At 68.1% G+C, this 454145-nt stretch carries 417 protein-coding genes, 6 tRNA genes and 3 pseudogenes (1 of these 426 running past the window's edge); 258 read left to right on the forward strand and 168 right to left on the reverse strand.

Annotation, left to right across the window (positions count from 1 at the left end):
- The first annotated feature begins 106 nt into the window (after positions 1-106).
- The 4 genes from ACQ754_RS00005 to ACQ754_RS00020 all read left to right on the forward strand — a co-directional run bounded on the left by ACQ754_RS00005 (position 107) and on the right by ACQ754_RS00020 (position 3721).
- On the forward strand, positions 107-1048 hold the full coding sequence (locus ACQ754_RS00005; protein WP_440994927.1) for a hypothetical protein: 942 nt from the start codon (positions 107-109) through the stop codon (positions 1046-1048).
- Positions 1049-1189: 141 nt separating this feature from the next.
- Entirely contained in the window at positions 1190-2125 is a 936-nt protein-coding gene (locus ACQ754_RS00010; RefSeq protein WP_440994928.1) for a chitosanase, read from the forward strand.
- 45 nt (positions 2126-2170) lie between these two features.
- A complete protein-coding gene (locus ACQ754_RS00015; RefSeq protein WP_440994929.1) occupies positions 2171-3256 on the forward strand; it encodes an alpha/beta hydrolase in 1086 nt (361 codons plus the stop codon).
- Positions 3257-3346: 90 nt separating this feature from the next.
- Positions 3347-3721, forward strand: a complete 375-nt coding sequence (locus tag ACQ754_RS00020; protein ID WP_440994930.1) for an ACT domain-containing protein — start codon at positions 3347-3349, stop codon at positions 3719-3721.
- A 211-nt stretch (positions 3722-3932) separates the two neighbouring features.
- Here ACQ754_RS00020 and ACQ754_RS00025 read toward each other — a convergent pair.
- From ACQ754_RS00025 to ACQ754_RS00045, 5 genes and pseudogenes are all read right to left on the reverse strand, one after another.
- Positions 3933-4049 (reverse strand): annotated as a pseudogene (locus tag ACQ754_RS00025) (SDR family NAD(P)-dependent oxidoreductase); the annotation flags it as partial.
- 182 nt (positions 4050-4231) lie between these two features.
- Positions 4232-6478: a putative bifunctional diguanylate cyclase/phosphodiesterase gene (locus ACQ754_RS00030; protein WP_440994931.1), complete on the reverse strand. Its 2247-nt coding sequence runs from the start codon at positions 6476-6478 to the stop codon at positions 4232-4234.
- Between the two features lie 70 nt (positions 6479-6548).
- Positions 6549-6974, reverse strand: coding sequence for a phosphate ABC transporter substrate-binding protein (locus tag ACQ754_RS00035; RefSeq protein ID WP_440994932.1), 426 nt, complete (start codon positions 6972-6974; stop codon positions 6549-6551).
- A gap of 11 nt (positions 6975-6985) precedes the next feature.
- Positions 6986-8191, reverse strand: a complete 1206-nt coding sequence (locus tag ACQ754_RS00040) for a porin (RefSeq protein WP_440994933.1) — start codon at positions 8189-8191, stop codon at positions 6986-6988.
- A 142-nt stretch (positions 8192-8333) separates the two neighbouring features.
- On the reverse strand, positions 8334-8918 hold the full coding sequence (locus ACQ754_RS00045) for a thioredoxin family protein (protein ID WP_440994934.1): 585 nt from the start codon (positions 8916-8918) through the stop codon (positions 8334-8336).
- Positions 8919-9070: 152 nt separating this feature from the next.
- Between ACQ754_RS00045 and ACQ754_RS00050 the strand changes: the two genes are divergently transcribed.
- The gene (locus tag ACQ754_RS00050; RefSeq protein ID WP_440994935.1) at positions 9071-11329 is read left to right on the forward strand and encodes a mechanosensitive ion channel family protein; all 2259 of its coding nucleotides are present in this window, start codon (positions 9071-9073) and stop codon (positions 11327-11329) included.
- A 21-nt stretch (positions 11330-11350) separates the two neighbouring features.
- On the opposite strand, the gene ACQ754_RS00055 is transcribed toward ACQ754_RS00050, so the two are convergent.
- The 4 genes from ACQ754_RS00055 to ACQ754_RS00070 form a co-directional block, all read right to left on the reverse strand.
- Entirely contained in the window at positions 11351-12229 is an 879-nt protein-coding gene (locus tag ACQ754_RS00055) for a class I SAM-dependent methyltransferase (RefSeq protein ID WP_440994936.1), read from the reverse strand.
- A gap of 106 nt (positions 12230-12335) precedes the next feature.
- On the reverse strand, positions 12336-13565 hold the full coding sequence (locus tag ACQ754_RS00060) for a methyltransferase domain-containing protein (RefSeq protein WP_440994937.1): 1230 nt from the start codon (positions 13563-13565) through the stop codon (positions 12336-12338).
- A 13-nt stretch (positions 13566-13578) separates the two neighbouring features.
- Positions 13579-13815 carry an anti-sigma factor family protein gene (locus ACQ754_RS00065; protein WP_440994938.1) on the reverse strand — a complete coding sequence of 79 codons (237 nt, stop codon included), beginning with the start codon at positions 13813-13815 and terminating at the stop codon, positions 13579-13581.
- Entirely contained in the window at positions 13812-14453 is a 642-nt protein-coding gene (locus ACQ754_RS00070; protein ID WP_440994939.1) for an RNA polymerase sigma factor, read from the reverse strand. Before ACQ754_RS00070 ends, ACQ754_RS00065 begins: the two co-directional genes overlap by 4 nt.
- A gap of 214 nt (positions 14454-14667) precedes the next feature.
- Here ACQ754_RS00070 and ACQ754_RS00075 point away from each other — a divergent pair, with 214 nt between their 5' ends.
- The gene (locus ACQ754_RS00075) at positions 14668-15150 is read left to right on the forward strand and encodes a DUF4437 domain-containing protein (RefSeq protein WP_440994940.1); all 483 of its coding nucleotides are present in this window, start codon (positions 14668-14670) and stop codon (positions 15148-15150) included.
- Between the two features lie 72 nt (positions 15151-15222).
- Here the strand turns inward: ACQ754_RS00075 and ACQ754_RS00080 are convergent, their stop codons facing one another.
- Positions 15223-16311 carry a class I SAM-dependent methyltransferase gene (locus ACQ754_RS00080; RefSeq protein ID WP_440994941.1) on the reverse strand — a complete coding sequence of 363 codons (1089 nt, stop codon included), beginning with the start codon at positions 16309-16311 and terminating at the stop codon, positions 15223-15225.
- Positions 16312-16410: 99 nt separating this feature from the next.
- Between ACQ754_RS00080 and ACQ754_RS00085 the strand changes: the two genes are divergently transcribed.
- The 6 genes from ACQ754_RS00085 to ACQ754_RS00110 all read left to right on the forward strand — a co-directional run bounded on the left by ACQ754_RS00085 (position 16411) and on the right by ACQ754_RS00110 (position 25665).
- Positions 16411-17469 carry a GlxA family transcriptional regulator gene (locus ACQ754_RS00085; RefSeq protein ID WP_440994942.1) on the forward strand — a complete coding sequence of 353 codons (1059 nt, stop codon included), beginning with the start codon at positions 16411-16413 and terminating at the stop codon, positions 17467-17469.
- 96 nt (positions 17470-17565) lie between these two features.
- Positions 17566-18615 carry a sodium:calcium antiporter gene (locus tag ACQ754_RS00090; protein ID WP_440994943.1) on the forward strand — a complete coding sequence of 350 codons (1050 nt, stop codon included), beginning with the start codon at positions 17566-17568 and terminating at the stop codon, positions 18613-18615.
- Positions 18616-18664: 49 nt separating this feature from the next.
- Complete coding sequence (locus ACQ754_RS00095; protein ID WP_440994944.1) at positions 18665-20506, forward strand: ABCB family ABC transporter ATP-binding protein/permease; 1842 nt, start codon at positions 18665-18667, stop codon at positions 20504-20506.
- Positions 20507-20687: 181 nt separating this feature from the next.
- A complete protein-coding gene (locus ACQ754_RS00100) occupies positions 20688-23336 on the forward strand; it encodes a M12 family metallopeptidase (protein WP_440994945.1) in 2649 nt (882 codons plus the stop codon).
- A 118-nt stretch (positions 23337-23454) separates the two neighbouring features.
- Positions 23455-25077 (forward strand): indolepyruvate/phenylpyruvate decarboxylase, encoded by a 1623-nt coding sequence (ipdC, locus tag ACQ754_RS00105; protein WP_440994946.1) that lies wholly within the window; start codon positions 23455-23457, stop codon positions 25075-25077.
- Complete coding sequence (locus ACQ754_RS00110; protein ID WP_440994947.1) at positions 25078-25665, forward strand: class I SAM-dependent methyltransferase; 588 nt, start codon at positions 25078-25080, stop codon at positions 25663-25665.
- A 4-nt stretch (positions 25666-25669) separates the two neighbouring features.
- Here ACQ754_RS00110 and ACQ754_RS00115 read toward each other — a convergent pair whose 3' ends face one another.
- Positions 25670-26503, reverse strand: coding sequence for an aldo/keto reductase (locus ACQ754_RS00115; protein ID WP_440994948.1), 834 nt, complete (start codon positions 26501-26503; stop codon positions 25670-25672).
- A 126-nt stretch (positions 26504-26629) separates the two neighbouring features.
- On the opposite strand from ACQ754_RS00115, the gene ACQ754_RS00120 reads away from it, so the two are divergent.
- Positions 26630-26926, forward strand: a complete 297-nt coding sequence (locus tag ACQ754_RS00120) for a DUF1330 domain-containing protein (RefSeq protein ID WP_440994949.1) — start codon at positions 26630-26632, stop codon at positions 26924-26926.
- A gap of 71 nt (positions 26927-26997) precedes the next feature.
- Here the strand turns inward: ACQ754_RS00120 and ACQ754_RS00125 are convergent, their stop codons facing one another.
- From ACQ754_RS00125 to ACQ754_RS00140, 4 genes are all read right to left on the reverse strand, one after another.
- Positions 26998-27207: a dodecin gene (locus tag ACQ754_RS00125; protein ID WP_440994950.1), complete on the reverse strand. Its 210-nt coding sequence runs from the start codon at positions 27205-27207 to the stop codon at positions 26998-27000.
- A gap of 86 nt (positions 27208-27293) precedes the next feature.
- Positions 27294-29123 (reverse strand): ABC transporter transmembrane domain-containing protein, encoded by a 1830-nt coding sequence (locus ACQ754_RS00130; RefSeq protein ID WP_440994951.1) that lies wholly within the window; start codon positions 29121-29123, stop codon positions 27294-27296.
- A gap of 45 nt (positions 29124-29168) precedes the next feature.
- Positions 29169-30977 (reverse strand): glycerophosphodiester phosphodiesterase family protein, encoded by a 1809-nt coding sequence (locus tag ACQ754_RS00135; RefSeq protein ID WP_440994952.1) that lies wholly within the window; start codon positions 30975-30977, stop codon positions 29169-29171.
- A gap of 20 nt (positions 30978-30997) precedes the next feature.
- Positions 30998-32848, reverse strand: coding sequence for an LTA synthase family protein (locus tag ACQ754_RS00140; protein WP_440994953.1), 1851 nt, complete (start codon positions 32846-32848; stop codon positions 30998-31000).
- Positions 32849-32996: 148 nt separating this feature from the next.
- On the opposite strand from ACQ754_RS00140, the gene ACQ754_RS00145 reads away from it, so the two are divergent.
- Positions 32997-33473, forward strand: a complete 477-nt coding sequence (locus ACQ754_RS00145) for a YbhB/YbcL family Raf kinase inhibitor-like protein (RefSeq protein WP_440994954.1) — start codon at positions 32997-32999, stop codon at positions 33471-33473.
- Positions 33474-33537: 64 nt separating this feature from the next.
- Here ACQ754_RS00145 and ACQ754_RS00150 read toward each other — a convergent pair whose 3' ends face one another.
- Both ACQ754_RS00150 and ACQ754_RS00155 read right to left on the reverse strand, forming a co-directional pair.
- Positions 33538-36078, reverse strand: coding sequence for an EAL domain-containing protein (locus tag ACQ754_RS00150; protein WP_440994955.1), 2541 nt, complete (start codon positions 36076-36078; stop codon positions 33538-33540).
- A 207-nt stretch (positions 36079-36285) separates the two neighbouring features.
- The gene (locus tag ACQ754_RS00155) at positions 36286-36810 is read right to left on the reverse strand and encodes a methylated-DNA--[protein]-cysteine S-methyltransferase (protein WP_440994956.1); all 525 of its coding nucleotides are present in this window, start codon (positions 36808-36810) and stop codon (positions 36286-36288) included.
- A gap of 64 nt (positions 36811-36874) precedes the next feature.
- Between ACQ754_RS00155 and ACQ754_RS00160 the strand changes: the two genes are divergently transcribed.
- Entirely contained in the window at positions 36875-37957 is a 1083-nt protein-coding gene (locus tag ACQ754_RS00160; protein ID WP_440994957.1) for a tRNA-queuosine alpha-mannosyltransferase domain-containing protein, read from the forward strand.
- Positions 37958-37986: 29 nt separating this feature from the next.
- On the opposite strand, the gene ACQ754_RS00165 is transcribed toward ACQ754_RS00160, so the two are convergent.
- Positions 37987-39435, reverse strand: coding sequence for a sensor domain-containing diguanylate cyclase (locus ACQ754_RS00165; RefSeq protein ID WP_440994958.1), 1449 nt, complete (start codon positions 39433-39435; stop codon positions 37987-37989).
- A 23-nt stretch (positions 39436-39458) separates the two neighbouring features.
- Positions 39459-41081, reverse strand: a complete 1623-nt coding sequence (locus ACQ754_RS00170; RefSeq protein WP_440994959.1) for an aspartate:alanine exchanger family transporter — start codon at positions 41079-41081, stop codon at positions 39459-39461.
- Positions 41082-41169: 88 nt separating this feature from the next.
- Here ACQ754_RS00170 and ACQ754_RS00175 point away from each other — a divergent pair, with 88 nt between their 5' ends.
- Complete coding sequence (locus tag ACQ754_RS00175) at positions 41170-42705, forward strand: AAA family ATPase (RefSeq protein WP_440994960.1); 1536 nt, start codon at positions 41170-41172, stop codon at positions 42703-42705.
- Here the strand turns inward: ACQ754_RS00175 and ACQ754_RS00180 are convergent.
- The 5 genes from ACQ754_RS00180 to ACQ754_RS00200 all read right to left on the reverse strand — a co-directional run bounded on the left by ACQ754_RS00180 (position 42695) and on the right by ACQ754_RS00200 (position 50075).
- Entirely contained in the window at positions 42695-43741 is a 1047-nt protein-coding gene (locus ACQ754_RS00180; protein ID WP_440994961.1) for a 2Fe-2S iron-sulfur cluster-binding protein, read from the reverse strand. The genes ACQ754_RS00175 and ACQ754_RS00180 overlap by 11 nt on opposite strands.
- Before the next feature lie 70 nt (positions 43742-43811).
- Positions 43812-44843 (reverse strand): ferritin-like domain-containing protein, encoded by a 1032-nt coding sequence (locus ACQ754_RS00185; RefSeq protein WP_440994962.1) that lies wholly within the window; start codon positions 44841-44843, stop codon positions 43812-43814.
- 381 nt (positions 44844-45224) lie between these two features.
- On the reverse strand, positions 45225-46340 hold the full coding sequence (locus tag ACQ754_RS00190) for an ABC transporter permease (protein ID WP_440994963.1): 1116 nt from the start codon (positions 46338-46340) through the stop codon (positions 45225-45227).
- Between the two features lie 2 nt (positions 46341-46342).
- Positions 46343-49066 (reverse strand): ribosome-associated ATPase/putative transporter RbbA, encoded by a 2724-nt coding sequence (rbbA, locus tag ACQ754_RS00195; protein ID WP_440994964.1) that lies wholly within the window; start codon positions 49064-49066, stop codon positions 46343-46345.
- Between the two features lie 10 nt (positions 49067-49076).
- Positions 49077-50075 (reverse strand): HlyD family secretion protein, encoded by a 999-nt coding sequence (locus tag ACQ754_RS00200; protein ID WP_440994965.1) that lies wholly within the window; start codon positions 50073-50075, stop codon positions 49077-49079.
- 153 nt (positions 50076-50228) lie between these two features.
- Here ACQ754_RS00200 and ACQ754_RS00205 point away from each other — a divergent pair, with 153 nt between their 5' ends.
- A complete protein-coding gene (locus ACQ754_RS00205) occupies positions 50229-50795 on the forward strand; it encodes a Uma2 family endonuclease (RefSeq protein WP_440994966.1) in 567 nt (188 codons plus the stop codon).
- A gap of 3 nt (positions 50796-50798) precedes the next feature.
- Here ACQ754_RS00205 and amrS read toward each other — a convergent pair whose 3' ends face one another.
- A complete protein-coding gene (gene amrS / locus ACQ754_RS00210; RefSeq protein WP_440994967.1) occupies positions 50799-51899 on the reverse strand; it encodes an AmmeMemoRadiSam system radical SAM enzyme in 1101 nt (366 codons plus the stop codon).
- Positions 51900-52249: 350 nt separating this feature from the next.
- Here amrS and amrB point away from each other — a divergent pair, with 350 nt between their 5' ends.
- Complete coding sequence (gene amrB / locus ACQ754_RS00215) at positions 52250-53047, forward strand: AmmeMemoRadiSam system protein B (protein ID WP_440995648.1); 798 nt, start codon at positions 52250-52252, stop codon at positions 53045-53047.
- Complete coding sequence (gene amrA, locus ACQ754_RS00220) at positions 53044-53616, forward strand: AmmeMemoRadiSam system protein A (protein ID WP_440994968.1); 573 nt, start codon at positions 53044-53046, stop codon at positions 53614-53616. Before amrB ends, amrA begins: the two co-directional genes overlap by 4 nt.
- 4 nt (positions 53617-53620) lie before the next feature.
- Here the strand turns inward: amrA and ACQ754_RS00225 are convergent, their stop codons facing one another.
- The 4 genes from ACQ754_RS00225 to ACQ754_RS00240 all read right to left on the reverse strand — a co-directional run bounded on the left by ACQ754_RS00225 (position 53621) and on the right by ACQ754_RS00240 (position 60570).
- The gene (locus ACQ754_RS00225; protein ID WP_440994969.1) at positions 53621-55051 is read right to left on the reverse strand and encodes a dihydrolipoyl dehydrogenase; all 1431 of its coding nucleotides are present in this window, start codon (positions 55049-55051) and stop codon (positions 53621-53623) included.
- 98 nt (positions 55052-55149) lie between these two features.
- Positions 55150-58257: an efflux RND transporter permease subunit gene (locus ACQ754_RS00230; protein WP_440994970.1), complete on the reverse strand. Its 3108-nt coding sequence runs from the start codon at positions 58255-58257 to the stop codon at positions 55150-55152.
- Positions 58254-59624 (reverse strand): efflux RND transporter periplasmic adaptor subunit, encoded by a 1371-nt coding sequence (locus ACQ754_RS00235; protein ID WP_440994971.1) that lies wholly within the window; start codon positions 59622-59624, stop codon positions 58254-58256. Before ACQ754_RS00235 ends, ACQ754_RS00230 begins: the two co-directional genes overlap by 4 nt.
- A gap of 58 nt (positions 59625-59682) precedes the next feature.
- A complete protein-coding gene (locus ACQ754_RS00240) occupies positions 59683-60570 on the reverse strand; it encodes a DMT family transporter (RefSeq protein ID WP_440994972.1) in 888 nt (295 codons plus the stop codon).
- Positions 60571-60743: 173 nt separating this feature from the next.
- Here ACQ754_RS00240 and ACQ754_RS00245 point away from each other — a divergent pair, with 173 nt between their 5' ends.
- Positions 60744-63872, forward strand: a complete 3129-nt coding sequence (locus ACQ754_RS00245; RefSeq protein WP_440994973.1) for a BTAD domain-containing putative transcriptional regulator — start codon at positions 60744-60746, stop codon at positions 63870-63872.
- Between the two features lie 36 nt (positions 63873-63908).
- Positions 63909-64892 (forward strand): cyclodeaminase, encoded by a 984-nt coding sequence (locus ACQ754_RS00250; RefSeq protein ID WP_440994974.1) that lies wholly within the window; start codon positions 63909-63911, stop codon positions 64890-64892.
- Positions 64893-64895: 3 nt separating this feature from the next.
- Here ACQ754_RS00250 and ACQ754_RS00255 read toward each other — a convergent pair whose 3' ends face one another.
- Positions 64896-65198: an HlyU family transcriptional regulator gene (locus ACQ754_RS00255; protein WP_440994975.1), complete on the reverse strand. Its 303-nt coding sequence runs from the start codon at positions 65196-65198 to the stop codon at positions 64896-64898.
- A gap of 312 nt (positions 65199-65510) precedes the next feature.
- Between ACQ754_RS00255 and ACQ754_RS00260 the strand changes: the two genes are divergently transcribed.
- Entirely contained in the window at positions 65511-66767 is a 1257-nt protein-coding gene (locus ACQ754_RS00260; protein WP_440994976.1) for a serine hydrolase domain-containing protein, read from the forward strand.
- A gap of 9 nt (positions 66768-66776) precedes the next feature.
- Here ACQ754_RS00260 and ACQ754_RS00265 read toward each other — a convergent pair whose 3' ends face one another.
- Together ACQ754_RS00265 and ACQ754_RS00270 are read right to left on the reverse strand one after the other, a co-directional pair.
- Positions 66777-67109 (reverse strand): DUF3634 family protein, encoded by a 333-nt coding sequence (locus tag ACQ754_RS00265; RefSeq protein WP_440994977.1) that lies wholly within the window; start codon positions 67107-67109, stop codon positions 66777-66779.
- Positions 67106-68287 carry an MFS transporter gene (locus tag ACQ754_RS00270; protein WP_440994978.1) on the reverse strand — a complete coding sequence of 394 codons (1182 nt, stop codon included), beginning with the start codon at positions 68285-68287 and terminating at the stop codon, positions 67106-67108. Before ACQ754_RS00270 ends, ACQ754_RS00265 begins: the two co-directional genes overlap by 4 nt.
- A gap of 224 nt (positions 68288-68511) precedes the next feature.
- Here ACQ754_RS00270 and minC point away from each other — a divergent pair, with 224 nt between their 5' ends.
- The 4 genes from minC (at position 68512) to ACQ754_RS00290 (ending at position 70849) form a co-directional block, all read left to right on the forward strand.
- On the forward strand, positions 68512-69246 hold the full coding sequence (gene minC / locus ACQ754_RS00275) for a septum site-determining protein MinC (RefSeq protein ID WP_440994979.1): 735 nt from the start codon (positions 68512-68514) through the stop codon (positions 69244-69246).
- A 44-nt stretch (positions 69247-69290) separates the two neighbouring features.
- The gene (gene minD / locus ACQ754_RS00280; RefSeq protein WP_440994980.1) at positions 69291-70097 is read left to right on the forward strand and encodes a septum site-determining protein MinD; all 807 of its coding nucleotides are present in this window, start codon (positions 69291-69293) and stop codon (positions 70095-70097) included.
- Between the two features lie 2 nt (positions 70098-70099).
- Positions 70100-70378 (forward strand): cell division topological specificity factor MinE, encoded by a 279-nt coding sequence (gene minE / locus ACQ754_RS00285; protein ID WP_440995649.1) that lies wholly within the window; start codon positions 70100-70102, stop codon positions 70376-70378.
- A gap of 84 nt (positions 70379-70462) precedes the next feature.
- Positions 70463-70849: a DUF4870 family protein gene (locus tag ACQ754_RS00290; protein ID WP_440994981.1), complete on the forward strand. Its 387-nt coding sequence runs from the start codon at positions 70463-70465 to the stop codon at positions 70847-70849.
- A 4-nt stretch (positions 70850-70853) separates the two neighbouring features.
- Here the strand turns inward: ACQ754_RS00290 and ACQ754_RS00295 are convergent, their stop codons facing one another.
- Complete coding sequence (locus ACQ754_RS00295; protein WP_440994982.1) at positions 70854-71048, reverse strand: hypothetical protein; 195 nt, start codon at positions 71046-71048, stop codon at positions 70854-70856.
- A gap of 47 nt (positions 71049-71095) precedes the next feature.
- Here ACQ754_RS00295 and ACQ754_RS00300 point away from each other — a divergent pair, with 47 nt between their 5' ends.
- Entirely contained in the window at positions 71096-71659 is a 564-nt protein-coding gene (locus tag ACQ754_RS00300; RefSeq protein WP_440994983.1) for a cytochrome c oxidase subunit 3 family protein, read from the forward strand.
- Between the two features lie 4 nt (positions 71660-71663).
- The gene (locus ACQ754_RS00305) at positions 71664-71969 is read left to right on the forward strand and encodes a cytochrome C oxidase subunit IV family protein (RefSeq protein WP_440994984.1); all 306 of its coding nucleotides are present in this window, start codon (positions 71664-71666) and stop codon (positions 71967-71969) included.
- Here ACQ754_RS00305 and ACQ754_RS00310 read toward each other — a convergent pair.
- From ACQ754_RS00310 to gloB, 6 genes are all read right to left on the reverse strand, one after another.
- Positions 71951-73888 carry a nitric oxide reductase activation protein NorD gene (locus tag ACQ754_RS00310; RefSeq protein ID WP_440994985.1) on the reverse strand — a complete coding sequence of 646 codons (1938 nt, stop codon included), beginning with the start codon at positions 73886-73888 and terminating at the stop codon, positions 71951-71953. The genes ACQ754_RS00305 and ACQ754_RS00310 overlap by 19 nt on opposite strands.
- Before the next feature lie 5 nt (positions 73889-73893).
- A complete protein-coding gene (locus ACQ754_RS00315) occupies positions 73894-74700 on the reverse strand; it encodes a CbbQ/NirQ/NorQ/GpvN family protein (RefSeq protein ID WP_440994986.1) in 807 nt (268 codons plus the stop codon).
- 22 nt (positions 74701-74722) lie between these two features.
- Positions 74723-76069, reverse strand: coding sequence for a cbb3-type cytochrome c oxidase subunit I (locus ACQ754_RS00320; RefSeq protein WP_440994987.1), 1347 nt, complete (start codon positions 76067-76069; stop codon positions 74723-74725).
- 63 nt (positions 76070-76132) lie between these two features.
- Positions 76133-76585: a c-type cytochrome gene (locus tag ACQ754_RS00325; protein ID WP_440994988.1), complete on the reverse strand. Its 453-nt coding sequence runs from the start codon at positions 76583-76585 to the stop codon at positions 76133-76135.
- A gap of 305 nt (positions 76586-76890) precedes the next feature.
- Complete coding sequence (locus ACQ754_RS00330) at positions 76891-78459, reverse strand: LysM peptidoglycan-binding domain-containing protein (RefSeq protein WP_440994989.1); 1569 nt, start codon at positions 78457-78459, stop codon at positions 76891-76893.
- 33 nt (positions 78460-78492) lie between these two features.
- A complete protein-coding gene (gene gloB / locus ACQ754_RS00335) occupies positions 78493-79263 on the reverse strand; it encodes a hydroxyacylglutathione hydrolase (RefSeq protein ID WP_440994990.1) in 771 nt (256 codons plus the stop codon).
- Positions 79264-79350: 87 nt separating this feature from the next.
- On the opposite strand from gloB, the gene ACQ754_RS00340 reads away from it, so the two are divergent.
- The 6 genes from ACQ754_RS00340 to ACQ754_RS00365 all read left to right on the forward strand — a co-directional run bounded on the left by ACQ754_RS00340 (position 79351) and on the right by ACQ754_RS00365 (position 83947).
- Positions 79351-80112 carry a class I SAM-dependent methyltransferase gene (locus ACQ754_RS00340; RefSeq protein WP_440994991.1) on the forward strand — a complete coding sequence of 254 codons (762 nt, stop codon included), beginning with the start codon at positions 79351-79353 and terminating at the stop codon, positions 80110-80112.
- A complete protein-coding gene (rnhA, locus tag ACQ754_RS00345; RefSeq protein ID WP_440994992.1) occupies positions 80109-80555 on the forward strand; it encodes a ribonuclease HI in 447 nt (148 codons plus the stop codon). The genes ACQ754_RS00340 and rnhA overlap by 4 nt, the downstream gene beginning before the upstream one ends.
- Positions 80556-80688: 133 nt before the next feature.
- Entirely contained in the window at positions 80689-81432 is a 744-nt protein-coding gene (gene dnaQ / locus ACQ754_RS00350) for a DNA polymerase III subunit epsilon (protein ID WP_440994993.1), read from the forward strand.
- A complete protein-coding gene (locus tag ACQ754_RS00355) occupies positions 81429-82160 on the forward strand; it encodes an HAD family hydrolase (RefSeq protein ID WP_440994994.1) in 732 nt (243 codons plus the stop codon). The genes dnaQ and ACQ754_RS00355 overlap by 4 nt, the downstream gene beginning before the upstream one ends.
- On the forward strand, positions 82157-83152 hold the full coding sequence (locus ACQ754_RS00360; RefSeq protein ID WP_440994995.1) for a YbgA family protein: 996 nt from the start codon (positions 82157-82159) through the stop codon (positions 83150-83152). Before ACQ754_RS00355 ends, ACQ754_RS00360 begins: the two co-directional genes overlap by 4 nt.
- A 9-nt stretch (positions 83153-83161) precedes the next feature.
- Positions 83162-83947 carry a competence/damage-inducible protein A gene (locus tag ACQ754_RS00365; RefSeq protein WP_440994996.1) on the forward strand — a complete coding sequence of 262 codons (786 nt, stop codon included), beginning with the start codon at positions 83162-83164 and terminating at the stop codon, positions 83945-83947.
- A gap of 751 nt (positions 83948-84698) precedes the next feature.
- Here ACQ754_RS00365 and ACQ754_RS00370 read toward each other — a convergent pair.
- The 3 genes from ACQ754_RS00370 to ACQ754_RS00380 form a co-directional block, all read right to left on the reverse strand.
- Positions 84699-85193, reverse strand: coding sequence for an REP-associated tyrosine transposase (locus ACQ754_RS00370; RefSeq protein WP_440994997.1), 495 nt, complete (start codon positions 85191-85193; stop codon positions 84699-84701).
- A gap of 719 nt (positions 85194-85912) precedes the next feature.
- Positions 85913-86932 carry a hypothetical protein gene (locus tag ACQ754_RS00375; protein ID WP_440994998.1) on the reverse strand — a complete coding sequence of 340 codons (1020 nt, stop codon included), beginning with the start codon at positions 86930-86932 and terminating at the stop codon, positions 85913-85915.
- Between the two features lie 78 nt (positions 86933-87010).
- A complete protein-coding gene (locus ACQ754_RS00380) occupies positions 87011-87643 on the reverse strand; it encodes a glutathione S-transferase family protein (RefSeq protein WP_440994999.1) in 633 nt (210 codons plus the stop codon).
- Positions 87644-87791: 148 nt separating this feature from the next.
- Between ACQ754_RS00380 and ACQ754_RS00385 the strand changes: the two genes are divergently transcribed.
- Genes ACQ754_RS00385 through ACQ754_RS00395 form a run of 3 tightly spaced genes read left to right on the forward strand, consistent with a single transcriptional unit; the run spans position 87792 to position 95409 of the window.
- Complete coding sequence (locus tag ACQ754_RS00385; protein ID WP_440995000.1) at positions 87792-92420, forward strand: carboxypeptidase regulatory-like domain-containing protein; 4629 nt, start codon at positions 87792-87794, stop codon at positions 92418-92420.
- 32 nt (positions 92421-92452) lie between these two features.
- Positions 92453-95035, forward strand: coding sequence for a transglutaminase domain-containing protein (locus tag ACQ754_RS00390; protein WP_440995001.1), 2583 nt, complete (start codon positions 92453-92455; stop codon positions 95033-95035).
- Positions 94960-95409 carry a hypothetical protein gene (locus ACQ754_RS00395; RefSeq protein ID WP_440995002.1) on the forward strand — a complete coding sequence of 150 codons (450 nt, stop codon included), beginning with the start codon at positions 94960-94962 and terminating at the stop codon, positions 95407-95409. The genes ACQ754_RS00390 and ACQ754_RS00395 overlap by 76 nt, the downstream gene beginning before the upstream one ends.
- Positions 95410-95772: 363 nt before the next feature.
- Here ACQ754_RS00395 and ACQ754_RS00400 read toward each other — a convergent pair whose 3' ends face one another.
- The 3 genes from ACQ754_RS00400 to ACQ754_RS00410 are packed head-to-tail and all read right to left on the reverse strand — an operon-like array spanning position 95773 to position 97242.
- On the reverse strand, positions 95773-96567 hold the full coding sequence (locus ACQ754_RS00400; protein WP_440995003.1) for a DUF3750 domain-containing protein: 795 nt from the start codon (positions 96565-96567) through the stop codon (positions 95773-95775).
- Between the two features lie 32 nt (positions 96568-96599).
- The gene (locus ACQ754_RS00405) at positions 96600-96986 is read right to left on the reverse strand and encodes a type II toxin-antitoxin system VapC family toxin (RefSeq protein ID WP_440995650.1); all 387 of its coding nucleotides are present in this window, start codon (positions 96984-96986) and stop codon (positions 96600-96602) included.
- On the reverse strand, positions 96970-97242 hold the full coding sequence (locus ACQ754_RS00410; RefSeq protein WP_440995004.1) for a type II toxin-antitoxin system Phd/YefM family antitoxin: 273 nt from the start codon (positions 97240-97242) through the stop codon (positions 96970-96972). Before ACQ754_RS00410 ends, ACQ754_RS00405 begins: the two co-directional genes overlap by 17 nt.
- 172 nt (positions 97243-97414) lie before the next feature.
- Between ACQ754_RS00410 and ACQ754_RS00415 the strand changes: the two genes are divergently transcribed.
- Complete coding sequence (locus tag ACQ754_RS00415) at positions 97415-98599, forward strand: GGDEF domain-containing protein (RefSeq protein ID WP_440995005.1); 1185 nt, start codon at positions 97415-97417, stop codon at positions 98597-98599.
- Between the two features lie 32 nt (positions 98600-98631).
- Here ACQ754_RS00415 and galE read toward each other — a convergent pair whose 3' ends face one another.
- Positions 98632-99660 (reverse strand): UDP-glucose 4-epimerase GalE, encoded by a 1029-nt coding sequence (gene galE, locus ACQ754_RS00420; RefSeq protein ID WP_440995006.1) that lies wholly within the window; start codon positions 99658-99660, stop codon positions 98632-98634.
- A 344-nt stretch (positions 99661-100004) separates the two neighbouring features.
- On the opposite strand from galE, the gene ACQ754_RS00425 reads away from it, so the two are divergent.
- From ACQ754_RS00425 to ACQ754_RS00475, 11 genes are all read left to right on the forward strand, one after another.
- Positions 100005-101363, forward strand: coding sequence for an MBL fold metallo-hydrolase RNA specificity domain-containing protein (locus tag ACQ754_RS00425; protein WP_440995007.1), 1359 nt, complete (start codon positions 100005-100007; stop codon positions 101361-101363).
- A gap of 150 nt (positions 101364-101513) precedes the next feature.
- The gene (locus tag ACQ754_RS00430; protein ID WP_440995008.1) at positions 101514-102422 is read left to right on the forward strand and encodes a LysR family transcriptional regulator; all 909 of its coding nucleotides are present in this window, start codon (positions 101514-101516) and stop codon (positions 102420-102422) included.
- A gap of 129 nt (positions 102423-102551) precedes the next feature.
- Positions 102552-103403, forward strand: a complete 852-nt coding sequence (locus ACQ754_RS00435) for a carbon-nitrogen hydrolase family protein (protein ID WP_440995009.1) — start codon at positions 102552-102554, stop codon at positions 103401-103403.
- A gap of 46 nt (positions 103404-103449) precedes the next feature.
- The gene (locus ACQ754_RS00440; RefSeq protein ID WP_440995010.1) at positions 103450-104676 is read left to right on the forward strand and encodes an ABC transporter substrate-binding protein; all 1227 of its coding nucleotides are present in this window, start codon (positions 103450-103452) and stop codon (positions 104674-104676) included.
- A 78-nt stretch (positions 104677-104754) separates the two neighbouring features.
- A complete protein-coding gene (locus ACQ754_RS00445) occupies positions 104755-105621 on the forward strand; it encodes an ABC transporter permease subunit (protein ID WP_440995011.1) in 867 nt (288 codons plus the stop codon).
- On the forward strand, positions 105608-107410 hold the full coding sequence (locus ACQ754_RS00450) for an ABC transporter permease subunit (protein WP_440995012.1): 1803 nt from the start codon (positions 105608-105610) through the stop codon (positions 107408-107410). Before ACQ754_RS00445 ends, ACQ754_RS00450 begins: the two co-directional genes overlap by 14 nt.
- The gene (locus ACQ754_RS00455) at positions 107403-108101 is read left to right on the forward strand and encodes an ABC transporter ATP-binding protein (protein ID WP_440995013.1); all 699 of its coding nucleotides are present in this window, start codon (positions 107403-107405) and stop codon (positions 108099-108101) included. The genes ACQ754_RS00450 and ACQ754_RS00455 overlap by 8 nt, the downstream gene beginning before the upstream one ends.
- Before the next feature lie 13 nt (positions 108102-108114).
- The gene (locus ACQ754_RS00460; protein ID WP_440995014.1) at positions 108115-108306 is read left to right on the forward strand and encodes a hypothetical protein; all 192 of its coding nucleotides are present in this window, start codon (positions 108115-108117) and stop codon (positions 108304-108306) included.
- Positions 108303-109655, forward strand: coding sequence for an amidase (locus ACQ754_RS00465; protein ID WP_440995015.1), 1353 nt, complete (start codon positions 108303-108305; stop codon positions 109653-109655). Before ACQ754_RS00460 ends, ACQ754_RS00465 begins: the two co-directional genes overlap by 4 nt.
- 94 nt (positions 109656-109749) lie before the next feature.
- The gene (locus tag ACQ754_RS00470) at positions 109750-110067 is read left to right on the forward strand and encodes a nucleotidyltransferase family protein (RefSeq protein WP_440995016.1); all 318 of its coding nucleotides are present in this window, start codon (positions 109750-109752) and stop codon (positions 110065-110067) included.
- A complete protein-coding gene (locus tag ACQ754_RS00475; protein WP_440995017.1) occupies positions 110064-110552 on the forward strand; it encodes a hypothetical protein in 489 nt (162 codons plus the stop codon). Before ACQ754_RS00470 ends, ACQ754_RS00475 begins: the two co-directional genes overlap by 4 nt.
- Before the next feature lie 387 nt (positions 110553-110939).
- On the opposite strand, the gene ACQ754_RS00480 is transcribed toward ACQ754_RS00475, so the two are convergent.
- On the reverse strand, positions 110940-111884 hold the full coding sequence (locus ACQ754_RS00480) for an IS110 family transposase (protein WP_440995651.1): 945 nt from the start codon (positions 111882-111884) through the stop codon (positions 110940-110942).
- 305 nt (positions 111885-112189) lie between these two features.
- Here ACQ754_RS00480 and ACQ754_RS00485 point away from each other — a divergent pair, with 305 nt between their 5' ends.
- The 21 genes from ACQ754_RS00485 (at position 112190) to ACQ754_RS00585 (ending at position 131013) form a co-directional block, all read left to right on the forward strand.
- A complete protein-coding gene (locus ACQ754_RS00485) occupies positions 112190-112525 on the forward strand; it encodes a MarR family EPS-associated transcriptional regulator (RefSeq protein ID WP_440995018.1) in 336 nt (111 codons plus the stop codon).
- Positions 112526-112812: 287 nt separating this feature from the next.
- On the forward strand, positions 112813-113340 hold the full coding sequence (locus tag ACQ754_RS00490) for a hypothetical protein (protein ID WP_440995019.1): 528 nt from the start codon (positions 112813-112815) through the stop codon (positions 113338-113340).
- A 165-nt stretch (positions 113341-113505) separates the two neighbouring features.
- Positions 113506-113895 carry a hypothetical protein gene (locus ACQ754_RS00495; protein ID WP_440995020.1) on the forward strand — a complete coding sequence of 130 codons (390 nt, stop codon included), beginning with the start codon at positions 113506-113508 and terminating at the stop codon, positions 113893-113895.
- A 72-nt stretch (positions 113896-113967) separates the two neighbouring features.
- Complete coding sequence (locus ACQ754_RS00500; protein ID WP_440995021.1) at positions 113968-115338, forward strand: flippase; 1371 nt, start codon at positions 113968-113970, stop codon at positions 115336-115338.
- A 226-nt stretch (positions 115339-115564) separates the two neighbouring features.
- Positions 115565-116224, forward strand: coding sequence for a polysaccharide pyruvyl transferase family protein (locus ACQ754_RS00505; RefSeq protein WP_440995022.1), 660 nt, complete (start codon positions 115565-115567; stop codon positions 116222-116224).
- A 20-nt stretch (positions 116225-116244) separates the two neighbouring features.
- Complete coding sequence (locus tag ACQ754_RS00510; protein WP_440995023.1) at positions 116245-117204, forward strand: glycosyltransferase family 2 protein; 960 nt, start codon at positions 116245-116247, stop codon at positions 117202-117204.
- Positions 117205-117322: 118 nt separating this feature from the next.
- The gene (locus tag ACQ754_RS00515) at positions 117323-118714 is read left to right on the forward strand and encodes an O-antigen polymerase (protein ID WP_440995024.1); all 1392 of its coding nucleotides are present in this window, start codon (positions 117323-117325) and stop codon (positions 118712-118714) included.
- Between the two features lie 68 nt (positions 118715-118782).
- On the forward strand, positions 118783-119889 hold the full coding sequence (locus ACQ754_RS00520; protein WP_440995025.1) for a glycosyltransferase: 1107 nt from the start codon (positions 118783-118785) through the stop codon (positions 119887-119889).
- Between the two features lie 258 nt (positions 119890-120147).
- The gene (locus ACQ754_RS00525; protein WP_440995026.1) at positions 120148-120342 is read left to right on the forward strand and encodes an asparagine synthase-related protein; all 195 of its coding nucleotides are present in this window, start codon (positions 120148-120150) and stop codon (positions 120340-120342) included.
- A gap of 18 nt (positions 120343-120360) precedes the next feature.
- Positions 120361-122289: a DUF262 domain-containing protein gene (locus ACQ754_RS00530; RefSeq protein ID WP_440995027.1), complete on the forward strand. Its 1929-nt coding sequence runs from the start codon at positions 120361-120363 to the stop codon at positions 122287-122289.
- A 2-nt stretch (positions 122290-122291) separates the two neighbouring features.
- A complete protein-coding gene (locus ACQ754_RS00535; RefSeq protein ID WP_440995028.1) occupies positions 122292-123413 on the forward strand; it encodes a glycosyltransferase family 4 protein in 1122 nt (373 codons plus the stop codon).
- A gap of 69 nt (positions 123414-123482) precedes the next feature.
- Entirely contained in the window at positions 123483-123905 is a 423-nt protein-coding gene (locus ACQ754_RS00540; protein ID WP_440995029.1) for a hypothetical protein, read from the forward strand.
- A 1-nt stretch (position 123906) separates the two neighbouring features.
- Positions 123907-124512, forward strand: a complete 606-nt coding sequence (locus tag ACQ754_RS00545) for a type II toxin-antitoxin system MqsA family antitoxin (RefSeq protein WP_440995030.1) — start codon at positions 123907-123909, stop codon at positions 124510-124512.
- Complete coding sequence (locus tag ACQ754_RS00550; RefSeq protein ID WP_440995031.1) at positions 124509-124943, forward strand: hypothetical protein; 435 nt, start codon at positions 124509-124511, stop codon at positions 124941-124943. The genes ACQ754_RS00545 and ACQ754_RS00550 overlap by 4 nt, the downstream gene beginning before the upstream one ends.
- Before the next feature lie 135 nt (positions 124944-125078).
- Positions 125079-125942, forward strand: a complete 864-nt coding sequence (locus ACQ754_RS00555; RefSeq protein WP_440995032.1) for a sulfotransferase family protein — start codon at positions 125079-125081, stop codon at positions 125940-125942.
- Positions 125943-126072: 130 nt separating this feature from the next.
- Positions 126073-126408, forward strand: a complete 336-nt coding sequence (locus tag ACQ754_RS00560) for a DUF1778 domain-containing protein (protein WP_440995033.1) — start codon at positions 126073-126075, stop codon at positions 126406-126408.
- Positions 126353-126871, forward strand: a complete 519-nt coding sequence (locus ACQ754_RS00565; RefSeq protein WP_440995034.1) for a GNAT family N-acetyltransferase — start codon at positions 126353-126355, stop codon at positions 126869-126871. Before ACQ754_RS00560 ends, ACQ754_RS00565 begins: the two co-directional genes overlap by 56 nt.
- A 204-nt stretch (positions 126872-127075) precedes the next feature.
- The gene (locus ACQ754_RS00570; protein WP_440995035.1) at positions 127076-128230 is read left to right on the forward strand and encodes a LegC family aminotransferase; all 1155 of its coding nucleotides are present in this window, start codon (positions 127076-127078) and stop codon (positions 128228-128230) included.
- Between the two features lie 120 nt (positions 128231-128350).
- On the forward strand, positions 128351-129538 hold the full coding sequence (locus tag ACQ754_RS00575; protein ID WP_440995036.1) for a UDP-N-acetylglucosamine 4,6-dehydratase: 1188 nt from the start codon (positions 128351-128353) through the stop codon (positions 129536-129538).
- Positions 129539-129540: 2 nt separating this feature from the next.
- Positions 129541-130206, forward strand: coding sequence for a sugar transferase (locus ACQ754_RS00580; RefSeq protein ID WP_440995037.1), 666 nt, complete (start codon positions 129541-129543; stop codon positions 130204-130206).
- A 246-nt stretch (positions 130207-130452) separates the two neighbouring features.
- A complete protein-coding gene (locus ACQ754_RS00585) occupies positions 130453-131013 on the forward strand; it encodes a flavin reductase family protein (RefSeq protein WP_440995038.1) in 561 nt (186 codons plus the stop codon).
- Positions 131014-131195: 182 nt separating this feature from the next.
- Here ACQ754_RS00585 and ACQ754_RS00590 read toward each other — a convergent pair whose 3' ends face one another.
- Together ACQ754_RS00590 and ACQ754_RS00595 are read right to left on the reverse strand one after the other, a co-directional pair.
- Positions 131196-131630, reverse strand: a complete 435-nt coding sequence (locus ACQ754_RS00590; RefSeq protein WP_440995039.1) for a type II toxin-antitoxin system VapC family toxin — start codon at positions 131628-131630, stop codon at positions 131196-131198.
- Positions 131630-131872, reverse strand: a complete 243-nt coding sequence (locus tag ACQ754_RS00595) for a type II toxin-antitoxin system Phd/YefM family antitoxin (RefSeq protein WP_440995040.1) — start codon at positions 131870-131872, stop codon at positions 131630-131632. Before ACQ754_RS00595 ends, ACQ754_RS00590 begins: the two co-directional genes overlap by 1 nt.
- A 350-nt stretch (positions 131873-132222) precedes the next feature.
- Between ACQ754_RS00595 and ACQ754_RS00600 the strand changes: the two genes are divergently transcribed.
- The 7 genes from ACQ754_RS00600 (at position 132223) to ACQ754_RS00630 (ending at position 141669) form a co-directional block, all read left to right on the forward strand.
- Positions 132223-133260 (forward strand): polysaccharide biosynthesis/export family protein, encoded by a 1038-nt coding sequence (locus ACQ754_RS00600; protein WP_440995041.1) that lies wholly within the window; start codon positions 132223-132225, stop codon positions 133258-133260.
- A 49-nt stretch (positions 133261-133309) separates the two neighbouring features.
- A complete protein-coding gene (locus ACQ754_RS00605; RefSeq protein ID WP_440995042.1) occupies positions 133310-135688 on the forward strand; it encodes a GumC family protein in 2379 nt (792 codons plus the stop codon).
- Positions 135689-135702: 14 nt separating this feature from the next.
- The gene (locus ACQ754_RS00610) at positions 135703-136926 is read left to right on the forward strand and encodes a tetratricopeptide repeat protein (RefSeq protein ID WP_440995043.1); all 1224 of its coding nucleotides are present in this window, start codon (positions 135703-135705) and stop codon (positions 136924-136926) included.
- Positions 136923-138575, forward strand: coding sequence for a hypothetical protein (locus ACQ754_RS00615; protein WP_440995044.1), 1653 nt, complete (start codon positions 136923-136925; stop codon positions 138573-138575). The genes ACQ754_RS00610 and ACQ754_RS00615 overlap by 4 nt, the downstream gene beginning before the upstream one ends.
- 13 nt (positions 138576-138588) lie before the next feature.
- Positions 138589-139935, forward strand: a complete 1347-nt coding sequence (locus ACQ754_RS00620) for an O-antigen ligase family protein (RefSeq protein WP_440995045.1) — start codon at positions 138589-138591, stop codon at positions 139933-139935.
- 7 nt (positions 139936-139942) lie between these two features.
- Positions 139943-140752, forward strand: a complete 810-nt coding sequence (locus ACQ754_RS00625) for a tyrosine-protein phosphatase (protein ID WP_440995046.1) — start codon at positions 139943-139945, stop codon at positions 140750-140752.
- 158 nt (positions 140753-140910) lie between these two features.
- Positions 140911-141669 carry a FecR domain-containing protein gene (locus ACQ754_RS00630; protein ID WP_440995047.1) on the forward strand — a complete coding sequence of 253 codons (759 nt, stop codon included), beginning with the start codon at positions 140911-140913 and terminating at the stop codon, positions 141667-141669.
- Between the two features lie 214 nt (positions 141670-141883).
- Here ACQ754_RS00630 and rfaH read toward each other — a convergent pair whose 3' ends face one another.
- The gene (rfaH, locus tag ACQ754_RS00635; RefSeq protein WP_440995652.1) at positions 141884-142393 is read right to left on the reverse strand and encodes a transcription/translation regulatory transformer protein RfaH; all 510 of its coding nucleotides are present in this window, start codon (positions 142391-142393) and stop codon (positions 141884-141886) included.
- Between the two features lie 145 nt (positions 142394-142538).
- Here rfaH and ACQ754_RS00640 point away from each other — a divergent pair, with 145 nt between their 5' ends.
- The gene (locus ACQ754_RS00640; RefSeq protein WP_440995048.1) at positions 142539-144890 is read left to right on the forward strand and encodes a hypothetical protein; all 2352 of its coding nucleotides are present in this window, start codon (positions 142539-142541) and stop codon (positions 144888-144890) included.
- A gap of 8 nt (positions 144891-144898) precedes the next feature.
- Here ACQ754_RS00640 and ACQ754_RS00645 read toward each other — a convergent pair whose 3' ends face one another.
- The 9 genes from ACQ754_RS00645 to ACQ754_RS00685 all read right to left on the reverse strand — a co-directional run bounded on the left by ACQ754_RS00645 (position 144899) and on the right by ACQ754_RS00685 (position 157386).
- The gene (locus ACQ754_RS00645) at positions 144899-146557 is read right to left on the reverse strand and encodes a thiamine pyrophosphate-binding protein (RefSeq protein WP_440995049.1); all 1659 of its coding nucleotides are present in this window, start codon (positions 146555-146557) and stop codon (positions 144899-144901) included.
- 54 nt (positions 146558-146611) lie between these two features.
- Positions 146612-147061: an N-acetyltransferase family protein gene (locus ACQ754_RS00650; RefSeq protein ID WP_440995050.1), complete on the reverse strand. Its 450-nt coding sequence runs from the start codon at positions 147059-147061 to the stop codon at positions 146612-146614.
- Positions 147062-147381: 320 nt separating this feature from the next.
- The gene (locus ACQ754_RS00655) at positions 147382-148620 is read right to left on the reverse strand and encodes a Zn-dependent hydrolase (RefSeq protein ID WP_440995051.1); all 1239 of its coding nucleotides are present in this window, start codon (positions 148618-148620) and stop codon (positions 147382-147384) included.
- A complete protein-coding gene (locus ACQ754_RS00660) occupies positions 148617-150293 on the reverse strand; it encodes an ABC transporter ATP-binding protein (RefSeq protein WP_440995052.1) in 1677 nt (558 codons plus the stop codon). Before ACQ754_RS00660 ends, ACQ754_RS00655 begins: the two co-directional genes overlap by 4 nt.
- 1 nt (position 150294) lies before the next feature.
- Positions 150295-151137 carry an ABC transporter permease gene (locus ACQ754_RS00665; RefSeq protein ID WP_440995053.1) on the reverse strand — a complete coding sequence of 281 codons (843 nt, stop codon included), beginning with the start codon at positions 151135-151137 and terminating at the stop codon, positions 150295-150297.
- Position 151138: 1 nt separating this feature from the next.
- Positions 151139-152116, reverse strand: a complete 978-nt coding sequence (locus ACQ754_RS00670; protein ID WP_440995054.1) for an ABC transporter permease — start codon at positions 152114-152116, stop codon at positions 151139-151141.
- 86 nt (positions 152117-152202) lie between these two features.
- Complete coding sequence (locus ACQ754_RS00675; protein WP_440995055.1) at positions 152203-153822, reverse strand: ABC transporter substrate-binding protein; 1620 nt, start codon at positions 153820-153822, stop codon at positions 152203-152205.
- Between the two features lie 168 nt (positions 153823-153990).
- Positions 153991-154758, reverse strand: a complete 768-nt coding sequence (locus tag ACQ754_RS00680; protein WP_440995056.1) for a FadR/GntR family transcriptional regulator — start codon at positions 154756-154758, stop codon at positions 153991-153993.
- Positions 154759-155643: 885 nt separating this feature from the next.
- Positions 155644-157386: a sigma 54-interacting transcriptional regulator gene (locus tag ACQ754_RS00685; protein ID WP_440995057.1), complete on the reverse strand. Its 1743-nt coding sequence runs from the start codon at positions 157384-157386 to the stop codon at positions 155644-155646.
- A gap of 226 nt (positions 157387-157612) precedes the next feature.
- Here ACQ754_RS00685 and ACQ754_RS00690 point away from each other — a divergent pair, with 226 nt between their 5' ends.
- From ACQ754_RS00690 to ACQ754_RS00760, 15 genes are all read left to right on the forward strand, one after another.
- Positions 157613-157843: a phenol hydroxylase subunit gene (locus ACQ754_RS00690; protein WP_440995058.1), complete on the forward strand. Its 231-nt coding sequence runs from the start codon at positions 157613-157615 to the stop codon at positions 157841-157843.
- Positions 157844-157893: 50 nt separating this feature from the next.
- Positions 157894-158898, forward strand: a complete 1005-nt coding sequence (locus ACQ754_RS00695) for an aromatic/alkene monooxygenase hydroxylase subunit beta (protein WP_440995059.1) — start codon at positions 157894-157896, stop codon at positions 158896-158898.
- A 164-nt stretch (positions 158899-159062) separates the two neighbouring features.
- Entirely contained in the window at positions 159063-159338 is a 276-nt protein-coding gene (locus ACQ754_RS00700; protein WP_440995060.1) for an MmoB/DmpM family protein, read from the forward strand.
- 20 nt (positions 159339-159358) lie between these two features.
- On the forward strand, positions 159359-160900 hold the full coding sequence (locus ACQ754_RS00705) for an aromatic/alkene/methane monooxygenase hydroxylase/oxygenase subunit alpha (RefSeq protein WP_440995061.1): 1542 nt from the start codon (positions 159359-159361) through the stop codon (positions 160898-160900).
- 14 nt (positions 160901-160914) lie between these two features.
- Positions 160915-161274, forward strand: a complete 360-nt coding sequence (locus ACQ754_RS00710; protein ID WP_440995062.1) for a phenol hydroxylase subunit P4 — start codon at positions 160915-160917, stop codon at positions 161272-161274.
- Positions 161275-161297: 23 nt separating this feature from the next.
- The gene (locus ACQ754_RS00715) at positions 161298-162359 is read left to right on the forward strand and encodes an NADH:ubiquinone reductase (Na(+)-transporting) subunit F (protein WP_440995063.1); all 1062 of its coding nucleotides are present in this window, start codon (positions 161298-161300) and stop codon (positions 162357-162359) included.
- A 19-nt stretch (positions 162360-162378) separates the two neighbouring features.
- Positions 162379-162705: a 2Fe-2S iron-sulfur cluster-binding protein gene (locus tag ACQ754_RS00720; protein WP_440995064.1), complete on the forward strand. Its 327-nt coding sequence runs from the start codon at positions 162379-162381 to the stop codon at positions 162703-162705.
- A gap of 49 nt (positions 162706-162754) precedes the next feature.
- The gene (locus ACQ754_RS00725; RefSeq protein WP_440995065.1) at positions 162755-163708 is read left to right on the forward strand and encodes a catechol 2,3-dioxygenase; all 954 of its coding nucleotides are present in this window, start codon (positions 162755-162757) and stop codon (positions 163706-163708) included.
- 129 nt (positions 163709-163837) lie between these two features.
- Positions 163838-164899, forward strand: a complete 1062-nt coding sequence (locus ACQ754_RS00730; protein ID WP_440995066.1) for an alcohol dehydrogenase — start codon at positions 163838-163840, stop codon at positions 164897-164899.
- A 128-nt stretch (positions 164900-165027) separates the two neighbouring features.
- A complete protein-coding gene (locus ACQ754_RS00735) occupies positions 165028-166524 on the forward strand; it encodes a toluene monooxygenase (protein WP_440995067.1) in 1497 nt (498 codons plus the stop codon).
- Between the two features lie 133 nt (positions 166525-166657).
- Entirely contained in the window at positions 166658-166918 is a 261-nt protein-coding gene (locus tag ACQ754_RS00740) for a toluene-4-monooxygenase system B family protein (RefSeq protein ID WP_440995068.1), read from the forward strand.
- Between the two features lie 15 nt (positions 166919-166933).
- Positions 166934-167272, forward strand: coding sequence for a Rieske 2Fe-2S domain-containing protein (locus ACQ754_RS00745; protein ID WP_440995069.1), 339 nt, complete (start codon positions 166934-166936; stop codon positions 167270-167272).
- Positions 167273-167464: 192 nt separating this feature from the next.
- Complete coding sequence (locus tag ACQ754_RS00750; RefSeq protein ID WP_440995070.1) at positions 167465-167797, forward strand: MmoB/DmpM family protein; 333 nt, start codon at positions 167465-167467, stop codon at positions 167795-167797.
- 32 nt (positions 167798-167829) lie between these two features.
- Positions 167830-168822 carry an aromatic/alkene monooxygenase hydroxylase subunit beta gene (locus tag ACQ754_RS00755; RefSeq protein ID WP_440995071.1) on the forward strand — a complete coding sequence of 331 codons (993 nt, stop codon included), beginning with the start codon at positions 167830-167832 and terminating at the stop codon, positions 168820-168822.
- Between the two features lie 80 nt (positions 168823-168902).
- Entirely contained in the window at positions 168903-169928 is a 1026-nt protein-coding gene (locus ACQ754_RS00760) for a 2Fe-2S iron-sulfur cluster-binding protein (RefSeq protein ID WP_440995072.1), read from the forward strand.
- Between the two features lie 272 nt (positions 169929-170200).
- Here the strand turns inward: ACQ754_RS00760 and ACQ754_RS00765 are convergent, their stop codons facing one another.
- From ACQ754_RS00765 to ACQ754_RS00775, 3 genes are all read right to left on the reverse strand, one after another.
- The gene (locus tag ACQ754_RS00765) at positions 170201-170431 is read right to left on the reverse strand and encodes a hypothetical protein (protein ID WP_440995073.1); all 231 of its coding nucleotides are present in this window, start codon (positions 170429-170431) and stop codon (positions 170201-170203) included.
- 87 nt (positions 170432-170518) lie between these two features.
- Positions 170519-172207 (reverse strand): IS1634 family transposase, encoded by a 1689-nt coding sequence (locus tag ACQ754_RS00770; protein ID WP_440995074.1) that lies wholly within the window; start codon positions 172205-172207, stop codon positions 170519-170521.
- Between the two features lie 102 nt (positions 172208-172309).
- Positions 172310-172831, reverse strand: coding sequence for a GntR family transcriptional regulator (locus tag ACQ754_RS00775; RefSeq protein ID WP_440995075.1), 522 nt, complete (start codon positions 172829-172831; stop codon positions 172310-172312).
- A 119-nt stretch (positions 172832-172950) separates the two neighbouring features.
- On the opposite strand from ACQ754_RS00775, the gene ACQ754_RS00780 reads away from it, so the two are divergent.
- The 11 genes from ACQ754_RS00780 to ACQ754_RS00830 all read left to right on the forward strand — a co-directional run bounded on the left by ACQ754_RS00780 (position 172951) and on the right by ACQ754_RS00830 (position 181883).
- Positions 172951-173376, forward strand: coding sequence for a GlcG/HbpS family heme-binding protein (locus tag ACQ754_RS00780; RefSeq protein ID WP_440995076.1), 426 nt, complete (start codon positions 172951-172953; stop codon positions 173374-173376).
- A 28-nt stretch (positions 173377-173404) separates the two neighbouring features.
- Complete coding sequence (locus ACQ754_RS00785) at positions 173405-174865, forward strand: 2-hydroxymuconic semialdehyde dehydrogenase (RefSeq protein ID WP_440995077.1); 1461 nt, start codon at positions 173405-173407, stop codon at positions 174863-174865.
- A gap of 11 nt (positions 174866-174876) precedes the next feature.
- Positions 174877-175704, forward strand: a complete 828-nt coding sequence (locus ACQ754_RS00790) for an alpha/beta fold hydrolase (RefSeq protein ID WP_440995078.1) — start codon at positions 174877-174879, stop codon at positions 175702-175704.
- Positions 175705-175748: 44 nt separating this feature from the next.
- A complete protein-coding gene (gene dmpE, locus ACQ754_RS00795; RefSeq protein WP_440995079.1) occupies positions 175749-176534 on the forward strand; it encodes a 2-oxopent-4-enoate hydratase in 786 nt (261 codons plus the stop codon).
- A gap of 33 nt (positions 176535-176567) precedes the next feature.
- On the forward strand, positions 176568-177527 hold the full coding sequence (locus ACQ754_RS00800; RefSeq protein ID WP_440995080.1) for an acetaldehyde dehydrogenase (acetylating): 960 nt from the start codon (positions 176568-176570) through the stop codon (positions 177525-177527).
- A 13-nt stretch (positions 177528-177540) separates the two neighbouring features.
- On the forward strand, positions 177541-178584 hold the full coding sequence (gene dmpG / locus ACQ754_RS00805) for a 4-hydroxy-2-oxovalerate aldolase (RefSeq protein ID WP_440995081.1): 1044 nt from the start codon (positions 177541-177543) through the stop codon (positions 178582-178584).
- Positions 178581-179372 (forward strand): 2-oxo-3-hexenedioate decarboxylase, encoded by a 792-nt coding sequence (dmpH, locus tag ACQ754_RS00810; RefSeq protein ID WP_440995082.1) that lies wholly within the window; start codon positions 178581-178583, stop codon positions 179370-179372. Before dmpG ends, dmpH begins: the two co-directional genes overlap by 4 nt.
- Before the next feature lie 71 nt (positions 179373-179443).
- Positions 179444-180373 (forward strand): SphA family protein, encoded by a 930-nt coding sequence (locus tag ACQ754_RS00815; protein ID WP_440995083.1) that lies wholly within the window; start codon positions 179444-179446, stop codon positions 180371-180373.
- Positions 180374-180434: 61 nt separating this feature from the next.
- Positions 180435-180635 (forward strand): 4-oxalocrotonate tautomerase, encoded by a 201-nt coding sequence (locus ACQ754_RS00820; protein ID WP_440995084.1) that lies wholly within the window; start codon positions 180435-180437, stop codon positions 180633-180635.
- Between the two features lie 21 nt (positions 180636-180656).
- Complete coding sequence (locus ACQ754_RS00825; protein ID WP_440995085.1) at positions 180657-181247, forward strand: 2-hydroxychromene-2-carboxylate isomerase; 591 nt, start codon at positions 180657-180659, stop codon at positions 181245-181247.
- 15 nt (positions 181248-181262) lie between these two features.
- On the forward strand, positions 181263-181883 hold the full coding sequence (locus ACQ754_RS00830) for a glutathione S-transferase family protein (RefSeq protein ID WP_440995086.1): 621 nt from the start codon (positions 181263-181265) through the stop codon (positions 181881-181883).
- 6 nt (positions 181884-181889) lie between these two features.
- Here ACQ754_RS00830 and ACQ754_RS00835 read toward each other — a convergent pair whose 3' ends face one another.
- On the reverse strand, positions 181890-182834 hold the full coding sequence (locus ACQ754_RS00835) for an IS110 family transposase (protein ID WP_440995653.1): 945 nt from the start codon (positions 182832-182834) through the stop codon (positions 181890-181892).
- Positions 182835-183183: 349 nt separating this feature from the next.
- On the opposite strand from ACQ754_RS00835, the gene pepN reads away from it, so the two are divergent.
- The 3 genes from pepN (at position 183184) to ACQ754_RS00850 (ending at position 189422) form a co-directional block, all read left to right on the forward strand.
- Positions 183184-185808 carry an aminopeptidase N gene (gene pepN / locus ACQ754_RS00840; protein ID WP_440995087.1) on the forward strand — a complete coding sequence of 875 codons (2625 nt, stop codon included), beginning with the start codon at positions 183184-183186 and terminating at the stop codon, positions 185806-185808.
- On the forward strand, positions 185805-187838 hold the full coding sequence (locus tag ACQ754_RS00845; protein ID WP_440995088.1) for a CocE/NonD family hydrolase: 2034 nt from the start codon (positions 185805-185807) through the stop codon (positions 187836-187838). The genes pepN and ACQ754_RS00845 overlap by 4 nt, the downstream gene beginning before the upstream one ends.
- Before the next feature lie 609 nt (positions 187839-188447).
- Positions 188448-189422, forward strand: a complete 975-nt coding sequence (locus ACQ754_RS00850) for an IS110 family transposase (RefSeq protein WP_440995089.1) — start codon at positions 188448-188450, stop codon at positions 189420-189422.
- A 79-nt stretch (positions 189423-189501) separates the two neighbouring features.
- Here ACQ754_RS00850 and ACQ754_RS00855 read toward each other — a convergent pair whose 3' ends face one another.
- The 4 genes from ACQ754_RS00855 to ACQ754_RS00870 all read right to left on the reverse strand — a co-directional run bounded on the left by ACQ754_RS00855 (position 189502) and on the right by ACQ754_RS00870 (position 193689).
- Positions 189502-190521: a D-alanine--D-alanine ligase family protein gene (locus ACQ754_RS00855; protein ID WP_440995090.1), complete on the reverse strand. Its 1020-nt coding sequence runs from the start codon at positions 190519-190521 to the stop codon at positions 189502-189504.
- A gap of 76 nt (positions 190522-190597) precedes the next feature.
- A complete protein-coding gene (locus ACQ754_RS00860) occupies positions 190598-191995 on the reverse strand; it encodes an MFS transporter (protein ID WP_440995091.1) in 1398 nt (465 codons plus the stop codon).
- Positions 191996-192312: 317 nt separating this feature from the next.
- A complete protein-coding gene (locus ACQ754_RS00865; RefSeq protein WP_440995092.1) occupies positions 192313-193188 on the reverse strand; it encodes a c-type cytochrome in 876 nt (291 codons plus the stop codon).
- Between the two features lie 12 nt (positions 193189-193200).
- Positions 193201-193689 (reverse strand): c-type cytochrome, encoded by a 489-nt coding sequence (locus tag ACQ754_RS00870; RefSeq protein ID WP_440995093.1) that lies wholly within the window; start codon positions 193687-193689, stop codon positions 193201-193203.
- 173 nt (positions 193690-193862) lie between these two features.
- Here ACQ754_RS00870 and ACQ754_RS00875 point away from each other — a divergent pair, with 173 nt between their 5' ends.
- Both ACQ754_RS00875 and ACQ754_RS00880 read left to right on the forward strand, forming a co-directional pair.
- Positions 193863-196541 carry a calcium-translocating P-type ATPase, PMCA-type gene (locus ACQ754_RS00875; protein WP_440995094.1) on the forward strand — a complete coding sequence of 893 codons (2679 nt, stop codon included), beginning with the start codon at positions 193863-193865 and terminating at the stop codon, positions 196539-196541.
- A gap of 62 nt (positions 196542-196603) precedes the next feature.
- Entirely contained in the window at positions 196604-196990 is a 387-nt protein-coding gene (locus ACQ754_RS00880) for a rhodanese-like domain-containing protein (RefSeq protein WP_440995095.1), read from the forward strand.
- A gap of 104 nt (positions 196991-197094) precedes the next feature.
- Here ACQ754_RS00880 and ACQ754_RS00885 read toward each other — a convergent pair.
- A tRNA-Val gene (locus ACQ754_RS00885) sits at positions 197095-197169 on the reverse strand.
- Between the two features lie 131 nt (positions 197170-197300).
- Here ACQ754_RS00885 and gltX point away from each other — a divergent pair.
- Both gltX and ACQ754_RS00895 read left to right on the forward strand, forming a co-directional pair.
- On the forward strand, positions 197301-198731 hold the full coding sequence (gene gltX / locus ACQ754_RS00890) for a glutamate--tRNA ligase (RefSeq protein ID WP_440995096.1): 1431 nt from the start codon (positions 197301-197303) through the stop codon (positions 198729-198731).
- Positions 198732-198772: 41 nt separating this feature from the next.
- Positions 198773-198848, forward strand: a tRNA-Ala gene (locus tag ACQ754_RS00895).
- 78 nt (positions 198849-198926) lie between these two features.
- Here ACQ754_RS00895 and ACQ754_RS00900 read toward each other — a convergent pair.
- On the reverse strand, positions 198927-200438 hold the full coding sequence (locus ACQ754_RS00900; RefSeq protein ID WP_440995097.1) for an SPOR domain-containing protein: 1512 nt from the start codon (positions 200436-200438) through the stop codon (positions 198927-198929).
- A gap of 138 nt (positions 200439-200576) precedes the next feature.
- On the opposite strand from ACQ754_RS00900, the gene ACQ754_RS00905 reads away from it, so the two are divergent.
- The 4 genes from ACQ754_RS00905 to ACQ754_RS00920 all read left to right on the forward strand — a co-directional run bounded on the left by ACQ754_RS00905 (position 200577) and on the right by ACQ754_RS00920 (position 203560).
- Positions 200577-200653: transfer RNA gene (locus tag ACQ754_RS00905), tRNA-Glu, on the forward strand.
- A 181-nt stretch (positions 200654-200834) separates the two neighbouring features.
- Positions 200835-201485, forward strand: coding sequence for a c-type cytochrome (locus tag ACQ754_RS00910; RefSeq protein ID WP_440995098.1), 651 nt, complete (start codon positions 200835-200837; stop codon positions 201483-201485).
- A gap of 13 nt (positions 201486-201498) precedes the next feature.
- Positions 201499-202533: a c-type cytochrome gene (locus tag ACQ754_RS00915; protein WP_440995099.1), complete on the forward strand. Its 1035-nt coding sequence runs from the start codon at positions 201499-201501 to the stop codon at positions 202531-202533.
- Positions 202534-202690: 157 nt separating this feature from the next.
- Complete coding sequence (locus tag ACQ754_RS00920; protein ID WP_440995100.1) at positions 202691-203560, forward strand: glycine betaine ABC transporter substrate-binding protein; 870 nt, start codon at positions 202691-202693, stop codon at positions 203558-203560.
- 21 nt (positions 203561-203581) lie between these two features.
- On the opposite strand, the gene ACQ754_RS00925 is transcribed toward ACQ754_RS00920, so the two are convergent.
- Complete coding sequence (locus ACQ754_RS00925; RefSeq protein WP_440995101.1) at positions 203582-204205, reverse strand: phosphoribosyltransferase; 624 nt, start codon at positions 204203-204205, stop codon at positions 203582-203584.
- A 101-nt stretch (positions 204206-204306) separates the two neighbouring features.
- Between ACQ754_RS00925 and ACQ754_RS00930 the strand changes: the two genes are divergently transcribed.
- Entirely contained in the window at positions 204307-204756 is a 450-nt protein-coding gene (locus ACQ754_RS00930; RefSeq protein WP_440995102.1) for a CBS domain-containing protein, read from the forward strand.
- A gap of 15 nt (positions 204757-204771) precedes the next feature.
- Here the strand turns inward: ACQ754_RS00930 and ACQ754_RS00935 are convergent, their stop codons facing one another.
- The 3 genes from ACQ754_RS00935 to ACQ754_RS00945 all read right to left on the reverse strand — a co-directional run bounded on the left by ACQ754_RS00935 (position 204772) and on the right by ACQ754_RS00945 (position 209500).
- Entirely contained in the window at positions 204772-206787 is a 2016-nt protein-coding gene (locus tag ACQ754_RS00935) for a CocE/NonD family hydrolase (RefSeq protein ID WP_440995103.1), read from the reverse strand.
- A 40-nt stretch (positions 206788-206827) separates the two neighbouring features.
- Complete coding sequence (locus tag ACQ754_RS00940; RefSeq protein ID WP_440995104.1) at positions 206828-208138, reverse strand: ArgE/DapE family deacylase; 1311 nt, start codon at positions 208136-208138, stop codon at positions 206828-206830.
- 63 nt (positions 208139-208201) lie between these two features.
- Complete coding sequence (locus ACQ754_RS00945) at positions 208202-209500, reverse strand: ATP-grasp domain-containing protein (RefSeq protein ID WP_440995105.1); 1299 nt, start codon at positions 209498-209500, stop codon at positions 208202-208204.
- Positions 209501-209742: 242 nt separating this feature from the next.
- On the opposite strand from ACQ754_RS00945, the gene ACQ754_RS00950 reads away from it, so the two are divergent.
- The 5 genes from ACQ754_RS00950 (at position 209743) to ACQ754_RS00970 (ending at position 217559) form a co-directional block, all read left to right on the forward strand.
- On the forward strand, positions 209743-211152 hold the full coding sequence (locus ACQ754_RS00950) for a cytochrome ubiquinol oxidase subunit I (RefSeq protein ID WP_440995106.1): 1410 nt from the start codon (positions 209743-209745) through the stop codon (positions 211150-211152).
- A gap of 6 nt (positions 211153-211158) precedes the next feature.
- The gene (gene cydB, locus ACQ754_RS00955; protein WP_440995107.1) at positions 211159-212160 is read left to right on the forward strand and encodes a cytochrome d ubiquinol oxidase subunit II; all 1002 of its coding nucleotides are present in this window, start codon (positions 211159-211161) and stop codon (positions 212158-212160) included.
- A gap of 33 nt (positions 212161-212193) precedes the next feature.
- Positions 212194-213807, forward strand: a complete 1614-nt coding sequence (gene cydD / locus ACQ754_RS00960) for a thiol reductant ABC exporter subunit CydD (protein ID WP_440995654.1) — start codon at positions 212194-212196, stop codon at positions 213805-213807.
- A complete protein-coding gene (gene cydC / locus ACQ754_RS00965) occupies positions 213797-215494 on the forward strand; it encodes a thiol reductant ABC exporter subunit CydC (RefSeq protein ID WP_440995108.1) in 1698 nt (565 codons plus the stop codon). The genes cydD and cydC overlap by 11 nt, the downstream gene beginning before the upstream one ends.
- A 79-nt stretch (positions 215495-215573) precedes the next feature.
- The gene (locus tag ACQ754_RS00970; RefSeq protein WP_440995109.1) at positions 215574-217559 is read left to right on the forward strand and encodes a cation:proton antiporter domain-containing protein; all 1986 of its coding nucleotides are present in this window, start codon (positions 215574-215576) and stop codon (positions 217557-217559) included.
- A gap of 6 nt (positions 217560-217565) precedes the next feature.
- Here the strand turns inward: ACQ754_RS00970 and cfa are convergent, their stop codons facing one another.
- Positions 217566-218738, reverse strand: coding sequence for a cyclopropane fatty acyl phospholipid synthase (gene cfa, locus ACQ754_RS00975; RefSeq protein WP_440995110.1), 1173 nt, complete (start codon positions 218736-218738; stop codon positions 217566-217568).
- 183 nt (positions 218739-218921) lie between these two features.
- On the opposite strand from cfa, the gene ACQ754_RS00980 reads away from it, so the two are divergent.
- The 5 genes from ACQ754_RS00980 to ACQ754_RS01000 all read left to right on the forward strand — a co-directional run bounded on the left by ACQ754_RS00980 (position 218922) and on the right by ACQ754_RS01000 (position 222504).
- A complete protein-coding gene (locus ACQ754_RS00980) occupies positions 218922-219296 on the forward strand; it encodes a hypothetical protein (protein WP_440995111.1) in 375 nt (124 codons plus the stop codon).
- Positions 219297-219361: 65 nt separating this feature from the next.
- Positions 219362-219745, forward strand: a complete 384-nt coding sequence (locus ACQ754_RS00985; RefSeq protein WP_440995112.1) for a DUF6394 family protein — start codon at positions 219362-219364, stop codon at positions 219743-219745.
- Between the two features lie 7 nt (positions 219746-219752).
- The gene (locus tag ACQ754_RS00990) at positions 219753-221480 is read left to right on the forward strand and encodes a potassium channel family protein (RefSeq protein WP_440995113.1); all 1728 of its coding nucleotides are present in this window, start codon (positions 219753-219755) and stop codon (positions 221478-221480) included.
- A gap of 18 nt (positions 221481-221498) precedes the next feature.
- A complete protein-coding gene (locus tag ACQ754_RS00995) occupies positions 221499-221906 on the forward strand; it encodes a hypothetical protein (protein ID WP_440995114.1) in 408 nt (135 codons plus the stop codon).
- A 13-nt stretch (positions 221907-221919) separates the two neighbouring features.
- Positions 221920-222504, forward strand: a complete 585-nt coding sequence (locus ACQ754_RS01000; RefSeq protein ID WP_440995115.1) for an NYN domain-containing protein — start codon at positions 221920-221922, stop codon at positions 222502-222504.
- On the opposite strand, the gene ACQ754_RS01005 is transcribed toward ACQ754_RS01000, so the two are convergent.
- Together ACQ754_RS01005 and ACQ754_RS01010 are read right to left on the reverse strand one after the other, a co-directional pair.
- Positions 222494-223153: an energy-coupling factor ABC transporter permease gene (locus ACQ754_RS01005; protein ID WP_440995116.1), complete on the reverse strand. Its 660-nt coding sequence runs from the start codon at positions 223151-223153 to the stop codon at positions 222494-222496. The genes ACQ754_RS01000 and ACQ754_RS01005 overlap by 11 nt on opposite strands.
- Before the next feature lie 67 nt (positions 223154-223220).
- On the reverse strand, positions 223221-223409 hold the full coding sequence (locus ACQ754_RS01010) for a YgaP family membrane protein (protein WP_440995117.1): 189 nt from the start codon (positions 223407-223409) through the stop codon (positions 223221-223223).
- Positions 223410-223500: 91 nt separating this feature from the next.
- On the opposite strand from ACQ754_RS01010, the gene ACQ754_RS01015 reads away from it, so the two are divergent.
- Complete coding sequence (locus ACQ754_RS01015; RefSeq protein ID WP_440995118.1) at positions 223501-224145, forward strand: Crp/Fnr family transcriptional regulator; 645 nt, start codon at positions 223501-223503, stop codon at positions 224143-224145.
- Here the strand turns inward: ACQ754_RS01015 and ACQ754_RS01020 are convergent.
- Positions 224142-224762 (reverse strand): class I SAM-dependent methyltransferase, encoded by a 621-nt coding sequence (locus tag ACQ754_RS01020; RefSeq protein WP_440995119.1) that lies wholly within the window; start codon positions 224760-224762, stop codon positions 224142-224144. The two genes, ACQ754_RS01015 and ACQ754_RS01020, sit on opposite strands and share 4 nt — an antisense overlap.
- 113 nt (positions 224763-224875) lie before the next feature.
- Between ACQ754_RS01020 and ACQ754_RS01025 the strand changes: the two genes are divergently transcribed.
- Positions 224876-225412 (forward strand): macro domain-containing protein, encoded by a 537-nt coding sequence (locus ACQ754_RS01025; protein WP_440995120.1) that lies wholly within the window; start codon positions 224876-224878, stop codon positions 225410-225412.
- A 4-nt stretch (positions 225413-225416) separates the two neighbouring features.
- On the opposite strand, the gene ACQ754_RS01030 is transcribed toward ACQ754_RS01025, so the two are convergent.
- Positions 225417-225788, reverse strand: coding sequence for a DUF6164 family protein (locus ACQ754_RS01030; RefSeq protein ID WP_440995121.1), 372 nt, complete (start codon positions 225786-225788; stop codon positions 225417-225419).
- Positions 225789-225896: 108 nt separating this feature from the next.
- Between ACQ754_RS01030 and ACQ754_RS01035 the strand changes: the two genes are divergently transcribed.
- The gene (locus ACQ754_RS01035; RefSeq protein WP_440995122.1) at positions 225897-226418 is read left to right on the forward strand and encodes a DUF4332 domain-containing protein; all 522 of its coding nucleotides are present in this window, start codon (positions 225897-225899) and stop codon (positions 226416-226418) included.
- Positions 226419-226430: 12 nt separating this feature from the next.
- Here ACQ754_RS01035 and ACQ754_RS01040 read toward each other — a convergent pair whose 3' ends face one another.
- A complete protein-coding gene (locus ACQ754_RS01040) occupies positions 226431-226655 on the reverse strand; it encodes a DJ-1/PfpI family protein (protein WP_440995123.1) in 225 nt (74 codons plus the stop codon).
- Between the two features lie 114 nt (positions 226656-226769).
- Here ACQ754_RS01040 and ACQ754_RS01045 point away from each other — a divergent pair, with 114 nt between their 5' ends.
- Positions 226770-226967: a hypothetical protein gene (locus ACQ754_RS01045; protein WP_440995124.1), complete on the forward strand. Its 198-nt coding sequence runs from the start codon at positions 226770-226772 to the stop codon at positions 226965-226967.
- Here the strand turns inward: ACQ754_RS01045 and ACQ754_RS01050 are convergent.
- Complete coding sequence (locus ACQ754_RS01050) at positions 226955-227320, reverse strand: hypothetical protein (RefSeq protein WP_440995125.1); 366 nt, start codon at positions 227318-227320, stop codon at positions 226955-226957. The genes ACQ754_RS01045 and ACQ754_RS01050 overlap by 13 nt on opposite strands.
- Before the next feature lie 106 nt (positions 227321-227426).
- Between ACQ754_RS01050 and ACQ754_RS01055 the strand changes: the two genes are divergently transcribed.
- Together ACQ754_RS01055 and tsaA are read left to right on the forward strand one after the other, a co-directional pair.
- Positions 227427-228203 carry a dienelactone hydrolase family protein gene (locus ACQ754_RS01055; protein WP_440995126.1) on the forward strand — a complete coding sequence of 259 codons (777 nt, stop codon included), beginning with the start codon at positions 227427-227429 and terminating at the stop codon, positions 228201-228203.
- Positions 228204-228207: 4 nt separating this feature from the next.
- Positions 228208-228921, forward strand: a complete 714-nt coding sequence (tsaA, locus tag ACQ754_RS01060) for a tRNA (N6-threonylcarbamoyladenosine(37)-N6)-methyltransferase TrmO (RefSeq protein ID WP_440995127.1) — start codon at positions 228208-228210, stop codon at positions 228919-228921.
- On the opposite strand, the gene ACQ754_RS01065 is transcribed toward tsaA, so the two are convergent.
- A complete protein-coding gene (locus ACQ754_RS01065; RefSeq protein WP_440995128.1) occupies positions 228881-229825 on the reverse strand; it encodes a DMT family transporter in 945 nt (314 codons plus the stop codon). The genes tsaA and ACQ754_RS01065 overlap by 41 nt on opposite strands.
- Entirely contained in the window at positions 229822-231162 is a 1341-nt protein-coding gene (locus ACQ754_RS01070) for an MATE family efflux transporter (protein WP_440995129.1), read from the reverse strand. The genes ACQ754_RS01065 and ACQ754_RS01070 overlap by 4 nt, the downstream gene beginning before the upstream one ends.
- Before the next feature lie 226 nt (positions 231163-231388).
- Here ACQ754_RS01070 and ACQ754_RS01075 point away from each other — a divergent pair, with 226 nt between their 5' ends.
- Entirely contained in the window at positions 231389-231547 is a 159-nt protein-coding gene (locus ACQ754_RS01075; protein ID WP_440995130.1) for an entericidin A/B family lipoprotein, read from the forward strand.
- 427 nt (positions 231548-231974) lie between these two features.
- Here the strand turns inward: ACQ754_RS01075 and ACQ754_RS01080 are convergent, their stop codons facing one another.
- Both ACQ754_RS01080 and ACQ754_RS01085 read right to left on the reverse strand, forming a co-directional pair.
- Positions 231975-232292 (reverse strand): HPF/RaiA family ribosome-associated protein, encoded by a 318-nt coding sequence (locus tag ACQ754_RS01080; RefSeq protein WP_440995131.1) that lies wholly within the window; start codon positions 232290-232292, stop codon positions 231975-231977.
- Positions 232293-232364: 72 nt separating this feature from the next.
- Positions 232365-233678: a pyridoxal phosphate-dependent aminotransferase gene (locus ACQ754_RS01085; protein ID WP_440995132.1), complete on the reverse strand. Its 1314-nt coding sequence runs from the start codon at positions 233676-233678 to the stop codon at positions 232365-232367.
- A gap of 80 nt (positions 233679-233758) precedes the next feature.
- Here ACQ754_RS01085 and ACQ754_RS01090 point away from each other — a divergent pair, with 80 nt between their 5' ends.
- Positions 233759-234145 (forward strand): DUF423 domain-containing protein, encoded by a 387-nt coding sequence (locus tag ACQ754_RS01090; protein WP_440995133.1) that lies wholly within the window; start codon positions 233759-233761, stop codon positions 234143-234145.
- A 23-nt stretch (positions 234146-234168) separates the two neighbouring features.
- Here ACQ754_RS01090 and ACQ754_RS01095 read toward each other — a convergent pair whose 3' ends face one another.
- The 7 genes from ACQ754_RS01095 to ACQ754_RS01125 form a co-directional block, all read right to left on the reverse strand.
- Entirely contained in the window at positions 234169-234888 is a 720-nt protein-coding gene (locus tag ACQ754_RS01095) for a DUF502 domain-containing protein (RefSeq protein WP_440995134.1), read from the reverse strand.
- A 54-nt stretch (positions 234889-234942) separates the two neighbouring features.
- The gene (gene thiI, locus ACQ754_RS01100; protein WP_440995135.1) at positions 234943-236208 is read right to left on the reverse strand and encodes a tRNA uracil 4-sulfurtransferase ThiI; all 1266 of its coding nucleotides are present in this window, start codon (positions 236206-236208) and stop codon (positions 234943-234945) included.
- 97 nt (positions 236209-236305) lie between these two features.
- The gene (locus ACQ754_RS01105; RefSeq protein WP_440995136.1) at positions 236306-236671 is read right to left on the reverse strand and encodes a TraR/DksA family transcriptional regulator; all 366 of its coding nucleotides are present in this window, start codon (positions 236669-236671) and stop codon (positions 236306-236308) included.
- A gap of 26 nt (positions 236672-236697) precedes the next feature.
- A complete protein-coding gene (locus ACQ754_RS01110) occupies positions 236698-238044 on the reverse strand; it encodes an ATP-binding protein (protein ID WP_440995137.1) in 1347 nt (448 codons plus the stop codon).
- Positions 238041-238715 (reverse strand): response regulator transcription factor, encoded by a 675-nt coding sequence (locus ACQ754_RS01115; protein ID WP_440995138.1) that lies wholly within the window; start codon positions 238713-238715, stop codon positions 238041-238043. The genes ACQ754_RS01110 and ACQ754_RS01115 overlap by 4 nt, the downstream gene beginning before the upstream one ends.
- 2 nt (positions 238716-238717) lie before the next feature.
- Positions 238718-238951: a hypothetical protein gene (locus ACQ754_RS01120; protein WP_440995139.1), complete on the reverse strand. Its 234-nt coding sequence runs from the start codon at positions 238949-238951 to the stop codon at positions 238718-238720.
- Between the two features lie 2 nt (positions 238952-238953).
- Entirely contained in the window at positions 238954-239463 is a 510-nt protein-coding gene (locus ACQ754_RS01125; RefSeq protein ID WP_440995140.1) for a glycine zipper 2TM domain-containing protein, read from the reverse strand.
- Between the two features lie 80 nt (positions 239464-239543).
- Between ACQ754_RS01125 and ACQ754_RS01130 the strand changes: the two genes are divergently transcribed.
- The 8 genes from ACQ754_RS01130 (at position 239544) to ACQ754_RS01165 (ending at position 246460) form a co-directional block, all read left to right on the forward strand.
- On the forward strand, positions 239544-239855 hold the full coding sequence (locus ACQ754_RS01130; RefSeq protein ID WP_440995141.1) for an MTH1187 family thiamine-binding protein: 312 nt from the start codon (positions 239544-239546) through the stop codon (positions 239853-239855).
- An 87-nt stretch (positions 239856-239942) separates the two neighbouring features.
- Entirely contained in the window at positions 239943-240425 is a 483-nt protein-coding gene (locus tag ACQ754_RS01135) for a Fur family transcriptional regulator (protein WP_440995142.1), read from the forward strand.
- A gap of 35 nt (positions 240426-240460) precedes the next feature.
- The gene (locus tag ACQ754_RS01140) at positions 240461-241384 is read left to right on the forward strand and encodes a metal ABC transporter solute-binding protein, Zn/Mn family (protein WP_440995143.1); all 924 of its coding nucleotides are present in this window, start codon (positions 240461-240463) and stop codon (positions 241382-241384) included.
- Positions 241381-242145: a metal ABC transporter ATP-binding protein gene (locus ACQ754_RS01145; RefSeq protein ID WP_440995144.1), complete on the forward strand. Its 765-nt coding sequence runs from the start codon at positions 241381-241383 to the stop codon at positions 242143-242145. Before ACQ754_RS01140 ends, ACQ754_RS01145 begins: the two co-directional genes overlap by 4 nt.
- The gene (locus tag ACQ754_RS01150; protein ID WP_440995145.1) at positions 242099-242989 is read left to right on the forward strand and encodes a metal ABC transporter permease; all 891 of its coding nucleotides are present in this window, start codon (positions 242099-242101) and stop codon (positions 242987-242989) included. The genes ACQ754_RS01145 and ACQ754_RS01150 overlap by 47 nt, the downstream gene beginning before the upstream one ends.
- A gap of 59 nt (positions 242990-243048) precedes the next feature.
- Complete coding sequence (locus ACQ754_RS01155; protein WP_440995146.1) at positions 243049-243873, forward strand: M23 family metallopeptidase; 825 nt, start codon at positions 243049-243051, stop codon at positions 243871-243873.
- 11 nt (positions 243874-243884) lie between these two features.
- Positions 243885-245663: an acyl-CoA dehydrogenase gene (locus ACQ754_RS01160; protein ID WP_440995147.1), complete on the forward strand. Its 1779-nt coding sequence runs from the start codon at positions 243885-243887 to the stop codon at positions 245661-245663.
- A gap of 29 nt (positions 245664-245692) precedes the next feature.
- Positions 245693-246460 (forward strand): enoyl-CoA hydratase, encoded by a 768-nt coding sequence (locus ACQ754_RS01165; RefSeq protein ID WP_440995148.1) that lies wholly within the window; start codon positions 245693-245695, stop codon positions 246458-246460.
- A 9-nt stretch (positions 246461-246469) separates the two neighbouring features.
- Here the strand turns inward: ACQ754_RS01165 and ACQ754_RS01170 are convergent, their stop codons facing one another.
- Complete coding sequence (locus ACQ754_RS01170; protein ID WP_440995149.1) at positions 246470-247204, reverse strand: DUF2182 domain-containing protein; 735 nt, start codon at positions 247202-247204, stop codon at positions 246470-246472.
- 27 nt (positions 247205-247231) lie between these two features.
- A complete protein-coding gene (locus ACQ754_RS01175; RefSeq protein WP_440995150.1) occupies positions 247232-247837 on the reverse strand; it encodes a DUF1326 domain-containing protein in 606 nt (201 codons plus the stop codon).
- A 155-nt stretch (positions 247838-247992) separates the two neighbouring features.
- Between ACQ754_RS01175 and ACQ754_RS01180 the strand changes: the two genes are divergently transcribed.
- From ACQ754_RS01180 to ACQ754_RS01215, 8 genes are all read left to right on the forward strand, one after another.
- Positions 247993-249948 (forward strand): winged helix-turn-helix domain-containing protein, encoded by a 1956-nt coding sequence (locus tag ACQ754_RS01180; RefSeq protein ID WP_440995151.1) that lies wholly within the window; start codon positions 247993-247995, stop codon positions 249946-249948.
- A gap of 144 nt (positions 249949-250092) precedes the next feature.
- A complete protein-coding gene (locus tag ACQ754_RS01185) occupies positions 250093-251307 on the forward strand; it encodes a toxic anion resistance protein (RefSeq protein WP_440995152.1) in 1215 nt (404 codons plus the stop codon).
- Between the two features lie 15 nt (positions 251308-251322).
- A complete protein-coding gene (locus ACQ754_RS01190) occupies positions 251323-251751 on the forward strand; it encodes an OmpA family protein (protein WP_440995153.1) in 429 nt (142 codons plus the stop codon).
- A gap of 26 nt (positions 251752-251777) precedes the next feature.
- Complete coding sequence (locus tag ACQ754_RS01195) at positions 251778-253490, forward strand: hypothetical protein (protein WP_440995154.1); 1713 nt, start codon at positions 251778-251780, stop codon at positions 253488-253490.
- 14 nt (positions 253491-253504) lie between these two features.
- Positions 253505-254287 (forward strand): vWA domain-containing protein, encoded by a 783-nt coding sequence (locus tag ACQ754_RS01200; RefSeq protein ID WP_440995155.1) that lies wholly within the window; start codon positions 253505-253507, stop codon positions 254285-254287.
- On the forward strand, positions 254277-255158 hold the full coding sequence (locus tag ACQ754_RS01205; protein ID WP_440995156.1) for a glycine betaine ABC transporter substrate-binding protein: 882 nt from the start codon (positions 254277-254279) through the stop codon (positions 255156-255158). The genes ACQ754_RS01200 and ACQ754_RS01205 overlap by 11 nt, the downstream gene beginning before the upstream one ends.
- A gap of 4 nt (positions 255159-255162) precedes the next feature.
- On the forward strand, positions 255163-255837 hold the full coding sequence (locus tag ACQ754_RS01210) for a hypothetical protein (RefSeq protein WP_440995157.1): 675 nt from the start codon (positions 255163-255165) through the stop codon (positions 255835-255837).
- Positions 255838-255877: 40 nt separating this feature from the next.
- The gene (locus ACQ754_RS01215; RefSeq protein WP_440995158.1) at positions 255878-256318 is read left to right on the forward strand and encodes a DUF2721 domain-containing protein; all 441 of its coding nucleotides are present in this window, start codon (positions 255878-255880) and stop codon (positions 256316-256318) included.
- Between the two features lie 112 nt (positions 256319-256430).
- Here ACQ754_RS01215 and ACQ754_RS01220 read toward each other — a convergent pair whose 3' ends face one another.
- The 3 genes from ACQ754_RS01220 to ACQ754_RS01230 all read right to left on the reverse strand — a co-directional run bounded on the left by ACQ754_RS01220 (position 256431) and on the right by ACQ754_RS01230 (position 260329).
- A complete protein-coding gene (locus tag ACQ754_RS01220) occupies positions 256431-257594 on the reverse strand; it encodes an ABC transporter substrate-binding protein (RefSeq protein WP_440995159.1) in 1164 nt (387 codons plus the stop codon).
- Complete coding sequence (locus tag ACQ754_RS01225) at positions 257581-259308, reverse strand: chloride channel protein (protein WP_440995160.1); 1728 nt, start codon at positions 259306-259308, stop codon at positions 257581-257583. The genes ACQ754_RS01220 and ACQ754_RS01225 overlap by 14 nt, the downstream gene beginning before the upstream one ends.
- A gap of 64 nt (positions 259309-259372) precedes the next feature.
- Complete coding sequence (locus ACQ754_RS01230) at positions 259373-260329, reverse strand: LysR family transcriptional regulator (RefSeq protein ID WP_440995161.1); 957 nt, start codon at positions 260327-260329, stop codon at positions 259373-259375.
- Between the two features lie 140 nt (positions 260330-260469).
- Between ACQ754_RS01230 and ACQ754_RS01235 the strand changes: the two genes are divergently transcribed.
- Together ACQ754_RS01235 and ACQ754_RS01240 are read left to right on the forward strand one after the other, a co-directional pair.
- A complete protein-coding gene (locus ACQ754_RS01235) occupies positions 260470-261981 on the forward strand; it encodes a CoA-acylating methylmalonate-semialdehyde dehydrogenase (protein WP_440995162.1) in 1512 nt (503 codons plus the stop codon).
- Positions 261982-262020: 39 nt separating this feature from the next.
- Positions 262021-263679: a GMC family oxidoreductase gene (locus ACQ754_RS01240; protein WP_440995163.1), complete on the forward strand. Its 1659-nt coding sequence runs from the start codon at positions 262021-262023 to the stop codon at positions 263677-263679.
- Between the two features lie 131 nt (positions 263680-263810).
- On the opposite strand, the gene ACQ754_RS01245 is transcribed toward ACQ754_RS01240, so the two are convergent.
- On the reverse strand, positions 263811-264311 hold the full coding sequence (locus tag ACQ754_RS01245; protein WP_440995164.1) for a MarR family winged helix-turn-helix transcriptional regulator: 501 nt from the start codon (positions 264309-264311) through the stop codon (positions 263811-263813).
- 106 nt (positions 264312-264417) lie between these two features.
- On the opposite strand from ACQ754_RS01245, the gene ACQ754_RS01250 reads away from it, so the two are divergent.
- Positions 264418-265122 carry a type 1 glutamine amidotransferase domain-containing protein gene (locus tag ACQ754_RS01250; RefSeq protein WP_440995165.1) on the forward strand — a complete coding sequence of 235 codons (705 nt, stop codon included), beginning with the start codon at positions 264418-264420 and terminating at the stop codon, positions 265120-265122.
- Positions 265123-265194: 72 nt separating this feature from the next.
- Positions 265195-265479, forward strand: a complete 285-nt coding sequence (locus tag ACQ754_RS01255) for a hypothetical protein (protein WP_440995166.1) — start codon at positions 265195-265197, stop codon at positions 265477-265479.
- Here the strand turns inward: ACQ754_RS01255 and recQ are convergent, their stop codons facing one another.
- Positions 265480-267291, reverse strand: coding sequence for a DNA helicase RecQ (gene recQ, locus ACQ754_RS01260; protein WP_440995167.1), 1812 nt, complete (start codon positions 267289-267291; stop codon positions 265480-265482).
- 89 nt (positions 267292-267380) lie between these two features.
- On the opposite strand from recQ, the gene ACQ754_RS01265 reads away from it, so the two are divergent.
- Entirely contained in the window at positions 267381-267794 is a 414-nt protein-coding gene (locus ACQ754_RS01265; RefSeq protein WP_440995168.1) for a CoA-binding protein, read from the forward strand.
- Positions 267795-267857: 63 nt separating this feature from the next.
- On the opposite strand, the gene mltF is transcribed toward ACQ754_RS01265, so the two are convergent.
- Positions 267858-269306 carry a membrane-bound lytic murein transglycosylase MltF gene (gene mltF / locus ACQ754_RS01270; RefSeq protein ID WP_440995169.1) on the reverse strand — a complete coding sequence of 483 codons (1449 nt, stop codon included), beginning with the start codon at positions 269304-269306 and terminating at the stop codon, positions 267858-267860.
- Between the two features lie 74 nt (positions 269307-269380).
- On the opposite strand from mltF, the gene ACQ754_RS01275 reads away from it, so the two are divergent.
- A tRNA-Ser gene (locus tag ACQ754_RS01275) sits at positions 269381-269470 on the forward strand.
- A gap of 84 nt (positions 269471-269554) precedes the next feature.
- On the opposite strand, the gene ACQ754_RS01280 is transcribed toward ACQ754_RS01275, so the two are convergent.
- Complete coding sequence (locus ACQ754_RS01280; RefSeq protein ID WP_440995170.1) at positions 269555-270160, reverse strand: ankyrin repeat domain-containing protein; 606 nt, start codon at positions 270158-270160, stop codon at positions 269555-269557.
- 136 nt (positions 270161-270296) lie between these two features.
- Between ACQ754_RS01280 and ACQ754_RS01285 the strand changes: the two genes are divergently transcribed.
- From ACQ754_RS01285 to ACQ754_RS01300, 4 genes are all read left to right on the forward strand, one after another.
- Entirely contained in the window at positions 270297-270932 is a 636-nt protein-coding gene (locus tag ACQ754_RS01285; protein WP_440995171.1) for a class I SAM-dependent methyltransferase, read from the forward strand.
- A gap of 50 nt (positions 270933-270982) precedes the next feature.
- Positions 270983-271777: a nucleoside phosphorylase gene (locus ACQ754_RS01290; RefSeq protein ID WP_440995172.1), complete on the forward strand. Its 795-nt coding sequence runs from the start codon at positions 270983-270985 to the stop codon at positions 271775-271777.
- Between the two features lie 127 nt (positions 271778-271904).
- Positions 271905-272549 carry a class I SAM-dependent DNA methyltransferase gene (locus tag ACQ754_RS01295; protein WP_440995173.1) on the forward strand — a complete coding sequence of 215 codons (645 nt, stop codon included), beginning with the start codon at positions 271905-271907 and terminating at the stop codon, positions 272547-272549.
- A 41-nt stretch (positions 272550-272590) separates the two neighbouring features.
- Positions 272591-273673, forward strand: a complete 1083-nt coding sequence (locus ACQ754_RS01300; RefSeq protein ID WP_440995174.1) for a hypothetical protein — start codon at positions 272591-272593, stop codon at positions 273671-273673.
- On the opposite strand, the gene ACQ754_RS01305 is transcribed toward ACQ754_RS01300, so the two are convergent.
- Both ACQ754_RS01305 and ACQ754_RS01310 read right to left on the reverse strand, forming a co-directional pair.
- The gene (locus ACQ754_RS01305) at positions 273665-275707 is read right to left on the reverse strand and encodes a CocE/NonD family hydrolase (protein WP_440995175.1); all 2043 of its coding nucleotides are present in this window, start codon (positions 275705-275707) and stop codon (positions 273665-273667) included. The two genes, ACQ754_RS01300 and ACQ754_RS01305, sit on opposite strands and share 9 nt — an antisense overlap.
- Positions 275704-275829, reverse strand: a complete 126-nt coding sequence (locus ACQ754_RS01310) for a hypothetical protein (protein WP_440995176.1) — start codon at positions 275827-275829, stop codon at positions 275704-275706. Before ACQ754_RS01310 ends, ACQ754_RS01305 begins: the two co-directional genes overlap by 4 nt.
- Before the next feature lie 155 nt (positions 275830-275984).
- Between ACQ754_RS01310 and ACQ754_RS01315 the strand changes: the two genes are divergently transcribed.
- The gene (locus ACQ754_RS01315) at positions 275985-276698 is read left to right on the forward strand and encodes a TVP38/TMEM64 family protein (RefSeq protein ID WP_440995177.1); all 714 of its coding nucleotides are present in this window, start codon (positions 275985-275987) and stop codon (positions 276696-276698) included.
- On the opposite strand, the gene ACQ754_RS01320 is transcribed toward ACQ754_RS01315, so the two are convergent.
- The gene (locus ACQ754_RS01320; protein WP_440995655.1) at positions 276695-278071 is read right to left on the reverse strand and encodes a DegQ family serine endoprotease; all 1377 of its coding nucleotides are present in this window, start codon (positions 278069-278071) and stop codon (positions 276695-276697) included. The genes ACQ754_RS01315 and ACQ754_RS01320 overlap by 4 nt on opposite strands.
- A gap of 160 nt (positions 278072-278231) precedes the next feature.
- Here ACQ754_RS01320 and ACQ754_RS01325 point away from each other — a divergent pair, with 160 nt between their 5' ends.
- The 6 genes from ACQ754_RS01325 to ACQ754_RS01350 all read left to right on the forward strand — a co-directional run bounded on the left by ACQ754_RS01325 (position 278232) and on the right by ACQ754_RS01350 (position 284236).
- Positions 278232-279581, forward strand: a complete 1350-nt coding sequence (locus ACQ754_RS01325) for an aminotransferase family protein (RefSeq protein ID WP_440995178.1) — start codon at positions 278232-278234, stop codon at positions 279579-279581.
- A gap of 72 nt (positions 279582-279653) precedes the next feature.
- Entirely contained in the window at positions 279654-280349 is a 696-nt protein-coding gene (locus ACQ754_RS01330) for an SDR family oxidoreductase (protein WP_440995179.1), read from the forward strand.
- Complete coding sequence (locus tag ACQ754_RS01335; RefSeq protein WP_440995180.1) at positions 280349-281401, forward strand: LLM class flavin-dependent oxidoreductase; 1053 nt, start codon at positions 280349-280351, stop codon at positions 281399-281401. The genes ACQ754_RS01330 and ACQ754_RS01335 overlap by 1 nt, the downstream gene beginning before the upstream one ends.
- A 43-nt stretch (positions 281402-281444) precedes the next feature.
- A tRNA-Arg gene (locus tag ACQ754_RS01340) sits at positions 281445-281521 on the forward strand.
- Positions 281522-281683: 162 nt separating this feature from the next.
- Positions 281684-283042: an ATP-grasp domain-containing protein gene (locus ACQ754_RS01345; protein ID WP_440995181.1), complete on the forward strand. Its 1359-nt coding sequence runs from the start codon at positions 281684-281686 to the stop codon at positions 283040-283042.
- Positions 283043-283183: 141 nt separating this feature from the next.
- Positions 283184-284236 carry a D-alanine--D-alanine ligase family protein gene (locus tag ACQ754_RS01350; protein WP_440995182.1) on the forward strand — a complete coding sequence of 351 codons (1053 nt, stop codon included), beginning with the start codon at positions 283184-283186 and terminating at the stop codon, positions 284234-284236.
- Here ACQ754_RS01350 and ACQ754_RS01355 read toward each other — a convergent pair.
- From ACQ754_RS01355 to ACQ754_RS01365, 3 genes are all read right to left on the reverse strand, one after another.
- Complete coding sequence (locus ACQ754_RS01355; RefSeq protein ID WP_440995183.1) at positions 284226-284996, reverse strand: gamma-glutamyl-gamma-aminobutyrate hydrolase family protein; 771 nt, start codon at positions 284994-284996, stop codon at positions 284226-284228. The genes ACQ754_RS01350 and ACQ754_RS01355 overlap by 11 nt on opposite strands.
- Positions 284997-285069: 73 nt before the next feature.
- Positions 285070-286671 (reverse strand): phosphoenolpyruvate carboxykinase, encoded by a 1602-nt coding sequence (locus ACQ754_RS01360; RefSeq protein WP_440995184.1) that lies wholly within the window; start codon positions 286669-286671, stop codon positions 285070-285072.
- Positions 286672-287079: 408 nt separating this feature from the next.
- Entirely contained in the window at positions 287080-287841 is a 762-nt protein-coding gene (locus ACQ754_RS01365; protein ID WP_440995185.1) for a helix-turn-helix transcriptional regulator, read from the reverse strand.
- A 73-nt stretch (positions 287842-287914) separates the two neighbouring features.
- Here ACQ754_RS01365 and ACQ754_RS01370 point away from each other — a divergent pair, with 73 nt between their 5' ends.
- Positions 287915-289612: an FAD-dependent monooxygenase gene (locus ACQ754_RS01370; RefSeq protein WP_440995186.1), complete on the forward strand. Its 1698-nt coding sequence runs from the start codon at positions 287915-287917 to the stop codon at positions 289610-289612.
- A complete protein-coding gene (locus ACQ754_RS01375; RefSeq protein WP_440995187.1) occupies positions 289612-289815 on the forward strand; it encodes a hypothetical protein in 204 nt (67 codons plus the stop codon). The genes ACQ754_RS01370 and ACQ754_RS01375 overlap by 1 nt, the downstream gene beginning before the upstream one ends.
- A gap of 9 nt (positions 289816-289824) precedes the next feature.
- On the opposite strand, the gene fdhF is transcribed toward ACQ754_RS01375, so the two are convergent.
- The 3 genes from fdhF to ACQ754_RS01390 are packed head-to-tail and all read right to left on the reverse strand — an operon-like array spanning position 289825 to position 294351.
- The gene (gene fdhF, locus ACQ754_RS01380) at positions 289825-292035 is read right to left on the reverse strand and encodes a formate dehydrogenase subunit alpha (protein ID WP_440995188.1); all 2211 of its coding nucleotides are present in this window, start codon (positions 292033-292035) and stop codon (positions 289825-289827) included.
- Positions 292032-292715 carry a 2Fe-2S iron-sulfur cluster-binding protein gene (locus ACQ754_RS01385; protein WP_440995189.1) on the reverse strand — a complete coding sequence of 228 codons (684 nt, stop codon included), beginning with the start codon at positions 292713-292715 and terminating at the stop codon, positions 292032-292034. Before ACQ754_RS01385 ends, fdhF begins: the two co-directional genes overlap by 4 nt.
- Entirely contained in the window at positions 292708-294351 is a 1644-nt protein-coding gene (locus ACQ754_RS01390) for an NADH-ubiquinone oxidoreductase-F iron-sulfur binding region domain-containing protein (protein WP_440995190.1), read from the reverse strand. The genes ACQ754_RS01385 and ACQ754_RS01390 overlap by 8 nt, the downstream gene beginning before the upstream one ends.
- 249 nt (positions 294352-294600) lie before the next feature.
- Here ACQ754_RS01390 and ACQ754_RS01395 point away from each other — a divergent pair, with 249 nt between their 5' ends.
- Positions 294601-295608, forward strand: coding sequence for a ribose-phosphate diphosphokinase (locus ACQ754_RS01395; protein ID WP_440995191.1), 1008 nt, complete (start codon positions 294601-294603; stop codon positions 295606-295608).
- On the opposite strand, the gene ACQ754_RS01400 is transcribed toward ACQ754_RS01395, so the two are convergent.
- Entirely contained in the window at positions 295596-296612 is a 1017-nt protein-coding gene (locus tag ACQ754_RS01400) for a hypothetical protein (RefSeq protein ID WP_440995192.1), read from the reverse strand. The two genes, ACQ754_RS01395 and ACQ754_RS01400, sit on opposite strands and share 13 nt — an antisense overlap.
- Positions 296613-296717: 105 nt before the next feature.
- Between ACQ754_RS01400 and ACQ754_RS01405 the strand changes: the two genes are divergently transcribed.
- A complete protein-coding gene (locus ACQ754_RS01405; RefSeq protein WP_440995193.1) occupies positions 296718-298139 on the forward strand; it encodes an MBL fold metallo-hydrolase RNA specificity domain-containing protein in 1422 nt (473 codons plus the stop codon).
- Here ACQ754_RS01405 and ACQ754_RS01410 read toward each other — a convergent pair.
- On the reverse strand, positions 298136-298381 hold the full coding sequence (locus ACQ754_RS01410) for a DUF2306 domain-containing protein (protein WP_440995194.1): 246 nt from the start codon (positions 298379-298381) through the stop codon (positions 298136-298138). The genes ACQ754_RS01405 and ACQ754_RS01410 overlap by 4 nt on opposite strands.
- Between ACQ754_RS01410 and ACQ754_RS01415 the strand changes: the two genes are divergently transcribed.
- A complete protein-coding gene (locus tag ACQ754_RS01415; RefSeq protein ID WP_440995195.1) occupies positions 298346-298804 on the forward strand; it encodes a PadR family transcriptional regulator in 459 nt (152 codons plus the stop codon). The two genes, ACQ754_RS01410 and ACQ754_RS01415, sit on opposite strands and share 36 nt — an antisense overlap.
- A gap of 92 nt (positions 298805-298896) precedes the next feature.
- On the opposite strand, the gene ACQ754_RS01420 is transcribed toward ACQ754_RS01415, so the two are convergent.
- Both ACQ754_RS01420 and ACQ754_RS01425 read right to left on the reverse strand, forming a co-directional pair.
- Positions 298897-300015, reverse strand: a complete 1119-nt coding sequence (locus ACQ754_RS01420; RefSeq protein ID WP_440995196.1) for an NnrS family protein — start codon at positions 300013-300015, stop codon at positions 298897-298899.
- Positions 300012-300419: an RrF2 family transcriptional regulator gene (locus ACQ754_RS01425; RefSeq protein WP_440995197.1), complete on the reverse strand. Its 408-nt coding sequence runs from the start codon at positions 300417-300419 to the stop codon at positions 300012-300014. The genes ACQ754_RS01420 and ACQ754_RS01425 overlap by 4 nt, the downstream gene beginning before the upstream one ends.
- Before the next feature lie 246 nt (positions 300420-300665).
- On the opposite strand from ACQ754_RS01425, the gene ACQ754_RS01430 reads away from it, so the two are divergent.
- The 5 genes from ACQ754_RS01430 (at position 300666) to ACQ754_RS01450 (ending at position 304869) form a co-directional block, all read left to right on the forward strand.
- On the forward strand, positions 300666-301325 hold the full coding sequence (locus ACQ754_RS01430) for a peroxiredoxin (RefSeq protein WP_440995198.1): 660 nt from the start codon (positions 300666-300668) through the stop codon (positions 301323-301325).
- 196 nt (positions 301326-301521) lie between these two features.
- Entirely contained in the window at positions 301522-302526 is a 1005-nt protein-coding gene (locus ACQ754_RS01435; protein ID WP_440995199.1) for a TRAP transporter substrate-binding protein, read from the forward strand.
- A gap of 56 nt (positions 302527-302582) precedes the next feature.
- Positions 302583-303098: a TRAP transporter small permease gene (locus ACQ754_RS01440; RefSeq protein WP_440995200.1), complete on the forward strand. Its 516-nt coding sequence runs from the start codon at positions 302583-302585 to the stop codon at positions 303096-303098.
- Complete coding sequence (locus ACQ754_RS01445; protein ID WP_440995201.1) at positions 303095-304354, forward strand: TRAP transporter large permease; 1260 nt, start codon at positions 303095-303097, stop codon at positions 304352-304354. Before ACQ754_RS01440 ends, ACQ754_RS01445 begins: the two co-directional genes overlap by 4 nt.
- An 80-nt stretch (positions 304355-304434) precedes the next feature.
- Positions 304435-304869 (forward strand): DUF488 domain-containing protein, encoded by a 435-nt coding sequence (locus ACQ754_RS01450; protein WP_440995202.1) that lies wholly within the window; start codon positions 304435-304437, stop codon positions 304867-304869.
- A 13-nt stretch (positions 304870-304882) separates the two neighbouring features.
- Here the strand turns inward: ACQ754_RS01450 and ACQ754_RS01455 are convergent, their stop codons facing one another.
- From ACQ754_RS01455 to ACQ754_RS01465, 3 genes are read right to left on the reverse strand one after another with little or no spacing between them, the layout of a single operon-like run.
- On the reverse strand, positions 304883-305893 hold the full coding sequence (locus ACQ754_RS01455; protein ID WP_440995203.1) for a GlxA family transcriptional regulator: 1011 nt from the start codon (positions 305891-305893) through the stop codon (positions 304883-304885).
- Positions 305894-305927: 34 nt separating this feature from the next.
- Complete coding sequence (locus tag ACQ754_RS01460; protein ID WP_440995204.1) at positions 305928-307208, reverse strand: M24 family metallopeptidase; 1281 nt, start codon at positions 307206-307208, stop codon at positions 305928-305930.
- Positions 307209-307223: 15 nt separating this feature from the next.
- Positions 307224-308108 (reverse strand): HalD/BesD family halogenase, encoded by an 885-nt coding sequence (locus tag ACQ754_RS01465; protein ID WP_440995205.1) that lies wholly within the window; start codon positions 308106-308108, stop codon positions 307224-307226.
- 113 nt (positions 308109-308221) lie between these two features.
- Here ACQ754_RS01465 and ACQ754_RS01470 point away from each other — a divergent pair, with 113 nt between their 5' ends.
- Positions 308222-309103 carry a LysR substrate-binding domain-containing protein gene (locus ACQ754_RS01470; RefSeq protein WP_440995206.1) on the forward strand — a complete coding sequence of 294 codons (882 nt, stop codon included), beginning with the start codon at positions 308222-308224 and terminating at the stop codon, positions 309101-309103.
- Between the two features lie 19 nt (positions 309104-309122).
- Here ACQ754_RS01470 and ACQ754_RS01475 read toward each other — a convergent pair whose 3' ends face one another.
- The 7 genes from ACQ754_RS01475 to ACQ754_RS01505 form a co-directional block, all read right to left on the reverse strand.
- Entirely contained in the window at positions 309123-309968 is an 846-nt protein-coding gene (locus ACQ754_RS01475; RefSeq protein ID WP_440995207.1) for a nitrilase-related carbon-nitrogen hydrolase, read from the reverse strand.
- Between the two features lie 54 nt (positions 309969-310022).
- The gene (locus tag ACQ754_RS01480) at positions 310023-310904 is read right to left on the reverse strand and encodes a glycine betaine ABC transporter substrate-binding protein (RefSeq protein WP_440995208.1); all 882 of its coding nucleotides are present in this window, start codon (positions 310902-310904) and stop codon (positions 310023-310025) included.
- Positions 310905-310938: 34 nt separating this feature from the next.
- A complete protein-coding gene (locus tag ACQ754_RS01485) occupies positions 310939-311676 on the reverse strand; it encodes an ABC transporter permease (RefSeq protein WP_440995209.1) in 738 nt (245 codons plus the stop codon).
- A gap of 4 nt (positions 311677-311680) precedes the next feature.
- A complete protein-coding gene (locus ACQ754_RS01490; RefSeq protein WP_440995210.1) occupies positions 311681-312805 on the reverse strand; it encodes an ABC transporter ATP-binding protein in 1125 nt (374 codons plus the stop codon).
- A gap of 21 nt (positions 312806-312826) precedes the next feature.
- Positions 312827-313486: an ABC transporter permease gene (locus ACQ754_RS01495; RefSeq protein ID WP_440995211.1), complete on the reverse strand. Its 660-nt coding sequence runs from the start codon at positions 313484-313486 to the stop codon at positions 312827-312829.
- Between the two features lie 246 nt (positions 313487-313732).
- Entirely contained in the window at positions 313733-315307 is a 1575-nt protein-coding gene (gene gshA, locus ACQ754_RS01500) for a glutamate--cysteine ligase (RefSeq protein ID WP_440995212.1), read from the reverse strand.
- 55 nt (positions 315308-315362) lie between these two features.
- Complete coding sequence (locus ACQ754_RS01505; protein ID WP_440995213.1) at positions 315363-316478, reverse strand: PilT/PilU family type 4a pilus ATPase; 1116 nt, start codon at positions 316476-316478, stop codon at positions 315363-315365.
- A gap of 88 nt (positions 316479-316566) precedes the next feature.
- Here ACQ754_RS01505 and ACQ754_RS01510 point away from each other — a divergent pair, with 88 nt between their 5' ends.
- On the forward strand, positions 316567-316824 hold the full coding sequence (locus ACQ754_RS01510) for a DUF1244 domain-containing protein (protein ID WP_440995214.1): 258 nt from the start codon (positions 316567-316569) through the stop codon (positions 316822-316824).
- A 10-nt stretch (positions 316825-316834) separates the two neighbouring features.
- On the opposite strand, the gene ACQ754_RS01515 is transcribed toward ACQ754_RS01510, so the two are convergent.
- Positions 316835-317248, reverse strand: coding sequence for a hypothetical protein (locus ACQ754_RS01515; RefSeq protein WP_440995215.1), 414 nt, complete (start codon positions 317246-317248; stop codon positions 316835-316837).
- 112 nt (positions 317249-317360) lie between these two features.
- On the opposite strand from ACQ754_RS01515, the gene ACQ754_RS01520 reads away from it, so the two are divergent.
- The 3 genes from ACQ754_RS01520 to ACQ754_RS01530 are packed head-to-tail and all read left to right on the forward strand — an operon-like array spanning position 317361 to position 320875.
- Entirely contained in the window at positions 317361-318323 is a 963-nt protein-coding gene (locus ACQ754_RS01520) for a TAXI family TRAP transporter solute-binding subunit (protein ID WP_440995216.1), read from the forward strand.
- A gap of 6 nt (positions 318324-318329) precedes the next feature.
- Entirely contained in the window at positions 318330-318827 is a 498-nt protein-coding gene (locus ACQ754_RS01525) for a DUF1850 domain-containing protein (RefSeq protein ID WP_440995217.1), read from the forward strand.
- Complete coding sequence (locus ACQ754_RS01530; protein ID WP_440995218.1) at positions 318824-320875, forward strand: TRAP transporter permease; 2052 nt, start codon at positions 318824-318826, stop codon at positions 320873-320875. The genes ACQ754_RS01525 and ACQ754_RS01530 overlap by 4 nt, the downstream gene beginning before the upstream one ends.
- Here the strand turns inward: ACQ754_RS01530 and ACQ754_RS01535 are convergent.
- The 4 genes from ACQ754_RS01535 to ACQ754_RS01550 are packed head-to-tail and all read right to left on the reverse strand — an operon-like array spanning position 320844 to position 323357.
- A complete protein-coding gene (locus tag ACQ754_RS01535; protein WP_440995219.1) occupies positions 320844-321350 on the reverse strand; it encodes a DoxX family protein in 507 nt (168 codons plus the stop codon). The two genes, ACQ754_RS01530 and ACQ754_RS01535, sit on opposite strands and share 32 nt — an antisense overlap.
- Positions 321347-322135, reverse strand: a complete 789-nt coding sequence (locus tag ACQ754_RS01540; RefSeq protein WP_440995220.1) for an HvfC/BufC N-terminal domain-containing protein — start codon at positions 322133-322135, stop codon at positions 321347-321349. Before ACQ754_RS01540 ends, ACQ754_RS01535 begins: the two co-directional genes overlap by 4 nt.
- Complete coding sequence (gene bufB, locus ACQ754_RS01545) at positions 322132-323016, reverse strand: MNIO family bufferin maturase (RefSeq protein ID WP_440995221.1); 885 nt, start codon at positions 323014-323016, stop codon at positions 322132-322134. Before bufB ends, ACQ754_RS01540 begins: the two co-directional genes overlap by 4 nt.
- A 32-nt stretch (positions 323017-323048) precedes the next feature.
- Positions 323049-323357, reverse strand: coding sequence for a BufA1 family periplasmic bufferin-type metallophore (locus ACQ754_RS01550; RefSeq protein ID WP_440995222.1), 309 nt, complete (start codon positions 323355-323357; stop codon positions 323049-323051).
- Between the two features lie 203 nt (positions 323358-323560).
- Here ACQ754_RS01550 and ACQ754_RS01555 point away from each other — a divergent pair, with 203 nt between their 5' ends.
- The 7 genes from ACQ754_RS01555 to ACQ754_RS01585 all read left to right on the forward strand — a co-directional run bounded on the left by ACQ754_RS01555 (position 323561) and on the right by ACQ754_RS01585 (position 330544).
- Positions 323561-323971, forward strand: a complete 411-nt coding sequence (locus ACQ754_RS01555; protein ID WP_440995223.1) for a secondary thiamine-phosphate synthase enzyme YjbQ — start codon at positions 323561-323563, stop codon at positions 323969-323971.
- Between the two features lie 90 nt (positions 323972-324061).
- On the forward strand, positions 324062-324406 hold the full coding sequence (locus ACQ754_RS01560; RefSeq protein ID WP_440995224.1) for a DUF1820 family protein: 345 nt from the start codon (positions 324062-324064) through the stop codon (positions 324404-324406).
- Positions 324407-324472: 66 nt separating this feature from the next.
- Positions 324473-324561: transfer RNA gene (locus ACQ754_RS01565), tRNA-Ser, on the forward strand.
- Positions 324562-324730: 169 nt separating this feature from the next.
- The gene (locus ACQ754_RS01570; protein ID WP_440995225.1) at positions 324731-325735 is read left to right on the forward strand and encodes a helix-turn-helix transcriptional regulator; all 1005 of its coding nucleotides are present in this window, start codon (positions 324731-324733) and stop codon (positions 325733-325735) included.
- Positions 325736-325818: 83 nt separating this feature from the next.
- Entirely contained in the window at positions 325819-327975 is a 2157-nt protein-coding gene (locus ACQ754_RS01575; protein WP_440995226.1) for an AAA family ATPase, read from the forward strand.
- Positions 327976-327999: 24 nt separating this feature from the next.
- Positions 328000-329667, forward strand: coding sequence for a cation:proton antiporter (locus ACQ754_RS01580; RefSeq protein ID WP_440995227.1), 1668 nt, complete (start codon positions 328000-328002; stop codon positions 329665-329667).
- Complete coding sequence (locus ACQ754_RS01585) at positions 329654-330544, forward strand: universal stress protein (protein WP_440995228.1); 891 nt, start codon at positions 329654-329656, stop codon at positions 330542-330544. Before ACQ754_RS01580 ends, ACQ754_RS01585 begins: the two co-directional genes overlap by 14 nt.
- Here the strand turns inward: ACQ754_RS01585 and nagA are convergent.
- Positions 330538-331683 (reverse strand): N-acetylglucosamine-6-phosphate deacetylase, encoded by a 1146-nt coding sequence (gene nagA, locus ACQ754_RS01590; protein WP_440995229.1) that lies wholly within the window; start codon positions 331681-331683, stop codon positions 330538-330540. The two genes, ACQ754_RS01585 and nagA, sit on opposite strands and share 7 nt — an antisense overlap.
- A gap of 90 nt (positions 331684-331773) precedes the next feature.
- Between nagA and pgi the strand changes: the two genes are divergently transcribed.
- Positions 331774-333363 (forward strand): glucose-6-phosphate isomerase, encoded by a 1590-nt coding sequence (gene pgi / locus ACQ754_RS01595; protein WP_440995230.1) that lies wholly within the window; start codon positions 331774-331776, stop codon positions 333361-333363.
- Here pgi and ACQ754_RS01600 read toward each other — a convergent pair.
- The 10 genes from ACQ754_RS01600 to ppsA all read right to left on the reverse strand — a co-directional run bounded on the left by ACQ754_RS01600 (position 333350) and on the right by ppsA (position 345261).
- Entirely contained in the window at positions 333350-333931 is a 582-nt protein-coding gene (locus ACQ754_RS01600; RefSeq protein WP_440995231.1) for a class I SAM-dependent methyltransferase, read from the reverse strand. The genes pgi and ACQ754_RS01600 overlap by 14 nt on opposite strands.
- On the reverse strand, positions 333903-334841 hold the full coding sequence (locus ACQ754_RS01605; RefSeq protein WP_440995232.1) for a D-2-hydroxyacid dehydrogenase: 939 nt from the start codon (positions 334839-334841) through the stop codon (positions 333903-333905). Before ACQ754_RS01605 ends, ACQ754_RS01600 begins: the two co-directional genes overlap by 29 nt.
- Positions 334842-334908: 67 nt before the next feature.
- Complete coding sequence (locus tag ACQ754_RS01610; protein ID WP_440995233.1) at positions 334909-335328, reverse strand: PACE efflux transporter; 420 nt, start codon at positions 335326-335328, stop codon at positions 334909-334911.
- A gap of 21 nt (positions 335329-335349) precedes the next feature.
- The gene (locus ACQ754_RS01615; protein WP_440995234.1) at positions 335350-336186 is read right to left on the reverse strand and encodes a sulfurtransferase; all 837 of its coding nucleotides are present in this window, start codon (positions 336184-336186) and stop codon (positions 335350-335352) included.
- A 7-nt stretch (positions 336187-336193) separates the two neighbouring features.
- Complete coding sequence (gene glcF, locus ACQ754_RS01620) at positions 336194-337426, reverse strand: glycolate oxidase subunit GlcF (protein ID WP_440995235.1); 1233 nt, start codon at positions 337424-337426, stop codon at positions 336194-336196.
- Between the two features lie 6 nt (positions 337427-337432).
- Positions 337433-338500, reverse strand: a complete 1068-nt coding sequence (gene glcE, locus ACQ754_RS01625; protein ID WP_440995236.1) for a glycolate oxidase subunit GlcE — start codon at positions 338498-338500, stop codon at positions 337433-337435.
- Positions 338501-338508: 8 nt separating this feature from the next.
- Positions 338509-340005 carry an FAD-linked oxidase C-terminal domain-containing protein gene (locus ACQ754_RS01630; protein ID WP_440995237.1) on the reverse strand — a complete coding sequence of 499 codons (1497 nt, stop codon included), beginning with the start codon at positions 340003-340005 and terminating at the stop codon, positions 338509-338511.
- 147 nt (positions 340006-340152) lie between these two features.
- Positions 340153-340755 (reverse strand): YdbL family protein, encoded by a 603-nt coding sequence (locus ACQ754_RS01635; protein WP_440995238.1) that lies wholly within the window; start codon positions 340753-340755, stop codon positions 340153-340155.
- 39 nt (positions 340756-340794) lie between these two features.
- Positions 340795-342834, reverse strand: a complete 2040-nt coding sequence (locus ACQ754_RS01640) for a hypothetical protein (protein WP_440995239.1) — start codon at positions 342832-342834, stop codon at positions 340795-340797.
- Positions 342835-342876: 42 nt separating this feature from the next.
- The gene (gene ppsA / locus ACQ754_RS01645) at positions 342877-345261 is read right to left on the reverse strand and encodes a phosphoenolpyruvate synthase (protein WP_440995240.1); all 2385 of its coding nucleotides are present in this window, start codon (positions 345259-345261) and stop codon (positions 342877-342879) included.
- Positions 345262-345378: 117 nt separating this feature from the next.
- On the opposite strand from ppsA, the gene ppsR reads away from it, so the two are divergent.
- The 3 genes and pseudogenes from ppsR to ACQ754_RS01660 all read left to right on the forward strand — a co-directional run bounded on the left by ppsR (position 345379) and on the right by ACQ754_RS01660 (position 347302).
- Complete coding sequence (gene ppsR / locus ACQ754_RS01650) at positions 345379-346200, forward strand: posphoenolpyruvate synthetase regulatory kinase/phosphorylase PpsR (protein ID WP_440995241.1); 822 nt, start codon at positions 345379-345381, stop codon at positions 346198-346200.
- A gap of 117 nt (positions 346201-346317) precedes the next feature.
- Positions 346318-346818 (forward strand): DUF1249 domain-containing protein, encoded by a 501-nt coding sequence (locus tag ACQ754_RS01655; protein WP_440995242.1) that lies wholly within the window; start codon positions 346318-346320, stop codon positions 346816-346818.
- An 8-nt stretch (positions 346819-346826) separates the two neighbouring features.
- Positions 346827-347302: pseudogene (locus ACQ754_RS01660) on the forward strand (Rrf2 family transcriptional regulator).
- Between the two features lie 11 nt (positions 347303-347313).
- On the opposite strand, the pseudogene ACQ754_RS01665 reads toward ACQ754_RS01660, so the two are convergent.
- From ACQ754_RS01665 to ACQ754_RS01675, 3 genes and pseudogenes are all read right to left on the reverse strand, one after another.
- A pseudogene (locus ACQ754_RS01665) lies at positions 347314-349185 on the reverse strand (transglutaminase TgpA family protein); the annotation flags it as partial.
- Positions 349182-350126 (reverse strand): DUF58 domain-containing protein, encoded by a 945-nt coding sequence (locus ACQ754_RS01670; protein WP_440995243.1) that lies wholly within the window; start codon positions 350124-350126, stop codon positions 349182-349184. The gene ACQ754_RS01670 and the pseudogene ACQ754_RS01665, both read right to left, overlap by 4 nt.
- Complete coding sequence (locus ACQ754_RS01675) at positions 350126-351040, reverse strand: AAA family ATPase (RefSeq protein ID WP_440995244.1); 915 nt, start codon at positions 351038-351040, stop codon at positions 350126-350128. Before ACQ754_RS01675 ends, ACQ754_RS01670 begins: the two co-directional genes overlap by 1 nt.
- A gap of 211 nt (positions 351041-351251) precedes the next feature.
- Here ACQ754_RS01675 and ACQ754_RS01680 point away from each other — a divergent pair, with 211 nt between their 5' ends.
- The 3 genes from ACQ754_RS01680 (at position 351252) to ACQ754_RS01690 (ending at position 355142) form a co-directional block, all read left to right on the forward strand.
- Entirely contained in the window at positions 351252-352697 is a 1446-nt protein-coding gene (locus ACQ754_RS01680) for a TrkH family potassium uptake protein (protein ID WP_440995245.1), read from the forward strand.
- Between the two features lie 44 nt (positions 352698-352741).
- Positions 352742-353605, forward strand: coding sequence for a tRNA 2-thiocytidine(32) synthetase TtcA (gene ttcA / locus ACQ754_RS01685; protein WP_440995246.1), 864 nt, complete (start codon positions 352742-352744; stop codon positions 353603-353605).
- Between the two features lie 97 nt (positions 353606-353702).
- A complete protein-coding gene (locus ACQ754_RS01690; RefSeq protein ID WP_440995247.1) occupies positions 353703-355142 on the forward strand; it encodes a sensor domain-containing diguanylate cyclase in 1440 nt (479 codons plus the stop codon).
- 13 nt (positions 355143-355155) lie between these two features.
- Here the strand turns inward: ACQ754_RS01690 and ACQ754_RS01695 are convergent, their stop codons facing one another.
- Genes ACQ754_RS01695 through ACQ754_RS01705 form a run of 3 tightly spaced genes read right to left on the reverse strand, consistent with a single transcriptional unit; the run spans position 355156 to position 356895 of the window.
- Entirely contained in the window at positions 355156-355716 is a 561-nt protein-coding gene (locus tag ACQ754_RS01695) for a class I SAM-dependent methyltransferase (protein ID WP_440995248.1), read from the reverse strand.
- 14 nt (positions 355717-355730) lie between these two features.
- Positions 355731-356615 carry a (2E,6E)-farnesyl diphosphate synthase gene (gene ispA, locus ACQ754_RS01700; protein WP_440995249.1) on the reverse strand — a complete coding sequence of 295 codons (885 nt, stop codon included), beginning with the start codon at positions 356613-356615 and terminating at the stop codon, positions 355731-355733.
- Entirely contained in the window at positions 356605-356895 is a 291-nt protein-coding gene (locus ACQ754_RS01705) for an exodeoxyribonuclease VII small subunit (RefSeq protein WP_440995250.1), read from the reverse strand. Before ACQ754_RS01705 ends, ispA begins: the two co-directional genes overlap by 11 nt.
- 89 nt (positions 356896-356984) lie before the next feature.
- Here ACQ754_RS01705 and parE point away from each other — a divergent pair, with 89 nt between their 5' ends.
- The 3 genes from parE (at position 356985) to htpX (ending at position 362412) form a co-directional block, all read left to right on the forward strand.
- On the forward strand, positions 356985-358877 hold the full coding sequence (gene parE / locus ACQ754_RS01710; protein WP_440995251.1) for a DNA topoisomerase IV subunit B: 1893 nt from the start codon (positions 356985-356987) through the stop codon (positions 358875-358877).
- 321 nt (positions 358878-359198) lie between these two features.
- A complete protein-coding gene (gene parC, locus ACQ754_RS01715) occupies positions 359199-361451 on the forward strand; it encodes a DNA topoisomerase IV subunit A (RefSeq protein ID WP_440995252.1) in 2253 nt (750 codons plus the stop codon).
- Positions 361452-361527: 76 nt separating this feature from the next.
- A complete protein-coding gene (htpX, locus tag ACQ754_RS01720; protein ID WP_440995253.1) occupies positions 361528-362412 on the forward strand; it encodes a protease HtpX in 885 nt (294 codons plus the stop codon).
- On the opposite strand, the gene ACQ754_RS01725 is transcribed toward htpX, so the two are convergent.
- Entirely contained in the window at positions 362405-364474 is a 2070-nt protein-coding gene (locus ACQ754_RS01725) for an EAL domain-containing protein (protein WP_440995254.1), read from the reverse strand. The genes htpX and ACQ754_RS01725 overlap by 8 nt on opposite strands.
- Positions 364475-364490: 16 nt before the next feature.
- On the reverse strand, positions 364491-365531 hold the full coding sequence (gene epmB / locus ACQ754_RS01730; RefSeq protein ID WP_440995255.1) for an EF-P beta-lysylation protein EpmB: 1041 nt from the start codon (positions 365529-365531) through the stop codon (positions 364491-364493).
- Positions 365532-365652: 121 nt separating this feature from the next.
- On the opposite strand from epmB, the gene efp reads away from it, so the two are divergent.
- Together efp and epmA are read left to right on the forward strand one after the other, a co-directional pair.
- The gene (efp, locus tag ACQ754_RS01735) at positions 365653-366222 is read left to right on the forward strand and encodes an elongation factor P (protein ID WP_440995256.1); all 570 of its coding nucleotides are present in this window, start codon (positions 365653-365655) and stop codon (positions 366220-366222) included.
- Positions 366223-366225: 3 nt separating this feature from the next.
- Positions 366226-367194 (forward strand): EF-P lysine aminoacylase EpmA, encoded by a 969-nt coding sequence (gene epmA / locus ACQ754_RS01740; protein ID WP_440995257.1) that lies wholly within the window; start codon positions 366226-366228, stop codon positions 367192-367194.
- Between the two features lie 5 nt (positions 367195-367199).
- Here epmA and asd (ACQ754_RS01745) read toward each other — a convergent pair whose 3' ends face one another.
- Positions 367200-368072 (reverse strand): archaetidylserine decarboxylase, encoded by an 873-nt coding sequence (gene asd, locus ACQ754_RS01745; protein ID WP_440995258.1) that lies wholly within the window; start codon positions 368070-368072, stop codon positions 367200-367202.
- Between the two features lie 101 nt (positions 368073-368173).
- Between asd (ACQ754_RS01745) and prmB the strand changes: the two genes are divergently transcribed.
- Both prmB and aroC read left to right on the forward strand, forming a co-directional pair.
- Positions 368174-369112 carry a 50S ribosomal protein L3 N(5)-glutamine methyltransferase gene (gene prmB, locus ACQ754_RS01750; protein ID WP_440995259.1) on the forward strand — a complete coding sequence of 313 codons (939 nt, stop codon included), beginning with the start codon at positions 368174-368176 and terminating at the stop codon, positions 369110-369112.
- Between the two features lie 22 nt (positions 369113-369134).
- Entirely contained in the window at positions 369135-370241 is a 1107-nt protein-coding gene (gene aroC / locus ACQ754_RS01755) for a chorismate synthase (RefSeq protein ID WP_440995260.1), read from the forward strand.
- Positions 370242-370244: 3 nt separating this feature from the next.
- Here the strand turns inward: aroC and ACQ754_RS01760 are convergent, their stop codons facing one another.
- Positions 370245-371123 carry a LysR family transcriptional regulator gene (locus ACQ754_RS01760; RefSeq protein ID WP_440995261.1) on the reverse strand — a complete coding sequence of 293 codons (879 nt, stop codon included), beginning with the start codon at positions 371121-371123 and terminating at the stop codon, positions 370245-370247.
- Positions 371124-371223: 100 nt separating this feature from the next.
- Here ACQ754_RS01760 and leuC point away from each other — a divergent pair, with 100 nt between their 5' ends.
- The 18 genes from leuC to ACQ754_RS01850 all read left to right on the forward strand — a co-directional run bounded on the left by leuC (position 371224) and on the right by ACQ754_RS01850 (position 390752).
- The gene (leuC, locus tag ACQ754_RS01765; protein ID WP_440995262.1) at positions 371224-372627 is read left to right on the forward strand and encodes a 3-isopropylmalate dehydratase large subunit; all 1404 of its coding nucleotides are present in this window, start codon (positions 371224-371226) and stop codon (positions 372625-372627) included.
- Between the two features lie 2 nt (positions 372628-372629).
- The gene (leuD, locus tag ACQ754_RS01770; RefSeq protein WP_440995263.1) at positions 372630-373286 is read left to right on the forward strand and encodes a 3-isopropylmalate dehydratase small subunit; all 657 of its coding nucleotides are present in this window, start codon (positions 372630-372632) and stop codon (positions 373284-373286) included.
- A 113-nt stretch (positions 373287-373399) separates the two neighbouring features.
- Entirely contained in the window at positions 373400-374482 is a 1083-nt protein-coding gene (gene leuB / locus ACQ754_RS01775) for a 3-isopropylmalate dehydrogenase (protein WP_440995264.1), read from the forward strand.
- A gap of 74 nt (positions 374483-374556) precedes the next feature.
- Positions 374557-375672 (forward strand): aspartate-semialdehyde dehydrogenase, encoded by a 1116-nt coding sequence (asd, locus tag ACQ754_RS01780; RefSeq protein WP_440995265.1) that lies wholly within the window; start codon positions 374557-374559, stop codon positions 375670-375672.
- Between the two features lie 155 nt (positions 375673-375827).
- Positions 375828-378335, forward strand: coding sequence for a FimV/HubP family polar landmark protein (locus tag ACQ754_RS01785; RefSeq protein WP_440995266.1), 2508 nt, complete (start codon positions 375828-375830; stop codon positions 378333-378335).
- The gene (locus ACQ754_RS01790; RefSeq protein ID WP_440995267.1) at positions 378286-378984 is read left to right on the forward strand and encodes a hypothetical protein; all 699 of its coding nucleotides are present in this window, start codon (positions 378286-378288) and stop codon (positions 378982-378984) included. The genes ACQ754_RS01785 and ACQ754_RS01790 overlap by 50 nt, the downstream gene beginning before the upstream one ends.
- Before the next feature lie 27 nt (positions 378985-379011).
- Entirely contained in the window at positions 379012-379791 is a 780-nt protein-coding gene (gene truA, locus ACQ754_RS01795; RefSeq protein WP_440995268.1) for a tRNA pseudouridine(38-40) synthase TruA, read from the forward strand.
- Positions 379792-379877: 86 nt separating this feature from the next.
- The gene (locus tag ACQ754_RS01800) at positions 379878-380507 is read left to right on the forward strand and encodes a phosphoribosylanthranilate isomerase (protein WP_440995269.1); all 630 of its coding nucleotides are present in this window, start codon (positions 379878-379880) and stop codon (positions 380505-380507) included.
- Positions 380491-381723: a tryptophan synthase subunit beta gene (trpB, locus tag ACQ754_RS01805; protein ID WP_440995270.1), complete on the forward strand. Its 1233-nt coding sequence runs from the start codon at positions 380491-380493 to the stop codon at positions 381721-381723. Before ACQ754_RS01800 ends, trpB begins: the two co-directional genes overlap by 17 nt.
- Entirely contained in the window at positions 381720-382541 is an 822-nt protein-coding gene (gene trpA / locus ACQ754_RS01810) for a tryptophan synthase subunit alpha (protein ID WP_440995271.1), read from the forward strand. Before trpB ends, trpA begins: the two co-directional genes overlap by 4 nt.
- A 13-nt stretch (positions 382542-382554) precedes the next feature.
- On the forward strand, positions 382555-383445 hold the full coding sequence (accD, locus tag ACQ754_RS01815) for an acetyl-CoA carboxylase, carboxyltransferase subunit beta (RefSeq protein WP_440995272.1): 891 nt from the start codon (positions 382555-382557) through the stop codon (positions 383443-383445).
- 3 nt (positions 383446-383448) lie between these two features.
- Entirely contained in the window at positions 383449-384726 is a 1278-nt protein-coding gene (locus tag ACQ754_RS01820; RefSeq protein ID WP_440995273.1) for a bifunctional folylpolyglutamate synthase/dihydrofolate synthase, read from the forward strand.
- A 38-nt stretch (positions 384727-384764) separates the two neighbouring features.
- A complete protein-coding gene (locus ACQ754_RS01825; protein ID WP_440995274.1) occupies positions 384765-385346 on the forward strand; it encodes an SPOR domain-containing protein in 582 nt (193 codons plus the stop codon).
- Positions 385343-385954 (forward strand): CvpA family protein, encoded by a 612-nt coding sequence (locus ACQ754_RS01830; RefSeq protein WP_440995275.1) that lies wholly within the window; start codon positions 385343-385345, stop codon positions 385952-385954. The genes ACQ754_RS01825 and ACQ754_RS01830 overlap by 4 nt, the downstream gene beginning before the upstream one ends.
- Positions 385955-385969: 15 nt before the next feature.
- Positions 385970-387490, forward strand: a complete 1521-nt coding sequence (purF, locus tag ACQ754_RS01835; protein WP_440995276.1) for an amidophosphoribosyltransferase — start codon at positions 385970-385972, stop codon at positions 387488-387490.
- A 16-nt stretch (positions 387491-387506) separates the two neighbouring features.
- Positions 387507-388706 (forward strand): O-succinylhomoserine sulfhydrylase, encoded by a 1200-nt coding sequence (locus tag ACQ754_RS01840; RefSeq protein ID WP_440995277.1) that lies wholly within the window; start codon positions 387507-387509, stop codon positions 388704-388706.
- A complete protein-coding gene (locus ACQ754_RS01845; RefSeq protein ID WP_440995278.1) occupies positions 388703-389941 on the forward strand; it encodes a glycerate kinase type-2 family protein in 1239 nt (412 codons plus the stop codon). Before ACQ754_RS01840 ends, ACQ754_RS01845 begins: the two co-directional genes overlap by 4 nt.
- The gene (locus ACQ754_RS01850; protein ID WP_440995279.1) at positions 389934-390752 is read left to right on the forward strand and encodes a ferritin-like domain-containing protein; all 819 of its coding nucleotides are present in this window, start codon (positions 389934-389936) and stop codon (positions 390750-390752) included. Before ACQ754_RS01845 ends, ACQ754_RS01850 begins: the two co-directional genes overlap by 8 nt.
- A gap of 9 nt (positions 390753-390761) precedes the next feature.
- Here the strand turns inward: ACQ754_RS01850 and rlmKL are convergent, their stop codons facing one another.
- Positions 390762-392948 (reverse strand): bifunctional 23S rRNA (guanine(2069)-N(7))-methyltransferase RlmK/23S rRNA (guanine(2445)-N(2))-methyltransferase RlmL, encoded by a 2187-nt coding sequence (rlmKL, locus tag ACQ754_RS01855; protein ID WP_440995280.1) that lies wholly within the window; start codon positions 392946-392948, stop codon positions 390762-390764.
- Between the two features lie 312 nt (positions 392949-393260).
- On the opposite strand from rlmKL, the gene proV reads away from it, so the two are divergent.
- From proV to ACQ754_RS01880, 5 genes are all read left to right on the forward strand, one after another.
- Complete coding sequence (gene proV / locus ACQ754_RS01860; protein WP_440995281.1) at positions 393261-394454, forward strand: glycine betaine/L-proline ABC transporter ATP-binding protein ProV; 1194 nt, start codon at positions 393261-393263, stop codon at positions 394452-394454.
- Positions 394455-394460: 6 nt separating this feature from the next.
- Positions 394461-395303, forward strand: a complete 843-nt coding sequence (locus ACQ754_RS01865; RefSeq protein ID WP_440995282.1) for an ABC transporter permease — start codon at positions 394461-394463, stop codon at positions 395301-395303.
- An 83-nt stretch (positions 395304-395386) separates the two neighbouring features.
- Positions 395387-396268 carry a glycine betaine ABC transporter substrate-binding protein gene (locus tag ACQ754_RS01870; protein ID WP_440995283.1) on the forward strand — a complete coding sequence of 294 codons (882 nt, stop codon included), beginning with the start codon at positions 395387-395389 and terminating at the stop codon, positions 396266-396268.
- A 161-nt stretch (positions 396269-396429) separates the two neighbouring features.
- Positions 396430-396705 (forward strand): Lrp/AsnC family transcriptional regulator, encoded by a 276-nt coding sequence (locus ACQ754_RS01875; protein WP_440995284.1) that lies wholly within the window; start codon positions 396430-396432, stop codon positions 396703-396705.
- A 19-nt stretch (positions 396706-396724) separates the two neighbouring features.
- The gene (locus ACQ754_RS01880) at positions 396725-399394 is read left to right on the forward strand and encodes a DUF349 domain-containing protein (protein ID WP_440995285.1); all 2670 of its coding nucleotides are present in this window, start codon (positions 396725-396727) and stop codon (positions 399392-399394) included.
- Here ACQ754_RS01880 and ACQ754_RS01885 read toward each other — a convergent pair.
- Positions 399383-400138: a UDP-2,3-diacylglucosamine diphosphatase gene (locus ACQ754_RS01885; protein WP_440995286.1), complete on the reverse strand. Its 756-nt coding sequence runs from the start codon at positions 400136-400138 to the stop codon at positions 399383-399385. The two genes, ACQ754_RS01880 and ACQ754_RS01885, sit on opposite strands and share 12 nt — an antisense overlap.
- Positions 400139-400221: 83 nt before the next feature.
- Between ACQ754_RS01885 and rraA the strand changes: the two genes are divergently transcribed.
- Genes rraA through ACQ754_RS01900 form a run of 3 tightly spaced genes read left to right on the forward strand, consistent with a single transcriptional unit; the run spans position 400222 to position 401598 of the window.
- A complete protein-coding gene (rraA, locus tag ACQ754_RS01890; protein WP_440995287.1) occupies positions 400222-400701 on the forward strand; it encodes a ribonuclease E activity regulator RraA in 480 nt (159 codons plus the stop codon).
- 58 nt (positions 400702-400759) lie between these two features.
- A complete protein-coding gene (locus tag ACQ754_RS01895; RefSeq protein WP_440995288.1) occupies positions 400760-401200 on the forward strand; it encodes a CBS domain-containing protein in 441 nt (146 codons plus the stop codon).
- On the forward strand, positions 401200-401598 hold the full coding sequence (locus ACQ754_RS01900; protein WP_440995289.1) for an RNA-binding S4 domain-containing protein: 399 nt from the start codon (positions 401200-401202) through the stop codon (positions 401596-401598). Before ACQ754_RS01895 ends, ACQ754_RS01900 begins: the two co-directional genes overlap by 1 nt.
- 34 nt (positions 401599-401632) lie before the next feature.
- Here the strand turns inward: ACQ754_RS01900 and thpD are convergent, their stop codons facing one another.
- The 4 genes from thpD to ACQ754_RS01920 all read right to left on the reverse strand — a co-directional run bounded on the left by thpD (position 401633) and on the right by ACQ754_RS01920 (position 405986).
- A complete protein-coding gene (thpD, locus tag ACQ754_RS01905) occupies positions 401633-402541 on the reverse strand; it encodes an ectoine hydroxylase (RefSeq protein ID WP_440995290.1) in 909 nt (302 codons plus the stop codon).
- Between the two features lie 282 nt (positions 402542-402823).
- Entirely contained in the window at positions 402824-403222 is a 399-nt protein-coding gene (locus tag ACQ754_RS01910) for an ectoine synthase (RefSeq protein ID WP_440995291.1), read from the reverse strand.
- A 127-nt stretch (positions 403223-403349) separates the two neighbouring features.
- Positions 403350-404624 (reverse strand): diaminobutyrate--2-oxoglutarate transaminase, encoded by a 1275-nt coding sequence (gene ectB / locus ACQ754_RS01915; protein WP_440995292.1) that lies wholly within the window; start codon positions 404622-404624, stop codon positions 403350-403352.
- A 423-nt stretch (positions 404625-405047) separates the two neighbouring features.
- The gene (locus ACQ754_RS01920) at positions 405048-405986 is read right to left on the reverse strand and encodes a carbon-nitrogen hydrolase family protein (RefSeq protein WP_440995293.1); all 939 of its coding nucleotides are present in this window, start codon (positions 405984-405986) and stop codon (positions 405048-405050) included.
- A 193-nt stretch (positions 405987-406179) separates the two neighbouring features.
- Here ACQ754_RS01920 and ACQ754_RS01925 point away from each other — a divergent pair, with 193 nt between their 5' ends.
- The 3 genes from ACQ754_RS01925 to ACQ754_RS01935 all read left to right on the forward strand — a co-directional run bounded on the left by ACQ754_RS01925 (position 406180) and on the right by ACQ754_RS01935 (position 408689).
- Entirely contained in the window at positions 406180-407481 is a 1302-nt protein-coding gene (locus ACQ754_RS01925; RefSeq protein WP_440995294.1) for an MFS transporter, read from the forward strand.
- A complete protein-coding gene (gene tsaB / locus ACQ754_RS01930; protein WP_440995295.1) occupies positions 407478-408152 on the forward strand; it encodes a tRNA (adenosine(37)-N6)-threonylcarbamoyltransferase complex dimerization subunit type 1 TsaB in 675 nt (224 codons plus the stop codon). Before ACQ754_RS01925 ends, tsaB begins: the two co-directional genes overlap by 4 nt.
- 90 nt (positions 408153-408242) lie before the next feature.
- Complete coding sequence (locus tag ACQ754_RS01935) at positions 408243-408689, forward strand: Hsp20/alpha crystallin family protein (RefSeq protein WP_440995296.1); 447 nt, start codon at positions 408243-408245, stop codon at positions 408687-408689.
- 46 nt (positions 408690-408735) lie between these two features.
- On the opposite strand, the gene uvrA is transcribed toward ACQ754_RS01935, so the two are convergent.
- Together uvrA and ACQ754_RS01945 are read right to left on the reverse strand one after the other, a co-directional pair.
- Positions 408736-414285 (reverse strand): excinuclease ABC subunit UvrA, encoded by a 5550-nt coding sequence (gene uvrA, locus ACQ754_RS01940; protein WP_440995297.1) that lies wholly within the window; start codon positions 414283-414285, stop codon positions 408736-408738.
- Positions 414286-414309: 24 nt separating this feature from the next.
- Complete coding sequence (locus tag ACQ754_RS01945) at positions 414310-414939, reverse strand: class II aldolase/adducin family protein (RefSeq protein WP_440995298.1); 630 nt, start codon at positions 414937-414939, stop codon at positions 414310-414312.
- A 295-nt stretch (positions 414940-415234) separates the two neighbouring features.
- Between ACQ754_RS01945 and ACQ754_RS01950 the strand changes: the two genes are divergently transcribed.
- Positions 415235-416176: a phospholipase A gene (locus tag ACQ754_RS01950; RefSeq protein WP_440995299.1), complete on the forward strand. Its 942-nt coding sequence runs from the start codon at positions 415235-415237 to the stop codon at positions 416174-416176.
- 3 nt (positions 416177-416179) lie between these two features.
- Here ACQ754_RS01950 and ACQ754_RS01955 read toward each other — a convergent pair whose 3' ends face one another.
- The 5 genes from ACQ754_RS01955 to ACQ754_RS01975 form a co-directional block, all read right to left on the reverse strand.
- Positions 416180-416797, reverse strand: coding sequence for an exosortase H-associated membrane protein (locus ACQ754_RS01955; RefSeq protein ID WP_440995300.1), 618 nt, complete (start codon positions 416795-416797; stop codon positions 416180-416182).
- Positions 416790-417296 carry an exosortase H gene (gene xrtH, locus ACQ754_RS01960; RefSeq protein WP_440995301.1) on the reverse strand — a complete coding sequence of 169 codons (507 nt, stop codon included), beginning with the start codon at positions 417294-417296 and terminating at the stop codon, positions 416790-416792. The genes ACQ754_RS01955 and xrtH overlap by 8 nt, the downstream gene beginning before the upstream one ends.
- A gap of 22 nt (positions 417297-417318) precedes the next feature.
- A complete protein-coding gene (locus ACQ754_RS01965) occupies positions 417319-418974 on the reverse strand; it encodes an FMN-binding glutamate synthase family protein (protein WP_440995302.1) in 1656 nt (551 codons plus the stop codon).
- Positions 418975-419070: 96 nt separating this feature from the next.
- Positions 419071-421149, reverse strand: a complete 2079-nt coding sequence (locus tag ACQ754_RS01970; protein WP_440995303.1) for a GNAT family N-acetyltransferase — start codon at positions 421147-421149, stop codon at positions 419071-419073.
- An 11-nt stretch (positions 421150-421160) separates the two neighbouring features.
- Entirely contained in the window at positions 421161-421742 is a 582-nt protein-coding gene (locus ACQ754_RS01975; RefSeq protein ID WP_440995304.1) for a TIGR00730 family Rossman fold protein, read from the reverse strand.
- A gap of 293 nt (positions 421743-422035) precedes the next feature.
- On the opposite strand from ACQ754_RS01975, the gene ccoN reads away from it, so the two are divergent.
- The 10 genes from ccoN to ACQ754_RS02025 are packed head-to-tail and all read left to right on the forward strand — an operon-like array spanning position 422036 to position 430781.
- On the forward strand, positions 422036-423454 hold the full coding sequence (gene ccoN, locus ACQ754_RS01980) for a cytochrome-c oxidase, cbb3-type subunit I (RefSeq protein ID WP_440995305.1): 1419 nt from the start codon (positions 422036-422038) through the stop codon (positions 423452-423454).
- Between the two features lie 12 nt (positions 423455-423466).
- Positions 423467-424072, forward strand: coding sequence for a cytochrome-c oxidase, cbb3-type subunit II (ccoO, locus tag ACQ754_RS01985; RefSeq protein WP_440995306.1), 606 nt, complete (start codon positions 423467-423469; stop codon positions 424070-424072).
- 9 nt (positions 424073-424081) lie between these two features.
- Positions 424082-424252: a cbb3-type cytochrome oxidase subunit 3 gene (locus ACQ754_RS01990; RefSeq protein WP_440995307.1), complete on the forward strand. Its 171-nt coding sequence runs from the start codon at positions 424082-424084 to the stop codon at positions 424250-424252.
- On the forward strand, positions 424249-425157 hold the full coding sequence (gene ccoP / locus ACQ754_RS01995) for a cytochrome-c oxidase, cbb3-type subunit III (RefSeq protein ID WP_440995308.1): 909 nt from the start codon (positions 424249-424251) through the stop codon (positions 425155-425157). Before ACQ754_RS01990 ends, ccoP begins: the two co-directional genes overlap by 4 nt.
- Positions 425150-425461, forward strand: coding sequence for a hypothetical protein (locus ACQ754_RS02000; protein WP_440995309.1), 312 nt, complete (start codon positions 425150-425152; stop codon positions 425459-425461). Before ccoP ends, ACQ754_RS02000 begins: the two co-directional genes overlap by 8 nt.
- Positions 425454-426884 (forward strand): cytochrome c oxidase accessory protein CcoG, encoded by a 1431-nt coding sequence (gene ccoG, locus ACQ754_RS02005; RefSeq protein WP_440995310.1) that lies wholly within the window; start codon positions 425454-425456, stop codon positions 426882-426884. The genes ACQ754_RS02000 and ccoG overlap by 8 nt, the downstream gene beginning before the upstream one ends.
- Before the next feature lie 4 nt (positions 426885-426888).
- Positions 426889-427419 (forward strand): FixH family protein, encoded by a 531-nt coding sequence (locus tag ACQ754_RS02010; RefSeq protein ID WP_440995311.1) that lies wholly within the window; start codon positions 426889-426891, stop codon positions 427417-427419.
- Positions 427416-429875, forward strand: a complete 2460-nt coding sequence (locus ACQ754_RS02015; RefSeq protein ID WP_440995312.1) for a heavy metal translocating P-type ATPase — start codon at positions 427416-427418, stop codon at positions 429873-429875. The genes ACQ754_RS02010 and ACQ754_RS02015 overlap by 4 nt, the downstream gene beginning before the upstream one ends.
- Entirely contained in the window at positions 429872-430072 is a 201-nt protein-coding gene (gene ccoS, locus ACQ754_RS02020; RefSeq protein ID WP_440995313.1) for a cbb3-type cytochrome oxidase assembly protein CcoS, read from the forward strand. The genes ACQ754_RS02015 and ccoS overlap by 4 nt, the downstream gene beginning before the upstream one ends.
- On the forward strand, positions 430062-430781 hold the full coding sequence (locus ACQ754_RS02025; protein WP_440995314.1) for a sulfite exporter TauE/SafE family protein: 720 nt from the start codon (positions 430062-430064) through the stop codon (positions 430779-430781). Before ccoS ends, ACQ754_RS02025 begins: the two co-directional genes overlap by 11 nt.
- Here ACQ754_RS02025 and ACQ754_RS02030 read toward each other — a convergent pair.
- The 3 genes from ACQ754_RS02030 to hisC form a co-directional block, all read right to left on the reverse strand.
- Positions 430778-431620, reverse strand: a complete 843-nt coding sequence (locus ACQ754_RS02030) for a hypothetical protein (protein WP_440995315.1) — start codon at positions 431618-431620, stop codon at positions 430778-430780. The genes ACQ754_RS02025 and ACQ754_RS02030 overlap by 4 nt on opposite strands.
- Positions 431610-434033, reverse strand: coding sequence for a Lon protease family protein (locus ACQ754_RS02035; RefSeq protein ID WP_440995316.1), 2424 nt, complete (start codon positions 434031-434033; stop codon positions 431610-431612). The genes ACQ754_RS02030 and ACQ754_RS02035 overlap by 11 nt, the downstream gene beginning before the upstream one ends.
- A gap of 121 nt (positions 434034-434154) precedes the next feature.
- The gene (gene hisC, locus ACQ754_RS02040; protein ID WP_440995317.1) at positions 434155-435234 is read right to left on the reverse strand and encodes a histidinol-phosphate transaminase; all 1080 of its coding nucleotides are present in this window, start codon (positions 435232-435234) and stop codon (positions 434155-434157) included.
- Positions 435235-435380: 146 nt separating this feature from the next.
- On the opposite strand from hisC, the gene ACQ754_RS02045 reads away from it, so the two are divergent.
- Positions 435381-437060: an ABC transporter permease gene (locus ACQ754_RS02045; RefSeq protein ID WP_440995318.1), complete on the forward strand. Its 1680-nt coding sequence runs from the start codon at positions 435381-435383 to the stop codon at positions 437058-437060.
- Here the strand turns inward: ACQ754_RS02045 and ACQ754_RS02050 are convergent.
- Positions 437057-438172 carry an ABC transporter ATP-binding protein gene (locus ACQ754_RS02050; protein ID WP_440995319.1) on the reverse strand — a complete coding sequence of 372 codons (1116 nt, stop codon included), beginning with the start codon at positions 438170-438172 and terminating at the stop codon, positions 437057-437059. The two genes, ACQ754_RS02045 and ACQ754_RS02050, sit on opposite strands and share 4 nt — an antisense overlap.
- 194 nt (positions 438173-438366) lie before the next feature.
- Between ACQ754_RS02050 and ACQ754_RS02055 the strand changes: the two genes are divergently transcribed.
- The 3 genes from ACQ754_RS02055 to ACQ754_RS02065 all read left to right on the forward strand — a co-directional run bounded on the left by ACQ754_RS02055 (position 438367) and on the right by ACQ754_RS02065 (position 442105).
- Positions 438367-439395 (forward strand): Fe(3+) ABC transporter substrate-binding protein, encoded by a 1029-nt coding sequence (locus tag ACQ754_RS02055; RefSeq protein WP_440995320.1) that lies wholly within the window; start codon positions 438367-438369, stop codon positions 439393-439395.
- Between the two features lie 167 nt (positions 439396-439562).
- On the forward strand, positions 439563-441377 hold the full coding sequence (locus ACQ754_RS02060; RefSeq protein ID WP_440995321.1) for a cation:proton antiporter: 1815 nt from the start codon (positions 439563-439565) through the stop codon (positions 441375-441377).
- Positions 441374-442105 carry a glycerophosphodiester phosphodiesterase family protein gene (locus tag ACQ754_RS02065; protein ID WP_440995322.1) on the forward strand — a complete coding sequence of 244 codons (732 nt, stop codon included), beginning with the start codon at positions 441374-441376 and terminating at the stop codon, positions 442103-442105. Before ACQ754_RS02060 ends, ACQ754_RS02065 begins: the two co-directional genes overlap by 4 nt.
- Here ACQ754_RS02065 and rlmM read toward each other — a convergent pair.
- Positions 442065-443147, reverse strand: a complete 1083-nt coding sequence (rlmM, locus tag ACQ754_RS02070; protein WP_440995323.1) for a 23S rRNA (cytidine(2498)-2'-O)-methyltransferase RlmM — start codon at positions 443145-443147, stop codon at positions 442065-442067. The genes ACQ754_RS02065 and rlmM overlap by 41 nt on opposite strands.
- A 68-nt stretch (positions 443148-443215) precedes the next feature.
- Between rlmM and ACQ754_RS02075 the strand changes: the two genes are divergently transcribed.
- The 9 genes from ACQ754_RS02075 (at position 443216) to ACQ754_RS02115 (ending at position 452278) form a co-directional block, all read left to right on the forward strand.
- Positions 443216-443980, forward strand: a complete 765-nt coding sequence (locus tag ACQ754_RS02075; protein ID WP_440995324.1) for a slipin family protein — start codon at positions 443216-443218, stop codon at positions 443978-443980.
- The gene (xerD, locus tag ACQ754_RS02080; RefSeq protein WP_440995325.1) at positions 443970-444890 is read left to right on the forward strand and encodes a site-specific tyrosine recombinase XerD; all 921 of its coding nucleotides are present in this window, start codon (positions 443970-443972) and stop codon (positions 444888-444890) included. The genes ACQ754_RS02075 and xerD overlap by 11 nt, the downstream gene beginning before the upstream one ends.
- 70 nt (positions 444891-444960) lie before the next feature.
- Positions 444961-445683 (forward strand): DsbC family protein, encoded by a 723-nt coding sequence (locus ACQ754_RS02085; RefSeq protein WP_440995326.1) that lies wholly within the window; start codon positions 444961-444963, stop codon positions 445681-445683.
- 94 nt (positions 445684-445777) lie between these two features.
- Positions 445778-447646, forward strand: a complete 1869-nt coding sequence (locus ACQ754_RS02090; RefSeq protein WP_440995327.1) for a cation:proton antiporter — start codon at positions 445778-445780, stop codon at positions 447644-447646.
- Complete coding sequence (locus tag ACQ754_RS02095; RefSeq protein ID WP_440995328.1) at positions 447630-449258, forward strand: ExeM/NucH family extracellular endonuclease; 1629 nt, start codon at positions 447630-447632, stop codon at positions 449256-449258. The genes ACQ754_RS02090 and ACQ754_RS02095 overlap by 17 nt, the downstream gene beginning before the upstream one ends.
- Positions 449259-449292: 34 nt before the next feature.
- Positions 449293-450066, forward strand: coding sequence for an ABC transporter ATP-binding protein (locus ACQ754_RS02100; RefSeq protein ID WP_440995329.1), 774 nt, complete (start codon positions 449293-449295; stop codon positions 450064-450066).
- Positions 450067-450097: 31 nt separating this feature from the next.
- Entirely contained in the window at positions 450098-450850 is a 753-nt protein-coding gene (locus tag ACQ754_RS02105; protein ID WP_440995330.1) for an ABC transporter substrate-binding protein, read from the forward strand.
- Positions 450851-450881: 31 nt separating this feature from the next.
- Positions 450882-451577, forward strand: coding sequence for an ABC transporter permease (locus tag ACQ754_RS02110; RefSeq protein WP_440995331.1), 696 nt, complete (start codon positions 450882-450884; stop codon positions 451575-451577).
- Positions 451574-452278 carry an ABC transporter permease gene (locus ACQ754_RS02115; protein ID WP_440995332.1) on the forward strand — a complete coding sequence of 235 codons (705 nt, stop codon included), beginning with the start codon at positions 451574-451576 and terminating at the stop codon, positions 452276-452278. Before ACQ754_RS02110 ends, ACQ754_RS02115 begins: the two co-directional genes overlap by 4 nt.
- A 3-nt stretch (positions 452279-452281) precedes the next feature.
- Here the strand turns inward: ACQ754_RS02115 and ACQ754_RS02120 are convergent, their stop codons facing one another.
- Positions 452282-452905: a GNAT family N-acetyltransferase gene (locus ACQ754_RS02120; protein ID WP_440995333.1), complete on the reverse strand. Its 624-nt coding sequence runs from the start codon at positions 452903-452905 to the stop codon at positions 452282-452284.
- A 73-nt stretch (positions 452906-452978) separates the two neighbouring features.
- Between ACQ754_RS02120 and ACQ754_RS02125 the strand changes: the two genes are divergently transcribed.
- Positions 452979-454103: a PA0069 family radical SAM protein gene (locus ACQ754_RS02125; RefSeq protein ID WP_440995334.1), complete on the forward strand. Its 1125-nt coding sequence runs from the start codon at positions 452979-452981 to the stop codon at positions 454101-454103.
- Positions 454104-454113: 10 nt separating this feature from the next.
- Positions 454114-454145: the beginning of a DnaJ family domain-containing protein gene (locus ACQ754_RS02130; RefSeq protein WP_440995335.1), read on the forward strand. It continues 352 nt past the right edge of the window; 32 of the gene's 384 nt are visible here — the first part of the coding sequence; its start codon is at positions 454114-454116; its stop codon lies off the right edge, out of view.

Here is a 454145-nt window from a genome sequence, read left to right on the forward strand (position 1 = left end):
CCTCGCGTAGTTGTGCCAAAAATGCCAACCGCCCACCGACGGATCAATAACTTATCGCTGTGGCTGTGGAACTTGAGAGCTGGGCTTCTGGGGGACGGTGCTCCTGGTGCCCCTTGTGGCCGTGTTCCTTGCTGGCCAGCGGCGGGCCTATCTGCGTCTGGACAGCCATGGCATCGAGTGCCATATGCCCCGCTGGTTGGGGCTCGGGCTCGTAGGGCACACAGCCGGGCACTGGCGGGTCGGTTGGGACGACGTTCAGGGCGTGCGCTTGGAGGAGCCGAAGCGGAAGCGGCCCCACGTCCAGACGCTGGGCGCCTATCGTCTGGTGCTCACCACGCCGGCCGGCGAGTATCGGCTGAGCCCCTTTCAATGGTTCGATCCCCAACGCGATCATCGGTTGGGTTTCGGTGAGACGATTCGCCCGCGCAAGCTGGACTGGGACGTGGTCGTACGCCGGGCACCTCTGTTCGACGTCTTCGACCCGGATGGCGCGGATACAGCGGCGCTGCCGTCCGGCGCAGTGGCCCCCACCGCCTTTGATCTTACCAGTCACAAGGGGATGCTGGCACAGCTGATCCTGTTCGCCGGTGCCGGTCTCTATGCCCTCGTCGATGGCCTTTTCCTGGGCCAGTGGCAGCCACTGGAGTCGGTCCCCGTTATTCCCTTCGTGCTGACAGCGGTGCTGGCCGTCGCCTTGGTCCACCGGCTGGGGGAGGGGGCGCCGGCCACCGAGCGCGTTGCCGTGGGCGCGCTTACCGTCGCCGCCCTGGTGGCCGCCATCTACCCCGGGATGCTGCGCTTCAACGCCGCCACCGCGGAGCCATGGGTGATCGGTTACGAGGTGGTGGCACCCGGCCGTTTCCAGGATCCTTCCGGACGGTTCCCGGCGATCGATCTGAGCGGCAAGGACCTCGATGAATACTGGGCGGAGTACCCGGAGGGTAGCGTTCACGAATTCCGTCTGTTTCGTGGGAGCGCGGGTTTTGTCCAGTTGGACCTGAGGCCGCTCTACGAGAAAACGCGGGCATTTTATCGCCAGCGCGAGTGACGCGCATACGCTCGCCAGGCATCGCGCGATGTCGTCATTCCTGGTCCATACTCGGTAGTAGCGGGAGCGCACCGTCGTAAGGGAACGCGACCCACGTCGGTGAAGCGGCGCGGGGGCGCTCAGGGAGAGGGGAGACAGCCCGTGATTACACCGCTGCAGAAGGCCGCCGCGCAGGCGGTCGTCAATGTCTTCGAGACCGGTCGCGCCCGGGGCGACTACGGTCGAGTGACCGTGCTCCCCGGCGACACCGGCCATCTCACCTATGGCCGCGCCCAGACTACCCTCGCGAGCGGCAATCTCTATCTCCTGATCCGCAACTACTGTGAGGCTGCGGGGGCCGCCCATGCCCCGTCCCTGCGCCCGTATCTCGAGCGCCTCGAGGCCTGTGATCGCGCCCTTGACGGGGACATCGAGCTCCACCGCGTGCTGGAGGCCGCCGGCACGGACCCTGTGATGCGGGAGACCCAGGACGCCTTCTTCGACCGCGTCTACTGGATGCCCGCGGTGCGCGCGGCGGAGTCCATGAGCGTCGAGTCGGCCCTCGGCCACGCCGTCGTCTACGACAGCCGCATCCATGGCTCCTGGGGCCATATCCGGCGGCGTACGGAGGCGCAACACGGTAGCCCGGAGACCGTCGGCGAACGGAACTGGCTCCAAGCCTATCTGCAGGTCAGGCGCGACTGGTTGGCCGACCACAACAACCGGCTGCTCCGGCGCACCGTCTACCGCATGGACAGCCTCCAGTCGCTTTGCGAGGACGGCCGCTGGGACCTCGCGTTGCCGTTCACAGTGCGCGGGGTGCGTCTCGATGAGATGGTGCTGACGGCCTCGGATCCGGTGCGCGTTTCGGCGGAGGAGGTCGAGGTGCGGCTCGTCGCGCTGCGCCGGCCGTTCCTCCGCGGCGAGGATGTGCGCGGGGTGCAGGAGGCGCTGGCCGCCACCGGCTTCGGGATTGCCGCGGACGGTATCTTCGGCCCCGCCACGGAGCAGGCGGTGATCGCCTTTCAGGCCCGGGAGGGCCTCACCGTCGACGGTGTAGTGGGGCCGGCCACCCGCGCGGCCCTGGGTACGGCTTGATCACCACCGCGGCCGGCGGGCCGCATGCGCAAGGGAGGCGCTGCCATGTACGTCGTCACCAATCGCAGGATTCAGGAATCGGCCCGGGGGGTCGCGCAGTTCGGCGACGCCCCCAACGAGGGGGGCAACAACAACCTACGCCTGGCCCACGTTTCCCGCGCCGGCGATGCCTGGCGGGTGGAGTTCATCCCGGACGAGCCCCTCGCCAGCGACGAAGTGGAGGCCTTGGTCGAGGAATTCGGCCTGCCTATCGACCCCGCCGAGCCGCAATATCCGAGCCTGCGGGTCGCTTGTGAGCTGGCCCGGCGGGTGCGCAAGGACGAGCGTCATGTGCTGTTCTTCGTCCATGGCTACAACAACGACATGGGGGACGTCCTCAAGACCGCCCAGGCCCTGGAGGAGCGCTATGACGTGGAAGTGGTGTCCTTTTCCTGGCCGGCCAACGGTGGCGGGGTGCGAGGCAAGCTGAGCTACAAGTCGGACAAGCGCGACGCCCGGGCCTCCACCGGTGCCCTCGAGCGGGTGTTGAAGGCCATGCACCAGTACCTCGAGTGGATCACCCGGGCGCGTCGCGCCCGACTGCTCGACCATGCCGAGCGCGAGCACCGAAGGAACCAGGAGGCCCGGGACGAGCTCTATGCCCGCCTGCTGCGGGAGGATTGCCCCTTCACCGTCAATGCCCTGTACCACAGCATGGGCAACTACCTGCTCAAGCAGATGCTGAAGAGCACCATCAACGAGGGCAATGACCTGCTCTTCGACAACGTGGTGCTCTGCCAGGCGGATACCAATCACCTCGACCACGCGCTGTGGGTCGACCTGATCCGCTTCCGCAGGCGGCTGTTCATCACCCTCAATGAGAACGACTACGCCCTGTCGCTGTCCCGCACGAAGCTCGGCTCCGAGCAGCTCGCCCGGCTCGGCCACTATGTGCAGGATCTCACCAGCCGTCACGCGCACTACGTCAATCTCACCGGGGCATCATGGGTGCGCAACTCGCACTCGCCATTCGGTGAGCCGGCGGAGAAGAACGACAAGGTCGGGGAGTTCTTCCGCGCCGCCTTCCAAGGCGAGAGCGCGGAGGGTAGCCTCAAGTACCATCCGGAAGGCAACTGGTACGCCGTGCGTTGAACGGTGGGGGCCCAGAAGGATCCTATGGTCGAGGTGCGTGAAGGCCGCCGTCGCCAATAACCGGCGCTCTCCGATGGGAGTGAGGAGCTAATGGGACGGCCGTTGCCGCGACTACAGCCGGGCGAGTACGTGTTCTGTACCGTGAAAGGCGCGCTCGCGGAATATGCGGCCTTGGATCCGATCGCGTGCTTCAGGGAAGCCGAGGGCCTGACATTGGTGCTGCCCGTGGCGATAGCCGTCCGCGAAGGGTTCGATTTCGACGGAACGTTCCGGCGCATCACGCTCACGGTGTACTCCAGCCTCCATGCCGTGGGGCTGACGGCTGCCGTATCGGAACGCCTGGCGTCGGTCGGAATCCCGGCAAACATCATCGCCGCATACCACCACGACCATGTGTTCGTGCCGAGTGAGCAGGCAGAGGAGGCCTTGCAGGCACTGCGCTCCCTGAGCGTGGCGGCGCGCTAGCTCGCCGCCGCGCACGTCGGTACGGCAACACCGTAACGGAAGCACAGCGCGTAGCAGGCACCGATGCTCCGATGTCGCCCTTGCCGCGGGCGGGGGCTCTCCGGTTGTTTCCGTTCGCCCGCCGTTGCGGCCAGGAGCACTCGGTCGAGCAGCCGACTCGGCAGCGCCCGATGCAGCGCCTTAAACAGATGGCTCCGCACCGTCACGTGATAGCGCGCCGGGCGCTGGCGATGACCTGCCATCCCCTCTGCCGCAAGGCGTGGGCGCAGTGCTCGCCGATGCCGCTGGAGCATCCGGTAATCAGGATGGCGCGCGGATTCTCCGCCATGGTTCACCGCCCGTTGTCCGAGGACGTTGGCCGGCATGGTAGCGCCCCGGCAGGGGGGTGTGGTGCCGGCCCGTCATTGTCCCGTTGCAAGGGGATCGTGTGTGTCCTGATGCCATAGCGCGTCCCTGGCGCGAAACGCCTGCAGCGAATGGGAACGGACGCGAGCGTCGAAAGGGGGCGTGTTAGCCGGTCCGCTTGCGGATGAGCCGCGCGAACTCCTCGGCCGGCAGTGGCTCGTTGACGTAGAATCCCTGGAACTCGTCGCAAGAGCGCTCACGCAGGTACTCAGCCTGTTCTCTGGTTTCCACGCCCTCAGCCACCACGGTGAGGCTGAGGGTCTTGCCCACGGCGAGGACCGCATCCGTCAGCCCCTTGTCGTTGCTGCTGCGGATGATGTCATGGATGAACGAGCGGTCGATCTTGATGGTGTCGAGCGGGAAGTCCTTCAGCGTGGATAGCGAGGAGTAACCGGTTCCGAAATCGTCGATGGCGATGCGCACGCCCATTTCCTTGAGGGCATTGAGCACACGGAGCGTTTGTGTCATATCCCGCATGATCATGCTTTCGGTGATCTCCAGCTCCAGCAACTCGGGGTCCATGCCGGTCTCTTCCAGGGCGATACGGATATCATGGAAGAGGTTCTCATCGAGGAACTGGCGGGCGGAGAGATTGACCGCCATGCGCAACGGCGGGAACCCCTCCGCTTGCCAGGCGACGTTCTGCTGGCACGCTGTCCGGAACACCCAGCGTCCGATGGGCACGATGAGACCCGTTTCCTCGGCCAGCGGGATGAACTGCATCGGGAGGATCAGCCCGAGCTCCGGGTGCTCCCAGCGTAACAGCGCTTCCATGCCGGTAATGTGCCCGTCGTCAGAGCTCTCCTTGGCCTGGTAGAAGAGCCGGAACTCGCCGCGCTCGAGCGCGTTGCGCAGGCTGGATTCCAGGGCCAGCCGTTCCAGGGAGTTCTGGTTCAGTTCCTCGGAGTAGAACTGGAAGTTGTTCTTGCCCTGTTCCTTGGCGTGATACATGGCGACGTCCGCGTTTTTCATCAGTGTCTGCTCGTCCTCGCCATCATCGGGGTAGAGGGTGACCCCGATGCTGACCGTGACGCGGAATTCCTGGCCGACAAGGGTGAAAGGCCGACCCACTGCCGCGAGAATCTTCTCAGCGACTGGCACCACCTGATTGCCCGAATCGACTTGTGGCAAGAGCACGACAAACTCGTCACCCCCCAGGCGCGCGACGGTATCGCTTTCGCGAACGGATGCTTCCAGGCGCGTGCCCATTTCCTGCAGGAGCTCGTCACCGGCGTCGTGGCCGAGGGAGTCGTTGATGTTCTTGAAGCGGTCGAGATCGAGGAACAATAGCGCCAATTTGCCCCCGTAGCGCCGGGTGTAGCGCATCCTGTCGGTAAGCAGCCGGGTGAATAAGGCGCGGTTGGGCAGACCCGTGAGGTTGTCGTGATAGGCGAGGTACTCCACCCGCTGCGCATGCGCCACCCGCTCCTCCGCCGCACGGGCCCGCGCTTGATGGAGCTTCCAGCTCAGCCGCCCCAGCAGGATCACCGTCGCCAGGGCCAGCACGCTGGCAATACCGGCTCGCCACAGGTAACTACGGGCGAGCTGATCCGCGGCGGCCAGTTGCTCCGCCCGGGAAAGACCCACCACGATCGCGACGGGGAAGTCGAAGAGCTTCCGGGCAACGGTGTACCGGTGGACCTCGTCCCAGGGGTTGATCTGGAGGGCGACCGGTGCACCGGAATCGTTCGAGACCAGGGATTGGTAGTCCGTTCCCTCGCCGGCAGAGATCCGCTCGCCGGTTCGTCGTGCCCGGAATATGCCATCGGTGCCCAGCATGGCAAGCACGCCGTCCTCGCCCAACGCCTGCGGCTCGTAACCGCTTACGAAGTACGAGGCGGGTACGGACAGGGTGGTCGCGCCCGAGAAAGACCCGTCGTCGCGTTCCAGGGCTCGCGCGAAGTGCAGCAGCTGTTCGCCGTTCGCCGGATCCGCCCTGGGTCTGCCGATGACGATGCCGTCCTTTTCCCGGGTGTCCTGGAAGTAATCCCGATCCGCCACGTTGCGTATAGGCGGATCGTCGGTGGAGGCCATGATTCGGCCCTGGTCATCGATGATACGGACGGTGAACAGTAGCGCTGGCGGGAGGAGCTCGCGGGCGCGGAGATCGTCCAGGACGTCCGCTGGGTCCTTGTCTTCAAGCTCGTAGCGCACGAGCTTCAGGGTGTGGTCGATCTCGCGCAGTGCCCGTACTACCTGGGCCTCATAGGTATCCGCCACATCCGCGGTGACCGCCTTCGCGGCCTGAATGGCCGCATTCCGCTCCCGGGCCGCGAAGTTCAACGCGGTGCCCCAGATCACGGCAAGGACAAAGACCGCGATCCCGGTGAAGAGGATCGGGGGCTCCGTCAATCGCTGCAGCCACCCGCGTTCGGCACCGTGATCGGTGGCTGAGGGGGCGGCGCTCGCATGTTCCCCGTTGCTACTCAATGCTCACCACCCGTAATCCATCGCCGACGAGGCTCCGGTCCACGTAGCCGATGGCATCGGGATTGGCGCTGACGAACTCGGCGACGGCCTCGCCGTCCCGGAACGACCGCGGGGGCTGCCCGCGGCCGGTGAAGATCAGCTTCGACCAATGGGCCTTGATCTGGGAGGCAGAACGGCCGAGGTAGTCCGCATAGAACTCCCGGTAGGCGGATGTCCGCTCCGCCTGATCGACGGGGGTGACGGGGTGGCCGCCGGGAAGCCGCTCCAGCCGTCCCAGGAAGATATCGGTCAGTTCCGCCTCGCTGAGCGTGTCGACCGGACTGCGATCGGCGACCACGACTACGACCTCGGCCGCCGCTCCGGTGGCCATCAGACTCAAGAGCAAGCCCACGGCGTAAATCAGTAATCGTCTCCGCAAGCCCATCCCCTTCAGAACACGAAGTCGATGGTGGCCGTGAATAAGTTCACGCTCCCCCCGCGCTCGAACCCTGGCTGTTCGTTGATCAGCACCCCCGGCGAGCCCTCGTCCAGGTCAAGGTGGTCGTACTGGAGCTTCAGCGCTGCATTGCGGGCGAAGTCCCACCGTGCACCCACGGAGATACTCTTCTGGCTCGCCCCCGAGGAAAGCAATGCGTTCAGGCCCTCGTTGAGCGCTGGCGGGGCGGCTGGCAGGCCGGGATCGGAGGTGGCACTGGTGATCCTTGTACGGCCCACCGTGGCATAGGGGGTGAGCGCGCCGATGCGATACCCGGCCGTTATATACCCACCGCGGCTGTCGCCAATGAAGCTTCGGCTCTCGGTGCGGGAGAGCTCGCCCATTACGAACCAGTCACCCGGGTCATAGCGAGCGCCAAGCGTGAAGATCTCGAATCGCTTGCCGTCGACGTCGTAGCGGTCCGCGATGGCTGCGCCCTTAGGCCCGAATTGGCGGAACGCATCGAAGAAAGGGTTGAGCGCGTCCATGGTCAGGCGGCTGCGATTATAGCTGGCGAACAGGGTCGTCGCCCCGCTTTCCAGGGAGTTCGTCACAGTGATCGAGCCCCGGGCCTCCGTCTCGCCGCCCCCCGCCATCTTGGCCTCGGTCTGCCCGTAGGTGCCTCTCAGGGTGTTGGTAACCCCCCCGACGCGGACCCGATGGCTGACTTGGACCCCGTCGACGCTGGTTACCGGTACACCACGGTAGACCTCCTGCGGTGGACGTACCCACGGATTCGCATAGCCCACCTTGCGATGCTCCGAGGCCATGAAGGTCGGTAGCACCATGCGCCCGGCGCGTACGCTGAGCTCCGGGGTAAGCTCGTAGGTGGCGTTGGCCCATTCCACCCTGGGCCGGTAGCTGTCGTCGTAGCGCTGCTCGGTGATCACCTGCACCACGCCGCTGAATCGCGGCGTGAACTCGGCGGTAAGCTGCAGCCCGAGCCGACTGTCGACCTCAGGGCTCCATGCCCGGGTATGGCCCGCGCCGTCGGGGGCGAACAAGTGGGAGACGAAATCCGCCCGATCCTCGTCAGAATGCACCACCCCCAGCGTCCCGAAGCCGTTGAAGGTCAGCTCCGGTGTGCCGGGGGGCTGTGCCGACGATGCCGTCGCATGGAGTAGGCAGGCGGCCGCCGCCGCTATAATGTGTTTCCCCATGGTGCGTGATTCTTAGTGTTGCCGCATGCCGAGAACGCGCGACGCAAGCTTGGTTGTTGAGCCCCATGTGAGCACATTCCCGGATTGATCGTACAGCCTCCGCTGCACCGTCAGATGTGACACGCCGCAAAGAATGCTCCCGTTACAGTGACTTGTAGCCCGGTTCGTTCCCCGGCTTCCACTTGATGTTGCAGCCCATGCTCGGCCTCTGTTCGGCAGGCGGGGTCTGGCCGGCGAGCAGGGCGTCGGCGGCGGCGCGCAGGTCCTTCCCGGTGACCGGCTCGTCGTTACCGGGCCGGGAAGCGTCGAACTGGCCTCGGTAGAACAGCCGTCGCTCGCCGTCGAAGAGAAAGAAATCCGGTGTGCAGGCGGCCCGGTAGGCCTTCGCTACGGACTGGTCGGCGTCGTAGAGGTAAGGGAACGGATAGCCGAGCTCGCTGGCGTCCTCGGCCATCCGTTCCGGGGCGTCATCGGGATGGCTCGCCGCGTCATTGCTGTTGATGGCGACGGTGGCGATGCCGCGGTGCTCATAGTCCTGGGCCCAGGCGACCAGGCCACGGCGGATGTGCTTGACGAAGGGGCAGTGATTGCACATGAACACCACCAGCAGCCCCCGGGCGTCGGCGAAATCCGCCAGGCGGACGGTGTTGCCGGTGAGCGGCTCCGGCAGGGCGAATTTCGGTGCCGGGGTGCCGAGCTCGAGCATGGTCGAAGGGGTCAGCGACATGCCGCACCTCCTTGGGGGTCGGGTTTGGCGGTGCCTCGATTGTAACGCGGCAGTCGGGGCCGCGGCCCATCATCGGGAGCTGTCACGGCTCACCCGGTGGCCTGGCCTGGGGTATGGTGTCCCGGTTGCGAGCGAGACATGCGGGGTCATTCGTGAGGTCTTTGGTTTTTCCCCTAGCGCTGCTCCTGCTGGGGGGTATGGTTTCCGGCCAGGCGTATGGGCAGTTGCTGCCGTTCGCCGGTCCGGCGGATCCGTCATCCGCATCGGAGACGGCGTCCCGGGACCCCGAGCAGCTGCGCCAGTCCCTGGACGAGGTGATCGCCACCCTGGAGAGCGACGAGCGCCGCGGGGAGTTGCTGAGCAGGCTGAAGGACCTGCGCGGTTCCTTGGAGGCGGCGGGCGCAGAGGGCGGCGGTGCGGATCGGCAAGGTCTGATCGGGGCGCTGGCGGAGCTCGGGGAGCAGGCCGAGGCCGGGCAGTCGCCGGTGGATGTCTGGGGCACCTACACCCGGGCGGCCCTGGAGGATGCCCGCTCCCTGTTCTCCGCCGCGGGGGGAATGGATACCGCACGCCATCTCATCGAGGCGAGTGTGCTGCTGGCGGCCTGGCTCGCCATCCTGGGCCTGTTCAGCTGGGGCGGGCGGCTGTGGTTTTGCCGCCAGGGCTGGCCGTTGGTGCTGCCGCCGGAGCCCGGTCCAGGGATGCTGACCCTGCACTTGCTGCGCAAGCTGGTGCCGTGGGCGGTGTCCTTTGGTCTGTTGTACGCCGGCCTTGCCGCGATCGATACCGATGTCCCCGCCCGTGCCGCGGTCCTCGTGGTCGCCTACGCTGCCCTCTGGGGGCGGGCCCTGGCCACGGTGTTCGATTCGGTGATCGCCTTGTTCACCGTAGGGCACCGGCGGACGGCAGTGGCGATCCTGCATCGCCGGGCCCCGCCGCGGCTCTTCCTGATCGGTGCCCTGGTGGCCTTCAGCGATGTAACGCGGGGGGATCGCCTCACCGAGCTCCTGGGTACCGCGCTGGCGGGTTGGCTGTCGGTACTGGCGAGCGTCCTGGCGGGGCTGCTCAGCGCGTTCCTGGTGATCCGCCTGCGCCGGCCGGTCACGCACCTGATCCGGAACCGGCCGTTTCGTCAGCGCTATCACGGCGGCACGGCCCGGGAGCTGGTGGGAGTGTTTGCCCGGCTCTGGCACGTGCCGGCGCTGCTGCTGATCGGCGCGGCGCTGGTGGCGATATTCGTCACGGCCGGTGAGGCCGAGGCCGCGTTCGTCCGCGCGGTGGTCTGTGCCGTGCTGCTCGTCGTTACCCTCTTCGCCGCCGGGGCCCTGCGCCGCCAGGGCGAGCGCATCGTCCCAGGGCAGTACCGGGCGCGCTACCTCCCGCGCCTGCTTCGCTTCGCCTACACCGTGGCGCAGTTCCTGCTTTGGGTGGTCTTCGCGGAGCTCTCCTTCCGGGTATGGGGGGTTTCGCTCCTGGGTATCGGTGAGGAGGGGGCCGTGAGCGCGCGTATCGGCCAGGCCGTGCTCGGCGTGGGGGTGACGCTGTTGCTGGCCTGGCTGGTGTGGATCTTCGCCGATACCGCCATCGAGCGTGCGCTCTATGGCGGCACCAGCCCGCGCCGTGGCCGGGTCAACAGCCTGCGGGTCCAGACCATCGCGCCGATGGTGCGCAATGTCGCGTTCTTCACCATCGTGGTGATCGCCGTCATCGTCGGCTTGGCCAACCTGGGCGTCAACGTCACGCCATTGCTCGCGGGCGCCGGTGTCATCGGGCTGGCGGTGGGCTTCGGTGCCCAGACATTGGTGCAGGATCTGATCACGGGCTTGTTCATCCTCGTCGAGGACTCGCTGTCGGTGGGTGATTTCGTGGAGATCGGCGGCCACATGGGCACCGTCGAGGGGCTCAACCTCCGCACGGTCAAGCTGCGCGATCTCGACGGGGTCCTGCACATCATCACCTTTAGCCGGATCGACTCCATTCACAACATGTCACGCAACTTCGGCATCGCGCTGCTGAAGGTCCGGGTTCCCCACGACCTGCCCATCGACGATGCGGTGACGCTGATGAAAGAGACTGCCGAGGAACTCCGCAAGGACCCTTCCATGCGGATGCGGATCCGCTCGCCGCTGGAGATGCAGGGAATCGACAGCTTCCAGGAGGGCTGCCCCGTGTTGCGCATGCGCCTGTGGACCGCGCCGGAGTACCAATGGGAGGTCTCGCGTGCCTTCAATCTGCTGTTGAAGCGGCGCATGGAGGACAAGGCCGTGGCGCTCGGGGCACCCCGGCTCACCGTAAGCATGGAAGGGGATAGCGGGCCGCGTTATGGCCACGGGACAGCTACCGACGGTGGCGGGGACGATGCCGGTACCACGGTGGAGGGGCGGGGCCCGTCTCCGGACCCCACCGGCTAGCATGGCTGGGCGTGATCGGTGCTAGGCCTGCGGCCGCCGCGCGGTGATGCACCAGGAGCTCGAGGGCATGACTACGCCGGAGTCCTCGTGGTAGGGGGCTAGGGCCTCGCGCATGGCGCCCTCGATGGCGGTGCGTTGGCGTTCCGCCTCTTCGCCGGCCTCCCGGAAGACCTCTCCGGCGGGGCCGATGGCCAGCTGGAAGCGCACGGCGTCCTCCAGTGAGGAGCCGACGGTGACGGGGCCGTCGATTCGCTCGAAGTGGATTCCCTCGTAGCCGGCGATCTCCAGCTGCTTCGTGACCGTCTCCGCGTCGGCCATGGAGAACGGCCCCGGGCCGCAGGTGCGGGCGTCGTCGCCGGGAGGCTCCAGGAACTCCAGTACCACCTGCTTGGGCAGGCCCAGCCAAGGGTTGTCGTCGATGGTGCGCCAGACGATGAACATCAGTTGTGCGCCGGGCTTCAGGCCATTGCGGATGTTGCGCATGGCCGCCACCGGGTTCTCGAAGAACATCATCCCGAAGCGGGAGAAGCACAGGTCGAAGTTGGCCCGAAACGGATAGCGTTCCACGTCCGCGGCCTCGAAGTGTACGTTGGATACGCCGGTGGCGGCGGCGTCCTGCCGGCCCTTCTCCAGGAACTGGTCGACGCAGTCCAGGCCGAGGACAAATCCCTCCGGTCCGGTCTTGCGGGCCAGTTGGATGGCGGTGTCGCCCCAGCCACAGCCGACGTCGACGATTCGAGCGCCTGGCTCCACCTCCAGGCCTTCCAGCGGGATGCGGCTGTGGTAGCTGAGGCCGTTCTGCAGGATCTCGCGAAAGCGTTCGAATTTATCCGCGAGGGTGTCGTTCCAGAACTCCACGTAGGGGGTCTGGCCGGTGATTGCTTCGCTCGGCTCACTCATGGCGTCTCCTCCGTGTCCCCTTGTCTTATGGTGCCCGCCCGGCGGCTGCCGCCGGGGGTAGCCACAGGGACGCATGGCGCCCGGAATCGGTTCCCGGCAACGACGCTCAGGAGGTGGTAGGCCCCAATCCGAGCACGCGGGCCTCCGCCCAGCGCCGCAGGCGAATGTCCCACCACACCGCAGCAGCGAGCGCGGCGAAACCGCTGAGCTCGACGACGAACACGTAGTGCACGAATAGCGCGAAGCAGACGATGGCAGCGCCGGCGGTGGCGAGCGCCGTGGGACCATAGTGATGGTGCAGCCGTATGCCCGGCGCCACGGCCGTTGCAGTGAGCACGGCAAACAGCGCGATGGCCCCAGCCCAGATATTCTGGTTCAGCGCCAGGCGTACGCCTGCCATCGCCAGCAATCCGGTGCCGATCAGGGTCCCGTAGCAGGTCAGCAGGGCAAGCCCCAGGCCGGCGACGCCCAGGAACCCCCGTCGCCATATCGAGGCCGCAATGCGCCGGGGGTCGCTGCGTCTCAGCCACTGCAGCAAGGGACCCGGCGCATGGGCACCACGCCGCATGCCCACCTCCACCGACCGGGCGCCGAAGCTCGCGGCCACCTCCCGAGTCTGGGCACTCGGGCTGTGGGCGAAGTAGTCCAGGGTGCGCACCGTTCGAAGGTCCTGGAAGCCGGCGTCCCGGAACATATCGAGGAAGTCCTCCTCCACCGTGGCGCCGACCACGCACTCGACCCAGAGGCGGGGGTCGGTGTGGCAGTCCACGCTGACGGGGCGGTCGATGACCACGTCGGCGATCTGCAGTCGGCCGTCGGGGCGCAGCACCCGGAACATCTCCGCCACCGCGCGGCGCTTATCCGGGACCAGGTTGAGCACGCCGTTGCTGGTGATGCTGTCGATGCTCCCGTCGGCCAGCGGCAGGCGCTCCGCGGAGGCCTGGAGCGTGCTGACGTTGGCAATACCGGCGTCAGCGAGGGTTTCGTGAAGCTTACGGGCCATGGCGGGGGTGAGGTCGAGGGCTACCACGTGGCCGTCGGGGCCGACGATCTCGCCGGCGATGACCGCGTCATTGCCGGCCCCGGCGCCGATGTCGAGGGTAATATCGCCGGGCCGGACGGCGCCCGCGTTGAACGGGCAGCCGACGCCGGCGAAGGAATCGAGTTGCGTGCGGGGCAGCGCATCGAGTCGTTCCCGGGGGTAGCCGAGCGTCTCGGCGGCGGTACGCCCCACGGGGAAGTGGAAGTCCGCCGAAGGCGCCGATGCGACCGCGGTGTACATCGCCTTCACCGCGGTGAAGATCTGTTCCCGGGAATACCCCAGTATGGCGACCATGGCGCTGTCCCCTTCAGAACCGCTCCAGGATGTCCTGAACACGGCGGTGCAGCCGCTCGGGGGCTTCCTCGGCGGTTGCCTCGCGGACGCGTTCCCGCAGCCGCCGCTCGAACTCCGCCCGGCTGAAGCACTCCCGGCACGTGTCCATGTGGTGGTCGAGCTCGGCGCGGGTAGCGGCGTCGAGTTCGCGGTCCAGATAGGCGAACAGCTGCCGGATCACCTCCTCGCAGGTGACGCGATCCCCGCTCATGACTGCTCCTCCGGATGATCCGGCCGCCCGTCGCTGTCATACTCCCAAAGCGCCTTCTGCAGCAGCGCCCGAGCGCGGCTCAACCGGGAGCGTACTGTGCCGATGGGCACCTCCAGCAGGTCCGCCACTTCCCGGTACGTATAGCCCTCCACCTCTACGAGGACAACCGGGATGCGGAATGCATCGGGCAGTGTGTCCAGGGCATGCTGCAGGTCCTCACGCAGCAGCCGGTTGAAGAACTCATCCTCCGCCGTGCCCCACCACAGCAGGAAGGGCTGGTGGAGCCTCGCATACAGGGAGAAGCCCTGCTCGTCGGGGGAAGCCTCGGAGTCGGTGTCGTCGAGCCCCGTCTCCAGGTCCTGGCGGCTGCGCCGCCGGCGCCAGCTGTCGATGAAACTGGTATGGAGGATCCGGAACAGCCAGCCCTCGAAATGGCGCCACTCGCGTAGCTCCCCGAGCCGTGACCAGGCGCGGCCCACGGCCTCGGCGACCACGTCCTCGGCGTCGTCCGGGTCCCGGCTCAGGCGCAATGCGGTGCCGTAGAGGCGGTTCATCAAACGCGTAACCTCCTGCTCGAAGACCCGCCGGCGCGTTGCGGCGCCCGCGGGGCCGGCGTCTTCGGATTCCGGTGGCTTCATCGTCCCCCACCTCCCTCGCATGGGCACGGCCCGTGCGCAGGCCTGTCCACGCAATTACAGGGACGCATTGTCCCCCGGAATGATTCCCGCGCCCACTGCCCGGCGGTCGTGGCGGACCGTCGGGAACCGATTGCGTGGTCCCCGCGTCCCTGGGGGCACCCCGGAAGCATCGGTGTCCGGGGGCGCGGAGACAACACTAGGGGAGGAGGAGACCATGAATACGAGCACACGCGTGGCGGTGATCCCGGCCCTGGCACTGGGCCTTGCAACGGGGGCCTGGGCGGCCGGGACCCCGTACCAGGGCGATGGCCACATCCTTCTGGATCCGGCGGAGCTGGAGTGGGGGGAGATCGGCTCCATGGCCGGGGATGCCCGGATCGCCGTGGTCGAGGGCAACCTGGGCGAGGAGGAGCCTTTCACCTTCCGGTTGCGACTGCCACCGGACTATGAGATCCGGCCGCACATCCACCCCGCCTACGAGCGGGTCACTGTGCTGTCGGGGACGCTCCACTTCGCCCACGGCGAGGAGTTTGACCGGGATACGGCGACGGAGCTGCCTGCCGGTGCCGTCGCCATCATGGCCCCGGGGGAGCCCATGTACGGCTTCACCGGCACCGAGGAGACGGTGATCCAGCTCCACGGCACCGGGCCCTGGGGTATCGAGTACCTCGACCCCGCGGACGATCCCAGGAACTGACCGTGGGGGCGGCCCTGGCCGCCCCCCCCTTTCACTCACAGCCACGGTTCGGCGCTTTCCGGATGGCCTCCCTCACGGCCGGCAGACGAAGTAGTCGTTCTGGATATCATGCTCGAGCTCGTGGACGCGGACCTCGGAGAAACCGGCGGCGTTCAGGTACTCCAACGCCTTCTGCCGGCCCCACATGGTGCCGAGGCCCTCGCCGCCCTGGGACAAAGACACGGTCATGCAATGCAGCAAGGATACGGCGTAGAGGAATGCCCCCAGGGGGTGTCCGACGTTTTCGTAATGATCGCTGCCGGCACGTATGTCCTGCGCGAGATAGACCCCCTCGTCGGCCAGTGACCGGCGTATGCCTTCGAGCACGGCCAGCGGCCGGGCCTGGTCGTGGATGGCGTCGAAGGTGGTCACGAACTCGAAGCTGCCGGGCTCGGCGGTGCAGTCGAAATCGCTGAGGTCGCGCACCTCGAAGGCCACGTTGGCGAGGCCCTTTTCCTCGGCTTGCCGTCGTGCCCAGGATACCGCCTCTGCGGACAGGTCGTAGCCGGTGAACCGGCTTGCCGGGAATCGCTCCGCCATCGCCAGTAGGGCGCGGCCGCGCCCGCAACCGGCGTCAAGCACGCGTATGCCGGATTCCAGCCGTTCGGTCAGCCCCGGCACCAGGGGCAGGATATGGTCGAAAAGCGCCGAGAGCACGGTCTGGGCGCTGTCCTCGGCCATCACCTCGTGGAAGCGCGGGTAGCGCTCGTACGGCACGCCACCGCCGCTACGGAAGCACGCAAGGACGTCATCCTCCACCAGCCCGAGTACGGGCAGGAACTGCGCGTATACTGCCAGGTTCGCCCCTTCGGCGTCGGTGAGCCGGGCCGCATGCTCCGGCGGCAGCCGGTAGGTACCGGTGCCCGGGTCCAGTGTGACGACGCCCGCCGCGGTCATGGCGCCCAGCCATTCCCGGACATAGCGTTCCTCGAGCCCGGTGTGTTCGGCCAACCCCTGGCTGGTCAGCGGCGGCGCGCCGGCCAGGGTGCCGAACAGGCCCAGCCGGTGGCCGATGGAGATCATCAGCAGCATCCCGGCCTCGTTGAGGGCGCCCACCAGGCGCTCCTCGAAGGCGGCCGCCGCCCCGGTGTCAGGCCCCTGCGGGGAAACTTTGGTGTCCATGGTCTACCTCTCGTGCTGATCAGTGGTGATGAAGAAACGCTACGCCGTGACCGGTTCCCCTGCTAAAGTCGGAAATGTCACTGCATGGTGCTTTCTGCCATGTCGAAGCCTGCCGGCAAGCTTACGGTCGCCTTTCTCACGTTGCCGGAGTCGACGGGCTCGACCCTGTACGGGATGTACGATCTTTTCGCCTCGGTGGAGCGGGACTGGGGCTTGATCACCGAGGGCGAGGCCCGCGCGTCGCCCTTCCGGCCGGTGACGGTGACCGCCCACCCCGGTGGCTTCCGCATGGCCAACGGCATCCACGTGCTGCCGGATACAACCATCACGGAAGCGGGAATCCCCGACATTGTCTGCGTTCCGGAGCTGCTGGTCCCGCCCGGGGCGGACATCTCGGGACGCTATGCCCAGGAGGTCGACTGGCTGCGCACCTGCTACGAGGCCGGCAGCTACCTCGGCGCGGCCTGTTCCGGCGCCTTGCTGCTGGCCGAGACGGGGCTGCTGGACGGCTGCGAGGCCACTACCCACTGGGCGTACTGCGACATGCTTGCCGAGCGTTACCCGCACGTGCGCGTCGAGCGTCACCGGGCGCTGGTGACCGCCGGGGAGGGTCAGCGGATCGTGATGGTGGGCGGCGGCTCTTCCTGGCAGGATTTGGCGTTGTTCCTCATCGCCCGCTGCGTCGGCCTGGAGCGGGCGCTGCAGGTGGCCAAGATCTATTTGATCGATTGGCATCGGGCGGGCCAACAGCCGTACACGGTGCTCACCTGCAGGGCCCAGACCGAGGACGCGGCCATCGCCCGCTGCCAGCGCTGGCTTGCGGAGAACTATGATCATTATCACCCGGTCCAGGAGATGACCCGCCTCAGCGGCCTGACCGTGCGTTCCTTCAAGCGGCGGTTCCGCCAGGCCACGGGTATGCCCCCCATCGACTATGTCCACACCCTGCGGGTGGAGGAGGCGAAGCAGTGGCTGGAGTCCACCGGTAAGCCGGTGGAGGCGGTGGCCGAGGCGGTGGGCTATGAGGATGCCAGCTTCTTCAGCCGGCTGTTCCGCCGCAAGGTGGGACTGACCCCGGCGCAATACCGCCGCCGCTTCGGCGCCCTGGGTCGGGTCCTGGCGGGGGAGGGGATCCCAGTGGTGGAACCCTCCGACTGAAGTGCCTGACACCCCGTGCTTGCCTCCGGCGAGACGGGGCGCCGACAATCCCGGCGGTGCCGCGCCGGTCCGGGGCGCGGGGGCAAAGGAGCATGGGTGTCAGCATTGGATCCCGCCGCCTGGGGCCTACACCAGGCCGTCATTGTGTTCGTCGTCTGCGTCCTCGCCATCGCGCTGGCTGGGACCCGGATCACACGGATCGTGGACCAGCTGGCCGATCGTACCGGCATCGGGGAGGCCGCCGCCGGCGCCGTGCTGCTGGGCGCCTCAACCTCCCTCGGCGGTGTGGTGCTCTCGGTCACCGCCGCCTGGAAGGGTCATCCAGAGCTGGCGGTGAGCAACGCGGTGGGCGGGATCGCGGTGCAGACGTTCTTTCTGGCGGTGGCCGACCTCACTTACCGCCGGGCGAACCTGGAGCACGCGGCGGCGTCGGTGCCCAACCTGATGCAGGCCGCGCTCCTGCTCTCGCTGCTGTCGTTGATCCTGCTCACACCCTCGCTCCCCGATGTCACGCTCCTCGGCATCCATCCGGTGACGCCGGTGCTTGTGGTGTTCTACGGCTACGGGATCCGGCTCGTGAGGGGCGCGCAGGAGGCGCCGATGTGGCGGCCGTTCATGACCCGCGAGACCCGGGAGGACCGTCCCGACGACACCCGCCGCATGCCCCCCCTGGGTCGGTTGTGGGCGGAGTTCGCCGGGCTGATGGTGGTAATGGGCGTCGCGGGGCTGCTGCTGGAGCCGGCGGCCGTGGCGCTTGCGGCGCGCACCGGCCTGAGCCATACGGTGGTGGGTGTGCTCCTCACCGCGGTCGGCACCTCCATTCCCGAGCTGGTAACCTCGGTGGCCGCGGTGCGCCGCGGCGCCCTGACCCTCGCCGTGGGCGGGATCATCGGCGGCAACGCCTTTGATACGCTGTTCGTGGCGGCATCCGATGTCGGTTACCGCCCCGGCTCTGTCTATCACGCCATGTCCGCCGACTCGCGGTTCTGGATCACCCTGACCCTGCTGATGTCCTGCATCCTGATCATGGGGTTGATACGCCGGGAACGCTACGGCATCGCCCGGATCGGTATGGAGAGCGCCGCCATCCTGGTGCTCTACGGGATGGGCGTGGTGATACTGGTCGAAGGGGGTGTGGGATTATGAGGCCTATGCGACGGCGAATTTCGGCGAGCGACCCCGCGGCACCCATCCCATGAGGTCCAGCGGAGGCGATCTGCGCACCGAGCGGCCCACGGGTCGCACCGACGCGGGCAACCTGCTGCGCATGCTCGGCTATCTCCGGCCGTGGCGGGGCCGGGTCGCGGTGGCCCTGGCGGCGCTGATGGGCGCGAAGATGGCGGTGGTCGCCGTGCCGCTGTTGCTCAAGCAGGTGGTGGACGCCCTGGAGGGCGGCGGCTCCGCCGTGCTGGCGACGGCCCTGGGGCTGCTCGCAGCCTACGGCGCCCTGCGCCTGGCCAATACCGGTTTCACCGAGCTCCGTGACGCGATCTTTGCCCGTGTCCGTTACGCCGCCATGCACCGGCTCTCCACCACGGTGCTGCGCCACCTCCACGGGCTCTCCCTGGGCTACCACCTGGAGCGGCGTACCGGCGCGGTCTCCCGGGATCTGGCCCGGGGCACGCGCAGTGTCAGCAACATCCTCAACTACCTGGTCTTCAACCTGGTGCCCACCACTGCGGAGGTGGCGCTGGTGGTGGGCATACTGTTCGCGAGCTTCAGCTGGACGTTCGCCGCCACCACGCTGCTGGCGGTCGCGGTGTACATCACCTTCACCCTGTCGCTGACGGAATGGCGCATGGAGCACCGCCACCGTATGAACGCCCTGGAGTCCCGGGCCAACGACCGCGCCGTCGACAGCCTGCTCAACTACGAGACGGTGAAGTACTTCAACAACGAGGCCCACGAGCTCCGCGCCTATGACCGCACCCTGGGCGAGTGGACGGACGCGGCGGTGCGCACCCAGGTCTCCATGGGGCTGCTGAACTTCGGCCAGGGGGCGATCATCGCGGTGGCGGTGACCGCGATCATGGTGCAGGCGGCCCTCGGCGTGGCCGCCGGCGCGATGACCCTCGGCGACCTGGTGATGGTCAATGGCCTGCTGCTGCAGTTGTTCATGCCGTTGAACGTCCTCGGCAGCATCTACCGGGCCATGAAGTATTCGCTGGCGGACATGGACCTGGTCTTCCGCCTGCTCGACACCCCGCCCGGCGTCACCGACCGTCCCGGTGCGCGGCCCCTGGTGGTGCGCGAGGGGCGTGTGCGCTTCGAGCACGTCTCCTTTGGTTATCAGCCGCAGCGGCGGGTGATCGAGGACGTAAGCTTCACCATAGAGCCCGGGCGCAAGCTCGCGGTGGTGGGTCCGTCGGGGGCGGGCAAGTCCACCCTGGCGCGGCTGTTGTTCCGCTTCTGGGACCCGGACCAGGGCGCGATCACCATCGACGGCCAGGACCTGCGGGACTGTATCCAAGACAGCGTGCGCGCCGCCATCGGCATCGTCCCCCAGGACACGGTGCTGCTCAACGATACCATCGCCTACAACATCGGCTACGGTGCGCCGGGCGCCGGGCGCGCCGAGATCGAGCGGGCGGCGCGGTTGGCGGACATCGACGACTTCATCCGCCGGCTCCCGGAGGGCTATGAGACCGTGGTGGGCGAGCGCGGGCTCAAGCTCTCGGGGGGCGAGAAGCAGCGCGTCGCCATCGCCCGGGTGATCCTCAAGCGCCCGCCGATCCTGGTCTTCGACGAGGCCACCTCCAGCCTGGATTCCCGCTCCGAGGGGGCGATCCTGCGGGCCCTGGACGAGGTGGCCCGGGACTGCACCACGCTGGCCATCGCCCATCGGCTGTCCACCGTGGCGGACGCCGACGAGATCCTGGTGATGGAGCACGGGCGGATCCGCGAGCGCGGCGACCACGCCACGCTGCTCGCCCGCGGTGGCCTCTATGCCCACCTCTGGCAGCTGCAGCAGGCGGAGGAGGAGGGCGACGGGGGCTCGTTTCTGGCGTCGGATCCGCCGGGCCGGGAACAGGGGTGAACGCAGGTTAGCTCGGTGGTGGGGTGAGCCCCAACTCCACGGTTCCCACATCCGCGTCCCTTCCCGGGCGCTTGGAGATTCCGGATGTCTCGCAACCCGGCGCATGGCGCCTTTGTCGGTCATTACCCCCAATGTGCCAGCGACTATACTTACCGATGCATCAGTAGGGAGGGTTGGGGAAATGCGTGCCCGGTTCGGTTGGGATGGGCCCTCGGGGCGACGCCGGGCGCAATGGCCGGCAACCCTGGGTTTGGTGGCGGGGCTCGCCACGGCGACCGCGATCGCCGCGGGGCGTGGACCGGAGGAAACCCCGGATCCGCCGGTGCGTGAGGCCGTCGGCGTGGAACTGCTGGGCGAGCCCGTCTTGATCGGCGGCGAGACCTTCTATCCCGGGCTCTTCCGGCTCGGCGGGGAGCCGGGTCTGTGGTTGTTCCGGGACATGGACGGGTTGGCGGTCACTGATGGTGATATTGCCCTTGGCCCGTTCCCGGTGGTGCTGGGGCGCCAGAAGGCGCTGCGCCACGCGTTACGGAGCCCTGTCTTCGCCCTGGCCACGCTGCCGGGGAGCTTCGCGCGATGGCCCGACGGGGAGGTGCCCTTTACCTTCGAGGGCGACCTGTTCTCCCATGAGATCCCGGAAGGGCGGCGGCAACCGATCCTCAATGCCATGGCGACCTACGAGGCGTTGACCCCCGTGCGCTTCCGGGAAAAGACCGCGGCGGACCAGAGTTGGGTGCGCTTCGCCCGGACCTGGGATCTAGCGGTCTGTCCCACCTCCAGTGCCGGGGCCGTCGGGCGGGTGAACGGTGCCACCAATATCTACATCCAGCTCACCGACTGCGCCGCTGATATGGCGCGCAGTGACGATGACATCGAGCGATCGGCGCTGCACGAGATCGGTCACGCCCTGGGTTTCAAGCACGAGCACACCCGCTCCGATCGGGACGACTTCATCGAGATCGACTTCGACTGTATCAATCAGAATCCCATCAGCGCGGGGATCGCGCTGCTCGGGAACTATAACATCAGCTCCGACGATTTCGATGCCATCGGTCCCTACGACTTCGACTCGGTCATGCACTACCCGAGCAATGCCCGGCTGGATGACGACGGCAATATCACATGCCTGACCATCAGCAAACGACCGGAGCACCGTGCGGAGGGTGACGCCCTGGGCCGGATCGGTCCGAACACCGGACTCAGCCGCGAGGACATCAATGCCCTCTACCACATGTACCGGCGCAACGATCAGACCAACGGAGCGGGGGACCGCTTCGGTGAAACGATCCTGGCCCACGACTTCGATGGTGACGGCTACCCCGACGTGGCGGTAGGTGCCCCGGCCAAGGGGCAGACGGGCGCGGTGCAGCTCTATAAGGGTACTGCGGACGGCCACGTCTTCTGGAAGCGCCTGGATCCGCCGGAGGCCACGGCGCGACGTTTCGGTACTGCCATGGCGGCGGCGGACTTCGACCTGGACGGCACGGTGGACCTGGCGGTGGGGGCGCCGGGGACCACGATGAACGGCGGGCTTGCCGCCGGAGCGGTCTTTATCTACGCGATCCGCCCTGGCCTGGAGGCGCCCCTGCGGAGAACGCTCACCGCCCCCGACGGGGGCGAGGCCCACGACCGCTTCGGAGAGGCGCTGGCGGTGGGGCGGTTTTTCCGGGTACCCGCCGATCCGCAGCTGATGCAGCGGGAACGTCGCCGTCTCCATCTGGCCATCGGGGCGCTAGGGGCGCGTCCGCCCGGGGTCGTCTGGCGGCCGGGTTATGTGTGGTTCTGGAGTGAACGCATGCCGGATGCGTTCGGCTGGCCCGATGTGGACGCCACGGAATGGGCATGGGCGGGCGGATTCGGTGACACGCTGCTCGCGCTGGAGGCCGGCGACTTCACATGGATGGCGGATCCAGGCAGTGACGCCCGCCGCTCCCCTCTGCTGGTTTCGGCACGGTTCGACGACGGCCTGGACTGTGGGCGTGCCGCCGTGTTCCTCATGGGTGACGCCGCCGGGGGTGGCGCCGGAATGGGCATCGTCCAGCGCATTGCGGATCCGGAGGCGGTGCCGGTTTCGGCGAGCCTCTGTGAGCTGGCGCGGACGGACCCCGTCGCCGAAGGCACGCCGGTGCCCATGGCGGACCGGGGATTCGGGCGTTCCCTGGCGGTGGGGGACTTTGATGGCGACGACCAGGCCGAGATCGCCGTCGGCAACCCGGAAGCCGGGCACACCCCCACCGCTGCCGGAGCGGGGCGTGTGCACGTGTTCGCCCGCGATGATGGCGGGGCCTATAGCCGGGTGCAGACCCTGGGGCAGAGCGGGCTCGGCGTCGATGCCCCCGCTGATGCCTTCGGCCTCGCCCTCGTTGCCGCCGACCTGGACGGCGACGGACGGGCCGACCTGGCGGTAGGCGCACCGGGCGCTGACTTGCCCGGCGCCGCCAACGCCGGGGCGGTATTCCTCTACCGCGGCTGCCGCTCCCGGCTGCCGCGGCTAGGCCGCCCCGAACTCATCGAGGCCCTGCGCCGCCGTGTTGATGTGCCACGGCCGTTTCCGGTGATGCTCTGCGAAGGGGTGCTGCGCCCCTGGCAGGGCGTTAACCAGAGCGGGGCGGGCGACGAACCGGGGGATCGCTTCGGGCACGCCCTGGCGGTTACCGACGTCGACGCTGACGGCCTCCCGGACCTGGCGGTCGGGACGCCGGGAGAGCGGCCGCGCGGCGGTCCGCGCAGCGGTTTCGTCCACTTTGCCGTCTCCACCGGGGGCCCTGGCGGCTCCGGCTTCGGGACGGCTGCAGGCCTGTCCCAGGAGCTCCGTTCCCCGCATTTCTGAGGGCGAGTCCCTACCGTCTCCCCGCCGGCGGGACCATGATCCGGATTCTTGTGCCGGCGCGGTCGCGGCGGCAAGATCGGGGCATCAGTGGTCCCGCCGGGGCGGGGAGGAGAGGCTAATGAGGCTGGCGAACGCATTGCTGGAGGCCTTGCACGACCATGGCGCCCGGGAGATCTTCGGGATTCCCGGCGATTTCGCGCTGCCGTTCTTTCGTGTGATCGAGGAGCAGGATCGGCTCCCGCTGTACACCTTCAGTCACGAACCGGCCGTGGGGTTTGCAGCGGATGCGGCGGCGCGGTTCCGGGCAAGCATCGGCGTGGCCGCGGTCACCTACGGTGCCGGCGCCTTCAACCTCGTCAACGCCGTCGCCGGCGCTTACGCCGAGCGCTCACCGGTGGTAGTGATCTCCGGGGCACCGGGGCGGGGCGAGGGCAGTCGCGGGCTCGGGCTGCATCACCAGGCGCGCACGCTGGATTCCCAGTACCGGGTCTTCCAGGAGATCACCTGCGACCAGGCCCGCCTGGACGATCCACGCAACGCGCCGGCGGAGATCGCGCGGGTGTTGCGCTCGGCCCGGGAGCAGTCCCTGCCGGTGTACCTGGAGCTGCCGCGGGACATGGTCGCCGTCGATGTGGAGCCGGTGGAGGCGCTGCCACGGCGCTCGGCGAGCCGGGAGGCGCTCGCGGAGTGTGCCGACGAGATCCTCGAACGCCTGGCTGCGGCCGCGGATCCCGTGCTATTGGTGGGGGTGGAGATCCGCCGCTATGGCATCGAGGATCGGGTCGCGGAGCTGGCGCGGCGGCTGGGGCTGCCTGTGGTGACGACTTTCATGGGGCGGGGGCTGCTGGCCGAGAACGACCCGCCGCCGCTGGGGACCTACCTCGGGGTCGCGGGCGACGCGGTGCTGACCGGGTTGGTGGAGGGCTCCGACGGCTTGCTACTGCTCGGTGCCATCCTCTCGGACACCAACTTCGCCGTCTCCGAGCGCCAGATCGACATGCGCCGCGCGATCCAGGCCCTGGGCCGTGAGGTGCGCATCGGCTATCACGCCTATCCGGAGATCCCCCTGGACGAACTGGTGGACGCGCTGTTGGAGCGGGCCGGCAAGATGACGAGCGACCCGGGCGCGGCGACCGTGACCCCGTCGGAGTACCCCCGGGACCTCCCCGCCGATGACGAGCCGATCCGGCCGAGCGATATCGCCGCCGCCGTCAACGACCTCATGGCCACTCAAGGGGCCCTGCCCATGGCCGCGGACATGGGCGACTGCCTGTTCACGGCCATGGAGATCGAGCACACCCAGCTCACCGCGCCGGGCTACTACGCCGGGATGGGCTATGGGGTACCGGCAGGGCTTGGCGTGCAGGCGGCCACCGGCAACCGGACCCTGATCCTGGTCGGTGATGGCGCCTTCCAGATGACTGGCTGGGAGCTTGGCAACTGCCGGCGCTACGGCTGGGACCCCATCGTGTTGCTGTTCAACAATTGCAGCTGGGAGATGCTGCGGGCCTTCCAGCCGGAGAGCCGCTTCAACGACCTGGACGACTGGGACTTCACCGCCATGGTCGGCCCGCTGGGTGGCGATGGCCGGCGGGTGCGCACCCGTGCCGAGCTCAAGGCGGCGCTGGAGGAGGCGGTGGCCCGCCGCGGACGCTTCCAGCTCATCGAGATCATGTTGCCCCGCGGGTGCATGTCCACAACGCTGGAACGCTTCGTCGCCGGCGTCTCCCGGGGTCACTGAATGGGGGATGGCGCCACGCCGCCGGACTGGGAGGCACGATACCGCGGTTCGGAACGGGCCGAGCCGGAGCCGGCGGCGGTGTTGCAGGGCAACGCACACCTGCTCCCGACCCGGGGCGTGGCACTGGATCTGGCGTGCGGGCTGGGCGGGAATGCGGTGTTCCTGGCCGGCCGCGGCCTCCAGACCCTGGCCTGGGACAGTGCACAGAGCGCCATCGAAATCCTCGCCCGGCTGTCCCGCGAGCGGGCCTTGCCGGTCACCGCCGAGGTTCGCGACGTGGTCGAGCGACCACCGGCGCCGGGCCGCTTCGACGTGATCGTGGTCAGCCGGTTCCTCGAGCGCGACCTGGCGCCGGCGCTGATCACGGCGCTCCGGCCCGGTGGGTTACTGTTCTACGAAACCTTCACCCGTACGCGCGTCAGTGATCGAGGCCCGCGCCGGGAGGCGTTCAGCCTCGCCGACAACGAGTTGCTGCGCCTGTTCGCGCCGCTGCAGGTCGTCTTCTACCGCGAGGAGGGACGGCTCGGCGACACCACCCGCGGCCTGCGTGATGTCGCCCAACTGGTGGCCCGCCGGCCGCCGGGTTGACCCCTCAGCCGGCGTTGTCCCACGCCGGTGCCAGGCTATCGGGATTGATGATCCGCCCGTCCTCGCGGGCCAGTGAGGAGATCTCCGCCATCTCCGCATCGCTGAGCTCGAAGTCGAGGAGGTCCATGTTAGAGCGCACCCGCTCGGCTCGGGCGCTGCGGGGGATGGCGATCACATCCGGCTGCTGGTAGTGCCAGCGCAGCACCACCTGGCCCGGGTCCTTGCCGTGGGCCTCGGCGATGCGACGGATGGCCGGCTCCTCCAGGACACGGCCTTGCCCGAGGGGGCAATAGGCGGTCAGTGCCATGTCGTGGCGGGCGAGCTCCTCGCGCACCGGCGCCTGGGAGAGGTGGGGGTGGAATTCCACCTGATTGGTGACCAGCGGATACTCCGTGGCGGCCACCGCCTCCCGGAGCAGGTTCACGGTAAAGTTGCTCACCCCGATGTGGCGGGTCATGCCACGACGGCGGGTATCGTTGAGGGCCCCCACGGTTTCTTCTAGTGGCACTTCCGGGTTGGGCCAGTGCAGTAGCAGCAGGTCCACGTACTCCAGCCCCAGCCGCTTGAGGCTCTCCTCGGTGGAGCGTTGCAGGTCCCCGTCGCGGAAACGGTCCACCCAGACCTTGGTGGTGACGAAGATGTCCTCCCGGGGGACGCCGCTGTCCCGGATGGCCTCCCCCACCGCGGCCTCGTTGTTGTACATCTGCGCGGTGTCGATGTGGCGGCAACCTACCGCGAGGGCGTCACGGACCCGCGCCTGCGCCACCTCCGGCTCCAACTGAAAGGTGCCGAATCCGATCTTGGGGATGTCCGCGCCATTGGTTTCGACGAGCTTCATGGGGCGCCTCCGCTTCGCGTTGGATGATTAAGGTGTCTTCTGTCGCAAGATATGGGGATGACTCGCCGGCCTTTGCAATGGAGACTGGGCCGGCATGGTCGAGGGTGGTTCGCAAGGGGAGGTGAAATGGCGGCATACGTGATCGGGCACATTACGGTGAAGTCGGCGGAGAAGTGGGCGGAGTACCGGGGCAGGGTCCCGGAGACGCTGGCGCCCTGGGGGGCGGAGCTGGTGTTGCGGGGCCGCCGGGCGGCGGTCCTCAGCGGCGAGCACCGGCACACCGATACCGTGGTAATCCGCTTTCCGGATCTGGACGCGGTCCACGGCTGGTACGAGTCGCCCGCCTATCAGGCGCTAATCGCCCTTCGTGAGCAGGCGGCAGAGGTGGACCTGGTGGCCTTCGAGGCCCCGGCAGCGGAATAGGGCGGTGCCCGAGGGGCGCCGGGGCCGTCCGCGCTAGCCCCGGCTACGCCGCCGCTCGCGCGGGCGCGGGATTACTCCTCGAGGGTGAATCCGAGCTTCAGGGTGACCTGCCAGTGGGCCACCCGGCCGCCGTCGACCACCCCCCGGGTCTCCACCACCTCGAACCAGCGGATGTTGTGCAGTGTCTTCGAGGCACGGGCGATGGCGTTCTCCACCGCCGCCTCGATGCCATTGGGGGAGGAGCCGCAGAGCTCGGTGACCTTGTAGACGTGCTCGCTCATTACTGTTGTCTCCATGATCGAAATGCGCGACGCGGGCCCGGCCCGCCCCTGCAAGGGTAGACCAGGGCGCGTGTCGGTGCCGCGGCTCAGCGTGATGCCCGGTGAGCCGGCTCCGCCGTATCCGTTCCCTGGGCGGTTCCCGGGTCCGTGAGCTGCAGCGCGGCCAGGCGCGCATAGAGCTCGCTGTCGCGGAGCAGCTCCCGGTGGGGGCCGAGGGCGACCAGGCGCCCGCGGTCGAGGACGGCGATGCGGTCCGCGGCGGTGACGGTGGCCAGACGATGGGCGATCACGATGGTGGTCCGCACCGCCATCAGCCGCCCGAGGGCCTCCTGGACCCGCTGCTCGCTCTCCGCGTCCAGGCTGCTGGTGGCCTCATCGAGGAGCAGCAGGGCGGGGTCGCGCAGGATCGCCCGGGCGATGGCGATGCGCTGGCGCTCGCCGCCAGAGAGCTGGACGCCGCCGGGGCCTAGCGGTGTGGCGAAACCCCGGGGCAGCCGGGCGAGGAACTCGCCGCAGTGAGCGGCCTCCGCGGCCCGGCGGACGTCAGCGTCGCTGGCCTCCGGGCGGCCGTAGCGGAGATTGCTCCAGGCGTCGCCGGTGAACAGCACCGGTTCCTGGGCGACCAGGCCGATATGTCGCCGCAGCTCCCGCGGATCCAGGGCGCGCAGATCGACCCCGTCGAGGCACAGCCGTCCCGCCTGGGGGTCGTAGAAGCGCAGCACGAGGCCCAGAAGGGTGCTCTTGCCGCTGCCGGACGGTCCCACCAGTGCGAGTCGCTCACCGGGCTCCACGACGAGATCCACGTCGCGCAGGGCTGGCAGCTCCGGTCGGCTGGGATAGGCGAAGCGCACACCCTCCACGGTGAGGCTGCCACTCACCGGTGTGGCCAGCGTGGCCGGGCAGCGCGGCGCCTGTACGGTGGGCTCGGCGTCGAGCAACTCGAACAGCCGTTCGGCAGCACCCGCCGCCCGCAGCACGTCGCCGGCGACCTCGGAGATGGCACCCACGGCCCCCGCGGCGAGGACGGCGTAGAACACGAATGCCGAGAGCTCGCCGGCGCTCATCTGCCCCGCCAGCACGGCGTGGCCGCCCTGCCAGAGGACCACCCCGACGGCGGCGAAGACGAGGATCATCACCATGCCGGTAAGCCATGCGCGCTGGCGGATGCGGGCCACCGCCGTGGCGAAGGCGGCATCCACGTGGCCGGCGAAACGGGCCCGGTCCACGGGCTCATGGCCGAAGGCCTGGACGGTGCGGATGCCCTGCAGGGCCTCCCCGGCGTAGCTGCCCACATCCGCGACGCGGTCCTGGCTGGAGCGCGAGAGTCGTCGCACGCGCCGCCCGAACAGGATGATCGGCGCCAGCACCAGGGGCATCCCGGTCGTCACCAGCCCGGTGAGCGCGGGGCTGGTGATGAACAGCATGGCCACCGCGCCGGCCAACAGCAGGACGTTGCGCACAGCCACCGAGAACGAGGAGCCGAGGATGGTCTGCAGCACGCTGGTGTCGGTGGTGATCCGGGACTGGATCTCGCCGACCCCGTTGACCTCGAAGAAGGCCGGTTCCAGGGACAGCACGTGGTCGAAGACCGTCCGCCGCAGGTCGGCGGCCACCCGCTCACCGATCCAGGAGACCAGATAGAAGCGCAGCGCCGAGGCCACCGCCAGCACCGTGACCATGGCCAGCATCAGGGCCAGGGTGCGATTCAGCATCGCCTCGCTGTCGGCCATGAAACCCAGGTCCACCACCAGCCTCAGCCCCTGGCCGATGGCGAGGACGCTGCCGGCGGCGATGAGCAGGGCGGCCGCCGCCGCCGTGACCCGTAGTCGGTAGGGCCGGAGGAAACGGAAGAGTTGCCGCAGGGCACGGAGGTTGCGGCTGCGTGGGCGGCCGGCCGCCTGGGGATCGATGCTCATTCGCTTAGGATACAACGACCCCGCCAGCAGCGACTGCCCCGGTGTTCAGCTACGCAGCCAGTTGCGCAGCTTGATCAGCAGACGCTCGGCGTCAGAGAGCGCGGCCCGTTCCTCGAGTAACGCCACCAGGACATCGGGGCGGTCGGTGATGATGTTGTCCACGCCCATGTCGATGAATCGGGACATCTCCCTGCGGCGGTTCACCGTCCATACGTGGAGCTCGTGGCCGTGACGGCGGGCGGCGGCCACCTGCGCCGGGGTGGCCCGGTTATGGCGCAGTCCGAGGGCATCGAAATCCTGACGGTCCAGCCGGCCGAGGATGAACTCCGCGAACAACGTCGTCGACAGCCGTGGTTCGCGCCGAGCCGCCTCCTGGATCACCGCCCGTTCGGTGGAGGCGATCACGGTGCCCTCGACCGCGTCCTCTTCCCGCAGCAGGGCGACAATGCGCCGGGTCAGATCCCGCGGGGCCGGGTCTGCCTTTACGTCCAGGTAGAGCCGTGCCCGCCCCCGGATATGCCGGATGGCCTCCCTAAGGGTGGGGATCCGGGTATCGGCGTGGGCGGTGGCGAAGGCCTCGCCGATCTCCCGATCCCGCAACTCGCTGTAGGGGAGGTCGCGGACGCGCTCGGTGCGCCCGTCCACCCGCCGCAGGTGGGCGTCATGCCAAAGCACGAGGACCCCGTCGGCGGTGCTGCGGACGTCCACCTCGATGTAGTCGGCCTGATCCTCGATGGCCTGCTCTATGGCGGCCAGGGTATTGTCGGGGGCCTTGATGGAGCTGCCGCGGTGGGCCGTCACGGCCACCGTGTCTTCCCCTTGGAACCCGAGGAACGCCTGATGGGCCTGGCTCACCGCGAGGGCCAGCAGCGCCAGCTCGCCGGCCCATGCGAGCGCCCCGCCATGCCGGGGTGGTCGCGCCAGGTCCATGGGTGGGTCGGTGCCCACGGCACCGTGATAGACCGCATATAGCAAGGTACTGTTGAGGGCGAAGCCGAGGAAGGTCACGATCAGCGCCCCCAGCACGTACACGATGAGGTACGCATACACCGCGGGTGCCACCACCGACATCCGGTCGGGGAGCATGGCCAGGAACCAGCCGCCCGCGTACCCGTACACCACCGTGAAGACCACGGGGGCCGCCAGGGCAGCGCCCATGGTGCCGAGCAGTGCCACGGCGAGTTTGCCCCGGCGCCCGCGGGTCAGGGTGGCGCTGCGCCGCAGGGCCCGCAACGCGCCGCCCCCCTCCAGAACCAGTACCGCCACGGCGACGGCCCAACGTAGGTAGAGCCAGCCGTTGGCGATGATCGCGGTCAATGTGGCGATCACGCTTACCGCGAGGAAAGTGGCGAAGGCCACGGGTGAATCCGTGCGAAGGTAGGCCCAGTCATAGGGGACCACCAGCCATTGCCAGGCGGCGAGCAGCAAAGCCAGCGGCGGCGCGGCCATCAGGACGTGTCCGATTACCTGCAGTGAGAGCAACCGCAGCAGGGCTGGCGACCGCCGTGCCAGGGTCCACAGCGTGATGAGGGTGGCGTGGTAGGCGCCGGCGTGGGTGATGTGGGTCAGCACTACCATGCCGGCGTGCTGCAGCACCAGCAGACCCGCGGCGACGGTCACGGCGGCGAGCAGCCACAGCGCCCCGCCGGGGGAGGTGAGGAAGGCGACGATGTCGCCGGTGGTCAGCGCCGTCGCCGGGCGCAGCTGGCGGACCGCCACCAGCAGCGTGCCGGCGGCGGGTAGCAGGATCGCCGTCGCCAGGCCACTATAGGCGAGATGGAAGACCAGCAGTCGCCGCAGGTGGTGGCGCAGCAGGGTGGCGATATCGCGGGTGAGGGGGCTGAGCTCGGGCATGTTCGTGTTGCAGGGCCGTCTCAGCGCTCCATGCGTGGCGAGGCGTCAATCGTTGCCGCCCGCTGGACCAGGCGTTGGCGGGTCTCGAGGTTGAGGAACTCCCCCGACACCTGGCGGGGCGCGAGGCTGCCGAACAGCCGGCCGGGCTCGAACTGCCAGCTCGAGCAACTGGCCAGGGCCTCGTTGCAGGCGAGCAGGTCGCCGGACTCGTCCAGGAAATAGGTACGGTTGGCGTAGGTGTCTCCCAGCAGCAGCCCACGGGTGACCGGATCTTCCCGGGCGAAGAGGCTGCGACCGACCATCCCCGCTGGCACGGAATAGCCGGCAGCGTCCAACGCCGTAACGGCCACGTCCAGGTGCGATACCACCTGGTCAGGCGGCAGCAACGCCGTGTGGGAGTTCCCCTCCGGGAGGCGTACCGCGAGCATGCCGAACAGCCCGTCGAGGAGTCCGGGCTCCTGGCCCTGGCGAAGGAAGCCGCCGGACTCGTCGGAGGTGAGCACCAGCAGGGTATTGTCCAGAACGCCGGCGGCCTCGATCTCGTCGAGAAAGCCGATCAGCGCCTGCCGCATCGTCTCGAATGCCGCCTGGCGTGCCGCCTGGCGTTCGCTGGGGAGCAGCTCCCGGCCTGGCTCCGTGGGGTCGTCCTCACGGTCCGGCGCTCCCGCCGGGAACGGGTGATGGGTGCCCACGTTGAGGGTGACAGCCAGCCAGGGCCGGTGGTCGTGGTCCAGTTCCTGCAGCCAGCGGGCGGCCTCGGTGAAGAATACGTCGTCCGGGGCGCCCCAGCCCTCCTGTTCCTCGGGCCCTTCGAAGCGGTCCGCGCCGCTCACCGACTGAAAGCCGATCCGCGGCATGAAGGCATCCTTGTCCATGAACTCCAGCGGGGCCGCCTGCAGATAGGCGGTTCGGTAGCCGCGGTCACCGAGCCGCTGGGGCAGGCACAGGGGGCGGCCCGCGCCGGTGGCGATGGCGGATATCTTCGGGGGTGCCGTAGTCACCCGCGGGTAGCGGCCGCAGACCAGGCCGTAGGTGCCGCGATTGGTCTGGCGTTGGGGGGCGAGGACATTGCGGTAGATCCGGAAGCCGCGCCCCTTTAGGGCGTCGTAGAGCCCGGGGAGGGACACCGCCGGGTCGAGGTCATGGTGGCGGGCGACTTCCGGCATGTAGGCGGCGGACAGCCCCTCGACCATTACAATGAGCACGTTGGGGGGCTGCTCCAGCTTCGGATGGCCCAGGCGCTGGTGAAAGAAACGGGCCTCCTCGGGGCTGTCCGGCGGCTGTGAGGCTGCCGGCTGTTGCTCGGGCTCCTCGGGGGTGCGGGCGATGGTCAACAGGTCCGGTGCCTGGGCGAGCACGGAGACCAGCGGGTTGTTGGCCGGGGCGGTCAGGCCGGGGACGATCACCGCATAGACCAGCACCGACACCGCGGCGACGGTGGTGTCGGGGAGCCGCGGCCGGGGTGGTATGGTCACCCGCAGCTGCAGCCGGTGCAGGCCCCAGGCCAGGAGCCAGTACAGGGGCAGGAGCAGGAGGCCGAGGTGGAGTACGCTGGACGACAACAGTGTCGGGTTCGCCGCATGTCCCAGGTGCGGTACGCGGGGCAGCGTGCCGTGCACGGCCAGGTGCTGGCCGCTGGCGTAAAACAGCACGCCGAGTAGCAGTAGCAATGTCGCGCGGGCGACCCCACGCCGGCACAGGGTCAGGAGCGCGGACAACGCCAGCGCGCCGACGAGGTCACTGGCGAGCATCCATGCCGGCGATGCCCACAACCCGCCGTGGAGCAGCACCACGGCCCGCATGGCGACAAGCCATGCCAATGCCACCAGGAAGGTGGCCACGCGGGGATCGAGGCGGAGTGGTGCGGGCATCGGGGAGCTCGTTCCTTGGATTATCGGTGCGCTGGCCTTACCCCGAGGGTACATTCCGCCCGATGGTGGCGGTATACCCCGTTTTGTCGATATCGTCGCGGCAGCAACACTAACACCAACACCAACAACAGACCTCAGGGAGGTTGTCATGGGATTCGCACTCTCCGAGATGACGCTAACCAGCGCCGCCTTCACCCAGGACGCCGGCATCCCCGCCCGCCATACTGGGGAGGGCGATGATGTCTCCCCGCCGCTGGCCTGGGTGAACGCGCCGCAGGGCACCAAGGGCTTCGCGGTGATCTGTCACGACCCGGATGCCCCGTTGGTCTCGCCCAATGGCACCTATGGCTTCGTGCATTGGGTGCTGTACAACATCCCGGCCTCGGTGACCAGCCTCTCCGAGGGGGTGGCGGAGTACACCGCCGGGCGCAACGATATGGGCAATGTCGGTTACAACGGGCCCATGCCGCCGGAGGGCCATGGCGTGCACCGCTACTACTTCTGGGTCCTGGCCCTGGATCAGGCCACCGAGCTGCCGGAGGGGCTGACCATGTGGCAGCTCCTCGAGCGCATCGAGCCCCATGTCATCGCCATGAACCGGTTGATGGGCACCTACGAGCGCTGATCGTACGCGGCGGGCGCCGACCCGGCGATCCGCCCCCGCAAAGGGCGCCGTTCGGTACCCGGCGCTAGCCGAGCACCGGCGGCGCGCCCGCGAGGACCTCTTCCAGCGGTTGCGGGCGGCCCACGGTGTAGCCCTGCACGAAGTCGACGCCGAGGCGCGCGAGGCGTTGACGCAGGGCATCGCTGCTGACGAATTCCGCCACGGTGGTCAGGCCGTAGGCCCCGGCGAGTTGGGTGAAGGCGGTGACCATCGCCTCATTACGCTGGTCCTCGAGGAGATCGCGGATGAACACCCCGTCGAGCTTGAGGACGTCCACCTTCAGGTGCTTGAGGTAGCTGAACGAGCTAAGCCCCGTGCCGAAGTCGTCCAACGCGAGGGTGCAGCCGAGCTCGTGGAGGCGCTCAATGAATGCCGTCGCCTGATTGAAGTTCCGCACCACGGAGGTTTCCGTGATCTCGAAGGTCAGCCGCTGCGGGTCGATGCGGTAGCGCTCCAGCGCCCCCTCGATGGCGGTCAGGACCTCGCTGGAGGCGAGGGAGTGGCCCGATAGGTTGATGGACCAGCAGGCGTCGGCGGGGCCGGCAGCGCTGACCTGTGCCAGGGCGTGTTCGATCACCCACTGGTCCACCCGCGCCGCCATGCCGTAGCGCTCCGCCACCGGGAAAAAGGTGTCCGGCGAGACCTCCCCGCCGTCGGTGTCGCTCATGCGCAGCAGGATCTCGTAGTGGGGCGCACCGCCGTCGGCGGCGCGGGTCGCCACGATGGGCTGGCAGAGCAGCCGGAAGCGGTCATTGCGCAGGGCGTCGTGGAGCTCCTGGGCCCACTCCATATGGCTGCGATACGTTTGCAGCGCCGCGTCCTCGGTGTCGTGCAGATGTATCTGGTTGCCACCCTGCTCCTTGGCCAAGTGGCAGGCGGCATCGGCGGCGGCGAGGACGATGCCGGCATCGCCGGCGTGCTCGTCGATGGGGACGACCCCGATGCTGAGGGTGAGCTGGAAACGGCGGCCCTCGTGGACGAAGGTGGTGGCCTCCACGCTGGCACGGTGGCCATCGGCGATTTCCACCGCCTTGTCCGGCTCGCAACCCCACAGCAGCAGCGTGAGCTCGTCGCCGCCGAAGCGCGCCAGCATGTCACCGTGATGGACTTGGGTGCGGAGGATCTCGCTGATGCTTTGCAGCACGGCGTCCCCTGCGGCATGCCCTGCGATGTCGTTGATCAGCCGGAACTGATCCACGTCCATGTAGCATAGGGCATGGCGCTCGCCGCTGATCCGGCAGTCGAGCACCGCCTGCTCCAGCTTGGTATCGAGGGCGCTGCGGTTGGGCAGTCCGGTGAGGCTGTCATGGGTGGCCTGATGGCGGAGTTGGTCCTCGATGGTGCGCAGCGGCGTCAGGTCCCGGATCACGGCGAGCACCGACGACGGGCTGGCATCCCCGGGCAGATGCCGCAGCCGTACCTCCACGGGTAGGCGCTCGCCGCTGCGCGTCGGCAGCTCCGCCTCGTAGCGATGACCCTCGCCGGCCCGTACCTTGGCCAGCACCGGCAGGCCAGGGTGAAGCACGCCGCCGGCTATGGCGGAGGGATCCCGGTCCAGGGTCTCCGCCTCCGGGTAACCGGTGATCTCGTAGTAGCGCCGGTTGGCGGAATGGATGCGGTCATCGGCGCCGATGAGCAGGATCATGTCCGGCGAGGCGTCATGGATGGCCGACAGGGTGGCGTTCGACTCGTGGAGCGCGGCGCTGTGACGGCGCACGCGCCGCTCGAGCACCAGGTTGCCGGCGATGAGGCCCAGCACGGAGACGCCGAGGGCCGCCAGGACCCAGTATACCCAGGACGGGACGAGGCCCTCGCCGGGCTGTGCCCCGCCCAGCCACTGGGCCTGCAGCGCGTAGTAGCGGGACTCCGGATCCGCTTTCATCGTGCGCAGGTGTTCATCGATCTGTCTCGGGAAGCCGGCCTCGCCGGGCATGCCGGGTGGATAGGCAAAGACCAGGTCGGCGGGTTGGAACACCACCGGCGTCATGACCGCGCCATAGTCGCGGTAGAGGCGGTTGCCGATGTCCTTGTTGGCGACCACGGCGTCCACGCGCTCGTCGGCCAGCGCCTCGAAGGCCTCTGTGTAGCCGGGGTAGGTCACCAATGTGGCCTCGATATCGAAGGCGTGGAGTAGCTCGCGGATGCCGCCGGGGCCGTCCAGGTTGACGCTGCCCTCGAGACTGGCGATGCGTCGCCCGGCGAGATCCAGCACCGACTCGAGTTGCGCTGGGGCGGTGGCATAGACCCTCGACCAGCTGGTCAGCACCCGCTCCTCGGAAAGCGCCAGTCGCTGTTCCCGGGCGGCGGTGCGTGCCACATCCGGCATGATGTCCAGGCGCCCCTGCTCCAGTCGTTGCAGCCCGTCCTTCCAGGAGACCGGCACCCACTCCACCCGCCAGCCCTCCTCGGCGGCGATGCCGTCGAGTAGCTCCGCCCAGAAGCCGTCGGCATCGCCGGCGTCGTTGACGAACAGACGCGGCGGATTGTCGTAGACGCCCGCCCGTAGCACCTCCTCCTCGCCGGTGAGCACCCGCGGCATCAACCCGGCGGCGATGATGATCAACATGACGGCGAGCGGCGCCCGGACAGCGCGCGATCCCCGTTCCCCCGTGCGATGCATCAGTGGAAGTGCCTCGTTATTCTGTAGTGGACGTCCTGCAGGCGTTGCCCCCGCGGGCTTGGGCCCCTGTCAACGACCTCGCTGAGCGTAGGGCAGGCGCAGGGTCGATGTAAAAAGCTTCCGTCACAAAACCGGCCTGCGCCACCGTTTGTGTCAGTCGGGCGTTAGGGCACCCTCGCGGGCGAGCAGGGCTCGCTTGCGGGCCAGCCCCCACTCGTAGCCGCCGAGCCCGCCGTCGGCGCGTACAACCCGATGGCAGGGAATGACCACGGCCACCGGGTTTCGGGCGCAGGCCCCGGCCACCGCTCGGGCCGAGCCGGGCCGAGCGATGCGCGCCGCCAGCTCCTGGTAGCTCACGGTGGTGCCCGGTGGGATGGCCGACAAGGCGGACCAGACCCTGTGCTGGAAGTCGGTGCCCCGGGGTGCCGTCGGTGGCGTGGGCGCCCGCGGTGCCGTGACCAGCTGGGCCACCGCCGAGGCCGCGGGCAGGGCGGGCTCGGGCCTTGCCGGCACCTCGAGGTCAGGGAAGCGGGCCCGCAGTCGCGGTGGGATCGCGGCCTCGGCCGGTGGATCAAAGGCAACGGCGGCGATCCCCGCCACGGTGGTGGCCACCAGCAGCGGGCCCAGATCGGTGGGGACGACCGCCCAATGCAGGGTAGGGGCAGCAGCGGTGCTCATGACGTGCCTCCGGCATACGCTCGCCGGTAGTATGTGCGCTTTTCGCGGCAATCGGGAGGGGCGCATGGCCGAACCCACCGCCTGGCTGCTCTCCGCCTATGGCGCGGACAGCCATAGAAGCTGGGCCCGCTGGCTCACCGAAGCGGTGGACGGCGTGTCGTGGACGACTTGCGAGTTGCCCGGGCGCCATTTCCGCTGGCGCATTCGCGGTAACCCCCTTTCCTGGCTGGACGATCTGCCGGCAGGCGTGCCCGATTTGCTGGTGGCCACCTCGATGGTCGACCTCGCCACGCTTCGTGGGCTGCAGCCGTGCCTCGCCACTGTCCCGGCGATCTACTACTTCCACGAGAACCAGTTCGCCTACCCCACCCGAGCCCAGCAGGTGCGCTCGGTGGAGCCCCAGATGGTCCAGCTCTACGGGGCGCTGGCGGCGGGGGAGCTAGTGTTCAACTCCCGGTTCAACCGGGACAGCTTCCTCGAGGGGGTGGAGGCGCTACTCCGGCGCATGCCGGATGCCGTGCCGGCCGGGGTCACCGCCCGTCTCGCCGCCAAGTGCCGGGTCCTGCCCGTGCCCGTTATGCCGGCGCCCGCCGCACCGGTACGGGACCCGGGGCTCGTTGTGTGGAACCACCGCTGGGAGTACGACAAGGCCCCGGAGGTGTTCGCCGAGGCGCTCATCGGGCTCGCCCACCGGGGGGTATCCTTCCGGGTGGCGTTGCTCGGACGGCGCCACCACAACACGCCGCCGGCACTCATCCGGCTGCGGGAGGCCCTCGGCGAGCGGATCGTCGCCGATGGCCGCGTATCGCGGCAGCGCTACCGGCGCCTCCTCGGCGAGGCCTCGGTGGTGGTGAGCACCGCCGTCCACGAGTTCCAGGGGCTGTCCGTGATGGAGGCGGCGAGCGCCGGCGCGCGTCCCCTCGTGCCCGACGCCCTGTGCTACCCGGAGCAATACCCGGCCGCTTACCGCTATCCGCCGGGGGATGTCGGTGCCCTCACCGAGCGGCTCGAGGAGTGGCTGACCGACGGCCCGCCGCCGGCGGTGGATGTCTCGGCCTGGTACGCGGAGCGGCTGCTTGGTCCCTGGCGTGCCTTGGTGACGGACGCCGCCGGGCCGGCTTCCGGCGCGGCAGCGGAGCGCGGCTGAGTCGCTTTCGTCTTCGGCTCCATGGCCGTCTAGGTCGGTCCGCCGCCCTCGCGGCAGACGCGGTTTCGGCCGCCGTGCTTGGCGCGGTAGAGGACGATATCGGCGCGGTGGAGCAGTGCCTCCACCGCGACCTCATCATTGTCCGCGCCATCCCCGTCGCCGGGTCGGTGAGTCGCGCAGCCGATGCTCACGGTCACCGGCGTGCGCAGCCGCCGGACCGAGGCCACGCTGGCGCACAAGCGCTCGCAGGCGGCGACGGCCTCGTCCTCTTCAGTGTCCGGCAGGATCAGGGCGAACTCCTCGCCACCATAGCGGGCGAGGAAGTCGGCGCTCCGCGCCTCGTCGCGCATCACTGCGCTGATCACCTGCAGCGCCTCGTCGCCGGCGGGATGGCCGAAATGGTCGTTGTAGTGCTTGAAATCGTCCACGTCGATGAGCGCCAGGGAGACCGGTTGCCCGTTTCGATTGCTCGCCGCCACCGCCTCGGCGAGGCGTCCCTCGAAGGCGCGCCGGTTGGGCAGATCGGTGAGGGTGTCGGTCAGGGCGTAGGCCGAGAGCTTGCGGTTGGCGACCTCCAGGGCGGCACGTTGGCGCTCGAGCTCCAGTCGCGCCTGCTTGATCTCGGTGATGTCCTGGATCTGGGCGATGAAGTACTGGGGCGCGCCCTCGCCGTCGCGGACCAGGGAGACACTGAGCAGCCCCCAGATCACGGCGCCGTCGCGATGCAGGTAGCGTTTCTCCATGCGGTAGCTGCCGTGCTCGCCGGCCAGGGTCTGCTCCAGCAGGGCCATGTTGTGCTCGATGTCCTCCGGGTGGGTGAATTCCCGGACGTGCTTGCCGAACAGCGCGGCGTCGCTGTAGCCGAGGATCCCCGTGAGGGCCTCGTTGGACCGGAGGATATGGCCGGTGGTGTCGATCAGCGCCATGCCGATGGGGGCATACTGGAACACGCTCTCGAAGAGCTCGTTGCTTTGGTCCAGGCGATCGATGGTGCTGCGGTGCCGGCGCCGTGGCAGTCCGCTACCCGTGGCACAGTCAAGGGCACGGGCCAGGAGCTCCACGAGCTCCCGATCCTCCCGTGGGAACGGGTGCCCGCCGCGATGGCAGAAGGCGAGGATCGTGGGGGAGTTGTCCCTGGTGTGGACGAGCGTGGCGAGGCAGGTGCATTCCGCTGTCAACCCGTCGGTGATTACCGTCTCGCCGGTGGCCGCCGCCTTGGCCCAAGGTGCCTTCTCCAGCGCCAGTGTATCCCCCGGGGACAGCGGGCCCTCGTCCGGGTGGGCCGCATCGATGTGGCAGGCGCCGGTATCCAAGTGGGCCACCACCCCCACCCCGGTGCCCAGGAGCTCGCAGCCGGCCTGGAGATAGGCCGCGTAAAGGCTCGGGCAGTCCGGATGGTCCTCCAGCTGCAGCTGGTAGAGTCGGCGCAGGCGGCCGACCATGCAGTCGTTGTCCATGGCGCGGGGCCGCGATGTCATGGGTTGCCGCCTCCGGGGCGCCCTTACAGGGCGCCGATACTGACGATCGCCAGGTGCATCCCCTGCACCAGCACGATGACCAGGATCAGCGAGACCGGGTATACGGAGGAATAGGCCACTACCGGTCGTTCCGAGCTGTCCACCTGCCGGATTATATCCAGGCCCGGGGTGAAGGTCATGCCCCCGCAGATCACGCCAAAGCACTGGCTGACGGGGATCTTCAACAGGTAATGGCCGACGAGGAAGCTGCCGGCCATGGGGATGAAGGTGAATGCCAGGGCATAGGCGGCGTAGTAGATGGCCTGGGCGTCGAGGGAGTCGACGAAGCTCTGTCCGGTCTCCAGACCCACCTGCACGAAGAACAGCGCGAGGCCGAATTCCTTGAGCACCGCCGTGGCGTTGCGGGGGAAGCGGCCGATGAAGTTGCCGATCTTGCCGAAGTGGCCGAACAGCAGCCCGGAGACCAGCGCGCCGCCCGCGAGCCCGAGGGAGAAGTTGCCGAGCTGGGGGATGGGGATGATCACCCCGCCGATGGCGAAGGCCAGGAACAACGTCGCCGCCAGCGAGCCGATGTCCACCCGGCGCTGGACGGTATGGTGCTCGTGGCCGAGGAAGAGCTCCAGCTGATCGAGCTGGTAGGGCGTGCCGACGGCCACCACGACGTCGCCATACTCCAGGGCCAGGTCGTGGCGGGGGACGAACTCCACATTGGAGCGCACCACCCGCGTGAGGGAGACGTTGTAGCGCAGGCGGATCCCGAGGTCGCTCAGCGAGCGGTTCACCACCGACATGTTTTCCACGGCGATGGAGCGGGTGTCGAGCTCGGCGTTCTCGTCGAAGGCCTCCTGGATCTCCTCGCCGAGCACCGAGCCCACCCGGGCGACGTCGTCGCTGTGGCCCTCGAGGCGGATGACGTCGCCCACCAGGATGGGGGTATTGCCGCCGGCCGGCAGCAGGGAGAGGTCCCGGAGGATGCCCGAGACCACCACGTCGTTCTCCGCGAGGACGTCCATGTCGCGGATCAGCGTGCCGTTGTAGTCGTCGTTGGTGATCTTGTAGACGGCGGCGTGCAGCGCGGACTGGGCGTTGATCTCGGCCTCCATGCGTGCCCGCAGGAGCTTCACCGCGACGGTGATGAACAGGATCACCCCGAGCAGGCCGAAGGGGTAGGCCACGCCGTAGCCGAAGATCACCTCCTCGTCGGGACTGAACTGCAGCGCACTGATCAGCGCCGGGCTGGAGGTGAAGGCCCCGGCGAACAGTCCCAAGCCGATGCCCATGGGTATGGCCGCGACGGTGATGATGGCCACCACGGTCACCCCGGCGATGGCCAGCAGGACCAGTACATTGACGATGTACTCCCGGGCGTGCTGGCGGAAGGCGCGGAAAAAGCTCGGCCCCGCCTCCAGGCCCACGGCGAGGAGGAACAGCACGATCCCCAGGTCCTGGAGGATGATGATGGGCTCGAACTGATAGAGGTAGCCGGCCACCATGGCGGCGATGAGCACCCCGCTGGAGCCAAATCCCACCCCCTTGATGCGAAGGTTGCCGAAGGCGATGCCCAGCAGGATGATCAGGAAGTTGACCAGCAGATCGGTCTGCTGGAAGAAGAACTCGATGGCCAGCAGGCCGTCGTCCTCCGGCATGGCGGTTCCTTTGCGCCCGGTGTGATGGCTGCAACAATACCGGACCCTGCCGGGGCTTTCCCAGCAGTAACCTTCAGGAGGCCAGCCTTTGGATGAGCAGCGCGACGCCGTCGATTTCCTCAGCCGGCCGGATAGCTCCGGGCTCGCCGATGTGGATATTGAGCGCATCGATACCCACAGCGCCGTGGTCTTCCTTGTGGGGGACCGCGTCTACAAAATGAAGCGCGCCGTGGATCTCGGCTTCCTGGACTTCACCACCCTGCAGGCCCGGCACCGCTACTGCGAGCGCGAGGTCGCGCTGAACCGGCGCACCGCGCCGACGCTCTATCTCGGGGTCTCGGCCCTGACGCGGGAGGCGGACGGCGCCATCGCCTTTGGCGGGGCCGGCGAGCCCTTCGAGTACGTGGTGGTGTTACGACGCTTCGACCAGCGTTACCTGCTGGATCGCATGGCCGGTCGTGGCGAGCTGGACGCCTCACTGATGATCGCCCTGGCGGATCGCATCGCCGGCTTCCACGAAACCGCCGAAGTGGTCGCGGGGGAGGGCGCCGCGGCCATCCGCCGGACCATCGAGGGCAACCGCGAGAGCTTTGCGGCCCTGCCAGAGGGCATGCTGGATGCCGCCGCGGTCGCACGGCTCACGGAGGTATCGCTTGCCCGCTGCGAGGGGCTCGCCGGCCGGCTGGACCGCCGCGCCGCCGAGGGCCGCGTCCGGGTCTGCCACGGTGACCTGCACCTGCAGAACATCTGCCTGTTCGAGGGCGAGCCCACCATCTTCGACTGCATCGAGTTCAACCGCGAGCTCTCGGACATCGATGTCCTCTACGACCTCGCCTTCCTGCTCATGGACCTGGACCACCGCGGTCATGGCGATCTGGCCAACACGGTGTTCAACCGTTATCTCGACCGGCGCGACGAGGCGGACGGGGTGGCGGCACTGCCGCTGTTGTTGTCCATGCGCGCCGCGATCCGCGCCCACGTGAGCGGCCAGGCCGCGCGGGTCCAGGCGGATGCGGCGGCCCGTGACGAGCGCCGCGGCGTCGCGGCGGCCTACCTCGAGCACGCCCTGTCCCTGCTCGCGCCCGCCGGGCCCCACCTGGTGGCGGTGGGCGGGTTCAGCGGCACCGGCAAATCCACTTTGGCCTACGGGTTGGCCCCGGGGCTCGATCCCGCCCCCGGCGCGCGGGTGCTGCGCAGCGATGTCCTGCGCAAGCGCCGTTACGGTGTGGACCCCGAAGAGGCGCTGCCGGAAGAGGCCTATCGACCGGAGGTCTCCGAGGCGGTCTACACCGACGCCTTCGAGCAGGCGGCGGCCCTGCTCGCCGACGGCCACAGCGTCATCCTGGATATGGTCTTCGACCGCCCTGAGGACCGTGCCCGCGCCGAGGCGGTGGCCGCCCGCGCGGACGTGCCCTTCGCCGGCTTCTGGCTCACCGCGCCGCGCGACGTCCTCGCCAAGCGCATCCGCAGCCGCAGCGGTGACGCCTCCGACGCCAGCGTCGCCGTGCTCGACCGCCAGCTCCGGCGGGACCCGGGGCCGATGGGCTGGCGGGAGCTCGACGCCGCTCGCGAGGCCGCGGCGATCGCCGCCGAGGCCCGCGGGTGCCTCGGCCTCAGTCGCTGACCAGTCGCTCCCGGGGCGGGGCCTCGGGCTGTTGCTGCTCGTAGTAGCCCTCGGTGTGGATGAGCTCCTCGCGGGCCCCTAAAGAGCGCACCGTCGCCAGGCAGTCCTCCACGAATTCCGGGCTGCCGGCCACGAACACGCTGTGCTCCGAGAGATCCGGGAACTGCTGCGGCAGGATCTCCGGGATACGGCCGTGGAAGTCACCGCCGTCCTCCCGGGTGAGTGTGGTGAGGAAGCGGAAGTTGCGGTGCTTGGCCTCCCAGAAGGCCATCAGCCCGCGGTCGTAGACATCCGCCTCGGTACGCGCGGAGAACAGCAGCGTCACGGGCTTCCGGTAGCCGCGGCGCAGGGCCGCGTCGGCAAGCGCGAGAATCGGTGCGAGCCCGGAGCCGGCCGCTAGGCAGAGCACCGGGGTGTCCACGCTGGGGTCGCCGATGAAGGTGCCGTAGGGGCCGGAGACCCGCACCAGCGCGCCCACCGCCAGGTCCTCGTGGATCCATCGGCTGGTGGTCCCGTCATCGATCCGCGCCACCTGCAGGACGATCTCGCCGTCCGGCCGGGGGGCGTTGGCGATGGAATACGAGCGCGGCGGGGCGCCCTCGCGCTCATTGCCGAGGATGACGTACTGCCCTGGCCAGTAACGTAGCGGCTCGCGTACTGGCCGCAGCCGGATCTCGACGATCCGCGGCGTCCGCGGGATGCGGTCGACCACCACGAAGGTCACGTTCTCCCGGGGCGGGAAGAGCTTCGGTTGGGCATCCTCGGTGCCGAACTCGATCTCGACCACTTCGGAGACGGGCTTGGCCATGCACATCAGGCCCCAGCCCTCGGCCCGCTCGTCCTGGGACAGGGCCATGTCCAGCACCAGCCCCTGGTCGACCTCGCCGTCGCGGACCCGGGTCTTGCACTCGCCGCAGGCGCCGGCGCGGCAGTTGTTGGGCATGGCGTAGCCGGCGTCCTCGAGGGCGCCGAGCACCGTCTTGCCGGCGGGGCAGTCGATCTCCTGACCCGACGGGTAGAGGCGGATGACGGTCATAGTGGTCTCTCCCTCCGTCGAATGGGCCCGCGGGCCGGTGGGCCCGCGGGGTCTCGGCCGGCACCGGCGTTCAGAACACGGGGATGATCTCGTCCATGTCCACCTCGAGGACCTCCTCGCCGCTGATGCCCACCTCGGGGATAGCGGGGAAGGGGATGTCGTACTTGTCCAGCACGCCCTTGAGGTTGAGCATGGCGTTGCGCCAGTTCTCCTTCTTCGCCTCGTAGGTGGGCACGCCGAAGCCCGCCTGACGGCAGACCTCCTCGGCCTCGCGCTGGGTGTCGATGAAATCCGACGGGAGGTCCCAGAACTCCTCCGGCGGCTCGAAGAGCACCGCGGAGAGGAACAGATATCCCGCGCGGATCTGCTTGGTGATGATGGCCTTCTGCTCGGGGTCGTCCTTCAGGCCCGGGTAGTCGCGCTCCATCACCGCCATGCAGATGGCCATGTGCCGGCCCTCGTCGCGGCCGACGTTGCGGAAGGCCTCCTTGAACACCGGCTCCCGGGTGTTCGCCGCCATCTGGTGGAAGATGGTGGCCGCGGCGATCTCGCCCATCAGGAAGGAGCTGAACAGCACCGCGAGCGGGTACTTGGGCACCGCGTGCTTATAGCCGTCCCAGTAGCGGCCGCCGTTGTAGTACAGCCAGTGGGCATTGCGCTGCAGCCGCTTGCCCAGATCCGTCTTCGGCTCATAGTCCAGCGGACTCGACGCCTCCAGCAGACGGGTGATGGACATCCCGCAGAGCTGCTCGTGGTTCTGCTCGTCGCGGGTCACCGAGAAGAAGCAGCGGCGTACCGGGTCCTCTTCATGGACCTCATAGGTCTTGATCAGGGCCTCGGCGAACACCGGAGGCGCCGAGGCGTCGAAGACCGACAGCAGCGTCCACCAGTAGGCGATGGCCTCGCGTTCCTCCCAGGAATAGCTGGATGGGTCGAAGGTGTCCCAGGGCAGCTTGGCCGGGTCCCAGACCTCGCGCTGGGCGGAGTCCCAGACCTCTTCGAGCTTCTGGGTGTGCGACTCCCAGCTCAGCGGATAGATGTTGGGCTGCGGGGTAGCCGGTGGAAATTCCATCTTCTCGGCAAGCTTATCGTGATGGCTCATGGCCTCTCCTCCATGCAGGTTCCGGGGGTATGGCTCAACACCGAACTGGTATTGATCGAAATTAATATAAGTGACACAGAAAGAATGTTCAAGAGTCACGGTTCGTGTCATGAATGGATAGTCATCGAGAATTAGAGGCGTTTTAAATTAGGAAAAAGGGCCAAGCGTAAGGGGGATAGGGCTCAGCGGGAGAGGTCACGAACATGATACAAAGAAAGAGAATTTGGGAATGCGTGCGTGTTAGGAAGTTAAGGGGCGGCGGCTGGAGCCCTGACGTGCATGTGGATACGGGGGTAATACCCGCCGCCTTCCGTGCTTCCACGCAGCGCGCCCCCTAGATCCCGCCCCGCTCCCGGGCTCTCGCTCCTGGGCCCTCCTTACTTATGCGAGGCTCGCGCGGAAGCGGTGCAGCGCGGCGGCGAAGAACACGACCCCGAGGCCGGCGATGGCGGCGAGGTCCGGCCAGATGATGGCGGGCCCGGCGCCGCGGTAGAGCACCGCCTGGGCGAAGCGCACGAAGTGGGGTGCGGGCAGGGCCTGCATGAGGTCTTGGAGGAGCTCCGGCATGGCCTCCATGGGGGTGGTGGCCCCTGACAGTAGGATCATCACCACGAACACGGGGATGGCGAGCAGACCGAACTGCGGCATGGAGCGGGCCAGGGTAGCGAGCAGTATGCCCAGGGCGGTGGTGGAGAACAGGTATAGTCCCGCCCCGGCAAGGAACAGGCCCACCGAGCCCGCCACGGGGACACCGAGCCACCACTGCACCACGGCATACAGCGACACCGATGCAGCCAGCAGCACTGCGGCGCCGTTCGCCCAGACCTTGGAGAGCATGATCTCGGTGGCCGTAAGCGGCATGACCAGCAGATGCTCCAGGGTGCCGTGCTCGCGCTCGCGGATCACCGCCGCCCCCACCAGCACGATGGAGAGGATGGTGATGCTGTTGATCACCTGCATCACCGCGGTGAACCAGTGTCCCTGGAGGTTGGGGTTGAAGCGCACCCGGGTGAGCAGCTCCACCGGCAGCTCCGTGTCGGGGGTGCCCCGGGCGACGAAGCGGCGGGTCTCCTCGGTGACGATCTGCTGGATGTAGCGGGCCCCGTTGCCTGCCTGGCTCATGGCGGTGGCGTCCACGTTGACCTGCACGGCCGGTCGGCGTCCGGCGAGTACATCCGCCTGGAACCGTGGCGGGATGTCCACCACGAAGGTATACCGGCCCGCATCCATGACCCGGTCGATATCCCCCGGAGCAATGAGCGCCGGTTCCCGGAAGTAAGGGGGCAGGAACGCGTCGGTGAGTGCCCGCGAGAGCGTGGAGCCGTCCTCGTCGGCGACGGCGATGGAGGCATTGCTCACCTCCATCTTCAGGCCCTGGGCGACGGAGTACACGGCGATGCTGAACGCGTAGACGATGAGCACCAGCATCACCGGGTCCCGACGCAGGCTGGCGAGCTCCTTGAGCCCAAGCCAGAGGACGTTGCGCGCTGCCCGCATGCTCAGCGCTCCTGTTCCGGCAGCAGCGCCATGGCCAGCCCCAGAAAGGCCGTCGCGAAGGCGAGCAGGGCGAGGTATTCGGCGAGCAATGCCGGCATACCCAGGCCCTTGGCGAAGGTGCCGAGGGAAATATCCTGGAACCAGGCGGCCGGGAAGAGCAGGCCGAGGGCGCGGGTGGCAGGCTCCAACGAGGAGACCGGGGCCAGGAAGCCGGAGAAGTTGACCGCGGGGATGACGCTGATGATCGCGGCGGCGAACAGTGCCGCCACCTGGCTGCGTACGAATGCGGAGATCAGCAGGCCCAGCGCCGTGGTGGCGGTGACATAGAGCAGCGCCCCCATGGCCAGCGCGGTGACGCTGCCCTGCACGGGGACGTCGAACAGCGTCACCGCCAACGCCAGCAGGGTCGCGAAGCTCACCATGCCGACGCCGATGTAGGGGAGCTGTTTGCCCAGCAGGAATTCCGGGCGCCGTGCCGGGGTGGCGTAGACATTGGTGATGGAGCCGAGCTCCTTCTCCCGGACCACGCCCACTGCCGTGAGCATGGCAGGGACGATCACCAGCAGCAGCATGATCACGCCCGGGGTGATGGCATTGGCGCTCTCGAAGGCCTGGTTGTAGCGAAAGCGGGTCTCGATCTCCACCGGTGGCCGGAGGGCGGCGGCCTCGCGGCGGCCCCGTGCCAGTTCCTGGAGATAGCCGAGATAGACGCCCTCCACGTAGCCCCGGGTGGTCTCGGCGCGGTTGGGCATGGCGCCGTCCAGCCACACGCCCACCGTGACCGGCTTTCCGGAGAGCAGATCCCGCCCGTAGTCCGGGGGGATGTTCAATGCCACCAGCAGCTCGCCGGAGGCCAGGCGCCGCTCCAGCTCCGCGAGGTCGGTGATCGGCGGCTGCTCGGCGAAGTAACGCGAGCCACGGAAGTGCTCCAGCAGCGCCCGGCTCTCCGGGGAACGGTCCCGATCGAGCACCGCGAAGGGCGCATCGTCGACGTCGAAGGAGATCCCGTAGCCGAAGGCGATCATCAGCACCAGCGGGCCGAGCAGGGCAAAGGCCAGCCGGACGGGGTCGCGCCAGAGCTCCAGGGCCTCGCGCCAGGCGAAGGCGCCGAGGCGCCGCAGGCCTGGCGGTAATCGGGGACCGGCGCCGCCGGCCCTCGCCTCGCTGTGGGCCGCGGCCCCGGTGCCCGCGGCGGTGGCAGGGGTTTCCCCGATGGCCTTTTCCAGGTAGGCGATGAACGCCCCTTCCAGGTCTTCGCTGTCCCGCTCCCGACGCAGGTTTTCCGGGTGATCCACCGCCAGTACCCGGCCCGCGTGCATCAGCGAGATGCGGTCACAGCGGGCCGCCTCGTTCATGAAGTGGGTGGAGAGGAAGATGGTTACCCCCTCCTCCCGGGACAGTCGGATGAGCTCCCGCCAGAAGGCATCCCGGGCCACGGGGTCCACCCCGGAGGTGGGCTCGTCGAGGATCAGCAGCTCCGGGTCGTGGATCAGCGCGACCGCCAGTGAGAGCCGCTGGCGCACGCCAAGCGGCAGGGCCGCCGGCAGCTGGTTGGCCACGGCGGTGAGGCGGAAGCGCTCCAGGCTGGCCTGCACCCGTGCCGCCCGATCCGCCGTGGCGAGGTCGAAGAGCCGCGCGTGCAGGGTGAGGTTCTGGCGGACGCTGAGCTCCTCGTAGAGCGAGAACGACTGGGACATGTAGCCGACACGCTCGCGGGCGGCCACTCCCGTGCCCACCGGCTCGCCGAGCAACGTCGCCGTGCCCTCGCTGGCCGGCAGCAGCCCGGTGAGCATCTTCATGGTGGTGGTCTTGCCGCAGCCGTTGGAGCCCAGGAAACCGAAGATCTCGCCGCGGCGGATGCGGAAGCTCACCCGGTCCACGGCGGTGAAATCCCCGAAGCGCCGGGTCAGATCCCGCGCCTCGATCACCACCGGTGCGTCCTCCCCGGGCGGCTCGCCGGGCGCCACGCCAGCGCCGTCGCCGCGGGCGCGTTCCGGCAGCAACGCCACGAAGGCGGCCTCCAGCGTGTCGGTGGCCGTTTGCTCGCGCAGCGCCGCCGGGGCGCCGGTCGCGAGGACCTGGCCGTCGTGGAGGGCCACCAAGTGGTCGAAGCCCTCCGCCTCCTCCATGTAGGCGGTGGCCACGATCACGCCCATCGCCGGTCGCTCGGCACGGATGTCGGCGAGCAGGCCCCAGAACTGACGCCGTGAGAGCGGATCGACGCCGGTGGTGGGCTCGTCGAGGATCAGCAACTCCGGGTCATGGATCAGCGCACAGCAGAGTCCGAGCTTTTGCTTCATGCCGCCGGAGAGCTTGCCGGCGGCGCGGCCCGAGAACTCCGAGAGCCCAGTGGCCGCGAGCAGACGCCGCCGACGCTCGTGGCGCTCCGCCGGCGGTTGCCCGAACAGGCGGCCGAAGAAGTCCACGTTCTCGGCGACGCTCAGGCTGGGGTAGAGATTGCCGCCGAGGCCCTGGGGCATGTAGGCGATGCGCTCGCACACCCGCCGCCGGGCGCGGGTGCGGGCCATGTCCGTATCCAGCACCCGGCAGGTGCCCCCCTGGAGGCGGCGTACCCCGGCAATGAGTCCGAGGAGGGTGGACTTGCCCACCCCGTCCGGGCCGATGAGCCCGACCAGCTCCCCGGCCGGCAGCTCGAGACTCACCCCCTCCAGGGCGGTGGTCCGCCCGTAGCGGTGGCTGACACCGTCAAGGCTCGCCACGTTCATGCCGACGCCATCATTGCTGCTGTGTCGGTTCCGGCAGCCGTGGCTCGAGCCTTTCCGGCCACTCCGCCTCCCCGGCGGTGCGGACGTAGCCCATGCCGGGCAGGCCGGTCTTCACCAGTGGCGAATAGCGCTGGAGCAGCTCCGGCGGCAGCTGGAGCTTGACCCGGAACATGAGCTTGTCCCGCTCCTCCCGGGTCTCCACGTGCTTCGGGGTGAACTGCGCCTCCGAGGCGACGAAGCTCACCCGGGCAGGGATGACATACTCCGGGGCGGCATCCAGGACGATGCGTGCCTCGCCGCCGATCTCCAGCCGGCCCGCCGCCCGGGTCGGCAGGAAGATCGCCATGTGGACATCCTCCAGGTCCAGCATGGTCAGCACCCGGGAACCGCCGGCGAGGACCTCGCCGGGCTGGGCCAGGCGGTATTGGATACGGCCCGCGGCGGGGGCGTGCAGGGTGTATTCCTCGCGCCGGGCGCGCAGCCGCTCCAGCGCGGAGCGGGCCGCCTCGATGCCGTCCCGGCGGGTGGCCGCCGCCGCCTCGGCGGCATTGAGCGCGGCGCGGGCGTTGTCCCGGGCGGCGATGCGCTGGTCGAGCTGCTCCTCGGAGGCGTGGCCGCGCTCGTTGAGGGTGCGCACCCGGGCCAGTTCCCGCTCTGCCAGGGTGAGCTCCGCGCGGCGTGAGGCGATTACCGCCTGCGCCTCCCGGGCCTGTTGTTCGGCCTGCCGCAGCGAGGCCTCGGCCTGGCGGATCTCCGCGTCGAGCTCCTCGGCGTCCAGCCGGGCCACCACTTGGTCCGCCCCCACCCGGTCCCCCTCGTCGACGGTGACCTCCGCGAGCCGCCCCGGGTACTTGGTGGCGATGTCGATGCGCTCCGCCTCGATGCGGCCGTTGCCGGCGGCGATACCCGCTGGCAGCTCGTCGCCTTGCAGCTGCCAGTAGTAGTAACCGCCGGCGGCGCCGGCGAGCAGCAGCACTGCGAGGAGGGGCAGGACGTAGCGCGTCTTCATTCGCTGGGGCTCCTTCCGGGATGGCGGGCACCGATGCCGGTTCAAAGCATACGCCATCTCTGCTGCGCCGCGTCAACGCGGTGATCAGCCCTTTGGCGACGGTGTTCCGTCACGGCTATGATAGGGGCTAACGCCACTATCCCGGAGGGCGCCGTGTCCGACGTTGCAAGGGAATTGCCGCGACGGCATCGCTATACCGTCGGTGAGCTGCACCGCATGGCCGCAGCCGGTGTGTTCGGCGGGGACGATCGTGTCGAGCTGATACAGGGAGAGATTATCGACATGGCGCCGATCGGTAGCCGCCACGCGGGCACTGTGGCGCAGTTCAGCGAGTTGCTGCGCCGAACCCTCGGCGAGCGGGGCTTGGTCTGGGTGCAGAGCCCGCTGGCGCTCGGGGAGTATTCGGCGCCGCAGCCGGACATCGCCGTGCTGGCCCCCCGGGCCGACTTCTACAAGGAGCACCTTCCCGGGCCAGCCGAGGTATGCCTGGTCATCGAGGTGGCGGATACCACGGTCGCCTATGACAGGGACACCAAGCTCCCGCTGTACGCCGACCATGGCATCCCCGAGGCGTGGCTCGTCGACCTCGAGGGCGGGCAGCTCCTGCGCCGGCGTGCCGGGGGAGAGGACTGCGAATCGGTGGCCGATCTTGAGTCAGTGGTCCTCCCGACGCCGCCCGGTGGCCGGGTGGACCTCAGCGACGTATTCGCTACCCCCTGAAGCTCAAGGGGCGGCGAAGGCCCGCGGGGTCAGCGGCAGCCGACGCGGGCCCCAGCGCCCCGGGCGCTCCTCGAAGACCCCGGCACAGGGCGTCCCACAGGCGCTGCAGTGGCCTTCCGCATCCAGGTTCCATTCCGAGAGCTGGTACCAGTCCCGGCCGATCAGTCGCTGCCCGCAGTGGTGGCAGTACGTGCTCTGCCCGGCCTCGTCGTGGACATTGCCGGTATAGGCGTAGCGTACCCCCGTATCGATGGCGATGCGCCGCGCCCGCCTCAGGGTCTCCGGCGGGGTGGGTGGGTGCTCGCGCATGCGGAAGTCCGGGTGGAAGGCGGTGAAGTGCAGCGGCACCGCCGGCCCCAGCTCAGCGAGGACCCATTCCACCATCGCGCCGATCTCGGCGTCGCTGTCGTTCTCGCCGGGGATGAGCAGCGTGGTCAGCTCCATCCAGGTGTCGGTGTGGTGGTGGATGTAGCGGATAGTGTCCAACACCGGGGCGAGCTCCGAGCCGGTCAGGCGCTTGTAGAAGCGCTCGCTGAAGGCCTTCAGGTCGATATTCACCGCGTCCATATGGCCGTAGAACTCCGCCCGCGGCTCAGCGGTGACGTAGCCGCTGGAGACCGCCACCGCGCGGATCCCCCGCCGGTGGCAGGCCTTCGCGATGTCCACGGCGTACTCGTGGAAGATGATGGGGTCGTTGTAGGTGAAGGCGATGCTCTGGGCACCGAGCCGTTCCGCCATCTCCGCCACCAGCTCCGGCGAGGCGGACTCCGCCAGGGTGTCCATCTCCCGGGACTTGCTCATGTCCCAGTTCTGGCAGAACTTGCAGGCGAGATTGCATCCGGCCGTGCCAAAGGACAACACGGCGCTGCCCGGGAGGAAGTGATTGAGGGGCTTCTTCTCGATGGGATCGACACAGAAGCCCGAGGAGCGCCCGTAGGTGGTGAGCACCATCCGGTCGCCGGCGCGCCCGCGCACGAAACACAGCCCGCGCTGGCCCTCCCGGAGCCGGCAAAAGCGGGGGCAGAGGTCGCACTGGATGCGGCCGTCGTCGAGTCGGTGCCAGTAATCCACCGGCATGCCGTTCATGAGGTCCTGGTCTTCCATAACGTATCCAAATGGGATCGACGCTTTCCATTTTCAATCCGTTGAACCAGGGCTCGACTGCCGCAATCTCCGTTACCAGGTGATCGCAGGCGGGCAGATCGGGAAGTGCTTTTGGTGGGGAGGCAGGAGGCGGGCACGTCGGCACTGGAGACGCTGCAAGCACATCCGTGTGCGCTTGACGGCGCCCGTCCCTGGCCGCCGACACTCCGGTGCCGACGTGTCCGCCTCCTGCCTCGTGCCAGGTGCAGATTTCGGAACTGCTCCGGTGCATCCGGCGGCACCGCCGTGCCTCGCCTCGCGGTCGGATGAAGGGGGAGGATAGGGCTGGTAACAGGAGGTGAACGACCATGATGGAAACCGAACGCCCCGCCGCCGTCGCCGGCGCCTTCTATTCCGGTGACGCGGAATCCCTGGGCCGCGAGGTGGATACCCTACTGGCGCAGGCCCCGGTCGCCGACGGCGCTGCGCCCAAGGCGATCATCAGCCCCCATGCGGGGTTCATGTACTCCGGCACCGTCGCCGCCTTGCTCTATGCCCGGCTGAAACCCGTGGCCGACGAGATCCGGCGGGTGGTGCTGATGGGGCCGTCCCATTTCGTCCCCTTCGACGGCATCGCGGCGCCGGCCGCCGAGCGCTTCCGCACGCCGTTGGGCGCCGTGCCTGTGGATTCGGAGGCCATGGCCGTGGCCCTGGCGCAGCCGGGGGTGCACACCCTGGATGCCGCCCATGCCCGGGAGCACAGCCTGGAAACCCAGTTGCCGTTCCTGCAGCGGGCGTTGGGCGATTTGCGCATTGTGCCGCTGGTCACCGGGGGGACCACCCCGGAGCAGACCGGGGCGGTGCTCGAGGCCCTCTGGGGCGGCCCGGAGACCCTGGTGGTGATCAGCTCCGACCTTTCCCACTTCCATGATGACACCACCGCCCGGCGGCTGGACCGGACGACGGCGCAGGCCGTGGAGGCGCTGGACGTGGACGCCCTGGACTATGACAGCGCCTGCGGCCGGGATGCCATCCGCGGCCTGCTCTGGGTGGCCCGTCGCCACGGTGGCCGGGTGCATACCGTGGCCTTGCGTAACTCCGCCGACGCCGGGGCGCCCCCGGACCGGGTGGTGGGTTATGGGGCCTTTACCGTGGAGGAGGCGGCATGAGTGGTAGCGGCAACGCAAGCCTTGCCGCCCATCGGGACGCACTGTTCACCCTGGCGGAGGCGAGCATCGACCACGGGCTGTCCTACGGGCTCCCCCGGTTGCCGGATGGGGAGACCGTGCCGGAGGCCCTGCAGCGGGAGCGCTCCGCGTTCGTGACCCTGTTCCACGCCGGCGAGCTGCGCGGCTGCATCGGCAGCCTGGAGCCGCGCCGGCGGCTGGCCGAGGAAGTGGCTGCCAACGCCTTCGCCGCCGCCTTCCGGGATCCGCGCTTTCCGCCGCTGACCGAGCAGGAGCGCCCGGGGTTGTCGCTGAAGATCGAGGTGCTGGGGCCGGCGGAGCCCATCGAATTCCGTGACGAGGCGGAGTTGCTCGCGCGCCTGCGCCCCGGCGAGGACGGCGTCGTGCTGGAGGCGGTAGGGCGCTCGGCCACCTTCCTGCCCACGGTCTGGGAGCAGCTCCCGGAGCCGGCGGCCTTCTGGGAGACCCTCAAGCGCAAGGCCGGTCTGCCGCCGGGGTTCTTCGACCCCGGCATGCGCGTATACCGCTATACCACGGAGCTCCTCGCCTGAGGGCTCAGTCCTCGCCGCCCAGGGCCCAGGCCGCCGGGGACTCGCACAATGGCAGGTCGAGTGCGGGCCGGCTGACCGCCAGCTGCTTGCGTACCGCCTGCAGGGCGCTGCGCACGCCTTCCTCGACCACGGGGTGATAGAAGGGCATCTGCAGGATTTCGTCGACGGTAAGCCGCTGCTGCACCGCCCAGGCGAGCATGTGGGCGATGTGCTCGCCGTCGGGGATGGCCATCTCCGCGCCGAGCAGTCGGCCGTCCTCCTTGCTGGCATAGACCCGCAGGTGGCCGGCGTTGCGCCCCGCCATGAGGGCACGGGCCTGGCGGGAGAAATCGGCGTCGCCGGCGACGAAGCCCCCTTCCGGCAGCTGGGCGTAGCCCAGCCCCACCCGGGCGGCGTTGGGCTCGCCGAAGACGATGGCGAGCGGTGCCCGCCGGCCGATGCACTCCGCATCGGGGTTCAGGGCGTGGTAGGCGGCGATGCGCCCCTCGTCGGCGGCCTCGTGCATCAGCGGCTGGGCGGCATTGACGTCCCCGGCGATATAGACGGGCAGGTCGCCGAGGCGCAGTGTCCTGGGGTCGAAGTCCGGGACGCCGCGCTCGTCGGTGGTGACCCCGAGCTCCTCCAGGCCGAGGCCTTCCAGGTTGGGCCGCCGGCCCACGGAGGCCAGGACCCAGTCCACCTCGTGCGTCTCCCCGCCGGCATGCACCTGAACGGCCTCGCCGCCGGCGTCCTCCAATTCCACGTCCACGCCGGTTTTCACCTGCATGGAGCGGGACAGGGCGGCCAGCATGGCCTCGTTCACCGCCGGGTCCGAAAGCCCGGCGACGAAGGGGGCGCGGCTGAAGCCGCGCACGTCGAGCCCCAGTTGCCCAAGGGCCTGGCCGAGCTCGGCGCCGATGGCGCCGAGCCCCACCACCGCCACCCGACGGCCCAGGTCGCGTTGCTCGAAGAAGTCATCGGTGCTGATCACGCGATCGCCCAGGGCCTGCCAGGGGCCGGGGATCACCGGCCGGCTGCCGGTGGCGATGATCACCGCGTCGGCCTCGATGCGCTTATCGCCCACCTCCAGGGTGTTGCCGTCCAGGAAGCGGGGGCGGCCACGGATGCTGCGATCGCCCAGGGACTTGGCGAGCTGGATGGGGCCGGCGATGAACCGGTCGCGGAGCTCGCGGACCCGCTCCATCACCGCCGGGAGGTCCACGGACAGCGCCTCCGTGCCCTCCACGCCCGCCTCGGCCAGGAAACGCCGGCCGGCGAAGCCGTGGGCAGCGGCCAGCAGCGCCTTCGACGGCATGCAGCCCACCCGGGCGCAGGTGGTGCCGTAGGGGCCGTCGTTGATCAGCACGACGTCGTCGGTGTGGCGCTGGGCCTCTTTCAGCGCGGTGAGGCCAGCGGTGCCGGCGCCGATGATGGCAAGCCTTGCCTTGTGCTTCATGGTTCCTTGTCCTGTTGGTCGGTGTCGGCGTGATCCCAAGATCCCCACAGTGCGGGTGGTCTCCCCGGTTTTCCAGCCCGGCGCCACCGCGCGCGGTCTCACGCCTTCGCTTCCTCGTTGCCACCGCGGGTCCAGCCCCAATCATCGAACAGGACGTAGAGCGCGGGCAGCACCAACAGGACCAGCACGGTGGTGGTGAGCAGGCCGAAGACCACGGCGATCACCAGGGGCTGGATGGCCAGGGCCTGGGTGCTGGTCTCGAACATCAGCGGCAGCAGGCCGGCGATGGTGGTCGAGGAGGTGATCAGGATGGCGCGCAAACGGTCCCGACTGGCCCGCGCGGCCGCCTCTACGGCGCTACGCCCGCGCTGCCGGTGTGCCTTGATGAACAGCACCAGGAGGATGGAGTCGTTGACCACAATACCGGCCAGCCCCGCGGCACCGATCAGCGATGGCATCGACAGATAGAAGCCCATCAGCACATGCCCCCAGACGGCGCCGAGGAAGGCGAGGGGGATCGCGAGCATGACGATGAACGGCTCCGCGTAGCTGCGGAACTGAAAGGACAGGATCACGAACACCCCCACCAGGCCGATCAGCAGGCCCCGGGCGATGGAGCCGCCGGTCTCCGCCGAACGGGCGGTCTGGCCCTCGAAGCGGATGTCCACGCCGGGATGGCGCTCGCGAAAGGCGGCCAGCCAGCCACTGGATTGCAGGTCGGTCACGATCTCCTGGCCGCTGCTGCGGCGCGCGTCCACGTTGGCCTCCACGGTGACGGTGCGACGGCCGTCGATACGCCTGATCTGGGCCCAGTCCCGCGCCTCGCGAATCTCCGCGACCTCGCCGAGGGGGACCCGGTCGCCGTTCGGCAGCGCGATCGTCTGATCGGCGAGATCGTCGAGGCTGTCACGATCGGCGGCGGGCTCGCGGACCACGACCTCCACGTCGCGGTCGCCGATGCGCTGGGTATCGGCAATCTCGCCGAGCCAGGCGGCGCGTAACTGCGTGGCGACCTCCTCGGCGGTCAGCCCCAGGCTGTGCGCCCCCGGTGCCAGTGACAGGCTCCGCTGGGGCTTTCCGGGGCGCAGGTCATCCATCACGTTATAGGTGGCCGCGTAACCGCGGAGGTGCTCCGCGGCCTCCACCGCGGCGCCCTTGAGGGCATCCAGGTCCTCGCCCTGGAGGCGCATCTCGATGGGCACCCCGGCGGGCCCGAAGCCGGGTTCCTGGATGGTCAGGCTGTGGATGCCGGGGATGGCACCGATCTCTGCGCGCCACTCGGCGGTCAGCTCGTCGAGACCGACCGTGCGGCGCTCCGCGGTGAGCAGGTCCACCATCACCGTGGCCACGTGAGGGCCCGTCTCTCCCGCGCTGGGGTTGTGGTTGAAGCGGCTCTGAACGGATTCCACCAGGGCCGCCTCGCCGGGCTGTTGCGGCGCATAGCGTTCCTCGAGCCGTCCCATCGCCGCCTCGGCGCGTTCCACCACCGCCTCGGTGCGGTGCAGGGGCGTGCCCTGGGGCATGAGGATGCGGGCCTCCAGCACGTCGCCCTCGATGTCCGGCATCGCCTCGCTGCCGATGTGGCCGCCCGCGAGCAGGCCGACCGAGCCGAGGATCACCGCCAATAGCAGGGCCAGGGTGGCATGGCGCCAGCGGATGGCGGCATCCGCGACCCGCCCGATCCCCTCGCGAAAGCGTTCGAAACCCCGATCGAAGCCCCGGCGGAAGCGACTCCCCCGGCCTTCACGCAGGCCGGGGACGCCGGCCTTCAAGTGGTGGGGCAGCACCCAGAAGGCCTCGATGAGGCTGGCGGCCAGCGCGGCGATCAGGACGATCGGCAGCACCTCGAGCACGGCCCCCAGCTCCCCGACCAGAAAGGCCAGGGGCCCGAAGACCACCGTGGTGGTCAGGAATGAGGACACCACGCCGGGCAGCACCTGGCGGGTGCCCTCGGTGACCGCCGCTACTGCGGTGGGCTGCTCGCCGGCGTGAACGGCGATGTTGTCGACGATCACCACCGCGTCGTCCATGACGATACCGATGGACATCAGCAGCGCCACCAGGGTGATCATGTTCAGCGACAGCCCGGTCATCGCCATCACGAAGAAGGCCCCCATGAAGGCGGCCGGTAGCCCGAGCACCGCCCATAGGGCGAGCCGCGGACGGAAGAACAGGCTCATGACGGCGACCACCAGGATCAAGCCGAGGACGCCGTTTTCCACCAGCATCTGCAGGCGGTCGCGGACGATGCTGGTCATGTCCTGGGTGACGGTGAAGCGCACCCCGTCGCCGAAGCGCCGGCGCTCCTCGGCGACCAGCGTCTCCAGGCGATCCTTCACCCGTAGCGAGTCTGCGGCCAGGCTCTTGCTCACCTCCAGGACCATCGCCCGCTCGCCGTCGAAGCGGATGTAGTCCTCCTCGAACTCGCCGGCCTGGCGGATGGTGGCGAGGTCGCCGAGGGTGAGCTCGCCGCCGTCGGGGTCGGAGACCACCACCAGGCCTTCCAGCTCGGCGCGCGAGCGGCGTTGATCGGTAAAGCGCAACTGGATGTCCCGGTCCCGGGTCTCGAGGGTCCCCAGGGGCAGGTCCACGTTCTGTCCCGCCACCCGCCGTGCCAGCTCCCGCGCCGAGAGCCCGTGCTGGCCGAGCACCTCGCGGGGGACCTCCACCTGCCACTGGCGCTGGGAGAGCCCCTGGACGGAGACCTCCGCGACGCCCGGCAGGGCGATGATCCGCTCCTCCAGGCTGTGGGCGTAGTCCTCGAGTTGGCCGGTAGGCATGGCGCCGGTGACCGCCACCGCGGCCACCAGGTCGCTGCGATGGAGCTCGCGGACCACCGGTTCCTCGGCGCGCTCCGGCAGATCGGTGATCGCGCCCACTTCGGTGTCGATGTCGTTGACGAAGCGCAGGGGATTACCCCCCTCCGCCATGGTCGCCACCGCGCTGGCACGATTGTCCTGGGCGGTGCAGCTGAGCTCGTCGAGGTGCTCGACGATCTTCACGGCGTCGTGCAGGCGCCGGCAGACCTCGTCCTCGACGTCCGCTGCGGTGGCGCCGCGGTAGACCACCTCTATACTGACCTCCACCGGGCGGTAGTCCGGGAAGGTCTCCCGCTTGAGGGAGGGCGCGGCGAACAGGCCCGCCGCGATGATGATCACCAGCAGCAGATTGGCGGCGGTGGGGTGTCCGGCGAAGTAGCGGATCATCGCTGCGACCCCGCCGCCCGCTCCCGCAGGGCCGTTTCCGCCTCTTGGTCACGCCGGGGCCGCACTGCCATGCCGTCCACCGCCGGGACGGGGTCGTCGATGATGACCCGCTCCCCGGCTTCGAGCCCGTCGCTGATGATGGCCAGGTCGTTCTGCTGAAAGGCCACCCGCACGGGACGGCGCTGCAGTCGCTGGTCCTCGGTGACCAGGTAGACCTCGCCGTCGTGGACGGCGCCGGCGGGCACGATCAGCCGGGGCTCCGGCGAGGGGGTCCGCAGTCGGGCCTGGACGTACATCCCCGGCTGCAGGGCCGGGCGCTCCGGGGGTGACGCCTCCCGGTAGGGGTCGTCCACCGTCACCACCACCCGCATGGCGCGGGTCGTGGGGTCGGGGCCGCTGGCGATCCGGGTCACCCGCCCGGTCCAGTGCACATCCTCGGCCGCGACCAGGGTCAGCTCCGCGGTGACCCGCCCCAGATCCAGGCGTTCCAGGATGTCCGTGGGCGCCGGTGGCGACACCGGTGTGATCACGGCACCGACGAGTCGGCGCAGCATGGGCAGGGGGATATGGGCCTCCACCTCGGTGGCCGCGACGCTGTCCGCCTCGAAGAGCAATTCCCCGGCGCGCACCCGATCATGGAGCTCCACTTGGACCTCGCTCATCCGCAGGTCGTAGGGCGCCCGGAAGCGCGTATCCTCCAGGTCCTCACGGGCCTGCTCGCGGCGCGCTTCGGCCCGTTCCTGCTCCGCCTCCAGGCGGTTGCGACGGGCCGGGATGAGGGCCAGCTCGTTTTCGAGGCTGGTGACCGACTGGCGCTGGGCGATGGTGGCCCGGCGCTGCTCGTCGCGCTGGGAGCGGGAGATGGAACCCCGCTCGGCGAGCCGTTCGATGCGCTCGAGCTCCTTTTCGGCGAGCGCCAGGCGCTCCCGCTCCAGCGCCACTAACTCCCGGGTGTTGGTCTCTTCGCGCTCGAGCTGGCGGAGCTCAGCGGCCAGGCGGGCCAGATCCGCCTGCGCCTCGGCCTCGGCCAGGCGATAGCGGGTGGGATCGAGCCGCAGCAGCAGGGTCCCCTCGGTGAGGATGCTGCCGCTCTCCAGCTCCGGGTGGCGCTCCACCACGCGGCCGGCGACACTGGCGGTGGCACGCCAGCGCTCCGCGGGCCGTGAGACGCCGCGGCCGCGGGCCTCGATCTGCAAAGGCAGCGATTGCGCCTCTATGAAGCGTAGGGCCGGCGCCTCGATCCCGGCCTCCGTGCGTTCGGGCTGCTCGCCGCGGATGACCGCAAGGGCGAGCAGTGCCGCACCCACTGCAAGCCCTGCAACCACCCATCCCAGCCGCAGCAGCCGCCGGAATCCGGATGTATCCATATTCGTTCCTCCGCGCCGGCATCCAATCCGTGCACAGGGTACAAGCCCCGGCCCCGGCTCAGCCTTGACGCATGTTTACCAGGGCGACGCCCGTGACCACGACGGCCAGGCCCACCAGTGCCCGGGGTGCCAGGGTCTCGTCGAACAGTAGATAGCCGAGGATGACGGTAAACGGCGGGGCCAGGTAGAACAGGCTGGCCACCTTGGCGGCCGCGCCCCGGCGGATCAACGCGAACAACAACCCAACGGCCCCCACCGAGAGCACCAGGACCAGCCAGCCCAAGGCGAACACGAACTCCCCGGTCCAGGCGATCTCCCGGGTCTCGATGGCGAAGGCCAGCGCACCGAGGGCGAGGGCGCAGGCGGCGAACTGGATGGCCCCGCCGGTGCGCAGGTCCGTGGCCGGGCAAAAGCGCTTCTGGTACAGGGTGCCCAGGGTGATGGCCACCAGCGCCAGCAGTGCCCCGCCCAGGTTCACTGCCGTGGCGGTACCGCCCTCCAGACGGCTGGAGATCACCAGGGCGACACCGGCGAAGCCCATGAGCAAGCCGGTCCACTGCCGGGTGGTGACGCGCTCGCCCAGGATCACCCCCGCGAGGGCGGCGGTGAGCAGGGGCTGGAGGGAGACGATGATGGCGGTCACGCCGGCGGCCAGCCCGTGCTCGATGGCCCAGAACACGCCGCCGAGATAGCCGCCATGGACGAGCAGGCCGGCGACGGTGACATGACCCACGCCGGCCCGGGAGGCCGGCCATGGCGCCCCGGTGGCCAGCGCCACCGCGGCGAGCAGGGCGCTGGCGATGACCATGCGCACGGCGAGAAAGGTGAAGGGCTCGGCGTGGGGCAGGCCGAGACGCGCGCCGATGAAGCCGGTGCTCCACAACAGCACGAACAACGCCGGCATCCCGAACCGCCACAGCGCCCGGGTCTCCGCATCACTGACCAATGTGGTTCACTCCTTCTCCCGCGTCCGTCACGCCCGGCGAGCATACTGGGCGTGCGACGCAGTCGCCACTCTCGACCGGCTAGCAGCATGTCCTCGCGGCGGTGGAACCACTAGACTGTGGAGGGGAATAACCGGAGGGTTCGAAGAACAGCACATCGGAGGGAGCCCCACCCATGTCCACCGCCATCGCCCGCCCGCGCCTGTTCGCGGAGTTCGATGCGGCCTTGCCTGGGCGTACGCTATGGCTGGTTGCGGCCGGTGGCTATGGTAAGACCACGCTGGCCACGTCCTACGCCGCCGAACGCGGTTTGCCGCTGCTCCATCTCACGGTGGGTGACGCGGGCCTCACCGTGGGCGATCTCTTCTATCGGTTGCGCGAGGGCGCGCTGCGGGTTTTGGGGGAGGAGGCGGCCTCGCTGCCGGTGCTCAATCCCGAGTATGCCGCCAGCCCGGCGGTATTCGCCCGGCAGTTCGCCGAGGAGCTGGTGCGACTGGCGCCCGAGGGCACGGTGTTGTTCCTCGACGACCTCCATCGGCTGCACCCGGAGCATCCCATCCACCCGGTCCTGGTCACCCTCGCCGGGGCGACGGGCGCCGGGCTCCGGCTGATCATCGCGAGCCGCCACGAGCCCCCCGGAGCGTGGTCCCGCCTGCGCGGGCAGGGCCGGCTGCGGGCGGTCGATGAGGGCATGCTCGCCTTCGATCTCGCCGAGACGGAAAGCCTGCTGGCCGCGGAGGGCGTGGGCCAGGAGGAGGCCGGCAGGCTGCACGCCACCACCGGCGGCTGGCCGGTGGGGATGATGCTGCTGCTCGAGCACCATCGTCGCACCGGTTCCCTGCCGGCACCGGAGCAGGCCGATCGCCCGGTCGCGGACTGGTTCGTCCATGAGATCCTCGCACCCCTCGACGCCGATGATCGGGTCCTCCTGCGCGACTGTGCCATGCCCGCCCAGTTCCCACCGGATGCCGCCGCCGAAGTCACCGGGGTCGCCGATGCCGGGGAGCGGCTCGCCCGCCTCCAGCGCGAGCACGCCTTTGTCTTTACCGGTACCGACGCCGCCGGTGAGCGGCTGTGCCGTTTCCATGATCTGTTCCGGGAGTTCCTCTGCCGCGAGGCTGGGGAACGCTACGGCCTCGAGGCCCGGCAACAGGCCGCCGCCCGCTGGGGGCGGGCCCTGTGGCAGCGGGGGTACTGGAGCGAGGCGGTGCGGCTGTTCCGCGAGGCGGGTGAGCAGGAGGCCCTGGCGGCGTCGATACGGCAAGTGGCCGGAACGCTGCTGCAGAGCGGGCGGGGGGATACCCTGTTCAACTGGCTCATGTTGGTGCCGGAGGGGCGCCGCCGTGGCGATCCCGTGCTCACCCTCTGGGAGGGGATGTGCCTGATGCTCCAGGACACCCGCCAGGCCCGGGCCTTGCTCGCGACGGCCTGGGAGTCGGTGAGCGCCGAGCGGGACTACGCCCACATGGCCATTGCTTGGAGCGGCATCGTCGACAGCATCTGGCTGGAGTGGGCCCATGTGTCCGAGTACGAGCCCTGGATCGACGAGTTCCTGCGCTTCGAGGGGGAGTTCCGCGCCCACCTCCCGGCACCCCTGTGGCTGACCGTGTTGCGCGGCATCGTCGCCGCCCTCTGCTACGGCCGGCCTCAGGATCCGTCCCTGGCGCGCTGGGAGCGGGAGGCCCTGAGCGCGCTCTCCGGACCCATGCCGGACAACGAGCGGGTGATGCTCGCCTGCCAGCTGCTCTATCTCAACACCTGGCAGTTCGGCCGCCGCGCCGGGGCCAACCGGGTGCTCACAGTGATGGCAGGGCAGACGGGGGCGGTGGAGCGGGCCTCGCCACTGGCGCGCTGCCTCTGGCGTACCTTCACGGCGCTGTGTGCGCTGCTCTTCGAGGGCGACCGGGAGCAGTGCCTCGCCGAGGCCGCCGAGGGTCGGGCCCTGATCCGCGATTACGGCATCGGTACCTGGGACTGCGCGGTACCTCCGCTGCACTGCGCCCTGTGCTTCAACGACGACGTCGCGTTGGCCGACTGGATGGCCTGGTTCACCCGTACCGACTGCAAGGCCAACCGCCCCTTCTACGACACCTTCCAGGCCCATTTCCACGCCGGCCAGGCGTGGCTGCAGGGCCGGGTCCACGAGGCCTGCGAGCACGCCCGGGAGAGCGTCACTGTGGGCGAGAGCCATGGCTCGGTGGTGATCTCCGCGGGTTTCCACGCCCTCTATGCCGGCCTGCTCGCCGAGGCCGGCCGGATGCCGGAGGCGCTGCGGCTCGCGGCGCGGGCGCGCCGGATCGGCGCCGGTTTCGACAGCGATTTCCTCCAGGTCTTCCTGTACCTGGCGCTGGCGCGGATGGCACTGCACGGCCGCCGCCCGGAGCGGGCACTGCCCTACCTGCGCCGGGCCTTCGCGGCCGGGGAGCGCCAGCGGATGTTCTTCCCGGTAATGATCCGCTCCCGGGAGCTCTCTGTGCTCTGCGCCCTGGCCCTGAGCCGCGACATCACCCCGGAATATGCCCGCTGGCTCATCCACCTCCGCGGGCTCGCCCCGCCTCGGGAGGCCTGGTTGCGCCGCTACTGGCCCTGGCGTTGTGAGATCCGCGTGTTCGGGGGATTCCGCGTGAGCGTGGACGGCGAGGGCCGCGGCGAGGGCGGCCGTGGCCGGCCACTGCCCCGGGCCCTGCTGGCGCATCTGGTGCTGGCCGGACCCCGGGGCCTTGGCCAGGAGGAACTGGCCACGGCCCTGTGGCCGGAATCCGGCCGCACCAAGGCGCTGAACAGCCTGTACGTGACCCTGCACCGCCTGCGCGATCGTATCCTCGCTGACCCGGCGGCGGTGGTCAGCGAGGGGGGGCGGATTCGATTGGACGCCGACCGGGTGTGGGTAGATGCCTGGAGTTTCCAGGCGGCGAGCGCGGAGGCCGGGGACGATCCGGAACAGCTGGCCGCCGCGCTGGCGCTCTACCAGGGCGTGCCCGAACTACCCGGTGTGGACCCGATGGACGCGGAGCCCTGGCAGGTAGGCCTGGAACGGACCTACGAGCGCCTGGCGGTGCGCCTCGGTGGCATCCTCGAGGATCAGGAGCCGGAGGCGGCCGCCGGGCACTATCGCAACGCCCTGATGCATGCCCCCTTGAGCGAGCCGCTCTGGGCCGGCGCCCTGCGCAGCGAGGCGGCGCTGGGCAGCGTTGCCGGGGTGCGGCGCACCTTCAGGGAGCTGGAACGCTGCTTCCGCCGGGAGCTCGATGCCGCGCCGTCGTCGTCGCTGACGGCGCTTTACCAGGAATTGGCGGAAGGGTAACGATCCGGACAAACGATCAACAGGGAGAGACTGCCGATGGTCACCGTGGTTACCCGCGCGGAATTACTGGACTGCGTGGATGTGAATACCGAGGCCTTGTCCGTCGTCGAGGACGGGTTCGCCCGTCTCGGTCGCGGCGAGGTCACCATCCCGCCCATCCTTGGTCTGGAGATCCCGGAAAAAAACGGCGCCGCCGACGTCAAGGCGGCCTACGTCTCCGGCTGGGACAGCTTCGCCGTCAAGCTTTCCACCCGCTTCTTCGACAATCCCGCACGGGGGTTGTCTAGCGGCAGCGGACTGATGGCCGTGCTGGACTCGGATACCGGTCGCCCCCGGGCCTTGCTGCTCGACGAGGGCTATCTCACCACCGTGCGCACCGCGCTGGCGGGGGCGCTGGCGGCCAAACACCTGGCGCGGGAGTCGCTCACCACGGTGGGGGTCATCGGCACCGGTAGCCAGGCCCGCTGGCAGCTGATCGCACTGGCGCTGGTGCGGGACTTCGAGCGGGTGCTGGTCCACGGCCGCAACCCCGAGGCCGCCGCCGAGTATGGCGAGCGGATGAGCACCGAGCTGGAGGTGCCGGTGGAGGTGGCGACCGACGCGCGGAGCCTGGTGCGGGCCTCGGACCTGGTGGTGACCACCACCCCGGCCACCGAGCCGGTAATCGACGCGGAGTGGCTGCATCCCGGGCTGCATATCACCGCCATGGGCTCGGATGCCGCCCACAAGAACGAGCTGGCGCCGGCGGTTCTCGGTGCCGCCGATGTCCTCGCCTGCGACTTGAAGTCCCAGTGCGAGCTCCGCGGTGAGCTTCGGCACGCCATCGCCGCCGGGGTGATCCCCGCCTCCGAGCCGGTCACCGAGCTGGGCTCACTGGTCAACGGCCGGGCGAGTGGTCGTCGCGGTGATGATGACATCACTGTCTGCGATCTGACCGGTGTGGGGGTGCAGGACACCGCCATCGCCCGTTATGCCATGGCAAGGGTGGAGACGGCGGGCCTCGGCATCGAGCTCGGGTAGCGGTCAGTCGAATAGCGCGTCGCCGTTTTCGTCGACGAGCAGCCGGCCCTTGCGTAGCGAGAGCTGGACCACGGTGTCGTAGTCGCCGTCGGTGTCCACCCGCACGAAGGTGTAGCGCGCCTCGCTGCCGTCGGCGCTGGAGCGGCGGATCTCGCCGGCGACCCGGTAGATATTCCCCTCCCGGCGCGGCATGGCGAGGATGAGATAACCGTGATAGGTCTCCTCGCCGCCCACGGGGGGGTCGCCGCCGTCCTCCCCGCCTTGCCCGCCACCGCCGGTGAGCCGTTGCCACAGGGCTCGGAGCATCGTCCCGTCTCGCTATATTGCCGTTTGCCGATAGTGTAGCGTGTCGGCGGGCGGATAACTGTTCGCCTGCTACAGGGGCGTAGAAGCGCGCCCCGCGCGCGAATGGGGCCTACGGTTGGGCGGCTGGAGCGTAGCGAAACCCGCCGGCCCGCCCGGCGGAGCCCGCACCGCGCGCAAAGGTTCGCCTGCGGTAGGGCGGGTGGAGCGTAGCGAAACCCGCCGGGCTGCCCGGCGGATTCCGGCCTTCGGCCTCCATCCGCCCTACCGGCGACCTTTGTCCGAATTCGCATTGATCGGCAGCAAGGAGCGGCCATGGAATCACCCTGCACACCCGAGGCGGTCGGCCTGAGCTCTACCCGCCTGACCCGACTCCGGGCCTGGATGGACGAGCAGGTGGAACGGCAACGGCTGCCCGGGGCGAGCGTCCTGGTGGCCCGCCGCGGCCGGGTGGCCTTCTTCGAGCGCGTTGGGTTGCGCGACCGGGAGGCCGGGGTGCCGGTGACCACGGACACCCTGTTCCGGGTGTTCTCCATGACCAAGCCGCTGGTCTCCGTGGCTGTACTGCAGCGCTACGAGCAGGGGGATTTCCAGCTCGATGATCCCATCGAGCGATACCTGCCGGAGCTTGGTGACATGCAGGTGATGACCGGTGGCGATGCCGATGCGCCGCGGCTGGAGCCGGCCGCCGAGCCCATCACCATCCGCCACCTGCTCACCCACACCGCCGGTCTGACCTACTGGTTCATGGACGACAGCCCGGTGTGCGCGCTCTATCGCCGCGCCGGCGTCGACTTCGTCCGCGGCGAGGGGACCCTGGCGGAGATGGTGCGGCGCCTCGGGGAGCTCCCGCTGCTGGATCACCCCGGCCGGCGGTGGTGCTACAGCGTCGCCACGGATGTGCTGGGGCGGCTCCTGGAGGTGCTCTCCGGCGAGCCCCTGGATGTGTGCCTGCAACGTTCGGTGCTCGCGCCGCTGGGCATGCATGACACCGGTTTTTCCGTGCCCGACGAGCGCCGGCACCGGTTCGCCGCGCTGTACGGGCCACCGGGATCTAGCGGCTTATTGGACGGTAGTGGGCCGGCGCCCGCGGACGGCGGTTTGGAGCTGCTGGAGACGCCGGCGGACAGCCCCTTCCGGGCGCCGGTGCGCCTGTTCTCCGGCGGCGGTGGCCTGATCTCCACGGCCCCGGACTATTGGCGCTTCTGCGAGATGATGCGTCGCGGCGGCGAGCTCGAGGGGGTGCGCCTGCTCGGGCGCAAGACCGCGGCCTACATGACCCGAAACCACCTCCCCGGCGACCTCACCGCGATGGGCCGGCCGCGGTTCAGCGAGACCCGTTACGACGGCATCGGCTTCGGCCTCGGCTTCTCGGTGATGCTGGACCCGGTGCGGGCACAGATCCTGGGTTCGGCGGGGGAATACGGCTGGGGCGGGGTGGCGAGCACCGCCTTCTGGGTGGACCCGGCCGAGGAGCTCGTCGTCCTGTTGCTCACCCAGCTGATGCCCTCCTGGAGCTACCCCTTGCGCCAGCAGCTCCGGGTGCTGGTCTACCAGGCCCTGGTGGAGTGACTCGGCCCATCAGCCCCGCGCCCGGGCGCCACCGCCACCACCGCCGGGGGGCGGGGGCTCCCAGACGTTGCGCAGCGGTTGCCGCGCCCGCTCCGGGAGGTTGCGCGAGAAGCGCAGCCGATGACCGGCGGCGGTGCGCACGCAGCGCACCTGGCCCTCGGTGATGCCGTAGAGTCGGGCGATGTCGCGGCAGCCGGATAGGAAGCCGGCCGGCGGTGTGCCCCGGGTCACCACCGGTCCGTCCGCCTCGAAGGTGATGCAATAAACGGTCCTGCCGTGCATGACAAACCCCATGAATACCGCGATGACCGCGAGTCCGGCGAGTACGGCCACGGCGGTCATGCCCGGGACCCCTCCAGCCGTAGCGCTGGGATCAGCGCCATCGAGGCCAGCACGTAGACGGTGATAGGTAGCATCGCCCAGACCGCACCGCTGAGGGCATCGGCGACGAGGCCACCGAGCAGCGGTACGGCGAAGGCCATGGCGTAGCCCAGCGTGAACATCCCCGCAGAGAGCCGTCCCGCCTCCGCCGAGGCACCGATGTAGGGCGGTAGCGACACCAGCAGGATGAGCTGTACCGCCGTGGCGAAGCCCACCACCAGCGCGCCGGCCAGCGCCGCCCAGCCCTCGAGGAGGGAGAACGCCACCAGGCCGACGACCGTGGCCAGCGTGTTGGCGAACAGCGGCCCGCGGCGGGCGAGCAGCCGGCCGGATACGAACAGCATGGTCACCGATGCCACCACCTGGCTGACATTGAACAACAACAGCGTCATCGGCAGCGCCTCCAGGGCGCCCCGGGCACTGAGGATGCTACCCATGTAGGCATTGGTGCCGAAGAACGCCATGGACGAGGCACCGAGCAGCAACCCCAGTCGCCAGACGTTGGCATCATGCCAGTCCGGCTGCCAGCGCGGACGCTCGCCGCCGGAGGCGCGCACACTCCGGGGCAGGGCGAGGGCGGCGGCGATGGCCAGTGCCGGCAGCGCCCAGACCAGCAGGGTCAGCCGCCAGCTCTCGCCGGTCAGCGGCATGATCACCGGCAGCGTGAGCCCGGCGCCGACGAATTCCCCCATGAGCATGCCGTTCATGTACACCGCCGAGGCCAGCGCGACGAAGCGCGGGCACCACAGCGGCAGCAGGGCGGGCAGGGCCGGCTGCATCACCGCCACGCCGACGCCGAGGGCGGCGGTGGCCGCCATCAGCACGGCCACCGGGGGCGCCAGCCCTCGGGCCGCCGAGGCCGCTGCCACTAGCACCAGGGCAAGGATGAGGGTGCGCCGCGGACCGAGCCGGGCGATGGCGAGCGATCCGGGCAGGGCGCCCACGGCGAGCATCAGCACCGGCACGGTGGTGAGCGCCCCGATGGCGGTTTGGCTGAGGCCCAGGTCGTCACCAATGCGCGGGGCGAGCGGTGGGGCCACCAGGATCGGGATGCGCAGATACAGCCCGGTCAGCCACAGCAGGGCGAGGAGGGCGACGCGGCGGGGTAGGTTATCATTGTCGTTCGCGGAATCGGCCATCGCGGCAGTCTACCAGTACGGCCGGTGTGTCGGGCGCCTGCGACAGGGCCGTCCGGGGGTAGCGACGCCGTCGCCAGGGGCACTCGTCGCAGCGCCCGGACACGGCTATTGATCACCCCGGGGCTGCACGATATAAAGGCGGCAGTTCACACCGGCGTCCCCGGGCGGGTCACGGCGAGGAAGGCCGGGGCACGTCGCGGGGGCGCGATGCTTTTGGGAGCAGCATGACCTCACAGGCGAGTTCCGCGTCCACCCCGCAGGCCTTTGAGCTCAAGGGCCGAATGCTCACGCTGACCATCCTGCGTCTGCTCGACGCGGATCTAGAGCGCTTCCTCAGCGAGCTCGAGGGGCGCATCGCCGAGGCCCCCGCCTTCTTCGACGGCATGCCGGTGATCCTGGACCTCGCCCCCGTGGCCGCGACGGGGATCGACGATGTTTGGCTCAGTGAGCTCGCCCACCACCTCTGGCAGGGCGGCCTTGCCCCGGTGGCGGTGATGGCCGGCGACTCCCGGGTGGAGTCCGCCGCCCAGGCCGCTGGATTGGGGGTGATGCGTCAACCGGGGAGCGGGACCCGGGAGGTGGACGCGGAGCCGCCGAAGGCCCGTGCCGAGCCCGAGCCCGTGGCGACCCGGCTGGTCACCCAGCCGGTGCGTTCCGGCCAGCAGATCTATGCCCGCGGCGGCGACCTGGTCGTGCTCGCGGCGGTAAGCCCCGGTGCCGAGGTGCTCGCCGACGGCAATATCCACGTCTACGGCCACCTGCGCGGTCGGGCCCTGGCCGGCGTGCAGGGCGACGCGGGGGCACGGATCTTCTGCCAGCAGCTGGACGCGGAGTTGTTGGCCATCGCCGGCTGCTACCGGGTCAGCGAGGATATCGACGACGACCGGCGTGGCCACAGTGTTCAGGTGCGCCTCGAGGGTGAGACACTGCACATCGAGCCGTTGACCGGGGCCGCGTGACCGGCGGGCGCGGCAATCACACAACAGGATCAGGAGGTTTCAGCGTGGCAAGGATACTCGTGGTGACATCCGGCAAGGGGGGCGTGGGCAAGACCACGACCAGCGCCGCATTTGCCGCCGGCCTCGCCCGCCACGGTAACAAGACCGTGGTGGTGGACTTCGACGTCGGGCTGCGCAACCTCGACCTGATCATGGGTTGTGAGCGGCGTGTAGTCTACGACTTCGTCAACGTCATCAACGGCGAGGCCAATCTCAACCAGGCACTGATCCGCGACAAGCGCGTGGAGAACCTCTATATCCTCCCGGCCTCCCAGACGCGGGACAAGGACGCCCTTACCCAGGAGGGGGTGGACAAGGTCCTCGCCGAGCTCGGCGAGCAGTTCGACTATATCGTCTGCGACTCGCCGGCGGGTATCGAGCGGGGCGCCAACCTCGCCATGTACTTCGCCGACGACGCCCTGGTGGTCACCAATCCGGAGGTGTCCTCGGTACGGGATTCCGATCGGGTGCTCGGACTGCTGGCGAGCAAGACCCGACGCGCCGAGCAGGGCGCCGAGCCGGTGCGCGAGCACCTGCTGATCACCCGTTACGCGCCCTCGCGGGTGGGCAAGGGGGAGATGCTCAGCGTCGAGGACGTCCGCGAGATCCTCGCCATCGACCTGCTGGGGGTGATCCCGGAATCCACCGCGGTGCTCAATGCCTCGAACGCCGGCGTGCCGGTGATCCTCGAGGATCGCACCGATGCCGGCCAGGCCTACGAGGACGCGGTGGCGCGGTTCCTCGGTGAGGACCGCGAGCATCGGTTCCTCAGCGAGAAGAAGGGCCTGTTCGGGCGGATCTTCGGAGGTTGATGATGGGCTTCCTGGACTATTTCCGCTCGGAGAAGAAGCGCTCGGCCTCCGTGGCCAAGGAGCGGTTGCAGATCATCGTCGCCCGCGAGCGTGGTGCCCGGGGCGGACCGGACTACCTGCCTCAGCTCCAGGAGGAGCTGCTCGCAGTGATCCGCAAGTACGTGCAGGTCAGCGACGACGCCGTGCGCATGGAGGTGGAGCACGAGGGCAACTGCGATGTCCTTGAGCTCAATATCACCTTGCCGGAACCGGAAGAGGGACACCGGGCCAGCGGCTCGTAGCGCGCGCCGCGCGCGGGAAGGTTCGCCTGCGGGGCAGGCTCCTACATTCGCCGGTGAGGCCGGCCACCGCAGCAGGAGGCGCAGATGCAGGCTTCCACATACCCCAGCGATGAACGCTCCGGGCGGACCCTGCCCATGGCGGTCTACCTGCTCTACCTGCTGGGCATGTTTATGGTGGTGACCGTGCCCGTCGGTGTGGCCATCGCCTACTGGGCCCGGCGACGGGCCCCGGAATGGCTTCGGAGCCACTACACCTTCCAGCTGCGCACCTTCTGGCTCGGCCTGCCGGTGCTCGCCCTGGGTCTCGTCCTGGCCGCCAACATCATCGGCTATCTGATCATCGCCGCCTGGGCGGCCTGGGTGATCGCCCGTTGTGCGGTGGGCATCGGCCGGTTGAGTGATGCCCGGGGGATCCCCGAGCCGCGCAGCCTCGCCCTCGGGGGCGCGGGCTCGGCAGAGGCGCAGCTGTAGGGGCTTAGAGTGGCTCGTCGGCCCAGGCCTCCAGCCGGCGGGCCAGACGCAGGAGGCCGTAGACGATCACCGGTGCGACGAGGATGGCGGCCACGCCCCAGTCGTGGCGGTGGATGACCCAGGCGAGCACGGCCGCGACTGCCAGAAAGGCGGTGCCAGTGATACCGAAGGCGATGAAGCGGCGCTGGCGGCGGTTCATGATGTCGTCATTTCGCCTGCGGGGCAGGCTCCCACAAGGGGGGAACATTGGAGGACGCCGCCGACAACGATTGGGGGCCACTCTCGGCGCTGCCCGGCAACCCGCTGATATGGGTGCTGATCCTTGGCGAGCTGGTGGTCTTCGCCGCCTTCTTCGGTGTCTATGGCGTGATGCGCGCCGGCGAGCGGGAGGTCTTCGATGCCGCCCAGCGGCAGCTCGACCCCCTGCTCGGCGGGATCAACACCATGGTCCTGCTCACCAGCGGCTTGTTCGCGGCGCTCGCCGTGGAGGCCCGGGCGCGGGAGGCGGTGGCGCGCTGCCGCCACTGGCTGCTCGCCGCCATGGCCGGCGGTGCGGTCTTCTGCGCGGTCAAGGTCTACGAGTATGCGGACAAGATCGGCCAGGGCCTGACCCTGGAGACCAACAATTTCTTCACCTTCTACTACCTGCTCACGGGTTTTCACTTCGCCCACGTCCTCTTCGGCCTCGCGCTGCTGGCCGTGGTCGCCTGGCGGGCCTCGCTGGTGAACGTCGAGACCGGCACGGCGTTTTGGCACATGGTGGACCTGATCTGGGTCATCCTCTACCCGTTGATCTATCTGCTGCGATGAGCCCATGAGCGGAGCCTATCCCGGTACCCGGAAACTGCTCGCCACCTGGGCCGTGCTCATGGGCCTGACGGCGCTGTCGCTGTTCGGCGGACAGGTGATCGGTGCCGGTCGCGACGCGTCCCTGCCGTGGTGGTCGGTGGCCCTCGTGCTTGTGGCCGGCTATTACAAGGCCTGGCAGATCCTCATGGTCTATCTCAATCTCCGCGCCTCCGGCCCGGGCTGGCGCGGCCTCTTCCGCGCCCTCTTGCTGGTCACCTTCGCGTTGATCCTCGGCGGCTATCTGCTCGCCAATCACTCGGCGATGATCTGACGGTAGATCCCGGGCAGGGCGGCGGCGAGGTGGGCCGGGTGGCTGACAATGGCATGGCGGCCGCGGCCGAAGAGATAGGGGAAGTACTGCTGGGCCTGGCTGTCCACGGTGACGCCGAAGACGCTGACCTCGCGGCCCCGGGCCTCGATGATCGCCCGGCGGGTGTCTTCGATGGCGTAACGCCCCTCGTAGTAATCGGTGTCGTTGGGCTTGCCGTCGGTGAGCACCAGTAGCAGCCGGTGGCGGTTGGGGCGCTCCGCGAGCCCGGTGCTGAGGTGCCGGATGGCCGGACCCATGCGGGTGTAGCGACCGGGCTTCAGCGCGCTGATCCGGCGGGCGACGCGCTCACCCATGGGCTCGGCGAACCCCTTCACGGTATTCACCCACACCCGGTGCCGGCGTTGGGAGGTGAAGGTATGGATGGCGTAGTCGTCGCCGCAGGCCGCCAGGCCATGGGCAAGCACCAGTAACGCCTCCTTCTCCACGTCCAGCACCCGGCGGTCCTCCAGCCAGGCCTCGGTGGACAGGGAGACATCCACCAGGATGGCTACCGCCAGGTCGCGGGCGTGGGGGCGGGCGGCCACGTATAGCCGGTCCGAGCCCTCGCCGGTGGCGAGCCGGTCGCAGTGGGCGCGGATGACGGCATCCATATCCAGCTCGCTGCCCTCGGTCTGCCCGCGCAGGATCTCCCGGCGTGGGCGCAGGGCCTCGAACTGCCGGCGGACCCGTCGGATGCGCCGCTGGGTGATCTCATCGGGTGTCCAGTCCTCGCCCTCCTCCGATTGTACGGAGGTGTGCACCGCACAGTGGTGGGGCAGGTAGGTCCCCCGGCGGTAGCTCCATTCCGGGTAGGTGTAACGCCCGCGCAGCGGCGAGCCGGTGACCGCGTTCGGCGGCAGGTCGAGATCCACCTTCAGCCGCGTGGCCGCGTGCTGTTGATGGGGGCTCAGGGTGATCTCATCGAGGTCGTCGGCGGCGCGCTTGGCGGCTTCCTCCTCCTCGTCCTCCACCATGCGGTTGACGTTGACCATCTCCGCCCAGGCGAGCAGCTTCTCGAAGCGGTTCAATACCAGCGGGTCATCGCGCTCGCTCTGGTCCTGGCGCCGGCGGCTGGCCTTGCGCTTGCCTTCCCCCGCCTCGGCGGAGCCGCCCTCCGGGTCATCGGCATCGGGGTCGTCCCCCTCGCGCTCGCCGCCACCGGTGCCGAGCTCCGTTACCGCCCCCCACAGCGGCACGGGTAGGGGCGGGCGGTAGTCCCGTGGGGCGCGCAGTGCTTCGGTGGTGTCCGCCGTCCCCCGGATGTGCCCCAGCAGGCCTGTGGCGCGCCGGTCCAGTGGGGCGCTGTCACCGAGCAGGTGGCGGATGCAGGCCTCCACGGCCGCCTCCATGGGGGGCAGGCGCCGGCGCGGGCGGATGGCCAGCAACGCCCCGCACAGGCGCCGATAGCGTGGGGTGAGCCCGGGAAAGGTCTCACAGGCCTGACGGCTCGCCTGTTCCGCGGCCCCCAGGGCGGCGAGGTCCTGTTGGAGGGGGTCGTCACAGTCCGTGGGGGCCTCGGCCACCGCCAGGAAGGCGGCCAGCCAGAAGTAGAGGTCCCGGTTGAGGGACGGGTCCGGGAAATAATCCAGCCGCGGGGGCAGCAGCAATTGCTCCTCGTCCCGCCGGGCCTGGTCCACCGGTTCCTCGTCGAAACCCAGGCGCTGGCGCAGGGTCAGCCGGTGACGGGAGTTGCGGGCGACGATGGCCCCCACCTCCAGCCCCAGCGGCCCACCCGCGGCCCGGAAGAATACCCCCAGGCTCGCGCGTACCGACTCCAGGGTGACGGCGGCATCCGGGTGGTGCGGGTAGCTGGCCGCCCGGGCCGCCCAGCGGTGCCAGCGCCGCCCGACCAGCTCCTCGGGCTCGAGCAACTCGCGCATGGGGCTCAGCCGAAGGTCGCCCGGATGGCCTCCATCAGGCCCTCCTGGACGTCGTCATCATCGGTCAGCGGTGACACCAGGGTGCTTCGCGCCGCCTCCAGTACCGGCATCCCCGCCTGCATCAGGGTGGCGCAGTAGATCAATAGGCGGGTGGAGACCCCTTCCTCCAGATCCTGGCCGCGCATGGCGCGCAGGCGGGCGGCCAGGTTCACGAGGGCGGCACAGCGCTCCCGCGGCAGCCCACTCTCCTGGGCCACGATGTCGCACTCCAACTCCGGCGGTGGGAAGTCGACATCCAGTGCCACGAACCGCTGTCGGGTGCTGGGCTTCAGGGATTTCAGGATGTCCTGGTAGCCGGGATTGTAGGAGACCACCAGCATGAACTCCGGTGGCGCGGCGAGCATCTCTCCGGTGCGCTCCAGCGGCAGTACCCGGCGGTCGTCGGTCAGCGGGTGCAGCACCACGGTGACGTCCTTGCGGGCCTCGACGACCTCGTCGAGGTAGCAGATGCCGCCCTCGCGCACGGCCCGGGTCAGGGGGCCGTCCACCCAGCGGGTCTCGCCGTCCTGGAGCAGGTAGCGCCCCGTCAGGTCCGCGGCGGTGAGGTCGTCATGGCAGGCCACAGTGAACAGCGGCCGCCCCAGTCGGGCGGCCATGTGGCTGACGAAGCGGGTCTTGCCGCAGCCGGTGGGACCCTTCAGCAGCAGCGGTAGGTGGCGCTCCCAGGCCAGCCGGAAGAGCTCGCATTCCGAGCCCACCGGCTCATAGTAGGGGAGCTCCGGCTCGACGGTGTTGTCCTTCAATGGCTCCATGACGCGCGCCCCGCCCGGTGGCTCATTCGGTGCCTGCGGCGATGTTGGCGGTGGCGGGGACCTGCTCGCGGGCACGGCCGAACAGGGAATACACCAGCATCAGCGCCCCGAGTACCACCACGATACCTGCGCCCAGGCGCATGGCGTAGAACAACCCCAGCTGATCCTGGACCTCCATATAGCCCATGCCGAGGACCCGCTGTAGATGGGTCTGGACCACCCCGGCGAAGGTCAGGGTGAAGGTCATGAAGGCCATCGCCGAGGTCATGATCCAGAACGCCCACATGTTGAGCACCTGGTTATAGGGCTGGACCCGCCGCAACTGCGGCATCGCGTAGGTCACGACACCGAGCACCAGCATCACGTAGGCACCGTAGAAGGCGAGGTGTCCGTGGGCGGCGGTCACCTGCGTGCCGTGGGAGTAGTAGTTGACGAAGGACAGGGTGTGCATGAACCCCCATACCCCGGCCCCGAAGAAGGCCATGGTGGCGCAGCCCAGCGTCCAGAGCATGGCCGCCTTGTTGGGGTGATTGCGGCTGCCCTTCCAGAACATGTAGAACGCGAACACCAGCATGGCGAAGAACGGCACCACCTCCAGGGTGGAGAAGATGCTGCCGATGGGCTGCCAGTAGCCCGGGGTGCCGATCCAATAGTAGTGATGGCCGGTGCCGAGCAGCCCGGAGAACAGGGCCAGGCCGACGATGACGTAGAGCCACTTCTCGATGATCTCGCGGTCGACGCCGCTGAGCTTGATCAGCAGATAACCGAGCAAGGCGGCCATGATCAGCTCCCAGACGCCCTCCACCCAGATGTGGACGATCCACCACCAGTAGATCTTGTCCACGGCCAGGTTGGTGGGGTTGTAGAAGGCGAACAGCCAGAACACCGCCGCCAGCCACAGCCCCAGCATCAGCACCATGGTCACCGCCGTGCGCCGGCCTTTGAGCACGGTGAGGCTGGCGTTGTAGAGGAACATCAGAAACGAGACGGTGATCAGCACCTTCACCCAGAACGGCTGCTCCAGGAACTCCCGCCCCTCATGGATCCCGAACTGATAGCTCACCAGGGCGGCCACCCCCGCGACGGCGAAGATCGCCAGCTGCACATAGGCGATGGTGGGGCTGTGGATCTCCGTCTCCGACTCCTCGGGCAGCAGGTAGTAGGTGCAGCCCATGAAGCCGATGAGCAGCCAGACCACCAGCAGGTTGGTGTGGCTCATACGGATGATATGGAACGGCATCGCCTCGGAGAGGAACTCCGGCATCACGTATACGGTGCCGGCGAGGGCGCCGAAGAGCACCTGCAGGATGAACAGCGCCATCGCCAGCGCGAAGAAGGGCAGGGCAACCTTCTGGGTCTCGTATCGCATCGTCTGCGGTCTCCGTACCTGGTGTATCGCCGGGTGCGTGGGTCGGTGTCTCCGGTGCCGGTCTTAGCCCGAGGGGTGGGGCGGCCAGCCCTGGGTGTCGATGGCGTCGGTCCAGCGCAGGAAATCGATCAGCGCGTCCATCTCCTCGTCGGAGATGTCGAACGCCGGCATCTGGCGCCGATCCGGGGCCCCGGTGGGCTGGGCACGGATCCAGCCGGAGAGCGCGGCGCGGGCCCCCTCGGGGTTGTCATGGCCGCCGTAGCGGGTCCAGACGTTGCCGAGCTCCGGGGCGAAGTAACCGCCCTCGCCGAGCAGGGTGTGACAGTTGATGCAGGAGTGCTTCTCCCAGACCTCCTTACCATGGCGCACGGAATCCGTGAGCTCCAGGCTGGCGGTGGACTGGGTGACGGCGTACCAGTGACTGTGCGCGGTGAGCGCTGCGAACAGCAGGAAGAAGAACAGCGAACCGCCGTAGAAGATGTTTCGTGCCGCTGCCTTTGTAAGCCCCTCGCCCATGCCCGCTTCTCCCTTTTCTGGCGATAGTTATCCGCGGCTTCGTTATGCGTAACAGGAAGACAGATGGCCAAAGGAATGTCAACGATGAATGTTAAGGGAGGGGAGCAAGTCACAAGGGTTCAGGGGCAAGGGGGGAGTAGGGCGCATGGAGCGCAGCACAATGCGCCGGGAGGGGCAGCGGGGTACCGCCGGAAAGCGTAGGTAGGGCGCATGGAGCGTAGCGTAACGCGCCGGGACGTTGGCCCGCGCGCCCCGTGGACGGCGGGGTGCGGTCCCGTGGGAATGTTCGCCTGCGAGGCAGGCTCCTACTGGGCCTGGACTTGGAGCTGTTGACCGGGCCGGAGGTAGTCGCCGCGGTCGATGCCGTTCCAGCGGCGCAGGTCGGCGACGCGGACATCGAACTCCCGGGCGATGCGATAGAGGGAATCGCCCTTGCGTACCGTATAAACGGAACCATCGGCGCCGCCGGTCTCGCCACTGCCCTGGCGAATGCGCAGGGTATCCCCGGGCTGGAGGACGGTGTCCGGGGAGATCTGGTTCCAGGCGGCGAGCTGATCGACGCTGACGTCGTAACGCCGGGCCACCGCCCAGAGGCTGTCGCCGGGCTGTACCTCGTGCTGCAGCGCTCGCTCGCCGCCACCTCCCCGCCCGGCGAGGCGCTGGCCCTGCGCGGGACGGCCGCTCGCCGGGACCACCAGCTCATCGCCCACACGAATCAGGCTGCCATTCAGATCGTTCAGGTCGCGGAGCATGGCGACACTGGTGTGGTAGCGATCGGCGATCTCGTCGAGGGTGTCACCACGCGCCACCTCGTGGCGCTGCCAGCGCATGCGCTCGCTCGGGGCGCGGGCGGCGAGCCCCTGGCGGAAGCGCTCTGCCCGCTGGGCCGGGACCACCAGCCGGTGGGGGCCCTCCGGCGGTGTCGCCCATCGGTTGTAGCCCGGGTTCAGCCGATACAGGGCGTCGGTGGAGATCCCGGCCAGGTCGGCGGCGAGGGAGAGATCCATCTGCCCCTCGAGCTCCACCGTCCGGATCGCGGGCTCGTTGGGTATCTCGGGCAGCGTGATGCCATGGGCCTCGGGTTCCGCGATGAGGTCGCGGACGGCCAGTAGCCGCGGCACGTAGGCCTCGGTCTGGGCCGGCAGGTCCAGATGCCAGAAGTCGGTGGGCTGGCCGCGGCTGGCATTGCGCTCGATGGCCCGCTTCACCGTCCCCTCGCCGGCGTTGTAGGCCGCGATGGTGAGCAACCAGTCGCCGTCGAAGTAGTCGTTGAGGTAGGCGAAATAGTCGAGCGCGGCCTCGGTGGAGGCCACCAGGTCGCGCCTGCCGTCATACCACCAGTTGCGCTGCAGCCCGAAGTGATCCGCCGTGGTGGGGACGAACTGCCACAGCCCGGCGGCATGGCCCCGGGAATAGGCCGACGACTTGTAGGCGCTCTCGATCACCGGGATCAGCGCGAGCTCCATGGGCAGGTCGCGGGCATCGATCTCTTCGGCGATATAATGCAGAAACGGCCGCGCGCGCTCCCCCACCGTCCCCAGGTATTCCGGCATGTCGGTGTAGCGCTGCATCTCGCGGCCTACCGCTGCGCGCTCGTCTTCGGGCATGGCAAAGCCGTCACGCAGCCGGTCCCACACATCCTCTGGCGCCGAGACCGCCTCGGTGGTATCGCGGTCAACGGGTCCGCTCTGGCTCCGTGGCCAGTAGTCCGCGCTGCGCTGGCGGCGCAGGATCTCCGCGGTCTCCAGCGATGGTCCGATATCGGCATGCACCAGCTCGCCATCGCCCCCGGCGGTGCCCTCGTCGGTCGGGTTGACCGAGCACGCGCTCAGCACGAAGCAGGCCACCAGAGGCAGCACGGCGGTTGAACGCATTGTTATTGTCCCCTTTTCAGCGGCCCGTCACCGTCAGAATCGATCCTTCCAGGCACGAACGGCGGCGAACACCGCTACCGGGTCGGGCAGCGCCTGCCCCGTGTGCCCCTCGGCGCCTTGCCGGACGCTGTCGACGTCGCAGCGCAGGAACGGATTGGTGGCCCGCTCCTCGGCGATCGTTGACGGTAGCGTGATTTCCCCGATCTCCCGCGCGGCGCGCACCCCCTCGAGGCGCTCCTGGAGCGCGGTGTTATCCGGTTCCACCGCCGCGGCAAAACGGAGGTTGGCCAGGGTGTACTCGTGGGCGCAGTAGACCCGGGTGTCGCCGGGAAGGCCCGCGAACCGGGACAGTGACGCGTGCATCTGCTCCGGTGTGCCCTCGAACAGCCGGCCGCAGCCCCCGGCAAACAGGGTGTCGCCGCAGAACAGCATGCCGTTGCCGTAATAGGCGATGTGGCCGGCGGTGTGGCCCGGGCATTCGATTACAGCGAATTTCAGTCCAAAGCCTTCCGGACGGACGGTGTCCCCACCGGCGACGGCATGGGTGCGGCCCGGGATGCGCTCGCCGGCCGGTCCCCATACCGGCACGTCCCATCCCGCCAGCAACGCCTCCACGCCACCCACATGGTCCGGGTGGTGGTGGGTGATCAGGATCCCCGCCAGGCTCAGACCGCGTCGGCACAGGGTCTCCTGCACCGGAGCGGCATCGCCGGGGTCCACCACCAATGCGCGGTGGCTATCGGCATCCGCCAGCATCCAGATATAATTGTCTGAAAATGCCGGAATCGCGAATACGTCGGTCATGGCGCGGGAGGATAACCCGTGACCACCGGCAGCACCAAATGTCGCCTCGCGGCGACGACCGCGCTATCCTCGAGGCGGAGGTGAGCCATGAGCGAATCCCTCAACCGCTGGTTCCGGAGCCCCCTTGGCCGCGAGCTCATGCAGGCCGAGTGCCGCATGGTGAGCCGCCGTCTTACCGGCACCCATGCCCGCAGCGTGGTCCAGATCGGTGCCTATGGCTGCGGCCAGCGTCCCGCGCTGTTCGGCGACGTCCGCCACTGGTTGCTGGACCGCTGGCCCGGTGGGCCGGTGGACGTGGCCGCTGACCCCGGAGACCTGCCCCTGGAGAGCGCCAGCGTCGACGCCCTGATGCTGGTCCATCAGCTGGAGTTCAGCGAGGATCCGCACCAAGTGCTGCGCGAGGCCGAGCGGGTGCTGGCACCGGAGGGGCGGCTGTTGGTGCTCGCCTTCAACCCGGTGAGCCTTTGGGGCCTGCGCCGGGTGCTCGGCGTGCTCGGCGCGGGGGATCCGCCATGGGCGGGGCACTATTTCGGGCGGCTGCGCATCAACGACTGGCTGCGCCTGCTCGGCCTGGCCATCGAGCGGCGCGAGGGCGTGTTCTGCCGCCCGCCGGTGGCGCGCGCGCGAACCCTGGAATGGCTTGCGCCGCTGGAACGCCTCGGTCCAGGCTATGCCCGCCTCTTCGGCGGCGTCACGTTGATTGTCGCCCAGAAGCACGTCGCCGGGATGACACCGCTGCTGCCTCAGGAGCGGCCCCGGCTCAAGGTCATCGACGGCGGGCTGGCCGGCGCCTCGCGGGTGCGCGCGGGCGACGCCGCCCGTACCGCGCACAAGGGAACGGACGCGTGAGCCGAGTGGAGATCTATACCGATGGCGCGTGCCGGGGCAATCCCGGCCCCGGCGGCTGGGGTGCGGTGCTGCGCTACGGCGAGCATGAGCGCGAGCTCTGGGGCGGCGAGCCGGAGACCACCAACAACCGCATGGAGCTGACCGCGGCGATCGAGGCACTGGCCAGCCTAAAGCGCCGTTGCGAGGTGGACCTCACCACCGACTCCGAGTACCTGCGCAAGGGGATCACCGAGTGGCTGCCCAACTGGAAGCGCCGGGGCTGGCGTACCAGTGCGCGCAAGCCGGTGAAGAACGCCGACCTCTGGCAGCGCCTCGACGAGCTGGCCGGCGAGCACACCGTGCACTGGCACTGGGTCCGGGGCCATACCGGGCATGCGGAGAATGAGCGCGCCGACGAGCTGGCCAATCGCGGCATCGACGAACTGCGGGAGACGACCCCGTAGGGGCGCGCTTCGCGCGCGAAGGTTCGCCTCCTTCGCCTGCCTCGCAGTAGTAGTAGGGCGGATGGAGCGCAGCGAAATCCGCCGCAGAGGCGGGTCACGACCCGTGCCTAACCCAACGGAACCAGGGGAGCGAATGCGCCAGATCGTATTGGATACCGAGACCACCGGCCTGGAGACCGCCGACGGCCACCGCATCATCGAGGTCGGCTGCTACGAGCTCAACTACCGCCGGCCCACCGGCCGCACCTTCCATTACTACCTCAACCCGGACCGGGAGGTGGACGTTGGTGCCCAGGAGGTCCACGGCATCACCAATGGATTCCTGGCGGACAAGCCCCGCTTCGGCGAAATCGCCCAGGCCTTCATCGATTTCATCCGCGATGCCGAGCTCGTCATCCACAACGCCCCTTTCGACGTGGGCTTCCTGGACTATGAGCTCTCGCTGCTGGGCGAGGCCTGGGGGCGGGTCAATGACTACGCCACGGTGCTCGATACGCTGACCATGGCCCGGGAGATGCACCCGGGCCAGCGCAACTCCCTGGATGCCCTGTGCAAGCGCTACGAGGTGGACAACAGCGGCCGCGAGTTCCACGGCGCGTTGCTCGACGCGCAGATCCTCGCCGACGTCTACCTGGCGATGACCGGCGGCCAGGCGGCCCTGTCGCTGGCCACCCACGGCGGTGGCGGGGAGGACGGCGCCGACCCCGAGGCGATACGCCGGCTGCCAGCGGACCGTCCACGGCTCGCCGTCGTCACCGCGAGCGAGTCCGAGCGGGCCGCCCACGAGGCCTGGCTGGAACGCCTCGACGAGGCCGCCGGGGGGCCGTGCCTGTGGCGACAACTGGAGATGGAGCCAGTGGCGGAGAGTGGCGAATGAGCACCCGTCTGCGCGCGCCCGTCGAGGCCATTACCTTCGACCTGGACTATACCCTCTGGGAGCTCGAGGGGGTCATCGAGCACGCCGAGCGGCGCGCCTACGCCTTCCTGGACCGGCATTTCCCGGCCGTCACCGCCGCGCTCTCGCTGGAGGAGGTCCTTGCCCTGCGCGGCCGGACCGCCGACGACCGCCCGGAGTTGCTGCACAATGTCACCGCCCTGCGGCACGAAGTCTTCCGCCGTGCCGGTCGCGCCGGCGGCTACGACGGCAAGGCCTTGGAGGAGCTGGTGGAGCGCACCTTTGCCGAGTTCCTGGACGCCCGCCATGAGGTGGTCCTCTTCGACGACACCATCCCGGTGCTGGACTGGCTGCGGGGGCAGGGCCTGCGGGTAGGGGCCATCACCAATGGCAACGCCGAGGTCCACCGCCTGGGCCTGGATGGCTACTTCGACTTCGCGCTCTCCGCTATGGAGGTGGGTGCCGCCAAGCCCTCCCACCTGGTCTTCGAGGCGGCCCGCGGCCGTGCCGGTGTGCCCATGGGGCATATCGTGCACGTGGGCGACGAACCCTCCACGGACGTCATCGGCGCCGCCACCGCCGGCATGCAGCCGGTCTGGTTCAACCGCCACGGGGCGTCGTGGCCCGCCGACGAGGTGCCGCGCACGCCCTGTGTCGAGCTCTCTTCACTGACTGAGTTGCGCGATCAGCTCGCGGAGGTGCTGGGATGAGCGCCACCGTTACCGACACCAGCGTCGCCCCGCCACCGGCGGACGAGGACACACCGATCCGGGTCGGCGTCAGCGCCTGCCTGCTCGGCCAGGAGGTCCGCTTCGATTCCGGCCACAAGCGGGATCGCTTCGTCAGCGACGTCCTCAGCCAGTACTTCGAGATGATCCCGGTCTGCCCGGAGGTGGCCATCGGGCTGGGGACACCGCGCCCGCCCATCCGCCTGGTCGGGGAGCCGGCGCATCCGCGGGCGGTGGGTACCCGCGATGCCGCCAACGATGTCACCGATGCACTGGCCGAGTACGGTCGCACCATGGCCCGCGAGCTCGCCGGCATCAGCGGCTACATCCTCAAGAGCAAGTCGCCGAGCTGCGGCATGGAGCGGGTCAAGGTCTACAACGACGCCGGCAATCCCGTGGGCAGCGGCACCGGCATCTACGCCGCCGAGATCATGGCCGACAATCCCATGCTGCCGGTGGAGGAGGAGGGGCGGCTCAACGACCCGGTGCTGCGGGAGAACTTTATCGAGCGCATCTACGCCTACCACCGCTGGCAGCGAATGATGGCGGAGGGCGTCAGCGCCGAGGCCCTGGTGGACTTCCATACCCGCCACAAGCTCATCCTCATGGCCCACGGCCCGGAGCGGATGCGTGCCCTCGGTCGGCTGGTAGCCCGCGCCGGCAGCGAACCGGTGGAGGAGTTGGCGGAGGAGTACGGCCAGGCCTTTATGCAGGCGCTGCGCTACCGTGCCACCCGGCGGCGGCACACCAACGTCATGCAGCACATCATGGGGTATCTCAAGACGGTGCTGGATACCGGCGACAAGGCGGAGCTCGTGGCGCTCATCGAGGACTACCGCCAGGGGCGGGTGCCGCTGATCGTGCCGGTGACGTTGCTGCGCCACCACTTCCGCCGCCACCCCGAGCCCTACATCGACCGCCAGCTCTACCTCACCTGGCAGCCGGCGGGGCTGTCGCTATGGAATCACATCTGAGGGACCGACATGACGGAACGCCGCTTCGGACTCATCGTCATCGGCGACGAGCTGCTCTCCGGCAAGCGCCAGGACAAGCACTTCCCCAAGCTCGTCACCCTGCTCCACGCCCGCGGCCTGGAGCTGTCCTGGGTGCACTTCATCGGTGATGACCCGGCGCTCATCCAGCGCACCCTCGGTGAGACCTTCGCCAGCGGCGACATCGTCATCAGCTGCGGCGGCATCGGCGCCACCCCCGACGATCGCACCCGCGAATGCGCCGCCGCGGCGCTCGGTGTGCCCCTGGCGCGCCATCCCGACGGCGTCGCCGAGCTGGAGGCCCGCTTCGGCCGGCCGATCAAGCCCGATCAGCGCCTGCGCCTAGTGGACTTCCCCCAGGGCTCGACCATCATCCCCAACCCGGTGAACCGCGTCCCCGGCTTCGCCATCCGCGAGCACTACTTCGTCCCCGGCTTCCCGAATATGGCCTGGCCGATGATGGAGTGGGTGCTGGATGTTCGCTACCCGCAGCTCCACGCCCCCGGCAGCCGGGTGGAGCAAGCCATCAGCGTGGACGGGGCGAAGGAGAGCGACGTCATCCCGCTGATGGAGCGCTTCGTCGAAGGGCATCCCGAGCTGCGCTTGTCCTGCCTGCCGAGCACCGAGCCCCACGGTTTCCGCCTGGAGCTCGGCCTGCGCGGCCCGGCCGACGCCGTCGCTGCCGGGATGGAGGAGATCCGCGCCGAGGTCGAGCGCCTCGGTTTCGCCTGGACCCCCGTCACCCCACCGCCCGAAGAGGACGGCTCCCCGGTGTAGGTCGGCACCCGCCGAAGGCGGATGCCGACGTCCCGCTGTGCGGCCGCTGTGCCGAGCCGGCATTGGGCGCGGTATCGGCCCGGATGTCGGGTGCCGCCTGCGGCGGAACCCGACCTACGCGCCTGTCGCCGCCGGGATGGAGGAGATCCGCGCCGAGGTCGAGCGCCTCGGTTTCGCCTGGACCCCCGTCACCCCACCGCCCGAAGAGGACGGCTCCCCGGTGTAGGTCGGCACCCGCCGAAGGCGGATGCCGACGTCCCGCTGTGCCGCCGCGGGGCCGCGCCGGCATTGGGCGCGTTATCGGCCCGGATGTCGGGTGCCGCCTACGGCGGAACCCGACCTACCCGCCTGTCGCCGCCGGCATGGAGGAGATCCGCGCCGAGGTCGAGCGCCTCGGTTTCGCCTGGACCCCCGTCACCCCACCGCCCGAAGAGGACGGCTCCCCGGTGTAGGTCGGCACCCGCCGAAGGCGGATGCCGACGTCCCGCTGTGCGGCCGCGGGGCCGCGCCGGCATTGGGCGCGGTATCGGCCCGGATGTCGGGTGCCGCCTGCGGCGGAACCCGACCTACGCGCCTGTCGCCGCCGGCATGGAGGAGATCCGCGCCGAGGTCGAGCGCCTCGGTTTCGCCTGGACCCCGGTCACCCCGCCGCCCGACGACGACGGCCCCCCGGTGTAGGTCGGCACCCGCCGAAGGCGGATGCCGACACCTTCCCCTGCCGAAGACGACGTCTTTCACGTGTTCGTCCGTGTCACTCTTGGCCCACGTCGGCCGGAAGATCGGGTTCCGTCTGGCCCCAGTCTGGCGGGTAAAGGCCGTCCCGCACATAGCCGTGAAAGCTCGACCACGGCCACCACTTGGGTGCTGGCGCAAGATCGTGCTTCACCGGGTTGTAGTGAATGTAGTCGACGTGGTCTCGCAGATCCTTCTCGTTCCGGATCAAATGCTCCCAGAACCGGCCCTGCCAGATACGTGCCCCATGGCCACGCCGCGTCACGTGCCGTTTGATGAGGCGCCACCGGAGGGAGAAATCCGCGTCGCCGGCAGGCAGGGTCCAGATGCAGTGAAGATGATCCGGCAGCAGCACGATCGCGTTGAGTCGAAAGGGATGCCTACCTTGCACGCGGCGCATCGCATCACCCAGGTTTCGACGGATGGCGGCGTCCGCCAAGCGTGGGTGCCGCTCGTGGGTGACCACCGTGAAGAAATAACAGCCGCCCGGCGTCCGGGCCCGTCGGTAGCGCATAGTCGATCCTCCATGATCCGCAACAGCCGTTCCGTCGGCTCACCGTGCCCAGCGCGGTCATGATCGCCCGTCAGCCCGGACAATGGAAGGAGCGGCGCGGCGGCAGCGTGGGTGACCTCCGGCACCGGGGGAATGCGTTTGGGGTATAACGTCGGGTGCCGCCTACGGCGGAATCCGACCTACGTGCTGGACCCCGGCCACCTCGCCGCCCGACGAGGAGGTCCCCCGGTGTAGGTCGGCACCCGCCGAAGGCGGATGCCGACGTCCCGCTGTGCCGCCGCGGGGCCGCGCCGGCATTGGGCGCGGTATCGGCCCGGATGTCGGGTGCCGCCTACGGCGGAACCCGACCTACCCGCCTGTCGCCGCCGGGATGGAGGAGATCCGCGCCGAGGTCGAGCACCTCGGTTTCGCCTGGTTCCCCGTCACGCCGCCGCCCGACGAGGACGGCCCCCCGGTGTAGGTCGGCACCCGCCGAAGGCGGATGCCGACGTCCCACCGTGCCGCTGCGGGGGCGCGCCGGCATTGGGCGCGGTATCGGCCCGGATGTCGGGTGCCGCCTACGGCGGAACCCGACCTACCCGCCTGTCGCCGCCGGGATGGAGGAGATCCGCGCCGAGGTCGAGCACCTCGGTTTCGCCTGGTTCCCCGTCACGCCACCGCCCGACGAGGACGGCCCCCCGGTGTAGGTCGGCACCCGCCGAAGGCGGATGCCGACAGTCCTAACCCGCCGAGGGCTCGGTGGCCGGGCCCGTGGCAGGGTCGGTGCCCTCCAGGCGGAGGTAGGCCTCCAGCTCGTCGCGGATCTCGTCGGTGATGCGCTCGGGGTGGGTGATGCGCATGTAGAAGATGGTGAAGTAGATCACCTTCACCGAGGTCACCAGCCGCTCGAAGACCGCACTCACCACCTTGCTCACCCAGAACGCGATGAGCGCGGGCAGCCAGCTGAAGTGCAGCGGCCCTTCCGAGAGCCAGGTGGTGGCCTCCGGGCCCAAGGCCTCGCGGAGGGAGCCGGCGTGGAAGGCCGGCACGGCGTCGCCCACCCAAAGGCCGAGGACCACCGCCGTGGCCGCGGCGATTAGATATAGCGGTGCCATCAGCGTGCCCACCGCCCGGGCCGCCAGATCGATGCCGAACACGCCCATCAGCGTCTCCGGCACCTGCTCACGCAGGCCCTTCATCCGCTCGATGCCGTCGCGCAGGCGCAGCCCGTCCACCGCCACCGCCGGCAGCAGGTAGTGGTTGACCAGGTCCCACACCTCGGTGAGCCCGGCTAGCAGGGCGCTCACCAGCGAGCCCATCAGCCCCTGTTTCTCCCCGCTCTGGCGCCGTCCCTGCCACGCGACGTAGGCGAAGATCATGTCCAGCAGCGCTAACCGCCGGTAGCTGCCCTTGAGCTCGCCGACGCGCTCGCCGGCCGCCTCCGGCGTAGTGGGCCGCCCCTGCACACTCTCGGCGACCAGCCAGCTCTGGCGGATCTCCAGGCGGTTGTAGAAAAAGTACTTGTAGAAAAACAACGCCACGGCCAGCAGCAGGAGCAGGGTGCCCAGCCCGCCGCGGTCCACGGCAATGGCGGTGATCGCGGCGAAGAACACGCACACCAGCACGGCCGCATAGACCGCCATGAACACCCACGGACGGACGATGCCCGGGTTGCGGCCAACGATGGTGAAGGTGTGCTTGAGCAGGTAGGCGAGTTGCTGGAGGCGCTCGCCGATGCCCGGTCTCCGGAGGTTTTGCATGTCGTGGTCCCGCCGCTGGTCTTGGGTCAGGTCACAGTGCCGGAGCCGACCTTACAGGAACCTTAAACGGCGCCGAACCTAGGCCATAGCACTCGGCCTGGCGCTCACCGCCTGGTACCAGCGCCGGGCGTTGGGGAGCGTCTCGTCGGGCTCGATGTGGAGCGCGCGGGCGGCGAAGTCCAATGTCACCAGCGCGGTGATATCCGCCACCGAGAATGTGGCGCCGGCGACGAACTCCTGGCCCTCGAGGCGTGCGTCCAGATCGGAGAGGAAGTTCCGGTAGCGCTGCGTACCACGCTCCACCAGTGCCTCGATCTGCGGCACGGGGTGAGGGCCGGGGAGGGCGCGGTCCTTGAAACCCGGCAGCTTGTTGCGGAAGGCCTCCATCACCGCCAGATAGCCATCCAGCTCCACCCACCGGTCGGCGGCACGGATCAGCGCCTGGCCGCGCGCGTCCGTGCCCATCAGCGCGGGCTTCGGGTGAAGGGCCTCGAAATAGGTGCAGATGGCCTCGCTGTCGGCGATGCAGGTGCCGTCGTCGAGCTCCAGCACCGGCACCGTGCCGTAAGGATTCTTGCACCGGAACGCCTCGGAGAAATGCTCGCCGCTGCGGAGATCCACCTCTTGCATGGGTACCTCCAGGCCCTTTTCGGCGAGGAACATCCGCACCCGGCGCGGGCTCGGCGCGGTCTGGCAGGTATAGAGCAGCATCAAATCCTCCCCTTGTTGTTGGCGGACGGCTCCCATGGAACCCCAAAGCGCCGGGGAAGGGAAGCCGGTGGGATTGAAACCGCCCGGCGCAGCCGCTACTCTCCCGGCGATGTCGTTCCAGGGAGGGAACGGCGAAGGAAGGTATGCCATGGATGGAACCCAACCCCGCGGGAACCGGCGGATCCTCGTCCGCCTGTGTGTCGTCCTTTCGCTGATGGCGGCCTGCCTCGCCTCTGCCGATGCCGCCGAAACGGTGGAATGGCTGCAGGGCCGGCTCGGGTCGGACGGGCGGATCCACGCCCCCGGTGACATGGCGACTCCCTTTCAGTCCACCGCCGAGGCGGTGCGTGCCCTGGCAGCGGAGACGCCGGACTGGCCCGGGCTGGATGACGCGGGTGCCTACCTCGATGGCGATCCCCACGCCACTACCACGCGCCTGGCCCGCCGTGTGCTCGCGCGCCGCGCCGTCGGCACCGATGCCGGGGCGGTGATCACGCGCCTGCTGGAACAGCAGAACCGTGACGGCGGATTCGGTGAGCGCAGGGGCTTCCACTCCACGGCGCTCGACACGGCGCTGGCCCTGGAGGCATTGGCGGTGAAGGGGGGTGGCAATGGTGAGGCGATTGCGGGCGCCGTTTCCTTCCTGGCGGCCGCGCAGGGTGAAGGCGGCGGATGGCCGTTCGCGGAGGGGCAACCCGCCTCCGTCTATGTGACCGCCCGTGTTGTTGCTGCCCTGTGGCCAGCGCGCCGACAGCTCGACGTTGCGGGCCTGATCGGCCGCGCCCGCGATTTCCTGTTGGGTGAGCGCGACCCTGGCGGCGGCTGGGGCAATACCTTGGATACCGCCATGGTGCTCGCGGCCCTGGCGCCTACGACGCCCGACCGGGATCCGCTCGAGGCCGATGGGCAACGCCTCGAAGACGCGCGCTTGGCCAATGGCAGCTGGGACGACGACGTCTTCCTAACCGCGCTCGCCTTGCGGGCGCTGGCTGCCGCTGCCGCCCCCTATGCGGACTTCGGGGTCATCGACGGCCGGGTGATTGATGGCGAGACCGGGGCGTCACTGCAGGGGGTGGCGGTCCGGCTCGACGGGGGCGCTGGCCACGCGGGTGCCACGAACGGGCAGGGTCGGTTCCGACTGGCGGACATTCCTCCCGGTTCCTACGAGTTGTCGCTGGCGCGCGAGGGATATCGGGAGGTCAGCACGGCGATCGCTGTGCGTGCCGGCAGCCGCATCGACATGGGCACCCTGCGTCTGCTCCGCGCGGCCGGCGACATGGACACCACCACCGTTACCGGTCGCGTCACCCGCGCCGATAACGGCGACCCCATCCGCGGGGTGATGGTGGGCGTGGTCGGGACGAGCCATCGTTCCGAGACCGACGCGGATGGCCGCTATCAAATCGACAGCCTGCCGCCGGGCGAGGTGACGCTCAGCGCTGAAAGGGCCGGGTTTCGTGGCGCGGAGGCTAGCGCCAAGCTGGTCGCCGGCCAGGTTTCCGTGTTCTCCCCCGCCCTGCGGCAGGCGGCGTCGCGCGGCGTCACCATTCGCGGTCGCGCCGTGCGGCAGGACGACGGCACCCCCGTGGAGGAGGTGCTCGTGACGGTGGCGCGGGACGGGACGACCCTGGCCGAGCGTCGTACCGATGCCACCGGTGCCTACCGCATTGAGGGCTTGTCGCCCGGGGCGTTCTCCCTCACTGCGGAGCACGGCGATTATTGGCCGGTGAGCGCCGCAGCTACTGGCGGGGAACAGGCGGTGCTGCAATTCTCGCCGGAGCTCCGCTCGATTACGGAGGAGCCCCCGCCGGTGAAGCGGACGGGCGGTGTCCGTCTCGTGGTCCGAGATGCCGTCAGTGGCCAGACCCTCGAAGGGGCGGAGGTCACGGTCTCTGCCGTTGACGGGGCCCATTCCGGGCGCACCAACGCGGAGGGCGAGCTGCTGCTGGACGGCCTTCCCGCCGGAGCCGCCACGTTGGTCGTCTCCGCCTCCGGCTTCCGCGAACGTACCGCCAGCATGGAGATCCCCGCGGGCGCGGTCCTAGTGCTCGGGGAGGTCGCCCTGCGTCCTGTTGGCCAGGGGGATAAGGCCGATGTCTCCGGTCGCGTGATCGACGCGGCTCACGGAGAGCCCCTGAGGGGCGTACGGGTAGAGGCCGTCTTTGGCGGGGAGACGGAATCCATGGAGACCCCCGCCGATGGCCGCTTTGCCTTGTCCGGGCTCGACGGCGGCGCGGGCCGTCTGCGGTTGTCGCATCCCGGCCATGAGCCGGTGGAGCTCGGCCTCATCCTTATCCCGGGACGGGAAAACGACACGGGTGACCTGCGTATGCGTCCGGCAGCGGTCACCGAGCTCCGTCCGGACTTGGTGGTGGAGTCCTTGGACGCCTCCGCGCTGCGGCACGACCCGCAGACGCTTGCTGTGGACGGCACCATAGAGGTCGGGGTCGGCAATGCCGGTAGCGCATCGGCCGACGCGCCGGTGGAGGTGCTCGTCTACCGCGATACCGATGCCGACGGCGCCTTTGACCCGGACACCGATAAGCTGCTCGGGGCAGACCTCCTCGCGGTCGGACCCGACACTGGCGAGGTCGCCACCCTTCGGGTGCCGGTGGACGGGCAGCTGCCCTTTCGGGACGCGCCCGTGCGCGTCTGGGTCGATAGCGGCGAGGCCCATGTTGAGCTTGATGAGGCTAACAACCACGCCTCGAGTGCCGGTAGCTGTGGTGCCGACGAGGACGGTGTGGTGGTGGACCTGGCCATGTGCATGGACGGCTCAGGGAGTGTGAGCGGCTCCGACTTCCAGCTGCAACTGGAGGGTACCGCCGCGGCAGTCGAGAATCCCGACGTATTTCCCCACGACGGTTCAGTGCGATTGACCGCTCTGCAGTTCTCCAGCGGGACTCGCCTGGAAATCGCGCCGACACCGATCACGCGGGAGAGTGCTCCAGAGGTGGCGGAGCGTATCCGGGATATCCGCAAGCGTGGCGGTGGCACCAGCATCCATAGCTGTATTAAAAACGCCACCGCGACGCTTCAAGAGGCCACACCGGCCAGCGCCATCCAGGTGATCGACGTCTCCACCGACGGCCGATCCAGCCAGGGGGCCGCTGAGCGTGCCGCGGCAGACGCCCGTGACGCCGGCATCGATACCCTTAACGCCATCGGCGTGGGCAGCGGCATCGACGAAGGCCTGCTCGAGGCCATCGTTTTCCCGAAACCGCCCGGTGGGCGGCGCGGCTTCGTCGAGTTGATCGACGAGTACGCCGGCTACGAGGAGGCAATATTCGCCAAGGTGGACCGAGAGGTGCGGGTAATCGATCTGACCGTTGGGGGCCTTGCCGTGGCGGACGGTGGTGCCGACGATTCGGTTTCCGTGTCCATGGTGATCGGCAATGCGGGCAGCGGTGACTCTCCAAGTGATGTCGCTGTGCGTCTTCACGCCTTCAACGTCGACGGTGACAGGGTCTGGGAGGATGACCTGACGGTCGGTGCTCTTCCGGCCGGGGCCTTTCAGCGCGTCGTTCATGCCGCTGACCTCCCGCCTGGCGCCCATAGCGTGACCGCCGTCATCGATCCAGCCGAAGAGGTCACGGAGTGCAACCGCGGCAACAATAAGGTCGAGTCGACGGTCGGCACACACCTGGGCGCCCTGAGTCTCGAAACCGACGCGGATACCTACCGCCCGGCCAGTGAGGTGGGGATTACCGTGACCTTGCGTAACGAGGGGGCCCTGCAAGGCCGCTTCCGGCCGGTGCTGCGGGTGGCGGATGGCGCGGGTACGACGGTGACGGAGCTCGCTGACCCCGGCGCCTACCACTTGGCCCCGGCAGAGAGCACGGAGTTGTCCCTGTCCTGGCCCGCTGGCGACCGTTTGGCCGGCGCGTACCGGGTCTCCGGTGTCCTGCTGGATCGCGACGGAGAAACGGTGGATCAGGCCGTGGCGCCGTTCCGGATCGTCCATGGCGACCTCGCGCAGCCCCTCGCTACCCTCGACCTCGGCAGCGACCGCCCCGTGTACCACGTCTCTGACGAGGTGCTGTTGGAAAGCCTCGTCAACAATGACACCGGTAATACCATGATCCGCGACGCCGAGCTGCGGATCACCGTCACCGGGCCCGGGGATAGGATCGTCTTTACCACGAAGGGGAGGGTGTCCGCCCTGGGGCCGTCGGCGCAACGCCGGTTGTTTGACGAGTTGGTCCTCGAGGGGGCAGAGGAGGGTGTCTACCGGGCGCAAGGTGAGCTCATCAGTGACTCCGACACGCTGCTCGCCGGCGCCGTCACTGAGTTCGAGGTCGCGGCGGAGCCGGACCGCGCCATTGTCGGCAAGGTGGACGTCATCCCCGGCGACGCCCCCGGCGAACCATCGGCCTGCCGGTTCACAGTCCGCAACCATGGGCCCACCGACTTCCCCGCCCTTGCAGTCCGCTATCTCCAGGCGGACGCGGAGCAGGCGCGGTCCAGACGGCTCGCCACGGCGACGCTTGAGCTTTTGGCCGGGGAGGCCCACGAGGAAACCCATCCCGCGACCGCATGGAGCGGAAACGCGGAAGGGCACCACTGCGTGCTCCGGGCCCGTGTTGGAAGCCGCTGGCGAACGCTCGATTACGCCCGATTGCCGGTGCGGAAGGCCCCGGTGGCGGTGGATGTCGCGAACGGCCCCGCGCTGGCGGCGCTGGTGGCCGCGTTGGCATTGATGGCCTTGTTTAGCGGACGGGGAGGTCGCCTCGGCAACGGGGCAGGTAGTGGTGGGGGGAGCGGCCGAAGCCGCTAGCGTGCAGGAATCAACCCCAGGGAAGGGATGCCATGAACAGCCTGTTTGCCATGGATTCGGGCACCGCGCCCCGCTGGATGCGGGCGGTGGCCTTCGTCGTTGCAGTGGCCTTTGCCAGCCTTGTCCTACAGCCCACAGCCGTAGCCGCCAGGGATGTCCTTTCCGGCATGGACGACACCGTCCGGTCCCTCCCGGCCGGGGTGGATCTGCCCGCGGTCCTGGAGCGGACCCGAAAGCTGCTGGAATCGGTGCGCGCCGGCCTCGATAGCGGTGTTTCCACGGAAACCGCGGAGGCGGCGCTCGCTGATCTGCGGGGCCGGCTGCATCGCCTGGACCGCCGGGAGATGGAGTCCTTTCGCGCCCTGGGAAGGCGGTTGGAGGAGCGGGGTTACTCGCCCGATCTCCTCGCGCGGCACGAGGATACGGTTCGCTCGTACCGCGCTGAAATGGATGCCCTGCTAGGGACTCTGGAGGCCCTCGAGAAGGCGCGTACGGTGGCGGACAAGCGACGGGTCCTCCGCGATATGGAGTTCGAGGCGCGGCAGGGGCTGACAACGCACCAACGCCGTAAACCCAACACGCCCGAACCGCCGCTGCCCCACCACAGCCGACAGCCGGCCCCGGACAACTTGCCGCGTATCGACAAAGAACAGTTCGAGGCGCAGTCGGGAAAGTCCGCTGGCGGCAGGGCGCTCTCACTCAATGACATGGCGATCACGGACGCACATGGCGGTGGCGGGGAAGGCGATTTCCTCGGGGAAACCATAGAGGTGGCCCTTACCGATGCGGTCCGTGAGCGGGCCGCGGCCCTGGGTCATGACCCGGTGGCGATCTACCACTGGGTGCGCAACCGGGTCCAATGGATCCCTTCGTGGGGTGCGCTCCAGACCGCCGCCGACACGCTGTCGAGCCGGCGCGGCAATGCCATGGACATCGCCGGCCTGACGATCTCGTTGCTACGTGCCTCCGGCATACCCGCCCGATATGTCCACGGCACGATCGATGTGCCGGCGGATCGGTTCCGGAACTGGGCCGGTGGATTCTCCGACATCCATGCGGCTATGGACTACGCAGCCTCCGGGGGCATCCCGGTCACGGGGCTCGCTAGTGGTGGCGAGGTCACCCATGTGCGCATGGAGCACGTCTGGGTGGAAGCCAAGCTCGACTACCTCCCCTCCCGGGGCGCGGTGAACCGTGAGCCCGATAGCTGGGTGGCCGTGGGGCCGAGCTTCAAGCAGTACGACTATCGCGATGGCCTCGACGTCCTATCCATCGCAGGGCTCGACGCGGAGGCCCTGGGCGGGGCCTTCGCCGACAGTGGCGAGATCGATGAACAAGAAGGCTGGGCGCGCGATCTCGAGCCCGCCATCGTCGAGGATGCCCGCGACCAAGCCGAAGAAGCACTTCGCGAGTATGTCGAGAACCGGATGAACGATCCCGCCGTCGGCGATATCGTCGGCGGTCGACGGGTCATCGTCGAGGAGTTCCCGGCGGTACCGTCCTCACTGCCCAATCGCATCGTCACCCGCGGCGCGGTCTACGCCGAGCTCCCGGACGAGCTACGCCCCCGGCTTACCCTCGGCATCGGCACGGACGTCACCAATCGTCCCCTGCACAGTGAGCGCTTCCCGTGGGCGGCCCTGAACAACCGGCGGGTGACCCTGTCATTCCGGCCAGCCTCCGACGATGACCGCAGGGCCCTCGAGGAGATGGTCTCTCAAGGCGATCCCGGCGATTCCCCTTCACTTCCGGAATCCATACCCGCCTACCTGATCCGCGTCATCCCGGAAATCCGGGTCGAGGGCGAAGTGGTTGTCGAGGGTGCAGCCATGCAGCTCGGGGAGGAAGTGGACTTTGCCTTCGGCGTGAACGACCCCGTCATGGGGAGTCGCCATTACAGCTCCCCGGTAGTGGCGGGATCGTACCTCGCCATCGCTGTCGCCGGCGGCGGCGTCCCCCGCGCGGCCTTAGAGGACGTGCGTACACGCCTGGAAGAAACCCGTGACGTCCTCGAGGGGGGAGATGACGCACTGCGCGCCGGCCTGACCCGGGACGACCTACTGGGTGATATGTTCCACGCCGGTACCATAGGCTACTTCGCCCAGTACGAAGGCCTCTCCCACATCGCTGCGCAGGTGCAGGACGCCCACTTTCAGCTCTCCACGTCGGTGGGTACCTTCGGCTATGTGCCCAAGGTGCAGTACCTATTCGGGATCCCCCGCCTCATGGAGCCTGGCGGCGTGGAGATGGACCTGGACCGGGTCTCGAGCGTGACCACCCTCGAAGGTGCAGAAGACGGGGCCCGCGCAGACTTCGTTTTCCAGCTGGGCGCGATCTCTTCCGCCCTGGAGACGCGGTCCCCGAGCAGCTTTTCACCCAGGACCCGGAGCAGCCGCTTGACGGAGTCTCCGCGGTCAAGGCCCTGCAAAAGGCGGGAGTGCAGGGCCAGCGCATCTACCACATCACCGAGGAAAACCGCGACACTGCACTGCCCAACATCCACCACAACCCTGAAACGATGGCGGAGATCCGCTCCGCGTTGGCCACCGGCAAGGAGGTCATCACCCACACCGACGCAGTCTCAGTGCCTGGCTGGAGCGGTGCCGGGTACGTAATATTCGATCCCAAGACAGGCGCCGGCGCTTGGAAGATCGGGGGTGGTGTCAATGGCGGGTCCCTTGATCTTTGGGAACACGGGAAAACGCTATTCTGGGCATTGCTTGGGGAATATGGAGGCAAGTTAGGAGACTTGCTCAATAATGCGAAGAGCTTTCTTGATCATACGGTCACCGTGTATGAATTGGTGAAGAATTGCCCTACAGTACATACTATTATGGCCATCATTTCCATAACCATGATGCAAATTAAGTTCGCGGTCATTGGCGTTGCATTCGCAAAACTGGGGCCTGTTGTTTTGTTGTCGTATGCGTTGATAGTTGCCTCAATAATGGCAAAAGTTACGGAACAGTGGGCAAAGAAATGCGTATAGTTTATGGAATTTTGAGGGTGTTGCTAACTTCGGTTCATCTGTTTCAGGGACTCGTGTCTAGTACGGCGGACCTTAAGGTAGCTACGGGAATAGCGGTGATACTAATTGCCGCCCAGATTTATCCGCCTGCGGTTTTTGCGAGAACGTTTCGTGTAAATCCCGCGATTTTCGGTTTGCTAGGCTCGCTTGTATGGATTGTCGTGGCAATCCTCGAAATGCCGGCAGATTTTGAAAGTCCTTTCACGAATCGGGTGGGCTAATATGTTCCCCAAGAGTATGGTTTCTGGTGGGAATCGGGATGGGAAGGACACGCCTGCCTAGCGGGTTGCGTGGAATTCTTGTTGTCGTTGCGGAGGAACCGAGCTATGGCCTTCGTTCGGCGAGTGCCGGGCGAGGTGGTAACTCGCCGAATCCCCAGCGCCCGATTCCCGGGAGCGTGATCCCGGGGGGCCAGGGCCGGAACCCGAATGCCAAGCCGAGGAGGTTTATCTCGACGCCCTCGCTGCGGGCGAGGGTCACGCCCAGCAGGCCCCCCAACGATACCTGCCAGCCGGTGCCACTGGGTGTCGGGGCGACGAGGCGGGTGCCCAGGTAGTCCTTGCCGATGGCGGTGGGCGGGAGGGTTATCTGCAGCGCCGGTACTTCCCGGGCCACCCAGGCGGTGAAGGTGTTGCTGTTGGGGCCGGGCCACAGCCGGTATTCGTCGGCATGGGGATAGCGTTCCACCGCGCTGTGGACTTCGGCGACCAGCGTCTCGGCAGCGGTACCCCGGTGGTCGGCCAGCAGTTGTGGCGGGCTGTTGAACCAGGTGCGGTCGGGGGCGCCCGGGCCGGAGGAGACGGCGCTCCGGCCACGACGGTGGTGCCAGCCCAGTACCTGGTGGACGGTATAGCTCGAGGCGCCCTTCTCCTTGGTGGCGATCCAGGTATGCACGGCGAAGATACCGCGCCAGTCGAAGGCCCGGGCGGCGTACACCTGCACCACAGCCGCCGGGTGATCAGCGGGTTCCGGTGCAAGGCCGGTGGGGGACCGGTCGGCCTCGTACCACTGGCCTCCCAGGGAGACCTCGCCGCCGATGACCACTATGGCGGGGCCGACGAGCAGTACGGCGAGCAGGAGTAGGAGGCGTCGTAACCAGCGCTTTGGGGGTGATGACATGAGGCGGGGATTCCGTGTCGCGATGCGACGTGTCAAACGAGCCGAATGGGACCAGGATAGCGACCGACTGTTTTATCCGCCGTCACCAGGAGCAGGCCTTCTTGTTCCGCCTGCGCTACGAGTAGACGGTCAAACGGGTCCTTATGGATCTCTGGTAGATGACCTACAGCGATCGCGTGCTTACCTGACACTGCCAACTCGCCGTAGCCATTCTCGAGCAACCCCCTTCGCAACACCGCGGCGTCGACCCGGAAGTCCGATCGGTCGAGACCTCGTTTGATCGTGATCTCCCACAGGCTTGCCGCGCTGAATAGCAGTTCGTGGGCCGGGTTCTCGATGAGCTTCACCGCCTCCTTCGGCAAGCGCTCCGGCAGGCCGGCGGCCCACAAAAGGATCTGGGTATCAAGAAGGAGATGCATCATCCGCACCAAATATCGCGTGGATCTCGGCCTCCCCCATGCGGTCGAAGTCCTCCGGCACTTCGATCTCACCGGCTAGGAAGCCGAGTCGTTTGGCCCTCTCTGCTGTAGGGGCATCCACGCGGGATACCCGTGCAATCGGCTTGCCCGCCTTGGAGATAATGAACGGCTCACCGCGTTGGACGGCCTCAAGGAGCCGTGAGAGATTCGTCTTCGCATCGTGGATGTTGACTGTTTGCATAAGTCTCTTCTGCATAAAGGTCTAGTCATACTAGCTTAGTTTATTAGGAATCGAGCCTCAATCTGCGCGCCTGCGTGAATCGACGCAGGGGCCATATCGTCCGCCCTGCTGCATTGAATGATGGCTCGCTGGTAGCGGGATCCCTGTGTCGGCATGCTAGATTACGGGCGTGTCGACAGACAGCCCAATGATCCATCCCTGGACCGGCGAGTTCCGCAACGCCGTCCAGGAACGTCGCTTCCGCCGCCATGTTCGGCCGCGGGTGGTGCGTCAGCTGCGCGCATCACTGCACATCGCGGCACTGTTGTTCATGCTCTTCGGCATCGCCGACTACGCGTTGCTGGGGGCGGACTGGCGGCTCGCGGCGTTGATGACGTTGCGCACCGTGGTCGCCGGCGTGTGCGTTGCGGTGGCGGACGCGGTGGTGCGGCGTCCCACCCGCGCGGAGAGCACCGTATTGGCGAACATCGCGGTGTTCGTCGCCCTCACCGCAGTGGTGCTCATCCTTCCCCTGCGCCCGGCGACCCTGGAGACCCAGCTCCCCGCCGCCATGGTGGTGACCATGGCCGTCTACCTGTTCGTGCCCAACCGTGTGCCCTGGATGGTCGCGCAGAGCCTTTACCTCGCGGTCGGATTCTGCCTGACGGCCTGGGCGCGTGCGCCGATTGCGGTGGAGACGCTGCTCAGCCTCGTCCTACTGTTCATGCTGGTGAACACAGTGGGCTACGTCACCGCGTTGCGGCTGGCGTGGCTGGAGCGTGAGCAGTTCTCCGCACTCCGGGACCAGCGCCTCGCCAACCTGCGCCTGCGCCGGGAAGTGGCAGAGCGGCGCCAGCTGCAGGACAAGTTCACCCGCCTGGCCCAGGTGGATGAGCTCACCGGACTGAGCAACCGGCGCTACTTCTTCGAGCAGGCCGCCGGCATGCTCCGAAAGCGCCGTCACGGCGACCGTGGACCGGTGGTGTGCATGCTCGATGTCGATCACTTCAAGGCCATCAACGACGCGTACGGCCATGCCGCGGGGGACGCGGTGCTCACCGAGCTGGCCCGGCGCTGTCGTGAAGTGCTCCGGGAGCAGGATGTAATGGGCCGCCTCGGGGGCGAGGAATTCGTAGTGCTGCTGCCCCAGACGGATCGGGAAGGCGGCCTGCAGGTCGCCGAGCGCCTGCGTCGGGTGATTGAGGCCGAGCCCGTGGAAATTCCGGGGGGTTCCGAGCCGGCGGCGCTGACCGTGACCATCGGCGTCGCGGCCCTCGACGATGGCGAGGCCGACGTGGACAAGGCCATCCTACGAGCCGACGAGGCCCTGTACCGCGGCAAGGCCGCGGGGCGTAACCGTGTAGTAGCCGATGCGGCCCTCGTCCCTGCGTGATCGGGGACGGGGCATTCGCCTGAGGCAGGCTCCTACATGTTGCGGTAGCCGTTGGGGTTGCGCTGCTGCCACCGCCAGGCATCGGCCATCATTCGCGCGATGCCGAGCTCCGCGGCCCAACCGAGCTCCTGCCGAGCCCGGGAGGGATCGGTCCAGCACTCGGCCACGTCCCCTGGCCGGCGCGGGGCGATGGTATAGGGGATCCGCCGCCCGGAGGCCCGTTCGAAGGCCTCGACCACCTCGAGGACGGAGTAGCCGCGGCCGGTGCCCAGGTTCCACACGCCTACACCCCGGCGCTCCCGGAGCACCTCCAGGGCCGCGAGATGGCCGTGCACCAGGTCCTGCACGTGGATGTAATCGCGCACCCCGGTGCCGTCCCGCGTGGGGTAGTCGTCGCCGAAGACCTGCAGCCGCTCACGCCGGCCCACCGCCACCTGGGTGATGAAGGGCACCAGGTTGTTGGGAATACCGAGTGGGTCCTCGCCGATCTCGCCGCTGGGATGGGCCCCCACGGGGTTGAAGTAGCGCAGCAGCGCCACGGACCACTCGTCGTCCGACGCCGCCAGGTCGGTGAGGACCTGCTCGACCATGAGCTTGGAGCGGCCGTAGGGATTGGAGGGTGTCCCGGCCGGTAGCCCCTCGTGTAGGGGCATCTCCGCCACTTCGCCGTAGACCGTCGCCGAGGAGGAGAAGACGACCCGCTTGACGCCCGCCGCGGCCATCGCCTGACACAGCGTCACCGTGCCGCCGACGTTGTGCTCGTAGTAGGCGAGCGGGTTGGCCACGCTTTCGCCTACCGCCTTGAGCCCGGCGAAGTGGAGCACGTCGGCGATGGCATGCTCGTGAAAGAGCCGGTCCAGTAGGGGGCGATCGCGGATGTCGCCTTCCACGCACCGCGGTGCTCGTCCCGCCAGCCGCGCCACCCGTTCCAGGGCCACCGGGGAGCTGTTGGCGAAGTTGTCCAGCACCACCACCTCGTGGCCGGCCTCCAGCAGCGCCAGCACCATGTGCGAACCGATATAGCCGGCGCCGCCGGTTACCAGCACCATGCCGTCGTTCATTCCCTTGCTCCGTTTCGATACATTCTCGCCCGAGCCGCGAACGCCGACCGGTGATAAGAGCCTGCCCACGGGCAACCCTCGCGCGCAAGGCGCGCCCCTACGCCTAGCTGGTTCGCCGGCTTGGCGATCAGCGAAACGACATTGTCACCCATTGCTCTGAAGCTCCATTGCGGCCCATCGACCGGAAAGCACGACATACTGGAGTGCCGCTGTGACGGATTTCGAGACGGGCACTCGTCTGCGGCGTTTTGCGCTATAAGGCAGTACGCCCAGTCGCGTATTATTCCCGTGTAGCTACGCGGTTCGCGCGAAGATTCATTCTCACCCGGTCAAGGAGGACCGCCATGCCAACGGACCCATACCCGCGGCTCATCCACCACGGTGGCGCCGAGGGCGTCACCGGTAGTTGCCACCAACTCTATGCCGACCCCGAGCACTCGCTGCTTGTGGACTGCGGCCTGTTCCAGGGCCGGGATGCCGCTGATGACCCCTTCGAGCAGCTCACCGTGGGGTTCGACGTCGACACCGTCGCCGCGCTGGTGGTCACCCACGTCCACATCGACCATATCGGCCGGCTCCCCTACCTCCTCGCTGCCGGCTATCGCGGGCCCATCCTCTGCTCACGACCGTCCGCGGAGTTGCTGCCGCTGATGATCGAGGATGCCCTGAAGATCGGTTTCACCCGGGATGGCGCCCTCATAGAGCGCTTCCTCGAGCAGGTGGACCGCCAACTCGTGCCGTTGAAATACGGCTCCTGGCATCGGGTGGTGGACACGCGCGGGCTCGGGGTGCGGGTGCGCCTGGAGCGGGCCGGCCATATCCTCGGTTCCGCCTACGTCAAGGTGGGCGTCCACCAGCGCGACAGTGGCCGCCGGCACCGCGTCGTCTTCTCCGGCGACTTGGGCCCGCGGGACGCCACGCTGCTGCGCCCGCCCCGCTCGCCGCACCACGCGGACCTGCTGGTGCTGGAATCCACCTACGGCGATCGCCGCCACGACAACCGCGCCGGCCGCCAGGAGGCCCTGCGGCGGGCCGTCGAGCGGGCCATCGCCGATGGTGGCACCGTCGTCATCCCCGCCTTCAGCATCGGCCGCACCCAGGAGCTACTCTATGAGCTCGAGGACATCCGCCACCACCACCGCGGTCGCTGGTCGGAGCTCGAGATCATCGTGGACTCGCCCCTGGCCGCGCGCTTCACCCGCGTCTACCGGCGCCTGCGCGATCACTGGAACCGCGAGGCACGACGCCGCCTGCGAAGGGGCCGTCATCCGCTGGCCTTCGATACCCTCTACACCGTCGACGGCCACGACGAGCACGAGCGCACCGTCGCCTACCTGGCCAGGACCGGCCGTCCCGCCGTGGTCCTCGCCGCCAGCGGCATGGCCGCCGGCGGGCGGGTGGTGGACTACCTCAAGGCGATGCTCGGCGACCCGCGCCACCAGGTGCTCTTCGTCGGTTACCAGGCCGAGGGCACCCCCGGCCGGGACATCCAGCGCTACGGCCCCGACGGCGGCTGGGTGGAGCTCGACGGTGAGCGCTACGACATCCGCGCCGGCGTGGCCACCATCAGCGGCTACTCCGCCCACGCCGACCGCGACGACCTCATCCGCTTCGTCCGGCGTATGAAGCGCCCGCCCGGCGAGATTCGCATCGTCCACGGCGAGCCCCAGGCTCGGGCCGCGCTGGGGGAAGCGCTGACCTAGTCGGATTCCGGTAGAACCGCTTCCACGCCCGGGGAGGGGCGTGCGGCGAGCCACCACGCAATAATTGCGCGGGGGGCGAAGTTCGCCTGCGAGGCAGGCTCCTGCGTGGCCGTGCGATGATGGGCGACCATGGTGCGCGGGAGGGGTGGGATGCCCAACGAAGACAAGCTCTTCGCGATGAACTGGAACGACGTCAAGTTCTTCGTGGCGCTGGCGCGCCACGGGAGGCTGACGCGGGCCGCGAAGGCGCTCGGCACCACCCACGTCACGGTGGCCAACCGCATCGCCGCCCTGGAGGAGGCCCTGGAGCTGCAGCTGGTGCGTCAGAGCGGCCGGGGCTTCGAGCTCACCAAGGCCGGCGCGGAGTTCTTCCGCTATGCCGAAGAGCTCGAGCGCCAGCTGATCCTGGGCCTGGAGGGCTCGGAGCGCGACGTCCGCGTCCGGCCCAAGGTCCGCGTGGGGGTCACCGAGGGCCTGGGGGACAACTACCTCTCGCCGCGCATCGCCGCCTGGATGCGCGGCCACGCCCTGGACGTGGACTTCATCTCCCTGCCCAAGTCCACCAGCGTCACCAGCCGCGAGGCGGACATCAGCATCACCCTGGAGCAGCCCCAGGGGGAGTACGTCATCCGCCGGGTGCTCACCGAATACCTCCTCGGCATCTACGCGAGCCGCCGCTACCTGGATGCCCACGGCCCCATCACCAGCCGCGCGGAGCTGGAGATGCACCCCTGGATCGGCTACATCGAGACCATGCTCTTCGCCGAGGAGCTGAAGTACCACTACGAGATCTCCTCCGAGCTCAACTTCATCTTCCAGAGCACCAGCATCCGGGCCCAGCAGCAGGCGGCGCGGGAGGGCCTGGGCCTGTCGATCCTCCCGAACTACATGGCCAAGGACGACCCCAGACTGGTGCGGGTGCTCCCGGAGGTGGAGTTTGTGCGCCACTACTGGATCTCCACCAACCGCGACCTGCACCGTTTCGAGGCGGTGAGCCTGGTCTGGGATTTCATCATTACACAATGCGCCGCGGACCAGGGGTTGCTGTTCCGCGGCTAGGCCCTTTCACGTCGCGTTGTAAGCCGGCTTACATCGGGTGTAACGTTTCTGGCATTCCGCCAGCCCCGGGAAGGCGCTAGCTTGCGGTGAGTAACAGTCCTCAATCTCGCAACGCGCAACGGGTGGGTGATGCAGCAGGATTTTCTGGCGTCTGTCGTCCAGCACGAACCCGGGGATCTCGACCGGCGCCAGCACAACGTCGAGTACATCCTCTCGCGGTTCCACGAGCTCGCCGACCAGGGCAGCCGGCTCGTGGTCTTCCCGGAGGTGGGCATCACCAGCTTCTTTCGCCATGAGGCCGGCGGGCTGCGCCGCTACTGGGAGGAAGGCACCATCGTGTTGGACGGCCCGGAGCTGGCGGCCATCGTGGCCGCCGCCCGGGATCTCGACGCCTACACCGTGGTCGGCTTCGCCGAGCGGACCCCGGTCACCGGTATCATCCACAACAGCGCCGCCCTGATCGGCCCGGAGGGCATCGTCGGGGTCACCCGCAAGCTCCACATGCCGGGCATCGAGAAGCTCTACTACACCCCCGGCGAGGGCGTGGAGGTCTTCGACTGCCCGCTTGGCCGCGTGGGCATCGCCATCTGCTACGACTCCATGTTCCCCGAGTATTTCAAGGCCCTCTCCGACCAGGGCGTGGACATCGTGATCATCACTGGCTCGATCTGGGCCGGTGGCGAGAAGGGCGGCGTCGGCGTGGAGAGCCTCAAGCGCGAGTACTGGTCGGCCCTGCCCATGGTCACCGCCATCCAGAACCAGGCGTTCGTGGTGGCCTGCAACGCCTGCGGGCGGCTGGACATGGGCAGCCGCGCAGGCACCTGGGAGCGGCTTGGCCTGAGCCAGATCGCCGCGCCCACCGGCCGGCGCCTGGCCCGGGCCGGTGAAACGGAGGAGGAGGTGATCAGCGCAACGCTCACCACGCAGGAGTTGGTGGAGGCACGGACGAGCTACCGTTTCCTCGCCGACCGCCTGCTGTGAGCGGCGTGCTGACACCCGCGTGTTCCATCATCAAAGGAGAACGACTATGAACCCTCTCAAACCCCGCACGGGGATGCTCAAGGGCGGCATCGCCGCGCTTTCGCTGCTCGTCGGCGGCGTCGTGCAGGCCCAGGACAGCGTCACCATCGGCGCCATGCATGACCTCACCGGCGGCCTCAACATCTACGGCATCCAGCAGAGCCAGGCCCTGCACCTGGCGGTGAAAAAGCTCAACGAGGACGGCGGCGTCAACGGCCGCACCGTCGAGGTCGTCGAGTACGACACCCAGTCCGACGACTCCAAGTACACCCAGTACGCCCGCACCCTCAACCTCCGCGACAACGTCGTTGCGATGTTCGGCGGCCTGGCGAGCTCCTCGCGGGAGGCGGTCCGGCCGGTGGCGCGCCAGAGCAAGGTGCCGTACTTCTACAGCGCGCTCTACGAGGGTGGTGTCTGCGACCGCTACACCTTCCTCACCGGCGTCACCCCCTCCCAGCAGCTCGGCGTGATGATGGAGTGGGCAGCGGAGAAGTACGGCGACCGCTTCTACGTGGTGGCCCCGGACTACAACTTCGGCACCATCTCCACCCACTGGGTCGAGCAGTACGCCGAGGAGATGGGCGGCGAGGTGGTGGGCACGGACTTCCTGCCCCTGTCCCAGAGCAACTTCTCCAGCACCCTGCAGAAGATCCAGAACACCGAGCCGGACGTCGTCGTGGCCCTGCCGGTGGGCGCCAGCCAGACCTCGTTCTACGAGCAGTTCGCCGCCTCGGGGATGAAGGAGAACATCGGTATCATCTCCACCAACTACGGCTCCGGCAACCAGCAGGTGGTGGTCTCGCCGGAGGCCGGCGACGGCATCTACGCCTCCCAGAACTACTTCATGGTGGTGGATACCGCCAAGAACGAGGAGTTCCTGGAGCTCTGGCGTGAGGAGTACGACGGCATCGACGAGCCCATCATCTCCGAGGCCAACGACACCTGGAACGCCGTGATGCTCTGGGCCGCCGCTGCGGAGGAGGCGGGCACCACCGAGGCCGAGGCGGTGATCGACGCCCTCGAGCAGGGCATCGCCATCGACAGCCCCGAGGGCCGGGTGCAGATGCTGCCCTCCCACCACCTCATGCACCAGGTCTATCTCGTGCGTGGCGACGACAACCACAGCTTCGAGGTCATCGAGCAGTTCGAGGACGTGATGCCGAGCTACGAGCAGGACGTCTGCAACCTGGTGGACAACCCGGAGGTCTCCCAGCAGTTCACGCCGCAGGACTAGGCGGCACGAGCGGCGGCCGCGGCGCGGGTAACCCGGCCGCGGCCGCATCGTTTCGGGCAAGCGCAAGGGGGTGCGCGCGTGGGATTCGATCAGCTGGCCTCAACGGCCCTGACGGCGATATTCAGCGTCAGCTTTCTGCTGATCGCGAGCGTGGGGCTCGCGGTCATATTCGGCATGATGGGCGTCATCAACCTCGCCCACGGCGAGTTCCTGATGATGGGCGCCTACGCCACGCTCATGGCCACCAAGGCGGGGATCCCGTTCCCGCTCGCCGTGGTGCTCGCCACGCTGGCGCTCGCGGTGTTCGGCGCCATCGTCGAGAAGGCGATCATCCAGTTCCTCTACGGGCGATTGTTCGACACCCTGCTCGCCACCTGGGGCCTCGGGATGATCCTCTATCAAAGCGCCATCCTGGTCTTCGGCGCCTCCACCTCGGGCATCGGCCTGCCCATGGGCTCGTTCAGCGTGGGCCGCTACTCCATGCCGGTGTATTACCTCTTCCTCACCGCCGCGACGGTGGTGATCTTCGCCGCGGTGTATCTCATCTTCGTGAAGACCCGCTATGGCATCATGGCCCGGGCGGCGATCCAGAACCCCTCCATGGCCGCCTCGGTGGGCATCGAGACCAAGCGCATCAACACCATCACCTTCAGCCTGGGCGCGGCCCTGGCCGGGCTCGCCGGCGGGTTGCTGGTACCGGCCTTCCCCGCGACGCCGGACATGGGCCTGGCCTTCGTCTCCAAGGCCTTCCTGGCGGTGGTGGTGGCCGGGCCGCTGACGCTCACCGGCACCTTCGCCTCCATGGGCGGGCTCGGTGGGCTGTCCAGCCTGACCAGCAGCATCTACACCTCGGTGGCCGGTGACGTGGCCTTCTTCCTCGTCACCATCGTCATCCTGCGCTTCTTCCCCAGCGGTATCTCGAGGGGGTGGCGTGGCAAGCTCTGACATGCTCGGACGATTCACCTGGTGGGGCATTCCCCTGGTCGTGGCCGCCGCGGTGGCGGCGCTGGGCTGGAACGCGGATCAGTACATCGCCCACATCGCCACCTCCTGGCTCGCCTTCGGCCTGGTGGCCCTGGGCCTGGACTTGGTCTGGGGCAAGGGCGGGGACTTGAGCCTCGGCCACACGGCGTTCTTCGGCCTGGGGGCCTACGCCTACGGCATCGCCGGGACCAACTTGGCGCCGCTGGTGGGCAGCACCGTGCTCATCGGCGTGGTCGCCGGGGCGTTGATCGGGGCGCTCGCGGCGACACTGGTGGCGTATTTCCTGTTCTACGGCCGGCTGGGGCCGCTGCAGACCACCATCATCACCTACACCCTGGTGCTGATCATGTACACCGCCGCCGTCGGGCTGACCTTCCACGTGGGCGAGGCCTACGTGGGCGGCGCCAATGGCATGACCACCGTGCCCATGCTCACCCTGGGCTTCGGTGACGGCGCCGCGCCGCTCTCGCCCCACGGGACGTTCCTGGCCACTCTGGCCGTGGCACTGGTGATCTTCGTCGGTGTGCTGGCGCTGCTGCGCCAGCCCTTCGGCCTGGTGATCAGCGGCGTCCGCCAGAACCTGCTCAAGACCGAGCTGCTCGGCTACGACGTCCGCCTCTACCGTCTGGTGCTGTTCGTCCTCTCCGGCGCCATCGCCGGCATCGGTGGCGCCTTCTACGGCGCCTGGGCAATGTACGTCAGCCCCAACATCTTCAGCGTTACCCAGGCCCTGGTCATCCCCATCTACGTCCTGGTGGGCGGCCGCGGCACGCTGTGGGGGGCCTTCATCGGGGCGGTGTTCGTCGGTGGGCTCTCGTTCTGGCTCGGCGGCGGCGTGGTCGGTGGCCAGACCACCCTGGTGCTGGGTGCCGGGCTGATCCTGCTGATCCTCCTCGCCCCCCGGGGCCTGCTCGGCATCGCCGCGCGCTGGCGCTGGCGCCGCGGTGATGGCGAGGGGGAGGGTGCCACGAGTGCCGTGCGCGGCGATTTGTCCGGCGTCGACGAGCTCTTCGGCCGGGAGGTCTCCGGCCGCGTGATCCTCGAGACCGTCGACCTGCAGAAACGCTTCGGCGGCGTCACCGCCACCGACAGCGTCTCCCTGCAGTTCCACGACCGCGGCATCCACTGCCTCATCGGCCCCAACGGCGCCGGCAAGAGCACCTTCCTCAACACCTGCCTGGGCCTGTTGAAGCCCGACGACGGCCGGGTGCTCTTCGAGGGCAACGACATCACCGGCTGGGCGCCGTACCGCCGCGTCCGTGAGGGCCTCGGTATCAAGCTACAGGTGGCGCGCATCCTCGAGGAGTGCACCGTGCGCGAGAACCTCTGGCTCGCTGCCTACAGCAAGCTCCGGGACAAGGCCGCCGCCGAGCGCCGGGTGCAGTTGGTGCTCGAGACCATCGGCCTCGCCGCCCGGGCCGGGGAGAGCGGTGGCGCGCTCTCCCACGGCGAGCAGCAGTGGCTGGATATCGGCGTGGTGCTCTGCCTCGAGCCCAAGCTGATCTTCCTCGACGAGCCCGCCGCCGGCATGACCGGCGAGGAGCGCCGCCACACCGTGGCCATGCTCCAGCGCATCTCGCAGTTCGCCGGCGTGGTGGTGGTCGAGCACGACATGGACTTCATCCGCGAGCTCGCCGCGCCAGTGACCGTGCTCCACCAGGGTGGGGTGTTCGCCAGCGGCACCATCGACGAGCTCCGCGAGGACGAGCGCGTGCTCGACATCTACCTCGGGAGGCCGACCGATGCTTGAGGTACGCAACGTCTCCGCCGCCTACACCTCCGCGACCATCATCGAGGACGTCAGCCTCGATCTCGGCGCCGGCGAGATCAAGGCGGTGCTCGGGCGCAACGGCGTGGGCAAGAGCACGCTGATGAAGTGTATCGCCGGCGTGCTGCCCGCACTCTCGGGCACGACCTCGCTACAGGGCAAGGCGCTGCCGGCCTCGGCGGCCCGCCGCGCCCGGCTCGGTGTGGCCTACGTCCCCCAGGGGCGGGACATCTTCCCGCGGCTGACCACCACCGAGAACATCGAGGTCGCCGCCCACGCCTGCGGCCACGATGCCCGGGCCGCGGTGGAGGGCGCGTTCGAGCAGTTCCCGGCGCTGCGCGAGCGCGCCCACGTCATGGGCGGGAACCTCAGCGGCGGCCAGCAGCAGATCCTGGCCATCGCCCGGGCGCTGGCGCTCAAGCCCAGTGTCATGCTCCTCGACGAGCCCACCGAGGGCATCCAGCCCTCCATCATCCAGGAGATCCAGGGCATCCTCCGCGAGCTCAACCGCAGCGAGGGCGTGGCCATCCTGCTCGCCGAGCAGAACCTGGACTTCGTCAGCGGCCTGGCCACGGAGTGCTACCTCATGAACAAGGGCCGCATCGAGCAGCGCCTGCCCATGGAGGAGATCCGCCACAACCCCGAGCTGGTCCAGGAGATGCTCGGCGTCTAGAGGAGAGACGGCAATGGAAGACAGGATCGAGGCGCTTGCGCGGTCGCTGCGCGAGCGTGGCATCGCCGCCGACGAGGTGGACACCATCTGCGGCTTCGTCGCCTACATCGACGGCGTCGACGCCATCGACGAAAGGCGGCTGGACGCCGACCTGCCCCTGGCCTACGAGCCGGCGACGGGCGCGGCCGGGGAGGGCGGGGCATGAGCGGCACCACTGCAGAGGGCGTCCTCGCCCTGGGCCGGGCCCTGCGCGACGGCAGCCTGGATTCGGCCACCCTCACCCGGGGCTGCCTCGATCGCATCGCCGCCGAGAACCCACGGCTCAACGCCTTCGTCGAGGTCTTCGAGGCGGAGGCCCTGGCCGCCGCCGAGCGCGCCGACCGCGAACGCGCCGCCGGCACCGACCGGGGGCCGTTGCACGGCATCCCCGTGGCGCTGAAGAACAACTTCGATATGGCCGGCCTGGCCACCACCGCCTGTAGCGAGGCCCTGCGGGACAACGTGGCGGCCGCCGACGCCGACGCTGTGGCGCGGCTGCGCGCCGCGGGGGCCGTAATCATCGGCCGGACCAACATGCACGAGCTCGCCTACGGGGGCACCGGGCAGGTCTCCGCGACCGGCCCGGCAAGGAACCCCCGGGACACCGACCGCCTCGCCGGCGGCTCCAGCAGCGGCTCCGCTGCCGCCGTGGCCGCGGGCCTGGTCCCCGTGGCCCTGGGCTCGGACACCGGCGGTTCCGTGCGCATCCCCTCCGCCGCCTGCGGCCTGGTGGGCCTCAAGCCCACGTTCGATCGCATCCCCACCGGCGGCGTGGTCCCGCTCTCCTGGACCCTGGATCACGTCGGCCCGCTGGCCCGCAGCGTCGCGGACGCCGCCGTCGTCGCCGCCGTCCTCGCCGCGGACGCCGATACCACGGTGCCGTCCCCGTCCCCGGTAGGGCTGCATCTCGGCGTCGCGCGCTTCCCCGATCTAGCGCTCGACCCGGCAGTGGCGGAGCGCTTCGAACGCTCCCTGGAGGCCCTGCAGGCCGCCGGCCACCGGATCAGCCGCTTTGATCTCGAATATACCCGCGAGGCCCACCGCAGCTGGCTCGCCATCATGTACCCGGAGGCCGCCAGCCGGTTCGAGGCGCTGCTCGGCGCGCGCTACGAGGACTTCGACGTCACCATCCGCACCCAGCTCGAGGCCGGCCGCCACGTGGGCGCCACCACCTACCTGCGCGCCCAGCGCTTCCGCGCCTTCTACGGCCGCCACATCGCCGGCATCGCCGCCGGCTACGACCTCATCTGCATGCCGACGCTGCCCACCGTTGCCCCCAAGGTGGGGCAGAAGAGCGTGGAGCTGCCCAGCGGCACCGTCTCCACCCAGGACGCCATGACCTTCTCCAACCTCACCGCCAACATGCTCGGCTGGCCGGCCGTCACCCTGCCCATGACCACCCGCGAGGGCGAGCTCCCGGCGGGCCTGACCCTGCTCCGCCCCGCCGGCCAGGACCACCAGCTCCTCGCCGACGCCGCCGCCGTCGCCCCCATAATCGGCAACAAACCCGTGTAGGAGCGCCCCCCGCGCGCGAAGGTTCATCGCGTAGGGTGCATGGAGCGAAGCGCAATGCACCACGACACGAGCCCGGATAGTCGGCGGTACGGAGGTGCATTACAATCAAGGCATGCGCCTGAGCCCCGAACATATCAAGGCGATCCGTGAGGTGGTACGCCGCGAGTGCGGCCCTGGCGCGCGTGTTCGGTTGTTCGGTTCGCGCCTCGACAATGCGCGGCGGGGTGGCGATGTCGATGTACTTGTCGAGCTAGACGAACCCGTCGAGCGCCCGGCGGTGCTGTCCGCGCGGCTCTCGGCCAGGCTGAGCCGTCGCCTTGAGGGGCGCGCGGTGGATGTCCTCCTGTCTGCTCCCAACGTGGCCCGCGGCCCCGTTCATCGCATAGCCGAGAAGGAGGGGCAATTGCTGTGAGGATAGAGCCCGAGCAACTGGAGCGCCTGCGGTTCCTCGCGCGCGTGGTGCAACGCGAACAACAACACCTACTGAGCACCGATCAGCGCGTGTTCGCTCAGCCATTCACGGCCGCGCGTGCGCGCGGCCTTGCGGAAAACGTGGATGAAGCCGAGCGGGTAGAGGCCTTTGTCAGCCGATTCGGCCGCCTGCAGGACACACTGGGCGATAAGCTGCTTCCTGTCTTCCTCAACGCGCTCGGGGAGCGAACCGGTGCTGTGATCGATAACCTCGATCGAGCGGAAAAGCTCGGCTACATCCCTTCCAGCGACGATTGGCTCGCCCTGCGTAAGTTACGCAGTCAAATGGTCCACGAATACATCGAGGACCCAACGACCTTGGCCGATGCCCTCCAGGCGGGCCATGAATACGTGCCTACCCTGAGCGCGTTCGTCGAACGGCTCATCGACGACCTGCGCCAACGCGGTTGGGTCAAGCCGTCGTAAGGTGCATGGAGCGCGCCCCGCGCGCGAAAGTTCGCCTGCGAGGCAGGCTCCTACATCCCGGCGGTGGCCATTCCCCGCGTAGGGTGCATGGAGCGAAGCGCAATAATGCACCGGGGTCAAACCCCCCGTAGGAGCGCGCCTTGCGCGCAGAGGTTCGCCTGCGAGGCAGGCTCCTACATCCCGGCCCCCACCCTTGCGACGTAATCCTCGCCATGATTCAATCCTATTCATTCAAGGACTGAACACACCGCCAGACGGACCTCCCAAGGTGTCACCGTCCCGGCGGTAGCGTGTCCGAACAGACGGCCCGAGCCGAAGCGATCGACCCCGTAGGGTGCATGGAGCGAAGCGCAATGCACCGGGAGCGAAACCCCCATGTAGGAGATTCTATGTCTGCTCGCAAGGTATATGTGGCTGGTATTCGGTTTGGTTTTTCATCAGCGCGAAGGCGAGGCGAGCGAGCTTTCGGGCGAGGGCATTGAGGGCTTGGACGCATGCGAGCCCGCGTGCGAGGCAGCGCTGGTAGTAGCCGCTCCATGCGGGCTTGGACTTTGCCTGGAGGGCGGCCATGTAGAGCAGTCGCCGCAGCTCTGGGTCGCCTTGTTTGGTGAGCCGACGGCGTGCTCGTTTTTGTCCGGAGTCGCGCACGCGTACATCGAGTCCGAGGAAGGCGACAAAGGCGTCGCTGCTTCGGAAGGCGCCGCGGTGAAAGGCCATAGTCAGGGCGGCGGCGGTGATCGGGCCGATGCCTTCGATTTGTTGACAGCGCCGCCGGTGCGCTGCCCATCCGGCGGTGGCGATGGCCTTGTCCATGAGCCGCTGTAGGGTAGTGTCGAGCCGCTGGATGGCGCGGATCAGTGGCTTGAGGCTGGCCTGCAGTTCGGTCACGCCCCCCAGGCTCTGCTCCAGCATCACGCGGGCGCGAACGAGTCTTGCGCGGCGGCGCAGCAGCTTCTGCAGGCTCTGGTAGCCCTTGGGGGGTGGAGTCCAAGGGGTTAGCTGGTCGTGCTCGCGTTCGAGGTAGCGCACGAGCAGCTGGGCGTCGCCGGCATCGGTCTTGGCGCGGCCACCGATGCTGTCGCGATAGCGATTGAGGCGATAGCCGCTGATCAGGTACACGCGGTGGCCTTGGCGGTGGGCTTCCAGCGCCAAGGCAAGGTGGTAGTCGTTGGTGGCCTCCAATGCGAATGCCGCTGGTGCTGGCAGGCTCTGAAGCCACTCGTGGATCGCCGAGTGCTCGTTGGCGCAGCGCTGGGCGGGCTCGCCATTGACGCTGAGCCACAGCTGCGCTTTGCCGACGTCCACACCGATGAGTTGAGCGGTCACCGACATTGCCATGATCCACCTCCCGGGCTAGCGTGGAGCTGTCTGTCGGGGTACTCACCGAACGCTGGCTTGCCATCTATCGTCGGTGCCGAGCCGAACGATTCCTTATCGGCGTTTGAGGTGAGGGGTGGGACGATGTCTCCTACTGTCTGTGCCATAAGCCAGATGCGCGCCTCGTCCCTCCACCCCGACAGACCCTTTTCTAGGCCTGCCGGGAGAAACATACAAGCGCGCCGCGCGCGCGAACGGTCATCGCGTAGGGTGCATGAAGCGAAGCGCAATGCACCATGTCCCCCGGGCCCTATACCCAAATGTCCGACACCACCCGCTACCACCTCCTCAAGCTCCTCGAGACCAACCCGGGGATGAACCAGCGTCAGCTCGCCGAGGCCATGGGCGTATCGGTGGGCAAGGTGAACTACGTGCTCAAGGGGCTCAAGGAGAAGGGTCTGGTCAAGGCGGAGAACTTCCGGCGCAGCGACAACAAGCTCGCCTACCTCTACAAGCTCACGCCCAAGGGCGTGACGGAAAAGGTGCAGATCACCCGGCGGTATCTGGCCCGACGGATGATGGAATACGAGAGCATCCGCGAGGAGATCGCCGCGCTCCAGGCCGAGCTCGGCGAAAACGCGGACAAGAACTCGTAGGAGCGCGCCCCGCGCGCGAAGATTCGCCTGCGGGCAGGCTCCTACATCCCGGCGGCGGCCATTCCCCGGCTAGGGTGCATGCAGCGAAGCGCAATGCACCGGAGCCCCGGCGGATTCCGGCCTTCGGCCTTCATCCGCCCTACCGCCCCCGACGGCGTAGACCGCTTCCGCCAACAGGAAGTCAGACGGTTGCAAGGCGAGCTCCGCGAGTGCCGGGAACGAATCGACCCGAACCGTGGCAGCAGCGGACTGACGGAGAGCGGCAAGACACGGAGGGAGGATCGGCCATGACCCTGGGTTTCGAAGGGATTGCCGCGTTGCTCGGACTCTACATCCTCTGGGCCTGGCTTTACCGTCAGTACCGCATCGACAAGACCCGCGCGATGCTCTTCGCGCAGCGCCACCGCCTCTTCCTCCTGGCGGCGGATGGGCGCATCGATTTCAACGCACCGGCGTACCGCGAGGCAGAGCGGCTGCTTAATGCGCTGATTCGGCAGACACACCAAATGACCCTGGTGCGCTTCCTTGTCATGCGCCCGTTCCTGGACCACGCAGAACAGCGGGACGAGGCATCACGCATCCACGACGCCGTGGAGTCCCATCCGGACGAGACCGTTCGGGACGAGCTGCGGGAAATCCTCACCGCAGCCGGGGCGATCAGTCTGGCGCAGTTGGCGATGTCCTTTCTGCTGACGTGGACGCTGTTCCAGGTCGCCTACCACATCGCCGCGACAAGGCGGTGGCTGGAGAACAGCGGTCCCCAGCGATTCTCCCGCCAGATCCGACGACTGGAAGACGAAGCGCTCGTGGGCTAGGCGGCCCGAAGGAAGGAGATCGCCTGCGAGGCAGGCTCCTACACCCCGGCGGTGGCCATTCCCCGCGTAGGGTGCATGAAGCGAAGCGCAATGCACCGGGAACCAACCCCCCGGTAGGAGCGCGCCTCGCGCGCGAACGTAGGAGCCGGCCCCCCGGCGAACGCTATGCTCAAACATATGCACAACGCCGAGCTCATCGGCGAATGGCACGACGCCATCACCGACGCGGACACCCGCGAGGCCTTCCTCTACATCGTCGGTTGCGCCGCCGCCTTGCGCGGCTACGAATGCCACCCCCAATGGAAGGGCGAGGTCCGGGACTTCCGCTTCTACCGGGCCGGCAGCAGCGAGCAGCCGTACTCCTTCATCGTCAACCAGCGCTGGCTACTGTTCTATTTCCGCGCGCCGGGCGTCAGCACTCCAGGCTTCTCGGGAGCGAAGCTTCAAGAAGCCTTTGAATCGGCCAAAGAGAACTCGGCGGGTGAGTGGACCGTCAAGGTTCGCAGCATCGATGATGTGAAGCGCCTTTGGCGAGCGATCGGTTTTTCCGACTAAGTGCCCTGTGCGCGTACTTGGCAATGCAGGGAGCCACCATGTGTCAGGGGCGGACTAGGGGGCGTCTGCCGGATGAATGATGTCCGTGCGGGATGGGCACAGCAGCTCCGTCGGCTGACTAACGGCGACGGTCTGCGCGCACAACTCATCCGGGGCGGCATCGGCAGCCTGGTGATCAAGGCCGGGCACGCGGTGCTCGCGTTTCTCGTGGCGGTGGCGCTGGCGCGTACGCTGGGGCCGGAGGGCTACGGGGTCTATTCCTTCGCCCTGGCCATCCTGATGCTCACGGCCATCCCCGCCCAGGTGGGCGTGCCGCAACTAATCATCCGGGAGACCGCCAAGGCGCAGGCTGACGGCAACTACGGGCTGATGCGAGGCCTCTGGCGCTGGGGGAATGTCGCCGTTGCCTTATTCTCCCTGGCGGCTCTCGTGGTGGTGGGCGGGATACTGCTGTTCACCGACGTGGGCGGTGACGGCTCACGGGTGGCGACCCTGACCGTGGGCATTGCCCTGATCCCGCTGATCGCCCTGGCCAATGTGCGCGGGGCCTGTCTGCGGGGTCTGCGCAAGGTGGTGCAGGGCCAATTCCCCGAGAGCATTATTCGGCCCGCGCTACTTTTGGCGCTGGTGGGTATCTGCGCCGCCTTCATCGTGTCGGAAGAGGGGATGACGGCCCAGCAGGCAATGGGGCTGTATGTGACGGCGGCGGTGATCGCATTCGTGGTCGGTGCCTGGCTGTTGCGGCGTTCGCGGCCGGCGGAACTGGCGGAAAAGCCGGAGCCGATTTATGAATTCGGTGCCTGGCGCATGGCGGTTATACCGCTCGCGCTCATTACCGGGCTCCAGTTGATCAACAACTACGCGGACCTAATCATTCTGGGTATCTTCCGCTCGGACGAGGAAGTGGGCATCTACCGCGCCGTATTTCAGGTGGCATTGCTGGTAATCTTCGGGCTGCAGGCTATGAACCAGTTGGCGCTGCCCCATATTGCGCGATTCTATCAGCGGGGCGACCAGGAGCGGCTTCAGCGACTGGCGACGACGAGTTCTCGAGCTATTTTGCTGTTGGCATTGCCGCCGGTTTCTCTCTTTATCCTATGCGGAGAAGAATTGCTGACTTTGGTGTTTGGCGACGAATATGCCGTTGGTGCGCCGGCGCTAACAATTCTTTCTCTCGGTCAACTTTTGAATGTGGTTGTTGGGCAGGTTGGCCCTCTTCTTAATATGACCGGGCATGAACGAGATGTTATGCAGGGGTTTACTGGTGCCGCATTAATAAACTTAGTGTCCAACTTTGTCATGATCCCATTTATTGGAATGGCTGGCGCCGCCACTGCTACCGTCATCTCTCTTGTTTGGCTGAAGTTTTACTTAAGATTTAAAGTTAAAAAGAACCTTGGTATTGAGACGCTCGTAATTGGCGCCAAGAGAAAATTTCAATAAGCCACTAAATATTTATTTTTCAGCAATTGGATGTTCTAACTGACTTGATTAAGTTCGGCAATTTATGAGTAACTTACTTGTTCATTGGTCATCAACGGCTGAGACGCGTACTAATTTCGGTGATGCGCTTAATCGTCCACTTATAGAGAAGCTTACATCATGTTCCGTGTCGCATGCGGGTAGACCGTTCGCTTTTCGGTCGCCTTTCAAGCCGATTCTCGTTGGAATGGGCAGTATACTTGAGTCTGCAAAGTTTATAGAGAGAGTCAGCGGCCGAAATGTTTTTGTCTGGGGCGCGGGTTCAAAGGGATTGTTAAATTCTTGTTCTCACCTTGGAAAAGCTGAGATTTGCTCGGTGCGAGGTCCTCTTACAAGAAGTCTACTGTTGCGACTAGGTGTCAAGGCAGTTCCTGAGATATATGGTGATCCAGCATTGCTGGTTCCTTACCTTTGGGATGAGGTTGAGGTGGACTCAAGGCATGGCCCGGTTCTTGTTATCCCGCATTATAAAGAATTGGATTTAGCAAGGAAGGTGTTTACTGAGCGTGATTCAGGGGTATTTGAAATATTGGATCCCAGGTCCCCAATTGCTTTCGTAATTAAAGCTGTTGCTGGTTCTTCTGCCGTGCTTTCCTCGTCGCTCCATGGTTTGATATTGGCCGACGCTTATGGTGTCAGGAGCTCCTGGTTGAGCTTTAGTGATCGGCTCGGAGGGGGCGACTTTAAGTTTGATGACCATCATTTGGGAATCTGGGGGCGAAAGAGGAGAAAGTTTGTTGTTAGGGGAATGAAGGATGTCGACTGTGCCGCGGCCAATGTTGAACGTCCCCCGCGTGTTGATATTAATCCTATTATTAATAGTTTTCCCTTTCGGTTGGTGTCTTAATCTTGGAAGGCGTGTCTTTCATGGACGCTTCTTCGCCCTATAATCGAGACTTCGTTAAGCGAGTTTCAGTAGTAATCCCCTCGTACCGGCGCCACGAAGAAGTAGTACGCGCGGTAAGAAGCGCGCTGGACCAGACGCTGCCACCCATGGAAGTGATCGTCTCCAACGACGGCCCGGATGCTGAAAAAGATCGTCTGCTGTCTGCGCTGGATGATGAGCGGGTTCGTTTCCTCGAAGCTCCGCGTCGGGGCAATGCCTCCGCAACACGGAATTACGGGATTTGGCGGGCGAAGGGGGACTGGGTGGCGCTGCTGGATGACGACGATGTATGGCTGCCGCGTAAGCTTGCGGTGCAATTTGCGGTGCTTGGAGAGGCAAGCCTACGCGAAGCGATTGTGGTCGGTCGAGAGGCGGTTTATTACAACGGCCGTCATTTTTTTGACAGGCCTCGGAAAGCTGTTCCTTTGGGTCTGCCGATAGATCACCTTCTTTTTTGTGGCTATGGCGGAGTTAATACCTCCACGGTGCTTGCACCTACGGGCGTTTTCCGCGAATACGCCTTTGAGGAAGACTACGAGGTTCAGGAAGATATAAGCTGGATGCTTCATGCCGGCCAGGTGCTGCCAGTGATCGTGGCCAATGAGGTTGTGTGTGAGCGCCATCTGAGGCCGGGTGAGGGGCTGAGCCGTCCGGGTGGGGCCTTATTCAGCCGCAGGTGGTATGAGGACCACCGTCATCTGATGAGTGCAGCAGCCCGTACGGGTTTTCTTACTCGAACTTTGAGTAAACAAGCGGCCTGTGATCGAAAAGCCGAAATGCTTCCATGGCTATTCAAAGAATTGCGTGCCCACGGGAAACTTTCGGCGGGGAGCGTTTGGGTATTGGGGCGGCCCTGGATCATCCCACGTCGCGTAAGATTTTTTATCCGAAGTATCGTCAGTATCGTCAATGGATTAGGACGTCGCACGGACACCTTTTGAGGACATCGATGATAATAATGGAAGGGAATGCAAGCGGAGATTCACGATGAGCCCGTGGCTTCGGCGGCCAAGGGGATCACCGTTCGTCGCCATGACGCTCGCCGAGAGAGGCTGCGTCTTGGTTCTGCTCGTGATAATGGCTGTGGTGACCTTGCCATACTCGTTGATGTCAGCAGAGGGCAGCCGGATGGTCTTGTATGGTGCGTTTAGTGCGTACCTTATGGCATTAGCCTTGCCATTTACGCTGGCGCGTCCGCGACCATCGTTCTTCCACCCCTTGATGTTCTACGTGCTTTGGGTGGGTGTGATGGGCCTTCTGAAAGGCGGGGTAGTCTTGCCCGCAGTTGGCCTTGATTATCACGTGGCTTTACGCGCGACCGGATCCGAGCTCAACGCCGTCGTCGCGACGTCGTTCCTGCTCGAGGCGATGGCGATAGTCAGTCTTGTCATCGGGTATGCTATTTGTCCTCGGATTTCCGTGCCGGTGCTTTCGGAGCGGCGTGCTAGGGCGCCCGCACTCAAGTCAGCGATGTGGGTAGGATTAGCGGGCTGTGGCGTGCTGACTCTGGCGACTATCGGTGGCGGCCTAGATCAGGTGCTGATGCAGCGCGGTCTCCCGTCCGATGAAAGGATAGGCGCGCAAATCGGATCGCACTGGAATCTGCTTGCGAGCATTGGTGTGATGGCGCCGTTGGCGTGGATTGCATGCGATGGGCGGGCGGTGCGCCGACCGGTGTTTTGGGTTCTCGTGCTCGCGGCGCTAGCATTCAAATTCGCCGCGACGGGGTCAAGGGGCGGAACGATTGGCCCGCTGATCATGATCGGAGCGGTATGGATGCTGCATTATCAGAAAGTGCCCTATAAAGCGATTGCCGTCGGCGCGGTCGTCTCCCTGATTACAATTGGTGGTCTTGGAGAGTTTCGTACAGCGACTATGCGCGCGGATGCACTGGATGCGGTGGCACTGGAATTTGGAATTGCTGAGGCGGTGGAGGCTTCCGTATCTGAGATGCAGCGGTTAGCGGGTGCGAACAACGGGCAGTTGGCGGTGCTTGGCGCCGTTCCGGAACGCGTGCCCTATCTGTATGGCGAGTCCTACCTTTCAATCCCGTTCGTAATTATCCCTAGCGCTCTGTGGGGAGAGAAGCCGCCTGCAGTAGGTCGGATGAATTCAACCCAAATATTCGGTAATCCACTGAATACAATTCCGGCGGGGCCGGTCGGGGAGGCATATTGGAATTTTTCGTATCCGGGCGTTTTTATTCTTTTTCTTGTCTATGGCGTGATCATGAAGGTGGCGGTGCTGTTATACAAGGCAAATCCACGGAATCCCGTAGTGATTATCGGGTTTATTTGCTTAATCTTTTATTTCCAGCCAAACTCCGATCATGTATACAGCTTTGTGCACGGCTTCTTCCCGGCTGTACTCATACTGATGACCTATTTCATAGGATCAGCGAAGCGACATAGAGTCTTGCCGAGGCGAGATTGGCATATGCAAGGGGTATAAAAAGAGTGACCAGAATGATTGCTTATATAAGCAATCCTCGCGGATTGACCGGAGGTCCGAGGCGGCTGTTGAGCCTCGCCAGTGCTGCGCGTAAGGAAGGTGTGGAGGCTGTGATCGCGACAAGCTGGGACACTGACCTGCGGCGCGCTGCACAAGAGATGGGGTGTCCGGTAATTGAGGTCGGGACGGGTGAAGTATTGTCGCGTCGGGGCGGTGTATTGCTCAAGGGCAGCATACTATTCCGTTTGCAGGTTGTTGCCAATTTGCTTCGCCAGAACATTAGGGTTTGGCGCATCATCAATGGGTACGGAGGCGAGGTTGTATGGATCCGGTCTAGCAAGGGGTTCGCGTTTGCCGGTTTAGGTGTTGTGCTGAGCGGGAAGCCCATTGTGTGGGATATAGACGGCGAGCCGAGAACGACAGGGCTGGTCGCGGTGCTGCTCCGCCTGGGGTTGGCTTGGTCGTCGCGAGTTATTCTGCAATATCGAGCTGCCGCCGATGCTATTTTCGGCGATAAGGCGGCTGCGCGATATAAAAAGAAGATTAGGGGCCTCGTTCCGGGGATTCGGCTGGAAGTCCTTCCCAGAAAGGATTGGGATGACCTGGAGCGCGCGGGACAGAAACGGCCACTCAGGATTATTCAGGTTGGAGCACTGTGCGAGAACAAGAACCAAACTTGGACCGTTTGTGCGTTAGGGGAGCTGGCTTCCGGGACGGGTCAATTCGAGGTGCGCTTCGTGGGTGGGACGTTGGAGGCAGCTTACGAGACGCGAGTGCGCGAAGACATCACCGCACAGGGCCTGGATGAGGTAGTGCGTTTTGAAGGCTGGCGTGACGATGTACACCAGCTTATGTCCGAGGCTGATTTGCTCGTGATGCCTTCGAAGGATGAGGGTGTCCCGAACGCCGTACAGGAGGCTATGGCGATTGGCCTTCCCGTTATGGTGAGTGATCGTGGCGGAATGCCTGAGATCGTGCAACATGGTCAAACGGGCTGGATCCTGCCGTTGAATGATCCGGCAGCGTGGTCGCTCCAGATTCAGGAGTGCCTTAAATCTCGCGAACTTTGTAGCCGCATAGGCCGGAATGCGTCGGAGTATGCCAAGGCGCATTTTTCCGTGGAAGCGTGGGGCCGTGAATATTGCGAACTAATTCGTGCCGCTATTAAGCCGTAAGGACGATTCCTTTCCGCTAAAGAGGTGTGTGTCGCGGGGGCGGCGACCGTTTGTTGAGTTGGTGCGGTGTGTAGGTGTACGGAGACCGTCCGGGCAGGGGGTTATGGCGGTGGGGGCGACTCTCGGTCGCTACTGTATTTTCCGCGGGGGCCTTGCGTTCCGGAATGGTTGAGGGCGGCTACCGCATTCATGCCATCGTACGAGATTTATCAGCTGACGCGGATAGCAGGTCTACTGCGCTAGGTGCTGAATGGCTAGGTGCCGCGGGAGCTGATGGATCGGCGCAAGATCGGCTTCGGCGTGCTCAGCAAGCATTGGTTGCGCGGTCCCCTTCGGGAGTGGGAAGAGGAGCTGCTGGGCGAGCGACGGTTGCGGAACGAAGGTTTCTTTGACCTCGCCGCATCCACGGGATGTGGGAGGTGCGCGTCTCCGAAATGTTCTAGATGTGGTTGAGAGAATGGCGCTAAAGGGATGAGTGAACTGATAACCTTAGAAGAACTGTTCCAAGAGCATGGAGAAGATCGTTTCTTCCAGGTCCCCGATTACCAGCGGAGCTATTCCTGGGAGAACGAACACCGAGAGGATTTGCTGGAGGATATCTCCGACCTCCTGTTGCACGATGCGACGCACTTTACGGGGACGGTGGTGGCGGCGCGGCCCGATGAGCCGGATGGGACCTACCAGATAGTGGACGGTCAGCAACGGTTGACCACCTTGGTCCTGCTCCTTGGCCGCTTAGCGTTGCGGCTTGAGGCGCTCGGAGATTCGGAGGGGGTTGGGGGCATTGATCTGGAAGAGGTGCGCGACCGTTTCATCCGTAGCAGGCAACGTGTCGGGGCTACCCGGCCGCGGCTGGAGCTGAATACGGATACGACGGCGTTATTCCGAGAGCTGTGCCTGAAGTCGGAGATCCCGAACGAACACATCCCGCCGAGGAATAAGGCGGAGACCAACCTTTTGCAGGCTGCCCATCAGGTGGATCGATACCTGAAGGCGTATGACCGGGAGCGCCTGGAGGCGCTGCATCATGCCGTGACCCGCCGTATGGGGTTTCTCTTCTATGCCCCGCGCAACGGCACCGAAATCGGCTTGATGTTCGAGGTGATCAACAGTCGCGGTAAACCGCTAAGCGAGCTGGATAAGGTCAAGAACTTCCTCATCTACTACGCCAACCGCCACGGGATGCCGGATCTGCATGAGCAGGTGAACAAGGCGTGGGCGGGCATTCTTACCGACCTCAATGCCGTGGGAATGACCACCAACGACGAGGAGCAGATGTTTCTCCAGTCCTGCTGGGTTCCCTTCGGTGACCCGCGGGCCCGCAAGAGCGGCCCGGTTTACGAGGGTCTCAAGGCACAGGTCGCGCAGGAGTCCCGTGAAGGGGGTTATCGTCGGTTGTCTGCATTCGTGCGGTTGCTTCGGCACGGAGCCCAGACTTTTCGCGCGCTCTACAGCCGGAAGGCGGTCTCGGAGAAGACGGCGGAATCGATCTGGCGGGAGCGTGTGTCGTTCCATCCACGGCTCGCTTCCGTGCTGCCGCTGCTCGTCGCCCTTTACTACCGGGAGAGCAATGGCGAGAGACGTGCCGTTACTCTGGAGCTCATCGAGAAGCTCAACTTCCGGTATTACGTCCTAGGCATTGCGAGCCGCTCCGATTCACGCCAGAGCGAGCTGTTTCAGCTTGCGTATGACTATTTCCACGGCGATCCCAACGTGCCCGGTGGCGAGTTCACCACGGAGTCGCTTCAGGAGCGCCTGCGGGCGTTTGTCCGTGAGAACGCGGACCGCCGCCGGATGATCAAGAATCTGGTCCTGGAGGCTGACGAGTCCTGGGACTTCTACGAGTGGCCGGGATTGAAGTTCTTCCTCGCGAGCTACGAGCAGTCGCTCTGCGAATCGAAGCGGCACAGCAAACCACTGCCCGAGCTGCTGAGCCGGCGTGACCCGGATACGTACAACGATTTCTACCACCGCGAACACATCGTCGCGCAGAACGACCAAGAGGATATCGACGCAGAGTCCGCTGATTACATCAAGCGCCGGCTGGGCAACTTCGTGCTGATGCGTGAAGGCACGAACAAGGCCGCCTCCGACGGACGTGCCGTCGACAAGATCCAGGACACATACGAGGCCACCGGCATGAACCGTCTGTACCAGGTTCAGGAGCTCCAGGAGTTCCTGGATCGGGCCGAGGCGTATGTCTGGAACGAACGCGGCTGGAAGGTGGAGGCGAAGGGCTGCCGCGACCAAAGGTTGCGATACCTGATGGATCGGCGCGAGGAACACTTGGTGGCCTTCGCCTTGGAGCGCTGGCATGTGCCGGGAGCGGACCCGGAAGAGCTGCCGACCGTGCGTGTGGATTCGGTCTTCACGGACGGGGCAGTGTGGCAGCGCGCATAGGGATGCCGGAGACTGTTGCCTTTGCGGCCAACCGCGGCTACGCCCTTACCAGCTCTCGGGAGGCGATCATTCGTCGCTTCTTGGAGGGCGGCTGGCGTGTGGTTCTGGCTACCGCTGATGATGAGGAAGCGCGGTATCTGGCCGGCCTGGGTGCCGTGCTGGAGCCGGTTTCCTTCAATCGAGGCGGCCTTGCTCCGGGCACCGACTGGCGCGCTTGGTGGCGGATGCGGGCGATTTATCGCCAGTGGCGGCCGACGCTGGCGCACCACTTCCACGCTAAGCCGGTGATGGTCGGTACTCTGGCTGCGCGGCAGGTGCTTGGGTCTGCGCCGGCGGTGGTCAATACCATCACCGGCCTTGGGCATGCCTTTATTACTGGCGGTGTAGTCGCACGGTTGGCCGGGCTGGGCTACCGGGCGGCCCTCCCTCGTAGCGATGTGACGATTTTCCAGAACCGGGACGACCGGCAGCTCTTCCTTGACCGCGGCTGGGTGCCGCAGGAGCGGGCGCGTTTGATCGGGGGCTCCGGCATCGACCTGGACCGGTTTGGGTACATTGATCGGGCGGGCCGTCAGACTGCTCCGGTGGTCATCATGATGGGCCGATTGCTGGGCCAGAAGGGCATCCCGGAGTTTGCCGAGGTGGCGCGCCGTGTCCGGGAGCGGTGGCCGGGGGTGCGCTTCCTCCTGGCCGGTGAGGAAGAGCCGGACCATCCCGATGGGCTGACAGCGGAGTGGATCCGCGAGCAGGGCAGTGTTGAATACCTGGGGCGCCTGGCCGATGTGGGACCTCGGTTGGCGGAGGCGGATCTGATGCTCTTTCCTTCCTACTACCGCGAGGGCGTGCCCCGGGCGGTGATGGAGGCGGCCGCCACCGGGCTGCCCACCGTGGCCTTTGATGTCCCGGGCGTTCGCGAGGCGGTGCGCGATGGCGAGACCGGCTATCTGGTTCCGGATCGGAACGTGGATGCCCTGCATGCCCGGGTGGTCCAGCTCCTGGAAGACGAGGAAAAGCGCCTGACTTTGGGGCAAGCTGCCCGCCAGTTGGCCGAGGAGGCCTTCGATATCCGCGCCATCCAGGAGCAGTACTGGAATATCTATCGGGAATTCGGGGGGCCCGCATGAGGGGCTTCTTGGGGTCTGTGGCAGGTTGATCGGAAGTGATTGAAGGGTTGTCAGGGAAGGCTTATCATAATGATAAATGGGCCGGTCAACGTCAGTGCCTACGAGGGGACTCCGCCAGACGAGGACGAGGATCGCTCGATTGTGGGTGGTCCTCTCTATGACGCGAAAGCCGTGCTGGCGCTCACCAGGGCGGACGAGCTGGCTTTCTGGAGCCGTGGCGCCATTCGGGATGCCCAGAAATGGAGTCTTGAGGTATCCGACGTCTGCCGGCTGGTCGAGCTGGCCATTCGACAGGGCAGCTATCTGGGTGCGCAGTGGTGCGTGCAGAAGCCAAATGGCCCGTGGGCGGCCTGCGACACCTATAAGGTCACTCGGGAGGAGTGGCTGGAGGCTGTTCGAGGGACGATGCCCGTCACTTACTACTTGAAGTTCTGCGTTGCGAAGACCGGCACTGTGCTGTTCTCGGTCTCCAACCACCCGGAGGGAACGTGATATGAGCCAGTCCAACGCCAATGAGCGGCGCGTCTGTCCTGCCTGTGGTGAGGGGCGGCTCGAGCCCGTGGAAGGTAGCCAGCGAGTCGAGCATGCCGGTGTCCACGGGACCCTGCCGCTGCACTATGCCGTTTGTAGCGTGTGTGGCTCCGAGATTGCGAGGGAAGCCGAGGCCCGCGCGAACAAGCGGGCCATGATCGCGTTTCGCAAACGTGCGGAGGGCTTGCTTACGGGGGCGGAGATGCGCCAGGCGCGCCGCGCTATGGGTCTGACGCAGGCGCAAGCGGCTGAGCTGTTCGGGGGCGGCAAGGTTGGGTTCTCCCGCTATGAAAATGACGATATCGCCCAGAGCGAGGCGATGGACAGCCTGGTGCGGATCTGTCTCGAACAACCCGAAAACCTGATCCGCCTGGCGGCGCTCAAGGAGGTTCGACTAGGTGCTGTGCTGCCGCAGCGACGGCCGGTCGACGAATTCGCGTATGACCGCATTTCGGCGATCAAACGTACGCTGGAGCATCAGATCCGCCCTGAGAGGGTGACCGGTGGGCCGGTGAGCCCGCATCCCAAGGTGGTGGATATCCAGCGCTGGAGGAAGGCGGTCGCATGAAGCCCAGCCCGCTTACCCTGCACGGTATCCAGTTCGTGCGGGTGCACGTGGAAACCGACCTCGAGTCCGAAAACAGGGCGGATGACTTCCGGTTCGATGGACAGACCCTGCAATGGGGTCTGGATCACGGTCGCGACGAAGATAATGGCACTTGGTGGGTCGCCGTGGGGTTCGGGACCCACCAGGCGGAGGATGAGCCCCGCTGTCCCTACATCCTCGACGTACAGGCGGTGGGTATCGTCTCCGTGTCGGAGGACTACCCCGCGGAAAGACACGAGAAGCTGGCCTGCGAGTACGGCGCGGCGCTGGTGTATGGCGCCATTCGCGAAATGGTCACCAATATCACGGGCCGTAGTCTGGCCGGGCCGCTTGTGCTGCCGACGCCGAACTTCATCGGTGCGCTGGAAAGCCGGGAAAACGATGACCAATGATTTCTGGCCAGGCAAGGGACACCTTTATTGTCTGATATTGGGCTGCACTCCCCGCCAGCTGGTGGAGGAGGCCTCCGATATCCGCGCCGTCCAGGAGCAGTACTGGAGTAACTATCGGGAACTCGGGGAGCCGGCATGAGGGAGCCGGGTTATCAGCCGGTTGTGATCATCGGCGCGCCCCGCTCTGGCACCAACATGCTGCGCGATGTGCTGTGCAGCCTGGACGGCGTGGCCACTTGGTCCTGCGATGAGATTAATTACATGTGGCGCCACGGCAACCAGCGCTACCCCTCCGATGAGTTGCCGCCGGAGCGGGCGATAGAGCCGGTGCGGCGCTATATCCGCCGGCAGTTCGACTGGGTGGCGCGGCGTTATGGGGTGGAGACGGTCGTCGAGAAGACCTGCGCCAACTCCCTGCGCGTGCCCTTTGTGGATGCAGTGGTTCCGGAGGCGAAGTATCTCTTCATCCGGCGGGACGGGCTGGATGCCGTGGGCTCGGCCATGGCCCGCTGGACCGCCCCGCTGGATATCCCCTACCTCGCGCGCAAGGCGCGTTTCGTGCCGGCCACGGATCTGCCGTATTACGCCGGTCGCTACTTCTGGAGCCGGGTCTATCGGCTCTTCTCCCGGGAGCAGCGCCTGGCCTTCTGGGGCCCGCAGATGGACGATATGGACGACCTCCTGGCCCGGCATCCGCTGGATGAGGTCTGCGCCATCCAGTGGCAGCGCTGCGTGGAGCAGTCCCGCCAGGCCTTTGAGGCCATGGACTCGAGCCGGTGGCTGGAGGTGGGCTACGAGGACTTCGTGAGCCGTCCGCAGGAGGAGCTGGGCCGGATTGTCGATTTCCTGGACCTGCCGGCGGGCCGCGATGCCCGGGCCGAGGCCGTGAGCGGCGTGCGCGCGGGCAGCATCGGCAAGGGGCGTGCGGCGCTGGACGGCGAGGCCATTCAGCGGCTGGAGTCGCTGGTCGGTGAGACGCTGCGGTGGCGGGGGCATTGATGGTGATCGCGACGCTCCCACAAAGGGCGTGCTCCTGTGCGGGCAGTTGACTTTCTCCTCTTGTGTGCCAATCTGGCACCACTAGCTACAAGCGGGTCGTCAAGGGTCCGATAACCATTGAGGTGTCGCCATGACAGCGGCAAGTGAAAAAGGGCGGGAAAAGCGGCTGGTCGCCCGCGCCAATGCTGAGATCCATCAGAAGATCGCGGAGGCGGCAGAGCTGCAGGGGTCCACCGTTTCCCAGTTCCTGCTGGATGCGGCGCTGGAGCGTGCCGGCGAGGTCACTGAGCGGGCCACGCGGATCAATACCAGCCGTGCGGCCTTCGAGAATATGATGGAGGCCCTGGACCAGCCGCCACGCCCGCTGCCCCGTCTGCGGCAGGTGGCGCGACGGTACAAGGAAGAGGTCCATGTCCCGGATCCGGAAACAGCAACTGGGCAGGAACCACCACCGCGCGGGCTTTGACTGCGGGGTCGAAGCGCTCAATAGCTTCCTACGGAATACGGCACGGCGACAGGACGAACGCCATCTTGTTCGTACTACGGTGCTGGTCGATATCAATGCCCCCGAACGCATCCTGGCGTACTACTCCACGGCTCCCTGCGAGATCATACCGCCGCCCGGGGTGCGTGCCTGGAAGAGTTACCCGCACCCTGTGCCCTTCCTGCGGATGGCCCGTCTCGCTTCGGACGTGAGTGTCCAGGGGCAGGGCTTCGGTGAACTGGCGCTGCTCGCCGCCATTGAGGATGCGGCTACCATCTCCCGGGGGTTTACCGCCATTGGCGGCCTCGTTGTGGATGCGAAGGACCCGCGTGCCGCTGCCTTTTACGAGAAGTTCGGCTTTGTCCGAATCGAACAAGCTGGGCTTCAGCTGTTCATGCCCATCCAGGACTGCTTGTCGGTGATGGGTGAATCGCATGATTCATGACAGGGGGTGCGGTTCACCGGAGGCGTGCCATCAAGATCGCATGGCGACGGTTGGAGGCCATTCGCCAGACGTGGGACCGGAGCGTGTCCTCGGCAAGCGGCGCGCCGCGCTGGACGGCGAGCCCATCGAGCGGCTGGAGTCGCTGGTCGGTGAGACGCTGCCGCGGTCTGGCTACGCGTGACCAACAGTGAACGGGATGTGGGTTTGCACGAGCAACTGATTGCGGCAGTCCGCGCCATCTATGGCGAGGAAGGCTTCATCCCCCTGCACCGGCCGGTGTTCGAGGGGGATGAGAAGGCCTACCTCACCGACTGCGTGGACTCCAACTTCGTCTCCTCCGTGGGGGCGCGGGTAACGGCGTTCGAGGAGCGGGTGGCCGATTTCGTGGGCGCGCGGCATGCGGTGGCGACGGTCAACGGCACGGCGGCCCTGCACGCGGCCCTGGTGGTGGCCGGGGTGGAGCCCGGGGACGAGGTGCTGACCCAGGCGTTGACCTTTGTGGCCACCTGTAACGCCGTGGCCTATACCGGGGCGGAGCCGGTCTTCGTCGATGTGGACGAGGACACGCTGGGGCTCTCGCCGGAGGCGGTGCGCCGCTATCTGGAGGCCCATGCCGACGTCGGCGAGGGCGGGGCCTGCATCAACCGCTCCACTGGCCGGCGCATCGTTGCCTGCCTGCCCATGCACACCTTTGGCCATCCGGTGCGCATCGCCGAGCTGGTGGCGGTCTGTGAGGACTACGGCATCCCGGTGGTGGAGGATGCCGCCGAGTCCCTGGGCAGCTGGGTGGGCGAGCACCATACCGGCACCTTCGGCCGGTTGGGGACGCTGAGCTTCAACGGCAACAAGGTGATCACCACCGGGGGCGGGGGGATGATCGTCACTGACGATGACGAGCTCGCCGCCCGTGCCCGCCATCTCACCACCACCGCGAAGGCGCCCCACGGCTACGAGTTCTTCCACGATGAGCTCGGCTTCAATTACCGAATGCCCAATCTCAATGCCGCCCTCGGGTGTGCCCAGCTGGATCGGCTGCCGGATATGCTCGCGGCCAAGCGCGAGGTGGCGCGGCGCTATGCCGAGTTCTTTGCCGATCGGCCGGAGGTGTTGGTGAGCGAGCGGGCGGGCACGACGGCGAATTACTGGCTCAACGCCGTGCGTCTCGATTCTCGGGAGGAACGTGACGCGCTGCTGGCCTACACCAATGAGCGCGAGGTGATGACCCGGCCGATCTGGCGGCTGATGACCGAGCTGCCGATGTACCGGCACTGCTGGCACGACGGGTTGGAGGTCTCGCGGTGGCTCGAGGAGCGGGTGGTAAATCTGCCGTCTTCGGTGCCGGATGGCTGGCTGACATAAGGGATGTCGGATGCCGCCTGCGGCGGTATCCGACCTACGCAGCTGCGGGGATCGTGTGGATCGCCTGCAAGGCAGGCTCCTACGGCGGAATTGTAGGGCAATGGGAGCAATGGAAAAGGCATGGATGTTCTTTCCTTGATCGGGCGCGAGGCGCCCTTGTTTGATGAGGACCTCGCGCAGAACCGGGGGCTGCTGGCGGAGCGGGTGGCCGGCGGGCGCTTCCTGGTCATCGGCGGGGCCGGGACCATCGGCCAGGCGGTGGTGCGGGAGATCTTCCGCCGCAATCCCGCCGCGCTGGATGTGGTGGACATCAGCGAGAACAACCTCGTGGAGCTCGTGCGCGATCTGCGCAGCAGCATCGGCTATATCGACGGCGACTTCCGCACCTTCGCCCTGGACGCCGGCTCGGTGCCCTTCGATGCCCTGATGCGGGAGGCGGGCGGCTACGACTACGTGCTCAACCTCTCGGCGCTCAAGCATGTGCGCTCGGAGAAGGACCCCTACAGCCTCATGCGCATGGTGGCCGTCAACATCGAGAACACCCTGAGCACGGCCCGCTGGGCGCGGGAGAAAGGGGCGGGGAAGTATTTCTGCGTCTCCACCGACAAGGCGGCCGCGCCGGCCAATATGATGGGGGCGAGCAAGCGCATCATGGAGCTGTTCCTGATGCGCGAGAGCGAGACGTTGCCGGTGTCTATGGCGCGGTTCGCCAACGTCGCCTTCTCCGACGGCAGCCTGCTCCATGGCTTCAACCAGCGCATGGCCAAGCGCCAGCCGCTGTCCGCGCCCAATGACGTGCGCCGCTACTTCGTCACCGACCGGGAGTCCGGGGAGCTCTGCCTGCTCTCCTGCCTGCTTGGCGAGAACCGGGATATCTTTTTCCCCAAGTTGAGCGAGCGGCTGCACCTGACGACCTTCTCCGAGATCGCCGAGCGCTACCTCGCCGCGCGGGGGTATGAAGCGGTGCGCTGCGAGAGCGAGGAGGAGGCGCGGCGCAGCGTGGACAAGCTGGCTGCCCGTGGCCAGTGGCCCTCCTACTTCTTCGCCAGCGACACCACCGGCGAAAAGGACTTCGAGGAGTTCTACCTCGAGGGCGAGGACCTGGACTGGGGGCGCTTCGAGAACGTGGGGGTGATCCGCAACCCCGCCCGCTACAACGCCGCGAAGCTGGACGCCTTCCTCGCCGAGATCCAGCGCCTGCGCGCCGCCGAAACCTGGGAAAAGGCCGACCTGGTGGGTCTGTTCCATGTGATGGTCCCCGAGTTCGCGCACAAGGAGACGGGCCGTTACCTGGACGGCCGGATGTGAGTATGCAGCGATTGTTTGATGTGATTTTTGCGGGGCTGGCGCTGGTGGTGCTGGCGCCGCTGCTGATTCCGGTGGTGATAATCCTGCGCGGTACCGGCGAGGGCGAGATCTTCTTTCGCCAAGAGCGGATCGGCAAGGGCGGGGCGCCGTTCGGGCTGCTCAAGTTCGCCACCATGCTCAAGGACAGCCCCAACATGGGCACCGGCACGGTGACGGTGACCAACGACCCGCGGGTGCTGCCCTTCGGGCGATTCCTGCGCAAGACCAAGATCAACGAGCTGCCGCAGCTGATCAATATCCTCAAGGGGGATATGAGTCTCATCGGCCCGCGGCCGCAGACCCGGCGTTGCTTCGAGGCCTTCCCGCCGGAGGCGCAGGCCGAGATCGTCAAGGTGCGGCCGGGGCTCTCCGGGGTCGGCTCTATCGTCTTTCGCGGCGAGGAGGAGATGTACGAGGGCACCGACGACCCCGATCGCCTCTACGATGAGGTGATCATGCCCTACAAGGGGGAGTTGGAGCTCTGGTACGTGCGCCACGGTAACCTGTTGCACTATTTCCTGCTCATTGCGCTGACTGCCTGGGTGGTGGCGTTCCCCGGTAGCCAGCTGTTCTGGCGGCTGTTTCGGGAGTTGCCGGAACCGCCCGCGGAGCTAGCGGGGAAGGTCTAGGCAGCCCTCGCGTCCCGGGGGGCAGGTCTTGGGGGATCAGATGCCGCGGTCCAGGCTGCCGTGCGCGAGGCGCTAGGTACACTTTGAACCGCTGCCGGGGAGACACCGCCCCTCGCCATCGACGCCGATTTCATGGCCGTTCCCGGTCTGCAGGTCCATACCGTTTGGAGCACGTCCCCATCATGACGTGGGCTTTGGAGCCCGGAGTCGGATACTCGGCCCGCAGCGAGGCGGGGAGAAATCGCCATGACAGGGAATGACTGGCAGCCATATCCCGTGGAGCGAGCGCGGCGCTATCTGGAACCGGGCCCGGTGGTGCTGGTGTCGTCGGCGTGGGCGGGCCAGCGCAACGTGATGACGCTCGGCTGGCACACGGTGATGGAGTTCTCGCCGTCGCTGGTCGGCTGCATGATCTCCGCGGGCAACTACAGCTTCGAGTTAATCCGCGGAGCCGGTGAGTGCGTCATCAACCTGCCGACCCTGGAGTTGCTCGACGCGGTCGTGGGCGTGGGCAATACCAGCGGTGCCGTGGTGGATAAGTTCGAGCGCTTCGGCCTCAGCGCGGAACCGGCGGAGGCCGTGGCGGCACCGCGGATCGGCGAGTGCCACGCGGCGTTCGAGTGCCGGCTGGCCGAGGACCGCCTGGTCGCGGACTACAACTTCTTCGTCTGGGAGATTGTGCGGGCCTGGGTGAAGCCGGTGCCGGAACGGCCGCGGACAGTACACTACAGCGGTGATGGCGTGTTCATGGTCTCGGGGGAGACCGTTGACCGGAGCGTGGACTTCCGGCCGGAGATGCTGCCGTAGCGCGCGATTCCGTCCGGGTGTGGGAGCGCGCCTTGCGCGGGAATGTTCGCCTGCAGGGCAGGCTCCTACGGCTGCGGGATCGATGCGGGTGTAGGAGCGCGCCTTGCGCGCGAAGAGTCGCCTGCGAGGCAGGTGCCTACGGGGGGCGGTCGGGTGGTGAAGTTCTTCAGCGGTAGGGTTCGCTACGTGGCACTGTTCAGGATGGGGATCTCCGTGACGGTGGTGAAGTCCCGGTCATGGGTGACAAGCGCTGAACAGCTGGTGTGGATGGCGGTGGCTACCTGAATCGCATCCGGTAGCTTGAGACCGTATCGCGTTCGGATGCGCGCGGCCGTGAAGGATAACGGGGCGTCGACCGCCTGGACGTGCCAGTTGTGGCTGTTTAGCAGGCTTTGGTAGTAGCGATCGGCAAGGATCTCGTCGCCGTTGCGCAGGGGGCCGGTCAGGAATTCCGCTAATGTTACGGTGGATACCACGCCATGGAGGGTGCCTGCCTCGATGCGCTCGAAAACCGGGAGATAGGGCTCGAGGAGGGTCGGGTGGTCCTCCATCAGGTAGATAATGGGTGCGGTATCGATGGTGACCCATGCGCCCTCGGGGAGCTCGGAGGCCTCCATCAGTCCCACTCTTCCCGTAGGGCGGCCACCGTGTCGGCGGGCCTCTCCCCCCAAAGCCCTGCCCCGGAGCCGCGCAAACCGAGTAAGCCGCCCTGTGCGGATGGCAGCCGGTACTGGTCCGGGGATGCAAGGACGGCGTAGGGCTTACCCCGTTTCATGATGAGGGAAGGCTCGCCGCTATGGGCCCGGTCCAATAGCTCCGGTAATTGGCGTCGGGCGGCTTCGGATCCAATCTTTTCCATGTCGTCCTCCTTGTCCTGTACGTACAGTACAGGAGCCTAAGGGGGTGAACAAGATGGGTTCGTATCGCCTGCAGGGCAGGCTCCTACGGCTGCGGGGGTCGATCCGGGTGTAGGAGTGCGTCTCGCGCGCGAGGCATGCCCCTACGATGCGAACGTCATGTCGTTCGTCGGGTGTGACGATGGTCGACCTTCGGGCCTTTTTCGGCTTTCTGTTAAACTAACGCACAGATAACGGTGGCGCGGTGCCACCGGGCTAATCTGCCACGTGGCTATGGGGGCGCAGGGATATGTGCGACGGCACTCGTGTATCGCCGGCGAGGCCGGGTCCTACAGGGATGGCTCCGGCAAGGATGTTGGTGTGGCTGGTGTTGCTCGCCCTGGCGGTTGTTCTTGCGGGCTGTGCCGGCCAGCCCACTGCCGGGACCGCGGCCTCGGATTTTCAGCAGGATCGCTCCCAGCAGGCACGGGTGGACAAGCTCAACGAGCAACTCGCCGTGCAGTCCGCCATGGGCGGGGGCGGCGATCCGATCCAGCGGGAGCGGGAATCCTACCGCCTCGGCCGTGACGATCTCATTGAGATCACTGTCCTCGGTGTGCCGGAGCTTGCCCGGGAGGTCCGCATCGACGGCGACGGCATGGTCACCTTGCCGCTCATCGGCGAGGTGAATGTGGCGGACAAGACCGTCCAGGGGGCCTCGGAGCTCATCGCCGACCGCTATGAGGAGTCCTATCTGCGTGACCCCCAGGTGAGCGTGCTGGTCAAGGAATACCGGAGCCTGCGCATCACCGTCCTCGGGTCCGTGCAGAAGCCCCAGGTCTACTCGGTGCAGCGCCGGTTGGGGCTGCTTGAGGCACTCGCGCTAGCCGGCGGGCTCACGGAGAAGGCGGGCCGGATGGTCTATGTCAACGACCGCGTGGATAACCCGGACGGTGAGGGGAAGATCCGCCGCAACCTGGTGGTCAGCCTCGATGAGGTTCTGGCGGGGGGTAGTGGGGCGGAAGACACGCCGGACCTGACCCTCAGTGACGGTGCCGTGATCAACGTCCCCGAGGCCGGCGTGATCTACGTGGAGGGGGCCGTCGAGAAGCCCGGCGTTTATCCGCTGCAGGGCGAGACTTCGGTGCTACAGGCCGTCACCATGGCTGGAGGGTTGCAGTTCAAGGCGAAGGATTCCGGCATCCGGGTCCTTCGTGCCAGCGGCGACGGAGGCGGTGCGGAAGAGTTCGGCGGGTTCAATATCAATACGCTGCGGAAGGATCCGGACCGGGGGCTTCAGCTGCGTGACGGCGATGTTGTGGTGGTGGAGGCGAGCGGCGTGAAATCCGCATTGCAGGGTATCGCAAATACCGCCAAGGGGATCTTCGGCTTCGGCTATTCCCTCAACTGACGCCCGATCCCCACCGGGTAAACGGAATTTTGCCGGAGAGCAGCTGATTATGCGTTCAGACGACGACCGGGACCAGCACCATCACCTGCAGCGCTATGAGGGCCGTTACCCCACCGAAACGGGTGGCGGTCGGGCGCTGACCCAGCCAGGCGGAATGGTGCCGCCGGAGTACGACGACGATGAGATTAGTCTTGCGGACCTGTGGCTGACCATCCGCAAGCACAAGTGGACCATCATCAGCTTCACCGCGCTGGTGGTGACGGCGACGGTGGTCGCCACCGCGCTGATGCGTCCGGTCTATAAGGCCACCGCCACCGTGCAGATCAACGAACAGGGTTCCCAGATCCTCGAATACCAGGATCTCGAGGGCACCGGCGGTGGAGGGGGGCGCGAGCGCAACTTCTACGCCACCCAGTACGAGATCCTCAAGAGCCGCTCCCTGGCCAGCACTGTGGTCGAAGATCTGGGCTTGGTCGACAACCCCGAGCTCAATGGCGAGATCGGCCAGCGCGGGGTAATGGCGGGCATCGGCCAGCTTAAGCAGGTGGTCTCCCAGGTGTTCGCCGACCAGGGCGACGCGGCCGCCGAGGAGGAGGCACCCACCCCCGAAGAGCGCCGCGCGATGGTGGTGCAACGCCTGCGCCAGAAGCTCACCGTCACCCCGGTGGGGGATTCCAAGCTGGTGGAGGTGAGCTTCGAGAGCTTCGACCCGGCGCTCGCCGCCCGGGTGAGCAACACCCTGGTGGACGAATACATCGATGCCAACCTGCAGCGCAACTACGACGCCGGCGACGAGGCGCGGGAGTTCCTGCAGAGTCAGCTCGCGGATATGCAGGCGAAGCTGGAGCGTTCCGATCAGAAGCTGCAGGACTTTGCCAAGGAGCGTGGCATCGCCGACCTGGACTCGCGCATCGAACTCGCCAACGAGAAGCTCGCCCAGCTGGAGACCAAGCTCACTGAGGTCCAGCAGGAGAAGCTGGCCACCAAGGTGAAGTATGACCGGATCCGGAACGGCAACGGCGACTCCCTGCCGGAGATCGTCAACAGCGAGATCCTTAATACCTTGCAGGAGCAGTTGGTGGAGCGGCGCTCCGAGTACTCGGAGCTCTCCGGCAAGTTCAAGCCGGAGTATCCCCGGATGGTGGAGCTGCAGAAGCGCATCACCGAACTCGAACAGCAGATCAGCCAGGAGACGGCCCGCATCAAGGAGAGCATCATCAGCCGCCACGAGGGGCTGGTGCAGCAGGAGGAGGCGATCAAGGAGTCCATTCAGGCCCAGGAGGGGCAGCTGCTCACCCTCAACCAGCGCGGGGTGCAGTACAACATCCTGAAGCGCGAGGTGGAGACCAACGAAGAGCTCTACAATGGCCTGCTCCAGCGTATGAAGGAGATCGGCGTCGCCGCGGGCGTGAAGGAGAACAACATCGCGGTGATCGACGAGGCTCGGGTGCCGCGGAACCCGTTCAAGCCGAACATGACGCTGAACGCCTCCCTGGCCCTGGTGCTCGGCGTCTTTGGCGGCACAGGCATTGCGTTCCTGCTGCAGTTCCTGGACAACACCGTGCGCCGGCCGGAGGACCTGGAGCAGATCGCCCACCTGCCCTCGCTGGGCCTGGTGCCGCGGGCGAAGAAGGGGCGCGGGCGGCGCGCCGCGGACGTGGAGGCCGACGAGCTGGCCTTCTACAGCATCACCCAGCCCCAGTCGGAGGTCTCCGAGGCCTTCCGCTCCCTGCGTACCAGCCTGATGTTCTCCTCACCGGAGGGCATGCCGGGGCGGCTGCTCATCACCAGCCCCGGGGCGGGCGAGGGCAAGACCACCGCCGCCACCAACATGGCCTGTGTGCTGGCCCAGAACGGCGAGCGGGTGCTCCTGGTGGATGCGGACCTGCGCAAGCCGCGGATGCACCGCATCTTTGATATCGCCCAGGTGCCCGGGCTAACCGAGCGCATTGCCCGGCGCAACCTGGCGGGGATGAACTGCATCCACCCCACCAACGTGCGCAACCTCTACGTGCTGCCCAGCGGCACCGTCCCGCCCAATCCGGCGGAGCTGCTGGCGCCGGAGCGGCTGCGCGCAGTGCTCGACGACGTCGGCGAGCTCTTCGATCACATCATCATCGATAGCGCCCCGGTGTTGGGGCTGGCCGATGCCCTGGTGCTCTCCCGCAGCGCCGACGGGGTGGTGCTCATCGCCTCCGGCGGCAAGACCACCAAGGAGAGCCTGCGCTACGCGGCGGGTCGGCTGCGCCAGGTCCGCGCGCCGCTGCTCGGCGGGGCGCTCAACGCAGTGGATCTCTCCAGCCCGGACTACAACTACTACACCAGCAATTACTACTACGCCTATGGCGAACCGGGGGACGGCGGTGCCGGCCTGCCGGCCCGGGCGGAGAACGCCAGTCGCCGCAGTGGCGGCCCCGACGGGGTCTGACCGGCCCCGGGCCTATGGGGCAGTGGCTGCGGCGTCTGGTGCTGGTGGGTGTCGCCCTGGCCATGGCGGCGGTGGCCGGGGCCGGCTACGTGGGCATTCAGCGCTCGCTCTCCGCGCAGCCGGAGGCCGCCTTCGACGTCGCCTGGCGCTGGCAACCGCTGGGTGGCCCGGCCTGGATTGCGGCCGCCCAACGCAGTCTGAACGCGCTGGAGGAGCGGGACGCCCGTAGCGGGATCCTCTCCGAGCTGGGCCGTCATTACCCACTGGCCCCGGGCCTGTGGCTGGGGCGGGCGCGCCTGGCACACGCCGCCGGTGATACGGAGGCCGTGGGCGAGCGTCTGCGCCTCGCCGTTACCCTCCAACCCGGCGATGCCGATCTCCACTGGGACGCCGCCATGCTATCGCTGCGCTCGGGGCGGGTGGACGAGGCCGTGGGCTATCTCCGCGATTATGTGCACCTGCGGCCGCGGCATGTGGCCAATGCGGTGCTGAGCGCCCGGCGCTGGGTGGCGGGGCCCGGTGCGGTGGTGGATCGAGTGGTGGGGGCGCATCTCCCTGCGCTGGAGCGGTTGCTGGGGCAGGCGGCGCGCTGGCGGGACTGGCCCCTGGCCGCCGCGGTCTGGGAACGGCTGCCGCCCGGGCTCAGGGGGGATGCGACCATCGCCGCCGATTACGCCGGCCGGCTGCTGCGGGACCGGCGCGTGGCGGAGGCGGTGCGTGTCTGGCGCGCGGCGGAGCCGGGCTTCGCGGCCGGCGCGGTCTCCAACGGCGGGTTCGAGTCGCCCCTCGCCGGGCGGGTGCCCTTCGACTGGCAGGTGCGTGCCCCGGAAGGCGTACGCGTCGAACGCGACGAGGGCGACGCGAACTCCGGCGAGGCCGCCCTGCGCCTGGCCTTTGACGGCGAGCACAACCTCCGGCTGCGCACGCCGCGGCAGTACGTGGTGGTCACACCCGGCGAGGAGTATCGGCTGACCGGCCAGTGGCGCTCGGACGGACTCACCACCCGCTCCCTCCCTTATTGGCGGGTGATCGGCGAGGGCGCGGAGCGGCGCGAGGGCCTGGCACGCATCGAGGCCCCGCGCTACGGCAGCTGGGATTGGCAGCCGTTCTCCGCCACGTTTACCGTGCCCGAGGGGATGGAGCTGATCCGGGTGGAGCTGCGGCGGGATCCCACCGATAATCTGGATCGCTTCATCGGCGGCGATCTCTACCTGGACGATATCGCGCTGGAGCCATGAGCGGGCAGTGTCGGCAAGCGGATCTGGAGGCCCTGCGGGACGGGCGTAGCGCGGAGCTCCCACGGGAGTGCGTCCCGGCGCTGCTCCACTGGCTCTGCGGGGCCCGCAGCGGCGAGGCCGCGACCGCCCATGCCGTGCTCGGCGATCCGCGGGAGCATCCGGAGCGGGTCCGGCGGGTCTATCACGCCCTGGACCGCTGGCTGTTCGTGGACACCGAGGTCATCCCTCCTTACGGCGGTGCCGACGAGCGCCGGGCGCGTTTTCGGCTGCTGAGCCGCACCTACCATCCCGACCGCTATCCCGAGCTCGCCGACTGGCTCGGCCCCCGGGCCCAATCGGTGAACGCCGCCTACACCGCCTTCCGTGTCGCCCCTGCCGACCGGTGGGAGACGCCTGTCGACAGCACGGCCGGGGACGGCCGCGGTGAATCCCGCGGCGGCAACGCCGCCGGGCCTGGGGTGGTGACCGGCGCGCCCCCGCCCGGGGCCGGCCGGACGAGGCCACCGGCGGCCCGGCCCCGGGAGTGGCTCATGCGCGCGCTGGCCCCCTTGGCCGGCACCCGCTTCCTGCCCCAGAAGATCCTGGCGCTGACGGCACTGGTGTGTGCCATTCCCATCGTCTACCTCTATGCCCAGCGCCTGCCGCCGCCCGAGGCGATGGTCCCGGACGCGCCACCGGTGGCGGAGGGGGGCGCTGCCGGCGAGCGCGATAAGGCCGCCGGCACGGTGCCTCGCAACTCGGCCACGGAGGCGCCGGGCCGTGGCCCCGCGTTGCTCGACCTGGCCATGGTGGATCGCCTCGCGGCCGCGCCCTGGCCGGTGATTCCGGCGGCGAAACCGGTGCAGGTGGTGGTCCGTAGCGGAGACCCGGCGCCGGGTGCTGCATCGGCTGAGGGAGCATCCGAGGCACCGCCGGATGAGAATGACGCGGCCCGGGGTGGGATGTCGCCGGAGCTCGCCGACGAGGTCCGGGTGGCGGCACTGGCGGTACGGCTGGCGTTGAGTCAGGGGGGGAGCCTGCGGCCGGCGGTTTCGGCGGCGGAGGGGACCCCGACAGAGCAGGCTGTTGCCGAGCCTGAACCCGAGCCCGAGCCCGAGCCTGAGCCTGAGCCTGAGCCCGAGCCCGAGCCCGAGCCCGAGCCCGAGCGGGAGCCACTGGATAATCGCCAGGAGCCGGAGCGCCAACCCGCCGACACGCCAGGGGCCCCAGCGGGGGAGCGGAACCCGGGCCCAGCGCCGCCCCAGCCGGCGGAGCCGGAAACGATCCTGGCCGCGGAGCCCGTGCCGTCCCCCGAAGAGCGGGCCCGGTCGGTGATGGCCCGATTCCGGGAACGCTTCGAGGGTGGTGACGCGGAGGCCCTTGTGAAGCTCGTGACGGCGGGGGTTCGGGAGAATGATAACCGCGGGCGGGACTGGTTCCGCGAGGCCTACGGCGGGCTCTTCGATCAGACCCGCGAGCGGGGCCTCGAGCTGGAGCTGGAGGCGGAACATATCCGCGACGGCGTGGTGCGGCTGTCCGGTCGTTACGCGATGACGCTGACCTACGACGATGGGCGCGAGGCCCGTGGTGAAGGGCCGATCACCTACCGCCTGCGCCGGGAGGACGGCGCCTGGAAGGTGGCGGCGATCCGCTACCCGGTGGACGGATAGGGGGAGCGAGCGGATGGCGGAGGCACACTGGGGGGCGACGGCGTTGGCCGGTAACCGGGACCGGCCGCACTGGCGCCAGCGCCTGAGCCTGGCGGTGCTGGTGGTCCTGATCCCGGTGCTGCCGGTGTTCCTGGGGGGGCGGACGCCGTTCCTGCCGGGCTATCTCGCCGATGTCGTACTGGTCGTGGCGATGGCGGCGGTGCTGGTGCTCCAGCTCTGGGACGGCCCTTCGCGGCGGCTGGGCCCCTGGGAACGCCGTCTGTGGCCGGCGGTGGCGGTGGTCTTCAGTGTGTACCTGCTGCTGCAACTGGTGCCGTTGCCGGCGCTGGCCCGGCTGCTCGGGCCGTATCCCGAGGCGCTGTGGGCCGCGTCCGGTCCGATCCCGGTCAGGTGGTCGCCGAACCCGGGGATGACGCTGCTCGGCTGGGCGGTGTTCCTGGCACTGTGGACGGCCGCCTATACGGTGCGGGTGATGCCCTCCCGGTATCTCGGCTGGCTGTGCCTGGCGGTGGCGGCGTCGGCGCTGTTCCAGGCCTTCTACGGGCTGCTGGCCCATGCCGGCGACAGCACCACCGTCCTCGGGATCTGGGAGCGGATCAGCCCGGACGCGGTCACCGGCACGTTCACCAACCGCAACCTCTACAGCGCCTACATGACCCTCACCGGTCCCATGGCCATCCTGGTGTGGTGGCTGCGGGAGGTACCCGGGCTCGGGCGGTTGCCCACGGTGACGCGGGTCGCGACCATGACCCTCGCGGTGGCCCTTGTCGTGATCGCGATGATGGCGACGGGCAGCCGCCAGGGGGCCATCGCCGGGGTGGTGGCCTTGCTGGTGGCGGGCTACCTGTGGCTGTACCGCGACATCGAGCCGGGGCCGCGCCGGCGTTGGGCCACGGCGGGGGTGGCCGCGCTGGTGGTGCTGGTGCTGCTCTGGTACGGGCCGGCGGTGATGCTGGAGCGCTTCGCCGAGCTCGGGATGGATTCCAGCCGCTGGGAGGTCTGGCAGTTGATGCTCGCCGAGCTGCCGGCGGTGCACTGGATCGCCGGAACTGGCCTGGGCAGCTTCGAGACGGTGTTCCGCACCGTGCAGACGGCGGAGCTGACCTCGCGCTACTCCTACGCCCACAATGACCTGCTGCAGTGGTGGCTGGAGACCGGGGTGCTGGGCCTGACGCTCCTGGCCCTGGTGGCGGGGGCGCTGCTGCGTCGCGCGACGCTCACCCGGCTGCGGGCGCCGGTGTATGGCGGGCTGGCCGCGGCGGCGGTGGTGGCGCTGGTGGACTTCAGCTGGCACATGACCGGTACGCAGCTGGTGATCGCCTGCTACATCGGGCTGTTGCTGCGGCCGGTACGGCGGTGAGGGGACCATGATCGACCTGCACGCCCATTATCTGCCCGGCATCGACGACGGCCCCAAGGAGCTGGAGCAGAGCCTGGAGATGGCGCGACTCGCGGCGGCGGACGGCATCACCGACGCCACCGTGACCCCGCACCACCTCAATGGCCGCTATCGGACGGATGCGGCGACGGTACGCGCGGCCCTGGCGGAGCTGCAAGCGGCGGTGGCGGATGCGGCCATCGCCCTGCGCCTGCATCCGGGCTCGGAGGTGCATCTGACCCCGGAGCTCCCCCAGGCGGTGGCGGACGGCTCCGCCATGACCGTCGCCGACCGGGGCCGGGCGGTGCTGGTGGAGCCGCCGGTGCACCACCTGCCCGTGGGGATGGAGGCCATCCTCTCCGAATGCCTGGTCCAGGGGGTGACGCCGATCATCGCCCATCCCGAGCGCTCCCGGCCCTTGCAGCAGGACATCGCCCCGGTGCGGCGCTGGGTGGAGATGGGTTGCCTGGTCCAGGTCACCGCCCAGAGCTTCACCGGTCGCTTTGGTCACAGCGCCCGGGACGCCGCCGCCGCCATGCTCGCCGAGGGGCTGGTCCACGTGCTCGCTTCCGACGGCCACCGGCCCTACGGGCGGACGCCGTGTATCGGGGAGGGCCGGGCGGTGGTGGCGGAGTGGCTCGGCGAGGCGGTGGCCGCCGAGATCACCGAGGTCATCCCCGCCGCGCTCCTCGCCGGCGAGGCCCCGGAGCGCAAACGCCTGCGCCGTTTGGTGGCGGAGGCCGTGGAGGCCCGCCGCCCGCGCCCGTCCTGGTGGCGCCGCCTCCTCGGTGCCAGGTAGGGGCGCGCCTTGCGCGCGAAGGGCCGGCAGAATTCGCCTGCGAGGCAGGCTCCTACGGGGGCCTGGATCCTGGGGACTACATCACACGTCGCGGTTGGATCGAGCGCACGGCTGTACTACGCTGTGCGTGGAAGGATACGTAAGCAGGAGCGCTCGTCATGAAGAATAAGCGGATCGCCACCCTCGCCGGTGCCGTTGTCGCCCCGCTGGTTTTGGGCTTCCAGGCCCAGGCAGCGGATGTATCGGTGCTGGGTGACTTGGAAGTGCGGGGCTCCGCCCAGGTCCGCGCCGAGGAAAGCGGCGCTCCGGTGCGCCTGTCCGACACCAGCTACGCCTATGTCTCCGGCGAGCGCATTCGGACCAGGGACAATGGCTCGGCGGTGCTACGCCTCGACGGGGGTGATCGCCTGGCCCTCGGGCCGCAGACCCGGGCGCGCATCGAGGGCGAGGCCGGCCGCTACTCCGTGGATCTCTCCGAAGGCTCCCTGGCGTATTCGGTCTCCCCGGAGTCTTCGCTGACCATCGACGCCGGCGGCAGCACGCTTGAGCCCGTCGGGGATGCCATCAAGCCGGTGAGCTCGGGTGACGAGCAACGGATCACCGGCTGGGTGTCGGTGGACGAGTCCGGCAAGGTCAACGTCAGCGCCCGCAGCGGTGACATGGAGGTGACCCGTGGTGGCAGCACCCGCGTAGTCAGTGCCGGTGAGTCCGTCAGCATCGATGGTAGCAGCGGCGAGCTCATCGCCGCGCAGGTGGAGGGCGCCGGCGGGGGCGGTGAGGGCCGCGCGGTGATCGGCCCCTTCGGCCTCAGCGGGGGCGAGCTGCTTACCCTTGTGGGCACCACCGTGGCGGTTACCGCTGGCGGCAATGAGGTGCTGGTGGACGACGACGACGGCGACGACCTCGCCAGCCCCTGATTGCCGGTTTAGCGGGTGAGGCGCATTGCGCTTCGCTCCATGCGCCCTACGCTGGCGTTCTGCAGCGTGCGGGTAAGCGGCGGCGGCGCGTCCCTTTTCGGGGCGCGCCGTTTTCGTTGGTGGGAATTCGCCTGCAGGGCAGGCTCCTACGGCGGGGTGTTCCGGGTGTAGGGGCGCGCCTCGCGCGCGAATGATTCGCCTGCGGGGCAGGATCCTACCGGTCTACGGGGGTTACGGCGTCGGCGGAGACGGTCAGGCGCTGACTGCGCTGCATGACCTCGAGGAGTACGAGGACGCGGTCCTCCCCGCGGGCGGCCTGGAACAGGGCCTCATAGCCGGCGAACGGGCCGGACTCGATGCGTACCCGCTGGTTGGGCTGCATACGCTGGAACGGGCGCAGGTCGACGGTACCTTCCTGGTCGGTGAGGCGTCCGCGTAGCTCCTCGATCACCCCATCCGGCACCGGGGCCGGACGTTCCCCGAAGCGGACGATGCCGCTGACCCCGCGGGTGGAGCGTATCGGCGCCCAGTTGTCGGTGCCGGCCTCGAGCTCGATGAATAGATAGCGCGGGAACAGCGACTCCACCCGGTCCACGGGCTTGCCGTTACGGCGGCCGCGCACCCGGGCGAGGGGGCGGTAGATGTGGTAGCCCTGATTGGCGAGGTGGGTTTCAGCGCGTTCGTCCTGACCCGGTTTGCATTGTACGGCGTACCAGCGTCCCATGCGGTCCCCTTCCATCAGTCCGGTGTGCATTGCATCACATCGTTGAAGTATATTATACGAAACAAGAAACGATCGTGATTCCTGCAGGTGCGCCGCGGCGCCCCTGCGCCGGGGATGGGCTCATCGGATCGAGTTTGGGGGCACAATGGAAGACCTCCCTGTTATCGGCGCACTGGTGGCGTTTGCCGCTGTCCTGGCCGCGATACAGGCATTGAAGCCGGTGGCGCCCGCCCTGGGGCTGGTGGACCATCCCGGCGGGCGGAAGCAGCATCGCGGTGAGATCCCCCTGGTCGGCGGTATCGCCATCTTCGTCGGGCTGCTGGTCGGCCTCCCTGCGGGGTATGGGATCGTGCCGGCGGCCGCACCCCTGGTGACCGGCATGGCCGCGCTGCTTGCGCTGGGCATCGTCGATGATGCCCGCGGCATGCGCGGCATCACCAAGCTGGGCTGCCAGGTGGCCGTGGTCACCCTGGTGGTGATCTGGGGTGGCGTCGCCATCGAACGCGTGGGCGCGCTGCCTGGCATCGGCACGGTCTCCCTGGGCCCCGCTGCGGTTCCCTTTACTATCTTCGCCTTGGTGGGGCTGATCAATGCCGTCAACATGCTCGACGGACTGGACGGTCTCGCCGGCGGGGTAGTGCTCGGTGGATTCGGCTGGCTGCTGCTGCTGGCGGGCCTGCAAGGGCAGTCCCTGCATATGGCGGTGTCAGGTCTTCTGCTTGCCGCCGTGGCCGCGTTCTTGCTGCTGAATGCCCGTCTGCCGTGGCGGCCACGGGCGGAGGTCTTCCTCGGCGACGCCGGCAGCATGAGCCTGGGGTTGGCCCTCGGTTGGTGCATCGTCGGGCTTTCCCAGGTGGAGGCCGCAGTGATCAGCCCGGTGGCCTATCTGTGGGTGGTGGCGGTGCCGGTGATCGACACCCTCAGCCTGATGGTTCGGCGTGTGCTCCGCGGCCGCCATCCCTTCTCCGCGGATCGGGATCATCTCCACCACCTGTTCCTGCGCGCCGGGTTCACGCCCGGGGAAGCGAGCTATTGCCTGGTGGGCATCAGCCTCGCCGCGGGGGGCATCGGCATCCTCGGTGGCTTGGCCGGGGTGCCGGACTGGCTGCTGGCGGTTGCGCTGCTCGGGGTGCTCGTCGGGCACTACGTGTTCATCCGCCATGCCTGGCGCACCGTGGGGGCCCTGCGCCGGCTCAATCGCGTCTATCAGGACGCCCATGTGAACCAGGTGCCGGTCCGCCGCGGAGCGTTGGTCGGCTTCTATGTGGCGGTGTTCTGCGCGCCGGTCTCGGTGGGCCTGTCCCTTGCCGGCCTTGCATTGGTGTATCTGGCTACTGCCCTGGACGGGCGGGCCTTTCTCGCGGATCTGCGCCGCACGCCCCTGGCAGGGCTGGCGTTAGTAGTGGCGGCGTTCCTGCTCCTCCGCGGCGGTGTCGGGGCGGTGGAGGACCATTCCCTGTGGACCCACCTGCTGCCGTTGACCGGTCTCTACAGCATCCCCCTGGGCTGGTGGTTGCTGCGCCTGCGTAGCCACCGGCTGTGGCTACTCGGCGCCCTCGCCGCCGGGCTTTTGGTGGCCTTCGTCCAGGATGCCCGCTGGGGGGACCTGCGGGCCGGCGTGCTCGGGGATCCCCTGGCCTGGGGCGCGAATGCCCGGCTCGGTCTCGCCCAGGTGGTGGCGCTGCTACTGCTGCTCGCCATCATGCTCCGCGCGGTGCCGCGGCTCGGCCGGGGCTGGCGGGCGCGGTTCGCGCTGGCCGTGGCCGGCGTGCTGTGCGTGCCGTTGGTGATCATCCTGGTGGGCTCGTTTTACGTTACCGCCTGGATCGGCACGGTGGCGGGTATCCTGGTGCTCGGTGCCGGGGCCGTGGCCTTCCACTATGGCCGGAGCGAGTGGCTCGGCCTGGCCGGGGGTGTGGCCCTGGTGGCCGCCGTGGCGCTGGGTTCCTGGCAGCTCGTGGCCGACCAAGGGCCCGTGCGCACGGCGGTGGCCGAACCCGTTCAGGCGGCGCTGCTTTACCTGGATGACCGCCCGCGGGCGGCGGGGGAGGTGCATCCGGCGACCGCGGAACGCCTCTGGCTGATGAGGGCCGCGGCCGGGGAGCTCGTCGAACGCCCCCTGATCGGCCACGGCTGGAAGCATCCGCCCGCCAGAGCCGGGTTGCTCGCCGACGGGCAGGGTCACTACCCGGGCATGCTGACCACGGTGGCGGTGGGCTTCGGCCTGGTGGGCCTGGCGCTGTTTACGCTGCTGTTTGTTGGCTTCGTGTGGACCACCCTGGCCGCGGCGCGGGAGGGCGTCTGGCCGGTTTCCTGGGCGCTGGGGTTGGTGGCCTGCTTTACCGCCGCAGTCACCATGCTCACCCTCGCCATTCACGTCGACCACGGCACCAACCGGACTATGCTCATCCTGTTGCTGGCCGCGGGCTTTGCGGCGGCCTTCTATCGCTGTGGTCGCGGCCAGGGGCACGAGGCGGACGTGCCGTCGCCGGGCTGAGCTGGTGGTCAGCCGCCGCCGAGGCTGCGCCCGGGGGCGATGGTCGCCTTGTCGAGCATCAGCTCGATGAGCGCCGGGCCTCCGACCCCTTGGGCCCGGCGGAATGCCTCGGGGAATTCCTCCGTGTGCTCGACGCGCTCGCCGTGGGCGCCGTGGGAGCGGGCCAGGGCGGCGAAGTCCGGGTTGTGGAGGTCGGTGGCGCTCACCCGGCCCGGGTACTCCCGCTCCTGGTGCATGCGGATGGTGCCGTAGCTGCCGTTGTTGACCACCAGCAACACCACCGGGACCCGGTACTGGACTGCGGTGGCCAGTTCCTGGCCGGTCATCAGGAAACACCCATCGCCGGAGAAGCCCACCACGGGCCGGTTGGGGCAGGCGAGGGCGGCGGCGATGGCGGCGGGTGCGCCGTAGCCCATGGAGCCGGAGGTGGGGGCGAGCATGCTGCGGAAGCGCCGGTAGCGGTAGAAGCGGTTGGACCAGATGCAGTAGTTGCCGGCGCCGTTGGCGATGATGGCCTCCTCCGGCAGGTGCTCGTTGAGCCAGGTGATGATCTCGCCCATCTGCAGGGTGCCGGGGTTGGCCGGGGGGTCGTCGGTCCAGCGGTGGTAGCTGGCATTGACCTCGCGGGTCCAGGCCGACCAGGGCACGGAATCCGGCGGCGTCAACGTCGCCAGGGCGCGGGGGGCGGCGCGCATGTCCGCGTTGATGGGCAGGTCGCTCTGGTAGACGCGGCCGAGCTCCTCGGCGTCGGCATGGATGTGGATGAAGGTCTGCCGGGGCCGGGGGATGTCGAGGAGGCTATAGCCCTGGCTGGTGGCCTCGCCGAGCTTGGGGCCGAGGGCGATGAGCAGGTCGGAGGCCTGTATGTGGCGAACCAGCTCCGGGTTGGCGCCGAGGCCCACGTCCCCGGCGTAGTTGGGGTGCAGGCAGTCGAAGTAGCCCTGGCAGCGGAAGGAGACGCCTACGGGTAGGTCCCAGCTCTCGGCGAAGCGGTGCAGGGCGGCACTGGCGCCCTCGTCCCAGCCGCCGCCGCCGGCGAGGACGAAGGGGCGTTCGGCGGCGGCGAGGCGCTCGCGGAGCTCTGCCAGCGCTGTCGGGTCGACCCCGGTGGTCACCGGGCGCGAGGGGCCGGCGTCCGGGGCCTCGGCCGTCTCGGTGAGCATGTCCTCGGGCAGGGCCAGGGCCACGGGGCCGGGGCGGCCCGCGGTGGCGTTGTGGTACGCGCGGCTCACCATCTCGGGGATCCGCGCGGTATCGTCGATCTGGGCCGTCCACTTGGTCAGCGGGCCGAGCATGCGCCGGTAGTCGATCTCCTGGAAGGCCTCGCGTTCCTGGGTGTCCCGGCGGATCTGGCCGATGAACAGGATCACCGGGGTGGAGTCCTGTTGGGCGATGTGCAGGCCCGCCGAGGCATTGGTCGCGCCGGGGCCGCGGGTGACGAAGCACACGCCGGGCCGTCCCGTGCAGCGGGCGTAGGCGTCTGCCATCATCGCCGCGCCACTCTCCTGGCGGCAGACGGTGACGGCGATGTCCGGGGCGTCGAGCAGGGCGTCGAGGACGGCGAGGTAGCTCTCGCCGGGTACGCAGAAGATGCGCTCCGCGCCGTGCAACCGCAGGGTATCGACGAGGATCTGCCCGCCGGTGCGGGGTGGGGTGGTGTGTGTCATCGGTTCCGCTCTTTGCCCTGTTTGATGTTGTCCGTTCGCGCGCAGGGGGCGCTTCTACAAGTACTTTTGGTACGTCAAAAACCGTTCGTCCAGTTGCCAGCCGGCGGTCTCGTAGAGGCGCTGGCCGGCGGTGTTGATGCGCTCGGTGCGCAGGAACAGCTTGGCGGCACCGGTTTCCCGGCCGAGCTGCTCGACGCGCTCCATCATCCGTATGCCCACGCCCTGGCGTCGCACCGACGGGTCCACGTAGAGGTCATTGAACAGCCACATGGTGCCCAAGTCCACCGATGAGAAGGTGGGGTAGAGTTGGGCGAAGGCGACCAGGGTGCCGTCGTCGTCGGCGACGAAGATCCGCGAGTCGCCGTTGGCCAGGCGCTCGCCCATGTAGCGCGCCGCGGCCTCCGGGTCGCTTTCCCGGCGGTAGAAGACGCGGTAGTCGTCGAACAGCGCCGAGAGTTGTTTATGGTCGTCGGCGGTGGCGTCGCGGATGGGGATGTCGGTCATTGGTGGTCTCCTCCGGTGTTTGTCGTGAGCCGTGTTTGCCGGATCGGCATTTGCCTCCGGTGGCTGTCGCCCCAGAGGGACGATGCACCTTGCGTAGGTCGGCTCCGGCCGTCAGGCCGAAGCCGACTTTCCGGTTGCGCCCCGATGTTGTGGGCCCCTGTGTCGGCATCCGCCTTCGGCGTGTGCCGACCTACGACTGCTGTGCCGTGTAGGAGCGCGCCTTGCGCGCGAAGGTCGCCTGCATCGCGGTAGGGCGGATGGAGGCCGGAGGCCGTAATCCGCCGGGCCGGATCGGCGGGTTCCGCTTCGCTCCACCCGCCCTACACGGCGGTTTCCTTTACGGCCTCGTAGAGGACGGCGGCGCCGCGGGTCGCGTCCTCGGGTTCGATGTTCTCCGCCTCGTTGTGGCTGATGCCGCCCTCGCAGGGCACGAAGATCATCGCCGTGGGGCAGACCTTGGCGGTGTAGACCGCGTCGTGGCCGGCGCCGGAGACGATGTCCATCTGCCGGTAGCCGAGGCGCTCCGCCCCGGCACGCACCCGCACGACGAGCTCCGGGGCGAACGGCGTGGCCGGGAAGTGCCAGAAGTCCTTCAGCTCCGCCTCCAGGCCCGCGGCCGCGGCGATGGTCTCCACCCGCTCGCGGAGGTCGGCGTCCATGGCTGCCAGGGTGTCGTCGTCCGGGTGGCGCAGGTCGATGGTCAAAAACGCCCGACCCGGGATGACGTTGCGCGAGTGGGGGTAGACGTCGAGGATGCCCACGGTGGTGCAGGCGTTCTCGCCATGGTCGGCGGCGAGGGCATTCACGGCCTCCACCACCCGGGCGGAACCCACCAGCGCGTCCCGGCGCAGGCGCATGGGGGTGGGGCCGGCGTGGGCCTCCTGGCCGGTGAGGGTGAGCTCGTACCAGTGCTGGCCCTGGGCGCCGGTGACCACGCCGATGGGCAGTCCGGCGTCCTCGAGCACCGGGCCCTGCTCGATGTGCAGCTCAAAGCAGGCGGCCTTGGGGTTGGCGCGGTGATCCGCGGGGATATCCCCGTCCCAGCCCAGGCGGGCGAGCTCGTCGCCGAGGCGGGCGCCGTCCTGGCCGATCTTGTTGAGGATCTCCTCGGCGGAGAAGGCGCCGGACCACACGCCGGAGCCCATCATGGGCGGGGAGAAGCGCGAGCCCTCCTCGTTCATCCATACCGCCACCTCCACCGGGTGGCGGGTGGTGATGCCGTGGTCGTCCAGCGAGCGCAGCACCTCCAGGCCGGCGAGCACGCCGAGGACGCCGTCAAAGCGCCCGCCGGTGGGTTGGGTGTCGAGATGGCTGCCCATGACCACCGGGTCCAGGCCGTCGTCGCTGCCCGGCCGGCGGACCCAGAGGTTGCCGATGGCATCGGTGCGCATCGAATAGCCGGCCTCGGCCGCCCAGGCCATAAAACATTCGCGGCCGGCGCGGTCGGCGTCGGTGAGGGCGAGGCGACAGCTACCGCCGCGCTCGGTGGCGCCGATCTCGGCCATCTCCATGAGGGTGCGCCAGAGGCGCTCGCCGTTGATGGGGCAGGGGGTGGTCATTGCTTCGCCTCCCGGGGTCGGCGGGCCCGCTGGGCGCGCAGGTGGCGCAGGTCCTCGGGGATCTCCCAGGACTGCCCCGGTATGGCGTCCAGCAGTTGCCGGGTGTAGGGGTGCTGCGGGTTGGAGAACACCTCGCGGGCGGTGCCGGTCTCCACGATCTGCCCGGTCTGCATCACCGCGATGGTGTCGCTGACCTGGGCGGCCACCCGCAGGTCGTGGGTGATGAACATCATCGCCAGGCCCAGGCGGTGGCGGATGTCGTCGAGCAGATCCAGGACCTGGGTCTGCACGGAGACGTCCAGGGCGGAGACCGGCTCGTCGGCCACCAGCAGCTCCGGCTCCAGGGCGAGTGCCCGGGCGATGGAGATGCGCTGGCGCTGGCCGCCGGAGAACTCGTGGGGGAAGCGCCCCGCCGCCGAGGCGTCCAGGCCCACCAGCTCGAGGAGCTCGCGGGCCCGGGCCATGGCCTCGTGTGTCGGCATGCCGAAGGCCAACGGCCCCTGGGCGACGATGTGGCCCACCTTGTAGCGGGGGTTGAGCGAGGCGTAGGGGTCCTGGAAGACCATCTGGATCCGCCGGCGGAACGGGTGGAAGGCCCGACCCTTCAGCCGCGCGAGGTCGGTGCCGTCGAAGAGGATGCGCCCGCCGTCGGCCTTGTGGAGGCCGAGCAGGCAGCGCCCCAGTGTCGACTTGCCGGAGCCGGACTCGCCGACGATGCCCACGGTCTCGCCCGGGTGGATGGTCAGCGAGACGTCGTCGGCGGCCACCAGCTGCCGGCCCTTGCGCAGGAAGCCGCCACCGAGGTTGAAGACCTTGCGCACGCCTTGGGCGTCGAGCAGGGGCTCGCCCTGGCGGTCGAAGGCGTCGCGGTGCTCGATGTAGTGGGGCACCGCGGCGATGAGCTCTCGGGTGTAGGGGTGCTGGGGGCGGTTGAGCACCTCGTCGGCGGTGCCGAGCTCCACGCAGCGGCCGTGCTGCATCACTGCCACCCGGTCGGCGATCTCGGCGACCACCCCGAAGTCGTGGGTGATGAACATCACCCCCATGCCGAGCTCGCGCTGCATGCGCTGGATGAGCTCGAGGATCTGCTTCTGGGTGGTGACGTCCAGGGCGGTGGTGGGCTCGTCGGCGATGAGCAGCCGCGGCTCCAGGGCCAGGGCCATGGCGATCATCACCCGCTGGCGCTGGCCACCGGACAGCCGAAAGGGGTAGCTGCGGCGGAGGTTGTCCGGCTCCGGCAGGCCGACGGCCTCCAGGAGCTCGATCACCCGCTCGCGGCGGCGCTGCTTGCCCATCTCCACGTGGGCGCGCAGGGCCTCCTCGATCTGCTCGCCGACCCGCATCACCGGATTCAGCGCCGTCATGGGCTCCTGGAAGATCATGCCCGCGTCGCGACCGCGCATGGCTCGTTGCTCGGCCTCGGACAGCGCGAAGACGTCGCGGCCGTTGAGCCAGGCCTCGCCGGCGCTGACATGCACGTGGGGCTTGGGCAGCAGGCCCATCAGCGCATGGGCGGTCATAGACTTGCCGGAACCGGACTCGCCGACGATGCACAGCAGCTCGTTCTCGGCGATGGTGAAGCTCATGGCCTCGACGGCGAGCTCTCGCTCCGCGCCCGGGGGCAGGCGGACGCTGAGCTCGCGGACGTCCAGTATCGTCTTGCGTTCGCCCATCTCAGCCCCTCCCCTTGCGCGCGAGTTTCGGGTTGAGGGCGTCGTTCAGGCCCTCGCCCACCAGGTTGATGGCGAGCACGGTGATCAGGATGGCCACGCCGGGGAAGAAGCTCATCCACCAGGCCTGGCGCATGACCGTGCGCGAGGCGCCGATCATGTAGCCCCAGCTCATCATGTTGGGATCCCCCAGGCCGAGGAAGCTCAACGCGCTCTCCAGCAGGATCGCCGTGGCCACCGTCAGAGAGGCGGCGACGATGATGGGCGACATGGCGTTGGGCAGGATCTCGCGGAGGATGATGGTCGGTGTGGACTGCCCGGAGGTCACTGCGGCCTGCACGAACTCGCGGTTGCGCAGGCTCAGGAACTCGCCACGGGCGAGCCGCGCCAGCGGCGGCCAGCTGACGATGGCGATGGCGGCGGTGACGCTGGTGATCGAGGGCGTGAAGATGGCCACCAGCATCACCGCGAGGACGAAGTTGGGGATGGTCTGGAATAGCTCCGTGAAGCGCATGATGGCGTCGTCGATGCGCCCGCCGAAGTAGCCGGCCATGGCGCCCAGGGTCACGCCGATGAACAGCGCCACGGCGGTGGAGATCAAGCCGATGACCAGCGACACCCGGGCGCCGTGGACGACGCCGGCGGCGATGTCCCGGCCGAGGGTGTCGGTGCCCATCAGCGTGTCGCCGGTCAGCGGCGGGGCGAAGGGGCGTGCGACCATGTCCCAGGGGCTGTGGGGGTAGATGAGGTCGGCGAACAGCGCCAGCAGCACCACCCCGATGAGTATCACCAGGCCGATGATCGCGCCGCGGTTGCGGGCGAAGGCCTTCCAGAAGTCCCGGCTCATCTCAGGCCACCTCGATGCGCGGGTCGATGAGTGTGTAGATCAGGTCGGTGATGATGTTGAAGATCAGCACCATGACCGATGTGACGACGAAGATCCCGAGCAGGATCTGGTAGTCGCGCTGCAGCAGCGCGTCGAAGGCCAGCCGCCCGATGCCCGGCCAGGCGAACACCGTCTCCACCAGGATGGAGCCGCCGATGAGATGGCCCGCCTGGATGCCGGCGAAGGTGATCACCGGGAGGATGGCGTTGCGCAGGATATGCAGCATCACGATCCGCCCCTCCTTGAGGCCCTTGGCGCGGGCGGTCTTGACGTAGTCCATGTCCCGCACCTCGAGGATGGAGGAGCGGGTGAGGCGGGCGTAGACCGCCATATAGAACAGCGCCAGCGTCACCACCGGCATCACCAGGTGGGCGGCGACGTCGAGGACGTGGCCCATTCCCGTGAGCCCGGCGCCGACGCTCTCGTAGCCAAAGGCGGGCAGCCAGCCGAGCTGCACGCTGAACAGCAGGATCATCATCAGACCCACCCAGAACAGCGGCGTGGCGTAGGCGAGCAGGGCGAGGGTGGTGACGGCGGTGTCCGTCCATCGCCCGACGTTCATCGCGGCGACGGTCCCGAGGAAGATCCCCAGCGCCAGGGCCAGCACGTAGGCGATGCCGGTGAGCAACAGCGTCGCCGGCAGGCGGTCGAGGACCAGGTCCCGCACCGGTTGATCCTGGCGGTAGGAGTAGCCGAGATCGCCCTGGGCCACTTGCGTGACGTAGGTGAACAGCTGCTTGTACAGGGGCTCGTCGAGGCCGAAACGGTCACGCAGTTGCTCCACGTACTGCTCGTCGGCGGCGCCGGCCTCGCCGGCCATGATAACGGCCGGGTCGCCGGGTGCGGCACGGACCAGGGCGAAGTTGATAATGACGATGGCGAGCAGGATGAAGACCGCCTTGAAGAGACGGTGCCCGACGAAGGCCGCCACTTTGTTCATTGCGAAGAATCCCCGGTGGCTGTCGTGGACGCGCCGGAAGGCGCACGCGGGGCCATGGCCCCGCATGCGTCAGCCCCGGTGCGCGGTTACGGGTTTTCCACCCAGACGTCGGCGAAGTTCTCGGTGGTGCCGATGGCGGTAGTGATGGCGTTGTGTACCCGCTCATTGATGAGGTTCGGGAACTCCATCTCCAGCAGCCAGACGATGGGCACGTCCTCCACCAGGATCCGCTGGACCTCGCTGTACATCTCCTGGCGCTTGTCGGTGTCGTTCTCCACCGCGGCCTGCTCGAAGAGCTCGTCGACGCGCTCGTTCTCGTAGCCCATGGTGTTGGTGAACAGCACGCCCTTGCGGATGTTGCTGGAGATATAGGTGCGCGCCACGCCCAGGGCCGGATGGCCGTACTGGTAGACGTAGTCGTTGGTCATCTCGTAGTTCCAGTTGGAGAGACGATCCGCCCAGCCGCCGGCGTCGGTGCTGCGCAGCGTGACCTCGACGCCCACCTGCTCCATGGCCTGCTTGATGTACTCGGCGAGCCGGCTCCAGACCTCGCCGTAGGGCATGACCATGAACTCCACCTCGGCACGGACGCCGTCGTCGTCCGGAGTGAGGCCCATCTCGTCGAGGAGCTCGCGGGCCTTCGCCGGGTCATGGGGGTATTCCTTGACGTCGGGCTCATAGTGGGTGGTCACCGAGGCTACCGGACCCGTGGCCACGCGGCCGAGTCCGAACCAGATGTTGTCGCGGATGAATTCGCGGTCCAGGGCGTACATGATCGCCTGGCGGAAGCGCTTGTCGCCCAGCGGCTCTTCGCGGTGGTTGATCTCGATCCAGCTCAGCGGCGCGACGAACTCGTAGCCCCGGGTGTCCAGGCGCAGATGGGACAGCGCCTCCAGGCGTTGCACGTCGAACGGTTCCACGTCGCCGTACTGGCTCACATCCGCGTCGCCGGTCTCCAGGGCCAGCGCCCGGGAGGCGGCGTCGGGGATGATGCGGAAGTAGATCTCATCGAGATACGGCTTGCCTTCGAGGTAGTAGTCGTCGTTGCGGGCCAGGCGGATGTGGCTGCCCTTGTCCCACTCGTCGAACTGGAACGGCCCCGTGCCGATGGGGGTGTCATTCATCTCGTTGTTGCGGAAATCACCGCCTTCGTAGATGTGCTTCGGCATGATCGGGGCGCTGGAGACCTCGAAGGCCAGGATGAACGCCGGGAACGGCTGCTTGAGGGTGAAGACCACGGTGTGGTCGTCCGGGGCGCTCACCTCTTCGACATGGGAGAAGTTCGAGCGCGCCCGCGGGTGCACCTCCGGGAGCATCTCGGTGACGCTGAAGACCACGTCCTCCGAGGTGAAGGGCTCGCCATCGTGCCAGGTCACGCCCTCGTGGAGGTGGAAGGTGTAGGTGAGGCCGTCCTCGGAGACCTCCCAGTCCTCGGCCAGCCCCGGCATGGGGTTGAGGTCGAAGTCGTAGCGGAGCAGACCCTCGTAGATCTTGCCGCCCACGGTCTGGATCGGGGTCTGCTGGTTGAGCGCCAGGATGAGGATGGCGGGCTCGGGGTTGAGGATGACGTTCAGCGTGCCGCCGCGCTGGATCTCCTGATCCTCGGCGGCGGCGACGGTCGGGGCCGTGAACACGGCGCCCGCCACGGGGACGGCGAGGGCTGCGGCGGCCAGGGCCGCCGAGGCCATTTTGCGGATCGATCTCATGATCTTTCACCTCCTGATGGGTCGATGGTGCCGGCATTGCCGGCGCTGTCCCGGGCCTTGTTGTGATATCGGCGCTTTGCCACGGGTGGCCCGGGGTTGCCCCGCCACCGCGGGGGATGGGTTCCCCGTGTCGGCGGTGCGAGTGCCTGGGGCTCGACGGTCATGGTTTCATTCCTCGTCGAAGCCGAGCAGAAAGGATTGGGTCACCTCCGCCTCCAGGGCGGTGGTGTGGTGTTCGGAATTGCACATGTGCTCGTGCATCAGCCGCCGCACCGCCGACTCGTCCTCGGCGCGGAAGGCCTCGAGCAGGCGGCGGTGATAGTAGCGGTTGTCCTCGCCGAACTGGATGCGGCCGGGGCGATAGGTCTTCTTCAGGTCCACCAGGTCCCGGAGCAGGTCATTGATGAAGTGCACCATGAACTGAAGCAGTGGGTTGGGGCAGACGTCGGCGAGGAGGTTGTGGAAGTTCAGCTCGGCGATGCGCAGCTCCCGCTGGCCGTCGCGCTCGTAGCCGATGTGGTCGCAGAGCTCGATGCTGGCCTCGAGCTCGCGGAAGTGGGCCTCGGTGAGCCGGCCCACCGCGGCGGCGGCCACCTCCACCTCGACGAGCTTGCGCAGCTCATAGATCTGATGCCCGTCGAGCTTCTGGAAGTGCAGGTAATTGCGCAGGGCCCGGGCCGCCTGGTTGGCCCCGGGCTCGGCGACGTAGGCGCCGCCCGTGGGGCCGGTACGCATCGTCACCAGCCCCTCGACCTCCAGGGCCTTCAGCGCCTCGCGCACCGTGCCCTTGGCGCAGCCGTAGAGCTCGATGAGCTCGCGCTCCTTGGGGAGGCGGTCCCCCGGCTTCAGCCCCTGGACCACGATCCAGCGCTTGATGTCCTCGACGATGTGGTCGGAGAGCTTGCGCCGGAACGGGCTGCGTTTGAGCTCGTGCATGGCATCCTTATCGGTCTATTTATACGTATAAATAGCACGGATTCGCGGGATGTCTAGGTTTGCTGTCCCGGAAGGGCCGCCCGATTCCGGCACCGTCACGTCCCCGGTGGTCTCCGACGGCGCCTGTAGGAGCCGGCCTTGCCGGCGAATGGCCGCTTCGCGCGCGAGGCGCGCTCCTACGGGGTGTTGTAGGAGCCGGCCTTGCCGGCGAATGGCCGCGTATGGCGGGTTACGGCCTTGCCGGCGGCCCTTCGCGCGCGTGGCGCGCTCCTACACCGGGGGCCACCCGCTGCTGTAGGAGCCGGCCGTGCCGGCGAATGTTCGCGCCCGTGGCGGATTGCGGCCTTGCGGCCTCCATCCGCCCTACCTCCGGTGTCGGGCGCCGGGTGCCGGGTGCCGGGTGCCGGGTGATGTAGGGCGCATGCAGCGGAGCGGAATGCGCCGGGGCCCTTCGCGCACGAGGCGTGCGCCTACGCGGTGTGGGTACTGGCCTTGCCGGCGGCCCTTCGCGCGCGCGGTGCGCTCCTACGCCGGGGGGTCTCCCGCTGCGGTAGGAGCCGGCCGTGCCGGCGAACGTTCGCGCCCGTGGCGGATTACGGCCTTGCGGCCTCCATCCGCCCTACGTCCGGTGTCGGGTGCCGGGGGATGTAGGGCGCATGGAGCGGAGTGGAATGCGCCGGGGCCGTTCGCGCGCGGGGCGCGCTCCTACGCCGGGGGGTCTCCCGCTGCGGTAGGAGCCGGCCTTGCCGGCGGCCGTTCGCGCGCGCGGCGCGCTCCTACACCGGGGGGTCTCCCGCTGCGGTAGGAGCCGGCCTTGCCGGCGAATGTTTGCGCGTACGGCGGATTACGGCCTGGCGGCCTCCATCCGCCCTACCTCGACTGTTTCTAGCCGGGGATGCCGTGCTTTTTCATGCGGTAGGCGAGCTGGGGGCGGGTCATGCCCAGTGCGCGGGCGGCGCGGCTGAGGTTGCCATCGGCGCGCTGGACGGCGAGCTCGATGAGGCGAGGCTCGAGCTCGTCCAAAGAGGCCTTGCGGTCGAGGAGCAGGCCGGCGAGATGATCGACGTCCGCCGCTGCCTCCGTCTCGCCGGTGTCCCGGCCGGGCGCCGTCGCCGTGGTGGCGGTGTCCCCGGGGGCCGGCCCCCCGGCCCGCTCGTCCGGCCGCGGTTCGGGTTCCGGGGCGGGGGCGATGTTCATCCGCGGGAACAGGTCCTTGACGTCGATGCAGGCGTGGTTGTTGGCGATGATTACCCCGCGCTCGATCATGTTCTCGAGCTCGCGGATGTTGCCGGGCCACTCGTAGGCCTTGAGCGCCTCCATGGCGCGCTCGGTGATCCCGTTTATGCGCTTGCCGTGGCGGGCGTTGTACTTGTCGAGGAAGCGCTCGACGAGCAGGGGGATGTCCTCGCGGCGCTCGCGCAGCGGCGGGATGATGACGGGGTAGATGTTGAGCCGATAGTAGAGATCGGCACGGAAGCGCCCGTCGCGCACCGCCTGCTCGAGATCCGTGTTGGTGGCGGCGACCAACCGCACGTCCACTTGGCGGCTGCGGGTGTCGCCGATGCGCTCGAACTCGCCCTCCTGGAGTACCCGCAGGAGCTTGGCTTGGGCGGGCTGGGAGAGCTCGCCGACCTCATCGAGGAACAGGGTTCCGCCGTCGGCGCGCTCGAAGCGGCCGGGGCGGGAGTGCTCGGCGCCGGTGAACGCCCCCTTCTCCACGCCGAAGAGCTCGGACTCCACCAGCTCCTCGGGCATGGCGGCGCAGTTCACCGCCACGAACGCCTGATCGGCGCGCGGGCTCAGCTGGTGGAGGCTGCGCGCGAACATCTCCTTGCCGACCCCGGTCTCGCCGAGGAGCAGCACGGTCACGGCGCTGTCGGCGGCCTTGCGGATGATTTCGCCGGTTTCACGGAATGCCGGTGACACGCCCACCATGTCGCCGAGGGTGGTCTCCTCATCGATGGAGTAGTGCAGGTGCTCCACCTGGTCCTGCAGGGCCACCAGCTGCTCGGCGACGTTTTCCGGTTCGAAGTACTGCAGCTCCTCGGTGATCTCCTCGCCCCAGTCCTCCACCGGCTTGCCGATGATGCGGCAGTTGGCGTCGCCCTTACCCCGGCAGTCCACCTCCCGGAAGATCACCGATTTCCCCATGACCGCGGTGGTGTAGCCGGTGGCATAGCCGAGCTGCATCCAGCAGACGGCGTCGTGATAGGGGCCGAAGGTCTCCAGGTGCACGGCGGCCTCGAAGGAGTCCTCCCAGAGGAACTCCCCGGAGTAGCGCCCACCGGCCACATCGATGTCGAAGCGGATGGGGGTGACGTGGGCGATGCCCTCCAGGGAATGGAGCTGGGGGCCGAGGTTCATGAGGTCCTCGTCGCTGGCCCCGGGCAGCAGCTCGCGGGCCATCTCGGCATCGCGCCGGCCGGAGGCGTAGCCCATGCGGGTGAGCACGCCGCGGGTGCGGTCGAGCCCCAGCGTGTCGACCAGCTCCCGGCGCAACGCCCCCAAGGCGCCGGTGTGGAGCAGCACCATGCGCTCGCCTTCCAGATTGATGTGCCCGGAGCGGAAGCAGAGGTTGAACTGCGCCGCGAGCTCCGGCAGCCGGTCGAAGGTGATCCCCGATGTCATGGCCTCTCCTCCGTGCCGCGGTTGAGCAAATCATCAAATACCGCGGCCGGGTTCATTATATCGTTATTTTGCGGATTATCGAGATTTTGTGCTGCACCTGCAGCAAATTGCCGCAGATCAATGACATAGATAATTGGCACAGTCCCTGCATTGTACTGGGTGGAAGCGGGCCGTGGGTCCGCTGCCACGAGTCGACCCATCATCAGCGGCGAACGCGGACAAGGCAATGGGACAGAGGCAGACACACGACTGCTACGTGAATGTGACCAACCGGCGCGCCGACGGGTTCGTGGAGTTCGACTTCTCCTTCGGTGACGCGGATCTCTATATCGAGATGATCCTGCCGGAGCGGGCCTTCGAGGAGTTCTGCGCCCATAACAACGCGGCGCGAGTTTCGCCGGAGCAGGCGGCCCGCTGGGAGGCGGAACGGGAGAAGTGGCGCGAGGGCGGACTCTAGCGCCCCAGGCGAATCGGTTAGTGAACAGGGTTAGTGAATAGGAGGAGAGCATGGCGATCGAGATCAAGACGGCATCCATCGAACCCATCCGGCACACGTTTTCCAACGTGGCCCGGCGCCAGGGGGCGGACAAGCCCGCCTCACGTTACCTGGAGGCGATGTACGACCTCCAGCCCACGGTGAACTTCCACTACAAGCCCCTGTGGGATCCCGATCACGAGATCTACGACGCGGGCCGCACCGCCATCGACATGGAGGACTGGTACGTCTTCCGTGATCCGCGGCAGTTCTACTACGGCACCTGGACGATCGCCCGCTCCAAGCAGCAGGAGGTGGCCGAGCGTAACTACGCCTTCGTCGAGAAGAAGAACCTCCTGGACTTGGTCAGTGCGCAGACCAAGGAGCGCGCCGAGGCGGTGTTCGTGCCGCTGCGCCACGCGGAGTACGCGGCCAATCTCAACAACATGTACATCTGCGCCTACGGCTATGGCACCGCCATCACCCAGGCGGCGAGCTTCAATGCCGTGGATCGGCTGGGCATCGCCCAGTACCTCTCCCGCATCGGGCTGATGCTCGATGGCAATACCTGCGAGTCCCTGGACCGGGGCAAGCAGGCTTGGCTGGAGGGCGAGACCTGGCAGCCGCTGCGCCGGCTCACCGAGGACCTGATGGTCGTCAGGGACTGGTTCGAGCTGTTCGTGGCGCAGAACTTCGCCCTGGACGGCCTGGCCTTCCCGCTGGTCTACGAGCGCATCGACGGCGAGCTGCAGAAGGACGCGGGCTCGACGATCTCCATGCTCAACGAGTTCATGAACGAGTGGTACGGCGAGACCACCCGCTGGGTGGACGCGGTGCTCAAGACCGCGGCCGCCGAGTCCGACGCCAACAAGGCGCAGCTCGAGCAGTGGGCCCGGCACTGGCGGGACCGCGCCAGCGAGGCCCTGCAGCCGGTGGCCGCTGAGGTCTTCGGCGACCGCGCCGATGAGGTGATCGGGGAGCTCCGCGGCGAGCTCGCCACCCGGGCCAAGAAGAAGGCCGGACTGGATATCGAGTGAACCGCAATCGAACCCCGGTGCGGGGCGGCGGAGGCGGCGGTCGCGACCGTCTGCGGCCATGGATGGCCGCAGTCGAGCCTACAGGGAAGTATTCACGGCGTGTCGCGTCCGCCGGCTCCGGCGGCCTGTACCCCGGGATAAAGAGCACTGCAGTAGGAGGAGCAATGGCGAACAACAACGTCTTCATCGCGCTTCAGAACAACGAGGAGGCGCGACCCATCATCGAGGCCATCGAGCAGGACAATGCCGAGGCCCGTGTCGAGTACGCCCCGGCCATGGTCAAGATCGATGCGCCCGGGCGGATCGCGGTCCGCCGCGAGACCGTCGAGGAGCTGATCGGCCGCGACTGGGACCCCCAGGAGCTGCACGTCAACCTGATCTCGCTGTCCGGCAACATCGATGAGAGCGACGACGAGTTCGTCATCCATCGCGGCGACTGAATACGAGGAGGAGTCAAACAATGGCAGCCAAGCGACTGAGCCTGCGCGAGAAGTACCAGAAGTTCACCCGGGACCTGGCCTGGGAGCCGAGCTATCAGCAGAAGTCGGATATCTTCCCTCAGACCGAGTTCGAGGGCATCCACATCCACGACTGGGACAAGTGGGAGGATCCCTTCCGCCTGACCGTGGACGCGTACTGGAAGTACCAGGCGGAGAAGGAGCGCAAGCTCTACTCCATCATCGACGCGTTCTCCCAGAACAACGGCCAGCTCAATGTCACCGACGCCCGCTACGTCAATGCGCTGAAGCTGTTCATCCAGGGCGTCTCGCCGCTGGAGTACGCCGCGCACCGGGGCTTCGCCATGGCCGGGCGGCAGTTCGGCGGCGTTGGCCCGCAGGTGGCCTGCCAGATGCAGTCCATCGACGAGCTGCGCCACGTCCAGACCCAGATCCATACCATCAGCCAGTACAACAAGTACTTCAACGGCTTCCACGACTGGAACCACATGCACCAGCGGGTCTGGTACCTGTCGGTGCCCAAGTCGTTCTTCGACGACGCCATGTCGGCGGGGCCGTTCGAGTTCGTCACGGCGATCTCGTTCTCCTTCGAGTACGTGCTCACCAACCTGCTGTTCATGCCGTTCATGTCCGGCGCCGCCTACAACGGGGACATGGCCACGGTGACCTTCGGGTTCTCCGCCCAGTCCGACGAGTCCCGGCACATGACCCTGGGGCTCGAGGTGATCAAGTTCATGCTCGAGCAGGACGAGCGCAACGTGCCCATCGTCCAGAAGTGGATCGACAAGTGGTTCTGGCGAGGCTACCGCCTGCTCTCGTTGGTTTCCATGATGATGGACTACATGCTGCCCAAGCGGGTCATGTCCTGGAAGGAGGCCTGGGAGATGTACTTCGAGGAGAACGGCGGTGCGCTGTTCGAGGACCTCTCCCGCTACGGCATCCGCATGCCCAAGTACTGGGAGGTCTCGGTCAAGGAGAAGGAGCACCTTTCCCATCAGTTGTGGGCGACATTCCACAATTTTGGCCATGCGGCCGCGTTCCATACCTGGATCCCGGAAGAGTCCGAGATGCAGTGGCTCTCGGAGAAGTACCCGGACACCTTCGACAAGTACTACCGGCCGCGCTTCGAGTTTTGGCGGCAACACACGAAGGAGAAGGGGCGCTGGTACAACCCCACGCTGCCCATGCTCTGCCAGACCTGCCAGATCCCAATGCTCTTCACGGAGCCGGACGACCCCACCCAGATCTGCTACCGCAGCTCCCAGTACAACGGCGAGCAGTACCACTTCTGCTCGGATGGCTGTAAGGACATCTTCGACGACGAGCCGGAGAAGTACGTGCAGGCCTGGCTGCCGGTGCACCAGATCTACCAGGGCAACTGCGGCGGCGCGTCCATCCCCGAGGTCCTGGAGTACTACCACCTGGTCGACGGCCAGGACAACAAGGAATACCTGGAGTCCAACGACCGCGCCAACTGGCTGCGCTGGAAGGGCATGGCCGACACCGAGGCGGACCGCGAGGTCCAGGCCGTGGTCAACGAGTAGGGGAGGGGAGAGCAATGCCCGTGCAAGCGATGTACGACTACCGCGCCACGCCGGCGGACCGGCAGGAGAATTTCCACGGGAACCAGCTCGTGTATATCGGCTGGGACCAGCACCTGATGTTCTGCTCGCCGGTGTGCCTGCCGCTGCCGCCGGACATGCCCTTTCGGGATCTGGTCCGCGACGTCCTGCCGGGGGCGTATGCGACCCATCCGGACTGGGCGCACATCGACTGGGATGCCGTCGAGTGGAACGTCGACGGCGAGCCCTTCGTCCCGGACATGGACGCGGGGCTCGCCGACCAGGGCATCGGACACAAGTCGGTGATCCGATTCCGCACGCCGGGCCTCGACGGCATCGGCGGCGTGGCCAGCTGAACCCCCGGCGGGAGGAGGAGCACATGTCGCATGAGCTGAGCATCGAGCCGGTGGGCGAGCACCTCGAGGTGGACGACGATCAGTCCCTGCTCGATGCCGCCCTGCGGCGGGGGCTGTACCTGCCCCACGCCTGCTGTCACGGCCTCTGCGGGACCTGCAAGGTGCAGGTCCTGGAGGGCGAGGTGGAGGACGACGATGCCTCGCCCTTCGCGCTCATGGAGTTCGAGCGCGAGGAGGGTTACACCCTGGCCTGTGTGGCCAAGCCGCTCTCCGACGTGGTCATCGAGGCGGACATCGAGGAGGACCCGGACGCCATTGTCCAGCCGGTGGAGGACTACGAGGGCACGGTGGTGGACATCGTGGACCTCTCGCCCACCGCCAAGGGCGTGTTCATCGAGCTCGATCGGGACATGGAGTTTCAGGCCGGCAAGTACATCAACGTGCACCTGCCGGACATCGAGATGCCCCGGGCGTTCTCGTTGGCGAATTCGCCCTCGGAGAAACGGGTCATCGAGCTCAACGTCCGCCTGGTGCCCGGCGGCGAGGCCACCACCTATATCCACGAGCGGCTCGCGGTGGGGGATAAGCTCCACGTCTCCGGGCCCTATGGGCGGTTCTTCGTGCGCAAGTCCGCGCCGGAGGACTTCATCTTCTTCGCCGGCGGCACCGGTCTGTCCAGTCCCAAGTCCATGATCCTCGACCTGCTCGAGGAGGGCGATGGCCGGCAGATCACGCTGTTCTATGGCCAGCGCCACCGCGCCGAGCTCTACTACCACGAGTTCTTCGAGGAGCTGGCGGCGAAGCACGAGAACTTTACCTACGTGCCGGCGCTCTCCGAGCCCAAGCCCGACGATGACTGGGACGGCGCGACGGGCTTCGTCACCGATGTGGCGCACGAGCACTTCGGTGGGCGGTTCACCGGGAACAAGGCGTATCTCTGCGGGCCGCCGCCGATGATCGACGCCTGTCTGACCACCCTGATGCGCGGGCGGCTGTTCGAGCGCGACATCTTCATGGAGAAGTTCATCACCGCGGCGGACGCGGCCCAGGAGAGCCGCAAAAGCCCGCTGTTCAAGGCGGTGTGAGCAAGAGGAGGGCGGTCACATGGGTGCGACACGTTACCGGATCACCATCCTGGACACGGGTGAGCTCTACAGCTGTCCGGGCTCGGTCAGCGTCCTGAAGGCCATGGCGCAGTTGGGCCGCAAGGGTATTCCCTCGGGCTGCCACGGCGGGGGCTGCGGGGTGTGCAAGGTGCAGGTGGTCAGCGGCGAGATCGAGACGCTGCCCATGAGCCGGACTCACGTCAGCGAGGCCGAAGAGCAGGCGGGCTTGGCACTGGCCTGCCGCTGTTACCCCGGCAGCGATATCAGCCTGAAGGTGATCGGCAAGATGCAGAAGGCCGTGAAGCGGCATTACGGATTCGTTTAAGCAAACCGGCGCCCGCGGGCGCCTCGAGAAACGAGTGGAGGAGAGAACCATGGGTGTCATGCGCATCGGACACATCAACATCCGCGTCCTGGACATGGACGCGGCCCTGCACCACTACGGGAAGGTCCTGGGGCTGCAGCAAAGCGACACCGACGCAGTCGGCAATGCTTACCTCAAGGGCTGGGACGAATGGGACAAGTACTCGGTCATGCTCACCCCGGCCGACCGGGCCGGCATGAACCACATTGCCTACAAGGTGGAGAACGATGCCGACCTGGACGTGCTGGGTAAGCGCATCCGCGACTACGGCATCGATGTGGAGGAAGTATCCCCAGGCGAGCTGGCGTACTGTGGCCGCGCGATCCGTTTCTGGCTGCCCAGCGGTCACCTGATGTATCTCTACGCGGCGAAGGAGTTCGTCGGCAAGGCCGTCGGCACCACCAACCCGGATCCCTGGCCGGACGGTCTCCAGGGGGCCGGCGTGCACTGGCTGGATCACGCCCTGTTGATGTGCGAGCTGGACCCGGAGAAGGGCGTGAACAAGGTGGCCGAAGTCACGACGTTCATGCAGGAGGTGCTGGAATTCAAGCTCACCGAGCAGGTCATGGTGGGTCCGGACGCCGATGTGCAGGCGGCAACGTGGCTGGCACGCACCTCCACGCCCCACGACATCGCGTTTGTCGGCGGTCCGGTGATGGGTCTCCACCACTGCGCGTTCTTCCTGGACGAGTGGGCTGACGTGCTGAAGGCCGCGGACGTGCTGGCCAAGAACAAGGTCAAGATCGACGTCACGCCCCAGCGCCACGGCATCACCCGAGGCACGACCAGCTACTTCTTTGATCCTTCCGGCAACCGCAATGAGACCTTCGCCGGTCTCGGCTACCTGGGCCAGCCGGACATGCCGGTGATCACCTGGACGGAGGAGAACCTGGGCAGCGGCATCTTCTACCACACCGGAGAGCTGAACGAGGCGTTCACGGAGGTCTACACCGAGGGCGCGTGAGCGTATCCCCGCACAACAAAAAATATGAGCAACTCGTCATTACCCAATGCGGACATGCCGATCGAATCATCGCATCGACAGATCAATGCAATATTGGGTTACAGCTATCGTTTCTAAAGGAGATAGCGAATGAGGGCTTCTGTTTACTACGGACCTAAAGACATTTCGGCGGCAAAAGTCCAGGATCCTCGGTTGAGGGACGACCACGAAATGCTAGTCGAAGTCGCCGCGACATCGATTTGTGGCTCTGATCTACACGTGTATCGGGGCGCGCTCGATGCAATGATGGAGAGAGGGCACTCTCGAACTGGTCATGAACTAATCGGGCGAGTCAAAGAAATTGGTAACGTGGTAGGGCGCTTCAAGCCAGGCGACCGAGTCTCAATGGCCTACTCATGCTCCTGCGGCGAATGCTACATGTGCAATGTTGGCCAAACCGCACACTGCGAGACCACGAAAAAGGCAGTATACGGCTTCGGTGTCCCTTTTGGTGACCTAAACGGCACCCATGCCGAGGCATTGATTGTTCCGCATGCGGACGGGCACGCTATCAAGGTGCCCAACGCAATTTCAGATCCGGCCGCATTGATGTTGTCCTGCAACCTGCCGTCAGCGATCATTGCCAACAAATTGGCCGATATCGCGCCCGGGGAGAATGTCGCGCTAATTGGTTGTGGGCCGACCGGCTTGCTGTGTCTCGACATTGCGTTGCAAAAATCCGCCGGCACTATTGTCGCAATCGATAAGGTGGCACATCGCTTAAGCGTGGCAGCAGGAAAAGGGGCGGTGCCGCTCAACCCTTCGGATAGCGATTGGAAGGAAAAAGGGCTCGCGGAGACGGGCGCTCGGGGATTTGACAAAGTCATTGAGGTAGTTGGTTATCCCGAGACGCTACAGATGGCGCTAGATATCACCCGGCCCGGAGGCACGATTGCTGCCATGGGCGTCTTTTGCGATGAGGAGTTCAATTTGGTGTTAGCGGATGTATTCCTGCGCGATATCACCTTGCACATGAACGGATTCGCAAACGTGCAGCCATTCATGTGGGAAGGGTTGCGCCTGATGGAACGCGGGGTCCTTTCGCCCGAAGAGCGTTTTACGCACAACTTCAGACTCGACGAAATTGATGAGGCCTATTCGACTTTTTACGATAAAACCGATAGTGCAATGAAAGTGCTAATCAGACCCTGAATAACTAACTTTCAGGGATGACAATGTGGAAGGCAATATTTCGCGGCGCCGAGATGTTGGGTCAATGGGTCCGTCAAATAACGGGTGCTGTAGCACCAACTGAGTGACAAGCGCAATAGGAGGCTATCATGTCACTACTAAAGCGTGAAGAGTGGTACGATCTTACACGTACTACCAGCTGGACTCCAAAATATGTCACTGAGGATGAATTGTTTCCAGAGGAAATGAGCGGAGCACGTGGTATTCCTATGGAAGCCTGGGAAAACTACGATGAACCGTACAAGGTGAGCTATCCGGAATACGTTAGTATCCAGCGAGAAAAGGACTCCGGCGCATATTCAATCAAAGCGGCACTGGAGCGTGATTCGTTCATCGATCGAGCCGATCCGGGCTGGGTTAGCACTATGCAACTTCACTTCGGTGCCATAGCGCTTGAGGAATACGCTGCAAGTAGTGCCGAAGCGCGTATGGCCCGATTCGCGAAAGCGCCAGGAAACCGGAATATGGCGACATTCGGAATGATGGATGAAAACCGCCATGGGCAGATCCAACTCTACTTTCCGTATGCTAATGTCAAACGGGACAGGAAATGGGATTGGGCACACAAGGCCATTCATACTAACGAATGGGCCGCAATCGCCGCACGGTCATTCTTTGATGACATGATGATGACCCGCGACTCCGTCTCGGTCTCCATCATGCTTACGTTCGCATTCGAAACAGGCTTCACTAATATGCAGTTTCTCGGTTTGGCCGCTGACGCTGCTGAGGCCGGTGATCATACCTTTTCGAGCCTGATTTCAAGCATACAGACGGACGAAGCGCGCCACGCGCAACAAGGTGGGCCGTCGCTCAAGATCCTGGTGGAGAACGGCAAAAAAGACGACGCACAAAGAATGGTCGATGCCGCAATCTGGCGGTCGTGGATGCTCTTTTCAGTGCTTACCGGCCCCATTATGGACTATTACACGCCGTTGGAGTCGCGTAATCAGTCCTTCAAGGAGTTTATGCTTGAGTGGATTGTGAGCCAATTTGAGCGGCAGCTGCTGGATCTTGGGCTCGACAAGCCTTGGTATTGGGATCAGTTCATACAAGAGCTCGGTGAGAGACACCATGGCATGCATTTGGGGGTGTGGTATTGGCGTCCCACGGTCTGGTGGAACCCCGCGGCGGGTGTTTCACCGGAGGAGCGGGAATGGCTGGAAGAAAAATATCCTGGCTGGAACGATACGTGGGGGCAGTGTTGGGATGTCATTACGAAAAACCTAGTTAATGGCAAAACGGAGTTGACCGTTCCGGAGACCTTACCCGGGGTCTGCAACATGTCCAATCTTCCGATTGCGTATACGCCGGGTAATAAATGGAATGTGAAGGACTACCAGCTGGAATACGAAGGGCGCCTTTACCACTTTGGTTCTGAACCAGATCGCTGGTGCTTCCAGATCGATCCGGAACGTTACAAGGACCATATGAACCTGGTTGATCGATTCCTGAAAGGTGAAATTCAGCCAGCGAATTTGGCGGGTGCCATCCAGTACATGAGTCTTGGGCCCGGCGTGATGGGCGACGACGCTCATGAGTATGAATGGGTTAAGGGTCACGAGGGGAAAACCAGCGCGGCTTGATTTGGGTTCGCGAGGACCGCTCGCTGTCCCCTGGGCAAGTTCCGGGGGGATCCGCGGTCCCAGCGCGGGGCAATGTTGAGAGCGTTGTCCCCGCTGCCTTTGTCGGCGAGTAAAATATGACAGGAGGTAGGAAATGGCTGAGTTTCCAATTATGTCCAATTTTGAGCGGGATTTTGTTATCCAGGTGGTGCTCGTGGACACGGAAGATACGATGGATCAGGTAGCAGCGAAATGCGCTTACCATTCGATTAACCGAAGGGTGCATCCGCAACCGGAGAACGTTTTGCGTGTGCGCCGGCACGAGGATGGGAAGCTGTTTCCTAGAAACATGACCGTATCGGATGCGGAGCTTCGGCCTACCGAAACACTCGATATTATATTCATGGACAACTGAGGGTGCCTTACTGTAATGGCGTTCGAAAAAATTTGCACCTTGGATGATGTGTGGGAGGGTGAAATGGAGGCCTTCACTACGTCGGCCGGCGTCGACGTATTGATAGTAGGCGTTGAAGGCGGCGATATGAAAGCGTTCCAGGCCATCTGCCCGCATCAGGAAGTCGAATTAGTTGAAGGTGAATTCGATGGCAGGGTTCTGACCTGCAGGGCGCACCTTTGGCAGTTCGATTGTCATAGTGGTGAAGGCATCAATCCCTCCGACTGCCGGATGGCTCAATACCCGGTCAAGATCGAGGGCGAAGACGTGCTCGTGGACGTGGAAGGAGTTGAGCCGGTCACATACCACGGCTGAAATGGACGTTGGCCTGGGCTTGGGTCAGGCTGTTGCAATAAGGTGGCACACCCGGAACGAAGAACCCTATCCCTAGTTCGGAAGAGGGTACGTGAGTGGTGGGAACTTTACTTAACGGTAACAAGTGACCATTGGTTTTGGGACAAGTGGCGCACGAAAGGTCATTAAGTGGGGCAAGTTAGAGGAAGCGAAATGACAAACGATAGATCCCAAATATCATCGGAGTCGGATAGGGCACTCCACAATAATATGGTGGGGCCAGTCGTCAGGGCGGGAGATGTGGCGACGGCTATAGGAGATGCTGCGGAAATCGATAACCCGGGCAAGGAAATCAAAATCGATGACAAAATCGCATACGTGCGTATTGCTGCCGAGGATGAATTAATCATCAAAAGGGAGACAATTGAAGAATGCCTCGGTCGGCCATTTCGGATGCAGGACTTGGAGGTCAACCTGAGCTCCTTCGCCGGAAGTATAGACATAAACTCCGACCGAGTCCGTTTCTACTTCAATAGACACCTTTGAAGCAGCTACATTAGAGACAGGAGAACCGAGCAATGTCGGAACGGCAAACTGAAGCATTGAAACCACTGAAAACCTGGTCGCACCTTGCTGGTAATCGGCGGCGTCCGAGCGAATATGAGGTTGTATCGACCAACCTTCACTACTTCACGGATAATCAGGAACGACCGTGGGAGTTAGACTCAAACCTCGCAATGCAAAGATGGTACAAAGAATATTGCTTTGGTAGCCCGCTGAAACACGATGACTGGGATGCATTTCGCGACCCTGACCAGCTCGTCTACAGAACGTATAACCTACTTCAAGACGGGCAGGAGTCGTATGTTCAGGGACTATTCGATCAATTTAACGACCGCGGCCACGATCAGATGCTGGCTCGTGAATGGGTAGAAACACTAGCTCGTGTTTATACACCTGCGAGGTATCTGTTTCACGCCATGCAAATGGGCTCCGCATATATTATGCAAATTGCACCGGCCAGTACGATCTCAAACTGCGCAACTTACGAGACAGCGGACCATTTGCGGTGGTTGACTCATACGGCGTACCGTACCAGAGAGTTGGCGAATTGTTATCCTGATGTGGGTTTCGGGGAAAGAGAACGAGCCATTTGGGAGAAGGATCCTGCTTGGCAGGGCTTCCGGGAATTGGTAGAGAAGGCACTCACAGCCTGGGATTGGGGTGAAGCGTTTACGGCCATTAACCTCGTGACTAAACCGGCTGTAGAAGAAACTCTGCTGCAACAGCTGGGGGATCTTGCGCAATCGGAAGGGGATACGCTGCTCGGGCTGTTGACTCAAGCACAAAAACGTGACGCTGAGCGACATCGAAGGTGGTCTTCCGCTTTGGTTAAAATGGCGCTGGAAAAAGAGGGGAACGGTGAAGTGTTGCAGAGGTGGGTCGCGGAATGGGAGCCGTTAGCCGACGGAGCGATAGAAGCGTATTGCAGTGCATTACCTGATGGTGCGAATTCTGCCGGCGAAGCAAAAAATGCGTCGCGCAACGTTCGCGAGATGATGGTGCTGTAATCGTTGTTAACGGTATAGGAGCCGGTGATAGTTGTCGGACTATGACCGGTTCTTTGGTGAGCGGGGACAGGCATCACAATATGAGCAATAGGGTAAAAATCGCGGGGACGGATCTCGAGTTTGCTGTTGCCGGCGGGGACACCATTCTTAGGGCTGCTTTACGTAATGGGATACCGATCTCCTATGAGTGCAACTCCGGTGGGTGTGGGTCTTGTAAAATAGAGGTCGTTGAAGGAGAGGTTGATGTGCTATGGGAAGGAGCGCCCGGGTTAAGCCCGCGGGATAAAAGAAAAGAGAGAAAGCTTGCCTGCCAGTGTCTAGCCGGTGCGCCTGTCACCATTAAGGCGCAATTAACAGATATTGAATTGCCGGAAATACGTCCCGCACGTCGTCGGGTTCGGTACGTGGGTCGATGTGATCTAACGGCCGACATGGCTGAATTTGTCTTTCAGGCGGAGGGGGCCGCGTTCTTTCTCCCGGGACAGTATGCCATGCTGACTGTCCCTGGTGTTGAAGGTGACAGGGCTTATTCCATGTCCAATGTCCCTAACGATTCTGGTCACTGGCATTTTATTATAAAGCGAATGCCAGAAGGTAGGGTGTCCAATTGGCTTTTCGACGAACTGCAACCGGGTGACACAATTGAGATTGATGCTCCTTTCGGTCTCGCCTACCTTCGTCCGGAAATACAACGTGATGTGGTTTGTATTGCCGGCGGATCAGGGCTTTCTCCCGTGATGTCTATTGTGCGATCGGTTATGGGAGATCCTCGTTTCTCCAATCGCACAGTCTACCTTTTGTATGGGGGGCGGACGCCACAAGACCTTTGTACTTCGGAATTGCTGTCAGAGTTTGAACCACTGAACGCAAAAGATAGACTAATATGCAGAACGGCGGTTTCAGATCGTCAGGCGGCGGAGAGGCAACAGTGGGAAGGTCCCTGCTGCTTCGTACATGAACTGGTCGAACAGACGCTGGGCGATCGTATGATGGAAGTCGAGTACTACTTTTGTGGTCCGCCGCCGATGACGGAAGCGGTTCAACGCATGTTGATGATCGACCATAAAATTCCGTTTGATCAGATTCATTTCGATCGTTTTTTCTGAAGGGGTAGTTCAGAGGGCATCTTCGTGATGAGCTATGCTTGATGTGACCATGGTCTATCTCATTGGCGCCCGACTGACCCATCTGTCGGCCTCGCCCTACACCACAACATCTGGAACGGCCTGAAACGGCATCGGCGTGAACGCCCAGGCCCCTTACCCACACGATCCGCGAAGGCGGCGTCAAGACGGGGCGAGTCTCCACCCTTGGCCATCGGTTCGCCTCACGACGACGAAATGCGGGCGCTGTCTACCATATTTTTGTCAACACCGTCTTAGGCGCCGCTGGCCTCTTCGAGGGCGGCCTCGCCGGCGGCGAGCACGCGCTCCACGTTGTGGGCAGTGCGCTCGATGTGAACGCGGAGCACGCTCATGGCCGTGCCGGTGTCGCCGGCCAGCGCGGCGTCGCGCAGGGCGCGGTGTTCTGCCGGGATGTCCCGGCTCGGGGCGTAGCGCGTACTCAGGAAGCGGTAGCGCCGGTGCTGGTCGTGGAGGATCTCGCGCATGCGCTGGAGCCACCCAAGTTCCACAGCTATGGGCATAAACTATTGATTCTGGGTTTCCGCGAACCCACAAAGTGTCACAACATCGGGTCAGGCCGGCGCCCGGGGCGCCTCCACACCGATATGGCGAAACAGGTCGAACTGCTCCGGGGTGGGCCTGGTGATCCCTTCATAGCTTTGGCCGTCGACGCGGACCTTGTGGCGCTGGATCCGCCGCAGGCTGCGCAACGCATTCTGGGGTGAATGGTCGCTGCCGGCGCGTTGCAGCCGCTCGCGGAGGATGCGATGCAGCAGCAACGCGAGGAAGCAGATCAGCGCATGGGCGCGGATGCGATCCGGCAAGCGGTGGTAGACCGGCGCGATCTGGATATCGCTTTTGAGCACCCGGAAACCGCGCTCGATATCCGCCAGGGAGCGGTAACGGGCCACGATAGCCTGTGCGGACCAATCGTCGAGGCTGGTGACCAGCAGGAGCTTGCCGTCGAGGCGCTCCGCCGCCGACCAGGCCTGGTCATCGATCTCGTAACGGAACTGCTCGGCGCCCAGATCGGCTTTGACGATCCCGCTCATCTGGTGACGTAGCACCGTCTGGTGGAAACGCCGATGCGCGCTCCGGTCCGTTGAGCGCCGCCCGCGGCCGGGGCGACCGGCATCCTGGCTGTCCAATCGCTCAGCCAGCGCCTGGCCGATCTGCTCGATGCGCTCGACCTTGCGCCGCCGTGCCCGTGTCTGCTCTTGTGCTCTCTCGGGGTTGTGGGCCACCACGAGCCGCCGCTGCTGCCAGCGCGCTTCGGCCACCGACTCCTCACCGGAGGCCTCGGCCGCCTCGGCGAGTTGCGGATGCAGCTCCGCCATGACGTCGGTGAACTCCGCGTACCGCCGACCCGGCACGGCGAGGATGTAGTCCACGGCCAGGCCCTGGTCCTCGGCAAGGGCCTCCAGCGTGTCGACATTGTCGAGCGTCAGCAGGCCGCGGTCGGCGACGATGACGACCCGCTTCAAAGCGAACCGTGCCAAAAGCCGTTGGAGCATCGGCACGAGGGTGCGCGCCTCGGCGACATTGCCCTCGAAAACGTCATGGGCAATCGGTAGACCATCGGCGGTCTGCACCACCCCGAGGGCGAACTGCCGAGCGATGCCGCCGGTATCCTTGCTATGCCCGTGCCGCCGCAGGTCCTCGGCAAGCTCCTGTTCGCCGTGGATCCGCACCGTCGTCAGGTCCCAGAATACGACGCTAAGCTCCTGGTCGAGCAACGGCTTGAGCTGCTCGGCGACCGCCTGTTCAACGCGCCCAGCATGGTTCATCAACGCGTCCATGACGCGTAGCAGGTGCTCGTGGCGGAGCTGCTCGGCATCGACGCCCGGCAGGCTGACATCCTCGCGCAGCCACTCCAGCACACCGAGCTTGCTACGGGGGCTCGCGAGGCGATTGAACACCATTGCCCGGATCAGTGCCTCGGCGTCCAGCTCGCGCCGCGAGGATCGCAGCGCCTTGCGCAGCGCTTGGTCGAGCCCTAGCTCCTGCCAGAGCTGATGCAACGCCCAGAGATCGCCGTAGGCGCGCGCTCGCTGGAACTCTGGGGCGCCTTGCTTGGCCTCGGGGCGGCCGACGGCGCGCTGGAGTCCGCGGATCAGGCCATCGACCTCGTCTTCACTGATCTGATCCAGCCGCCCGAGGTTCGCGACGACGCGCTGCTTCACCTTGCCGCCTTCGTCGCGATAGCCCTCGACCAGCCGCAGGTAGCGTCGTGGCCCGGACTTGGTGACTCGCACGTACATGTCACGACGTTAGCGAAGTATGGCCTTATTTGCAATACCTTTCCGTCTCTGCACGTGTCACAACAGGCGATGCGCTCTCAGCTGCTGCCTCCGCCATGCTCATCAGGGGGTTACGCTACGTTCAACGCTCCAAGACCGGAGTGAGCTGTGGAACTCGGGGAGCCAGCGCGAGGGACAGGCGGCGACCAGTGCCTCGTGGAAGCGCAGGTTGCGCCGCTCCCACTCGGCGAAGGCAGTGGCCGGCTCGTGCTCAAGCTTCTCGAGCTGGTGGTAGGCGGCCACCACCTCCGACTCCCAGGCGTCGTCACCGTGCTCGATGCTCTGGCGCAGGGCCTCGTTCTCAATCAGCACGCGGGTGTTGGTGACGTCCCAGAGGTCGTCCAGGTCGATGGGCGGCACCCGGAAACCGCGCTGACCGAACGCGATTACCAGCCCCTCGCCCACCAGCCGGGCCAGGGCCTCGCGGATGGGACTGGCGCCGATGCCGTAGTGCTCGGTGAGTGGCTTGACGGCCAGGCGCATACCCGGCGTCCAGAGCCCGGTGATGATGTCGCGCTTGAGCTGGTGGTAGGCGCGGTCGGACAGGGTGGCGGCAGTCTCGGCCTCGTTCATCTTTTGCACCATCGGTATTTCCAGTTAATCGCGAGTGTAGCAATAGCCTTGACAATTCGTCAGCGCAAATACATGATGCGCCAAAACATCGATAAAAACGCGGAACGTCGACATTATATGAGGAAGCAGCGTTGAACACCACCGAAACCCTTCAAACCCTGAGCTGGGAGGCGGCCCACACCGCGGTGCGGGCCGCGGTGGAGCGGGCCGGCTCGCTGGGTATACGAATCAACGCGGCGGTGGTCGATGCGGCTGGCCTGCCGGCGGCCTTCCTCCGCATGACCGGGGCGCCGCTGCACAGCTCGAGCATCGCCCAGGACAAGGCCTACACCGCCGCCGGCTTCAGCCTGTCCACCGCCGAGTGGGACGCCGTGGTGGGGGACAACGAGGCCCTGCGGACGGGTCTGGCACAGCGGCCGCGGCTGGTGATGTTCGGTGGCGGTCTGCCCGTGTTGGGGGACGGGACCTGCCTCGGCGGCATCGGGGTCTCCGGCGGCAGCGAGGAGCAGGACGAGGAATGCGCGCGGGCCGGCCTGGCGGCCATTGGGCTAGCGTAAGGCAATCAGCGCAATTCGGGTGAACGCAATGAAAGAGATCAGGCATTTCATCAACGGCGAGTACCTGGGGTCGGATTCGGGCCGCATCTTCGACGACATCGATCCAGCCAGCGGCGAAGTCATCGCCCGGGTCCATGAGGGCGGCCAGGCGGAGATCGACGCTGCCGCCCGGGCGGCCCGCGATGCCCTGGACGGCGAGTGGGGCCATATGCCGGTGGCGCAGCGCATGGAGCTGCTGCACAAGGTGGCCGACGGCATCAACGCGCGATTCGAGGAATTCCTGATCGCCGAGTGCCAGGACACCGGCAAGCCCCGGTCCCTGGCCAGCCACATCGATATTCCCCGGGGCGCGGCCAACTTCAAGATCTTCGCCGACCTGGTGAAGAACGTGCCCACGGAGACCTTCCACATGGACACGCCCGACGGTGCCGGGGCGCTCAACTACGCGGTCCGCCACCCGAAGGGCGTCATCGGCGTGATCTCCCCCTGGAACCTGCCGTTGCTGCTGATGACCTGGAAGGTGGGCCCGGCGCTGGCCTGCGGCAACACGGTGGTGGTCAAGCCCTCGGAGGAGACGCCCCAGACCACGGCGCTGCTGGGCGAGGTGATGAACGAGGCGGGCATCCCGAATGGTGTCTACAACGTGGTCCACGGCTTCGGCCCGGATTCCGCCGGCGAGTTCCTGACGCGGCACAGTCAGGTGGACGCGCTGACCTTCACCGGCGAGACGCGCACGGGCACGGCCATCATGAAGGCCGCCGCCGACGGCATCCGCGACGTCTCCTTCGAGCTCGGCGGCAAGAACCCGGCCATCGTCTTTGCCGACGCGGACATGGACAAGGCCATCGAGGGGACCATGCGCTCGGCCTTCGCCAACTGCGGCCAGGTCTGCTTCGGCACTGAGCGGGTCTACGTCCAGCGTCCGGTCTTCGACGAGTTCGTGGCCCGTCTGAAGGAAGGCGCGGAGTCCCTGCGCATGGGCCATTTCGAGGACGAGGGCGTGAATTTCGGCCCGCTGATCAGCCAGGAGCACCGGGACAAGGTGCTTGGCTACTACCGCTTGGCAGAGGAAGAGGGTGCCACCGTGGTCACCGGTGGCGGGGTGCCGGACATGGATGCACGTTTCGGCGGCGGCGCCTGGATTCAGCCGACCATCTGGACCGGCCTCGATGACGATGCGCGCGTGGTCCGCGAGGAGATTTTCGGTCCCTGCTGCCATATCCGTCCGTTCGACGACGAGGACGAGGTGCTGGGCCTCGCCAACGATACCGAGTACGGCCTGGCGGCCAGCGTCTGGACCCGGGATCTCTCCCGCGCCAACCGTGTCGCCCGCAGGCTCGAGGCCGGCCTGGTCTGGGTCAACAGCTGGTTCCTGCGCGATCTGCGCACGCCCTTCGGCGGCAGCAAGATGTCGGGCATCGGCCGGGAAGGCGGAGTCCACGGGCTGGAGTTCTACTCCGAGCTCACCAACGTTTGCATCAAGCTTTGAGGGCCCGAGCCATGGATACCCCGAGCAACCCCGAAATCGGCCTCAGCATCAACGCCGCGGGCATCGAGACGAACTACCACGATCAGGGTGAGGGTCCACCGGTACTGCTGCTGCACGGCTCCGGTCCCGGGGTCAGTGCCTGGGCCAACTGGCGGCTCACGCTACCGCCGCTGGCCGAGTCCCGGCGCGTTATCGCGCCGGACGTGGTGGGTTTCGGATTTACCGAGCGGCCCGAAGGCATCGAGTACACGCCGGAGCAATGGGTCCGGCATGCGGTCGGTTTCCTGGATGCCCTGGGGCTGGACCAGGTGGATTTGGTCGGCAACTCCTTCGGCGGCGGCCTCGCCCTGCGCCTGGCGCAGGAGCACCCTGCACGGGTCCGCAAGCTGGTGCTGATGGGCGCCGTGAGCCTGTCCTTTCCCCTGACAGAAGGCCTGGACAGCGTCTGGGGCTACGAGCCCTCGTCGGAGAACATGCGTGCGCTGATCAAGCTCTTCGCCTACGACCAGTCCCTTGCCAGCGACGATCTCGCCGAGCTGCGCCACCGCGCGAGCACCCGGCCGGGGGTTCAGGAGGCCTATGCCGCCATGTTCCCGGCGCCGCGCCAGCGCTGGGTGGACATGCTCGCAAGCACCGAGGAGGCGCTCGCCGCGCTGCCCAACGAGACGCTGATCGTCCACGGCCGTGATGACCGGGTGATCCCCGTCGAGGTCTCGGAACGGGCGTTCCGGCTGATCGACCGGGCCCAGCTGCATCTCTTCGGCCGTTGCGGCCACTGGGTGCAGATCGAGCACGCCCAGCGGTTTAACCGTCTGCTGGCGGATTTCCTGGCGGAATAACGGCCGCGGCGCAAGCCACCGGAACAATCACAGGAGGTCACGACGTGGACCAGAACACGATTCAAGCCCTCGGCGACGAGCTCTATGAAGCCCTTCGCGGCCGGAAAACCGTGGAGCCGTTGACCGAGCGGGAGCCGGACATCCGCACCGAGGACGCCTACCACGTCTCGATGCGCATGCTTGAGCGGCGCAAGGCAGACGGGGAACGGGTTATCGGCAAGAAGATCGGCGTCACCAGCAAGGCCGTGCAGGCCATGCTCAACGTCCACCAGCCGGACTTCGGCTACCTCACCGACGCCATGCTGTTCGGCAACGGCGAGGAGTTGCCAATCAGTGAGCGATTGATCGCCCCGCGGGCCGAGGGCGAGGTGGCGTTCGTGCTCAAGCGCGATCTGCAGGGGCCGGGCGTCACCAACGCCGAGGTGCTGCGCGCCACCGAGTGCGTCATGCCCTGCTTCGAGATCGTCGATTCCCGCATTCGCGACTGGAAGATCAGGATCCAGGACACCGTGGCGGACAACGCCTCCTGCGGGCTGTTCGTGCTGGGCGACCAGATCGTCGATCCCCGCCGCGTGGACCTGTCCGTCTGCGGCATGGTGGTGGAGAAGAACGGCGAGGTGGTCAGCACCGGCTCGGGCGCCGCGGCCCTGGGCTCGCCGGTGAACTGCGTGGCCTGGCTGGCCAACACCCTGGGTGAGTTCGGTATCAAGCTGGAGGCCGGCGAGGTCATCCTGTCCGGCTCGCTGGTACCGCTGCTGCTCATCCAGCCCGGCGAATCCATGCACCTGAGTATCGGCGGCATCGGCACCGCCTCGACGCGGTTTGTCTGAGCCGCGCGCTGAATCCTGAAGGAGGGAATGGACATGACCATGAAAGCGGCCGTGATCGGCTCCGGCAACATCGGCACCGATCTGATGATCAAGATCATGCGCAACGCCAAACACCTGGAAATGGCGGTGATGGTGGGTATCGACCCCGAGTCGGACGGTCTGGCGCGGGCGCGGCGTCTGGGCGTGGAGGCTTGCGACACCGGCGTAGACGGCCTGGTGAAGATGCCCGTGTTCGAGGAGATCGACGTGGTCTTCGACGCCACCTCGGCGAAAGCGCATGTGTACAACGACGCGGTGCTGCGCGAGGCGAAGCCGGATATCCAGGTCATCGACCTCACCCCGGCGGCCATCGGCCCATACTGCGTGCCGGTGGTGAACCTGGAGGAGACTCTGACCGACCCGGAGGTGAACAACGTCAACATGGTCACCTGCGGCGGTCAGGCCACGGTACCCATGGTGGCCGCGGTGGCCGGCGTCACCGAGGTGAGCTACGCGGAGATCGTCGCCTCCATCTCCAGCCGCTCCGCCGGTCCGGGGACGCGGGCCAACATCGACGAGTTCACCGAGACCACCAGCCAGGGGCTGGAGGCCGTGGGCGGCGCCAGGCGCGGCAAGGCCATCATCATCCTCAACCCCGCCGAGCCGCCGCTTCTGATGCGCGACACCGTCTACACGCTCTCGCCGCTGTCGGCCGATGAGGCGCAGATCGAGTCGGCCGTCAACGCCATGGTCGAGCGCGTGGCCAGCTACGTGCCCGGCTACCGGCTCAAGCAGCAGGTGCAGTTCGAGCGTTTCGACGACACCCGCCCGCTGAACGTGCCCGGTCTCGGCAAGGTCACGGGCCTGAAGACCTCGATCTTCCTGGAGGTGGAGGGCGCGGCCCACTACCTGCCGGCCTACGCGGGCAACCTGGACATCATGACCTCGGCGGCGCTGGCGACGGCTGAGCGCTTCGCCGAGCACGCCGCCGAGCAGGCGGGCGCCACCGCCTGAGGGAGGACCCATCATGGACAACAAGCTCTACATCTCCGACGTCACCCTGCGCGACGGCTCCCACGCCATCCGCCACCAGTACAGCGTGGACAACGCCCGGCGCATCGCCGCCGCCCTGGACCGTGCCAAAGTGGACTCCATCGAGGTTGCCCACGGCGACGGCATCCAGGGCTCGTCGTTCAACTACGGCTTCGGTGCCCACACCGACCTGGAGTGGATCGAGGCCGTCGCGGAGACGGTAACCCACGCCCAGGTGGCGACCCTGCTTCTGCCGGGTATCGCTACCGTACACGACCTGCGTGCCGCCTATGACGCCGGGGCGCGCATCGTGCGCGTGGCGACCCATTGCACGGAGGCCGACGTCTCCAGGCAGCATATCGAGTACGCCCGGGAGCTCGGGATGGATACGGTGGGCTTCCTGATGATGAGCCACATGACGGAGCCGAAGCACCTGGCCGAGCAGGCGAAGCTCATGGAGAGCTACGGAGCGACCTGCATCTACGTGGTGGACTCCGCCGGTGCCATGACCATGGACGACATCCGGGCGCGATTCCGGGCGTTCCGGGACGTGCTGGATCCGGGCACCGAGCTCGGCATGCATGCCCACCACAACCTCAGTCTGGGCGTGGCCAACTCCATCGCCGCGGTGGAGGAGGGCTGCAACCGCATCGACGCCAGCCTCACCGGCATGGGCGCGGGCGCCGGCAACGCGCCGCTGGAGGTGTTCATCGCCGCCGCCGACCGTATGGGCTGGAATCACGGCTGCGACCTCTACACCCTGATGGACGCCGCCGACGACATTGTCCGGCCGCTGCAGGACCGCCCCGTGCGGGTGGACCGGGAGACCCTGGCGCTGGGTTATGCCGGCGTCTACTCCAGCTTCCTGCGCCATGCCGAGGCGGCCGCCGAGCGCTACGACCTGAAGACCGCCGACATCCTGGTGGAGCTGGGCCGGCGGCGCATGGTCGGTGGCCAGGAGGACATGATCGTGGACGTGGCCCTGGACATGCGCCGGGCCCGCGAAGAGGCCGGCGCGGCCGTGGGAGGCCAGGCATGAGCACGCTGAACACGGACCAGATCGAGTCCCTGTCCGAGCACCTGGAGTCCGCCGAGCTCCACGCTCGGGCGGTGCACAAAATCACCGACGACTATCTCGACATGGACTTCGAGGACGCTTATGCCATCCAGTGGGCGACCCGCCGGCGCAAGGAGTCGCGCGGCAGCCGGATCGTGGGGCTGAAGATGGGGCTGACCTCCCGCGCCAAGATGAAGCAGATGGGCGTCGAGGAGCCCATCTACGGCTTCCTGGCCGACTACTTCCAGGAGGCCGAGGGTGCGGAGATCGATACGTCGAAGCTCATCCACCCGAAGGTGGAGGCGGAGATCGCCTTCATGACCCGCGCCCCGTTGCGGGGTCCGGGTTGTCACGTGGGCCAGGTGCTCGCCGCCACGGAGTTCGTGATGCCGGCGGTGGAGATCATCGACAGCCGCTACGAGAACTTCCGCTTCGACCTGCCCAGCGTGATCGCCGACAACGCCTCGTCATCGCGCTTCGTCACCGGCGGGGCCATCGCCGGTGCCCGGGAGATGGACCTCCGCACCGTCGGCGTGGTGCTGGAGAAGAACGGCGAGCCCGTGGAGGTCGGGGCCGGCGCGGCGGTGCTCAACCACCCGGCCTCCAGCATCGCGCTGCTCGCCAACATGCTCGCCGCCCGTGGCGAGGAGCTGCCCGCCGGCAGCCTGATCCTCTCCGGGGGCATCACCGCCGCGGCTTCGGTGTCGGCCGGCGACAGCGTGACCCTGCGTGCCCAGGGCATGGGCAGCGTGAGCCTGCGCTTCGAGTAACCGAAAGGGGTGCCGCGGAGCGGCGTCCCGGCCTTTCCCGAGAAGAAACGTTGTACAGGAGGGGAATCATCATGACGCATTCGTTTCGTTGGATGGGTGCCGGCCTGCTCGCCGGCGCCCTGGCGCTGCCGGCGACGGCGCTGGCCGATGCCATGCAGCACTATGTGCCGGGCGTGGAGGGCAACAAGGCGGCCTCGGTGCCGCCGCCGGGGTTTTACCTGCGCAACTACGGCGTCTACTACGACTCCGATGACGTCAAGGTCGACGCCATCCCGAATAACGACGGCGCCATCCCCGGCGGCGACGACAGCGCCACGGTCAAGGCGGTGGTGCCGCGGGCGATCTGGATCACCGAGCACAAGGTCCTCGGTGCCGACTACGGCATGGAGGCGATCGTGCCGATCCTCGACAAGGACGTGGACGCCATGGGGCTCAGCGAGAGCGACAGCGGCCTCGGCGACGTCTTCCTCGGTCCGCTGATCCTCGCCTGGCACGGCGCACAGTATGACGCGGTCTTCACCGCCGGCTACTGGACCGACGCGTTCAGCGACTACGACGACGACAACCCCGTGGCGGCGGCGGCCTCCACCGGCCAGGGCTACTCCAACGTCATGCTCACCTTCGGCGGCACCTGGTATCCCACCGAAGACCGGCGCTGGGCATTCTCGCTGCTCAACCGCTACGAGACCCTGGCCTCGGAGGTCGAGGGCACCGACATCGAGCCCGGCGACAACTGGGTCGCCGAGTGGGGGATCAGCTACGACGTCAACCCGGCGCTGACCCTGGGGCTGGTGGGCTATGACAGCTGGCAGCTCGAGGGCGACGACGCCCCCGCCGGGGTGCCCACCCCGAAGGACGAGGTGCACGCCATCGGCGGCCAGCTCACCTACCGCTCCAAGTCGCTGGGCATGGCCTTCGACGCCGCCCTCTACGAGGAGTACCACAGCGAGCACCGCCCCGAGGGCACCACCTTCCGGGTGATCGCCACCATCCCGTTCTGACGTGCAACCGCCTTGGCCGGGCCGCCACCGCGGCCCGGCCCCGTTCGCCCAAGGAGGCCGTATGCCCATCGCCCAAGTCTCGATCCTCGAGGGCCGCCCCAAGGAGAAGCGCGTGGAGCTGATCCGCCGGGTGACCGATGCCATCGCCGAGAGCCTGGAGGTGCCCGCCGAGCGCGTGCGGGTGATTGTCCAGGAGGTGCCGCTGGAGCACTGGGGCATCGGCGGCGAGACCGCCGAGGAGAAACGCCGGGGCGGTGGCTGAGCGGCCGCAGAGGAGGCACCCGTGGAACCCGTCGACCTCGAGCTGTACTTCAACTTCCGCAGCCCGTACTGCTACCTTGTCTCCAAGCGCATGTTCCGCCTGCTCGACGCCTATCACGTGCGCCTGGTCTGGCGACCCCTGGGCGGCTGGCACGGGCGTTCACCGCCGGATCGGGCGAAGAAGAAGCTGCCCATCGCCCGCCAGGACGTGGGGCGTTTCGCCCGGCGCATGGGGATCCCGCTGAACCCGCCGCCGAAGGAGACCGATCCCACCCGGGCCAGTGCCGGCTCGCTGCTCGCCGAGGAGCAGGGGCTGCTGCGCGCCTATACCGTGGAGGTAATGCGCGCCGAGTGGGCCGAGGGCCGGGACATCGGCGAGCTCAGGGTCCTGCGGGAGGTGGCCGGCCGAATCGGTATGGACGCGGAGGCCCTGGCGGCCGCGGCGGATGATCCGCAACGCCGCCAGCGCCTCGAGGAGAACTGGGCGATGGCCGACCAGCGCGGTGCCTTCGGTGTACCCACCTTTGCCATCGGCGAGGAGATCTTCTGGGGCCAGGACCGCATCGATTTCGTCGAGGAGCACCTCCGGGAACTGCGCCTGGCCCGGCTGTAGACGCGGGGAGGGGCCATGGAGCTCTATGACAAACCCGAGTGCCCGTTTTGCTGGCGGGTGCGCATGGCGCTGCGGTGGCAGGGGAGGGCGTATCGCCACCGTCGCCACGACGACCCGGAGGCGGTGGCCGAGCGGCAACGACTCTCCCCCCACGGAACGGTACCGATACTGCATTGCGAGGAGCTGGTGCTCACCGACTCCCGGGTGATCCTGGAGTACCTGGCCGACAGCGGGCCTGGCCTGCTTCCGGGGGATGCCGAGGGGCGCGCCCGGGTGCGCACCCGGCTGGACTACATCGATGGCGTGCTGGGAAAGGCCATCCGCGAGGTGGTCTTCGAGAAGCGGGATCGCCCGGTGACGGAGTGGGACCGGGCGCGCATCGATGCCGGGATCGAGGGATGGTGCCGGGGCCTGCCGGCGCTGGAGGCCGAGCTGGACGCCGATGGCCGTTTCCCCGAGGGGGACTCCCTCGCCGATCTGGCGCTGCTGACCCGCTGCGGCCTCGCCGCCGCGTACGGCGTCGAGTTGCCCATGGAGCTGACCCGGCTGCGCCGCTGGTACGAGCGCTGGCGTGCCGCTCCGGTATTTCGGGAAACGGCCCCGCCCCGGGTCCGTGACGCCCTGTCGGCAATGTAGGAGATTCTATGTCTGCTGGCAAGGTGTTCGAGGCTGGTATTCGGTTTGATTTTTCATCAGTGCGAAGGCGAGGCGAGCGAGCTTTCGGGCGAGGGCATTGAGGGCTTGTACAGGTGCGAGCCCGCGTGCGAGGCAGCGCTGGTAGTAGCCGCTCCATGGGGGTTTGGACTTGGCCTGGAGGGCGGCCATGTAGAGCAGTCGCCGCAGCTCTGGGTCGCCTTGTTTGGTGAGCCGACGGCGTGCTCGTTTTTGTCCGGAGTCGCGCACGCGGACATCGAGTCCGAGGAAGGCGATAAAGGCGTCGCTGCTTCGGAAGGCGCCGCGGTGAAAGGCCATGGTCAGGGCGGCGGCGGTGATCGGGCCGATGCCTTCGATTTGCTGACAGCGCCGCCGGTGCGCTGCCCATCCGGCAGTCGCGATGGTCTTGGCCATGAGCCGCTGTAGGGTAGTGTCGAGCTGTTGGATAGCGCGGATCAGTGGCTTGAGGCTGGCCTGCAGTTCGCTCACGCCCGCCAGGCTCTGCTCGAGCATCACGCGGGCGCGAACGAGGCTTGCGCGGCGGCGCAGCAGCTTCTGCAGGCTCTGGTAACCCTTGGGGGGTGGAGTCCAGGGGGTTAGCTGGTCGTGCTCGCGTTCGAGGTAGCGCACGAGCAGCTGGGCGTCGCCGGCATCGGTCTTGGCGCGGCCACCGACGCCGTCGCGATAGCGGTTGAGGCGATAGCCACTGATCAGATACACGCGGTGGCCTTGGCGGTGGGCTTCCAGCGCCAAGGCGAGATGGTAGTCGTTGGTTGCCTCCAATGCGAATGCCGCTGGTGCGGGCAGGCTCTGAAGCCACTCGTGGATCGCCGAGTGCTCGTTGGCGCAGCGCTGGGCGGGTTCGCCATTGATGCTGAGCCACAGCTGCGCCTTGCCGACGTCCACACCGATGAGTTGGGCGGTTACCGACATTGCCATGATCCACCTCCCGGGCTAGCGTGGAGCTGTCTGTCGGGGTGCTCACCGAACGCTGGCTTGCCATCTATCGTCGGTGCCGAGCCGAACGATTCCTTATCGGCGTTTGAGGTGAGGGGTGGGACGATCTCTCCTACTGTCTGTGCCATAGGCCAGATGCGCGCCTCGTCCCTCCACCCCGACAGACCCTTTATCTAGGCCTGCCGGGCGAAACATACAAGCGCGCCCCGCGCGCGATGTCCGCGGGGAGGTCGCCTGCGGGGCAGGCTCCCACGTGACGGAAACCGGTGGCACGGGGCCGCGGACGCGGCGATAATCCGGGGGATCCCGCTGCGGAGCCGCCGTCATGGCCGATCGCCCGCCCCTGCACCGGCGTGATGCGTACACGCCGCCCCCCTTCCTGGTGGACCGGGCGTTCCTGTGCTTCGAGCTGGATCTCGCGCAGACGCGGGTGCACTCGCGGCTTTGCCTGCGCCGCAACCCGGATGCCCCGGTCCGGGCGGGGCTGCACCTGGACGGGCAGGACCTGACCCTCGAGGCCGTTGCCCTGGACGGCGAGCCCCTCGCCTGCGGGCGCTATCGCTACCAGGGGGACGGCCTGGAGATCCACGGGGCGCCGGAGCGCTGTGAGCTCGAGACCCGCGTGGTCCTCCAGCCCCAGGCCAACACCGCCCTGATGGGCCTGTATGCCGCCGGCGGTATGCTCTGCACCCAGTGTGAGCCGGAGGCATTCCGCCGGATCACCTTCTTCCCGGACCGCCCGGATGTGCTGGCGGTCTTTCGCACCGAGCTCATCGGCGACCCCCGGCGCTTTCCGGTGATGCTCGCCAACGGCAACCCGGGCCAGCGGGAGGTCCTGCCGGATGGCCGTCACCGCGTCGTCTGGGAGGACCCCTTCCCCAAGCCCGCCTATCTGTTCGCCCTGGTGGCCGGTGAGCTCGAGGCGGTGAGCGCGGAGCACGTCACCGGCTCCGGCCGCCGGGTCCCCTTGCGGCTGTATGTGGAGCCGGGCAACGGCGGCCGCGGCGGCCATGCCCTGGACGCGCTGCGCCGCGCCATGGCCTGGGAGGAGGCGCGCTACGGCCTGGAGTACGACCTGGAGGTGCTCGACCTGGTGGCGGTGAGCCGCTACACCATGGGCGCCATGGAGAACAAGGGCCTGCTGGTCTTCAATGACCGCTACCTGCTCGCCGATCCCGCCACCGCCACCGATCGCGACTACCGGGATATCGAGGCCCTGGTGGCCCACGAGTACCTCCACAACTGGAGCGGTAACCGGGTCACCGGCCGGGACTGGTTCCAGCTCGCCCTCAAGGAGGGCTTCACCGTGTTTCGCGAGCAGCAGTTCGTCACCGAGCAGGGCTGGGGCGGGGCGCGGCGGCTGGAGGACATGCAGGTCCTGCGCCGGCGCCAGTTCCCCGAGGACGCCGGGCCGCTGCGCCACCCGGTACGCCCCGCCGCCTATCGCGAGATCGAGAACTTCTACACCGACACGGTCTACGCCAAGGGCGCGGAGATCGTGCGCATGCTCGCCCTGTGCCTGGGCGAGGCGCGGTTCCGGTCGGGCACGGATCGCTACTTCCGCGACCATGACGGCACCGCGGTGACCGTCGAGGACTTCCTGGCCGCCCTGTCCGCGGCCACCGGCGAGCCCCTGGCCGGATTCCTGGCCTGGTACGACGAGGCGGGGACCCCGGAGCTCGCCTGCCGGGGGCGCTTTGACGCCGGCAAAGGCGTGTACACCCTGGAGGTCCGCCAGTCGCCCCCGGCGGGGGGCGCGCCCCGGCCGCTGCCGCTGGCCATCGGCCTGCGTGACGCCGATGGCGCGCCGCTGCCCGTGTGTCTGGGGCCGGGGCAGGAGGGGGCGGACACCCGGGTGCTGCCGATCACCGAGTCGGTGCAGGAGTTTCACTGCCACGGCCTGGACAGCGCGCCGGTGCCGGTGCTGCTCCGCGGGTTTTCGGCGCCGGTGCGGCTGGACTTCCCGTATACCCCGGACGAGCTGGTCACCCTCGCCATCCACGAGGACGACGCCTGTGTGCGCTGGGACGCGGTGCAGCGCCTGGTGGTGGCGGCGGTCAGCGAACCGGGCGGGCCGCGGGGCCAGGCGCCGGCGTTGACCGCGCTGGCCGAAGCCTTCGCCGGCATCCTGGAGCGGGCCGATGCGGCGCCGCTGGTGGCCGCCGAGCTGCTCACCCTCCCGGATGCCGGGGCACTGGTCCGGGAGAGCACCCTGGACGATGTGGCGGCGGCGGATGCGGCCCTGGCGGCGGTGGCGCGGCACGTCGTGGAGCGTTCGGGCGCGGCCCTGGAGGCCGTCTACGAGGCCTGCGGCGCCACCGCGCCCGGGCCGCCGGATCCGCAGCGGGCCGGGCGGCGGGCGCTGCGCAACGCCTGCCTCGCCCGGCTCTGGCATGGCGGACGCGCGGGGGCCTTCGAGCGGTGCCTGGAGCAATTCCGATGGGCCACAAACATGACCGACCGCCTGGCCGCCCTGGGGCTGCTCGCCCACCACGAGGGGGATACGGTGGCGGCGCTGCTCGCGGCCTTCCGGGAGCGCTGGGCCGGGGAGCCGCTGGTGCTGGATCAGTGGTTCGCCATTCAGGCCCGTTCCCGTCGCGCCGACACCCTGGAGCGGGTGCGGGCGTTATGCGCCGATCCGGCCTTTTCCCTGGAGGCGCCCAACCGCGTCCGTGCCCTGGTGGCGAGCTTCGCCACGGGGAATCCGCTGCGCTTTCATGCCGCCGACGGTGCCGGCTATCGTTTCCTGGCGGATCGGGTGTTGGCCCTGGATGCGCTCAATCCGCCCCTGGCGGCGGAGCTGCTGCGGCCCCTCACCGAGGGGCACTGGCATGAGGCGGGCCGGCGCGCCCGCATGCGCGCGGAGCTCGAGCGGGTGGGCGCGGCCCCGGATCTCTCCGGGGGCTGTGCCGAGATCGTCACGCTGGCGCTCAAGGAGGGCGAGGGATGAAGGTGCTGCGCTCCTTCCCGGCAGGGGTGGAGGTCATCGAGAACGTGTGGATCCCGATGTCGGATGGCGTGCGGCTCGCCGCGCGCCTCTGGCTGCCCGAGGGGGCCCGGGAGCGGCCGGTGCCGGCCGTGCTGGAATACATGCCCTATCGCAAGCGCGACTTCACCCGGTTGCGCGACGAGCCGTTGCACAGCTACTTCGCCGGGCATGGCTATGCAGGCATCCGGCTCGATGTCCGGGGCACCGGGGATTCCGAGGGCATCCTCCGCGACGAGTACCTCGCCCAGGAGCAGGACGACGCTGTCGACGCCATCGACTGGATCACCCGGCAGCCCTGGTGCGACGGCAACGTGGGCATGATCGGGCTGTCCTGGAGCGGGTTCAACGCCCTGCAGGTCGCGGCGCGCCGGCCGCCGGCACTGAAGGCCATCATCACCATGTGCTCCACCGACGACCGCTATGCCGACGACGCCCACTACAAGGGCGGTTGCCTGCTCACCGAGAACCTGAGCTGGGGTGCGGAGCTGCTGTCGCTGAACGCCTGCCCGCCGGACCCGGAGATCGCCGGCGAGGCCTGGCGGGGGCGCTGGCTCGAGCGATTGGAGAACAACCGCCTGTTCCCCGCCGTGTGGATGCGCCACCCCCACCGGGATGATTACTGGCGCCATGGCTCGGTGTGCGAGGACTACGGCGCCATCGAGTGCGCCGTCTACGCCGTCGGCGGCTGGGCGGATGGCTACGTCAACGCCATCCCGCGGCTGATGCAGGGGCTCAGCTGCCCGCGCAAGGCCCTGATCGGCCCCTGGCCCCATGCCTTCCCCCACGCCGCCGAGCCCGGTCCACGCATCGGCTTCTTCCAGGAGGCGGTGCGCTGGTGGGACCACTGGCTGAAGGGCAAGGACAACGGGATCATGGACGAACCCCCCATTCGTGCCTGGATGGAGTCCTGGATCCCGCCGGCGCCCCGTCACGACGAACGCCCCGGACGCTGGATCGCCGAGCATCAGTGGCCGTCGCCGCAGATCCGGCCGCGGCGGTGGTATCTCAATGTGCTGTCGCTCGGTGAGTGCCCGGATGGCGAGGACCGGATGCGGCTGCGCTCGCCCCAGACCACCGGCCTGCGGGCCGGGGACTTCTATGGCTTCGGCGCCGAGGGCGATGCCCCCATGGACCAGCGCGCCGACGATGGCAAGTCCCTGGTCTTCGACTCCGATCCCCTGGAGGGGCCGGTGGAATTCCTCGGTGCGCCGGTGGTAACCCTGGAGCTCGCCTGCGACCGCCCCCTGGCCCATGTCGCCGTCCGGCTCAATGACGTGGCACCGGACGGGGCCAGCGGCCGGGTGAGTTACGGGGTGCTGAACCTCGCCCACCGCGACGACCACGAGAACCCGCAGCCCCTGGAGCCGGGGCAGCGCTACCGGGTGGCGGTACGGCTGAACGACATGGCCTACCGCTTCGAGGCCGGCCACACCATCCGGGTGGCGGTCTCGACCTGCTATTGGCCGATGATCTGGCCGACGCCGGAGCCGGCGGCCCTCAGCGTCTACACCGGGGTCAGCACCCTGGAGCTGCCGGTGCGCCCGCCGCGCCCCGAGGACGAGGTGCTGGCGGCCTTCGAGCCGCCGGAGCGCGGCCCCATCCCCGCCTACACGGTGCTGCAGACCGCGCAGCTGGAGCGCGGCATCGCCGTGGATCTCACCACCGACGAGACCACCTATACCGCCTACGGTGACGTGGGCGACGTCGGGGGGGCGGCGCTGGCGCGGATCGAGGACATCGACCTGCTGGTGGGCTCGACCATGCGCCGGGTCTTTCGCATCCAGGAGCAGGACCCGCTCTCCGCCGAGGCGGTCACCGAGCAGGAGACCCGCTTCGAGCGTGGCGACTGGGCGGTGCGGATCCACTGCCGCGTGCGTCTGCGTGCCGATACCCAGGCCTTCCGCATCGAGGCCACCCTGGACGCCTACGAGAACGACGCCCGCATCGCCAGCCGCGAGTGGAACGAGGTCATACCCCGGCAATTGCTGTGACGCGCCGGATCCCGGTAGACCGGCACCCGCCGCCAGGCGGATGCCGAAGGGGGCCACGTCGGCATCGAGACCGGCGCTGCCAAAGCGGAGCCGCACCAACATCGAGTGCGGCATCGTCACGCCGGGCTGTCGGGTGCCGCCTGCGGCGGAACCCGACCTACGTGTCTGTGACGCGCCGGATCCCGGTAGACCGGTACCCGCCGCAGGCGGATGCCGACGGGAGCCACGGCGGCATCGAGACCGGCGCTGCCAAAGCGGAGCCACACCAACATCGAGTGCGGCATCGTCACGCCGGGCTGTCGGGTGCCGCCTGCGGCGGGACCCGACCTTGTGTTTTCGACGGTAAGGGTTTGTAGCCCTTAGTGTCGGTCCTGGGGACGCCTGGGAGAGAGGGGAGCAGGGAGGCTGTAGCCGACCTTCGGCCTGCAGGACAGAGCCTGCGACGTAGATTCGCCCCCTGCTCCCCATTTTATCTTTGTCGCATACAGCCCGAACGGTATCCAAGGCCTGAGGCGCTCAGAGCCTGCACAGACAAGGTTAGGCCGCGACGAAGCACTCCCCCTCGCAGGCGCTCCTGTAAACCCTACTTCGTGCTCAAAGGGAGGAGCCATGGCGATCACCCTCGGCATCGATGTCGCCAAATACGATTTCCACGCCGCCATCCAGTCCCCCGGGCGCCAGCGCTGGCACGAGCGCCGTTTCCCCAACACCGCCGCGGGCGTGCAGGCTTGTCATCGCTGGCTGCACTCGCTCGGACTCGCCGAGGCGGTGGTGGCCCTGGAGGCCACGGGCATCTACAGCGAGCCGCTCGCCGAGCGCTTCTACGCCCTCGGCTACGGCGTGCACCTGCTCAACCCCGCGCAGGTCATCCACCACGCGCGCTCTGAGCTGCAGCGCGCGAAGACCGATCGGATCGATGCCCGTAGCGTCAGCGAGGCGGCCCAGGCCAAGACGCTCCCCTTCTGGGCGCCCGTGAGCGCGACCATGCACGAGCTGCGCGAGCTCCACCGCCACCTGCGCGGACTGCGCCACTCACGCACCCAGCTCTACAACCGCCTCGAGACCCAGGGCGAGACCACCCGGGCCTCGCTGCAGCGCCTGCTCGAGGCCTATGACGCCGAAATCCGCGAGACCCGAGAACGCCTGCAGACACTGATCCGTGCCTCCGGCGAACTCAACGACGCCGCCCAGCGCCTCGCCAGCATCCCCGCCGTGGGCGAGACGCTCATCGCCGAGCTGCTGGTGCGTCTGCCCAAGATCCAGTGCTGCCGTCGCGCCCAGTCGCTCGTCGCCTTCGCCGGGCTCGACCCCAGGCCCTACGAGTCAGGCACCAGCGTGCGTGCCCCGCGCCGGATCTCCAAATGCGGCGACGCCGCCCTGCGCAAGGCGCTGTACTTCCCCACCCTGTGCGCGATGAAGCACAACCCCGTGATCCGCGCCTATGTCGAGCGGCTCAGGCAGCGTGGCGTAACAGGCAAATCCCTCGTGTGCGCCGCCACCAGAAAGCTCCTCCACCTCATCCACGGCGTGCTCAAGTCCGGCAAATCCTTCGATCCAAACATCCCCTTGCAGGCTCAAGGCTAAGACGGTATCTACGTGTCGGACCCGAGCAGTCGGACCCGAGTAGGTCGGCACCCGCCGCAGGCGGATGCCGACATTGCCCCTAGAGCCCGTAGCGGCGGCGGGCGGCGGTGACGATGCGCTCGATCAGGGCGTTGTACTCCATGCCGGCCCAGCCGGCCATCAGGGCGAGCTTGCCGTCGGGGCTCCAGGTGGGGTTGAAGTTGGCGTCCAGCAGCCGCGGGACGCCGTCGGCGCCGGCGCGGAAGTCGATGCGGGCATAGTCCCGGAAGCCCAGCCGCTCGAACAGGAACAGGGCCTGTTCCACCATCCGTGCGTACAGCGGCTCATCGAGCTCGGCGGGTCGAAAGCGCAGGGCCTGCCAGTAGGGGGAGTCCGGGTCCATCTTCGAGCCGTAGTCGAGGATGGGGGGCAGGCCGGGGTCGAGATGGCTGTAATCGATCTCCAGCACCGGCAGGACGGTGAGGTCGTCGCCGGGATTGCCCAGCAGCCCGACCGTGTACTCGGTGCCGGTGAGGAAGTCCTGGATCAGCGCCCGGCCGCCACCCAGCGCCTCGGCGAGCCGGCGCAGGTAGGCGTCGGCGGCGGTGGCGTCGCGGACCACGCAGTCGGCGGTGACACCGATGCTGCCACAGCCGGCATTGGGCTTGATCAGCGCCGGGTAGAGATCGGGCAGCACCGGCGGCTCCGCGGCCAGGTCCACCACCCGCTCATTGGGCACCGGGACGCCGTGGGCGGCGGCGAGGTGACGGACCAGGGCCTTGTCGGCGCAGATGGCCATGGAGCCGGGTCCGGCGCCGGTGTAGGGGATCTCCAGCAGCTCCAGCAGCGCCGGGACGTGGGGCTCGTTGCGCAGGAGGTTGCGGTAGCCGGTGTCGCAGAAGTTCACCGCCAGCTGCGGCGGCTTTGCCCGCAGCGTGTCGATGAGCCGCTCGTGGTCGTCGAGCAGCCGGGGACAAACCCCGGCCATCTCCCGCAGGGCCCGCTGCGCGTCCCGGACCGCGGTCTGGTCGTCGGCCCCGAAGGTGCCAGCGACCCCATACTCGTAGGGCAGCTGCGGGTCCCCGGTGAGCAAGGCCAGGTCCAGTGGTGCGGTGCTCACGGCGCCTCCTCCCCGCCACGCGTATCAGGCCAGTTTCCCGCGCGCCCGCGCGACGGGCAAGGCCCGGGGGCAGCGTCTACCCGCCGGGCGCGGGGCGTGCCCCCGGGGCGAGGCGCAGCGCGCTGATCGCCGCGGCCACCACGGCGAAGCCCGCGGCGACGGCCAGCGCCGAGGTGGTGCCCTCGCCGCCGAGCATGCCGAACACCAGAGCGGTCAGCGCCGCCCCCAAAGTCTGGCCGAGCAGCCGGGCGGTGCTGAGCATGCCGCTCGCGCCGCCGCTGCGGGTCCGGGGTGCCGCCCCGATCAGCGTGCGGTTGTTGGGCGCCTGGAACAGCGCGAAGCCGAACCCGCACACCGCCACCCGCCAGGCGATGGCGAGGTCCGACGGCGCCGGCGACAGGGTGGCGAGCAGCGCCAGCCCGGCGGCCAGGATCAGCAGGCCGCCGCTGCCCAGCACCGCCGCGGGGTGGCGGTCCGCCAGCCGGCCCGCGATAGGGGCGATCAGCGCCACCATCACCGGCCAGGGGGTGATGAGCAGCCCGGTGGCGACCTGGCTGCGGCCGAGGACGTCCTGCAGGTAGAAGGGCACGGCGATGAACGTCATCATCTGCGCGACGAAGGAGCCCACCGAGGTGGCCACCGAGAGACTGAAGATGGGAATGCGCAGCAGGTCCACCGGAAGGAGCGGCAGCGGCAGGGTCAGCTGGCGGCGCACCAGGAAGTAGCCCAGCACGCCGGCGGCGGCGAGGCCGAGCAGGGCGATCTCGTAGCGCACCCCGTGGCCGAGGCTGTCGATGGCGAGGATCAGCACCCCGAAGGTGAGGACGTTGAGCACCGCGCTGGGGATGTCGAAGGCATGGGGCGAGCCCGGCGTGCGCGGCAGGACTCGGAGGGCAATGAGGAAGGCCACCGCGCCGATGGGGACATTGATGGCGAACAGCCACGGCCAGTCCGCAACGGAGAGGATGGCGGCGGCGACCGTGGGGCCCATGGCGGCGGTGGAGGCCACCACCGTGGTCATCATGCCAATGCCGTGCCCCAGCCGGTGGGCGGGGAAGACGAAGCGCACCAACGCGGTGTTCACGCTCATGATGCCTGCGGCGCCGAGCCCCTGGAGCACCCGGGCCGCGGTCAGCCCGGCGAGGGAATCGGTGGTGGCACACAGCAGTGACGCGACGGTGAACACCGCCAGCCCCACCCGGTAGACGCGGCGATAGCCGAAGATATCCCCCAGCGAGGCCAGGGGCAGGATGGAGACCATGATCGCCAGCTGGTAGGCGTTGACCACCCAGACCGAGCGCGCCGCGCTCACCTCGAGATCCCGGGCGATGGCGGGCAGCGCGACGTTGACAATGCTGCCGTCGAGCACCGCCATGATCACTGCCAGGGCCATCGTGAGCACCGCCCAGAACCGTCGCGGCATGGGCAGGCCGTCGGTGGGGCGGGTCTGGCTCTGTGGGGATCGGTCGGTCAACGCGTTCTCCGTGTGGTTAGCGGCGGGTCAGGGGCGTCACGCGGTTGCGGCGTCGGGGCCTGGCGACGGCCGCCAGGATACCGGAATCCCCTGTCCCCGTGCCGGAGTGGTGGTCCGGCGCTTGTTTGCGGCTATCCCCCTGGCCAGGCTTCATCCAGGTCGCGGGGAGGGGGCCGGTGGGAACGTCCATTCGCGCCACCGCCCCGGTGGAGGCGCGCGCCTCCGCGAGGCCCTGACGGCCGCCGGTATCGGCAGCGGCGTCTGCTATGCCCGGCCGCTGCATCGTGGCCCGGCCTTCGCCGACTGCCGGGCCGGGCTCAGGGCCCTTCGCGGGGCGGCAGTGAGAGGATATAGGTGGCCAGGGCCTCCCGGTCCTCGGCGCTGAGGTGGGCGGTGCCGTCGTCGATCACCGGCGCCATGAGGCTGCCGGCGAAGTCGCCGTCCGGGTCCATCCCCACCTCCAGGTAGAAGCTCAGCATCTTCACCGTCCAGTCACCGATCCCGTCCTCCGGGTGGGGGGTGATGTTGGGGGTGGGCTCGCCCTCCGGTCCTTCGGCGGCGCCGGCATAGCGGCGCTCCTCGCGGACGGCGCCGAACCAGCCCCGTGGCGAGTGGCACTCGGCGCAGTGGCCGGCCGCCTCCGCCAGGTAGGCGCCGCGATTCCATTGCTCGTCGCGATCCGGGTCCGGCTCGAAGGGGCCGGGCTCGAGGTACCACCACTTCCAGCCCGCCAGCGGCAGACGCCAGCCGGCGTACCAGCTGAGCTCATGCTCCCGGCTCGGCTGCGCCACCGGCTCCACCGTGTCCAGGTAGCGCTTGATGGCGATCATGTCCTCGCGGCGCAGCCGGGTGTAGCTGGTGTAGGGGAACGAGGGGTAGTAGTGCTCGCCCGCCGGGGAAACCCCCTCGCGGAGGGCACGGACGAAGTCCTCATCGGACCAGGCGCCGATGCCGTGTTCCTCGTGGGGGGTGATATTGGGCGTGTAGAAGGTGCCGAAGGGCGAGGGCAGCGGCCGGCCGCCGGCGAGGAACTCGCCCTCCTCCGCGGTGTGGCAGACCGCGCAGAGCGCAGCCCGGAACAGGTACTCGCCGCGCTCCACCGGTCCGTCCGCCGCTGGCGCCGGTGCGGGCCCCAGTAGAGCGATGGCGGCCGGCACGGCCGCCGGCCACACCCATGACGGTCGTTGCCCCATGGCGCGTGCGCGTCAGTCGCGGAAGTCCTCGTGGCAGGACTTGCAGGCCTCGCCCAGATCGCGGAAGGACTGGAAGATCTCGGCCCGCTCGCCGCCGGCCACCGCCTCCGCGAAGGCCCGGGCCTGTTCATCGAAGGTGGCCGCGGCCTCCTCGAAGGCCTCCCGCTCCTCCCAGACCGCTGGCAGGGCGTCCGTCTCGCCCTCGCCGGTACCCTCGGGAAACAGCGCGGGGATGTCGCCGGACGCCGCCGCCAGGGCCTCCGCCATGGGTTGGAGCTCAGGGCCGTATGCGATGCCGTCGCGGAGCTGGCCGACGGTGGTCCCCATGACCCCGCCGAGCACACTCATCACGCTCTGGCGGTACTTGATGGCGGCCTCCACCTCACCGCCGCTCTGCTCCTGGGAGTGGGCGATTCCGGGGCCGGTGGCGAGGAGCCCGCCCAGGGCCAGGGCGCCGGTGAGGGCAAGGGAGAGCCGGGTGGTTTTTTTCGTACGCATCATGGTGCATCCCTGACAGCAGTGTGGATCCCGAAGGCGTCCCCGAAAACGTAGCGCACCGGGGCCGCGGCGGTCCACATCGCTCCGGGTGGCACGCTTGTCCGCGCCCTCGCGGCGGATGAGAATGCAGGCAGCGTGTACCGCCGGCCCCGGCTGGCGCGGAAGGGAGACGAGCCGTGGCATGGAACCGGGCCCCGGACGACGAAGAGGCCGCGCGCCCGGACGGGGAGGGACCCTGGCATCGCCGCTCGGTGGAGGCCGTCCTCGCCGCGCTGTCGGTTGCGCCGGCCCAGGGGCTCAGCGAGGGGGAGGTCGGTGAGCGGCTCCGCCGTCACGGCCCCAACCGACTGCGCGAGGCGCCCCGGCGCGGCCCCTGGCGGGTGTTCCTCGATCAGTTCCGCAACCTGCTGATTTTGATGCTGGCGGTGGCCGCCGTGGTGGCGGCTTCGGTGGGCCATTTCACCGACGCGGCGGTGATCCTGGTGGTGGTGGTGATCAACGCCATCCTCGGCTTCCGCCAGGAATACCAGGCGGAGCGGGCCATGGCCGCCCTGCAGGGGATGCTCGCGCCGCGGGCGGAGGTCTTGCGCGGCGGCGAGCGCCGGGCGGTGGCCGCGGAGTCCCTGGTTCCGGGGGACATTGTCCGGGTGCAGGCCGGCGACCGCATCCCGGCAGACGGGCGCTTCATCGCCGCCCACGGGGTGCAGGTGGACGAGTCCGCGCTCACCGGGGAGTCCACGCCGGTGGACAAGCAGATCGAGCCGGTGGACGGCGAGGAGGTGCCCCTGGCCGAGCGGGCCAGCATGGGGTACTCGAATACGGTCATGACCCGGGGACGTGGCGAGCTGGTGATCACCGCCACCGGCATGGCCACGGAGACCGGACGCATCGCCGGCTTGCTGGCCGCCAGCGAGGCGGAACCCACCCCGCTGCAGGTGCAGCTCGGGGCCTTGGCGCGGCGATTGGCCGCGGTGGCTGTGGCGGTGGTTGCGCTGATCTTTGTCGCCGGCCTGCTCCGCGGCCAGCCCCTGGTGGAGCTGGTGCTCACCTCGGTGGCCCTGGCGGTGGCCGCCATTCCCGAGGGCCTGCCGGCGGTGGTCACACTGACCCTGGCGTTGGGGATGCGCCGCATGGCCCGGCGCCACGCCATCGTCAAGCGGCTGGCGGCGGTGGAGACCCTGGGCAGCACCTCGGTGATCTGCTCGGACAAGACCGGGACCCTGACCCTCAATCAGATGACCGTGCAGCGGGTCTATAGCGGTGGCCGGCGCTTCTCGGTCAGCGGCGAGGGGTATGCCCTCGATGGGGACATCCGCGCCGACGACGGCGGCGCGCCGGTTTCCGAGCGACTGCTGGAGGCGGTGGCCCTGTGCAACGACAGCCGCCTGGACGACGGCCGGGTGATCGGCGACCCCACCGAGGGCGGGTTGCTGGTGCTGGCCGCCAAGGGGCGGGTTCGCCGGGAGGCGCTGGAGTCACGGTTGCCCCGGCTCAACGAGTTGCCCTTCGATTCCGGGCGCAAGCTCATGGCCACCTTCCACCAGGACGGCGAGGGCGTGCGGGTGGTGGTCAAGGGCGCACCGGAGGCGGTGCTCGGCCATTGCCATCTCGCCCCCGGGGAGCGGGAGCGGCTGGCGGAGGAGGGCGAGGCCATGGCCCGGGATGGCCTGCGGGTCCTGGCGGTGGCTGAGCGTAGGCTACCCGCTGAAGGATATGACGAGGGCGCCGACCCCGCCGGGTACCTGAAGGGCCTCGAGGTGCTTGGTCTGGTGGGCATGCTCGACCCACCGCGGCGGGAGGCCCGGGACGCGGTTGCCCGTTGCCGGCGCGCCGGCGTGGGGGTGCGGATGATCACCGGCGACCATGCGGTCACCGCCACCGCCATTGCCCGGCGCCTCGGCATCGAGGGGGAAACGGTCAGCGGCGCCGAGCTCGACCGGATGGACGATGACACCCTCGCCGCACGCATCCGGGAGATCGCGGTCTTCGCACGGGTGGCGCCGGAGCACAAGGTGCGCATCGTCGCGGCGCTGAAGGCCGGCGGCGAGGTGGTGGCGATGACCGGGGATGGCGTCAATGATGCCCCGGCCCTGCGCGGGGCCGATATCGGCGTGGCCATGGGCCGCGCGGGCACCGATGTCACCCGGGAGGCGGCGGCCATGGTACTGACCGATGACAACTTCGCCACCATCGTCCGCGCGGTGGAGGAGGGGCGCACCATCTACGACAATATCCTGAAGTTCGTGCGCTTCCAGCTCTCCACCAATATCGGTGCCATCCTGACCGTGGCCATGGCCCCCCTGCTCGGTCTGCCGCTGCCGTTCAACGCGGTGCAGATCCTCTGGGTGAACATCATCATGGACGGGCCCCCGGCGATGGCCCTGGGGGTGGACGCGCCGCGTCCGGGGATCATGGAAGAGCCGCCCAGGGACCCGCGGGAGCGTATCCTCACCCTGCGCCGACTCGGATTGCTGCTGTTCTACGGCAGCATCATGACCGTCGGTACCCTGGGCATCCTGCACGCGCACCACGGCGTGCTGCCCGAGGCGCAGGCGCTGACCCTGGCGTTTACTACCTTCGTGCTGTTCCAGCTGTTCAACGCCGTGAACGCACGCGCCGGCACCGGTATCGGCACGGCGTTCTCGCGGTATCTGGTCACCAACATACGGCTCTGGGGGGCGCTGGCCGGGGTGTTGGCGCTGCAGCTGATCGTGGTGCAGTGGCCGCCGGCGCAGGCGGTGTTCGGCACCACGGCGCTCAGCGCCGGTCAGTGGGGACTGGCCGGCGCGGTGGCGGCCACGGTGTTGCTCCTCGAGGAGCTGCGCAAGCTGGTGCTGCGGCGCCGCCGCGGCTGACGCTGGCGCCATGTTATCGTCATAGATCGTGCTGATCATCCATGCCGGACGGAGACAGGGATATGGTGGATACCGTGGAAGTGGACGGCGGAGTGCTGGAGCAATGGGGTCCCGAAGAGCTCCATGAGGCGTTTCGCAAGGGGGAGGCGGCGATCATCGACGTGCGCACGCCACAGGAGTTCGCCTTCGAGCACATCCGCGGCGCGTTGCTGGATCCGCTCGCGAGTTTCGAGCCCTCCGCCCTGCCCAGCCAGGAGGGCAAACGGTTGGTGTTTCACTGCGGCTCGGGAGTCCGTTCGCGGCGGGTGGCGGAGGCCTGCCTCGCCGCCGGTTTCGGGCGCGTGGCCCACCTGGAGGGCGGATTCGCGGCTTGGAAGCAGGCGGGGCTGCCGTACGTGGCCATCGATCCCGCCAGCGGCGGTCAGCGGATGGTTGGCGGCGAGGCCTGAGCACCAGGACGGTTGAATGGCGGCCTGGTCGCCCGCCGGGTTTCGCCCGAAACGGCGCAACGAAAAAGGCCCGGGATGTCGCATCCCGGGCCCTGGTGTCGTTCTGGTGGGCGGTGCTGGGTTCGAACCAGCGACCCCTGCCGTGTGAAGGCAGTGCTCTCCCGCTGAGCTAACCGCCCAGACAACGCGGGGAATGGTACTGCCGCCGGCGGAACTCGTCAACGGCTCAGGGGCTGGCAGCTTCGCCTGCGGCGGGCGAATTGCTACCATACCGCCCTTTCATCCGCGATCCACGCTCGGTAAGAGGCCCATGACCGTCAAGACCCGCTTCGCCCCCAGCCCCACCGGCTATCTCCACATCGGCGGCGCGCGTACGGCGCTGTTTTCCTGGCTGTATGCCCGCCGTCACGGTGGCCACTTTGTGCTGCGCATCGAGGACACCGACCGCGAGCGCTCCACGCCGGAGGCGATCAACGCCATCCTCGAGGGCATGGCCTGGCTGGGGCTGGACTATGACGAGGGCCCGTTCTACCAGACCGAACGCTTTGACCGCTACGCGGAGGTCATTGACCGGCTCCTGGAGCAGGGCAAGGCGTACCGCTGCTACTGCTCGAAGGAGCGCCTCGAGGCGCTGCGCGAGCAGCAGATGGCGCGCAAGGAGAAGCCCCGCTATGACGGGCGCTGTCGGGAGCTGCACGGGCCGCCGGCGGACGCCACGGATCGCCCCGTCATCCGTTTTCGAAGCCCGTTGGAGGGCGAGACGGTGGTCAACGACCGGGTCAAGGGGCGGATCGTGTTCCACAACCGGGAGCTCGATGACCTCATCATCGCCCGTGCCGACGGCTCGCCCACCTATAACTTCGTAGTGGTCGTGGACGACATGGACATGGGCATCACCCACATCATCCGCGGCGACGACCACGTCAATAACACCGCGCGCCAGGTCAACATCCTCGAGGCCCTGGGGGTGAAGCCGCCGGCCTACGCCCACGTGCCGATGATCCTGGACGAGGATGGCAAGAAGCTGTCCAAGCGTACCGGCGCGGCCAGCGTGATGGACTACCGTGACCAGGGCTATCTCCCGGAGGCGGTGCTCAACTATTTGGTGCGCCTGGGCTGGTCCCACGGGGATCAGGAGATCTTCTCCCTGGAGGAGCTCATCCAGCTCTTCGATATCGACGACATCAACCACTCCGCCTCGAGCCTGAACGGTTCCAAGTTGCAGTGGCTGAACCAGCACTATATGCGGAGCAGTGAGCCGGCACACGTGGCCCGGCATCTCGCCTGGCACCTCGGCGAGTTGGGGGTGGACCCGGCCGACGGCCCGCCGCTGGAGGCCATCGTGGCCGCCCAGGCGGAGCGGACCAAGACCCTGCGGGAGATGGCCGAGAACAGCCTGTTCTTCTACCGCGAGCCGGCGGACTACGACGAAAAGGCGGCGCGCAAGAACCTCAAGGCCGGGGCGGCCCCGGTGCTGGCGGCCCTGCGTGAGCGCCTCGCCGCGCTGGAGGCCTGGGAGGCGGAGCCGATTCACGCGGCGGTGAATGCCGTGGCGGAGGAGCAGGGGCTGAAGCTCGGCAAGGTCGCGCAGCCGTTGCGCGTTGCGGTCTCCGGTGGTCCCGTCTCGCCGCCTATCGACCAGACCCTGGCGCTGCTCGGCCGGGAGGCGAGCCTGGGCCGGATCGAGGCCGCGCAGCGGTGGATCGACGAGAATGTCGTGGAGGCGTCGGGAGAGGGTTGACGGCCGTCGGCGGGCTCTTTAGGATACGCACCTCATCGCAAGGGGCCATAGCTCAGCCGGGAGAGCGCCTGCATGGCATGCAGGAGGTCGGCGGTTCGATCCCGCCTGGCTCCACCAACACCGAAAGGGCGCCTCACAAGGGCGCCCTTTTTTCGTGGCGATCCCGGGCCCGGAAAGGAACGTGGGCCAGCGTGGTCACTCGCCGCGGATCGAGCCGAATCGGCGGGCGTAGACGTCCCCCGGCGCAAAGCCCTTGGGGAGGTTTCGCATGGCCTCCGCGCGGGACGCGAACTCGCCGAACAGCACCAGGTGCCAGATCCCGTCGTCTCCATCCACCGTCACCACGCGAACGCGGTCGCGCACGCCGGGGTGGGCGTCTATGAAACGCCTGGTCGTGTCCTGCTGGCGCCCCGCGATCATCTGCACCGTATAGTGCCCGGCCGTCCGTGTCGCCAGCCATTGCCGATCACTAACCCCGGCCTCCGGGTCCCCGTCGCCATGGGGGGATCCGCCGGCGGGCGTTTCATCGGCCCCGGTGGCGGGGTCCGCGGCGTTGGTTGCGTTGGCCCCTGGGTCCCTGGTTGCCGCAAGATCGGGCCCTGTCCGTTCCGCCGGTCCTTCGTCGGCATGGACGGCTGGTTCGTCGCTGCTCTGCGGTGCGCCGACCGGCACCGTCTCCGGTATGTCCGCTTCGCCGGCCACGGCCCCAGCCGTGTCATCCAGTTCCGTTTGCCCGTCCGATTGTGCGCCTTCCACGACGATATCACCCGCCTCCGGCGGGGCCGCCGAGGTGTGCCCCTCGGTGGAGGCCTGGGCATTGTCATCGCCTCGTGCTGTAGGTCCGGCCGGGGTTGGCGCGCCAGCAGTGCGGAGCGGTTGGGGGAGCGTCGGTATGGTGGCGGTCGCGAACACGGACGCGGCGGCGATTTCCGGCGGCAGCGACACCGCGGGCCGGTCGGTCCGTGAACGGGTGACATCCCTGTCTGCACTCGCGGCGCCCGCCGCGGCGCCGGCGGGTTCCGGGTCGGTGGCCCGAGCCTCGGTGGCGGTGGGGTCGGAATCGGGGTTCCAGGGCGAGCCGATCCAGGGCAGTGCGAGGATTCCCCCCACGGCGGCCAGTGCGGGCACGGCCAGCCAGACGGCGGTCCCCGCCCATCGGCGTCGCCGAGGCGGCTGCTCGGCGGTGGGAATAAGGGTGACCCGCTGGATCTGCTCGGTGGCACGCCCGGCTTCCTGGGCGATCCCCGCCAGGTAGTGGGCCTCGGCCTCCGGGCAGATCAGGGCCACCGGCATGGTGGCGTCGCGCTGACTGACCTGCCGGCTCAGGTCGATGAGTTCCTTGAGCAGTGCCGGCGGCAAACCATGGGCGTCCTCGATGATCACCGCGAGTCCCAGCCGCCGGGCCTGTAGCCGGCCGGCGAGCTGCTCGGCGACTGCCGCCGTGCCCGGCTCCGTCCCTTCGTCCAGCAGGAGCCGTTCGGCGAGGCGATCGCGGTTGTGCGCAGTGGCCGCGTCAATGATAGCCCCCGCGATCTCCGCGCTGCCGGCAAGGGCGAGAGCGAGGTGTCGCGCTACTGCCGCCGCGGTCAATCCGCCGTCGGCGGTGATGATCACGACATTGCTGGTGCACCGGAGCAGGTACCCGGCCAGATCCAGGCGGGCGGCCACCTCACTGTTCTCCGTGAGCAGCTCCTCGGGGTCGTGCATGGTTGTTCCCTTTACCCGTGCGCCGCGCCGGAGTGTACCAGGCCACTGGGCCCGCTCATGGGGCGCAGGCCACAAAGTTTGGCCTAGCTTGACAGCTATGGGAGCCGCGCTTAGGATTGCGTGCGCTTTCACGGCAGCGTCCCCATCGTCTAGCCGGCCTAGGACACCACCCTTTCAAGGTGGCGACACGGGTTCGAATCCCGTTGGGGACGCCATTTCCGCTCCATTCCCTGCCGTTGCCACACCCACTGCCAGTGCAGCCCCGACGGCGCCCGTCAGCGGGCCGCTTCCCTCCCGATTGGCCTGGCTCTGCCCCACGGTTAGGCTGGGTGCGTATGTATCGAACCGGATGTTCGATGATGACGCGATCGCCGTGACACCAGCGGGGGAGTAGTGATGATCAGGAAACGGATGGCTTGTGGGCTTGGCGTCCTACTGGGTGCGGGCTTGGCCGCGGGGCCGGCGGGTGCGCTCGAGGGCGACGCCGCGCGGGGCAAGGAGGCGGCGGCGACCTGCGTTGCCTGCCATCAGGCCGACGGCAGTGGCCGCAATGCGCCGGGCGGGGAGTCGTGGCCGCGCCTTGCCGGGCTTAGCGCCGAATATCTCGCCAAGCAGTTGCGGGATTTCCGCCAGGGCCGCCGGCAAAACGCCACTATGGAACCCTTTGCCAATATGCTCGACGACCGGCAGGTGGCCGACGTGGCGGCGTATTACAGCCAGCTTCCGGCCACCGAGGGCGGGGGCGGCGACGTCGGCGAGCCACTGCGGGCGCGTGGCGAGCAGCTCGCGCGGCGCGGCGACTGGGACGCCTACATTGTCTCCTGCCAGAGCTGTCACGGGCCCCGAAATCAGGGCGCCAGCGGGACCTTCCCGGGGATTGCCGGACAGCACGCGGCCTATATTCGAAACCAGTTGCAGGCCTGGAAGGACGGTGAGCGCGACAATGATCCGCAGGACCTCATGGGGGCGATCGCCCGGCGCATGAGCGACGAAGACATCCGCGCCGTGGCGGCCTGGTTGGCCGGACAGCCGCCGGCGGACGAGTGAGAGGGGCGCAATCATGACGACTTTCAGCAAGGCACCGGCATGGGCCGCCGGAGCGGCCCTGGCCACTATCGTCAGCCTGGCCGCCGGGGCGCCGTCCGAAGGCCGCCCCTACGAGGCCCTGGCGGAGATGGGCTACCCGGCCCCCGGCGAAGACGAACTGGTCCATGTGCCGCCGACCATGGCGGACCTGGAGGCCGCCACCATCCATCCGGAGCTGAAGCAGGTCATCCGCCGCGGCTATGAACTCTTCACCGACACCCAGGAGCTGCGCGGCGAGCATGTCTTCAACGACATGAACTGCTCGAGCTGCCATCTCGGCGAGGGCCGCCAGCCCTTCAGCGCCCCGGTGTGGCCGGCGGCGGTGACACTGCCCGATTTCCGTGGCAAGAACCAGCATGTCAACAGCCTGGAGGAGCGTATCGCCGGCTGCTTCGCGTACTCCATGAACGGCGTACCGCCGGCCTACGGCAGCGACGACATGGTGGCGCTGGTGGCCTACCACAAGTGGCTCGCCCGCGGGGCACCCATGTACCCCGATCGCTCCATCTACGGGCGGGGCTTCCCGGCGCCGGAGCGGCCCGCCGAGCTCAGCTACGCACGCGGAGAGGCGGTCTATCAGCAGCAGTGCGCCATCTGCCATGGTGACGATGGCTCGGGGCTCTATCAGGATGGCGAGTACGTGTTCCCGCCGCCGTGGGGGTCGGGTTCCAACAACTGGGGGGCCGGCATTGTACGCACCCACACCGCCGCGGGGTTCATCAAGAACAACATGCCGCTCGGCCAGCCGTTGTCGCTCTCCGATCAGGAGGCCTGGGACGTGGCCTATTTCATCACCCGGCAGGAGCGGCCGCAGGATCCGCGCTATACCGGCGACGTGACGGAGACCCGGCGCAAGTTCGGGCCCACCTTCCACAAGCACTCGAGCTATGGATTGGTGCGCGAGCACGACGGCCACCGTCTCGGCGATCACGCCAGCTGGGGGGAGAAGGGCGAGGGTGTCGAACCGTGGAACATCGGCGTGCCGCGCTTCGAGGATCTCGGCGACTGAGCCACGGGAGCCCGGCGCAGCGTGCGATATCGCCTGGCGGGCGAGTTGCATTCGGCCACAGGATGCCTAAGGTGAGGGTTGCGGGCCCGCCCGGGGACCCGTGCCGCCGCCGCGAAGTGGCGGCGGCATCAAAGAGAAGAACCAAGGGAGCATCGACATGAAACGCATTGCGGCACTGGGCGTGACGCTCACCCTCGGGCTGACGCTCGCCACCGCCGAGGCGCAGGAGCGCAGCGTTCACATCGGCTATTTCAACTGGTCGGACGCGATGTTCACCACCAACGTGGTGAAGTACATCCTTGAGGAGGAGATGGATTACCAGGTGGAACTGACCAAGGCCGATCCGGCCGCGGTCTACCAAGGCGTCGCCTCCGGGGATCTCGATTTCCACACCGACTCCTGGCTTCCCGATACCCATGCGGACTACTACGATCAGGTGATGGACCGCACCGTCAGCCTCGGGCCGATCTACACCGATGCCCGGTTGGGCTGGATCGTGCCGAGCTACGTGCCCGAGGATGCGATCAGCTCCATCGAGGATCTGAAGTCCGAGGAGGTGCGCGAGCGCCTCGGCGGCCAGATTGTCGGCATCGACCCGGGCGCTGGGCTGACGCGGTTGTCCAAGGAGGCCATCGAGGAGTATGGCCTGGACGACGCCGGCTACGAGCTGCAGATTTCCTCCGGGGCGGGCATGACCGCGGCGTTGCGCCGTGCCATCGACCGTGAGGAGTGGATCGTGGTCACCGGCTGGAGCCCGCACTGGAAGTTCGGCCGCTGGGACCTGCGCTACATCGATGATCCCAAGGGCGTGCTAGGCGGGCTCGAGCGCGCGGACCTGCTCGCACGCCGCGGCTTCTACCGGGACCATCCGGAGGTCTACGGCATGCTCTCGCGGATCCAGATCCCCATCGATGATGTGCAGGCCGGGATGTACCAGGCGGAGGAGAGCTCGTATCCGGAGGCCGCACGGGACTATGTGGAGTCCAACCCGGAGCTGGTGGACTACTGGGTGAGCGGTCGGATGTGATCCGGCCGCCACGGCGGCCCGTCAGGCCCGGTCGGCGAGCAGACGCATGACCTCGTCGTCGGTAACCTGGCGAAAGTCGCCGAAGAACTGGCCTACCGCCATGAAGTCGCCGGGGGTGGCCCCGCAGACCACGCGATCGGCGAGGCCCTGCAGGTGCTCGGCGGTCTCCGGCGGGGCCACCCCCATGGCCGCTATCAGTTCCCGCGGGCCGCGGTTGCGCAGGCCACGCAGCGCCGCGGCCATGGTGGCGCCGGTGGCGCTGCCGTCGTCCACCACCACCACCACCCGGTCCCTCGGGTCGATGGGCGGGCGTACCGGTGTGTAGCGCCGGCGTCGCTCCCGCAGGGTGTCGAGCTGGCGTTCCGCCTCGGCGCGGATATGATCCTCCCCGGCCATGCGGCGCTGGGCGGGGGAGACGTCGATCTGGCCGTCTTCGCCCACGGCGCCGATGGCGTATTCCGGGTTGCCCGGGGCGCCGATCTTGTGGACGAGGACCACGTCGAGCTCTCCATCGAGGGCATCGGCCACGTGAGCGGCCATCGGCACCCCCCCGCGGGGGATGCCGAGCACCAGTGGTTGTTGGCCCTTGAGCTCGGAGAGCTGTTCGGCGAGCCGCTCGGCGGCGTCTATGCGGTCCCGGAACATGGCCATCCTCCGTGTACAGCGTTAGGGTTCGGCCTTTTACCTAGTGTATCGTGCGCCGTCCGGGTTTACCTTGTAGCGGGCGGGTCTGGGAGGACTTGGCAATGACGGTAGGGGAATACTGCAATCGCAACGTGGTCACCATCCGCGGTGACGAGTCGGTCCAGGCCGCCGCGCGTCTGATGCGAGCGCATCATGTCGGTGATCTGGTGGTGGTCGAGGATCGCGCCGACGGCGAGGCGCCGGTAGCGGTGGTCACCGACCGCGACCTGGTGGTGGAGGTCCTCGCCGCGGAGCTCGAGACCGAGGCGTTGGCGGTGCGGGATATCGTCACCCACCCCGCCTACTTCGTCCACGAGGGGGATAGCCTCTTCGATGCCTTGGAGGTGATGCGCGGGCGCGGCGTGCGCCGCCTGCCGGTGGTGGCCGAGGACAATACCCTGGTCGGGATCATCACCGTCGACGACATCGTCGGCCTGCTCGGCGAGATCCTCGAGGACCTCGCCGCGGTGGTGGAGCGCCAGCGCGACCGTGAGCAGGACAGCCGGCCGTAACGGCCGGCGGCCGGCTCACACCAGCTTTCGGGGGACGCTGCGGTTCCAGTTGCGGGAGTAGAGCCGCTTGCCGTCCTCGAAGGCGTCCAGCTCGGCGTGGATGTGGAAGGACTCGGTGTCCGCGGTGAGCACGGTCCGCGTGCGGGTCTCCACGTCCCAGCCGGCCCGGCGGAGCCGGTGGTGGCTGATCACCTCGCCGGTGGCGGACGTGAAGTCGTCGCCGGTGAAGCTGTAATACTCCCGGGTATCGTCGGTGATCTCCAGGTCCGCCTCCTCGATGCGATAGACCCCCTCGTCCTTGATCACCTCCAGGGTGGCGTAGTCCTGCTCCAGATCCCGGTGCACGATCCAGCGGTGGTCCACTGGCCGGATCCGTGTCACCCCCGACGGCGCCGGGAAATCCGGCGCCGGTAGGCGTAGCGGCCGGTCCTCCGGGTGCTCCTCGCGTACCGGCAGCAGCAGCCGGCTGCCCCGGGTGTTGACGGTGATCCGCGCCGGTTCCGGCGGCGGCCAGGCGAGCGGCCAGTAGGAGGTGGAGATGGACAGGCGCAGCCGGTGCCCGGTGGGGAAGACGTGGCCGAGGTCATTGAGGCGCACTCGCACCCGGTAGCGCTGCCCCGGCTCCAGGGGCTGCGGGTGCTCGTGGCCGTCACGATGGGTGAGGTTGAGAAGCCCATAGGTGACCCGGGTGGCCTTGTCGTCGCGGGCCACGTCGGAGAGCCGCACCGCCACCATGGCCACCGGGCGATTGACGCGCAGCTCCAGCTCCAGCTCGGGCGCGCCGAGCAGCTCCAGGGGCTCCTCCAGCCGTGGACTGTCGAAGACCAGGGCACCACCGTCCTCTTCCCGTTGGTCGTGGGGCAGGTCCGGGCCGACGGAATACGAGCACCACTTGCCGGCGAAGAAGCCCACGCTGAGTGGCGATTGTACCGAAAGCGCCGCCTCCTCCTGCGGCGTCTCGGTGAGGTCATTGCCCGCGCCGAGGTAGCGGACCTCGGTGCGCAGCCGCGGTGACGGCCAGGTGGGTTCGCCCACCCAGCGGCCCGGCCGGCGCTCATACTGGGGCGCCGGGGCCGCGCTGTCCTGGATCCAGGCGCGCAGCATGGGTTCGTCCGTGATCCCGGTGTCCTGGCCCTTCAGCCACTGGTCCCACCAGCGCAGTACCTCCTGCTGGAAGCCGATGGCCGGACCGGGGATGCCCTGATGGGGGTATTTGTGGCTCCACGGACCCACCAGCCCCTGGCGCGGTACTTCCAGGTTCTCCAGTAGCCGGAATACCGAGTTGGTGTAGCCGTCCGCCCAGCCGCTGACCGCCATCACGGGGCATTGCACCGCGGAGAAGTCCTCGCAGATGGAGCCATGGCGCCAGTAGTCGTCGCGGTGCTGGTGCGTCAGCCAGGTCTCCAGCCATAGTCCGCTGTCCTTGAGGCGTTGCATCCACATCGAGCGCCAGTCCTCGCCCACCAGGGCCGGATCCGGGGGGAGGGCGTTGAAGGCGAACATCACCGAGGCCCAGGAAAGATTGTCGCCGAGCAGGCAGCCGCCCATGTAATGGACGTCGTCGGCGTAGCGGTCGTCGGTGGAGCAGACGGTGACCACGGCTTTGAGCTCGGGCGGCTGCAGGGCGGCGATCTGCAGGCCATTGAAGCCGCCCCAGGAGATGCCGATCATGCCCACGTTGCCATCGCACCAGGGCTGCTCGGCGAGCCAGCGGATCACCTCCACACCGTCGTCGAGCTCCTGCTGCAGGTATTCATCGGTGAGCACGCCCCCGGAGTCGCCGCTGCCGCGCAAGTCCACCCGCACCCCGGCATAGCCGTTGGCGGCGAACACCGGATGCATCGTTTCGTCCCGGCCGCGGGTAAGATCGCGCTTGCGGTAGGGGATGTACTCCAGGATCGCGGGTACCGGCCTTGCTTCCGCGTCCGCCGGCAGCCAGATGCGCGCGGCCAGGCGGGTGCCATCGGACAGGGGGATCGTGGTGTGCTCGATGACGCGAACGGCATCGTCGCGCGGGGTGTATTCCGTCACGGCTCAGCGGTCTCCCTTGCTGTGATGCAACTCGTCTGGATTATGACATGTGAGCCGGCGTGCCGGGCGTAGCGTTGCCGCGCAGGGTGGCGGGGTCCTGCTCGAGCAGCCGCTCGATGGTGCGTACCAGGGTCCGGGCCACGTGATAGGTGGCCTCCAGGGAGACCGATTCATTGGGTGCGTGGGCGCAGCCGATCTCGCCGGGGCCGTAAAGCACGGTGGGGACGCCGGCGAGCCGCACCCATGCGGACATGTCGCAGCCATAGGGAGCGGCGGCGATCACCGGGGGCCGTCGGAGCTCCTCCTCGGCGGACTCGGCCAGCGCCTGCACCAGGGGGTGATCCCGGGGTGTCTCCGCCGAGCCAAAGCCCGAGGCCAGCCGTTGGATCACCGGTGGGTGATCATGGAGCCAGGGGTCGTCGGCGATGCCGGTGAGGATGGCCTCACGGAAGCGGGCCTCGGCCTCGTCGATGGTCTCGTGGAGGCTAACCCCCACCCGCACCTGGGCCTCGATGCTGTCCATCACGCTGGATGACCACTGTCCGCCGTGGATGGTGCCGACATTGATGGCGTAGGGGAGGCCATGCAAGCGCATCAACGGGTGGTCTTCGACGGCGTTGACCGCCTTCTCGTGCTCGCGCATGGCGCGGTAGACGGTGAGGAAGTGATCCAGGGCGCTCTCGCCGTCCAGGCGCCGGCTCGCGTGGGCGGCCTTGCCGGGGACGGCCACGCGCAGGGACATGGCACCGGCGTGGGCAATGACCAGCTCGGGCATGTCCGAGGTCACGGTGGGTTCGGGGATGATCGCCGCATCCGCATGCCAGCCGCCGCGGATCGCCGCCAGGGTGCCGAGGCCGCTGTCCTCCTCGGCGGGGACGGCGGCGAAGATGATCCGACCGGGGAAGTTGCGCCCACTCTCGGCGAAGGCCTCGAAGGCGGCCATCGCGGCGATGAGCCCGGACTTCATGTCCGAGGCACCGCATCCGAAGACCCGGTCACCGCGGGTGAGCCCGGAGAACGGCTCCTCACGCCAGTGGCTGTACTCCCCGGGGGGTACCACGTCGACGTGGCCGGTCAGCAGGACGCTCGGCCCGGGCTGCTCACCGCGGAGCACCCCGACCACCACCGGTGCCCAGGCGCGATCCACCTCATGGCCGGGGTAGCGGGGATCGCGCTGGAGGGCGGCGATGCCGTCGTTCCAGTAGTCGATCTCCGCGTCCACCTGCTGCAGCCAGTTGGCGATCTGGGCGACGGCGGCATCCTCCTCGCCGGTGACGGAGGGGACGCGGATCAGCGAGACCAGGCGCTCTCGGATGTGATCGGCATCGACGAAGGCGGTTCTTCGCACCATGGCGGGTGTTTCCTCCGGCCGGCGCAGCGGTCGCCGGCATTGTCACGCCCCGCGATCGCGGGCTCAGCCGTAGTTGGTGGCCACCACCTCGGAGAAGCGGTAGTCGAGGACCTGCATGATGTCGCGGAACTTGCTGTGTAACTCCTCGTGGCTCTGGGCACCGATGAACACGTCCGCGATCTCGAAGCTGTAGCTGTCCTGGCCGCGGAGCTCGGAGAGCTGCATGTCCTCCTCGACATGGGAATGCACCACCAGCTCCGGATGCAGGCGCATCAGTGCCTCGAGCTCGCTCTCGGAGGGGGCGCGGGTGACCGTGGCGTCACCGTAGACCCGGGGCATGAACTTCGCGGCCACCGGGAAGCGCCCGTCCGGCCGCGGGAACTCCGGCCGGCGGTCCAGTGCCACGTCGATGGCCACCTCGTGGTGGGAGTGGCCGGTGGCCATCTGGAAGATCGGGCAGTGGGACTTGGAGATCCTCGGGTTGATCTCCAGCAGCCAGATACGGTCGGTCTGCGGGTCCCAAAAGTACTCGATATTGAACGGCGTGTTGTCGAGGCCTATGTGTTCCAGCAACTTGTGGGTGTGTTCGGCCATGCGGTTCTGCACACCAGGCGGCAGCTGCGATGGGTATTCGTAGCTGAGGAAGCTGACCTGGTTGGAGCCGCGCAGGGAGTCGAGCACACCGTAAACCACCACCTCGCCGTTGAAGACATAGCCTTCCAGGGTGCAGAGGCTGCCGCCGATGAGCCCCTCGGCCAAACAGGTGGCGCCGTCGCCCTCTGCGGGCAGGAACTCGCGGTGTTCGCACTGGTCGATGAAGTACTGGAACGGCTCGGCAAAGAGCTGGATATTCTCCCGGATGGTGGCCATGGCCTGGCGGAACTGCTCCTCGTTGTCGATGCGAAACCCCAGGTACGAGGAGAAGGCGGTGGTGGGCTTGAGCCAGAAGGGGTAGTCCAGCTGCAGATCCGCCACCGGGTCGTCGCTGTAGGGATCCAGCCCTTGGAACGGCGGGGTGCATTCCGGGATCACCGCCTGCTGCGCGATTCGCCCCCAGTACTTGCTCTCGCAGTAGAGCACGCTCTCCAGCGTGGGCGTTGGCAACCCGTGCTCACGGCGCAGCACCGGGAGCATGGAGGTGGTGGGGAAGTCCCAGTGCCCGATTATCGCGTCCACCGCTTCGGCCTCGGCCAGGGTCTGGCGGGCCTCGGCCATGATCTCCGGCATGGGGTAGTGCTTCGGGTTTACGATGGCGTCGTAGTCCACCAGCCCATGGAAGCTGTACTGGTGGGAGTCGCGGACCGTCTCGAGCTCTCGGAGATTGAAGTCATCGAGGCCGATGACGAATATATGCTTGAGCATGGCGCTGCCGCCCGTTCCGTAGGATGGATGCCTTGACTTGTAGTGAGTAACGCGTGCGCGGTCAACAGCGATGTGTTGCCCGGTGACAAAGTCACGGTCGTGCGGCGTGGCGAGGGGTATAAATAAGTTATTAGAATAAGGATATGCCGTAATGGCCTTTGAGTAGGCCGGGGCGATGGAATGCAGGGACAGGAGGGGAGCGCGCAGAAGCCGGATTTCAAGCTGCCAACGGGAGGGTCGTCATGGACCTGGACCCATTGCTCCTGTCGCGAATACAGTTCGCGTTCGTTGTCTCCTTCCACGCCATATTCCCGGTGTTCACCATCGGGCTCGCTTCCTATATCGCGGTGCTCGAGGGGCTGTTTTACCGCACGGAGGACCCGGTGTGGTCCCGGCTCTCGGAGTTTTGGACCAAGGTCTTTGCCGTAGTTTTCGGCATGGGCGTGGTATCCGGGATCGTGATGTCGTTCCAGTTCGGTACCAACTGGAGCAACTTCTCCCAGGCCACCGCCAACTTCCTGGGGCCGGTGCTCTCCTACGAGGTGGTGACCGCCTTCTTCCTGGAGGCGGCCTTCCTGGGGGTGTTGCTGTTCGGCCGCAACAAGGTGCCACCGGGCGCGCACCTATTCGCCGCCGTGATGGTGGCGGCCGGCACCTTCATCTCCTCGTTCTGGATCCTCTCCGCCAACAGTTGGATGCATACCCCGGCCGGCGCGGAGCTCCGCGACGGGATGTTCCACATCACCGCCTGGGGCGAGGCGATCTTCAGCCCGTCGTTCTGGTACCGCTTCTTCCACATGGCCCTGGCCTCCTTCCTGACCGGCGGATTCGTGGTCGCCGGCGTCAGTGCCTATTACCTGATCCGCGGTCACGCGGTGGACGCCAACCGCAAGGCCCTGTCCATGACCCTGTGGTTGCTGCTGATCATCGCCCCGGGGCAGCTGGTGCTTGGGGACATGCACGGGTTGAACACCCTGGAGCACCAGCCCACCAAGGTGGCGGCCATGGAGGGGAACTGGGAGCGCCAGGGCTATGCGCCGCTGCTGCTGTTCGCCATCCCCGACCAGGACGCCCAGGCCAACCACTTCGAGATCGGCATCCCCGGCGGGGCCAGCCTGATCCTCAAGCACCACCTCGACGGCGAGGTGCCCGGGATCAGCGAGGTGCCCCGGGACGAGCAGCCCCCCGTGGCCATCGTGTTCTGGTCGTTCCGGGTGATGGTGGGCCTTGGTCTGCTGATGATCGCCTTTGCCGTTTGGGGCGCGTGGCTGCGCTGGAAGGGTCGGCTCTATGACTGCCGACCGTTCCTGCAGGGGTTGCGGCTCATGGCGGTGTCCCCGTTCGTGGCGGTGTTGGCCGGCTGGTTCGTCACCGAGATCGGCCGGGCCCCGTGGTTGGTCCACGGCCTCATGGATCAGGCTGCCGGCCTGACACCGTCGCTGACCGGGGGCATGGCGCTGTTCACCCTCATCGGCTACGTGGCGGTGTATGCGGTGGTCTTCACCAGTGGCGTCTACTACCTCACCCGCGTGGTCCGCGAGGGCATGGAGGGGGCGCCGGAGACCGAGCAGGGCTCGGATCGCCCCAAGCGGCCGCTGTCCGCGGTGCATACCGCCTTTGATGAGAACGGCCCGGCGCCGAGTGGGAGGTGATTGGCCATGGAGCATATTGATCTGACCCTGATCTGGGCCGTCATCATCGCCTTCGGTGTGGTGATGTACGTGCTCATGGATGGCTTCGATCTGGGCGTGGGGATCCTCTTCCCCTTCGCCCCGGATGATTCCAGCCGCGATCTGATGATGAACTCCGTCGCCCCGGTATGGGACGGCAACGAGACCTGGCTGATCCTCGGTGGCGCCGGGTTGCTCGGCGCCTTCCCGCTGGTGTACACGGTATTGCTGCCGGCGCTCTACATCGGGGTGTTCCTGCTGCTCGCGGGGCTGATCTTCCGCGGCGTGGCCTTTGAATTCCGGTTCAAGGCAAAAAAGTCCCGCTACCTCTGGAACTGGGCCTTCGCCGGCGGTTCCACGGTGGCCGCCTTCGCCCAGGGGGCGGTGGTGGGCGCGTATATCCAGGGCTTCAATACCGTCGATGGCGTCTATGTCGGCACCGCCCTGGACTGGCTGACCCCCTTCACCGTGCTCACCGGGGTGGGGCTGTTGCTCGGCTACGCCCTGCTCGGCAGCACCTGGCTGATCCTCAAGACCGAGGGCGAGCTCCAGCAATGGGCCTACCGCGTCAGCCTCCCACTGCTGGCAGCGGTGCTGGTGGTCTTTGCCGTTATCGGCGTCTGGACGCCGTTGGTGGATGAGTTCGTCCGCGAGCGCTGGTTCGGGAATCTCACCACCATCTGGGTGCTGCCGCTGCTGACCCTGCTGGCCGCACTGGTGCTCTACCGCGCCGTGCAGCGGCGCCAGGAGGGCATCCCCTTCGTGGCCACCATGGCGCTGTTCGTATGCACCTATCTCAGTCTGCTGGTGAGCAAGTGGCCCTACGTGGTACCCCCGGAGTACACCCTTTGGGATGCCGCCTCGGCCCCTGGCTCGCAGCTGTTCCTGCTCATCGGGGTGCTGTTCGTCACGCCGATCGTGCTGGCCTACACCGCCTGGACCTACTGGGTCTTCCGGGGCAAGGTCAGTGCCGACGTGGGCTATCACTGACCAGCGGGGGCGGGGCTGAGCCCGCAACGCTGGCTGGCCACCGAGGCACGGGCGGTCCGGCCGCAGCTCGCGGCGGCGGCGGCGGCGGGGATCATCCACGGTCTGGCCACCGTCGCCCAGGCGGGGCTGGTGGCTTGGGTGATCGCCCGCCTTGCTGGCGGCGACCGCCCTTCGGGCGCGATCCTTGCCGCCCTGGCGGGCGCCGTGGCGGTGCGTGCCGGCACGCTGTATTGTCAGCGCCGGGCGGGGGTGGAGGCCGGGTTGCGGGTGTGTGCAGCGGTTCGCGAACGGCTGCTGCGCCAGCTCGCCCGTCTCGGACCCAGCGGTTTCGCGGATCAGCACGCGGCGGGGGTGGCGAGCCGGGCGGTAGAGCAGGTGGACGCGCTGGACGGCTACTTCGCCCGCTTTCTCCCCCAGTCGGCGTTGGCGGTGGTGGTGCCCGTCATGATGCTGGCGGTGGTGGCGGCGCTGGATTGGCTGGCGGCGGTGTTCCTGTTGCTGGCCGCGCCGCTGATTCCCCTGTTCATGGCCTTGGTAGGCATGGGCGCGGAACGTCTCAACCAGGCCCAGTTCCGTGAGCTCTCCCGCCTATCCGGGCGCTTCCTGGATCGGGTCCGGGGGCTGCCCACGATTACGCTGTTCGATCACGGTGAGCGCAGCATAGAAGAGGTGGCCGCGGCCGCCGAGGGTTATCGGCGGCGCAGCATGCGGACCCTTCGGGTGGCCTTTCTGTCCTCGGCGGTGCTGGAGTTCTTCGCCTCGGTCGCCATCGCCGTGGTCGCCATCTATACCGGCTTCGCCCTGCTCGGCTATATCGAGTTCGGTCCCGCCCAGGAGATGACCCTGTTCTCCGGCTTGTTCATCCTCCTGCTTTCCCCCGAATTCTTCCAACCCCTGCGGAATCTCGCCCAGCATTACCACGATCGGGCCGCGGCCGTGGGCGCCGCTGCCGAGGTGCTGGGGCTGCTGGAGCGGCGGGCGCCGGCAGCGCATACCCGCGATCCGGGGATGGCTGCAGGGGCCGTCGCCGTGGACGGTGTCTGCGTCGACGACCAAGAGCGCGGCCGGCTGTTCGGACCGCTATCGCTGACGGTGGCGCCGGGGGAGTGTCTGGTGCTCACCGGGTCCACCGGGGCGGGCAAGACCATGCTGCTGCGGCTGCTCGCCGGCTTCCTCGAGCCCTCGGTCGGGGCGGTGCGGGTCGGCGGCGACGGGGCCTTCGCCTGGCTCGGTCAGCACCCGTTGCTCGTTCGGGACAGCGTTGCCGGTAATATCCGCCTGGGGCGCCCCGGCGAGATTCCGGAGGCGGAGTTACAGGCGGCGGCCGATGCCGCGGGGGTGTCGGCGTTTGCCGCGGCGTTGCCCGACGGGATGGATACCCCGGTCGGGGAGCGGGGTTACGGCCTCTCCGGGGGCCAGGGGCGCCGGCTCGCCTTGGCCCGGGTGTTCGTCTCCGAGGCCCCCCTGGTGCTGCTCGATGAGCCCACCAGTGGCCTGGACGGGACCTCCCGGGAGCACGTCGTGGCGGGCATACAGCGCCTGCGCGAGCAGGGGCGTACCCTCGTCATCGCCAGCCATGACCAGGCCCTGGTCCCGCTCGCGGACCGCCATATCGCGCTGGCGCAGGGGGGTCTCCATGTGGCATGACCTGCGCCCGTATCTGCGCCTCCTCGGCGGCCACCGTGGCCGCCTGCTGCTCGGCGGTGTGCTCCTGCTGGTCACCACGCTCGCCGGTACCGGCCTGCTGGCCCTGTCCGGCTGGTTCATTACTGCCACCGCCGTCACCGCGGCCCTCTGGGCCGCCGGCGCTGCGGCCTCCCTCGATATCTACGTCCCGGGGGCGGGGATCCGAACCTTCGCGCTGACCCGCACGGTGGCCCGCTATCTGGAGCGGTTGTACAACCACGACACCGTGCTGCGGCTGCTCGCCGAGTTGCGGACGGCCGTATTCGCGCGACTGAGCCGGTTAGATCCCGCCACACTGGCGCGGTTTCGCACCGCGACCCTGTTGAACCGCCTCACTGCCGATGTGGATGCCCTGGACGCGCTGTATCTGCGCATCCTCGCGCCGCCGTTGGTGGCCCTGGCGGCCGTGGCGCTGCTCGGCTTGCTGATGGCGGTGTTCGCCCCCCTGATCGCCTTGTCGGTGAGCCTCGTCCTCCTCGCCCTCTGGCTCGGTGTCAACACCCTGGCGGGGTGGGGCAGTACTGCGGTGAACCGTCGGCTGGCCGATGCCACGGAGGCGCTGCGGGTGGGGGTGGTGGAGCAGGTGGACGGGCTCGCCGAGCTCCTCGCCTTCGGCACTGTGGCGGGTCATCGCCGTCGGCTACTGGAGACCGACCGGTCGCGGGCGGCCTGTCACCGTCGCCTCGCCCGCCGCTCCGGCCTGGGGGAGGCCCTGATGCATGGCGGGGTTCAGGGCACGAGTGTGCTGGTCCTTGCCCTCGGTGTCTGGGCGTACCCGCCGGGCGAGTTGTCCGCGGCGGTAGTGGCGCTATTGGTGCTGGCGGTGCTCGGCGTCGGCGAGCTCTTCGCCACCCTGCCGTCGGCCTTCGTGGACCTCGGTCGCGTCCGCACGGCGGCCCGGCGGGTGAGCACCGAGATCGGCCGCACCACCGCGGTGGCCCCGCCAGCACGTCCGGCCCCGGCGCCGGTGGCCGATGACCTCTCCCTGGAGGACGTCACCTTGCGCCATGCGCCCTGGATGCCCCCGGTCCTCGCGGAGGTGGATCTCCGGATCCCGGCGGGTTCTCGGCTGGCGGTGGTCGGCCCGTCGGGTAGTGGCAAGAGCAGCATTGCCGATCTGTGCGTACGGCTGATCGACCCCACCAGCGGTACCGTGCGCCTCGGGGGCACGGACCTGCGGCGGCTCGAGCCGTCGTTCCTGCACCGGCGTTTGGCCTATCTCACCCAGCGCGGCGAGCTCTTCGACGATACCATCGCCGGCAATCTCCGCATCGCCCAGCCCGGAGCCGGTGAACCGGCGCTGTGGCGGGCACTGGAGGTCGCAGGGCTGGCGTCGTTTGTCGCGGACCTCCCGGCGGGCCTGGATACCTGGGTGGGCGAGAGCGGCCGCCGTCTATCCGGTGGGCAGGGGCGGCGCCTGGCCCTGGCCCGGGTGGTGTTGCGGGATGCCCCCGTAGTGCTGCTGGACGAGCCGTTCACCGGCCTGGACGCCGCTACCGCCGCCGATGTGGCGGAACGCCTGGATCAGTGGCTCGCCGGGCGTACGGCACTGCTGCTGGCCCATTCGGTGGCGGCGCTTCCGTCGGTGGACTACGTCCACGAGCTCCGTGATGGTCGCCTCCTCCCAGCGGGGAACGGCAGGGGCTGACCTCGGCGGGGGACGTTCTTTTCAGCGCGCGTTCCGGATCGGGTAGCATGCCCGGGTTCGCACCCAGGGAGACGAGCGCATGCACACACCGGAGGGATTCGCCGAGCTGCTGCTGATCCTGCTGATTGCCGTCGCGGCGGCCGCGGCCTTCCTGCGCATACGCCTCCCCGCCGTGCTCGGTTATCTGGCCGTGGGCGTGCTCGTCGGCCCCACCGCGCTGGGGGTCGTTGAGGATGTGGAGACCATCTCCGCCCTCGCCGAGCTCGGTGTGGTGCTGCTGCTGTTCACCATCGGCCTCGAGTTCTCGCTGCCGGACCTGGCCCGGATGCGGGGGGCCCTGCTGGGGCTCGGCGGTGGCGAGGTGGCCATTGCCGGGGCGGGTGCCTTTGCCGTGGCGCTGTCCCTGGATGTGCTGGTCCCCGACGCCCCGGCCATCGGCGTCGACGGGGCGCTGGTGATCGCCGGTGTCGTGGCGATGTCGTCGACCGCGCTGGTCACCAAGCAGCTCGCCGATCAGCTGGAGCTCAATGCCCGCCATGGCCGCGGGGCCTTGGGCATCCTGCTGTTCCAGGACCTGGCGGTGGTGCCGTTCCTGGTGGTGATCTCCGGGCTGGCGGCGCCCACCGATGGGGGGATCGGCGGGGCGCTCGCCCTGGCGCTGGGCAAGGGGATCTTCGCCGTGGCGGTGATCCTGCTGGTGGGGCGGTTCGTGCTGCAGCGTGCCCTCAACCAGCTGGCGGCGCTGTACTCCGGGGAGCTGTTCACTCTTGCCGCCTTGACGGTCGCCCTGGGCGCATCCTGGTGGACCGCCTTCCTCGGGCTCTCGCCGGCCCTCGGCGCCTTCGTCGCCGGCATGATGCTCGGCGAGAGTGCCTTCCGGCATACCCTGGAGGCCGAGATCCGGCCCTTCCGGGACGTGCTGCTGGCGTTGTTCTTCGTCAGTATCGGCATGCTCCTGGACCTTACTGTCCTACCGCAGGGCTGGCCCTGGATCCTGCTGTTGTTCGCCGCCCTGGTGGTGTTCAAGTTCGTGCTGGTGGCCGGTCTCGGGTTGGTGGCGCGGATGCCGGCGGTGACGGCGGTACGCACGGGGCTGTGCCTCGCCCACGGCGGCGAGTTCGGCTTTGCCCTGCTGAGTCTGGGGCTCAGCCACCAGATGCTGCCGCCGGCCTATGGCCAGGTGGTGCTGGCGGCGCTGCTGTTGTCCATGGCGGTGGCGCCGCTGGCGTTGCGCTTCAATGGCGTGCTCGCGGAGTGGATGCTGCGACAGGCCCCGGAGCAGGCCGAGGGGCCCGGTGATGCGCACACCCTGCCCGCCGGGGAGGGGCGGGTCCTGCTGGTGGGCTTCGGCCGGGTGGGGCAGCACATCGCCCGGGTGCTCGATGAAGCGGGCTACCCCTGGAGCGCCCTGGATGCCGACCCGATACGAGTGGAAAACGCCCGATCTGCGGGGGCGCCGGTGGCCCACGGCGATGGGACCCGGCTCGAGGTGCTCCGGGCCGCAGGGGTGGAACGGGCCCGGGCGGTGGTCTTCACCCTGGAGGCGCCGGAGGCGTTGGTGTCCACCGTGGACGCGTTGCGTGCCGAGCAGCCGTCGCTGCCGTTGCTGGTGCGTTCCCGCGATGACGCCTGGCTCGCTGAGCTCCAGGCCGCCGGGGCCACGGAGGTGGTGCCGGAAACCCTGGAGGCCGGGCTGATGGTGAGCTCCCACGTCCTCCTGCTCCTCGGGGAAACCGCGGAGGCGGTGAGCGCGCGCATCGGCGCCCTGCGCAGCGACCGCTATCGACTGTTGCGGGCGCTGTTCCCCGGCGCGGCCGATGCCGAGCCGCAGGCGCAGCAGTTGCGCGCCGTCCATCTGGACCGGCACGCGCGGGCGGTGGGGCGGCGTATCGCCGACCTGGGACTGGAGGCCCTGGGCGTCCAAGTCGCCGGATTGCGGCGCGAGGGTGGCGACGAGGAAACCCCCGATGCGGGGGACGTGGTCCACGCCGAGGATACCCTCACCCTAGCCGGCACGCCGGCCGCGCTGGATCGTGCCGAGGCGGCGTTGGTGCGTCGCGGCTGAGCCCGGTCAGTAGTGCGGCCGCTGATAGCCTCCGGGGATGCCGTTGCGCGAGAACACGAATTGCCAGAGCTGGATGTCGCGCGCCCGGAAGGCCCCTGCGCAGGAGAGCAGATAGTACCGCCACATGCGATAGAACCGCTCGCCGTAGGTGTCGCGGAAGCGCGGCCAGGCGGCCTCGAAATTGGCGTGCCAGGCCATCAGCGTGCGGTCGTAGTCGGCCCCGAAATTGTGCAGGTCCTCGGTGACGAAGCGCCCTTCGGTGGTGTTGTGGATCTGCACCAGCGAGGGCAGGTCGCCATTGGGGAAGATGTACTTGTCGATCCAGGGGTCCGGGGTGGTATCCGTGCGGTTCTTGCCGATGGTGTGTAGCACGAATACCCCGTCGTCACTGAGATTGCGCTCGACCACGTCCATGAAGGTATCGTGGTTCTTGCGGCCGACGTGCTCGAACATGCCGACGCTGACGATGCGCTCGAAGGTCTCGTCGAGGTCCCGATAGTCCTGATGGCGGAACTCCACCGGCAGGCCTTCACAGTCCGCGCGTCCCTTCTGCACCTGCTCGTCGGAGACCGTCAGGCCCACGCATTCCACGCCGTAGCGTTCGGCGGCGTACTTCATCAGGCTGCCCCAGCCGCAGCCTATGTCCAGTACCCGCATGCCGGGCTCCAGTTGTAGCTTCCGGCACAGCAGCTCCAGTTTGTCCTCCTGGGCCTGGTCCAGGTTGTCGGCGTAGCGCCAGTAGCCACAGGTATAGGTCATGCGGCGGTCGAGCATGGCGGCGTAGAAGTCATTGCCCAGGTCGTAGTGGGCCTCGCCCACCTCCCAGGCCTTGCGCGCCGTCTGAAGGTTGAGCAAACGCGCGCGCAGCGCGTGCAGGGCCAGGCGCATCGGCCGAACCTGTTCCTCGATGCCGCTCGCGAGGATTCGATGGAAGAACTCGTCGAGGCGCCCGCAGTCCCACCAGCCATCCATGTAGGCCTCACCCAGGCCCAGGTTGCCGTAGGCGAGGGCGCGGTCGAAGACCCGCTCGTCGTGGACCTGGAGGTCCCAGGGGCGATCACCGTTGATGCGGACATCGGCCTGCGCGAGGAGCTCCTCGGCCAGACCTCGCGAGCCCTGCCCGGAGCGTGTCCGCCGCTGTGCGGTCTGCTCTCTGGCCTCGGCCTCGGTTTCCTGCATGACCCCTTCTCCTCCCTCACGGCCTGGCGTGGACGCTTACCATAACCATGGCGTCTTCGCATTGGAATTCAAACCCGCTGATCATGCCAATAGTCAAGGGCTATGGGAGGGCATACTCGCCCGGGGCGCGCTGGTTGCGTACCCTCGTGGGGCCGGAGTCGGAGAAGGCAAGGGGCGAGGGTGTTGAACCAGTTCTTGTTGACCATCGCGGTAATCGCGGTAGTGGTGATCGTGCTTCGCTTTCGCGGGGCCGGCGCAGCGGCGAAGCGTGTGCCGCGGCGCCAGACACGGCACTGGCCCCCGAGCCGACGCGCGATGGCCGGCTATGCCCTGGTTGCCCTGTTGATCGTTGCCGTGAGCACGGTGGTCTATTTGCAGTGGGCGGAGCAGCACCGGGTGGTCACGGTGCGGGTGGTCGACACGGAGAGCGGTGACCAACAGGAATACCTGGTCTACAAAAAGGACGTGGGCGGGCGCTCCTTCCGCACCGTGGACGGGCGTTACGTCTCGTTGAGCGCCTCGGATCGCATGGAGCTCGACGAGGCACCGGAGCGCTAGCGGGATGCACCGGCGCTCACAAGGACGTAGGATGGGCCGTTATTCCAGCGGGGGTGTTTCAGGGAATGAATCTGGAAAGGGTGCTGTTCGGCTTCTTTATCCTGTTGGCACTGACCCTGAACTTTGGGTTCTTCCTGGGCGACTTTGACGAGCCCGCTCACCACAATGTATTCGAGCTCTATGCCGCGTTGGTGGTGTCGCTGATCGCCACGGTGCTCAAGTTCGGGGAGCGCACCCAGATCGGGGCGATCCTACTGGCCTCCAGCCTGGTGGCGGACCTGCAGCTGATCACCGCCGCAGTGGTCTGGGCGGCCGCCGAGCACGTCACGGGCGTGGGCCTGACCCCGGCGGTGATGGCCAGCATCGTCTCGCTGTCCGGCGGCGCGCTGCTCGCCAATCTCGCCTCGGTGACCATACTCATCATCGAGACGGTCAACATGCAGCGCTGAGCCCGCCATGGCGGAGCTGGTCGACGTCCCCCGCCACCGCATCGTGCCTTTGGTACTGCGGCGCATGCGACCGCCGTTGCTCACCCTGATCAGCGCCTATGCGGTGGCCGTTCTCGGTCTGGTGCTCATCCCCGGTGTCGATGGCGACGGTGGACCGGTGCACATGAGCTTTTTCCACGCGTTCTACTTCGTCAGCTATACCGCCTCCACCATCGGTTTCGGCGAGATCCCCCATGCGTTTAACGACGCCCAGCGGATGTGGGTAACGGCGAGCATCTATGTGCTGGTGGTCAGCTGGTTCTACGCCATCGGTACCATCGTGGCGCTGGTCCGCGACCCGGTATTCCAGCGGGTGGTGGTGTGGAACCGTTTCCGCTACAACGTCAGCCGTCTCGATGAGCCGTTCGTGCTCATCTGCGGCTACGGCGATACCGGCACCCTGCTCGCCTGGGAGGTCACCGAGGGGTTGCAGCGTGCGGTGGTGGTCGACTGGGACGAGCGCAAGCTGGACGGCCTGAGCACGGAGGGGCACCGCTCCTATATCCCGAGCCTTTGTGGCGACGCCAATCTCACCGACAACCTGCTCGCCGCGGGGTTGACCCACCCGGGCTGCCGTGCCGTGCTCGCCGTCACCGACGCCGATCACACCAATCTGCACATCGCCGTGACGGCCAAGTTGCTCAATCCCGGGGTCATGGTGATCGCCCGGGCCGAAAACGAGGAGACCCGGGGCAACATGGCCTCCTTCGGCACGGATTACATCATCAACCCCTATGAGACGTTCGCCGGTGGTTTCCTGCTGGCCATCGGGGCGCCCAATGCCCATCGGCTCTATGCCTGGATGAGCAGTCGCCGGGAGTTGCCCGAGGGCAGCGAGCGCCTACCCCGGCAAGGGTGCTGGATCATCTGCGGCTTCTCTGCCCTGGGGCGTGCCATGTACGAGCGCTTCAGCGAATCCGGCCTGCGCACCGTCATCGTGGATCCCGAGGAGCCTCGGGGGCTACCGGCCTCCCAGTCCTTCGTCGCCGGCAAGGGCACGGAGGCGGCTACCCTGCAGCAGGCCGGTATCGCCGGGGACGGCGTCGCGGGGGTGATCGCTGCCACGGATGATGACACCGACAACCTCTCCATCGCGGTGACGGCCCGCGAGCTGGTGCCCACCCTCTACGTGGTGGCGCGCCAGAACCATGCCACCAATCGTCACATCTTCGCGGCGGCGAAGGTGGACATGGTCATGGAGTCGAGCCGGGTGATCGCCCTGCGCATGCTGCGGCTGCTCGCCACCCCGATGCTCCCGCAGTTCCTCCACCTGATCCGCGGCCGCCACGAGCAGTGGCTGGGGACGCTGGTGGAGCGCTGGCAGGCACGTATCGGCGAGGCCACACCTCTGCTGTGGGCTATGACGGTCTCCGATGGCGACACCCCCGAGCTGCGCCACGCCCAGCGGGAAGGGCGTACGGTGCGTGTTCAGGATCTGCTGCGGGACGCCCGGGACCGGCGGATGCAGCTCCCCGCGGAGGTGTTGATGATACTGCGTGACGGCGAGCCGTGGCTGCTGCCACCGCACTCTGCGACCCTGGAGGCCGGTGACCAGCTGCTGCTGTGTGGGCGCGCCGACAGCCGCGCCCGGGTACGGCGGACGGTCAACGATCAGGATACCCTGCACTACGTGCTCACCGGCGAGCATCCGGCACATGGCCCGCAGGGCCGCTGGCTGGAGGCCATCAGCCGGTAACCGTGGTAACCTGTGGCCATGAGCACCGACGACGAGAACAACGCCAATGCGCGGGCGCTGCGCATACGCCTGGCATCCGGCACCCTCATCGGCGCGGCGGTGGTGGCGCCGGTGATGTGGTTCACCGCCGGCACCCTGCCCGGCGATTTCGTGGCAGGGGTCTGGGTGGGCACGCTAGCGGCGTTCATCATGGTGGCCGGACCGCTCCCGCTGCCCGAGCGCCCGGGCACAAGCCGTGCGTTGGTGACCGTCGTCACCGTGGTGGTGGGCATCCTCGGCCTGTGGCTCCTGCGCGGCGGCCTCGGACAGGAGGGCGCCGGTGGCTCGGGGATGGCGCCGCTGCTCGCCTTCGGGGTGGGGGCGATACTGGCCCACTGGAGTTGGTCGGTGCAGATCAATCGCACCGCCCACCGAATCGACGAGTAGCGGGACAACGCCCTTGAAGCGCCTCTGGCTGATCGACGCGAGCTACATCCACGCCGTCAACCTCCAGCTCTTCGGACCGAATCAGCGGGTGGATTATCTGCGACTGCGCGGCCTCATAGAGTCCCGCTTCGGCCCGCTGTGGCGTGGCTATTACCTCAACGGGATACAAAACGAGACGCACGAGGCGCGGGATCGCTTCCACGGCTGGCTACAGAGCGCTGCGCCGGTGGGGCCGAACCTCATCGTCCGCCTCTATGGGCTCAAGAGCGAGCGCGTGCGAAACGCCTACTGCCAGGATTGCGGCGGTAAGGTGGATGTGACCTGCCCCCGGGGTGGGGATGCCCATACCCTGGTGAACCAGCGCCAGATGGGGGTCGATGTCGGGCTCGCCACGCTGGCGCTGGTGCACAAGGAACGCTACGACACGCTGGTGCTCTCCTCCGGCGACGGCGACCTCATCGACGCGGTGGAGCACCTCTCGGAATCCGGCAAGGGTATCGAGTTGGCGGTGTTCTCCGCCGGTGTCTCCGCCGAGCTGCAGGCACGCTCCGACCAGGTGCTCTGGCTCGACGAGCACATGGACGAGCTCACCGGTTGAGATAGCGCTCGTCGTCGAAGCTCCACACCCACTGCGGCCGGTAGACCACCAGCATGGTGATCACCGTGCCATTGATGAAGCCCTCCGGGAACATCAGCAGCGGCAGTATCGGCAGGTAATCCGACGCCGCCGCCGCGGCCTCGGGGGCGGCGGCGGACGCCAGCGCGATGAGCGCCAGATAGGCGGCGCCCGCTGCCAGGATGGCGCCGAAGAAGGCGTTCAGCCAGACGTAGATGAAGAAATGCCACGGCAGCACCCGGGCGACCACGTTGGCGAAACCCTGGGTGACCGCGACCGGAATGGCCGCGCCCAGTAGTGCCGTGGCCCCGAGTGTGGTCCAGGCACCCCCCGCCACGGCGATGGACAGCGCCGAGGCGAGGCTGCCGGCCAGTAGCGCCAGCCGCCATCCGAACATCAGGGTGAGGCTGGTCATACCGAGGAAGTGCAGCTCCAAGGCAGGGTGGATGCCCGCCCGCATCTGCCACAGCAGCATGACCAATACCGCGCTGGCGTAGAACACATGCTGCTGCTCCGAGGCCCGGAGCCGCGACCAGGGCGCGCGCCACAGCGCCCGGCCAAGCAGCAGCGCCAGAGCGGCATTGGCCAGCCACAGCCAGCCCGTCGGTAGTAGATCCGCGGGTACGTTCACAGCCGTAGGGTAACAATCCCCGCCCCCGCGGGGGCAGGCGCCCCCGAGCGGTGGCCCGCGGCCCCGATTACCGGCTCTGGCAGGTGTTCATCCCCAGCAGGCGGTACGCCGGGCAGAAGCTGACCACAGCGGTGGCGAGCGGGATCAGCCCGATCCAGCCCCACGGCGTCTGCGGGCCGATGAACACCAATGCGATCAGGACAATGCCTACAATGGCGCGGATGATGCGGTCGATGGTACCGACGTTCTTGGACATGGTGTTTCCACTCCGTTTTGCCCATGCTCATCATCGGTGAGAATATCCCCGCTCTCAGTGACATTGTCACCCTAACCGGAAGGATGCGCGCGTGACGGTAACCAGGGGCATCGACTGGCTCCCCGGCATGGATAAGCGGGCTCGACAGCGGCTGATCACAGACGGCGCGGAGCTCGTCTTCCATCCCGGTCAGCGGGTCTTCGGCCTCGGGGAGCGTTGCCAGGGGCTGCCCATCCTGCACAGCGGCTGTATCCGCGTCGAGATGCTCTCCGCCGCCGGCAGTGAGATCGTGCTGTACCGCATTGAGCCAGGACAGATGTGCACCCTCTCCATTGCCTGCCTGCTCGACGAGGGGCTCTACCACGCCAACGCGGTGGCCGAGCAGGAGAGCGAGGCATTGCTGGTTCCCCCCCGGGCCTTCGATGACCTGATGGCGGACTCCGCGGCGTTCCGGCGGGCGGTGCTACGCGGCTATGGGGCACGGCTGCAGTCGTTGATGCTGCTGGTCGAGGAGCTGGCGTTCCGCCGGGTGGATGCCCGGCTCGCGGAGCTGCTGATCCAACGCGCCGACCACGAGGGCGCGGTCCATGCTACCCATCAGCAGCTCGCCACCGAGCTGGGCACCGCGCGTGAGGTGGTGACCCGCTTGCTCGGGGAGTTCGAGCGGGCGGGTTGGATCGAGCGCCACCGTGGTTGGGTCCGTATCGTCGACCCGGCGGCGCTGGCGCAGTGCTAACCGGCGTGCCGGGCGATGGCGATCCGGAAAAGCCCGCCGAAACCCGCGGGCTCCTCGTGAATTCGTTCCAGGCCGGCGGTGTCGAGCAGGGGACCGAGTCGGCGGTTGATGCTGGTGGCCACGGCGGTGGCCGGGGCGTCGAGCAGGCGCCGGGCCAGCGATGGTCGTGTCCCGTCGGCGAGGAACTTGTCGAAGATCACCACGCGTCCACCCGGGCGCAGCACCCGCGCCGCCTCCCGAATGCAGCCCTCCGGGTCGGGTATCACGGCCAGGATGAGGTGGAGTAGCACCACGTCGAATTCCCGCTCCGGGAAGTCCAGGGAGGCGGCATCCATCACCCGGGCGTTGACCACGCGGCCGAGGCGGCGCGCACGTTGCTCCAAGCGCCGGATCATCGCCGGCGTGATGTCCACCGCCGTCACCGGGTTGTCGCGGGGGATCCGGGCGAGGTCCAGGCCACTGCCGGCCCCGGGGATGAGTACGCGCTCCCCGCGGCGCAGCTCCGCGAGGTCGATGGCACGCCGTCGCTGGCGGCGAAAACCCCCGGCCACCAGGTCGTAGAAAGGAGTATAGGCAGTGTAGCGAATGCGGTTCCAGCGATTGCTGTTGACGGCCATATGGGGCTCCCCCGGACGTTATTGCGTTAAGCCTGGCACAGGTGGTGGATTCCGGTTGACCTTGGCCGGGGCCGGATACATGGTGGGAGTAGGTGAGGGAGAGGAGGAGTGCCATGTCCGTCACCAGAGGTCAGACCACCATCGAGTGTGTTGTCGGCGATATCACCCGCCAGGACGATGCCGATGCGGTGGTCAATGCGGCCAATGCCCAGTTGATGCCGGGTGGCGGTGTCGCCGGCGCTATCCATCGCGTCGCCGGTCCGGGCCTCGCCGAGGAATGTGCCCCGCTGGCGCCGATACGCCCTGGTGAGGCGGTGCTCACCGGCGGCCACGGTCTGCCGAACCCCTATGTCATCCACTGCCTCGGTCCCGTGTATGGGCACGACGAACCCGCGGACAGGTTCCTTGCCGAGTGTTACCGCAATGCCTTGCGCCTCGCCGACGACCACCAGCTGGGCACCGTGGCCTTCCCGGCGCTGTCCACCGGCGCCTTCGGTTACCCGATGGCGGCCGCCGCGGATGTCGCCATGTCCACGCTGTGCGAGCTGGCTGCGGGTCTGCATCATGTGCGCTGCATTCGGATGGTGCTCACCGATGAACGGGTCCGCGAGATCCATGAGCGCGCCCTCGCCGAGGTCTGCGGCAGCTGACGATTCAGCCGTCGCCGGCGAGGTCCAGGAAGGGTTTGGTGGAGAGATACAGCACCAACGCGATCACGCCGAGGTAGACGAGCATCTCCAGCGGGCGCCGACGCAGGCGTTGCCACAGGCCCTCCGCCTCGCCGCGACGCCGTCGCTCCCGATATTCGGCGCGCATGCGCTCGCGGCGTTGTGCTTGGTAGTCGTCCAGCAGGGCGCGGGCGCGCGGGTAGTCATCGGCGTCGGTGAGCCAAATGGCCCCCATGGAGATGCCCCAGCGGCTGGGTTCGGTCTCAAAGTAGTCGATGCGGTGCTCCTCGAGCAGGTTGCGGACCTCGAGGATTTCGTCGTCGGGGACGTTGCGGAGGTTGAGCAGCAGCCGTGACATGATGCGAGGATACGTCAATCGGCGGGCGGTGTAATCAGGGCCCGCCGTGTCGCGAAAGGGATTGCTGCAGTGCAGCGTAACCGGTAGATTGTGGCCCCAAGGGGAGCCATGACGCAGGAGGTTGCCATGTGGACGGAATGGCTGAAGCGCTGGATGGAGATGGTGTTCTGGTGGCTGCCGCAGGAGCAGCGCCCGGAACGGGGCGGCACCACCGCGGGTAGGGATAGCGCTACGCGCTCGTCCACATCCCCAGGCTCGGCCGGCGGCGAGGCCGCGAACGACGCCGCGTCTGGGTCCGGGCGACCGAGTGGACCGGCCGCTGCCGCGAGCCCCGCCGCCGCCTCGGGTACCGCTGACGAGGAGGCGGGACCGGCCGCCGAGCCGCCGCAGCGTGCGCGGGAGCAGGCGCCCGAGGCCTCGCCGGACGCCGTGGTGGTGGATGACCTCACCGCCATCAAGGGGATCGGCGCGACCATGCAGGAGCGGCTCGCGGAGCTCGGGATCCGCTCGTTCCGGGAGCTCGCCGAGACCGACGCGGATCGGCTCACCGAGCAGCTCAAGGCGCGCCAAATCGTGATCTCCCGGGAGCGGGTCAGCGGCTGGGTCAGCGCGGCCCGGGAGCGGCTCTAGGCCTCCGCCGGGTCAGCGCCCGGCGGCCAGGTCGATGACGGCGCGGCAGAATGACCCCAGGTCCGGTGGATGGCGGGAGGTGACAAGGTTCCCGTCCATGACCACCGGGTTGTCCTGATAGTCTGCGCCGGCGTTGATCAAGTCATCGCGTATGGACCAGAAGCCGGTGACGCGGCGGCCAAGTATTACCCGGGCCGAGATCAGGACCCACGGGGCGTGGCATATGGCCGCGACCACTGCCCTCTCCTATATCCTTCCCTCCGCTATCCTCTTGGGGTCGGCGGGGATCTCGTCAAGGGATCGCCAACGGCTACAATGGCGGAATACCGTGTGCCATTGTGGGGGAGCGAGATGAGCGACCCGAGGAAGACGGGGGCTTGGGAGGAGGGCCCTGCGACCCTGGACGAAGCGGTGGATTATGCGCGCTTCATCCGTACCCGGCTCGAGAAGGCCCTGGAGGAGGGCCAGCGGGAGGATATCGAGGAGGCCCTGCGGCTGCTCGACGTGCTCTCCGGCTATCTGGAGCTGCGCCAGCATCAGTCCGAGTAGGGGCCGTCATCGTCGTCGTGGATGTCCACCGGCGGGTCGATACGGGGCGGGCCCACCTTGGACTGGGCGTAGATCTGGCGGGCGATGTACCACACCCCCATGGCGAAGGCCACCAGCGCGGCGATCCCCGGCCAGCCGGAGGCCCCCTCGAGCGGCAGCACCGGCCGCAGCGGGAAGACATAGAACAGCCACAACGCGGCGCCTATACCGAACCAACGACCGGCGAAATCCCCGCAGTGGTCGCGGCACCACCGCCGTCGTTGCTGGAGGGATTCATGGTCCGTCGGCGGCGGCATGCGGTTGAGATGCGGGCTGGCGAACAGCCAGGCGAGAAGGCGGTGCAGGCGCGGCATAGCGGGCTCCGCATTGCAGGTTGGCTACTATACTGTCAGCCTGCGGGGCGGCGGTCCAAGCCCGCGGTCGCTGTCCGCATCCCTTTGCCACGATTAGGAGGCGCCCATGGCCGTTCGGCAACTCTTCCCCTGGCTGATGGTCCTGTTGCTCGGCCTGCCGGCTACGGCGGCGGCCGAGATCCTTGCCGAAGACATCGACTATCGTATCGGCGACCAGCGCTTCGAGGGCTATTTCGCCCGCAACACCGCGATTCCCGGCCCCCAACCGGTGGTCCTCATCGTCCATGACTGGGATGGGCTCACCGAATACGAGCGCACCCGGACGCGGATGCTGGCCCGCGCCGGCTATGCCGCCTTCGCCGCCGATCTCTACGGTGCCGGGGTGCGCCCGGAAACGGTGGAGGGCGCCCGGGAGCAGAGCGGCGCACTCTACGAGGACCGGGCCCTGATGCGCGAGCGACTCCACGCCGCGGTGGATCAGCTCGGCGAGCTCGAGGGGGTGGACCCGGAGCGGGCGGTGGCCGCCGGTTACTGCTTCGGCGGCGCGGCCGTGCTGGAGCTCGCGCGCAGCGGTCGGGACATGGCCGGGTTCGTCACCTTCCATGGGGGACTGTCGACACCCGAGGGTCAGGACTACTCGGGGGTGGACGCGCCCGTTCTCGTCCTCCACGGCTCGTCGGACCAGTCGGTGCCGATGAGCGCCGTCGCCGAGCTCGCCGAGGCCCTGGACGGTGCCGGCGTGCGCCATCGCATGGAGATCTACGGGGGGGCTCGCCACGCGTTCACCGAATGGTCCGGTGAGCGTTATCACCCGGAGGCGGATCTCCAGTCTTGGGATCGCTTCCTCGGCTTCCTCGCCGAGGAGATCGGCCGCGGCGGCTGAACCCGTGGAGCTGACCCCGGTCGGCCACATTCAGGGCTGCTTTCCGGAGAAGTTCGGGACCCCGCGCCAGCCGGGGCTGGCGCCGGCGGCCACGGCGGCCTTGCTGCTCGAGCCGCCCTTCGATGACCCGGCCACCTTGCGTGGGCTCGAGGGCTGCAGCCACGTATGGCTGATCTTCGGTTTCCACGAGAACCCGGAGGGGGGGTGGACGCCGACGGTGCGGCCCCCGCGCCTGGGGGGCAATCGCCGGCTGGGGGTGTTCGCCACGCGCTCGCCGTTTCGGCCGAACGGTCTGGGTCTCTCGGCGGTGCGCCTCGAGGGGCTGCTGGACGGCGCGGGCCAGCGCGGGCTCCGACTCTCCGGTCACGATCTGGTGGACGGGACGCCGGTCTACGACATCAAGCCCTACATCCCCTACAGCGACGCCATCGTCGATGCCCGGCCGCCGTCCGGCTTCGAGGCGCCGCCGCAGCCGGTGACGGTGGTACTGAGCCCCCAGGCGGAGCAGGCGCTGGACCGCGCGGGGGCCACTGTGCGCCGCGTGATCCTGGAGACCCTCGCCCTGGACCCCCGTCCGGCGTATCGCCGGGGCGAGTCCGGCCGTAGTCACGGTATGAGCGTGGCGGGTTACAACGTGCGCTGGTGCGGCGAGGGGGCGGGGATTCGCGTGATCTCTGTCACGCCCCTTGCCGGCCCGGCCGGGGACCGAGGACCGTGACCCGCAGCACCGCGGCGATGAGCAGCAGCGCCCCCGCCATGCCCCACGGGCCAAGGGACTCGCCGAGGAGCACCCAGGCCAGCAAGGCCACCGCCAGCGGCTCGAGGGTGACGATGATGGTGGAGGCGGTGGCCGGGGTGACCCGCATGCCCTGGAAGAAGGCGATATAGCCGAGGAAGGTCGGCACCAGGGTGATATAGCCGACCGCGATCAGCGCAGGCGTCCCCAGTCCTACCGTTGCCTCGGAGAGCGTCCAGAGCGCCGCCGGCAGGAGCGCGATGCCCCCGATGGCGAACCCGAAGCCCGCACTCTGCATGGGGTGGCAGTAATGGCCCACCCGCCGGGAGAGGAGGGTGAAGCCGGCGTAGACGAAGCCGGCGGCGAGGGCCGCGGCAATCCCCCGCCACAGGGTGGCCCCGGTTACGAGGGTCTCGCCGAAGGCCACCACCAGGACCGTCCCCGTGATCGCCCCGGCCATTCCCTCGGCCGTGCGTCGGGTCAACGGCTCACCGACTAGGGCCCCGGATAGGGCGGCGGTGATCACCGGGGCCGAGCAAAGCGTAACCAGGGTAGCCAGACCGGCGCCCACCCAATGGACCGCGCCGAGGTAGAGGCCCTGGTAGGCGGCCTGGGCAATACCGAGGGCGGCGATGAACGCCCAGGCGCCCCGGGATGGTAGCAGCCGTTGGCGTCCCAGCATCCATGCGGCGGCGGCCAGGAACAGGGGTGCGGCGAGCAGCAGCCGCAGGGCGGCCAGTACCAGTGGCGGCAGGGCGTGCTCGGTGAAGGCAACACGAGCGACGATGCTGGTGGTGCTCCACAGCCCGGCGGCGGTGGCCACCAGCGCCGCGCCGCGCAGCGCGGCGGCGCGGGTCACCGCCGGCGTGGTGATTTCCCCGGTCATCGCGTTGCCTCCCCACCGGGTTCGCGGATACGGCGGATGCCGGCGCGGTAGAGGCTCCAGGCCACGGCCCCGGCGGCCAGGTTTCCGGCCAGCGCGCCGGCGAACACCCCCGTGAGACCGATCAGCTGCGCGCCCAGCCAGAGCGCGGGGAGGTAGCAGGCGAACAGCCGCAATGCCGAGGTGACCATGGCCCGAAGCGGCAGGCCCAGGGCGTTGTTGACCGAGACCATGATCATGGTCAGGCCCAGACCACCGAAGCTCCAGGGGACCAGGCGGAGATAGTCGGCGAGCCGGGTGGCCACCGCCGTGTCGGCACTGAGCAGGCCCGCGAGGGGGGCGCTGAGGGCGAACCAGAGAACGGCGATGACGAGCTGCCAGGCGATCACGAAGGTGGTCGCCAGCCGCACCAGGCGGCGGATGGTTTCGACGTCGCCGGCGCCACGGAGACGCCCTACCAGCGGTGGCAGGGACATGGTCAGGGCGAGCACGACGACAATGGAGAAGAACTCCATACGGGTGCCGAGCCCCCAGGCGCCGACGGCTTGCGGGCCGAAGTCCGCCACGATGCGGGTGGCCAGCATCGCGGATATCGGTGGCATGAGCTGGCTGATCATTGCCGGCCCGCTGATCCCGGCAATGCCCGCCAGGGCTCGCAGCACGCCCAAGGCGCGGACATCCAACCGGATGCAGCCGCGGCGATAAAGCGCCGGATAGACGGCCAGCGTACCGAGGGTGAAAGCCGTCAGTGTCGCCCAGGCGGCACCGGGCAGGCCCCACCCGAAGACGAAGATGTAGAGCGGATCCAGTACCAGGTTGAGGAGGCTGGTGAGCACCATCCAGAGGCCGGGGATGCGGGTGTTGCCGTGGGCGCGCAGCACGCTGTAGCCGAAATAGAGGAACGCGCCCATCCATGCGCTGGCCAACCAGGGTGCCCAGTAGGCCCGAATCAGGGGGAGCAGCTCGGGTTCCGCGCCGAGCAGTGTCACCGCTTGTTCGCGCACCAGCCATAGGGCGAGCACCAGCGCCAGCACGATGCCGGCGCCGGTGATCACCACCAGCCCGCAGAGCCGGCGGGCGCGGTTGCCCTCGCCGCCGCCGAGGGCGCGTGAGACCAGGGCCGTGGTGGCGATTCCGATGCCCACCTGGGTACCGATGACCAGCTGCATGAAGGGGATGGTGAATCCCAGGGCGGCCAGCGGACGGGCGCCGAGCTGGCCGATGAACGCGCTGTCCACCAGCTGGAAGCCGAGCAGGGAGACCACCCCGAAGAGCATGGGCCAGGTCATCTGGAACAGGCCGCGGGCGAGGCCGGTGCGATGGAGTTCCTCGGGGGTCATCTCGCTCCCTTGCCGAAAGGTCGCGGCAGGATACCACCGCTGCGGCGTTCGCGCCTGTCACAGGGTTGGATGGTCAGTGTTTGATCAGGTTCGGGGAATTGGTGCAAAAATATGAGCTTGTAGTTTGTTTCTACGGTTTTTCCACAACTGTGGCCACAGCCCTCGTGGATAATCCACATGGCAGCGGGCCTGGCGAGCCGGGAGTGCTATGCTGGGAAAAACCACGATGGACCATAAGGAGACGCTCATGTTCTGGTTGCTTCGCGCCCTCCGCCCGATGCTCGCCTTCATCCTGCTGTTGGTACTCGCCGGCTGTAACACCATGGAGGGGGTAGGAGAGGACATGCAGGACGCGGGAGAGGCGATTGAGGAAGAGGCCGACTAGGCTTCGCCGTCTCCCACCCCTTGGCTAACTACCCGAGGGGGTTCCGCCGGCCCCCCGCCGCCGGATGAGCGCGACGTGGTCCCCTGGCGGTCCGTTGATCGGCCCGTGCCGCCCTTGACAGACTGCCTGTCAAGGGGCTGTTCGGGGATTTGTACACAGCCATGGCCTCTCCCCAGATTGCGGGACAAGGCGTTGCCGCCGCGTCAAGAAAACAACGCGAGAATATTATAAGCGGATGAATTTGCAGGCTTTCGTGGAGGCGCCGAAAACTTGGCCAATTCAGCGTTAGGCCAGCGCTGGCAAGGTCCCGGGAAGGGTCTCTACGGTTTGTTCACAGAGTTATCCACAGCTTCTGTGAAAAAACGATGACAGCGCCAGGGCCACGGGTCATTCCGGCGGCAGGGGCCTGCCGCCGGTAGCAAAACGCTCAGCGACGTGGCCCGTCGGCCTTGGCGAAGCGGTGGGCGAGGGCCTTCTCCAGCTTGCGCGCCGCCTCATGGCTGGCGGTGTAGGCGTCGGTGGCGTCGGCCTCCACTACTACCGGTTGGAGCCCGGCGGGGTGGGCCTCCAGGGTGCAGGCGGTGTCCACGCCCCCCTTGCCGGCGTTGACGTCCTTGAGATAGGCCTCCACGCGGGTGATGCGGTCGCCGAAGCGCCGCTCCACGCCGGCGAGCTTGGCACGGATGTGGTCCTCGAGGGCCGCGGAGGTCTCGATACCCTCCGCCGGATTGACCTGAAGCTCCATGTTTCCTCCTTTTGCGCCATTACGCCTATCTAACTGAAGGCGCGGGCCGCCGTTTCCAAGGCACCGTCCCCGTCAGTCGCCGTCCCGGCTCACCCAGGCCGCCATGCGCTCGGCGGCAGTGACCACGCGGGCGCAGTGGCGGCGCAGGAACGCCTCATCCACCGTCTCGCCGGCGGCCGCCTCCAGCGCGGGTCTGCCGTCGAAGTCGACATAGGCGAGGCGCACCGACAGCTCCGAGGAGGGACGGCCGAAGTTGCTGCCGGGCAGCACCGCGACGCCGGTCTCCTCGAGCAGGCGCTCGCAGAGGGTTACGCTATCGCCAATGCCGCGGGCCTCGAGGCGTTCGCGCAGGGGCTCGAAGCTCGGGAACAGGTAGAAGCCGCCCTGGGCGGGCCGGCAGCGGGCCCCGGCCGCGGTGAGGGTATCGTGGAAGAAGCCCGCCAGCGCCTGCAGGATGCGCCGGCTGTCGGCGAGGTAGCGGTCCATAGCAGGCCCACCGCTGAAACCGGCAATGGCGGCGTGCTGGATCGGCGCGCTGGTGGAGGTGAAGGTCTCGCTGGCCACCGCGGCCATGCCGTCGAGGAGCCAGCGGAGCTGGCTCGGGAAGGCGAAGGCCCCGAGCCGCCACCCCCCGGCACCGCACCACTTGGACAGGCCGTTGCTGATCACCGTGCCCTCGGGGTAATAGCGGGCCAGCGAGATATGCTCGCCGTCGAACCGCGTGCCGCTGTAGATCTCGTCGGAGAGCACCAGGACTCGGTATCGCCGGGCCACCTCCGCGATGGCCTGTAGCTGCTCCGGGGAGTAGGCGATGCCGGTGGGATTGCCCGGGTAGTTCAAGATCAGCAGCCTGGGGCGCTCCGGGTCGGTGCGGCACAGGGCCTCCAGGGCGTCGGCGGTCACGCCCATACCGGTGGCGGGATCGGTGGGCAGCCAGCGGATCTGGCGGCCGAGGATATGGGCCTGAGGGGCGTAGGAGACCCAGCTTGGTGTGGGGATCACCAGATCACCATAGTAGACCAGCTGGACGATGAACATCAGCTCCTTGGTGCCCGGCCCCACGAGGATGTTCTCCGGTGCGTAGTCCAGGCCCTCGGTGCGCTGGAAGTAGCCGGCGACGGCTTCGCGCAGGGGGGCGAGCCCCTTCACCGGGAGGTAGTCCTTCTCGTGGGCGTGCTCGCGCAGGGCGGCGACCACGTGGTCCGGGACGGGGAACGGGGATTGGCCGAGTCCCAGCCGGTAGACCTCGCGCCCCTGTCGCTGCAACGCCGCGGAGCGCTCGTTGATGGCCAGTGTCGCGGAGGGACCGAGGCCGCGTACGTTGAGGTTGAGATGGATGTGGGGGGAAAGGGCATCGCCGTCGCTGCGGGTGTTGCTCTCGTCCACGGGTCGACTCCGGATCGAATGGGTGGATAGTTGTTATTTTTGCGTATTACGATCCGTCACGCAAATCGAGGGTGCATTCTATGACGCAGGGAACGACTAGTGGCCGGGGCAGCCTGGCCATTGGCTCGCTGGCGGCGATGCTGGGCGTGGCCCTGGGCGCCTTTGGTGCCCATGCCCTGGAGGGGGTGCTGAGCCCGGAGCGGTTGGCGGTGTGGGAGACGGCAGTGCGCTATCAGATGGCGCACGCCCTCGGGATGCTCCTGGTCGGGGTGCTGGCGGTACGTGAAAGTTCGCCCTGGCTGCGCGCCACAGCGGTGTGTCATACGACGGGGCTGGTGATCTTCCCCGGAAGCCTCTACCTGCTGTGCCTCACAGACATCGGCGTCTTTGGCGCCGTTACCCCGGTGGGGGGCGTGCTATGGGTGATCGGCTGGGGGCTGCTCGCGGTGCATGCGCTGCGGGCCTGAGCCTGGCACGCAGCCGCCCGGGGTCACCGGCGCGGGCCGGACTCACCCGGCGTCGCCGCGTCCGTGCGGGCGCGGCCCGCATCGATCTCCTCCGGCGGCTCCACGCCCTCGTGGTAGTCGATCTGTTCCGGGGCGACGGTACCGCCGGAGATCACGAAGCTCATGGCTTGATCCATGGTCCAGTCGGTGGCGGTGAGGTCATCGACCGGCACCAGCTCCAGGTAGCCGGAGGTAGGATTGGGGGTGGTGGGCACGTAGACGGCGGCAATGCGCTGCCCGGTGCTGCGGTCGGTGACCACTCGGGTGACGAAGCCCACCGTCTTCATCCCTTGATGGGGAAAGGCGATGAGCACAACCCGCTGGACGTCACCGGGCTGCTGCTGCAGCGCGCCGAGCAGCGCCTTGGTTGCACCGTAGATCTTCTCGACGAAGGGGATTCGGCCGATCAGGCCATCCACCCCCTCCATGATCCGCCGGCCCACCACCCGGCTGCTGGCCCAACCCAGCAGTACCAGCCCGAAGACCGTCAGTAGCAGCCCGAGGACGTTGGCAAAGGTCGGCGTGGCCATGAGATCGGCGAGCCACGGCGCATAGGGGCGGACCAGCCCGGCGACGGTGGCCACCCAGGGTTGGCCCACGTCGGAGAGCCGCTGGGCGACGAAGCGGAAGACCACCCAGGTGATCCATATCGGGATCACCGTGAGCACACCCGCTAGAAAGTAGTTGCGGATCCGTGCCGTCAATTGGCGCTCCTGTGCGTTGCCTGCGCCCTGCCTGCGGCAGCGCTGGGGTCGAGGTTACCCCGCCTGCTCGCCGGGTGACAGCGCCGGCTCTACGCTGGTGAGCTCGCCGGTGGTGAAGTGCAGCACCAACGCGTCGGCGAGGCTCGCCTCGATGAGTGCGTCGTAGTCAGCGATGAGCTGCTGCTCCATCGCCTCCAGGCGCCCGTGGCGGGAGTTGGTCTGGGGCCGACGGCTGAGCAGCGCGCAGCAGTCCTTGTAGCTCTCCGTGCTGAGCTCGAAGGTGCCCAGGGCGCGGGCCCGCTCCACGATCTCGTGCTTGTCCAGGCCCACCAGTGGCCGGAGGATGGGTAGCGTCGTCGCCTGGGAGTTGCTGACCATGTTGGCCAGGGTCTGGGAGGCCACCTGGCCGAGGCTGTCGCCGCTGACCAGCGCGGCCGCGTGCCACTGGCCGGCGACGCGCTCGGCGAGCCGGGTCATGAACCGCCGGAACAGGATCATCTCGTAGCCCCGGGTCTCGTGGCCCATGAGTGCCATGTCGAAGTGGATATAAGGCACCAGCATCAGCCGCGAGCGCAGGGTGCGACGGCTGAGGTGCCGGGCGATCCGGGCGACCAGGTTATCGGCCGCATCACCGGGGTGGACATGGGCAGCGGTCATGTGCAGGAAGTCCACCCGGCAGCCGCGCTTGGCCATCAGCCAGGCCGCCACCGGGGAGTCCAGCCCCCCGGAGAGCAACGAGAGCACGTGGCCGCCGGAGAACACCGGAAGCCCGCCGGGGCCGCGGAACCGGTCCCGGTAGACGTACACCCCCTCGGGGTAGATGTCCACGTGGAAGCTGCGGCCGGGCGAGGTCAGGTCCACCCGCTGCCAGTCAGTCTCGCCGATGATCCTCGTCCCCAGGTGTCGGGCGAGCTCGTCGGAGCGCAGGGGAAAGCCCTTGTCGGCGCGACGCACGCGCACGGCGAAGCTGCGACCCTCGGCAGGCTCGGCGCCGGCGAGGGCCAACACCTCGCTGGCCACGATCTCCGGGTCGGGCTCGCCGCCGGCCCGTAGCCTTCCCTGGTCAATGAACACCGTCGGCGCGTAGGTTGCGATGCCGGCGATCTCACCGAGGGCCGCCAGCGCCCGTTCCATTCCAGGCTCATCCCCGCGCTCGGGGTGGACGACGATGCGGTCGCGGCCGCGGCGCACCGCCCAGTCCAGTCCCTCCCGCTGCAGACGGATTCGGATGTTGCGCCGCAGCCGGCTCTCAAAGTCGCGGCGGTTCTTGCCCTTGAGGGCAACCTCGGCGTAATGGACAAGGATTCGGTTGAACGACATGGTTCCGTAAGATGGTGAAGACGAGGAGGGCGGGTATTCTATGCCCGCTGCGTTGCTATGTCCCGCGCGGCGGGCGAACCGGCGGGTAGCGGCGGGCTCAACGCGACCCGGACGAGGCCTCGGCGCAGTCGATGCACAGCACCGCCGCGGGGTCGGCGTTCAGGCGCCGCGGGTCGATGGGTTCCGCACAGCGCAGGCAATCGCCGTACGTCCCGGCGTCCAGGCGCTTCAGCGCCGCCTCGATACGGGTAATCTCGTTGCGGGCCCGCTCGTTACGCGCCCGGGCCATGGCCTGCCCCTGCAGCGCGTCCATACGGGTCAGACGCCCGTTGCGCTGCTGATCGAGCTCCACGGTGTCGGCGGCCTCGCGGCGGGTGGCATCGCCGGCGAGCAGGGCTTCGTGCCGCTCGACGAGCCGCGCGCGGAGGGCGTCCAGGTCCAGGCGATCATGATCGGTACCCATTGCTGCATTCTACCGTGCCAAGGCGTTCAATCCGACCCTCCCGGCAGGGTCAGGGTCACACGGGTGCCGCCGAGGCCCGGGGCGGTGTCGATGGTGACGCCGCCATCCACCTGGGCCACCAGCTCACCGACCACCGCCAGCCCGATCCCCTCGCCGGGGTCCCGCTGGTCCAGCCGCGCCCCCCGCGCGAGCACCCCCTCACGAACGGCCTCGGGGATGCCCGGGCCGTCATCGTCGATGCAGAGCACGATCATGGGGGTCCTCCACTGGCAGTCGGTGCAACGACCGCCGCTGATGCGGACCTCGCCGCGGGCATGGCGCCAGGCGTTGTCCAGGAGATTGCCCAGCAGCTCCATGAGGTCATCCTCGCTGCCCGCGTACCACAGCCCGGGCGGGCAATCGAGCTCGGCGCGCCGGGGCCGGTCCGGGTGGGCGTGGCGCAGCGCCCGCAGTAGCCGCCGTACCACGGGCTCGACCACGGTGTGACCCCCGCCGGCGAGTTGTCCCGCGCCGCTGCGGCGCACGTGGTACTCGATCTGGCGGTCGATGCGCGCCAGCTGCTCGCCGGCGGCGTCCAGATCCTCCGCTGTACGGCGCGAAAGGGCCCCCCGAAGCACCGCCAACGGGGTCTTCAGGCTGTGGGCGAGGTTGTCCAGGGTCTCGCGGTAGCGGCGGCTTCGCTCGCGCTCGGCGCGGGCCAGGGCATTGATGCGCTCGGTGAGCTGGGCGATCTCCCGGGGGTAGTGCCCGCCGATGGACGCCGCGCGGCCGGCCTGCATCGCCTCCACCTCCGCGGCGACCCGGCGCAAGGGTGTCAGTCCCCACCGCAGTGCAAGCCAGAGGGCGCCGAGAAGGCCCGCGGCGCCGAGGCCCAGCCAGGCCCCCAGGGTTTGACGGAAGGCCCGGATCTGGCTGAGGAAGGCCTTCTCCGACTCCATTACGGTGATGGTGAAGCGGCGGGTCGGGCCCGTGACGGGCTCCCATTCCACACCGTAGTCCATGCGGAAGTGGCCGTCCCCCCGCGACAGCTCGATGGTGCCCGGGGCATGGCTGGTCGGCGGGGATAGGGTCCGCCCGACTGCCGAGGGGGAGCGCCAGGCGATCTCGTTATCCGGTGTGACCACCCAGGCGTAGAGCCCGCTGCCGGGTTGGGTCAGGCGGGGGGCGGCGATCTCCCCGCGCAGCCGGATGTCGTCGGGTTCGATCTCCGCCCCGGCCAACAGGGTGTGAACGCTAGCGCGGAGGCGGTCACGCTGGGCGGCGAGGGCGCTTTCGCGGAATGCGGCCTCCAGGCCGAGGGCGGTGACGATACCGAAGGTGAGGGTGACGGCGGCGGCGGTCACCAACAGCCGCCGGTGCAGGGAGGCGGTCACGGCGGCGGTGCCACGCGGTAGCCGCGGCCGCGCAGGGTCTCGATGGGCTGCCAGCCCTCCGCGGTGGTGAGCTTGCGCCGCAGCCGTCGGATGAATACCTCCAGGACGTTACTGTCGCGCTGGTCGTCGTCGGCGTAGAGGTGCTCCATGAGCTCGCCCTTGGAGAGGACGCGCCCGCGCTGGTGGAGGAGGTAGGCCAGCAGGCGATGCTCGTAGGCGGTGAGGGTCACCGGCTCGCCGCCCAAGGTCACGGCCTCGGTGCGGGTATCGAGGCTGATCGGGCCGTGGCGGAGCACCGCTTCGGCCCAGCCACCGACGCGCCGGAGTAGGGCCTGCAGCCGGGCGAGCAGCTCCGGCATGGCGAAGGGCTTGACCAGGTAGTCATCGGCCCCTGCCTCCAGCCCGGCCACCTTCTCCTGCCAGCGGCTGCGCGCGGTGAGTATGAGCACCGGATAGTCACGACCGGCCGTGCGCAGCGCCCGGATGAGGGTGAGCCCGTCGGTTCCCGGCAGGCCCAGATCCACCACCGCCAGGTCGATCGGGTATTCCCGGGCCATGTAGGCACCCTCATTCCCGTCGGCGGCCTCGTCCACCACGAACCCCTGCGTGCTCAGTGCCTCGCGGAGCTCGCCGCGCAGGGCCGGCTCGTCCTCGATGATCAGAACCCGCATCTTCAGCGGTCGTCCCTGGCGGGGATCTCCAGAACCCGGACGCGCCCCTCGCCGATCAGGACCCGCAGCCGGTGGACCTGGCGGCCGTCGCCACGGGTAACGGTCTCGGCGGCGATCACCTCACCGCCGGTGCGCTCTTCCGCCTCGCGCACCGCACGGTCCAGATCGCCGCCCCGGGCGAGGAGCACCGGGGCGGCGGCCAGCAGGAACACGGCGATGCAGAGGCGTTTGCCCATGACTACTCCAGGGGCGTGACGTCGACCCGCACCCGGATGCGATCACCGGGGTGACGGTCCATCCGGGTCACGTATTCACTGCCATGATAGCGGTAATGCACGTCATAGCCGACGTTGCGTTGCTCGTAGCGGGTCTCGTGGACGGTCTCGCAGCGGCGTTCCCGGCGGTACTCCGGGCCGCGGTCGCGTCCCCGTCGGGCGAACTCCTGGCCGACACCGGCGCCAAGGATGGTGCCGGCCACCGTGGCGACCTTGCGGCCATTGCCGCCGCCCACCTGGTTGCCGAGGACACCGCCGGCGATGCCGCCGAGGACGAGGCCGGCCGTGCCGTTACCGTCGCTGCGGTCGCGATAACGGACAGTCTCGTACCAGCATTCCTCGCGGGGCTCGTTGATCTCCACCGTCCGGGTGATCGGCTCCACCCGGGTCACCTTCGCGTACTCGGTGCCGCCGGCGGCCAGTGCCGGGGTGGCGGCAAGGCTGAGGGACAGGGCGATTAGGCGCTTGCGCATGGTCGTTTACCTCCTGACTGGGACCGTGGTGCTATTGTCGAGGCCACGGGCTGAACCAACGCTGAACAGTGGAGGCCGCCATGCAGGTCAACGCCGAGTTGAGCCTTATTCCCATCGGGGCCGGGGTTTCGCTGTCCCCCTATATCGCTGCCTGCCAGCGGGTGTTCGAGGAGGCCGGCCTGGAGATCGAGCTCCATGCCAACGGCACCAACATCGCCGGCGAGTGGGATGCCGTGACTGCGGCGGTAAGGCGCTGTCATGAGACGGTGCACGCGATGGGGGCGGTGCGGATCACCAGCACCCTGAAGCTCAACACCCGAACCGACCGGGAGCAGGGCCTGGCCGAGACGGTGGAACGGGCGCGCCAGCAGCTCGAGGAGGACGGTGGATGACAGTAACATGATTATGTAATAGCATAACGATTAGTGGAAAGGGCCCAGAGCACAGGCCCCTGGGCCTTATTCAAGGAGGTGTTGCGGATGTCGGAGACGGTGCTCACGCCCTTTCCGAGGGAGGGTCACGACCACGAAGCGTGCGTGGCGGACGCCCTGGAGCGGGCCGAAGGCCTCTGCCGGGAGCGGGGCGCGCGGCTGACCGCCCAGCGCCGGCGGGTGCTGGAGCTGGTCTGGCGCAACCACCGGCCGGCCAAGGCGTATGATCTGATGCGCGCCCTGGCCGAGGGGGAACGCCCCGTGGCGCCGCCCACCGTCTACCGGGCCCTCGATTTCCTCATGGAGCTGGGGCTGGTGCACCGGCTCACCTCGCTGAACGCCTTCATCGGTTGTGGCGCCCCGGAGCATCCGCACGCCGGGCATTTCCTCATCTGCACTGCCTGCGAGCGGGTGGCCGAGATGGAGGAGCCCGACGTGGATGGCCTCCTGGAGGCCCATGCCGCCCATCAGGGTTTCCGCCTGCAGCACCAGACGGTGGAGCTGGCGGGGCTGTGCCCCGCCTGCCACTGACCCGGCCTTTTCTTATGTTTTTTAGGGAGTCAATCATGTCCAGGCAGTGGCTGCACCGCGCCGTTTTTGTCCTCTCCGCCGTGTTCGCGGCGCCACTGACGGCGGCACCGCCGCTGGTGGTCTATACCAGCGTCCTGCCGGTCAAGACCTTTGTGAAAGCCGTAGGCGGCGAGCGCGTGGAGATCACCTCGCTGGTCCGGCAAGGGGAGAGCCCGGCCACCTTTGATCCGAGCCCGCGTCGCCTGGCCGCCATGGTGGACGCGCAGCTGTTCTTTCGCGTGGGGGTACCTTTCGAGCGCTCCTGGATGCCCCGGCTGACGGCGAACGCGTCGGAGATGGCGGTGGTCGATCTCCGTGAGGTGGTGGCGCTCCGCGCCATTGACGCGCATGGGCACGAGGGCGACGGACACGGCCATGATCACGAGGAGCACGAGGAAGTCGGCGACCACGCGGGTGGCGGAGTGGACCCGGAGGGTGCCGACCCACACATCTGGACCTCGCCGCGCAACGTCGTCGCCCTGGTGGAGCGCATCCGCGCGGCGCTGAGCGCGGCGGATCCGGAAGGGGCCGAGGCCTACAGGGCCAATGCCGTGGCGTATACCGAGCGCCTGCAGGCCCTGGATGGCCGCATCGCCGAACGCCTAGCCCCCTATGAGGGCCGGAGCTTCGCGGTGTTCCACCCCTCCTGGGGCTACTTCGCCGACCGCTACGGTCTGACGCAGCGGGCCATCGAGGTGGAGGGCAAGGAGCCCGGCCCGGCGGGGCTCAGTGACCTCATCGGCGAGCTTCGCGAGATGGGGGTGCGCGTGGTCTTCGTCCAGGACCAGTTCAGCCAACGCAGCGCGCAGACGGTGGCGGAGGCCATCGGGGGCGCGGTGGTGGGCATCGATCCACTGGCCGAGGACTATATCGACAACATGGAACGGGTGAGCCGGCGGATGGCGGAGGCCCTGGAGTGACCGCGGTGATCGAGCTGGAGGGGGTCACGGCGGCCTATGACGAGGATGTGGTGGCCCTGGACGATGTCTCCCTGGAGGTCGGTGACCGGGAGTTCCTGGGTATCGTCGGCCCGAACGGTAGCGGCAAGAGCACGCTGCTGAAGGTGATCCTCGGGCTGATGCGGCCGAGCCGCGGGCGCGTCCGGGTGCTCGGTGTCTCCCCCCGTCGGGCCAAGCGCTCGCTGGGTTACGTCCCACAGTACGCCGGCTTTTCCCGAGGCTTTCCCATCAGTGTCCGCGATGTGGTGCTCTCCGGCACCCTCGGTCCCTGGCAGCTCGGGCCCCGCTATGGCGACGCCCGGCGGGCGAAGGCCGAGGCCGCCATGGAAGAGGCGGAGGTCGGCGATCTGGCGGATCGCAGCATCGGGGCGCTCTCCGGGGGGCAGCTCCAGCGCGTGCTCATCGCCAGGGCCCTGGCGGTGGGCCCGCGCATCCTGCTCCTCGACGAGCCCACCGCGAGCATTGACCCCCGGGCCGAACGGGCGTTCTTCGGCCTGCTCAAGCGGCTCAATGAGCGCATGACCATCGTGGTGGTCAGCCACGATATCGGCTTCGTCAGCGAGTACGTCACCCACGTGGCCTGCCTGAACCGCGAGCTGGTCTGCCACACCGCCGAGCCGCTGGCGCCGGATATGCTCGAGCGCCTCTACGGGCACCCGGTGCGCATGGTCGACCATGCCCACGTGGACCATCGGCACGGGGGTGGCCATGGGGTTCATTGAGGCGCTGCTCACCCAGCCCTTCCTGCAGCAGGCCGCACTGGGCATCCTGCTGGCCTCGGTGGCCTCCGGGCTTATCGGTCCGTTCGTGGTGGTGCGGCGTATCGGCTACCTCGCCGGCGGCATCGCCCACTCGGTGCTCGGCGGGATGGGCGTCGCCTGGTATCTCGGTGCCGACCCGCTGGCGGGGGCGCTGGTAGCGGCATTGCTCGCCGCATTGGTGATCGGCTGGGTAAACCTTCGGCTGCACGCCGATGAGGACATGCTCATCGGCGCGCTGTGGGCGGGTGGCATGGCGGTGGGTATCCTGTTCATCGCCCAGACCGAGGGCTACCGCACCGATCTCTTCGGCTATCTCTTTGGCAATATCCTGTTGGCCGATCCCGGCGTGCTTTGGCTGATGGCGGCCCTGGACGTCGCCATGCTGGTGGTGCTGGTGGTGTTCTACCGCCAGTTCGTGGCGGTGTGCTTCGACCCGGAGTTCGCCCGGCTTCGCGGCGTCCCCGCGGGGTTCTTTCACATCCTGCTCCTGTGCCTGGTGGCGGTGACGGTGGTCATCCTGGTGCAGGTCTCGGGATTGATACTGCTCATCGCGCTCCTCAGCCTCCCGGCCGCCATCGCCGGTCAGTGGGTGCGCTCGCTGGGGGCGATGATGGGGCTGGCCGGGGCGCTCGCGGCGTTCGGCAGCTACCTCGGGTTGACCGTGGCCTGGGGTCCGGACTGGCCGGTGGGCGCGACCATCGTGCTCACCCTGTGCGTCCTGTTTGCGGTCTCTGTGCTGGCACGGGGTGTGTGCCGGCGGCTCCTGCGCCGGCGGAGACCCGACGAAACGCCCACCGGGCCATAGTCGTTCGCGAGGGCACTGCCGTATAGTCAGGCCAACGGAAGGTAGGCAGGAGAGGGCCCATGAGGCGGAGTGCCATGGCGGTGATGCTGGCAGGGCTGTTGACGGCGTTGCCGGTGGCGGCAGGCGAGATCACCCTGGACGGGGAACCGGTGCAGGGTGCGTTGGTCACCGGTACCCTGACCCCCGGGAATGGCGCGCTGGAGGTGGATGGCCGGCCGGTCCAGATCGCCGGCGATGGACGCTTCGTATTCGGCCTGGACCGGGATGCCGACGAGCGCACCGAGCTGGTGGCGGAATGGCCGGATGGCGAGCGCCTCCGCCGGGCGCTGGACGTGGCCTCCCGCGACTACGAGATCCAGCGCATCGACGGGCTGCCGCCGAGCAAGGTCACGCCCAGCGAGGAGGATCTGCAGCGCATCCGCCGTGAGGCGGCGATGGTGCGCGAGGCGCGCCGGCGTGACGACCCGCGCACCGATTTCACCGGCGAGTGGCGTTGGCCGTTGCACGGGACCATTACGGGCGTGTATGGCAGCCAGCGCATCCTGAACGGCGAGCCGCGCCGGCCCCACTACGGGATCGATATCGCCGCGCCCAGCGGCACGCCGGTGGTGGCGCCGGCGGACGGGGTCGTCACCCTGGTCCACGAGGACATGTTCTTCTCCGGTGGCACCCTGCTGCTGGACCATGGCCACGGCGTCTCTTCGGCCTTCCTCCATCTCTCGGCCATCCACGTTGCCGAGGGCGAGCGGGTACGCCAGGGGGAGACCATTGCCGAGGTGGGGGCCACCGGCCGGGTCACCGGGGCACATCTCGACTGGCGGATGAACTGGTTCGACCGCCGGGTGGACCCGTCGTCGCTGGTGCCGCCGATGCCGGGGAGCTGAGGGAGCGAGCCATGAGTTACACCGCGCCGACGCGCCACATGCGCTATCTCATCGACGAGGTGCTGGGGCTGGAGGGCATCGCCGCCCTCCCCGGTTACGAGGAGGCCACCCCGGATACGGTCACCACGGTACTCGAGGAGGCGGCCCGCTTCGCCGCCGGCGAGTTGGCCCCCCTGAACGCTCCAGGGGACCGCGCAGGCGCCCGGCTGGCCGATGGCCGCGTCACCGTCCCGGAAGGCTTCGCCGAGGCCTATCGGGCCTATGTCGAGGCGGGCTGGAACGGTATCGCCTGCGACCCGGACCACGGGGGCATGGGCCTGCCCAACCTGGTCGCTACCGCCACCCAGGAGATGTGGCAGTCCGCCAACCTGGCACTTTCCCTATGCCCCATGCTCACCGCCGGGGCCATCGAGGCGCTGACACGCCATGGCAGCGAGGATCAGAAGGCGCTCTACCTTAGCCGGCTGGTGAGCGGCGAGTGGACCGGCACCATGGTCCTCACCGAGCCCCAGGCGGGCACCGATCTCGGTGCCATCCGCACCCGCGCCGAACGCGACGGCGATGCCTACCGCCTGTTCGGCCAGAAGATCTACATCACCTGGGGCGAGCACGAGATGGCGGAGAACATCATCCATCTGGTGCTCGCCCGTACCCCCGATGCGCCGGAGGGGGTGAAGGGTATCTCCATGTTCATCGTGCCCAAGTACCTGCCGGAGTCGGACGGCAGCCCGGGCGCCCGCAACGACCTCCAATGCGTGGGCCTGGAGGAGAAGCTCGGCATCCACGCGAGCCCCACCTGCACCATGGTCTTCGGCGAGGGCGCTGGGGCCGTGGGTTATCTGGTGGGCGAGGAGGGGCGTGGCCTCGAGTACATGTTCACCATGATGAACGAGGCCCGCCACAAGGTCGGCCTGCAGGGGCTGGCCATCGGCGAGCGGGCCTACCAGCAGGCGGCGGCGTACGCGGCGGAGCGGGTGCAGGGGCGTACCGTCACCGGCGAGGCGGGCATCGTCGGCCATCCGGATGTGCGCCGGATGCTGCTCACCATGAAGGCCGCCAACGAGGCCATGCGGGCGCTGGCCTATGCCGGCGCCGCCGCCATGGACCGGGCCCGCCGTTCTACGGACGGCCACGAACGCCGCCGCCAACAGGCGCGGGCGGATTTGCTCATCCCGGTGGTGAAGGCCTGGTCCACGGAGATGGGCATCGAGGTGGCCTCCACCGGGATCCAGGTCCACGGCGGCATGGGCTATATCGAGGAGACCGGTGCCGCCCAGTACCTGCGCGACGTGCGCATCGCCGCCATCTACGAGGGCACCAACGGTGTCCAGGCCAATGACTTCATGGGCCGCAAGCTGCTGCGCGACGGTGGCGCGGCCATGCACGCCCTGCTCGACGAGATGGCCGCGGACGTGGAGGGTCTCGGTGACTACGCCTCGGAGGCACTCTCCGAGGTGGGCAGTGCGGTGGTGGCGGCCGTATCCGATCTGCGCCGCAGCACCGACTGGGCGTTGCGGGAGGGCGGGGATCCGGCCACCGCTGGGGGTGCGGCCTTCCCGTTGCTGATGCAGGCCGGATTTACCGCCGGCGGCTGGTTGCTGGCGCGCTGCGCCCGGATCTCCGCCGACCGGGCGGAGGGTGGTGATGCCTTCCACCAGGCCCGACTGGAGGTCGCGCGCTTCTACGCCGCCCACCTGCTGCCCCGGGCTGCCGCCTATGGCCGCGCGGCGCGTACACCAGGTAGTGTGGTCGCGGGCGTCCCCACCGCCACCGTGACGGGGGAGCTGTGAGAACACCGATGAACGGGGGAGGAAACGACATGGCCGCCGTAATGGAACAGGAGCTGACGCGCTCCCGGAACGACGAAGGGGTGCTCACCCTCACGCTCTGCCGGCCGGAGCGCTACAATCCGCTGACCCGTAGCCTCCTCGATGAGCTTCGCGGCATCCTCGAGGAAACGGCGACGGACGAGTCGGTGCGCGTGGTGGTCATCGCCGCCGAGGGCAAGGCGTTTTCCGCCGGTCATGACCTCGCCGAGGTGCGCAGCGGCGAGAGCGAGGACGATCACCATGCGCTGTTCCAGGCCTGCAGTGACATGATGCTGGCCATCAACCGCCTGCCCCAGCCGGTGATCGCCCAGGTGCAGGGCATTGCCACCGGCGCCGGCTGCCAGCTGGTGGCCGCCTGCGACCTCGCCATCGCCGGCGAGTCCGCCCGGCTCGCCACCTCGGGGATCAACCTGGGGCTGTTCTGCGGGACCCCATCGGTGGCGGTGAGCCGGAATGTCTCGGCCAAGCGGGCCATGGAGATGCTGCTTACCGGGGAGTTCATCGACGCGGGCACCGCCGCGGAGATCGGGCTCATCAACCGTGCCGTCCCCGACGATGAGCTCGCCGCGGAGGTCCAGCGCCTCGCCTCGACCATCGCCTCCAAGAGCCCGGCGGCGCTGCGCCTCGGCAAGCAGCTGTTCTACCGCCAGCTGGGCATGGTCCTCCCGGAGGCCTATGCCGAGGCCAGCCGGACCATGGCCCGGAACATGATGGAGCCGGACGCGCAGAACGGGATCGATCGCTTCCTCAAGCGCTGAGATAGGGGGTTACGCCCCGATCATGAGCCATAGGCCGCCGGCGGCCAGGGCGAGCCCCGTGGCCTGTGCCAGGCGCCGCGGGGCGCCCACCACCTTCTCGGCCAGGATGAGCAGGGTCAGCAGCGCCATCCAGAGGATGTTCATCACCCCGAAGACGAACATCACCAGCATCAGCGCCCAGCAACAGCCGATACAGTAAAGCCCCTGTCGGAGCCCCAGGCGGAGCGCGGCCGACGAGCCGGGCGGCCAGCCGCCGGCGAGGAGGCCGAAGGGGCTGCGGCAGTAGCGCAGGCAGGATGCCTTCCAGGGGCTCCACTGGAAGGCGCCGGCGGCCAGCAGGACGGCGCCCCCTAGCAGGGGGCTGTCCAGGTGCTTGGACGCCGAGAGCAACGACAGGGCGTGCAGGCCTTGTTGGGCCAAGGTCGCGGCGGCGGCGTAACCGACCCAGGCGAGCAGGTAGCCGGCGGCGTAGAGATAGGGGCTGGCAGACCCACCGCCGAGCCGCTTTCGTTCATAGGCGGCGAATGCGGAGAGGTTTGGCAGTACCCCCGGTAGCATCATCGCCACCATCATTACGGACCACATGGTAAAGGTGGGGCCGAAGGGGATGTCCCGCGCCGGCATGGCCGGCATCATGCCGGCCATCCGGGTCATGTGGATCCAGGATACGGCGGCCAGGATGGCCATACTGCCGAGCAGGAGCCACTGCTGGCGAAAACGCGCCGAGGCCGTAAAGGTACTCATTGCGCAAACCTCCCCGGGCGGGCCGCTTCAGCCCGCCTGGTACTGGAACGGGGCGTAATAGGCGGTGCGGCCGTCCAGATCGAGCCGGATGCCGTGCCCCTCGTGGCGGACTGCCCGGGAGCGGGCCACGGTCAGGTCATTGCCGGGGGACACGGCCACCGGATGGCCGCTGATCCGCACCTCGTCGCCTGCCTGCCCTTCGATGGCCTCGATATCCGCGGTGCCGTGCTCGCCGATGCGCACACCCAGCCGCCGCCCGTCGGCGCTGAACGTCATCGGCGCGCGCTCCACGCCGAGGATCTCGCCCACGAAGGACGCCAGTACGGCCGGGTGGCCCCCGGCCTCGCCGCCGTAGATCCGCACCAGCGCTTCGTGCTGATCGCCGTCGGCGTCGTCGTCCACATAGACCACCACCTTCCAGTCGCCATCGGTCATGTTGCCGGGGGTGTGCAGCGCCATCGCCAGATTGAGGCCGTCAAGGCGTACCTCCCCGAATCTGCCGTGCTCGATGTGCCAGGCCACCAGTGCGTCGCAGGTGCCCTCCGTGGGCTCGCCCCCGTAGAGGCAGGGGCAGGCGCCCTTGCAGGTGCAGGCCTCGAAGTAGGTGCCCTCGATGTGCCAGTCGGAAGCCATGATCGTCTCCTCCGTTGTGTTTCCGCGCACCACAGGTATAGCCCGTGGGGGCGGTGAGGGGGTGACCGGCGGATGAGGATTTCATGAGGAACGCCTGGCAGGGCGTCGCGCGACGATTACGCTTAACAGGAGAGGGCAATCGGGGGAATCGGCCCATGCAAGTCGGGGAGTTGCTGGCGGACCGCTCCGCTGCCGATGCCGTCGGGCGTGAGATCGAGCTCGGTCGGTTGCGCGCCCTGTATCGGGGGGACGGCCCGCGGATCGCCCATATCCATGGCCTGCCGGGTATCGGGAAGTCGACGCTGCTGCGGTGCCTCCTGGCGGATGCGCGCCGGCGCGGCCTCGCCATCGTTCCCCTGGACTGCCGCGGTATCGAGCCTACCCCCGATTGCTTCCTGGAGGCGCTTGGTGAAGTGGCAGGGCTTTCGCCCGGCGCCCCCGAGCGCATGGCCGCGGGGCTGTCCGCCGCTGGAGTCCCCGTGCTGTTGGCGCTGGACGGGTTCGAGGTGTTCCGCCTGCTCGACGCCTGGCTGCGGATGCGCTTCATCCCCTACCTCCATGACAACGCCCGGGTGGTCCTGGCGGGTCGGTATCCCCTGGCCCCCGGCTGGCTCTCCGGCGGCTGGGAGGAGCTCACCCTCGAGCTGTCCCTCGGGCCCCTGGCCCCCGCGGATGCGGTCGCGCTGCTGGGCCGTGATGGCGTCCCGCCGGCGCGGTGTCCTGACCTGGCTGCGGGGTTACACGGCCATCCCCTGGCCCTACGGCTCGCCGCCCATACCCTGGAAGGCCTGCGTGGCCCCGAGCTCGGGGAGGCGCCTTTGCAGCAGGTAATGGATATGCTCACGGGGATCTACCTGGAGGAGGTGCGTGAGCCGGTGCTGCGTCGGGTGATCGATGGGGCGGCGGTGATCCGGCGCGTTACCGTGCCATTACTCGCCGCCATGTTCCCCGATGTCGACGCAGAGGCGGCCTATGACGGTCTCCGGGATCTCCCGTTCACCGAAACGGCCGGTGATGGCCTGCGCGTCCACGAGGCCGTTCGCGACGCCCTGGCCCAGGCGCTGCGGGCACGGGACCCGCCGCGCTATCTGGAGTACCGCCAACGCGCCTGGGGCGCCCTGGCGGAGCAGGCGGCGGGGGCCGGCCGGCGGGATCTCTGGCGCTATACCGCGGACATGCTCTACCTCATCGAGAACCCGGTGTGCCGGGAGGCGTTCTTTCCGTCGGGGGCCACCCGGCTGTCCGTGGAACATGCCCAACGCGACGACCACGCGGCCGTGCGGGCGATTATACGCTCCCAGGAGGGCAGGGACGGTGCACAGAGCCTGGAGCGGTGGCTCGGCCGGCACCCGGATGCCTTCATGGTCGTTCGCGGCTGGCAGCAGGCCTGCGAGGGGTTTTGTTGCCGCTTCGTCGCGTCCGAGGTGGATCCGGCAGTACTGGCCGACGACCCGGTGGCGTCCGCCTGGCAGGAGCATCTCCGCAGCAATCCCATCCCCGCCGGGGCCACCGCGCTGTTCGTCCGTCGCTGGCTCGACGCGCGGCAGGGGGAACGCCCCGGTGAGGTGCAGGCCGCGGCCTGGCTGGATCTCAAGCGGACCTATATGGAGATGCGTCCGGGGCTGCGCCGGGTCTACCTGACCTTGAATGATTTGGTGCCGTACGCCGGCGTGGCGGCGCAGCTCGGTTTCCGTGTGCTCCCGGAACCGGCCGTGAACCTGGACGGACGGACGTACCACACCGCCGTCCTGGATTTCGGGCCGGACTCCGTCGACGGCTGGTTGGCGGGGCTGGCGGCAGGCGAGCTCGGTCTCGAGCGGCCGCCGGAGATCGTCGACCGGGAGGGCCGGGAGCTGGTGGTGGACGGGCAGCGGATCCCGCTGACACCGCTGGAGTTCGGCCTGCTGGCTTACCTGCGTGACCATGCGGGTCGGGCCGTTTCCCGGGAGACCCTCCTCCGCGAGGTCTGGGGCAGTAGTTACGCCGGGTGGAGCAACAAGGTCGATGCCGTGGTCGCCGCCCTCCGCCGGAAACTGGGTCCCTGGGCGGGTTGCATCCAGACGGTCACCGGGGTGGGATACCGCTATCGCGATCCCGGTCGCTCATCCTGAACGCCCCCCCAGTGCCCCTTCTCCCGGTGTAGACGCGAACCACGCAGTGGCCCCGTTTCCCGCGCCGGTTGATGGGTATCAATGGCGGGGGGCATACTGCCCGACGGACTTGCCCCGTGACGATGCTTGGAGAACCGTACCCCCATGAGTGCCACAGCAGAGAACGGCGGCGATACGCTGCAGCCCCCGGCGCCTGCGCCGAAAATGGAACCCGACGAGGCGGAGCGCAAGGTGCCGCTGGCCGAGGAGCGCCGGCAGGCGCTCGCCGAGCGCGCGGAGTCCTTCGTCGCCGGTGTGGTGGAGGCCGAGCCCGAGAGCGAGGCGTTCAAGGAGGCGGTGCGTAGCGCCCATCAGATGGGCAATCAGTATATCCGCGAGGCGGCCAATGTCTCCAACCGGCTGCTCGACAAACCGGTCAAGGCCATGGACCAGGGGGCGCTGTCCGGCGACAGCGACGTCTCCCGCTCGCTGATCGAGCTGCGCAGTACGGTGGAGTCCCTCGACCCGTCCCGCCGCGGTGATCTCTTCGAGCCCAAAAAGCTGTTCGGCTTCATCCCCTGGGGCAACAAGCTCCGGGACTACTTCCGCGAGTACCAGTCCGCCCAGTCCCATATCGATGCCATCATCCAATCGCTGTATCGGGGGCGCGACGAGCTCCAGCGCGATAACGCCTCCATCGAGGAGGAAAAGCGCCACCTCTGGGAGGTGATGCACAAGCTCGAGGAGTACGTCTACCTTGGCCGGCGCATCGACGAGGCCCTGGAGACGCGTATCAGCGAGATCGAGCAGCAAAACGAGCACAAGGCGCGGGCGGTGCGCGAGGAGCTGTTGTTCTACACCCGGCAGAAGGTGCAGGACCTGCAGAGCCAGCTCGCGGTGGCGGTGCAGGGCTATATGGCCCTGGACATGATCCGCAAGAACAATCTCGAGCTGATCAAGGGCGTGGAGCGTGCCACCAGCGTGACCATCTCGGCGCTGCGCACGGCGACCATCGTCGCCCAGGCGCTGACCAACCAGCGCCTGGTCCTCGAGCAGATCGAGGCGCTGAACGAGACCACCGGCGATGTGATCCAGGGCACCAGCGAGCTGATGCGCGAGCAGTCGGGGCGCATCCACGAGCAGGCCGCCAGCTCGGGGGTGGACCTGGAGAAGCTGCAGAGCGCGTTCACCAATATCTACGCGACCATGGACGAGATGTCCGAGTACAAGGTCAAGGCCCTGGACAGCATGAAGGAAACCGTGGATGCCCTGGAAGGCGAGATCGGCAAGGCAAGGGAACGCCTGGATCGGGTGCAGCAGGAAGAGGCGCGGGAGGCCGTGGGTAGCGGCGAGGGCGCGGGCAATGCCCTGGAAGTCTGACCACCTAGCCGCCTGATGGAGCCGAGACGCTATTTCGGGTTGGCGCTGATCGTGTTGGCGGTGGTGGCGGCCGTCGGGCTGGATTACATTGGCAGGGATCACCAGCCCCGCACCTATGCGGTGGACTTCGTCCGCGGCACGACCCTCTCCGAGGCCGGGGGGCGCCAGGTGGAGCGAATCGCGGCCACCATGGCCCGCCAGCCGCGCTACCGGGCGGTGGTGGTCGGGCATACCGGCACCCGCGGCGACCCGGCGGCGAACCAGGCATTGAGCCGGGAGCGGGCGGCCGCCGTCGCCGAGCGCCTGCGCGAGGCGGGGATCGCCGGTGAGCGCATCGCCACCCACGGCGTCGGCGGCAGCGAGCCCCTCGAGCGGCGTCCCGACGAGGGGGAACGCGGCTACCAGGCGCGCCTCGCCCGGGCCGAGGTCCGGCTCACGCCGTAATCCCATTGAGATCACAGGAGTTGCGCATGCCCCTACGCCTGATGCTGTCGTTGCTCGCGACGCTGATCGCGGCCCCCGCCCTGGCGGCGTCGCAGCCGCCGTTGGAGGAGCGCGTCGATGCGAGCGTGCGGGCCTGCCGTGCCAGCGACACCCTTCGCGTGCCGCTGCGCAGCTCCGGGGTCGACCTGGTGCCCCTCTACGGTAACGGCTATGGCCTGGAGACCGCCTCGGGCAGCCCGTTCGACGAACAGGACTTGGATATCGAGCTTTGGCGGGAGAACGACCTGGCCGCCCAGCTCGAGGCCTACCTGCGTTGCGAGAGCCCGGTCCTGCGGGTCACCCAGGCCCAGCTGCAGATGGCGGCGGGTATCGCCGGCGCGGACCCCCGCAGCGAGCCGGTGACCATCTACCAGCACGGCTGGTCCAGCGGTGCCGACGCCCTGGTCGTGCGGGAGGGGGTCGAGACCCTGGCGGATCTGTCCGGGGCCACCATCGCCCTCAGTGCCCACGGACCGCAGACGGATCTGCTGGCCAGCGTCATTGACGCCGCGAAGAAGCAGTGGGATGAGGGCGACGGGGGTTGGCAGTCGCCGGAGCTGGTCTATACCGAGAAACAGATCGGTTTCGGCAATGATACGCCGGGCGGGTTGTTCTACGAGGATGATGCCATCGATGCGGCACTGGTCTTCCGCCCGGATGCCGATGTCCTCACCAGCGGTGGCGAGGTGGGCACCGGCGCCGAGGGGTCGGTGCAGGGGGCGGAGATCCTGTTCTCCACCCGGGCCGCCAGCCGCGTGACCTCCGAGGTCTACGCCGTGCGCGCCGACTACCTCGAGGCCAACCGCGAGCAGGTCAAGCGCTTCGTCTCTGCGTTGTTCCGCGCCGAGGAGCAGGTGCGCGAGGACGTCAAGAAGCTGATCGTGGACTGGGAGGCCACCGCCCGGCACCTGCTCGGCGACCCCTCGGCCACCGAGGCGGCCCGGACGCTCTGGTCCACGGTGGAAACCTCGGGCATGCAGGGCAACGTGGATTGGGCGGACCCGGAGCACCCGCGCTCGTTCGCGCGAATCAACGCCTCGCTGGCCAACGCCCTAGCGCCCCTCGGGGTGCTCGCCGGCGAGCGGGAGATCCGCATGGCCGGCTACGACTATGCGGCCCTCGCCGAGGGGGTATTCGACAAGCGCCGGGTGGAGCTGCCTTCCTTCGATCGCGACGAGGCCGCGCGCATGGTCAGCGAGCAGCGCGAATCCGGCGAGCTCGAGCGCCGGACCATCGCCGAGTTCGAGATCCAGTTCCGGCCCAATCAGGCGAGCTTCTCGGCCTCCGAGTACCAGCAGGAGTTCGAGACCATCGTCGAGGCGGCCTCGAGCTACGGCGGCGCCATCTTCACCGTGGAGGGGCATGCGGACCCGTTGGCCTATCTCAAGAAGAAGAAGCAGGGGGCGGACCTCAGCACCCTGCGCTCGATCCGCCAGGCCGCGCGCAACCTCAGCCGCAGCCGTGCCGTCTCGGTGCGGGACGCGGTCATCGAGTTCGCCGAGTCCCGCGGGGTGAGCATGGACCGCTCCCAGTTCGTCACTGATGGCCTCGGGCTCTCGGACCCCAAGACCGGGATCTGCGGCGGCGATCCGTGCCCGCCGAAGACCGAAGAGCAGTGGCTGTCGAACATGCGCGTGGTCTTCCGCGCGGTCCAGGTGGAGGCGGAGAGCGCCACCTTCACGCCGCCGAACTCGTGGTAGGGAAGGGACGGCCAATGGCACGAGGCAATGCCGTGACCCGGGTGCTGGTCCTGGTGGCGCTGTTTGCCGCCGCCGCAGGCGGCTGGTATGCATTCTCCGGCGAGGGCAACCGCCCCGTCGTGGCGGTGGACGACTGGTCCGCCATCACCGAGCAGCGCTGGCCGGAGGGCGGGGTGCCCGAGGACGCTACCCTGGACACCGACCCCCAGCGCACCAACATCGTGGTGGTGCTCGATATGTCCGGTTCGATGGATGAGGCCGGCTGCGCGGGCAGCCACCCCTCCAAGGCGGCCGCCGCCCGGGCCGCCCTGGGCCGCTGGGTGGAGGCAGTGCCGCGGGAGGTGAACGTCGCCCTGATCGCCTTCGCCGGCAATCGCCTCCGGACCCTGGTGCCCCTGGGCACGGACAATCGTGCCGAGTTCGTGGAGGCGGCCCGACAGGTCCGACCGGGTGGTGGCACGCCGCTGCGCTCGGCGATGGCACGCGCCCATGAGCTGCTCACCGAGCGCGCGCGCTACCAACTCGGTTACGGGCGCTACCAGATCGTGATGATCACCGACGGCCGGCATTCCCAGGGCGAGAACCCGCTGCCCGTGGTGGAGGAGATCCTGCGCAATCCCGCGAACCCCGTGGAGATCCACACCATCGGCTTCTGCATCGACGACAGTGCCCTGCGCCAGCCCGGGTTGGTGCACTACCGCTCCGCCAACGACCCGGAGCAGCTCTCCCAGGGGCTGTCGAGCGTGCTGGCCGAATCCACGAGCTTTCAGCCTGCGGAGGATTTCGATGAGCAGTAAGCGCAAGCGCCTGCCCGCGCCGCTGCGGACCCTGGCTGCCGCGGTGGCGTTGACCCTGGCCGTGGCCCTGCCTGGCCCGGCCGCCGCCGCGGGGCCCGACGTGCGCATCGGCTGGACCGCCTGGTCCGATGCGGAGGTGGTGAGCAAGATGGCGACCCTCGTGCTCTCCCGGGTGGGCCTGGACGTGGAGCTCACCCTCGCCGACGTGGACGTCCAGTATCGTGCGCTTGCCGAGGGCAACCTCGACGTCATGCTCATGTCCTGGCAGCCGCAGACCCATGCCGGCTACCTCCGGGAATACGGGGATCGGCTGGAGGACCTGGGGCCGCTGTACGAGGGCGCCGACCTGGGCCTGGCGGTGCCGGGCTATGTGGATGAGGAGGTGCGGGCCATCGGCGATCTCGCCGACCATGTTGAGGCCTTCGGTGGGGTGATCGAGGGCATCGGTGAGGGGGCCGGGATCATGGACCGCGCCGACGAGGCGATCGCCGCCTATGGGCTGGAGGATTATCGGCTGAATACCGGCAGCGGCCCCGCGATGGCGAAACGTCTCGGCGAGGCGGTGGCCGAGCGGCGGCCGGTGGTGGTGACGGCGTGGCGGCCGCACTGGAAGTGGGCCGCCTACGAGCTGCGCTACCTGGAGGATCCCGAGGGCATCTTCGAGGGCGAGGAGTCTGTCCATGCCATGGCCCGCGAAGGATTCGCCGAGGAGCAGCCGCAGGTGGCGGAATTTCTGCAGCGCATGCATTTCGAGCTCTCCGAGCTCGAGGCGCTGATGGCCGAGGCCCGGGAGAAGGGCCATCGTCGAGCGATCCGGGATTGGCTCAATGCCAACAGCGAACGGGTGCGCTACTGGCTGGAGGGGGAGTGAGTCGTTGACCGCGCTCCGGCCCTTCGAGCTGGCACGGGAGCTGGTTGCGGGCCTGGCCGGCGCCGGTATCTTCCTGGCGGCCCATTACCTCCTGACCTTTCCCCACTGGGGTTGGCGGGGCGTGGTGGATACCGCCCTTGCCGTGGTGGTGGCGCTGCTCCTCTACGCCGGGATTCGCCTGGCCTGGTCGACGCGTCCGGGGGTGCTCGAGCGCTGGCTCGGCCTGGAGGTGCCGCTGCGGCCGAGCCTGGCCGATGACGACCCGGACTCCCTGCGCGAGGCGTTGCACTTCACCGTGGACGCCGCCCGCCCGCGCGTGAGCGAGCCGTTGCAACAGCAGCTCGACCGCATCGTCGAGGCGGTGGAGGCGGTGCTGGCCGCCGGTGGCGGCTCGGCGGCCGGCCGGGAGGCGGCGTATACCCTGCGCGCCACGGTTACCGAGTACGTCCCGGATACCCTCGAGCGTTACCTGCGGCTGCCCCGCCGTTTCGCCACCCGGAAGGCCGTCCGCGACGGTAAGACGGCCCGGGACCTCGCCGTCGAGCAGCTCTCGGTACTCGCCGGGGAGCTGGAGGCCATCGCCGAGGAGGTCCACCGTGGTAACGCCGCCGAGCTCGCCGCCCACGGCCGCTTCTTGGACGAGCGCTTCAGCCGCCAGGACCCACTGCGCCATGCGTGACCTCCTGTAGCAAAGGAATGCGGTACTAGGGAGCACTGCGATGACTCCGGACCTGGCGACACCGGCGCTATTATTCCCCGCCATCTCATTGCTCCTGCTCGCCTACACCAATCGCTTTCTCGCCCTCGCGGCGCTTATCCGTGACCTGCAGGCGCGCTACCAGGACACCCAAGAGCGGCGACTCTATCGCCAGATCGAAAACCTCCGCCGACGCGTGGTGCTCATCCGCAATATGCAAGTCCTCGGGGTGAGCAGCCTGTTCGTCTGCGTGTTGTGCATGCTGGTGCTCATGCTGGGTTGGATGGTGATGGGGCAGTGGCTCTTCGCGGCGAGCCTGGTGCTGATGATGCTCTCGTTGGGGGTCTCGGTGCGCGAGATCCAGATCTCCGTGGACGCCCTGAATATCCAGCTCGCGGATGTTGCGGACGGTCAGTCCGGGGCTCCCGCGAAGCGGCGCGAGGAGACACCGCCGGCACCGTGACGATGGGCGCGGGGCAAGCCCATGGGTGGGCCCGCCCCGCGTTTGGTTGTAGTGCGATCACCGGCCGGGGATTCAGCCGCGCCACGCCGATTGGATGATCGACCCTTGCCGTTCAGCCACCGGGGTCGGCGGTGTCCGGGCCAGGGGGGCTGGGGTCGGTGTCGGCGGAACCCGGGGCCTCGAGCCATTCGCGGAATCGGCGCCAGCGCAGGTTCCGGGTCTGGGTGTACCACTGGTGATCCTGGCGGATGGCCTGTTGCAGATGCCGCGGCGCGGTGGGCATGTGCGGGCGCATGGGGACGCCTGTCTCCACGTGTCGTCCGATCCGGCGGCGCGCGGAGGCGCGGGTCGGGCCATAGGAGATCCGATTGGCCTGGTGGCCCAGGTGCTCGGCGCGGGTGGCGAAGCGGATGAAGCGCTCCGCGGCCTCCTTCTGCGGGGCGCCCTTGGGGATCGCCCAGCTCGTGTAGTCCAGCAGCTGGCTATCCCAGATCACCGATATGGGGGCATCCTCCTCCGCCTGGGCATGAAAGGCACGGCCGTTGTACACCGAGGCCATCGCCACCTGCCCCTGTTTGAGCATGCGCACGGGATCGGCCCCGGAGTGCCACCAGGTGAGCGCCGGCCGGATCTCGTCGAGCTTGCGCAGGGCCAACGACAGGCCGCGCTCGGTGCTCAGCAGGTCATAGATCTGGCGACGCGGCACGCCATAGGCCCGCAACGCCCACTCGAACATCCCCACCGGTGCCTTGCGCAGGGCGCGCCCGCCGGGGAATCGTTCCAGGTCGAAGAAATCCGCAACGCTGAGCGGTTTCTCGCCGGGGAAGGCGCGATCATCGTAGGCGATGACGGTGGAGAACGCGAGCTGGGCGACGGCGCACTCCAGGATGCTCCCCTCGGTGAAGTCCTCCCGGGCCGGGGTGCCGTCCGGCGCAGGGGCGAGGATGGATGGGTCGAAGGGCTCCAGGAGTCCCTCGTCGCAGGCGGAGCGGGCATCGGCCATCAGCAGGTCGATCACATCCCACTCGGGTGGCTGATGGGTCGTGACGTGCTCGCGCAGGGCGGACAGGTCCCCGTCATAGCGCACCACCTCTATGGGGATGCCGGTCTCTTCGGTGAAGGGGCGGAAGTAGGCGGCCCGCTGGCTGGCCTCGTAACTGCCGCCCCAGGAGACGATGGTCAACGCCTGCGGCGCCTCCTCGCCGGCGGCCGCCACGCCGGCCTGCAGACCGGCGGCGAGCGCCACCACGCGGACGAGGGGCTTAGCTGCCCGCATTCTCTTCGCGTCGCAGGTCATGGATGGCCTCGAGATAGGCGTCGATGACCGCACCCTCCGGCACCACGCCCTGGAATATGCCGTCGCGGGCCACCAACGGCACGGCCTCACCGACGAAATCCGTCATGGTCTCCATGGCCGTCCACACCGTGGTGTGCTCGTCGAAGGTGATTTGCCCGGTATCGGCGACGGTGCCGATGCGGATGTCGGGTCTCAGCTGCTGAATGGTCTGTAGTCGGACGATGCCTCGGTATCGGCCCTCGTCATCGACCACGCTGGCCTCGGAACGCCCATCGGCGGTGAGCCGGGAGATGACCTCGCCGACGCTGGCACCGGGCGGCACCCGCGTACAGAAGGCGGTCATGCGCTCGCGTACCGGCATTGTATCGAGGATGGCCCGGTCCCGGCCGGTGGAGAGATCGAAGCCGCGCCCGGCGAGCTGTACGTCGAACAGCGAGCGGCCGAACAGCCGGTAGGCGACCAGATTGGAGAACACCACGGCCACCATCGCGGCGATGGTCAGGTCGTAGTTTCTGGTCAGCTCGAAGACGATCAAGATCGTCGTCAACGGCGCCCCGATCACCGGGCTGGTGACCGCCATCATCCCGCAGATCGCGTAGACCACCAGCGCGGACTGCGGCACCGGCAGCACGACCCCCAACACCATGCTGTAGAGCGCACCGGCGAGGATGCCGATCAACAAGGCCGGGCTGAACACCCCACCGACGAAGCCGAAGCCGACGCACAAAGCGGTCATCGCCAGCTTTACGACGAGGATCAGCGTCAACTCATCCAGGGTGAACGCGCCCTCGATGGTGGCGAAGCGCAGCGTCTCTTTACCGATCCCCAACACCTCGGGGACCCCTAGCGCTACGACGCCGAGTACGACCCCGGCGACCATCGGTCGCAGGCTTTGGGGGATAGGGCTGTTTTGGGCCATACGGGCGCTCAGCAGCACGAGCTTCATGAAGCCCACCGCCAGGCCGGCGGCGAGTACCCCCTCCAGGGCGAACAGCGGGAACTCGTAGCTATGCGCCACGCCCTCGAAGCTCACCAGAAACAACGGGGCCCGATCGAATATCACGTTGGCGAAGACGTAGCCCGTGGCTGAGGCCACGGTAACGGGGGCGAAGGCGCGCAACGAGTAGTGGCGCAGCACGACCTCGTGGGCGAAGACGACACCGGCTAGGGGCGCGTTGAAGGCCGTGGAGATCGCCGCCGCCACGCCGCAACCGATGGCGATGGCCTGCAGATCCTGGATCCGCAGCGGCAGCCTGGCGGCCAGCGCGCCGAAGAGGGTGCCTAGGTAGACCAGCGGCCCGTACTGCCCCACGGAGGCGCCGCAGCCGAGGGACAGCAGCGCCGCTAGCGTCGACCCCGCGCCGCTCGCCGGGGTGGGTGGCGGGCGGCGGGTCTGTACCGCCATGATCGCGTCCGGCGGGCCCAGGGCGCGACGCTCGCGGACCGCCCCACGCACCAGCAGCCCGACCAGCAGCCCCCCGATCGCGGGAACGAGCACCGTGGCGGCCGTGACCAGGGCCGGATACTCCTCGTACTGGATGCGTGCATACGGCGAGACCAACAGGCGCTCGTTCAGCCAGAGGATCGCCTCCACGAAGCCGATGGCGCTCAGGGACGCCGCCGTGCCGATACTCACCCCGAGCGCGGACACCACCAGAATGCGATACGTGCTGTTGGGGTGCTGGGCCTCCATCCCCTTCAATTTGGCACAGGCGATGGGGGTTGCAAGGTCTCCCTGGTGGCCGCCGCCGTCGGCGTCACCTCCCGTGGCGGTCCGAGTCTTCGTCGTCCGGCGCCAACCCCCATACGGTCGCGAGGGTTTCCCGCGCGGTGGCGATCACCGGTTCCCCGGCCCGGTCGCGCCTCCAGATGAAGCTCAGGGCGCAGGGCAGCGATACACCCGGCGCGATCACCAACCCGCTCTCCTGGCGCTCGGCCATGGCCACGGCGTCCCGGGCGAGGCTTAGCCCCACCCCCGCCCGCACCAGCGCGAGCATGCAGGCTTCCTGGTCCACCCGGGCGACCCCGTTAGGCGCAAGCCCCTGGGGGGTGAGCGCATCCCGGAGCAGCCGATGGTGCACCGACTCGGGCGGGGTCACCACCCAGGGCAGCGCGGCGAGTGCCGGCCAGTGTCCCTGGCCGAGACGTGCCTCCCAGCCTGCGGGGGCAAGCACCAGATAGTCGAAAACGGTGAGCTCGCGGTAGGCCACTCGGGAGGCGTCGGCGGCGGGTAGTAAGGACGGATCCACGGGGCCGCGGCCCGGAGGGCCCAGGAAGAACCCGGCGTCCAGCTCCCCCTGGGATACCCGCTCGAGCACCGTTCCGCTCATGCCCTGGTGGAGCTCCGTCTCCACCTGCGGGGCACGCTCCACGAAATGGTGGAGGAAGGCCCCGAGGCGGATGAACTCCGGGTCCACGATGGTGCCGATCCTCAACCGACCGCGTACCGTGGCGTGCATGGCCCGGGCATTGCGGTCGAAGGCCTCTATGGCCGCCAGGGCCTTTTGCGCGGCGGGCAGCAGCGCTTGCCCGTCGGCGGTGAGCTCCAGGCCGTGGGGCTGGCGGCGGAACAACGTCAAGCCGACGTCCGCCCCGAGCTGCTTCAGCCGCAGGCTCACCGCGGGCTGGGTGAGATGGAGTCGCTCCGCGGCCCGGGAGACGCTGCCTTCCCGGGCGACGGTGACGAAGGCGCGGAGGCTCTGGAAGTCCTGCATGGTGGGCATAGTCAGCCAAGAAATAATTAGAAATTATAACAAGATTTTGGATTCTTCAATTGCCGCCGCCGATTGGTCCCCTATTATGGCGGGTAATAGCCGATTTCATCCCGATAGGGTCACAGCGAGCGGTGAGTTTCATGACCGAAGAATTGATTAACCATTATATCAATGGGGAGCGTATGGCCGGAGAGGACGAGAGCCGGCAGGCCGTCTCCAATCCAGCCACCGGCGCCGTTACCGGCCGGGTAGTCATGGCGGGCCGTGGTGAGGTCGACACCGCGGTGGCCGCGGCGCAGGCCGCCTTCCCGGCCTGGGCGGAGACCCCGCCCATCCGCCGGGCCCGGGTGATGTTCCGCTTCCTCGAGCTGCTCAACGCCCACAAGGACGATTTGGCCCGCGCCATCACCGCGGAGCATGGGAAGGTCTTCAGCGACGCCCAGGGGGAGGTGGCCCGCGGGATCGACGTGGTGGAGTTCGCCTGCGGTATCCCGCAGCTGCTCAAGGGTGACTACACCGAACAGGTCAGCACCGGAATCGACAACTGGACCCTGCGCCAGCCCCTCGGTGTGGTCGCCGGTGTCACCCCCTTCAACTTCCCGGTGATGGTGCCCATGTGGATGTTCCCGTTGGCCATCGCCGCCGGCAACACCTTCGTGCTCAAGCCGAGCCCGCTGGATCCCAGTGCCTCGCTGCTCATCGCCGACCTCCTGCGGGAGGCCGGGCTGCCGGAGGGTGTGTTCAATGTGCTCCAAGGGGGCAAGGAGGCCGTCGAGGGACTGATCGAGCACCCCGAGGTCAAGGCGCTCTCCTTCGTCGGTTCCACGCCCATCGCCAATAGCATCTACGAAAACGGGGCCCGTCACGGCAAGCGGGTGCAGGCCCTCGGTGGGGCGAAGAACCACATGGTAGTGATGCCGGATGCGGACCAGGACAAGGCGGTGGATGCCCTGATCGGCGCTGCCTACGGCTCCGCCGGTGAGCGCTGCATGGCCATCAGCGTGGCGGTCCTGGTCGGTGAGGTAGGCGACGAGATCGTGCCGCGCCTCGCCGAGCGGGCGCATGCGCTCAAGGTGCGCGACGGTATGGACCCGGAGGCGGAGATGGGCCCCATCGTCACCGCCGAGGCGCACCAGCGGATCACTGGCTATATTGACAAGGGCGTCGCCGAGGGGGCCGAGCTCGTCGTCGACGGCCGCCAGTTCGATCCGGCATCGGCCGGCGAGGCTTGTGCCGGGGGCTTCTGGATGGGCGGCACGCTGTTCGATCATGTCACCCCGGAGATGACCATCTACCGCGAGGAGATCTTCGGGCCGGTGTTGGTCTGCGTGCGGGTGCCCGACGTTGCCAGCGCCGTCCGCTTGATCAACGAGCATGAGTTCGGCAATGGTGTGAGTTGTTTCACCGAGCGCGGGGCCGTGGCCCGGGAGTTCAGCCGTCGCATCGAGGTGGGCATGGTGGGGATCAACGTCCCGATCCCGGTGCCCATGGCCTGGCATGGCTTCGGTGGCTGGAAGCGCTCCCTGTTCGGTGATACCCACGCCTACGGCGAGGAGGGGGTCAAGTTCTACACTCGGCAGAAGTCGATCATGCAGCGCTGGTCGGAGTCCATCGATGCCGGGGCCGATTTCGTGATGCCCACGGTCCGGTAGCGGGAAGGTGAGGCGGTGTACAGCCGCTGGGGAGCTGCAATGGCGGAGCAAGAGTTTGATTACATCGTGGTGGGGGCGGGCACCGCCGGTTGCCTGCTGGCCAACCGACTGAGCGCCGACCCGGCGAACCGGGTCCTGCTCATCGAGGCGGGGGGTCGGGATAACTACCACTGGATCCACATCCCGGTGGGCTACCTCTACTGTATCGACAACCCGCGTACGGACTGGCGTTTTCGCACCGAGCCCGACCCCGGGCTCAACGGGCGGTCGCTGGTCTATCCCCGGGGCAAGACCCTCGGCGGCTCCTCCAGCATCAACGGCATGCTCTACATCCGCGGTCAGGCGCGGGACTACGAGCACTGGGCGGAGGTGACCGGCGAGCCGGCGTGGGGGTGGGAGCCCTGCCTGGCGGACTTCACCCGCCACGAGAATCACCACGCCCTGGACCCCGGTGGCGACGCCGACCCCGACCACCAGCGCTACCACGGCCACGGGGGCGAGTGGCGAGTGGAGCGCCAGCGCCTGGGCTGGGAGGTGCTCGACGACTTCGCCACCGCAGCCGTCGAGGCGGGCATCCCCCGCACGCGGGACTTCAACCGCGGGGACAACGAGGGGGTGGATTACTTCGAGGTCAATCAGCGTTCGGGCTGGCGCTGGAACACCTCCAAGGCGTTCCTCCGCGACGTCAGGGACCGCAGCAATCTCACCGTCTGGCATTCCACCCACGTGCTGGGCCTGGAGCTGGATGGCTCCGGCGGACGCGGGCCGCGCTGCACGGGGGTCCGGTTGGCGCGGGACCAGGGCGATGGCGAGGTGATCGCCAGGGCGGGCCGGGAGGTGGTGCTCGCCGCCGGCTCCATCGGCTCGCCGCAGCTGTTGCAACTCTCGGGTCTCGGGCCCGCGGAGCTGCTGCGCGCGCACGATATCCCCGTGGTGGCGGAATTGCCCGGCGTCGGGAAGAACCTCCAGGACCACCTCCAGATCCGCTCGATCTACCGGGTAGAGGGGGCACAGACCCTGAATACCCTGACGGCATCGCTGACGGGCAAGGCGCGCATCGCCCTGGAGTATCTCCTCAAACGCACGGGGCCGATGAGTATGGCCCCGTCCCAGCTCTGCGCCTTCACCCGCAGCAGCGACGAGCAGGAACACCCCAATATCGAGTATCACGTCCAGCCGCTGAGCCTGGAGGCCTTCGGCCAGCCCCTGCATGACTTCCCCGGGATCACGGCCAGCGTGTGCAACGTCAATCCCACCAGCCGTGGTTCGGTGCGGATCACCAGCCGTGACCCGCGCCAGGCCCCAGCCATCGCGCCCAACTACCTCAGCACCCCGGAGGACCGCAAGGTGGCGGCGCAATCCCTGCGGGTCACCCGCGAGATCGTCTCCCAGTCGGCCCTGGCGAAGTACCGGCCGGTGGAGATCAAGCCGGGGCCGGAGTATCAAAGCGACGAGGAGCTGGCCCGGCGGGCCGGGGATATCGGCACCACCATCTTCCATCCCGTGGGTACTACGAGCATGGGCCGGGAAGACGACCCCATGGCGGTGGTGGACCCGCACCTGCGGGTCCGCGGTGTGGAGGGCCTGCGCGTGGTGGACGCCGGCGTGATGCCCACCATCACCAGCGGCAATACCAACTCGCCGACGCTGATGATCGCCGAGAAGGCCGCCGCCTGGATCCTCGCGGAACGGGGCTGATCGCGCTCCCGCCCTTGCGGCGGTACAGCCCCGCGCCCTGTCGTCACTGAGATCCGCCGATGACAGCGGCTGACCCATACCGGCGCCCCCGCGAATTCGTGCCGGAGGACGCGCAGGGGTAAGGCGCGCGTTTAGCGTTGGGCGGCGCGGGTGGTTGCCCTGGCCTCGGCCTCCTCGCCGCGGGGGGCCTCGTCGTTGAGCGCCTCGGCGAGGCGCTGCAGGCTCTGTTCGGCGGCGTCGAGCTCGGCGGGGCTGAGCTCCTCCAGCCGTTCGGCGAGATGGGCCATATGGGAGGGGAAGATCTCCCCGAACAGCGCCTCGCCGTCCCCGGTGAGGCGGACATAGACGCAGCGGCGGTCCTCCTCGCAGGGGACGCGATCCACCAGGCCCTTCTGCTCGAGGCGGTCGACCACGCCGGTTAGGGTCGTCTTGTAGATCAATGTCCGCTGGCCGAGCTCGGAGAAGGTCATGCCCTCGGTGTTGCCGAGGGTGCAGATTACGTCGAACTGGGGTGCACTCAGGCCGGTGGTGCGGATATGCGCCCCGGAGTACTGCTCGAAGGCCTGGTAGGCCTCGGCGAGTGCGCGAATGACTCGGGCGAAGGGGATGTCGGTGCGGTGATAGCGACTCATAGTTCAAGGATATCGAGCTGCCGGCGTCGGGCAAAGCCCCGTGGTTGAAAACCGTTCGTCGGCACGCCACTTCGTTGGTGTTCACCCGGGAATCTGGAGACCGACCATGGCCGATTCAAGCAACCGCATCCTGTTCGTGCTTACCAACACCACGGAGCTCGGCGATACCGGGCGGCCCACCGGCGTGTTCCTGGCCGAGGCGGCCCATCCTTACCAGGTGGTCACCGAGGCGGGCTTTGTGGTGGACTTCGCCAGCCCCGCCGGCGGACCGGTGCAGTTCGATCCCATCAGCACGGAGAAGATGGACGAGGTCGCCCGGCGTTTCCACGATGACCCGGCCATCCGCGAGCGCCTCGCTCATACCCTCGCCGCTGGCAGTGTGAATCCCGACGACTACGCCGGGATCTTCTTCGTGGGGGGCCACGGCACCATGTGGGACTTCCCCGACAGTGAGGCCCTGCAGCGGCTCACCGCGCGGATCTACGAGAGCGGTGGCGCGGTGGGTGCGGTCTGCCACGGCCCGTCGGCGCTGGTGAACGTGCGCCTGTCCGATGGCCGCTATCTGGTGGCCGACCGTGACGTCGCGGGCTTCACCACCGAAGAGGAGCAGGCGGTGCGCCTCGACGCGGTGGTGCCCTTCCTCCTCGATGAGCGCCTACAGGAACGCGGCGGCCGTCACACCCGTTCCAGTGAACCCTTCGTGGCCCATGTGGTGCGCGACGGACGGTTGATCACCGGCCAGAACCCCCCGTCCTCGGCGGATGCGGCCCGCGCCCTGGTCGCCGCTATCCGTCAGGCGGAGAGTGGCTGAGGCGTCGTCACTACGGTGTAACCCGTAGCGGGCACACTCCATCGCGGTTGCCGCGGGAAAGGGAGTGTGGCCATGCGGATTCTGGTACACGCGGGTGGGTATCCGCTTACCCGGGAGAGCTTCCGTTACTGCCGTCGGCGGGTAAAGGCCTGGGTGAGCGAACGGGTCTGGCCGGGCCGCGTCTTGGTGGAGCCGGTCGCCGCGGGCTCGGAGGTCATCTGCCGGGTGCGTCTGGAGTGGCGGGGCGGCGGCCTGCTGCGGGCGGAGGCTAGGGCGGCCGCCCTGGAGCCCGCCTTGGAGGGCTGCCTCGGGGCGTTGCGGGAGTGGGCGCCGGCCGCCGGCCCGCCGCCGGCGTAATCACTCCGCGGCGGCGAGGGCCTCTAAGAAGGCCTCGCCGTATTTCTCCAGCTTATGCCGGCCCACACCGCTGACGTGACCCAGCTCCTCGAGGCTGGCCGGCATGCAGCGCAACATCTCCAGGAGCGTCGCGTCGTGGAAGACCACGTAGGGCGGCACTCCCTCCGCCTCGGCGATGCTGCGCCGGCAGTGGCGCAGGGCCTCCCAGCGCCCGCGCTCGGCGGGGGCGACGCGGATACTGCTGCCGCGGCTCCGGTCCGGCGTCGTTGGGCGGGTATCGGCACGCAGTACCAACCGCCGTTCGCCACGGAGTACGGCCCGGCAGGCCTCGGTGAGGCGGAGGCCGCCATGGCCCTCCGGGTCCGGCTGCACCAGCCCCTGGGCGAGGAGCTGACGGGTCAGCGACTGCCAGATGAGCCGCGGGTGGTCCCGCCCGATGCCGTAGACCGACAGTCGGTCGTGGCCGAGCTCCCGGAGGCGCGCGGCGCTACCGCCGGTGAGCACCTCGATGACGTGATTGGCGCCGAAGCGCTGACCGGTGCGGTAGATCGCGGAGAGCAGCTTCTGCGCCGCCTCCGTGGCGTCCCAGGTCCGCGGTGGTTCTAGACAGTTGTCGCAGTTGCCGCAGTCGCCGGGATGGTCCTCGCCGAACCAGCCCAGCAACGCCTGGCGCCGGCAGGTGGTCTGCTCGCAGAATCCGAGCAGGGCGTCCAGGCGCTGACGCTCCAGTTGCTTGTGGCGTGCGTTGGCCTCCGAGCCCTCGAGCATGGCGCGGAGGCGGTAGACGTCCCGGGTGCCGTAGAGCAGCACGGCCTCGGCGGGCAGGCCGTCGCGGCCGGCGCGGCCGGTCTCCTGGTAATAGGCCTCCAGGCTCTTGGGCAGGTCCATGTGGAAGACGAAGCGCACGTCCGGCTTGTCGATGCCCATGCCGAAGGCGATGGTGGCCACCATCACGACGCCGTCCTCACGGAGGAACCGATCCTGGTTGTGGGCACGCAGCGTCGCGGAGAGCCCGGCGTGGTAGGGCAGGGCGTTGATGCCCCGCTCCGCGAGCCACGCCGCTACGTCCTCGGTGGCACGGCGGCTCATGCAGTAGACGATGCCGGATTCGCCGGCGTGGCCGTCGCGGATGAGCTCCAGGATCTGGGCCCGGGGCCGTTCCTTGATGCGTACCCGGTAGCGGATGTTGGGCCGGTCGAAGCTGGCGATGAAGGTCTCGGCGTCCGCCGGCAGCAGGCGACGTTGGATCTCGGCGCGGGTGCGGGCGTCGGCGGTTGCGGTCAGCGCCACCAGGGGCACGCCGGGGAAGCCCTCGGCGAGGCGGCCGAGCTGGAGGTATTCGGGCCGGAAGTCATGGCCCCACTGGGAGATGCAGTGGGCCTCGTCGATGGCGAACAGCGCTACCTGCTCGGGTGACAGACGCTCCAGCAGGCCGCCACCGAGCAGACGCTCCGGGGCGGCGTAAAGGAGGTCCAGGGCACCGTCATCCAGCGCGGCGAGCACATCGCGGCGCTCCTCGGCGGGTAACCCGGAGTGCAGGCAGGCGGCGCGTATCCCATAGTGGCGCAGGGCCTCCACCTGATCCTGCATTAGCGCGATCAACGGCGAGACCACCACTGCGACACCGGCTCGCAGGAGGGCGGGGATCTGGTAGCACAGGGACTTGCCGCCGCCGGTGGGCATCAGCGCCAATGCCGAGCGCCCGGCGCTGACCGCGTCGATGATCTCCCGCTGGCGGCCGCGGAAGGCCTCGTAGCCGAAGGTCTCGCGGAGTACACGGAGGGCGGAGTCGTCGATGCTGGTGCTTTCCATTGCCTGCAAGCCTGGTCCCGGGGCGGGCGGCTAATCTATCGTATCCCGCCATCCCTGTCCGCCCTGGACGGGTCCGATATGGAGTGCTTATGAACCCCGACGAAGACCTCATCCGCGAGCTCATCGAATCCGCCCGTACCATTGCGGTGGTGGGGCTATCCCCCAAGCCGGAGCGCCCGAGTCACGACGTGGCCCGTTATATGCAGCGCCAGGGCTATCGCATCATCCCGGTCAACCCGGGACACGACGAGCTCCTCGGCGAGTGCTGCTATCCCTCCCTGCGCGAGGTGCCGGAGCCCGTGGACCTGGTGGATGTCTTCCGCCGGCCGGAGCAGGTGCCGGCGGTGGTGGAGGATGCCATCGCCGTCGGCGCCCCGGCGCTGTGGCTGCAACTCGGCGTGGTTCACGAGGCGGCGGCGCAGCGGGCCCGGGAGGCGGGCATGACGGTGGTCATGGATCGCTGCCTGAAAATCGAGCACGCCAGACTTTGCCAGCCCGTGTGAGCGGATGCCGCTAGGCAGGGGGCCATTGCAGGGGCGCCACGGGCCGGGGGGTTCGGGGGTGCGCTAGAGTACCGACTCCAGCGGTTCGGGGATGCGCAGGGGGGTCGGCAACAGGCTCTCCGGCTCCCGCGGCTCGGTGCGCGGCCGATCCGGCTCGGTGACCCGACGGAGCAGGTCGTAGTAGCGGCGTATATTGGCCACATAGCGTACTGGTTCCCAGCCCCGGGCATAGCCGTGGCGCACACGGCTATGCCACTGCTCGTCGGCGAGCAGCGGCAGGCTCTCGCGCACATCCGGCCACTGATTCGGATCGCCGCCGCGCATCTCGGTGATGCGTCGGGCGTCGTGGAGGTGACCCAGCCCGACGTTATAGGCGGCCAGGGCGAACCAGGTGTCATGGGGCGGCTCGATATCCTCGGGCAAGCGCTGGAGTAGGGATTCCAGGTACTCGGCGCCGCCGCGGATGCTCTGGGCGGGGTCGGTACGGTCGGCGATGTCCACGAAGTCCGCGGTGTTCTGGGTGAGCATCATGAGGCCACGCACGCCGGTGGGGGAGACCGCGTCCGGGTCCCAGTGGGATTCCTGGTAGGCGATGGCGGCGAGCAGCCGCCAGTCCGTGCCGTGGCGTTCGGCGGCGGTGTGGAAGGCATCCCGCAACGGCGGCAGCCGTTCGGTGATATGGCGGAGAAAGGTTCGGGTGCCGACATAGTCGAACTCCGCGAGGTGTCCGAAGTATTCGTCGCGGAGCAGGGCGAGCTCGCCGCTGGCGCGCAGGTCCTGCAGGTAGTCGTTGGCGGCGCCGCGCAGCGCCCGAGCACGGTCGCGCAGCATCCAACGGATATCCCGCGGCCCGCCCACGGCCATGCTGGCCTCCAGCTCCGGATAGAAGGGGCGGTTCAACGCCAGGTGCAGCTCGTCGCTTATGGCGTAGTCCGTGTGTCCCCGCCAGGCCCGGTAGAGCAGCTCCCGCGCCGTACCGGCCTCGCCGGTACGCACGCCAATGCCCGGATGGCCGGCCGCCAGCTCGCCAAGGCGCTCGGCAGAGAGGCTGAGCGCTACTGCCTCCACGGTATGACCGGTTAGGTCTTCGGCGCTCTGCGGTGCCGGTAGGTCCCGATGGTGGATGAGCCGGGGTTGCGTCTGGAGGTAGGGTTGCGTGAATAGGAAACGCGCCCGCCGCGCGCGGGTGGGGCTCAGGGTGGCGGCAACCAGGTCCACCTCGCCGTTTTCCAGCAGCGTGGTCGCCTCCTTCGGGCCGGTGACCCGGTGGATTCGCGCGGTCACGCCCTCGGCGGCGGCGAAGCCGGCGACCAGTTCATACTCGAAGCCCCGGGGCTCGGCACCCTCGGCGGGAAAGTAGGACGCCGGCCCCACGGTCATCGCCACATGGAGCACCCCCCGGTCGCGCATCGCCTGCAACTGCGACGGAGGCCGCAATCCCCCCAGGGCCGTGAGCAGCAGGAGCACTGCCAGCGTGGCGGCAATGCTCAGGTGGAGGGCGGTTCGGGACATGGGGATGGGGGTGTTCGCCGGACAGGCGGGTATTGTAGACTACGCCCCGCGTCGGCGGCACACGCCGGTGCCCCGGAGAGGTGGCTGAGTGGTCGAAAGCGCCGCACTCGAAATGCGGTGACCCTTTACGGGGTCCGGGGGTTCGAATCCCTCCCTCTCCGCCAGATTTTCTTTTATATCAAAGGGTTGCAGTCTTCTCTTCATCTTGGCTGCTAACCGTGCCGCCCGCCGTATGTCTCCGATTCGTGTCAGCCGGGTCCGCTGCCGCCGGATTCGGCGAGCAGGGCCGCGGCCTCGCTGCGCCCGTGCTTCCGGGCGTGAGCCAGCGCGGTGCGGCCGGCGTCGTCCTCGAGCGCGGGGTCGGCCCCGTGCTCCAGCAACACGCGCACCACACCGGTATGCCCCTCTCGGGCGGCCCACATCAGTGCCGTGCGGCCCTGCTCGTGCTCGCGGGCGTTCGCGTCGGCGCCACGCTCGAGGAGCAATGAGGAGACCCGGGGGCGGCCATTGACGGCGGCGGCGAGCAGGGCGGTGTAGCCGCTATCATCCCGGGCACGGAGGTCGGCGCCGGCGCCGAGGAGATAGGCGACCACATCGTGATGACCCATGGTGGCCGCCCGCATCATCGGCGTCCAGCCGCAGGCGTCACAGTCGTCGACCGCTAGTCCAAGGGTTACCAGCTCCTGGACCCGTTCCAGGTTTCCTGCCTCGGCGGCCCGCATCAGCGGTGACGGCCCGGATGGCGGCTCGTCGCGGGAGGAGAGGTGCATCAGCGCGAAGGCACCGGCGACGATGAGGACGGTGGCCAACAGCGCTCCCAGGGTCGCCGGGCCGGGCCGGCGCAGACCCCCCACGGCTCAGGGCGTTCCTGTCGCCGGTCGCCTTCGGGTTCGCGGGGTTGCGATCAAGGCGCTGACCTCCACCTGTTCCTGAGGATCGTTTAATCATACGGCGATGGCGCTGAGGGGACCAATACCAGCGGAGACGGCTATGAAAGAGGATGAGGCCAATACCTTGAAGGGACACTGGGAATCGGTATACGAGCAGCGGAGCCTGGAGGCGGTGAGCTGGTTCCAGGCCCGCCCGGAACGCTCCCTGCGGCTGATTCAGGACAGTGGCGTCCTTCCCACGGAACCGGTCATCGACGTCGGCGGTGGTGCCTCCCGGCTCGTGGATTGCCTGTTGGAGGCGGGATACGAGGCCGTGACGGTGCTGGATATTGCCGCGGGTGCCCTGGAGGCGGCGCGGCAACGCCTGGGTGCGCCTGCCGATGCGGTGCAGTGGCTGGAAGCGGATGTGACCACCGCTACCCTGCCGGAGAAGGCATGGGTCGTCTGGCATGATCGCGCGGTATTCCATTTCCTCACTGATGCCGCGGATCGTGCGGCCTATCTCGAGAATCTGGCACGGGGGCTGCGGCCGGGCGGGCGAGCCATTATCGCGACCTTCGCCGAGGAGGGGCCCGACCGGTGCAGCGGGCTGCCGGTGGTACGCTACAGCCCCGAGTCGCTGGAGCGCACGCTCGGCGCTGCATTCCGGTTGGAGCATCACGAGCTGGAGGATCACTACACGCCGGGCGGCGCGTTGCAGCGCTTTCTCTATTGCCGCTTCCGGGCGGCAGAGTAGGGGATCCACGCCGCGGGGTGCCGACGCTGAAACCACCGACGAGGAGCAGAATGGATAACGAGTCGAAGCCGCCCATTCTTGAACACAAGCATTACGATCAGCCTTCGGTGTTCCTGCCCGAGAGCATGTTGCGGGAGAGCCGGCGCCAGTTGGGGCGCAGCGATGATCCCGTGCCCGCGGTCTGCGTGCTCGACCCGGACGGCGACATCGTCCGCCGGGCCCGTGCCGAGGGGCACGCGGAGCGCCACCCCGGCTGGGCCTGCTACCACACGGAGCTGTGGGTGATGGAGGTCGAGGGCCTGCGCCTGGGTGTGGTGGCGTGTGCCGTTGGTGCTCCCTTCGCGGTGGTAGTCGCCGAGCAACTCTTCGTCTCCGGCTGCAGCCTGCTGATCAGCGTCACCTCCGCCGGCCAGATCAGCGCTGTGTGCGAGCCGCCATACTTCGTGTTGATCGAACGGGCCCTGCGTGATGAGGGGACGAGCTATCACTACCTGCCATCGGGGCGCTGGAGTGAAGCCCCGGAGGATGTCCTGTCCGTTCTCTCGAGGGGTCTGGACGATGCCCCCGTTCCCGTTGTCCGCGGGGCGAGCTGGACCACCGACGCCCCCTATCGGGAGACCGCCGAGGCGGTGGCCGTCATGCAGGAGGAAGGCATCCTCGCGGTGGAGATGGAGGCGGCGGCGCTGTATGCCTTCGCTCGCTCGCGCGAGCGACGTGTGGTCTGCCTCGCGCAGGTCACCAACCAGATGGGGCAGGACGAGGGGGATTTCGAGAAGGGCATCGATGATGGCACCCGCGATGCCCTTGCGGTCATAGGGGCGGTCGTGCGCGCCCTTGGCCGATAGGGCAAGGGCGCCCCTGCCGCGGAGGAAGGCCGCTGAATGTCCGGCATGTGGCCCCCTTCCTCGCAAGGCCGGCTGCCGCAGATGAGAGAATGACCGTTTTGAAACAAACAAGGGAGACGCGAATCCAGTGTCTGAAAACAAAGACCATTCCGCGCTGAAGGATATCCGCAAGATGGGCCGCGAGGAGCTGCGCGCCTACTACGACCAGTGGGCCGAGTCCTATGACAAAACCCTGCAGTCCTGGGACTACCAGGCACCGAAGCAGGCGGCGTCGATGCTGAGACCCCTTATCCCAGGCGAAGCCACGATGTTCGATGCGGGGTGTGGCACCGGCCTGAGTGGCCAGGCCTTGCGCGACGCGGGCTACAGCGGACGCATCGACGGCAGCGACCTCTCGCCCGAGTCCGTCGAGTTGGCCAGAAAGCGCGAAATCTACGACACCGTAGAGGTCATAGATCTGGATAGGCACCCATTGCCCGTGGCCAGCGATCTCTATGATGCGACCCTATCCATCGGGGTCCTGACATATATCCAGGATCTGACAGGCCTGCTGTCCGAGTTCTGCCGTGTTACGCGCCCGGGCGGTTACGTGCTCTTCACCCATCGTGACGATCTGGTGGCCGAGCAGGACTTCTTCACGCTGACCGAGGACCTGGTGGAAAAGGGCCTCTGGGAGAAAGTGGAGGTCACGGATCCCCAGCCCTATCTGCCGGGGCATCCGGACTACGCCGACGACATCGGCATCATCTATTTCCTTTTCCGGGTGCGCTGATTCAAGATCCGGTGGGCGACCAAGGTGCGGGGAGAGGGAATATGCGCTGGATCCTGGGGTTTGCTCTGGCGGCCCTGTTGACCTCCCCCGCTGGAGGAGCCGGGCCATCGTATTCCGTCACGGAGCTGGGCGGCATCGGCGGGCTGAGCCGTTCGGTGGTGGCGCGGGACGTCAATGACCACGGCCAGGTGGTGGGGGATATCCGTGCCCGTCTCGGGGATCGAGGCTTTCTCTGGGATCCGGACAATGGCTGGGTCGGCATCGGGGACGAACGAACCCCGACCAGCACCGCCCAGGGCCTGAATAATGCCGCGTCCGTGGTGGGCGGCAGCCGTTTCGGCCGGGCCTTCGATCCGGATCACGCCTTCCTGTGGACTCAGGCCGAGGGCATGAGCGGCCTCAGTGGTCTGCTGCCCCGGGAGTCCGGCTTCTCCCGGGCCCGGGATATCAACAATCACGGCATGGTGGTGGGCAGCTACTACGCCGAAGACGGCGAGCGGGCCTTCCGATGGTCCCCCAGCGAAGGGCTGGGCGGTCTGGGCGACGGTGTCGACGGCATGCCCGGCCGGGCCTTCGCCATCAACGATGCGGGGACGGTGGCCGGGACGGTACACGGTGACACCCGGTCCCGGGCCTTCGTGTGGACCGATACGGCGGGGGCGCGGTTTGCCCCGGACGGCGAGAGCGTGGCCTACGGTATCGGCCCCTCCGGGCGGGTGGTGGGGGCGATCATCGCGGATGGCCATCGGGAGGCAATGCGGTGGGATCCCAGCACCGGTGTCCGTGGCCTCGGGCAGCTCGTGGCCGGGGCGGGATTCTCCGAGGCCCGGGATATCAACGGCGACGGCGTGATCGTCGGCCGGGCCGTCGGTAGAGAGGGGATGACCGCCTTCGTGTGGACCGAGGCGAGGGGAATCCGCCCCCTGGAGGCCCTGGTGGAGCCGGTAGACGACGGGCAGGACCCACTGCGGCTGTTCTCGGCGGTGGCGATCAGCGAGGCCGGGCATATCGCGGCGTATGGGCGCTATGCCGGCGAGCGGGCCCTGCGCAGTTTCTTGCTTCAGCCCAGGGGCGCCGCCCGATCCCAGGACAGCAGCGGTGATGGTGCGGGGGCCCTACAGTAGCCCCCGCGGGATGGTTTCGTTCCAGATCCGGTTGAACACCCGCCGCCGGCCCTCCCAGGCGTCCAGGGTGGCGTGGACGTAGAAGTTCTCGGCATCGCAGCTGAGCAGGGTCCGGGTCTCGGTGCGGACCTGCCAGTCGCCACGCGCGAGGCTGCGGACCGTCACCACCTCCCCGTCCGGTGAGGTGAAATCGTGGCCGCGGGTGCGGTACCACTCCTCGGCGTGCTTTGTGAGCGTTAAATCGATGTCGCTGAGGTACTTCCGACCCTCGTCGGCGATGACGTGGAGGGTGGACTCCTCGCGCTTGAGGTCGTGATTGACGAACCAGTTGTCCTCGCCGCTGTCCAGGGTCACCAGATGCGGCGGTTCCGCCGCCTCGGCCTCATGGAAGTTCACGTCATGGGGCGCCACGTCGGGGGCGGGCTCATGCACGGGCAACAGTAGCCGGCTGCGGATGGCCCAAACGCTGAGGTGCACCGGCTCCGGCGGCGCCCAGGCCAGGGGCCAGTAGGAGGTGGACAGGGCCAGGCGCAGGCGGTGGCCGCGGGCGAAGCGGTGGGCGCAGCCGTTCAGTGATATCCGAACCCGGTAGCGGCGCCCGGGCTCCAGGGGCTCCGGATGGCTGTGGCTGTCCCGGTGGCAGAGGTTCAGCAGCCCGTAGGTCACCCGCGTGGCCTTGTCGTCCGGGGCGATGTCGGAGAGCCGCAGGGCTACCATGGCCACCGGCCGGTCGCTGGCGAGTTCCAGCTCCACCTCGGGGGCGCCGAGGATTTCCAGGGTCGACTCTATCGGTTGGGTGTCGAAGACCAGGGAGCCGCCATCCTCCTCGCGCTGGTCGTAGGGGTGGTCCGGGGCCGCGCCGTAGGAGCACCACTTGCCGCCGAAAAGGCCTACCCGCAGGGGTGACTGAATGGTCACCGGATCCCCCTCGTGGCAGCGCTCATCCATCTCCTCGTGGGGGGCGATCAGGGCCTTGGCCGGTGACAGCCGCCACGGGCGCCGGGTGACGTTGGGCGAGGGCCATTCGGCCTCTGCCACCCAGCGGCCGGGGCGGTGGTCGTAGCCGGGGCGCGGTTCCACGCCGGACTGCATCCATACCCGCAGGGCCGGCTCCCGGTCCGCGCCGGTGTCCTCGCCCTTGAGCCAGTGGTCCCACCAGCGCAGGCACTCCTGGAGGAAGCCGATCTCCGGGCCAGGGCGCCCCTCGTGGGGGTACATATGGCTCCACGGGCCGATCAGTCCCTTCACCGGGGCCCGCAGGTTCTCCACCAGTCGGAAGACCGGGTTCGAGTAGCCGTCCGCCCAGCCGCTGACGCTGAGCACCGGGACCTGGATCGCGCCGTAGTCCTCGCAGACCGAGGCGTGGCGCCAGTAGTCGTCCCGGTGGGGGTGGCGCATCCACTCCGCCACCCACAGGCCACTGCCCTCCAGGCGTTGATGCCACATCTCCCGCCAGCGATCGCCCACCACCGCCGGATCCGGGGGCATGCTGTTGTAGGCGAACATGGTGGCGGCCCAGGAGAGGTTGTCGTTGAGCAGGCAGCCGCCCATGTAGTGGACGTCGTCGGCGTAGCGGTCGTCACTGGCGCAGACGGCGATCACCGCCCCGAGCTGGGGCGGTCGGCGGGCGGCGAGTTGGAGGCCGTTGAAGCCGCCCCAGGAGATGCCGATCATGCCCACTCGACCGTCACACCAGGGTTGATCGGCGATCCAGGCGAGGATGTCCCCTCCGTCTATGAGCTCCTGCTCCAGGTATTCATCGCGGAGCACGCCATCGGAGTCGCCGCTGCCACGCATGTCCACCCGCAGGCAGGCGTAGCCGTGGGCGGCGAAGTAGCCGTGCATGCGCTCGTCGCGCTCGCGTTTGGCGTCACGCCGGCGATAGGGAATGTATTCCAGGATGGCCGGCACCGGGGCCCGTTCCGCACCCTCCGGCAGCCATAGCCGGGCGGCGAGCCGGGCGCCGTCGCCCATGGGGATCCAGAGCGTTTCGTGGCGCTGCACGCGGCAGGGCAGCTCCCGGGCGATTCTCATGCGACCATCTCCCCCTCGATCTTGAGGTGTAGTACCCCCCGAATGGCGTCCCGCTCCCGCGGCACGATGGTCGGACCGTCGGCGCCGATCCAGGCGGCGGCGAGCTCGAAGCGCTCCCTCATGCAGTATCCTCCCTGTGCCCGTCATCGAACAGATAGGGCACCGTGGGGTGACGCGCAAGTGTCCATCCGTGCCGTGGAACACGGTGACGACGGGCGTGTCGCAGCGGGTGTCGGCCCGTGCAGGCGAGGATTCAACCGGAACAGGGAGGAAGGGCGTGCCCCGTCGGTTATGGCTGGTCTTGGTATTCCTGGTAACGGTGCTCGGTCTGGCCGCGCTCTGGCAATACCTGGCGCTCAATGACTGGATCACCACCGCCATGATCCGGGAGTGGGTGATGCGGGTCGCGGCCCTGGGCGAATGGGAATGGATGCCGGTGGTGCTGATGGCGGCCTATGTGCTGGCCTCCCTGGTGGTGTTCCCGTTAAGCATCCTGGTGGCCGTTACCGGTTTGCTTTACGGCAGCGTCAGCGGCTCGCTCTACGCCCTGGTCGGGACCTTGCTCGCGGCGGCGGTCACCTATTGGCTGGGCCGGCTGATCGGCCGGGAGGCGGTGGTCCGCCACGGGGGCAGGCGGTTGAATACCCTCGCCCGGGCCCTGTCGGCGCGGGGGGTGCGGACGATGATCGTGGTCTCGCTGCTGCCGCTGGCGCCGTTCACCGTGACCAATCTGGTGGCCGGGGCCTTTCACCTGCGTTTTCGGGACTACATGCTGGGCACGCTGATCGGCATCCTCCCGGGATTGCTGGCGATGACGGTGCTGGGCAGTCAGCTCGCCACACTCCTGACTGCGGAGAGCCTGGATACCGTGGCCTGGGCCCTGGCGGGCATGATGGCAGTGGTGGTGGTGATCGGCGTGCTACGGATGCTCGCGGCGCGAAAGGAACGCAGGGCCACCCAAGCGGATGGCCCTGCGGGAGAGGAGGATTAGTCCCGAAGCACCATGAACAGGGCGCTGTCGCCCCGGCGGACCCGGAGTAGCAACTGGCTCTGCCCCTGGGCGATGCCCTCGAGGTCGGCGACCGAGCGTACCGGCCGGCGGTTCACCGAGGTGATTACATCACCCTCACGGAGCCCCCGCGCGGCCGGGGAGTCCGGGCTCACACCAGTGACCAGGACGCCTTCCACCTCGCCGTGGAGGGGGGAGCGCTCATCGAGCTCGGCGAGCTCCACACCGGCGAGGGGCCCCTCGGAGAGCCCGCCGGTGGCGGCGGTCTCTTCGCTGCGTTCACCCACGCGGGCCTCGATGGTGCGTTCCTCCCCGTCGCGGACGATGGTCAGCTCCACCGTGTCGCCGATTTGATGCAACCCGATGACCTTCGCGAGCTCGGCGGCCCCGTCGATGGCCTCGCCGTCCACAGCGGTGACCACGTCCCCCTCCTGGAGGCCGGCCTCCTCGGCGGCGGAATCGGGCTGGACCTGGGCGATCAGGGCACCCTGGCGATCGTCCATGCCCATGGCCTCGGCGATCTCCGGGGTGAGGTCCTGGACGCGCACGCCGAGCACCCCGCGGCGCACCTCGCCATGCTCGATGAGCTGGTCCATGATCTGTTTGGCCATGTTAACGGGTACGGCGAAGCCGATACCGATGTTCCCGCCGCTGCGCGACAGGATGGCCGTGTTGATACCCACCAGCTCACCACGAAGGTTCACGAGGGCGCCGCCGGAGTTGCCCGGGTTGATGGAGGCGTCGGTCTGGATGAAGTCCTGGATCCGGGCCCGGGCGGCCTGTCCGGAGAGACTGCGACCGAGGCCGCTGACGATGCCGCTGGTCACCGTGTGCTCAAGGCCGAAGGGATTGCCCACGGCCACCACGTAGTCCCCCGGCCGCAGGGTAGAGGAGTCCCCGATGGTGACCTGGGTGAGGTTATCCGCCTCGATCTGGATCACGGCGATGTCGGTCTCCGGGTCCGAGCCGATGACCTCTGCGGTGAACTGGCGGTTGTCGTTGGTGCCGACGGTGATCTCATCGGCCTTATCGATGACGTGGTGGTTGGTGAGGATGTAGCCCTCATCGGCGTCGACGATCACACCGGAGCCCAGGGAACGCACCTCGCGCTCGCGGCGCGGCATCATGTCCTCGTCGAAGAAGCGCTTGAAGAACGGGTGCTCCATGAGCGGGTTCTGCTGGGCCTCCACGGTGCCTCGGGTGGAGATGTTCACCACCGCCGGGGAGACCTCTTCGACCAGTGGTGCCAGCGAGGGCATCCCGTTGTCGTCGCCGGCGTCCGGCAGGGCGCTCAGCGCCGGTTGCGCGGTGGCGAAGGTGAGCCCGACTGCCAGGGTCGTTAGCAGCGTTTTCAGTGGTTTCATGGACAACCCTCTCGTGGTTGATGGAAAGATCGGTTCAGCATGTAGGCTGACTGGTGCACCCGGCGATTGGTTCCTGGAGGTGTCATCCCTGCCGATGCCCGCTACCATGCAGGGTGTTGCGGATCGATATAGGTTACTGACGAGGTATTGCATGGCTAACGATGCGAACGCGGCGCTCATCGCCCGTGATCTGGAGCACTTGGTCCATCCATTGCAGAGCCGCGCCGGGCATTCCGGTGGTCGCGTGTGGGTGCGTGGCGAGGGGCCGTGGCTGGAGGATGCCGACGGCAACCGGTTCTTCGATGGCCTCTCCGGGCTCTGGAACGTAAACGCCGGTCACGGCCGGAGGGAGCTGGTGGATGCTGCGGCCGCACAGATGGGTCAGCTGGCCTATGCCTCTGGCTACTCCGGCAGCACCAACGAGCGTGCCATCGAGCTCGCAGAGCGGCTGGCGGGCATCACCCCCGAGGGAATCAACCGCTTCTTCTTCACCTCCGGCGGCGGCGAGGCCAGTGACAGCAACTTCAAGATGGCCCGCTCCTACTGGAAGCTCAAGGGTCATCCGGGCAAGACCAAGGTGATCGCGCGCCAATGGGGGTATCACGGGGTGACCCTGGCGGCCATGTCCGCCACCGGCATGGCGCCGTACTGGCCACTGTTCGAGCCCCGAGTGCCGGGGTTCGTCCACATCCCCTCACCGTACCCCTATCGCTACGAGGCCCCGGCGGGGGGCTCCCCCGGCATCGCCGCGGCCAATGAGCTGGAGGAGGCCATCCTGCGCGAGGGGCCGGAGACGGTGGCCATGTTCATCGCCGAGCCGGTGCAGGGCGCTGGCGGCGTGATCGTGCCGCCGGATGACTACTTCCCGCGGATCCGCGAGATCTGCGACAAGTACGACGTCCTGCTGGTCGCCGACGAGGTGATCACCGGATTCGGTCGTACCGGGCGGATGTTCGGCCTGGAGCATTGGGGGGTGAAGCCCGATCTGATCCAGTTCGCTAAGGCCATCACCTCGGGGTATTTCCCACTGGGCGGTATCGGCATCAGCGACGAGATTGCCGCGACCCTCGATCAGGCGGAAACGCCCTGGATGCATGCGTATACCTACAGCGGCCACCCCGTCGGCTGTGCCGTGGCCCTGGCGATGCTGGATGTCATTGAGACGGAGGATTTCCCCGGCCAGGCGGCGCGCAAGGGCCAGCGCCTGCTCGAGGGCCTGCGCGAGGCAGTGGGCGGTCATCCCAATGTCGGCGACGTCCGCGGCCTGGGTATGATGGCGGCGGTGGAGATGGTCCGTGACCGGGCCACCAAGGCGGAGTTCGACGCCTCGGAGAAGGTCGGCCCGCAGGTGCTCAAGGCGCTGATGGAGCGCGGCGTGTTCACCCGCGTGCGTGGCGACGTCCTCTGCCTCGCACCGCCCATCATCACCGAGGACGCCGACATCGACCGCCTGGTGGCGAACGTCCGCGAGGCCGTCACCGAGGTGCTGGGAACCGGCTGAGGGGTTGCAAAGGACGGCCGGCGCCCTTACCTCCGGGGATTGTCCGAAGCAGAACGAAACCCGGGAGGTCCCATGGCGGAACCGGTTCTCCTGATTACTGGCGCATCCAGCGGCATCGGCGCCGAGACGGCGCGGCAAGCCGTCGCGGATGGCTACCGTCTGGTACTGGCCGCGCGTCGACGTGAGCGCCTGGAGGCACTCGCCGAGGAGCTCGGCGGGCCGGAGCGGGTGCACACGGTGCGCTGTGACGTCACCGACGAGTCCGATCAGCAGGCCATGGTTGCCGCGGCCATGGAGCGGTTCGGGCGCATCGACGCGGTCTTCGCCAACGCCGGGATGAAGGGCAGCCCCGGAGGCTTCAGCGGCGCTGACACCAGTGTCTGGCGGGAGATGATCCTCACCAATGTCTACGGCGTGGGGCTGACCCTGCGACATACCCTCGCCGCGCTGCGCGAAAGCCGGGGCCACTTGCTCATCACCGGCTCGGCGGCCGGTCGGGCGACCATCCCCGGTTCCATGTACAGCGCCAGCAAGTGGGCGGTGAGCGCCATCGGCTACGGGGTGCGCGAGGAGCTCCGGGGCAGCGGCGTCCGGGTGACCCTCATCGAGCCCGGCATGGTGGACACGGAGTTCTTCGACGAGCCCCCGGAGCAGGCCCTTGCGTCGACGGACGTGGCCGGCGCGGTGGTCTACGCCCTGCGCCAGCCCCGGCATGTGGATGTCAACGAGATCCTGGTGCGGCCCACGCCGCCGGAGGAGCGCGACTGATGAGTGACTCCACACGCAAGGCCCTGGCGGAGGTCCCGCTGTCGGTGCTGGACCTGGCAACGGTGCCCCAGGGGTCGGCTCCGGCCGAGGCCTTCCGGCGCAGCGCGGCCGTGGCCCGCCGGGTGGAGGGATTGGGCTTCCAGCGCTTCTGGATCGCCGAGCACCACAACCTAGACGGCATCGCCAGCGCGGCCACCGCGGTGCTCATCGGCCACGTGGCCGGTAACACCGAGCGGATCCGGGTGGGCGCCGGTGGCATCATGCTGCCCAACCATGCGCCGCTGGCGGTGGCCGAGCAGTTCGGTACCCTGGAGGCCCTGTATCCCGGGCGCATCGATCTTGGGCTGGGGCGCGCACCGGGTACGGACGGCGAAACCGCCCGGGCCCTGCGGGCACGCTTTGGTCCCCATGAGCCGGAGTTCGACGCGCTCCTCGAAGAGCTTCGATACTACCTGGCGCCGGCGGAGCCGGGCCAGCGGGTGCGGGCGGTGCCGGGGGCGGGTAGCGAGGTGCCCCTGTGGTTGCTGGGCTCGGGGCATTACAGTGCCCAGCTCGCCGCCCATCTGGGGCTGCCCTTCGCCTTCGCCAGCCATTTCGCGCCGCAGAACCTGCACGATGCGCTGGCCCTGTACCGGCATCACTTCCGGCCCTCGAGGTGGCTGGAGCGGCCGTATGCGATGGTGGGCGTGAATGTCGTCGCCGCGGATAGCCAGGAACGTGCCGAGTACCTGGCCACCTCGCTGCAGCAGCGTTTCCTGCGGATGATCCGTAATCGCCGCGGACCACTGGACCCGCCGGTGGAGTCCATGGACGTGCTCTGGGACCGCCGAGAGGCGGCGATGGTCCGTGCCCAGCTAAGCGCCTCGGCCATCGGCGATGGGGAGACGGTGCGTGATCGCCTGCAGGCGCTGATCGACGAGACCGGTGCCGACGAGCTCATCGTGAACTGCGATACTTTTGCCCTGGAGGACCGGCTCCGCGCCTTCGAGGTCCTCGCCGATGCGTGGCGGGGCGAGGTGGGGGAACCCGCTGCGGACGGCGTCGGGGGTTGACGCCTGGCCGGAACCGGGCGCAGAATACGCGCCTCACGACATAGCGCCTGTAGCTCAACTGGATAGAGCACCTGACTACGGATCAGGAGGTTGGGGGTTCGAATCCTCCCGGGCGCGCCAGATGACGGGGCTTCCAGCGATGGGAGCCCCTTCTTTTCGCCTCCTCGACTCGCATGGCCCATCCCGCGCAATCCGTCCGGGTTGCTTGCTTCGTCTCTGCGGCCCATAGTTTGGCGTAACGGTAACGCCCGCGCTGAGCGGCCATCCCCATCGAGGCGCTTCATGGCCCGAAAGACCGTATTCGTGATCGGGGCCGATGAGCCGAACCTGGAACGTTTGCGGCGGCTGCCGCAGGGCGCGGGATGTGATTTTGTCTCGGCGCTGGATCTGCACGAGATCCGTGGGGTGGAGACCTTTGACGTTGCCACCCTCACGGAGCGGGTCGCGCGCCGGATCACGGAGTACGAAGGTTCGGTGGACGGTGTCGTCGCCTTCTTCGACTTTCCTGCCTCCACCATCTTGCCGGTCATCGCGGCACGCAACGGGCTGCCCGGGCCCAGTCTGGAGAGTGTGCTCAAGTGCGAGCACAAGTACTGGAGTCGTCTGGAGCAACGGGAGGTTGCCGCCGATCACGTCCCGCCGTTTCGGGCCTTCGATCCCTGCGCCGAGACGGAGTCGCGGGATATGCCGCTGCCGCCGCCGTTTTGGATTAAGCCGGTAAAGTCCTTCCGCTCGCACCTCGGTTTTCTGATCAATGATCAACGAGAGTTCCGTTTCTGCAGTGAGCGCATCTGTAGGGAAATCGACTACGTGGTGGCACCGTTCCGGGAGATGATGCGCGCCCACGCAATGCCGGGTGAGATCGTCGATATGCGGGAGACGTGTCTGGCGGAGAACCTGATCGGCGGCGCCCAGTGCACGCTCGAGGGGTATGTATTCCAGGGGGAAGTGGTCGCCTACGGGATCGTCGATTCGGTGCGCTCGAACAACCGCTCGTCTTTCAGTCGTTACCAGTACCCCTCGGCGTTGCCGCAAACGGTGCAGCACCGGATGGCGGATGTGGCCCGGCGGGTCATTCAGCGGATCGGCCTCAACAACGCGTGTTTTGATGTCGAGTTCTTCTGGGATCAGGCCACGGACAAGATCTGGCTGCTGGAGATCAACCCGCGCCTCTCCCAGTCCCATGGGGAGATATTCGAGCTGGTCCACGGCGTGCCCCATCTGGCCCACATGGTGGATATCGCCCTCGGCCGCCGGCCACAGCCGTTGCCGGCGCAGGGAGCGTATCGGCTGGCCGCGAACTGCCACCTACGGGCGTTCGAGGACAGCCGGGTGCAGCGTGTGCCGGGTGCAGATGAGCTACATCGCATCAGCGAGGATATCCCCGGTGTGACGGTTGAGCTTCACGTCACGGAGGGGCAGACCCTGTCGGAGCTCCCCGATCAGGACAGCTACAGCTTCGAGATCGCCAACATCACCGTTGGCGCTGGCGATGAACAGGAGCTTCTGGAGAAGTATCAGCGGGCGGTGGAGCAGATGGGTCTGGAGCTTCAGCCCTTGCGCACCAATGCCCTGGTGGCCGACGGCACCCCGGGCTCGGTACCCGCCGCATCGTTGCACGGGGATGATTGCAACCGGTAAGCGGAGCGGGCGGGTCGTTCCGCAGGCACCTAGGGTACGATAGTGGCCGTCCTGGGCGGGATTGGTGACCTTGATTCCGTTCCTGAGCTACCTTTACCGGTAAGTCGGCGATCCGCTCTCCGCCTGGGATAGGGAAAACCGATGGCCTACCAATCGGTGCTCCCACCGCAACACGGAGATGCAGTCATCGACATCACGGTCGTTTTGGGTGATCCGGATCTGCCCTACAGCTACAACCCGAGCAATCGCTTCGAGCCCCAGGATCATCTCGCCGTGCGGCGGCTGAAGGAGGCACTGTCCACGCTCGGCGAGCACCGTTTCCGGTTTCTCGAAGATCACTCCCGCCTCTGGGAGAGCCTTGATGAGGGGCATCCGGCGCTGGTGCTCAATTTCTGCAACACCGGCTATCGCAATAAGCCCAGCCATCAGCACCATATCGCTTCCATGCTGGAGATGCTCGAGCTGCCCTATGCCGGTGCCGCGCCGGAGACCATGGTGCTGTGCCATCACAAGTTCCTGGTGAGTACCCTGGCCGCCGACCTGGGCGTTCCGGTACCGCGACAGATGCTGGTGGACAGCGGGGATGCGGATGGCCCCTTGCCGGAGGACTACCCGGTCTTCATCAAGGCGAACGGCGGCGATGGCAGCATCGGGATCGGGCCGAACTCCGTGGTCCACGGTCCGGAGGAAACCAGGCGCTGTCTGAGCGAGTTGCACGCGTTGCTGCCCGGCCAGTTCGCGTTGATCCAGGACTACCTGCCGGGCCCGGAATACAGCATCGGGGTATTCGGTAACGCACAGGCGGGGTTCACCGCGCTACCTCCTTTGCAGATCGATTTCTCGGCCCTCGCGAGCGACCTACCCCCGATCATGACCTACGACTCCAAGGTGAATCCGGACTCGCCGTACTGGCAGAAGGTCCGCTTTCAGCCAACCGAATCCGAGGATGCGCGGCGGCGAATGACCGATGCTGCTACCCGCCTGTTCGAGCGGCTGGGGTGTCGCGATTATGCGCGTATGGACTTCCGTGCGGACGCGGCCGGCGTGCCGCGGCTCATCGACGTCAACGCCCATCCCATGTGGGGCGAGGGGGGGATGCTGGCCACCATGACGGGCTACCAGGGCCGCAGTTATCCGCAGATGCTCGAATCCATCATCGAGGCGGCCCGCGCCCGATCCGGGCTCACGCGGTAGCCGACCGCGGCGCGTGCAACGTGGATCGCTGGCGGCACGCCTCGGCAAAGGCTTCAAAGAGCTTCCTGGAGTAGGGGTCCTCCGCGGCCCGCCACTCGGGATGCCACTGCACGCTAACTGCGAACGCGGGTGCGTCGGCGACGCGTGCGCCCTCGATCAACCCGTCCTCGGCCCAGGCCTCTGCGACCAGCCGGGGAGCGAGCCGATCGATCCCCTGCCAATGTAGCGAATTGACGGACAACCGCTCACAGCCGAAGAGGCTCGCAAGGAAACCACCCGGCGCCAGGTGGACGGTGTGGGCCGCTCCGTATCGCTCCTCCTCCGGCAGGGAGGTATCCTCACGATGGTCGGTTTTATCGGGGAGCTCGTGGACGAATTGATGCAGGCTGCCGCCCAGTGCCACGTTGAGCTCTTGATGACCCCGGCAGATCGCGAGCACAGGCACGCCGAGCGCCACCGCCGCCCGCAACAGGGGTAGCGTCGTCGCGTCCCGGTAGGGATCCAGTCCTTCCGGCACCTGCCGGCTCGACTCGCCCTCGTAGTGCACGGGCTCCACCCCGGTGGGGCTGCCCGTGGCGACGATACCGTCGAGCCTGGCAAGCAGGGCGTGGATGTCGAGCTCGCCACCGAGCGCGGGGATGGTGACCGGCACGCAGTCCGCCGCCTGCGCCACGGCCTCGACGTACTTGTGGGCCACGCAGTGACTGCCGACGCCGGCGACGGTCTTGTAGCAAGCGGTGACACCGACAACGGGACGCATGGCCGAGCCTCCTGACTATCCCTTAATCTACACTGAGTATACGCCGGTGCCGCCGAGATCCGCGCCTGCAGAATTACGGGCGGATCGCAATCCGGCGAACCGTGTCGTCGACGAAGTCCGCGTACTGCGCGAAGTTGGCCTCGAACATGCTTGCCAACTCCCGTGCCTTGGCATCGTAGGCGGTGCCGTCCTGCCAGGCATTGCGCGGGATGAGCACGTCGTCGGGGACGCCATTGCAGGTGAGCGGCACCTGTAGGCCGAAAAACGGGTCGGGGATGAATTCTCCCTGGTCCAGGCTGCCGTCCAGGATGGCGTGAATCATGGCGCGGGTATGCTTGATGGGCATGCGCTCGCCGGTGCCGTAAGGGCCGCCCGACCAGCCGGTATTGACGAGCCAGCAACTGGCGGCGTGTTGGTTCATCTGCTCGCGCAACAGGTTGGCATACACCGTGGGGTGGCGTGGCATGAACGGCGCGCCGAAGCAGGTGGAGAAGGTCGCTTGCGGCTCTTTGACGCCCCTTTCGGTGCCGGCCACGCGGGCGGTGTAACCCGATAAGAAATGGTACATCGCCTGTTCGGGGGTGAGCCTTGCCACCGGAGGCAGCACGCCGAACGCGTCGCAAGTGAGCATAATGATGTTGTTGGGATGGGGCGCGGTGCCGCTCTCCGAGGCGTTGGGAATGAAATCCAGCGGATACGACGCCCGGGTGTTCTCGGTCAGCGAGCCATCGTCGAGATCCACGGCGCGGCTGTCCATGTCCATCATGACGTTCTCCATGATGGTGCCGAACCGCTGGGTGGTGGCGTAGATCTCCGGCTCGGCCTCGGCGGAGAGCTTGATGACCTTGGCGTAGCAGCCGCCCTCGAAATTGAACAGCCCGTTGGCGCCCCAGCCGTGCTCGTCATCGCCGACCAGGGTGCGCCGGGCATCCGCCGACAGGGTCGTCTTGCCGGTGCCGGACAGGCCGAAGAACACCGCGCTATCGCCCGCGGGGCCGACATTCACCGAGCAGTGCATCGGCAGGACATCATGGCCGGGGAGCACGTAGTTGAGCACCGAGAAGATCGATTTCTTGATCTCGCCGGCGTAGGAGGTGCCGCCGATCAGCACCAGCTTCTTCTTGAAGCTGATCAGTATGCACACCTCCGAGTTGGTGCCTTCGCGCTCGGGGTCGGCGTGAAACCGTGGGGCATGGATTACGGTAAAGCCGGGCTGGAAGTCGCGTAGCTCTTGGGGGTTGGGCTGAATGAACATGTTGCGGGCGAATAGGCTGTGCCAGGCGTTCTCCGTGATCACCCGTACCGGCAGGCGCAGCTCCCGATCGGCGCCGGCGTGGCAATCCTGGACGTAGACCTCGCGCTCTTGCAGGTGGTTGAGCAGCCGCTGGTGCACGGCATCGAACTGTGCCTCAGCGATCGGCCTGTTGACATCGCCCCAGGCAACGGTGTCGTGAGAGAGCTCGTCATCGACGATGAACTTGTCGTTCGGGGACCGGCCGGTGTGGTGGCCGGTGCGCGCAATCAGTGCACCATCTGCGCAGAGGTGGGCTTCGTGGCGGCGAATCGCCTCTTCGACCAAATGCGGCGCGGCGTAATTCCAGCGCACCATGTCGAGGTTCTTGAAACCCTGTTCCTCGAGGCCGTAACGACTGATAACGGGTCCGACTTGTTCCACAATAAAGCTCCCTCAACGATCCATCGATTACCGGCCGGTGTCTGATCGTGGCCATTCTCGCCACCGCGACCGCCGGGTCGTACATACCGAGCCGATGCGGCGATCCGCTCCGACGTGGACGCCCGCACGGGTCTTGCGAAGCGCGACGGTGAGGCGGCGGGGGCATAGGTGCCCCGGCAAGGGCGCCGATTCCGGCGCCAGGCCGTCCAGCGGTCCGAATCTCAGATTCGTTATTATGACTTTGGAGTCTGGCGAGCCCAGGCGTAGGGGTCAAGCGGCAGGAGGCCTGCGCTCGACGGCAGTAGCGAGAAGGTCAACGTTGGACGCCATCGACGGGCACCGCATTGCCCTTAAGGGCCCGTCACCACCCCGATCGGTGGGGGTTCGCATCCGTGAACGTGGCCTTTCTCAACGGCCGACGCCGTGATAGCGCCGGGCGAGCTCGGCGCGGCTGCGTACCGCTAGCTTGCGATAGGCGCGACGGCGAAGGGTATCGGCGGTAGCCGGGCTCATGGTGGCCTCAGCCGCCGCGCTCTTCAGGGTGTGGCCCTGCAGCAGCAGACGGCAGAGCTCGTGTTCCCGGGGAGAGAGGACGGCAAGATGGGTTTCGTCCCTCGCCGCCCGGCCCCGTTCGTCGCGCAGGCTATGGTGACGGCGTATCAGGCTGGCTAGCAGCGGGGCCAGGGTGGACACTCGCGCCACCTCCGAGTCCGTGAAAACCCCGGCCTCGCGACCGCGATAGAGGTTGACGTAGTAGCCCACCCCATCGCCGGCGAAGCGTACGGATAGCTTGTCCACCAAGGCCGGGCGGGCGAAGAATGCCTCCCTGTACGCCGCGGGCATCGCCTCGGCGGGCATGGGTTCCGGGCGCGCGGTGGCGGCGTCGCCGGCGAGCAGGGCCTGAACGCGCGGATAGTTCGGGTCGTTGCGGAATTGGCCGCGGACGTAGCGGTCGGCCAAGTGTCGCGCCGTCTCCGGTAGGCGTGGATTGGCGTAGAGCAGGCAGTCCATGCGCTCGCCGTCGCGGTAGGCGAAGACCATGCACTGCTCGATGCCCAGCTCCTTCTGCAGGAGGGTGAACAGCTGCTCGTCGAAGGCGGGCCGGCCTAGCACGTCGACGCAGGCGCCGGCCTGATCGAGAACGGGGTTGTCCAAGTCAGTGTCATGCATTTTACGGGACAGCCAGCACGGCGAGGATGCCCTTAGGATATCAGCGGAACACCACACCCAGGGGAGGAGCGCCATGCGACCGGTCGGACGTGGCGATTACGAGTCGCTGTATTTCGATTATCCTACCTACCCGTTCGTGCGCCCGCCGGAGCTCGACGGCGAGCGCCCACGCCACGCAGTGGCCATCGTTGGTGCCGGGCCGGTGGGGGTGACTGCGGCGCTGGAGCTCGCCCGCCAGGGCATTCCCAGCGTCGTCCTCGACGACAAGGACACCGTCAACGACGGTTCCCGGGCCATCTGTATCTCCCGGCACAGCCTCGAGATCCTCCAGCAGTTGGGGGTTTCCGAGCGCTTCACCGAAAAGGCCCTGGGTTGGCGCTATGGGCGGACGTATTTCGGCGATCAGCAGATCTTCCGCCTGGAGATGCCTCATAGTGAGCACGAGCGCTTCCTGCCCATGTACAACCTCCAGCAGCAGTATATCGAGCGCTTCCTCATCGAGCGCGCGCAGGAGACGGGGCGGGTGGAGATGCGTTGGCAGAGCCGGGTCACCGACGTGGAGGGCCGGGACGATGGGGTGGCCCTGGATGTCGACACCCCCCAAGGACCGTACCGCCTGGAAGCCGGCTACCTGCTCGCCGCGGACGGTGCCCGCAGCGTGGTGCGTCGCGCCTTGGGCCTGAGTCTCCACGGTGAGGCCTATGAGGGGCGCTACGTGATCGCCGACGTGCAGATGGACTCCGACTTCCCCACCGAGCGCCGTGCGTTCTTCAGCCCACCGGCGCTGCCGGATTCCACCGTGCTGGTGCACAAACAGCCGGACAGCATCTGGCGCATCGACTACCAGCTCCGACCCGGCGAGGACCCGGACGAGGCCGTGCGTGAGGACAATATCCGCGCCCGCGTCGGGGCGATCATCGACATGCTCGGGGAGGCCAGCGATTGGGAGCTGGAGTGGTGGAGCCTGTACAAGGCCTACACCCTGGCCCTGGACGATTACCGCCACGGCCGGGTGCTGTTCCTCGGCGACGCGGCCCATCTGGTGCCCATCTTCGGGGTGCGGGGGCTGAACAACGGCTTCGCCGACGCCATGGACGCCGGTTGGAAGCTGGCCTGGGTGCTCCACGGCTGGGCGGGGGACGCCCTGCTGGACAGCTACACCCCCGAGCGCCGCGGCGCGACCCTGGACGTGTTCCGCAACGCCGGCAAGAGCACCCGTTTCATGACCCCGCCGAGCCGGGGCTACCGATTGATGCGGGATGCCGCGCTGTCGTTGTCCCTGCGTTGCGACTACGCCAGCGGCTTCGCCAACCCGCGCCAGGTCACGCCCTACACCTACGCGGAGAGCCCGCTGACCACCCGTCAGTCGGACGACGACGAGTTCGCCGCCGGGCCCATCCCCGGGGCGCCGCTGTTCAACCGCCGCCTCGGCGAGGGGGATTACCTGCTCGATCACCTGGGGACGGGCTTCAACGGCCTGTATTTCACCGGCGACGGCTCCGTCCCGGAGGCCCATCGTGAGGCCCTGGCGGGGCTGGCAGCGGGGCCCATGCCGGTGCATTGCCTGGTCATCGCCGCTGCGCCGGTGGCCGGCGAGCCGCCGGGGACGGTCCTCGACGACCCCGACGGCGTGGTGCGGGACGCCTACGGCGCCACCGACGGGAGTTTCTACTTGGTGCGGCCGGACCGGCATGTGGCCTCGCGTTGGCGCCGGCTGGATTCCGCCGCTCTGCGCGAGGCCCTGGATACGGCCGGAGGGGGAGGACAGTGATGGCACAGCAGGAGACGGGGGCGTTGCCCTTTGACGAGCTGGAGACCGCCTACGAGCGGATCGCCGAGACCATTGATGCCCTGCCCGAGGAGCGGGAGCGGCTGTTCCTCGCCAAGCTCGCCCTGGCCCTGGCTCACCGGGTGGGCGACGGCGAGGCGGTGCGGGCAGCGATCAGCGAGGCCGCCCGCGACCTGGGGGCCTGAGGGGCCGGCTCAGCCGGTCCCCGTGCCTGCGGTGTCCTGTTCCTCGGTGGGCTCCAGGCGCACCGCCGAGTACTTGAAGGCGGGGATCTTGCCGTAGGGGTCCAGGGCGGCGCCGGTCAACGTGTTCACCCCGGCCTCGCGGAAGTGCATGGGGATGAACACTGAACCCGGCGCCACTCGGTCGGCGACTCGGACGCGGAGCATGATGGACCCCCGGCGCGAGATGACCCGGGCATAGCCGCCGTCGGTGAGCCCCCAGGCGCCGGCGTCGTCCGGGTGGACCTCCACGAAGGCCTCCGGGGCGATCTCGTCCAGGGCCTTGGAGCGCCGGGTCATCACCCCGGTGTGCCAGTGCTCGAGCAACCGCCCGGAGTTGAGCACCACCGGATACTCGTCACTGACCCGGTCCACCGGGTCGCTGACCTCCGCCGGCACGAACCGGGCCCGGCCCCGCGGGAAGGTCTCGGCGAACATCACCCGCGTGCCCTCGCCGGCCGGGTCCGGGCAGGGGTACCACCGGCCGTAGTCGCCGAGCACCTGGTAGGAGAGGTTGGTGTAGGAGGGCGAGCAGGCGACGATCTCGTCGAAGATCTCCGCCGGGGAATCGTAGCCCATGGGATAGCCCATGCGGGTGGCGATCTCGCAGACGATCTCCCAGTCCTGGCGCGCCCCGCCGGGCAGGGAGCGCGCGGCGCGGCCGATCTGCACCCGCCGGTCGGTGTTGGTGTAGGTGCCGGTCTTCTCCATGAACGAGCTCGCCGGCAGGATCACATCGGCGAACTCCGCCGTCTCGGTGAGGAAGATGTCCTGCACCGCGAGGAACTCCAGTCGCGACAGCGCCTCCCGGACCTTGTCCGTGTCCGGGTCGGAGAGGAAGGGGTTTTCCCCCATGCAGTACATGCCCTTGATCTCGCCCTCCAGGGCGGCGTGGGTGATCTCCACCACGGTGAGCCCGGGCTTGCGCGACAGCGGCACGCCCCAGAGGCGCTCGAAGCGCGCCGCCGCCTGCTCATCACCCACCGGCTTGTAGTCCGGGTAGAACATGGGGATGAGGCCCACGTCGGAGGCGCCCTGGACGTTGTTCTGCCCGCGCAGGGGATGCAAACCGGTGCCGGTGCGGCCGACGTTACCGGTGAGCAGGGCCAGGGCGATGAGGCAGCGGGAGTTGTCCGTGCCGAAGGTGTGCTGGGAGATGCCCATGCCCCAGAAGATCATGGCGGCGTCGGCGCCGCCGAAGCTGCGGGCGAAGCGCACGATCTCCTCGGCGGGGACCCCGGTGTAGCGCGCCGCCACCTCCGGGGGGTAATGGGCGACGGTCTCGCGCAGGGCATCGAAGCCCTCGGTGCGCTGATCGATGTAGTCCCGGTCGACCAGGCCCTCCTCGATGAGGACGTGCATCATGCCGTTGAACAGCGCCACGTCGCTGCCGGGCTTGATCTGGAGGTACTGCTCGGCATAGTCGGCGATGTCCGGGCGGCGGACGTTGGCCACCAGTAAGCGGGTGCCGTTGGTGGCGGCCTCCTTCATGAAGGTCGCCGCCACCGGATGATTGGCCGTGGGATTGCAGCCAACGATCAGCGCCGCCGATGCATTCTCGATGTCGCGGACGACGTTGGTCACCGCCCCGGAGCCGATCCCCTCGATCAGCGCGGCGACACTCGAGGCATGGCACAGGCGGGTGCAGTGATCCACGTTGTTGGTGCCGAACACCGCCCGCACCAGCTTCTGCACCAGGTAGGCCTCCTCGTTGGAGCCCTTGGCGGAGCCGAAGCCGCAGAGCGCATCGCCGCCGTGGCGATCACGGATGGCGCCGAGCCCCTCGGCCACCCGCTCCAGGGCCTCCTCCCAGCTCGCCTCCCGGAAGTGGGGCAGGACCTCGTCGTAGTCGACGATGCCGCCGGGCTTGCGTGGGCCGCTGCTGCCGGCGCGGGAGAAGCCGGACAGCGGCCCCTTGGGGTAGCTCCCCTCGCGGCGGATCAGTGGGCGGGTGAGCCGCTGGGGGTGCATGGCGTAGTCGAAGCCGTATCGGCCCTTTACGCAAAGCCGACCGTCATTGGCGGAACCGGGCCGGCCCCGGGTGTAGAGGATGCCCTCATCGGCCTGGTCGACCAAGTAGGTCAGCGCGCAGCCGACCCCGCAGTAGGGGCAGATGGAGTCCACCTCGCGTACCGGTGTCGGGGTGCGGCCCCCGTCGGTGTCCCTGGCTGGTAGTGTCTTCATGATTCCGCGGCCTCCGTCACCCGCAGACCGGCCACGGCCTTGTTGGTCAGCGCCCCGGTGGGGCAGACGGCCATGCACTCGCCGCAGGAGACGCAAGTGCTCGCGCCCATGGGCGCGTCCAGGTCGAAGGCGATGCGGGTGGCGTAGCCCTTGCCGGTGCGGGTGATGACGTCGTTGTGCTGGAGCTCGTCGCAGGCGCGCACGCAGCGGTCGCAGAGGATGCAGGCCTGGTGGTCGACGGCGATCACCGGCGAGGAGTCGTCGCCGCCCCGCGGATGGCCCGCGCCCCCGTCCGGGAAGGGGACCTCCCGGATGCCGAGTGCCCGGGCCAGGGCGAGGAGCTCGTCGTCGCCGGTGCTCGCCTCCCGGGCGCTCTCGTCGGGCTGCTCGCAGAGCAGCAGCTCGGTGAGCGTGCGCCGATGCTCGATCACCTCCGGCGTGGCGGTCTGCACGGTCATGTCGTCCTCGCATTCGCGTACGCAGGACGCGGCCAGGGTTCGGGCGCCGGTGTCCACCACGCACATCCGGCATACGCCCACCGGGCGCATTCGGGTGCTGTGGCAGAGCACGGGGATGTCGACCCCCGCCTGCCGCGCCGCCTCCCAGATGGTGGTGCCGGCGGGCACGCTGAGCGACTGCCCGTCGATGGTGAGCGTCACCGTGGTGCTCGCCTCACTCATGATCTGCCTCCGTCTCGCCGTTTAATGCCCGCACCGCCGGCTCATCCGGGAACTGGCGGAACACGCTCATCAGCGGCCCCAGGGCCACCTGGCCGAGCCCGCAGATGGAGGTCTTGGCCAGGGTCCGGTCCAGGCGCTGGAGCAGTGCCTGGGTATCGCCCCCGTTGCCGCCCTGCTCGACGATCTCCACGGCCTTCTCGGTACCAATGCGACAGGGCACGCACTTGCCGCAGGACTCGTTGCGGAAGAACCGTGCCTGGCTGAGGCCGAGTTCCAGCATGTCCCGCCCCTCGCCGATGAGCACCAGGGCCGCGGTGCCCATGGCGCTGCCGGCCTCGGCGAGGGCGTCGAAGTCCACCGGGGTCTCGGCGAGGCGGGCCGGCAGGAAGTTGGTGGAGGCCCCGCCCGGGGAGAAGGCCTTGAGCGCCCGGCCGTCGGCCATGCCGCCGGCACGCTCGAGCACCTCGGCGACGCTGCTGCCCCAGGGGATGCAGTAGACCCCCGGACGGGCCACGTCCCCGGAGACGCAGACGTACTTGAGCCCCTTGTGCTCACCGCGCCCCTCGGCGGCCCACCACTGCGTCCCCCGGGCCAGGATCGTCGGCACTGCGGTGAAGGTCTCCACGTTGTTCATCAGCGTGGGCCGGTCCCACAGGCCGACGTTGGTGGGGAACGGCGGCTTGTTGCGGGGCTCGCCGCGGCGGTCCTCCAGGGCCTCCAGCAGGGCCGTCTCCTCGCCGAGGATATAGCCCCCGGGGGAGAGGAAGATCTCCAGTTCGAAGGCGAAGCCGGAGCCGAGGCAATCGTCGCCGAGGACACCACGGCGGTAGGCCGCATCGATGGCCTGCTGCAGGACCTCCCCTTCCGGATGGTATTCGTGGCGCAGGTAGATGATGCCGTGGTGGGCACCGATCACCCAGCCGCCGAGGACCATGGCCTCGATGAGCAGGTGGGGGAGGGCGCTGAGCAGGTCGCGGTCCTTGAAGGTGCCGGGCTCGCTCTCGTCGGCGTTGCAGACCACGTACTTCGGCTCGCCGGCCGCCCGGCGGGTGAAGTCCCACTTGGCGCCGGTGGGGAAGGCGGCGCCGCCGAGGCCGCGCAGGCCGGAGTCCTTGAGGGCGGTGACGACCTCGTCGCGGGCGGTCTTGGGGTCGTCGCGGCGCAGGTACCGGGCGAGGGTGGCGTAGTGGCGGTCCGCCTCCGGGTAGGGGTCGGTGGGCCAGGGACCATCGGCGGTTACTGACCCATGGGTGGGCGGGGAGGCGCCGCCGGTGGCGTATTCGCGGAGCGCCTCGGGGACGCCGGAGACGGGCGTTTCATCGACCAGGGCCGCCGGCGCCTGATCGCAGCGGCCGATGCAGGAGACCTCCTCGACCTGTGCCCCGTCGACGTCGGCCAGGGCCTCGCGCACCCGCTGGCAGTGGTCCGCGCCGCCGCGCATTCGGCAGACGATGTCGCGGCAAACCTGCACCCGGGGCCGGGCCGCCGGCGTGTCGGTAAACACGGGATAGAAGCTGCGCAGGCCCTCGAGCCGGTACAGCGGCACCGCGAGCTCCCGCGACAGTCCCTCCAGGGCCGCGTCGGTCACCGCGCCCTCCCGGGACTGGATCTCCATCATCCGCCGCAGCAGCCTCATGATCCGGGCGCCCCCGGGTGCACTGCGGTTGCACGCGGCGGATAACGCCGGCGTTCCTCCTCGCTCATGACAGCCCTTCTCCTTAATCCCTCGCCGGGATGATAGCCCCTCGCCACCGGCTCGTCGCCACCACCGGCTTCCGGTACCATTCCCATCGAATCTAGGCCGGCCGCGGCGGCGGCAATATCGTGATTCCGAAGCCGCCTGGCCCGTCATCGACACGCTCACCGACACCCGGGGAGGGACGCTATGGAAACCGGACCGCCCGCGCTGTTCAGCCTGGACGCGGACCGCGCCTACGCGGAGACGGTGGCCACCGTCCTGGGCACGGGATTGACCCCCCACGAGGAGCGGGATTTCGAGGACGGCGAGCACAAGATCCGGCCACTTGCCGAGGTGGGCGGGCGCGACTGCTACGTAGTGCAGTCGCTCTACAGCGACCAGGGGCTCGGCGTCAACGACCGGCTGGTGCGCCTGCTCTTCCTGCTCGGTGCCCTGCGTGACGCCGGCGCCGTCCGGCTCACCGCGGTGATCCCCTATCTCGCCTATGCCCGCAAGGACCGGCGTACCAAGGCCCGCGATCCGGTGGCGACCCGCTATCTCGCCCAGCTGATCGAGGCGAGCGGTGTCGATCGGGTGGTGGTAATGGACGTGCACAATCCCGCTGCCTACGAGAACGCCTTCCGCGTCCCGGCGGTGCATCTGGAGGCGGCGCCGCTGTTCGTCGATGCGCTGGCCGAGGGTGGCCTCAGCGGTGAGGCCGTGGTGGTCTCGCCGGATACCGGCGGCTATAAGCGGGCCGAGGCCTTCCGCGAGCGCCTGGACGCCCGTCTGGGTGGGCGCTCGCCCATGGCCTTCGTGGAGAAGAAGCGCAGCGCCGGCGTGGTCTCCGGCGAGGCCATCGTCGGGGAGATCGCCGGGCGGCACGCGCTAATCGTCGACGATCTGGTGAGCAGCGGCGGTACCCTCCGCCGCGCCGCCGATGCCTGCCGTGCCGCCGGCGCGGCCTCCGTCTCCGCGGTGGCCACTCACGGCCTGTTCACCGGGGACGCGGACGGGGTGCTGACGGAGGCCGGTTTCGATCGCTTCCTGGTGGCGGACACCATTCCACCGTTCCGCTTGAGCGCCCGTGTGCGGGAGCGACTGGTCACGGTGGTGGAGACAGCGCCCTTCGTGGCGGAGGCCATCCGCCGACTCCACGAGGGGAGCTCGCTGGGGGCGCTGCAAGGTGCCCGCGAGGATGATCAGGCCAGGTAGCCCCCCGCGAGTTCCACGTACCCGCGGGCCCGTCCGGTCCATTTGTCTCGATCCGCGGCTGGATCGCGGTCGAGGTGCCAGACCGCGAGCTTGGCCCAGAGTAGCGCGCGCCGTGCCATGAACAACCGGTACAGGACCTCCGGCGCTTCGTCGCCGCTACGATCGGCGTAGCACCGGCGCAGGCGCTCGCCCGCCCAGGCGGCGCCGAGGCGCGCGCACTCCATGGCGAGGAAGCCCAGCTCGTCGGCCACGTCCAGCAGCCGCATCCGTCGGTTGAACTCCAAGCAGTCGATGGCCACCGGCCGCGGCAGCAGGTACACATGCTCGGGCCGGAGGTCGCCGTGGCCCTCCACCACGAAGCCCTGCCGCACCCGTTGTGACAGTATCGATGCCTGGTCGTCGATCAGTCCGAGCAGGTCACGGCGAAGTCCCCGCAGGTGGCCGCGTTCCAGGGCGTAGTCACCGGTGAGAAGGTGTTCGGCGTCACGGTCCACGTCCGCGCGCAGATCGGCGATATAGGCTTGCGGGGCCAGGGGCTCGCCGGGTAGGCCCTGGTAGAAATCGCTCAGAACCCTGGCCAGGGCGTCGATGTCCGCGTTGTCGACCCGCCCCGCGCGGAGGCGCTGCTCCAGGTTCGCCTGCCGTGGCAGGCGCCTCATGTGCACCAGGTAATCCAGCGCCCGGGCATTGCCGTCCAGCTCCAGGCCGGCCTCCAGGGTGCCGGTGACCGCCCGCACCCCTCGATAGCACTGGGGTGCCAGCCGGCGGTTCAGTCGTACCTCTTCCTCGCACTGGTGCTGCCTCGCCTCCAGGCTGCCGTAGTCCAAGTAGTCGTAGCGTAGCGCCTTCTTGAGCTTGAATACCCAGCTCGGCGTGAGCAGGACCCAGGACAGATGGGTCTCGGTGATCTCCACCGGCTGTTCCAAGGGGGAGGGGCGGCGGGCGAGGGCGCTGACCAGCCGCCGCTGGCCCGCCCGCTGGGTCTCGAGGTCGGTTTGCGGCATGCCGCAGATTCTCTCCCGAGGGCTCGGGTCCTGGCCAGTACCGTCGCTGTCCCGGCGGGCTGGCCATGGTCTATGGTGAGGACAGGCAGGCAGGGAGATAGGCCGATGCGTATCACGTTTTACGGTGCCACCCGGGAAGTGACGGGCTCGTGCTTCCTGATAGAGGTGGGCGAGCGCCGGATCTTGGTGGACTGCGGACTGATCCAGGGTAGCCCGGCCCACGAACGCCACAACCACGATCCCTTCCTTTTCGACCCAGCGGGAGTGGACGCGGTGGTGCTCAGCCATGCCCACCTGGACCACTCCGGAAGGCTGCCGCTGCTGATCAAGCGCGGCTTCAAGGGCCGTATTTACACCCACCACGCGAGCATCGACCTGTGCCGGATCATGCTCGAGGACGCCGGCTATCTCCACGAGAAGGAGGCGGAGTGGCAGAACCGCAAGCGTGAGCGCAAGGGTCTGGAACCCGTGGAGCCGCTGTACACGCGCAACGAGGGGCGGCTGTCGGCACGCCAGTTCCACGGGCTCGATTACCACGAGACCGCCGAGCCCGTCCCGGGGATGAGCCTCACCCTCCACGATGCCGGCCACATCCTGGGCTCCGCGGTGGTGGAGCTGGGACTCGATGAGGGCGGCGAGCACCGGCGGGTGGTGTTCACCGGAGATCTGGGGCACCGGGGTACACCGATCCTGCGGAACCCCGAGCCCGTCGCCGAGGCCGACCTGGTGGTCATGGAGAGCACCTACGGGGATCGCTGCCATCGCCCCTGGAGCGACACTTGGGAGGAGCTCGGAGGGATCTTCCGGGAGGCCCGGGAGGCCGGCGGCAACGTGCTGGTGCCCACCTTCGCTGTGGACCGTACCCAGATGCTGCTCTACACCTTCAACCGCTACTTCGACGACTGGGGGTTGGGCAACTGGCAGATCTTCCTGGACAGCCCCATGGCCATCAAGGCGACCCGCGTGTATGCCCGCCACGGGGCGCTCTATGATACCCATGCGGCGGCCTTCGAGGCGACCCACGGCGACCTCTTCGACCTGCCGAACCTGCATTTCACCGAGACCACCGAGGCCTCCATGGGGCTGAACAGCATCCGTGCCGGCGCCATCATCATCGCCGGTAGCGGCATGTGCACCGGCGGGCGGATCAAACACCACCTCAAGCACAATGTCTGGCGCCCGGAGACCCAGCTGGTGATCACCGGCTTCCAGGCGGCGGGGACCCTGGGAAGGGCCCTGGTGGACGGGGCCCATCACATCCGGCTGTGGGGGGAGACGGTGCGCGTGCAGGCCAAGGTGCACACCGTGGGCGGTCTCTCCGCCCATGCCGATCAGCAAGGGTTGCTGGACTGGTACGACGGTTTTCGCGGTGCACCGCCGCCGGTGGCTGTGGTCCACGGCGAGCCCGCCGCCCAGGATGCCCTGGTGGCGGCCCTGCGTTCGCGGACCATGGCCCGGTCCATGCGTTTCGGGGAGACCCTGGACCTAATCGATCCGGGGGCAGCCGTGGCAGGGGACGTACCCTAACCGAATAGCACCGCGTTCATGATCCGGCCGGGCAGCAACGTGAAAATCCCGGCGCCCACCAGCGCGAAGGCCACCAGGGAGATCATGGTGGCGCGGTGCTCGCGAATGCGGCCCTTGCGAGCGGCCCGGATCCCGGTTACCAAGCTTGCCAGCGTTGCTACCGAGAGCAGATGGATGGGGCTCCAGGGGCCCCATAGCTGGATGTGATGGATGAACAGGGAGCTGCGGGCGGTCAGTGCCATCAAGACCGTCCAGAGCCGGCCACCGGCTATCAACTGAACCGGCGCTTCCGCGAGCGCCTCGCCCATGTTTGGCAGGCGAGTCATCAGCAAATCTACCGGGAGCTGGGACGTCTCCAGGAGCAGGGTTGGATTGCCGGCGAGGAGATACCCCAGGAACAGCGGCCCGATGCCCGTCGCTACCGGGTCACCGCCGCCGGGGAGGAGGCCCTGGTGCAGTGGTTGCGCCAGCCCCAGCCGCCGCCGGCGCCGCGGGATCCCTTCCTGGTCAAGCTGTTCGCCGGCGATCTCCTGGACGATGCCACGTTGCGCTCGGAGATCGCCACGCTGCGCGAGCATTGGCAGGGCCGGATGCGTGCCTACCGGCGCCTGGAAGGCGCCTACTTCCAGGAGCCGGAACGCATGCCCCGGCATTACCGGCTTTAGTACCGGGCCCTGCGCCGCGGCATTCACAGCGCGGAGGCCAACCTTCGCTGGCTCGACGAGCTCGAGGGGGAGCTGGAGGGAGCGGTGTCGGACTAGCGGGGCCGGCGTGACCGCCGGAGTCTCAGCAGGTGCACCAACAACAGCGCGTAGGCCAGCGACCACAGCAGCGAGGCCACGAGCCACCAATCCGGGGTGGTGATGCGCAGCAACGCCGCGGCGCTCACCGCCGCCACCGCCGCGATGATATCCGGCAAGTGGTGGGCCGGGAGCTTGCCAGTGACCCGGCGGGTACGCGCCATCACAGTGATGGTGAGGGTCCCGAGGGCGCCCACGGTGATGCCGTGGAGCGCGGTGGTGGGTGGAGGATGGCCGGTGAGCCAGGTGCCGCCGAGCAGCGCCAGCCCCGCCACCAGCCAGGCGTAGCCGACGCCCAGCAGTAGGAGATCATGGCGCCCCATGCAGCGCCACAGTTGCCAGCGGGCCAGGCGCAGGGCAGCGATGGCAGCGGCGCCGCTCGCGGCAAGGCCGGCCACCGGTTCGCCCCCCGGCAGGGGGAAGGACACCACTGCCACACCCGCGCAAAGCAGCAAGGCCCCCTCCAACCGTGGCTGGACCCGTGCCTCCAGGGTGATCCCCTTGCCCCGCAGGTGACCGGCCGCCGCCGGCGCGATGAGCCGGCCGCCCATGAACAGCATCAATGCCGCCAGAATCAGCACGGCCTCGAGCAACGCCAGCCGACGCAGTGTCGGCCAGGTCACGAGGTCGCCCAACTGGAAGGCGAGAGCGGTGGCGGTTGCCATCAGCAGGATCGGCGCGATGGCGCGGTTGCGCCACTTCTTTGCCCCACGCAGGAACTGTGGCGCGGCCTGCCCGGCCAGCAGGGCCGCGAAGCCGGCATTGGCCGTGATCGCGATCCATCCCCCCGGGGCCAGCAGGAAGGCGAGCCGTGCGCCGGCCCAGAGCCCCACCAGCAGAGCCAGGGTACGGGCGGGGGCGCGGTTGATGGTGAAGCCCGCTACCACCGCGAGTGCTAAACCGAAGAGCATCTCGTGGGCGTGGCCGGAGGGTCCCGTCAGCCCCGGAAACAGGGGGGTACCTCGGGTCAGCGCGTACACGGAAAGGGGGTTGACCACCGCCGCATAGGCGGCGGCCAGCGGGAAGAACAGACCCTGGGCCGAACGCTGCCGGCCAGCGTGTGCCGTCACACTCATGGCGATTGCGCGGGCAACACGTCGGCGAGGCTGTGCCGGTCGAGCACATCGAGGAAGCTATCGAGGGCCCGGGAGAGGCCGTTGGCGAGCACGCAGGCCGGGGTGATGCGACAGCGGTTGCTATCGCCGAAGCACTCCACGAGCTCGCGGTTCTTCTCGGTCTGTCGGATCAGCGTACCCACGTTGATCGCCTCGGGCGGGAGCGCGAGGTGGACGCCGCCGTTTTTGCCCGGAATGGTGCGTATATAGCCGAGCTGGCCGAGCTCGCGGACCACCTTCGCCACATGGTTTCGGGAGATGCCGTAATGGCCGGCGATCGCGTCGATGGTCACGCGCCGGTCCCGGGTCAGGGCCAGATAGATCAGGACCCGTAGGGCGTGGTCCGTATAACGGGTAAGGTGCATGCTCGGCGCCGTTCCGGGATTGCCCGTAATCGGTACGTAGCATACTACATAATGCCATGGTGGGCGGCCTGCAGCGCGGGTATGGCGAGACTATACTCGTGTGCTAAACCGCGGCGGGGACCGCACATAGGTCCCGCCTATCGTTAGGGTGTAGACATTCAATTGGAATACCGGGGTAATCGCAATTAGGTTATAAGCATACAACGGAAAGTTATCAACCAGCCGATCCAGAGAGGAGGCTTTACCATGGAGCAAGAGATGACCCAGAGCCAGACCCCGGGCATCCCCCGGATCAACGAGCCGGCACCGGACTTCCGGGCCCCCACCACCGCCGGTGAGCTCTCGCTGTCGGACTTCCGCGGCAAGTGGTTGGTGCTGTTCTCCCATCCGGCGGACTTCACGCCGGTATGCACCACCGAGTTCATGGCCTTCGCCAAGGCCCAGGATGACTTCGAGAAGCTGAACGCGCAGCTCCTCGGCCTGTCCATCGACAGCACCCACTCCCACATCGCGTGGATCCGTTCCATCAAGGAGAACTTCGGCGTCGATATCCGCTTCCCCATCATCGCCGATCTCAAGATGGAGGTGGCCAAGGCCTACGGCATGATCCACGAGGGGGCCTCCGATACCTCGGCGGTGCGGGCGACGTTCATCATCGATCCCGAGGGCATCCTCAAGGCGATGGTGTACTACCCGATGACCAATGGTCGCTCCATTCCGGAGTTCCTGCGCCTGCTGCAGTCCCTGCAGACCTCCGAGCAGTACGGCGTGGCCACCCCCGAGGGCTGGCAGCCCGGCGATAAGGTCATCGTGCCGCCGCCGGCCACGGTGAAGGATGCCGAGGAGCGGCTGCAGAACAAGGACTACGAGGTCACCGACTGGTACTTCTCCAAGAAGTCCCTCTGACTTCCAACCTTCCTGTTCCGTCCCCCGCCCCGGGGCGCCTGTCCCGGGGTCGTATCAGCGACAGTTGCCGGCCCCCTCGGGGCCGGCCGTCTTTCCTCCCCGCCGCCTGCCGACATCGTTTGACCCCCGGGGGCCGCTGGCCTAGTGTTATCGGCGCTGAAAAAAGGTCAGACCAACAAGATTCCCGGAGGCAGGCATGATCCCAACGTTCAAGCAGATTTCCGTCGCCGCCGCATTGGCCGGCAGCATGGTGGCGGCCCCGCTGTCCGCGCAGGAGGGGGTTGCCGACATGGATCCGGTGAGCCTCAGGCTCGCCCACGTCGTCAATGAGCAGGACGGTTTCCATATCGCCGCCGAGCGCTTCGCCGAGCTGGTCGCGGAGCGCAGTGATGGCGCCATCGACATCGAGATCTATCCCAATGCCCAGCTCGGCGACGAGCGCACCCTGCTCGAGGGGATGCAGATCGGCACCGTGGACATGGGGGTGATCACCAATGGCCCGGTCGCCAACTTCGTCGAGGAGATCGCGGTCTTCGAGCTGCCGTTCCTCTTCCCCTCCCGCGAGGCGGCCTATAAGGTGCTGGACGGGCCGGTGGGTCAGGACCTGCTCGACGAGCTCGAGACGGTCAACCTCAAGGGCCTGGCCTATGCGGAGCGGGGCTTCCGCAATCTCACCAACGACGTGCGCCCGGTCCATGCACCGGAGGACGTGGAGGGGCTGAAGATCCGGGTCATGGAGAATCCGGTCTACATCGACACCTTCCGGGCCCTGGGCGCCAACGCCGTCCCCATGGCCTGGACCGAGGCCCTGACGGCCATGCAGCAGGGCACCATCGACGGCCAGGAGAACCCGGTCAACGTCATCCATTCGTTCAAGCTCTACGAAGCACAGCAGCACATGTCCATGACCCGCCACACCTATGCGCCGGCGCTGTTCGTGATGAGCGCGAGCGTGTGGAACGGCCTCCCCGCAGAGGCCCAGGACATTCTCGAGCGTTCCGCCCAGGAGGCCGCGGAGCACGAGCGTCGGGTCAACGCGGAGATGGAGGAAGAACAGCTGCAGGCGCTGCGGGATGCTGGCATGGAGCTGGTGATGGAGCCGGACGTGGCCGCGTTCCAAGAGGCGGTGCAGCCGGTCTACGAGGACTATGGTGAGCGCTTCGGGGCCTACCTGGAGCGTATCCGCGAGCAGCTGCAGTAGCACGCTCATCCAGTAACCGCGCCGGGCCGCCCGGGCCCGGCGCGCGGGGCAGGCCGATGTTGACCATCCTGCAGGCCATCGAGCGCGGCTTGGACGCGGTGATCCGGCCCGTGGCCTTCGTGGCCCTGGCCGGTATGATCGTGGTAACGACGTTGCAGATTGTCTTCCGGGTCGCGTTTGACGCGATCAGCTGGTCCGAGGAGCTCGCCCGGTATCTGCTGGTCTGGACCACCTTCCTTGGGGCGACCCTGGCCTATCAGCGGGGCCGACATATCGCGGTGACGGTGGTCGTGGACGCGCTGCCCGGCCCCCTGCGTCGGGTGGCACGGGTGCTGGCCCACGGCGCCTCGCTGGTGTTCTTCGCCGTGGTGATCGTGGCGGGCTGGCGGTATATGGCCCTGCAGGGCTTCCAGGTCTCTGCCTCCCTGCGTGTGCCCATGCCCTGGGTCTATGCGGTGATCCCCGGCTCCGCCGCGGTGATGGCCCTGTATGCCCTCGCGGACCTGCTGGAATCGTTGCTCGGCAGGGAACGCCCGGCGGGGAGTGCGACCCCGGAGACCGGCAACGGATGAGCGGCCTGCTGTTCGTCGCCTTCTTCGCGCTGTTGCTGCTTGGGGTACCGGTGGCGGTGGCCATCGGTCTGGCCGCCGTCGCCGCGCTGAGTGCGGACGGGGTGCCGCTGATGGTGGTGGTGCAGCGGATGTTCGCGGGCACCGACTCGTTCGCACTCATCGCGGTGCCCTTCTTCATCCTCGCCGGCGATCTCATGGCCTCGGGTCAGGTTAGTAAGAAGCTGGTGGACTTTGCCGATGCCCTGTTCGGCTTCCTCAAGGGCGGGTTGTCCATCGTCTCGGTGCTCGCGGGGATGTTCTTCGCCGCGATCTCCGGCTCCGGGGCCGCCACCACCGCGGCGGTGGGCTCCACCCTGATCCCGGAGCTCAAGCGCAAGGGCTACGACGAGGCCCCCGCCGCCAGCTTGATCGCCGCCAGCGGCACCATCGGTGTGGTGATCCCGCCGTCGGTGCCAATGATTATCTACGCGGTGCTCGCGGATCAGTCGGTGGCACGGCTGTTCCTCAACGGCTTCATCCCCGGGATCATCATGGGCCTGGGGTTGATGGCCATCGCCCTGGTACAGGCCCATGACCGCAACTACCCGCGGGGCAGCGCCCTGTCCCTGGGGCATATCTTGCGCACCCTCCGGGACGCCTTTTGGGGGCTGCTCACGCCGGTGATCATCCTCGGGGGTATCTTCTCGGGGGTGTTCACGCCCAGCGAGGCGGCGGTGGTGGCCGTGAACTACGCCCTGCTGGTCTCGCTGTTCGTTTACCGCGACCTCTCGCTGCGCGAGATCTATGCCCTGATGATCCGCTCGGTGCTCACCACCGGGGTGATCATGTTCGTCATCGCCACCTCTGCCGTCCTCTCGTGGACCCTGGCGAACTGGAACATCCCCACGGCGGTGGCCGAGTCGGTGCTCTCCCTGTCCGGCGAACCCCTGGTGATATTGCTGCTGATCACCGCGGTGATCCTGCTCACCGGCGTGTTCGTGGAGACCGCCAGCGCCCTGATCATCCTCACCCCAGTGCTGCTGCCCCTGGTACGGGCCATGGACATCGACCTGATCCACTTCGGGGTGATCATGGTCATGGGCCTCGGCATCGGCATGGTCACGCCCCCGGTGGCGATCAACCTGTACGTCGCATCCTCGATTACCGATCAGCCCCTCGAGCGCATTTCCCGGGCGGTGCTGCCCTATCTGGCGGTGCTGTTGGTGGTGCTGCTGATCGTGGTCTACGCCCCTGTGTTCCTGGGCCTGTCCGGATGACCGGGTATTGGCGGGGCGCCCCCGCATAACGTAGATTCGGGATACTGCAAATCCCGTAGGCCGGGCGCGGGGGCGTGCTCATGTATCGTGCCGATATACGGCTCAAGCGGATCCGTGACCCGGCGGAGGCCGGTGATGGCTACCGGGTCCTGGTGGATCGGGTGTGGCCCCGGGGCGTGGCCAAGGCGCAGGCGGCCGTGGATGAATGGGCGAAGGAACTCGCTCCCTCGCGGGAGCTCCGGCAGTGGTTCGCCCATGAGCCGGAGCGCTGGGAGGGCTTCCGCGAGCGGTACCGCCACGAGCTTGCCGAGGTGCCGCAGCCCCTTCGCCGGCTGGTAGAGCGTTGCGCGGCCGGGCCGGTGACCCTGCTCTTCGACGCCCGCGACCGCGAGCACAACCAGGCAGTGGTGCTGCGGGAGGTGCTGGCCGAGGAGCTAGAGGCCTGGTATGGGGCGGGGGAGCCCGCCTCTCCCGTGTGTTACGCCCGCCACGAGGGTGGTGAAGAACCCGGCTAATGGCGGTTGCTGATTATGGATCGTCGCCACCGGATTCCGCGCGGGTCTCGGTGGGGGAGCAGCCGAAACGCCTCCGATAGCGGCGTGCCAGATGGGAGGAGGAGGCGAACCCGCAGGCGGAGGCCACCTCCAGGATGCTGAGGGTGGACTGGCGCAGCAGGTCGTGGGCGCGGTCCAGGCGCAGCTCTAGGTGGAAGCGCCTCGGCGTGGTCGCGAAATGGCTCCGGAACAGCCGCTCGAGTTGGCGCACCGAGATCCCGGCCCGCCCGGCTATCTCCGCGGTCGTCAGCGGTTCGTCGAGGTGTTGGCGCATCACCTCCACGGCCTGCAGCAGCCTCGGGTGGCGGATGCGGTGCTTGCGCTCCAGGGACATCCGCTGGGCGGCGTGGGCGGGGCGTATGCTCGGGTGGATAGCCTGCTCGGCGACGGCATTGGCCAGTGCCTCACCGTGATCCCGGGCGATAAGGTCGAGCATCATGTCCAGCCCGGCGACACCCCCCGAACAGGTCAACAGGTTGTGATCGGCCTCGTAGAGCTCATTGGTCACCTGCACCCTCGGGAATTCCTCGCGCAGGCTGTCGGCGTTCTCCCAATGGATGGTACAGCGGCGGTCCTGCAGCAGCCCGGCCCGCGCGAGCAGCAGGCTGCCGGTGGAGGTGGCCCCGAGAATGACACCGGTACGGGCGAGTTGGCGCAGCCACTGGGTGAGGGTGGCGCAGTCGAGCAACGCGGCATCGTAGCCGGCGACCACGAACAGCGCCGATAGCCCCTCGCCGTCACCGAAGCTGCGGGTGGGGCGGAAGACCATTTCATTGCTCGCGGTCACGGCCTCGTCGCCGAGGCAGTACAGTGGCCATTCGTAGAGGCGCCGGCCGGCGAGGCGGTTGGCCATGCGCAGCGGGTCGATGGCCGCCGCCAGTGAGATCATGGAGAACTGCGGCAGCAGGACGAAGCCCAGCTGCTGCGGCCGGTCCGCCGTTTCGTTCCCCGCCGGCTCGGGCTCATGGTCGATGCGCTCGGTCATGGCCCCGCTATTGTGCCAGCACCGCGGCCCCGGTTCAGACGTGGCGGCCGAGCAGGGCCTCGTCGAAGGGGTACTTCGAGATCATCTCGACGCCGTCGTCGGTGATTAGTACTTCCTCCTCGAGCTTCACCCCCTCGGGGCCGTCCACCTCGCCGATGTAGCTCTCCACGCTCACCACCATGCCGGGCTCGAGCACGCCATCGCCGGTGAAGCGCTCGAAGTCCACGGAGTGGGCGACCAGCGGCGTTTCGCCGTGCATGCCGACGCCGTGGATGATCGATGGGTAGCGTCGGTCGAGGAAGCGTTCCGGGATGCGCCAGGCGCGCTCGGCGATGTCGCGGTAGCTCATCCCGGGGCGGAGGATGTCGATGTTGTGGTGCACCTGTTCCCAGGCCATCTGGTAGAGGCTTTGCTGATAGCCGCTGGGGCGGCCGGGGCCCACGTGGAAGGTGCGGGAGAAGTCGGAGTAGTAGCCGTTGCAGCCGATGGTGTCGGTGTCCAGGGCCACCAGCTCCCCCGGGCGGATGACCCGGTCGCTGGCCTCGTTGAACCAGGGGTTGGTCCGCGGCCCCGAAGACAGCAGCCGGGTCTCGATGAACTCCCCACCGCCGCGGATCACCTCGCCGTACATGGTGGCGAACAGGTCCGTTTCGGTGGCGCCGGGGCGGATACTGCGCTCCACCGCCGCCACCGCGGCCTCGCTCGCGGCCATGGACTGGGCCAGGCAAGCGATCTCCTCGGGGGTCTTCAGCCGCCGGCAGTGCAGGGTGTCCTGCATGCAGTCCGCAACCTCCAGGCCCTGGGCCTCGAGGTTGAGCGCGAGCAGGTGGGAGCAGCGGTCGAGGCCCACCTTGACGTTGCCGCGGCCGTGGGCGCGCACCAGGTCCGCGATCTCCCGGGCGAACGGGTCGGCGCTGAGATTATCGCGCTGGTTCACCGCTGACCACACGACCTTGGAGGTGCGCGACTCGTCGATGGTCTCCAGCCAGGTGGAGACGTGGGCGCTGCCCGGATACTCGAACAGGATCACCGGCCCTTCCTGCGGGACGTAGATATAGCGCGTGGAGTTACGCAGGAAATAGCCGAACATGTTGCGCGAGCCGGTGGCGTAGCGCTGGTTGTAGGGGTCGAACAGGACCACGGCGGCGTAGCCCTGCTCGGCCATCATCGCGCGCAGGCGGCGCAGCCGGCCGGCGCGTAGCGCCTTGGGGTCGAAGCTCATGGGCACGCTGTCATAGTTGCCCACCGGGGCGGACGGAGTGACCGGCCGGCCGGTGTCGGGCAGCTCGACGTGCGGGTGAGTAAAGTCGTCCACGCTGGTCTCCTGCTTTCAGTCCGCGAGGTTGTCGCTGCGCTCCAGGCCCTCCTCGAGCTGACGCTCGTGGACCGGGGCCATGCGCCCGAAGATCCGCTGGGCGCGCTCGGCACGGCCGATGAAGCCGGGCTCGCGGGCGTAGCCGAAGATCACCGTATGCCGCTCGGTCTCGCCGTGGACCCGGGCGACCCGGTGCAGGGAGTAGCGGCCGTAGAAGATCTGCAGATCGCCGGGCTCCAGGGACAGGGTCTTGACCGGTTCGCGGTCGCCCTCGAGCACCCGCTGGACGCCCTGGAAGTTCTCGTCCTCAGGGTTGCGGATCTGCGGGCAGTACTCGAAGTCGCCGCCACGCTCGGGCTTCTGGGTCATCATGGTGACGATGAACTCGTTGGTGTCGTAGTGCCAGGGGTGCTGGCAGCCGTCGCGCAGGACATTGATCACCAGCCCCGCCAGCGGGTCCGCGTACTCGTGGAGCTCCGGCTCCTCCATGGCCGCCGCGATGAAGCGCTGGAAGTCCGGGTTGTGGTAGATCCGGCGCACCGCGGTGTCCTGGGCGATGAGATCGCCGGCCACGAAGCCGTTGGTGCGGTCGCCGAAGACGTTCTTGGGGTGGTTGTCCGCAAGCGACGGGTCGCCGTCGGAGTTGTACGGGTTGGTGTGGGTCTCGTTGTAGTGGGCTCGCGGTGCGAGCTCCCGGGTCTCCTCGCGGATCGCGGCCAGCGCCTCCGGGCGGATGAAGCCCTTGAGCACGACGCAACCGTCGTCGTCGAGCTGGGCGCGACAGCGGCGCAGCAAATCCTCGCGGGCGTCGCCGCCCCGCTGGTGGATGGGATAGCGCTCCAGGTCCACCACGCCCGCCAGGGGGTGTTCTTCGGTGTTGTCTGCGATCACGGCACTCATGCTGGATTCTCCTCGGTTGCCGGAACTGGTCTTCATGCTAGGATGCATTGATCAATAACAAAAACGATTAAGTGAAATAGATTCGTTGAAGAACTTTAATTGATTGAGGTGGCATGGATACGGATCTGTTCCGGGCGTTCGTGGCGGTGGCCGACAGCGGCGGTTTCAGCGCGGCGGCCAAGGGGCTGAACCGCACCCAGTCGGCAGTGAGCCTGCAGGTGCGACGGCTGGAGGAGCGCACCGGCGAGGCGCTGTTCGCGCGCACCAGCCGCTCGGTGGCGCTGACCGCCGCCGGCGAGGCCCTGCTCCCCTATGCCCGGCGGTTGTTGCGCTTGCAGGAGGAGGCGCTGGCCGCGGTGGGCGAGGCGGGCACCGGCAACGCCCTGCGTTTCGGCATCACCGATGAGCAGGCCCTGGCCTATCTCCCCGAAGTCCTCGGGCCCTTCCAGCGTAGCCACCCCGGGGTGCATCTGGAGATCACCTGCGACCTCAGCACCCGGCTGGTGGATGCCCTGGGCCAGGGGCTCCTCGACCTGGCACTGACCATCCGTCACCGGCGCACGGCCACCGGCGAGGTGGTCGCGAGGGAACCGCTGGTGTGGGTGGCGGCGGAGGATCTCCCGTTGCCCCCCAGGGGGGCGCTCCCGCTGGCGCTCAATCCCGAGGGTTGCCTGTACCGCGCGCAGGCCGTATCCGCGCTCGGCCAGGCGGGTCGGGAGTGGCGCGTCGTCTATATCAGCCAGAGCGCCACCGGGATCAACCTCGCGGTGCAGGCGGGGCTGGCGGTGACCGTGAAGACGCCGCGCTCGGTGCCCGAGGGCTGCCGGGTCTTGGGGACCGCCGACGGGCTTCCGGAACTGCCGTGGGTCGCCATTGAGCTTCATCGTGCCCCCGGTATCGTCTCTGCCGAGGCGGACGCGTTCTCCGAGCAGTTACTCCGGGCTATCGGCGACACCGAGGGGGTGCGTCGGGTGGACGATGCGGTGTGGCAGTGAGCCCGGCGGGGGCCGGCGCTCAGCGTTCCCACGGTTCCAGCAGCCGGCGCACCAGCGGGGTGTCCGCGTCCCGGTGCGTGGGCAGATCGAAGCGGGCCGCAGCGATCGCCTCCCGCTCCAGGGTGGCGGTGACGAGCCGCTCGTCGTCGCCGGCGACCGCAAGGGTCTCGCCCCTCGGCCCGAGGATCCGGCTGCCGCCCCAGAAGAACGCTTCCCCCTCCGGCCCGTAGCGATTGGCGAAGATCACGGGCGTGCCGTAGGTCATCGCGTAGAAACCGATGTTGGTCAGCCAGTTGCGCTCGTTGGAGAACTCCTCGCTGACGATCCCCGTCGCCGAGTTGGCCGGCGCCGCGAGCACCGTGGGCCGGTGGAGCATGCTCGCGTGGACCAGGCCCGGGTTCCAGAGATCGGCGCAGATCAGGCAGGCGACCGGCCAGCCGGGGGCGCACTCCGCCTCCGTGGTCGCCGTCCCCCGGCCGAAGATCTTGCCCTCGCCGAGCCCGCCGTAGGTGGGCGGGTTGACCTTGCGGTGGACGGCGATCACCCGGCCGTCACGGAGTACGGCGGCGGCGTTGAACAGCTCCCCGGGGGCGGCCTCCTCGACGAAGCCGACGATGGTCGTCATGGCACCGCTCGCCTCGGCAAGGCGGCCGAGCCGCGCATCGTCCCGCCGCATGGCCACCGCCAGGGCGTTGCGCCCGAGGGCGTAGCCGGTCAGGGAGAGCTCGGGGAATACCAGCAGCTCCACACCGGCGTTGCGTGCCGTGGCGATCCACTCGGCGTGGCGTTGCAGATTGGTTTCGACGGCGGCCAGGGTACAGTTGCATTGAACGGCCCCGACGCGGATACGGGCCGGTGTGCTCATGGGTCCCCCATGGGTCGGTTGCCGGCGGCGGCCGACAGGCCGCCGCCACGGGCCTCAGATCAGGTCGTGCTCCTTGAGGAAGTCCTCAGCCACTCGCTCGATGCTCTCCTTGTCCACGTCCACGCGGGCGTTCAGCGCGGCCATGGTGTCGTCGTCGAGCAGCGCCGACAGGGCGTTCATCTGCTCGGCGAGCTCCGGGTTGGCGTCCAGGGTGTCCTGGCGCACGACCGGGGTGAGGGCGTAGGAGGGGAAGTAGTTGCGGTCGTCGTCCAGTACGCGGAAGTTGAAGGCGGGGATGCGCCCGTCGGTGGCAAAGACCAGGGCCACGTCCACCTGACCCTCCTTGAGCGCGGAGTAGGTCAGCCCGGAGTCCATGCGCTTGATATCGCCGCGGGGCAGGCGGAAGCCATACTCCTGCATCATCGGCTTGAACCCATCCGGGCGGGCATAGAATTCGGCGTTGACCGCGACGGTAAGCGCCTCGCCGCCGTTGATGGCGTCGGCGAGATCGGAGAGGCTCTCGATACCCCGCTCCGCTGCGTCTTCCTCCTGCATGGCCAGGGCATAGGTGTTATTGGCCTCGGAAGGCTCCAACCAGACCAGGCCCTTTTCGGCGTCCAGCTCCTTGACCCGCTGGTAGGTCTCCTCCGGGCCCAGCCGCTCCTCGACATCGTTGTAGGTGATCAGCGAGGTGCCGGTGTACTCCCAGTACAGGTCCACCTGGCCGTTGACCTGGGCCTTGCGCAGCACCACCGAGCCCATGCCGTCGCGCTTGTCGACGTCGTAGCCGTGGGCATCCAGGTACTTCGTGGTCATGGATGCGAGCAGCAGTTGCTCGGTGAAGTTCTTGCCGCCGACGACGATCTCCGCCGAGGCGGTGGCACCGAAGGCCAGCAGGCCGGCGGCGAGGGCGGTAGGGAAGAGCTTGCGGATCATGTCGATTCCTCCTGGTTGCGTCTGTGTCGTGTTATCAGGCGGGATTGCGTAGTGGATTGACCCCCTTGGGGACGAGCAAAAAGGCGAGGGTGGCCACTACCATGTCCACCACTACCGCGAGCAACGCGGTGGGGATGGCGCCGGCGAGCATCATTACCGTGTCGTCCATGGCGATGCCGGTGAAGATGAGCTCGCCGAGCCCGCCCCCGCCGATGAGAAAGGCCAGCGGCACGGTGCCCACGTTGACCGCCAGGGCCGTGCGGATGCCGGCGAAGATGACGAACAGGGCGTTGGGCAACTCCACCCGGAAGAGCATCTGCATCGGACTCATGCCCATGCCCGCGGCCGCCTCCTTCATGTGATCGGGTACGGACTTGATGCCCGCATAGGTGTTCCGGGCGATGGGCAGGATGGTGTAGACGAACAAGGCGAAGATCGCCGGCACCGTGCCGATGCCGAGCAGGGTCATGGATAGGGCCAACACCGCCAGGGTGGGGATGGTCTGTCCCACGTTGAGCACCTGCATGGCCGACTCCGCGAGCCGGGCGAAGCGCGGCCGGGTGAGCACGACGCCCGCGGGCACGGCGAAGGCGATGGCGAGGCCGCCGGAGATGAGCATCAGCATGATGTGCTGGCGCAGCAGATAGGTGATGTCCGGCCAGTAGAACAGGAAGTCGTCGACGAAGCCGGTGCCCTGGGTCCAGATACCGAGGGCGAACATCGCCACCAGCGCCGCGCCGTAGAACAATCGCTGCGGTGACTGGAACGGCATGGCTTTACTCCTGGGGCCGGTAGGTGGCGCCGAGGTAGCGGGTGATGCCGCGCTGGGTCAGCGTGCCCACCAGCCGCCCGTCGTCGTCCACGCAGGCGAGCCAGGTGGTGTCGTGGGAGAACATCAGCGAGGCCACCTTGCGCAGGTCATCGTCCACATGCGCCACCGCGTCGATGCCGTAGTAGTGCTCACCACAGCGGCCCCGTCGGGTCTCGGTGGTCGAGCGCAGCACCATCCCTACGGGCCGTTGGTGATCGTTGACCAGGGTGATGGCGTAGTGGTAACCGCGCTCCTCCATCAGCTCGAGGGCATGGCGGAGGTCGTCGTCGTGGCGGACCACGGGGACGTCCTCCTCCATGACATCGCGCACCCGTACCAGCTGCATCCGTTTCAACGCCCGGTCCTCGCCGAAGAAGCTCTCCACGAAGTCGTTCTTCGGGTGGGCCAGCAGGTCGTCCGGCCGCTCGTACTGCACCAATCGGCCCTCCTGGAAGATGGCGATGCGGTCGCCCATCTTGATGGCCTCGTCGATGTCGTGGCTGACGAAGAGGATGGTCTTCTTCAGCTCCGACTGCATGCGCAGGAACTCATCCTGGATCACCGCGCGGTTGATCGGGTCGATGGCGCCGAAGGGCTCGTCCATCAGCAGCACCGGCGGGTCTGCGGCCAGGGCACGGATCACGCCGACGCGTTGTTGCTGGCCGCCGGAGAGCTCGCCCGGGTAGCGGTCCATGAAAGCGGTGGGATCCAGGGCCACCATGTCCAGCAGCTCGCGCACGCGCTCGCGGATGCGCTTGCGATCCCAGCCCAGCAGCCGGGGTACCACCGAGATGTTCTCCTCGATGGTCATATTGGGGAACAGACCGATCTGCTGGATTACGTACCCGATGCCCCGGCGCAGGTCCACGGTGTTCAGCCCGGAGGTGTCCTCGCCGTTGATCTCCACGCGCCCGGAGGTGGGCTCGATGATCCGATTGATCATCTTCAGCGTGGTGGTCTTGCCACAGCCCGAGGGCCCGAGCAGGATGCAGATCTCGCCGTCGGGGACCTCCATGGTGATGTGATCGGCGGCGGTTACCGGCCCTTCCGGTGTCTCGAAGACCTTGGTGAGGTTCTCGATTCGGATCATTCCGCTCCCCTTGTGGTTGTATTAGCCCCCGGTGCGCTGCAGCCCACGTGGCGTGAGCCGCCGCTGCAGGCCAAGCAGCCCGAAATCCGCGGCGATGGCGAGCAGGCTCACAGCGACGGCGCCGATGACGAGCTGGCGTGGGTCCGATTGACTGATGCCCCGACTGATGAAGGTGCCGAGACCGCCCGCACCGATATAGGTGGCGATGGCCATGACGCCGATATTCATCACCACGGCGGTGCGTACGCCGGCCATGATCACGGGGACGGCGAGCGGAATTTCCACCATGCGCAGCCGCTGCACCGCGCTCATCCCTACCCCCCGGGCGGCCTCGCGCAGGGCCGGGTCCACGTCGTTGATGGCGGTGTAGGTGTTGCGGATGATCGGCAGCTGGGAGTAGAGCAGTACCGCCACGATGGCGGGTAGGTAGCCGATACCCTGGCCGATCAGCGATAGGATCGGGATCATCACCCCGAACAGTGCGATGGACGGGATGGTGATAATCATGGAGGCCACGTACAGCACCATGTCCGCCACCCGTTGGTTCTGGGTGATGGCGATGCCGATGGGTACGCCGGTAACCACCGCCAGCCCCACGGCGAATCCGACCAGGATCACGTGCTCAAGGGTGCGGTTGGTGAGCACGTCCAGGTTGTCCGCGAGGTACGCGAGAATCTCCAAGGCAACCCCCTCCGTTGCGGTCCGCGGTGCAGCCCTCGGGCTGGCGTAGCGGCACAGGATCTACTCGGGCACAGGATCGTTACCCGGGCGCGCTTGTCCCGGCGCGCCAACAGTGTTGCTTCAGGTTATCGGCGTGGGTGGGGTGGTAACGTGACACGAGCGCCATATCCGGACACAGGAGCGACAAATCCGCTCTGTGGACCGGATTTTTCCGCTCCCGGCAATGATCCGGATCAAATACAGTGCTCAGCAGGCGTTGCCGAAGTAGCGCGCCACATACTCCTCGAAGGGCATGTCATCGGCGGCCTCGAGGGCGGCCTGCTCGGCCAGCGACTCCCGCGCTGCCGCCTCGAGTCGCTCGCGTAGCGCGGGCTCCAGGGGAACGCCCTTGAAGGTGGTCTCATGGGTCCGGGAGATTCGCATGGCGAACTCCACGAAGGCCTCGTCATGCTCCCGCATCTCCGCGAGGACCCGGGCGGACGGGGTGAGCTCCGGGTGCTCGACCCGTGCCCGGAACGCCCGCAATGCCGCGGTGTACGGCGCGTCGTCGGTATGGGCATCGAGCAGTGCCGCCGGCCCGGCCATGGCATCGAAGAGCTCGCCGGCCCACTGGGGCAGGGTGACGGCGCTCCCGTCACAGCGCTGGAGCTCCAGGCCGGGATCGCGTCCCTGGCGCGCGACCAGCCCTTGGTTGTGATTGATGTGACCCTGTTCGTGGGCATCAATGGGCGGGCTGTCCGCAAGCAGGCAGAACAGCAGCAGGATCTCCAGGAACTGGAGCTGCGTCACGTCCACGCCCACCGGCTCGAAGGGGTCCAGGTCCAGGGCCCGAATCTCGACATACTCCACGCCGGCACGTCGCAATGCCGTGGTGGGCCGCTCCCCCGAGGCGGCGATGGCCTTGGGGCGGACGAAGCTGTAGTACTCGTTCTCGATCTGCAGGACGTTGGTGTTGAGCTGCCGCCACTCGCCGTCGACCCGGGTGCCGATCCGCGCATACTCGGGGTCTTCCGTGGAAATGGCCGCGGTGAGGCTGTCCACGTAGCTGTCCAGATCGTTGTAGGAGACCGCGAGCGCTGCCTGGGCGTTGTTCTTGTAGCCGATGTCGCTCATCCGCAGTGACGTGCCCCAAGGCTCGTAGAAGGTGTGCGGCCCCCACTCCCGGAAACAGAGGTTCTCACCGTGGGTGAAGGACCGGCAGATCGCCGGGGAGGCGCCGAAGAGATACGGCACCAGCCAGCCGTAGCGCTGGAAATTGCGGATCAGCCCGAAGTAGGCATCCGAGCGGAACGCCTTCTGCGAGCGGGTGTCGCCCTCGATCCGCTGCAGCGCCGCCATGAATTCATCGCTGAACGAGTAGTTGAAGTGGATGCCGGCGATCGCCTGCATGGCGCGCCCATACCGCCAGTCCAGACCGCGGCGGTAGACGTGCTTCATCCGCCCGACGTTGGAGCTGCCGTATTCCGCGATGGGGATGCTCGCGTCACCGCCGACGATGCAGGGCATGCTGGTGGCCCAGAGGAGCTCATCACCGATGTTGTGGTAGGTGAACCGGTGGAGATCGGTGAGGAAGGAGACCGCATCCCCGGTGTAGTGGTACGGGGGCGTAATGAACTCCAGCAGCGCCTCGGAGTAGTCGGTGGTGATCGAGGGATGGCACAGCGCCGAGCCCAGGGCCTTCGGGTGCGGGCTCTGGGCGATTGTGCCGTCGCGGCTGACCCGCAGGCTTTCCTTCTCGAGACCCTTGCGGCTGTCGCGGAGAAGATCCTGTGCCTGCGCATCGCACAGACTCCGGACCCGGCTGTCGACGCTGTCGTTCATCTCGGATCGATTCCCCCGGTCTTCGGTGTTGGTAAGGTTGGCGCGCTGCGGTGCCTCAGGCGGAGCTCGGGGCGCCGGTGCCGCCGCCGAAGCGCATGCGCAGGCCGAGATCGTTACGGGAGTCGGCATGCTCGAGGGCCTGTTCCGCGGTGATCTTGCCGGCCTGGTACAGCTCGAACAGGGAGTCGTCGAAGGTCTGCATGCCCCATTCCCGGCCCTGCTTCATCGCATCCTTCAGTCCGTCGACCTCGCCGCGCTCCAGCAGATCGGATACATAGGGGGTATTGGTCAGGATCTCAACCGCCGGTACCCGTCCTCCGTCCTTTGCTGGCACCAGCCGTTGGCTGACGATGGCCCGCAGGTGCTGGGAGAGGTCCATGCGCAGCTGCCGGTGGGCGTTCTCCGGGAAGAAGTTCAGGATCCGCTGCAGGGTCTGGTTGGCGTTGTTGGCGTGCAGCGTCGACAGGCACAGGTGGCCGGTCTCGGCGTAGGCGAGCGCCTGCGCCATGGTTTCGCGCTCGCGCACCTCGCCGATCAGGATGACGTCCGGCGAGCCGCGCATGGCGTTGGTCAGCGCCTTTTCGTAGGAGTGCGTGTCCAGGCCGATCTCGCGCTGATCGACGATGCAGCGCTTGTGCTGGTGGAGGTACTCGATGGGGTTCTCCACCGTAAGGATATGCCCCGAATGGTGATTGTTTCGGTAGTCGATCAGCGAGGCCAGGGTCGTGGACTTGCCCGATCCGGTGGAACCCACCATGAGCACCAGCCCGCGCGGCTCCATGACCAGATCGCGCAGCCGTGTGGGCAGGTTAAGGGCCTCCAGGCTCGGGATCTCGTGGCTGATGTGGCGGACCACCATGGACAGCGACCCGCGCTGGCGGAATACATTCACCCGGAACCGGCCGATGCCGTGGGGGGAGATCGCGAGATTGAGCTCCAACTCCCGCTCCAGTTCCGCGCGCTGGGCCTCGTCGAGTATGGACAGGGCGAGCCCCTCCACCGTCTCCGCATCCAGGCGCCGGTCCGGCTCGATGGCGCGTACTTGGCCGTGGATGCGGATCCCCACGGGGGCGCCGGCGCTGAAGAATAGGTCCGAGGCCCCGTGCTTGGGCATGAGCTTGAGGTAGCGCTGCAGGTCCATGTGGTCTTCCCCTACGGTCCGGCGCGCCATGATAGCGTCTCCTGTGTGAGCCGTCACAGTAGTCGCCGCCGGTCCCCTACAATGGCGGTGAAGCAGATTCGAGAAGGGGAGGTGAACCGTGGACGAGCATACCCGAACCGAGTTGGAGGCGGCGGCCTTCCGTCGCCTGGTGGGTCACCTGCGCGAGCGCACCGATGTGCAGAACATCGATCTCATGGATCTCGCCGGCTTCTGCCGCAACTGCCTGTCGAAGTGGTACCTGGCCGCCGCCGAGGAGCGTGGTGTGGAAATGGACTACGAGCAGGCCCGCGAGACCATCTACGGGATGCCCTATGAGGAGTGGAAGGCGCGCTACCAGACGCCGCGGCAGGACTGATGCGGCGACCCTAGCGCCGCCGTTGCCGTAGCCGCTGGAGCACGGCCTCCCGGGCCTCGGGCCCGGGAAGACCCTCGGCGGCGGCCAGGTCGTCCACACGGCCCCACCAGCGGATATGGAATACCGGCGCCACCACGTCGTTGTAGGCCTGGCGGATGGCATCGGTGGGGCCGCCGAGGGCCAACGGGGTCAGGGCTGCCTCCAGCGCCGGCTTGCGCTCGAGGAGCTCGGTGCCGCTGATGCCCCAGCGCTGGGGCTCCATACGGATCAGGTATTGCTGGAGCTCGGGCACGTTGCGGAAGAACTGCGTCACGGACTCGTCGCCGTCGCCGACGGTGACCAGGATCACCGGGAACCGCTCCGGGTCCCGTCGCCGGGTCAGCGCCTCGATCTCGCCGAACGCTTTGCCTTCCCATCCGTGCATGCCCACTGTCCCCTGAATTGATGCGGCGTTGTGGCCGTCTATACTCAGCGGCGTGCACCGGGTCAACCGGTACGGGTATTCGATGACAATCATGCCTGACGGAGGAGGAGCAATGCGCGTTTGGCGTTTCATTGCGGTGCTCGGACTGGCGGTGCTGGCATCCAGCGCCGTGGCACAGCAGCGGCTGTCCATCGCCACCGGCGGTACCGGCGGCACCTACTACCCCTATGGCGGGGGGCTTGCCGAGCTGATCGGTGAGCACATCGAGGGACACTCGGCGGTGGCGGAGGTTACCGGCGCCTCCGTGGAGAACATGGGCTTGATCCACCGCCGGGACTCGGACCTCGCCATCGGCCTCGCGGACACCGTGCAGGCCGCCCACGCCGGCACCGGCCCCTTCGAGGGGCGACAGGTAGCGAAGGTACGGGCGATCGCCTCCATTTATCCCAACGCGGTGCAGATCGTCACCCTCGCGGATTCCGGAATCGAGACACTGGATGACCTACGCGGCGCCCGGGTTTCAGTGGGTGCCCCGGGCAGTGGCACCGAGGTCAACGCCCGCACCGTCCTCGAGGCCAACGGCATCAGCTACGACGAGTTCGAGGTGCATCGACTGAACTTCAACGAGACCGCCGATGCCCTGCGCGACGGTGACATCGATGCCGGGTTCTGGAGCGTGGGCCCGCCCACGAGCTCCATCATCAACCTGGCGACCACCCGGGATATCCGCTTGCTCGGGCTTTCAGAACAGGAGATCGCCAACGCCCTGGAGGCCCAGCCGGTATTCGCCGCCTATACCCTGCGGGAGGGGATCTACGAGGGGATTACCGAGCCCGTGAACACGGTGAGCGTCCCCAACGTCCTCGCGGCGAACGCGGAGATGTCGGAAGATCTCGCCTACGAGATCACCCGGGTGCTGTTCGAGCACACCGATGCGCTGATCGAGATCCACCCGGCGGCCAACGACACCACGGTGGAATTCAGCCTCGGTGCTACGCCCATCCCCTTCCACCCCGGAGCGGTCCGCTATTACCAGGAGGCTGGCCACGAGGTCCCCGCGGAGCTGCGCCCCTGAGCCGACGTGGCGCTCCGCAGGATCCGGGAAGGCACGCTCGCCGCGGTCCTGTTTCTGACCGCGGCGGGCGCCCATGCGGAGAGCTGGCTCGAGGTCGCCACCGTCGACGGACGCATCGTCGAGCGCATGGCGATCAGCGAGGGGGCGCGCTGGTGCCTGCACTGGAATCATTCCGTGCAGGGGTTTGCGGTGGCGGATTGCTATGTGCTCCGCGACCAGCGGATGTGGCTGGAGCGCAGTCATCAGCCCGACTACGCCGCCGGCCTCGGTACCATTCCCGGCCGCGGCCGGGCCCGCTCGGATGGGGAGGGGGGTTATTGGATCGAGGGGATCGACGAGCCGGTTTCCGACGGGGGTCTGCGTTTGCGGGTGGGGAGTCGCCGTGTGGATCATCGCCTGCGACTGCGCTCGCAGGTGCTTCATTTGAGTGACCGGTTGGCCGGCGAGGCGGTGATCATCCGTCTCCATCACCCTGGGCAGGCATCGGTGGACGGGGCGCGGTGAGCATACTGCGCGGCGAGTTCTCTCTGCCCGGTCAGGACCCGGCGCTGCAGCCGCGGCTGGTGGCCTGGGTGATTACCATCCTCGGCGTCAGCCTGTCCCTGTTCCAACTCTACACCGCCGGCATAGAGCCGGTGGGCCTGTTCTATCAGCGCAGCATCCACCTTGCGCTGGTGATGATGCTCGCCTTCCTGATCTATCCCGGCCGCGGTGTCCGCCATCGCCGCGGTTGGCTCGCATGGGCGGTTGATGGCGCGTTGCTCTGCGGCGCGATGCTCTCCGGGTTTTACCTGTCCTGGAACCTGGATGCCATTTTCGCCCGCGCTGGCTTCTGGAGCCGCACCGATATCATTGTCGGCTGCATCGCCACGCTAACCCTGCTCGAGGCGTCGCGGCGGGCGGTGGGGTTGGGTATGACCGTCATCGCGGGGGTGGCCATCGCTTACGTCCTGGCGGGACCGCGCGGGGAGCTACCCTGGCTCGGGGAGTGGCTGCCGGGGGTGCTCGGGCATCGCGGCTACAGCATCGATCGCCTGGTCGGCCAGCTGTATCTGGGCCAAGAGGGGATCTACGGTCTGCCCCTGGGTGTCGCGGCCACCTACGTGTTCATCTTCGTGCTCTTCGGCGCCTTTCTCGAGGTCACGGGGGCGGGACACTTCTTCATTGATCTCGCCTACGCCGCCACCGGCCGGCAGCGGGGCGGCCCGGCCAAGGCGTCGGTCATCGCATCGGCCACCATGGGCTCGATCTCCGGCAGCGCCATTGCCAACGTGGTGACCACCGGCGCCTTCACCATCCCGCTGATGAAGCGCCTGGGTTATCGTCCCACCCAGGCCGCGGGGGTGGAGGCGGCAGCGAGCACCGGCGGCCAGATCATGCCGCCGTTGATGGGCGCGGGGGCATTCCTGATCGCCGAGTACACCAACCTCCCCTACCTGGAGGTGGTGAAGGTCAGTGTCCTGCCCGCGTTGATGTACTTCACCACCGTCTACCTGTTCGTTCATCTCATCGCCGTCAAGGCGGGCATGCGCGGCATCCCGGCGAGCGAGCTACCGCCGGTGCGCTCGGTCCTCCGCGAGGGATGGCACTTCCTGGTGCCCCTTGCCGTGTTGATCTACCTGCTGGTCCGCGCCATGTCGCCCACCCTGGTTGGCTTCTACGCCATCGTCACTATCGTGGTGATGGCGGTACTCCGGGGGCTGGTCACCCTGCTGTTCGCCGAAGACCCGGAGCAGCCCCGCGCCTGGCGCCCGGCCCTGCTCGGCCAGGCGGCCTGGCTGGCGGTGATCCGCTTCGTGCAGGCACTGGAGGTCGGGGCACGCAACGCGGTGGCGGTGAGTATCGCTTGCGGCGTGGCCGGCATCGTCGTCGCGGCGGTGGGATTGACCGGGCTGGGACTGAAGTTCTCTTCCCTGATGGTGGCCTTCTCCGGCGGCAGTATCGTCCTCGCGCTGGTGCTGGTGCTACTGGCCAGCCTGGTGCTCGGCATGGGGCTGCCCGTGACCGCGAGCTACATCGTCCTGGTGGTGCTCGTCGGCCCGGCCCTGACCCAGGAGTTCGGCGTGCCACTGCTGATCGCCCACCTGGTGGTGTTCTGGTATTCCCAGGATTCCAACGTCACCCCGCCCATCGCCCTGGCGGCCTTTGCGGGTTCCGCCATTGCCGGCTGTCGTCCCATGGATGCGGCCATTCAGGCCTGGAAGTTCGCGAAGGGGCTGTACCTCATCCCGCTGTTCATGGTCTTCAATCCCGAGATCATCACCGGCGGCCCCTGGGCGGTGGTGGCCTGGAACGCACTGATCGCCGTGGTGGCCCTCGGTGCCTTCGCTGCGGCATTGGAGGGTTATCTGTTCGCCCCCATGGGCTGGCCTGCGCGGGCCTTCCTGGCCATGGGCATGGTGGCGGTGTTCTATCCCGACCTGCGCGTGGAGGCGGCGGGGCTCGCCACGCTCTTGCTGGTGTTGCTGGGCCATTTCCTTGCGGCCCGGCGTCGGCGCGAGGAGGGGAGCGATCCCTCCCCTAGTGCCGGGGCTCGAAGTGACGGGCAATGAGGGTGTCCACCGACAACCGGCCGGGGCCATGGACCAGGATGGCCAGCAGCATCGCGGCCCAGGGCAGGTGATAGGTCTGCCAGCCATCGGGGACGGTGAGCTGGATGATCAGGGTCATCCCCAGCAATCCCAGGGCGGCGAAGCGCGTGCCCAGGCCGAGCACCAGCAGCACCGGCAGGAGTAGCTCCCCCAGCCCGGAGAGGAAGGCGACGGCAGTGGGGAAGGGGTAGTCATAGGTGCTACCGAGGATGTGCAGCTGGAACTCGTTCTTGAACAGCCACACCGCCCCGGGCGAGACCTGCAGGAAGCCGTCGAACTTGGTCAGCCCCGATTGCCAGAAGGGGATGGCGACGGTAATTCGCAGCAGCACCTGGGGCAGGCTCGCGGGGATCGCGCGGAGCCAGCCCACCGCCATGGCGATGAGGCGGACCAGCTGCCCTTCCGGGGCGGTCATGCGGAGTATGGCCTGTCTCATGGGTTGTCTCCCTGTGTTTCCGGATCAATGCGAAAGTCGGTAACCGCCCCCGCGCTAAGCAGCGCTTGCAGGGTGGTGGCGAAGTCGAAGTTCGCGTCGGTGACCGCCCGCGTGGCGACGGGCAGGCAATGATCGGCGGCCAGTGCGTCCACGAAGGGGGCAGCGCCCGCGGGCAGCGCGGTATTGGCGAGGTGCAGGTGCGGGCGGGTCACCATCGCGGTGACGCCGCCGGCGTGGAGGTCCACGGGCCGGACCGTCTCGTCCTCGGTGTTTGTCTCCCAGATCGCGAGGATCGGCCAGTCACTGGTGACGAGTCGGCATGCGGGATGGATCCGCAGCCTTAGCCGTTCCACCGTCCCGGGTTCCAGCCCCTGGAGGCGTCGCGGGTCCAGCGGTGCGGCATCGGCGGCGTGAAAGGCCTCCTGGCGGGCGCGCTCCAGGCGCGCGACATCGCTCAGGTAGGGCAGTCCCGCCGCCGGCGGGAAGCCCTCGATGAAGGCGGGAAAGGCGCCCCCATACTCCAGCAGCACCGGCGAGTCGGGGAGGTGATCGCCGACGAAGGCCCGGGCCATGGCGCGAAAGAACTCGTCCCCCACCAGGCGCCGTACCACCGGGTAGGCCTCTGCCAGCGCCTCCACGAGGCTGACGAATACATTGTTGCGATAGACATCGAAGCGCCGATGCGCCGGGCCGCCACCGGGACCGCGCACGCCGGACGGCGGGGGTGTTCCGGGGCTTTGCAGGGCACCGACGAAGGCGCCTTCCCGTACGGGCCCCGTGCTCATGCCCGTGCCTCCGCGCGATGGGCCCCCAGGGCCGCCTCGGCATGCCGCGCCTGCTCGGCGAGCACGGGCCAGGCGGGGATGTCGCCGTCCCATTCCACCAGCGTCGGCGTCGGCCCCAGGCGGGAGAGGGCGTAGCGGTACAGCGCCCAGACCGCCTCCGGCACCGGTCGGTCGTGGGTGTCGATGGCCAGGGGGGCGCCGTGGTCGTCGTGGTCCAGGGCGTGACCGGCCAGGTGGATCTCGCCCACGGCGGCCATGGGGAAGCGGGCCAGGTACTCCCAGGGGTCGAAATCGTGATTGGTCGCGGAGACCAGGACGTTGTTCACGTCCAGCAGCAGTCCGCAACCGGTGCGTCGGGCAAGCTCCGTGAGGAATGCGGTCTCCGGTATCTCGTCGTCGTCGAAACGCACATAGGTGGACGGGTTCTCGATGAGTATGGGCCGGCCTAGCTGCTCCTGGACCTGGTCAACGTGGGTCGCGACCCGCGCCAGGGTAGCCCGGGTATAAGGTACCGGCAGCAAGTCATTGAGGTAACGCCCGCCGTGGCTGGACCAGGCCAGGTGCTCGGAGACGAGCTCCGGCTCATAGCGCGCCACCACCCGGGCGAGCCGTGCCAGGTGGGCCTCGTCCAGGGGGCCTTCGGAGCCGATGGAAAGGCCGACACCGTGTACCGACAGCGGGTAATGCGCGCGGATGGCGGACAGCCAGGCATGGGGCGGTCCGCCCGCGCCCATGTAGTTCTCGGCATGGACCTCGAAGAAGCCGATGTCCGGGCGCTCCTTGAGGACGGTGGCGTAATGCGCGGCCTTGAGCCCGACGCCGGCGCGTGCCGGCATCGGGGGGGGCGGCATTACGGCGGATGGGCCGGTGGCAGCATGCATGGCCTTCTCCGTCGTCTGCCTTGCGCCGGGCATCAGCCCTGCTGCGGCAGGTCCCGGTCCAGGGGCTCGAGGCTGCCGGTGCGGTCGCCGGGCAGGTCCATGGACTCGCAGGTGCCCTCCGGGACCAGGGTCCAGGCATTGCCCTGGTAATCCACGGTGGAGGTGCCGGCACAGGTGGTGCCCGGCCCCGCCTTGCAGTCGTTTTCGCCGGCCTTGGAAACGCCGTAGCACTTGACCATATCGTCCTCGGCGACGGCGGCGCCGGAGAAAGCGGCACCACTGACGGCGACCGCGAAGGCGCCGGCGAGACCGAGGGCGGTGAAGGTGTTGCTGGCGGACATAGGATGTCTCCTCTGATTGCAGGTTCTGTTTCGCTCTCGCGTCCGGGCTTGTCGCCCCAACGCTTGGAAACAGGATGGCGGCCCCGAGGCCTGGCGACCATGCGGTTGATTACGTAAGGGGTTGTGCCTACGCGGCCGCCGGTTTGCGTGGTGCCGGGGTGCGGCACATCATCTGGTGTCCAAGGAAAAGCGGGAGGAAAGCGATGCACCAGACGGAGCTCTCGGTCGAGACCGCGGGGCGGGGCACCGTGGAGATCAGCGCGGCGGTGGCGGGGGTGGTCGCGGACAGTGCCGTTGCCGATGGCCTGTGCCACGTATTCGTGTGCCACACCAGCGCGTCGCTGATCGTCTGCGAGAATGCCGATCCGACCGTGCGGCGCGATCTGGAGACCATGGCCGCGCGGCTGTTTCCCGACGGTGACCCGGCCTACTACCACGACACGGAGGGGCCGGACGATATGGCCGCCCACCTGCGCAGCGTATTCACCAACACGAGTCTCACTGTGCCGGTGCGGGGTGGGCGGCTCGCGCTGGGGACCTGGCAGGGCATCTATCTGTGGGAGCACCGCCGGAAGCGGCACCGGCGTCGTCTGCTCGTCACTGTCTGGGGGTGAGCCCCCTAGCCAGCTCGGAGGAGGTCGCCGGGGCGGCGGTTGTGGTATCGTCCGGGCCATCTGCCGCACTCAGCCGGGCGTGACGACATCATGGCGAGCAAGAGCATCTATCGCGTCATCTTCCACAACCAGGGCAAGGTCTATGAGGTCTATGCGCGTAGCGTGGGGGATGGCGGCATCCTCGGCTTCGTCCAGATCGAAGAGCTGATTTTCGGCGAGCATACCCAGGTGGTGGTGGATCCCTCCGAGGAGAAGCTCAAGAGCGAGTTTGCGGGCGTGAAGCGGAGCTACATCCCCATGCACTCCATCATCCGCGTCGATGAGGTGGAGCAGGAGGGCCACGCCAAGATCTCCGACGTGCAGGGGGGTAACGTCACCCCCTTCCCGGTGTCCATGTACGGCCCCGGCCGTGGCGGCTCCGGCAAGGACGATTGATCTCACCGGCGCCGTCGTTTAGGATTTAGCGCCTCGCTGGCCGAAGCGCCGGCGGGGCCCCACAACGGAGAGGTGTCCGAGCGGTCGAAGGAGCACGCCTGGAAAGCGTGTGTACCCCCTGGGTACCGAGGGTTCGAATCCCTCCCTCTCCGCCACTTCCTTTTCCCAGCCCTTTTCTTCCCAGCATCGCCGTAACGGAACGTCGCGCGACAATCTGCGTCGCAGGAAGATTGCAATGTGATATTCATCACACCGGTTTTTGCTAGGCTGAAGTTCGGGGGCGGGATGTCCCGGCCCGGATGACTGGCGGAACGGGCGGATGTCATGGGAGAGACGCTGCTACGGCAATGGACGATGCTGTCGCTGGTACCGCGCGCCCCCGCGAAGCTCACAGCGGGGGATATGGCGGCGCGGCTCGCCGACGACGGATTCGCCGTCAGCAAACGGACCGTGGAGCGGGACCTGCACGCGCTCTCGGCGGTGTTCCCGCTCTACTGCGACGACCGCAACCGCCCCTACGGTTGGCAATGGGCGCGGGATGCGGAGGAGCTCAGCATCCCCGCCATGTCCCCGGCGGCGGCGCTGGCGTTGCGCATGACCCGGGACTACCTGGAGCGGGTGCTGCCGCGGTCCATCCTGGAGGCGCTGGACCCCCATTTCCGGCGAGCGGAGGCGGTGCTCCGGGCCTCGCCGGAGGCGGTGGCCAATTGGCCGGAAAAGGTGCGCATCGTCTCCCGAGGTCAGCGCCTGATCCCCCCGGATATCGACAGCGACGTCCTGGCCGTGGTCTATGAGGCATTGCAGAGCGGCGTTCGGCTGTCGGTGCGCTACCGGCCACGTCATGAGAACGAACCCCGGGACTACGAGGTCGATCCCCTCGGGATCGTCCTCCGCGACGGGGTCATCACCCTGGTGGCGACGCTGTTCGACTACGACAACCCCGTGCAGCTCCATCTCCATCGCATGTACGCCGCCAGTCCCCGGGAGACGCCCGCTTCACCGCCGCCGGGCTTCGACCTGGATGGCTGGCTCGCCACCGACCCTTTCGGTTTCCGGCTCGGTGGGCGCCTGCGCCTGCATGCGCGGATGGACGAGGAGATCGCCAGGCATCTCGACGAGACACCGTTGAGCCCCGATCAGTGGCTGGGGCCCGGCGAAAATGGCTGGCGTGAGTTGATCGCCGAGGTCGAGGACACCGCCCAGCTGCGTTGGTGGTTGCTGGGCTTCGGCCCGGGCGTGGAGGTGCTCGGCCCGCCACACCTTCGCGACGACCTCGCCGGTCGCCTGGCGGCGGCCCTGGCCCACTACGTGGGCACCCCCCCGGACTGAGCCAGGCCGTGGGGGCCGTGAATATGGCATGATGGGGCCGTCCCGCGTTCCATCGGATCGCCGTGTTGCTTCAGAGGGGATCGATGATCGAGCTTCCGTTTCTCAGCAGCCGTGCCGACGACCAGGTCGGCGACGTCAATGACTACCAGGGCTATGACAGCCAGAGCTACCACGTGCTGGGCGCGAGCTGGCTGATACGCCTGGCCCTGTTCTTTGGCTGGCCACAGTCGCTGCGCCACGCCAGTGCCCTGCACATCGCGGATGCCGAGGCCTTTCAGAGCTACCTCGATCTCCCCGAGGGGTGGGCCGGCGACAAGGACGACGCCGGCGAGCGTCGGGTGGCGCTGGCCGAGCGCAGCCTGCGTGCAGCGCTGGCCCATTACGAATCCGGTACGGCGGCGTTGCCGGGGGATCGTGCCCTGTTCCGTAATATCGCCTTGCTCGATGAGCGCCTGGAGCTCACCGACGCCGACAAGGTGCTGCTGGTGCTCGGCGCGCTCATCGAGTGCGAGCCGGCCTACGAGGACACCTTCGGCATGGTGGCCACGGATGTGAACAACCGCCAGCTCGCCGGGCTGCTGCGCGAGCTCGGCGGCGTCGGCCAGCGCGCCGCCATGGCCACGGTGGAGGGGGAGACGGCGCTGGTCGCCTCCGGCGTGGTACGGCTGCAGGGGATGCGCTGCCCCCTGGAGGCGAAGATCTCGCTCATCGAGGGCCTGGCCGACGGGCTGTTCGAGGACAACAGCGGCATCGACGACATCGTCCACCGCTTCGGCCGGCGCAGCCCGCCGGCCTCCCTCGCGCTGGACGACTTTCCCCACCTGCGCCGGGATGCCGCCATCATCACCGACTACCTCACGGCGTCGGCGAGTCAGGCGACGCCGGGCTGCAACGTGCTCTTCCACGGCGAACCGGGGCTCGGCAAGACCGAGTTCGCCCGGGTGGTGGCCGGCGCGGCGGGTTTGACGCTCTACGAGGTCCCCACCACCAACCGGGCCGGCGCGCCGCTGAAGGCGAGCATGCGGCTGCGGGCCTTCAAGGCCTGCCAGCGCCTGCTCGCCGGCCGCGAGTCCGTGGCCATCCTCTTCGATGACTGCGACGATGCCCTGGCCGCCGCGCCGATGATCGCCGTCGACGGTGGTGAAGAGGAGGGCACGAGTGCTGCCGGCAGCAAGGCCTGGATCAACGAGCTGCTGGAGTCCAACACCATTCCCTGCATCTGGGTGGCCAACGATCTGGGCTGGGTGGATGGCGCGCATCTCCGGCGGTTCGATTACCCGCTGTTCTTCCGCTCGGTGCCGCCGGCGGTGCGCCGGCGCATCGCCGAATCCCACATGGGGGGGCTCGACCTGCCCAAGTCCGTGCTCGACCGGGTGGTGGCCAATGAGCACAACACGCCGGCCGCCATCGCCAAGGCGGCGCGGGTGGCCGGGCGCACCGAGGCCAAGGCGGTCGCGGTGGAGAGCGTACTGCGTCAAACCTCGCTGTTGCTCGGTGGGCGCCCGGCCCGGGGGGAACGCCGCGCCATCGTGCCCTTCGACATGGGACTGCTCAATGCCAACCGCGACCTGGCCGGCCTGCGCGACGGCCTGGTGGAGCGGCAGGTGGGGAGCCTGTGCTTTTACGGCCCGCCGGGTACCGGAAAGACCGCCTTCGCCCGGCACCTGGCCGACTGCATGGGCCGCGAGGTGATCGTGCGCCGCGCTTCCACCATCTTGGGTTCTTACGTAGGGGAGACCGAACGTGCCATCGCCGAGATGTTCACCGAGGCGGCGGACAACGACGCGGTGCTGGTGCTCGACGAGGCCGACAGCTTCCTCGGCGACCGGCGCGGCGCCCACCAGCAGTGGGAAGTGACCCAGGTCAACGAGCTGCTCACCCAGATGGAGGCCTTCGAGGGGGTGTTCATCGCCACCACCAATCTCAAGGCGAACCTGGACGCGGCGAGCCTGCGGCGCTTCGCCCTGAAGCTGCGTTTCGACCCATTACGCCCGGAGCAGCGTCAGCGGCTGTTCGACGCCACCCTCCAGGCCCTGGGCGGCGAGGGCGACGCCCGGGGCTACGCCGATCGCCTCCGCCAGCTTGATGCCCTGACCCCGGGGGATTTCGAGGCGGTGGCCCAGCGCCTGCGGCTGCTCGGCGGCATGGTGGATGCGGCGCGGCTGTACCGGGAGCTCGAGGACGAGCTCGCCGAGAAGGGGGCGCAAACGCGCCCCATGGGCTTTACCGCGCGCCTGTAGCAACCAACCAGGAGCCGCCGTCTCATGCCGTTGTCCTTGAGCCCGTTCGCGGAGGTCGGCCTGCTGCTGGCCATCACCACCGTGGCGGGGGCCATCGCGGTGCGCCTGCGCCAGCCGGTGCTGATCGCCTATATCGCCGTGGGCATCCTGGTAGGCCCCTCCGTGCTGGGCTTCGTCCATGCCGAGGGCCATATCGAGTTACTCGCCGAGGTCGGGGTGGCGGTGCTGCTGTTCCTGGTGGGGCTCAAGCTGGATCTCTACCACATTCGACATATCGGCCCGGTGGCGCTCGCCACCGGGCTCGGCCAGCTCGCCTTCACGATCGTGTTCGGCTTCATTATCGCCCTCGGCCTGGGACGGGAGTGGCTGGAGGCGCTCTACATCGCCGTGGCGCTGACCTTCTCCAGCACGATCATCATCATCAAGCTACTCTCCGACAAGCGCGAGCTGGATACGCTCCACGGGCGCATCGCCGTGGGCTTTCTCATCGTCCAGGACATCGCCGTGGTGATCGCCATGATGATCATGGGCTCCATGGGTGGCGGCGAGACCGGCTGGGCGGCGGTGACCCTGGGGGTGGTCAGCCGACTCGTCGGGGCGGCGGCGCTTATGTTCGTGCTCATGCGTTACGTATTGCCCTATGTCGTCGGCATCGTGGCGCGGTCCCAGGAGCTGCTGCTGCTGTTCGCCATCGCCTGGGGTGTGGGGCTTGCGGTGCTCGGCGAGCTCCTCGGGTTCTCCATGGAGGCCGGCGCCTTCCTGGCGGGGTTCTCCCTGGCGTCCACCCACTACCGGGAGGCGATGAGCGCGCGGCTGACCGGGGTGCGTGATTTCCTGCTGCTGTTCTTCTTCATCGAGCTCGGCGCCAAGCTGGACCTCACCACCCTGGGGGCGGAGCTCAACGACGCCGCCGTGTTCTCGGTGTTCGTGCTGGTGGGCAACCCGCTGATCGTCATGGCCATCATGGGGTTCATGGGCTACCGCCGGCGGACCGGCTTCATGGCCGGACTCACCGTGGCGCAGATCAGCGAGTTCTCCATCGTGTTCGTCGCCATGGGCATCTCCCTGGGCCATGTCGGGGTACAGACCCTGGGGCTGACCACCCTGGTGGGGCTGGTGACCATCGCGCTGTCTTCCTACATGATCCTCTATGCCCAGACGCTATACGAGTGGGTGGGCCCGTTGCTGAGGCCCTTCGAGCGGGCTACGCCGTTTCGCGAACAGGCGGTGGAGGCCGGGGACGACGGTGCCCCACGGGTGGAGGTGATCGTATTCGGCCTGGGGCGCTATGGGGAGCGGCTGCTGGAGCGGCTCGCCGACCTGGGGATCCCGGCGCTCGGAGTGGATTTCGATCCCGAGGTGGTCCGGCGCCTGCGTGACCGTGGCCTGAGCGCGCGCTTCGGTGACGCCGAGGACCCGGCCTTCCTGGAGTCCCTGCCGCTACGCGGTGCCGAGTGGGTGATCACGACGCTGCCCCAGTGGCCGGGCAACCGCGCCCTGCTGAGCGCGCTCCGCGGTGCCGGCTATGCGGGCCAGACCGCGGGCGCGGTGCGCGATGAGCTCCATGGCTACGCCCTGCACCGGGCGGGGGTCGACAGGGTGCTGAACGTCTTCGAGGATGCCACCGAGCATGCCGCTCGGCTGCTGGCCACGGAGTTGCGCGGTGAGGAGGTGAGCGATGCCCCGGCTTGAACGGATCCTGATTACGACGGACTTCTCCGAGCCCGCGGGCTGGGCCGCTGAACGTGGTGCCATGCTCGCGGCCGCCCACGGCGCCCGCGCCACGTTGCTGCATGTAATCGCGGGGGATGTCTACGATCGCCTGCAGCGGCTCATGGGCAGCGAGGCGGAAGCCCTGCAGGAGGGTCTTGCCCGCGGTACCCGGGAGGCCCTGGAGAGCGAGGCCGAGGAGCTCGGCCAGCGCCATGGCCAGCCCCCGGAAGTGGCGGTGCTCACCGGCGCCGTGACCCACGCCATCCGGGACTACATGGAGCGTATCGATGCGGACCTCGGGGTGCTCGGGGCGAGTGGCCGGGGGCTGACGCGCCAGCTCTGGCTGGGTTCCACCGCGGAACGGGTGCTGCGTCGATGCCGGCGCCCGGTCCTGGTGACCAAGGGCCCGCCAGCGGGGGCGTACCGGCGGATCCTGGTGCCCGTGGACTTCTCCCGCGCCTCCCGCGTGGCCCTGAATTGGGCCTGCGCAGTGGCGCCGGAGGCGGAGGTAGTGGTGCTCCATGCCTTCGAGGTGCCCTTCGAGGGGAAGCTCCAGTACGCCGGTGTCGATGAGGACACGATCAACCGCTACCGGATGCAGGCCCGGGACGAGGCCACCACGGAGCTCGGGCAGCTCGTGGCCGGCCTCGACGACGGTCGCGGTAAGGTACGGCGCAGTGTCCACCATGGCTATCCGGCCCGGGTGATCCTGGAGCAAGCGAATGCAATGGGATGCGACCTGGTCGTTATGGGCAAGCACGGTCGCGGCGCGGTGGAGGATGCCCTGGTGGGCAGCGTCACCCGCCACGTCCTCTCGCAAGCGGGCTGTGACGTGCTGGTGGCCGGTAGTCAGTGATCGCGGTAGCTGCCGCCGATCCAGGTCCGCCGCACCCGTAGCGCGTCGTCGAGGAGCACCAGGTCGGCCCGGTAGCCGGGGCGTATCCGCCCCACCTGATCATCCAGTCCGAGGAACGCGGCGGGGGTCAGGCTCGCCATGCGCAGCGCCTCGGTGAGCGGCAATCCCAGCAGGTCCACGGCATTGCGCACGGCCCGGTCCATGGTGAGATCGGAGCCGGCCAGGGTCCCGTCTGCGGCGGTGACCCGGCCCTGGGCGCGCACGATGGGGCGGCCCAGCAGGGTCGAACGCTCCATCTCGGTGGCGGCCAGGTGTACGGCGTCGGTGACCAGCATCACCCGCCCCGGGCGCTTGGCCCGTAGTGCCACCATCGCGCTTTCCGGGTGCACGTGGACACCATCGAGGATGAGCCCGCAGTAGCTCTCCGCGTCCGCCAGTGCGGTGCCCACGGTGCCGGGCTCGCGGGCGGTCAGCGGCGACATGGCATTGAACAGGTGGGTGAAACCGCTCAGCCCCTCGTCCAGGGCCCGGCGTAGGGTGACATGATCTGCCGCGGTGTGTCCGGCGCTCACCCGAATGCCCGCGCCGGTGAGCCCTCGAATGAATCCCTCCGGCACGCATTCCGGTGCGAGGGTCATGATCAACGGGAGGTCTGCCGCCTGTTGTTGGAGCCAGTGCCGGTCCGCCGGGTCGGGGCGGCGCAGGCGATCCGTGGGATGGATGCCGCTGCGTTCCGGGTTCAGGTACGGGCCCTCCAGGTGCAGGCCGAGGACCCCCGGTACCCCGGCGTGCAGGGCCGCCCGGGCGGCATCGACGGCCCGGCGGGTGACCGCGGGGTGATCGGAGATCAGGGTGGGAAAGAGGCCGGTCGTCCCGTAACGCCGGTGGGTCTCGGCGATGCGACGGAGGCCCTCCACCTCGGGGGCGTCATTGAGCAGTACGCCGCCACCGCCGTTGACCTGAACGTCGATGAATCCGGGTGCCAGTAGTCCGCCACCGCCGTCTCGGTGCGCTCCCGCCGCGGGGAGGGGGCCCTCGTCCGCACCAACGCTGGTGATCCGGCCCTCAGCGATGCCCACGCGGCGGTCTTGCTGTATGGTTTCCCCGTCGAAGACGCGGACGTTGTGCAGGGTCTGCATCGCGGGTTCCTGTGTCGGCGCTGTCGACACAGGGTACCTGCCGGCGGTCCGGGCTGTCCGCCAACGCATAGCACAAGGAGGGAGAAGCGTATGCGGCCGCTGACGGAGGAAGCGATCTGGGGTCGGGTCGTCGCGCATAGTCACCGTCTGAAGGGGCAGAGCATCTCCGGGTTATTCGGCGATGATGCACGGCGTTTCCAGGGCTTTAGCCGTCGTTTCGACGGCCTGCTGCTGGATTTCTCCAAGAACCGGATCGATCATCCGGCACTGGCCGATCTCCTCGCCCTGGCGGCCGCCAGGGACGTGCCGGGCTGGCGCGACGCGATGTTCGATGGTGGGGCCGTAAATCCTACCGAGAAGCGCGCTGCGCTACATAGCGCCTTGCGCAGCGCCAGGATGGCCCGACGGGCCGGCGTCGCCGAGGCTGTGGGGGAGGCGCTGACCCGCGCCCGGCGGTACGCCGAGGATGTCCGCCAGGGGCGCGTCACTGGCGTAACCGGGGAGACGTTCACCGATGTGGTGCACATCGGCATCGGCGGCTCCGACCTCGGCCCGCGCCTGCTCGATGACGTCGTCGGCCCGGCGGCGACCAACGGCCCACGCCTGCATTTCCTCTCCGGGGTGGACACGGAGGAGCGCGCTGCGGTGCTGCACGGGCTGTGCCCCGAGCGCACCCTGGTGATCGTGGTCACCAAGAGCGGCGGCACCCGGGAGACGCTGCGCAATGCCGCGGCGGTTGCCGACTGGTTCGGCGAGGGTGTGGAGCGCCGGGCGGTGCTGGAGCGCCATTTCGTGGCGGTGACCGCCAATCCCGGGCGGCTCGCCTCCGCCGGCCTGGATTGCGGTGGTTGCTTCCCCCTCTGGGACTGGGTGGGTGGGCGGTATTCCCTGTGGTCGGCGGTGAGCCTGGCGGTGATGATCGGCGCCGGGCCGGACGCCTTCGAGGCCTTCCTCGGGGGTGGTGCTGCCATCGACGCCCATTTCAGCGAGGCCCCCCTGGCGGAGAACCTGCCGGTGCTGCTGGCGCTGGTGAACGTCTGGAACAGCACCGCCCTCGGGGCCTGCAGCCAGGCCGTTCTGCCCTACGACTGGCGCCTGCGGCGGCTGCCGGAGTACCTGCAGCAGCTGGTGATGGAGAGCAACGGCAAGGGCGTGGACCGGGATGGCAATCCCCTGCCCGTCGATACGAGCCCGGTGCTATGGGGGCGCTCCGGCATCGACGGGCAGCACGCGTTCTACCAGTGTCTCCACCAGGGGACTCGGGTGGTGCCGGCGGATTTCCTCTGCGCGGTGGAGGGCGGAGACGCCGGCGACCGCCGGGAGCTGTTGGTCAACTGCTTGGCCCAGTCACGGGCCCTGATGCGCGGGGTAGACGCAGAGGAGCTCGAGGGGGACCCGGCGCTGGCGCCGCACCGGGCCCATCCGGGTAATCGGCCCTCCAACACCCTCCTGTTCTGGCGCCTCGATGGCCGGGCGCTGGGGCAATTGCTGGCCCTCTATGAGCACCGCGTGTTCGTGGAGGCGGTGATCTGGGGGATCAATCCCTTCGACCAGTGGGGCGTGGAGCTGGGGAAACGTCTGGCCGGCGATCTGGAGGGCGCGCTGGAGACCGGCGCCGAGGGATGGGATCCCTCCACCGCCGGCCTGGTCGCCTTCGCCAGGGGCGCTAGCGGGGAGTGAGGACGCAGAACCAGTGCTCGCTGGTCTGGCGCTCCACCAGGTCCATGTCGAAGCCGGCGTTGGTGGCGTACTCGTTGAGATGGGCCGGACCGAGCCGGGTGGCCAGCGACGGACCCACAGTGCCCGGGCCATCCGGGGCGAATTCCGCCACCAGCAGCCGCGCATCGTCGGGGAGCAGGCCGCGGATGTGGCGTAGCGTGGTGACGGGGTCGCGGGCATGGTGGAGGACCATGCTCAGGACGGCTGCGTCCACGGGGGCCGGCAGGCTTGTCACCGACTCAATCTCGGCGACCACGGCGTGGAGATGGTGGACCTGGTGCAGGGCCGCGGTGTGACGGAGCAGGTCCACGGCCTCCGGGTCATGGTCATAGGCGTAGACGGTACCGGATTCGCCCACCCGCTCGGCGGCGCGCAGGGCCACGTAGCCGCCGCCGCAGCCCAGATCGGCGATGATATCCCCCGCCCCCAAGGCGAGGGCGTGGAACCATTCGGGCACCAGCAGGGTACGTAGCGCCTGACGGCCGAACACCCGGATCGGGTCAGTACCCCCGTTGGAAGTCGATGACATAATCCAACTCCTCGCCCCGGCGGTAGTGCTCGTAGTTGCGACGGAAGATGCCCACGATGTCCTCGGGGAAGCTGGCTGCCGCCACGTGGGGGGTGACATAGCAGTTCTCCAGGTCCCACAGCGGGCTGTCCGCTGGTAGGGGTTCCTCCTCGAAGACGTCGAGCACGGCGCCGCCGATGCCGCCGTCCTGTAACGCCTCCGCCAGGGCATCGCTGTCGATGAGCGGGCCGCGGCCCACGTTCACCACCCAGGTATGGTCGGGCAGCCGGGCCAGGGCGGTGCTGTCGAGCATGTGCCGGGTTGCGGCGGTGTCCGGCAGGGTCAGGACCAGGTAGTCCAGCGCGCCAAGGAAGTCCTGCCACTCGTCGCCGGCATACACGCGCTTCACCCCGGCTACCTCGCCGGGGCTGCGCTTGTAGCCGAGCACCTCCAGTCCGAAATGATTGGCGGTGGCGGCGATGTGCTGGCCTATGGAGCCGAGCCCGGCGATCCCCATGGTCCGGCCGGCGAGGCCGCGGTAGTCGCGCTCCGCCCACTGGTGTTCCCGCTGCTGCGCGCGCAGGGCGAAGAACTGGCGCTCGATGGCGATGAGCCAGCCAAACACGTACTCGCTCATCAGCGGGCCGAACACGTCCTTTACGCCGGTGAGGGTGTAGTCCCGGCGCAGGCCCTTCGGGAGTAGCGCGTCGACACCGGCGTAGGTGGACTGCACCCACTCCAGCGCCTCCGCCGAATCCAGGACCTCGGCGACCAGGGCCGGCTTGCCCAGTATGATATTGCTTGCCGGCGCCAGCTCCCGGCCCCGGGTTGCGTCTTCGGCGACCCGGATCTCCAGCTCGGGCAACGCCTCCGCCTCGAGCAGGCGGCGGTAGACCTCGGCGTCCTCGGAGAGGATGAGCGCACGGTTCATCGGCGGCCTCCCGTTGGGGTGCGTGAAACGGCCCACAGCATAGCGCAATCCGGCGTGGTGTCCATGCTCAGCCCCGGGACTGATGGGCCGGGATGGGGAACACGAGGTCGTAGGCCAGGTTGTAGACGTAGGTGTAGACGAGATAGAAGAGCATCAGCGCCACGTTCATGGTGAGCGCCTCGCCGAGCCCGAAACCCATCCACCACATCACCGGCGCCAGGGTGAACACCAGCATCCCCGCCTCGAAGATCAGCGCGTGGACGATCCGTTCCGAGGGCGTCTTGTAGAGTCGGCCGGTGAGCCGGCGCAGGGCGTGGTCGAACGCCAGGTTGTAGACGTAGTTCCACACGGTGGCGAACAGCGAGATCGCCACCGCAAGCACGCCCACCCGGTGCACCGGAGCATGGAACAGCCAGCCGGCCAACGGGCTGACGAGGGCCACGCCGATGAGCTCAAAGAGCACGGCATGGCGGATGCGGTCCGCCACCGAGCGCACGCGGGTACCGGCCTATCGTGGTTGCGGGCCGGTGACCACCGGCGTGTCCGGGTCGTTGCCCCACTCGGACCAGGAGCCGTCGTAGCCGCGTACCCGCGGGTAGCCCAGGTAGCGCAGCGCGAAGAAGGTGAGCCCGGAACGGTGATGGGTCTGACAGTGGGTGACGATCTCACGGTCCGGCGTCGCCCCGCGCTCGCGGAGCATCTCGCGAAGGGTCTCCGGGGGCAGTAGCCGGAGATCCGCCTCCGGGTCCATCAGCTCGGTCCAGTTGAGGTTGACCGCGCCCGGGATGTGGCCGCCGCGGGCGGCGCGCACGTCGTCGCCGGTATACTCCGCCGGGGAGCGGGCATCCAGGACCAGGGTGTTGGCATCGTCCAGGTGCTCAAGGAGGAAGTCCCGGTCGGCGATCACCTCCGGATTGGCGATGCGCGCTTGGTAGGCGCCTTCCCGCGGCTGCGGCGCCCCGGGCTCGGTGGCCAGGCCCTCGGCGAGCCAGGCCCGCATGCCGCCGTTCAGCAGGGAGTAGTCATGGTGGCCGAGTGCCTCGAGGGTCCAGGCGAAGCGCCCGGCGCGGCCGTTGCCCTCGTTGTCGCAGGCGACGACGTGATGGTCGGGGCGCATGCCGATCCCGGAGAGCACCCGGGAGAGGGTGTCGGCATCGGGAAGCAGCCCCTTGGCCGTTCCTTGCTGGCGCAGGATATCCGCATAGCTAAGGTGCACCGCCCCGGGGATATGGGCCCGCTCGTAGTGCTCCCGGTCCGAGAGGTCGACGACCAGCAGCCCCGGTATATCCAGGGACTCCGCCAGGGTCCGGGGCTCGACGAGGAGGGGCAGTTGCTTGTTCGCCATGGATCGCTCACGCCTCGGCTGTCGCTGGAGCGTCGACTGTAACAAGCTCCAGCCAGTGGCGCACGGGGATCTCGCTGGCCTCCGCGAGATGGGTCAGGCAGCCGATGTTGGCGGTGGCAATGAGCTCCGGGGACCCGGCATTGAGGTTGGCGAGCTTCTGCCCGCGGAGCTCCTTCGCCGTCTGCGGCTGGAGGACGGAATAGGTGCCGGCGGAGCCGCAGCAGATCTGGGGATCCGCCACCGGCGTCAGCTCGAAGCCCATGCCGCCGAGCAGCGCCTCCACCCGGCCGCCCAGACCCTGGGCATGCTGCAGGGTGCAGGGGCTCTGGAAGGCGATTCGCCGTGGGGCATCCGCGGTGGGGCGCAGATGGGCCCGCCAGTGCTCGAGGAACTCCACCGGGTCCACCGCCAGGGCGGCCACCCGCTCGGCACGGGCGCGGTAGCCATCGTCGTCGGCCAGCAGGTGGGCGTAGTCCTTGACCTGGGCGCCACAGCCGCTGGCATTGACGATGATGGCGCTGGCCCCGGCCTCGATGTGGGGCCACCAGGCGTCGATGTTGCGGCGGGCCTGTTCACGTGCCGCCTCCACTGCGCCCAGGTGCTGGTTGACCGCGCCGCAGCAGCCGGCCTCGGGGGTACGGACGACCTCGAAGCCCAGACCGTCCGCCACCCGAGCGGTGGCGGGGTTGATCACCGGATCCAGGGCCGGCTGCACGCAGCCCTCCAGCATCAGGACGCGCTTTTCCCGGGGTTGCCCCGGCCAGGGCGGGGCGCGGCGCGCCGGCGGGATCTTGGCCCGCAGGGTCGTCGGGACCAGTGGCCGGACCGTGCGGCCGAGCGCGAGCAGGGCAGCGAACAGCCTCCGCCGGGGCAGCACGGTGCGTAGCGCCCAGCGCATTGCCCGTGCCCGGGGCCGGCGGGGGACGTCGCGCTCGACGATCTCGCGCCCCAGATCGGCGAGCCGGCCGTATTCCACCCCCGAGGGGCAGGTGGTCTCGCAGGCCCGGCAGGTGAGGCAACGGTCCAGGTGGGTCTGCAGGCTCTCCGTGGGCTCGGCACCCTCGAGGACCTGTTTGACCTGGTAGATCCGTCCGCGGGGGCTGTCCAGCTCGTCGCCCCAGAGGCGGTAGGTGGGGCAGTTCGCCAGGCAGAAACCGCAGTGGGTGCACTTGCGCAGGATGGCGTCGGCCTCACGCCCCGCGTCGGTGTCACGGATGAAGTCGGCGAGATGCGTCTGCATGGGGGGTCACTCCGGGTACAGGCGGCCGGGATTGAGGATGCCCTCCGGGTCGAAGGCCTGTTTGATGCGTTGATGCAGGCGCATCAGCGCAGGGGCGAGGGGATGAAACACCTCACCCTGCCGGTCGCCGCCGGTGAATACCGCTGCATGGCCGCCGCAGGCCGTGGCGAGGTCCCGGATCCGTGCCGCCGGGGCGTCGCTCTTCAGCCACAGCTGCTGGCCCGCCCAGTCCGTCGCCGCCGGGCCCGGCAGCTCGCCGGGGTCACGGCCCGGGGGCAGGGCGAGCCGCCAAAGGGGCGTGTCATCGCCGGTGAAGAAGGGGTGGCGCTGGTCCCGCCACTCCGCCCAGAAGCCCTCGCCGTCGGCGACGTCTTCGCCGGCCAGTATGTCGTGGCCCTGGGCAACCGCAGAATGGGTCCCGGAGAGCCGGATCACCGTGGCCTCGCCGTCGTGGATGGCGGCGGAAATCGGGACACCACGCCGGAGCCACTGCTCCACGGCGGGGCGGAGCTCGGCGGCGGCCAGGGGCAGGCGCAGGCTCGCCTCCGTCTCCGGCCGGGGCAGGACCTTGACGGTGACCTCCAGCAGCACACCGAGGGTCCCGAGGGCACCGGTGTTCAGCCGGGAGACGTCGTAGCCGGCGACGTTCTTCATCACCTCGCCGCCGAAGTGCATCACCTCGCCCCGGCCATTGACCAGGCGGATGCCCAGCACCATGTCGCGCACCGCGCCGGCGAAGGGGCGACGCGGTCCGGCGATGCCGGCGGCCACGGCGCCACCGAGGCTGCCGTCCCCGCCGAAGCGCGGCGGCTCGAAGGCCAGCATCTGCCCCTGTTCCGCCAGGGTGGACTCGACCTCCGCCAGTGGGGTCCCGGCGCGGGCGGTGAGGATGAGCTCGGTGGGTGCGTAGTTGACGATGCCGCGATGCTCTGCCAGGGGCAGGGGCTCACCCCGGGGTGCGCGCCCGTAGAAGCCCTTGCTGTGGCGGCCGCGGGTCTCCAGCGGACGGCCGGCTCGGGCCGCCTCCGCGACGCATTCGCTGATGTATCGGGTCTGGTCGGCGCCGCTGTCCATGACGGTCCTCAGAATCGTTCCAGATCGGGGTGTGGCAGCTCCCCGTTGTGCACGTGCATGGCGCCGAACTCGGCACAGCGCGCCAGCGTCGGTATCGCCTTGCCGGGGTTGAGCAGGCCCTCCGGGTCGAAGGCATGCTTGACGGCGTGGAACTGCTCGAGCTCCGCGGTGGCGAACTGTACGCACATCTCGTTGATCTTCTCCACGCCGACCCCGTGTTCGCCGGTGACCGTGCCGCCCACCTCGACACACAGCTGCAGGATCTCGCTGCCGAAGCGCTCGGCGGTCTCCAGCTCGCCGGGCTTGTTGCCGTCGAAGAGGATCAGGGGATGGAGGTTGCCGTCGCCGGCGTGGAATACGTTGACCACCCCGAGGCCATGGTGCTCGGAGAGCTCGCGGATACGTCGCAGCACGAAGGCGAGCTGATGGCGCGGGATGGTGCCGTCCATGCAGTAGTAGTCCGGCGAGATCCGGCCCACCGCCGGGAAGGCGGCCTTGCGCCCCGCCCAGAAGCGGGCCTTTTCGGCCTCATCGGCCGCTACCTGGATATGGGTGGCGCCGTGACTGCGCAGTAGTGCCTGCACCGACTCCAGCTGATCGGCGACCTCTGCCTCGGTGCCGTCGAGCTCGCAGATGAGGATGGCCGCCGCCTCGGTGTCGTAGCCGGCGTGGACGAAATCCTCCGCGGCCTGGATCGCGGGGCCGTCCATCATTTCCAGACCCCCCGGCATCACCCCGGCGGCGATGAGCGCCGCCACCGCGTGGCCACCGGCCTCCACGTCGTCGAAGGATGCCATGAGCACGGACTTGGTGGGGGGTTCGGGCAGGAGCTTGACCGCGATCTCCACCACCACCGCGAGCATGCCCTCGGAGCCGTGCATCAGCGCCAGCAGGTCGTAGCCGGGGCTGTCCGGTGCCTCCGAGCCGATGGTGACGAGCTCCCCGTCGATGGTCACCGCGGTGACCTCGAGGACGTTGTGCACCGTCAGCCCGTACTTTAGGCAATGCACACCACCGGCGTTCTCCGCCACGTTGCCGCCGATGGAGCAGGCGATCTGCGAGGAGGGGTCCGGGGCGTAGTACAGCCCGTGGGGTGCCGCCGCCTCGGAGATGGCGAGATTCCGTACTCCTGGCTGGACCCGGGCGATGCGGCGCTCCGGATCCAGGGAGAGGATGCGGTTGAACTTGCCCAGTGACAGGAGAATGCCCTGGGGGTGGGGCAGCGAGCCCCCGGACAGGCTGGTCCCTGAGCCGCGGGCCACCACGGGCACTTGCAGCTCGCTGGCCAGGCGGAGGATTTTCTGGACCTGCGCCACGCTCTCCGGGATCGCCACCACCAACGGCAACTGCCGGTAGGCCGCGAGGCCGTCGCACTCATAGGCGCGCAGGCCCGCGTCGTGGACCACCAGCCCCTCCTCCGGGAGGATCCGTGCCAACCGTTCCACCAACCCCTCGCGGTCGACGCGGAAGCGGGTGTCTTCCTCGCGGAACTGTGAAGCGCCCATGGCGGGTGCCCTCCATTGGTCTGACCACTGCACGATAGCAGAACCCGCCGGCGCGGGAAAACCGCAGCGGCCCGGGGGGAGGGGAGCGGTTCGGACGGTGGTGGCCCGGTGCCGGAGGGGCACCGGGCGCGGCTCAAGGCCGGTGGGCTACTTGCGTACCCACTCGCCGGCCTCGTTTTGGTAGTACCAGCCGGGGCGGGCATTGCCGATCCAGCGCTCGGCGAAGACGTCCCGGATCTGGTCCTCCCATTCCGGGTGCTCGTTGGCGACGGCGATCTCACGGTAGAGCGCGTTGCGGTCGTCGTTCTCGGCTGCCACCAGCTGGCGCACCTCCCCGCGCTGGGCCAGGGGGACGCTGCCGAGATCACGCACCTCGATCAGCGCGTTGCGGGTCAGTCCAATGGCCCCGGACTCGTAATGGGGTTGCAGGCGTCGGTGCCGCTGCTCCATGGAGGCGGTCAGGCGTTTGATCGCCGGCGAGGAGATATCGATCCGCGGCTCCTGGGCATGCGCGGCGGGGATCACCGCCTCCAGCAGCCGCAACGCCACCGGCGGCGCGGCAGCGCTGCTGGTGCTGTCCTCGCCCTCCGGGGTCTCCTCACGCCCCTCCGGCGGCGCGCCGTCCTCGCCCCAGACATCCTGGATGATCCGATCGGCGGCCCGTTCCGCCGCCACCGCGGGGAAGTAGACGTTAATGGTCACGCAGCCGGCGACCAGGGCGAGCAGGGGGAGAAGGGTCAGGGATTTCATTCGTGCCACCATCGTGCTCCTATATCGTCGGCCTTGGCGTTACTCTACCACCGCCCCTTGGCTACGGGTGGCCTGGATGAGCTGCTCGATGAGGGTGGACCAGCTCACCCGCCGGGCGTGTCCGATCACGTCCACCCGGGGGATGCCCGCGCCCTCGACGATGTAATAGCCGGTCTCCGCGGGGGCCACCCCGCGCATGATGCAGACATCGTCTTCCAAGGCGCAGCCGAGACCGAGCCGTCGGAAGCGGAACTCGTCGAAGACGTTGAGGAACCCCCGCGACAGGGCCCCGGCGGCGCCGCGGCCGCCGATGTCGGAGAGCGCCTCGATGGCGCGTTGGCTGATCCGGTGGGCGACGGGGTCGTCGGGTGGCGTGTGGAACCAGGCGCGGAAGGCGGCGGGCTGCCAGCCGAGCAGGCGCAGGCCCGAGACCTCGCCGTCCAGGGTCCCGGTGATGCGCCCGAACTCGAAGGCGGTGGTCAGGGCCTCCAGGTCCAGTCCCCGCACCAGGACATCGGCGCTCAGTCGGGGCAGGGTCCCGAAGGGATCGGCGAGGAGGAGATCGGCGACGCGGATATCGCCGCCGAAGGCGCCCAGCCGCAGCTCGCCGCCGACGCTGACCTCCCCGGCCTGGTAACGCAGGCGGGGCAATGTGCCGCTGAGGCTGCCGGTGAGCCGCGGCCCGCCGAGGGCCTCGCTCAACGGGCCCAGGCTGATGGGCCGGATGCGGGCGTCCAGCTGGGCCCGGGGCGTCGCCCCCCGCAGTCCCTGCAGGGCGAGGGTGTCGACTTCCACGGCGCCGTCGAGCACCGGTATGCGCAGCGGCGCCTCCAGCCGTAGGCCGTCGCCGTGCAGACGCAGCCGGGCGTCAAAGGCGCCGAGGGAGACCCCGTAGAGACGGCCGTCTGCAGCGCCGAGGCGCGTGACCGGCGGTGACTCGTGATCGCCGGCGTGCCAGATCAACCGGCCGTTGATGCCGTTCAGAGCGAGGCCGGGCCGGGACAGCGAGGCATCGGAGAGGTCCACGGCGATCTCCCGGGGGGCGCCTTCGGCGATGCGGCCGCGGACGACCGCGGTGCCCCGGCCCTCGATACCGCCGGCGGCGGTGCCTACCAGGAAGGGACGCAGGTAGACGGCGAAGGCGGGTTCCAGCAATGTCAGTGGCTGCAAGCGTGCCGCGGTAATCCCCTCGCCGGCGCGCCATTGGAGCTCCCCCTGGCCGGCGGCGAGGCCCGAATGCTCCAGCCGGGCGCCACGAATCGAAAGCGCCTTCCGCCCCGGGGAGAGCTCAAGATCGGCGCGGGCCTGCAAGGGGTGCGCGCCGAAGTCCAGGAATACCGGGTCGCTATAGACCTGACCGCCATCCAGGGAGACCCGGGCCTGTCCGTACCAGCCCTCGTCGTCGCGATAGCCCGCCCAGCCGAGCTCGCCGGTCAGCGACTCACCGGCCTGGAGGCCGGTGGCGTCGCTCCAACCCAATCCCTGCAGCCGGAGCTCGCCGACGCTGCGCAGGCGCTCGCCGTCACCGCCCATCAGCGTGGCGTTCAGCCGGGCCGCGCGGCCGGCGATGCGCCAGTCGACGGCAACGCCGGGCAGCCACTCCGCCAGGGTCGCTAGGCCCGCCCCCTCACCCTGCAGGGTGATCCGCCAGCCGTTCGGGCCGCTATGGGCGGCCACATGCCAGTCGCCGTCGGCGAGTCGCAGCCCGCCGAGCTCCAGGTCCAGGGTGGCGCTACCGCGATCCAGATGGAGGTTTGCGCTCGCCGACAGGGCGCCGAGTGGCCCCCCTTGCGCGCCCAGGCTTCCGTCCCGGCAGGCGAGCCGCGGGGCGGTGAGGTCGATGGTGGGGCAGTGCAGGCGCAGGCCTTCGACGGGGACGTCGAGGCCCGCCACGTGGAGCCGGCGTACGCGGAGCTCGCTCTCGCCCTCGGCCAGACGATGCGCCAGCGTGACCCCCTCCGCACGCCAGCCCTCGCCTTCGAGATCGGCGATGCCCAGGGTCAGCGACTCCACCGCCCCGCACGGGAGCACTGGCGCGAGGAGCAGGAGGGCAACGAAGTGGCGAATCCGCAGGGCCATGCCGCCATGTTCCCGCGACGCGACCCCGCTGTCACGGCTACGTCAGGTGCCGGGAGCCTCCTCGCCGGCGAGGAACAGCCAGGTCTCCACCACCGAGTCCGGATTCAGTGAGACGCTCTCGATGCCCTCGTCCATCAGCCAGCGGGCCAGATCCGGGTGGTCCGAGGGGCCCTGGCCGCAGATGCCCACGTATTTTCCCTTGCGTCGGGCCGCCTGGATGGCCATGTGCAGCATGGATTTGACGGCGGGGTCGCGCTCATCGAAGCCCTCCGCGACCAGGCTGGAGTCCCGGTCGAGCCCCAAGGTGAGCTGGGTGAGGTCGTTGGAGCCGATGGAGTAGCCGTCGAAGATCTCCAGGAACTCGTCGGCGAGCACGGCGTTGGAGGGGACCTCGCACATCATGATCAGGTGCAGGTCGTTGTCGCCCCGCTTCAGCCCGTTCGCCTCCAGCAACTCCACCACTTGACGGCCTTCGCTCAGGGTCCGCACGAAGGGGATCATGATCCAGACGTTGGTCAGGCCCATCTCGTCGCGGACCTTCTTCAGCGCGCGGCACTCCAGCTCGAAGCACGGCCGGAAGGCCTCGGAGATGTAGCGCGCCGCCCCGCGGAACCCGATCATGGGGTTCTCCTCATCCGGCTCGTACTGGGTGCCGGCGATGAGGTTGGCGTACTCGTTGGACTTGAAGTCCGACATGCGCACGATCACGGGTTTGTCCCAGAACGCGGCGGCCAGCGTGGAGATCCCCTCGGCGAGCTTGTCCACGTAGAACTGGACCGGATCGTCGTAGCCGGCCATCTGGTTGGTGATTACCGCCTGCATGTCCGGTGTCTGCTGGTCGAACTCCAGCAGCGCCCGCGGGTGGATGCCGATCATGCGGTTGATGATGAATTCCAGCCGCGCGAGGCCGATGCCGGCGTTGGGCAGGTGGGCGAAATCGAAGGCCCGGTCCGGATTGCCGACGTTCATCATGATCTTGAACGGCAGATCCGGCATGTTCTCGAGGCTGATCTCCTTGATCTCGAATTCCTTTTCGCCCTCGTAGATGTAGCCGGTGTCGCCCTCGGCGCAGGAGACGGTCACCCCCGGGCCGTCGGGGACGCGCTCGGTGGCGTCGCCGGCCCCCACCACCGCCGGGATACCGAGCTCCCGGGCGATAATGGCAGCGTGGCAGGTGCGGCCGCCGCGATTGGTCACGATCGCCGCGGCGCGCTTCATGATCGGCTCCCAGTCCGGGTCGGTCATGTCGGTGACCAGCACGTCGCCGGGCTCGACGCGGTGCATGTCGTCGATGCTGTCCACCACCCGGGCGCGGCCGGCGCCGATGCGCTGGCCGATGGCCCGGCCCGTGGCCATCACCCGGCCGCGCTCCTTGAGCTGGTAGCGCTGCAGGACCTGGCCGCCGTCTCGGCTCTTTACCGTCTCCGGCCGGGCCTGGAGGATGTAGAGCCGGCCGGTCTCGCCGTCCTTGCCCCACTCGATGTCCATGGGCCGGTCGTAGTGCTTCTCGATGATCAGCGCCTGTCGGGCGAGGTCCTCGACATCGGCATCGGTGAGCGCGTAGCGGTTACGTTCGGCCTCGTCCACCTCCACGGTGCGGACCGTCTTGCCGTGACCGGTCTCGCCGCTGTAGACCATCTTGATGGCCTTGCTGCCGAGGATGCGGCGCAGGATCGCCGGGCGGCCGGCCTCGAGGGTGGACTTGTGCACGTAGAACTCGTCGGGGTTCACCGCGCCCTGCACCACCGTCTCGCCGAGGCCGTAGGAGGCGGTGATGAAGACCACGTCGCGGAAGCCGGACTCGGTGTCCATGGTGAACATCACCCCGGCCGCGCCGATGTCGGAGCGCACCATCTCCTGGATGCCCGCGGACAGCGCCACCTGGCCGTGCTCAAAGCCGTGGTGCACCCGATAGGAGATGGCGCGGTCGTTGAACAGCGAGGCGAATACGTCCTTGATGGCGAGCAGGATGTTGTCGAGGCCCCGGACGTTGAGGAAGGTCTCCTGCTGGCCGGCGAAGGAGGCGTCGGGCAGATCCTCGGCGGTGGCCGAGGAGCGCACCGCCACCGCCATATCGCTCTTGCCGACGCGTTCCTCGAGCTGACGGTAGGCGCTGGCGATCTGCTCCTCGAGCTCGGTGGGGAAGGGGGTCTCGACGATCATCTTGCGGATGCGCGCGCCGACCTCCATCAGCCGCTCGACGTCGTCCACGTCCAGCCCCTCGAGCTCGGCATTGATGCGCGCGCGCAGGCCGCTGTCATCCAGGAACTTCCAGTAGGCGTCCGCCGTGGTGGCGAATCCGCCGGGGACCTGGACGCCCGCGGCCGCGAGGTGGCTGATCATCTCCCCGAGGGATGCATTCTTGCCGCCGACGTGGGCGACGTCCTGCATGCCGAGGGACTCGAACCAGACGACATAATCGGTCAATTTACTGCCTCCCGAATGGTCAAACCAACTGCGCGCCAAGGCGGGCGCCGGGCTTCCGCCGGCGCCGCGGCGCGTTTACATTGGGCGGCCAACCCCAACCGACCCCGCGAGGCGAGGATGGCAGGAAAGCGCGCCGTGTTTTTCATCTCCGATGGTACCGGCATCACCGCCGAGACCCTCGGCCATAGCCTGCTCACGCAGTTCAACGACGAGTTCGAGCACGTCACGCTGCCGTTTACCAATACCGTCGACCGGGCCGATCAGGCGGTGGCTCGCATCGAGCAAGCGAACCGCAGCAACGGCGTGCGCTCGATCGTGTTCACCACCGTCATCGACCCGGAGCTCCGTGAGCTGATCCATCAGGTCGACGCCCTGTTGTTCGATTTCTTCGATACCTTCATCGCGCCCATGGAGCGCGAGCTCGGCGAGCGCTCCAGTCACACGGTGGGCCGCTCCCACGGCATCGCGGACAATCGCCTCTATGACGTGCGCATCGACGCCATGAACTATGCCCTCTCCCACGATGACGGGGCGGTGGTGCGTCATTATGACCGTGCCGACGTGATCCTCGTGGGCGTCTCCCGCTCCGGCAAGACACCCACCTGCATCTACCTGGCGTTGCAGTTCGGCATCTATGCCGCCAATTATCCACTCACCGAGGAGGATCTGCTCGGCGGGCGCCTGCCGTCGATCATCCGACCGCATCGGCGCAAACTCTACGCGCTGACCATACGCCCGGAACGGCTCTCCCAGATCCGCGGCGAGCGCCGTCCCGACAGCCGTTACGCCTCGCTGCGCCAGTGCCAGTATGAGGTGGCGCGCGCCGAGGGCATGTTCCAGCACGAGCGTATCCCGGTTGCCGATACCACGGCGATGTCCATCGAGGAGATCGCGACCACCATCATCCACGAGCGGCAACTGCGCCGGCGACTGTATTAAAAAAACGCACGGTTTTCCACTGATGCCCCAACTCCGCTGATCGAAGGCGGACGAGTCCGTCGGGCGGGGTCCCGGGGGCGGCGAGCGTGGCGCCGCCGCTGTGATAGTATCCCGGCCATGATCGCAGAGACCCCGCTGAACCCTCTGGAGACCGGCAGCACGCGCAGCTTCGCGGCGCTGATGGAGCTCTACGAGAGCAACTATATCTTCATGCGGCGGCTGCTGCCGGATCCGGACCGCCAGCAGGACTGCGTGGTCTCGCGGGTGGCGGGGACGCCGGATCTGCACCTGCAGGTGCTCGAGCGCTGTGCCTATACCACCAGCGTGCTGCTTACCCACTATTTCCGCCGTGGCGGTGACGCCGAGGAGGTGGCCCCGGACCTGCGGGTGCGCGTCTATCACGATGCCCGTGTTGCCGAGGTGCTTCCGGATTCGCGGCTCGACGGGTTCCGTCGCCGGCGGCCGGGGCCGGAGACCGGGAGCCTGGCCTGGCGCTGGGAGGTCAACCGGTTCCTCAACCGCTGGCTGCGTTATTGCCTCGGTGAAGGGCACAGCTTCATGCCGGTGCTCGGCGAGCCGTTGGCGAGCCGGCCCCAGGCGCGGCGCTGGAGCGTGTAGGGGCGGCGATGCGGCTGACCTCCAAGGCCCGTTACGCGGTGACTGCGATGGTGTTCCTCGCCCTGCACGGGGCGTCGGGGCGGGTCACCCTAGCGGAGCTCGGCGAGCAGCAGGGGGTCTCGCTGTCCTACTTGGAGCAGCTGTTCGCGGCCCTGCGCCGGGCGGGCCTGGTTAGCGGCGTGCGGGGCCCCGGCGGGGGCTATCGCCTGGCCCGGGCGCCCGCGGAGATCAGCGTCGCCGATATCATCAGTGCCGTGGACGCCCGCGTGGACCTCGATTCCGATCTCTCCGGGGAGCACTGCCTCACCCATGAGCTGTGGTCGGAGCTCTCCGGCCAGCTCTACCTGCTGCTCGACGGCATGACCCTGGATCAGCTGGCCCGGGAGCCGGACATTATCGCCGCCTGGCAGGCCGACGCGGCCGGAAGCGGCGCGCGCGGCGGATGAACTCCCTGCGCTCGACCGGCTCGCCCCGCTCCCCGTAGCGAAGGCGTATATACTGGCGCGCCAGCGCCCGGATTTCGGCCGCCAGCTCGGGGCGCAGCGCGGCGGCGCGCTCGGCGAGATCCCGCGGGCCGTCGGTGGCGGAGACGGGCACCCCGGCCCGGGCCAGGCGCTGGCCGATCATCCCCCATGCGCGCAGCACCGGATCCCGGGGCCGTGCGCCGCTACCCGCCATGGCCCAAAGGGCGAGCAGCGCCCCGGTGACGCCCAGCGCCGCCGCCAGGGCCAAGGCGATGGCGGCGCCGCTACGCAGCCCCAGGCGTTCCCAGAGCATCTGCTGCAGCGCGGGCCCGTAGGCAAGGACCCAGTCGTTCCAGAACACATCCACCCGGTCCCAGAGCAAGCGGAGCTGGCGCAGGGCGCCGCCGGCGTCGCCGCGGGCCATCAGCGGAACCGGGTCATCGGCGGGGAGCGCCGCGGCGAGCCCCTGCTCGACCCGGGCGGGGGCGACCGCGGCGGTGGGGTCCACCCGTCGCCAGCCCTGGTCGGGCAGCCAGACCTCCACCCAGGCATGGGCGTCGGCCTGGCGGATGATGAGATAATCCGTCCCCGGGTTGGCCTCGCCGCCGAGGTACCCCCCCACCAGCCGTGCCGGGACCCCGGCGGCGCGCATGATCACCGCGAAGGCACCGGCGAAGTGCTCGCAGAAGCCACGGCGGCTGTCGAAGAGGAATCGGTCCACCCGGTCGCCGGAGAGCGCGCCGGGGCGCAGGGTGTAGGTGAACGGCCGCTCGCGGAACCAGCCCAGGGTGCGTTCGACCATCTCTTGCGGGTCATCGCTGTCGGCGCGCAGGCGCTCGGCGAGTTCCCGGGCCCGCGGGTGCCGGCCCGCCGGCAAGCGGGTGTAATGTTGCTGAATCGACGCCCCGGCGGCGGGGGAGAGCCGGTAATCCGGATGCGAACGTCCCTGGTAACGCCGCGTGCGGGTGACCGGCTCGTCGGCGAGGTACTCGAAGGCCGCGGAGCGGCGGGCGCCCGTCCCTTGCAAGCGTACCGGTAGGTCCAGTGCGAGCAACCAGCGGCGGCCGTGGGGCTCCAGGGTGATCTCGTAGTCCCGGGCGGGCCCGTTCACCTGTGCCTCGGCACGCTGCTCCGGGGGACTACGGCGCCGCCAGGTCTCACCATCGTAGGCGGCGAACACCGGCCCTCGCCAGTAGCGTTCGGCGGGCGGCGGTTCCGGTCCCTCGAAGCGTACCCGGAAGGCAACGTCGTCGGACTGGCTCAGCCGGCTTACATCGCCGGGGGTGATCTCGTCGCCGAGACCGGTGCGGGCGGTGTCCTCCGGGTCCGGAAGGGCCCACAGCGGACCGGGCAGGCGCGGGAACAGGAAGAACAGTATCAGCATCACCGGCACCGCCTGGGCGATGAGCGCGGCACCGGTGCGGACGTCGCCGCGTTCGACACCGCTGCCGGTGCGCCGGCCTGCGGCCACCAGGAGTACGGTGGTGGCCCAGGCCGCGACGAACAGATAGGCCAGTGTCACCACCGTCTGGGTGAACAGGAAGGTGGTGAGGATGAGGAAGTACATTAGGAATACCACCACCCGCAGATCGCGACGGGTGGTGAGCTCCAGCAACTTGAGGCCGGTCATGATCGCCAGCAGCGCCACCCCCGCGTCCGGGCCGACGACGCTGGCGTAGTGGGCGACCACCAGGGCCACACCGGTGGCGGTGAGGCCGATCTTTACCACTCGCCCGGGCCGCGGTCCCCCGCGCAGGCCGGCGTGTAGCCGCCAGGCGATGAGTGCCAGCACCCCGATGGAGATGGCCACGGGCATGCGCAGCAGGTGTGGTGCGAGCACGCCGGTCAGCGTGGCCAACGCCCACAGCAGGGTCCGCTGGTCGATGGCGCTCAGCTGCTTCATGCCGGGTGCCTCGCCAGGGCCTCGAGGCAGCGGTGGCGGTGCTCGCTGCCCTGGTCGGGGGGAAATCGCTGCCCGGGCAGCTCCAATCCGTAGCGCTCGCCGCGGGCGTGGGCGAGCTCTATCCAGGCGGCCAGGCGACTGAGACGAGCCTCCACCCCGGGCAGGCGAGTATCCTCCCAGCGCAGCCAGCGGTCGCGGCCGGCGGATGTCGCGAACACCTTGCTCTGGAGCGTCTCGGAGCCGGCGCTGGACTTCCAGGCGATGCGCCGGATCGGATCACCGGGACGGTAACCGCGCAGGCCATGGAAGTCCTCGTCGCCGGGGCGCTGCGCGGGGCTCCCCTGGGCCTCGCCGCCAGGCTCCTCGGGCAGGGGCGGCGGCTCCTGTTCGGGCCGTGGGTAGACCACCAGCTCGATCGACGGCTCGATCCAGCTCCAGGTCCGAAAGAGCCCGGTGGGGTGCACCGTGGTTACGCGCACCCGGCCCGGACGATAGCAGCCGCGGCGGACCACCGGACACGGAACCAGGGCGCTGATCTCACCGCCATCGGGGACATCGCAGTGCACGGGCGCGTCTCCGGCATCAAGCGCCACCGCGATGCGCCGTCGGGGGGCGGGGTTGACCAGCACCACCGGGTAACGCGCAGTCTCCCCCGCGAACGTGGGTGCCGGTGCGGCGGGGAGCAGGGTAAGGCCCCATAGGTTGCGGTAGCAGTGGTGCATGGCCGCAATGCCGATGCCGGCGAGTAGAAAGGTGAGAATGAAGCCCAGATTGAGCTGATAGTTGGTGGCCCCCAACCACATCAGCACCACCAGAAGGGCAAAGCCCCAACCCTGCCTTGTGGGCAGGATGTAGAGCCGACGGTAGCTCAGGCGGGTACGGCCGCCGGTGTCGCCATGGCGCCGGCGGATCCAGCGCTGCAGCCAGTGCGGCTCCGGCATCAGGGGATGGGGACCTCGGTGAGCAGGCGCTCGGCGGCGGCGCGGGCGGAACCGAGGTCATCCCCGGGTTCCAGGAGGCGATGGCCGGCGACCTGCGGGAACACGGCCTGGACGTGTTCCGGCAGGACCGCGGAGCGGCCCTCGATGAAGGCCCACGCCTGGGACGCATGGACCAGGGCCAGGCCGGCGCGCGGTGACAGCCCCGGGCCGTTGCCGGCCATGCGTCGGCTCGCGGCGAGCAGGGCCTGGACGTAATCCACCAGGGCGCCGGCTACGTGGACGCCCCGTACCGCCGCGCGGAGCTCCGCCAGGGCCTCGGCGCGGAGCGCCGGCCCGAGCGCCCGGATCAACTCGCGGCGGTCGGCGCCGAGGAGCAACTCGCGCTCGGCGGCCCGGTCCGGATAGCCCAGGGCCATGCTCATGAGGAACCGGTCGAGCTGGGATTCCGGAAGCGGGTAGGTGCCGGTCTGATTCGCCGGGTTCTGGGTGGCGATCACGAAGAATGGCTCCGGCAGCGGGTGGGTCGCCCCGTCCACGGTGACCTGGTGCTCTTCCATGGCCTCAAGGAGTGCGCTCTGGGTCTTCGGGGTGGCCCGATTGACCTCGTCGGCGAGCAGCAGCTGGGTGAATACCGGCCCGGGATGAAAGCGGAAACCGCCGCTGTCGCGCTCGTAGATCGTAGCGCCGAGGATATCGGCGGGGAGCAGGTCACTGGTGAACTGGACCCGCTGCATCTCCAGGCCGAGCAGCCGCGAGAGCACCTGAGCCAGGGTGGTCTTGCCGACGCCCGGCAGATCCTCGATGAGTAGATGGCCCCCTGCGAGCAGGCAGGCCAACGACAGCCGGAGGGGGTGCTCCTTGCCAAGGATAATGCGGTTGGCCTGATCCAGGATGTGGCCCACCTGCTGGTGCATGCGCGCTCCGGCTGCCATCGAGTTGCAGCCGGGTTTATACCATAGCGGGATGGGCCTGGTCATAAGTCGGGCAGGCCGCGGGAGCGGCCACAATCAGTGACACGGGTGGTCACTAGACACTGGTGTCCCGGTGGGCGGGCGGTGTGAGCGCTGGTACCGCCCGCTCGAAAGTGGGACCATGCCTCCCCTAGCCGGACCCGGGAACACGCCGTTGAAGTGGAGCGCCGTACAACAGCTACTCGGCCTGCTGCTGATGCTGTTCAGCGCCAGCGCTTTGCCCCCCGCCCTCGTATCCCTGGCAATCGGTGACGGCCAGTTGGGGATCTTCCTGATCACCTTCCTCGTCGGGCTGATCTGCGGTGCCCTGCTTTGGCTGCCCGTGCGGGGGGATTTGGGGGAGATGCGCACCCGGGACGGCTTTCTGGTCGTTGCGTTGTTCTGGAGCGTACTCGGGATCTTCGGGGCGCTGCCCTTTATGCTCGGCCCCCATTTGGATCTCACCGATGCGGTCTTCGAATCGGTCTCGGGATTCACCACTACCGGTGCCACGGTCATCGCTGGCCTCGATCGCCTGCCCCTGTCGCTGCTTTACTACCGCCAGCAGCTCCAGTGGCTCGGTGGCCTGGGGGTCATCGTCCTTGCGGTGGCGATCATCCCCATGCTTGGCGTCGGGGGTATGGCCCTGTACCGCGCCGAAACGCCGGGGCCGATGAAGGAGGAGAAGATCAGCCCGCGCATCCGTCAGACCGCGCGGACCCTGTGGTATGTGTACCTACTACTGACGGTGGCTTGCGCACTGGCCTACTGGCTGGCCGGCATGAACGGCTTCGACGCCATCGCCCACGCCTTCACTACCATCGCCACCGGGGGCTACTCCACCCATGACGCCAGCTTGGGGCATTACGACAGCCTGGCGGTGGAAATGGTGGCCAATGTGTTCATGCTCCTGGGCGGTATCAACTTCGCCCTGCATTTCTTCGCTTGGCGCCATCGCGATCCGGGCCGGTACCTTTATGATACGGAAACGCGCGCCTATCTCGGCATCATTGCGGCCGCGGCGCTGGTTATCGCCGCTACCCTGGTGCTCACTGACGTGGTGGGAAGTGAATGGGAGGCGATTCGGCAGGCCGTGTTCCATGTGATCTCGGTGATCACCACCACCGGCTATGCCACGACCGGCTTCGCCCACTGGCCGGTATATATCCCATTGGTGATCGCTGCTATCGGCTTCATCGGCGGCTGTGCCGGCTCCACTGCGGGAGGGATGAAGGTGGTGCGCATTGTCCTGCTCTACCGCCAGGGCACCCGGGAGACCTTCCGTCTTATCCATCCTCGGGCGGCGCGGCCGATCAAGCTCGGCGGCAAACCGGTGGACGAAGACGTGATCAACTCCGTGTGGGGTTTCTACACCCTCTACGTCCTCTCCTCACTGATCCTGACCGGTCTGATGATGGCGGCGGGACTGGACCTGGAGAGTGCCTTCGGGGCGGTTATGGCCACCATCAATCTGGTGGGTCCCGGGCTGGGGGCGGTGGCTTCGACGTTCCAGGACGTGCCCGATGTGGTCAAGTGGCTCGGGGTATTCGCCATGCTGCTGGGGAGACTGGAGGTGTTTACGCTGCTGGTGCTGTTCACTCCGGCGTTCTGGCGGCACTGATGCGGTGTTAGACTGCGGCGCCCGGGACCGAGCGGGATGGTCTGATGAATCGCAAGAGCCTGGAGAGACGCCTGACCTACTTGGCCGGCAGGGCGGTGCGGGAATACCGGATGATCGAGGAGGGCGACCGCATCATGGTCTGCCTCTCCGGTGGCAAGGATTCCTATACCCTGTTGGAGGTGTTGCGGTTGCTGCAGCGCCGCGCCCCGGTGCGCTTCGAGCTGGTGGCGGTGAATCTGGACCAGAAGCAGCCGGGCTTCCCGGCGCATGTGTTGCCCGACTACCTCGACGCCCAAGGGATCGAGTACCGCATCATCGAGCGGGACACCTACTCCACGGTGCGCCGGGTGGTACCGGAGGGGGCGACGATGTGCAGCCTGTGCTCGCGGCTGCGGCGGGGCATCCTCTACGGTACTGCAACAAAGCTGCAGGCCACAAAGATCGCCCTTGGCCATCACCGCGACGATATCCTCGAGACGCTGTTCCTCAATCTCTTCTACGGCGGGCGCATGGCGGCGATGCCGCCGAAGCTGCGCAGCCGCGACGGCGAGCACGTGGTGATCCGGCCGCTGGCCTACGTGCCCGAGGCGTATACCGCTCGCTATAGCGAGCTCCGGGAGTTCCCCATTATCCCCTGTGATCTCTGCGGCTCGCAGAGCAATCTCAAGCGTCAGGCGATCAAGGGCATGCTGCAGCAGTGGGACGCCGAGGACCCGAAGCGGCTGACCAATATCCTGCGCGCCTTGCAGAACGTGCAGCCCTCGCAACTCGCCGACACGGAGCTGTTCGATTTCCAGGGGCTCAGCGCCGCCGTGGAGGGTGCGGATCCCTTGGGTGCGATCGAAGACGGTCCGTCCCCGGCCTCGGCAGAGGCGGTGGTCCGGTTCGCCGGCTCGGAGAGCGGCTGATCGTCGCGGCCGAAGCCCGCCGGGGGTAGGATGATCGCGGGGGCGCCCGCGAGGCGGCGCAGAACAAGAATTCCGGATCGGCGTGTTGGGGGGCGGCATGGGCCGCAGAAAGCTCTGGTTTGCGCTCGCGCTGGGGGCGCTGGTCGCTGGCGGGTTTATGGCCACCAGCCTGATCAGCTATTTCGTCGCCCACGACGCGGTCGCCGAGCGCATCGCCGAAGAGACGCTGCCGCTGACCAGTGACAACATCTACTCGGAGATCCAGCGCGATCTGCTGCGCACCGTGCTGATCTCCTCGTTTATGGCCCAGGATACCTTCGTACGTGACTGGGCCATCAACGGCGAGCGGGACCGGGAGGCGATGATCCGTTATCTCGCCTCGATTCAGGAGCAATACGAGACGGTTACCGCCTTCTTCGTCTCCGAGCGGACGCGTCGCTATTACCATCCCGATGGGGTGCTGAAGACCGTTCAGCCGGACGAGCCGGGGGATGCGTGGTACTTTCGGGTGCGCAACCTGCGCGAGCGCTACGAGATCAACGTCGACCGGGATACGGCGGATCGCACCCGGCTCACCATCTTCGTCAACTACCGCGTCCTGGATTACGAGGGGGACTATCTCGGGGCGATCGGAGTGGGGTTGGCGGTGAGTGCCGTCACCGACCTCATCGAGACCTATCAGCGCCGCTACGGCCGACGGGTCTATTTCGTCGACCGCTTGGGGCAGGTGGCCCTGCACGGGAGCGGTTTCGACGCCCCCGGCGATCTCCGTGACCGGCGCGGACTGGCCCCTCACGCTACCCGCATCCTGGCCAACCCGAGCAGTGAGTTCCGCTACACCGATGCGGACGGCCACACCATCTACGTCAACACGCGCCTGGTGCCCGCGCTGGACTGGCATCTCATCGTCGAGCAGGATGACGCCGCCGCCCAGGGGCGCATCCGCAGGACCCTCTTAGTCAACCTGGCCATCGCCCTGGGATTCACCGTGCTGGTGCTCACCCTGAGCTACGTCACCGTTCGCGGCTACCAGCGGCGCCTGGAGGCCATGGCCACCACGGACCGGCTCACAGGGGCGGCGAACCGGCAGGCCTTTGAGCTCGTCTTCGAGCAACTGCGCCGCGGTGCCCGCCGCCGGAACAGCCCGGTGTCGCTGCTGAGCCTGGACGTCGATCACTTCAAGGCCGTCAACGACCGCTATGGCCACCACGCGGGTGATGTGGCGCTGCGCTCACTGGTCGAGCGTATTCGGGGGCAGATCCGGGAAGCGGACACCATCGCCCGCTGGGGGGGCGAGGAATTCGTGATTCTGCTCGCCGACTGTGACCTGGAGGATGCCTTGCGGCGCGCCGAACGCCTGCGGGCGCAGCTTGCCGGCGAGGAGATCAGCGTCCCGGGCGGCCGGGTGCGCCTGACCGTGAGCATCGGTGTAGCCGAATGCGGCGCCGAGGAGCCGCTGGAGTCGGTCATGCAGCGCGTGGATTCCGCCCTCTATGCCGCCAAGCGTGGTGGTCGGGATCGGGTGTTCCGGGCCTGAAGGAGCGCCGTGATTACGCCGGCTTGTGCCAGCGGTATATCCGTAAGGGGGGGAGGTTGCGGACCTCCCAGGCCTGTCGTGGCTCGCCGAGCAGCGGCCGGGTCAGCTCCGCGACCCGGGGGCTGAGTTGATAGGCCACGAATCGCCCGCTCGGCTTGAGCACCTCGGCCACCGCCGCGACCACCGCCTCGCCGGTGGCCCGGTCCAGTTTCGAGAAGGGGATCCCGGAGACAATGACCTCGGGCCGCTCGAGGCCTTGCTCGTCGAGGATGGCCGCCAGGTTGGCGGCGCTGCCGTGGTGGGGGATGAGGCGCGGGTCATCGATGCCCTGGAGCAGCCGGAACAGCCCGCCGTTGATCTCCACGGCCAGCAAACGGGTCTCCCGGTCCATGGCCCGCAGCAGGGCGCGGGTGGTGCCGCCGCTGCCGGGGCCCAGCTCCACCACGGTATCGGCGTGGTGGAGCGCGGTCTGCTCCACCAGCCGCCGGGTCAGCCAGGGAGAGCTCGGAACCAGGGAGGCCACCTCCGTCGGCCGGTGCAGAAACTCCCGGAAGAATACCCAGGGACCGTACATGCCTCGCTTGCCGCTCAGTGGTCCCGCTCGATGATGTAGCGCGCCACTTCGCGCAGCCCCTCGCCGCGCTCGCCGAGGGGTTCAAGGCTGGCGAGGGCGTCGTCGCGGAGCCGACGGGCGAAGGCACGGGCCTCCTCGAGCCCGAGTAAGGCAGGGTAGGTGGCCTTCTCCAGCCGGGCGTCGGCGCCGCTCGACTTGCCGAGTACCGCATCGTCGCCGGCCACGTCGAGGATGTCGTCCTGGACCTGGAAGGCGAGGCCGATGCACTTGCCGTAGTGGTCCAGCCGTTCCAGGGTCGCTGCTTCCGGGGCCCGTGCGCAGAGCCCGCCGAGGCGGATGCTGGCGCGGATCAGCGCCCCGGTCTTGCGGATGTGCATGGCCTCGAGCTCGGCCTCGCTGAGCGGAATCCCGGCGGCTGCGAGGTCCATGGCCTGGCCGCCGCACAGGCCCCGGGAGCCCGCGGCCGTGGCCAACGTCTCGAGCATCGCCACGCGGGCACCGTCCTCCACCGCCGGGGTTCGGGCCAGCGTGCGGAATGCCAGGGCCTGGAGGGCGTCACCAACCAGTATCGCCGTGGCCTCGTCATAGGCGCGATGGCAAGTGGCCCGGCCGCGGCGGAGGTCGTCGTCGTCCATGGCCGGGAGGTCGTCGTGGACCAGGGAGTAGCAGTGGATGCACTCGACGGCGCAGGCGGCAGCATCCAGGGCCTCTCCGGGGGCCTCCAGCGCCTCGCCGGCCAGGTAGACGAGTAGTGGGCGGAGCCGCTTGCCGTTGCCGAGCACCGCGTAGCGCATGGCCTCGTGGAGGCGCACGGGGGCGATGGACGGGCCGGGCAGGCGCTCATCGAGGGCGCGTTCCACGCGGTCGCGGCAGGCGGCGAGGCGTTCATCAAGGGCCATCTTCGCCTCCCTCGCCGTCGGTGAACGGGGCCAGGCTGGCGCCCTCCTGGTCGCCACCGAGCAGGATCTCCACCTTCTGCTCCGCCTCCTCCAGGGCCTTCTGACAGATGCGGGTGAGATAGACGCCGCGTTCGAAGGCCCGCAACGACTCCTCCAAGGAGAGCTCGCCGCCTTCCATGCGGGCGACCAGCTGCTCGAGCTCCGCCAGGGCGGTCTCGAAATCCGGGGGTTCCGCCGGCGCCGGCGTCTGCGCGGATGGTTCACTCTGGTTGTCGCTCATGGCGCACAGTCTAACGCACAAGCCCGCCGCCGGCGCATTGGGTTACACTGCCGCGCACTCTCCAGCGACAGCGAGGCACGCGGGAACGAATGGCGAGCACGTACGATGCCGCTTCCATCGAGGTACTCACCGGCCTGGACCCGGTGCGCCGGCGGCCAGGGATGTATACCGACACCAGCCGGCCCAATCACCTGGCGGTGGAGGTCATCGACAACAGTGTCGATGAGGCCATTGCCGGCCATGCGAGCGAGATCGAGGTCACCCTGTATCGGGACGGTTCCCTGGAGGTGCGCGACGACGGCCGGGGCATGCCGGTGGATATCCATCCGCAGCAGGGGTTGCCCGGTGTCGAGGTGATCCTCGGCAAGCTGCACGCCGGCGGCAAGTTCTCCACCAAGAGCTACCAGTTCTCCGGCGGGCTCCACGGCGTCGGCGTGTCGGTGGTGAATGCGTTGTCCCGGCGCCTGGAGGTGGAGATCCGCCGAGCGGGCAAGCGCTACCGGATGGCCTTCGCGGGTGGCGAGAAGGTCGAGGAGCTGCAGGTGGTCGGCGAGGTGGGCCGGCGCAATACCGGCACGGCGCTACGCTTTTGGCCGGACGCGGGCTACTTCGATTCCCCGCGTTTCTCGGTGCCGCGGCTGAAGCACATCCTTCGCGCCAAGGCGGTGCTCTGCCCGGGGCTGACCGTGCGTTTCACCGAAGAGGCGAGCGGCGAGGTCACTGTCTGGTACTACGAGGATGGCTTGCTGGACTACCTCCGGGGGGCGCTCCAGGACATCCCCTTCGTGCCGGAGCCGCCTTTTACCGGGCGGATCTCCGGGGAACGGGAGGCGGCGGAATGGGCCATAGCCTGGTTGCCGGAGGGTGGTGAGCCGGTGCAGGAGAGCTACGTCAACCTCATCCCCACCGCCCAGGGGGGCACCCATGTCAATGGCCTGCGCACGGGACTGACCGAGGCGGTGCGGGAGTTCTGCGAGTTCCGCAACCTCCTGCCCAAGGGCGTGCGCATTGCCCCGGAGGATATCTTCGAGCGCCTCGCCTTCGTGCTCTCGGTCAAGCTCGAGGAGCCGCAGTTCTCCGGGCAGACCAAGGAGCGGCTGTCCTCGCGGGAGTGCGCCACCTTTGTCTCCGGCGTGGTCAAGGATGCCTTCAGCCTGTGGCTCAACCAGCACGTCCAGGCCGCCGAGGGCATCGTCGAGTTGGTGATCGCCAACGCCCAGCGCCGCCAGCGCGCGGCGCGCAAGGTCACCCGCAAGAAGGTGACCAGTGGGCCGGCGCTGCCCGGTAAGCTCGCTGACTGCGCCAGTCAGGACCCGGCGCGCAGCGAGCTGTTCCTGGTGGAGGGGGACTCCGCCGGGGGCTCCGCCAAGCAGGCCCGGGATCGGGACCATCAGGCGGTGATGCCCCTGCGCGGCAAGATCCTCAACACCTGGGAGGTGGACCCCGCGGAGGTCATGGCCTCCCAGGAGGTTCACGACATCGCCGTGGCGCTCGGCATCGAGCCGGGCTCCGACGATCTCTCCCGGCTGCGCTACGGTAAGGTGTGCGTGCTCGCCGATGCCGATCCGGACGGCGCGCATATCGCTACGCTTCTGTGCGCGTTGTTCCTCAAGCACTTCCCGGCACTGGTGCGGGCGGGCCACGTGTTCATGGCCATGCCGCCGCTGTATCGGGTGGATGTGGGTAAGGAGACCCTCTATGCCCTGGACGAGTCCGAGCGTCAGGGCATCTACGACCGCATCGCCGCCGAGGGCAAGCGCGGGAAGGTGACCACCACCCGCTTTAAGGGCCTCGGCGAGATGAACCCGATGCAGCTGCGCGAGACCACCATGGCCCCGGATACCCGGCGGTTGGTGCAGCTGACTATCGACTCGCCGGAGGATACCGAGCGGCTGATGGCCATGCTGCTCGGCAAGCGCGCGGCGTCGGCCCGGCGGGAGTGGCTGGAGCGAAAGGGCGATCTCGCCGAACCACTGGTGTAATCCTGCGGTAGAGGCGGGGATTGGGCGAGTGAGGCATGTACTCGGGCGGCGCGGAATGAGTCCGGGGCGCCCGGTTGGGCATCATCGGTAGCGGAGACGCTGTGAATACATCCCTGTACGCTCGCGTGCGGCCGTCCCTGGCCGCACACGCTCCACTACCGATGATGCCCAACCGGGCGCCGTGCCGGGCGTCCGGCAGGCGTCGTGGGTTGGGGCTTTCCCCGTGGGGTCTGGGCCCTGGACCTTGGGCCCTTGGTCTGCCGGTCCCCGTGGCACCGCCCGTCCCCTAATCCCTGTAACGGATCGGATCCTGGAACACTGATGAGCGACACCGAGACGAGCTACTCCGACTTCGAGACCCGCCCGCTGCGGGAGTTCACCGAGAAGGCGTACCTGGACTACTCCATGTACGTCATCCTCGACCGCGCCCTGCCCCATGTCGGCGACGGCATGAAGCCGGTGCAGCGACGTATCGTCTACGCCATGTCCGAGCTCGGGCTCTCAGCGGCGGCGAAGCACAAGAAGTCGGCGCGCACCGTTGGCGACGTGCTCGGCAAGTACCATCCCCACGGCGACGCGGCCTGCTACGAGGCCATGGTGCTCATGGCGCAGCCGTTCTCCTACCGCTACCCGCTGGTGGATGGCCAAGGCAACTGGGGTTCCGCGGACGACCCCAAGTCCTTCGCCGCCATGCGCTACACCGAGGCGCGCCTCGCCCCCTACGCCCAGCTCCTGCTCGCCGAGCTGGGGCAGGGCACTGTGGACTGGCAGCCCAACTTCGACGGCACCCTGGACGAACCCGTGGTGTTGCCGGCGCGGGTACCCAACGTCCTGCTCAACGGCGGCACCGGTATTGCGGTGGGTATGGCCACGGACATCCCGCCGCACAACCTCCGGGAGGTGGCTGCCGCCTGTATCCACTTGCTGGACGACCCGGACACATCGGTGGCGGCGCTGTGCGATCACGTCCCGGGGCCGGATATGCCCACGGAGGCGGAGATCGTTACCCCGTCGGCGGATATCCGGCGGATCTACGAGACCGGACACGGGGGCCTGCGGATGCGCGCGCGCTGGGAGCGCGACGGCCGGGACCTGGTGGTCACCGCGTTGCCCTATCAGGTCTCGGGTAGCCGCGTGCTGGAGCAGATCGCCGCCCAGATGCAGGCGAAGAAGCTCCCCATGGTGGAGGACCTGCGGGATGAGTCCGACCACGAGAATCCCACCCGGCTGGTGATCACGCCGCGTTCGGGACGGGTGGACGCCGACGAGCTCATGGAGCATCTGTTCGCCACCACGGACCTGGAGAAGACCTACCGGGTCAACCTCAATGTAATCGGCCTGGACGGCCGGCCGCGGGTGCGCAACCTCCGCGAGATCCTCTCGGAGTGGCTCACCTTTCGGCGCGAGACCGTTACCCGGCGACTGCGCTGGCGACTCGAAAAGGTGGAGGCCCGGCTACACCTGCTCGCCGGTTACCTGATCGCCTATCTCAATATCGACGAGGTGATCGCCATTATCCGCGAGGTCGACGAGCCCAAACCGGTGCTCATGGAACGCTTCGGGCTCTCCGAGCGCCAGGCCGAGGCCATCCTGGAGCTGCGCCTGCGCCACCTCGCCCGGCTGGAGGAGATGAAGATCCGCGCCGAGCAGGGGGATCTGGAGCGCGAGCGCGACGAGCTCAACGCGACGCTGGGCTCGGCGGAGCGGCTTACCGCGCTCATCCAGGACGAGCTCCGAGAGGACGCGGAAAAATACGGTGATGAGCGCCGCTCGCCGCTGGTGGAGCGGGCCTCGGCCCGCGCCCTCTCGGAGACCGAGTTGGTGCCCAGCGAGCCGGTGACGGTGGTGCTCTCGCAGAAGGGCTGGGTGCGCTCGGCCAAGGGCCACGAGGTGGACCCGGAGCGGCTCTCCTACAAGGCCGGCGACGGCTTCCAGGACGCGGCGGCCGGTCGCAGCAACCAGTTGGCGGTGTTCCTCGACGATACGGGGCGAAGCTATTCCGTGCCGGCCCACACGCTGCCCTCGGCCCGTGGCCAGGGGGAGCCACTGACCGGACGGCTCTCACCGCCCTCCGGTGCCCGTTTCGTTTATGTGCTTGCCGGGGACCCGGAGTGTCGCGTGGTGCTGGCCACCGATCACGGCTACGGTTTCGTGACCGCCATGTCCAATCTGTACGCGAAGAATCGCTCCGGCAAGGCAGTGCTCACGGTGCCCGGCGGTGCCGGGGTATTGCCGCCGGCGCCGGTGAGCGATCCCGCCGTGGATCGCCTCGCCGTGGCCACCACGGCGGGTCGGCTGCTGGTCTTCCCCCTTGCGGAGCTCCCGGAGCTCGCCAAGGGCAAGGGCAACAAGCTCATCGGCATCCCGCGGGAGCGTCTGGCTGCCGGCACCGAGCGTGTGGCCGCCATGGCGGTGGTTCCGGACGGGGGCGGGCTCGTGGTGGTCGCGGGCAAGCGAACGCTGACGCTCAGGCCTTCCGACCTCGAGGGCTATGAGGGTAGCCGGGGCCGGCGTGGCAGCACTCTGCCGCGGGGCTTGCAGCGGGTGGAGGGCCTGCGCCCCGCCGGCGAGTGAGGCGGGTGGAAACGCCCGCCGACGGCCCTATATCTAACCGCGGTATGTCTTCCTTTGCGTGGAGGTAACGGGATCCATGGGCCGTATCGGACTGTTCCTTGCGACCAACCTGGCGGTGCTGGTGCTGCTGGGGGTCATCCTCAATCTGCTCGAGCCCTGGCTCGCCGCCGAGGGTATCGTGCTCAACACCGGCGGGCTGCTGGTGATCGCCGCGATCTTCGGCATGGGCGGGGCCTTCGTCTCGCTGGCGAGCTCGAAGTGGATGGCCAAGCGCTTCATGGGGGTGCAGGTCATCGAGCAGCCAAGCAACGAGGTGGAGGCCTGGCTGGTGGATACCGTGCGTCGCCAGGCCCGCGCCGCCGGCATCGGCATGCCCGAGGTGGGCATCTACAACGGCGCGGAGATCAACGCCTTTGCCACGGGCATGCGTCGGGATGATGCCTTGGTGGCGGTAAGCGCCGGCTTGCTTCGCGGCATGCGCCGGGAGGAGGCGGAGGCGGTGCTCGGCCACGAGGTCAGCCATGTGGCGAACGGCGACATGGTCACGCTCACCCTGCTGCAGGGGGTGCTCAACACCTTCGTCATCGTGCTCTCGCGTATCGCCGGCCAGTTCGTGGATCGCGTGGTGTTCCGCAACGAGCGTGGCTACGGTCCGGGTTACTGGATCGCGGTCATCGTGTTTCAGATCATCTTCGGCGTGCTCGCCTCGATGATCGTAATGTGGTTCTCGCGGCAGCGGGAATTCCGGGCCGATGCCGGCGGTGCCCGCCTCGCCGGAGCCGGCGCGATGATCGCCGCATTGCGCCGGCTGCAGGCGGCGAGCAAGCCGGCGCAGATGCCCGAGCAATTCGAGGCATTCGGCATCAACGGCCGCCGCAGCGGCGGGCTGAAGCGGCTGTTCATGTCGCACCCGCCCATCGAGGAGCGGATCGCCGCGCTGGAGGCGGGACGGGTTACATGACCAGGGCGGAGAAGTCGTAGTCCATCTCCGGCGCCGGTTCCCGGAGGAAGCTGCCCTGGACGAGGTCGACGTCCAGGCGCCAGAGGCGGGCGAGCTGGCGTGCCTCGGCGAGCCCCCCGGCGATTACCCGGCAGCCATGCTCGTGGGCATTGCCGATGAGCTCACCCACGTGCCGGGCCGTGGCCTCGTCCGCGTCGAGCTCGCTGAGCAGCGTCTCGTCGAGACGGACATAGCCGATGGGCAACGCATTGAGCAGCCGGAATGAATCCAAGCCGCTCCCGAAGCCGATGAGGCAGAGGGCGGCGCCGAGCCCGCTGAGCTTGGCGGCAAGCTGCTCGATGCGTCCCAGTTGGGTCACCGCCGCCGACTCGGGGATCTGGATCACTAGCGGTGCGGACCGTAGCCCGGTGCTTTGCATTGCCTGGGTAATCCACTCGGCCGGGTTGCTACCGGCAAGGGTTTCGCCCGCAAGGGTGACGAACAGCCGGGGTGGCTCGCCGCCGGTCGCGTCCGTTAGGGCACCGGTGAGCAGATACCGGTCCAGCTCGGGCAGCAGCTCCGCCTGACGGGCCTGGCGGCGCAAGGTATCGTCCTCCAGGGTGCCGTAGTCGTCGCGCAGCCGGCTGATCAACTCGTAGGCCGGTCCGCCGGCGTCCCTCAAGGCCACGATGGGCTGGTAGAGTCGCTCCACCATTGCGTCGGACAAGGCCGTCCCGATACGGGTGCGCGGGTCGATGGCGGCTTCCTCGCCATCCTCGTCGGGGTGCCCCTGCTGGAGGTGAACGCGATTGCCGCCGGCACGGGCCGCCTGTTCGCTGGCCTCGGCGGCCAGGTTGACGGCGTGCTCCGCCGTTCCCGCGTTATCGCCTACCATGGCGACCCCGATGCTGACCGTCTTGTCGAGGGTATGTCCGCCGCTGCGGGAGGGGGCGTTCTCCACGGCATGGCGGACGGACTCGGCGACCGCAAGGACGCCGTGGATGTCGGCGCTGGGAAGCAGCGCGACGAAGGTGGTATCGCCGTAGCGGGCGCACAGTGCCGTCGCCGGCACGTGGTCCTCGAGCAGCGCGGCGGTGTCGGCCACCGCCTGATCCACGGCGCCAATGCCCAGGTTCTGTTGAATGGCCTCCACGTGATCCAGGCGGAGGTAGAGCAGGGCGTGCTGGGCGCCGGCATCCTCCTCCGTACCGGTGGTGAGGATCTGGCCCAGCCGTGCCAGGAAATGGTTGCGGTTGAGCAGGCCGGTGAGCATGTCCTGACGGCTAAGGGATTCCAGGCGCTCGGCAAGCTCCGCTTCCTCATGCTCGCGGATGAGGATCTGGGTGGCCGCCTCGCCGTCCCAGCTGCCCTCGGTTAGGGTCACCACCACCTCCTGCTCAGTGCCGTCGGCGGTGCGTATACGGGTGCGTAGCTCCGCAGACGGCTCCTCGCTGCGGGAGTAGTCCCGGAACAGGTCCCGGAATCGGGATTGTTCCGCCGGGGCGATGAGGTCCAGCAACGGCAGGCCCTCGATCTCCTCGCGCTCGGAGAGACCGAAACGTTCGACATAGGCGCGGTTGGCGAAGATGTGCATGCCGTCGTGGATGTAGGCGATGGCGTCCCGGGAGCTCTCCAACAGCGCCTCGCAGCGGCGCTCGCTCTCGCGCAGGGCGGCCTCGAGCCGCCGTTGACTGCGCCGTGACTGAAGCGCCGCGTGCTCGCGCTCGACGACATAACGGAAGTGATCGCCATCGGCCTTGGAGACCAGGTCGGCGATCCCCATGGCCATGACCTCTCGGCGCAGCTCCGCATCCTCTGTCTCCGCGAGGGCGATGACGCCCACGTCGTGCCCTGACTGGTGGATGGTACGAAGAGCGGCGTTGATCGGCAGCGCCTCGAGGCCCGGGGCGCAAACGAGGAGGTCCTGGGGCTGGCCGGCGAGGGCGCCCTGCAGTGCCTCCACGCCGTCTACGCGGGTAGGCCGCACGGCGTATCCCACGTTACGCAGGACGCTGATCAGGCGCTCGGCGTCATTGAGTGAGGCCTCCGCGATGAGAAGCCGCAGGATCGATTCGGTGCGCATGTCTTGGTGCGGTCCTTCAGTTGGCCTCGCTGGTATCCCACGCGAGCCATGTCTTCGCCGGCCGGTCCGGAATCTCCCGCACCAACCTCGGTACGAGATAGCCGGGGAGGCGGGCACTGACTTCCCGCATCAGCCCGGCCGCGACCGCCTCGGGAACGTCGAAGTGGCCGGCGCCCCGTACCGGGTCCAGCAGGTGCAGGTAGTAGGGTAGCACCCCGTGGGCAAAGAGTTTCTCGGACAGGCCCGCCAGTGTGATGGGGTCGTCATTGACGCCACGCAGCAACACCGCCTGATTGAGCACAGTGACGCCATGGCGGCGCAGCATCGCCACGGCGCTGGCCACCTCGTCGTCCTCGAGCTCCGCTGGATGATTGGCGTGGATGACCATCACCGGCTGTAGCCGGGTCCCGACCAGCCAGTCCAGCAGCGCGGGGGTGATGCGCTCGGGTAGCACCACCGGCAACCGGCTGTGAATCCGGAGGCGGCGGAGGTGGGGGATGCCGGCGAGGCCCTCGACGAGCGCGGAGAGGCGACGGTCGGCGAGGCTCAGGGGATCGCCGCCGCTCAGGATGACCTCTTCGATGCTCGGATCGCCGTCCAGGGTGGCCAGCGCCCCGCGCCAGCCGCCGGGGGCCGCCTGGTGATCGGTGTAGGGGAAGGCGCGGCGGAAGCAGTAGCGACAGTGGATCCCACAGGCGCCGGTGGTGACGATCAGCGCCCGGCCCCGGTATTTGTGGATCACGCCGCCGGCACGCAGCGCCGCATGTTCGCCCACCGGGTCATCGACGTAGCCGGGGGCTTGCCGCGTCTCGGCCGCCAGGGGCAGGACCTGGCGCAGCAGCGGGTCGTCCGGGTCGCCGCGGCGCATCCGGCGGAGGTAGGCACGGGGCACGCGCAGCGGGAACTGGGCCGCACCCGCGGACGCGCCCTCGAGCAGCGACCCCGGCAGATCCAGTTCCGCGAGGAGCTCCCGGGGGTCGCGAATGGCCTCGGCGAGGGCGCGTTGCCATTGTGGCGTCTCGGGGTGTACGGGGGTGCTGCTCTGCGGGGCTGTCATGTTCTATCGTAGGGAGTTTTCCGTTAGCATTCGCGGCGTCCGTCGCGGGGGAATGGTAGCGTACCCGCGGTATCGGTTCACCGCCCTGCAACGAGTGGGCGCCAATCATCCGGGGTTTGCCATGGCCAGCTACACCACCAACCATTTCAAGTCCGGTCTCAAGATCATGCTCGACGGCGACCCCTACGTCATCGTCGATAACGAGTTCGTCAAGCCGGGCAAGGGGCAGGCCTTCAATCGGGTCAAGGTCCGCAATCTCAAGACCGGCAAGGTCATCGACCGTACCTTCAAGTCCGGCGACAGCGTGGAGGCGGCCGATGTCGTAGAGACGGAGATGCAGTACCTCTACACCGACGGCGAGTTCTGGTACTTCATGGACCCGGAGACCTTCGAGCAGCAGGCGGCCAACGAGGCCGCGGTGGGCGATGCGGCGAAGTGGCTGAAGGAGCAGGACGTCTGCAGTGTCACGCTGTACAACGGCGCGCCGCTGTCGGTGGAGCCGCCGCCCCACGTGACCCTCAAGGTGGTGCAGACCGACCCCGGCCTGCGCGGGGACACCTCCAGCGGCGGCAACAAGCCGGCCACTCTGGAGACCGGTGCCGTGGTCCAGGTGCCGCTGTTCATCGAGGAAGGCGAGCTGTTGAAGGTCGATACCCGCAACGGCAGTTACATCTCCCGCGCCAAGGAGTAGCCCTTGAGCGGCCACTGGGCCCCCAGCGCGCCGGTGGCGAACCTCCGCCGGCGTGCCCGGCTCACCGCCGCGGTGCGCCGGTTCTTCGCCGACCGGGGGGTCGAGGAGGTGCATCCGCCCTGCCTCTCCGCGGCCACCGTGACCGACCCCGCCCTGCAGGGGCTGGCGGTATCCGGGGACGTCCCGGGGGCCCCCGATGGGGCCCGCCTGTGGCTCCAGACCTCCCCGGAGTACGCCATGAAGCGTTTACTGGCCGCCGGCATGGGCCCGATCTACGCCATCACCCCGGCGTTTCGCGCCGCAGAGCGGGGGCGGCTGCACAACCCGGAGTTCACGCTGCTGGAGTGGTACCGGCCGGGCTTCGATCACCACCGACTTACGGACGAGGTGACCGCTCTGGTGACCGAGATCGCCGGTCAGCGCCCGGTGCGCCGCTACACCTACGCCAACGCGTTCCGGGATGCCCTGGCTGTTGACCCGCTCAGCGCGGACACCGCGGAGCTCCGTGCCCTCGCGCGGCGGGAGCTCAGCGGCCTGGACGCCACTGCCCTGGACCGCGACGGGGTGCTGGACGCCCTGCTGGGCATCCGCGTGATACCGGCGCTGGGGCGCGGGGAGATCACCGTCCTGACGGACTATCCCGCCTCCCAGGCCGCGCTGGCGCGGCTGTCCCCCGAGGATCCCCGGGTCGCCGAGCGATTCGAGGTCTTCGTCGACGGTATGGAGATCGCCAACGGCTTCCACGAGCTGGCTGATCCCACGGAGCAACGCGCACGCTTCGAGGAGGACCGCACCCGTCGCGCCGCCGCGGGGCTCCCTGTGCCGGCGGTGGACGAGCGCCTGCTGGCGGCCCTGGAGGCCGGGCTCCCGGACTGTGCCGGGGTGGCCCTGGGCCTCGACCGGCTGTTTATGGTCGCCCTCGGGGCCGAGCGCATCGATGAGGTGATGGCCTTCCCGGTGGAGCGGGCCTGAATGACTCAGCCGCGCCGACCCAGCGCCTCGCCCATACGCAGCCGCGCGCCGCTGTCCAGATCGCCCCGCCAGGCGGCGCCACCCCGGGGATAGAGCAGGATCACCGTGGAGCCCATGTTGAACCGGCCCATCTCCGCGCCGCGGGCTAGGGGCGTGGCAGCGCGATACTCCCAGGCACGTACCCGCCGGCCTGCCGGCGGCGTGATCACCCCGTGCCAGACCGTCTCGATGCTGGCGACGCAGATGGCGCCGACCAGCACCATGGCGAAGGGCCCCCGCTGTCCCTGAAACAGGCAGACCACGCGCTCGTTGCGGGCGAACAGTCCCGGCACCGCCCGGACCGTATGGGGGGCGACGCTGAACAGGCGGCCCGGGACATGGATCATCCGCAGCGGACGGCCCGCCTCGGGCATGTGAACCCGGTGGTAGTCCCGCGGGGATAGATAGAGGGTGGCGAAGGCGCCATCCCGGAACGTCTCTGCCAGCGACGGGTCCCCGCCGAGCAGCGTGATCAGGCTGAACCGGCGGCCCTTGGCCTGGATGAGCTGGCCGGCCTGCACCGTCGCGGCGGCGCTCAAGGTGCCATCCACCGGGGACAGCACCGTATCCGGCTCGGTCGCGAGGGGACGGGCCCCGGGCCGCAGCGCGCGGGTGAAGAAGCCGTTGAAGTCCCGCCAGTCCCCTGGCCGTTGGGCCTCCGCATCGGAGAGGTCCACGCGGAAGATCCGCACGAACGCGCGGATCATCGCCCCCTTCACCCAGCCGGTTCGGATCCGGGTGATCCGCCCGACGAGCCGGGAGAGGCCGTGGTGCGGCAGGGGATACAGCAGCAGGGACTTCAGCCGGTCTGCAGTGCTGGCGGCACGGGGGGCGATCATGGCCGGCATTATCCCGGTATTCGCCGCCTCGGGGAAGCACCGGGAGGGGGACAGGGCGGTCGGCCTTCGGGTACCATCGCGGGCGTTGTCAGGAGGGCGTCATGACGGATCCGGGCCGTGTGCCGGCAGAGCTTGTCACCATAGCCGATTTCATCCGCTGGGGCGCGAGCCGTTTCGAGGCCGCGGGCCTGTGCTACGGCCATGGCACCGACAATGCCATCGATGAAGCGGCGGCGTTGGTGCTCGATGCCCTGCACCTGAGCCCCGGACTGCACGATGCCTATCTGCACTGTCGTCTCACCCAGGTGGAGAAGACGGCGGTGCTCGCGCACCTGCGTGCCCGCATCGACCGCCGCCTGCCGGCCCCCTATATCACCCACACCGCGTGGTTTGCCGGGCTGCCGTTCTATGTGGACGAGCGGGTGCTGATCCCGCGCTCGCCGTTTGCCGAGCTCATCGAAGCGGGTTTCACGCCGTGGCTCGATCCGGACGCGGTGGAGCGCGTTGCCGACGTCGGCACCGGCAGCGGTTGCATCGCCGTCGCCTGCGCCCTGGCCTTCCCGGTCGCGGAGGTGGACGCCCTCGACATCTCCGCCGACGCATTGGCCGTGGCACGCATCAATACGGACCGTCACGGGGTCAGCGGCCGGGTTCATACGATGCATTCCGACCTGCTGGCGGCGACACCGGCGGAGCCGCGCTACCAGCTCATCGTCGCGAATCCCCCGTATGTGGATGCCGAGGGGATGTCGGCGCTGCCCCCGGAGTACCATCACGAGCCGGCCGATGCCCTGGCCGGCGGTGACGACGGCCTCGCCTTCGTCCATCGCCTGCTCCGGGAGGCGGTACTGCGGCTGACCCCGGATGGGGTGCTCGCCTGCGAGGTGGGCCATAGCGCGCCGGCGATGGAGGCGGCCTATCCGCAGCTGCCGCTGACCTGGGTGGAGCTGGAACGTGGCGGCACCGGGGTGTTTCTCGTTGACGCGGGGTCGCTGCGTTCGGCGTTGGGCGAGGAGCCCGGCGCCCAACCCGTCCTATAAATCACCGGAGAACAGTGGCCCAATGTCCGGGAATACCTTCGGAAAACTCTTCACCGTAACCACCTTCGGCGAGTCGCACGGGGCTGCCCTGGGGGCGGTGGTCGACGGCTGCCCGCCGGGGCTGGCGCTGGCCGAGAGCGACCTGCAGCGGGACTTGGAGCGACGGGCCCCGGGGCGTTCCCGCCATACTTCGCAGCGCCGGGAACCCGACGAGGTGCGGATCCTCTCCGGGGTCTTCGAGGGGGTGACCACCGGTACCCCCATCGGCCTGGTCATCGAGAACGCCGATCAGCGCTCGCGGGACTACTCCAAGATCAAGGATAGCTTCCGCCCGGGCCATGCCGACTACACCTATCACCGCAAGTACGGGGTACGCGATTACCGCGGTGGTGGCCGCGCCTCCGCCCGGGAGACCGCGATGCGGGTGGCGGCGGGGTCCATCGCCAGGAAGTACCTCGCCGAACGCCTGGGTATCCGTATCCGCGGCTACCTCTCCGCCCTGGGACCCTTCGAGCTTCCCCTCGAGGATTGGGCCGCGGTGGAGGCCAACCCGTTCTTCTGCGCCGCACCGGAATGGATCCCGGAGCTGGAGGCCTACATGGACCGCCTCCGCCGGGAGGGGGATTCGGTGGGCGCTGCGGTGACGGTAATCGCCGAGGGCGTGCCGGCGGGGCTCGGCGAGCCGGTCTTCGACCGCCTCGACGCGGAGCTCGCGCGTGCGCTGATGGGCATCAATGCGGTCAAGGGCGTGGAGATCGGCGACGGCTTCGCCGCGGTGACACAGAAGGGCTCGGAGCACCGCGACGAGATGACGTCGGATGGATTCCTCTCCAACAGCGCCGGGGGCGTGCTTGGCGGTATCTCCACCGGCCAAGCGGTGGTGGCCCGCATCGCGCTGAAACCCACCTCCAGCATCCGCATCCCTGGCCGCTCGGTGGATCGCCACGGCGAGCCCGAAGAAGTGGTGACCACCGGCCGCCATGATCCCTGCGTGGGGATCCGGGCGACGCCCATCGCCGAGGCGATGATGGGACTCACCCTGATGGACCACTATCTGCGCCACCGTGGTCAGAACGCCGATGTCGCCGCGGAAGGGCCACGCATCCCCGGGACGGCCGGCCCTCGCTAACGCTCAGGCGGGATCGGCCGCTGAATCCAGCTCGCCGATCAGTGCCTGGGCCGCGTTGGAGAGGGTACGCTCCCGGTGGAAGAGATAGCCCAGGGGGCGCTCGATGGGGGGCTCGTCCACCCGGAGCACCACCAGCTCCCCGTCCACCAGGGTCTCCGGAAGCACGCTCCAGCCGAGGCCGATCGCCGCCATCATCTTCAGCGTTTCCAGGTAGTTGGTTGCGAGACCCACGTTGGGACGGAGGCCGCGCCGGGCGAAGCGGTCGGTGACCAGCCCCCGGGTGAAGGTGCGGCTGCCGGGCAACACCGCCGGGTGCCGGGCCAGCTCCGCCAGGGACAGCCCTTCCCGCCTCGCCAGTGGATGGTCGTGACCGCACACGAAGCGCAGTTGGTCCCGCCACACGCGGACCACGGCAAGCTGCGGATCCGGTTCCGGTGCCAAAGTGACCACGGCCAGCTCCAGGGCGCCGTCGAGCACCCCCTGGTAGGCCTGTTCCGAGTCCAGGAAGCGCAGATCCAGGGCCACATCGGGATAGCGGTGGGTGAACGCGCGGAGCACCGACGGCATGCGGTGCAGTCCCACGTGGTGGCTGGTCGCCAGGGTCAGGTTCCCGCCGACGCGATGATCCAGATTGGCCAGGGCCCGGCGGGTATCGTCCATCAGCACCAGGAGCTGCCGGGCTTTTGGCAACAGGGTCTCTCCGGCTTCGGTGAGGCGAACGCGGCGGCCGATGCGGTCGAACAGGCGGGCGCCGATTCGACCTTCCAGATTGGCTATGCGCTTGCTCACCGCCGGCTGGGTGAGCTCCAGGGCGTCGGCGGCCCGGGAGAAGGATGCCTGCTCGGCGACGGTGAGGAATGCGGCGAGGCTCTGGGTATCCATTGGTATTCTTGGTAGGAATCTATCAGATAAATAGGATGAATTGATTTTATTCTTGGTTCGCCCCTAGACTCAATCCATCACCGATACGGAGAGATTTCCGATGGCGGGCCGCACGCTCTATGACAAGCTGTGGGATGCCCATGTCGTACGCGAGAACGACGACGGCACGGCGCTCCTGTATATCGACCGGCACCTGCTCCACGAGGTGACCTCGCCGCAGGCCTTCGAGGGGCTGCGCCTGGCCGGGCGCCGGCCCTGGCGCACGGATGCCAACCTGGCCGTGGCCGACCACAACGTGCCCACCACGGACCGCAGCGCCGGCATCGACGACCCGGTGTCCCGGCTGCAGGTGGAGACGCTGGACAGCAACTGCGCGGAGTATGGGATCACCGAGTTCCCCATGAACGACCCCCGCCAGGGGATCGTGCATGTCATCGGCCCCGAGCAGGGCGCGACCCAGCCCGGCATGACCGTGGTCTGTGGCGACTCCCACACTTCCACCCACGGTGCCTTCGGCGCGCTCGCCTTCGGCATCGGTACCTCGGAGGTGGAGCACGTGCTCGCCACTCAGACCCTGATCCAGGCCAAGAGCCGGCGGATGCTGGTCCGTGTGGATGGGGAGGTGGGTAAAGGGGTCACCGCCAAGGACATCATCCTCCATGTCATCGGGGTCATCGGCACCGCCGGGGGTACCGGGCACGCCATTGAGTTCGGTGGCGAGGCGATCCGGGCGTTGTCCATGGAGGGGCGGATGACCGTGTGCAACATGTCCATCGAGGCCGGGGCGCGCTGCGGCATGGTGGCGGTGGATGACACCACCATCGATTATCTCCGCGGGCGCCCCTTCACCCCGCGGGGTGAGCACTGGGAGCAGGCGGAGAGCTGGTGGCGGACGCTGCACTCGGATCCGGACGCGGAGTTCGACCGGGTGGTCACCATCGATGCCGCGGATATCCGGCCCCAGGTGAGTTGGGGGACGTCGCCGGAGATGGTGGCCCCGGTGGGTGGCCGGGTGCCGGATCCGGCGGACGAGCCCGACGACAGTCGCCGGGAGGGCGTGGCGCGGGCGCTGCAGTACATGGGCTTGGAGCCCGGGATCCCCATCGAGTCCATCCGGCCGGACAAGGTGTTCATCGGTTCCTGCACCAACTCGCGGATCGAGGACCTGCGGGCCGCCGCCGAGGTGGTTCGGGGCCGCAGGGTGGCGGAGGGCATCCGCCTGGCGATGGTGGTCCCTGGTTCCGGGCCGGTGAAGGCCCAGGCCGAGGCCGAGGGCCTGGATCGCGTCTTTCGCGAGGCCGGGTTCGAGTGGCGCGAGCCCGGCTGCTCGATGTGTCTGGCGATGAACGCGGATCGCCTGGAGCCGGGGGAGCGCTGTGCCGCTACCTCCAACCGCAACTTCGAGGGTCGCCAGGGCCAGGGCGGCCGCACCCATCTGGTCAGTCCGGCGATGGCCGCCGCCGCCGCGGTGACCGGGCATTTCACCGACGTCAGGAGCCTGTGATCATGGAGCCCCTAGAGCGTATCGACGGCATCGTCGCGCCCCTGGACCGGGCCAACGTGGATACCGACGCGATCATTCCCAAGCAGTTCCTGAAGTCCATCAAGCGCACCGGCTTCGGCCCGAATTTGTTCGACGAGTGGCGCTACCTCGACCACGGCGAGCCGGGGCAGGACAACAGCCAACGCCCACTGAATCCGGACTTCGTGCTCAACCGGCCCCGGTATCAGGGGGCGAGCATCCTGCTGGCCCGGCGCAACTTCGGCTGCGGCAGCTCCCGGGAACACGCCCCCTGGGCGCTGCTGGACTATGGTTTCCGGGTGATCATCGCCCCGAGCTTCGCTGATATCTTCTTCAATAACTGCACGAAGAACGGGATCCTTCCCGTTGTTCTTACAGAGGAAATCGTTCAGAAGCTGTTCGAGGAAACAGAGGCGCAGGAGGGGTATCGCTTGACCGTGGACCTGCCGTCGCAGACCGTTACGACGCCCTCTGGCGAATGCTTTACTTTCGAGATCGACGCCTTCCGCAAGCATGCCCTGCTGCAGGGGCTCGACGAGATCGGCATGACCCTGGAGCATGCCGACGAGATTCGGGCCTACGAGGCCCGGCGTACCCGCGAAGCGCCCTGGCTCTTTAGTAGCGACGCAGGCCACGGATAGCCACAGATGAACACGGGGCGCGGCGTCGGCAGCGCCTCATGCGTGTTCCCCGTCCATCCGCCGGTATGCTGGTTGCTCAGCTTTTATCGGTGGCTCGCGCAAGGTGTTGAACAGTGACGAAGAAGATCCTGATCCTGCCCGGGGATGGTATCGGCCCGGAGATCGTCGCGGAGGCGGAGAAGGTGCTGCAGGCCCTGCGCGCCGACTTCGGCCTTGATGTGGAGACCGAGCAGGCGTTGATCGGCGGGGCGGCCACTGATGCCGAAGGGACGTCACTGCCGGAGCAGACCCTGGCGCTGGCCCGGCAGGCGGACGCGGTCCTCCTCGGTGCCGTGGGCGGCCCCCGCTGGGACGCGCTGGAGCGACACCTGCGCCCCGAGCGCGGGCTACTCGCCATTCGCGCCGAGCTGGGGCTGTTCGGCAATCTCCGCCCGGCCATTCTCTACCCCCAGCTCGCCGATGCCTCGGCGCTCAAGCCCGAGGTGGTGGCCGGGCTGGATATCCTCATCGTCCGGGAGTTGACCGGCGGGATCTACTTCGGTGAGCCCCGGGGTATCGATACGGTGGACGGTGTCCGGCGAGGCTACAATACCCTGGTCTACAGTGAGCCGGAGGTTGAGCGCATCGCCCGCCTGGCCTTCGACATCGCCGGCAAGCGCCAGGGTCGGGTGACCTCGGTGGACAAGGCCAACGTGCTCGAGGTCAGCGAGCTCTGGCGGGAGACGGTGACCCGCCTGGCCGGCGACTACCCAGGGATCACGCTGGAGCACATGTACGTGGACAACGCCGCCATGCAGCTGGTGCGTGCGCCGAAACAGTTCGACGTCGTGGTCACCGGGAACATGTTCGGCGACATCCTCTCCGACTGCGCCGCCATGCTCACCGGCTCCATCGGCATGCTGCCATCCGCCTCGCTCAACGAGTCCTCCCAGGGTCTGTATGAGCCGGTCCATGGTTCCGCGCCGGATATCGCCGGCCAGGGCAAGGCCAACCCATTGGCCACCATCCTTTCGCTGGCAATGCTGCTGCGCTACAGCCTCGGGGAGGGCGTGCTCGCCGAGCGCGTCGAGGGCGCGGTGGGGAAGGTGCTGGACCAAGGGCTCGGCACGCCGGATATCCGCCGGCCCGGCATGCGCGAGGTAGGCACGACCGCCATGGGCGATGCCGTGGTGGCCGCGCTGGGTGAGGCCGGCTGATACTCGGGTGAGACCCCTGCGGGCGCGGCATGTATCATGGAGGGTAGGGTTCAATTACTGACTCAGAGGTAGACATGAAGCGAATCGGATTCGTCGGCTGGCGTGGCATGGTGGGCTCGGTGCTCATGCAGCGCATGCGCGCCGAGGGCGATTTCGCCGACATCCCCGAGCCGGTGTTCTTCTCGACCTCACAGGCCGGGCAGCCGGGCCCGGACGTGGGCAAAGGGGCGGCGCCGCTGCAGGACGCGCGCGACATCGAGGCACTGAAGGCCATGGATGTCATCGTCACCACCCAGGGCGGGGATTTCACCGATGCTGTCTACGAGCCGCTGCGCGAGGCCGGCTGGGACGGCTACTGGATTGATGCCGCCTCCACGCTGCGCATGGCCGATGACAGTATCGTGGTCCTGGACCCGGTGAACATGAATGTCATCCGCGACGGCCTCAGCGGTGGTACCCGCACCTTCGTTGGTGGCAACTGCACCGTGAGCCTGATGCTCATGGGGCTCGCGGGGCTGTTCCGGGAAGGGGTTATCGAGTGGATCAGCCCCATGACCTACCAGGCCGCCTCCGGCGCGGGCGCCCAGAACATGCGCGAGCTCGTCGCCCAGATGGGGTATCTCCGTGACGCCGCGGCCGATGTCCTGGCGGACCCGGCGAGTGCCATCCTGGAGATCGACCGCCGCGTCAACGAGGCACTGACCGGAGACGGCTATCCCGCCGAGCATTTCGGGGTGCCGCTGGCCGGCAGCCTGATCCCCTGGATCGACAAGGCCATGCCTTCGGGCCAGAGCAAGGAGGAGTGGAAGGCCCAGGTCGAGACCAACAAGATCCTGGGTCGCTCCGATCATCCCATCCCCATCGACGGCATCTGTGTGCGCATCGGCGCCATGCGCTCCCATGCCCAGGCGCTGACCATTAAGCTCACACGGGATGTGCCCCTCGATGAGATCGAGGCGATGATCGCTGAGGCGAACGAATGGGCATCGGTGGTACCGAACGAGCCGGAGGCGAGCAAGCAGGAGCTCACACCGGCGGCGGTATCGGGCACGCTGCGGACGCCGGTGGGACGGCTGCGCAAGCTCGCCATGGGGAACAGCTACCTCTCGGCCTTCACCGTGGGCGACCAGCTGCTGTGGGGGGCGGCGGAACCACTGCGGCGCATGCTTCGCATCCTAGTAGAGCGCTGATATGCCGTGGGCGGACCGTAGGTCCGCCCACGGCGTGTCCGGTGTCACAATCCGGCGATGGAATATTGCGGCCTGTGCGGGTAAGCGGCTAGGTTACCGACAAAGAACGTCGTGGGCCGCTGGCGGGAAGCCGTACGCCCAAAATAAGGATTATTATGCGCCGTACAATCGCGATCGCGACGCTGCTCACCCTTGCCGGGGCCTGGACCAGCCTGGCGGCGGTGGGACTGGGGGACCTGGAAACCGAATCCGCTCTGAACGAGCCGCTGGAGGCGCGTATCCCGGTGGTTTCGCTGGGGGAGGTCCCACTGGAGCGGGTCGAGGTGGGCCTGGCCAGCCCCGAGCAATTCGAGCGCAGTGGGGTCCCGCGCCCGTTCTACCTCACCGAGCTGGAGTTCTCCCTGGCGCCGGGAAACGGCGGCAGGCCGTTCATCCATGTCTCCAGCGACCGCCCCATCCAGGAGCCCTTCCTGGATTTCCTCGTCTCCATGGAATGGCCCCAGGGCTCGCTGGTGCGCCAGTTCACCGTCCTGCTGGACCCGCCGACGTACTCCGATCATGAGACCTCGCCGTCGGATGCGGGCGCGGTGGCCGCACAAGGGGGCGAAACGGCGGCGGATTCGCCGCGGGAGGGTCGGGACACCCCTGACAGTTACGGGCCGGTGGGTGCCGGGGATACCCTTTGGGAGATCGCCGGGACCCTGCGACCGCCAGATGCCACGGTGCACCAGACAGTGATGGCGTTGCTGCGCGATAACCCGGAAGCCTTCCTGGATGGCAACGTGAACGGCCTGCGCCGCGGGGCCGTCCTGGAGGCGCCGGATACCGCCGCGGCGACGCGCATGAGCGATGCGGAGGCCCGCGAGGCCTTCGCCGCTCAGATGGAACAGTGGCGCAACGGGCAGGTGGCCGAGGGCGCAGCGGATACCGGGGACGCCCAGGGTAATGCCGGGGGCGAGGGTGACACGGCGCAGCAGACCTCCGAGGCGGCGGGGCAAGCCGGCGGTGAGCTGCGGGTGGTGACCCCGGAGCTGGAGCCAGGGGGTGACACGGCGGGCGATCTCTCCGCGGCATCGCTGGAGGCCACCGAGGAGAACGTGGAGCGTTTGCAGATGGCGCTGGCGGCGAGCGAGGAGGAGAACGCCAGCCTGCGCTCCGAGAACGCGGAGCTACGCGATCAGCTCTCGGGGCTGCGCGATCGCCTGGAGGAGCTGGAACGGGCCATCGACCTCGAGGTCGCCGCCGGCCTGACCATGGCGGCGGACGACGGCGGGGCCGACACCACGACGGACGGCGCCGCCTCGGAGGCCGGTACCGAGGAGACCGGTGCCGCGATCGAGGAGGCGGAATCAGCGGCGGGCGCCGGGGAGGCCGCGACCAGCGTTGCCGGCCGGGTCGGCGCCATCCTCGATAGCCTGCTCGTGACGGTCCGTGCCAACCGTCTCCCCATAGCGGGGGCCGGGGGATTGGCCTTGCTCCTGCTGCTCCTGCTGCTGGTGATGCGTCGCCGTCGCCTCGAGAGCGAGGCCGCCCCGGTGCCGGCCAACCCCGCCGTCGAGGCCCAGCGCAGCCGGCGTAGCAGCGCCGGCGGGCGCAGCGATGAAGTGGTCGAGGAAGAGGGGGATCCGGCGGAGCAAGCGGACTTCTTCCTCGCGTACGGCCGCTATGAGCGTGCCCAGGAAGTGCTGGACCGCGCCCTTGGTGAGCAGCCCGATAACCGCCGGTTGCGATTGAAGCTGCTCGAGGTGCTGGCGCGACGGGGGGATCGCACGGGCTTCGAGTCCGAGGCGCAGGTGTTCCACACCCAGATCGAGTCTACCGACGATGTGGAATGGCAACGCGTCGTGGCCCTGGGGCGGGATGTCGCGCCGGGCAATCCGTTGTTCACAGCTCCCGCTAGCGACGCCGCGGGGACGCCGGCGACAGGGTCCGATGCTGAAGCGGCCACTGCCGGCTCCATCGCGACTGCGCCCGTAACCGATGAGGGGGCGCAGGAGGAGGAAAAGCGGGAACCTGCCGGGGAATTCGAGTCCCTGCCGGATTTCGAGGTAACGGGGCGGGAGTCCGGGACGCCGCAAGCTGGCGCCTCGGAGCCGGCCGAGGAGAGCGAACCGGAGGCAAGCCCTGCGGGCACCGGCGAGGCCCGGGAGGAAGGTCCCTCGGCGACGCCCCCGGCAGGCGAGGGTGTCGAGCCATTGACGGATTTCGACTTCGAGCTCGAGCCCGATGAAGGCCAGACCCGTGTCGCGGCGGCAGGCGGGTCCGCCGAAGTGGAGACCGAAGCGGCATCGACGGAAGGCTTCGCGCCGCTGGAGTTCGATGTCGGCTTCGAACCCGAGCAGGGGGCAGAGGGCGAGGAGAGCACGGTTCCGGATATGCCGGGACTGGATTTCGATCTCCCCGCCCCGGCGGATACCACCGGCGCGGAGCAACCCGAATCAGCCGGGACGGCGATGCCACCCCTCGAGGGCGCCACCGGCGCCGGCGGCGAATGGGACGAGTTCGATCCGGACGACGCGGTGGCGACCAAACTCGATCTGGCCCAGGCCTACGTCGACATGGGGGATCCCGAAGGGGCGCATTCCCTGCTCGAGGAGGTCATCGAGGAAGGGGATGACGAGCAGCGTCGCAAGGCGCAGAACCTACGCGCTCAGGTGGGTTGAACGCCAACGGCGCCGCCTGCATCCCTCCGTTCGCATCGTCGTGCTGGTGGTGATGGCGGTGGCGATGACCGGCGGTGGTTGGGGGGCCGTGATGATCAGCGGTCTCTGCCTTGGCCTCGCCCCAGCGGGGTTCGGCGGGGCGCTGGCCGACCTGGCTCGCGTGGCCTGGCGGCTTCGCTACCTGCTCGCTTCCATCGTGTTCTTCTATGGCTGGTTCAGCGGGGCCGACACCGGATGGTGGCCGGACCTGCAGGGCCTGGGAGAGGGGGCGCGGCGTGCCTTGATCCTGATGGTCATGGCCCTCGGGGCGCGGCGTTTCCTCGGTGGCCTGCGTCGCGAGCGGGCGGCGGCGGGCCTGTTCTGGTTGCTCGCCCCGTTGCAGCATCTGCGCCTGCCGGTACGCTCGTTCGCCACCCGTCTGGTGCTGGTCTTTGACTGCCTCTCGGAGTTGGGGAGTCTACCCCGGCCCGCCGCTGAGGGATCCCGCCTGCGTCGCGTCGCCGTCGCGGTGGCCGCCCCCCTGGACCATGCCCTTCACCGCGCCGAGCACGATCCGCTGCCCTCCCTGCGGATGCCGCGGACCCGCTCGCCGCGGCCGGGCCAGTGGCTGGTACCATCGGTGATCCTGGGGGCACTGTTCCTGATCTGAACCGGCCACAGTGGCAGCGAGGGGCGTGTGCGTATCGCACTGGGTATCGAGTACGACGGCAGCGCATTCAGTGGCTGGCAGCGCCAGCACCATGCCCCCTCCGTGCAGGCAGCCCTCGAGCGGGCACTGGGTCGCATCGCCGATGCACCCGTGGAAGTGGTGGCGGCGGGGCGCACGGATGCGGGGGTGCATGCGACCCAGCAGGTGGTGCATGCGGATGTGCCCCGCTGGCGTCCGGAGCGGGCCTGGGTCCGGGGCGTGAATTCCAACCTTCCGGAAACCGTCGGGGTGCGCTGGATGCGCCCGGTGGGCGAAGGCTTCCACGCACGGTTCTCCGCAGTGGCCCGGCGTTATCGCTATGTGATCCACTCCCATCCGGTGCGCCCGGTACTGCAGCGCCATCGCGTGGCTTGGACCTGGCGTCCCCTGTCTGTCGCCCCGATGCAGACGGCAGCCACGCATCTGCTCGGTGAGCACGATTTCTCCGCCTTTCGGGCCGTCGCCTGCCAGGCCCGGCATCCGATACGCACCGTCCACGAGCTCAGTGTCAGCGGCGACGGCACCTGGATCCATCTCGACATTGAGGCGAACGCCTTTTTGCACCACATGGTGCGCAATATCGCCGGGGTCCTGATGGCCATCGGTGCCGGTGACCGTCCCCCGGAGTGGGCCGGGGCGGTGCTGGAGGGCCGGGACCGTACCCGGGCCGGCGTGACCGCCCCCGCCGGAGGGCTCTATCTGGTGGGTGTCCGCTACCCTGCGACCCACGGGCTCCCGGAGCATGGCCGCATCCCGGTTTTTGCCTGAGCGTACACCGAGGCGTACGATAGGGCCTTCGCCCGTGCTCTGGATTCCACGGGTATTCCATCCGATTGCGGGATTACGGCATTCCATTGCGTACACGCATCAAGGTTTGCGGCATCACCCGGGAGGTGGACGCGCGCGCCGCGGCCCACGCCGGGAGCGATGCCATCGGACTGGTCTTCTATCCCCGCAGTCGCCGCCTGGTGAGCGTGGAGCAGGCTCGTCGGATCTCTGCGGTGACACCCCCCTTCGTCGACGTGGTGGCGCTGTTCCTGGATGCGGATGCCGATGAGGTGCGGACGGTGCTGGATGCCGTGCCGGTGGATGTGCTCCAATTCCACGGTCGCGAGTCCGCTTCCTTTTGCGAGGCCTTCGGCCGCCGTTATCTGAAGGTCCTGGCGATGGGCGAGGGCGCGCCGCCTCCGGCGGAACAGGTTTCCGCACATCCGCGGGCGACGGGGTTCCTGCTCGACAGCCACGGCCTGGGGCAGGCGGGCGGCACGGGTGCCGCCTTCGACTGGGCCCGTTTCCCCCGGGACGTGGACGCGCCGCTGATACTCGCCGGGGGGTTGGCGCCGGGGAATGTGGCGGAGGCCGTACGGCGTACCCGACCGTGGGCGGTGGATGTGAGCTCCGGCGTTGAGAGCGCGCCGGGTATCAAGGATTCCCGGCGTATTGAGACGTTTATCAGAGAGGTCGAGCGTGTCCGAGATCACTGAGGCCCACGCGGCCGATACCGACTATTCTCGCTTCCCGGATGCGGGCGGTCACTTCGGCCGCTTCGGGGGGCGGTTCGTCCCGGAGCTGCTCATGGCGCCGCTGGAGGCGCTCGCCGAGGCCTATGCCCGTTACCGGGATGACCCGCAGTTCCAGCGCGAGCTCGCCGAGGATCTGCGTGACTACGTGGGGCGGCCCACACCGCTGTATCACGCCCAGCGCTGGAGCGAGGGCATCGGCGGTGCCCAGATCTGGCTCAAGCGCGAGGACCTCAACCACACCGGTGCCCACAAGATCAACAACACCATGGGCCAGGCGCTGCTGGCGGCCCGGCTCGGCAAGACCCGCATCGTCGCCGAGACGGGGGCGGGACAGCATGGCGTGGCCACCGCGACGGTGGCGGCCCGCCTGGGATTGGAATGCGTGGTCTATATGGGTGCCGAGGACGTGCGCCGCCAGTCGGTGAACGTCTATCGCATGCGCCTGCTCGGTGCCCGCGTGGTCCCGGTGGAGTCCGGATCCCGGACCCTCAAGGACGCCCTCAACGAGGCCTTCCGCGACTGGGCCGCGAACGTGGACGATACCTTCTACATCATTGGCACCGTGGCCGGACCGCATCCTTACCCGTTGATCGTCCGAGACTTCCAGTCGGTGATCGGGCGGGAGGCACGGGAGCAGGCGCAGGAGCGGCTCGGACGGCTGCCGGATGCCCTGGTGGCCTGCGTCGGCGGGGGTTCCAACGCCATCGGCCTGTTCCATCCGTTCCTCGCCGATTCCGGGGTCCGCATCGTCGGTGTGGAGGCCGGCGGGGAGGGGCTCGCCAGCGGCCGCCACGCGGCACCGCTGGCGGCGGGCCGGCCGGGTGTGCTCCATGGTAACCGGACCTATCTCATGGAGAGCGAGGAAGGGCAGATCCTGGGCACCCACTCGGTATCGGCGGGTCTCGATTACCCGGGTGTCGGCCCGGAGCATGCCTGGCTGCGGGATATCGGCCGGGTGGATTACGTCGCCGCCACCGATGACGAGGCCCTGGAGGCGTTTCACGAGCTTACCCGCATCGAGGGCATCATGCCTGCCCTAGAGACCGCCCACGCACTCGCCCATGCGCGGCGGATGGCAGCGGGAATGGCCACGGACCGCCACATTGTCGTCAGTCTCTCGGGTCGTGGTGATAAGGACATCAACACCGTGGCCGCGCTGCAGGGTATGGAGCTATGAACCGTATCGACGATCGCTTTGCTCAGGCCCGCCGTGAGGGGCGGACGCTGCTCATCCCCTATATCACCGGTGGGGATCCGGCGCCGGCGCAGACCGCGGCGACCATGCACGCGCTCGCCGGGGCCGGCGCGGACCTCATCGAGATCGGCATGCCGTTCTCCGATCCCATGGCTGATGGTCCCGTCATCCAGGCGGCCTGCGAGCGGGCGCTGGTGCACGGGACCTCGGTCCGGGACGTCCTCGCCATGGTGCGGGAGTTCCGCGAGGGCGACGCCGAGACCCCGGTGGTGTTGATGGGCTACCTCAACCCCATCGAGCAGCTCGGCTACGAGCGCTTCGCCGCTGAGGCGCGGGCCGCGGGGGTGGATGGGGTCCTGTGCGTGGACCTGCCGCCGGAGGAGAGCCATGACTTGGTCTCCGCGCTCACTGCCGAGGGTCTGGACCCGATCTGGCTGATCGCCCCCACGACTCGGCCCGAGCGTGTTTCCGCCATCTGCGATGTGGCGCGGGGCTATGTCTACTACGTCTCCCTCAAGGGTGTGACCGGCGCCGGCAGCCTGGACGTCGCTGACGTCGCCCATCACGTGGAGGCCATCCGAGGGCGCACCGAACTGCCGGTAGGGGTGGGTTTCGGGATCCGTGACGCCGCCACCGCGGCCCGCGTGGGTGCCGTGGCGGACGCCGTGGTGGTAGGCAGCGCCCTGGTGGGCCTCATCGGCGAATACGCCGGCGACCCGGATGCGGGTCGGGAGGCCGTGGCGGCGCTGGTGCGGGAGATGCGGGGCGCCTTGGATGCGCCGGCGCCCGCCCCGGCGTGAGCGGAGGGAGATCATGAGCTGGTTTGAGAAGCTGATGCCATCCCGGATCCGCACGGAGGCCGGGAGCAATCGCAGCCGCAGTGTGCCCGAAGGGCTCTGGACCAAGTGCGAGGAGTGCACTGCGGTCCTCTATCGGCCCGAGCTGGAGCGCAACCTCGAAGTCTGTCCCAAGTGCGGCCACCACATGCGGATCGATGCCCGCCAGCGGCTGGAGTGGTTCCTCGACGACAATACCGGCGCGGAGATCGCCGCGGAGGTGCAGCCCACCGATATCCTGCGTTTCCGTGACAGCAAGAAGTACAAGGATCGCTTGGCGCAGGCCCAGAAATCCACCGGCGAGAAGGACGCCCTGGTCGCGATGCACGGCCGGGTCCACGGCCTTCCGGTGGTGGCCTGTGCCTTCGAGTTCGCCTTCATGGGCGGGTCCATGGGCTCGGTGGTGGGGGAGCGCTTTGCACGCGCTGCCGAAGTGGCGCGTGGCGAGGGCAGCGCCCTGGTGTGCTTCACCGCCAGCGGCGGTGCGCGGATGCAGGAGGCGCTGTTCTCGCTGATGCAGATGGCGAAGACCAGTGCCGCGTTGGCACGCCTGCGCGAGGAGGGAGTGCCGTTCCTCTCGGTGCTCACCGACCCGACCACCGGCGGGGTATCCGCGAGCCTCGCGATGCTCGGCGATATCAACATCGCCGAGCCCCACGCCCTGATCGGCTTCGCCGGCCCGCGCGTCATCGAGCAGACAGTACGTGAGACCCTGCCGGAGGGGTTTCAGCGTTCCGAATTCCTTCTCGAGCACGGAACGGTGGATATGCTCATCGACCGGCGGGAGATGCGGGAGCGGCTCGCCGGGCTCATTGCCATGCTGACCCACCAGCCGCCGCCGGAGTTGCGGCGCCTCACCGAGAGCTGAGCCTTGCGCTTTTGGCGCGTCGAGGACTGGCTGGCATGGCTGGAGACCCTGCATCCCCGGGCCATTGACCCTGGACTCGAACGGATCGCTGCGGTGGCTGCGAGGATGGAGCTTGAGCGGCCCGAGGTCCCGGTGATCACTGTGGCGGGGACCAACGGAAAGGGCAGCACCGTGGCCGCCCTGGTGGCACTCGCGAACGCGGCAGGGCTACGGGTGGGTGCCTATACCTCGCCCCATGTGCTCGAATACAACGAGCGGATCTCGGTGGCCGGTGAGCCCGTATCCGACGACCTGCTCCTCGAGGCCTTTGACGCCATCGATTGTGCCCGTGGCGGTATCACCCTGAGCTACTTCGAGTTCGGCACCCTCGCCGCCCTGTGGTGCTTTCGCCACAGCGCCTGCGACCTCTGGGTACTGGAGGTGGGCCTCGGCGGGCGGCTGGACGCGACCAATGTCGTGGCGCCGGACGTGGCGGTGATCACCCACATCGGCCTCGATCACACCGAGTGGCTGGGCCCGGACCGCGAGGCCATAGGGCGGGAGAAGGCGGGGATCCTGCGTCACGGGATCCCCCTGGTCTGCGCCGATCCGGATCCGCCGGCGAGCGTGCGCGAGGCCGCCCACGCCCTGACCTGCCCGTTCCACGGCGTCGGTGAGGCCTTCTGCGTAGAGCGGGAAGCGGGCGGCGGCTGGGCTTACGCGGATGCCGACGTGCGCCTGCCGGCCCTGCCGGCGCCCGCCGACCTGCCGACGGCCTTGCTGGCGAATCCCGCGGCGGCGGTGGCGGCCCTGCGCCGGCTCGGGCAGGGACTGCCGGGGGACGCTGCCGCGGTGGCCCGGGCCCTTGACGGAGCCGTGGCCCCGGCGCGCTTCCAGTCCCTCGGCCGCCGGGTACCGTGGATCGTGGACGTCGCCCATAACCTGGACAGCGCACGCATGCTGGCGGAGCGGTTACGGCGGGGCGCTGCAGAGCATCCGGGACGGGTGCATGCCGTCTTCGCCATTATGGCGCGCAAGGATGCCGGCGGTGTCGTCGCGGCGCTCCGGGACGTGGTGGACATCTGGCATCTGCTGGAGCTCGATGATCCGGACGCACGGCAGGTGGACGACCTCCGCGCCTTGCTGGGCGCCGCGGGCGCGCGTATCGGCGCCTGCGCACCCGCTTCGACGCTGATGGAGGAGGTGGACCGTCTCAGCCTTGCCGGTGACCGCGTGGTGGCGTTCGGCTCCTTCCGGGTGGCGGAAGAGGTGCTCCGGGCCCATGCAGGGCTGCTACCATAGGCGACGGCAGACCGGCAGGCTTCACAGCGGGGGATCGCGTGGATACCCGACTCAAGCATCGCCTCGCGGGGGCAACGATTATTGTCGCCTTGGTGGTGATCTTCCTCCCCATGTTATTGGAGGGTCCCGTCGAGGATCGGCGCATCGACATGCCCATGGAGGTGCCGGAGTCCCCGGCCCCCCGGGCCGAGGTGGAGCCCCCGGAGGCCGGATTTGCGCAGCAGCCGGATCCGGGCGCGGAAGAGGAGCTGGTGCCGGAGCCGGAGCCGGAGAGCGGCACTAGCACCGGAGAACCGGAGGAGGCGGGGGATGTCCCGTCCACGGAGCCTGGCAGCGCGGCACCGGTACCGGACCCGGTCGAGGGCGTGGACGGCGGGGATAACTACGCGGTGCAGGTGGGCGGCTTTCGCGAATCCGCCAATGCCGTTGCCTTGCGCGACCGGCTCCGTGAGGCCGGGCTGGAGGTCTACGTGGAGGCCGCCGACGCGGAGGCGGGCACCGTGCACCGGGTCCGGGTGGGCCCAGTGCCCTCCCGCGAGGCCGCGGAGGCACTGGCGGGGCGGCTCGCCGACGAGCACGACCTCTCGGTGTTGGTGGTCGGGGTTCAGGGGGGCGGGTGAACTGGCTGGACGGCGCGTTCCTGGCCGTGGCGGCGGTATCGGTCGTCATCGGTCTGGTGCGCGGGTTCGTCCGGGAGCTCCTGTCGGTGGTTACCTGGGTGGCCGCCGCCTGGATCGCCGTCCGTTACGGGGCAGTGGTGGCGGAGTGGCTCGCGCCCTGGGTGGCTTCACCCACGGCTCGGCTCGTGGCGGCATTCGCCGGTCTATTCGTCGGCACCCTGCTGGTGGGTGCGTTGGTGGGTTTCCTGGCGGTGCGTCTGGTTACCGGTACCGGCCTCACGGGCACCGACCGCGCCCTGGGCATGCTCTTCGGGGCCGCCCGGGGCGGCCTGATCATTGTCGCAGTGGTAGTGGCGGCGGCCTTTACCGCCGTGCCGAGGGAGTCATGGTGGCGGTCCTCGGCGGTCGCGACCTGGGTGGGTCCCCAGCTCTGCGGTGCCGGTATCGAGGAACCGCTCGTGGCGCTCCGCGGCTATCTTCCCCACGGCTTCGGCGACGATGGGTCAGGGAGGATCGACAACCATTGGGACGAGTTCTGCGGTCGTTTTGATGAGACCGGCGGGGCCGCGGCGGCGGAGCGGGATCCCCGGGAGACGCTTTCCGATTAGTGGAGGTATGCAACGATGTGCGGCGTGATCGGCATGGTCGGCTGCGGACCGGTCAACCAGGCACTGTATGACGGGCTGACCGTGCTCCAGCACCGGGGCCAGGATGCTGCGGGCATCATGACCTACGACCGCGGTCAGCTGTTCCTGCGCAAGAGCAACGGGCTGGTACGGGACGTCTTCCGGACCCGGCACATGCGTGAGCTCACCGGCAACGTGGGCATCGGCCACGTGCGCTACCCGACCGCCGGCTGCTCCAGCTCCGCGGAGGCGCAGCCGTTTTACGTGAACTCCCCCTACGGCATCAGTCTGGCGCACAACGGCAACCTGACCAATGCCGAGGAGATCAAGCGCGAGCTCTACCTCCAGGACCTGCGCCACATCAATACCAACTCGGACTCTGAGATCCTGCTCAACGTCTTCGCCCACGAGCTCGGTGAGCGGCGCAAGCTCCGTATCGCGCCCGATGATCTCTTCGACGCGGTGGCCGGGATCCAGCGCCGCTGTCGCGGGGGGTTCGCCGCGGTGGCCATGGTCAACGGGCATGGCGTGCTCGGGTTTCGCGACCCCTACGGCATCCGCCCCCTCTGCTTCGGCCAGCGGGAGACCGAGGGGGGCACCGAGTACATGATCGCCTCGGAGAGTGTGGCCCTCAGCGTGCTCGGCTTCGAGCGGGTGCGCGACGTGGCACCGGGCGAGGCGGTGTTCATCGACCTGGAGGGGCGGCTGCACAGTCGGCAGTGTGCGGACAATCCCAGGCTCTCGCCGTGCATCTTCGAATACGTCTATCTCGCGCGTCCGGACTCCATCATCGACGATGTCTCGGTCTACAAGTCCCGGTTGCGCATGGGCCGGCGGCTAGCTCGGAAGATCCTCCGGGAGTGGCCGGAGCACGATATCGACGTGATCATACCGGTGCCGGATACCAGCCGTACCGCGGCCCTGGACATGGCCTACGAGCTCGGCGTGACCTATCGGGAAGGGTTCATCAAGAACCGCTATATCGGACGGACCTTCATCATGCCGGGCCAGGCGGTGCGCCAGAAATCGGTGCGCCAGAAGCTCAACCCCATCGAGCTGGAGTTCCACGGCAAGAATGTCCTGCTGGTCGACGACTCAGTGGTGCGCGGTACCACGAGCCAACAGATCATCCAGATGGCCCGGGAGATCGGCGCCCGCAAGGTGTACTTCGCCTCGGCCGCGCCACCGGTGCGTTATCCCAATGTCTACGGCATCGACATGCCGGCGGCCAGCGAGCTGCTCGCCCACGAGCGTCACGCGACGGAGATCGCGGAGGTCATCGGCGCCGACCGGGTGATCTACCAGGACCTGGAGGACCTCGTCGCCGCGGTGCGTGAGGGCAATCCGCGGCTCACGGATTTCGATTGCTCCTGCTTCGATGGTCGCTACGTCACCGACGACGTCACCGAGGACTATCTGGCGTCCCTGGAGCGCAGCCGTTCCGACGAGGCCAAGGCCCAGGCGGAAGGCGCGGGGGGCGCGGCCGACTTGGAGCGGGTGTTCGGCAACGCGGACTGAGCCGCCAGGGGGGATGATGAGCGGATACGACAGCGACAGCTGGGGCCCGGCCACCCTGGGCGTGCGGGCCGGCCATGCGCGGGGTGGGGAGCAGGAGCACGCGGAGGCAATCTATGCCACCTCCAGCTTCGTGTTCTCCAGCGCTGCGGAGGCGGCAGCGCGTTTCGCCGAGCGCGAGCCCGGCAATATCTACTCGCGGTTCACCAACCCCACCGTGCGCACCTTCGAGCAGCGACTCGCGGCCATGGAGGGGGGCGAGTGCAGCGTGGCCACGGCGTCGGGGATGTCGGCGATCCTGTCGACCATCATGGCCCTACTGGACGGCGGTGACCATATCATCGCCTCGGAGAGCCTGTTCGGCTCCACGGTTTCTCTGCTCGTCAATCATATGAGCCGCTTCGGCATCGAGACCACCTTCGTGGGGCTCTCCGACTATGAGGCGTGGCAGGCGGCGGTGCGGCCGAACACGCGTATGCTGCTGCTGGAGACGCCGTCCAATCCCCTCATGGAGCTCGCCGATATCCCCCGGATGGCGGAGATCGCCCGTGCCGCCGGGGCCCTGCTGGTAGTGGACAACTGCTTCTGCACGCCGGTACTGCAACGGCCCCTGGACCTGGGGGCGGACCTGGTGGTCCATTCGGCCACCAAGTACCTGGACGGCCAGGGGCGCTGCGTCGGCGGCGCGGTGGTGGGGGACGGCGAACGGGTGGGGCGGCGGGTGCACGGCTTCCTGCGCAACGCCGGGCCCTCCATGAGCCCCTTCAACGCCTGGGTATTCCTCAAGGGGCTGGAGACGCTGGGGGTGCGCATGCGCGGCCACTGTGAGGCGGCCGGGCGGCTGGCGGAATGGCTCGCGGGGCATCCCGCGGTGGCGTGGGTCTATTACCCGGGGCTCCCGGACCATCCCCAGCACGAGCTGGCGCGACGCCAGCAAAGCGGTTTCGGCGGCATTGTTTCCTTCGATGTCGCCGGTGGGCGCGAGGCCGCCTGGGAGGTAGTGGACCGCACGCAGCTCCTGTCCATTACCGCCAACCTGGGGGATACGCGGAGCACCATTACCCACCCGGCGACCACCACCCACGGGCGCAACACTGAGGCCCAGCGCCGCGCCGCCGGCATCGGCGAGGGGTTGCTCCGGGTCTCCGTGGGCCTGGAGGATGTGGCGGATATCCAGGCGGACCTGGACCGGGGGCTGTCGTCGCTGGCCATCCGATGAACCAGGCGCGGGACACCCTGGTGGCCCTCCACCGGGCGGCCCTGGACGCCGTGGACGGGGAGGCCGCCGTGCGCCGATGGCTGCAGGCGAACCCCCTGCCCGGGTCATGGTGGCTGCTGGCGGTGGGCAAGGCCGCTCCAGCGATGACCCGCGGCGCAAGGGCGGTGCTCGGGGAGCGCCTCGTCGGGGGGCTGGTGATTACCCGCACCGGCAGTGAGGACCCGCAGCTGGCACGAGCGCCGGGGTTTCACTGTCTGATCGGCTCCCATCCCTATCCCGACCAGCGCAGCCTGGAGGCGGGCCGTGCGGCGATACGCTTTGTCGACGACGCCCCTGCCGACGCGCGTTTCCTCGTGCTGGTCTCCGGTGGTGCCTCGGCGCTGATGGAGGACCTGGGGCCTGGCGGCGACGCCGATGCCCTCGCCGAGTTGAACCGGCGGCTGCTCGCCGACGGCCTGGCCATCGATGCCGTCAATCGGGTTCGCAAGCGCGTCTCCCGTATCAAGGCGGGGCGGCTGGGACGGCGGTTGCGGGGACGGCGCGCCTGTCAGCTGATCATCTCCGATGTCCCCGGCGACGACCCGGCCGTGATCGGATCGGCACCGCTGGCGGCCGCCCCCGCCACCGCCGATGGGCCGTTGCCGGGGCGCTATCGCGGTCTGGTCGCGGAGGCGGAGCCGCCGCCGACCCCCGATGATCCGTCCCTTGCGGGGATCGAGACCCACATCGTGGCGTGCAATGCCGACGCCCGGCGGGCGGTGTTAGGGGAGGCGGCCGCGAGGGGATTCCCCATCCATGCCCATGACGCGGAGCCGCTGGCCGGCGACGCGATGGCCCTGGGACGTCGGCTCGCGGCTACCCTCATGGACGCCGCACCGGGGATTCATGTCTGGGGCGGGGAACCCACCGTGACGCTGCCGCCGTATCCCGGCGAAGGTGGGCGCATGCAGGCCCTGGCGTTGTCCGCCGCCCGCCGACTGTCCGGACGCGGCGATGTGGCGCTGCTGGCCGCGGGTACCGACGGTGCCGATGGGCCGGGGGAGGCGGCCGGTGCCGTGGTCGACGGGGGCACACTGGCCCGCGGCGCCCATGCCGGGGGTGACGCCGCCACGGCCCTGGCCGTGGCCGATGCCGGCCGCTTTCTCGGCCGCAGCGGTGACCTACTCCGTACCGGGCCCACGGGGACCAACGTCATGGATCTGGTGATCGGCTGGCGGGGCGGCGGCGATGGTTGACGGGGGTATCCTCGCTCGCCTGGAGGCGTGCTTGGACGAGTGCGATCCGGAGCTCAAGGCGGAGGGCGCGGTGGCCCTGCGGGCGGACTGGTGCGCCGGTGCCCTTGCCATGCCGCCGCCGGATCCGCCGCCCCGGCCGGTGGGGCCACCGGGTCGCCCCGATCGCCCGGAGCTGGTCGCACCCTCGCGGGTACCGCGGCGGCGGCTGGGCAGCGAGGCGGGCCGCGCGGCACTGCTCCACGCCATCGCCCACATCGAGTTCAACGCCATCAACCTGGCCTTGGACGCGGCGTACCGTTTCCGGGGCATGCCGATGTCCTACTACGGTGACTGGCTCCGCGTGGCCGAGGATGAGGCCCGTCATTTCCGCATGCTCGGCACCCGCCTCGCGGAGCTGGGTTACGCCTACGGGGATTTCCCCGCCCACAACGGCCTCTGGGAAATGGCGGAGAAGACCGCGAGCGACGTCCTCGTCCGCATGGCCCTGGTGCCCCGCGTCCTGGAGGCGCGCGGCCTGGATGTCACGCCGGGCATGATTCGACGGCTGGAACAGGCCGGGGATGACGCCTCCGTCCGGGTGCTGCGGGTTATCCTCGACGAGGAGGTGGCCCATGTCGCCATCGGCTCGCGCTGGTTCGCCTGGGCCTGCGCTCGTCGCGGGTTGCAACCCGCCCGTGTCTTCCCCGAGCTGCTGCGGCGTTACATGAGCGGCCGCATCAAGGGGCCCTTCAATGCGGACGCCCGCCACCGCGCCGGTTTCACCGAGGCGGAGATGGCTGCCCTGCGTGCGCTGGACGGGGCGGGGGCGTGAGCCACCGGCCTATTCGCGCTCCGCTGCAGCGGGCGCGCTGATGCGCCAGCAGCGGTGCGGGGGTACCTGGCGTCGATAGTCCGCAGGGACTGTCTGCCCGGTGATCTCGCGGATTCGCCCTCCTGGCACCTCAAGGCGTTCCGGATGGAATTGGAAGCGCCGGCGGTTGGTGGAGAAATAGAGGACTCCACCCGGGGCGAGGAGCCGGTAGGCGGCATCGATCAGTGCCGGATGATCGCGCTGGATGTCCAATTCCCCGGCGCCGTCCCGGGATCGGGACACCGAGGGCGGATCCAAGAGGACGATATCGTACTGCCGGCCCTTCTGCCGCGTCTCGATGAGCCACTGACGGCAGTCGGCCCGGATGATCCGGTGGCCGGCGGGGTCGATGCCGTTGAGCTGCAGGTTATCCGCCAGCCAGCGCAGGTAGGGCCGCGAGAGGTCAATACTGGTGGTGCGCGCCCCCGCCAGCGCAGCGTGGACCGTCGCCGTGCCGGTATAGCAGAAGAGGTTGAGGAAGCGTCGTCCGCCGGCCTCCGCGGCGATCCGCCGGCGCAGGGGCCGGTGATCGAGGAATATCCCGGTGTCCAGGCGCTCACCGAGCTCTACGCGCAGCTGGGCCGCGCCTTCACGGACCACCAGCGAGATCGGCTCGGCGCCCTGGCGACCGTACTGGCTAGTACCGCGCCGGCGGCGACGGGTCTTCAGGATGACCGCCTCCGCCGGCACCTCGAAGACCTCGCGGACGGCGGCCAGTGCCTGCTCGCGACGGCGCGCCGCACGGCGCGGATTGATCTCTTCGGGGGGTGCATACTCGGCGATGTGGACGTAACGTCGATCGCTGTCTTCATTATCTTCGTAGAGATCGATGGCGAAGGCGTACTCGGGCAAATCGGCATCATAGACCCGATAGGCCCCAAGGTCCTCCCGCCGCGCCCATCGCCTGCGGTGCCGGAGGTTCTTGTGCAGGCGGTTGACCAAGGCCTGCGGCGGTGCCGCGGGGGGCGCCTCTTCGCGCGGGCGGGCGTCCGCGGCGATGGCGTAGATGCCCAGGCGTGCCGGCAGCCGCCCGTTGTGCAGGCGATAGATCCGCTCCGCGCGGAGCCCGAGCGCGGACAGCAGCCGGGCGTCGCCGGTAAAGACCGCCACTCGCCATCCGGGCAGGATGCGGCGGGCCCGATCACCGATGTCCATGTACAGGCCTTCGATGGGCCGGTTGGTCTCGAGCCGCCACCCCCATGGAGGGTTGGTCACCATCAGGCCCGGCGGCTGCGGTGGCGGTCGGTCGCGCCCCTCCCAGGCCTGCACCCTGAAATCGATGAGCTCGGAGACCCCGGCACGGGCCGCATTGGCGCGGGCGATGGCGACGGCGGCGGGATCGCTATCCGAGGCGAGCAGTCGGGGCGCCGAATCCCGGCCCGTTCGTGCCCGTTGCCGCGCCTGTGTCAACAGGCGCTCTTGTGCCTCCGCGTCGAAGCCAAGCCAGTGGCTTAGCGCGGGCCCCTCCCGTCGAATCAGGCCCGGGGCGATATCGGCTGCCATTAGCGCCGCCTCGATGGCGAGTGTGCCGGAACCGCAGAACGGATCCAGGAACGTGCCACCCTCCGCCGCGATCGCCGGCCACCCCGCACGAAGCAGCAGGGCCGCGGCCAGGTTCTCCTTAAGCGGCGCATCCCGGGCACTGCTTCGGTAGCCCCGTCGGTGCAGGCTGGTGCCGGAGAGGTCCACCGAAGCGGTGGCCCGTTGCGCCGCCAGGCGGATATTGCAGCGGATTTCCGGCTCGGCTGGCCGCGCCTCGGGGGGTGGTAGTCCAAGATCGGTGAACCGCGCGCGAATGGCATCTTTACTCAGGCGCGCGCTGTAGCGGCTGTCCCGGAGCACTGCGTTGTGGCCGACGAAATCCACCGCGAAGGGGATCCCCGTGGGCAGGTGACGCTCCCAGGGCAGCGCGCGCAATGACTCGAACAGCGCATCGGCGTTGGGCGCCGGGCCCTCGCCGATCGTCGCCAATAGCCGTGAGGCCAGCCGGGACCAAAGCAGTACCCGCTGCGCCGTCTCCGCATCGCCGTGCCATGCCACCCCCGCTCGGGTCGGCCGTGGCTCGTGCGCCCCCAGGGCGCTGAGCTCGCTGGTGAGCAACTCCTCGAGTTGGACGGGAACAGTGGCAAAAAAGGGGATATCATCTCTTTTCGTCATCGAATTCGCGGCATCTTCTGTTCCGAGACCGGCGGGCCCGGCTTTGCGGGTTGACGGATGCCCGTGGGGCGACTACTCGGTACACGGGACGCCCGTCGCGTCGCTCGCCGCCGGCCTCCGGTGGTTGGCATCAGGGCAGGAAATTGGTTAGCCTGAATTTGGGCGATAGTTTAATTGATAACGTCTATTGCGTTGAGGGGCAGCACGCAACGACGGGGCTATGTTGGATGATTGGAGTGCAGTGCCGCCGGCATCTTTGTGTGCTGACTCGCCTACAATGAATCCGAAGACAGACAAAGGGCGACAGACCGCATGACCGACAAGATAGTGGTCGAGGATCTCTACAAGGTCTTCGGCCCTGATCCGGAGGAAGGGTTACGCCTGCTGGACCAGGGCCTCGACAAGGATGAGATCTTCGAGAAGACCGGCAATACCGTCGGGGTTCAGGAGGCAAGCTTCTCCATCCAGGAGGGCGAGATCTTCGTCATCATGGGGCTGTCGGGTTCCGGCAAGTCCACCATGGTCCGGATGCTCAACCGCCTCATTGAGCCCACCGCCGGTAAGGTCTATGTCGACGGCCAAGATGTGACCGCCATGAAGAAGGCGGATCTCATCAACCTGCGCCGCCACGACATGAGCATGGTGTTCCAGTCCTTCGCGCTGATGCCGCACCGCACGGTGCTCCAGAACGCCGCCTTCGGCCTGGAGGTGGCTGGGGTGGAGCGCGCCGAGCGCGAGGAGAAGGCCATGAAGGCGCTCGAGCAGGTGGGCCTGAAGGCCAACGCCAACAGCTATCCCGATGAGCTCTCCGGTGGCATGCAGCAGCGCGTCGGCTTGGCGCGTGCGCTGGCGATCGGCGGGTCCATAATGCTTATGGACGAGGCCTTCTCGGCGTTGGACCCGCTGATCCGCACGGAGATGCAGGACGAGCTGCTGGCGCTGCAGCAGCACAGCAAGCGGACGGTGGTCTTCATCTCCCACGACCTGGACGAGGCCATGCGCATCGGCGACCGTATCGCCATCATGCAGGGTGGCGCCGTGGTGCAGGTGGGCACGCCGGAGGAGATCGTCTCCAATCCAGCGAATGACTACGTGCGTTCGTTCTTCTACGGCGTCGACGTGAGCCAGGTATTTACCGCCGGCGATATCGCCACCCGCAAGCAAGTGACGGTGTTCGAGCGCCCAGGGGTGAGCGTTCGTGCCGCCCTGGATCGGCTCCGCCAGCACGAGCGGGAGTTCGCCGTGGTGATCAGCCCGGAGCACAAGTACCAGGGCACGGTCAGCCTGGACTCCCTCAAGGCCCAGCTCGAGCACGATGGCGAGCCGAAGTACGCCGATGCCTACCTGCAGGAGGTCGAGGCGGTCGGGGACGACACGCCCCTGCACGAGGTGCTCGGCAAGGTGGCCGCCAGCCGCTGGCCGGTGCCGGTGGTGGATGAAAACGGCGTGTTCGTGGGCAGCATCTCCAAGACCGCCCTCCTGCAAACCCTCGACCGGACGGGGTAAACGGACATGGCACTGTTTGCGGAAGACTTCAGCCTGCCGATCGGCGATTACGTCGAGGCGGGCGTCGACTGGATCCAAGACAACCTGGCCGGCGTGCTGGACGGCATCGCGGGGGTGATCGGCTTCCTGGCCAACGGTTTGGAAGACATCCTGATGTTCGTCCCCCCCGAGCTGCTGGCGCTTGTCATCGTCGCCTTCTCCTTCTGGCGCGTGGGCTGGCGTTTCGGCGTGTTCGCCCTTGTGGCGATGCTGATCATCCTGGGCATGGATCTCTGGCGCGAGACCGTGCAGACGCTGTCCCTGGTGCTGGCCTCAAGCCTGGTGGCCCTGGTCATCGGGATTCCCCTTGGGATCGCCATGGCGAGGAGCGATATCGTCGAGCAGATCATCCGGCCGGTGCTCGATTTCATGCAGACCATGCCGGCCTTTGTCTACCTGATCCCGGCGGCGATCTTCTTCGGCCTCGGCACGGTACCCGGGACCATCGCCACGGTGATCTTCGCCATGCCGCCGGTGGTACGCCTGACCAACCTGGGCATCCGCCAGGTCAGCAAGGAGAAGGTGGAGGCCGGGCTCGCCTTCGGCTGTACGGATCGACAGCTGCTCCTGAAGGTGCAGATCCCGCTGGCCAAGCCCTCGATCATGGCGGGCATCAACCAAACCATCATGCTGGCCTTGTCCATGGTGGTCATCGCCTCCATGATTGGTGCAGGGGGGCTCGGCAATACCGTGCTCACCGGCATCCAGCGACTGAACGTCGGGCTCGGTTTCGAGGGGGGGCTGGGCGTAGTGATCCTCGCCATCCTGCTCGATCGCATCACCCAGAGCTTCGGTCAGGGCCGGAAATGATCACCCATCGTGGCGGGAAATGCGTTGCAGCGCCGTCCCGCCAAACAACGCAGTAACAATGACAGCAGAAGAGGAGAGCAAACATGCTCGGTAAGACCTCGAAGTTCCTCGCAACCACCGTACTGGGCCTCGGCCTTGCCACCGGCGCCCAGGCCCAATCCGATGATCCGGTGCGTATCGGCTGGACCGCCTGGTCCGATGCGGAGTTCGTCACCAAGCTCGCCGCCAATGTGATCGAGAATCGCCTCGGCCGGGACGTGGAGCTGGTGCAGACGGATATCGCCCCGCAGTACCAGGGTGTGGCCGAGGGCGACATCGATGTAATGCTCATGTCCTGGCAGCCCGGCACCCACTCCGACTACCTCGATCAGGTCAACAGCGACGGCGTCAAGGCGGTCAACTTGGGGCTGCTCTACGGCTATGCCCGGCTGGGCTGGGCGGTACCGGACTACATCCCCGAGGAGGAGGTCAGCTCCATCGAGGACCTCAAGAAGGACAGCGTTCGCGAGAACCTCGACGGCACCATCACGGGTATCGACCCGGGCGCCGGCCTGATGCGCCTGTCCAATGAAACCATCGAGGAGTATGGCCTGGACTATGACCTCCAGTCCTCCAGCGGTGCCGGCATGACGGCGGCCTTGGACCGCGCCATCAACCGCGACGAGTGGATCGTGGTCACCGCCTGGAGCCCGCACTGGATGTTCGGTGCCTATGATCTGCGCTATCTGGAGGATCCGGAGGGCACCCTCGGCAGCTATGAGCGCATCCATGCGTTCGCCAACGTGGGCTTCTACCAGGAGAACCCGGAGGTGGCGATGACGCTGTCCCGCATGCAGTTGCCGCTCGCCGACCTTGAGGCGGCGATGTTCAACGCCCAGGAGGGCTCCTACGAGGACGCCGTGGCGCAGTACATCGAGGATAATCCGGCCCGAGTCGAGTATTGGGTCACCGGCGAGCTCGACTAAGGCGCAGCGTCGAACGACCGGGACCGGCCTAGGCGCTGGTCGGTAAAAAAACCCCGCCCCCGGCGGGGTTTTTTTTGTAGCGCACGGTAGGCGCCAGGCTGGGGCGGGCAGTAGAATGCCGGCATTCATGGCGCCCACGACGGGCAAAGGAGAGTCGGGTCATGGTTACAGCGATCGTACTGCTCAACGCGGCCCGCGGGCGGGTCAATGAGGTCGCCGGCGAGCTGGCCGATATCGAGGGGATATCCGAGGTCTATTCGGTCGGTGGGCGTTATGATCTGGTGGTCATCATCCGTGTGCCGAGTAACGAGGCCCTGGCCGAGTTGGTCACCGAGCGGATGCAGACACTGACCGATATCGAGGAGACCGAGACACTGATCGCCTTCCGGGCCCAGAGTCGCCACGACCTGGAGAGCATGTTCAGCATCGGCCTGTAGTAAACGGGGGTCGAGGCGCATGTTGTTCGAACGGCTCAGGCAACCCGGCTGGCGGCACCGCGATGAGGCGGTGCGCCGGCGTTCCGTGGCGAAACTGGATGCGCGCGCCGACGCGGCGACCCTGGAGCGCCTGGCGCGGGAGGATCCCAGCGCCGGGGTGCGGGTCGCCGCGGTTCGCCGCCTGTGGGATCTCGGCCTGTTGGCCCGGGTGTTGGAGGACGATCCCGAGGCGCCGGTGCGCGAATGTGCACGCGCCCGCTACGGTCACCTGCTCACCGGCGGTGACGAGCTCCCCATCGGTGACCGGGAGGCGGCCATCGAGGCCTGCCAGGACGCCATGGTCCTCGCGCAGGTGGCGCGTGGCGCGCGCGAGGAGTCGCTGCGTCGGGCGGCGCTGGCCCGGGTCGATGATGCCGGGGTGCTGGCGGAGGCGGCCCTCCATGACCCGGTGGCCCGACTGCGCCAGGACGCCCTGGAGCGGGTGGGGGACGAGTCGTTGCTACGGGATATCGCTGAGCGCGGGCGCGGTCTCGATCGCCGAATCGCCAGGCTCGCCCGTGAGCGGCTGCAGCAGATCGAGGAAGGCCGGCAGCAGCGATGGCAAACCCGCCAGGAGCTCATCGGGCTCTGCGAGCGCCTGGAGGCCCTGGTTGACGATCCCGGCGGGCGGGCCGCGGTGGCGGAGGCCGAGCGCCAACGGATCGGCAATCGGCGTGAGGCCCTCGGCGACTGCGGTGACGCCGCGTTGGAGGAGCGCTTTCGTCGCGCCTGGGAGGCCTCGGGGGAGACCCAGGTCCGGATGCGGACGGCCCCCGCAGGAAACAATGAGCAGGCGCCCGATGGCCCGGCGGCCGCGGAAACGCCCGCCGCCGTGGTTTCGGAGCTGGAGCGGGCCGAGGAGCCGACGGTGGTGCTGATCAACCGGCTCGAACGCTCTCTCCAGGAGCATGGGGACGATACCCCCGAGCAGCGGGCGCGTCTGTGGCTGGAGGCGGGACGGCGCTACCTGGCGCTAGTGGAGCCCATCGCGACCGTAGAGGACGAGTTACACGCCCTCTCAGAGCTGGAGGAGCGGCTGGATTGGCCGTCCACGCTGCCCGTTCCCGCCCCGGTGGAACGGCTCCGCGAGGCGCTGGCACGCCATCGGGAGGCCGATGCGGCGGGTGCCCGCGAGGGTGACGAGGATCGACGGGACCTGCTGGATCGGCTGGACGCTGCCCTCACACGGGTGGAGGAGGCGCTGGATTCCGGCACGCTGCGGCGGGCACGGCGCGAGTTGCGCGGAATCAACAATATCGTGTCTGCGGTTCCGGGCTCGCTGGACCCGGAGCGGGAGCGGCGGCTGGCACGAGCACGTGCCGGGCTGGCGGAGCTCAGCGATTGGCGTCGCTTCGCCGTGCTTCCTAAACAGGAAGCGCTTTGTGAGCGCATGGAAGGCCTCGGCGAAGGGGATGGGCTGACCGCGGAGGCACGCCTGAGCCGCGTCCGGGAACTGTTCGCGGAGTGGCGCCAGACCGGGGGCTCCGATTCCGCGGAGAGTCGAGCGCTCTGGCAGCGCTTCCGCACGGCGGCGGAGAAGGCGCGTGGGAGTTGCGCGGAGTGGCTGGAGTCGCGGGAGCGTCAATGCCGGCACAATGCGGAGGAGCGCGAGCGGTTGGTGGCGCAGCTGGGCGGTTTCCTGGAAGGGACCGACCTCAGCACAGTGGCGCTGCCGGAGCTGGTACGCATCCGCCGCACGGCCCGCCGCGATTGGCAGGGTCTCGTGCCCGTCAAGGACCGGGAGATCCGGGATGTGAGCCGCCGCTTCGAAGCGCTTATGGACCAGCTCTCCGCCCATATCGACGAGCGCCGGCAGCGGCTGTACGAGGCGCGTCGCCAGCTGGTGGCGGAGGCGCGGGCGCTCACGGAGCATGACGACCCGGAGGAGGCGGCGGAGTCCGCAAAGGCCCTGCAGCGGCGCTGGAAGGCCACGGAAGCGACGGGCACCGGGCCCGAACGCCGGCTCTGGCGGGAGTTTCGTGGCGCCTGTGACCGGATCTTCGAGGCCCGCGACCGGGCGCGTGCCGAACGGAGAAAGGCCGCGGATGACGGCCTCGCCGAGGCCCGGGGCGTCCTCGCCGAGCTCGAGCGCCTGGGGTCGGCAGCCTCTGGAGAAAGCGACGATCCAGCTGATCTGGGGACCGCCCTGAGCACTCTGGAATCGCGCTGGGAGGCACTTACGCTGCCCGCGGGGCGGGCCGGCCAGGAGGTGGCCCGGCGTTACGAGGGCGCCCGGAAGGCGGTTCGCGACGAGCTGCACGCACGCCGTCGCCTCGCCGTGCTCGCCCGCGTGGAGGCGGCGCTTGCCGCGGACGCACCGGGCGATGCCCCGGAGGATCTCCCGGCGCCGTTGCGGGATGCGGTGCGTGCCCGTGGCGCCGACGCGACCCCGGTCCACGACGTGTCCACCCAACGGGATCTTTGTCTGCGTATGGAGATCCTGGCCGGGGTCGAATCCCCGGAGCCAGAGCGCCCCCGCCGGATGGAGCTACAGGTGGAACGCCTCGCCAACGGCCTCGGCGGTGAGACCCCGGAGGACCAGGGGTTGTGGTCGCTGCTCGCACGCTGGTATGCCCGGCCGGCGACCGACCCGGCCCTGGCGGAGCGTTTCCGCCGTGCCGCCGAGGCGGCGCTGCGCTCAGTCCCCTAGGGGCAGGCTGCTGAGCCGGTGCGCGCCGCGGTGCCAGCGCAGCACGCTGCCTTGATCGTACCAGTCACCGAGGACGATACGCTCCGCCGGATGACCGTCCAACTCCAGGCGGTGTATCGCCGGGCGATGGGTATGGCCATGGATGAGTGTGCTCACGCCCTGTTCGCGCATCAGTGCCGCCACCGCCTGCGGATTGACGTCCATGAGGGTGTCATCGAGCCGCTCGTTGCGTGCGCTACTCTGCTCACGGGCCTGGCGGGCGTAGGCCTCGCGCTCCGCCAGGGGACGGGCCAGGAATTCGTCTTGCCAGGCGGGGTCTCGTACCATCGCCCGGAAGCGCTGGTAGTCGTGGTCGTCGGTGCACAAGGCATCACCGTGGGCGAGGGCCACCGGCACGCCGTCGATACGGATGACGCTGGGATCGGGGAGCAGCTCGACGCCGGTGAGCTCGGCGAAGCGTTCCCCGAGGAGGAAGTCCCGGTTGCCGCGCATCACCCGAACCGGGACGCCGCGGCGGGTGAGGCCGTACAGGGCGCGCAGGGGCGGCTCGTCTCCGGAGATGGCGTCATCCCCGATCCAGGCCTCGAAGAGATCGCCGAGGATGTACAGCGCCCCCGCTGTCGTTGCCTCGGTGGCAAGGAACTCCGCGAACAGCCGAATGATGGCCGGCCGCTGCGGGTCGAGATGGAGGTCGGAGATGAACAGTAGTGGGGCGGCGTGACTGTCGTGGCCCGTCGGCGACATGGATACCTCGGTACTCTTCCCTTGTCTCGTCCCGCGCTGCTGGGTAATTTGGCAGCTGCGGCGGAAAACTTGGAGCGTGCTCGATGACGACCCCTACCACCGATCTCTGCGACGCCCACGAGGAGCGGCTGCGCATACTCACGCCGATCTTCATGGATTACGGCGGTCGGCGGAGTTTCTCCGGGCCCGTGGTCACCGTCAAGGCCTTCGAGGATAACTCACTGGTCCGTGAGACCCTCGCCGAGAACGGAGACGGCCGCGTGCTGGTGGTTGACGGTGGTGGCTCGCTGCGCTGCGCCCTGGTCGGTGATAACCTCGCCGCGCTCGCCCGAGACAATGGTTGGAGCGGCGTCGTTGTCTACGGCTGTATCCGAGATTCCGGGGAAATCCGCGAGCTCGACATCGGGGTCAAGGCCCTCAACGTGCATCCACGGCGCAGTGAAAAGCGCGGCGAAGGGGAACGGGACGTGCCGGTGACCTTCGCCGGTGTCACCATCGCGCCGGGGGACTGGCTCTACGCCGACGAGGACGGGGTGGTGGTGGCCGACGAGGCCCTCGACTAGACCTCCCCGGGGGGCTATACACTGGAAATCCGCCCATTACTGCGCTGGAGGGAACCCCATGCGTCGTCCGGTTGAAACCATACTCCGCGGCAGGCCCGCCCAACTGCATGCCCTGGGGCCTCAGGCGTCGGTGGGTGAGGCGGTGCGATTGATGAACCAGCACAATATCGGCGCGGTTCTGGTGCTCGATGGCGATCAGCAGCTGCTCGGCATCTTCACCGAGCGGGACGTCCTGCGCCGGGTCATCGAGCAACGCCTCGATTACGACGCCACCCCTGTCGAAGAGGTGATGACACGAAAGGTCTTCGTGATCCCCCCGCAGACCCCTATCGAGGATGCCCTGGCCCTCGTGGACAAGCACAACTGCCGCCATCTCCCGGTCATGGACGGGGATCGCCTGCACGGCATGATCTCCATCCGTGACCTCACCGCGGCGGTGGTGGCGGATCGGGAGAGCGAGATCCGGGAGCTCACCAGCTATATTGCCGGCAGCTACTGATGAGCGCCAATGGTGGCGAGGGGGTGCGCCTGGACAAGTGGCTTTGGGCGGCGCGCTTCTTCAAGACCCGGCGACTCGCTACTGAGGCCATCAAGGGTGGCAAGGTGGAGGTGGATGGCCAGCGGGCGAAGCCGGCCCGTGAGGTGCATGCCGGCCAGACCGTGCACGTGACCAAGGGGGCCTATGCCTTCGAGGTGGTGGTGGAGGGGGTCTCCGGACAGCGGGGGCCGGCGTCGCAGGCCCAGGCGCTGTATACCGAAACCGCCGAGAGCGTTGAAAGGCGGGAGGCGATCCGACAGGAACGGCGTGCCGCGGAGGCGGCCATACCCCGGGTGGATCACCGGCCTGACCGGCGTGACCGTCGCGAGCTCGCCCGGTTCAAACGGGGCCGGGGTTGACGGCGGGCGGCGCCGGACCGCCCGCCACGCGGTGTCATCGGCGCAGGGGCGTGAAATCCTCGCGCTCGGCGAGGAAGGCCGGACGTGGACGGCGCGCCGCAAACGGCGCCTGCGGCGTATTGCGCACGCTGTTGTAGACGAAGAAGACATTGCTCCGCGGGTCCGGCGACATGTTCGCGTTCGAGGCATGGAGGACATTGCACTCGAAGATCAGCAGTGAGCCGGCCGGCCCGGTGGCGGCGTCGATCCCGCGTTCGCCAGCCAGGCGCCGAAGGGCATCCTCGTCCGGCACCCCGAACTCCTGGGCCTTCAGTGAGCTCTTGTAGTGGTCCTCCGGCGTGGCGCCGACGCAGGGGACGAAATCCTTGTGCGAGCCAGGGATGAGCATCAGCGGCCCGTTGAATGCGTGGTTGTCGGTGAGGATGATCGAGCAGCTCACCGCACGCATCCGCGGCATGCCGTCCTCGGCGTGCCAGGTCTCGAAGTCCGAGTGCCAGTTGAAGCCCTTGCCCCGGAAACCCGGCTTGTAGTTGATCCGGGACTGGTGGATGTAGACGTCGCTGGCGAGCAGCTGACGCACCCGATCGAGGAGGCGCGGATCCCGGGCGAGGCCACGGAAGTGCGCCGAGACGGATGGCTTGTGGATCTGGAATACCGAGCGCACCTCATCACTCTCGGGCTCGCGGATCATGCCCTCCCAGTCGCGCAGCTCCGGGGTCGCCTCGAGCCGGCGGAGCTCCTCGCGGAAGGAGGCCACTTCCTCCGGCGAGAAGAACCCCTCGAAGAACAGGTAACCGTCGCGCTCGAAGGCCTCGACGTCGGCCTCGCTGAGGGGCCCTTCCCAGCGCCGGTCACCGTCGGTGTGGATCACCGGATCCAACCGCGGGATGGTCTCCAGACGATGTTCCGTGCGGGTGGGGTACAGGTCCTTGCTATTGAGCATAGACACACCTCCCTGAGTCAGAGCTTCACGGTTAACGCCCGCCAAGCGCCCAGGGAGTGGTTGCCGTATTGATTGTCGCCCCAGGCGACTTGGCCCGAATTGTCGATACAAATTGTAGGCACGCCCATGCGGGGCACCGATGGCGGACCACCGGAAAGTCAGGCGTGCTTGGAGTGGCCTGAGGCCGGGTGCCGGAGGGCCGGGGAGGGCCCCGGCACCCGCTGAATAAGCTAAGGGCTGTGCCCGGGGAGGTCAACCCGGGCACGGGATCCCCGGCTGCCGTCAGTCGTCGTCGGTGACGAGGGTATACGCGCCGTCCTCATCATGGACCTCGCGGCCGGTGACCGGCGGATTGAACCCGCAGATCAACCGCATGTCCTCGGTGCCACCCCGCAGGATGTGGCGATCATGCTTGTCCAGCGCATAGAGCACGCCGTCGTAGATCTCATGGACCTCACCGGTGGCCAGGTCTTCGATGGAGCCGTTGCCGGCGACGCAGTACACCGCCTCCAGGTGATGCTTGTACCAAAAGGTGAACTCGCTGCCCGCCGGGATGATGGTCTCGTGGAACGAGAACCCCATACCGTCCTTCTTGAGCAGCAGCCGCCGGCTGACCCAGCCGCCAGGTCCCTCGACTTCCCGCTCGGTGCCCACGATGTCCTGCAGTCTGACGATCTTCATCGATCTCTCTCCCGTAACTCCAAAGAGAAAGGGGCGGTGATTGCCGCCCCTCTCGGCCGGACCTCGCAGAGGCCCGGTTCGTTCGACCGAATGCAACGGTGCGTAAATTATTGAGCGCCGCAGGCGCTCATGCAATACCGCGTTCGGCGAGCGCCTCGCCCATGGCCTGCTCTATGATCGCGAGGCCCTTGTCGAGGTCTTCCTCCTCGATGGTCAGCGGCGGCAGGAGCTTGAGCACCTCGTCATTGGGCCCGGCGGTCTCGATGATCAGCCGATGGGCGAACGAGCGTTGGGAAATCGCGCCGGCGAGTTCCTGATCCTCGAACTCCACGCCTTGCATCATCCCGCGACCGCGGACCTCGCCCTTGGCCTCGGGGTGGCGTTGCACCAAGTCCTCGAGCCAGGCGCGGATCTTCTCGCCCTTGCGCCGCGTTTCGCGGGCGAAGGCATCATCGCGCCAGAACAGCTCCAGGGCGCGCCGGGCCGTAACCAGGGCCGGGTTGAAGCCACGGAAGGTGCCGTTGTGCTCACCGGGCTCCCAGATGTCGAACTCCGGCTTGACCAACACGATGGACAACGGCAACCCATAACCAGCCAGGGACTTGGAGACGGTAATCACGTCCGGGTCCAGGTCAAAGTCCTCGAAGGAGAAGTAGGCGCCGGTGCGGCCGTTTCCGGTCTGAATGTCGTCGATGATGAACAGCATGTCGTGCTGCCGGCACAGGGCCTGGAGCTTGCGCAGCCATTCGCCGCTGGCCACGCGCACCCCGCCCTCGGCCTGCACCGTCTCCACGATCACGCCGGCCGGGATGCCCACACCGCTGCCGCCGTCGGCGAGCATCTTCTCGAAGTAATCGATGGTGTCGAATTCATCGCCAAAGTAGCTGTCGTAGGGCATCGATGCGGTGTTGGACAGCGGCACGCCGGCGCCGTCGCGCTTGAACTGATTGCCGGTGACCGACAACGAGCCCAGTGTCATCCCGTGGAAGGCGTTGGTGAAGGCGACAAAGCCCTCCCGCTGCTTGGCCTTGCGGGCAATCTTCAGCGCGCTCTCCACGGCGTTGGTGCCGGTGGGGCCGGGGATCTGGATGCGGTGATTCATCCCGCGGGGGGCAAGGATGATGTCGTAATACGCCTGCAGAAACTCGGCGCGGGCCACGCTCGCCATGTCCAGGCTGTGGGTGATGTTGTCCCCCTCGAGATAGTCGATCAGTGCCTTCTTCAGCTCCGGATGGTTGTGTCCGTAGTTCATGACACTCGCCCCCGCAAAGAAGTCCAGGTAAGCGGTGCCGTCGGTGTTGTAGAGATACGAGCCGCGAGCCTTTTCGAAGACCGTGGGGAAGCTGCGCACGTAACTGCGCACCTCCGACTCGTAGCGGTTGATAGCCTCCATGAACTCCATGGTGGTGTTCCTCGCTGGGTTCCGTGGGTGGATTCGGTGTGGGCAAGGTGTCGGTGTGACGCCTGCCGCCGGATCGTTCGCGCCCGGGACCCGATGGCCCGGTTTCGTCGCGGAGGGCCGTCGGTGGGGCAACGGATGCGGTGACAGGCTCACGGCCTACCCGAAGCGGCCCTCGTGAATGCGCTGTGCCCGGAAAGGCTGGGGGGGGATACAGGGATACCGGATCAACGGATTGCTTCTCCGTCATTCGGGTTGGCCTATTATTAATGCATTACTCGATAGGCGGCGTCAAGATCGGTGCTGGCACCTCACGGTGTTCCTAAAGGGGAGGAAGCCCTGTCAGCGCCGAGGGCAGCGATGGCGCCCTCCATCAGCGGGCACCATCGTCATGCGGAGCCTTCACGGGTCCGCGGGTCGAGTGTATCAATCGATGAATCGGGCCGGCTCGAGGGCCCGTCGATCGACGGACATGGAGAAGATATCCGGCCTAGCGTAGTGGCCGCAGACATCCAGCGAACGTCGAGCTCGGCGGGAAGCTTCCACGTCGATCTCCGCGTACACAATGCCCTTCTCCCGATGCAGTGGCCCCGCCGTTATAGCGCCGGACGGCGCCACGACGACCGCGTCACCGGAGTTTATCCATTCCTCCGGCTCGAAGTAGGTATCCCGTTGCGGGAAATCCGCCGGTATGTCGCTTCCCTGAAGGGCGGTGGCCAGCGCTATGACCCAGCAACCGCCTTCCCTGGCGATATGCCGTGAGGTGGCGAGGCAAACTTCGCCGTTGTCCCATGTCGGTATGACCAGGACCTCCAGACCCTGGGCATACAGGGCATAGCGGGCCAGCGGCATGTAGCTCTCCCAGCAGATGAGGCAGCCGAGGCGCCCCGCCGGCGTGTCAACCGCCCTCAGTCCCGTCGCGTCTCCTGGGCCCCAGACCATGCGCTCCGGGTTGGTCGGTATGAGCTTCCGGTGGCGGTTTACTACCGCCCCATCCGGGCCAATCACGACCACCGTGTTGAACAGGGTCGTGCCGCTGAAGCGGCTGTCGATCTCGTTGATACCGACGACGACGGTCACCCCATGCTCGGCCGCGGCATCCTGCAGGGGGTGGAGGTCATCGCCGGTCAGGTCCACCGCATTGTCGCGCAGTATTGCGTGGATCTCGCCGGACAGTGCCATGTCGCCCCCCGGCCGTAGCCGCCAGATCCAGGTCGGATAGCCGGGGATATACGCCTCGGGGAAAACGAGAAGTGATGCGCCGCCTTGTACCGCCTCGCGGATCAGTCCCACTGCCTTCGCAATGGTCTGTTCCCGGTCGAGCAGCACCGGGGGCGTCTGAATCGCTGCAACCATCGTGGTCATTTTCTGTGCTTCCCTGACAGGATTGAAGCTATTGAGCGCTTAACGTCGCATGTGCTGAGGATCGAAAAGGGAAGCGCTCGGTGCGGCGGTCGCGAGGGCGGTGCAGGGTACTCCCTGCGGCGGTCGTCGATGTCGAGTGGATCCGATTACAGTATAGTCCGCCCCGAGAGCCCCGGTACGATCCATCCTTGGCATGCTGAAAACCATTACCCCGTTCATCGCCCTGTTCGTCTCCTTCGGTCTGCTGCTCACCGGTGGCGGGCTGCTGGGTACGCTCGTCGGCGTGCGCATGACCATGGAATGGTTCCCGACCCAGGTCATCGGCCTGGTGGCGGCGTGCTATTCGGTGGGCTTCGTGCTCGCCACCCGGGTCTGTGGCCGGTTGATCGCCCGGGTCGGCCATATCCGCGCCTTCGCGGCCTTTGCGGTGATCGGCGCCATCAGCACCCTGGCCTATCCGATCTTCATTGAGCCGGCCGTGTGGGGGGCGATGCGCCTGGTCTACGGCTTCTCCATCGCCGGGCTGTACATGGTTACCGAGAGCTGGCTCAACGACCGCACGCCGCGGGAATACCGGGGCCAGGTCTTCGGGTTCTATAGCGTGGTCACCTATGTCGGTCTCGGCGGTGGCCAGTTCCTGCTCATGTTCGCCGATCCCGGCGGCTTCGAGCTGTTCAGCCTGTCCGCCGCCCTCATCGGTCTCGCCCTGGTCCCGGTGACCGTGACCCGCACCTCCTCGCCGGAGCTCCGCGAGATCGCCGCCATCGGACTGCGCGAGCTCTACCGCGCCTCCCCGCTCGGGCTAATGGCCTCGGCGGCGGCCGGGCTGATCAACGGCGCGTTCCTGGGCATGGGGCCGGTGTACGCCCGCGGTGCCGGCTTCAGCTCCTCCATGATCGCCATACTCATGGGGCTGACCATTGTCGGTGGCTTCCTGCTGCAGTACCCCATCGGGCGGCTCTCCGACCTCTACAACCGCCGGGACGTGATCGCCACCGTGTCGGCGGCTGTTGCCGTGGCCAGCTTTGGCATGGTGTTCCTTACCGGGGTGAGCGCGCTGGCGGTCGTGATCATGGCCATGCTCTGGGGCGGGTTGGCCTTCACCATCTATCCGCTATCGGTATCGCTGACCAACGATTTCGTCGATGCCTCCCAGCTCCTCGGTGCCAGCGCCGGGCTGCTCCTGGTCCATGGCGTGGGCATGATCGTGGGGCCGGTGCTGACCTCCCAGCTCATGGGTCTGATCGGGCCGACGGGGCTCTTCTGGGCCCTGGGGGTGACGGCGATGGCGCTGGCGGCCTATGCCCTGGTGCGCCAGCGTGTCGGTCCGCCGCTGTCGGTCCGGGAGGCCTCCAGCTACCAGATGGGGCCAAGCAGCAGCCCGTATACGGGGACCTTTGATCCCTATGCGGAGAATGTGCAGCTGGAGTTCGATTTCGAGGCCGCGGAGGCGCCGCCCGCGGCGACGGTAAGGGGGGAGGAGACGCCGCAATGAACCGCCTGCTGGCGATCGATACCACCACCGAGGCGTGCTCGGTGGCATTAGCGACGGACGCCGGGACCGTCGCCCGCTCCGCCACCGCGGGACACCGGCACTCGGGCATGGTCCTCGCCATGGTGGAGGAGGTCCTCGCCGAGGCGGATTACCGTCTGGCCACGCTGTCCGCCATCGCCTGTTGCCGCGGGCCGGGTTCATTCACCGGCGTGCGTATCTCGGTCGGTGTGGCCCAGGGGCTTGCGCTCGGCGCGGGGCTGGGCGTGATCCCGGTATCGACACTGGCCACGGTCGCCCGCGGCGCTTGCCGTGAGCACGGCGTGGAACGTGTGGCCGTGGCCATGGATGCGCGCATGGGGGAGGTGTACTGGGGTTGTTTCTGGTGGAGTGGCCAATGCCTCGTCCCTGCCGCGGCGGAGCGGGTCTGTCAGCCCGGCATGGTATCACTGCCGGGGGAGGGGGCAGTCTGGCATGGTACCGGCACCGGATTCAGCGCCCATGGTGAGGAACTTGGTGGCATCCTCGGTGAGCGGCTCGTCGGGACCGATCCCGGTCGGCTGCCCGATGCCGTGGACTGCCTGGCCCTGGCCCGGGAGGCCGGAACGGCACCCGTGTCGCCGGAGGCGGTGATTCCGGCCTATCTGCGTGATCGTGTCGCCGGGGGGCCTTGAACGGTAACGGGAGATCCCCATATTCCGGAATGAGTCGACGTAAATGGTACGCGACAAGAGTGTTCCACGATTCAAAGGGAGGTGATCGCTATGGATATGACCCGTTATCGTCCGGGCCGCAGCCCTTCCACACTCAGCGACGAATTCAACCGACTGTTCGAGTCCCCGCTCATGGACCTCGCCCGGGACTTCTCCACCGTGGAGACCAGCCAGTGGGTCCCGGCGGTGGATATCCGCGAGGAGAAGGACAAGTTCGTGGTCGAGGCGGATATCCCCGGCGTGAAGCCCGAGGATATCGAGGTGACCATGGAGAACGGGGTCCTCTCCATCCGCGGTGAGCGTAGCAGCGAGACCACCAGCGATGAGGGTGGCGTTCGTCGCCGGGAGCGTTCCCACGGCGTGTTCTATCGGCGCTTCGCGCTGCCGGACAGCGCGGACCCGGAGAACATCCGCGCCCGTGGTGATCAGGGGGTGCTGCACATCGACATCGGCAAGCGAGACGCCGCCGTTTCCCGCCGTATCCCGGTGGAGCAGTAACGGCGGCGGGCAACATCCCGGTCCTAGCACCCGTGGGGCGGCGCGATCAGCGCTGCCCCGTTCGTTTGCCTGCCTCCCCCGCCGCGGGGCCGGCCCGGCGTTCATCGAGGAACTCCCGGAGGATCTGGCCAGTGGGGGTCTTCGCATCGGCCACCGCCTCCGGCGTGCCACTGGCGACCAATCGTCCCCCTGCCTCGCCGCCCTCCGGTCCGAGGTCCAGGATCCAGTCCGCCTCGGCGATGATGTCCAGGTTGTGCTCGATGACCACCACCGTGTGCCCGGCATCGACGAGTCGGTGGAACACCCCGATGAGCTTCTCCACGTCCGCCATGTGCAGCCCGACAGTGGGCTCGTCGAGCAGGTAGAGGGTATGGGGCGGGCGCCTCCGGGGGCTCCCCGAGCCGGCCTTGGCCAGCTCGGTGACCAGCTTCAGCCGTTGGGCCTCGCCGCCGGAGAGGGTGGGGCTGGGCTGGCCCAGGGTCAGATAGCCCAGGCCCGTGTCCTGGAGCAGGCGCAGGGTGTGGTGCACCTTCCGGTGGGCGGCGAAGAACTCCACCGCCTCATCCACGCTCATGGCGAGGACGTCACCCGCGGAGTGCCCGCGCCAGGTCACGGCCAGGGTCTCCGGCGTGAATCGCAGGCCGTGACAGACCTCGCAGGGCGTGGTGACGTCCGGCAGGAAGCTCATCTCGATCCGGCGCATCCCCTGGCCGTCGCAGCCCCCACAGCGGCCCTCCGGCGTGTTGAAGGAGAACCGCCCCGGGCCGTAGCCGCGAATCCGCGCCTCCTCGGTCTGGGCGAACAGGCGTCGGATCTCGTCCCAGATGCCGACATAGGTCGCCGGGCACGAGCGGGGGGTCTTGCCGATGGGCGTCTGGTCCACTTCCAGTACCCGGCCGACCGCCGCCCAGCCCTCGACGGCCTGGCATCCCCGTAGGGCTTCCCCGGCCCCGGACGCTCCGCCGAGCAGGCGGCGCAGGTCCGAGAGGAGGACGTCGCGCACCAGGGTGGACTTGCCGGAGCCGGATACGCCGCTGACCACCGTGAGCCGTGACAGCGGGATACGGGCATCGACGTAGCGGAGGTTATGGCGGTGGGCCCCGACGATCCGGAGCGCCTCGGCGCCGGTACTGTCCCGCCGGTGGCTCGCCAAGGGATGGTGCAGGGGGTTGGCGAGGCAGCGGCCAGTCACGGAGTCGGGGTTGGCGAGGAGCTCCCCGGGCGTGCCGGCCGCGACGACGCGCCCGCCATGAACCCCCGCCCCGGGGCCGAGGTCAATCACGTGCTCCGCGCGGCGTATCGTTTCCTCGTCGTGCTCCACCACCACGATGGTGTTGCCCTTGCCCTCCAGGCGGGCAAGGGTGTCGAGGAGCATGCGGTTGTCCCGCGGGTGGAGGCCGATCGTGGGTTCGTCGAGGATGTAGCACACACCCTGGAGATTGGAGCCGAGCTGTGCGGCGAGGCGGATGCGTTGGGCCTCGCCGCCGGACAGCGTCGGCGCGCTACGGTCCAGGGTGAGATAGCCGAGCCCGACCTCCGCGAGGAAGCGAAGCCGGTTTTGGATCTCCGGCAGGATATCCCGGGCGATGGTGGCACCCCGTTCGCCCAGCTCCAGGCTCCGGAAACGCTCCCCGGCGGCGTCTACGGTTTCGGCGCTGAGCTCGCTGATCCCATATCCCGCCAGGCGAACGGCGCGGGCGACGGCGTTGAGCCGGCTGCCGCCGCAATCCGGGCACAGGCGCGCCTCCTCCGCCTCGCTGTTTCGCCAGGTGGACTCCTCGCCGGTCTGCTCCGCGTCGAAGCCGGGCAGGACCTCGCCGGTACCGAAACACCTCGGGCACCACCCGTGCTTGGAGTTGTAGGAGAACAACCTTGGGTCCAGGGGCGCGAAGCTCTGCCCGCAGCCGGGGCAGGCGCGGCGCGTGGAGACCAGCCGCTCGTCGCCGTTGTGGACGATGCGCGCGGTCCCGCCGCCATAGGCGAGCGCGTCCTCCAGGGCCTCGCGCAGGGCGGATTCCCGGGCGGGATCCGCGGTGAGCTCCGCGATCGGCAGATCGATGTCGTGCTCCTGGTAACGGTCCAGGCGTTGCCAGTCGGTGGTCGGGCGGTCCTCGCCGTCCACCCGCAGCCACTCGTGGCCCCTGCCGGCGGCCCATCGGGCGAGCTCGTTATAGTAGCCCTTGCGCGCGATGACCAGCGGTGCGAGCAGGCGGATACGCGTGCCGCGGTGCTCGGCGAGCAGCTGGGCGGTGATGGCCCCGGGGGTTTGCTCGCGGATCGGCAGATCGCAGTCCGGGCAGTACTGGGTGCCGAGCTTGACGAACAGCAGCCGGAGGAAGTGGTGGATCTCCGTCATGGTGGCCACGGTGCTCTTGCGGCCGCCCCGGCTGGTGCGCTGCTCAATGGCCACCGTGGGCGGGATCCCGGAAATGGCGTCCACGTCCGGGCGCGAGGCCGGCTGGACGAACTGCCGGGCATAGGCATTGAGGGATTCCAGGTAACGGCGTTGGCCCTCGTTGAATAGGATGTCGAAGGCCACCGTGGACTTCCCCGACCCCGAAATGCCGGTGATCACCGTCAGGCGGTCGCGGGGGATGTCGACGTCGATGCCGCGCAGATTGTGTTCCCGGGCGTGTTGGATGTGGATGGCCGCCGGGCTCCGTGGTGCCGGCGGCGACTCGCGAACCACGGTGCTGGGCTCCGGCATCAGGGTGTACGGCCCCTGACGATGCCCTCGGAGGGCGGTGGCGGTGTGGCCTGCCCCATGTGCGCGCAGCGACGCTGGTGTGCCGCTCGCCACCAGGGTCCCGCCCCGGTCACCGCCCTCGGGACCGAGATCGATGATCCAGTCGGCGGCGGCCATGACGTCCAGGTTGTGCTCGATGACCACCAACGTGTGGCCCTCTGCGAGCAGCCGGCGGAACGCCCCGAGCAGGACGGCGATATCGTGGAAGTGCAGCCCGGTGGTCGGCTCGTCGAGGAGCAACAGCAGTCGCTCGCCGCGCTCGCGCCCGGCGTTTCGGGCCAGGTGGCCGGCGAGCTTGAGCCGTTGGGATTCGCCCCCGGAGAGGGTGGGCACCGGCTGGCCGAGACGCAGGTAACCGAGCCCAACGTCGGTTAGCGGCGCAAGGCCACGGAGGATCTCGGGCTGGTCCGCGAAGAACCCCAGGGCCTCGGTGACGGTCATCTCGAGGACCTCGGCGATGGAACAGGGTGGCCCTGTGCCTTGGCCCGCCGGGGCGACGGTGACCTCGAGGACCTCGGGTCGGTAGCGGCGACCGTCGCAATCCGGGCAGCGCAGGTAGACGTCGGAGAGGAACTGCATCTCCACGTGCTCGAAGCCGTTACCGCCGCAGGTGGGGCAGCGCCCGGCACCGGAATTAAAGCTGAATGTCCCCTTGGTATAACCGCGCTCCCGGGCCAAAGGTTGCGCGGCGAAGAGCTTGCGTATGCCCTCGAAGGCGCCGACGTAACTCGCTGGATTGGAGCGCGTCGTGCGCCCGATAGGGGCCTGGTCCACCAGCACCACATCGTCGAGGATGCCGTCGCCCAGGATCTCGTCGTGTTCCCCCGGCACGTCCACGGGATGTCCGCGTCGCTTGCGCAAGCCCCGGTAGAGAACGTCGTTCATGAGCGTGGACTTCCCGGAGCCGGAGACGCCCGTGAGCACGGTCATCCGCCCATGAGGGAAGGCGACGTTCAGGTCGCGCAGGTTGTTGGCGCGGGCGCCTCGCACCGTCAACCATTCGGTGGCCGCCGTGGGCTGATCGGCGTCGGCCCCCCCCACCGTGCGACGGCCTTGGAGGTAGTCCGCCGTCAGCGATGCCGTGGCGCTGGCCAGCTCCCGCGGCGAACCCTGGAAGACGATGCGGCCACCGCGTTCGCCGGGACCCGGGCCGATGTCGATGATGCGGTCCGCGGCGGCCATCACCTGGGGGTCGTGCTCCACCACCAGCAGGGAGTTACCGGCGTCCCGGAGCCGTTGCATCACGGCGATGATCCGTTCCATGTCCCGGGGGTGCAGGCCGATGCTGGGTTCGTCGAGCACGAACAGGGTATTGACCAGGGAGGTGCCGAGGGCAGTGGTCAGGTTGATGCGCTGTACCTCGCCGCCGGAGAGGGTGCGGGACTGGCGGTCCAGGGTCAGGTAGCCCAGCCCCACCTCATTGAGGTAGCGGAGACGACCGCCGATGCCCTCGAGCAGGACCTGTGCCGCATCGTCCAGGGGCGCGGGCAGCGCAACGGCCTCGAAGAACGCCCGGGTGCGCTCCAGGGGCAGGCGCAGCAGGTCATGGATGCATAGGCCGGGCAGGGTGGCAAGGCGTTCCGCCGGCAGCGTGGCGCCCTCGGGGCGAAAGCGTTGCTCCGGTGCCAGGGCCGCGTCCGCAGTCTCCCGATCACCGAGTCGCCAGGCCAGGGCCTCCGGCTTGAGGCGGGCCCCATGGCAGCGCGGGCAGAGGTCGTAGCTGCGGTAGCGCGACAGCAGCACCCGCACGTGCATCTTGTAGGAGCGCGATTCGAGCCACTCGAAGTAACGCCGGACCCCGTACCAGGTGTCCGGTTGGTCCCAGTCCCCCTCGCCCTCGATCACCCACCGGCGGTCCGCCTCGTCGAGTTCCTGCCAGGGGACGTCCGTCGGTACGCCGCGCCGGCGCGCATAGGCCAGCAGATCGGATTGGCACTCCGCCGACTGCCCGGACTGCCATGGCCGGATGGCGCCCTCGGCCAGGCTGAGGCGGGGGTCGGGGATCACTAGGTCGTAATCGATGCCCATGACCCGGCCGAAGCCGCGGCAGTGCTCACAGGCCCCCATGGGGGAGTTGAAGGAGAACAGGTTGGGCTCAGGGTCCCGATAATGGCGGTCGCAGTCGGGGCAGTGCAGGGCGGAGGAGAACCGGTATTGGGCCCGCACTGTATGCGTATCGTCCAGGATGTCGGCGCGCATGTGGCCGCGGCCGTGCCTCAGCGCGACCTCTGCGGCCTCCACCAGCCGGCCGCGGCGTGACTCCTCCAGACGCAAGCGGTCTTGGATCACTTCGAAGCCGTCGGTGGTGGCCTCGATCCGGGTATAGCCTTGGCGCTGGAGCAGCGAGCGGACCTCGTCGGCGCCGAACCCCTCGGGCACGGAGACGGTAAAACGGATCACCGCCCGTTCCCCCGGTGCCTGGTGGAGCAGTTGCTCGGCGATGCCCGGCGGGCTGTCCCGGCGCACGCGCCGGCCGCAGCCCAGGCAGTAGAGTTCCGCGGCGCGGGCATAGAGGAGCTTCAGGTGGTCGTTCAGCTCGGTCATGGTGCCCACGGTGGAGCGCGATGTTCGCACCGGATTGGTCTGATCGATGGCGATGGCCGGGGGGATGCCGTCGATGCGGTCCGCGGCCGGCTTGTCCATGCGGTCGAGAAACTGGCGCGCATACGGGGAGAAGGTCTCGACGTAGCGGCGCTGGCCCTCGGAGTAGACCGTGTCGAAGGCGAGCGAGGATTTACCGGACCCGGAGACCCCGGTAATCACCACCAACTCCCCCAGCGGGATGTCGAGGTCCAGGCCACGCAGGTTGTTCTGGCGTGCACCACGAATGCGGATGCGCTCGTCGCTCAAGATGTCGGTCTCCAGGGTTGGCGGTCAGTCGGAGCTGGCGGCGGCCAGGGCCGCGGCGAGGGCGCCGAGCAGGGCGCAGCCCGCGGTTTCCGCGCCGGGGGCATAGGCGACGATGCCGTCGCGGTGTCCCCCCATGGCGAACAGGCCGCTGCTGCCTTCCCGTGCTACCACCTGCGTTACCGCCCGGGCCATCTCGGGGGTACCGTAGGGGACTTCCGCGGGGGTGGCGGCGATCCCCAGCTCGGAATGGCGTCCCCATATCTCGGGGGAATGGACATGGAAGACCCAGGCGACGGCGGCATCCGCGGCATAGACGGCACCGTGGGTGAGTGACTCCGAGGAGGGGCGGACCGGTCCCAGCGAGCGCACCGCGTTCTGGCCTGCGTCCCAATGGGTCACGCGGGTGTAGCCATCGGGCCCAAGGATCGACCACCCGCCGGTCTGGGTACCGCTCACCAGGAAGCCATCGCCGTCCGGCAATCGGCGGCTGACATTGCCGAATCCGAGTCCCCCGTAGCGCTTCGGATCCTGCCCGAGCAGGGCCAATCGGTGCAGGATCTGGCGCCAGGCGTCGAGACCCGCTACGAGGCCCCGCGCGGGCGCAGGCCCGTGCCGGTGGCGAAGCTCGAACTTGATGACGCCTTCCTGCTCCATCCCGTGCGTTCCCGGTGTGATCGGTATCGGGGCCTGCAAGCGTAACCGATCGCGGAGCCCCCCTGCATGCCGGCGGGGTTGCCTGCCCTTCCCGGCGTCGGCGGCATTGGCCATAATTCGAGACTCCATGCCGGCCAGCGAGATGGGGGCCTTGCCTGTGCACCATTGCGGGTTGCGACCGTACCTTGCCGGTATCGTCTGTGCTGGTCTCCTTGGTGGTCCGGCGGGGGCGATAGGCGCGGACGATACCGGGTCCGCGGGACGGGGGCTACCGGATGAGCGGCTGCAGGGTTGTATGGAGCTGGAGGATCCCCAGGATCGCCTGACCTGTTACGACACGACCCTGGGGCGCACCCCCACCGGACGGTCTGCCGATGAGCTGTTGCCGGGGGAACGCGCGGGCGGCGAGGCGGAACTGCAGGCGGAGGCCGAGCGCCCGGAGCCCTCGGCCCTGGCACGTCGCTGGGAGCTGGTGGCGCAGAGCGATCGCGGCCCCTTCGTCATCACCCCTTACCGACCCACCTACATCCTTCCGCTTTCCTATCAGTTCTCCCCGGACCGGCGGGGCATTATTGAGAGGGACTCCGGGGGCGGGGATAACGTGGAGCTCAAGTATCAGATCAGCCTCAAGGCTAAGGTCTGGCCGGATCTGTTCTCACGCCGGGGTGATCTGTGGTTGGCGTACACGCAGCAGTCCTACTGGCAGGCCTACGACGGTGGCGCCTCGCGGCCGTTTCGTGAGACCAACTATGAGCCGGAGCTGATCTATTCCTACCGTACCGACTTCGATCTATTCGGCCTGTATGGCCGCGTGGTCACCCTCGGGCTCAGTCACATGTCCAATGGTCGCAGCGACCCCCTGTCGCGGAGCTGGAACCGGCTCACGACCGGGGTGTTGTTCGATAATGGTGACCTGGCGGTCTCCGCCCGGGGCTGGTGGCGGATCCCCGAGGCGGCCTCCGAGGACGACAATCCGGATATCGTCGACTATTACGGCCACGGGGAGCTGCGCGGCCACTACCGCGACGGCCCGAACACGTACACGGTCACGCTGCGCAGCAATCTCGGTATTGATGCCCCGTTGCGGGGGGCCGTACAGCTCGATTACACGCGGCCCATCGGGGGAGGCCTGAAGGGCTACTTGCAGCTGTTCCATGGCTACGGCGAGAGCCTGATCGGCTATGATCACGAGGCCACTCGGCTGAGCCTGGGCGTGATGGTCATTGACTGGTTGTAGGGGTCATTGTGCGCTGGTCTCGCGACCGGCCAGGCGCAGGACCTCCGGCATGTGCCAGCCCGCCCACCAGATCACCGGGATTACGGGCGGCAAGATCAGGCTGCCCAACTGATAGCCCAGGGCCACGCCCTCACGCCCCAGGCGTGGCAACTCCACTGCCGCGGCGACCTCTGGACCCAGGCGGTGGCCGAGTGTCAGCAGCGCCTCGAAGGTCACGCCCCACGCCTGGATCGCAAGGACCAGGAAAAAGCCGGTGAGCACGCAGGCGAGCCTCCTCGGCCAGGCGCCACCCTCCGCCGCCAAGGTGAGGGCCGCGATGATGGGCAGACCATAGCCATACTTCAGGGCGTTGACCGAGAACACCACCTCCGCGGCGCGCCCATCGGTGTCCGCACCTCGGCCCGGGAGCATGGAGGGATCGAAGCGGGTGACCACATCGATGCTTACACGACTCGCCTCCGCACCGGCCACCGCCGCGGGCTGGAGGGCGGTAAGTAGTGGATCCATAAGCCATCCCAAGGGTAGCAACAGCAGCGGCGACCCCCAGGCCCAGATGCTGAAGGCAATGACGAGCCACAGCAGGGTACGGACGATGAATGCCTTCGGCTCGAGCTCAGGCATGGGCAGCGGCCTCCGGTGCCGGCAGCCGCCGCAGCCAGATCAGGAATACCACCAGCGCATCGAGGATGATCAGGGCCTGCCACAGGTAGAGGTGCGCGAACTCGAAGATCGCTTCGTTCCACTGCAGCAGGTAGAACAGGGTGATGATGCGAACCAGGTTGAGCGCCTGAATTGCCACGAAGCCGGCGCCGAGGCCGAGGAGGCGGTAACGCCAGGGCGCTGGGAATGCCATGACCGCCGCGAACAGCGCGATCATGGCCTCTACGCCGTTGCAGCCCGGCTGGATCGCCACGGCGGCGCCATTGCCGCTGTGCCGCAGGATGACGCCCTGAGCGATGACATTGCCGTCGAAGAGCTGCACGAGCCAGGCGGAAACATGGGCCACGCCGGCGGTGAACGGCCGAATGACGTGCTCTTGTACCGGCATCAACATCTCGGCGGTGAACAGCGCGACGAGCAGGCCGAGGAAAAGCAGCAGCCGCAGTAACGGGTGTCGCATGATCGCCCTCTGGAATCCCGGGTCAGCGTAGCTTAGTGGTACGAAGCCCGGCAATCTCCGCTGGTGGCGCGAAGCTGTCGGGCCGGGCGCTGGCCCAGTAGTCGCGGAACATGGGCGCGTCGGTGTCTCCCTCCAAGAGCTCTCCGGGCATCAGAAACTGGTGGAGGTCGCGGTAGGAGAGGGCCTCGGTACGCGAGATCCGGCGCAGGACGTGCTCCGGGCCGATCTCGGAGGGGTGGCTGAGGCCGGTGGCGGCGAGCATCTCCGCCAACGAGGTCAGGGTGCTGCGGTGGAAATGATAGACCCGGTCCCCCTTGTCGGTGACGTCTAGGTTGGCACCGCGGCGCGGGTCCTGGGTCGCGACCCCCGTTGGACAGCGGTCCGTGTGACAGGACAGGGACTGGATACAGCCCAATGAGAACATAAAGCCGCGGGCGGAGTTGCACCAGTCCGCCCCCAGGGCCAGGGTACGGGCGATGTGGAAGGCGGTGGTGATCTTGCCGGCCGCCGCCACCCGCACCCGTTCCCGCAGCCCCGCGCCCACCAGGGTGTTGTGCACCAGTAGCAGGCCGTCATTGAGGGGCATGCCGAGGCGGTTGATGAATTCCAGCGGGGCCGCCCCGGTGCCGCCCTCACCGCCGTCTACCACCACGAAGTCCGGGTGCTCGCCGCTGGCGAGCATGGCCTTGACGATGCCGAACCACTCCCACGGTTGGCCGATGGCGAGCTTGATGCCCACTGGCTTGCCGTCGGCGAGTTCGCGGAGCTCGCAAATGAAGTCCATGAGCTCCCGGGGCGTGCGGAAGGCGGAATGGCTGGCGGGGGAGATGACATCCTGTCCCACCGGGACCTCCCGTGTCTCGGCGATCTCGGCGGTGACCTTGGCAGCGGGGAGGATGCCGCCATGGCCGGGCTTGGCACCCTGGGAAAGCTTGATCTCAATCATGCGGACGCTGTCCCGGCGGGCGTGTTCGCGGAAGCGCTCGGCGTTGAAACGGCCATCGGCATCACGGCAGCCAAAGTAGCCGGAGCCGATCTCCCAGACCAGATCCGCCCCGTGGCTGAGGTGGTAGCGGGAGATGGCCCCCTCGCCGGTGTCGTGATAGAAGCCGCCGCGGGCGGCCCCGGCGTTCAGGGCGGTGATCGCGTTGGCGGAGAGGGCGCCGAAGCTCATCGCCGAGACATTCAGCAGGCTGGTGGAATACGGCCGCGCCGGGTCTGCGCCCACCGTGACTCGGAAATCCGGGTCGGAGACCGGCGCCGGCCGCAGGGACGGGCTCAACCACTCGTAGCCCTCGGCATAAACATCGAGAAGGGTTCCGAAGGGTTTCTTGTCGTGGACCTGCTTGGCGCGCTGGTACACCACCGCCCGCTGCTGCCGCGAGAACGGCCGCTCCTCGGTATCGGATTCGATGAAGTACTGGCGGATCTCCGGGCCGATGGATTCCAGGCCATAACGAAGGTGGGCGAGGATCGGGTAGTTACGGCTGACGGTGTGTCGCCGCTGGAGGATATCCCGGGTCCCCAGGGCGGAGAGGGCGGCGAACACCAAGGCTGCGGGCCAGAGCCACCAGACACCGAGGAGCCATGCGGGTAGAGAGACCGCGAGGCCAGCAAGGCTGAGAATATAGGCGGCGTAGCGTGCCGGGGGGCAGACGCGGCGCAGGAGGTAGTGCATGCAGGCGGCTCCCGTTTTGCCTTGGGTGTCGTGTTCGCCGGGGATCTTAGCCGCCGTGCCCTCTCCCGGAAACGGTAAAGGGGAACACTGCCAGGCTCACTGTGGCGCCACGGCGAGCAGCATGGCGACGGCCCGGCGCAGGCGGTCGGTGACTTGGCGACGTCCGGACGCCGAGGCCTCCGCGGCGAGCGTGGCCCAGCCTTGATGCTGGAGGAAGCGGCCGATGAGCAGCGCACGGTCCGTGGGGGACAAGGCCTCGGGCAGACCCCCGGCGCCGGCGGAGAGCAGGAGCCGTTGGATGGCGGCACCGGCGTCGTCGGCGCCTCGGTGGCCATGGGCGAAGGCGGCGGCGATAGCCCGGTCCCGGCCGGTGGGGGGCGGGAAGGGGAGTCCCTGGAGTAATGCGGCGACCAACGCCGCCGGCGAGTCCCGGAGGGGGCCGGCGAGGCGCCAGGGCAGGTCGTTGGCGAAGGCCGTCGTACCGAGGCTGGTGAGCGCACGGCCGGCGGCCGAGCACGGGCGCAGCATGAAGGCGGCGCGGGTGCCGCTGGCGGCGTCCCGCCGGTGGCCCACGTGGATGGGATCGAATCCCGCCGAGCGCCAGAAGGCCAGGAGCTCGGGGGTGGCACCAAAGACCGTGCCGGCGGTGTCCAGGCCATCGGCGGCGGCCGCCTCTGTAATGGCCGTGAGCAGGCGCCGGCCGAGGCCGCGGCGTTGCAGATCCGGGTGCACGGCAAGGCGGTGGACGCGCCGATGTCGCAGGCGGGTGGCATCCGCCAGGCCGGCATGGGCGGCCAGCGACTGGGGGAGGAGGTGGCCTCGGAGGCGCCGTTCGCCGTGGAGTATCGCGCCCTGAAGATCCCGCGGCAGCCCGCCCTCTTCCAGCGTCAGTCCCGCGGCGATCGTGTGTCCTGCGCCGTCGACGATTCGCCAGATGGCCGCCTCCGGGGCCTCCAGCATGCGCCGCAGGTCCTCCGGGCGTGTCTGGTAGTGCGCGTCGACAAGCAGCCCGAAGAGCTCGCGAAGCGCCCGCTCGTCGGCGGCCAAGGCCGAGGCACGCACGTGTTCCACCTGTGGTGGGGAATCCGGGGTGGTAACGCCGGTGGCCGGCTCGGCGTCGAGGAGCAGGGCCTCGAACAGGAATGCCTCCAGGGGATCACCCGTGGCCCATCGGACCGGAGTGGCCAAATGGAGCGCCGTGTATTCCGGGGCGATCCGTTCCAGTGTCTCCCGGAAACGGAGGCGGAAGCCGCGGCCGGTGCCCTCGTAGCCATGGATGGTGGTGGCGAAGGCCACCCGTTGGTAGCGCTGGAGCAGGGCCTCCAGGACGGGGCCGGACAGCCCGGCCGCCTCATCCACGAGCAGCAGCTGCGCGTCGTGGTGATGGCGCAGGAGCTCGTCGGCGGGAAGGAAACGCACCGCGGGTGTGACGTCCGCCCCCGCGTGCCGCAGCAGTGTCGTGGCGGCGGAACGCCGGGGCGCGGTGACGAGTATCGAGGCGTAACCGCTGGCGGCGAGGCGTGCCGCGGCAATCCCCAACGCAGCGCTCTTGCCCCGTCCGCGGTCCGCGGTGATCACGCACGGGTGCGGCCGAGGCGAGGATGCGACGCCGAGGACCGCCGCTACCGCCGCCTCCTGATCCCGGGTGGCGCATTGGGGATCCGCCGCTGGTGCAGTGGGTGGCGGCGGTGGAGGGAGCGGAGGAGGCGCCGCCGGGTGGATCATCACGGAGGCGTCTTCACGCAACAGCCGGATCAAGCGGCGGCGGAAGTGCCCGGCGGCATCGACGGGCTCTGCCGGCCAGGACAGCCAGCGTGCCAGCCCCGGATCCGCGAGAGATGGCCAGTCCGGGAGCGCTGGCACCAGCAGGCAGAGCAACCCGCCCCCTTGGACCGCGCCCGCCGCCGCGGCCAGCGCGTCCAGGTCCAGTCCTTCGCGGACGTCGATCAGAATGTCGCGGTACTCATGCCCCAATAGGGCCCCGGCGTCGTCCGGCCGGACGCTGCCCACCGGCAGGTCGGTGGCACTGGTTACCGCGATCGCCGGGGCCTCGAGGGCTGCCGCTGTAGGTGCGAGTGTTGCCGGCGGGGGAAGGACCACCAGCCGGCGGTATGCGTTATGGGGATCCCGGGCCTCGGCAAGGTACGCGCGGAGCCTGCTTGTGGAAGGGACCATCGACGCGACGCCTAGGTGCTCCGCTCGTCGATCCACTGGGTGACACGTGGTGGTCGATAGGCGGCGAATCCCTCCAGCAAACCGTCCGGGTCGTCCCCGACCAGTAGCATCTCCCGGTGGGAGCGTGGCAGAAAGCCCGCCGTCACCGCGGCGTCGAGGAAGCGCACCAGGTGATCGAAATAGCCGGCAACGTTGAGCAGCCCGCAGGGCTTACGGTGGAAGCCGAGCTGTGCCCAGGTGAGGATCTCGAAGACCTCCTCCAGCGTGCCCAGGCCGCCGGGTAGGGCGATGAATGCGTCCGAGAGCTCGGCCATGCGCGCCTTGCGCTGGTGCATGGAGTCCACTACCTCGAGGTCGGTGATCTCCCGATGGCCCACCTCCCGTGCGAGCAGGCTCTCGGGGATGACGCCGATGACCTCGCCGCCGGCGTCTAGGGCACCGTCCGCCACCGCGCCCATCATTCCGACGGCGGCGCCGCCGTATACCACGGTCGCCCGTTGCCGGGCGAGGGCGGCCCCCAGGGCGAAGGCGGCCTCACGGAACTCCGGGTGGTGGCCGGGGCGCGACCCGCAGTAGACACAGATGCGCTTCATTCTCCCTCCAATGGTGTTCCGGGCGCAGCGGCACGCCGGGGACGGCCCGCGTCCACTATTACGTAGAAGCATATGTTTATGCTATTTTTGTGGTTGCTCCGGGGCGCCACCCGGTGGCGACCTAAGCGAGTTGATGCAAATCAACAACCCCGGCGGCGTCTACGCGATAATGATGCAGCGCTCGGGTAGTTTCGTCGAGCCGCGCAGGACAGGCGAGCCCGCCACTTCGCACGGCGGGGCCAAGCGCGACAACTACTAATCCGCAATCCGTACTTGAGATGGAAATCCGATCTATGGACGCGACACCGGCCTACAACGACAAAGTGGTGCGCCAGTTCGCCATCGCGACGGTGGTATGGGGGGTGGTGGGCATGCTCGTCGGCGTGTTCATCGCGGCCCAGATGTACTGGCCTGCACTGAATTTCGACTTGCCATGGCTGACCTTTAGCCGTTTGCGGCCCCTGCATACCAATGCCGTGATCTTCGCGTTCGGGGGCAGCGCGTTGATCGGCACCTCCTACTATGTGGTGCAGCGCACCTGTGGCAGGCGATTGTTGTCGGACGCGCTGACCGCATTCACCTTCTGGGGCTGGCAGGTGGTCATCGTGGCGGCCGCGATCACCCTGCCGCTGGGGATTACCCAGAGCAAGGAGTATGCGGAGCTCGAGTGGCCCATCGATGTGCTAATCACGTTGGTGTGGGTCGCCTACGCGGTGGTCTTCTTCGGCACCATCCTCAAGCGCCGGGAAAAGCATATCTACGTGGCCAACTGGTTCTACGGCGCGTTCATCATCACCATCGCGCTGCTCCACGTGGTGAATAATCTGGCCATCCCGGTGTCGCTGACCAAGTCCTACCCGGTCTACTCCGGTGCGGTGGATGCGATGGTGCAGTGGTGGTACGGGCACAACGCGGTGGGCTTCTTCCTGACCGCGGGCTTTCTCGGGATGATGTACTACTTTGTGCCCAAGCAGGCGGGGCGGCCGATCTATTCGTACCGGCTTTCGGTGGTGCACTTCTGGGCCTTGATCTCGGTGTACATGTGGGCCGGCCCCCACCATCTGCACTGGACGGCCCTGCCGGAATGGGCCCAGTCGCTGGGTATGGTGTTCTCGCTGATCCTGCTTGCGCCGTCATGGGGCGGCATGATCAACGGGATCATGACGTTGTCCGGGGCGTGGCATAAGCTCCGCGATGACCCGATCATCCGCTTCCTCATCGTCTCCCTATCGTTCTACGGCATGTCCACGTTCGAGGGGCCGATGATGTCCATCAAGACGGTGAACGCGCTGTCCCACTACACCGACTGGACGATCGGCCACGTGCATTCGGGGGCGCTGGGCTGGGTGGCGTTCATCACCATCGGATCCATGTATGCGCTGATCCCCAAGCTCTGGGGGCGCGAGCAGATGTATAGCATCAAGGCCATCGGTGCCCATTTCTGGATCGCCACCATCGGCGTGGTGCTCTACATCGCCTCCATGTGGATCGCGGGCGTCATGCAGGGACTGATGTGGCGGGCGACCAATCCGGACGGCACCCTTACCTACAGCTTCGTGCAGTCCCTCGAGGCTACCTATCCCTACTATGCGGTGCGTCTGCTCGGCGGCGTGCTGTTCCTTACCGGCATGCTGATCATGGCCTGGAACGTGTGGATGACCGTTCGCCCGCACGAGCGTGCAGCGACACGCCCGGCACCGGAAACCGCTTGAGGAGCACCATCGATGTCACATGAGGTAGTCGAGAAAAACGTCGGGCTGATGGCGGTGCTCATCTTCATCGTGGTGAGCATCGGTGGCCTGGTGGAGATCGTGCCGTTGCTGTTCGCCTCCCAGACCACTGAGCCGGTGGAGGGGGTGGAACCCGATCCGCCGCTGGAATTCGCGGGTCGGGATGTCTACGTGCGTGAGGGTTGCTACAACTGTCACTCCCAGCAGATCCGGCCCTTCCGCGCGGAGACCGAACGCTACGGCCACTATTCGGTGGCGGGGGAGTTCGTCTACGACCGTCCCTTCCAGTGGGGGTCCAAGCGCACCGGCCCTGATCTGGCCCGCGTCGGTGGCCGGTATTCCGATGACTGGCACTACGCGCATCTGATGAACCCTAGGGACGTGGTGCCCGAGTCCAATATGCCCGCCTACCCGTGGTTGGCGGAACGGGAGTTGGACCCGGAGGCGGTGGTCTCGCGGATGCGCTCGCAGAAGCGGCTCCTCGGTGTCCCGTATAGCGAGGAGCAGCTCAATGAGGCCGCGTCACAACTCGAGGGCAAGACCGAAATGGATGCCGTGATCGCCTACCTCCAGGGGCTGGGCACGGCGGTGAGCCGGTGAGGGTGGGCCATGGATAGCGGTACCGTCAGCGGCATCATTACCGGGGTCCTCCTGGTGATATTCGTCGGCATTGTGTTCTGGGCCTACAGCGGTCGCCGCAAGAAGGACTTCGACGAGGCGGCCCGCCTGCCTGTCGATGCGGAGCGGCGTGACGAAAAAGACAGAAGGAATGGGCAATGAGCAGCTTCTGGCACTGGTTCATCATCGTACTCACGCTGGCGAACATCGCCGCCTGCTACTGGTTGATCCGCTGGACGGCCAAGCCCCGTCCGGGGGAGGCGGCGGCCCACGAGACCACCGGTCACGTCTGGGACGACGATCTCACTGAATACAATCAGCCCATGCCCCGATGGTGGCTGTATCTGTTCTATATCACCATCGTGTTCGCGCTGGTCTACCTGGTCCTTTTCCCCGGGCTCGGGCGGTATGACGGGGTGCTCGGCTGGAGCCAGTACTCGAAGTGGGAACAGGAGGTGGCGGCAATGCGTGAGCAGACCGCGGAGCTCTACGAGTCCTACGCGGCCACGCCGGTGCCCGAGTTGGCCGGCAACCCGCAGGCCATGGAGACCGGCCGCCGCTTGTTCGCCAACAACTGCGCGGTCTGCCACGGCTCGGACGGGCGTGGCGCGCGGGGTTATCCCAACCTGGCCGATGACTCCTGGCAATACGGTGGTGATCCGGACACCATCAAGGCGACCCTCACCAATGGCCGTAACGGGGTGATGCCCGCCTTCGGTGACAGCCTGAGCAGGCGGCAGATCGAGCAGGTGTCCGCCTACGTGTATACGCTCAACGGCCGGAATGCGCCGCAGCAACTGGTGGATGCGGGCGAGGGGATCTACATGCAGCAATGCGTGGCCTGTCACGGGGCGGACGGTACCGGTAACCCCCAGATCGGCGCCGTGGACCTTACCGACGATGTCTGGCGCTTCGGGGGCTCGCTGGAAAGCATCCGGGAGACACTGAATAACGGGCGTCAGGCGCAAATGCCGGCCCAGCAGGATCTCCTCGATGAGGAGCAGATCCATGTTCTGACCGCGTACGTGTATCGGCTGTCCGGGCAGGCGGGGGGTGCCAGTGAGTGACCAACCCATGACGCCGCGCCAGCGCCGCCGGGTGCGCTGGCTCGGGGCCATCCTGTGGCCGTCGTTTCTGACCGCGGGGGTGGCCACCATGGTGTTCTTCGCCAACGTGGATCCGGAAACCCTGCGCTACGAAACGGTCCCGGACTGGGAGATCGGACGGCGCCTGGGCTACACCCTGGGGTTTTTCATGTTCTGGGCGGTGTGCGCCGTTTCCAGCGCGGTCAGCGTCTGGTTGTTCGCCCCCGCCGGCCGGCCCCGCCGGCCGGGAACCGAGCCGAGGGAGGAAGAGGACACCGATGAGTGAGGCAGGCCAGGGGCGGCGTCACCAGCGTCGTGGCGAGCCACAGGCGGACAACGCCGAAGTCGGCTCCCTGTACCAGTCCCGGGAGAAGGTCTACCCGCGGGAGATCAAGGGGCGCTTCCAGACCCTGCGCAAGATTGCGGTCTTCGCGCTGCTGGGCCTGTATTACCTGCTGCCCTGGGTACCCTGGAACGGCCGTCAGGCGGTGCTGCTGGATCTGCCCGCACGGCAGTTCCATATCTTCGGCATGACCTTCTGGCCCCAGGACTTCTTTTTCCTGGCCCTGTTGCTGATCATCGCCGCTTTGGCACTGTTCTTCGTCACCGCCCTGGCGGGCCGGGTGTGGTGCGGCTACGCCTGCCCGCAGACGGTCTGGACCGAGGTGTTCCTGTGGATGGAGCACTGGACCGAGGGCGATCGGGCCAAGCGGATGAAGCTGGACAAGGGGCCGTGGACGCGGGAAAAGATTCTCCGCAAGCTGAGCAAGCACTCCCTCTGGGTGATCTTTGCGGCCTGGACGGGTTTCACCTTCGTGGGGTTCTTCACCCCCATCCGCGAGCTCGGTGAGCGGCTCATCGTCTTCAATCTGGGTCCCTGGGAGACCTTCTGGATGGTCTTCTACGGCTTCGCCACTTGGGGCAACGCCGGGTTCATGCGGGAGAACGTCTGTCTGTACATGTGCCCGTATGCGCGCTTTCAAAGCGCGATGTTCGACCGCGACACCTTGATCATCTCCTACGACGAAGCGCGCGGTGAGCCCCGTGGTCCGCGGAAACGGGGCGCGGATCCCCGGGAGCTCGGGCTCGGCGACTGCATCGATTGTACGTTGTGCGTACAGGTCTGCCCGACCGGCATCGACATCCGTGATGGGCTGCAATATGAGTGCATCGCCTGTGGCGCCTGCATCGATGCCTGCGATCAGGTCATGGACCGAATGGGCTACCCGCGCGGGTTGATCCGCTACACGACCGAGAATGCCCTGGAGGGCAAGCCGACCCATGTGCTCCGCCCGCGGGTGATCGTGTACTCGGTGCTACTCCTCGCCCTGTTGGTCGGCACCCTGACGGCGGTCGCCATGCGTACCCCCCTGCGGGTGGATATCCTTCCGGATCGCAATGTCCTCTATCGGGAGCTCGATGAAGGGTTGGTCGAGAACGTCTACACACTGAGGGTGATGAACATGGGCCAGGAACCGCGGACCTACACCGTGGCGGCGGCCGGGATCAGCGGGCTGGTGGTGGAGACCGATCCCGAGCGGTTCACCGTTGCGGCCGGCGAGCAACGCGCCATCCCCACCCGCCTGCGGGCACAGGTAGAGGACGTCCGCGGCGCCGGCCAGGACGTAACCATCACGGTGAACGCGGTGGATGATTCGGTGTCCACCTCGGAGACCACCCGTTTCCATGGCCCCGTACCGGGACGGTGAATCTATGAGCGCTTCGACGAGCAAACCCTGGTATCGAGAATTCTGGTGCTGGTTTGTGTTCGCGCCACTCGGCCTGTGGGTGATCGCCATGGTGGCCACGGTGGTAGTGCTGAGCAGTAACAGCCAGGACCTGGTGGCGGGTGACTACGGCCGCATGGGTAAGGCCTACGTCCAGGGGACGGATCAGGAGGGCGAGGCGGTGCGCCGGGGGATTGCCGCGCGGCTGCACGTCGACCGTCAGGGTGGTCACGTGACCCTGGTCATGGAGCGCGGGCGTGACCTGCCGGAGGCGCTGCGACTGGCCTTGCTCCATCCCACCGAGGAGCGCAAGGACCTGAGCGCCGAGCTGAGACGGGATAGCTCCGGGATGTACCGCGGTGGGTTCGGGACGGCGGTAGCGGGTCGCCGTTATGTCGTACTGGAGTCCCCGGACGGGGCGTGGCGTTTGCGCGGCGAACTCCGCAGCGGTGGCGGTGAGCTTCATCTCGGCGCGGAGGAAGGCGGGCGGGGAGGCGCAGAGCCCGGACGTACATGAGCGATTGCTGCTTCCATTGCGGTGAGCCGATGCCGGCTGGCGAGCGGCGCACCGTCCAGGTCAACGGCGAGCCTCGCCCGGTGTGCTGTGCGGGCTGCGAGGCGGTCGCCAACCTCATCGCGGGCAATGGCCTCGAGGATTTCTACCGCTATCGCACGGCCCCCTCCAGTCGCCCGGATCCAGGGGCGGATTCCGATGAATGGTACGCCTACGACCGCCAGGGTCTGCTCGAGGAGATCAGTCAGGACCTGGGGGATGAACGGGAAGCGATATTCGCCCTGGAGGGGATCACCTGTGCCGCCTGTGCCTGGCTCATCGAGCGCGTCCTCGCGCCGCTGCCGGGGGTCACCGATGTGCAGGTCAACCCGGCCACCGGGCGGCTGCTGCTGCGCTGGCGGCCCGCGGAGACCGGCCTGAGCATAGTGCTTCGTCGGCTCGCCGAGATCGGCTATCGGGCCCATCCGGTGGAGGCCGGTGAAACGGTGCCGGCAGCGCTACGCGAGAAGCGTGCCATGCTCCGGCGCCTGGCCGTAGCCGGGCTCGGCATGATGCAGGTCATGATGTATGCGGTGGGCCTTTATGCCGGGGCCATCCATGCGGATATGGATCCGGATATACACCGCTTCCTGCGGCTGGTCAGCCTGTTGGTGGCGACCCCCGTGGTGGTATATGCGGGTGCCCCCTTCTTTCGTGGGGCGTTGCGCGACTTGCGTAATCGGCGCCCGGGCATGGATGTACCCGTCGCCTTGGCGATCGGTGGGGCCTATGGGGCCAGTGTATGGAATACGCTGATCGGTCATGGCGAGGTCTACTTCGATTCGGCCACCATGTTCGTGTTTTTCCTGACGGTGGCACGGGCCCTGGAGATGGCCGCCCGCCACCGGGCCGGGCGTGCGAGCCTGGCGCTGGCACGCACGCTGCCGGCTACTGCGCTGCGGATCGGCGCCGGTGACGGCGGTGAGCGGGTGGGACTCGCGGAGCTGATGCCGGGGGACCGGGTCCGGGTCCGTACCGGGGAGACGGTGCCCGCCGACGGCACCATTCTGCGCGGCAGGGGCGGACTGGACGAATCCCTGATCACCGGCGAGTTTCAACCGGTCACGCGGGGCCCCGGTGATGGGGTCCTGGCGGGCAGCGTTAACCGCACGGGCGTCCTGGAGGTGCGCGTGGATCGTGTCGGCCGGCAGACCCTGGTCTCGTCCATCGCCGGCCTCCTCGAGCGCGCCCAGACCGAGCGTCCGCGGTTGGCGAGACTGGCCGACCGCGTGGCGAGCGCGTTCGTGTCGGTGGTGTTGGTGGCCACGGCGATCATCGCGGGGATCTGGTGGTGGCACCGCCCGGATATGGCCTTCGAGATCGCGCTGGCGGTGCTGGTGGCTACCTGCCCGTGCGCCCTCTCCCTGGCCACCCCCACCGGGCTGGTGGCCGCGACGAGCGCCATGGCGCGCCGGGGTCTGCTGGTGGCCCGTACCGATGCCCTGGAGGTCCTGGCCCGGGTGGATCGCGTCGTCCTCGACAAGACCGGGACCCTGACTACAGGGGAGCCGGCGCTTCGGGGCGTGGAGACCAACGACCGCCTCACTCGGGAGCGCGCCTTGGCCCTGGCGGCCGCCCTGGAGGCGCACTCCGAGCATCCCATCGCCCGGGCCTTCGTCACCGACACAGCGCCGTTGGCGGTGACGGCGGTGTCCGTGGAGGCGGGGGCCGGCGTGATCGGTGAGATCGAGGGGCGTCGCTATCGACTGGGACGGGCGGACTGGGCCCTGGGGACGGCGGCCTCGTATGCGCCGGACGGCGTGATACTCGGCGATGACACGGGCCTGCTGGCGACCTTTACGGTCCACGACCCCGTCCGCGAGGAGGGGGCGGACGCGGTCGAGGCGCTGCATCGGCGCGGGATCACCACGGAGGTGCTCAGCGGGGATACGCCGTCGGCGGTGAGCGAGGCGGCCGCAGCGGTAGGGGCGGGCGGCTGGCGGGCGCGGATGCGCCCCGATGATAAGCTCGCCCGCCTGCGCGCGCGTCAGGAACGGGGGGAACGGGTGGCGATGGTGGGTGACGGCATCAATGATGCCCCGGTTCTGGCCGGCGCCGACGTCTCCGTCGCCATGGGCCGGGGTAGCGCCCTGGCGCGCAACAGCGCCGATATGGTCCTGATGCGCGAAGACCTCCACGGCCTGGTCGATGCGGTCGACGGTGCCCGGCGCACGATTCGTATCATCCGGCAGAATCTCGTCTGGGCTGCTGCCTATAACCTCACAGCGCTGCCGCTGGCCGCCACCGGCGTGCTCACCCCCTGGATGGCGGCCATCGGCATGTCGGCCAGCTCGCTGGTGGTGGTGGCCAATGCGCTGCGTGCCGGGCATGGGGGCCGGGACGATCGAGGACTAGCGGGTGCTGAGGCCGTCTCCGGGGCCCGTGCATCCGCTGGCACCATCACGGCGGGGCAGCCATGAGCATACTCTACGTCCTCATCCCCCTGGCCCTGGTGCTCCTGATCGTGGCAGTGGCGGCCTTCTTCTGGGCCGTGCGCAATGGCCAGTTCGATGACCTGGACAGCCCCGCGTACCGTATCCTCCTCGACGATGACACGCACCCGCCAGCGGAGAAGGACAGGCCACAACGGCGGGAGGGATCCGGCGATGATGGGTGATATCACCCTGATTGGGGCCCTTATCGCCGGACTGGTGGGCAGCACCCACTGCCTGGGGATGTGTGGCGGGATCGCTTCGGCCCTCGGGCTGGGCATCGCGCCTGAGCACCGGACGCCGTGGCGGATGCTGTTCTTCGCCGGCAGCTACAACGTCGGCCGTATCGCGAGTTATGCAGTGGCCGGGGCCATTGCCGGGGGCATCGGGGTGTGGCTCGCCAGCCTGGCAAGCCTGGGTGATTGGAGTGGGGGCCTGCGTGTGGCAATGGGGTTGGTGATGGTGGCCATCGGTGCCCAGGTGGCCTTCAACTGGCGCCTGCTCGCACCCGTGGAGCGTGCCGGTATGGGATTGTGGCGCCGGGTCGCACCGCTGGCGCGGCGGATCATGCCGGTGCGCTCGCCCATCGCGGCCCTGGCCCTCGGGGGGCTGTGGGGCTGGATCCCTTGCGGGCTGGTCTATGGCATGCTCATCGCCGCGGCGCTGGCGGGCAGTGCCCTCGACGGGGCGGCGGTGATGGTCGCCTTCGGGTTGGGTACCATGCCGGCCATGGTCGCCACCGGGGCCGCCGCCGGGTTTACGCGCCGCCTGATGGCCATCGGCCGGGTGCGGCTCCTGCTCGGGCTGAGCATCGTGGCGCTGGGTGCCTGGACGGCGGTGGCGCCCGTCTACGGTGGGCTCGCGGGGATCTACTGCCTGCCCCCTGGCGTCTAGTCCACCACCAGTACCGGTACATCCAGCTCGTCAAGTAACCGATGGCCCTGCGGGGTGGATAAGGCGTGGCTCGCCCGGGATATGACCAGGGCTTGGCCGTCGCCGCCGCGCAGCGCCTCCACCAGTGTGGCCGCGGCCGTGTCGGCGATGCGCTGGAAGCGCACCGGGACCCCGACCCGCTCCGACCAGGCACGCGCGGCGCGTTCCAGCTCGACGGACGGCCCGCGGCCCGGGGGAAGGAGGATGCACAGCGGCTGGCTCCGGTCCTGGGCCAGATGGATGGCGGTATCCAGCGTGCGTGTCGGATCATCCCCGGCCGGCTGCAGCACCATCAGTGGGCGGTCCGAACGGGGCGGCTCCTCCCCCACGATGAACAGGCTGCAGCGAGTACCCCGGGCCAGGCGGGAAGCGATGCCACCGATGGTGGGGACGTAGGAACGGCGCCAGCCGTTACGGCCGACCACCAGCGTATCCCGGGGCTGGGTCATGGCCAGGGCGGCTCGCTCCACGCGATCACGGCTGACCTGGAACCGGGACTGCAGGGCATGGCGCTGGCTGGCCCTGGCCAGGGCCCGCTCCAGGCTGTGCGCCCGTTCCCGGAGCTGGCGTTCCAGCTGTTCGCTTTGCAGGGGGCGCACCTGCCCCGAGGTGATACTGATCTCACAGCTGAACGGTAGGCCGGCGGTGCGGAGGATATCGGTATCCTCCACAAAGACGCCGAGCAGCTCCGAATCCAGGCGCGCCGCCAGCGCCGCCGCTGTGTCCAACGCGGCGCGGGCCCCGCGGCTGTCCTCCAGGAGGACGACGACGCGGGTGGTCCCGTTCGCCTCATCCGTCATGGTCACGGGCCTCCTCGCCATTGGCGTCGTTGCCTCCCTGCCGGCCCCGCTTCTCGGCGAGCTCCGCGTAGCGGAGCAACCGCGCCTCCACTGCCCGGTTGACGCTGCCCTCCGGGAAGGTCCCCGCCTCGTCGCGCTCGCCGGCCGGGGTACCGGTCAACAGTGTCAAGGCGTCATCCACGTGATCCAGCGGCCAGATATGGAATTCCCCCGCCTCCACGGCCGCTACCACATCCCGGTGGAGCATGAGATTGGTGACGTTGGAACGGGGCAGGGCGACTCCCTGGTGGCCATTGAGGCCACGCTGGCGGCAGACCTCGAAGAAGCCCTCGATCTTTTCATTGACCCCCCCGACGGCCTGTACCCGTCCGTGCTGGTTCACCGAACCGGTCACGGCGACGCCTTGGGCGAGGGGAAACGCGGATAGCACCGAGCACAACGCGCAGTACTCGGCGACCGATGCGCTGTCGCCGTCGACGCCGCCGTAGGACTGCTCGAAGGCGAGGCTTGCGGCCAGCGAGAGGGGGGTGTCGCCGGCGAATCGGGCGGCGAGGAGATTGGATAGGATCATCACCCCCTTGGAGTGGATGCTGCCGCCGAGCTTGGCCTCGCGCTCGATGTCCACCATGTGGCCCCGACCGAGCCGGGCGGTGGCCGTGATCCGGCTGGGCCGACCGAAGGACTGATCCCCGAGCTGCATCACCGACAGGCCGTTGACCTGTCCGACCTGGCTGCCCTCCGTGTCGATGAGCAGGACCTCGCGCTGGATGGCCCGGTCGATGCGCTCTCGAATCCGGGAGGCCCGATAGACCTGCTGATCGACGGCACGCTGGACATCGGCGCCGCGAACGGTCTCCGAGTCGGCCTCGCCGGCCCAATGGTCCGCCTCGGTGAGCAGGTCGCTGATGGCCCGGTTGTGCACCGACAGGCGCTCGCGGTCGTCGGCCAGGCGGCTGGCGTGCTCGATGACCCGTGCCACCGCCTCGCGGTCCAGGGGGCGCAGGCTTCGTTGCTGGGCGAGCGCCGCCACCAGGTTCGCATAGTCCTGGGTGGTTTCGTCGGTGCGGGGCAGGTCCTCCTCGAAGTCCGCCTCGATCTTGAACAGCTCCGCGAAGTCCGGGTCATAGGCGGTGAGCAGATAGTAGAGGATGCGCTCGCCGAGCAGCACCACCTTGACATCCAAGGGCATGGGCTCGGGCTCCAGCGTCACCGTGCTGATGAGGCTGAAGTACTGCTCCGGGGTCTCCGTGCGCACCTGGCGGGAGAACAGGGCGCGTTTCAGGCTCTCCCACGCCAGCGGCTGGGTGAGCAGCTTGCGCGCGTCCACTACCAGGTAACCGCCGTTCGCCAGGTGCAGCGCCCCGGCGCGGACCAGCTGATGATCGGTGACCAGGGCCCCTTGCTGGACCTGATGCTCGATGCGGCCGACCAGCCGCTGGTGAGTGGGCATGTCCTCGTAGTGGACCGGCGCCCCCTGTTGCTCGGCATTGTCCACCAGTAGGTTTACCCGATACCGCCGATAGAAGGGTTCCAGGTCCTGCTGTTGGCCGTGGCCGCCCTGGCCGAGCAGGGTCTCCACGTTGGAGGTTACGTCCTGGCGTATGGCGTCCAGGTGGGCGAGCACGTCCTCGTGCTCGGACCAGTCCCCGCGTAGGTCCTCCAGCAGGTGGCCGACGGCGAACACCGCCATCTCCTCGTGGAGCTCGCGGATCTTCTGCTGGGCCTCCTTGCGCCAGCGGGGCATCTGCTGGATCACCTCCTGGAGCTTCTCCTGGAGCTGTTCCACCGTCTTCTCGATGGCCTCCCGACGTTCCTCGGGGAGCTCGCGGAAGCGCTCCGGTTCCATCACCTCGCCGTTCTCGTCCTTGGGGGCGAAGGTGAAGCCGTTCTGGGTCTGGAGCAGGGCGATGTCGTGCTGGTCGGCCTCCTCCTGGATCTCGCGGAAGGCGTTCTGCTGGCGCTGGCCGAACTCCTGCTGGAGCTCGCGCATGCGCCGCTGGAACTCGTCGCTCTCGAAGGCCGCGGGCAGGGCCTGCTTGAGCTCCTCGACCAGGTCCTCCACCGCCTTGCGAAAGCGCCGCCCCTGGCCGGCCGGCAGCCGGATCAGGCGCGGGCGGTTTCCGCTGTGGAAGTCGTGCACCAGACACCAGTCCGGCGGGGTCGCCTCGTCACTGGCGCGCCGGCGGAGGAACTGCTCGGCGACCTCGTGCTTACCTACCCCGCCGGGGCCGAGCACGAACAGGTTGAAGCCGTTGTCGCGTACCCCGGTGCCCACGCGCAGGGCCTCGAGGGCACGATCCTGGCCCAGCATGGTCTCGGTAGCGGTCACCTCGGCGGTGGTGGCGAAGGGCAGCCGCGAGGGATCACAACGGTGGAAGACGTCCTTCGCCTCCAGGGGTTCGGGTTGGGCCATGGCCGTTCCTTCGTCGTTGTCGCAGGGGTGTCGTCATGCCCGACGGGCGCTGCCCCGATTGTCGGTATCCCCGCTCCCGCTGGCAAGTGACGGTGCGGTGGACTCCGGGCGATGAGGCCCTTCAGTGGTGCAGCCGGCTTAGCGCCCGGAGTAGGGTGTCGTTCTGCTCCGGGGTCCCGACAGTGATGCGTAGGCGATCGCGGAGGCCGGGCTGATCGAAGTGCCGAACGAAGATCCCCTGCTCGCGAAGGAGGCGGTAGACCTCGGGGGCGCCGCCGGAGAACGCCTCGGGCACCTGGACGAGCAGGAAGTTGCTCTCGCTGGCCAGGCTGCTGAGCCCGAATGCCGCTAGTCGCTCCGCCAGGCGCGTCCGCTCGCCGCGCACCGCCGCCCAGGTGGAGCGGGCGTACTCCGGGTCGCGCAGCGCCGCCACTGCCAGGCGCTCCGCGATGGCGTCGACGCTGTAGCTGTCCCGGGTCTTGCGGGCGATGGGATCGATCAGGCCCCGGGGGCCGATACCGTAGCCGAAACGCAGCCCCGCCAGAGAGTACCCCTTGCTCAGGGTCCGCAGCAGCATGATGTTGTCCGCCCCGGAGAGCAGTGAGACGAGGTCGTGGCCTCGCTCCGGGTCGACGAAGTCGACGTAGGCCTCGTCCACCAGCAGTACGCCGCCGAGGCTACGGGCCAGGCGGGCGATGGTCTCGGCCTCGAGTAGTGTCCCCGACGGGGCGTGGGGGTTAACCAGCAACGTCAGGGGGACGCGTTCACGGTTCATGCGCTCCGCGAAATCCGGGGTGGGCCGCCAGTCCGCCCCCAGGGCAACCCGGACCACGGGCGAGCCATGGATGCCGGCGAGCACGGGGTAGAGGGAATAACTGGGCTCGGCGATGCCGATGGGGCTGCCCGGATTCACGAAGGTGGTGATGGCGAGCCGCAGCAACTCGTCGCCGCCGTTGGTTGCGACGATCTGCTCGGGCTCGACCCCGTGGTGCCGGGCCGCTACCTGGCGGAACGTGGCGCTGGTCGGGGAGGGGTAGCGGCGCAGCGCCTCCGCCGGCACCCCGGCCAGCGCCTCCATTACCGAGGGCGCCGGCGGATACGGGTTTTCGTTGGTATTGAGCTTGATGGCGTCGGCGTTCGGGGGCTGCTCCCCCGGGGTGTAGCCGCTCATCCGCCGGATATTGTCGCGTTCGTAGCCCATGACCCAGTGCCCGTCCGGTCTTTGCCCTCCAGCTTACTAGAACTCCCGCGGCGGGCGACAGCGCCGAGGTGAGTCGGGTGCGTGGTGGGGATTGAACTGGTAGCATTCGCATCCACTTGTCTCCCTACACCCCAGAGGACATCCGCGTGTCGCGCACCGCCAGCACCCGCTCGAGCGTGTTGTCGAGGCTGCTTCCCCATGGTGGCGCCTGGACGGTGTTCACGCTGGCCATCGCCGCCGTGGTGGCCCTGCCGGTGGTGGTCATCCTGGCCCACATCGCCGTACCGGCGGGCGGGATCTGGCAGCACCTGGCCTCCACGGTGCTCGGTCGCTACATCGCGAACACCGCTGTGCTGGTGATCGCGGTGGGGGTGGGGACGCTGGTGATCGGCACCGCTACCGCCTGGCTGGTGGTGATGTGCCGCTTCCCCGGCCGGCGCCTCTTCGAGTGGGCGCTGCTGCTGCCCCTGGCGGTGCCCACCTACGTGATTGCCTATGCCTACACGGACTTCCTCCAGTATGCCGGCCCATTGCAGGGATGGCTGCGCGAGGTCTTCGACTGGGGCCGCGGCGACTACTACTTTCCGGCCGTCCGCTCCCTGGGCGGCGCCGCGACCCTGATCACCATGGTCCTCTACCCCTATGTCTATCTGCTGGCCCGGGCCGCCTTCCTGGAGCAGTCGGTCTGCGTCCTGGATGTGGGACGCACCCTGGGCCGGGGGCCCTGGCGGTTGTTCGCTACGGTGGCGGTGCCACTGGCGAGGCCCTCCATCGTCGGCGGGGTCTCGCTGGCGCTGATGGAGACACTCAACGAGTTCGGCGCGGTGCAGTTTTTCGGGGTCGACACCTTTACCACCGGCATCTATCGCACCTGGTTCGGCCTGGGGGAGCAGGTGGCAGCGGCGCAACTGGCAGCCTGCCTGCTGGCGTTCGTTATCGTACTGGTGCTGCTGGAGCGTTGGTCGCGGGGCCGGCGCCGATACTTCCATACCTCCAGCCGCTACCAGCAACTGCCGGAATATCCGCTGCACGGCTGGCGGGCCGTTGGCGCGTTTCTCGCCTGTGCCGTGCCGGTGCTGATCGGTTTCCTGCTGCCGAGCCTGCTGCTCGCGGAGATGGCCTGGGAAGTGGGTGACCCCCTGCTCGGCTCCCGGTTCCTGGACTTCGCGGGTAACAGCCTGATCCTTGCCGCGGTCTCCTCGCTCATTGCCGTCGCCCTGGCGGTGGTGCTCAGCTACGGGGTGCGTCTCAACTCCCGCCCGGGGACACGGGTGGCGACGCGCATCGCGGCGATGGGTTATGCCATCCCGGGGTCGGTGATCGCCGTGGGCATCCTCATCCCGTTTGCCTGGCTCGACGACCAGATCAACAGCCTCGCTCGGGCGCACTACGACACCTTCATCGGCCCCCTGCTCAGCGGCTCGGCGTTCATCCTGGTCTATGCGTACGTGGTGCGCTTCCTGGCGGTGTCGTTCAACACCGTCGAGGCGAGCCTGGGCAAGGTCACCCCGGCCATGGACGCGGCCGCCCGCACCCTGGGCGAGACCGCCGGTGGGACGCTGCGACGGGTCCACACGCCGATCATGCGCAGCAGCCTGCTGGCGGCGGGGATCCTCGTGTTCGTTGATGTCATGAAGGAGCTGCCGGCCACCATTATCCTGCGCCCCTTCGACTTCGACACCCTCGCGGTCCGGGCCCACAACCTGGCCTCCGACGAGCGCCTGGCGGAGTCCGCCACCGCCTCCCTGGCCATCGTCGCGGTGGGCATCATCCCGGTAATCCTGCTGAGCATGGCCATGCGGCGATCACGGCCCGGGGAGGGCTAATCGCCGTCGGCTGGAAAGACAAATACCTGGGAGGTGTCCAGGTGGATGCGCACGGGTTGCTGCGCGGCGGGCAGGAACACACCGGGCACGCGGGCGTGCAGGTGGGACTCACAGCCATCGCGGGCGTGCGCGCACAGATGCACCAGGCTGCTGCGGCCGAGGAGCTTGGCCATCAGCACATGGCTGTGCCGGTGGGCCTCCGGCGGGGCATCCAGCTCGGCGACCCGTAACGCCTCGGGGCGGATCAGCACCCGCGCCGTGCTGCCCTCGGCAAGGCCATCGGCGTCCACATCACCGACCGGCGTCTCCACCCGTCCCCCCCGAACCGTCCCCGAGACCTCGTTGACGTCACCGAAGAAGGTGACCACGAAGGGGTCCTTCGGGGCACAGTAGAGCTCCTGGGGGGTGCCGGTCTGGACGATGCGCCCATCGCGCATCAGCGCGATGCGGTCAGCCATGAACATGGCCTCCTCAGGGTCATGGGTTACCAGCAGCGTGCCGGCCCCTACTTCCTTGAGGACATGGAGGGTGTCGTCGCGGATGCGGTCGCGAAGCCGGGCATCGAGGCTGGAGAACGGTTCGTCGAGCAGCATCAGCTGCGGGGACGGGGCAAGGGCCCGGGCGAGGGCAACCCGCTGCTGCTGCCCGCCGGAGAGGGTGTGGGGGTAGGCCTCGGCATGGGCAGCCATACCGAGCTTCTCCAGCAGGGCCAGGGCGTGATGGCGTTGCCCGCGTCCCTGGCGGCCGGGCAGGCCGAAGGTGACGTTTTCAAGGACCGTGAGATGCGGGAACAGCGCCGAGTCCTGGAAGACCAGGCCAACATTGCGCTTCTCCGGCGGCAGGTGGCGTCCGCCGGGGACGGCGATGGTGCGACCATTGATCGCCACCCGCCCGTGCTGGAGGACCTCCAGCCCGGCGGCGATGCGGAGGAGGGTGGTCTTGCCGCAGCCCGAGGGCCCGAGCAGGCACACCACCTCGCCCGGGTGGACGTCGAGCTCGACGTCCTGCACCGCCGGGTGCTCGCCAAAGCGGTGATACACGCCCTCCATGTGGAGCATGCCAGTGTCCTGATCCAGTGCCTGCGTCGTGGCGGCCTGTGCAGTCTTGCTCATCGCTCGAATCCGTAACGTCCGATACTCCCCATCATAACGCGATGGGCCCGCGAATGCGTCTGAATGTTAATCCGCTTTCCCTCGCGGTCGAAACGGACCGTTGACGGCGGCGGGTATGCGTTGTTCAATAACCTAATAAATGCGACGTATTCGCATTACAAGATTTCCCATGCAACCACCACAAGGGGTAAACGATGAGCAAGTGTTATCGCCTCGCTGTCCCGATGGTCGCCGCCCTGATCGGGGTGTCCGCCGTTTCCGGGGCCTCTGCGGCGGAGGTCAATCTCTACACCGCCCGCCACTATGATTCCGACGAGCGCCTCTACGAGGCGTTCACCGAGCGTACCGGCATCGAGGTGCGGGTGATGGAGGGCGATTCGGACCAGCTGATCCAGCGCATCCTCCGGGAGGGGGAAGCCAGCCCCGCGGATGTGATGATGACCGTGGATGCCGGGCGGCTGTGGCGTGCCGAGGAAGAGGGTATCTTCCAGTCGGTGGACTCCGACACCCTCGCCGAACGCCTCCCGGATTCCATGCGCCACCCCGACGGGCTCTGGTATGGCTTCAGCCAGCGGGTGCGGGCGATCTTCTACAACCGGGAGCGCCTCGATCCGGCGGAGGTGCAGCGTTACGAGGACCTGGCGGACCCACGCTTCGAGGGGGAGGTCTGCATCCGTTCCTCCAACAATATCTACAATCAGTCCCTGCTGGCCTCGATGATCCACCACCACGGGGCCGATGGTGCCGAGGAGTGGGCCGCCGGAGTGGTCGAGAACTTCGCGCGTCAGCCCCAAGGCGGCGATACCGATCAGATCCTCGGTGTGGCCAGCGGCGAGTGCAGCCTAGCGGTGGCCAACCATTACTACTACGTTCGACTGCTCAAGTCGGATGACCCGGAGGATCGGGCCATGGCCCGGAACGTGGGGGTCATCTTCCCCAATCAGGACGGTCGCGGCGCCCATGTGAACGTCGGCGGTGCCGGGGTGGTCGAGGGCGCGCCCAACCGGGAGAACGCCGTCCGCTTCCTGGAGTTCCTCGCCTCCGATGAGGCGCAGGAGATCTTCGCCTCGGGCAATAACGAGTTCCCGGTGGTGGAAGGCGTGCTGATGGACCCGGTGCTCGAGTCCTGGGGCAACTTCCGCGTCGATGACCTCAACATCAGCGTGCTCGGTGAGAACAACCCCGAAGCGGTGCGCATCTTCGACCGCGTCGGCTGGCGCTGATTCACCACCGGCCCAGGGCGACAGCCGTGGGCTGGTTCCCTATGGCGGGCAGGCCGTGCTACGGGCTGCCCGCGTGGTTCCGAGCATGTTGCCCCATTCCGCCGTTCTAGTAGGCTGATTCCGGGCGCCGGGCAATCCTGCCCCGCGCGGTCCTCGGAGGAGTGCCGATGGCGGAAACGGCCACCGCGGCCCTGGTTGGGATCGGTCTACTGGGTATCGGGGCACAGTGGCTCGCGTGGCGGGTACAATTGCCGGCGATCCTGTTCCTGCTGGCGGCGGGACTGATCGCCGGGCCGGGGGTGCTCGGCTGGATCGACCCCGACGCCCTGCTCGGGGAACTGCTGTTCCCGGTGGTATCGCTGGCGGTGGCCGTGATCCTCTTCGAGGGGGGGCTGACCCTGCGGCTGCATGAGATCCGCGGCCTCGGTGGCCCCGTCAATCGCCTGCTCACCGTCGGTGTCCTGTTGACCTGGGGCAGCACGGCCGTTGCCGCGTGGTGGCTCACCGCCCTGCCCTGGGAGCTTGCCGTCCTCTTCGGTGCCATCACGGTGGTCACCGGCCCTACCGTCATCGTACCGCTCCTGCGCAGCGTCCGCCCCACCGAGCGGGTGGCCAATGTGCTGCGCTGGGAGGGTATCGTCATCGATCCCATCGGCGCGCTCATCGCGGTGCTGGTCTTCGAGTTCCTGGTGGCAAGCTCTGGCGAGCGCAGCGTCGGTGCGGCGGCGCTGACCTTCGTGCTGATCCTCGTGGTGGGGACGCTGGTAGGTGCCGTGGCCGGCTACCTGGTCGGGCTGGCCCTGCGCAATTACTGGCTACCGGATTATCTGCACAATGTCGGGGTGCTGGTCGCCGTGTTCGCCGTGTACTTCGCCAGCGATCAGATCCATCACGAGACCGGCTTGCTGTCGGTGACGGTGATGGGGATCTGGCTGGCGAACATGGCGCGGGTGCCCCTGGACGACGTGCTCAACTTCAAGGAGTCCCTCAGCGTCCTGCTGATTTCCGGGCTGTTCATCCTGCTCGCCGCGCGGCTCGATCCCGCGGAGTTGCTCACCCTCGGCTGGGGCGCGGTGGCACTACTGGCGTTTATGCAGCTGGTGGGGCGACCACTGAATGTGCTGGTGAGCACAGCGGGTTCGTCGCTGGATTGGCGGGAACGCGCCTTCCTGTGCTGGATCGCGCCCCGGGGCATAGTCGCGGCAGCGGTTTCCGCAGTGTTCGCCCTGCGCCTGGAGGCCTCGGGGTTTGCCGGCGCCGGGGTCCTGGTGCCGCTGACCTTCCTGGTGATTGCCTTCACGGTGGTACTGCAGAGTGCCACGGCGCAGCCGCTGGCGGGGTGGTTGGGGCTGCGCGAGCCGCCGCCACGGGGGGTCCTCATCGTCGGCGCCAACCCTGTGGGCCGTAGCCTTGCCGAGGCGCTAGTGGCAACGGGGCTGCCGGTACGGCTCACCGACGCCAACTGGGACAATGTCCAGGCCGCGCGGATGCAGGGGCTGGATGTGTACTACGGCAACCCCACCTCGGAGCACGCCGAGCGGCACCTGAGTATGACCGGCCTGGGTCATCTCTTCGCCGTCTCCCCGCGCAGCGACCTGAACAGCCTGGTGAGCCTGCATTTCGCCCGGGAGCTGGGCTGGAACCGGGTCTTCCGCCTCCCGCCCTCGGAGCACGATAACCGCCTGCCGGGCCCGCTCCGGCGCCGCCAACGCCACGACAACACCTTATTCGGCGAGGACGTGACCTATCAGCGGCTGGCCGACCTGCTCGGTGCCGGCTCCGGCATCCGCGCCACCGAGCTCACCGAGGAATTCGACTGGGACGCCTACCAGCGCCAGTACGGCTCGCGTGCCTTGCTGCTGTGCGCGATCGACGCCTCGGACCGGTTGCGCGTGTTCACCGGTGAGGACGACCCGGAACCGCAGCCGGGATGGACGGTGTTGGCGGTCATCCGCCCTGAGGAAGGAAACGACGACGCATGAGGCCAGGGCGCGTGATCGCCCATCGCGGCGGGGCCAGCCTCGCGCCGGAAAACACGCGGGCGGCGGTGGCCGCCTCGGCGGCCGTGGGGGCCCGCTGGGTGGAGGTGGACGTGCGTCTGCTCGGTGACGGTACGCCGGTGCTCTTCCATGACCGTGAGCTGGACCGCTGCACCGACCTTCGTGGGCCGCTGTCCGCCCTGAACGCCGACATGATCGAGGGCGTCGACGCTGGCGGGTGGTTCTCGCCACGGTTCCGCGGTGAACCCATCCCGCGGCTGGATGCCGTCCTCGCGGATTGCGCCCGGTTCGGGCTTGGAGTGAACCTGGAGCTCAAGCGGGAACCCGGGGAGCCCCAGGACCGGGTGGTACGGGCGGTGGCGGGAGTGCTGGCAGCCAGCGGCGGGGGACGAACCGACGTGCTGCTCAGCTCCTTCGACGAGGCGGTGGTTGCTGCCTGCCGCGATCTGGCACCGGCGTGGGCCCGGGCGACCATACAGCGACGCCTTCCTCGGGACATCGGCCTGCGATGCCAGCGTTACGGCGCCGCGGCGGTGGTCTGTGACTGGCGCCGGCTCACCGGTGCCGGCGCCGCCCGGGTCAAGGACCATGGCTTGTTGCTGTACTGCTATACGATCAACAACCCGGCCGCCTTCCGCCACCGCTGGGGCTGGGGCGTGGACGGTGTCATCACCGATCGGCCCCAGGATTTCCTGGCCTGGCGGGGATGACACAGACGCTTACCTCGTCACGGTCGTGGTAGAGCTGCTTGACCGCGATCTGCCATCCCCCGCCGAGCCCGCGGCGCAGGCGGGAGAGGGCCTCGGAGACGTTTCGGTAGCGTTGCCGCATGGGCAGTTTCAGGTTGAACAGCACCGCGCGGGCGTCGCCCCGACGCAGCCATTGCGCCATCAGGGCGACGATCCGCTGTGGGCGTTCCACCATATCGCAAACCACCCAGTCCACGGGGCGGGGCGGGCGGTAGCGGAAGCCGTCGACACGCAGGTGCTCCACACACCCGTCGGCGAGCAGGCCGGGGTCCATGGGTCCGTTGTCCACGGCGGTGACGGTGAGCCCGCGTCGCACCAGCTGCCAACTCCAGCCCCCGGGCGCGGCCCCCAGGTCTACCGCGTGGCCGCCTGGGCGTAGCCAGCGGCGACGCTGGCCTTCGGTCAACAGGGTCTGGAAGGCCTCGTCGAGCTTGAGGGTCGAGCGCGAAGGCGCCTGGCGAGGCATCCGCAGTCGTGGTATGCCGAGGGGCCAGGGCGCGCTGTTCCCCGGCCGGGAGAGGGCCACCCGCACCGACGAGGAGTCCCGGAACAGGCAGTGCAGACGGGGCGCGCCGGCGATGCCGGTGGCGACACCTGCGTCGTGGAGGGCGCGTTCGACCGGACGCTCGAAGCGCCGACAGAACCGCGACAGCCGCTTGCCCTCATTGGTATCCGGGTACTCCAGCCAAACCGCATCGAGCCGCGTCACCACCGCCGCCACCGCGGCCGCCAGTGGCGTCGCACGGTCGCCCGCCGGCAGTCGCTGTGGTGGCAGGATCTCCCGGGCGAGCTGGCGCGCGAATATCAGCTCGCGCCAGCGCAGGCGCTCCCAGAGCCGGTCGGCCGCCGCGGGGTCGGCGGCATGGAGGAGGACCACGCCGGAACCCTCCGCAGCCTCGCAGTAGCCCGGGTCACCGAGGGCGGCGGTGCGCTCGGTGAGCTCGGCGGCGAGGTCTCCCTCGGCCCCGGGGCGCGCATAGAGGATCAGCGTGCTATCGGTCATGCCCCACAGTGGTTATCCTCGGAGGGGTTGCAGGCTATCACGGCCGGTTCGCGTCAAGGAGGAATCCCATGGGTATCCCAGTGCTTATTGCCGTGGCCATCGTGCTCGCGGTGGTCATTGCTTCGTTCCGCATCTTCCGCGAATACGAGCGGGGCGTGGTTTTCATGCTCGGCCGGTTCTGGAAGGTGAAGGGGCCGGGCCTGCGCCTGGTGTTCCCGATCATCCAGCAGGCCGTTCGGATAGATCTGCGCCTGATCACCATGGACGTGCCCAGCCAGGACGTCATTTCCCGGGACAACGTCTCGGTGAAGGTCAACGCGGTGCTCTACTTCCGCGTGGTCGACCCCGAGCGGGCGGTGATCCACGTGGAAGACTACATGATGGCCACCAGCCAGCTGGCGCAGACGACGCTGCGCTCGGTGCTCGGCCGCCATGAGCTCGACGAGATGCTCGCCGAGCGGGACAAGCTCAATAATGCCATCCAGGAGATCCTCGACGAGCAGACCGATGCCTGGGGGATCAAGGTGGCCAACGTCGAGATCAAGCACGTGGACATCGACGAATCCATGATCCGCGCCATCGCCCGCCAGGCGGAGGCCGAACGCGCCCGGCGGGCGAAGATCATCAACGCGGAGGGCGAGTACCAGGCCGCCGAGCAGTTGGTGGCCGCCGCCCAGCGGATAGCAGTCCAGCCGGAGGCGCTGCAGCTGCGCTACCTCCAGACCCTCGCCGATATCTCCGTGCAGAGCCAGAACAACACTGTCATCCCCTTCCCGCTGGATGTCCTGCGCTCGGCCTTCGGCAATGCGCAAACGGGTGGCGATGGCCGCTGATCCCGTCGCGCGGCCGGGGGAGGGTGACGAGGCCCGCATCGAGGCCTTTCTGGATGCGCTGTGGATGGAGCACGGGCTCGCCACGGCGACCCTGGCGGCCTATCGCAGCGATCTCAGGGCCTTTGCGGCGTGGCTCGCGTCTCGGGGCCGCGATCTCCCCGACGCGGAGGCCGCCGATGTCCTCGCCGCCCTCGGCGAGCGCCTCGGTGCCGGTGCGCGGCCGCGCTCCGTGGCGCGGTTGCTCTCCAGCCTGCGTCGCTTCTACGGTCATGCCCTGCGACAGGGGCTGGTGGCCACGGACCCCACGGCGCGGGTGGAGGCACCGCGCCGCGGCCAGGCGCTGCCCGGCGTGCTCACCGAGGGGGAGGTGGAGGCGCTGCTGGCCGCGCCAGATACCGATGATCCGGTGGGCGAGCGCGACCGGGCGATGCTCGAGCTCCTCTATGCCACCGGGCTGCGGGTGAGTGAGCTCACGAATCTACCGTTATCCGTCGTGGGGCTGCAGCAGGGCGTCGTGCGGGTATCGGGCAAGGGTGGTCGCGAGCGGCTCGTCCCCCTGGGCGAAGTCGCGCGGGAGTGGCTGGAGCGCCACCTCGCGCGGGGACGCCGGGCGCTGCTCGGTGGCGGGGAGGCGCCCTGGGCCTTCGTCACCCGGCGTGGCGGGGCGATGAGCCGCCAGGCGTTCTGGTACCGCGTCAAGCACCACGCGGCGGTGGCCGGGGTACGGACGCCGCTGTCGCCGCACACCCTGCGGCATTCCTTTGCCACTCATCTGGTGAATCACGGTGCCGATCTGCGCTCCGTGCAGATGTTACTCGGCCACGCCGACCTCTCCACCACGCAGATCTACACCCACGTCGCCCGCCAGCGCCTGCAGGAGCTCCACGCCCGCCATCATCCCCGCGCCTGAGACCTCGCTCGGGCGCTGGCGCCGCGTTAGACTGCGTCCACGACGCAGGCCAAACCACCAGGAGAGTCCCATGATCCGCATCTTCGGCGCCCTGCTGCTCCTGCCCCTATTCGCGCTACCCTTGGCCGCCGTGGCGATGGAGGACGTCGAGGAGCGCATCCGTGACGTGGTGGCGGGGCTCGCCCCGGGGGCGCAGGTGGACCGGGTCGCCGAAACGCCGGTGGAGGGATTGTATTCCGTGGTGGTGGGCGGCGAGGTGGTCTATGTCACCGGTGATGGTGACTACCTGCTCCAGGGGGAGCTCGTGGATATCGACGCGCAGCGTTCGCTGACCGAGGAGCTCCGTGCCGGCATTCGCGAAGAGCGGCTCGCCGGCCTCGACGAATCGGGTATGCTCATCTATGAGCCCGGCGGGGCGGTACGCCACGAGGTCACCGTCTTTACCGATATCGACTGTCCCTACTGCCGTCGTTTCCATGCGCATATGGACGAGCTCCTCGAGCGGGGCATCCGCGTCCGTTACCTGCTCATGCCGCGCGCAGGGCGGGACAGTGCTTCTTATGACAAGGCGGTCAACGCGTGGTGTGCGGAAGATCCCCAGACCGCCCTGACCCGGGCCAAGCAGGGCGAGCGCCTGCCCGAGCAGGACTGCGACCACCCGGTAGACGAGCACCTGCGCTTGGCGCGGGAGCTCGGCGTGCGGGGCACCCCCACCCTCTACACCGACGAGGGGCGGATGCTGAGCGGCTACCATGCGCCTGACGAGCTCGAGGCGGCGCTAGACGGCGGCTGAGGCACCTCCCGAATCGTTCACGGAAACGGGGTCGTCGCCACCGGCGGCCTCTGCTATGCTCCGCGGCCATTTTTCACGGCCCGCCGGGTGAGTCATGCCCGAATCCCATCTCACGGACGTGCTGGTGCTGGTCGCCGTCCTCGGTATCGGCGCCCAGTGGGTCGCCTGGCGCCTGCACTGGCCGGCGATCGTGGTGCTCTGCGCCTTCGGCCTGCTGGCGGGGCCTGTGACCGGTTACCTGGTGCCGAGCCGCGACCTCGGCGAGCTGGTGCATCCGGTGGTGCAGTTGTGCGTCGCGGTGATCCTCTTCGAGGGTGGGCTGAGCCTGCGTTGGCACGAGTTCCGGGAGGCCCGCAGCGGCGTGCGCCGGCTGTTGTTCCCGGCGCTACCGCTGAACTGGCTGCTTGGCAGCCTGGCCGCCCACTACATCGGCGGGCTGTCCTGGCCGGTGGCATTGGTCTTCGGTGCCATCATCGTGGTCACCGGGCCGACGGTGATCATGCCGTTGCTCCGCCATGCGGCGTTGCGGCGCCGCCCCGCTTCCTATCTGAAGTGGGAGGGGATCATCAACGATCCCCTTGGGGCCATGCTCGCCGTACTGGTCTTCCAGTTCTTCGTCACCCTGCAGGCGCCGAGCCCTACCCTCGAGGTGGTCCTGCGCCTGGCCGGCGGAGTGGCCGTCGGTATCGGCGCCGGATACCTGGCGGCACGGCTGCTGGTGGGGCTGTTCCTGCGCGGGGAGGTGGCGGAGTTCCTCAAACCGCCGGTCATGCTGGTCAGCGTGCTCGTGGTCTATGCCCTGGCCAATGCGGTGCAGGCGGAGGCGGGGCTGCTCGCCGCGACGGTCATGGGCATGGTGCTGGGCAACTCGGGCCTGGCAGACATCCAGGAGGTGCGCCGGTTCAAGGAGTACCTTGCCGTGCTGCTGGTCTCCACGGTCTTCATCCTGCTCTCGGCGGACGTGGATGCGGCCATGCTCGCCGCCCTCGATTGGCGCGCCGCCGCCTTGCTGGCCGCGGTGATCTTCCTGGTGCGGCCGGTGGCGATCCTGCTGGCCACGCTCGGCACCACCATGACCCTGGCCGAGCGGGTCCTGGTGGCCTGGATCGCACCGCGCGGGATCGTCGCCGCCGCCGTGGGCGGGCTCTTTGCCCCCGAGATGGTGGCCGCCGGCTACCCGGAGGCGCGGGCGCTGACGCCGCTGGTATTCTCACTGGTGCTGGCCACAGTGATCCTGCACGGCTTTAGCATACGCGCCCTCGCCCGGCGGCTGGGACTGGCCTCGGGCGCCCGGCACGGGCTCATGATCGTGGGTGCCTCGCCGTGGAGCGCGGCATTGGCCGAGCGGCTGCGCGAGCTCGGGGTCTATGTCATCGTCTGCGACTCCTCCTGGCACCGCCTGCGGCCGGTGCGGAAGGCGCGGATCCCGTACTTCCACGGCGAGGTCCTCTCGGAGACCGCGGAAGAGAGCCTGGATTTGGCGGACATCGGCTACCTGCTCGCCGCCACCGACAACGACGCCTACAACGCCCTGGTGTGCAGCCAGTACACCCGTGAGCTCGGCCGCGAGTACGTCTTCCAGCTGCCCACCGATGCCGAGGATCATCCCCATGGGATCCAGCGGCCCCTGACCGGGCGGCCGCTTTATGGCCGCGAGGCCCGTTACGAGGCGCTGGAGGCCCGCCACTACCGCGGCTGGCGCTTCGAGGCGGCGCGCCTAAGCAGGGACTACCGGGCCAATGCGTATTTCGCGGAGCTCGGTGAGCAGACCATGCCCATGATCGCTGTACGCCGGGACGGCGGGTTGCGGCTGCGGGAAGCGGGTAGGCCGCTGATGCCGGAGAAGGGGGATACGGTGCTCGCCTACATGTCCGCGTCCTCCTTGCGGCAGCGCGGCGTTGCCGGTGGCGGTGGGGACTCCCGGTATCCGGTGGCGCGGGATCGAGATGTGCCCTCGGCCTAGTCGATTGCTTACCGCTGCGTTCAGCGCTGCGCTGGCCGTGTCTCCCGGTGTTGCGGGCGCCGAGTGCGCGGACCCGGCCCGGACGCCGGCGCAGGTCCGCTCGGAGCCGCCGGAAGAAGGCGAGCCATTGGCGCTGCGCGGCGTGGTCGCGGCGCGTTTCGGTGGTTCCGTGGGACTCGACGGCTTCTATCTCCAGAAGGACGGGCCCCGGGCCGGGGTGTTCGTCTACACCCCTGATCGGCCGGCAGTATCCTTGCCGCCGCGGGGCACGCGCGTCCGGGTCAGCGGGCGCAGCGGTCGCTACCAGGGACGCTTCCAGCTCGAATGGGTGGAGACCATCGAACGATGCGGCCGAGCACCGGTCCGCTCGGCCGCGTTGTCCCTGCCGGCGCAGCGGCAACGATTGCAGGCGCTGGAAGACACCCTGGTACGGGTCACACACCCGCTGACGGTCACCGGCAACAGTGATCTCGGGCGCTATGGGGTGCTGGCCCTGTCGGTGGGTGGCCGCCTCTACCGCGGCGATCACGGTGGCAAGCCGGCGGGGGTGCTCCTCGATGACGGCAGCCACCAGCGGGATCCCCGGCCGGTACCCTATCTCTCCGAGGCCAGCACCCGTCGGGCGGGCGACCGGATCGTTGGATTGCTCGGGATCCTCGATCATGCGTTCGGTGCCTGGCGCATCCACCCGGTGGGGGCGGTCCGGTTCACGACGGGCAACCCCCGTCCTCCTCCGCCGCAACGGCAGGGCCCGTGGCGGCTGGCGGGTTTCAATGTCGAGAACTATTTCCTCAGCCGGGACGGACGGGGGCCGCCCACGGTTGCGGGGTTCCGGGCCCAGCGACGCCGGCTCGCGGACGCCATCGCCGCCCTGGACGCGGATATCCTGGCGCTCCAGGAGATCGAGGACCGACCGGAGGCGGTGCGTGACCTGGTGGCCGCGGTGAACGCGGGGCTACCGGAGCCCCGGCGTTACCGGGCCGCCGCCGCGGGACTCTCCCGCGATGAATCGGTGATCCGCAACGCGCTGCTCTACCGGCCGGCACGGCTGGAACCGGCGGAAGTGGCGCTGGACGATGCCCCGGTGCATGACCGGGCACCGGTGGCCGCGGTGTTCCGGGACCGGGAGGGTCGGGGGGCTCGCGTGGTATCCGTGCACTTCAAGTCCCGCGGTGGCTGTCCGGCCACCGGTGACACCGACCGCGGCGAAGGGTGCTGGGCGGATCGCCGCACCGCCCAGGCGGAGGCGCTGACCGGGTGGCTCGCCCAACACAGTGGTGGTGATGCGTTGCCGGTGTTCGTCGTCGGCGACCTCAATGCTTACCCGGGGGAGCGCGCCCTGCGCCGGCTCCGGGCGGCCGGGTTCCATGACCTGCCCGCTGCCTTCCGACCGTCCGAGGATCGCTACACCTATGTCTATCGCGGTGTCGCCGGTGCCCTGGACCATGCCCTGGGAAATAGCGCCGCGCTCTCGGCGGTGGCGGACGCCGCCGTCTGGCATATCAACGCCGACGAGCCCCCCACGGCCGCCGGCCGGGGGCCGTGGCGGAGTGCTGATCATGACCCGGTCGTGGTGGATCTCCATTCGATGGTCAGACCGTCATCCCATTGATAAGCTTGCCGCAGCAAACGGGGAGAACGGGGACATGGCCGAGGGCGACGCGGCGCTGGAGGTCCGCAATATCCACAAGCGTTTCGGGGACCTGGAGGTGCTCCGTGGGGTGGATCTACGCGCGACCCCGGGGGACGTGATCACCTTGATCGGCGCGAGCGGTTCGGGTAAGAGCACACTGTTGCGCTGCATCAACCTGCTCGAGCGCCCCAACGAGGGCGAGATCTTCTTCGACGGCGAGCGCCTGGCTCTGCGCCGCGGCCGGGACGGGATGCTGACCGCCGAGAGCCAGCAGCAGATCACCCGCTTGCGCGCCGGCATCGGTTTCGTGTTCCAGAACTTCAACCTGTGGCCGCATATGACGGTCCTGGAGAATGTGATTGAGGCGCCCCGGCAGGTACTGGGACGGTCGCGGCAGGAGGCCGTCGCGGAATCGGAGACCCTGCTGGAGAAGGTGGGCCTCGCTGACAAGCGTGATACCTATCCGGCCTTCCTTTCCGGGGGGCAGCAGCAGCGCGCGGCGATCGCGCGGGCGCTGGCCATGCACCCGCGGGTGATCCTCTTCGACGAGCCCACTTCGGCACTGGACCCGGAGCTGGTCACCGAGGTGCTCGCCGTCATCCGGGATCTCGCCGCCGAGGGGCGCACCATGCTCATCGTCACCCACGAGATGCGTTTCGCCCGCGAGGTCTCCTCCGAGGTGGTATTCCTCCACCAGGGCTGCATCGAGGAGCAGGGGCCGCCGCAGCAGGTGTTCGGGCAACCGCGCTCGGAGCGTTGCCGGGCGTTCCTGACCAGTCATATCTGATCACAACGACGGACCGAGAGGAGAGCAGACCATGAAGAAGCTACGTCTTGCCATCGCCGCCGCTGCCGCCGCCGCCCTGGGCATCGGTGCTGCCGCCCAGGCAGCGGACAACATCCGTATCGCCACCGAGGGCGCCTATCCCCCCTTCAACTTCATTGATGAGTCCGGGGAGGTGAAGGGCTTCGACGTCGATATCGCCAACGCGCTGTGCGAGGAGATGGGGGCCGATTGTGAGCTGGTGATCCAGGACTGGGACGGCATCATCCCGGGGCTGGTCGCAGGCAAGTACGACGCCATCATCGCCTCCATGTCCATTACCCCCGAACGCCAGGAGGCGGTGACCTTCAGCGAACGCTACTATTCCAACAAGCTCCAGTTCATCGCGGCCAAGGACAGCGACTTCGGGCCCGAGGGGGACCTCGGCGGCACCGCCATCGGCGCCCAGCGGGCCACCATTGCCGCCCAGTGGCTGGAGGAGAACACCGAGGATGTCACCGTCCGGCTCTACGACACCCAGGAGAACGCCTTCCTCGACCTGGCCTCGGGGCGGGTGGACGCCATCCTGGCGGATAAGTACGTGAGCTGGGAATGGCTCGAATCGGAGCAGGGCAGCGACTATGAGTTCAAGGGCGATCCGGTCTACGAGGACGACGAGATCGCCATCGCGGTGCGCAAGGGCAACACGGAGCTGGCTGAGCGCTTCAGCGAGGCCATCGAGGCCATCCGTGCCGACGGCACCTACCAGCGCATCAACGAGAAGTATTTTCCCTTCGATATCTACTGAGGGTTTGCGCGTGGCGGCGTAAGGGCGTTCCATGCTCGAGTTGCAGGGCTTCGGGGCGCAGCTGGCGGCCGGCACCTGGGTGACCGCCCAGCTGGCGGTCTACGCCATGGGCGTCGCCCTGGTGCTGGGCCTGGCCGGGGCCGTGGCCAAGGAGGCCGGGCCGGCGCCGTTGCGCTGGCTCGGCAATGCCTACACGGGCATGGTTCGGGGGCTGCCGGAGCTGCTGGTGATCCTGCTGGTCTACTTCGGCTCGGCCCGGGTGCTAACCGGCATCGCCGGGTGGCTCGGCCATGACGGCTACGTGGAGCTATCACCTTTCGCCGCCGGGGTCACGGCGTTGGCATTCAACTACGGGGCCTACCTCACGGAGGTGTTCCGCGGGGCGCTGCATACGATCCCCAAGGGTCACCTAGAGGCGGGCCTCGCGCTCGGGCTCCGCCGGGGCCGGATCTTCCGGCGCATCGTTCTGCCCCAGCTCTGGCGGGTGGCGCTGCCGGCCATCGGCAATATCTTCATGGCCCTGCTCAAGGATACCGCCCTGGTCTCGGTGATCGGCATCGAGGACCTGATGCGGGAGACCTCCCTGGCCGTGGGCTATACCAAGGAGCCCTTCACCTTCTACTTCGCCGCGGCCCTGATCTATTTGGCCCTGACGGCACTGGCCACCGCCGTCATCCACCTCCTCGAGCGCCACACTAGCCACGGCATACGGACATTGTCGTCATGAGATGGTCAGTGATCTTCGAGAATCTGCCGGAGCTGCTCGCCGGCGCCTGGCTGACCATCGAGCTGGTATTCGTCTCCGGGGTGCTGGGGCTCATCATCGCGGTGCCCATGGCCGTCGCACGGGCCTCCGGCAACGTGGCGGTGCGGGCGCTGCCCTGGCTCTACATCTATTTCCTGCGCGGCACGCCGCTGCTGGTGCAGATCTTTCTGGTCTACTACGGGCTCGGCCAGTTCGAGGCCATCCGTGAGTCCTTCCTCTGGCCGGTGCTGCGGGAGGCCTATTGGTGCGCGATCATCGCCTTCACCCTTAACACCTCCGCCTACACCGCCGAGATCCTGCGCGGTGCGATCCAGTCGGTCCCGGAGGGCGAGGTGGAAGCGGCCCGGGCCCTGGGGATGGGGCGAATGGCGACCTGGCGTCGCATCGTCCTGCCGCGGGCATTCCGCATCGCGTTGCCGGCCTACAGCAACGAGGTGATCCTCATGCTCAAGGGCAGCGCCCTGGCGAGCACCATCACCCTGCTGGATCTCACGGGCGCGGCACGGACGGTAATCGCGAAGACCTACACCCCGCTCGAGATCTTCCTCGCCGCCGGTGCGCTGTATGTACTGATCACCTTCCTCATCGTCGGGGCCTTCCGCCTGGTGGAGCGGCGCCTCAACCGCCATATCCGTCCCCGCGAGGAGGGCCACCAGGGCTGAGCGTTACTCCGGGAGTGGGACGTGGGGCCCTGCGTCCCGCGGCAGTAGCCCCCGCAGCCGGGGGTCATCGATCCACTCCTCGCAGACGTCACAGACCTCGAAGCCGGCCCGTTGATAGACATCCAGGGCACGAGGGTGGTCCTCGGTGCAGGTGTGCAGCCATACCCGCCGTACATGGCTCTGCCAGGCGTGTTCCAGCCCGCCACGGAGCAGCAGCCGGCCGAGTCCGCGGCCGGTGTTGCCGGGTGCGAGACCACAGTAGGCGATCTCCACGCTGCCCGGCTCGCTGCGGTCGAGCTCGATGAACCCGATCACCTCTGCGTCGACCCATAGCCGCAGGATCTCGGTGGTCTGCGCCGCCAGATAGTCAGCGATTCGATGATTCGGCCACTGCAGGCGACCGTACCAGAGCCAAGGTGTGCCCACCCTCCGGAACAGGGCCAGATATTCCTCCAGGGCAGGAGCCTGCCAGGGTCGCAGCGCTACGCCCGGTGGCGGGGCCCGCGGAGCGTCGGCGGGCGGCGAGCGCATCTCCAGGGTCGTGCGACGGGAGAGGAACCGGCCATTGGTCGGATCGAATCGCCGGTGAAACGGCGGTGGCACGTGGGCGTCGTCGGTTTCGTCCATCGACGCAGTGTAGCGGCGCCCCGGTCGGCATTGCACCCCTGCGCGGCGTCGTGGCCTTTGCTATGCTGCAACCATGGATGGAGAACATGACGGGTACGAGGATCCGGGCTCGATCCGCATCAGGCGCGGCCGCGGTGCGGTCTCCAATCCGGCCGGGCGTTTCCAGCGGCAGTCGGTGGAGGGCCTCGACGACGGCTGGCCCGGCGACGGGGAAGTTCCGGGGTCGGAGGCGCCGTCCACCGAGCTCGCCCCGGAGCGGGCACGGCGGGTAATCAGCTACAACCGCTCCCCGGATATCCCCTTCGACCGCTCCATCAATCCTTACCGGGGCTGTGAGCACGGCTGTATCTATTGTTACGCCCGTCCGAGTCACGCCTACCTGGATCTGTCGCCGGGCGTCGATTTCGAGACCCGGCTCCGTTACAAGGAGAACGCCGCCGAGCGCCTGCGCGCCGAGCTGGCGGCGCCCGGCTACCGTCCCGCACCCATTGCCCTCGGCGTGAATACCGATGCGTGGCAGCCGGCCGAACGCCGGCTGGGCGTCACCCGGGCGATCCTGGAGGTGCTCCAGGAGCACCGCCACCCGGTGACGGTCATCACCAAGTCCGGCCTCATCGAGCGGGATATCGAGCTGCTCGCCGAGATGGCGGGCGACGGTCTGGTGCATGCCTGTGTGAGCGTGACCACCCTGGATGCGGGGCTTCACCGGCACCTGGAGCCGAGGGCAGCGGGGCCGGCGCGGAGGCTGAAGATCATCGAGCGTCTTGCGACCGCGGGTATCCCGGTAGGGGTGATGGTGGCCCCGGTGATACCGGCGATCAATGACCACGAGCTCGAGGCCATCCTCGCGGAGGCCGCCGACCGCGGCGCCCGGGATGCCGGCTACGTCGGTCTACGTCTGCCCCACGAGGTGGCGGGGCTGTTCGCCGATTGGCTGCGCGCCCATTACCCGGATCGGGCGGAGCATGTGCTCAGCCTGATCCGCCAGAGCCACGGTGGCCGCGCCTACGATGGTGGCTTCGGGACGCGAATGCGGGGCCAGGGGCCCTTCGCCGCCCTGCTCGGGCAGCGCTTCCGGGTCGCCTGCACCCGTCACGGGCTGGACCAGGCAGGCCCGGTGCTGGAGACTACCGGCTTTCGCGTGCCGCCGCGCAGGGGCGATCAGCTGGGGCTTTTCGGCGACGACGACGCCGGATGAGGGGGTGCCGATGGATCTCATGGAACAGATCGCGGAGCAACG

Origin of the sequence: Arhodomonas sp. SL1 (assembly GCF_052060015.1) — a bacterium.
Lineage (GTDB): Bacteria > Pseudomonadota > Gammaproteobacteria > Nitrococcales > Nitrococcaceae > Arhodomonas.

Excerpts from the sequence above, each read along its gene's own strand:
- recQ (WP_440995167.1), bottom strand. The coding sequence starts at position 267,291 with ATGGAAAGCACCAGCATCGACGACTCCGCCCTCCGTGTACTCCGCGAG.
- ACQ754_RS01190 (WP_440995153.1), top strand. The coding sequence starts at position 251,323 with ATGGAGCCGAGACGCTATTTCGGGTTGGCGCTGATCGTGTTGGCGGTG.
- ACQ754_RS01180 (WP_440995151.1), top strand. The coding sequence starts at position 247,993 with ATGCAAGTCGGGGAGTTGCTGGCGGACCGCTCCGCTGCCGATGCCGTC.
- ACQ754_RS02030 (WP_440995315.1), bottom strand. The coding sequence starts at position 431,620 with ATGACGGATGAGGCGAACGGGACCACCCGCGTCGTCGTCCTCCTGGAG.
- ACQ754_RS01325 (WP_440995178.1), top strand. The coding sequence starts at position 278,232 with ATGGCTAACGATGCGAACGCGGCGCTCATCGCCCGTGATCTGGAGCAC.
- ACQ754_RS00380 (WP_440994999.1), bottom strand. The coding sequence starts at position 87,643 with ATGCTGCTCTATACCTGCCAGACCGCGCCGAGCCCGCGCCGGGTGCGG.
- ACQ754_RS01970 (WP_440995303.1), bottom strand. The coding sequence starts at position 421,149 with ATGGTCCCTTCCACAAGCAGGCTCCGCGCGTACCTTGCCGAGGCCCGG.
- ACQ754_RS01845 (WP_440995278.1), top strand. The coding sequence starts at position 388,703 with ATGAACCAGGCGCGGGACACCCTGGTGGCCCTCCACCGGGCGGCCCTG.
- ACQ754_RS00990 (WP_440995113.1), top strand. The coding sequence starts at position 219,753 with ATGGCGGAGCTGGTCGACGTCCCCCGCCACCGCATCGTGCCTTTGGTA.
- ACQ754_RS02025 (WP_440995314.1), top strand. The coding sequence starts at position 430,062 with ATGATGGGTGATATCACCCTGATTGGGGCCCTTATCGCCGGACTGGTG.
- ACQ754_RS02125 (WP_440995334.1), top strand. The coding sequence starts at position 452,979 with ATGGATGGAGAACATGACGGGTACGAGGATCCGGGCTCGATCCGCATC.
- ACQ754_RS01195 (WP_440995154.1), top strand. The coding sequence starts at position 251,778 with ATGCCCCTACGCCTGATGCTGTCGTTGCTCGCGACGCTGATCGCGGCC.
- ACQ754_RS00950 (WP_440995106.1), top strand. The coding sequence starts at position 209,743 with ATGGACCTGGACCCATTGCTCCTGTCGCGAATACAGTTCGCGTTCGTT.
- ACQ754_RS00150 (WP_440994955.1), bottom strand. The coding sequence starts at position 36,078 with ATGTTGATCATCATCGCCGCCGGGTTGATGCCGCGGGTGCTCACCGGC.
- ACQ754_RS01695 (WP_440995248.1), bottom strand. The coding sequence starts at position 355,716 with ATGTACGGTCCCTGGGTATTCTTCCGGGAGTTTCTGCACCGGCCGACG.
- ACQ754_RS01035 (WP_440995122.1), top strand. The coding sequence starts at position 225,897 with ATGACGCAGGAGGTTGCCATGTGGACGGAATGGCTGAAGCGCTGGATG.
- ACQ754_RS00930 (WP_440995102.1), top strand. The coding sequence starts at position 204,307 with ATGACGGTAGGGGAATACTGCAATCGCAACGTGGTCACCATCCGCGGT.
- ACQ754_RS01515 (WP_440995215.1), bottom strand. The coding sequence starts at position 317,248 with ATGCACGGATGGGAAGGCAAAGCGTTCGGCGAGATCGAGGCGCTGACC.
- ACQ754_RS00720 (WP_440995064.1), top strand. The coding sequence starts at position 162,379 with ATGGGTGCGACACGTTACCGGATCACCATCCTGGACACGGGTGAGCTC.
- ACQ754_RS00625 (WP_440995046.1), top strand. The coding sequence starts at position 139,943 with ATGATCGACCTGCACGCCCATTATCTGCCCGGCATCGACGACGGCCCC.
- ACQ754_RS00715 (WP_440995063.1), top strand. The coding sequence starts at position 161,298 with ATGTCGCATGAGCTGAGCATCGAGCCGGTGGGCGAGCACCTCGAGGTG.
- ACQ754_RS01410 (WP_440995194.1), bottom strand. The coding sequence starts at position 298,381 with ATGGCACTGACCGCCCGCAGCTCCCTGTTCATCCATCACATCCAGCTA.
- ACQ754_RS02090 (WP_440995327.1), top strand. The coding sequence starts at position 445,778 with ATGCCCGAATCCCATCTCACGGACGTGCTGGTGCTGGTCGCCGTCCTC.
- ACQ754_RS01130 (WP_440995141.1), top strand. The coding sequence starts at position 239,544 with ATGCAGGTCAACGCCGAGTTGAGCCTTATTCCCATCGGGGCCGGGGTT.
- ACQ754_RS00330 (WP_440994989.1), bottom strand. The coding sequence starts at position 78,459 with ATGCGTTCAACCGCCGTGCTGCCTCTGGTGGCCTGCTTCGTGCTGAGC.
- ACQ754_RS01935 (WP_440995296.1), top strand. The coding sequence starts at position 408,243 with ATGGATATGACCCGTTATCGTCCGGGCCGCAGCCCTTCCACACTCAGC.
- ACQ754_RS01485 (WP_440995209.1), bottom strand. The coding sequence starts at position 311,676 with ATGCCGTTCCAGTCACCGCAGCGATTGTTCTACGGCGCGGCGCTGGTG.
- ACQ754_RS02060 (WP_440995321.1), top strand. The coding sequence starts at position 439,563 with ATGGCGGAAACGGCCACCGCGGCCCTGGTTGGGATCGGTCTACTGGGT.
- ACQ754_RS01875 (WP_440995284.1), top strand. The coding sequence starts at position 396,430 with ATGGTTACAGCGATCGTACTGCTCAACGCGGCCCGCGGGCGGGTCAAT.
- ACQ754_RS01255 (WP_440995166.1), top strand. The coding sequence starts at position 265,195 with ATGCGGATTCTGGTACACGCGGGTGGGTATCCGCTTACCCGGGAGAGC.
- ACQ754_RS02065 (WP_440995322.1), top strand. The coding sequence starts at position 441,374 with ATGAGGCCAGGGCGCGTGATCGCCCATCGCGGCGGGGCCAGCCTCGCG.
- ACQ754_RS00390 (WP_440995001.1), top strand. The coding sequence starts at position 92,453 with ATGAACAGCCTGTTTGCCATGGATTCGGGCACCGCGCCCCGCTGGATG.
- ACQ754_RS00065 (WP_440994938.1), bottom strand. The coding sequence starts at position 13,815 with ATGAGCGGGGATCGCGTCACCTGCGAGGAGGTGATCCGGCAGCTGTTC.
- ACQ754_RS00055 (WP_440994936.1), bottom strand. The coding sequence starts at position 12,229 with ATGAGTGAGCCGAGCGAAGCAATCACCGGCCAGACCCCCTACGTGGAG.
- ACQ754_RS00670 (WP_440995054.1), bottom strand. The coding sequence starts at position 152,116 with ATGAACAAAGTGGCGGCCTTCGTCGGGCACCGTCTCTTCAAGGCGGTC.
- ACQ754_RS01405 (WP_440995193.1), top strand. The coding sequence starts at position 296,718 with ATGCGTATCACGTTTTACGGTGCCACCCGGGAAGTGACGGGCTCGTGC.
- ACQ754_RS02050 (WP_440995319.1), bottom strand. The coding sequence starts at position 438,172 with ATGAGCAAGACTGCACAGGCCGCCACGACGCAGGCACTGGATCAGGAC.
- ACQ754_RS01725 (WP_440995254.1), bottom strand. The coding sequence starts at position 364,474 with ATGCGCACCGAATCGATCCTGCGGCTTCTCATCGCGGAGGCCTCACTC.
- rlmM (WP_440995323.1), bottom strand. The coding sequence starts at position 443,147 with ATGACCGATAGCACGCTGATCCTCTATGCGCGCCCCGGGGCCGAGGGA.
- leuD (WP_440995263.1), top strand. The coding sequence starts at position 372,630 with ATGGAGCCCCTAGAGCGTATCGACGGCATCGTCGCGCCCCTGGACCGG.
- ACQ754_RS00355 (WP_440994994.1), top strand. The coding sequence starts at position 81,429 with ATGAGCACCCGTCTGCGCGCGCCCGTCGAGGCCATTACCTTCGACCTG.
- ACQ754_RS01615 (WP_440995234.1), bottom strand. The coding sequence starts at position 336,186 with ATGGCGAACAAGCAACTGCCCCTCCTCGTCGAGCCCCGGACCCTGGCG.
- amrA (WP_440994968.1), top strand. The coding sequence starts at position 53,044 with ATGAGTGGTAGCGGCAACGCAAGCCTTGCCGCCCATCGGGACGCACTG.
- ACQ754_RS00130 (WP_440994951.1), bottom strand. The coding sequence starts at position 29,123 with ATGAGCATCGATCCCCAGGCGGCCGGCCGCCCACGCAGCCGCAACCTC.
- ACQ754_RS01640 (WP_440995239.1), bottom strand. The coding sequence starts at position 342,834 with ATGGCCCTGCGGATTCGCCACTTCGTTGCCCTCCTGCTCCTCGCGCCA.
- ACQ754_RS00970 (WP_440995109.1), top strand. The coding sequence starts at position 215,574 with ATGCACACACCGGAGGGATTCGCCGAGCTGCTGCTGATCCTGCTGATT.
- ACQ754_RS01540 (WP_440995220.1), bottom strand. The coding sequence starts at position 322,135 with ATGAGCACGGGGCCCGTACGGGAAGGCGCCTTCGTCGGTGCCCTGCAA.
- ACQ754_RS00385 (WP_440995000.1), top strand. The coding sequence starts at position 87,792 with ATGGATGGAACCCAACCCCGCGGGAACCGGCGGATCCTCGTCCGCCTG.
- epmB (WP_440995255.1), bottom strand. The coding sequence starts at position 365,531 with ATGACAGCCCCGCAGAGCAGCACCCCCGTACACCCCGAGACGCCACAA.
- ACQ754_RS01480 (WP_440995208.1), bottom strand. The coding sequence starts at position 310,904 with ATGATCCGCAAGCTCTTCCCTACCGCCCTCGCCGCCGGCCTGCTGGCC.
- ACQ754_RS00510 (WP_440995023.1), top strand. The coding sequence starts at position 116,245 with ATGGACGCTTCTTCGCCCTATAATCGAGACTTCGTTAAGCGAGTTTCA.
- thpD (WP_440995290.1), bottom strand. The coding sequence starts at position 402,541 with ATGCTCAATAGCAAGGACCTGTACCCCACCCGCACGGAACATCGTCTG.
- ACQ754_RS01555 (WP_440995223.1), top strand. The coding sequence starts at position 323,561 with ATGCACCAGACGGAGCTCTCGGTCGAGACCGCGGGGCGGGGCACCGTG.
- ACQ754_RS02110 (WP_440995331.1), top strand. The coding sequence starts at position 450,882 with ATGCTCGAGTTGCAGGGCTTCGGGGCGCAGCTGGCGGCCGGCACCTGG.
- ACQ754_RS00735 (WP_440995067.1), top strand. The coding sequence starts at position 165,028 with ATGTCACTACTAAAGCGTGAAGAGTGGTACGATCTTACACGTACTACC.
- ectB (WP_440995292.1), bottom strand. The coding sequence starts at position 404,624 with ATGGAGTTCATGGAGGCTATCAACCGCTACGAGTCGGAGGTGCGCAGT.
- ACQ754_RS01630 (WP_440995237.1), bottom strand. The coding sequence starts at position 340,005 with ATGGGCGCTTCACAGTTCCGCGAGGAAGACACCCGCTTCCGCGTCGAC.
- ACQ754_RS00080 (WP_440994941.1), bottom strand. The coding sequence starts at position 16,311 with ATGGACACCAAAGTTTCCCCGCAGGGGCCTGACACCGGGGCGGCGGCC.
- ACQ754_RS02035 (WP_440995316.1), bottom strand. The coding sequence starts at position 434,033 with ATGGCCCAACCCGAACCCCTGGAGGCGAAGGACGTCTTCCACCGTTGT.
- ACQ754_RS00815 (WP_440995083.1), top strand. The coding sequence starts at position 179,444 with ATGACGCATTCGTTTCGTTGGATGGGTGCCGGCCTGCTCGCCGGCGCC.
- ACQ754_RS00820 (WP_440995084.1), top strand. The coding sequence starts at position 180,435 with ATGCCCATCGCCCAAGTCTCGATCCTCGAGGGCCGCCCCAAGGAGAAG.
- ACQ754_RS00425 (WP_440995007.1), top strand. The coding sequence starts at position 100,005 with ATGCCAACGGACCCATACCCGCGGCTCATCCACCACGGTGGCGCCGAG.
- cydB (WP_440995107.1), top strand. The coding sequence starts at position 211,159 with ATGGAGCATATTGATCTGACCCTGATCTGGGCCGTCATCATCGCCTTC.
- ACQ754_RS00545 (WP_440995030.1), top strand. The coding sequence starts at position 123,907 with ATGAGCCAGTCCAACGCCAATGAGCGGCGCGTCTGTCCTGCCTGTGGT.
- ACQ754_RS01455 (WP_440995203.1), bottom strand. The coding sequence starts at position 305,893 with ATGACCGAGCGCATCGACCATGAGCCCGAGCCGGCGGGGAACGAAACG.
- ACQ754_RS01010 (WP_440995117.1), bottom strand. The coding sequence starts at position 223,409 with ATGTCCAAGAACGTCGGTACCATCGACCGCATCATCCGCGCCATTGTA.
- gltX (WP_440995096.1), top strand. The coding sequence starts at position 197,301 with ATGACCGTCAAGACCCGCTTCGCCCCCAGCCCCACCGGCTATCTCCAC.
- ACQ754_RS00685 (WP_440995057.1), bottom strand. The coding sequence starts at position 157,386 with ATGACATCGGGGATCACCTTCGACCGGCTGCCGGAGCTCGCGGCGCAG.
- ACQ754_RS01070 (WP_440995129.1), bottom strand. The coding sequence starts at position 231,162 with ATGACCCCCGAGGAACTCCATCGCACCGGCCTCGCCCGCGGCCTGTTC.
- ACQ754_RS01150 (WP_440995145.1), top strand. The coding sequence starts at position 242,099 with ATGCCCACGTGGACCATCGGCACGGGGGTGGCCATGGGGTTCATTGAG.
- ACQ754_RS01215 (WP_440995158.1), top strand. The coding sequence starts at position 255,878 with ATGACTCCGGACCTGGCGACACCGGCGCTATTATTCCCCGCCATCTCA.
- ACQ754_RS01470 (WP_440995206.1), top strand. The coding sequence starts at position 308,222 with ATGGATACGGATCTGTTCCGGGCGTTCGTGGCGGTGGCCGACAGCGGC.
- ACQ754_RS00325 (WP_440994988.1), bottom strand. The coding sequence starts at position 76,585 with ATGGGCGAGGGGCTTACAAAGGCAGCGGCACGAAACATCTTCTACGGC.
- prmB (WP_440995259.1), top strand. The coding sequence starts at position 368,174 with ATGACGGATCCGGGCCGTGTGCCGGCAGAGCTTGTCACCATAGCCGAT.
- ACQ754_RS00610 (WP_440995043.1), top strand. The coding sequence starts at position 135,703 with ATGGGGCAGTGGCTGCGGCGTCTGGTGCTGGTGGGTGTCGCCCTGGCC.
- parE (WP_440995251.1), top strand. The coding sequence starts at position 356,985 with ATGGCGAGCACGTACGATGCCGCTTCCATCGAGGTACTCACCGGCCTG.
- minC (WP_440994979.1), top strand. The coding sequence starts at position 68,512 with ATGACCTCACAGGCGAGTTCCGCGTCCACCCCGCAGGCCTTTGAGCTC.
- rfaH (WP_440995652.1), bottom strand. The coding sequence starts at position 142,393 with ATGGGACGCTGGTACGCCGTACAATGCAAACCGGGTCAGGACGAACGC.
- ACQ754_RS01055 (WP_440995126.1), top strand. The coding sequence starts at position 227,427 with ATGGCCGTTCGGCAACTCTTCCCCTGGCTGATGGTCCTGTTGCTCGGC.
- ACQ754_RS00020 (WP_440994930.1), top strand. The coding sequence starts at position 3,347 with ATGGGACGGCCGTTGCCGCGACTACAGCCGGGCGAGTACGTGTTCTGT.
- ccoS (WP_440995313.1), top strand. The coding sequence starts at position 429,872 with ATGAGCATACTCTACGTCCTCATCCCCCTGGCCCTGGTGCTCCTGATC.
- ACQ754_RS02105 (WP_440995330.1), top strand. The coding sequence starts at position 450,098 with ATGAAGAAGCTACGTCTTGCCATCGCCGCCGCTGCCGCCGCCGCCCTG.
- ACQ754_RS01290 (WP_440995172.1), top strand. The coding sequence starts at position 270,983 with ATGGATAACGAGTCGAAGCCGCCCATTCTTGAACACAAGCATTACGAT.
- nagA (WP_440995229.1), bottom strand. The coding sequence starts at position 331,683 with ATGCAGACCCTGCACAACGTCCGCGTCTTCGACGGGGAAACCATACAG.
- ACQ754_RS01850 (WP_440995279.1), top strand. The coding sequence starts at position 389,934 with ATGGTTGACGGGGGTATCCTCGCTCGCCTGGAGGCGTGCTTGGACGAG.
- ACQ754_RS00460 (WP_440995014.1), top strand. The coding sequence starts at position 108,115 with ATGGAAGACAGGATCGAGGCGCTTGCGCGGTCGCTGCGCGAGCGTGGC.
- ACQ754_RS00730 (WP_440995066.1), top strand. The coding sequence starts at position 163,838 with ATGAGGGCTTCTGTTTACTACGGACCTAAAGACATTTCGGCGGCAAAA.
- ACQ754_RS00255 (WP_440994975.1), bottom strand. The coding sequence starts at position 65,198 with ATGCTCCGAGCCCTGTGGCAACGGCTCACCGGCGGTGGCGGGCAAGGC.
- ACQ754_RS00755 (WP_440995071.1), top strand. The coding sequence starts at position 167,830 with ATGTCGGAACGGCAAACTGAAGCATTGAAACCACTGAAAACCTGGTCG.
- ACQ754_RS02115 (WP_440995332.1), top strand. The coding sequence starts at position 451,574 with ATGAGATGGTCAGTGATCTTCGAGAATCTGCCGGAGCTGCTCGCCGGC.
- ACQ754_RS00630 (WP_440995047.1), top strand. The coding sequence starts at position 140,911 with ATGAAGAATAAGCGGATCGCCACCCTCGCCGGTGCCGTTGTCGCCCCG.
- ACQ754_RS00455 (WP_440995013.1), top strand. The coding sequence starts at position 107,403 with ATGCTTGAGGTACGCAACGTCTCCGCCGCCTACACCTCCGCGACCATC.
- ACQ754_RS00365 (WP_440994996.1), top strand. The coding sequence starts at position 83,162 with ATGACGGAACGCCGCTTCGGACTCATCGTCATCGGCGACGAGCTGCTC.
- ACQ754_RS02075 (WP_440995324.1), top strand. The coding sequence starts at position 443,216 with ATGGGTATCCCAGTGCTTATTGCCGTGGCCATCGTGCTCGCGGTGGTC.
- ACQ754_RS00775 (WP_440995075.1), bottom strand. The coding sequence starts at position 172,831 with ATGGTGCAAAAGATGAACGAGGCCGAGACTGCCGCCACCCTGTCCGAC.
- ACQ754_RS00850 (WP_440995089.1), top strand. The coding sequence starts at position 188,448 with ATGGCGATCACCCTCGGCATCGATGTCGCCAAATACGATTTCCACGCC.
- ACQ754_RS01105 (WP_440995136.1), bottom strand. The coding sequence starts at position 236,671 with ATGGGTACCGATCATGATCGCCTGGACCTGGACGCCCTCCGCGCGCGG.
- ACQ754_RS01395 (WP_440995191.1), top strand. The coding sequence starts at position 294,601 with ATGGAAACCGGACCGCCCGCGCTGTTCAGCCTGGACGCGGACCGCGCC.
- ACQ754_RS01225 (WP_440995160.1), bottom strand. The coding sequence starts at position 259,308 with ATGGAGGCCCAGCACCCCAACAGCACGTATCGCATTCTGGTGGTGTCC.
- ACQ754_RS01415 (WP_440995195.1), top strand. The coding sequence starts at position 298,346 with ATGGATGAACAGGGAGCTGCGGGCGGTCAGTGCCATCAAGACCGTCCA.
- ACQ754_RS01235 (WP_440995162.1), top strand. The coding sequence starts at position 260,470 with ATGACCGAAGAATTGATTAACCATTATATCAATGGGGAGCGTATGGCC.
- ACQ754_RS01490 (WP_440995210.1), bottom strand. The coding sequence starts at position 312,805 with ATGATCCGAATCGAGAACCTCACCAAGGTCTTCGAGACACCGGAAGGG.
- ACQ754_RS00910 (WP_440995098.1), top strand. The coding sequence starts at position 200,835 with ATGATCAGGAAACGGATGGCTTGTGGGCTTGGCGTCCTACTGGGTGCG.
- gloB (WP_440994990.1), bottom strand. The coding sequence starts at position 79,263 with ATGACCGACGTATTCGCGATTCCGGCATTTTCAGACAATTATATCTGG.
- ACQ754_RS00315 (WP_440994986.1), bottom strand. The coding sequence starts at position 74,700 with ATGGAGCCATTGAAGGACAACACCGTCGAGCCGGAGCTCCCCTACTAT.
- ACQ754_RS01760 (WP_440995261.1), bottom strand. The coding sequence starts at position 371,123 with ATGGATACCCAGAGCCTCGCCGCATTCCTCACCGTCGCCGAGCAGGCA.
- ACQ754_RS00645 (WP_440995049.1), bottom strand. The coding sequence starts at position 146,557 with ATGACACACACCACCCCACCCCGCACCGGCGGGCAGATCCTCGTCGAT.
- ppsR (WP_440995241.1), top strand. The coding sequence starts at position 345,379 with ATGGCAGGAAAGCGCGCCGTGTTTTTCATCTCCGATGGTACCGGCATC.
- ACQ754_RS00160 (WP_440994957.1), top strand. The coding sequence starts at position 36,875 with ATGGCCGAACCCACCGCCTGGCTGCTCTCCGCCTATGGCGCGGACAGC.
- ACQ754_RS01900 (WP_440995289.1), top strand. The coding sequence starts at position 401,200 with ATGAGCGCCAATGGTGGCGAGGGGGTGCGCCTGGACAAGTGGCTTTGG.
- ACQ754_RS00600 (WP_440995041.1), top strand. The coding sequence starts at position 132,223 with ATGTTGGTGTGGCTGGTGTTGCTCGCCCTGGCGGTTGTTCTTGCGGGC.
- ACQ754_RS00245 (WP_440994973.1), top strand. The coding sequence starts at position 60,744 with ATGTCCACCGCCATCGCCCGCCCGCGCCTGTTCGCGGAGTTCGATGCG.
- asd (WP_440995258.1), bottom strand. The coding sequence starts at position 368,072 with ATGATCGCCCCCCGTGCCGCCAGCACTGCAGACCGGCTGAAGTCCCTG.
- ACQ754_RS00295 (WP_440994982.1), bottom strand. The coding sequence starts at position 71,048 with ATGAACCGCCGCCAGCGCCGCTTCATCGCCTTCGGTATCACTGGCACC.
- ACQ754_RS00565 (WP_440995034.1), top strand. The coding sequence starts at position 126,353 with ATGTCCCGGATCCGGAAACAGCAACTGGGCAGGAACCACCACCGCGCG.
- ACQ754_RS01705 (WP_440995250.1), bottom strand. The coding sequence starts at position 356,895 with ATGAGCGACAACCAGAGTGAACCATCCGCGCAGACGCCGGCGCCGGCG.
- ACQ754_RS00370 (WP_440994997.1), bottom strand. The coding sequence starts at position 85,193 with ATGCGCTACCGACGGGCCCGGACGCCGGGCGGCTGTTATTTCTTCACG.
- ACQ754_RS01690 (WP_440995247.1), top strand. The coding sequence starts at position 353,703 with ATGGGCCGCAGAAAGCTCTGGTTTGCGCTCGCGCTGGGGGCGCTGGTC.
- ACQ754_RS00145 (WP_440994954.1), top strand. The coding sequence starts at position 32,997 with ATGGGATTCGCACTCTCCGAGATGACGCTAACCAGCGCCGCCTTCACC.
- ACQ754_RS00985 (WP_440995112.1), top strand. The coding sequence starts at position 219,362 with ATGAATCTGGAAAGGGTGCTGTTCGGCTTCTTTATCCTGTTGGCACTG.
- ACQ754_RS00490 (WP_440995019.1), top strand. The coding sequence starts at position 112,813 with ATGACCCTGGGTTTCGAAGGGATTGCCGCGTTGCTCGGACTCTACATC.
- ACQ754_RS00465 (WP_440995015.1), top strand. The coding sequence starts at position 108,303 with ATGAGCGGCACCACTGCAGAGGGCGTCCTCGCCCTGGGCCGGGCCCTG.
- ACQ754_RS01185 (WP_440995152.1), top strand. The coding sequence starts at position 250,093 with ATGAGTGCCACAGCAGAGAACGGCGGCGATACGCTGCAGCCCCCGGCG.
- aroC (WP_440995260.1), top strand. The coding sequence starts at position 369,135 with ATGTCCGGGAATACCTTCGGAAAACTCTTCACCGTAACCACCTTCGGC.
- ACQ754_RS01465 (WP_440995205.1), bottom strand. The coding sequence starts at position 308,108 with ATGAGTGCCGTGATCGCAGACAACACCGAAGAACACCCCCTGGCGGGC.
- ACQ754_RS00920 (WP_440995100.1), top strand. The coding sequence starts at position 202,691 with ATGAAACGCATTGCGGCACTGGGCGTGACGCTCACCCTCGGGCTGACG.
- ACQ754_RS00745 (WP_440995069.1), top strand. The coding sequence starts at position 166,934 with ATGGCGTTCGAAAAAATTTGCACCTTGGATGATGTGTGGGAGGGTGAA.
- ACQ754_RS00705 (WP_440995061.1), top strand. The coding sequence starts at position 159,359 with ATGGCAGCCAAGCGACTGAGCCTGCGCGAGAAGTACCAGAAGTTCACC.
- parC (WP_440995252.1), top strand. The coding sequence starts at position 359,199 with ATGAGCGACACCGAGACGAGCTACTCCGACTTCGAGACCCGCCCGCTG.
- ACQ754_RS01335 (WP_440995180.1), top strand. The coding sequence starts at position 280,349 with ATGAGTGACTCCACACGCAAGGCCCTGGCGGAGGTCCCGCTGTCGGTG.
- ACQ754_RS01045 (WP_440995124.1), top strand. The coding sequence starts at position 226,770 with ATGAGCGACCCGAGGAAGACGGGGGCTTGGGAGGAGGGCCCTGCGACC.
- ACQ754_RS01245 (WP_440995164.1), bottom strand. The coding sequence starts at position 264,311 with ATGAGTCGCTATCACCGCACCGACATCCCCTTCGCCCGAGTCATTCGC.
- ACQ754_RS01675 (WP_440995244.1), bottom strand. The coding sequence starts at position 351,040 with ATGCACCAGCAGGTGGGCCACATCCTGGATCAGGCCAACCGCATTATC.
- ACQ754_RS00785 (WP_440995077.1), top strand. The coding sequence starts at position 173,405 with ATGAAAGAGATCAGGCATTTCATCAACGGCGAGTACCTGGGGTCGGAT.
- pgi (WP_440995230.1), top strand. The coding sequence starts at position 331,774 with ATGCGGCCGCTGACGGAGGAAGCGATCTGGGGTCGGGTCGTCGCGCAT.
- ACQ754_RS00180 (WP_440994961.1), bottom strand. The coding sequence starts at position 43,741 with ATGACCGTCATCCGCCTCTACCCGTCGGGTCAGGAGATCGACTGCCCC.
- ACQ754_RS01865 (WP_440995282.1), top strand. The coding sequence starts at position 394,461 with ATGGCACTGTTTGCGGAAGACTTCAGCCTGCCGATCGGCGATTACGTC.
- glcF (WP_440995235.1), bottom strand. The coding sequence starts at position 337,426 with ATGCAGACGCATCTCGCCGACTTCATCCGTGACACCGACGCGGGGCGT.
- ACQ754_RS01560 (WP_440995224.1), top strand. The coding sequence starts at position 324,062 with ATGGCGAGCAAGAGCATCTATCGCGTCATCTTCCACAACCAGGGCAAG.
- ACQ754_RS00060 (WP_440994937.1), bottom strand. The coding sequence starts at position 13,565 with ATGGTCGCCATACTGGGGTATTCCCGGGAACAGATCTTCACCGCGGTG.
- ACQ754_RS01285 (WP_440995171.1), top strand. The coding sequence starts at position 270,297 with ATGAAAGAGGATGAGGCCAATACCTTGAAGGGACACTGGGAATCGGTA.
- ACQ754_RS00505 (WP_440995022.1), top strand. The coding sequence starts at position 115,565 with ATGGGCAGTATACTTGAGTCTGCAAAGTTTATAGAGAGAGTCAGCGGC.
- ACQ754_RS01065 (WP_440995128.1), bottom strand. The coding sequence starts at position 229,825 with ATGACCGGGGAAATCACCACGCCGGCGGTGACCCGCGCCGCCGCGCTG.
- ACQ754_RS00235 (WP_440994971.1), bottom strand. The coding sequence starts at position 59,624 with ATGGATACATCCGGATTCCGGCGGCTGCTGCGGCTGGGATGGGTGGTT.
- galE (WP_440995006.1), bottom strand. The coding sequence starts at position 99,660 with ATGAACGACGGCATGGTGCTGGTAACCGGCGGCGCCGGCTATATCGGT.
- ACQ754_RS01445 (WP_440995201.1), top strand. The coding sequence starts at position 303,095 with ATGAGCGGCCTGCTGTTCGTCGCCTTCTTCGCGCTGTTGCTGCTTGGG.
- ACQ754_RS00375 (WP_440994998.1), bottom strand. The coding sequence starts at position 86,932 with ATGCAAAACCTCCGGAGACCGGGCATCGGCGAGCGCCTCCAGCAACTC.
- ACQ754_RS01385 (WP_440995189.1), bottom strand. The coding sequence starts at position 292,715 with ATGAGTGAGGCGAGCACCACGGTGACGCTCACCATCGACGGGCAGTCG.
- ACQ754_RS00305 (WP_440994984.1), top strand. The coding sequence starts at position 71,664 with ATGAGCGGAGCCTATCCCGGTACCCGGAAACTGCTCGCCACCTGGGCC.
- ACQ754_RS01230 (WP_440995161.1), bottom strand. The coding sequence starts at position 260,329 with ATGCAGGACTTCCAGAGCCTCCGCGCCTTCGTCACCGTCGCCCGGGAA.
- ACQ754_RS01020 (WP_440995119.1), bottom strand. The coding sequence starts at position 224,762 with ATGGCCGTCAACAGCAATCGCTGGAACCGCATTCGCTACACTGCCTAT.
- ACQ754_RS00680 (WP_440995056.1), bottom strand. The coding sequence starts at position 154,758 with ATGCACGAGCTCAAACGCAGCCCGTTCCGGCGCAAGCTCTCCGACCAC.
- ipdC (WP_440994946.1), top strand. The coding sequence starts at position 23,455 with ATGAGGCTGGCGAACGCATTGCTGGAGGCCTTGCACGACCATGGCGCC.
- ACQ754_RS01990 (WP_440995307.1), top strand. The coding sequence starts at position 424,082 with ATGGATAGCGGTACCGTCAGCGGCATCATTACCGGGGTCCTCCTGGTG.
- ACQ754_RS00620 (WP_440995045.1), top strand. The coding sequence starts at position 138,589 with ATGGCGGAGGCACACTGGGGGGCGACGGCGTTGGCCGGTAACCGGGAC.
- accD (WP_440995272.1), top strand. The coding sequence starts at position 382,555 with ATGAGCTGGTTTGAGAAGCTGATGCCATCCCGGATCCGCACGGAGGCC.
- ACQ754_RS01390 (WP_440995190.1), bottom strand. The coding sequence starts at position 294,351 with ATGAGGCTGCTGCGGCGGATGATGGAGATCCAGTCCCGGGAGGGCGCG.
- ACQ754_RS01125 (WP_440995140.1), bottom strand. The coding sequence starts at position 239,463 with ATGCGCAAGCGCCTAATCGCCCTGTCCCTCAGCCTTGCCGCCACCCCG.
- ACQ754_RS00695 (WP_440995059.1), top strand. The coding sequence starts at position 157,894 with ATGGCGATCGAGATCAAGACGGCATCCATCGAACCCATCCGGCACACG.
- rlmKL (WP_440995280.1), bottom strand. The coding sequence starts at position 392,948 with ATGACGAAAAGAGATGATATCCCCTTTTTTGCCACTGTTCCCGTCCAA.
- ACQ754_RS01030 (WP_440995121.1), bottom strand. The coding sequence starts at position 225,788 with ATGTCACGGCTGCTGCTCAACCTCCGCAACGTCCCCGACGACGAAATC.
- ACQ754_RS00830 (WP_440995086.1), top strand. The coding sequence starts at position 181,263 with ATGGAGCTCTATGACAAACCCGAGTGCCCGTTTTGCTGGCGGGTGCGC.
- ACQ754_RS01425 (WP_440995197.1), bottom strand. The coding sequence starts at position 300,419 with ATGCACCTTACCCGTTATACGGACCACGCCCTACGGGTCCTGATCTAT.
- ACQ754_RS01135 (WP_440995142.1), top strand. The coding sequence starts at position 239,943 with ATGTCGGAGACGGTGCTCACGCCCTTTCCGAGGGAGGGTCACGACCAC.
- ACQ754_RS01965 (WP_440995302.1), bottom strand. The coding sequence starts at position 418,974 with ATGCACTACCTCCTGCGCCGCGTCTGCCCCCCGGCACGCTACGCCGCC.
- htpX (WP_440995253.1), top strand. The coding sequence starts at position 361,528 with ATGGGCCGTATCGGACTGTTCCTTGCGACCAACCTGGCGGTGCTGGTG.
- ACQ754_RS00135 (WP_440994952.1), bottom strand. The coding sequence starts at position 30,977 with ATGCCCGAGCTCAGCCCCCTCACCCGCGATATCGCCACCCTGCTGCGC.
- ACQ754_RS01050 (WP_440995125.1), bottom strand. The coding sequence starts at position 227,320 with ATGCCGCGCCTGCACCGCCTTCTCGCCTGGCTGTTCGCCAGCCCGCAT.
- ACQ754_RS01365 (WP_440995185.1), bottom strand. The coding sequence starts at position 287,841 with ATGCATGACACTGACTTGGACAACCCCGTTCTCGATCAGGCCGGCGCC.
- ACQ754_RS00640 (WP_440995048.1), top strand. The coding sequence starts at position 142,539 with ATGGAAGACCTCCCTGTTATCGGCGCACTGGTGGCGTTTGCCGCTGTC.
- ACQ754_RS01575 (WP_440995226.1), top strand. The coding sequence starts at position 325,819 with ATGATCGAGCTTCCGTTTCTCAGCAGCCGTGCCGACGACCAGGTCGGC.
- ACQ754_RS00340 (WP_440994991.1), top strand. The coding sequence starts at position 79,351 with ATGAGCGAATCCCTCAACCGCTGGTTCCGGAGCCCCCTTGGCCGCGAG.
- ACQ754_RS01870 (WP_440995283.1), top strand. The coding sequence starts at position 395,387 with ATGCTCGGTAAGACCTCGAAGTTCCTCGCAACCACCGTACTGGGCCTC.
- ACQ754_RS01475 (WP_440995207.1), bottom strand. The coding sequence starts at position 309,968 with ATGAGCACACCGGCCCGTATCCGCGTCGGGGCCGTTCAATGCAACTGT.
- asd (WP_440995265.1), top strand. The coding sequence starts at position 374,557 with ATGAAGCGAATCGGATTCGTCGGCTGGCGTGGCATGGTGGGCTCGGTG.
- ACQ754_RS00900 (WP_440995097.1), bottom strand. The coding sequence starts at position 200,438 with ATGCACGACCCCGAGGAGCTGCTCACGGAGAACAGTGAGGTGGCCGCC.
- ACQ754_RS00225 (WP_440994969.1), bottom strand. The coding sequence starts at position 55,051 with ATGAAGCACAAGGCAAGGCTTGCCATCATCGGCGCCGGCACCGCTGGC.
- ACQ754_RS01790 (WP_440995267.1), top strand. The coding sequence starts at position 378,286 with ATGACGAGCAGCGTCGCAAGGCGCAGAACCTACGCGCTCAGGTGGGTT.
- proV (WP_440995281.1), top strand. The coding sequence starts at position 393,261 with ATGACCGACAAGATAGTGGTCGAGGATCTCTACAAGGTCTTCGGCCCT.
- ACQ754_RS00555 (WP_440995032.1), top strand. The coding sequence starts at position 125,079 with ATGAGGGAGCCGGGTTATCAGCCGGTTGTGATCATCGGCGCGCCCCGC.
- ACQ754_RS00540 (WP_440995029.1), top strand. The coding sequence starts at position 123,483 with ATGATAAATGGGCCGGTCAACGTCAGTGCCTACGAGGGGACTCCGCCA.
- ACQ754_RS01420 (WP_440995196.1), bottom strand. The coding sequence starts at position 300,015 with ATGAGTGTGACGGCACACGCTGGCCGGCAGCGTTCGGCCCAGGGTCTG.
- ACQ754_RS01240 (WP_440995163.1), top strand. The coding sequence starts at position 262,021 with ATGGCGGAGCAAGAGTTTGATTACATCGTGGTGGGGGCGGGCACCGCC.
- ACQ754_RS00230 (WP_440994970.1), bottom strand. The coding sequence starts at position 58,257 with ATGATCCGCTACTTCGCCGGACACCCCACCGCCGCCAATCTGCTGCTG.
- ACQ754_RS00575 (WP_440995036.1), top strand. The coding sequence starts at position 128,351 with ATGGATGTTCTTTCCTTGATCGGGCGCGAGGCGCCCTTGTTTGATGAG.
- ACQ754_RS00140 (WP_440994953.1), bottom strand. The coding sequence starts at position 32,848 with ATGCCCGCACCACTCCGCCTCGATCCCCGCGTGGCCACCTTCCTGGTG.
- ACQ754_RS01840 (WP_440995277.1), top strand. The coding sequence starts at position 387,507 with ATGAGCGGATACGACAGCGACAGCTGGGGCCCGGCCACCCTGGGCGTG.
- ACQ754_RS00265 (WP_440994977.1), bottom strand. The coding sequence starts at position 67,109 with ATGACCGCCGTGGCCGTACTCGCCGGACTCGCGGTCATCGCGGTATTC.
- ACQ754_RS00655 (WP_440995051.1), bottom strand. The coding sequence starts at position 148,620 with ATGACCACCCCCTGCCCCATCAACGGCGAGCGCCTCTGGCGCACCCTC.
- ACQ754_RS00940 (WP_440995104.1), bottom strand. The coding sequence starts at position 208,138 with ATGGTGCGAAGAACCGCCTTCGTCGATGCCGATCACATCCGAGAGCGC.
- ACQ754_RS01220 (WP_440995159.1), bottom strand. The coding sequence starts at position 257,594 with ATGCGGGCAGCTAAGCCCCTCGTCCGCGTGGTGGCGCTCGCCGCCGGT.
- ACQ754_RS01025 (WP_440995120.1), top strand. The coding sequence starts at position 224,876 with ATGTCCGTCACCAGAGGTCAGACCACCATCGAGTGTGTTGTCGGCGAT.
- ACQ754_RS01785 (WP_440995266.1), top strand. The coding sequence starts at position 375,828 with ATGCGCCGTACAATCGCGATCGCGACGCTGCTCACCCTTGCCGGGGCC.
- ACQ754_RS01520 (WP_440995216.1), top strand. The coding sequence starts at position 317,361 with ATGCGCGTTTGGCGTTTCATTGCGGTGCTCGGACTGGCGGTGCTGGCA.
- ACQ754_RS01535 (WP_440995219.1), bottom strand. The coding sequence starts at position 321,350 with ATGAGACAGGCCATACTCCGCATGACCGCCCCGGAAGGGCAGCTGGTC.
- ACQ754_RS00435 (WP_440995009.1), top strand. The coding sequence starts at position 102,552 with ATGCAGCAGGATTTTCTGGCGTCTGTCGTCCAGCACGAACCCGGGGAT.
- ACQ754_RS02085 (WP_440995326.1), top strand. The coding sequence starts at position 444,961 with ATGATCCGCATCTTCGGCGCCCTGCTGCTCCTGCCCCTATTCGCGCTA.
- ACQ754_RS00580 (WP_440995037.1), top strand. The coding sequence starts at position 129,541 with ATGCAGCGATTGTTTGATGTGATTTTTGCGGGGCTGGCGCTGGTGGTG.
- ACQ754_RS00070 (WP_440994939.1), bottom strand. The coding sequence starts at position 14,453 with ATGAAGCCACCGGAATCCGAAGACGCCGGCCCCGCGGGCGCCGCAACG.
- ACQ754_RS00915 (WP_440995099.1), top strand. The coding sequence starts at position 201,499 with ATGACGACTTTCAGCAAGGCACCGGCATGGGCCGCCGGAGCGGCCCTG.
- ACQ754_RS01140 (WP_440995143.1), top strand. The coding sequence starts at position 240,461 with ATGTCCAGGCAGTGGCTGCACCGCGCCGTTTTTGTCCTCTCCGCCGTG.
- ACQ754_RS00360 (WP_440994995.1), top strand. The coding sequence starts at position 82,157 with ATGAGCGCCACCGTTACCGACACCAGCGTCGCCCCGCCACCGGCGGAC.
- ACQ754_RS00585 (WP_440995038.1), top strand. The coding sequence starts at position 130,453 with ATGACAGGGAATGACTGGCAGCCATATCCCGTGGAGCGAGCGCGGCGC.
- ACQ754_RS00075 (WP_440994940.1), top strand. The coding sequence starts at position 14,668 with ATGAATACGAGCACACGCGTGGCGGTGATCCCGGCCCTGGCACTGGGC.
- hisC (WP_440995317.1), bottom strand. The coding sequence starts at position 435,234 with ATGGGCTACGAACGCGACAATATCCGGCGGATGAGCGGCTACACCCCG.
- fdhF (WP_440995188.1), bottom strand. The coding sequence starts at position 292,035 with ATGAAGACACTACCAGCCAGGGACACCGACGGGGGCCGCACCCCGACA.
- ACQ754_RS01885 (WP_440995286.1), bottom strand. The coding sequence starts at position 400,138 with ATGTCGCCGACGGGCCACGACAGTCACGCCGCCCCACTACTGTTCATC.
- ACQ754_RS01265 (WP_440995168.1), top strand. The coding sequence starts at position 267,381 with ATGAACCCCGACGAAGACCTCATCCGCGAGCTCATCGAATCCGCCCGT.
- ACQ754_RS01955 (WP_440995300.1), bottom strand. The coding sequence starts at position 416,797 with ATGCCTGAGCTCGAGCCGAAGGCATTCATCGTCCGTACCCTGCTGTGG.
- ACQ754_RS00800 (WP_440995080.1), top strand. The coding sequence starts at position 176,568 with ATGACCATGAAAGCGGCCGTGATCGGCTCCGGCAACATCGGCACCGAT.
- ACQ754_RS01155 (WP_440995146.1), top strand. The coding sequence starts at position 243,049 with ATGAGGCGGAGTGCCATGGCGGTGATGCTGGCAGGGCTGTTGACGGCG.
- ACQ754_RS00770 (WP_440995074.1), bottom strand. The coding sequence starts at position 172,207 with ATGTACGTGCGAGTCACCAAGTCCGGGCCACGACGCTACCTGCGGCTG.
- ACQ754_RS01370 (WP_440995186.1), top strand. The coding sequence starts at position 287,915 with ATGCGACCGGTCGGACGTGGCGATTACGAGTCGCTGTATTTCGATTAT.
- ACQ754_RS00765 (WP_440995073.1), bottom strand. The coding sequence starts at position 170,431 with ATGCGCGAGATCCTCCACGACCAGCACCGGCGCTACCGCTTCCTGAGT.
- efp (WP_440995256.1), top strand. The coding sequence starts at position 365,653 with ATGGCCAGCTACACCACCAACCATTTCAAGTCCGGTCTCAAGATCATG.
- ACQ754_RS01910 (WP_440995291.1), bottom strand. The coding sequence starts at position 403,222 with ATGAAGATCGTCAGACTGCAGGACATCGTGGGCACCGAGCGGGAAGTC.
- tsaB (WP_440995295.1), top strand. The coding sequence starts at position 407,478 with ATGAACCGCCTGCTGGCGATCGATACCACCACCGAGGCGTGCTCGGTG.
- ACQ754_RS02120 (WP_440995333.1), bottom strand. The coding sequence starts at position 452,905 with ATGGACGAAACCGACGACGCCCACGTGCCACCGCCGTTTCACCGGCGA.
- ACQ754_RS01925 (WP_440995294.1), top strand. The coding sequence starts at position 406,180 with ATGCTGAAAACCATTACCCCGTTCATCGCCCTGTTCGTCTCCTTCGGT.
- ACQ754_RS00650 (WP_440995050.1), bottom strand. The coding sequence starts at position 147,061 with ATGACCGACATCCCCATCCGCGACGCCACCGCCGACGACCATAAACAA.
- ACQ754_RS01175 (WP_440995150.1), bottom strand. The coding sequence starts at position 247,837 with ATGGCTTCCGACTGGCACATCGAGGGCACCTACTTCGAGGCCTGCACC.
- ACQ754_RS01440 (WP_440995200.1), top strand. The coding sequence starts at position 302,583 with ATGTTGACCATCCTGCAGGCCATCGAGCGCGGCTTGGACGCGGTGATC.
- ACQ754_RS01895 (WP_440995288.1), top strand. The coding sequence starts at position 400,760 with ATGCGTCGTCCGGTTGAAACCATACTCCGCGGCAGGCCCGCCCAACTG.
- ACQ754_RS00835 (WP_440995653.1), bottom strand. The coding sequence starts at position 182,834 with ATGTCGGTAACCGCCCAACTCATCGGTGTGGACGTCGGCAAGGCGCAG.
- ACQ754_RS00605 (WP_440995042.1), top strand. The coding sequence starts at position 133,310 with ATGCGTTCAGACGACGACCGGGACCAGCACCATCACCTGCAGCGCTAT.
- ACQ754_RS00550 (WP_440995031.1), top strand. The coding sequence starts at position 124,509 with ATGAAGCCCAGCCCGCTTACCCTGCACGGTATCCAGTTCGTGCGGGTG.
- ACQ754_RS00190 (WP_440994963.1), bottom strand. The coding sequence starts at position 46,340 with ATGCGGGCAGCGCGCAACGTCCTCTGGCTTGGGCTCAAGGAGCTCGCC.
- ACQ754_RS01200 (WP_440995155.1), top strand. The coding sequence starts at position 253,505 with ATGGCACGAGGCAATGCCGTGACCCGGGTGCTGGTCCTGGTGGCGCTG.
- ACQ754_RS00290 (WP_440994981.1), top strand. The coding sequence starts at position 70,463 with ATGCAGGCTTCCACATACCCCAGCGATGAACGCTCCGGGCGGACCCTG.
- ACQ754_RS00595 (WP_440995040.1), bottom strand. The coding sequence starts at position 131,872 with ATGGAAAAGATTGGATCCGAAGCCGCCCGACGCCAATTACCGGAGCTA.
- glcE (WP_440995236.1), bottom strand. The coding sequence starts at position 338,500 with ATGGACAGCGGCGCCGACCAGACCCGATACATCAGCGAATGCGTCGCG.
- ACQ754_RS00535 (WP_440995028.1), top strand. The coding sequence starts at position 122,292 with ATGCCGGAGACTGTTGCCTTTGCGGCCAACCGCGGCTACGCCCTTACC.
- ACQ754_RS02095 (WP_440995328.1), top strand. The coding sequence starts at position 447,630 with ATGTGCCCTCGGCCTAGTCGATTGCTTACCGCTGCGTTCAGCGCTGCG.
- ACQ754_RS01120 (WP_440995139.1), bottom strand. The coding sequence starts at position 238,951 with ATGGGCAAACGCCTCTGCATCGCCGTGTTCCTGCTGGCCGCCGCCCCG.
- ACQ754_RS00790 (WP_440995078.1), top strand. The coding sequence starts at position 174,877 with ATGGATACCCCGAGCAACCCCGAAATCGGCCTCAGCATCAACGCCGCG.
- ACQ754_RS01075 (WP_440995130.1), top strand. The coding sequence starts at position 231,389 with ATGGACCATAAGGAGACGCTCATGTTCTGGTTGCTTCGCGCCCTCCGC.
- ccoG (WP_440995310.1), top strand. The coding sequence starts at position 425,454 with ATGAGTGAGGCAGGCCAGGGGCGGCGTCACCAGCGTCGTGGCGAGCCA.
- ACQ754_RS01300 (WP_440995174.1), top strand. The coding sequence starts at position 272,591 with ATGCGCTGGATCCTGGGGTTTGCTCTGGCGGCCCTGTTGACCTCCCCC.
- ACQ754_RS02015 (WP_440995312.1), top strand. The coding sequence starts at position 427,416 with ATGAGCGATTGCTGCTTCCATTGCGGTGAGCCGATGCCGGCTGGCGAG.
- pepN (WP_440995087.1), top strand. The coding sequence starts at position 183,184 with ATGGCCGATCGCCCGCCCCTGCACCGGCGTGATGCGTACACGCCGCCC.
- ACQ754_RS00405 (WP_440995650.1), bottom strand. The coding sequence starts at position 96,986 with ATGCATCTCCTTCTTGATACCCAGATCCTTTTGTGGGCCGCCGGCCTG.
- ACQ754_RS01310 (WP_440995176.1), bottom strand. The coding sequence starts at position 275,829 with ATGAGGGAGCGCTTCGAGCTCGCCGCCGCCTGGATCGGCGCCGACGGT.
- ACQ754_RS00430 (WP_440995008.1), top strand. The coding sequence starts at position 101,514 with ATGCCCAACGAAGACAAGCTCTTCGCGATGAACTGGAACGACGTCAAG.
- ACQ754_RS00945 (WP_440995105.1), bottom strand. The coding sequence starts at position 209,500 with ATGCTCAAGCATATATTCGTCATCGGCCTCGATGACTTCAATCTCCGA.
- ispA (WP_440995249.1), bottom strand. The coding sequence starts at position 356,615 with ATGGCCCTTGATGAACGCCTCGCCGCCTGCCGCGACCGCGTGGAACGC.
- ACQ754_RS00925 (WP_440995101.1), bottom strand. The coding sequence starts at position 204,205 with ATGTTCCGGGACCGCATAGACGCCGCCGAGCGGCTCGCCGAACAGCTC.
- ttcA (WP_440995246.1), top strand. The coding sequence starts at position 352,742 with ATGAATCGCAAGAGCCTGGAGAGACGCCTGACCTACTTGGCCGGCAGG.
- ACQ754_RS00200 (WP_440994965.1), bottom strand. The coding sequence starts at position 50,075 with ATGAAGACGCGCTACGTCCTGCCCCTCCTCGCAGTGCTGCTGCTCGCC.
- ACQ754_RS02055 (WP_440995320.1), top strand. The coding sequence starts at position 438,367 with ATGAGCAAGTGTTATCGCCTCGCTGTCCCGATGGTCGCCGCCCTGATC.
- ACQ754_RS00845 (WP_440995088.1), top strand. The coding sequence starts at position 185,805 with ATGAAGGTGCTGCGCTCCTTCCCGGCAGGGGTGGAGGTCATCGAGAAC.
- ACQ754_RS00710 (WP_440995062.1), top strand. The coding sequence starts at position 160,915 with ATGCCCGTGCAAGCGATGTACGACTACCGCGCCACGCCGGCGGACCGG.
- ACQ754_RS01435 (WP_440995199.1), top strand. The coding sequence starts at position 301,522 with ATGATCCCAACGTTCAAGCAGATTTCCGTCGCCGCCGCATTGGCCGGC.
- ACQ754_RS01375 (WP_440995187.1), top strand. The coding sequence starts at position 289,612 with ATGGCACAGCAGGAGACGGGGGCGTTGCCCTTTGACGAGCTGGAGACC.
- ACQ754_RS01350 (WP_440995182.1), top strand. The coding sequence starts at position 283,184 with ATGGCCTACCAATCGGTGCTCCCACCGCAACACGGAGATGCAGTCATC.
- ACQ754_RS01090 (WP_440995133.1), top strand. The coding sequence starts at position 233,759 with ATGACGCAGGGAACGACTAGTGGCCGGGGCAGCCTGGCCATTGGCTCG.
- ACQ754_RS00260 (WP_440994976.1), top strand. The coding sequence starts at position 65,511 with ATGGAATCACCCTGCACACCCGAGGCGGTCGGCCTGAGCTCTACCCGC.
- ACQ754_RS00495 (WP_440995020.1), top strand. The coding sequence starts at position 113,506 with ATGCTCAAACATATGCACAACGCCGAGCTCATCGGCGAATGGCACGAC.
- ACQ754_RS01635 (WP_440995238.1), bottom strand. The coding sequence starts at position 340,755 with ATGAAATCCCTGACCCTTCTCCCCCTGCTCGCCCTGGTCGCCGGCTGC.
- gshA (WP_440995212.1), bottom strand. The coding sequence starts at position 315,307 with ATGAACGACAGCGTCGACAGCCGGGTCCGGAGTCTGTGCGATGCGCAG.
- ACQ754_RS00250 (WP_440994974.1), top strand. The coding sequence starts at position 63,909 with ATGGTCACCGTGGTTACCCGCGCGGAATTACTGGACTGCGTGGATGTG.
- ACQ754_RS00725 (WP_440995065.1), top strand. The coding sequence starts at position 162,755 with ATGGGTGTCATGCGCATCGGACACATCAACATCCGCGTCCTGGACATG.
- cydC (WP_440995108.1), top strand. The coding sequence starts at position 213,797 with ATGTGGCATGACCTGCGCCCGTATCTGCGCCTCCTCGGCGGCCACCGT.
- ACQ754_RS00110 (WP_440994947.1), top strand. The coding sequence starts at position 25,078 with ATGGGGGATGGCGCCACGCCGCCGGACTGGGAGGCACGATACCGCGGT.
- ACQ754_RS01605 (WP_440995232.1), bottom strand. The coding sequence starts at position 334,841 with ATGAACCGTGCGCTCATCCTCTCCGAGGACGCCGAGGTCTACCGCCGC.
- dmpG (WP_440995081.1), top strand. The coding sequence starts at position 177,541 with ATGGACAACAAGCTCTACATCTCCGACGTCACCCTGCGCGACGGCTCC.
- ACQ754_RS00440 (WP_440995010.1), top strand. The coding sequence starts at position 103,450 with ATGAACCCTCTCAAACCCCGCACGGGGATGCTCAAGGGCGGCATCGCC.
- ACQ754_RS00320 (WP_440994987.1), bottom strand. The coding sequence starts at position 76,069 with ATGCGATACGAGACCCAGAAGGTTGCCCTGCCCTTCTTCGCGCTGGCG.
- ACQ754_RS01950 (WP_440995299.1), top strand. The coding sequence starts at position 415,235 with ATGGAGCTGGAGGATCCCCAGGATCGCCTGACCTGTTACGACACGACC.
- ACQ754_RS00045 (WP_440994934.1), bottom strand. The coding sequence starts at position 8,918 with ATGTCGCTGACCCCTTCGACCATGCTCGAGCTCGGCACCCCGGCACCG.
- ACQ754_RS00880 (WP_440995095.1), top strand. The coding sequence starts at position 196,604 with ATGGTGGATACCGTGGAAGTGGACGGCGGAGTGCTGGAGCAATGGGGT.
- ACQ754_RS00485 (WP_440995018.1), top strand. The coding sequence starts at position 112,190 with ATGTCCGACACCACCCGCTACCACCTCCTCAAGCTCCTCGAGACCAAC.
- ACQ754_RS01975 (WP_440995304.1), bottom strand. The coding sequence starts at position 421,742 with ATGAAGCGCATCTGTGTCTACTGCGGGTCGCGCCCCGGCCACCACCCG.
- ACQ754_RS01670 (WP_440995243.1), bottom strand. The coding sequence starts at position 350,126 with ATGCCGGAGCCGCACTGGCTGCAGCGCTGGATCCGCCGGCGCCATGGC.
- ACQ754_RS00740 (WP_440995068.1), top strand. The coding sequence starts at position 166,658 with ATGGCTGAGTTTCCAATTATGTCCAATTTTGAGCGGGATTTTGTTATC.
- ACQ754_RS01355 (WP_440995183.1), bottom strand. The coding sequence starts at position 284,996 with ATGCGTCCCGTTGTCGGTGTCACCGCTTGCTACAAGACCGTCGCCGGC.
- ACQ754_RS01600 (WP_440995231.1), bottom strand. The coding sequence starts at position 333,931 with ATGTCATCGACTTCCAACGGGGGTACTGACCCGATCCGGGTGTTCGGC.
- trpA (WP_440995271.1), top strand. The coding sequence starts at position 381,720 with ATGAACCGTATCGACGATCGCTTTGCTCAGGCCCGCCGTGAGGGGCGG.
- ccoO (WP_440995306.1), top strand. The coding sequence starts at position 423,467 with ATGTCACATGAGGTAGTCGAGAAAAACGTCGGGCTGATGGCGGTGCTC.
- ACQ754_RS02100 (WP_440995329.1), top strand. The coding sequence starts at position 449,293 with ATGGCCGAGGGCGACGCGGCGCTGGAGGTCCGCAATATCCACAAGCGT.
- ACQ754_RS01920 (WP_440995293.1), bottom strand. The coding sequence starts at position 405,986 with ATGACCACGATGGTTGCAGCGATTCAGACGCCCCCGGTGCTGCTCGAC.
- ACQ754_RS01115 (WP_440995138.1), bottom strand. The coding sequence starts at position 238,715 with ATGCGGGTTCTGATCATCGAGGACGAGCCGGCCCTGCGCGGCGAGCTC.
- ACQ754_RS01655 (WP_440995242.1), top strand. The coding sequence starts at position 346,318 with ATGATCGCAGAGACCCCGCTGAACCCTCTGGAGACCGGCAGCACGCGC.
- purF (WP_440995276.1), top strand. The coding sequence starts at position 385,970 with ATGTGCGGCGTGATCGGCATGGTCGGCTGCGGACCGGTCAACCAGGCA.
- ACQ754_RS00085 (WP_440994942.1), top strand. The coding sequence starts at position 16,411 with ATGTCGAAGCCTGCCGGCAAGCTTACGGTCGCCTTTCTCACGTTGCCG.
- thiI (WP_440995135.1), bottom strand. The coding sequence starts at position 236,208 with ATGTCGTTCAACCGAATCCTTGTCCATTACGCCGAGGTTGCCCTCAAG.
- bufB (WP_440995221.1), bottom strand. The coding sequence starts at position 323,016 with ATGCATGCTGCCACCGGCCCATCCGCCGTAATGCCGCCCCCCCCGATG.
- cfa (WP_440995110.1), bottom strand. The coding sequence starts at position 218,738 with ATGCAGGAAACCGAGGCCGAGGCCAGAGAGCAGACCGCACAGCGGCGG.
- xrtH (WP_440995301.1), bottom strand. The coding sequence starts at position 417,296 with ATGCGACACCCGTTACTGCGGCTGCTGCTTTTCCTCGGCCTGCTCGTC.
- ACQ754_RS00750 (WP_440995070.1), top strand. The coding sequence starts at position 167,465 with ATGACAAACGATAGATCCCAAATATCATCGGAGTCGGATAGGGCACTC.
- ACQ754_RS00410 (WP_440995004.1), bottom strand. The coding sequence starts at position 97,242 with ATGCAGAAGAGACTTATGCAAACAGTCAACATCCACGATGCGAAGACG.
- minE (WP_440995649.1), top strand. The coding sequence starts at position 70,100 with ATGGGCTTCCTGGACTATTTCCGCTCGGAGAAGAAGCGCTCGGCCTCC.
- ACQ754_RS00115 (WP_440994948.1), bottom strand. The coding sequence starts at position 26,503 with ATGAAGCTCGTCGAAACCAATGGCGCGGACATCCCCAAGATCGGATTC.
- leuC (WP_440995262.1), top strand. The coding sequence starts at position 371,224 with ATGGCGGGCCGCACGCTCTATGACAAGCTGTGGGATGCCCATGTCGTA.
- ccoP (WP_440995308.1), top strand. The coding sequence starts at position 424,249 with ATGAGCAGCTTCTGGCACTGGTTCATCATCGTACTCACGCTGGCGAAC.
- ACQ754_RS00700 (WP_440995060.1), top strand. The coding sequence starts at position 159,063 with ATGGCGAACAACAACGTCTTCATCGCGCTTCAGAACAACGAGGAGGCG.
- ACQ754_RS00015 (WP_440994929.1), top strand. The coding sequence starts at position 2,171 with ATGTACGTCGTCACCAATCGCAGGATTCAGGAATCGGCCCGGGGGGTC.
- ACQ754_RS00660 (WP_440995052.1), bottom strand. The coding sequence starts at position 150,293 with ATGGGCGAACGCAAGACGATACTGGACGTCCGCGAGCTCAGCGTCCGC.
- ACQ754_RS01080 (WP_440995131.1), bottom strand. The coding sequence starts at position 232,292 with ATGGAGCTTCAGGTCAATCCGGCGGAGGGTATCGAGACCTCCGCGGCC.
- ccoN (WP_440995305.1), top strand. The coding sequence starts at position 422,036 with ATGGACGCGACACCGGCCTACAACGACAAAGTGGTGCGCCAGTTCGCC.
- ACQ754_RS00870 (WP_440995093.1), bottom strand. The coding sequence starts at position 193,689 with ATGATGCGTACGAAAAAAACCACCCGGCTCTCCCTTGCCCTCACCGGC.
- ACQ754_RS00665 (WP_440995053.1), bottom strand. The coding sequence starts at position 151,137 with ATGAGCCGGGACTTCTGGAAGGCCTTCGCCCGCAACCGCGGCGCGATC.
- ACQ754_RS00270 (WP_440994978.1), bottom strand. The coding sequence starts at position 68,287 with ATGGCCGATTCCGCGAACGACAATGATAACCTACCCCGCCGCGTCGCC.
- ACQ754_RS00615 (WP_440995044.1), top strand. The coding sequence starts at position 136,923 with ATGAGCGGGCAGTGTCGGCAAGCGGATCTGGAGGCCCTGCGGGACGGG.
- ACQ754_RS00500 (WP_440995021.1), top strand. The coding sequence starts at position 113,968 with ATGAATGATGTCCGTGCGGGATGGGCACAGCAGCTCCGTCGGCTGACT.
- ACQ754_RS01400 (WP_440995192.1), bottom strand. The coding sequence starts at position 296,612 with ATGCCGCAAACCGACCTCGAGACCCAGCGGGCGGGCCAGCGGCGGCTG.
- ACQ754_RS02010 (WP_440995311.1), top strand. The coding sequence starts at position 426,889 with ATGAGCGCTTCGACGAGCAAACCCTGGTATCGAGAATTCTGGTGCTGG.
- ACQ754_RS00100 (WP_440994945.1), top strand. The coding sequence starts at position 20,688 with ATGCGTGCCCGGTTCGGTTGGGATGGGCCCTCGGGGCGACGCCGGGCG.
- ACQ754_RS00095 (WP_440994944.1), top strand. The coding sequence starts at position 18,665 with ATGAGGTCCAGCGGAGGCGATCTGCGCACCGAGCGGCCCACGGGTCGC.
- rbbA (WP_440994964.1), bottom strand. The coding sequence starts at position 49,066 with ATGAACGTGGCGAGCCTTGACGGTGTCAGCCACCGCTACGGGCGGACC.
- ACQ754_RS00415 (WP_440995005.1), top strand. The coding sequence starts at position 97,415 with ATGATCCATCCCTGGACCGGCGAGTTCCGCAACGCCGTCCAGGAACGT.
- ACQ754_RS01170 (WP_440995149.1), bottom strand. The coding sequence starts at position 247,204 with ATGAGTACCTTTACGGCCTCGGCGCGTTTTCGCCAGCAGTGGCTCCTG.
- ACQ754_RS01550 (WP_440995222.1), bottom strand. The coding sequence starts at position 323,357 with ATGTCCGCCAGCAACACCTTCACCGCCCTCGGTCTCGCCGGCGCCTTC.
- ACQ754_RS00865 (WP_440995092.1), bottom strand. The coding sequence starts at position 193,188 with ATGGGGCAACGACCGTCATGGGTGTGGCCGGCGGCCGTGCCGGCCGCC.
- ACQ754_RS00310 (WP_440994985.1), bottom strand. The coding sequence starts at position 73,888 with ATGCGCGAGTTGCTCGAGCCCGAGGAGCTGGTCGGGCGGCGCTGGCAC.
- mltF (WP_440995169.1), bottom strand. The coding sequence starts at position 269,306 with ATGTCCCGAACCGCCCTCCACCTGAGCATTGCCGCCACGCTGGCAGTG.
- ACQ754_RS00165 (WP_440994958.1), bottom strand. The coding sequence starts at position 39,435 with ATGACATCGCGGCCCCGCGCCATGGACAACGACTGCATGGTCGGCCGC.
- amrS (WP_440994967.1), bottom strand. The coding sequence starts at position 51,899 with ATGGAAGACCAGGACCTCATGAACGGCATGCCGGTGGATTACTGGCAC.
- ACQ754_RS01205 (WP_440995156.1), top strand. The coding sequence starts at position 254,277 with ATGAGCAGTAAGCGCAAGCGCCTGCCCGCGCCGCTGCGGACCCTGGCT.
- ACQ754_RS00560 (WP_440995033.1), top strand. The coding sequence starts at position 126,073 with ATGACAGCGGCAAGTGAAAAAGGGCGGGAAAAGCGGCTGGTCGCCCGC.
- ACQ754_RS00170 (WP_440994959.1), bottom strand. The coding sequence starts at position 41,081 with ATGCCGGAGGACGACGGCCTGCTGGCCATCGAGTTCTTCTTCCAGCAG.
- ACQ754_RS00590 (WP_440995039.1), bottom strand. The coding sequence starts at position 131,630 with ATGGAGGCCTCCGAGCTCCCCGAGGGCGCATGGGTCACCATCGATACC.
- ACQ754_RS00995 (WP_440995114.1), top strand. The coding sequence starts at position 221,499 with ATGAGCACCGACGACGAGAACAACGCCAATGCGCGGGCGCTGCGCATA.
- ACQ754_RS01570 (WP_440995225.1), top strand. The coding sequence starts at position 324,731 with ATGGGAGAGACGCTGCTACGGCAATGGACGATGCTGTCGCTGGTACCG.
- ACQ754_RS01165 (WP_440995148.1), top strand. The coding sequence starts at position 245,693 with ATGGCCGCCGTAATGGAACAGGAGCTGACGCGCTCCCGGAACGACGAA.
- ACQ754_RS00480 (WP_440995651.1), bottom strand. The coding sequence starts at position 111,884 with ATGTCGGTGACCGCTCAACTCATCGGTGTGGACGTCGGCAAAGCGCAG.
- ACQ754_RS01345 (WP_440995181.1), top strand. The coding sequence starts at position 281,684 with ATGGCCCGAAAGACCGTATTCGTGATCGGGGCCGATGAGCCGAACCTG.
- ACQ754_RS00155 (WP_440994956.1), bottom strand. The coding sequence starts at position 36,810 with ATGAGCACCGCTGCTGCCCCTACCCTGCATTGGGCGGTCGTCCCCACC.
- ACQ754_RS00040 (WP_440994933.1), bottom strand. The coding sequence starts at position 8,191 with ATGGGGAAACACATTATAGCGGCGGCGGCCGCCTGCCTACTCCATGCG.
- dnaQ (WP_440994993.1), top strand. The coding sequence starts at position 80,689 with ATGCGCCAGATCGTATTGGATACCGAGACCACCGGCCTGGAGACCGCC.
- ACQ754_RS00125 (WP_440994950.1), bottom strand. The coding sequence starts at position 27,207 with ATGAGCGAGCACGTCTACAAGGTCACCGAGCTCTGCGGCTCCTCCCCC.
- ACQ754_RS00530 (WP_440995027.1), top strand. The coding sequence starts at position 120,361 with ATGAGTGAACTGATAACCTTAGAAGAACTGTTCCAAGAGCATGGAGAA.
- ACQ754_RS01880 (WP_440995285.1), top strand. The coding sequence starts at position 396,725 with ATGTTGTTCGAACGGCTCAGGCAACCCGGCTGGCGGCACCGCGATGAG.
- ACQ754_RS01580 (WP_440995227.1), top strand. The coding sequence starts at position 328,000 with ATGCCGTTGTCCTTGAGCCCGTTCGCGGAGGTCGGCCTGCTGCTGGCC.
- ACQ754_RS00690 (WP_440995058.1), top strand. The coding sequence starts at position 157,613 with ATGGGACAGAGGCAGACACACGACTGCTACGTGAATGTGACCAACCGG.
- ACQ754_RS01505 (WP_440995213.1), bottom strand. The coding sequence starts at position 316,478 with ATGGCGCGCCGGACCGTAGGGGAAGACCACATGGACCTGCAGCGCTAC.
- ACQ754_RS01330 (WP_440995179.1), top strand. The coding sequence starts at position 279,654 with ATGGCGGAACCGGTTCTCCTGATTACTGGCGCATCCAGCGGCATCGGC.
- ACQ754_RS01305 (WP_440995175.1), bottom strand. The coding sequence starts at position 275,707 with ATGAGAATCGCCCGGGAGCTGCCCTGCCGCGTGCAGCGCCACGAAACG.
- ACQ754_RS01450 (WP_440995202.1), top strand. The coding sequence starts at position 304,435 with ATGTATCGTGCCGATATACGGCTCAAGCGGATCCGTGACCCGGCGGAG.
- ACQ754_RS00185 (WP_440994962.1), bottom strand. The coding sequence starts at position 44,843 with ATGAGCCATCACGATAAGCTTGCCGAGAAGATGGAATTTCCACCGGCT.
- dmpH (WP_440995082.1), top strand. The coding sequence starts at position 178,581 with ATGAGCACGCTGAACACGGACCAGATCGAGTCCCTGTCCGAGCACCTG.
- ACQ754_RS00120 (WP_440994949.1), top strand. The coding sequence starts at position 26,630 with ATGGCGGCATACGTGATCGGGCACATTACGGTGAAGTCGGCGGAGAAG.
- xerD (WP_440995325.1), top strand. The coding sequence starts at position 443,970 with ATGGCCGCTGATCCCGTCGCGCGGCCGGGGGAGGGTGACGAGGCCCGC.
- ACQ754_RS01160 (WP_440995147.1), top strand. The coding sequence starts at position 243,885 with ATGAGTTACACCGCGCCGACGCGCCACATGCGCTATCTCATCGACGAG.
- ACQ754_RS00760 (WP_440995072.1), top strand. The coding sequence starts at position 168,903 with ATGAGCAATAGGGTAAAAATCGCGGGGACGGATCTCGAGTTTGCTGTT.
- ACQ754_RS01430 (WP_440995198.1), top strand. The coding sequence starts at position 300,666 with ATGGAGCAAGAGATGACCCAGAGCCAGACCCCGGGCATCCCCCGGATC.
- ACQ754_RS00400 (WP_440995003.1), bottom strand. The coding sequence starts at position 96,567 with ATGTCATCACCCCCAAAGCGCTGGTTACGACGCCTCCTACTCCTGCTC.
- amrB (WP_440995648.1), top strand. The coding sequence starts at position 52,250 with ATGGAAACCGAACGCCCCGCCGCCGTCGCCGGCGCCTTCTATTCCGGT.
- ACQ754_RS01945 (WP_440995298.1), bottom strand. The coding sequence starts at position 414,939 with ATGGAGCAGGAAGGCGTCATCAAGTTCGAGCTTCGCCACCGGCACGGG.
- ACQ754_RS00675 (WP_440995055.1), bottom strand. The coding sequence starts at position 153,822 with ATGAGATCGATCCGCAAAATGGCCTCGGCGGCCCTGGCCGCCGCAGCC.
- rraA (WP_440995287.1), top strand. The coding sequence starts at position 400,222 with ATGACGACCCCTACCACCGATCTCTGCGACGCCCACGAGGAGCGGCTG.
- ACQ754_RS01250 (WP_440995165.1), top strand. The coding sequence starts at position 264,418 with ATGGCCGATTCAAGCAACCGCATCCTGTTCGTGCTTACCAACACCACG.
- ACQ754_RS01585 (WP_440995228.1), top strand. The coding sequence starts at position 329,654 with ATGCCCCGGCTTGAACGGATCCTGATTACGACGGACTTCTCCGAGCCC.